This window comes from Cytobacillus sp. FSL M8-0252, assembly GCF_038007345.1.
In the GTDB taxonomy this organism is placed as follows: Bacteria; Bacillota; Bacilli; order Bacillales; family Cytobacillaceae; genus Cytobacillus; species Cytobacillus kochii.
On sequence record NZ_JBBOWZ010000001.1, the window covers coordinates 3,862,154 to 4,323,526 of the forward strand.

Genomic DNA, 461,373 nt, shown 5'->3' on the forward strand with positions numbered 1-461,373 from the left:
GTCAATAAAATTTTTTTCTTAATAAGCTTTAGCCCAATAGACAAGATGCTGTGCTTCTTCTTTACAGCAAACACACGCTTTAGCAATCGCCGTTTCATCAAATGGCATACATCGGGAAGTCACACTTGTGTCTTCTTTTATTTTCTCTTCGCATGCTTGATTGCCACACCACATCGCTTTGACGAATCCTTGTTTTTCATTAAATATCTGCTTAAACTCTTCATAAGTATATGCTTCATACGTATGTTCGTTGCGATGTTCTTTTGCCTTATTATAAAGTGAAGTTTGAACCTTTTCTAAGAGTTGAACAATTGTTTCTTCTAGATTTTCTAATGGAGTGACCATTTTCTCCCCTGTATCTCTTCTTGCAAGTACGACTTGGCCCTTTTCAATATCTTTAGGACCTACTTCTAAGCGAATGGGCACACCCTTCATTTCATATTCATTAAATTTCCAACCTGGCTTTTTATCACTTGCATCAATATCTACGCGCGCTACTTTACTTAGTTTTTCTTTTAAATCATAGGCAAAATCTAATACGCCACCCTTATGTTGCGCAATAGGAACAATCATTACCTGCTTTGGTGCAACCTTTGGCGGAATTACTAAACCTCTGTCATCACCGTGGACCATAATCATCGCACCGATAATTCTGGTTGTGAATCCCCAAGAAGTTTGCTGCACATACTGCTCTTTTCCATCTTGGTCGGTAAATTGAATCCCAAATGCCTTTGCAAAGCCATCTCCTAAATGATGAGATGTCCCTGATTGTAGCGCTTTACCATCATGCATTAAACTTTCAATTGTATAAGTTAATTTAGCGCCAGCAAACTTTTCTTTTTCCGTTTTCTTGCCTTTAACAACAGGGATAGCTAAAAGATTTTCACAAATATCTGCATAGACTTCTAGCATCTTTACTGTTTCTTCTAACGCTTCTTCATCCGTCGCATGACAAGTATGGCCCTCTTGCCATAAAAACTCCAACGTTCGTAAAAATGGTCTTGTTGTTTTCTCCCATCGAACAACATTTGACCATTGATTATAAAGCTTTGGTAAATCACGATAAGAGTGAATAATATTTTTATAATGTTCTCCGAATAGTACTTCTGATGTCGGGCGCACACAAAGTCTCTCAGCAAGCTCATCTTCCCCACCATGAGTTACCCAAGCGACTTCTGGGGCAAATCCTTCAATATGATCTTTTTCTTTCTGAAGAAGGCTCTCAGGTATAAATAGAGGCATATAAACATTTTCATGCCCAGTTTCTTTTATCTTTTGATCAAGTGCTGATTTAATGTTCTCCCAAAGGGCGTAACCATATGGACGAATAATCATTGAACCTCTCACACTCGAATAATCGACTAAATCAGCTTTCTTTACGACATCTGTATACCATTGTGGAAAATCTTCATTCATTGATGTTATTTCTTTCACAAACTGCTTACCCATATTGACACCTCATTTTTAATTTTTATTCTTTCAAAGACACAAAAAAGCCCTGCTTTCAAATAGGGACCCAATGACTGGTGGTACCACCCTATTTCAAAGCAAAGCTTTGCACTCTTATTGATAACGGTTCAACAAGTAAACCGCATATTCTAAAGAATATGTACTCAGAGGGCAGGTTCAGCTTTTCATTAATAGATATCTTACAGCACAAACGGATACCTTCTCTGAAAATAATGATGAAAACTTACTATTCCTCATCAACGATTAACTATTTTTTGAAGATTATATAGAGTTTAATGAAAAATGTCAAATTTTGATTGAAGGCTCTTGGTCTAATGGCTTTTTACTTCTCTTTTTAGCCCTCTCAAGTGACCTTTTTTCTATTACTAGACTAATTGGTACACAAGAAGAGGCAAAAAAATAAGATGATCAATAACAGAATGTGAAAAGATAAACCTTTCCGTACAAAGAATACAATCCATTTTTCTATTTTAATATTTTGAAGGAATTCGATTATCCCCTATATGTGTAACTAGAAAAATACAGCCCTATTAAATCCTTGAATGGTAAAGGGGCTCCTGAAGATACGTTAACCATCATAGCAAAAGAATACTAAATGAAGGCTATAAGAAAATCGCGTTCAACATGATTTAGTATCAACTGAACTACTCCTACAAATTCATACATCGTCTAATATATCATCCAAAAAGTAAAAAAACCTACCCCTATTAAGAGGTAGGAGAAAGTATCATTAGTTTGTTATTTCTTCATTTGCGAATGCTGCATCGACTTGAACATAATCATAACCTAAGTCCCTTGCGACTGCTTCATACGTTACATGCCCATTTACTACGTTTACCCCTAATTTCAATGCTGGGTTTTGTTCAACAGCTAGATGTGCACCTTTAGTCGCTATTTGTAATGCATAAGGAATTGTTACATTCGTTAATGCGATTGTTGATGTTCTTGGCACGGCACCTGGCATGTTTGCCACAGCATAATGCACAACACCATGTTTAATATATGTTGGATCATCATGTGTAGTTACATGATCAACCGTTTCAAGAATACCACCTTGGTCAACCGCAACGTCGATAACGACTGCACCAGGTTTCATCGTTTGAATCATTTCTTCTGTTACTAATTTTGGCGCTTTTGCTCCTGGAATGAGTACAGCACCAATTACAAGGTCAGCTTCTTTTACAGATTCAGCAATATTTAATGGATTAGACATTAATGTTTGAATGCTATTACCGAAAATATCATCAAGTTGACGAAGTCTTTCAGGGCTTAAATCAATGATTGTTACATCTGCACCAAGACCAATGGCCATTTTCGCAGCATTAATACCCACAACGCCCCCGCCAATAATCGTCACTTTTCCTCGAGATACACCTGGCACACCTGCAAGTAATATTCCTTGGCCACCGTTTGTTTTTTGTAAGAATTGCGCTCCAACTTGTGTAGCCATTCTACCGGCAACTTCACTCATTGGTGTTAATAATGGAAGTGTACGGTTCACTTCAACTGTTTCATATGCAATAGCCGTTACTCCACTTTTCACTAGCGCATCTGCCAATTCTGGTTCTGCTGCTAAATGCAAATAAGTAAACAATACTAGGCCTTTACGGAAATAGTCATATTCAGTTGGTAGCGGTTCTTTTACCTTCATTACCATCTCCGCTGCCCATGCTTCTTTTGCCGTGCCTACGATTTTCGCGCCTGTTAACTCGTAATCTTGATCTTGAAATCCACTTCCGAGTCCTGCAGTCGTTTCAATAAGTACTTCATGTCCAGCTTTTACTAATGCATCTACCCCCGCTGGTGTCATTGCTACACGGTTCTCGTTGTTTTTAATCTCTTTAGGTACGCCGATAATCATATCCTTTTGGCCCCTTCCATTTATTATATTAATTTTTAAGTATGAATAAATTGCATAGAATAAATTGTCAAATAATAAATGACAATTTTATGTTTCCCTATTGTCAGTATAATAATAGAATGTTGAAATGACTTTGTTTATATTTGAAAAATGAAAAAGCATCATTTGTGTAATTTCACAAACGATGCTTTTTTTCTATGTATTTGCGGATTTGCAGTTCTAAATACAAGGAAAATTTCTCATGTGTACTTTTAAAGTTCACATGAGTGAGTTCTGTAATTCTCTTCAAACGATAATTTAATGTATTAACGTGAACATGCAGGACTTTAGCAGCGTCATTTACATTGCTATCATTTAAAATAAAGGCCTCTAGCGTCATTAATAGCTCCGTTCGATGAGCATGGTCATAATCAATTAAACGTTGGATGACGGGATGTTCATATGCATCACGGCTTCTTATATCAAGAATGGCATCCAAATATTTAAAGACACCTAATTGGTGATAAGTATAGATTTCTTGCATTTCTTTCGGATATTGTGATTTTAAACGAAGTACTTCTAAGCATTCTGAATAGCGATCTTCAACATGGTCATAGGTCAATTTCAAACTACTGCTACCACTAATGATATGATCAATTTCAAACCTTACATACATTTGATTGATAACAAACTGTACAAACTCAGATAAATCTGTTTCATTTGCCTGTGTAGATGGCGGAGATGCTAGTAAGATAAAATCATTACCCATCGTTGCATAAAAAGTCATATGGATTTTTTGGCTCGTTGAAATGAGATAAATCATGCTTTGTTCTGTTTGCATGTCTATATCGTCAATAAAACGAAAAATAATGACAGCAGAGTGTAGAGATGGTTTGATATGAAAATCATCTAACTTGTCTATTACTTCTGCATGCTTGGGATATCTGCCAGTTAACAACTGCCAGAAAAAATCCTGATAGCTTTCTTCTCTTTTCTTTTTTTGACGATAAAGCTTCAACAATTCAATTCTTGCCGATTGAGCAGCCAGTTTTAGTAAATACATATCTTCTGCTGTAAGAGACTTATCTCGTTCGACCACCCAAATATAGCCAAGCACCTCTTCTTGATGCCTGATAGAGATTGCTACCCTATTCCCCAGCCCAATTTCTTTAATTTCTGGAATCTTTAATGGTTCAGCACTCCTTAATAATTGAGGTATAGCATCTGCTTTCCATAAACTATTTATTACCTTTTCGGGAACTTTTCTGCTAATAATCGTTGCAATTCTAGCCTGATCGGTTTGGTCATCATGCGTACTATAAGCTAATAACCGATGATTAGCATCTTCAATAGTAACTGGACATTCAAGAACATCTCTAATTTTATCCACAAATGTTTCTAAGTTATCAAATGATCGTTTAAATGGATCTTTCCCGTACTGTTTTTCTCTCCCCATTTCAAACCTCCAACTGCCTCTTTTTTTTATTATATCTAAACCTTTACATGCTGTCGAAAAGCTCTTTTTAAACTTATTGATTATTATAAATAGTTAAACTTTTTTAAAATTGATTGAAGTTATCCTTGTATAATTTTACAATAATAAGTATTCTTATAATTTTCCGTGCACTTCAATCATTTTATTAAGATAAAATGATTTTGGTTTATGCATTTAAGAAAGCGATTACATCTAAAAAAATATAGTATGGTATGATATTCAACTATAGAGAGGAAGATCCATCTGTGGACATTATGAACATACTTGAAAAAGTTAATTCCTTTTTGTGGGGAACCCCCAGTTTAATCTTATTGTTTGGGACGGGCCTACTTCTAACAATCATGCTTAAAGGTCGTACATTTACGAAACTCTATTATGCTTTTAAATTAGCATTTACAAAGGAAGGGAACGCTAAGGATACAAATGATGAAGGCGATGTAAGTAATTTCAAAGCGTTAATGACTGCATTGGCAGCAACAATAGGGAATGGAAACATTGCTGGAGTCGCCACAGCTATCACTTTAGGTGGACCAGGCGCCATTTTTTGGATGTGGATTGTTGGGCTTTTCGGGATGGCTACTAAATACGCGGAAGCCTTACTAGCAATGAAATATCGTGTAAAGAATAGCAATGGTGAATATTCAAGTGGACCCATGTACTATATTGAGAGAGGATTAGGAGCTAAGTTTAAATGGTTAGCCATTGCCTTTGCCATTTTTGGTGCTTTTGCCGCTTTAGGTATAGGGAATAGCGTGCAATCTAATACGATTGCTCAAGTAGCTAGTGAATCCTTTGGTATCAACAGTGTTATTACTGGCATCGTTTTAGCTGTTTTTGCTTCACTCATTATTTTTGGAGGCATTCAAAGGATTAGTACCGTCGCTGGATACTTTGTTCCCATTATGGCTTTTCTTTATATTGGTGGCGCCTTAATCATCATTGCGGTTAATTATGAAATGATTATTCCGTCATTTCAATTAATTTTTCATTATGCTTTTAATCCGATCGCAGCAACCGGTGGTTTTGTAGGAGTTGTCGTATCAGAGGCAATTAAAAATGGTGTCTCAAAAGGAATCTTTTCTAATGAAGCTGGTTTAGGTACTGCTGCTTTAATCGCCGGTAATGCCAAAACAGACCATCCTGTGAAGCAAGCACTTGTTGCTATGACAGGCACTTTCATTGTTACCATCATCGTTTGTACAATGACTGGACTTGTATTAATCATTACTGGTTTTTGGGATTATACAGGAGGATTACTTTCTGGCGTAACCCATGACCCTAATCTAGATGGTGGTGCATTAACGAGTGCAGCGTTCGCATCAGTATTAGGAACAGCAGGAGAATATATCGTCGCTTTTTCTGTTATCTTTTTCGGATTTACAACAATTGTAGGCTGGTATGTATACGGTGAGAAATGCTTTGAATATATAGCTGGGACAAAAGGAATTGCAGGCTACCGCGCGATTTATATTATTGCTTGTGCAGCTGGTGCAATGGTTAACTTAGCTACCGTTTGGGCATTTGCTGATATGGCTAACGCATTAATGATGATTCCGAACTTAGTTGGTCTACTCCTGTTGAGGAAAGTTGTTGTACAAGAAACAGACGAATTCTTCACACAACATTATAAAATAAAATAATTGCCTTCATTACTCAAGAAATAAGAGCCTCACAAATTGAATGATTTGGGGGCTTTTTTATTATTTACTTGTTCATTTAATAAAAGGCATTCTTCTTCTTTATGTTTTTAAAGATCTTATAATGAAATAAGAATTCCTTACAATATAATTCTTCGTTGTGGTCAAAATCATAAATATTTAGAAACTCGGATAATATATTTCGATCTGCCTCTAGCCATTGATAAGCAATCCATAATTTATACTTTAATTGTTCATATAAGTGGTAATGCCCTGACTCATGGAAGATGTCTTCTAATTCGTATTCTGTCATTTTACCTGTCCTCCCATCTGTTTTCTTCATTGTCCCCACTAAGAACGATTATTACTCAAAAGGTTGTAAAATATTCACTATCTTTGACGAAGCAACACTTGTTTTGTCAAACGTAAAGGAAAATATATTTCTTTAAGCGAATGCTTCTTAATAAAGTAATGATAAGGAGGAGATTACTTTTGAATACAGGCGCTGTAGCGAAACTACTCGGTGTATCCCAAAGTACTATTCAGCGATGGATAAAACAGCTAAATTTAAATATGACAAAAAATGAGCATGGCCATTATGCTTACTCAGAAGAAGATATTCAATTATTAAAAAGAGTTCATGATCAATTAAATACAGGTGTCCTTCTTCAAGACGTAAAAGTAACTAGCAAAAAAATTCGGCACGCCACTATATCTAGTCCACAGATATCTAATGATGAACTTAGCGCAAGAATGGATATGTTAGAACAACGCTTAAATGCAAAAGCAGATGATGTGACTTCTTATCAGTTGCTACATCATCGGCAGGAGTTAGAAGAATTACACGCAGAAATTGAACGTTTACATGAACGTATACACATACTTGAAAAGAAGAATTTCATGCAAGTGTCTCCTATTCCCTCTGACAGCCCTACTGCTAGTATCTTACCCAAAAAAAGAATAAAAAAGCGTAATATCCTTACAATGCTTTTCGGCATTAAATTTTAAACAAAATTGGTTCCTCCTCAGATTTGGTTGGAACCATCTTGTTATCCTTTATGCGGTTATGCTTAAAACGAATATCTGGTTCTAAAGATCGCGCTGGAAAACTAAAAGAAGATTGACTGAGGGTACTGATATTATGTCAATATCCTTTAATAGTTACTATTCATATCTTTTTGTTAAATCCTAGCTTCCTTTAGGTGTATATAGTGACATATGCAATGTTCGACTACATTTAGCTTTATGTGGCTTAGACTTTATTACTTTTTTATTTTTTACTTGGTTCTGCTTTGACGGTCAGATTTACAAACATTCTTAGTGTTCATTCATGAATCAGAAAACTTGACCTATATCCATTGCCTCAGGTCGAGTTCACAAAAATAAACCCAATCAAATATGATCGGGTTTAAATAATATTCGTTTATTCTTTTTATAATACCATTGCAGCAACCCAGCCAAATATAATGACAGGGATATTATAATGGATAAATGTTGGTACACATGTATCCCAAATATGATTATGATTACCATCCACATTCAAGCCCGATGTCGGTCCAAGTGTACTATCTGAAGCAGGAGAACCAGCATCACCTAAAGCAGCAGATGCACCAATTAACGCAATCGTAGCCATTGGACTAAATCCTAGCTCTAAACACAATGGCACAAAAATGGTCGTAATAATTGGGATGGTTGAAAAGGATGAACCAATACCAATCGTAACCAACAAGCCGACTAAAAGCATTAGTAATGCACCAAGAGCTTGATTATTACCTATCATCTCAGCTACATTCGACACAAGGACTTCAACATCCCCTGTTTCTTTCAGTACATCACCGAAACCAAATGCCGCGAGCATAACAAATCCGATAAATGCCATCATTTTCATTCCATCTGTTAATAAGCTATCTGCTTCAGCGCCCTTTATGGTCCCACTTAAATAGACAGTTATAATACCGGCCACTGCTCCCATAATCATTGAATCTAGTTGTATTTGTACAACTAACGCAATAATGATTGATAATACAGCAAATAAGACACCGCGCCTACTATAAGATACCGTTTCAGTTTCTATGATTTCTGATGATTGATGATAGTCTCGCGGTTTTCGATAAGATATAAATACGGCTATTATTAATCCAACAACCATACCTAAAGCTGGCAGTAGCATAGCTAGTGGTATTTGTTGCATATCAACATTCAAACCACTACTTGTCATATTGTCTGCTAAGATTTGGTGAAATATTTGGCCAAACCCTGCAGGGATAAGCATATAAGGAGTAACTAAACCAAATGTAAGAACGGAAGCAATCAGTCTTCTGTCTATCTTCAATTCATTCATCACTTTTAATAATGGTGGGACTAAGATAGGGATAAATGCAATATGAATAGGAATTAGATTTTGTGAGAAACACGCCATAATTAACAATGATAAAATGACTAATGTTTTAGATAATCCTTTCTTCCTTGTCTCTCCTTCTTTCCCTACCTTTTGAATAATTTTATCAACAAGGAGATTAGGTAGACCTGTACGAGAAATAGCAATAGCAAAGCCTCCTAATAAAGCATAACTAAGCGCTACTTCTGCACTGCCACCTAAACCATTTGTAAAGACTTCAATTGTGTTTGTTATACCAAGTCCACCTGTTAATCCTCCCACCAATGCACCTATAATAAGGGATAACACGACATTTACACGTAATAGACTTAGTATTAACATGACTAATACAGCAAGTAAAACAGCATTCATGATTAAAACCTTTCTTTCTATTTATTATTCGCTTTATTTTAGTAAAGTGTTAGAGTAATAAATTAACATACTCATTCAAGTTCGTCAAATAATGAATTTTTAAGAAAAGTGTCATAATTCCCATTCTTATTCATCATGTTATCGAAGGTTTCACCTTTGCAAATATGAGTTCTAAGGAGGAACAAAAAAGCATCTTAAGGAGCTTCTCATCCTTTAAGATGCTTTTAATGAATGGTTGATTACTTTACTTCAAATCTTTCTACAAGTAGAGCTAGTGTACGTGTCATTACACCTGTGGCACCAGCAGGACCTAATTCGTAAGGTTTATTTGTTGTAGATGTACCAGCTATATCCAAATGCACCCATGGTGTATCTTCCGCAAATTCTCCAATAAAGCCGCCTGCCATGATCGCATGGCCTTCTCTTCCTGGTGAATTGTTTAAATCTGCCACTGGGCTATTGCGAATTCTTTGTTTATCTTTTTCAAATAATGGGAGTCTCCACATCGCTTCACCTGCTTCGAATGAGGCTTCTAATACTTGTTCAAAGAAGGTTTCATGATTAGTAATCGCACCTGTTGTGTCTTCTCCTAAGGCAACAATAACACCTCCCGTTAAAGTAGCAACATCGACTAAATAATTGGCACCATGCTGTTTTGCGTACGTAATGGCATCAGCTAAAACGAGACGCCCTTCTGCATCTGTATTTAAGATCTCTATTGTTTTTCCACTTAATGAAGTAATAACATCATCTGGTTTAAAGGCAGATCCACTTATCATATTATCTGTTGATGGAATAACGGCTAATACATTCTGTTCTGGTCTTAACTCCCCGATGATTTCCATCGCACCCAGAACGGCTGCTGCTCCGCCCATATCTGTTTTCATTCCAACAATCCCTGTTTTCGGTTTTATCGAGTAACCACCAGTATCGAAGGTAATTCCTTTTCCAACTAAACTAATGACATCTTCCCACTGATCTTTCCCTTGATATTTTAGAACAATCATTTTCGGTGGCTCTGTCGAACCTTGATTGACAGCTAACAGCGCACCCATCCCAAGCTCTAACATTTCTTTCTTATCTAGTATTTCTATTTCAAAATCATATTTATTAGCTAACTCAATCGCATACTCTGCCATTGTTGTTGCTGTTAACATATTCCCAGGCATATTCACTAAAGTTCTTGCAGAGTTTGTTCCCTTACCATAGGCATAACCAACTGTTAAAGCAGATAAAACATCTTCTCTATTTTCAGTCGTATAGGCTGTGATTTTATCAATTGTCTTTTCATGTTCATTTGACTTTTGTTTATATCCCTCAAAACGATAGGTAGCAAGGGTATATGCTTCACTAACTGCATGACCAACATCGAGGGCATCAAGCTGATCGGCAACCGTAAATGTGTCTAAAAAAACAGCTACTTCCGAAAGTTTACTTTTTTGAATTTCTTTAAAGGCTAATCCTATCGCTTCTTTTAATTGATTGAATTGTAATGTCTTTTTCTTACCTAGCCCCACAAATAATAATCTCTTTGCACCAATTTTATTGAAGGTATGTACTTTACTTACTGATTTTAACTTCCCTGATATATCACCTTGCTTAAGAAAATCATTCATTTGTCCTTCAAATTTTTCGTCCAGAGAAGATAATGCATCTTTTATTATATTCGGTTCATCGAACAAACCGATGATTAAAACTTCATGAGCTGAGTCATAAAGATTTTCTTTTTTAACTGTAAACATGTTAACACCTCCATAAGATATATAATCATTATATCTAATCTTTCACATTATTTCGACTAGCTAACTTTATCGTCTAAAAAGATCTGATTTTCAAATCAAAATGTTTTGTGCTAATCTGTTACTAATAGAAAATCCTTCCTTATAGTAATAATTAATTAAAATTAAACACGAACAAAGAATACAAACATCGATAAGGTGGTTAAATAATGGAATTATTTTTGAACTTTCCTCTTTGGTCAGCATTAGCTGCCATTCTCTTTGCACAATTTGTAAAAGTCCCTATTACCTTTTTTGCTACAAGAAAGCTAGATTGGTCACTGTTAACAAGTACAGGAGGGATGCCAAGCTCTCACTCTGCTGCCGTTACAGCTTTATCGACAGGGGTGGCCATCGAGGCAGGATTAGATTCAGTTCCCTTCGCAATATCAGCCATGTTTGCTATCATTACTATGTTTGACGCAACCGGAGTTCGAAGGCAAGCGGGTGAACAAGCCATTGTGCTTAATCAGCTTGTCAATGACTTTAACCGTTTTGTCGATGAAGCGAAATCATGGCCCAAAAAGCCAGACCAAGTAAAACGTAAAGAATTGAAAGAATTATTAGGCCATAAACCAGTAGAAGTGTTTTTTGGAGGATTAACAGGTATTTTATTAACATTACTCTTATATGCATTGATATTTTAAGATATTGGAGGTTTCAATCATGCGAGTCGCCTCTCTTTGCCCTAGTAATACAGAAATTCTCGCCTACTTAGGATTAACCGATCAACTTGTCGCTGTTGATGATTACTCTGATTGGCCAGCAGCAGTAAATACTCTACCAAAGCTGGGGCCAGACCTCTCTATAGATATGAACGCTGTAGAAAAGGCTAAACCAGACCTTGTGCTGGCATCCTTAAGTGTACCGGGAATGGAAAAAAATATTCTAGCATTGGATGAACGAGGCATTCCCTACATAACATTAAATCCACAAAGCTTAACAGATATAGAAAATGACTTAATCACTGTAGCCACAGCCCTAGGTGAAAAAGAAGTCGGCATGCAGGCCGCAGCAAGCTTTCATGAAGAAGTAATGAACTTAAAAAAGTTAGCTAAACAGGTGAAAAACCCTCTCTCTATTTATTGGGAATGGTGGCCAAAGCCAGTTTTTACACCTGGAGGTACAAACTGGCTAACTGAAATTAGTGAACTTGTGGGCGGCAAAAACCTTTTCGCATTTAAAGAACAAGCAAATATCCAGACAGACTGGGACACCATCCGTTCGCAAAATCCTGATGTCATTTGTTTAGCCTGGGTAGGTGTAAGACAGGAAAAAGTGAATCCAGTCATTTTACAGAAACGTCCAGGTTGGTCAAATATGGATGCAATGAAAAACAATAACGTTTATGTCCTAGAGGAAGAATTGTTTTGCCGTCCTTCACCAAGATTATTCGAAGGGGCAATCAAATTGGGGCAGTTATTACATCCGAAAATATATTCTTCTCCACTAAAAAAGTAATGGGTACTCATCCCCCATTACTTTTTTAGTTTAGTTATTCTTTTGTATACTGCTGTCTAAATACTTGTAGTGATTCCGTTTCATTTAACTCTTGTAAATCTTCTTCAGTTAACGTACCATCACCGATTGATATTACATAAACATCCAAAGTTTTCTTCCCCCAAGAATTATATACATCATCTACTGTTTCATAATATAAGTCCAATTTATTTCCTTTAATGGCGCCACCTTTGTCAGCAACTACGCCAAACCCATAATCAGGAATCCACAGTATCGTACCAATGGGGAAAACAGTTAAATCTGCAGCAATCGTAGAATATAAATCCCTTTTCACCTTTACACCAGAATATGTAATACCAAATTCAGGATGACCAGGATTTTTACCTGTCGACTCATAATAGGCCGTATATCCGGTTGCGATAACTTCCTTAGTGTCGTATTGTGACCAATCCCAATCATTCAAAGAAGGTGGTTCCTCAGCAACTGTGCTTGCTGATAATTTCAAGTGATCTGCTTCCAAAGTCTTATTTAAATCTTTAAAGGCCAGTCCAATCGATTTTAAAGCATGTTTGAAAGATAGGGTAGATCCCTCTCCTTCATTAGCTTGTTCACTCATATAATCAATCACTTGCTTTGCTTCTACACCTGAAATCGTTTGGAATGTGGATAATAAAGCGAAAGAAAACGCTACAGCTATCACCATTCTTTTCGCCCATTTTTTTATATCATACATCAGTTAATCACTCCTCCCAACAATAGTCATTTCCCTTAATTCAAGGTAATATTCATTTTTTTTAGAAAGAAGCTAAACATACGGTCCTATAATCAAATAAAACCCTTATGAAAATTCAATATTCTTCATCATTTGATAGCTAACTAATAACCGCTTGGACTTTCATATCAAAAAAACCAAGAGATTCACTCTCTTGGTCCAATAGCTTTCTGCTCGAATCCTTCTACTTTTTCTTTGATCATGGGGGTTTTTGACGTGTTTATGCATGAATCCTACCACTTTTTTCTTCGGTCACGGATTTTTGACGCGTTTTCGCCTGAATCCTACCATTTTTCTCTTCGGTCACGGAATTCTGACAGGTTTTCGCCTGAATCCTACCACTTTTTTCTTCGGTCACGGATTTCTGACGCGTTTTCGCCTGAATCCTATCACATTTTCCTTCGGTCACGGATTTTTGACGCGTTTTCGCCTGAATCCTACCATTTTTCTCTTCGATTACGGATTTTTGGCGCGTTTTCGCCTGAATCCTATCATTTTTTTCTTCGGTCACGGATTTCTGACAGGTTTTCGCCTGAATCCTACCATTTTTTTCTTTGGTCACGGATTTCTGACGCGTTTTCGCCTGAATCCTACCATTTTTTTCTTCGGTCACGGATTTCTGACAGGTTTTCGCCTGAATCCTACCACTTTTTTCTTCGGTCACGGATTTTTGACGCGTTTTCGCCTGAATCCTACCATTTTTCTCTTCGGTCACGGATTTTTGACACGTTTTCGCCTATACACTACCAAATTTCTCTTCGATCACGGAATTCTGACACGTTTTCGCCTGAACACTACCAAATTACTCATCAACCACGCATGTTGAAGCAATCCTTGCATTGTTCTATTTTCTTTCATAATAAATACCTCGGCCACTTCCTTTTAAGGAATAATTGTTTAGGAGGACTCTTCGAATAGTTGATTTGCTTATGATCCCATTACACCAATTAAATATGACTTGGTTCGTTACTTTCAAAGCAGGAAAAAGAATGGAAAAATCATGAATCAGATCTAACAATGCATTTCCTAAGGAACACTGACTTTTACACGTAGGGCAGATGACCCGATTAGCTTTCCTTTCCATCTTATTCCTACATTTGTTACAAAATAGCCCTTTGGCTAATTCCTGATATGTATACTTCGGGATGACGAACAATGAAGACTCGGTTTGATGGGTTAATAAAGTTTGAATAATCTTTGTATGATGGGTTGTGGGGGTGTGACGCATTTGGCTTAAATTTCTTATTAGATTTGGGATTTGTGGGGGAAGAATGAGATTCTTTCTTGGCTTAGAATCATACAGCATAAATTCAGGGTTTACAAAAACCAACAAATAATCAAAGGTTAGTTGTAAATGATGTTGATCTACAAATTGTCGAATCAGTGTTTGATTCCGTTCTATTTGAATCAATGGATTTTTTATTTCTTTATTTGAATGATACCAATGCCCATCTTTTATCGTAAAGTTACCGCTAAAATTTTTAGTCTCAAAAAAAGTAATATGATGCTGGTGAACCATGAGTGCATCTATCTGAAAAATCGTATGATTACTTTTTAGCGTGAGGTCAAATAGAATAGGAATCTCAGAAGGAAAGCCGTTTAAATATTCTCGCCACCTTTTTTCTCCTTCGTAACCTTTAAGCAATAAGTGAAAGTATTGTTTTTCATCGAGTGAAAATTCCTTTCGCACACTCAGTGCACGTAAAAATTGGAGCTGATGTGAGGGATTCAGGGGGTTAATAATGGCCATGATGTACCGCCTTTCTTTTTACATTATAAAAGATTCCATCACAATAAACGACATTATTTTAAAATACAAAAAACTCTACTTTAATATGTAGTAGAGTTTCTTTCCCTATGTATAGATTAAAACATACGATATCCTCTTTTGCGGAGCATGTTAATGACTATGCCAGCAACAATGGCACCAACAAAGCCACTGCTCAAGATGAGAATATCAGCTAATTGGAGGCTCGTGATTTCCGTCCAAAGACTAGAAAAGGCAGCACGAGTGTCATTAAAGTATTCAATGAGTCGAACCTTATCAATAATCCTAATAACGACAATTGGATAAACAATTGCCATGATCCATGACATTCTTAAAAGCATATTTAATATAAAACCAATTCCGAAAAACAAAACAAAAAAGAGTAACATAGAAATCGGCAATACGAAAATGGTCATTTGCATTCAGCTTGTCCTCCCTTGCACATCAATATTAAGTTTACTGAAACTTCTCTCTATGCGTCAACATGTTCTTACAATAGAAATGACAAAAAATAAAGATTTTTCTACTTTAAAGTTAAATTTCTACCTTTAAATAGCATTGAAAATGTAAAAAAGCTAGAAGTGCCCATCGAGTACGCACTCCTAGCTTCATTATGATTACTGTTCACACATTAACAGATTTTTTCTCATTCGGTTTCATATGAATCGCGCGGTTATTCAAGCCCTCAATAGCTTCTAAAATGGTTTCGTTAAAACTCGGGTGAGGGTACAGTGGGAAATTTAAGTCTTCGTCACGACCAACGAGTTCCATGGCTGTGACTGCTGTACTAATTAATTCAATAGCTGAAGAACCAATGGCATGAAAGCCGAGTAGCACATCATTATCTGCATCTTTAATAATTTTCATGATGCCACTTTTTTCACTAGTCACCATCGCATAGCCATTGCCGCTATAATTGAATTGACTAACAGCAATGTTTAACCCTTTTTCTTTTGCTTCTTGTTCTGTCATCCCCACTGTCGCAAGAGGTGGTATTGTATGGGCAACTGATGGCATTAAGCTTAAATCCACTTCACTATTCAAGCCAGCTATCCTCTCAGCGACCACTTTTCCTTCTTTAATTGACTTAACAGCCGATTGCCCGCCACCCGTGACATCACCAATAGCGTATATTGTCGGTATATTTGTTTGTAATTGCTGGTTTACTTTAATAAAACCATCAGTTGTACATTCCACACCTATTCTTTGTAAATCGAGGGTCTTGATATTCCCATGATGCGTTCCTTCCATAAATACATGACTACCTTCACATGTGATCTCCTGGTCTGATTTAGATAACTTCAGCTGCAAGAGAGTATGACTTTCTTTTATATCTATTAATTGATAATCACGGTATACTTTGATTTTTTGCTTCTTTAATAATCGCTGTAACTCCCTATTAATACTTTCATCAAAGGAGAAATTTTCTTTATTTAAAATGAGGGTTACATCTGCACCAAGTTGACGATAAGTAAAGGCCGCTTCTAATGCAATATAACTATGACCATAAATGATAAGATGAGGAGGAATCTCCGTTAACCGATAAAGTTCAGCTTCTGTTAGGATTTTGGCAGAGCGATACTCTGTTGGTATTTCAGCAGTGCTTCCGGTCGCTATAATGACTTTCTCAAAATCATATAAATCAAAATGATGAGACATTTCAATACCTAAACGCTTTTGATTTATAAATTGAGCCTTGCCACGAATTAACTCAATTTGGTTTGCTTTACAAAGTTCTTCTACCCCTTTACGCAACCGTTCAATTGTCATATTCTTATAATCATTTAACGATTCAATAGCAAAAGTAGGTTCATCAATAGCAAAACCAAAAGAAGCATAATGCCCTAGCGCTTCTAACTTCTTTGCAGCTTGCGCGTAAACCTTTGAGGGTATACAACCTGAGTTCAGGCAAACACCGCCCAATTCATTCTGTTCAACTAAAGTTACCTTCAACCCTAATTGAGCTGCTCGAATCGCCGCGTTGTATCCTCCAGGACCGCCTCCAATAATGATTAAATCCCGCTTTTCAGCGAATTCGCCTACAACCATTTAAATCAGCTCCACTAATAGTTTTGTTGGTTGTTCAATTAATTCAATGAAACGGTTAGAAAAAGCAATTGATTGCGCACCATCTATGACGCGATGATCAAAAGAGATAGAAATATTCATGATAGAACGAATAACGATTTCATTTTTAGCATTTACTACCGGTTTTTTCTTCACTGCATGGAAGGTAATAATACTTGTTTCAGGATGATTGATAATTGGCGTTGCCCCTGTCCCGCGGCCAAGGGGGCCAACATTATTAACTGTAAAAGTTCCACCCTTCATATCACCAGGAGTTAGCTTACCTTCTTGTGCTTTTTTCGTTAACGATTTCATCTCCTCATGGATCGCCCGGACTGACTTTTGATTAGCTTGGTGAATGACCGGTACCATTAAACCTTCTTTTCCTTGTGTCGCCACACCTATATGATAATCCTTTAACAACCGAATGACACCTGCTTCTTCATCTAATCTTGCATTAAATAATGGGTGTTCTTTTAAGCAGATAACAACTGCTTTCAAGAAAAATGCGGCTGGAGAGAGGCGATCACCTAAATCCTTTAATTCATTTCTTGCTTCTAATAATTGGGTGACATCAACCTCATCATAATGCGTAACATGAGGAATTGTTTGTAGAGAATGACTCATTCGTTGAGCGATGACTTTTCTAATTCCTGTAAAAGGAATAGTCTCCTCTAATTTTGTTGTTTCTACTTGTGGCTCTGTTCTCTCTTTTTTCGTTTCTTTAGCACTATATCCTTCCACAAATTGATACACATCATCATCCATTACTCTTCCCGATGGTCCTGTACCAACAATTCTTTCTATATCTATATTTAGATCTCTTGCAATTTTTCTTGTATAAGGTGCTGCAAGTATACGTTGATAGCGATTCCCATTCGCTTCAGCAATAACTTCTTTTTCCTTACGCGGTGGAACGGTTTCAATCACTACTTCTTCTCTCTTTGCAAGGCTCTGTCCATTATCGATTGTCATAATCACCGTTCCAACCGTAACGACTTCTCCTGTTTGAAAAGGAATGGAGGTGATGACACCAGCTGAGGGAGCAGGGATTTCAGCCACCATTTTATCTGTTTGTAGTTCAACCAATGGCTGATCTATCTCTACTGTATCTCCTTCTTTGACAAAGTAATGGATAATCTCTCCTTCTGTCATTCCTTCACCTATATCGCTAAATTTCACATCAGTCATATCATCTCACCCTCCCCTCTAAAATGTGTAAGCTTTACGAATTGCTGTCTCTACTCGTTCTGTTGATGGTAAATAATCATTCTCCAAAGAAAATAATGGCACAGGTACATCGAAGCCAGTCACTTTCTCCACTGGTGCTTTCAAATATAGAAAAGAAGTATCATTTATTATAGAAATAATTTCGCTACCTAACCCGCCTGTCTCATGCCCTTCATGAACAATGACAACTCTCCCTGTTTTTTGCACAGAATCAGCAATCAAGTCACGGTCTAGTGGGTAAAGGCTTCTTAGATCAATCACATCACAGGAAATACCGTCTTTTTTCATTTTTTCACTAACTTTCATGACTAATGGAATCATTGCACCCCAAGCAAAAATGGTGACATCATTGCCTTCTTGCACACGAGTGCCTTTGCCTATTTCAATTCGATAATCACCCGTAGGTACTTCTTCTCTACTTCCACGGTATAGACGCATCGGTTCTAAAAAAAGGACGGGATCTGGGTCATCTACTGCTGCTAACAATAAACCTTTTGCATCATAAGCGTTAGATGGGCACACGACTTTTATTCCTGGTAAATGTGTAAATAATGCTTCGACACTTTCCGAATGGATTTCTGGTGAGCGGACTCCTGCACCGTATGGAGCGCGAATCACCATGGGAATATGATATTGACCGAGTGTACGCATACGCATTCTTGTCACATGAGTCGCAATTTGTTCAAATGCTGGATAGATAAAACCGAGAAATTGAATTTCGACGACTGGTTTTAGTCCCGCTAACGCCATCCCTACAGCTGTTCCGACGAACCCTGCTTCACTTAGTGGTGTATCGATGACTCTTTTTTCGCCAAAAGTCTCCTGTAAACCATCAGTTGCTCTAAACACACCCCCATTGCGTCCAACATCTTCACCCATAATAATCGTGTTTTGATCACTGTCTAGCATCGTCTTTAATCCATCCGTGATTGCTTGGATCATCGTCAACGACTGACTTGTTGCTTTCGTTTTTATTATTTCATTTGACATGACCATGATTATCGATTCCCCCCAATCAAGCCTAATTGTTCTTTTTGCCTTGATATCGTCCAAGTAGGTTCTCTAAAGACATGATCAAACATGTCGTCTGTGTTAGCAGCAGGTGCATTTTCCATTTTCTCTACAGCTGCCTCTATCTCCTTACGTATATCAGATTGAATACTCTCTACCCACTCTTCACTCCAAAATCCGCGAAATTGCAAATGCTTTTCCAGCCGAAGAAGAGGATCCTTCGCCTCTTTTTGACGATTGATTTCTTCCTGATCACGATATTTCGAAGGGTCATCTGCTGTTGTATGTGCCCCAAAACGAATAACAACTGCTTCAATAAGCGTTGGTCCCTCCCCTTTTCGCGCCCGTTCTAAAGCTTCTTTCACTGCATAATGTACAGCAAAAACATCCATACCATCTACCCGCACACCCGGTATCCCATAAGCAACAGCTTTCTGTGCAATCGTTTCGGAATTCATCTGTTTTTCAATAGGTAACGAAATAGCGTAACCATTATTTTGATTAAAGAAAACGACTGGTGCCTTAAATACACTTGCTATATTTAAACCCTCGTGAAAATCACCTTCAGAGGTAGCACCATCTCCAAAATAAGCAATGGCAGCGTTGTCAGTTCCTTTATACACCTCCGCTATTGCAGCGCCTGTAGCATGTGGTAAATGGGTAGCTATTGGTATGGAAGCTGGCATAATTCGCTTTTCTTTTGATGGTAAACAACCTTCAATTCTACCATTCCAATGAAGGAGCATCCGATCTAAATCTGCACCAAATGTGAGAGAGGCACCGTGATCACGATAAGTAGGAAACATCCAATCATTTTCTGATAGTGCCAGTGCGCTTCCTACTTGTGCTCCTTCGTGACCTGGAAAAGGCACATACGTACCAATCCTCCCTTGACGCTGCAATGCAACCCCCTTCTGGTCATAGGTGCGTATACGCAACATGTGATAATAAAATTCCTTTACTTTTTCCTCATTGAATTCTTCTTCATGTGACTTGTTAACCCATTCCCCGTTCTCATCGATCATTTGATATAGTGGATAACTTTCCATAGTAATGCCTCCCATCATTTAAAATCCCATTTAGGTCTTACATTCCGAGAGAAAAAGTTGCTTCTATGTTGCTGTTCTTTCATCTGTCTTTGTAGACGATCTTGGGCGGCTTCTACTGTGTTCTTTCCAGTTGTAGCAGATTCTCGATATAATTGTAGTAAGGTATGATAAATCGTTCTTGTTTTTTGCAATACTCGCTCTTTACTTGGTCCATATAATTCATCTGCTACTTGAATGAGCCCCCCAGCATTCACAATATAATCAGGAGCGTATAGGATACCCTTATCATGTAAAAGAGCGGCGTCAGAAGAATGTGCCAGTTGGTTATTAGCAGATCCGACAATGGCATGGACTCTTAATTCGCTGATGGTTCTTTCGTTTAACACTCCACCCATTGCACATGGAATGAAAATATCGGCCGATACGCGGTAAATCTCTAGATGATCAACTACTTGCACATTACCTCTTAACGTTTCTGCCTTTTCTACAAGTTCTGCTATTGCCTCTTGATTAATATCTGTAACAAACACATCACCACCAGCTTCAAGCAGTGATTCTGCAATCTTCATCCCAACTTTGCCTAATCCTTGAATACTGTATGTGCGCCCTTCCAAAAGGTCTGTACCATGTAAATAATGATTAGTTGCCTGTATAGCATAAACAACCCCTTGAGCAGTAGGGATGGACGAATCCCCTCCACCTCCATATGCTTCAGGTATCCCATTAATGAATCGCGTTTCTTTTGAAGCATGGACAAAGTCCTCCATCGTTGTTCCCATATCCGTTCCTGTATAAAATCTACCATTCAATGAATCTACAAATTGACCAAAAGCACGAAATAAGGCAGGTGATTTATCCTTTTTCGGATCACCAATAATGACTGCCTTACCTCCTCCAAAATCAACATCTGCTGCTGCACATTTTGCTGTCATGCCTTCAGCTAAACGTAAAGCGTCTTCTAAGGCGGCATCCATATTTTCATAAGGGTACATCCGCGTTCCACCAAGAGCTGGACCTAATGTGGTATTATGAATGGCTATAATTGCTCGTAAACCTGTACTCGGGTCATTACAAAAGACTACTTGTTCATGATTAGCCATCTTCTTAAAAATATCGTTTCCTACTTCTTGAGACTGATTAAGCTTCTCCATCCTTGCTCCCCCTTAATTGTTGGTAGCTAAAACTTTCTTCGCAATTACTTCTTTCGGAAGAACCGCTTGTTTGACTTCTCCTCTACCAATTAGTCCAAGTTCATTCATCACAATAACCTCCGTTACTAAAGAACGTTCCGTAATTGTCGTAACGGTCGCTGTTAAAGTCACTTTAGAATTTTCCCCAGATGGTGCCACATGTTGCATGTGGACAGCTGCCCCCATTCCCTCTTCATGATCCTCAAGAAACGGAAGAAGGATTTTTCTAGAAACCCACTCCATGTGATACACCATGGATGCAGTTGAATAGACGGGATGAACAACTTCTCCGTCGAACTGCGCAAACATATCCTTTGTGATATTAATTGTCATTACTTCTGATAGACCAATATGTAATCCATCCTTCATTGCTACACACCACCCTTTTTGTATGCGCTTTCATTGTAGTAACAAAAGAAAATTACCCATGTTAAAATATTTACACCACACCACACTTCTGAATTTTCTTTATATTTCGGATATTACAACATTTTCTATTTTTAGTCAACGGAAAACAGTTAACCAACATACCTCTTCATTTAATATTCGCCTTGTTTGACTTGAAAGAGCGATATGAAATGAAGCTGAAATTGCTCTACCTCATACATAGTTTATGTAAAAAAAGGGTGAAAAAGACATACTCACTTTGTGCATTTAAACAAGTAAGGATAACGCAACAACAGGAAGAAGAAGTAGTAGAAAACTTCATCACTTTCAGTTACAGAGGAGGTATATATGCGTTTGTTGCTAGAACAAATATTAGCCAGCTCGAATGTGGGGATGAATTTAGCTATAGGCGGGATCATGTGTACACTATTTTTATGAATGAATAACCTAACTAAGTTAGTAAAAGGAATGGGAAATTACCATTGAATTCTCTATAATGACCTTCTCTCAAAAGAAATATATGGTCGTCACTACAAAGAAGAGCACACCATACGGGAGACTTTACAGATAAAATAAACAAGCTGACTTGTCTCACCAGTGTTACAATCAAACCTTTAAACTTAGAATCTGCCTTAATAATCAAACAAAGCTACTCTATGTAGGGCTCTACTTAGAGTAGCTGATCTTTATTTAGACACGCTTTTATCAATATGCATAAGGACACCATCAAGCCCTTTTCTGATATGCTGTCTGATATATTCTTGTGCTCCTTTTTCATCACCGCTAAATAATAAGTCTATAATTCTTTCATGTTCTTCTACTAACGTAGGATAGAAGTTTTCCTTTACCATATTACTACGCATATAATGAATCTTTGCCCGAATCATTTCTAATAACTCTGTTAACTGTTTATTCTTTGAGGCATAAATGATAATATCATGAAAGGCTTGGTCGAGCTTACCGAGTTCGATTATATCTTTCTTTTCATTTGCCTGATAACTAGCTATTAAATTCTCCTGTAACTTTTCTTTCTCATTCTCTGAAATATTATGAATAGCTAAGCTGATCGCAAGAGCTTCTAAACTTTCTCTACATTGGAAAAGATCTATTACATCTTGAACCGTCGGTGTATAAACCTTTACATAGCCATCATTATATACAAGGAGACCATCTTGAATGAGCATTCGAATCGCTTCTCTAACGGGTCCTCTACTTATGCCTAATTTACTTGCCGCTTTTGCTTCTACAATTCTCTCAGAAGGTTGATATACCCCTTCAAGAATTTCGCTCTTAATTATATGATATGCCTGTTGATGCAGAGATTCAGGTTTAACGATACGCATAAATTGCAACCTCCATTACAAACTTCGCCAATTACTAAACTTTATTATAGCAGAATTTTATTTAAAAATTTTGATATTTGATAGCATGATGAGATAATTCTACTGCATTTTAACAAAATTAAAAGCGCTCTAGAATTTAGAGCGCTATCATTACACCTTATTCAGTTGCTATATTTATTTTTCATGTTTACCAGAACCACCGCAACAAGCACATGTTTCCGATCCTCCAAGGATCAGTTGGAAATACCCTTGACCTGCACAATAGATACAAACTTTAGATTCATTTTTTACTGTCATGTTGTTCATCTCCCTTGGAATAATTGAATTTTCTGATAATAACTAAATAATACAGAAAAATATCAAAAATGGAAAGGTTCAAAAAACAGTAAAAACCCTTTATGTAAACGCATACAAGCATTATTATCTTTCTTATGCTTTAAATTATGCAATATATCACGAGGTTACAAAAATAATTTATAAGAAGTGTAACCAAATTGATCTCCAGGATTAATGCCATCAATTAATGTTTTGTTGTTATGATTGAGGCTCTCCCATATATACTGAATCATGACTGAAGTTGGTTGATGACGAATAAGTTCCAGTGGATCCATAAATTGGACATCATCTAATTCTTTGTCTTCTATTACAATTGCCTGATTTGTATCAGCTTCCAAAAGAAAAATGATCATATTATCGCTAATTTCACTTTTGATTACACCCGTACGAAGACCTATCATCTCTTTCACACGACAAGCTAGCCCAGTTTCTTCCTTCACTTCTCTAATTATTGCCTCATCTGCTGTTTCATCTTGCTCTACAAAACCGGCAGGTAATGACCATTTCCCTTTTAAACCACCGTATTTCTTGTTTACAACTAACCATTCATTCTTTTCATTGATTAAAAGACCACTAACCCCAAGCCATACTTTACCTCTATCGACTTTTCCCATTTTATCCCTCCTTAGATGAATTAATCTATAAAAAAAAGAGCAAACATATCGTTTGCCCTCTTATATTTAACGCATTAAAGAACGTTGAATTTACCTTTTTTTGCAACTAATGAAGCGCCACCGATCATTAATAATGCACGGTTATCAACCATTTTCTTCATAAATGAAGCTTTTTTACCAACCACTTTTTTACCAAATACAACACCAATCGCATCATCTTCACCTAAAGAACATACTGTACCTTTGTTATCAAAAGTAAATGACCCTAGTTCTTTATTTTGAATAAGTGCAGCAATATTTTTTGCAACTAATTCACCTTGTTGCATAGCAATTTGTGCAGTTGGCGGATAAGGACGATTAATTTCTTCATTAATTACTAATGAACTATCACCAATAACAAAGATATTGTCATGTCCAGGTGCTCTTAAATTCTCATCCACTTTTATGCGTCCACGCATAGCTTCGAATCCTGATTTTTCAATAATGGCATTCCCACGAATACCAGCAGCCCAGATTACAGTACCAGCTTTAATTTCTTCTACATCATCTTCGCCTTTTGCTACGATAATACCATCTGGCGTACCTTCTTTAATCGCTGTGCCAATACGGAATTGAACACCTTTCTTCTCAAGATGAGCAACAGCATATTCAACTAATTCAGGATCAAATCCTGGTAATACCATTGGAGCTGCCTCAACACATACAATCTTCACCTTTTCAAAAGGTACATCATATTCTTTGCATAATTCAGGAATACGGTTACCTAATTCACCAAGGAACTCGATACCTGTGAAACCAGCACCACCAACAACGATTGATAGGCGCGTATCATCTTTTACTTCTTCTGTATTATAAGTAGCAAATTGATACTCGATATGCTCACGAATTTGGCGCGCAGAATTGATATTAGAGATAGAGAAAGCGTATTCTTTCAATCCTTTAATACCGAATGTTTCAGATTCTCCACCTAGTGCAACTACTAGATAGTCATATTCAAGCTCACCTTTTTCAAGTAGAACTTTCTTCTCATCTGTTTTAATTTCAACAGCAGTACCTTTTACAAATTCAACTTTACCGTTGTCAATTACTTTACTTATATCATAACGTACTCGGTCGTGATGTAATGTACCAGCAGATGCTTCATGTAACCAAGTTGTTTCATAATGGTAATCATTTTTATTCACAAGAATAATTTCAGCATCATTTGCTCCGATTTGTTTCTGCAAACGAGTTGCAGTCATTAATCCACCGTAACCTGCACCTAAAATAACGATTTTTGGCTTTTCCAAGTGTATCACTTCCACCTTTAATATATTTTATAGTACTTCTTATCTCCTATTTTTCATAAAATAAAAGATTGTGATATTCTTCACTAATACGGACAAAAAAATGTTCGAAAAATGTCACAAAAAATTAATAAATATATCTTCTATTACATAGTATTCCTTTTCTATCTTATTTTCAAGCTAAATTGACACTTTAAGAATTTTAAGATTTTTTAATTTGATAATGATTATCAATACTATAAAATCAACATTGGTACCGCTTTCACATTTTACCTTTCTAAAGGAAATTTAACCTTATTTTTCTAGTCAACGCTTATTCTTAAAAGATCATTTGATGGTACATCTTTTCCTCATGCAACACCTAATGATACAGAATAGTCTAATATTATGGTAAACTAATTAAAACACCATAAATATACTTAGGGGGAATCACTTTGACTGAACAGAAGATTTACGACATCACGATTATCGGCGGGGGTCCAACTGGGCTATTCACCGCTTTTTACGGTGGGATGAGACAAGCATCTGTTAACATTATTGAAAGCTTACCTCAACTAGGTGGACAGCTTTCTGCCCTTTATCCAGAGAAATATATCTACGATGTTGCTGGATTTCCGAAAATCCGCGCACAAGAGTTAATAGATAATCTTGTTGAACAGATGGACAAATTTGATCCGACTATATCTTTAGAACAATCTGTACAAACATTGGAAAAACTAGCAGATGGAACATTGAAAATTACGACAGATAAAGATGTCCACTTTTCAAAATCTGTCATTATTACTGCTGGTAACGGCGCATTCCAACCCCGTCGTTTAGAATTGGAAAGTGCGAAAGAATACGAAGGAAAAAACCTTCATTATTTTATTAACGACCTCAATCATTTTGCTGGAAAAAGAGTCGTTATATTTGGTGGAGGCGATTCAGCAGTGGACTGGGCTTTAATGCTTGAACCTATCGCAGAAAAAGTTACAATCGTTCACCGCAGAGATAAATTCCGTGCACATGAACATAGTGTAGAAAACCTTGAAAATTCTAAAGTTGATATCAAAACACCATATATTCCAGCTGAATTAGTTGGTGATGAAAGCGGTGTAAGCCAAGTAATCCTTGAAAAAGTAGGCGAAGAAGAAAAAGAAGTTATCGACGTCGATGCCGTTATTGTTAACTATGGTTTTGTCTCTTCATTAGGTCCAATTAAAGAATGGGGCTTTGACATTCAGAAGAACTCTATCGTTGTAAATCAAAAGATGGAAACTAACATTGAAGGTGTTTATGCTGCTGGAGATATTTGTACTTACGATGGAAAAGTAAAATTAATTGCATGTGGATTTGGTGAAGCACCAGTCGCAGTTAGTCACGCTAAAACATATATTGACCCTAAAGCAAGAGTACAGCCTAAACATAGTACTTCAATGTTTTAAAAGAAAGGCCCGGATGTGATTCCGGGTTTTTTTACACCCTTAAACTGGAGGAAGTTTTGACCATTTTCACATAATACCTACCAACCACACTTCTGGTGGATTAAACATTGACTTTCTGACTTCAAATTATTATTCAAAGTAAAAAAAGACCTTCCCTTTATAAAGGAAAGATCTCTTCACTAAGATTAGCACTCTTCTGGCGTACCAACCTTTGTTGCGGTTCTAAAAGAAGATCCACAGCCGCAATTGGCAATCGCATTTGGGTTGTCGATAGTGAATCGCTCGGTCAGTTAGTCGGTAGATTAAACGCGATAATATCAACGTTTATTGCCTTTTTCGACGATTGTTATTGTTCGTTCGGATTAATAACACCGCTCAATCATAGCGATGGATTACGTTACCTCAATATTACCCAAAGTTTTCCGATAACACAAGCGATATTTGCATCGAATGAGTAATTATCCGCGAATCAAAAGTTAATTGCGTCAGAATTGCGTTCACAAGCGCTATGTATCGACCGCCCGAAGGCAGTCCTTATTAATTAAGCATCTTATCTAAGTTCGCAAGGTCTTTGCTGATATCTTCGCGCGTCACACGTAACCTTGAGGTATTCTCTTCGGACTTTACGATTTCCTTCTTATCAACTAACCGCCCAGCCAGCTTAAAGTATAGTTCTAGTGCCTTCATCGACGGAATGCCGTTACTTGACCGCCCTTCTATAGATTCTTTTAGCTTTGCGACAGCCGTCGGCATGAAATCGTCTAACGAATGGTCCGCTAGGTAAGACTGATAGAGCGTAAAGTATCTATCTTGGCGCCAGTTATAGAGTGTTCGCGTTGAGATTCCGAGCGATTCAGCTAAATCCTCGTAGCTCAGCTTCTTTTTCCCTAAAAACTCGTTCTCAACGATGCCCTGCGCAACTTTCATCTGTTCCGGCGTTAAATTTGCTTTAATTTCGTTCAGTGTATTCATTTATTCATCCTCCTTAATTTTCGCATAATGTCCGCGCCACTTGGCTACCTCCGCCTTGTAAAGCGCTTCATCATCGCGATACATCTGACATTCCTTCTCGATTGTTGCGTCGCTAGTAGGCGGTTTTCCTATCCTCGCTAGTCGGATGCACTTATAAAGCGATTGTAGCGCCAGCTCCGGCGATAACTCTTCCTGTCCCTCGTTAAACTTCGCGATTTCACCTAATGCCCCACGTATGCTCCTCGCCCATATAGACGTCTTGCTTGAATCAGTCCAATCCGTGTAGGCTAACAGGTCAAAGTCGCCGTAATGCCGCTCAAACTTCGCACAATCGACCCCCACAGGGATTACGTTGGTTTCGTCGATGATTTGCGCATATTTCACTATAAAAGCAAAGTAGTCCGGCATTCTTTCGGCTGTCACAATCGCTAACGGAAGTGGAAAGAACGGCTTTGGCGGATCGGCTGGCTTGCCTGCAGCTACGCGGTCACGACGCATCTGCTCGATTCTTGCTTTCAGTTCTGCGATTGTTGCTTGATGATTGCTCATGTTATTCCTCCTTAATAATTCCAACAATTGATGCGTTTTTACTTACGCGTATATCATCTTCCGATACTTTCGCGACAATTCTCTTTAGCATTTCCGCCACCTCTTGCGGATTGCATTCTGATAACTTCGCAAACTCTTCCTCGATCATATCGTTAGGACTCACGTAAGCGTAGCTTGATAGCCAACGCACTTCTCCTTCCGGCACGTCCGTAACATGTTCCGCGAAACCATCCGTATGACTCATTTGTACGATTCGCATATTTCCGTCTTTATCTGCACCGCTCAATATTATCGTCAGATAAGCGTCCTTTGGCACTAGCTCCTTCAACCTTTGCGCAACATGTTCGATAGTCGCGTCCTTCTCAATATCCGGGATATGTTTGACGAGGTTCATCGTGGCATCTACGTCGCCGGTAAAGCCCGTAATCACTTTACTATTAACGTTATATACCTTGATTGCCGCATCATAATAAACACTATCATCACGAATGTGCGTACAGCGGTGATCTCCCACCATTAAGGTGAAATCCGTAGTTGCGAAAGCTATTACAAGACTCATTAGTAGTTACCCCCTCCTCGTGACTGAATAAAGAACTGAGTTGTTACTTGCGCGTTAATATATGCGAGATCGTTCGGCTCGATATCTATCGTATGCCAGCCTCTCGTTACTTTTCCGCTATCGTCCTTTTTCAAGTAATCTATTAAATCGATGTTAGTTCCGCTTATAGCAGTATGAGGCACCGTGTTACCATCAACTACAATTTTGCAAGCAGTTGGTAGTCGGTCCAGCGTGTATATGGCGTGCTCAATCTCGTGTGTATGATCGGGTAGTTCAATTTCGTGAGAATGATTTGGGATAGTTACGTCATGATGGTGGTTAGGTACATCGAAATTGTGCGTATGTGACGGAATCGTAACGCTGTGCGTATGGCTCCCTATCGTAATATCATGCGAATGATTAAACCTGTCCCCCGGTATTTGTACCTCATGCACGTGATAACTGCCGCTAACTGTCTCAGGTCCTAGCGTCATCAAGTTTAGCTGAGCGAAGCTTCGTGTGCTTGTTGTCGACTTCGTGCCTCCGCCAGCACTAGACGTTTGAGAACTACCGCCCCCACTTGCGGTTGATGTGCTTACGCCACCGCCTGCTGAACTTGTAGCCGTTGTGCCTCCCCCACTTTTAGTTGTTTTCACGAGTGCGCCTCCGCCTTTTGTTGCGCGACTATACATAAAATAAATCATTTAATCCCTCCTAAAAATTAGAAGAAGCGCCCAAATTAGGCGCCCTATTTATTCCGTATTTTCCCCGCTTGTTTTAATCGTTGGTATAAGCTTCTGCCCTTCTGCTCGTTATCTACTGGACGCGGCTTGCTTCTTGCCGGATTAGATGGGCTCGGATCAACGCCTGGCGATTGCTCATTGCGCTTCATCCGCTCTGCTACTTTCCGTTCGAAATCGCTCATTTTATCGCCCCCCTTACTTTCTCAACAGCAATCATATTTGTGTATGCGGTTGCCGGATTCTGCGTTTCTTTAATCGCTCCAAGAATCTTAAATTGCAATGCGGCTTCGTCTAGTCCAGTAGATTTTTTTAAGTCGGCCTCAATATCTTGAATTGTTATGCTATTAACGCCGTTTTCTTCGAGCTTCTGCGATAACTTAGACCACTGCGTCAACAAGCCAACCTTTTCAGCATCAGTAGCGCTTGCGATAGCCACTTTCAACATTTCCGCAACATCCTGACCGATGCCAAGGTCGAGCTGCAACGATACTGCTTCGGCAAACTTCACGCCCTCCTCGCTTGTCTCAAACGAAAATGCTTTCGTTGCTGCTTCGCGATAAGTAGCTTCTAACTCGACCGCGTAGTCCTCCCGTTGCGTCGCAACTTCCTCGTCTAACTTTCGTCTTAACTCCTTCAATTGAAACTCGCGCTCAGACTCGTTATCTGCATAACGCGGATTCCCCTTCAATGCATCGCATTGCTCTTTATAGCGCTTCATTAGACTATTTATTTCCGTTTCATAGGACTTCAACTTCGAAAAGTCTACTTTAACGGCTTTCCCTTTTTCGAGTAAAATCTTCGCATCTTGATCGCTATATTCGTAGATATTACCGGCTGCGTTGCCGCCATCTGCGCTGAGCAAATAAAGTTGTTGTTTTTCCATTACGCATCCTCCTTTAATCTTTTCGCTAGTTCGCCGATCGCGTCCGCGTCATGATTCGCGACATTAGCGAACAAATCGATAATATCTGCGTCAATCATTGCACTAGTTAGTTCGTTTTTTAGCGTTTCTACATATACCTCTTTCTTCGCGTGTGCTACTGCTTCTAGCGTCTCTTTAAATTCCTCCGCTTTAATCATTAAAATCTCTCCTTTATATTCGTTTTCCTTATTAACGCATCGCACGCCAACTCTTTCGCCGGCATCAAATGCCCTTTTGCAACAAACTTCATTAGATTACGCGGATACTTGAGCCTTCGCCTACTCCTAGCGCTGATATCATTCGTTCTAACCAGCGTATGCTCACCGGAGTCTAGTTCGTTGATAACCGCAATATTCCAAGCGTCAAATATCTCCGAACGACTGAGTTTTTTGTCATAGAATAGACTAGCGATAAATAACTGCTTGCTATCATCGCTCCATTCAATAATGCCTATCGCTGACGCGTTTTCTGTTCGCTGTATATTCACCTCAAATACCCTGCGCTTCATTAGCCCACCGCCTTTCTGCGAGAAGCCTTCGCATCCATTACTAGGCGAGGCAACATTTTGGAAATCTTACGCTCGCTCAAATAATGGCCGAATAAATAGTCAACGCTGCATCCGTCGTCAAATGTTACTCTTGCAAGTTGCGGTTTTCGTGTATCTTTACCGCGAATAATCTCATAAGTAAATGCCATCCAAACCCTCCTCGGAACTACGTGTAATTGACAGATTTTCGAGCCAAACAGCCGATTCTAGCCACGAAAAAAACGTTTGAATAGTACGCCTAGGGTATTCGCCTTAGACGCCTCAAACGGCTTGATTATCTTCATTATATGTCACGTTAAACATTCGCTCTGCTGCACGCCTTTGCTCGATTGGAATGCGAAATTGAACCGCTTCAAGCCTGCCAGCGCGAAAGTAGTCGGCCATGATCGTCCAGTCCTTCTTGTAGCGTTTAATACGGCGGATTAAATCTCGATCTTGCGTGTAGCCTGCGAGCCAACCCGTTTCTAACTTCCAAAGTTCGTTTGATTCCACATCTTGACACCCTCCCTGTTTTGATGTATTGTTATATTAGGAGATACTTTGCATTCTTTCATAAAAATCAATAAAACCATCGTCGATGTTAATATGCGCAAGTTTAGCTTTGACTCGCGGTGTAATATCCAAGCTTCCCGTCTCAACCCTTCCGACAGTGGCCGAAGATACACCTATTAAATTAGCAAACTCCTGTTGCGTCATACCTAAATAAAACCGTAGAGCTCTGAACTTCTCTGCATTCATAACCTTTATCCTCCTTTTCTTTACTTTTTGCCCTAAAAAATATCAGGGCTAACCGCACCTTTTCCCTAACTATGCACTTTTTTACTACACTTAAATTGTTGCGCCCGCCATCTTTCCATCGCCAAGTGTCTCTCGCCGTATAATTCTTCAAAGTAGCCCGGCTCAAGCTTTGATATAACAACTTCTTCGTATGAGTGTCCGTGTCTCAAACCTCTGACCTCGAACTTATCACTTCCATCAGTCGGCGTGTTTTTCGACTTTGTTTTGTAATTGCGCGACATGAGCTGATGAATAACTTCTAAACTAGCAGGAGCCATTTGTACCTCGTGTCTGGCTGCGCGGCTGAGCATGTATTTTTCATTTGCGTAATAAGGATACTCTAAATGATCCGCATAATAGGTATATGTGTTAACTTTTTTAGTCGGATTGAGCAAAGCTTCGTCAGCTTTCTTCTTTGCCTTGGCTGCGTTACTTTTGCTATATTTACATTGACGGCAGCAAACCTTAGCCGTATTAGGCTTTGTCTTATCGCGAAAATAGTAACCGCACCAATCGCATTTCTTTATACGTTTATCATCGCTATCATGCAAGTTCCCTGCGACTAACTTATCGATAATCGGTCGCGCCAAATCCTCAGACAGTCCATCTACATATTGCAAAGCAAATTCAATCGCGCCACTCCCTGGATTAATTGGTTTTCTCCCCATTTTAAAATGCCCCCATTTTATACGTCTAATTTTTAGCTGTAGTCTTGTATCTCTTATCTATTAGTCTCTAATACCTTTCGCGAAAAGTAATTAATTATATAACCCTCGACGTTACATATGAGCGTTAGCGAATATGTGGCGTAATGTATATCTTTATCGGTAAATCTTAATAAGTAAATCTTAATAACGTCTAATAATTAACTGTATATACGTCTAATTTTTGACTGTATATACGTCTAATTTTTGACTGTATATACGTCTAATTTTTAGCTGTATGAGCAATAATAGCGTCATTCTTTCTTTGCTGCCCACCTTCCTTTGCTCAATTTTTCACTCTTTTTTAACGTATCCCGGTGCTTATCGTAGGCTGCTTTCGCTTCCGGAAACTTTCGCCAAAATTCCTGCTCATCACTTATGGGCGCGAGAGGCACGTAAGTATTATTTCGCGCAACTTCCGACTTTCTAACGACAAGCAGACCGACTTTTTTTAATATGCGCAGCTGTCTTTTTACGCCTGACTCACTCTGCGCGGATTCGAGAGCGATTTGCCATATCGTCGGCCACGCATAGCCCATTTGCGAATTGTAGCGTGCCAACAGTATTTCATAAACAACGATCGTGTTACCGGTAAACTCAGGGTAATACGAGTACAACTTACGTAAACAGTTTGGACTTTTCGTAAAATCATTCGCAATTTCAAACGGATAATTGTCGCTCATTTAAATCCCCCCATTTTTGTTTTGTTCGATAAAAATTCGGCATGTTCTTATATACTCTGCGCCGAAATAGTCGTTAACTGATCGCCTTACCTTATCGCTTATATTCTTTTTGTTTTTCTCTATCTGGCATATTAGCGCAGCACTGACACCAGTAATGCGTGCTAGTTCAGCTTGAGATATGCCCTTTGATTGTCGGATGAATTTCAATAGTATCGCGTCCACATAAACCACTCCCGCATGTTAATTTTCTTAACTCCCATTTAAATAAAAACCTAGTACGCCGCAATGGGGGAGCGACGCACCAGAAACTATTCCCTACTTATACATCTTTTTACTACACTTAAAATAACCCTCATTTACTATAGGCGCGAGGTTTTGGTTCTGCTCAAAAAATTCCACCCTTAGTTAGTATGACGCGATAACTTTCTACTCAGCGCGCCCTTACTTACTAAGAAATAACGGATAACCTCCGCAAAGTGGATAAAATATTTTTTTATAAATACGCTTGACATAATAAACGATAGGTAATATACTAATATCAAGAAATAAAAATAGGATAATTTCGCATATTTATAGGTACACTCCTTTCTTTATTATCGGTTATTTCTATTAAACTTTCAATAGTTTTTTGATATTTTTTTTATTTTTTTTGGCGGCAGATCGTGCGGTCTTTTTTTATGCGCAAAACATCTATATATAGTTGAAAATCAAAAGAAAAATACTACATGTTGACAAAACGCACGCTGATTCTCCGCCTCTTCTGCGACAAGTAACGCTTTCTTTTCCCGTGCTTTAAATTCCTCGATTTCCCTACGAGACATTTCCGTTAGTTTTTTAGTTGAACCATTCGGCATTTCACGAGGCTTTTCGAGTTCTTCATCGTCGAAAGGAATTAGCAAATATAGAACAGATAACGAAGGAGGTAATTCATGCACCGGTGCATGTTTAGCAAAACGATCGTACACTCGTATAAATCTTCGAGCATGTCCTTGTGTCATATTCATCTTTTCTAACCACTCCGACCACTCACCGTGCGCTAAGTCCTTCTCCTTAACGTGTTTAAGTCTGTACCCAATCTCGAATACCGCCTCACCCGCCACCCGCTGATATGCGTTGATTTCTGCTGTGATGACATTCAAGTCAGTCGATAACTCTACCGAAGCACCACCGCCTTTAATTTCGTTCATCTCAATTACCTCCTTATTTGCGTAAGTTATATATCGCGTTGTGTAGATTCTCCGGCGAAATGTAGGCGTATTGTTCTGCCGCTGTAGTTCCGAGTTTGCCGGATGAGACGAGCGCTTGGATTTCGGGAATAAGGTCGTTGAGTTTGAGGATTCTGCGCGTTGACTTTTCAGACTCTCCGATTGTCTCTGCGATGTCTGCCGTTGTTTTTGAGGGTTGCCCATTATGTCCAACCCTGCTATGTTGATTAACCCCATTTTTAACGCCCCAATACTCCTTCAAGAACTGCGCTATCCTCGCCTTTTTAATCGGATCGGATTCGGCTTGACCTCGTCGCTCTACATTTTCCGCAATAAGGAGATATTCCGCTTGCCATTCGTCAACGTCGAGTATTTCGACTGGAACTTCCTCAACTACTTCCGGAGCTTCGTCCGCCTTCATCTGCGTGTACGCCTTATTAATGGAATACTTTCCGTCTTTTACGAGTTGGAATAAGTCAAGGCGCGATTTGTAAACGGCTAGTAAATAATAGATATTCGTTTTACTAACGCCTGACTTTTTCTTTAATATATCAGCAACCTCCCCGCTTACTTTAGCTCCCTCCAAATCTGGAGATAGCTTTTCCTGCCCTCTTCCGTATATCTCTCCTGCCTCACGCTGACGTTCCCTCGCTTTCCTCCTCTCTTCTTCGTAATGGAGGAGAATGACCAATGCTGCTTTTTGATTTCGACTTAACTCAGGCAATCCGAGCTTCGAATTTATGATGCGCGATGGAATATCATCCTCGGCAATATCAGATTGCGATTTTTAATTCGGCATTATGCCGATTGCGATTTTAAATGCTCATTATGGGCATTTCTCGTGGTTTTTCGAGTTCTTCGTTTGAGTATACTGTCAACAGACGCAATGCGGATATTGTACCAGGTAACGGGGAACCGTGGTTCTCGAACCTATCAAATGGGATCAGTACCTCTAATACTGTAAGCGATAGCGGTAAAGTGGACTCCGGAGTCCGTTTTGAAAATCTATCATAAACTCGAAAATAGGCCGACAACTTGTGACGACCCAGCACACAATATATTATAGTTGCCGCTATAATAAACCCCATTCCGGGTCGCGTGTCATTCAAGCCGCTTGCCGATGCACCCTTGCCATCGATGCACCGACATCACGGATCACCTTTTCGCAAATTTAAACTGCAGACAATAAGTCGATTAGGACTGCTGGATTCTCGCGCATAAACTCTTCTGTATCATTATCCAAATCCACTGTCACAACGTCTTGATTTTCCGTTTCCATTGCGTTGTATAATCCCAGCTCACCGTTACCTGCCACGAAGACTTTTCCGTTTGGAAACAATATACCTTCTTCGTTATCTATCTCGCTATTTTCTCCGCCAAATAAATACTGCACCGTTACCTTTTTCATTTTCATTTTCCTCCTAAAATTAGATTAATCAGTAAATCGCAATCATAGTTTATCGCTGCATCTTCTTCGACAACCGCCAAATTGTCGCTTTTCATGTACGCCAACTCATAGACTGATACCGCCAATGTCATCAATCGATATCACTTTGCCTGAATCGAACAGTACGCCCTTTTCGCACGGAAAGTGAGCGCGTCATACCCTTTGTATTCTGCGACGATCTCATCCGCAAAAATAACCGTATCTTCTATGATTGGTTCGCCGAAGCCCTCGTCGTGCGTGGCAATAAACTTTATATTTTCTCTTCTAATCATTAGGCGTCCCCTCCTATTGTTAACGCATAGCGTTCCACAACCTCTATAAAGCTCGCAGTCGACAACCATTCTAGCTCATTGTCGGTCAGATCGCGTCCAAAGTAACAGTCAAAGACCTGAGCACGTTCGACGTCTACCTCTTGCGCTATATCTTCTTTTGCTACGGTAAAGCTAACGGACCCTGCTCCTTCATTCTCCGCAATGACTCTTTCGCTGATGACGGCAACATTTTGGATTACTGGTTCACTAAGTGGATCAATGAACGTTACCTCTCGCTTAATCATGATCGCTCACCACCCATCCTATGAATGCCGCAGAGATAACTCCAGCCCATGCAAACCAAACCGTTGCAAATAAAATTCCCATTTTGACGCCTCCTTATTTATATCTTAAACACATAATAACGTGTATGCGTAATTACGTCAATACATATTATGAAAATAATTCCGCTTTTTCGTAATTTCGTGTATAATACGTCTTAGAGGTGATAAGTTGATGAACATAGAAGATGAGCAATATGAAAGATTAGTCGTTGAGCTACGATTAGATGTAGTGTTAAAGGAACGCGGAATGACTCAAAAAGAATTAGCAGAATTAACAGGAATAAGACCGGCAGCTATTTCACAGATTACTCGAGGATTTGTTGATCGCTTAAATCTCGATCATATAGGTAGGATAGCCACCGCATTGAAAATTGATGATATTAGAGAGTTAATGACGTTGCAGCTAGAGAGTGAAGTTTGGAATATGAGCACCGTTAAGGAACAAAGAGAGTATTTAAAAGAGAAGAATGAAAAAGAGCCTCCGAAATAAATCGGAAGCTTTTTTTAGTTGTCGCGCACCTTTTGTATATAATACAGTTCCGCCTAAACGGAAGAGTCAGCGCATTGGTTGCGCCTAGATGAGCCAACATTTCGCCTATTCTTTTCGTAATTCTGCGTAGGAATTTTAATTGGTATAGTAAAAGGTATGGCGAACGGAAGCGCGATAGTAAGTGATAAAACCTTGCATCCTTTCAGTCTGCCGAGATTACTAGTGCATATTATTTTCGCGAAAGGTAATAATTAGAAAGAATATTGGCGCCGAGTGAGGGGTGTCTTTTACCCGAATGAAGGCGCAGGGGTTAAAAACTCCCTTATTTTCTTTTAAGGAATAAACGCTGAAACCCTTGGGAGAGTAAGTCTCGTTAAAAATTTTACGCAATTAAAAGCGTAAAAGCGATGTCGGGTAGCAGGAAGCGCCATTACAAATTAATCGACTCGAACACACCATTAACTTGCTCCTGCGTAACTCCGATATAACGCAACGTCTCGCGCTGGCTACTATGATTCAGCACGTTCATCAGTAACGAAATATCTACGCCTGATTTATAAGCGTGATACGCCATTGTTTTGCGTAGCGTATGTGTACCTATTTCAATATCTAGACCTACTCGTTTGGCCGCGTCATTAAGAATCCGCCAAGCCTGAACGCGACTAATCGCTTTTGTTCCCCTGCGCGAAGGAAATAGGGGCGCATTGTCGTCTGCATCATCCGGCACTAGCTCACGTATAGCCTTCTGTATCGCGGGGTTTAATTTGAATCGCTTAGACTTGCGCGTCTTGGTCTCCTTGATTGCAAGCGTATCCTTGCCGCGCACATCGCCTACCGTTAGCGCAAGAATGTCCGATATGCGCAGCGCTGAATTAATGCCGAAGATAAATAGTAGCTTATCGCGTGGATTGCCTAGCGCTTTTTTCATGCGTGCGATGTCCGCCTTGCTGCGGATTGGTTCGACCGTGTTCATACGTAACACACCTCCGATTATTCTCGTTTTGTTACGTAAATTATATAACGGTCGCATTGCATAAATCAACCCTCGAAATTCAAAAATTTTCTAGCGCATTTTTTACCCCCGAGGTTAAAATTTGAATCGTATAAGGTTAATATGCATGGTGGGAGCGCTGATTCACCGAGTACCCCCGCCCATCAAACGCGTTGCATATAATATTCAACAAAGCGCATATATTATGTAACACAAACGCATTATGTTACTTACATTACATCGCACAAATGCCGTCACATCAACGTTCATCCGTCCTCCGTCACACCTACGTACATGCATGACGTTTATGCATTCCGTGAACCCGCATTCCTACGTTGCTTCCGTTCCCTCGGCGATGTATAGAAAGATGCATAAACGGATAGTCCTGCGTAGCTCAACCCTGATGTTTTCAGACCCCTCGTCCGGCAGGAGGCTGCGGCTGATAAAATACACAATAAACCCTAGCGATATCCTATATTCTCGGAAGTTATCGGAACACTTCGGTCATTAAGCGATCAAGCACACGGTCAAGCACGCCGTGATAATATCCAGCCATGTTGCGAATAGGCTTACGCTTAGTCGCCTTAAACGTAGTCATGACGGCTTCGATGCCGCAGTCTAGTAGTTCGCTAGATTCATAGCAATGCTTTATGTATGACGTTTGCGCAAGGAATATGCCGTACAGCTTATTTGTTAATTGCGAATCATTGACGAAATAGTTAACGGATTGCTTGAACGCCTTATACGTATTATTTATAACAGTATTTTGTTTTAGAAAAGGATAAGGTTCTTTCTCGTTTTCGCTAGGCTCACCGCTTGATACGACTGGCTCGACGGCATCATGACGCCTGGACACTTCCGCCTGGTCATCGCGAAGAGAACTGTCGGCTATAGCCGGCAAAATTTGAATGATATTCGCACCTTGTCCGCCTGTTACTTTTCGATTCGTAACAACTTTGCGAATGATTCGGAGGTCTTGCAGGCGGTTGATAGCACGCCTAATAGTCTTCTCGCTCTTTCCGATAAGTTCCGCCAAGGTTGCGGCTTTAAGATGTGCAGCGCCAGCAAACTTGACGGCATATCGAGCGATTGTGTTCAATACCTCGCGAACTGTTTCGGATAGTTCATAATGATGCGCAGACAAATGGTCCGCAACGGCTTCGTTTAGTTGCTGCTTCGATTGGAACGTTTGATAGTTCGATAGATAGTGCATCTGGTTTCCCTTCTGCGCAAGCCCATGACTGAATAAGCGTTGACGTGAACGCTTTTTTCGATTATACTTATATTAAATATTGTAATTCAGGGCGTTAGGTTGTTGTCGCAACCTGCGCTATTTTTTTTTGTTTAAATTCTTCTTTTTAAGCGATTGATTGGCGAATAATCATCGTGACTACGACGCATTTCCTCTGTATCCATCTGTATATAGCGACGCATTGTACGGATATCTGACCAGCCACCAATTTTTTGTAATGTAAAGGCATCACAACCGTTAAGTATCATATTTTTCGCCCAGGTATGACGGTAGACGTGTGCCGTTACTTTTTTATCTTTAATGCCGGCTTTCTCTGCGTAATATTTCAGCCGTTTATTAAACTGATTCTGACCTAAAGGCTCGCCATAGCACGATAGGAATACACGATCAGTCTTGAAGTGCGCTGTGTTCTCGTTTATTAGCTGTAGCAACATTTTGACGACGTGCGTTGATATTGGTACTAGGCGCGGTTTACGATTCTTATTTCTATCGCCTGTCAGCGTAATGAATCGCGTTTTAAAGTCGATATCGCCAGCTCTTAGGCCGATCAATTCATTTGCGCGTAATCCCGAATCTAATAGCAAATTTATCGCCACGGCGTCTCTATAGCCTACATAGTCGCGCATATTAGGTTGTCGCAGTATTTCCTTCACTTCCTCGTCTGTCAAACAGTTCGTCAAGTCGATATCTTGCCGTATAAGCTTGATTCTTTCCATCGGATTAACTTCGAGTAGTTCTTCGCGTTGTAAATGATTAAATATGGCGCGTAAGGTCCGGAGATTGATGTTAATCGTGGTGTCTGACAATCCGATCCCCTGCCTATCAGAATCGATGTATTTATGGCCGTCATATCGTCGCTTATCGTATTTCATGTAATTTATGTAGTTGCGAAATACATCCGCGTCCAGTTCGTCCACCGTGTTCACTTCGTATGATGCGAATAACCAATCGGTAAAATATCCCCACATTTTCACATAATCGCGAACTGTCCTATCGCGCACACCTTCCGCACGTTTGCCGGAAACAACTATATCGATTGCTTGTTCGAAAGTTAATTGCGGAAAATTCTTCGTAGCGTACGAAAGTTTATTAATGCGATTTCGTTTCTTTAACGTCAAAACAAAAAACGACCTCCCCTAACGATTTTTTTTCATCGCTAAGAAAGGTCGTTATTATTAATCCTAAATCGCCCATTTAAGGGCTGTTTCCACGTCGTCAACTAATGCATATGGCGCCGATTTACTAATGCAATCGGCAACCCTGCGCATCAGTTATCGTTTAGATTATCGAGATAATATCCCGGCATCAAAATCGACTCAAAACGTTGATATACCGCCTAGCACTCTTCTGGCGTACCAACCTTTGTTGCGGTTCTAAAAGAAGATCCACAGCCGCAATTGGCAATCGCATTTGGGTTGTCGATAGTGAAACCGCCACCCATCATGGATTCTTTATAGTCTATTTTTGTCCCTTGTAGAATCGGTGCATCTTCTTTACTTACAACGATTTCAAGGCCATGTAATTCAAAAGGAATGTCGTCTTCTTCTACTTCTTGAGCAAAGCCCATTCCGTAAGATAATCCGCTACAGCCACCGCCCTTTACAGCTACACGTAGCTTGGCGTTCTCTTCTTCATTTTGTTTCATCATTTCTTTAATGTGAAGGGCTGCCGCTTCTGTAATCTCAACAATTTGATTCATCATAATCCCTCCAAGTTTATATTATAGGCTTAGTATATACTTCTTTACAGTGTTTCACAAACTTACTGCCTTCATTAACGTAACTATACCTTATTATATGGCAACAAAAGAGTAAAGGAACATTATTCTTCATCTAAATGTTGATAAATGTTATAAACCAATTCCTCCGCATTTTCCCCATGAATGATGTCATTGTCAACTAAAGCGAATAATAAATGCCGGCACTTCCCACAATATCCTAAACAGCCATATTCAATGACATCTAAATCATAATCTTTTTTTAACTTTGTAAAGGCATGGTGAGAACCATTGGCCATATTTGTTATACAAAATTCTACAACAATCTTCCTCATAATATTAACTCCTTATTCGCTTCCTTTTCTTCTTTACAAGAAACTATAAATATCAGAATATTTTCACTCCGTCCTTTCTACATAAGTTTCCTTTTGTTTTCTGTTGTGATTTAGAGATAATTTCGTTATACTTTTTATGGGATTATGCAATATGGATGGTTATATTTATTTTTTTAAGATAATTTGGACACTTGTGTTTTTTCCATTGTATCAGATTATCTTCTTGTATGAGAACGGACAAAATAAAGGGGATATCAGCAAATGAAAAATCTTGTTATTCTAGGGGGAGGATACGGAGGAATGCGAGTGCTTGCTCGCCTTTTACCGAATCAACTGCCGGATGATGTTTCGATTACTCTCGTCGACCGGGTACCTTATCATTGTTTAAAAACAGAATACTATGCACTTGCCGCTGGAACGATTTCCGATCAACATGTACGTGTTGCTTTTCCAGAACACCCTCGCTTGAACATTCAATATGGAGATATTACAAAAATTGACACAAAAGAAAAGATGGTTCATTTAAACGATCAACAACCAATTTCATATGACGATCTAATTGTTGGACTTGGTTGTGAAGATAAATACCATAATGTTCCTGGGGCAGATGTATATACTCACAGTATTCAATCTATTGCCAAGTCACGAAAAACATATGAAACGTTGAATAATTTGCCAGCAGGTGCCATTGTTTCGATTGTTGGTGCTGGTCTCAGTGGTATCGAGTTAGCATCTGAACTAAATGAAAGCAGACCTGATTTAACGGTCAAGTTGTTTGATCGGGGGAATCGCATCTTATCTGCCTTCCCAGAGAGACTAAGTAAATATGTACAAAACTGGTTTAACTCTCGAAGCGTACAAGTCATTAACAACTCTAATATCACTAAAGTCGAAGAAGGCGCTCTATACAACCATGATGAGCGGATTGAAAGTGATGTCGTTGTATGGACTGCAGGTATTCAGCCGACACATGTTGTACGTGCGATGGATGTTGAAAAAGACAAACAGGGTAGAGTCGTATTAACCAAGTATCACAATATCCCTGATGACGAGCATGTATATGTAGTAGGTGACTGCGCAAGCCTTCCTCACGCACCAAGTGCGCAACTAGCTGAAGGACAAGCAGAACAAATTGTACAAGTCCTTTTAAAACGTTGGAAAAATGAAGAACTACCCGAAACCCTTCCAGTAATAAAACTAAAAGGAATCATGGGTTCTTTAGGTAAAAAACACGGCTTTGGTTTAGTTGCCGAACGTCCAATTACAGGACGAGTAGCACGCCTTATTAAATCAGGCATTCTTTGGATGTATAAATATCATAACGGTTAATAAAACTCTTGGTTATCTACAGTTTTATAATTTATTGATTTAAGAGGGTTTTTCAATCCTTTAAATACAGGAAGTACAATTTCTTTTAGAAATTGTACTTTTTTTGTTGGGTTTTTATATTGCTCTTTCAATTGCCTTCAAAACTTTCAACAACATTGGCATAATCTGATAATCCATATCCAAGTGCTCCATACTGAATTCCAGTCCATGCTCTATCACTTTTCTCTAACATGAAAAAACATGAACCAACAACAACAACGGATGAAAGAGGAAAACTCGCAACTATCAAATCAACTAACGGGTTTAATGCCTAGGCCAATACCTTAGGTGATTCATCTCCAAGATACTCAGTGGCTCCCAACTGGAATTGCTTCTGGTGAAACAGCAAGCATAATCCGTAATGCATTGTTGTACCTATTCTTCTAATTCCTCTTCTGTTGCTCTTTTCCTCCCAAAAAGGATTGTTTTTAATCATTGAATATTAATTCAAAATAATGTATTATTATTCAAAAGTTATCTGGAGGGAAAAATGAATTGTAAAATTATTGAAGAACTATCTTTGAACAATTGGCAGCCATTATCTACGTTACTTTACGATGGGTGGGTACTACGATTTTCAAATGGTTATACGAAACGTGCTAATTCAATTAATCCTATCCATTATTCAACTTATGATTTAAATCAAAAAATTAGAGAATGCGAGAAAAACTACTCTAATAATGAACTAAGTACTACATTTAAAATTACGCCTTTTGTTAAACCAGAAAATTTAGATGAGATTTTGGAGGAAAAAGCCTATTCTTTAATTGATTGTACAAGTGTTCAAACCATGGCGCTAAATGGCATCATAGAACCAACCTACCATTCTGTAAAACTAGATAGAAATATTAATATTGAGTGGCTAGATAATTTTTGTAGACTGAATAATGTTGAAGAAAAAAACAAGGATACGATGGTACAAATGTTGTCCAATATTACAACTCAAAAGTGCTTTATATCACTATATTATAAAGCAGATGTGATTGCCTGTGGTCTTGGGGTTATAGAAAGGGACTACATAGGACTTTATGATATTGTCACTGACATTAAATTTAGGAATCAAGGGTTTGGCGAACAGTTGATATTGAATTTACTAAAATGGGGGAAAGAAAATGGAGCTAAATACAGTTACCTAGCTGTTCTTTTGAATAATAAACCTGCATTAAGGCTTTATTCTAAAATTGGTTATTCGGAAATTTACAAGTATTGGTACAGAGTTAAAAAAAATGTTTGACCCAATCCTAATTCAACTATATCAGATAATTATAGATCCTCAACTACTCCATTATAGAGCGCTTTTGTTGAGCGAAATTTAGTCGTGGCAATTGTATAAACCATTTAATTAGATTGCCTTGATAAGATGAGAAAAGGGAATATGAGAAGAATCAGATTGGACATGATTAGTCAAGTTTCTCTATATGTTTAGTAAGTAATAGGTATAAATACAATCTCTTTCCTCTTAATTTTAATAATAATATGTAAAAGCAAAAAAAGGGGGGAAGATAATGCTGTTAGGATTTAACTATCATTCACATGAAAATTGTAATGAATGCAATATATATAAGTGTAAACCTTATTATATTAGAGGAGATACTGGACCCATTGGTTTAACAGGAGTTACTGGTCCCACCGGTGTAACTGGACCCATTGGTTTGACAGGGGTTACCGGTCCCACCGGTATAACTGGACCTATTGGTTTGACAGGAGTTACTGGTCCCACCGGTGTAACTGGACCTATTGGTTTGACAGGAGTTACTGGTCCCACCGGTGTAACTGGACCCATTGGTTTGACAGGGGTTACCGGTCCCACCGGTATAACTGGACCCATTGGTTTGACAGGGGTTACCGGTCCCACCGGTATAACTGGACCTATTGGTTTGACAGGAGCTACTGGCCCCACCGGTGTAACTGGACCCATTGGTTTGACAGGGGTTACCGGTCCCACCGGTATAACTGGACCCATTGGTTTGACAGGGGTTACCGGTCCCACCGGTATAACTGGACCCATTGGTTTGACAGGGGTTACCGGTCCCACCGGTATAACTGGACCTATTGGTTTGACAGGAGCTACTGGCCCCACCGGTGTAACTGGACCCATTGGTTTGACAGGGGTTACCGGTCCCACCGGTATAACTGGACCCATTGGTTTGACAGGGGTTACCGGTCCCACCGGTATAACTGGACCCATTGGTTTGACAGGGGTTACCGGACCCACCGGTATAACTGGACCCATTGGTTTGACAGGGGTTACCGGACCCACCGGTATAACTGGACCTATTGGTTTGACAGGGGTTACCGGTCCCACCGGTGTGACTGGGCCTATTGGTTTAACGGGGGTTACTGGGTTAACTGGAATAACGGGAGTAACAGGTCCAACTGGTGAAGCCTTTGTACCGCAGTACTTTAATGCTGCAGGAATTGGAGGAAACCAAGTAGTTGCTACAAATGAAGATGTGATTTTCGATCTATCTAGTCCAGCGTCAACTTCTGGTTTCACATTCACACCAGTATCATCAAATATAGTAGTAAATGTATCTGGTGTTTATCGTATTGACTATGCCTTATCATTACGTTCTGAAACAGGGGGAGGCACAATTAATTCTGCGTTTGCAGTAACCATTAACGGTGCTGCCCAACCCCTTTCCTTCTTTGGTGAAGAATATGTCACTTTCCCAGATACTGATAGAAGTCAATTTAACGGTTTTACAATCGTTTCTATCCCTGCTGGAGGAATAGTAACCATTAGAAACTTTAGTGCAACTATCAATTTGCTAGCTGGAACAGGGGTAGACAATCAAGCCATAAATCGTTCAGCAATTATTATACAAAGGGTTGGATAGGGTTTCCACAGGAGTAAGTCAACAACGAACATTCCCACTTACTCGCCTTTTATAGAATCATTGATTTGGATTACAAATGAAAGTTTTCTGCTCCGATAAGGAGGGAAATAGTTAAACAGGGGTTCGGAATACATTTTTTTCACCCCCCTTGCCACTAGCTTTAAAGGTTTAAGCATTAAAGCGATTCGTTTATTTTATAATACACAGTAGTTGTGATACACATCTTAATATTAATAATTGAAATTAAAAATATAGTAGTTAATTTTATTTATGAAAACACAAGAAGGTTAGGTGAAGAGGTTCGGCATAGAAGAAGTTTAATTTTCGTGAACTTTATTATGACTGGAGAAAGGTGAAACAATCAATTTGAAGCAAAATAAATAGGTATGAATAAATGCTTATTTGTTATGCTCGAAATTGATATTTTGCTCTCCGGATGGATTCTTCTTTTTAGACCGTAGAGTAAAATCTCTACGGTTTTTTGTGTTTAAAATTAGAGAAGGAATTAATATATGATCGTAATGAAAATTACTTAAATATAACTGACGAAAATCAATATGACTTTGCGACACTTATATATACTGTGATTATGGCGCTCTTGCACCTATTGACCGAAAAAAATTATTACAACATATTTTTAGAAGTTTTAAAGAAAGGCGGAAGTTTCTTTTTAGGTCTTTACTGAGCATAAATACAATGTTTTTACAGAAAGTAATAATTGGTACTTCAGAAATAATGGAGGTTTTTGGTCTCCAGAAGGATATATAGAATTGAACCAAAATTTAAACTATGATGGTTATACTTCGCTTGAACAAACGACTATCATAACTATAAAACACCCTCGGGTATTACCATTATTTCACTTATGAAACAAAAGTACTTAATTCAATTTTTCTATACAGGTGACCAATGCTTTTGGTGGATAAGATTCAAGCATGCGACTATATCCGATAGCTACTTGATCACCACTAACAATCCCCTCTAGAAGAAGTGGTGACTCTATATGTAATAATACAATTTGGTATTTTGCTTGTAATTCATCCATATCTAAATGGATGTCTTTGGCATGGAGATTGCCATCTTCTATTAAGATTTTTTCTTCTATATAAATATGTCCTACCAGTACACTCTTTTTTTCACAAGATGATGTATACAGTTCCATAGCTTTTACAGCGATTTGAGGAATTTTTGTTTGAGATATCTTACTATAGCTTACTTTCACTTTATCGCCGTTCTTTATACCCTCTGGAAGCTGAGATGCATTATATGATAGATAGTAGATAGTGTCGTACTTTTCTTTTAAACGATTTACATCAAGATGAAGGTCTGCCTGTTGAAAATCTTTATCACCAATTAACATATGCTTATCTAATAGAAGATACCCTATTTGTGATCTTTTTCCATATTCAGAAGAAGCGGAGGACAAATGCATATAAACGAAATAATTCAATCCCATAAGCAACAAAAACATGACAATAAAACCTTTCATTCCGTTTCTCCTTTTTTACTTTTTTTCTATCACTTTTAAAAATTAGACTCATTTAGCTTTCAAAAGTTTCAACTAATAAAGGGCATTTCATAAAATATCCTTTTATCAATACGTATTCTCTTCAGGACAAAATTAAGTATCACCACAGTATTCTCTTGCTATAAAATGGTTGTTTTTTTACATAAAAACCAAATTCCTTTATAATGATATGAATTTTTACAAAAATAACAGTTTTCTTACTTTTTCACTTTCTATTTTCTTATAGAGACTTGCCCTTTATAATGGCAAAGAAGCGCTTACAAAATAGTTAGGTTATATTCAAAATATTTCCTAAATAGAAAGAAGGGAGAAAATATAAATGAAGAAAAAGAGAAAAGGTTACTTGCAGCGTTCATTAGATAGTGTTGAAACAATTGGTAACAAATTGCCTCATCCCGTCACTTTATTCGCAATATTGTCATTAATTGTTTTGCTATTATCTGCTGGTCTATCACAACTAGGAATTAGGGTAGAGCATCCGGGCGAAGAAGGCAAAATGGTTGAAATTACTAACCTTTTAAGTGCAGAAGGTATCCAATATATATTTTCTAGTATGACAGATAACTTTATTGGGTTTGCCCCTCTAGGTGTCGTTTTAGTGACGATGTTAGGGATAGGTATTGCTGAGCGCTCAGGACTTATTAGTGCCTTATTACGTGGGTTTGTCTTATCAGTACCTAAGCGATTTATTACACTAGGATTAGTGTTCGCAGGAATCATGTCAAGTGTCGCTTCCGATGCAGGATATGTTGTATTACCGCCACTTGGTGCACTTCTTTTTGCAGCAGTAGGTAGACATCCATTGGCAGGATTAGCTGCAGCCTTTGCCGGGGTATCAGGAGGATTTAGTGCAAACCTTTTACTTTCAGGTACAGATGCATTATTAGGGGAGCTAACCATTGCAGGTGCTGCAATTATAGATCCTGTTTATGCAGAAGGTATGAGCATTGCCATGAATTATTGGTTCATTATTGTTTCTGTGTTTTTATTGACAGTTATAGGAGCGTGGGTAACAGAAAAAATTGTTGAACCACGACTTGGGGAATATAAAGGCGACTACAGGGAAAAAGTTGAAAAGTTAACAGCTATCGAAAAGAAGGGGTTAATCTGGTCAAGTGTTTCAATTGTAGTAGGAGTTATTTTAGCAGCATTACTCGTTTTACCGGAAGGTGCTCCAATGCGTGGTACTGGTGATCAACCAATTATCTCCTCTCCATTCATGAGTTCTTTAGTACCAATCATTGCGATTCTTTTCTTTATTCCAGGTTTAGTATATGGCATGGTTACTAGAGAGATTAAAAATGATAAAGATGTGGCAAATCAACTCTCTGATACAATGGCGTCAATGGGAATGTTTATTGTACTAGCTTTTACAGCGGGACAATTTGTCGCTTACTTTAATGAATCTAATATAGGATTAGTTCTTGGGGTTTATGGTGCTGAATTCTTACAAAACATTAACCTCACAGGCATTCCATTAATTATCGTCTTTATTCTTATTGCTGCATTTATTAACATATTTATCGGCAGTGCTTCTGCAAAGTGGGCAATGATGGCTCCGGTATTTGTTCCAATTATGATGCAATTAGGTTATTCACCTGAGCTTACTCAGATGGCCTATCGAATTGCAGATTCATCAACAAATATCATTTCTCCGTTGATGACGTATTTTGCCATTATTATTGCTTTTGCACAGAAATATGATAAAAAGATGGGAATTGGTACGCTTGTATCAACAATGATTCCTTATTCAATGTTCTTCTTAGTCGGATGGACACTTATGTTGATTGTGTGGATGTTACTTGGTATAGAGCTTGGACCAGGTGCACCGATTATGTATGAATAAATGCTTTTTTAACAAAAAATGCAACCTCTATCTCATTTATCTGAGGTCAGAGGTTGCATCTTTTTTTCATTTACACCGCTGTAAATCCGTATTTCTCCATCTCCGCATAAATCACTTTCAACCTAGGATTACCTTCTCCAACAATTTGATCTTTGATTTTAACTACGGGATAAAACATATCTTCTTCAATTACACGAGAGGCGAAAGCTTTTTTTTCTTCATCTAATGGTGGGTTGAATATATCGACATATGATACTTTAAATTTTTGGTTTTCAAACTTTCTTGCCAGTGCCGCTTCAAGCCATTCGTATGTCTCTTTAGATGACGGTAAATTCACACAGCTTGCACATAGAACATCTGCTCCATATACGATAATCTCTAATTGGTCAGCCATGAAATGCTTCCCCCTTTTTCAATAAAAAAAATAATTTCACTCTTCATTCTATTTTACAATATAGTATAATAACAGACATAAGTAAATGTTTCCTTATCATAGATTTTTATGGATATCTTGATTATAATATAGATATGAAAGGAGTCGATTTTAAATGGCAGAACAAGCAGAAATGACAGGTCAAGTCCAAGAAGTACTAGATAAATTAAGACCGTTCCTTCTTCGTGATGGAGGAGATTGTGAATTAGTAGATGTTGAAGACGGGATTGTAAAATTACGTCTTTTGGGAGCATGTGGTAGTTGCCCAAGTTCTACAATTACTCTTAAAGCAGGTATTGAACGTGCTCTTTTAGAAGAAGTTCCTGGTGTTGTGGAAGTAGAACAGGTTTTCTAATGCCTTCTTACTTCAAAAAGCGATGTCACATGACATCGCTTTTTATTTTTGAACTATTTTCTTTATAAATACGACTACCGATTAAATCCATTTGCAATGGAACTACTTTCATTCCATGTAAACCTGCACTCAAGAACGTTGCCAGTTTTTGTCCTTCCCCATCACGAGCTAAGCATAATATAGTCGGTCCTGCACCACTTAGTGCTACACCAAGTGCTCCATTCGCCATTGCAACTTTTTCTACTCCTTCAAGCTCTGGTACAATTTCTTTACGATAAGGTTGATGATAAAGATCTTTCATCATCATTTTACCCGCTTGTTCATAATCCCCACTAATAAGTGAAGCAATAAATACATTGCCAATTGCCCCTGCGTGAACAGCCTGTTTATAAGAAAGTTCCGTTGGCAATACTTGGCGCGATTTCTTCGTTAATAATTCAGATGTTGGGATACAAACGACAAAATCAACTTGAAGGTGGTATAGTGATAAAGCGTCTACACCATCATCTGTTTGACTACCGATTAGCAATCCTCCAAGCAGGGAAGCACCGACATTATCGGGATGTCCTTCTATTTCAGTTGCCCATTCGAGCTTTTGTTGTTTTGTTAATCGTAAATCACATAATGTATCAGCAAGTTCGATTCCAGCAACAATCGCTGCCGCACTTGAACCTAACCCTCTAGCAATGGGGATATCACTGCTCACCGTTAATCGACAAGGTGGGCATTCCTGATTGTATTTCTTTGCTGTTTGCATAGCCACTTGAATAATGTAATTCCGCTCATCTGTTGGAAATGTCATCAATCCTTCTGAAAGAGGAATGACTTCCCATTGATCATGGGTTGTTACCTCAAGTCGCAAATACAAATTGAGAGCCAAACCAATGGAATCAAAGCCTGGCCCTAAATTTGCTGTACTAGCAGGTACTTCAATGACTAGCATTTCACCTGCCATCATACGTGGACAACTCCCTTTATATGCGCTGCCACAGCTTGCTCATCATTTGGCAATTTCACAGGTTGAACGGGACTCGCATCAATCGCCGTATTCGGATCTTTCAATCCATTTCCAGTTAAAACTGCTACTACTTTTGTTTGATGCTTAATTTCTCCATTACGTAATTGCTTATATACTCCTGCAAGAGAGGCACATGATGCCGGTTCAGCGAAAATCCCCTCTGATGAAGCTAATTTTCTATACATACAAAGAATCTCTTCGTCACTGACTTCATCAATTTTACCTTGCGATTCTTTCGCTGCATTCACAGCTAAATCCCAGCTTGCTGGATTACCGATACGGATAGCTGTAGCAACTGTTTCAGGGTTTTCAAAAACACGATTATGAACAATAGCTGCTGCACCCTCTGCTTCAAATCCATGCATTTTTGGTAGGCCTGTTTGTTTAGCTTGATGATATTCTTTAAACCCTTTCCAGTAAGCGCTAATATTGCCCGCGTTTCCAACTGGTAAGGCGAGAATATCTGGCGCCATCCCACCTAACTGATCACAAATTTCAAATGCTGCTGTTTTTTGCCCCTCAAGACGATAAGGGTTTACAGAGTTTACCAATGTAACAGCTTCTGTTTCACTAATTTTTCTAACCATTGATAAAGCTTGATCAAAATTCCCTTCAATTGAAACCACTTCTGCCCCGTACATGACTGCCTGTGCTAATTTTCCCATAGCGATTTTTCCTTCAGGAATCACGACAATACATCTTAGACCAGATCTCGCTGCATAGGCTGCTGCCGCTGCTGAAGTATTACCTGTAGATGCACAAATAATTGCTTCACTTCCAGCTTCTTTCGCTTTAGCTACAGCCATAACCATACCGCGGTCTTTAAATGAACCTGTTGGGTTTGCTCCTTCTGTTTTCACATATAAATCAATGCCCCAATCTCTTGAAAGGTTATCTAACCGAATTAAAGGAGTGTTGCCTTCATTTAGTGTTAGCATCGGAGTATTTTCAGTTATTGGTAAAAATTCTTTATATGATTGTAATAAGCCTTCCCATCTCATCGTTTGGCTCCTCCTTCTACACGATACGAACTTTTAATCTCTTTTACTGCCTCTAAGTCTCTTAAATGAAGCATAATATTTTCATAGTCTTCTAACGATGCTTGGTGTGTAACCACTACAATTTCAGCTAGTTCTTTCTCTTTGACAGGTACTTGTAGAATCTTCTCGAAACTCACACCTCTTTGCGAGAAGATATTTGTGATATTAGCGAAAACACCGACTTCATCACTTACATGTAAGCGCAGGAAGTATTTGGCGAAAATTTCCTTATCGTCTTTTAATTTCTTCTCAAACTGTGGAACTGCCGCACTTCTTCCATTAACTCCTAATCTCATATTCTTCATGACTGCAACCAAGTCTGAAACAACAGCTGTTGCTGTAGGTAAGCTTCCCGCTCCTGGACCATAAAACATTGTTTCACCCACTGCCTCACCATACACATATACGGCGTTATATTCATCCTGTACACCCGCAAGTGGATGGGTTTCTGCTAACATCGTCGGTTGTACACTCACTTCTACTTTTTCGCCTTCTCGGTGAGCGATCCCAATTAATTTCATTGAATAGCCGAGTTGCTTCGCATATTGTAAATCTTCTTCCGTGATTTCCGTAATCCCGTTAACCTTCACATCATCTAAATCAATATTCATAGAGAAGCCTAATGTTGATAGAATGGCCATTTTTCTAGCTGCATCTAACCCTTCTACATCAGCAGTAGGGTCACTTTCTGCATAACCAAGTGCTTGTGCCTCTTTTAGAACCTCTTCGTAAGCACTGCCCTCTTTACTCATTTTTGTCAAAATAAAGTTTGTTGTGCCGTTAACAATGCCCATCATTTTCGTAATGCGGTCAGATGCTAAACCATCTACTAGCCCTCTTAAAATAGGAATACCACCAGCTACACTTGCTTCATAAAATAAGTCACATTGATTTTCCGAAGCAGATTGTAATAATTCCGGCCCATAAACCGCCATTAAATCCTTATTAGCTGTCACAATATGCTTATGGTGATTGATTGCTTCTTGGAGATATTCCTTCGTTTTCTCCAGTCCACCCATCACTTCGATGACTACATCTATATTATCGTTCTTTAAGATATCATCAGGGTTCGCTGTAAGTAGCTCTGGGTTTATTTCTACCTCTCGCTCTTTATCTAACTCTCTCACCAGAATTTTACTCACCTTTACTGGGCATCCAATTTGATGCATAAGCTTATCCTGGTTTCTTTCAATGATTTTTACTACACCTGAACCTACTGTGCCCAAACCTAATAAACCGATCGAGATTGCTTCCATTTCCGTTCCCCCTCAGATTGTTCTTATAGAAAGTACATTTGTATTTGTATAGTAGACATTATAGACCTGTTTCTTGTCTTTGACAATAGGAGAACGTAGTTTTTTCTATTTTTCTATTAACGCTTTATCTTATAAAAATTTATAGCATCCGACTCTTGAAAATAAAAAAAGACATTTTCATAAAAACTGAAAATGTCTTCATCGCTTATTCTTTATTTTTTTTCACAAAAATAACTATACATTCAATAAGTGCCACGATAATGAGGGATATACCAAATAAAGGCATCAGTATACCTAAAAGGACCATTAACACTATAAAACCAATGGATAGTCCTTTAAAATTTTTCGGTGGTGCAGAAAACTTGTCTTTTTTCTTCCGCGAAAGCCATGTTTTAAAACCCCAAAAAATAACAAAAAGAAAAGCAAGACAAACTACTAAGTTTAAAACCTTATTTGGCCAACCAAATAAATGACCTTCATGTAATGGAATTCCCCATGTAAACCATTTTTGCAAAAGATTATAATCCTCATAATTAACAGCGGCGATATATTCACCGGAATATTGGTCAAAGTAAGTAGTCATTTCTTCTGACGGACTCACATCCAAACCCGTAACACCGGAATTGCTTCCTTTAGAAACGATATAAACACCGTCATCAGCAGAAGGATAAACAATAGAATAAGGTTTACTAATATTTTCACTTTCCACTTCATCTATTAATTGCCCTACTGAAATCATAAACTCATTATGTTCACTCTGAGAGGATCCTCCGTGATGATGGGCATGAGGATCATCAGATGCTGGGGTTTCCTCTTGCCTTGTCGCCCACGGGATCTCATTAATATCAGATGTTGGTGGATTTAATTCCAGTTCAGGTGCATTATTACTGGCAGTTGTATAGATTATATTCCCCATAACCGCAGACCACGGTAAGCCCGTGAAAATAATAACTACCATTGGAATGGTAATGATTACACCTATAAGTGCATGTAATTTTTTATTACGAAAGTTCTTAGAACCATTTGCTTTTCTCGTTAAGATCTTCCCTTTAAAAGTCATATACAACCCACTGATTAGTAGAAAGATGGCCCAACAGGCCGCTAGTTCAACTAAATAATTGACCGGTGTTCCTCCTACAAATAGGGAGCTATGTATGCTACGCATCACATTTGAGTATGTATTGGCTGCATCCTGACTCCCAACAATTTGGTTTTGTTCATCAAGGAAAACATACTTTTGCTCCCCAGCCTCATCTGTTAAAGTTAAACGAGTATTATATGGCTCCTCCATGATACTAATCTTTGTAACAGCAAACCCATGAAAGTCTTTTTCAACTTTCTCCATTCCTTCGTCTATCGTTAATTGTTCATTGCTTTCACTATCTCCAAAGAATAAATCATCATATAATTGATTTTCGACTTCTGGAAAAAACAAATAACCAATGCCTGAAAGAGTTAATGTAATAAGTAAGGGAGCAATAAAAATCCCCGCAAAAAAATGCCATCTCCAAAAACGATTATAAAATCCCTTTTTCATCTTGTATGCTCCTACTCTATAATCATAAAATTAGTTCGAATGACAACAGCCACCAGACATTTGCTTCACAATTTCTTTTATCGCTTCTTCAAACGGTAAGATTTCTCCGCCAAACCCTTGTTGGAATTGTTTGGCATGTTTATAAGAATTGAAACAAATCACTTGAGGGTGGCAGCAATTTAAATCAAGGTCAGCATTAATTAAATACAATGCTGCTTTTGCGCTCATCGTCGTATCTTTTAAGAAGTCTCTACAAATAATTTGTGTCACATCCTCCTTAATATCTTCATAACGTAATAATCCACAATGAGGACAACATGTTTGCTCAATCACATCATTCTCTCTGATGATTTGCACTGATAATCTTGCTTGCAATGGTTTCAAACAATAAGTACATTGGTTCTCTTTCGTTATATTTCTTGGAATGAGTGCAATCCCGTTAGATGTTTTAATGATTTTATCCTGTTTCAATAATGGTTTTATATCTCGATAAACTGTCATTTCTGATACGCCTAGTCTCTTACTAATTGTCGAAACTTTTAATGATCCTTCTTTCTCTAGCCAATCTATCATTTTTTCTCTTCTTTCAATTGGCAACATGAAATCCCTCCTCAAAAATATTTATGTTAGTAAAAGTGAATTCATAACGAATAATAACATAAAATCACATATTTTCATTAGTTACTCTAAACAATTACTAAAAGGTTTGCTATCTATACACACTCTCTTCATATATATTGGTTTTTTTTCACATTTCAAAAAACACCATGATGAAAAAGAAATGTACTTGTGGATTATTTTTTAGGAGCATAAAGATAAATGAAATGTCAAAAACCCGTGTGCTATAACGCCCACGGGTTTTAACCTACTCGTTTAATTTACAAAGATGGTTTATTATTTTACTGGTGTAAGTGGAGTCCCATCTGAAAATACTCGGTCAATGTTCTGTACGCATAATTCCATCATTTTATATCTTGTTTCAGTTGTTGCACTTCCAATATGAGGTAATGCGACTACTTGTTTTAATTGCAATAGAGGATGCTCTCCTGAGATTGGTTCTTCTGAGAACACATCTAATCCAGCTCCGGCAATTTCACCCTCTACTAAGGCAGAGTAGAGATCATCTTCATTGACTACTGGTCCACGTGAGGCATTCACAAAAATAGCTGAAGGTTTCATTTGCTGAAAGACTTCTTTTGTAAAAAGATTTTTTGTTTCAGTTGTTAAAGGCGTTAAACAGACGATAAAATCAGATTGACTGACAAGTTCTTCAAATGAAACATACTGAGCATGAAGTTCTTCTTCCGCTCTCTTTTTCCTCGAACGATTATAATAAAGGATATGCATATCAAATCCTTTTGCACGTTTAGCAACCACCTCACCAATACTCCCCATTCCAACAATTCCAATGGTTTTTCTATGGACGTCATGTCCAGCTAATAGCAGTGGACTCCAGCTTTTCCACTGATTATTTTTCACATATTCTGCCGCTTCAATCATTCTCCTTGCCGTAGCTAATAATAATGAAAAGGTCAGATCAGCCGTTGATTCTGTCAGGACATCAGGTGTATTAGTGATTATTACATTCGCGCGCTCTGCCGCTTGTATATCTATGTTGTCATAACCAACTGCCATATTGGCCACAACCTTTAATTTCGGGGCATGTTGAAATAATTCCTCATCTACTTTTTCTGATAACATTGTCATTAAGCCTTCTGCATCTTTCACCTTTTCGAGCAACACATGACGAGGGATTACTACATCCTCCTTGTCCCACATCTCAACATCGTATTTTGCTTGTAATGGCTCAATGACCTCATTTGGAAGTTTCCTTGTAATAAACAATTTCTTACCCATTCTCTCACCACTTCCCATTTTCTTTTCATTATAGGCAAATTCTTCATTTGGTGGAAGTAATTTCGCTTGGTAAGAAAGCACGATCCAGCTTGAACTAGGCTCGTGCTTATAGAATGATTGCTCTTTAGCTTCAGGTGAAGACTCATCTTAATTGGGAATGAAGGTGTGCTTATTTCAGATTTCCCCACACTTTCCAACTTTTTTGCCTGATGAAGGGTACATATATAAATTTATTTATTTATTTCGATTCCAACCATTCAGGCATAGGAATATACCATTGTTTAGATACTTCCTGATGGTTTACGATTTCAAAAAAACGCGATATGAATTGTTCATATTCTGGCGATTGGTGCAAATACTTTTCTAATTTTTCCTTCAGAATATTTCGTTCTTGTTCTGTTTGTGCACCGTAATAGCTTTCGACGCATTCAAAATAATGAAGTGGGAACATCATTCTCGCATAATATAAACGCCATGAAAAACTTGACAATGGACTGATCGATTCATATTCTTCAACAAACTTTCTTACATCTGGTTGATAGGTTTTTATATTTTTGAAGTACTTCTCTCTCGTCCATTCGGCTAAATCTCTTGTGGCATGGTCAAATACCCAATCAAAAGGGTTTTTCACATAATATTGTTCTCCCCATGTACGATTAGAAAATCTCTCATGGCAGACAGTGCCAGTATCAGTCATCATCGGTTCATCATCAAATTCCGTATCAACAATATATTGAATCGCATTTTCAGCCATTCCCATGTAATAAGGAAATGATTCTAAAAATAGGCGGTCAAATTCACTTTCTCCATCAAATTGAAATACCATATCATTCCATACCTTTTCCATTTGATCGAGTCTTGTTTCCCATAGTGTTTTCCATTGACCGATTCGACTTGTTTGTTCCACTGCAAAATTAACCGTTCTCCCTCGAAAGTGGAATTTTGCCAACTTCCTGCCGAAATGTCCTTCTTTTCTTGGCTGTAAACGTTGATTACTTAAAACTGCATATCTCGCTTCCTCCCACTCAGTATAAGGCTTTCCTTCTGTTGTTTTTTTAAATCCAGCAATATTCTTATCCCCACTAATTCTTAAATGCTCTGCAATTTGATCCAGTTCAGTTAGCGCCTCTTCTTTTAAATGATTAGCAGGGACTAATATATACACTTCATTTTGTGATTTACAAGCATTATAATGATCAAACCGAAACTCTTCTTCCGCCTGAATATTATATTTTTCCTTGAGTAAACGTCTTAACATTCGTCATACCCCCCTTTTAATCAAGCTAAATAGATGCATTTTATTCAAATATATGAAAAAATAGCTAAAACTTGTTGATTTATTTTTAGGGGATATGATGGTTTGAAAGTTCGCAAGCTATCATTACTATCATATATTAGTAAAGAGCAGCATAAAGCGAATAAAATTATAGAAAAAGGTGAACTCATGAGTGAAGAAAAAGCAATTACTTTAACAGAGAAAACAGCAAGAAAATGGCTCAAAGAACGAGGAGTAGAGATTGTTGATATTGCTGAGTTAGTGTATTTTCTTCAAGAGAAATATCATCAAAACTTGAAAATAGAAACATGTATCGACAATGTAGAAAGAGTATTATCCAAACGTGAAGTGCAAAACGCCATTCTCACCGGTATTCAATTAGATATGCTTGCAGAAGAAAAGAAATTAATGGAACCACTGCAATCCATTATTGAAACAGATGAAGGGTTATATGGTGTTGACGAAGTTTTAGCGCTATCAATTGTAAATGTGTATGGTTCAATCGGAATGACCAATTTTGGTTATGTAGATAAATTAAAACCCGGTATCTTAGGTCCATTAAATGATAAAAACTCTGAAAGATGCCATACTTTTTTAGATGATATTGTTGGTGCCATTGCTGCTGCGGCTTCTAGTCGCCTTGCCCACCGTGCGCATCATGTGGAATAGATAGAAGAAAAATAGTAGGACATCACTTTATAGTGAGCCTGCTATTTTTATTTTACTCGCCTTTATATTACTGCAGAGTTTTAGATAAATTTGTTGTTATAAAAAGCGTTCATGTTCACTCGCATGACTGTCTATAATCGTCTTCTGCATCAACATCTATTCCAACAATATAAAAAACAGCAAGTACATCTTTCGTACTGCTGTTCTTCATTTCTTATAAGTATTCCCACTGATTTAGTGTATCCACAACAAAGGTTGGTTGCTTGTCGTAGCCTTTTAAAAGTTCCTTCGTTGTTACGCCTGTATGAACCAATAATGTGTCTAAACCAGCATTCATTCCTGCCTTGATATCTGTATCATAGTTATCTCCAACCATCAATGTATGAGCTTTATCTGTGCCTAATACTTTTAACGCTTGCTCCATAATAATCGCTTCTGGCTTGCCAATAAAAGTTGGAATAGTTTGCGTCGATACACTAATGACTGAGGTTAATGAGCCATTTCCAGGTAAAAGTCCTCTTTCAGTTGGAATGGCTATATCACCGTTTGTAGAGATAAAGGTAGCTCCATTTCTTACAGCCAAACAAGCCGTTGCAAGTTTCTCGTAGTTGATGTCACGATCGATTCCTGAAACAACATAATCGGCGTGCTCACCTGCAAAGTGAAAGCCCTTTTCTTCTAATGCCTGTCTAATCCCTTCTTCTCCGATCACAAATATAGACGCTTCGGGACTTCTTTGAAAAATATAATTCGCCGTTGCCATACTAGTTGTAAATACTTTATCTTCAGTCGCCTCAATGCCAAAATTTTGAAGTTTTTCAGCAACTTGTTTCGGTGTTCTAGATGAATTGTTTGTGACAAAAAGGTAGGGAATGCCTCTTTCTTTTAACCCTTGAATAAAGGAAACGGCTTCATGAATTAATTGTTTTCCTTTGTACATCGTCCCATCTAAATCAATTAAATAACCTTTATATTTTGTCATTTACTTTCCCCCTAATTTCTAAAAGCTGATACAGGACCAAGTTCTTTCATTAAATAGTCTCTAACAGCTGTAGGGAATTTTTTTAATTGAGCTAATTCTAATTGGAAGCTCTTGTTTAATTCATCATGTTGAATGCCTGTATAACTTTGCACTAATGGCTTACGGTAAGCAATAACCTTTTTATAGCTGATAGCCATTTCATGGTCAATGACTTTTTCATCTTCCAGAATATCAATAATATCTTCATAACTACCTGGGTCTCTCATAATAAAGCCATCAATCATTGCATTACCTACATCTAAGACCGCCTCAATAACCATATGGCTCAGTCTTTCAAGCGCAAGTTTCTCTATATCCGAATGAAGTGCTGTATGTTTCCCTAATAGTGATAGTTGTTTTTCCAAATAAACGAGGATTTCCTCAATTTTTTCTCGATCAACAAAATACATGTCCCTCACCTTTCTCATCCCATACTTCCTATCTATTGTATCTCATTCATAACAATGAAGAAAGTTCTCCCTTATGTGAGTATAAAATCAATTTCCTGTCTGCTAAGATTTTGTTATGATAAATGTAGCATGGATAGTTAGAAAGGGGTCTATACGTTAAATGACCGAAAGATTCTTTTTATATGATGATTTAGAAGATACAAAAACACGCTTTGTTAGTTTTATGGGTGAAAATCAACGCTTTGATTTAGCGCTTGTTCGTTCAGATCGGTATTATGGAAAACAACTTGTTCTTGATATTCAAGGAAGTCGTTTTGCTATTATTGGTACCGATGACCTTGAAGAAGAGGGTTATTTAGAACATGCTTTTCAATTGGAGAGCGAAGATGCAGAAGAGTTAAGAGCCTTTTTATATGAGGTCATTTAACCGATTGGATAATATTGATTGCTCCTGCAAATAGTATAAATGGGAGCGTAGCAAGGCTCTCATTTTTTCTCATATTATTAGGAGTGATATCAATGGATCAAAAAAAGAATTACTCGGATTTTGACAATGTTGAATCACAAAAGGAAAACCTCGCAGTGGAAGATTTACCTGAGGGCCCGTATGGTGCACCAAGAGGGAAGCATACACCTGTTGAGAATAAAAGTTCAGAGTGGGAAGAAGGTCAACACCAATCTAGTGCATTTGTTTATGAAAATCGGGAACTTCATGCTGACATTCCTAGAGAAATGCCTGGAGCACACGATCCCCATTCAGAAGCTTCAGATGAGTAATTTTAACAGAAAAAAAGCTGGACGAATAATTCGTTCAGCTTTTTCTATTGCTTCACTCTTTTTACAACGAAATAAGGACAACCAAAATTACAATATTCGTATAAATACTCTGTCAAAGTGCTAATTTTCGTATCATACGTCGCTTTTTGATTCTGATCGTCAAAAAAACCTCTTAGTCTTAGTTGGCCGTATCCCCAGTCACCTACAATATAATCATAACGATTTAATATTTCACTATATCGACCCCGAAAAGCTTCTTCATTAAATCCGTCTCTAATATCTTCAATTACTTCATAACAAGCGTTTTGTATACAAACCAATTGATCTCACCTCTTTTTCATTGGCTCACTAATTAAATTATAAAGAAAGTTAACGTTTATGTACAATAGTCCTATTTTAAATTATAACTGATTCACCATCAATTACTAAGGAAAAAAACGAAAGAATCGGAAAAGATATTGTTAAGGGGGTGTTTCTGATGAAAAAAATGATAATGTTCATCGGGATATCCAGTATGGTTGCTCTCACTGGATGTCAAGCAGCCGATCATTCCGCTAAAGGAGATATTTATCCCGAAAGTGGCAATACGGTTAATGTGAATGATCAGCGAACAGATATTTACAATACTAGTCAGCAAAATAGTGAAGATTTCGGATACGTTCGTCATCAAAAAAGTCCTATTTATGGAGAAAAGGTATCCAATGAACATTATGCTGCCATTAATCGTGAAAAAGTGGCTGATATTATCGGAAAATATTGTACTGAACTTCCTAATGTGGATGATGTATCTACATTAGTGACTGACAATGAAGTGTTAATTGTTTACAATACGGATTCAGATAATCGTGAATCAACTGCTACACAAGTACAAAAAATGGCAGAATCAGTTGTTCCCGGATGGTTTGATATTTATACCACTGACAATACCAATCTCCGCAAAGAAATAGAAAGTTATTCTACGATGGATGCAGATAGTGAGCACACACATTATGGTATTGATCAATTAACGAGTCAAATGAAAAAAGCCGATATTAACAAGTCTGAAAAGATGTCAAATAAGTAACGCTGTGAAATATCAAAAGAGGATTAGCTCCTTTAGCTAATCCCCTTTCTTGTGTTTACGCTTCTTTCGCGTCTACTTCACCCATTTGTTGTCTTTGCTTAGCTGCTGCATTTACTTGTTCATCTGCATGATAGGAAGAACGAACCATTGGACCTGCTTCACAATGGCTAAACCCTTTGGACATTGCAATTTCCCTTAATTCATTAAACTCATCTGGGTGATAATATTTTACAACTTTTATATGTTTTTTAGATGGTTGTAGATATTGACCAATCGTCATAATATCTACGTCATGTGCTCGCAAATCATCCATCGTTTGAATGATTTCTTCTTTTGTTTCCCCTAACCCAACCATTAAACTTGATTTGGTTGGAATTTCAGGTTGCATTTCTTTAGAACGTTGTAAAAATTCAAGTGATCGTTTATATGTAGCACGCGCTCTTACTCTTGGCGTCAGTCTTTCTACTGTTTCAATATTATGGTTTAAGATATCTGGTTTTGCATCCATTACTGTTTTAAGATTATCATATACCCCGCCCATATCAGAAGGTAAAACCTCTACAGTTGTAAATGGACTTTTTCTTCTAATGGCACGAATCGTTTCCGCTAAAATAGCTGATCCACCATCTTTTAAATCATCTCGCGCAACCACTGTAATAACTGCATGTTTTAAATTCATTAAAGCAACTGAATCAGCTACGCGTTCCGGTTCTTCCCAATCTAGCTCAGTTGGTAGCCCTGTTTTGACCGCACAAAAACGACAGGCTCTTGTACAAACAGAACCTAAGATCATAAATGTTGCTGTCCTTCTTACCGCCCAACATTCATGAATATTTGGGCATTTTGCCTCTTCGCATACAGTATGAAGATTCTTTTCTCTCATCATTTTCTTTAATCCGGTGTAGTTTTTATTAGTGTTTAACTTTATTTTTAACCAATCCGGCTTACGTAAATGTTCATCTTTCTTAGTCGTCATTCTTCTTCACTCCATCCCAGAATTTCAAAAAGACGCTTTTTTTATCATCATTTTTATCTAGAGAGTCTTACAGAAGCAACTTTAACACATGGAAGTAGATAGAACAACCTCGTTCATCAAAAACCTTCCAATATTTTATATTTATCGTTTTTCTATTTTATCACAAACTATAACAGTAATTAGAAGAGAAGGGAGGTTTATTGGTGCGAGTTTTCACATTACTTATCACCTTAACAACGGTCTTATCCTTAATGCAACCAGAAACGGCAGTAGCCTCCGAAATAGATGATATTTACGCAAAAAGAATGGCGCTTTATGAAAGAATTGAAACAGTCACGACCATTCCTTGGTATTATCTTGCTGCCATCGATCAATATGAAAGAAATGTAAGACAATCAAGAAGAGACTTACCTAAAGCTGAAGGGATTACTGGCATTTACTTTAAACCGGAGGAATGGGTTGGTTTCACAAACCCAAACATAAATGACGAAGACCCAAAGACGATAGAGTTTTTTAATGGTATTGGCTTTGATGGTGATGGTAACGGAAAAGCAAGTTTAGATAGTGATGACGATGTATTGTACGCATTTGCTAACTTTCTACTTCGTTATGGTACGGATTATGAGAACATTAAAATTGGTATTTGGAACTATTATAAACGTGATAAATCGGTCAGAATTATTATGGGAAAAGCAAAGCTTTATCAAAACTATGGGAGACTTAATTTAGATGAACATGTTTTTCCTGTCCCAATTGGTACTCATTATAGCTATCGAAGTACATGGGGAAGTGCAAGAGGTTGGGGTGGTAGAAGAATCCATGAAGGAACAGATATTTTTGCTGATTACGGCTTACCAGTTAGAGCTACCAGTTATGGTATTGTCGAAATGAAAGGCTGGAATAAATATGGTGGTTGGCGAATTGGTATTCGCGATATCAACAATAACTATCACTATTACGCTCACCTAAGTGGATTTTCTGATGATTTAAAAGTTGGTCAAATTGTTGAACCTGGAAAAGTCATTGGTGGTGTCGGTAGTTCTGGCTATGGACCAAAAGGGACTTCGGGAAAATTCCCTCCACACCTCCATTATGGTATGTATAAGGATAATGGCTATACTGAATGGTCGTACGACCCATATCCTCATTTAAATCTTTGGGAAAGACAAGAAAGAGCAAAGTAAACGAGGAAGAGATGGCGCCTTCTTGTTAGAAGCGGCATCTAACTCCTCGTTTTTTGAATTTCGCTTGAGCAATGATCCATTACCCAATATTTTGTTGACGGGTTCTTTTTATCCGCCCAAATAAGCCATACGGATTTCATCACTTTCTTGTAAATCTTTTGCTGATCCGGTGAGCACCACTTTTCCAGTTTCAAGGACATACCCTCTTTTCGCAATAGAGAGGGCCATATGCGCATTTTGTTCAACAAGTAAAATCGTTGTTCCATTTGTTTCATTAATTTCTTCTATAATACTGAAGATGGTCTTAACCATAATTGGGGCAAGGCCCATGGATGGTTCATCTAACAAAAGCAACTTAGGTCTAGCCATAATGGCTCTGCCCATCGCTAACATTTGTTGTTCTCCGCCTGATAAAGTTCCGGAAAGCTGTCCTTTCCTTTCGAATAATCGCGGGAAAAGTTCATATACTTTCTGAATATCTTTTTGTACTTCTTTATCTTTTCTTACAAAAGCGCCTAGTTCTAAATTTTCTTCTACAGTCATATTCGAGAACACGCGTCTTCCCTCTGGTACATGCGATATCCCAGCCTTTACAATCGTTTGTGCTTGTTTACCAACAATCGATTGATTCTCATATTGAATCACGCCTTGCTTCGGCTTTAATAATCCTGATAACGTTTTTAATAGCGTGCTTTTCCCTGCTCCGTTTGCACCAATTAAAGTGACAATCTCTCCTTCTAATACCTCTAACGAGACGCCCTTTAATGCATGAATATTCCCATAGTAAACATCTATTCCATCAACCTTGAGCATCCGAAGAAACCTCCTCTCCGAGATAAGCCTCGATTACTTTTGGGTTGCTTCTAATTTCTTCTGGCAACCCTTCGGCAATTAATTGCCCATGGTCAAGCACATAAATTCTTTCACATATCCCCATAACTAAATTCATATCGTGCTCAATTAAGAGTATTGTTAAATCAAACTTCTCTCTAATAAAGCGAATGAGCTCCATAAGGTCATGTGTTTCTTGTGGGTTCATACCGGCAGCCGGCTCATCCAACAGCAAAAGCTTTGGTCCAGCTGCTAATGCTCTTGCGATTTCTAATCGCCTTTGTTGTCCATATGGCAAGTTTTTAGCCAATTCATCCTTAACATGTTCAAGCTGAAAAATACGTAATAGTTCTATTGATTTGTCTTCCATTTCTTTTTCTCCGTTAAAATGGGAAGGCAACCGGAGAATCGAGCTTAACATCGAATGTTTCGCACGCGAATGATTCGCTACTTTTACATTATCTAACACAGAAAGGTCATTGAATAAACGAATATTTTGAAACGTCCGACTGATACCTTTCCTTGTCACTTGATAGGGAGGGAGTCCGTTTAAACGTACACCTTCTAAGAAAATATCTCCTTCAGTCGGCACGTAGACACCAGTTAATAGGTTGAAGCTGGTCGTTTTCCCTGCTCCGTTTGGACCAATTAAACCGATCAGTTCCCCTTGGTGAATTTCCAAATCGAATCCTGAAACAGCTTTTAAACCGCCAAAAGAAATACCAGCTTGATTGACTTTTAATAATGGTTGATTCTCCATTTTAGCTTCCTCCTTTCACGCTTTTACGTTTAAAGAGGTCCGTAATTTCCTTTGTCCCCAATAAACCTTGCGGACGGTAAAGCATAACTAGAATAAGCACGGCACTATAGATAATCATTCGTGTTTCAGGATAACTTTGTAAAAATGTGGAGACAATCGTTAACAAAATAGCCGAGATAACCGCCCCAGATAGACTGCCTAATCCCCCTAATACGACGAAAATGAGGATATCAAATGATTTCAAAAAACCAAATTGAACGGGTTGAATAATATAAAAATTATGAGCATATAACCCCCCTGCGATTCCTGCGAAAAAAGAACCAATGGCAAATGCCGCTACTTTATAGTAGGTCGTATTAATACCCATCGCATCGGCAGCAATTTCATTTTCTCTAATCGATATACATGCGCGACCATGCCTTGAATTTGTAAAATTCACAATCACTAATACGGTAATAAATAAGCAGATGAAGGCCGAAGTCCAAGTTGTCATCTTTGTGACCTGCATACCTGCTGCTCCACCTACTGCATCAATATTTAAGAAAATGATGCGGATAATCTCTGCAAATCCTAATGTTGCAATCGCTAAATAATCACCACGTAACCTTAAAGAAGGTATCCCAACAATTAAGCCAGTTAAAGCGGCAACAATCCCACCAATAATAAGTGCAATAGGAAATGGAAGTGAAAGTTTCATCGTTACAATTGCTGAAATGTAAGCCCCAACAGCTAAAAAACCAGCATGTCCGATTGAAAATTGTCCTGTAATACCAATAACTAAATGTAAACTGACGGCCAAAATAATATTAATACAAATATAAACAAGTGTATTCACATGATAATTATTAATCATTCCAGTATTTGCAGCCATCTGAACTGCAAAATAAACAATAATGGAGAGAATAACAAACAACCAGAAACCTTTGATCTTCTTCGTATTCATCCTTTTTACACCTTCTCTCTTGCATTTTTACCAAAGATACCTGATGGCTTGAATAAAAGGATTAAAATGAGAATGACAAATGCTGCCGCGTCTCTCCATAAAGAGTAACCAAGGCCACTAACAACCGTTTCAACTACGCCTAACACAAGGCCACCAACCATCGCTCCAGGAATAATACCGATGCCACCTAGTACAGCTGCAACAAAAGCCTTTAATCCTGGAATCACGCCCATTAACGGTTCTATTTTTGTATAATACACACCAAAGAAAACACCTGCTGCCCCGGCCAAGGAAGAGCCAATAGCAAATGTGGCGGAAATGGTTGTGTTTACATTAATCCCCATCAACCTTGCAGCATCCATATCATGTGACACAGCCCGCATTGCTTTACCGATTTTGGTTTTATGAACAATAAATTGTAGAACAATCATTAGCACAATCGAAGTGCCTAAAATCATAAGTGATTGACTACTGATTTGTGCACCCAAAATATTAAAGGTTTGATTGCTAATGACTTCAGGATAAGCTTCTGGTTGTGCACCTCTAAAGTAAATAAATAAGTACTGTATAAATAAAGAAATCCCTATCGCTGTAATGAGGGCAGCAATTCGCGTAGAACCTCTCAACCTTCGATATGCTACTCGCTCAATTAACATACCCATCCCTGCACAGACAGCCATTGCAATAATTAAGGCAGGAAAGAATCCTAACCCCCAACCAGCAATCGCGTAAAAACCAACAAACGCCCCAATCATAAATACTTCACCATGGGCAAAGTTGATCAATTTGATAATTCCATAAACCATTGTATAGCCTAAAGCAATCAGTGCATAAATACTTCCTAACGATATCCCATTTACTAACTGTTGAATCCAATCCATGAATCCCCACTCCTCTTCAAATAACCCGAATAGCTTCAGATAGAGAGTGACAGCTAGCGAAAACGCTATGCTGAATATCTCCTCATAAGGTAATTTTTGACACGCTAATTTCAAAAAACTATTGCCCCTGAGCAATCTTGGACTATGAGATTATTAGCTATCACAACAGGAATTACCCTTTCATATCTGATAAAAAAAATGGAAGGCCCAATCGCTCCTCCCATTTTAATACAGCCTCATTTTAAGGATTTACTTTCGTTTTGAAGACTTGCTCCCCATCCTTATATTCCAATACAGTAGCTGATTTAATTGGGTTATGATCTTCATCAACTGAAATGATACCCGTTACAAGAGTTAAATCTTTCGTCTCAGATAAGGCATCTTTGATTTTCTTCGCATCACTTGTACTTTCAGCACGCTCCATGGCATCTTTCAACATATATACAGAGTCATAACCTAATGCATTAAAAGCATCCGGGGATGAGCCATTATATTTTTCACCAAACTTTGTTACAAAGGATTGAATTGTCTCGTCTGGATCACCCGAAGAATAATGGTTTGTTATAAATGTGTTATTTAAGGAATCCCCTCCGGCTAATTCAACTAGCTTTGGTGAATCCCAACCGTCAGCACCCATTAGCGGTACGTCAATACCCATTTCACGTCCTTGTTTGACAATAAGTCCTACTTCTTCATAATAACCAGGGATAAAAATAAATTCGGGATTAGCTGATTTAATTCTTGTAAGTGTGGACCTGAAATCAGTATCCTTCGCCACATAAGATTCTTCGGCAACTATTTTCCCACCTGCTGCTTCGAAAGTTTCTTTAAAGGAAGCTGCTAAACCTTTTGCGTAATCACTTGCATTATCAGCATAGATAGCTACATTTTTAACTCCTAATTCATTGGCAGCAAAATTAGCTGCCACTGTTCCTTGGAAAGGATCAATAAACGATGTACGGAATACAAAATCATTTAAGCTTCCATCATCATTCACTGTTACATTCGGACTCGTACCTGAAGGAGAAAGCAATACCGTCTCTGAATTATTAGCCACTTGTGCTTGAGCAACTGTATTTCCACTTGTAGCAGACCCAATAATAGCTACGACATCATCATTTTCCGTTAATTTAATAGCTGCATTGGTTGCTTCTGCTGCATCCGATTTATTATCTACTTTTACAATTTCTATCTCTTTACCGTCGATTCCACCATCTTTATTAATTTCATCCACAGCCAATTCGATTCCTTCAGCAATTCCTTCACCATATGAGGCAACTGCACCAGAAAGTTCTAGGTTGGCACCTATCTTGACAGTATCACCAGACTCACCACCACCTGCACTATCACTACCACAGCCAGCAAGGAAACCTGCAGCTCCTATGGTAGAAGCTAAAAGAACAGCGGTCATTCTCTTTTTAAATAACATAATGATCCCCCTTTTTTTGATTATTCCAACAACTAAGAGCATGGTTCAAATCCCCCATATAAACCCCACAAGAAAAGATACCACACAAAAAAAAGTAGACTAAAATAACCAAAATGTAATATTTTTCTGATAATTGCTATAAATCTAAAAATAGTATAGTATCATTTTATTCATCTGTCAAAACAATCTTTGTGAATAATATTAATATTTAGAAATATATTAATAGTTTAGAGCGTTAAAGGGTTTCTCTTTACTATGTTTTGTTTGTAAAACTCTATCATTATATTCATAAAATAATTAATAGTAGATAGGTATAATGTAGTTCAGTTAATTGTTAATAATTAGCAATTAAAAATAACTAGCTACTTTTATATAAAGTAAAATAACTTTGCTTATGTAGTGATTTTAGACTTGTAGGATAGAAAAAGAGGAATGAACCGACGAGTTCATCCCTCCTTCCTATATTGTTCAAAAGAATTATTATATCATCTTCTCGGTTTTTGTACCGAACATTTTAACAACAAGGAAAATCCCCGCCATCATAACAATCAAAGCAGCTAATGCAATGATTACACTTCCACTTACACCCAAAATGATATAAGAGATGGCCGCAGCAACAGCTGCTGTAAAGGCATAAGGAAACTGTGTAATGACATGGTCAATCAAATTACTCCCTGCACCTGTGGCGGATAAAATAGAAGTATCAGAAATCGGTGAAGCATGATCTCCGAATACTGCACCTCCAAGTACAGCTGCCATTGCAGGAATCAGCAAGGATATATCTGTAGCTACAGCAATATCACCAGCTATTGGAAGAAGAATGCCAAATGATCCCCAAGATGTACCTGTACTAAATGCCATAAGTGCCGCAATAATAAATAGGATAACAGGGATAAAATCATGACTCAGATTCGATTGATTAATAACGCTAGCCAAGTACTCCCCTGTACCTAGTTGACTAATCAAATCTCCGAGTAACCAGGCAAAAATTAAGATCAATACTGATCCAAACATAGATTTCATCCCAACCCATGTAGCTTTCAAATAAAAATTACTCGTTAGTTTATCATCTTTCTTTAATACTTGAGCAAATTGTACGTAAGCAACAGCTAAACTCAATAATCCTCCGACAATTAATGATAAGGCCACATCTGTGTTTTCTAATAAGGATACTAACGACACATTCCCCTCTGCACCATTAATGCCTGTCCAAGCCATCATACTCACTGTTCCAATAAATAAAACAATGATTGGCCAAACAAGATGACCAACAGTCCCTTTCGTACTAATAGGTAATTCTTCTTGAACTTCGTCTTTCAACTGTTTCTTCTTATCAAATAGAATTCCTTGTTCAATAGCTTGTTTCTCATGTTTCTTCATCGGACCAAAGTCAATTTGCCCAACAACAATGATAAACACCATTATGATTGCCGCCCACACATAAAAATTTAACGGAATGATTTGCATGAAAGCAGAGAAAGCACTATAATCAGTTATTTTATGAGACACTAAAATCGAGCCAATTAAGGCGATAATTGATGCTCCCCAACTTGATATAGGCGAAATAACACATAAAGGTGCGGATGTTGAATCAATTAAATAAGCAAGCTTTACACGTGATACTTTTTGTCGATCGGTAACAGGTCGAGATACCTGTCCAACTGTTAGCGCATTAAAATAATCATCTATAAACAAAATCATACCTAAAACTACGGTTAATAACTGTGCACCCACTCTCGTTTTCACACGCTTCATTGCCCATTCACCAAAGGCACGACTACCACCCGATAGTGAAATAAATGCAGTAATGCTACCAAGAATAAGTAAGAATAATAGAATGAATATATTCCAAGTATTTAACCCTTCATCTGTTATAAAAAGTGCTATAAACGACGAGAAAAATATTTGTAGCGTATCTAGCGGTTGATATCCTCCAATTATGATAGCTGCTGTTAACGCCCCTAAACCAAGGGAGAGAATCACCCTTTTTGTTAGTATAACCAAAAGCATCGCTACCAAAGGTGGCAGCACAGAAATAAATGTACCTGTCATAAAAAGACCTCCTATTAGTATAGGAGCTATAGACATGAACGAATGCGTCTCATATCAATTAACGATCAGAGAAAGGTATCCTCCACTTTTCTTTGATCCTTAATTGATAATAAAAAAAGAGTAACGATAGAGATTCTATCATTACCCTTCAAGAAGTAACGTTATTCTCCATCACGACTGTAGCTCCCCATTATGGTTAATATACCTCCATAATGACAGTGTTACTCCTATTAAGAGCAACCCCAACAAATAAATATTGACGTACCTATTTGCTTCGGCAAATCTCCCTTTTATCAAAGTTCACTGTTGTCATCCTCACATTGATTACTAATGATGATTTGCGCCTCTACCCCATCGGATTGATAAGGCATTATTCAATTGTTATACATTATATCAAAATATAATTATTTATGCAAAACTCTATCAAAACCTAAAATATTCATAAATTTATTATTTTTAAGATATAGTAGGATACTATAACCTATACCATTCTTAATAGCGCTTCTCTACCGATCATCCCTTTTTTAATGCCTAATTCCTCTGCAGCAAAAGTGACTGATTCAAGTGGTGCATCTATTAGCTGTTGAATCGTTTTTACCCCTACTGCTCTACCAGCAATGACATGGCGATCTTTTAATTTTTCATTTAATAACGCAACGTCTAATGCACCACACATGATATATCCTTTATCATTTGATACGACTAACAAATTAGTTTTTGGCAGCTCAACGGATACAGTCATAAACGTATGACCATCCAAAATAACAGGCTTTAATTCAACCATGACCGTCCCCCCTTCCCTTTAACAATTTATGTTATAGGTAGAGATTCGGTGTACTCATTAGTTAAAATAAACCGAGTTGTTTTGGAGCTAATCCCTCATATTCAATTCCTAATATTTCTAGAATTTCCTTCGCATTATCCGCTGCGTCACCACCAGAATTATTATTAAATAGTACATAGACCTCCTTCGCCTCTTTTTGTAATTGCTTTAATCGCTCTGCCCACTCCAATAATTCCTGGTGATTATAACGGTATAGATAGCGAACTTCACGCCAATTTGGTTGTTTTTTATTTTGCCATCCATGAACATTACGACCGTGCAAGCGGACTAGTACAATTGGATTACCGCAAGTATGCATCACAATTGGAACAGACCCCTCCCCTGCTTGTGGTTCATCACAAACGGTATGTATCCATTTCTCTTCCTTGATAAAATTTAAAGTACCTTCTATAAACGCATCTTGATACCAAGACTGATGACGAAATTCAACAGCACATGGTATTTCTCCCATTTGCTGTTTACACCAGCGTAAATATTGCACGTTTTCCTTTTTACAATTAAACCACGGTGGAAATTGAAATAGGACCATCGCTAACTTATTTTCTCTTATATAAGGGGCAAGCGACGCTTTAAAAGCAGCAAACATTTCTTCCTTTGTCTCAAAAGGAATCTCCCCCCTTTGATGCCCCGTCATCCCCTGATAAGCTTTCACAACAAATTTAAATGAAGCAGGCGTTTCCCTCACCCACTTTTCCCCGTTCCTTTCTGGCTGTACGGCATAAAAGGAAGCGTCTACCTCAACTGTTGGAAAATGAGCGCCATATTCTAATAGTTTATCTCGGTTAGATATACGCTCCGTATATAGGCTGTCATGATCTCCCCATCCAGTTAAACCAATCCTAATCATTCCATCACCTCATCTACCAATAATCTTCATACTGATTATTTTACCTAAAGGATATAACCATAAACAAGAAGGGCAATGAAATAAGTGAAAAAGAATCAGTCAAAACAGAAAAGAAGATTCTTAGAACATTTCATTGGCCCATTTTCTTATTTTGTGATTGTTCATCGGTATCGAAAAAGGAACCCTTACACAGTAATAAGGAAAAGCATATAGAAAAAGTAACTTATGGAAATGGTATAAATCAGATATTCGTTTTTTACTATGAGTTAAAAAGAAAAAAAAATAACCCGAACCATTGTTCAGATTATTTTTTATTAAACAGGTTAACTCGCTTTGATTTTGTTCGTTTTTTTCAATAAATAAAGTAAGTATGGTGCACCAATTAAAGAAACAATTATTCCAGCAGGTATTTCTTTCGGAGCTAAAACGACTCTTCCAAGAAAATCAGCTGAAATAAGTAAAATCCCGCCAATTACTATGGTTAATGGCAGTAATTGTAGTAGCTTCGGACCGACCAGTTGTCTAGCAATATGTGGAGCTAGTAAACCGATAAACCCAATTGCCCCAACCACTGATACACTGATGCTTGACAACATAACAGCTAGTATAATCATAAACATACGCATTTTACTTGTTTTCACACCTAAACCAATGGATAGTTCATCACTCAATGATAAGATCTCGAATGTATTGGCCATATAGAGAATAACCGGAAATAGTAGTAACGATGTTATCATCACAATTACTAGATCACTCCAGCTTGTCCCATAGGTGCTACCAGCAAGCCATGTTAAAGCTTGTGATGCATGAAGGTTCGCACGTACTAATAAAATCTGTATAATAGCAGAACCTACCGCGGATACAGCAACACCCATTAATAATAGAATCATCGGTTGATAACCGCTCCGCGCACTAATAAACAATACAATTCCCATTGTGATAAGTGCACCAATTAATGCACCAATTGGAATAAGGACAAAGGGGGCTTGTGGAAAAACAATGAGAACCAACATCGCCACTACACTTGCACCTGAAGTCACACCTAAAACAGAAGCGTCAGCAAGTGGGTTTCGTAAAACAGTCTGCATCATTAAACCGCTAGCCGCCATCATCATACCAATTCCGAAGCTGACAACCACTCGAGGCAAGCGAAAATCCCAAACGAAGGTATTATACATCAATTCTCTTGGCAATTCTAAAAGACTAGTGAAACTTGTTCCCCCAAACGAAAGGCTAAACCCTACTAATCCAAGAACGGCGAGAGATATGAGGAGATAAAATCTTTTAACATGCTTAATTCGCACTTTCCCCTCTAATGCTCCTCCAGCAGTTCTCGTTTTCCTACTTACCTTTAAGGCTAAATAGACTAACCAAGGTGCTCCTATAATGGCCGTCATTGCTCCTACAGGTAACTCAGACATACTAGATATCATACGAACAAAGATGTCAGCACATATGAGTAAGCCTGCACCGACCACTATATTTCCTATTAGCATGGATCGATGCTTTCTAAATCCCATTAAACGAACAATATGTGGAGCCATAATACCAACAAAGCCAATTGGGCCTACTACTGTAACAGAGACAGCAGCTAATATAATTGCAATGCCCCAACCTATTAATTTACTTATCATCACATTTTGTCCTAATCCTACAGCTACATCTTCCCCCAACAGTAAAGCGTCAAAACGATGACCTATTATAAAGGCAAAAAGAAGAGTGAAGAGAACCCATGGCAAAGCAAATTGAACGCCACTCCAATCAAGCTGTAACAATGTTCCCGCTCCCCATAAAAACAACCCGGACACTTCATTTTCATATAAAAGCTGCAGGGCACTAGTAAATGAAGAAAACAACATTGTTACTATCAATCCAGTTAATGCGATTCTAATAGGATCCAATGCTCTACCTACTAAAAAACTAACAATTAAAGCTGCTATGATTCCTCCAAGCATCGTCACCAAAAATGGAAAGGCACCCTTTATAGAAGGAAAGAAAATGGAAAAAAGAACAACAAAGAAAAATGCTCCTGCATGAATGCCTAGTGTACTTGCACTTGCGAGTGGGTTTCTTGTCATTGTTTGTAATAACATCCCTGCTACGGCAAGTGCAGCTCCAACTAAACAACCAATTAAAAACCTCGGCATTCTACTATAAAGGAGAAAATTCAGTTCCTGCTCATTATCCCATACTTCCATCCAAAAGCTGAGTAAGCCTGTTGAAGCTTGTCCTTGGCTCAAGTGGATGAGACCAAGAATAATAAACAAGAGCACACATGCCGCAAATAATAGAAAGGGTTTAACTCTCATAACATTACTTCACTAATGTCTCTTCAACATGATCAACTAAAGTTTCCATTGAAAGAACACTACCAAACGTCCACACACCTGCGCCTACATCGTACATCAAATCATTTTCTACAAAGTATAAAGAGTTCCAAGCTTTGTTTCCTTCTAAATTACTAAATAACGGATCATCTTTTTGTACAGTATGAAGAAATATAGCTTCTTAGTACTTAGATACACCCTCTACATTTGTTGTAATAAAACCACTCGGCTGTGGATCTTGATCCTGTATTTTATTTGTCAATCCTATACCTTCAAGTGTATGGCTCACCGTCGAGTTTTCTGTAAATAATCGAAAGGTCGGGGCTTGATTCGCAGAATAAGCTTGTGTAAAAACAAATTCATTTGTCTTTAATTGAGCTGCAGATATATTCTCTTTCGCTTCTGCCATTTTTTCCTCTAAATGAGCAACTGCCTCGTCAGCCTCTTGTTCTTTACCTACTAGCTTACCTGTCTGCTTTAATGTATGTAACATGTAAGCATATAAGTCTTTTTGAGCTTCCTCTGTAGAACTATCAAAAATCACTACAGGAGCTATTTTTTCAAGGTCCGCTTTAAACTGTTCTTGATATTCCATACCAATAATCACATCGGGCTCTAACTTTGCTATTTCTTCAATATTTGGTTCTGTTCTTAAACCAATATCCACAACACTTTCATCTAATTTAGCATCAATTGTTACCCACTTATTAAACCCCTCTACATCAGCTACTGCAGCTGGTTGTACACCAACAGCTAATAACTCTTCAGCAACGCTCCATTCAAGAGCAACTACTTTCTCCTGAACTCCTTCAAAGCTGCGTTCACCTGACGCATCTTCAATGACAATCGTTTGATTACTATTATTATTCTCTTCTCCACTATTACTCTCTTCTTCCTTTTGCATACAACCAGCTAAAACGAGTACAAATAAAAGCATAATAAAATATAATTTCTTCATTAATCAAAGCTCCATTTCCAAAAAAATTAATTATCACAGCAATCTCATTCAAAGTGAAGAAAATTCCGAAATATTAAAAGCTAATCATTTGAGAATTTAATTTGATTTTAACCTTTCAACAATGATAATCATTCTCATTTTAATGTAAAAAATAGCGTTTGGCAATACACTATTTTATTGCTCACACTACTATTCATTCTTTAATCATTTTAAATGCTCTTATCTTTAATAAAATCGTATATAATCGATATCATATCTTGAATGAACATTTCTTCAATCAAACGACACAATGAAAACGCCCACCTTCATTAAGGTGGGCGTTCGTTCTTATATTATTTACCCTCAGATGTCCCGTTAAGGTCTACGTCTTCCAGTAATTAATTGGAATAATAAAACGACGAGTGCAATAACTAATAATAGGTGGACAAGTCCTCCTGCGACATCAAAGCTAAATCCCAAAATCCATAAAATAATTAAAATACCGATAATCGTCCAGAGCATTTTACATTGTCCTTTCTGTTGTGTATTTGTTCGATACTCTTACATACCCCAGAAAAAAAAACACTTAAACCTACAGAACATTTCTCTATGTTTAGAATATATGAGAGGAAGGGAAAATACAGAATAGATATTTCACCTATTAACGGAAGAAGGGATACTATTGGGCACACCTGTCGTTTATGACTTTATTGGCATTGGCTTAGGGCCTTTTAATTTAAGTCTTGCAGCTTTAACTGATCGAGTTAAAGAGATAGATGGATTATTTTTTGAACAAGAAGAGGAGTTTGTATGGCATCCAGGTATGCTTATAGAGGGCACAGATTTACAGACACCCTTTTTAGCTGATTTAGTAACATTTGCCGATCCAACTAGTCCATATACATTTATCAATTATTTACATACTCATGAGCGCTTATATGCGTTCTACTTTTTCAACCAATTCAACATTCCGCGCAAAGAATATAGTGACTATTGTAGTTGGGTAGCCCATCAATTATCACATTGTTATTTCAGCCATCGTGTAACAAATGTGATAGAAACAAAAGATCATCTTTATCAAGTAACTGTAGAGAATCTACTAAAAAAAGAAGTATCCAACTATTTAACAAAGAATCTCATTATCGGAACTGGCAGTATACCAATGGTTCCAAAGGGATTAGATGGAGATTGGCCAAACAATGATATTAGTCACTCAAGTGAGTATTTGTTTCATGAGAAGCAATTGAAAAGTGGGCATTCAGTCACTGTGATCGGTTCTGGTCAAAGTGCATCTGAGATTTTTTACGACTTATTGATGGATCAGAAAAACCACGATTATGAACTAACATGGTTTACAAGATCTTCAGGCCTTTTTCAAAAAGAAGATGCCAAATTAGGGAAAGAATTTTTCTCACCTGAATATATTCATTATTTCCATCAACTTGATTTTGACCATCGTCTAGAAGCATTAGATTCTTTAAATCAACTACGGAATGGCATTGACCCCGAAACTTTAAAGAAAATTTATAATCTGCTTTACCATCGTTCTATTAGTGGAGAAAAACTCAATGTAACTATCCAACCCTTAACAGAAGCGAAGAAAATAGAGAAAATAGAGAAGACGTACCATCTACATTGTCAACAATGGCAGCAGGAGAAAAAATTTACTCATCAAACGGAAAAGGTCGTCTTAGCAACTGGTTATAAACCCGCCCTACCGAATTGGTTATCACAATTTGCCGATGAAATTATTTGGGAAGACAATAAACGATTCAAAGTAACGGAAAATTATCAAATTGACTTTAAGAAAAAGAAAACAAATCATATCTATACCTTAACCAATATCGAGCATTCTCACGGGGCTAGTGCAACAAATCTAGGCCTATCTGTTCTAAGAAATCTAAAAATCATCAATTCAATTGCTGGAAAAGAAATATACCCTGAACCAACAAAAACGGTTTTTCAGCAATTTTCACCGAAACACTAGTCAATGTTGATACAGTCAATAAAGAAACCCTGCTGATGAAAGTCTATTCAGCAGGGTTTCTTTTTTATTTTAGGTTAGCGACAGTGCCACCATCGACTCTTAAATCAGTTCCAGTAATATAGCTTGCAGCATCACTCACTAGAAACGCAACGGCTGAAGCAATTTCAGTTGATTCTCCTTCACGCTGCAAAGGTGTTTTTTCTAGTAACATCTTCATTTGCTCAGATTGACTAGCTTCCTGTCTACCCATTGGTGTATTTATCGTACCTGGAGAAACAGAAACAATTCGCGCCCCTTTCTGTCCCCACTTCCATGCTTGGTCTTCTACAATTAATAAAACACCTAATTTCGAAAAGCTATAGGCAGCACCAGAATTCGTTTGATAGAAAGGCTCCATCTTCTTGTGTAAATCTTCAGCTAACGGCGCCTTTAGTATTTCGCTATACGGCCCTTCCTTTGGCACCATATGTCCACTCATTGAGGAAATACAGACGGCAACTGTCCCTTTTTGTGCGATTTCATAGAAGGCATTTAAAATGATACTTGTTCCTTTTAAATTAACATCAACAATTCTTTTCGCATCAGCCATCGTCGGTGATAATCCAGCTGTATTGATGATGGACTTTAACTCACCTAATGAATCAGCCTTTTGCACCAATGCTCGAACATTTTCTTGATCTGTTATATCTACTGTTTGATAATGTACTTGAGCGATTCCTTTGTCATTTAACTCTTGCTGGGTCTGTTTTAATCTCTCTTCATTCACATCGGCGAGCAAATAGATATCTTCCTTGTTTAACGCTTCTGCAATCGCTTTTCCCATGCCACCTGTACCACCAGTTATTACATGAACATTTGTCACTTATGTTCCCCTCCGTTATACTTCAATTTACTATCACTTATAATTGTAAAAAAACAAGCCAATACAAACAAACGACATTTTCACACTAAATGTCCAATTTAAGGAGATGAGGAAGCAATGCTACAAAATACATCTGCAAAAGCTTATATCATCACAGCACTACTAGAGCTATTACATCAAAAGACATTCTCTTCTATAACAGTAAAAGAGATTGTAAAAAGAGCAGGCATTAGTCGCTCTACCTTCTATGTCTATTACTATGATAAATATGATTTGCTTGAGCAACTCTCAAAGGACATTATCAACGAATTTTTAGCCTTTTATCCTCAAGCTAAAAAAATGCACCATCCCCATTTAAAGGTTGAAGAAACAACCAAGGATATATGTAATCATGTCTTTTCTTATCAATCTTTTTATAAAGAACAGTTAAAAAACCCACAATTCATTCACCAATTATCACGAGAACTATCTGCAGCATTAATGCATGTCTATAACCATAAAAGTTACGCCTCCTTTTCTAGCTATGGCACAGTTGGCTTTCTGGCTGAATGGGTATATGACTCTTTTCAAATGACACCTGAGGAAGCTGCTATTGAATTAAGAAAGATAGGGACTACAGATTGGTCAAGCTTCACATACAAACATGAAAACGGCGAACTCTAAGGAAAAATGATTATTCTATTAAGGATCTTTATTCTTTGGATATACAAGTCAATTGAATTTCTCTATGCAATAATATAAAAAAAGCAAGGTGAATACTTCCATTAAAGTAACCTTGCTTTTTATTTTATCTTCATTTATTTAACAAAAGTTCCTGCATTTAGTCGTCGTTGCATTTCTTTTACAACGAGGGATGGACGACTTAGTACACCATCAACAACCGTCCCCAAATATATTTGTAACGCTCTTACTGTATGAGGACCCATAAAACCATCAGGATTTGCACCAATCATTCGTTGTAATGCTTTTACCATCGGACTTCCTTGTTTTCCACTAGCAAAGTGAATCGTTCCATCATAGAAGGCATTCGTTACACTATTTTTCGGCTGATTACTGATGATACCATCAACAGGAGTACCAAGTGCTTTTTGTAGTGCTCTCGTTGTTGATTTTCCCCATTTTCCGTCCACATTCAGATTCGCTTTCGGGGCTATTTGTGGCTTCTTCGGCACTCCTTTTTTGATTTTTTCTAATAAAGCAATGTTTTGCGCCGCCGTACCTTGATAATTATTCATCCCATATTGCTTTGCTAATATTGCTCGATTCTTGAAAGATGAGTCGATCCCTTGTGCGTTAAGATAGTCGACAATACTATTTCCATTCTCAACCGGTTTTGGTTTTGGTTTCGGCTGATTAGGACCGGGGGAAGGGGATCCGAAATTTTCCTCTTCCTGCACCCCATCTACTTTATTCAAAAAATCCTCCCATGTAATGCCCTTATAACCCGCGCGCAATTGTGCTGGGCAGTTTTTCCCTGACCAATCGTGATGTTGTTTAATTCTACTCCGATCCAACCCATACTTGTCCATCAACATTTTGACTAATGCTGCTCCATTATTGATTGTCTGTTCATAATCTCCATCGGCATTGATGCACATTTCAATATGAATCGACGCCGTATTCCCCGGACCTCGCCCATCTCCTGCTGCCCAGCACATCACATCATCTTCAAATGACTGAATTACCATGCGATCATCCACTTGGTAGTGCCAACTAGCTTGTCTTGAATTTAAGTTCGACTGTAAATTAGCATGCATCTGTGCATTTGCTCCGATTCCCATATTTCCTGTTTGATGTGGTGTTATATATTGAATTTTGTTCCCTTTACCATAAGAGCGTTGATTAACCACTTCCTGAGATACCAGCTGCTTTATCACATTAACCATATAAAAACACTCTCCTTTCTATAATATATAAGTAAAAAGGACTGCCCGTGTGGACAGCCCTTCATAAAAATACATATAGAAAGCCTATTTTTTCTATAGAATGGAGGAATGAAAAATATAATGAGCAAATTACTGGTCTAGGTATATAAGACGCATTTGCTACTCTATTGTTTCAACCGTGTTGTTAGTTCAAATGCATTTGGCTTCCCAAAATAGCGTAGTAACCTAAAAACATAATCGACATTCAAAAATTATGACAATAAACGAACGACTTGCTGTTTTTGGGTGGGGAAATTCCTTGCATGCATCTCACTCTGTAGACAATTATGAAAAAGTAGCATGACTGATTAAACCATAAATAACCTCCTGACTTAAACTCAAAAAAAGAAGACGAACTAAAAAAGTTCGCCTCATATACTAAAAATAAACGAGAAAATAATCTGAATCGGCACGAACGTATTTTCCCTCTATCACTCCAAACAAAAAACCCTTAAATAATAAGGGTTTTAAGCATTTATCCAATTGAACCTTCCATCTCGAACTTGATAAGACGGTTCATTTCAACAGCATATTCCATTGGAAGTTCTTTTGTAAATGGTTCGATGAAGCCCATAACAATCATTTCTGTTGCCTCTTCTTCAGAAATACCTCTGCTCATTAGATAAAATAGTTGTTCTTCAGATACTTTAGATACCTTTGCTTCGTGCTCTAATGAAATATTGTCATTCATGATTTCATTATAAGGAATCGTATCAGAAGTTGACTGATTATCCATAATTAATGTATCACATTCAATATTTGAACGTGCGCCAGTTGCTTTACGTCCAAATTGAACAATTCCACGGTAAGTTACTTTACCACCTTGTTTAGCAATTGATTTAGAGACAATTGTCGAAGATGTATTAGGTGCTAAGTGTAGCATTTTCGCACCTGCATCTTGGTGTTGTCCTTTACCTGCTAATGCGATGGACAATGTCATACCACGAGCGCCTTCACCTTTAAGAATAACGGCTGGATATTTCATCGTTAGTTTGGATCCGATGTTACCATCAATCCATTCCATTGTTGCATTTTCTTCACAAACTGCACGTTTTGTAACGAGGTTAAACACGTTATTTGCCCAGTTTTGAATTGTTGTATAACGGCAATACGCGCCTTTTTTGATGATAATTTCAACTACGGCACTATGCAGTGAATTTGTTGTATAAACAGGTGCTGTACAACCTTCAACATAGTGTACATGTGCGCCTTCATCTACAATGATTAACGTACGCTCGAACTGACCCATATTCTCAGAGTTAATACGGAAGTAAGCTTGTAATGGTGTGTCTACTTTAATTCCTTTAGGAACGTAGATGAATGAACCACCAGACCATACGGCTGAGTTTAATGCAGCGAATTTATTATCTGTCGGTGGGATTACCTTTGCCCAGTGCTCACGGAAAATATCTTCGTTTTCACGTAGGGCAGAATCTGTATCTTTAAAGACAATTCCTTTTGACTCAAGATCCTCTTGCATATTATGGTAAACAACCTCAGATTCGTATTGAGCTGAAACCCCAGCAAGATATTTTTGCTCCGCTTCTGGAATACCTAACTTATCAAAAGTTTGTTTGATTTCTTCAGGTACCTCATCCCAAGAACGCTCTGTTTTCTCAGATGGTTTTACATAATACGTAATCTCATCAAAGTTTAGTGCTGATAGATCGCCACCCCATTGAGGCATTGGCATATTGTAGAAGTGCTCTAAAGATTTTAATCGGAAGTCAAGCATCCATTGAGGCTCTTCCTTCATTTTAGAAATCTCTTGCACGATTTCTTTAGTTAAACCGCGTTTTGACCGGAAAATGGAAATGTCCTTATCGGCAAATCCATACTTGTAATCGCCGATTTCAGGTGCTTTTTTTGCCATTTCGTATTCCTCCATTCTTATGGTTAGAAAAATCCTTCACCATGATTTATTTTAACGTCACAACTCTATGACTACTTAGCTGTATCTTCCTCGTTCATTCCCTTTTCCATCGCCTTCCACGCTAGTGTCGCACACTTAATACGTGCCGGAAATTGGGAAACACCTTGAAGTGCTTCAATATCACCCAAATCGATATCGTCGTCATAATCTTTCCCAAGCATCATATCAGAAAAAATATGAGATAGCTTTACTGCTTCTTCCTTTGTTTTTCCCTTAATCGCCTGTGTCATCATAGATGCCGATGACATTGAGATAGAACAGCCTTCACCTTCAAATTTGGCATCAGCGACTTTCCCATCTTCGAGCTTTAAGGTTAACTGAATTCTATCTCCACAAGTCGGATTATTCATATTAACTGTTAAGCTATCATCTTCAAGCACGCCTTTGTTTCGAGGGTTCTTGTAGTGATCCATAATCACTTGGCGATAGAGGGTATCTAAGTTATTAAAAGACATCGCTGAAATACTCCTTCGTTTTAATAATCCCTGCTGTAAGCTTATCAATATCTTCTTCTGTGTTATATAAATAGAAGCTTGCTCTAGCTGTTGCTGATTGCTTCAACCATTTCATTAACGGCTGTGCACAATGATGTCCCGCTCTAATAGCGATTCCTTCAGCGTCTAATACCGTTGCCACATCATGCGGGTGAACATCATCTAAATTAAATGTAACAATTCCTGCACGATTTGCTGCTGTTTTTGGACCGAAAATTTTCATGCCTTCTACTTCAGAAAGTCTCTCTAAAGCATAAGCAGCAAGCTTATGTTCATGAGCCTCAATTTGGTCTAAACCAATTTCTTCCAAGAAATCAATCGCTGCACCTAGTCCAATCGCTCCAGCAATGATTGGTGTGCCACCTTCAAACTTCCACGGAAGTTCTTTCCATGTAGACTCATATAAGCCGACAAAATCAATCATTTCGCCACCAAATTCAACTGGCTCCATATTTTCTAAAAGTTGTTTCTTTCCATAAAGAACACCAATACCAGTAGGTCCACACATTTTATGTCCTGAAAAAGCAAGAAAATCACAATCTAGATCTTGCACATCAATTTTTAAATGCGGTGCCCCTTGTGCAGCATCAACAACCATTACAGCTCCATGCTGATGAGCAATTTTGGCAATATCTTTAATAGGATTGATTACACCCAATACGTTAGATACAAGTGTAACAGAAACAATTTTCGTTTGGTCTGTAATTGTAGCGGAAACATCACTCAGAGCAATTGTTCCATCTTCTTGTAATGGTAAATATTTTAATGTTGCACCAGTTTCCTTAGCCACTTGTTGCCAAGGAATAATATTACTATGGTGCTCCATATAGGAGATAACAATCTCATCCCCTTCTGAAAGATTCGCTCTCGCATAGCTTGCAGCCACTTTATTTATACTAGTCGTTGTTCCTCTAGTAAAGATAATTTCTTCAGTGGATTTTGCCCTGATAAACTTGCGGACTTTTTCTCTGGCGCCTTCATAGCCGTCAGTAGCCCTTGTACCTAAAGTGTGTACACCTCTATGAACATTTGAATTATCGTTATGATAATATTTTTGTACCGCTTCAATCACTTGAATTGGTTTTTGTGATGTAGCACCGCTATCTAAATACACTAATGGATGGCCATTGACTTCTTGATTTAGTATTGGAAATAGCTCGCGAATCTCTTTTGCATTCATTATTGAACTTTCCCTTCGATCACAGCTGTTAATTGCTTTTTAACCCCTTCGATAGGAAGAGCATTAACTACTGGAGCAAGGAAGCCATGAATAACAAGGCGTTCTGCTTCTTTTTGTGAAATACCACGACTCATCAAATAATATAATTGTAACGGGTCGACACGACCAACAGAAGCTGCGTGACCAGCTGTTACATCATCTTCATCAATCAATAGAATTGGATTCGCATCTCCACGTGCTTTTTCGCTTAACATTAATACACGAGATTCTTGTTCTGCATTTGCCTTTGTCGCTCCGTGCTCAATTTTACCAATTCCATTAAAGATGGAAGTAGCTGCATCCTTCATTACACCATGTTTTAAGATGTAACCTTCAGATGCTTTACCAAAGTGTACGATGTTTGTTGTAAAGTTTTGCGTTTGTTTCCCGCGACCTACAACGACTGTTTTCATATCTCCATATGAACCATCGCCGATTAAATTCGTTTTATTATCAGATACTGTATCGCCATCATTCATTAAGCCTAATGCCCATTCAATACGTGCATCTCGGCCAGCAACTCCGCGACGATTCACATATACAATAGTTCCAGCAGATAAAGTGTCTACCGCTCCATAAGTTACTTTTGCATTTGTATTAGCAACAACTTCGGAAATGATGTTAAAAATGCCTTTGCTTTCTTCCATTGTTGAAATGTAGTTTTCTACATAAGTAACAGAACTATTATCTTCAGCAACCAATAATACATGATTGAATAGGTTTGCTTCTTGATCGTCGTGAATAAATACAGAGTGTAGTGGCTCTTTGATTTCTACATTTTTAGGAATATAGACAAATACGCCACCATTCATCAGTGCAGCATGTAAAGCTGTTAACTTATGTTCGTCAACCTTTACCCCATCTGTCATATAATATTTTTGTAACAGATCTCCGTGCTCTCTAGCAGCAGTAAAGATGTCGGTGAAAATAACACCTTGATCTAGAACTGTCTTTGATAAAGAGATATATGCCGGACGATTATTACGCTGAATATATAAATTTTGGTCAGCTGATTCTAAATTGATTAAGCTTCTTACTTCTTCTGGCAAGTCAGTTAATGAAGAGTAATCTTCACTTCCCACGATATGCTTATCAAATTGAGTGAAATTCCATTTTGAAATATTTGTTTTATCAGGCTTAGGCATTGGAAGATCTTCAGCTTTCTCCAGTGCGTTTACACGGAGATCTGTCATCCATGCAGGCTCGCCCATATCTTTTGAAAAAGAATGTACGTATTCTTTATCAAATGGTAACTTTATTTCTGTTGACATAGTGATCCTCCTAACTCTTACGCTTCTTGCTCAACTGATTCGTCTTCAATACCTAATTCTTTTTTAATCCAGTCATAACCTTCAGCTTCTAGTCTTTGTGCTAATTCTGGTCCACCAGACTTAACGACACGACCTTGCATCATTACATGCACGTGATCAGGCGTGATGTAGTTTAATAGACGTTGATAGTGAGTAATAATTAAGCAACCAAATTCCTCACCGCGCATTTCATTAATCCCTTTAGAAACGACTTTCAATGCATCGATATCTAATCCAGAATCAATTTCATCAAGAATCGCAATTTTAGGCTCAATCATCATCATCTGTAGGATTTCATTACGTTTTTTCTCCCCACCAGAGAAGCCTTCGTTTAAGTAACGTTGGGCCATATCTGTATCCATTTCAAGATACTCCATGTTTTTATCCATTTTACGAATGAATTTCATTAGAGAAATCTCTTCGCCTTCTTCTCGACGGCTATTAATTGCGGAACGTAAAAAATCTGCATTTGTTACGCCACTGATTTCACTTGGGTACTGCATTGCTAGGAATAGACCTGCGCGCGCGCGCTCATCTACTTCCATTTCAAGTACATCTTCACCATCTAAAATAATACTTCCTTTTGTTACTTCATATTTCGGATGTCCCATAATTGCGGAAGATAATGTTGATTTACCTGTTCCGTTAGGACCCATAATTGCGTGGATTTCTCCACCCTTTATCTCAAGGTTAACACCTTTTAAAATCTCTTTTCCTTCAATTTCAACATGAAGGTCTTTAATTGTTAATGTAGATGCCATGTTTATACCTCCGTAATAAAAAAGATTTGCACTGTTAAGTCAAATCTCATTTCTAGTTTAATTCTCACTTTATTCTCATTACAATCTTATAACAAATTAAATGTGATATCAACTCTTTGCACATATTAGACGATATTTCCACTATGTATATGTTGTAAACCTATCACCATCCATTATTCTACACTAAATTTAGCGAAAATAACTCATTTTTCTTCTATTTATATATGACTTATTGTTAAGTTCTTTTCTACTTGCATTTATGTCCAAATTAAAATCGGCATAATCATCTTGTTCATAAGCAATTATATAAACAAAAGAAACCAGATTTTTACACAATATATGGTTTCACGCCACCTTAACATTGACGTAATTAAATCTCAATTTCATTTATTATATACAAAAAGAGCCGTCTAACTGACAGCTCTCCTCTTTATTTAAGCATGTGCTTTACGTTCGATATCGGCAACAATTCTTTGACTCTTTAAGTAATCTTTTTCACGCTGTTTTTCTACGCGCATCCTTACATCCTGTCTTTGGCAATACGTTTCATAACCTACTCCATATGCTCCGTGCATGGCCTTTTCCATTTCGCTTGTGTAATTCAGCTGTAGCTGACTAATAATGAATCAATCCTTTCAAATTTTCGCCGTTTAAAGCGTTATAATGATTACAATAAAAATACTACACTATAAACTTACCCGACTCAAACACGATAAAACACGAAAATACGCTTTTTTACTGAATTTATCGTGATTGGTTTTATCCACCTCTTTCATTCATAAATTCATGGGTCAATACTTACAAATATTCACCTTTACTCATACAAAAGTTAGGAATGACTATTTTGTCTGTGCAAAACACCTCTAATCAACAGTTAAGGTCACCTTTGTAAGATTAAGCAATATACAGAGAATTATTATTTGTTTTTTATTAAGATTTTTATTTTCAACTTCTGATATACGATCTAATCGGTTTTTGTTCTGCTATCTTTGCAATTTTCTCTCTCGTTCGCAAGCCGCTTTTATTAGCAATTTTTCGTATCCTTAACCTTGATGTACGCTGAAAACCGATCATGGGGAAAAGCTTGTAAATTATATTTATTATTTTCTTTCTTAATAATACAAATTTTCCTCACTTCTTGTTTCTATCAAATCAATTCAGGGATTCTTCAAAAGCCATCTACCTTATCTCCATCAATTGTCCTAGTTAGCCCCAAAAGGTGATTGACTCAGTGGAATGTATCTTTTACATCGCCTTACAAAAAAAAGAAGCCTACAACTAAGTAGACTTCTTTAATAAATTTCTATTATTCAGTAACAGGTACAACTGCACCTTCATATTGTTCTTCAATGAAACTTTGGATTTCTTCAGAGTGTAATACTTCTAGTAGTGCTTTTATTTCTTCTTTGTCTTCATCCCCAGCTCTAACTGCGATTACATTCACATATGGAGAATCACTTTCTTCAAGTGCAATTGCATCTTCCACTGGATTTAAGCCAGCATCAATTGCATAGTTAGAGTTAATTAGAACTGCGTCACCTTCTCCATTATTATATATTTGTGGAAGAAGTGCTGCTTCATACTCCGTATCAAACTTTAGATTTTTCGTATTTTCCTCAATATCATCAATTGTCGCTGTCGTTTTATCGACATCAGCTTTTAGTGTAATCAAACCTTCCTTTTCTAACATTGTCAAAATACGACCATGGTCAGGTACAGAGCTACTCATAATAACTGTTGCTCCTTCTGGAAGATCATCTAAGCTATCATATTCTTGTGAATAAACACCAATTGGCTCGATATGAACACCACCAGCATTAACAAAATCATAATCATTTTCAGCCATTTGAGATTCTAAATAAGGGATATGTTGGAAATAGTTCGCATCAATATCGCCACCCTCTAACGCTTGGTTCGGTACAATATAATCTTGGAACGTTGTGATATCCAGCTCAATTCCTTTTTCTTCTAATAAAGGTTTTGCTTCATTAAGGATTTCAGCATGCGGTACGTTAGATGCCCCAATTTTTAATGTTTTTGTTCCTTCATCAGATCCTTCGCTACCTTCATCTGAAGATCCACAGGCAGCAATAAATAATGCAACAGCTGCAATCATTAAAACAGATAACCATTTTTTCATTTTTTAGCTCTCCTATCGTTTGTCTAGTTTGGAAGTAATCAAATCACCAATCATTTGGATGATAAACACGATAATTAAGATAATAATCGTTGCAATCCATACAACGTCATATCTACTTCTTTGGAAACCTTCTAAGTAGGCAAGGTTACCTAATCCTCCTGCACCTATGACACCTGCCATTGCCGTATATCCGACTAGCGCAATCGCTGTAACGGTAATACCCGAAACAAGCGCTGGCATAGATTCAGGGATGAGTACTTTCCATATGATTGTACTTGTTTTTGCACCCATCGATTTAGAGGCTTCAATGACACCTTTATCAATTTCACGTAAGCCAATTTCCACCATTCTTGCATAGAAAGGTGCTGCACCAATAATGAGTGCTGGTAATGCTGCATTTTCACCAATCATTGTCCCTAAAATCATTTTTGTGAAAGGGATTAATAACACAATCAAGATTAAAAACGGAATGGATCGAAAGACATTGACGAATGCCGCAATAATCTTATTAACTAGCTGATTTTGCCATATATTACCTTTAGAGGTTAAGAACAAAAGTAATCCAAGAATAATTCCTAAAATAAACGTGGCTATAACAGAAATACTTGTCATATATAAAGTTTCTTTTGTTGCTTCCCACATTCTTTCCCAATCCACATTTGGTAGCCATTCATTAAGCATGGGAAATCACCTCCACGCCAACCTTCTGCGAATGAATATATTCAATCGCGCGGGTAACCTCATCCGACTCTCCATCTATATGAATAAATAAGGTACCGTAAGAGCCACTTTGTGTTTGGGATATCTTTCCTTGTAATACATTCACTGTTACATTGTAGTGGCGAATTAAGTTTGTGATTAATGGTTGTTCCGCTGAACCACCTACAAATCCAAGTTGAACAATTTGGCCATTTGGATAAGCACTCAGTAAATGTGTAATCGTTTCCTTCGTTTCTTCCGGTTCGGTCACTTGTTGAACAAATCGCTTCGTAATAGGTTCTTTTGGCTTTTGGAACACATCTAGCACTTCGCCAATTTCAACAATTCTTCCACCTTCCATGACAGCCACACGGTGGCAAATCTTGCGAATGACATGCATTTCATGCGTAATTAACACAATAGTTAACCCTAAACGTTCATTAATATCAACAAGTAAGTCGAGAATACTATCAGTTGTTTGCGGATCTAGAGCACTTGTCGCCTCATCACATAACAGTACTTTAGGATTATTGGCAAGTGCTCTAGCAATACCTACTCGCTGTTTTTGTCCACCGCTTAATTGCGAGGGATAGGCATCCTCTCGACCATCTAGTCCAACCAATTTAATTAATTCATTAACTCTCTCTAGTCGCGCTTTCTTAGGTACACCAGCAATTTCTAATGGAAACGCAATGTTTTCTCGTACTGTTCGAGACCACAATAAATTAAAATGTTGGAAAATCATGCTTATTTCTTGTCTAGCCTTTCTTAAGCTAGCACCTTTTATGCGAGAAACTTCATTCCCAGCTACAGATACAACGCCTTCAGTCGGGATTTCAAGTCCATTTAACATACGAATCAATGTACTTTTACCCGCACCACTGTATCCGATTACACCGAATATTTCACCCTCGTTAATTTCGAGGTTAACATTGTCTACTGCATTTACTTTCCCGTTTTTCGTTGAGAAAATCTTTTTTACATCTTTTATTGAAATCATTTTATACTTCACCTCTTCAATCCAGAAAAACCAACACATTTATAGCATATCCATTGTTTATAAAAAAAGCCTTCCTGCTTATGAGCAGAAAGGCTTGTTATGAAAATTCCTTTCTCTCATCTTTCAAAGCTAATGCTTTGAGTGAATTGGCACCATTTCAATTAAATGACGGTTGCCGGGCTTCAAAGGGCACTTCCCTCCACCTCTCTAAATAAGAGCAAACTATGAATATATTGAATTTTTTTGTGTACCTGTGTAATAGTATCATGTCATTGAAGTAGGTGTCAAATCTGAAATAATAGTTGTTAGACCCTTATATTTAATGAAGCAATACCGGTTGCCGCTTCAATAGCAGATTCAAGATCATCGATCAAATCTTCTACATTTTCAATTCCAATTGATAATCGGATTAAGTCTTCAGGTACACCTGCTTGTTTTAACCCATCCTGATTAAGTTGTTGATGCGTTGTGCTTGCTGGATGTATAATAAGACTTTTTGCATCACCTACATTCGCTACATGTGCGAACAGCTCAACCGAATTAATAACCTTCGCACCTGCTTCACGCCCACCAGATATGCCAAAAACGACAACTGCCCCTGCACCTTTAGATAAATATTTGTCTGCTAATTCTTTATTAGGATGGTTGTCATCGCCCGGATAAAGTACCCAATTAACAGCAGGATGATTATTTAAATATTGCACAATTTTTTTCGTATTAGCAATATGTTCTTTCATTCGAACCGTTAACGTTTCTAAACCTAACGTAAATTGGAAGGCGCTTTGTGCACTTAGTGCTGGACCTAAATCTCTTAGAAGCTGCACTCTCGCTTTAGTAATATATGCTACAGGGCCCAGTGCCTCACTATATACTATATCGTTATAGCTTGTATCCGGCTGACTTAATCCTGGATACTTCTCTGAGTTCCAATCAAATTTACCACCGTCAACAATGATCCCCCCCATTGTCGTCCCATTCCCAAGTAACCATTTCGTTGCAGAGTGAACAACAATGTCTGCGCCATGCTCAATTGGCCGACATAGATAAGGAGTTGCAAATGTGTTATCAACCACTAACGGCACACCATGTTCATGGGCGATATTTGAAACTGTTTCAATATCTAGTACTTGTAAACTCGGGTTACCAATGGTTTCGGCAAATACAGCTCGTGTCTTCTCATTGATTGCTGCTCGTAGTTCCTCTTCATTATTAATATCGATAAGCCTAACGTTGATGCCGTACTTTGGTAAAGTGACTGTAAATAAATTATATGTACCTCCATATAAATTAGAGGCAGCTACAATTTCATCACCCGCTTGAACAATATTAAGAAGAGCTAAGTAAATGGCTGCTTGCCCGCTTGCTAATGCTAATGCGCCTGTTCCCCCTTCTAACAATGCAACTCTTTCCTCAAACACAGTAACCGTTGGATTATGAATACGAGAATAAATATATCCTGTTTCTTTTAAGCCAAATAAGTCTTGCGCATGCTCTGTATTCTGGAATTGATAAGCATTATTTTGATAGATTGGGACCGCTCTTGCCCCTGTTACTGGATCAGGTTTTAGCCCACCATGAACACCAATTGTTTCAAATCGAAGTTGCTTTTCTTTTTCTGCCATTTTACATCTCTCCTCTTTTTTAAATTGGAAAGAAAAGACGACCAAAAACCCTCTTCACAAAGAAGAGGGTTTATCATCTCTTCTTATCTACCAGAGCTTTTATGCTCTGCTGGAATTAGCACCGTGTATCAAACAACCGGTTGCCGGGTTTCATAGGGCCAGTCCCTCCACCACTCTCGATAAGAATATTTAATTTTCTAATTATTCTAAGGATAGAATAACAACCTTTTTTTGGGAAGTCAATCTTTTTTTAGGACATTTGATGTATTTATGATTATTTTTGATTTAATACGAAAATGGCATCTAATTTTAATAATTGTCTAAAAGTCGACTTAAGGATGATATGCTTTTCATCCACTTGTTTCTTTAGACTCGTACGCCCTTGAAGCAAAGAATGAAAGTGGTCAGCAGTAGTTTGAATGTTTATATGATAATTTTTCAATGGGCGAGTATGTTTAATTAGCAGCCTTTTACGGTCTAATGTCAAATACAATAGATTTTGCTCTAATTCTACTCGAATCCTTATAGGTTCCTTTAACATCATTAAAATATGATCATTTACTCTTAAAGATTGATTGAAATGATAAATGAGTTCCTCTATTGAAACCACCCCCAGCCCGCGTCTTATATTCTATAATTCTGTTCCAAGAAATGATTTCCTTCTCCTAACTATCGACTTTAACTGACAGAACATTTATTTCCAACAATGTTCACAACCTATTTCCCGAGAAATATGTCAAAAGCTAGACTTATCGACAGAAAAAAGAAATATCCCATCGATTCATCTGCCTAGAATGAGTGAGGGGTGTATTTAAACATTTACGCAAACCCCCCTTGATTAAAAGCATAAGAAAACCACTTATTCCTAAACAATAAGTGGTTTTAAAATTGAGACTGTAATTCATATGATTGAATTTGTTCAAGTAAATAAGGTACTGAATGGAAAGCATAAAGCTTATCAACTAACTCTCCTTTTTTAAACACAAGTAAACACGGTACACTTTCAATTTCATACTTTTCTGCCACTGCTGGCAAAAAATTCAGGTCGGCTTTACCTATAGGAAGGTTCTGCAACAGTTGCTCAGTAATTGTTAGCATTTTCCCGGCAACTTGACATGTCCCACACATAGGAGTGAATAAATAAAATAAGCCGGATTGCTTCCTTGCGATCAAATCATTTAAGTCATTGTTTGACCAGTCAATCATGTTATCATCCTTTATCTAAATACTCGGTATATATATCTATATTTGCACTTATTAAGGCTGTAGCTAAATGATGCGCAGGTGCCGCCTCGACTTCACGATACATTTTATCAATATAGATATGCTCTGCCTCTGGTAACTCTCTCTTAAATTGTTTACGAAGTTTTTCTCCTGATGCGTCAGCATCGACTAATATATAGACTTCCTTCCCAATTAAATAATCAATTAATTCATCCAACTTCGAAGTGCCAATCGTTCCATTTGTACATAAGATCTCTACAGGTTCTCTGATTAGTCCTTTCACTTTTCGTTTGTCAGATTTACCTTCAACAATAATCACTTTATTGCCATGTTCTATATGCATGCTCATCACCTAATATATATCATTTATATATTTTATAATAGTAAGCCTTTTTACATTTGAAAACTTTTCAGCACTCATCTGGTATGTCTATATAGAAATTTAGAAAAAGGTCAAACCATTTAATGATTTGACCTTCTTTATTTAACTACAATTAATCTTCTTTTGTCATTTCTTCATATTGTTCAGCTGTCATTAGCTTGTCAATTTCACTTGCATCGGATGGCTCAACAACAATCATCCATGCTTTCTCGTAAGGAGATTCATTCACAAATTCTGGACTATCGCTAAGTTCTTCGTTAATCTCAACGATTTTACCACTAATTGGTGCATATAACTCAGAAACTGTTTTAACAGATTCTACGCTACCAAACGGTTCATCAGCAGTTACTTCATCTCCTACTTCTGGAAGCTCAACAAATACGATATCTCCAAGTTCTGATTGAGCAAAGTATGTAATACCAATACGAACTTTATCTCCTTCTGTTTTTACCCACTCGTGTTCTTCTGAATAACGTAATTCTTTAGGTGTGCTCATGTTTCATACCTCCATTAATTTAGGAAATTGTTTATTTTAATGACCGAATAAACGATCGTTTAAAACGTATAAAGCGCATCCACCATTTACAGCCAATTTTGTTCAAATTCTAGCTCTTTAAATCCGACTGTTACTTTCGTACCATCCGTTGTTAATGGACGTTTAATTAACATTCCATCCGATGCTAATAAATCTAACAGTTCCGACTCTGAGGCCGTTTTCACTCGGTCTTTTAATCCTAACTCACGATACTTTTGACCGCTTGTGTTGAAAAATTTTTTTAGCTCTAACCCACTCTTTTTGTAAAGATCTTCTAATTCCTTGCGGGATGGAGGATTTTCCACTATATGTATTGCATCATAGGCTATTTCATGTTCATCTAGCCATTTTTTCGCTTTTCGGCAAGTACCACATTTAGGATACCAATAGAAAGTAAGTGCCATGTTTTCACCACCTATTTTATCATACCTATATTCATGAATACTATCGTTTCATTAGCATAACATATTTCTTTTTATTTTCATAACGAAGAATTGTAATTATTATCATATTAAAAACAAAACAAAGAGGCCCAAATTTGTTCTTGAGCCTCAAGTCATAAACTTCGCAAATGGAGGAAGTAAATAGGTTACTTTCCTTCACTTTATTCAAGATAAATATTATACTACAAACCTTTCAGCTTCAATAATTTTCTCGGCCGCTTGACGTTTTTTCGCAATTACATTTGTTGGAGTATGTCTCGTAAACTTCTTAAGCGCTGAAAGCATCATTCGTAATGTATCGCCTTCTTCCACACCTACTAAAGTTTCTTTCGCAATCAACTCAATTTGATTAAATGCTTCTTGGCAGAAAATTTGTGTGTATAATAGCTTTTGCTCAGCTTTTGCTACTCCGTCTTTTACAATGGCTTTTTCAGTACGAAGAACAGTAGATTCCATAGAATAGGCGTAAGAAACCAGATCAGCAATATTCACAAGAACTTCTTGCTCTTTATCCAAAGCTTTTCCGTATTTTTGTGCACATAAACCTGCTGCAAGTAATGCGATTTTCTTAGCGTTCTTTACAAGATATTTCTCTTGCTCTAATGCTTCAGAACCTGGCTCTTCTGGCATCATCATCATCAATTCCTCTTGAAGTGCCATTGCTTTTTCGAATAAAGGCAGTTCACCTTTCATTGCTTTTCTAACATACGTTCCTGGTACTAAAAGACGGTTGATTTCGTTTGTTCCTTCGAAGATTCGATTGATTCTAGAATCACGGTAAGCTCTTTCTACTTCATATTCTGCCATAAAGCCATAACCACCATGTAATTGAACTGCCTCATCAACTACATAATCTAGAACTTCGGTAGAGAAGAATTTATTAAGTGAGCATTCTATTGCATATTCAGCAATAGACTTCGCTACTTCTTTACCGTCTTTGACTTCTTCATCACTCAATTGACTCATTCTGTCATCAAATAGACCCACTGTACGGTAAACGGAGCTTTCAGCTGCATAAATTTTACTTGCCATTGTTCCGAATTTTTCCTTCGTTAAATTAAAAGAAGAAATAGGCGTACTGAATTGTTGACGTTGGTTAGCGTAAGTTACCCCTAATTTAAAGGCATGCTTAGAACCACCTACTGCACCTACACCAAGTTTGTAACGACCAATATTCAAAATGTTAAAGGCAATGACATGACCACGACCAATTTCACCTAGTACATTTTCAACTGGTACTTGTGCATCTTCTAAAATAAGTGTTCTTGTAGACGAGCTCTTAATACCCATTTTCTTTTCTTCAGCACCTGTTGATACACCCGGATATTCTCTTTCAACAATAAAAGCTGTGAATTGGTCACCGTTTATTTTGGCATAAACAACGAACACATCGGCAAACCCAGCATTCGTAATCCATTGTTTTTCCCCATTTAATAAATAATGTGTGCCTTCTGCGTTTAATTTAGCAGTTGTTTTTGCTCCTAATGCATCAGATCCTGAACTTGGTTCTGTTAGTGCATAGGCAGCTAATTTTTCGCCTGTCGCAAGCACCGGTAAGTATTTTTGCTTTTGCTCTTCATTCCCGAACAATACAATTGGAAGAGAACCAATACCTACATGGGCACCGTGTGAGATAGAGAAACCACCGACACGTGACATTTTTTCAGCGATAAGTGCTGAACTTACCTTATCTAAACCGAGTCCACCGTATTCCTCTGGCACATCTGTACCAAGTAAGCCCAAGTCACCAGCTTTTTTCAATAGTTTTACAGAGCGATCGAATTCATGCTGTTCTAAATAATCCACTTGAGGGACCACTTCATTTGTCACATAATCTTCTGTTGTTTTCGCAATCATGATTTGTTCTTCGCTAAAATCCTCTGGTGTGTACATATTTTCATAAGAAATATCTTCAATTAAAAAGCTTCCACCTTTAATAAATTTTTCAGTTTGATTTGACACGTTCATCATCCTCCATCTTCATTCTTTATGCTTTTTGCAGTTTTTGTTAACATTGTTTTTTCAAAGGTAGTTAAATAGAACTTTCACTTCGGTTCATTGCGGCACACACTCACTTTTTGCGGGGCTCAAATTTCTTTGATCTTTAACCGCAGGAGTCGAGTGTCTTCCGCTCTATAACACTATTGGTTTTAAAAACAAATATAGTCGTTTTTAAAGAAGTTCAAACACACCTGCGGCACCCATTCCGCCACCAATGCACATCGTTACAACACCAAATTGCTCGTTTCTACGCTTCATTTCATGAATTAATGATAGTGTTAGCTTAGCCCCAGTACACCCAAGTGGATGCCCTAAAGCAATAGCTCCCCCGTTAACATTCACTTTTTCTTCATCCAACCCTAATTCTCTAATGACTTGAATGGATTGAGAAGCAAAAGCTTCATTTAGTTCGAATAATCCGACATCTGATAGCTCTAACCCCGCTAGTTTTAAAGCTTTAGGAATTGCTACAATTGGCCCAATCCCCATAACCTCTGGCGGCACGCCTCCGACAGCAAAAGAACGAAACTTCACTAAAGGCTGCAGTCCTTGTGCATCTGCTTTCTCTCTGTCCATAATCATTACAGCTGCTGCACCATCACTTGTTTGTGATGAATTCCCCGCTGTGACTGAGCCTTTCACATTAAAAGCTGGTCTCAGTTTCCCTAAAGTTGCAACTGTTGAATCGCTCCGTACACCTTCATCTTGTAAAAACTGGAAGGTGCGTTCTTTCACTTTATTATCCGATCCAATTTGACGGAGTGTTACATCAACCGGAGTAATTTCATCAGCAAATTTACCTTCACTTATTGCTTTCGCTGCTTTTTGATGACTACGCACAGCGAATGCATCTTGTTCTTCTCTTGAAATGCCGTATTTCCCAGCAACTTGCTCTGCTGTATGCCCCATACTCATATAATATTCAGGAGCTGTCTCGGCTAAAGTTAAATTAGGACGGACAACATGACCCATCATAGGTACAAGACTCATGGATTCAGCTCCACCGGCGATCACTGTATCTGCGTGACCAAGCATGATTTTTTCGGCACCATAAGCGATTGATTGCAACCCTGATGAGCAATAGCGATTGACTGTGATTGCTGGTACCGAGTCTGGAAGCCCAGCTAATGCACCGATATTTCTGGCCATATTCAAACCTTGCTCTGCTTCTGGCATGGCACAACCAATAATTAAATCATCTATACTACCTTCATAATTTCCAGCTCGTTTCAACGTTTCTTTTACAACAAGTGCACCTAAATCATCTGGCCGTACAGTGGCAAGTGAGCCTTTTTTTGCTTTACCGACAGGTGTTCTAGCACCTGCAACAATTACAGCTTCTTTCATTGCTTTTTCCCTCTCCTTCTACTCTCGGTATCTTTTATTCTCTCTAGCAATCTATAATTAGTTACGGAGTGGTTTACCCTTTAAGAGCATGTGTTGCATTCGTTGTTGAGATTTTGGCTCTGCAATAAGTTTTAAAAATGCTTCTCTTTCAAGGTCTAACATATATTGCTCATCCACTTCTGTACCAAAAGGCACTTTGCCCCCAGCAATGACATATGCCAGTGCTTTGGCGATTTTCAAATCATGTTCTGAAATATAACCAGATAAATGCATAGAATTAGCACCTAAAAGTAATGCGGCATACCCTGTTTCACCAACTACTGGGAATTTCACTTTTGCTGGTGGAAGGTAACCTGCATTTGCCAATGCTAATACCGCTTGTTTAGCATCATAAATGAGGTGATCTCCATTCACACTAATTGCATCCGAAGCATTCAAAAAGTTATTTTCTCTCGCCTCTTCTCCTGATGTAGATACCTTTGCCATCGCAATTGTTTCAAAGACTTTATTGGCCACGTTCTGTAGATCAAACTGAACTCCTTTAGGCATGCTTGCTAAATGTTTCAAATATAGTGACTTGTTCCCTGCACCACCTGGAATTAATCCAACTCCTGCTTCCACCAAGCCCATATAAGTTTCACTTGATGCTTGAACATGTGCCGCACTTAAAGCTACTTCCGCTCCTCCGCCAAGTGTCATACCGAATGGGGCCACTACGACTGGTTTTGCACTATACTTGATTTTCGTCATCGCATTTTGGAATTGTTTGATAACCATATCTAATTCGAAGTAATTATCATCTTGAGCTTCCATTAACATCATTCCAATATTTGCACCGACACAGAAGTTCTTTCCTTGATTGGAGATAACAAGACCTTTATAATTTTTCTCTACTTCATCAATAGCGAAATTAATCATTTGAACAATGTCTAAACCAATCGCATTACTCTTTGAATGGAACTCTAAGATAGCGACGCCATCGCCTAAGTCGATTAAGCTTGCTCCAGTATTTTTCTTAATCACACCTTGTTTTTGTTTTAATTGCTTTAAGTTTATTACTTTTGGGTTTAACTTAATCGGCTGATACTCACCATTTTCATACACATAAGTTGTCGCGTTCTCTTCCTTATAGAACTGTGTATGCCCATCAGCGATCATTTTCTCAACCCATTCTGGAATGTCTAATCCTTCCGCTTTCATTTTGTTAACTGATTGTTCCAAACCAATGGCATCCCATGTTTCAAATGGGCCCATATTCCAACCAAATCCCCATTTCATTGCATCATCAATGGATTGAATATCATCGGCAATTTCCCCTAGGAGTTGCGCAGAATAAACTAATGCTGGTGATAACACCTTCCATAATAATTCTCCAGCGCGATCATCTGCGTATACAAGCGCTTTCATTTTGTTTGCTGTCCCTTTTTGTTGTTTAGCTATTTCTACCGCTGCCGTTTTCAACTTTTTACGAGGACCGTATTCCAAGGTTTTAGGATTTAACTCTAAAATTTCTTTCCCCTGTTTTAAGAAAAAACCTTGTCCTGTCTTACTGCCTAACCAGCCTTTGTCTAACATCTTATTAATAAAATCTGGTACATCGAATACTTGTTTTTCTTCACCTTCTACTTGGTCATAAACATTTTTAGCTACATGGGCAAACGTATCTAAACCGACAACGTCCAATGTACGGAAAGTCGCACTTTTCGGTCTACCAATAAGTGGTCCCGTAATTGAATCTACTTCACCAACAGTAAATCCACCCTTTAACATTTCTTGTACTGTTACAAGGAGACCATATGTGCCGATTCTATTGGCAATAAAATTCGGCGTATCTTTTGCGATAACAACACCTTTTCCTAAAACATCCTCACCAAAAGTTTGCATAAAAGAAAGTACTTCAGGAGATGTTTCCTTAGTTGGAATCACTTCCAATAGTTTTAAGTAACGTGGTGGATTGAAGAAATGAGTGCCTAGGAAATGCTTCTTAAAGTCTTCAGAACGTCCTTCAGCCATTGCTTCGATGGAAATACCAGATGTATTAGAACTGACAATTGTTCCAGGACGACGATATTTGTCTACTTGGGCAAACACGTCTTTTTTCACACTGAGATTTTCTACCACCACCTCAATAATCCAATCCACTTCTTTCAAGCGCTCCATATCATCATCGAAGTTACCGGCCTCAATAAGATGAATATTTTTCTTCGCTGTTAACGGTGCAGGTTTTTGCTTTAATAGTTTTTGCTTACCACTTTCGGCAATTTTATTTTTGAACTGTTTATCCTTAAGGGTAATCCCCTTTACCTCTTCTTCTTTACTTAATTCGCGAGGAACAATATCTAATAAAAGTGTTGGTATACCAATATTCGCTAAATGTGCGGCTATTCCAGAGCCCATAACACCTGAGCCTAAAACAGCAGCCTTTCTAATCTGTTTGGTCAACTGTTCTTCCTCCTTCGATTTTGAATGAATGCTCATTCATTTTTTCTATAAAAAATTTTGGAAATTCCTTTGATACTTATAATAATAAAATATTTGCAAAATTTAATCAATCATTTTCCTTATAGATTTTTTATTTCTTTTTCACTTTTTTCTTTCTGCATAAATTTTTCAGCAATTGACAAACTATTTTAGAAGAAAATCATCAAAATGGAGGTATTGGGATGCAACAACAAAATACAAACTTCTCGAATCAACAAGGAATTATGCAACAACCCCCAGTTATGGTATCAACAAAAGATGCACTTTACTTTAATGACATTCTTTCTTGGAATTTATTAGCAATGAAAAAAGCTCATTTCTATGCGGAACATTGTCAAGACCCTGCTTTAAAAACTGTTTTTGAACAATGTGGACAAATGCATCAACGCCATTATGAGCAGGTTTTGAAACATCTTAATACGACACAACCGTTTAATAATATGCAATAAGGAGGAAACTCAGTTGACTAATTCAAAAAAAGTACAAAATCCTGAAAAACAGATAGCCAAAACACCACAAATGAATGATCGTGATTTTACAAACGACCTACTCGCAATGGAAAAGTACATGAGTGATTCTTATAGCATTTATTTAAATGAAGTTAGTAATCAAACACTTTATGAAGATTTTATGCGTATTTTTACTGAAACAAAGAATGAACAACGTCATCTTTATAACCTCATGTTTGAAAGAGGTTGGTACAGTCTTGATGCAGCAGATCAACAAAATCTGCAACAATCTTACCAACAATTCCAAGGTTACTCTACACAATTTCCCTATGGAACAAACGGTAACATCCAATAGCTAAGTTAAAAGGAATAAAACAGGAACAGATGTTGACCAACAATCATCATCTGTTCTTATTTTTTTATTTTTTTTTATTATCATCAGGCTTTTGTTGCCGCTGTTTTTCATTTAAATCTTTAATCTTTGTAATTAGCTCCATCATTTCTTGCTTCCCTTCAGGGTACAATTGATTCCAATGTTTTACTAAAGGTGGCATCTGTTTAGCAATGAATGAATAGATAATCCATGATTTTACTTCTCCTTTTAATGTTTCGTCACTTTCTCCTAATAACAATTCCGTGTATTTTTCTACCATTGCTTCTATCTTCTGATCCAAATCATGAGCCAACTTTTATCGCTCCTTTACCATTTTTTAATCCTCATTCATAACACAACCAAATTTGGTAACAATATTAATTAGATGCATTTAATACTTCTGATTGACGGTGATACCTTTGAGCATATGGGATAAGTTTAAAAAAATCAAAGATGATGGTTGGAAATCTTTATTAAAGCAGTCAACTGATTTTCAGTCTACCTATTATTTTAATGAAAAAACGAATGAACGGTTTGGTTTTCATTTTTATGCGACTTTAGTAGATGAACAAATTATTCAGGAAAGTGCTTTACCAGCGCTTTTAACAAAAAAATTTGAATCACTGGAAGATTTGCATAGAATAGTTCCCATAGCAGATATTCATATTTTAAAAAATCCAAGCGATATAGAACAAAAGTTATTAAATGGATATGTACTTGTCACACTAGATTCTGATAAAAATCGTTTTGGATTTATTGCCGCTCAGAAAGAAATTGTCCGTTCTCTCACTCAACCTGAAATTGAGTTTTCTGTAATTGGACCTAAGGAAGCGTTTGTTGAGGCTATTGGTCAAAACTTAAACTTGATTAGAAAAAGATTACCTATTAAAGAATTAATTTCACAAGAATATACTGTTGGAAAACTTTCGAAAACAAAAGTAGCTGTCTTACATATAGAAGGAATTACTAATAAAGACAATGTTGATACTGTGAAACAACGTATAAAAAATATTGAGATTGACACGATTTCTGATAGTTCAAATATTGTTGAATTATTAAGTGATAATTCCAATTCCCTATTTCCACAATTGCTGGACACTGAGAGGCCTGATCGAGTAGCAGCTATTCTTGCTGAAGGAAAAATCGCCATAATCGTTGATGGTTCACCACATGTGTTAATAGCGCCCACGACGTTAATTGAATTTTTTAGCGCTTTCGAAGACTATTTTCTCAATTGGATTGTCGCTACATTTTTTCGCTTAGTGCGATTTTTTGCTGTTGTCTTTTCAGTATTGGTTACACCGATTTACGTTGCAGCTATGACATATCAATACGAGCTCATACCACCGGACTTATTAGGGTTATTAGTAACATCAAGAAGAACCATTCCGCTCCCCCCGATTCTCGAAGCATTATTCCTTGAGCTAACGATTGAATTATTGCGTGAGGCGGGGGCACGGCTCCCTATTAAAGTCGGTCAAACTATTGGTATCGTAGGGGGTATTGTTATTGGTACAGCATCAGTTGAAGCCGGTCTTACTAGTAACGTACTGTTAATCTTTGTCGCATTAGGTGCATTAGGTTCCTTTACAACACCTGTTTATAAAATGGGTAATACCATTAGGGTTTTACGATTTCCCTTTCTTCTGTTTGCACAATTTTGGGGTGTATTAGGAATTCTTTTTTGTTTCTGTATTCTCATTGCCCACTTATTACGCCTGACCTCACTAGGAAGACCTTTTTTGACGCCAATATACCCGCTTAGATTAGCAGATATGAAGGATACACTTATTCGCGCACCATTACAAAAAATGTACAGGCGTCCACATGTTTTAAGAACGCAAAAACCAAAACGATTCAATAAGAAGAAAGCTGAAAACCCAAAAGACATTGATGAATAACCCTAGCCTTAATAGAGGTGATGAATATGCAAAGCCAAACGATTCCCAATAACTTAAAAATATCTCCCTATCTCGTTTTTTATGTGATGATCGCTATGCAAATTGGCATTGGCATTCTAGGATATCAAAGAATTATTGCCGACTATGCTGGATATGATGCATGGATTTCCATTCTCATTTTAGGTGTTTATATTCATATTGTATTATGGATGATGTACAAATTATGTGAAATGGTTAATGGAGATATTATTTCCGTTCATGAATTTCTTTTTGGGCGATTCATTAGTAAAGTGGCAAGCTTCGCCTTTGTTTTATTTTATATCACTTACCTTCTTTCCTTTATATTGAATTTTATCGAAGTTATTCAAATATGGATGTTTCCAGATATAAATAATTTTGCGTTTTCGGTATTGTTCTTACTTCTATCAATATATATTGTATACGGTGGACTTAGGACAGTTGTGGGTGTTTGTTTTTTTGGAACCATTTTACCAGCCTATTTAGTATTCACATTCACCTTTACGCTAAAGTACGCTGACTTCACCCACTTATTACCGATTTGGCAACATAAAATCACCGAATTATTACAAGCTTCCTATCATATGTCACTAACTTCTGTTGGATTTGAAGCAATTTTATTTATCTATCCTTTTATTAACCAACCGCAGAAGTCGAAAAAATGGGCACATATCGGAGTCGCCACCACGACAATTTTTTATACGATATTAGCGATAATTGCTTTTGCATATTTCTCAAAAAAGCAATTAGAAAATACGATTTGGGCTACACTTTCTATGTGGCAAATGGTGCAATTTCCATTTGTTGAACGCTTTGAGTATATTGGGGTCGCCAATTGGTGTTTAATACTACTACCGAATATATGTCTCTCCCTTTGGATTGCTTCAAGGTTACTTAAAAGAGCCACTAAATTAAAACAAAGGAAAGGAGCCATACTGATTTCAACCATCTCTGTTATTATCGTTACTTTTTTTGAGAAGGGCTTAGATATTGAAAGGTTTAATCAAGTGGTTGAACTGGTGTCTGTTGCTTTTGTATTTGTTTATATTCCCTTTTTGTACTGTTTATCCCTCATTATAAAGAAGGTGAAGAAAACATGAAAAAATGGATATGTATCATTTGCTGCCTGTTTATACTTACTGGATGTGTACAAAAAAGAATAATAGATGAACTCAATATCGCAGTCGCAACTGGCTTTGACCCTGATACGAGTGATGAGCATTTGTTAAAGACAACCTTTCTTATGGAAGTATTCAACAAAGAAATGAGTGTAGAGAACAAAACTGTTACAACAACCGGTGATCTCAGGAGAGAGACACTGTATAAAGCAAACCGGCAATCACCCAATCCAATTGTAGTCGGAGGTTTAAGGCTTACATTATATAATATTGCCATTGCCGAACGTGGATTAACTGTATATGTAGACGCCTATCAACGAGATGCTTCAATTGGAAAACGAATCTACTTTGCAACCACTGATAGTAGTACGGAGGAAATTTTAACAGGTGAATATGGCCCTCAAGGGAATGGAACTTTTATTTCTGACTTAATTGAACACAATGTTGACTATGGAGATTTACCTAAAACGAACTTAACCTTATTTATGAGAGATTTTTATCAAGAAGGGAAGGATATCTTCTTACCACATATCAAAAAAATCAATGAGCAAGAAATAGAACTAGCCGGCATATCATTATTCAAAGATCATGCTGCATATAAAATTCTTCCTAGTGATAAATTATTTTATTTTAAATTACTCGTTGATCGTTATAGTAGAGGTGATTTCTCTATCGACTTGCCGGATGGTCAAAAAGTGGCTATTAAAAGTATACATTCCAACCATAAATATAAATTAGATAAAAAGGATCCAACAAACATCACCATTAAAATTAAGGTCCAAGGTAATATAAAAGAATATTCAGGAAATAATTTGGATGATAAAAAAATAAAAGAGATAACGAATTTCATCAATAAGAAAATAAAAAATGAATGTTCAGCGCTTATTCAGTCATTTCAAGAAGATAATGCCGATCCAATCGGAATAGGTAAGGTTTATAGCACAAAAATACGCAATTTTGATTATAAAGAATGGAAAAAGGGATATCCTGACTTAAACATTAAAGTTGATGCGAAGGTAATTATACTGGATACTGGTGCATCTATCTAACAGCATTAACCCGAGAATTTAAAATTCTCGGGTTTCTTTTTCCTACGAAGATCTGGAAAACATGTACCGTTTACTATGAAATCCAATTGAAAAAATTAGCCCCATAGCGAGCATATTGCCCATTAGTGAGCTTCCTCCATAACTAATGAACGGTAGTGGGATTCCTGTAATCGGTAAAACACCAATTGTCATTCCGATATTTTGAAAGACATGGAAAGTTATTAAACTAATTACCCCTACACAAACATATGTATAGAATGGCGTTCTCGTACTAATACCTATTTTAGTCAAATGATAAATCAATAAGAAAAATAAACTAACAACCACACTTGCCCCAATAAAACCGAACTCTTCTCCTATGATACTAAAAATAAAATCTGTGTGACTTTCTGGTAAGTAAACTTCTCTTGTGCCGTAGCCCTTTCCTGTTGTCTCACCAGAACCGATTGCAAGTAAGGAGCGCGTTAGTTGAAAACCTGTAGAACTTTGATAATTATAAGGATCGATCCAAGAATAAATTCGCCCCAATTGGTATTCCTTTACTCCCAAATATTTCTCCAACAACTCTGGATGCCACAATACAAAATAAAAAATACCAACAACTAAAGTTACACCTACACTTACAATAGGCGCAAGTATTTTCCAAGTGATACCTGAGATAAAAACCATTCCGAGCAAAATCGCTAAAATTACCAAGGAAGTCCCCAAATCTGGTTGTTGCATGATGAGTAACAAAGGGAACCCAGTAACAATTAGCATTTTAAATAATAGGAAAAAATCTGTTTTCACAGTTTTTAATTGTGTCTTTTGATGATGGTCATCGATGACCCTGGCTAAAGCTAATATGAGAAAAACCTTTACTAACTCAGCAGGCTGTATTTGTCCAAGACCAGGCAGCCGTATCCATGATTTCGCTCCATTAATTACAGGAGCAATACTTTCAGGTGCGACAACAAGAAACCCAAGTAGCAATAGTCCAAAACCGTAAGCATACCAAGAAATTTTCTTTAATTGTTCAGCATCTAATGTAATGACTGCTAGTATAATCCCTATTCCCACTACATACCATACAATTTGTTTTAGTAAAAAATTCTCACCGTATTGTTCAGTCGTTTGTGCACTATATATAGAAATACAGCTCACTAAAAACAATAAAAATAAAATAAGAACTAAAGTATAATCAATTCTCGATGTTGTCGTTCGTTTAGAAGTCATTAATCAATCTCCTTATGAAACAAAGGCTCTTCATTAAAAATAATCTGTGTACAATACTTCATTATATTTTTTTTAGATGAAAATCACAACAGCTACGTATATTTCTTTTTTGTAACAAAGAAAAAATGCATATTATAATTGTACATATTTACTTTGAATATCCTTCACCATCCACATGATGTTATTAGGTACTTGTGGCAAGAAATATCCGATAAAAAGAGGGCTTGTTACATATCGAGGGACAATTTTTGCAAATATTTCATTCTCGAAATGGTAAAAGAATAGATTATAGCTGTTACATGTAAAAGGAAAATCCCTCAAAATATATTTGGTTGCCATTTGAATATATTTAGCAAACGCTGCGATATCCTTTTTCTGTCCTAATTTAACATTAAATTCATAAAAACCAATACGTGGTTTATTAGATAAAGAAAATTCAGTATCACCATGTTGATCAATTAACTCTCCTACAAAATCGTCAGCCTGCACCTTATTTTGATATACGACATCATATAAACCTACAATTTGCATATGAGGATGAGCAATGCTTCCACCTGAATGAGGACCATGATTCTTGAAAAAAATCACAGATTTATATTTATCACTTTTCTCCATACTTAACCAATTGTCTAAACCAAATGTAATCAATCTGACTAAATGGTTGTCATCATACTGTGAAAGTTCCGTGTCACACTGATCTGTCTCGATTAAGACCGTTTGATGAGCATTTTCTAATACGGGATATTTATTCTCCAACCAAATGATTGGACCATCCTCCGCTATAATCTTCGTCAATTGTTCTCTCTGACAGAACGGACACACTTGTTCTTTATTCCTTATACTATTAGGTTTCTGTTTACCAATGCTTGTATTAAAAAATAAATGAGTATTTGTCATTTGTTATTCTCTCCTGATTTCAATTACTTACTTCTATTATAAAGGGCTTCTTCTTTATAGTGTGAAAGTTTGATTATGATTAGTATAAAATTCATCAATATTAAAGGCAACTTCACTTGCGTAACATGAAAACAAAAGTACATTATTAAATAAGATAAAAAAGATATTTGCATATGCAAATATCTTTCTTCTACTGTTAATTTACTATGACCTCAAATTCACTATGTTCATGTAATCCTTCATCATTTTCTACATGAACGACAATCTTGTATGTTCCATTATCAGTAAATGCATGTGCTGCTGTATACATCCCACTAGTTTCCTCTACTGCATCTACCCATGCCACCTGATGATCATCAATTGACTGAACGATTTCTAACCTCACATTTGCCTCTTCAAGTCCTTGTTCTTCTTTAGTAATATGAATATCAAATGGAGTTTCCTCATTCGTCTTAATATCAGCAGTAGGACTTATATGTATCGCTACATTTCCATCATGCTCATGTGCGCTGTGGCCTTGATTTTCTTCTTCGTTATCTATTTCAGCACTGCCTACCGCCACTTTAACTTTAGGCATAGTGTGCATACTTCTTGCGGTGACATGTGACTGAATATGATAGATAGCATCTTTTTCAAATGTATAGGATGCAACGTACTTGCCATCATTCTCGTGTTCTGCTTCTATTAATTCACCATTATCCTTTTTCCCATCTTCCCACAATTCAAATTTTACTTCATCTGCATCTTCCACAGACTCGTCTCCCTGAGTAACAGTAACTTCCAAGCGTACTTCTTCGTTCCTTTTAATCTGACTTGGTATCGAGATACTGGCATCGATTGCAGCAGGAACTGATCCTTCCCCACCACTAGAGTTTGCATCATTCTCTGCATTTCCACAAGCAGCAAGAAAAATAATCATAATTACAGAAAAGGTTGATATCCACTTCTTCATAAAAAGCCCCTCTTTCTTAAACATCTAATCTTTCTCATCTATATTACTAATAATATGTGTTAGAAAAGTGAAATAATTTGTTAATGAGAGAAATATGTAAAATAAAGAAAATATAGGTATAAAAAAAGATTTATTTGGAGAAACTTCTATTACAAGTGTAAATCCCCCTTTTTAGCTTCCATTCATGGAAGCTTTTTTTTTGTACTTATCTACAAAGCTTTCAACTAGATGCCTAGAAGCTTAATTTAAAATTAATCATACAAAAAAAGCTCATAAACCTTATAGAAGATTTAAGAGCTTTGACGCGCCTTAGAGGATTCGAACCTCTGACCCACAGCTTAGAAGGCTGTTGCTCTATCCAGCTGAGCTAAAGGCGCAAACTAAAATATGTATGGCTCCGCAGGTAGGATTCGAACCTACGACCGTTCGGTTAACAGCCGAATGCTCTACCACTGAGCTACTGCGGAATAATATAAATGGTGGGCCTAAATGGACTCGAACCATCGACCTCACGCTTATCAGGCGTGCGCTCTAACCAGCTGAGCTATAGGCCCCTATTTAAGCGGGTGAAGGGAATCGAACCCTCATCATCAGCTTGGAAGGCTGAGGTTTTACCACTAAACTACACCCGCATTTAAGAACTTCAACATACCGGTGGTCGGGGTCGAACCGACACTCCCGAAGGAACACGATTTTGAGTCGTGCGCGTCTGCCAATTCCGCCACACCGGCATAAAGGCAACACCCGGATTTGAACCGGGGATAAAGGTTTTGCAGACCTCTGCCTTACCACTTGGCTATGCTGCCATAACTGGGCTAGTAGGGTTCGAACCTACGAATGACGGAATCAAAATCCGTTGCCTTACCACTTGGCTATAGCCCAATAAAATGTTTAAAAATGGGGCGGCTGATGGGAATCGAACCCACGAATGTCGGAACCACAATCCGATGCGTTAACCACTTCGCCACAACCGCCATAATTGGCAGGGGTAGTAGGAATCGAACCCACATCAAAGGTTTTGGAGACCTTCGTTTTACCATTAAACTATACCCCTAGATGGTGGAGGGGGGCAGATTCGAACTGCCGAACCCGAAGGAGCGGATTTACAGTCCGCCGCGTTTAGCCACTTCGCTACCCCTCCAAAAAAGACTAAATGGTGGCTCAGGACGGAATCGAACCGCCGACACAAGGATTTTCAGTCCTTTGCTCTACCGACTGAGCTACTGAGCCAAAATAATAAATATGTAAATGGCGGTCCGGACGGGACTCGAACCCGCGACCTCCTGCGTGACAGGCAGGCATTCTAACCAACTGAACTACCGGACCAGATTGCGGGGGCAGGATTTGAACCTGCGACCTTCGGGTTATGAGCCCGACGAGCTACCGGACTGCTCCACCCCGCGATAATAAATATTAATGGCGGAGGAAGAGGGATTCGAACCCCCGCGGGCTTTAACACCCCTGTCGGTTTTCAAGACCGATCCCTTCAGCCAGACTTGGGTATTCCTCCATTAATAAAAAAGCAATAGCGGCGGAGGGGATCGAACCCCCGACCTCACGGGTATGAACCGTACGCTCTAGCCAGCTGAGCTACACCGCCATAAAATATATTGTTAAAAATTAAATTGGTGGAGCCTAGCGGGATCGAACCGCTGACCTCCTGCGTGCAAAGCAGGCGCTCTCCCAGCTGAGCTAAGGCCCCTAAAAAGTATTCGTGGTCGGGAAGACAGGATTCGAACCTGCGACCCCTTGGTCCCAAACCAAGTGCTCTACCAAGCTGAGCTACTTCCCGAAATAAAACGCGCCCGAGAGGAGTCGAACCCCTAACCTTTTGATCCGTAGTCAAACGCTCTATCCAATTGAGCTACGGGCGCATATGGAGCGGAAGACGGGATTCGAACCCGCGACCCTCACCTTGGCAAGGTGATGTTCTACCACTGAACTACTTCCGCAAATATTCATTATAAAATACTAATGCGGGTGAAGGGAGTCGAACCCCCACGCCTTGCGGCGCCAGATCCTAAGTCTGGTGCGTCTGCCAATTCCGCCACACCCGCAAATATAAATGGTGAGCCATGAAGGACTCGAACCTTCGACCCTCTGATTAAAAGTCAGATGCTCTACCAACTGAGCTAATGGCTCGTACAAAGGACGAGTGGTGCCGGCCAGAGGACTTGAACCCCCAACCTACTGATTACAAGTCAGTTGCTCTACCAATTGAGCTAGGCCGGCAAATAAACACAAAAATGGTGGAGGATGACGGGATCGAACCGCCGACCCTCTGCTTGTAAGGCAGATGCTCTCCCAGCTGAGCTAATCCTCCAAAATGGTGACCCCTACGGGATTCGAACCCGTGTTACCGCCGTGAAAGGGCGGTGTCTTAACCGCTTGACCAAGGGGCCAAAAAATAACCCCAAAAATTGGGGTAGTTTGCCCGGCAGCGTCCTACTCTCACAAGGGGACAGCCCCTAACTACCATCGGCGCTGAGAAGCTTAACTTCCGTGTTCGGTATGGGAACGGGTGTGACCTTCTCGCTATCGCCACCGGACTATGAAATTGTAAGGGAATCGTTCCCTCAAAACTAGGTAATGTTGAAGAAGATATTTATGAGTAATCGCCTATGCGTTGCTGATGCGACTACTTACGTAGTGCTGTCTAGCTGCGGCGGCTTGGAGCCGCCCGCATTTCGTATTGTCCAGCTACAGCGCCTAGGTGCTCGAGGTCATAAGTCAAATTTGTCATGAGGTTAAAGAACAAGCTCCTGTCAAATCTGTCTTATGCTTGTCGCACCTGTGCAAGGCGCTTTCGCTTTTCGTTTTTGGTTAAGTCCTCGATCGATTAGTATTAGTCAGCTACATGTGTCGCCACACTTCCACCTCTAACCTATCAACCTGATCATCTTTCAGGGATCTTACTAGCTTGCGCTATGGGAAATCTCATCTCGAGGGGGGCTTCATGCTTAGATGCTTTCAGCACTTATCCCTTCCGCACATAGCTACCCAGCGATGCCTTTGGCAAGACAACTGGTACACCAGCGGTGCGTCCATCCCGGTCCTCTCGTACTAAGGACAGCTCCTCTCAAATTTCCTGCGCCCACGACGGATAGGGACCGAACTGTCTCACGACGTTCTGAACCCAGCTCGCGTACCGCTTTAATGGGCGAACAGCCCAACCCTTGGGACCGACTACAGCCCCAGGATGCGATGAGCCGACATCGAGGTGCCAAACCTCCCCGTCGATGTGGACTCTTGGGGGAGATAAGCCTGTTATCCCCGGGGTAGCTTTTATCCGTTGAGCGATGGCCCTTCCATGCGGAACCACCGGATCACTAAGCCCGACTTTCGTCCCTGCTCGACTTGTAGGTCTCGCAGTCAAGCTCCCTTGTGCCTTTACACTCTACGAATGATTTCCAACCATTCTGAGGGAACCTTTGGGCGCCTCCGTTACTCTTTAGGAGGCGACCGCCCCAGTCAAACTGCCCACCTGACACTGTCTCCCATCCCGATAAGGGATGTGGGTTAGAATTTCAATACAGCCAGGGTAGTATCCCACCGACGCCTCCACCGAAGCTAGCGCTCCGGCTTCTAAGGCTCCTACCTATCCTGTACAAGCTGTACCAAAATTCAATATCAGGCTACAGTAAAGCTCCACGGGGTCTTTCCGTCCTGTCGCGGGTAACCTGCATCTTCACAGGTACTATAATTTCACCGAGTCTCTCGTTGAGACAGTGCCCAGATCGTTACGCCTTTCGTGCGGGTCGGAACTTACCCGACAAGGAATTTCGCTACCTTAGGACCGTTATAGTTACGGCCGCCGTTTACTGGGGCTTCGATTCAAAGCTTCGCGTGAGCTAACCTCTCCTCTTAACCTTCCAGCACCGGGCAGGCGTCAGCCCCTATACTTCGCCTTGCGGCTTCGCAGAGACCTGTGTTTTTGCTAAACAGTCGCCTGGGCCTATTCACTGCGGCTCATCAAGGCTTTAACACCCTAATGAGCACCCCTTCTCCCGAAGTTACGGGGTCATTTTGCCGAGTTCCTTAACGAGAGTTCTCTCGCTCACCTTAGGATTCTCTCCTCGCCTACCTGTGTCGGTTTGCGGTACGGGCACCTTATTCCTCGCTAGAGGCTTTTCTTGGCAGTGTGGAATCAAGAACTTCGGTACTAAATTTCCCTCGCTATCACAGCTCAAGGTATGTGACCATGGGATTTGCCTCATGGTCCCTCTAACTGCTTAGACGCACATCCAATAGTGCGCTTACCCTATCCTCCTGCGTCCCCCCATCACTCAAACAGAATACGGTGGTACAGGAATATCAACCTGTTGTCCATCGCCTACGCTTTTCAGCCTCGGCTTAGGTCCCGACTAACCCTGAGCGGACGAGCCTTCCTCAGGAAACCTTAGGCATTCGGTGGATGGGATTCTCACCCATCTTTCGCTACTCATACCGGCATTCTCACTTCTAAGCGCTCCACCAGTCCTTACGGTCTAGCTTCAACGCCCTTAGAACGCTCTCCTACCACTGAACATCAACGATGTTCAATCCACAGCTTCGGTGATACGTTTAGCCCCGGTACATTTTCGGCGCGGAGTCACTCGACCAGTGAGCTATTACGCACTCTTTAAATGGTGGCTGCTTCTAAGCCAACATCCTGGTTGTCTAAGCAACTCCACATCCTTTTCCACTTAACGTATACTTTGGGACCTTAGCTGGTGGTCTGGGCTGTTTCCCTCTTGACTACGGATCTTATCACTCGCAGTCTGACTCCCATGGATAAATCTTTGGCATTCGGAGTTTGTCTGAATTCGGTAACCCGATGAGGGCCCCTAGTCCAAACAGTGCTCTACCTCCAAGATTCTTACGCATGAGGCTAGCCCTAAAGCTATTTCGGAGAGAACCAGCTATCTCCAAGTTCGATTGGAATTTCTCCGCTACCCACACCTCATCCCCGCACTTTTCAACGTACGTGGGTTCGGGCCTCCATCCAGTGTTACCTGGACTTCACCCTGGACATGGGTAGATCACCTGGTTTCGGGTCTACGACCACATACTCATTCGCCCTATTCAGACTCGCTTTCGCTACGGCTCCGTCTGTCCAACTTAACCTCGCATGTAATCGTAACTCGCCGGTTCATTCTACAAAAGGCACGCTATCACCCATTAACGGGCTCTAACTACTTGTAGGCACACGGTTTCAGGATCTCTTTCACTCCCCTTCCGGGGTGCTTTTCACCTTTCCCTCACGGTACTGGTTCACTATCGGTCACTAGGGAGTATTTAGCCTTGGGAGATGGTCCTCCCTGCTTCCGACGGGATTTCTCGTGTCCCGCCGTACTCAGGATCCACTCTGGAGGGAACGAAGTTTCAACTACAGGGCTTTTACCTCCTATGGCGGGCCTTTCCAGACCTCTTCGTCTATCTCGTTCCTTTGTAACTCCGTATAGAATGTCCTACAACCCCAAGAGGCAAGCCTCTTGGTTTGGGCTAATCCCGTTTCGCTCGCCGCTACTCAGGGAATCGCGTTTGCTTTCTCTTCCTCCGGGTACTTAGATGTTTCAGTTCCCCGGGTCTGCCTTCCATACCCTATGTATTCAGGTATGGATCCTATCCCATAACGGATAGGGGGTTTCCCCATTCGGAAATCTCCGGATCAAAGCTTACTTACAGCTCCCCGAAGCATATCGGTGTTAGTCCCGTCCTTCATCGGCTCCTAGTGCCAAGGCATTCACCGTGCGCCCTTATTAACTTAACCATATGTTTGGGTTGCTTTCGCTTCCCTCACGGTTGTGTGTTTTAAAAAAGTTTAGTATCTCTACTCTATTATATAGAGAGAAAATAACTAAGATGGCGATTACTCGGTAATCTTCTTCATTACATTATCTAGTTTTCAAAGAACGATTGAATTGAGAGATTATACTCTCAAAACTGAACGAACAGTCTAACATCAAGTTAATTCCGTATATTCCTTAGAAAGGAGGTGATCCAGCCGCACCTTCCGATACGGCTACCTTGTTACGACTTCACCCCAATCATCTGTCCCACCTTAGGCGGCTGGCTCCAAAAGGTTACCCCACCGACTTCGGGTGTTACAAACTCTCGTGGTGTGACGGGCGGTGTGTACAAGGCCCGGGAACGTATTCACCGCGGCATGCTGATCCGCGATTACTAGCGATTCCGGCTTCATGTAGGCGAGTTGCAGCCTACAATCCGAACTGAGAATGGTTTTATGGGATTGGCTAAACCTCGCGGTCTTGCAGCCCTTTGTACCATCCATTGTAGCACGTGTGTAGCCCAGGTCATAAGGGGCATGATGATTTGACGTCATCCCCACCTTCCTCCGGTTTGTCACCGGCAGTCACCTTAGAGTGCCCAACTAAATGCTGGCAACTAAGATCAAGGGTTGCGCTCGTTGCGGGACTTAACCCAACATCTCACGACACGAGCTGACGACAACCATGCACCACCTGTCACTCTGTCCCCCGAAGGGGAAAGTCCTATCTCTAGGATTGTCAGAGGATGTCAAGACCTGGTAAGGTTCTTCGCGTTGCTTCGAATTAAACCACATGCTCCACCGCTTGTGCGGGCCCCCGTCAATTCCTTTGAGTTTCAACCTTGCGGTCGTACTCCCCAGGCGGAGTGCTTAATGCGTTTGCTGCAGCACTAAAGGGCGGAAACCCTCTAACACTTAGCACTCATCGTTTACGGCGTGGACTACCAGGGTATCTAATCCTGTTTGCTCCCCACGCTTTCGCGCCTCAGCGTCAGTTACAGACCAGAAAGTCGCCTTCGCCACTGGTGTTCCTCCAAATCTCTACGCATTTCACCGCTACACTTGGAATTCCACTTTCCTCTTCTGCACTCAAGTTCCCCAGTTTCCAATGACCCTCCACGGTTGAGCCGTGGGCTTTCACATCAGACTTAAGGAACCGCCTGCGCGCGCTTTACGCCCAATAATTCCGGACAACGCTTGCCACCTACGTATTACCGCGGCTGCTGGCACGTAGTTAGCCGTGGCTTTCTGGTTAGGTACCGTCAAGGTACCGGCAGTTACTCCGGTACTTGTTCTTCCCTAACAACAGAGTTTTACGATCCGAAAACCTTCATCACTCACGCGGCGTTGCTCCGTCAGACTTTCGTCCATTGCGGAAGATTCCCTACTGCTGCCTCCCGTAGGAGTCTGGGCCGTGTCTCAGTCCCAGTGTGGCCGATCACCCTCTCAGGTCGGCTACGCATCGTCGCCTTGGTGAGCCGTTACCTCACCAACTAGCTAATGCGCCGCGGGCCCATCTGTAAGTGATAGCAGAACCATCTTTCAATCTAATTATATGTATAAATAGATATTATCCGGTATTAGCCCCGGTTTCCCGGAGTTATCCCAGTCTTACAGGCAGGTTGCCCACGTGTTACTCACCCGTCCGCCGCTAATCTTTGGGAGCAAGCTCCCTCAGATTCGCTCGACTTGCATGTATTAGGCACGCCGCCAGCGTTCGTCCTGAGCCAGGATCAAACTCTCCAATAAAGTGTTTGATTAGCTCATTTGCACCTATGGTGCTTTGTTGCTGATAAATCAGCTTTTTAAAATTACGCTTGACGTTTTATGTTCGTTCAGTTTTCAAAGAACAATCTCGTTCGCTTCAGAAGCGACCTTCTTAATATATCACCCAGTGTGTTTGATGTCAATAACTTTTTTATAAAATCTTATGTAAGTTTACTGCGTCAGTAACGACTGCTTTAATATAATATCACCTGTTATTATTATTCGTCAATAACTTTTTTAAAAAAATTAATCTATTACATAAATAAAAAGGAGTCAGCACTTTCATGTTATGCTGACTCCTTTTTATTATAGTATTTGCGATAAGAACGCTTTCGTCCTTTCATGTTGTGGGTTATCAAATAATTCTACTGGTGTTCCCTCTTCCACAATTTCACCGTAATCAAATAGAACAATACGGTCAGCTACTTGGCGAGCGAATCCCATTTCATGTGTAACTACTACCATTGTCATTCCTGATTCAGCCAACGTCTTCATTACATCCAATACCTCTTTTACCATCTCAGGATCTAACGCTGAAGTCGGTTCATCAAATAACATGATTTTCGGTTGCATCGCCAGCGCTCTTGCAATAGCCACCCTTTGTTGTTGTCCACCTGAAAGTTGACCTGGATATTTATCAGCTTGTTCAGGGATACCCACCCTTTCAAGCAACTCTTTCGCGATTTGTTCAGCTTTTTGCTTCTTCCACCGCCTCACCCATATCGGTGCTAAAGAGATGTTTTTTAGAATCGTCATATGCGGAAAGAGATTAAAAGATTGAAAAACCATCCCTGTTTCTTTTCTTATTTCTTCTATATTCTTTAAATCATCAGTCAACTCAATACCATCTATCTTTATTTGTCCTTGTTGGAACTCTTCTAAAGCATTAAGGGTGCGAATAAAAGTAGATTTCCCTGAACCAGATGGCCCCAGAACAACAACAACCTCACCTTGTTTCACACTAATATTTACATCTTTTAAAACATGCAGTTGTCCAAACCATTTATTTAATCCCTTCACTTCTATTATATTTTCTCTTTTTTCAATAGGTATATCTATTTTCTCAACTCCAAATATACTTTCCATCTATATATATCCCCCTAACGCTCTCCAGCACCTAAAGTATTTTCTAATCTTCTACTTACATACGACATAAGCGAACAGAATATAAAGTAAATAAACGCGATAAACAGAAATACTTCCATGTTCTTACCTAAAAAGGCAGGATTTGCAATCACCTTTTGCCCCATCCCTAATAATTCAGTTAATCCTACAATCGCTACAAGAGAAGTATCTTTGAAAATTGAGATAAATTGACCAACACAAGCTGGAATTACAGCTTTGATAGCTTGAGGAAGAACAACAAAACCCATGGTATATGTGGAATTTAAACCTAAAGCTTGCGCTGCCTCGAATTGTCCCCTCGGGATCGATTGCAATCCACCTCTTATATTTTCAGCTAAATACGCCGCACTAAATAATGTGAAACCAACCATTGCCCTGAGGACATTACTCACGTCAATACTATTACCTAAAAAAAGCGGCAACATCAACTGAAATACAAATAGTATTGTAATTAGAGGGATCCCTCTTATCAGTTCAATATAAATGATACAAAACCATTTCACTACAGGGAGTTTACTTCGTCTTCCTAGAGCTAATAAAACTCCCAAAGGAAAAGAACAAACAATTGCCACACTTGCAATAAGTAGCGTTAACAAGAAACCTCCCCAAATATTAGAATTCACTTTTGGTAAAATACCGAAACCATTGAATAGAGAAATAACAAGCGGAATGAACAATATCCATAATAATAAAACTGGGATTTTTAGCTTCTTCACTTTTCTTCCTATTATATAAAAGAGGAAAATGAAAATAATATTCCCTACAAGAATAAGCCTCGTATTTGTTTGGATAAATGGCAGGACAAGCGAAACGAGCATTAGCCCAGCAATAACCAATGCCACATGCCTCATCACTCCTCGCCATAGCCCCCATGAGCTTCCTAAAAGAGCAGAAATGAGAAAAATAGCTACCCAAACTCTCCAAGTCTCCTCTAATGGAAATTGCCCAACCATGAGTAAACGAAAGTTCGTTTCGATAACAGTCCAATCAGCTGTGAAAATAAATTCCCCTGTATGGAAGACAACATATGAAATAATGGCAACTGACACGATAGTTAATATAATATTTGGCCAAGTACCGAATAAGTTTGTCTTTAACCAACCACCTACACCGACTGTTTTTTTAGGCGGTCCCACAACCGAAGTATCAGTAGTAACGTTTATTTGAGGTTCATTGTTCATGCTTACACCTACCTTTCAACGAGTTGTGCTTTCTTATTAAAGTAGTTCATAAATAAAGAAGTAATTAAACTAAACGTTAAATAAACAGCAATCATTATCGCAATGGCCTCTATTGGGCGCCCCGCTTGATTCATTACTGTGTTTCCGATACTTACAATCTCTTGATAACCAACTGCAACAGCCAAACTTGAATTCTTAGTTAAGTTCAAATACTGACTGGTTAAAGGTGGGATAATAATTCTAATAGCCTGTGGGAAAATCACCAATCTTAGAGCTGTTGAATTTTTTAACCCTAATGCTTTCGCAGCTTCAGACTGCCCCTTATTGACTCCATTGACCCCAGCTCGTATGATCTCTGCAATAAATGTAGATGTATAAATGACCAACCCGAGTAATATAGCGGAAAATCCAGGTGATAGGACAAAACCACCATCAAACCCATTTCCTGCAACAGACGGAGCATGGAAGGTTACTGGTGTATTTCCAGTGACTACGTAAGATATAATAGCAACCACCACGATAACGCCCAACGCCCACAATGATGGAAAAATCTTTTTCCCAGACTCGATTTGTTTCTTTAACATCAAACGATATACAAAAAAAGCAATTACCAGTGACACAAAGAATAAAATGCCCCAGAGTAAAATCCCTTGATTTTCTTCGTACCAAGGAATAGCTGTACCGCGATTTGAGAAAAGCATTGGTCCAATCTGAAGGGCTTCTTGAATTTTTGGCATTGGTAAAAACACGGCATAAAACCAAATAAAAATTTGTACAAGCAATGGTGTATTTCGAAAAATCTCGATGTACGCTCCGGCAAGTTTACTTAATAACCAGTTATTCGACATTCTCGACAACCCTACAATCAATCCAAGAATAGTCGTCAAAATGATACCAAAGAATGCAACCCTCAATGTATTAAGCATGCCTATGAGTAAAGCTTTTCCATATGTATCAGTCGGTTGATAATCAATCATCGCCTCCGAAATAGAAAACCCCGCTGTATTGGCAAGGAAATCGAACCCTAACTGTAAACCTATTTGTCTTAGTCCACTTAACGCATTGTTAATTAAAAGATATCCGAATGCTAAAACGATAATAGCAAATACTACTTGTAAGATAATTGGGATAATCTTTTTATTTCGCCAAAATGGTGGAGAAATCGACTTCTTCTGATTCGACAGTTCACTCACATCTTACACTCCCTTCTAGAGGTACCTATTTAACTAATAGTTTAAAATAGACCTGCTATAGAGAATTCTCATCAAGCAGGTCTATCTTTACTTAACGGAATGGAGGAGAGTAAAGAATTCCGCCATCAGTGTATAATGCGTTTAACCCTCTATCTAACTTGAAAATAGTATCTGCTCCAAGATTCTTCTCGAAAATTTCGCCATAATTCCCTACTTGTTTAATAATCTGGTAGGCAAAGTCATTAGGGAGCCCTAACTGTTCTCCAAGATTTCCTTCAGTTCCTAGCAATCTTCTAATTTCAGGATTTTCCGATTCTAAAAATTCATCAACATTTTTAGAATTGATGCCAAATTCTTCAGCTTGAATAGTAGCATTAACCATCCAGTTCACTGCATCAAACCACTTATCATCTCCACCTTTTACTGACGGTCCAAGTGGCTCTTTCGATAAGTTCTCTTCCAAAATCTTATGGTCATCAGGATTTTCCATAACTGCCTGCCTTGCAACTAATCCTGATTTATCTGTTGTCCATGCATCGATGCTTCCTGATTCATATGCCGCTACCACTGCATCTTGACCATCAAACACAACCGCCTCATGCTCAATACCAAGCGCCCTCATCTGATCTGCTAAGTTCAGCTCTGTTGTTGTTCCTGTATCTACACCAATACGCATACCTTTTAAATCCTCAAGAGACTCTACCCCACTGTCAGCTCTCACCATAATACCTTGCCCATCATAGAAAGTTGTTGGAGCAAAATTCAAACCAACTTCCGAATCCCGGTTTGTTGTCCATGTTGTGTTTCTAATTAACACATCAACTTCGCCTGTTTGCACAGCTGTAAATCTCTCTTGAGCAGATAAAGGTCTAAACTCAACGGCTTCGGCATCCCCTATCGCACCCGCTGCTAGTACTCGAGCGAAATCAACATCAAACCCAACGTTCTTACCACTCTCATCGATGTAGCCAAACCCTGGCAATTCATCATTCACCCCAGCAACTAGCTTCTTATTATCAATCACTTTACTAAGAATAGAACTTCCAGATGATCCATTATTTGAATCCCCGCTTTCCTTCCCCCCCGCCTCTTCATTTGAACAACCAGTTAAAGCAAGCAATACTACTAAAAATAAACTCATAAAACCAAAAGAAATTTTCTTCATAATTAACCCCCTTTATTCTGTTATTTAACAGAATTTTTAGATATTTAACAATAGTAATAGACTTACCATGTAAGATTGTCTATCACTATATGTTATATATTAACTTTATTGTTTTTTATAGTCAACATTTATATTTTAAATATTCTTAAAAATATAAATATTTAGAATTAATAAATCAACTTAAAATTTTACTAACATACTAATCTCTTCCTATACGATTGACGTCTAATCATGTTTACTTACAAATAAGAGTATTTCTTAATAATGTTTCTCGTTTAACTAACACTCATCCTAAATACCCATTCTACACATCGGATTAATAATCTTTTTTTACCAAAACGGACCACATTTCACCTTCCCCTTCTCTTCTTCCATTTTTCCGTAATTAATCCATAAAAGTAGTTTCTCAATATAACACTTTATCTTCTTTCTTTTTGCAGAAATAATGAATGAAAAAGATATAACTTTCGATTATAAATGACAAACGATTATAATATTGATGAGGTGAATAAATATGGGTAGAGATAGAAAGTTCTCCATTACAGAATTATACGAACATACACAAGCATTATTACTAGAAGTTGGATATGAAGGATTTACGTTTAGTTTACTAGCAGAAAGGCTACATGTAGCTAGAGGGACAATTTATAAGTATTTTGAAAATAAAGATGAACTTATTACAGCTTTTATGATTTATGAAATGAATCAGTTTATGAAAAAACTCGAGCAAATTGAGGAAAAAGGGGATTTTGAACGGCAATTTACTTACTTAATGGAGATTATCTTTGAAAGAACTGAGATTCAGGAATTAATCAATATTACAAAGCAAGTGAATACAACAAACGAAAAAACAGTTGCAAATCAAACTTATTTTAAGAGCATGAGTATAAATATGTATACATGCTTACAAAACTTTGTCCAATTAGGTAAGCAAGAAGGAAAGTTAAACCCCTCCTTGCCAGACACAATGATATTAGGCTTTATTTTTCAATCAGTAGCCATTCCAAATCATTTTCAGTTACCACGTGAGCAATGGGTTCAATCCATTATTGAAATGGTAAGTAACGGGATACGCACATAATAATTGACACATGTGTCACTTTGGAGCAAAATATGATAGAAGCATGGATTTTTATGATATTTACCCCAACCTAACTTGAAAGGATGTCCTATCAAATGAAAAACTTGCTCCATACTATTACTGATCGAGTAGCAACGAAAAAAGGGGCCTGGATTACCATCGTCTGTTGGCTAGTTATCGCGCTAGGGTTAGCATTTTTTGCTCCTAATGCGAAAGATTATCAAGTGGGAAGAATTGCTACTCTCCCTGAAGATAGCCAATCGATTATCGCCCAAAACAAATTAGAAAAATACTTTCCAAGCGCTGACGGTATTCCTGCCATCCTTGTCTTTCAGGATAAAAATGATGAGCAACTTGAAACCTCTGTTTTAGCAGAACAACTAAATAGCTTTAAGGATAATGACATTAAAGGAATAACTGAGGTCATTCCACTAGAACAATTACCACCTGAAGCACTCAAAGGCTTCTTTTCTGATGATCAATCCATAGCAGTTATTCCACTACAATTTGCATCTAGTATGGAAAGCGGAGATATTCAAACTTCCATTCATCAAATGCAAGATATTGTCGAAGATCAAACAGACCTAAACTTTTGGGTAACTGGACCTGCTGGCATTAGTGCAGACTCTCTTGACCTATTTTCAAGAGCTGATGTTGTCCTTATTTTATCTACTGTCGCTTTAATATTAGTCTTACTTATTGTTATTTATCGCTCACCACTGCTTGCTATCATTCCTTTATTGGCTGCTGGCTTTGTTTATGAAGTTGTTATGAAGTCATTAGGTATTTTCGGAAGCCTAGGATTAAATCTCAGTCAACAAACTATTTCGATTATGTTGATCTTGTTATTTGCAGCAGTAGTTGATTATTCACTTTTCGTATTTTCACGTTTTAGAGAAGCATTAAAAAACCATGAAAACTCTTTTGAAGCGATGAAAGTGGCCATGAGAAGCGTTGGCATGCCTGTTTTCTTCTCTGGAGGCACGGTTCTTGCCGCTATGCTTGTTCTGTTCTTTGCCGAGTTTGGTGATTATCGAAACTTCGCTCCAACTTTCGCAACAGCAATGGCGATTATCATGATCTCATCCATAACGCTCATCCCTGCGTTATTTGCGTTATTTGGCAGAAAAGCATTTTGGCCAAAAGTACCGCAAGTGGGAGACCATTCAGTGAAAGGAAGTTCTTTCTGGAGTAAGGTAGGTCAATTCGTTGTCAAAAAACCGATTGTATCAGTTGTATCTGTCGGGGTTATCTTGGTCGTTTCTGCATTAAATATTTCAAACTTAGACTATGAATTTGATACGATAAAATCTTTCCCTGAAGATATGCCATCTCGTGTCGGTTATGAAGTATTAGAAGAAAACTTCTCTAGCGGCGATCTTGCACCAACAACTGTTTTAGTTGAATCATCACAAGCATTATCTGAAGAACAAATTTCTTCTATTGTCGAACAACTTTCATCAAGGTCAGAAGTAAATGAAGTTAGACCTTCTGGGACAGCTGAAAACAATCAAGTTCTTCAACTGAGCTTGACTTTCAATGACAGTCCTTATGCGATTGAAAGTATTAATGAACTAGAAAAAATAGTAAATGAGAAAGAAGAGTTATTAGATAACAGTAATATAGATGGTGACATTTATTTTTCAGGGGAAACAGCGTCATCATTAGATGATCGTAAAGTGAACAATAATGATATCCTTTTGATTGTTACCCTTGAAACGGTCCTCATCTTCTTGCTCCTTATTGCTTTGACAAAATCGATCAAAATGCCAATCTATATGATGGGAACTATTCTCATATCATTCTTAGCAGCATTAGGATTAGGAACATTTTTAACAGAGATATTTTTCGGAATCGATGCTGTAAGTAACCGCGTTCCTTTATATGCCTTTGTATTTCTTGTCGCACTTGGAATCGATTATAATATTATGCTCGTTTCTCGCTTTCAAGAAGAAAGAAAGCACCATAGTGTCAAAGAAGCTGTTCAATTAGCTGTTTCTCATACAGGTGGAGTCATTTCTTCAGCCGGCTTGATTCTAGCCGCAACATTCGCTGTTCTAATGACACAACCTATCGAGTTACTATTTGTATTCGGATTTATTGTAGCCGTTGGAATTCTATTAGATACATTCCTTATAAGAGGTGTACTTTTACCAGGATTAATTGTTTTATTAGAGAAAGATAAACAAGGAGATAAGCAAAAATCTAAATCTGCTAATAACGGATAGAATACAAAAATTAATTTATGTTTGTACTGCCACAGATGATGTTCTGTGGCAGTTTTTATACACTGAGAATATAACAGCCAAGGAGTTCTTACTGCAAACTTTCCTTTTGAACGGTCTTCAATTAGATAAACAGCGTTTAATACTCCTCTCCCAATATAAGATATATCTTTCACTTGCCAGGCCTCTTCAGACTCTAACGCTATTCGGATTTGTTGCTTTAAATGCTAATTCAACCTAAAATCACATTAGATTCCCCTAACTACTCTAACGTTTCTATACATATTTCGATCGCCCTTGTTAAATCCTCTTGACTCCAACTAGGCAGTTTACTATTGGTCAATGCTAATCGATGAGACGCAGGAATATGAATAAACCCTGCTGGGATATTAATGTTATGTTTTTTTATATAATACAGTACTTGATACATCACATGGTTACATAAATAAGCTCCTGCTGTATTAGAAATTTTTGCAGGGAAACCATGATGATGAAGCCTTTCGATCATTTGCCTATTAGGTAGCGTAGAGAAGTAACCATCTTCGCCATCCATGTGAATAGGCTCATCCACTGGTTGAACTCCGTTATTATCAACAGGTCCATCATTTACATTAATCGCTATCCGCTCGGGCGTTATTTTATCTCTACCAGCTGCTAGCCCCATAAGTATCACGGCATCTGGATTCATTTCTTCCATTTTTGTTATAAGTGTTTGTTTTACATGTTTAAACGAGACGGGGAGCAAGGCCGTTTGCACATGATAATTCCCAATTTTTTTGCCATCTAATGCTTCCACAACTTCTGCGGTTGGATTAATTGGAAAATCTAAAAAAGGTTCAAAACCGGTTAATAATAATTTTTGCATCTATCTCACCCTTCATTATGTAGAATATTCAATTATTTTACCAAAAGGGAAATCGCTTCTTTTCTAAACAAGAAGCGATTTCGTTTTTAAGAATCTTTCCCTAACATTAATTGATCTTTATTTTCCTTCTGATCTGCAAGGAGCTTGTCGGAATCAACATATACGCGAGTGCTTTCTAGCGCAATGATGACACCTTCTTGCTCTAGAATATCAATGATTTGAAAGTTAATATTCTCTTTAATTTTAAGGAATTCTCCCCAATTGGTTGTGTTCGTAAAGAAATACAAAAATAAGTCATATGAATTATCTTTAATTTCATCAAAAGTAACAAAGATGGTTTCTGGATGGATATCATCATTATTTACTAAAGTTGAATGAATTCTATCAACAATACGTTGTAGCTTATGTCTTGGTGTCTCATGTGAGATCGATAAATTAAAGGTAATTTGTCTTTTTCCCATTCGGCTCCAATTCGTAATGGGTTCATTCGCAATTGTCCCATTTGGTAATGTAACAATCGCCTGTGCGAATGTCCGGACTTTTGTACTTCTGAAGGAAATATCTTCTACGGTCCCTTCAACACTCGGCGTCATAATCCAATCACCGATTGTAAAAGGTTTCTCGGTTATGATGACGAAACCTCCGAATAAGTTACCGATTGCATCCTTCGCTGCAAAAGCAATTGCAGCACCACCGATACCAAGCCCTGCTACAAGACCACTGATATGGTATCCAAACTCTTGCAAGATAATACTTGCAGCAATAACCATAATCACTATTCTTAACATACGTGATAAAAATGGAATGAGAATATCATCCACCTCTAACTTATACTTATCACGCATTTTTATAAAGACTGCTGATGAAGCTGATGCTACATTATATAATCCCCAAGCAATCATAGTGATAAATGCGGATTTTATAAGTGCAACAAATATCCTATTATGTTGTTCTAAATATGGGAAAAAGTCCATTGCGATATATAGACCGACAATGATGAAAATCCATTTCACCGGTTTTTCAAAAGAAAGAAAGATATGAGATAAAAGCTGAGAGTTTGCCTTATTACTCACCTTCATTAATAGTTGAAACAAATATTTTGCAAAAATACCGCGAAAAATTAAAAAAAGTATTACGATTCCTATTGATATCCCTAGCTGTATCCAGGTGTTCTCAGAATCAAGGAATGAAAAAGCGCCTTCCATTTATCTGTCCCTCCTTATAATCTAGTGTTTATCATACCATAACACCGCTTGTTACCATTAGTAAAAAGATATTACTTTATGTAAATAACCGTTCCACACGTTAACAAACCTGATGGTTGAAAATAATGTCGAATGTATCTTGTCCTCTGCATTCTTATTCTTTCTCATTTTCAGCTATTCTACCTTGGAGATTTATGTTAAGAAATGCTGTCGAAAAATATTATGCACATTATTATTGATTTCATAATACTGTATGATATACACTATTGTTATTAACGAGGTGATTACAATTGAAAGACTTATTACATTCCCTTACAACAGAGCTAAAACGTGGAACACTTACATTAGCGGTTTTAAGTCAGTTAGACGAACCACAATATGGCTACTCTTTAGTACAAAACTTAGAACAATCAGGCATCGAAATAGAACAAAGTACTTTATACCCTCTACTTAGACGACTGGAAAAACAAGAACTTGTCACTAGTAGTTGGGACACAACCGAAAGCAGACCAAGAAAATATTATCAGCTTAGTGAATATGGGAAGAAAATATTCGCAGTATTAAAGGAGGAGTGGGCAAAAATGTCTACTGAAATGAATTTATTATTAGAGGGGGGAAATAACAATGGAATGGATTGATGTTTATATCCATGAGGTTACAAAGCGTCTACCAGAAAAACAACGGAATGACATTGCTTTAGAGCTAAAATCATCCATCTTAGATGCGCTACCAGAGAATTATTCGCTCGAAGATGTTAAAGCTGTATTGGAGGACTTAGGAGATCCTGCAGAAATCGCGAAGAATTATCGCGATGCGCCCTCCTATTTAATCGGTCCTGATTATTATGACTTATTCATGACCACTATGAAGATGATTTTACAACTTGCCATTGGGTTTGCTGTTGCTTTTATCTTTTTTGAAGGAGTAATTACTTACCTAAACAGCGATCAAGATTGGACTTATATATTTACTGCCTTTGGCAAAGGGATTTGGACGGTTATATCTACAGCTATCCAAGTCGTATTCTGGGTCGCTATTGTCTTCATCATTATGGAACGAACTGGCGTCGCGCCTTATGAAATCGCCGGTACAGGAGAAAAATGGACACCAGATGATTTGAAAAATATCACTGTTATTCCCAAGAAAAAAGGAATCACGAAGATCGATATTTTTGCTGCGTTCCTTTGGACAGCAATATGGGGTACCATTTACTTCATCGCACTTGATAGAGTCGGTATCTATACACAAAATAATCAAGAAACAGGGTTAACCCTACTGACGCCGATTTTCAACCAAGAGCTTCTTCTCTCATTCTGGCCACTTGTTTTGATTGTTCTTTTATGCGAGCTCACATTAACGGTATATAAATGGGTAAAGAGGCAGTGGACCAAATCTTTAGCAACCATTAACACTATCTATCAACTCTTGTATACAATTTTGTTCCTATTAATTATTCTGCAACCAAATCTCTTTCACAGTAATTTAATCAATGAACTTAGTCAGCTCTTTAACACAACAACAACAAGTATAAGCTCAATTCTTGACACAATTATTGGGGTATCTATTGCGATTACAATCATTTCAGCTGTTTATGCTTCGTATGATGGTTTTAAGAAAAGTAAAATAAAGAATGATACTTTACTGTAACTAAAAAGAAGCGCGAATAAAAGCCCCGCGCTTCTTTTATTTATTGCTCTTTTTTTCTTTTCTTCGGTTTAATATATAAACCCAATTCTTTCTTTTCTTGCATTAATGACCGATAAATTGAAATCATCATTAATATCATTATAAATGAGAAAGGGAAAGCGGAAATAATCAATGCATTTTGTAAACCTTGTAAGCCCCCACTATATAACAAAATTAAGGCTACTAATGATTGTGCCACTCCCCAAGTCAGCTTAACAGAATTATGAGGATTTAAAGAGCCATAAGTTGTTTGCATACCTAGCACAAATGTGGCCGAATCTGCTGAAGTAATGAAAAAAATGGCTACCAATAGAATAGCAATAATCGAAATCACCATAGACCCTGGAAACTCACTGAAAACACCAAATAGTACTTGTTCCGTTGGAAATTGACTTAAATCAACCGCTCCACTTCTTTGAACGTCCACGGCTGATGTACCAAATACCGCAAACCAGAAAAGACTAACTAACGCTGGAGCTAATAGTACACCTGAGATAAACTCTCTTATTGTTCTACCTTTTGAAACACGAGCGATAAAAATTCCGACAAATGGAGACCATGAAATCCACCATGCCCAGTAAAATATAGTCCAATCATTTATCCATGATCGATGGTCCTCATTCAGTGGTGAAATACTAAAACTCATTCGCATTATATTTTGTATGTAACCACCTATCGTATCTGTGAACATATTTAAAATAAGTACTGTTGGACCTAAAACAAAGACAAGCAGTACCAATATTACTGCTAAAACCATATTTACATTACTTAAATATTGAATGCCTTTACTCAAGCCTGACCACGCTGAAAGCATAAGTAATACTGTGACAATCGCAACGATGATTACTTGTACTATAAAACTGTCAGGGATCCCGAATAAATACGTTAATCCTCCATTAATTTGTGCTGCACCAACCCTAAGGTCGTTGCTACCCCTACAACTGTTGCAAATACAGCCAATACATCAATTAGTGTACCCCAAAAACCGTCCATCGCTTTTCCAAAAAGAGGCTTTAATGTGGCTGAGATTAAACCCGGTTCATCTTTTCTAAATTGAAAATAGGCTAATACTAAAGCGACAAGTCCATATATAGCCCATGCATGTATGCCCCAATGAAAGAAAGTATATCGTAAAGATTCTCTAAACGCTTCATCTGTCTCTCCGTTCGCCAGTGGAGGTGTGACATAATGAGATACCGGTTCTGCCGCTCCCCAGAATACAAGCCCGATGCCCATACCAGCACTAAACAACATCGCAAACCAAGAGATAGTAGAGAATTCCGGTTTAGAATCCTGTTTCCCTAATTTAATCGAGCCAATAGGACTAAAAATGAGAAATAGACAAAATACGACAATGATAGTTACCAAAATAAGGTAATACCATCCAAAACCATTTGTTAATAAATCTTGTAAATTAGCTGTTATCCTTTCGAACACACTAGGAATCGCTACACCTAAAGCGACAAAAATAAATACAATTACTACAGTTATCCAAAAAACATTCGATACTCTCTTCATAGATTGTTCCTTTCCCAAAAATCTTTTCTACTTCACTTTAATCTGCCTCTAAAAACCTTTGTTATAGTTTAAGACAAATTTTATTTATTATTCTTTGTCTGACAGAATACACAACCGTTCGACAAATCCCTTACACCTTTTACCCAATTAAAAATATATTAAACTCGATTTTCAAGACCTTTAGCCTTGTATCTTTGTATTAGCCACTTAATTAAAAAATGCCTTTATACATTATTCAGCATAAAAGGCAGTATTCGTTTTAATATTGATCCATACAACTCGTGTCAATAACCCACGGTTCCCCTGTATTCATATCAATCATTTTAATATGGCCAGTAGTAAGTGGATAGGTCGGTAAATAAGTTAATGTGTATTGATGCTTCTCTATATTCTTTCCCCAGCTTAATTCCATAAAAAGCTTTTCCTTAATCATTTCTGTTGCCGCTTTAAATGTAAGGCTTGCGACAAATGATACCTTTGAGAAGTCTTGGAGTACCTCACTATCTACATCTACATATTTCACCAAGCCTGTATCGTCTATTTGAATATGAACCAAAGCATCAGCTACTTGAACGCCCCTTTCTTGTCGAATAAACGTAAAATCGTATATGCCGTTTGCGGGTTTTTGACTTATTACATTATCGTCTAATTGTTGCAGTTTAAAATAATCATGAGGGTTATCACAAACTGCTTGTAACACTGATGTAGCAGTTAAAAGCGCCACTTTCGAATTAACATGTCCAGAAACAAACGTTTCAGAATCATCTAAGCCCATTAATTTAAGCAGTCTTCCATCCGCATTGAATACAAATTTTATCGCACCAGGGATATCTAATTCATCATCTAATAAATCTTCCTCACTCACCCGTAAAGATTTTTTAGGTAACTTACTCCATACCTCTAGTCTACCACTTTTCGTTTTTGCTTCAGCTACAAGCATATGGTCTTCCGTCATTCCCGCCAATGTATAAATATCTATAAATTCAGCCAAATCGGGTAAGGATGTCATCAGCGTTTTGCCAACACCAAACGAATCCGAGGTAAGTATTCCCCCATTTGTGTGTACACCAAGAATAAAATCCTCCAACTGATAAACATAGTGATACTCATCATCACCATTGACAAATATGTCATTATCATACTTTGCAATAACAGGTAGAATCCTTAAATGATTTAAATAAATCCGCTTCGCTTCTTCATTCGTAATCAGTGTTTTGGGATAGACAAGTTCAAAATCCATGCTTTCTCTTTCGACTGCACTTAATACCCCATTACTAAGCATTGTAAAACTAATTCCAGAATGAGGGAGTTCCTTATTCAACCGCTCATCTTTGCGATTATATAAAATCATATGATATTCACCTAAGTCAATGTATGCTGACAAATATAACCCATGCCTGAAAGTCGAATCATAGAACCTTTCTATAAACTGCTCTGCTTGCATGATCATATCAAACTTACTCATTTCCCCTGGAATTTCATCTAGTTCATCCGTATAAATGAAAAACTCTGCCACACCTAATTCATCCATACGAACCGAGCCAATTGACTCTCCCCAATCTTCCAACAGGATATCATACACATTTTCTTCAAATTCCATCTGCTCCATAACTAAATCATCTGGGTTGATTCCTTTAAAATAGGTTTTTAGTTGTTCCATTATTAAGTGATTCAAAGCAGCTGTTCTCCTTTAGTTATGATTTAATTAACGTGCAGGAAGTGAAATTTTAACATTAAATCGTTTCTATTTAAAGGTTCTCTTTAATTCTTCCCATAATAATGACATCTATAAATTAGAAAAGCGCAGGGCGCCCGCTTATCGGTGACAAGCATAAGACGAGCCGGCAGAAAGGTTGTTTTTTAACCTTTTTGACGGATTGGCTTATGACCTCGAGCCGATGGCGTCCGGAGCTAGACAAAGCCTCGTTAAACATTTCATATAATGCAATCGCCCTTATATTATCTGCACATACATCTAACTCTAATCTGATGAGTCCTAACTCTTCATCGGCAAGCTTTACTATTCGCTCAAGAAGCGTCTTGCCAATCCCTCTTCCTTGTACTTCTTCATTAATAGAGATGGACACATTCCGCTATATCTTAACTTTCCACTTCTCTCTTCTAAGGAAGCTATCCCTCGAACATGACCGTTACATTCTGCAACAAATACATCGTCTTCTTTTGTAAGTCCTTCAATATAATCTTCAATATCTTTTAATCTCCCCGATGATAAGGCCATTGTTTGTTGAATAATAGAATCTTGCCTATGCATATCATGAATATCTCTTGCATCATTTATATGTATCGGTCTAATCTTTATTTCTTCCCCCATATAAAAACTCCTTTTTTTATAAAACTGTTCTGAATGAAAACTTATAAACCAAGACTACCACTTTTCTTAGTTTGAAAATATTGCTTTATTCATTTACGAATGAACAGTATAAAAAGTTTCTTATCATTGCACTGACATAATCACTACGATACAAAATATATATGAAAGGAGGCATCGAGATATTTTATGAGCATCCAAAGGAGGGTAATTTGAATATGCTTGCTTTGTTCAGTCTTTTTCTAGTTGTCGGCTACAGTTTCTTTTTCTTTATTAGTGCCGTTAGAAAAAAGAAAGAAATAGCTACAAAATATTCTAAATGTATTCCCATGGTGGTTGGTATGACGAGTAGCTTAACAATCGGTTTGATTATATCTGTGTGGTTACCAGAAATGGCTAAAGCAACTGTATTATCAATTCTCATTAGCGCTGTCATTGCCATTTTTATAGGACTACCGTTTAAAACAAACGGACTCGTTGAAGCTCAAGCGTCAAGTCTCATGGGAAGTATGATGGGGGCAATGCTAGGCATTATGTTGGTACCCAGTGAAGTTACATTTATGATCATTAGCATGGATCTGATTTATTTAATTAGTATTTTTGCCATGATGCTTCTCATGCACAAAAAACATTCATTAAAGGAAGCATTGAAAAATCGACCTGTGCCCTTCTATCTAACATTCTTATTAAGCATCGCCATTATCTGTGCATCGGGAATTCATCAAGAAGCGAAGAACTCAATTCATCCGATTGAAGAAAACACCCCACAAGTAGAACACCATCACTAGTTTAATGATTAATTTCAATTATGTTATTGACTTTTCATGTAATAGATAATATTATGAATATAATTTAATAAAGCATTTTCTCTTATAAAGAGCGGCTGAGGGACTGGCCCTGCGACGCCCGGCAACCATTCATATACCCATATGAACAGGTGCTAAATCCTGCAAAATACTTTTTGGTATTTTGATATATGAGAGAGGTTTACTACTATTCTAGTATATTTATGCCTCTCATGATGAGAGGCATTTTTGTTTTTATCATCACATCAAAAGAGAAACGAGGAGAGGAAATGACTGTAACAATCGTAAAAGGGGCTCCAGGACATTATTTATTAGGTTCAGGCATTCTAACAGAACTCCCCGACCTACTTAAAGATATTTCTGTTTCCAAATACCATATAATAACCGGTAAAAAAGCTTGGCAAGCCGTGCAACCCTACTTGCCCAAGGAAGTAATAGATAACAACGTTCACCTTCATTATATAGATGGTCACACTACCTTAAAAAAGGTCCATGACATCCAAGAAATAATAACAAATGATGGTGCTAATGGCGTAATAGGTATTGGTGGTGGGACAGCATTAGATATAACAAAAGCAGTTGCGATTGAAGCATCTGTTCAATCCATTCTTATACCAACAATCGCAGCTACCTGTGCCGCATGGACACCATTAAGTGTTTTTTATAATGAAGAAGGCAGCTTTACTCATTATACAGAGTTCCCTATTGCGACAACCCTCGTATTGGTTGAACCTGAAATTATTGCTAAAGCGCCTATTACTTATTTAAAAGCAGGAATTGGGGATACATTAGCCAAGTTTTATGAAGCTGAAGCTCTAATTGAAAGTTTTTACCCTGAAGAAACACTTCCTGTACCTAAACAAATTTCGCAATTTTCAGCTAAAATTTGCCGAGATACATTGCTTAATGATGGTGAAGCCGCACTACAATCAGTAGCCAAAAACGAAACCTCAAAAGCACTTATCCGTGTGATTGAAACGATTATCATGACTGGGGGTATGGTCGGTGGATTCGGCGAAAAAGCAGGACGAATCGCTGGTGCCCATTCGTTTCATAATGGACTAACCGTAGCGGATGCAGCCCAAGATTTTCTTCATGGGGAATTAGTCGCTTACGGGATTCTTGGTCAATTGGCCATTGAAGAAAAATGGACGGAAGTTGATTACCTTCTCCCGTTTTATGAGAGCTGGCAATTGCCAAGTAGTCTCTCTAGTCTAACTATTGATGTGAATGATGAGCAATTAATGAAGACAATTGTAAAAAAGGCGATACGCCCAACTGAATCTATTCACTTTATGAAAAACGAGATAAGTGAACATTCTGTTTTACAAGCACTTCGATTATTAGAAAAACAAAATGAACAAAAAGGAGTTCAAACATCATGAAAAAATGGTTACTAACTGGAACAGTCTTATTATCTTTAACAGGCTTAGCTGCATGTGGTAGTGATGAAGCCAACAACTCTACAGAAGGATTATATGACGATGAAGAATTAGTCATTGGTGTCACTGCAGGTCCACATGAGCAAATCTTAGAAAAAGTAATTGAATTAGCTAAAGAAGAAAATATCAACATTAAATCACAAGTATTTACTGATTATGTGATGCCAAATGTCGCATTAGCTGAAAAAGAGATTGACTTAAACATTTTTCAAACAGAGCCTTATTTTAATGCATTTAAAGAAGATAGAAATTTAGATTTAGTTAAATCTTTTGATACCGTTTCATTCCCGATGGGCATCTATGCACTCAATGTAAAAGATGTAGCTGAATTAAAAGATGGCGCAAAAATCGGTCTTCCGAGTGACCCAACAAATAGTGGCCGAGCTCTATTACTATTTGAAAAAGCGGGATTAATCGAATTAGATCCTGAAACAGGTATTAATTCAACAGTTCGTGATATTGAAAAAAACAATGGTAACTATGAATTTATTGAACTTGACTCTGCTCAAATCGCTCGTCAGCTAGAAGAGCTTGACGCTGCAGCTATTAACACGAACTTTGCAATTGAAGCCGGTTTTGTCCCTTCTAAAGACGCTATCTTTATCGAGCCTAAGGATTCACCTTACGTAAACCACGCTGCTGTCCGTACGGAGAATAAAGATGATGAAATTCTTGAAAAATTAGCTGATATCTACCGCAGTGAAGAAATTGAAAAGTTTGTTGAAGAGGAATTTGACGGATCAGTTATCGTCTCTTGGTAAAATGATTAAAAATGAGCGTTACGGAGGGAGCATCAAATCATGATAGAGCTTAAGAATATAACCAAAACCTTTACAGGAAAACAAGGAAGCATCCATGCATTAAAGGATGTCTCACTATCAGTGAATCAAGGAGAAATCTACGGGGTTATCGGATACAGCGGCGCTGGTAAAAGTACATTAATTCGCTGTGTGAACTTACTTGAAAAACCTGATAATGGTTCTGTAAAAGTCAATGGGGTGGATTTAACCACGCTGACACCAGGAAAACTCCGTGAAGCAAGAAGTCATATCGGCATGATTTTTCAAGGGTTTAACTTATTAAAAACAGCAACAGTTTATGATAATATTGCTATCCCTCTTAAACTAACAGGATTAGATAAGAAAGAAGTAAAGAGCCGCGTTAATAAATATTTAGAGATTGTCGGTTTAAGTGAAAAACAAAATGCTTATCCAGCTGAGTTATCTGGTGGCCAAAAGCAAAGGGTTGCTATTGCACGTGCATTATCGCATGAACCAGAAGTATTACTCAGCGATGAAGCAACAAGCGCCTTAGATCCAGATACAACAGAGGCAATTCTTGATTTGCTATTAAAAATCAATAAAGAATTAGGGATTACGATTCTCCTTATTACACATGAGATGAATGTTATCCAAAGGATTTGCGATTGTGTGGCCGTTATGGAAAATGGGGAAATTATTGAAGAGGGACGAACGAAGGATATCTTTACCTCTCCTCAACACAGTACAACAAAAAGATTCGTTAATAGCTTATTTTCACATGATATCCCCGATGATCTATTAGAGGAATTAAGTGAAAGTGGCCAAGTGGCAACATTATCTTTCTTTGGTGAATCATCAGGTGATCCTGCACTTGCATTAGTAACGAAAAAATATGATATTTTCCCTAATATCTTATCTGGTAATATTACAAGATTAAAAGATGAAGCATTCGGACAGTTGCTTGTCCATTTTAAAGGCGATACAGCAGAAATTAACAAAGCCATACAATTTTTACAAGAGAAACAAGTCCATGTGGAAGGAGTGACACTCAATGAACGCCATCAACGAATTTCTTGATGCATGGGGTGCTGATTTATGGGAATCAACGATACAAACCTTCCAAATGGTTGGTATCTCTCTCGCTATTTCCATTCTGATCGGGCTACCATTAGGGATTCTCCTTGTTTTGACTAGACCAGGTAAAGCCCTAGATAATAAATTTGTATATAATGTGCTCAACGTAGTGATTAACGTCATTCGTTCCGTACCTTTTATTATCTTATTATTTTTCATTCTACCGTTTACCAAATTTATTGTCGGTACATCGATTGGTGTAAAAGGCGTAATTGTCCCACTTGTTATTTATACTGCTCCATATATTGCGCGCTTAATGGAATCAGCATTACTTGAGGTTGACCGTGGCGTAGTCGAAGCCTATGAAGCAATGGGAATTAAAACAAGACATATTATATGGAATGTACTTGTTAGAGAATCTCGCTCTTCAATCGTTCTTGGACTCACGATTGCAACAATTGGATTAATTGGTGCTACAGCAATGGCAGGACTCGTTGGCGGCGGAGGACTTGGTGACTTAGCCTACCGTTATGGACATTTAAGATATGAAGTTGATGTGATGTATGTCACAGTCATTTTACTGATTATTTTAGTACAAGGATTACAGTCATTAGGGAATTTCTGGGCTGCGAAGTTAAAGAAGGATTAAAGCAAAAGAGCCGAAGCGAATGTTCGGCTCTTTTCTTATTTCTGATAGAAGGGTCTTAAGAAAGCCGGGGAAGAGATTGTTCTTCTTAACTTTAGGTCTCTTCTCTTCTTCTCTTTAATTTCTCCCCAATGGCTAAAAATGATGGGACTAAGATTGGTAGCATAAGTAAGCTCAGCATGATTAGCCCAATTATCACAACTAGCGCCACTTCAATCAGTGTAATAACACCTGAAGGGATTAATGCAGCAAAGGTCCCTCCTAAAATAATAGCAGCCGATATCACTACTCCACCTATATTTTTCGCTGCCGTTAAGATCGCATTTACTGGATTACCATCCACTTCATTAAAACGCATCATAAGAAAGATACTATAATCGACCCCAAGAGCGATAATCATAATAAAGCCAAAAAACGGCACATTCCAAGCGAGTTCACCCACGCCAAGAATAGATTGACTCATCCATTCACTAATACCTAATGAAGTATAGTAGGCTAATAGAAGTGCAGCAATAATATATAATGGCTGCATAACTGAACGGGTAATGACCATTAGAACGACGCCAATGCCAATTAACATTATTGTTGCCGTTCGAGCGAAATCTTCTGTAGCAATATTTTGTAAATCTAGATTTTGCTGTGTTTGCCCACCGATTGCATATTCAGCATCTTGTAAAATGGTTGCCTTCAAGCTTGCCGGCACTTGACGATTGACTTCCTCCATTACCTTCATGGCTTCATTTGTATAAGGATTTTCTTCTAACACAATCGTCAACGTCGTCATTTTTTGATTATCTGATACATACATATCAAGTGCTTGCTGGAATTCCTCTCCATTTAACACTTCCTCTGGAATAAAGAATTTCTCTGAAGCTTTCGAGTCACTTAACCCGCTAAGATACTTATTTGCATCCTGTAAACCTTCTCCTACTTGATTTAATCCATCTGTACTTTCTACTAATCCCTTTTGTAACTCCACCATTTTCTCACTTAAATCATTTAAACCCGTTTGGAGCATGGTTTGTCCCTCATTAATCTGGGCTAAACCAGACGCTAATTCACCCGATTTTGTTGCCATTTCGTCTGATGCATTTGCACCATTTGCTAGCCCTGCTTGCAATTCATTTGCACCTGACTCTAATGCAACTAAACCGTTATGCAGTTTTTCTAAACCAGCATCCACTTGCTCTAGTCCTGCATTCGCTTCTTCAAACTGGGACATCGCTCTTTCATATTGCGGATGAACAGCTTCTAATTGCGTATTTAACCCCTCAACTTGTTGCTTCGCCTCCCCTGCTGTTCCTAATGCGAATTGCATATGTTCATCTGAAGCAGCTTCGGGATTTTCTTCAATATAGTTTGTTAAAGATTGCTCAATTTGCGTAAATGCCAAAGTCATGCTTGTTACTGCAGTATTCATCTGTATAAATACATTGCCTGTATTCGAAAGACCTGTTTGCAGATCTGTATAGCCATTCAATAATGTGCCAGTTGCACCAGAAAGCTGTTCCACACTTGCCTTCACATCTGCAACCCCTTGATTTAACTCACTTGCCCCACTACTTCCTGATTGAATTCCAGTTGTTAATTCATTCAGTGCCTCAACTAAGGTCGACGCTCCGTTTTTAGCATTTGTTGTTCCATCAATGAGTGTTTGCACATCTTCTAATTGATTACTATTTTGATTGGCTGATAATTCTCCTTCAGCAGAAGATAAACCATCATGTATCGATCCTACCCCTTTGTTAGCATCCCCAATCCCTTGGTTTAATTGATCTGTTTGATCATTTAAATAGAGTTCTGCTATTTTTTCTCCAGTTGGTCTTGTTACAGATTGTACCTTGGATACGCCATCGACAGCTAATATTTTCTCTGTCAATTCATCTATCGCTTGCAATGACTCTTGTTGATTGAGTGATTGCTCATTTTTTATAACTAATGTTGCCGGTGCTGAGAACCCAGAAGGAAAATGGTCTTCTATCCGATTGATCCCCTGTTTTGATTCAAAAGAATCATCTACTTCAAGAAGGTCGTTATAGCTTAATTCTCCCGAGTATTTGAATACAAATGGCAAAGAGATAAGGAGGACAATAAGTAATGAGAGAAAAGGACGCATTATTGAATGTCCTGATAGAAATCCCCAAAATTTACTGTCTGCATGACCATCAAATTTCTTAGATGGCCAAAACATTTTCTTCCCTAATACGTACATGAAAAATGGATTAAATGTATACAACACTCCGACAAGGACTGCTACACCAATAGCTACTGCCGAACTAGCTTGATACAAACTAAATTGAGCAAACATTAATACAATAAAACCAATAAACACCGCTAAACCACTATATAAAACAGTAATTCCTGCCGTACGATAGGTAACTTTAAGTGCCTCTAAAATGGATTCCTGCTTACTCAGCTCTTCTTTAAACCTCGTAAAAAGTAAAATATTATAGTCCGTACCTATTCCAAATAAAATCACTACTAAGAACACTTGCGTAAAATTTGAAAATGGGTAATTAAATGATTCTACTAAGTTGGCAATAATAGACATAGAGACGATATAGGATACACCCACAGATAATAATGAGATAAACGGTATAATCGGTGAACGGAAAACAAGAATTAATACGAGTAGGATGAATACGACGGCAATTGCCTCGGTTTTCTTAATCCCATCCTGCGTCGCCTGAACAAAGTCTTCCATGACAAGTTCGTTGCCAGTAATAGAAACCTGGAGTGTTTCTGTTATGAGCTTACTTCTAAGAGAATTAGCGACTTCCTGTAATTCTCCTTGCTCTCGGTCAATAGAAATCTGCGCTAGTATGGTCGAACCATCTTCAGCTGTTAGAACCGAAGCTGCTTCTTCACCATCTAAATGCGTTGTCATCTCTTCGATACCAAGTGTTGATTGTCTGGCTTTTAATTCTGCAAGAAGTTTATCTAATTCCTCTTTCTCCTGATTAGACATTTTCTTGCCATCTTTTGATCCTATTACTGCTATAAAATCATACGTATTTGCATTCTCATCCATTTCCTCTAACATATGTGAAGCTTCTCTACTTAAGGCATTATCTGGTATGGTTATTTGCCCCTTTTCTCTAACAAGGTCATCCATATTCGGCATCCAAAGGAAACTTAATATTGAGATGACAACCCACCCGAAAAATAATAGGGTTCTTACATTTTTAAACTTTGACACGTTCTGGCTCCTTTCTCTTTTTTAAATCACGGAATGAATATTCATTCCTATTTATGTTCAGCTTGAAATCAACTTTCAAGCTAGCTTAACTAGTTGGCTTTAATCGCATTCCAACAACATTCCTCTAAGTTATCCATTAAAGGAGAACTACCATCAATCGTTCCTGCCCGCACCATTTTTAAAATTTGTACAATGGCACCATAAACAACACCTATCAAAGCCTCTGTTTGTAGAACAATAATTTCTCCTCTTTCTTGACCAACCCTAACAACATTGGAGATATACTCTATAAACGAATCAAAAAGTTCCTGACTCTCTTCTGTTAAAAACATTTCATTACAATGAGAATCAATGAAATGTAGCGCATGTGTATCTCCCATCGCAAAGTGGTGAATACTCTCAAAGATATGATGAAATTGTTCACGGATACTTGTATCAGTCGGATAATCCTTTAATAATTGTTCAAATAACGCATTTAGTTTTTCCTGGAAGAGCACATTAACTAAGTTCTCTTTATGATCAAAATAACGATAAATCGTTCCTGCCCCAACCTTTGCAGCATCAGCAATCATTGGTACCGTCGTCCCGTTATACCCCCTTTCTGCAAACAAAACAATCGCGGCATCCAATATATCTTGCCGCTTCGACTTTTTTGCGTCCGTCATATACTCGCTCCTCACTTTAGTCAATATATGATTCGGAATGAACATTCATTCCTTTTGGGAATAGAATAATATATTTTTTTATATTTTACAAGGGAAAAGAGAGAGGTATTTGGACTTTAAGCAAAAATGGCAGACTTGCCATTGACTATAGGAAGATGTACACAAACAACTATTTAACACACCATCTGCGTTTTTGTGAGTTTGGGTTTATATATGGGTTGCGCGCAGTTCTTTGTTTGCTACTCCTCGCTTTTGCACGTATTCATCATTTGCGCGCAATTCTTTGTTTGCCACTCCTCGCTTTTGCGCGTATTTATGATTTGCGCGCAGTTCTTTGTTTGTTACTCCTCGCTTTTGCGCGTATTCATGGGTTGCGCGCAATTCTTTGTTTGCCACTCCTCGCTTTTGCGCGTATTCATCATTTGCGCGCAATTCTTTGTTTGCCACTTCTCGCTTTTGCGCATATTTATGTTTTGCGTGCAGTTCTTTGTTTGCCACTTCTCACTTTTGCGCGTATTTATGTTTTGCGCGCAGTTCTTTGTTTGCCACTTCTCACTTTTGCGCGTATTCATGGGTTGCGCGCAGTTCTTTGTTGGCTACTCCTCGCTTTTGCGCGTATTTATGTTTTGCGCGCAGTTCTTTGTTGGCTACTCCTCGCTTTTGCGCGTATTCATCATTTGCGCGCAATTCTTTGTTTGCCACTTCTCACTTTTGCGCGTATTCATGGGTTGCGCGCAGTTCTTTGTTGGCTACTCCTCGCTTTTGCGCGTATTCATCATTTGCGCGCAGTTCTTTGTTGGCTACTCCTCGCTTTTGCGCGTATTTATGTTTTGCGCGCAGTTCTTTGTTGGCTACTCCTCGCTTTTGCGCGTATTCATCATTTGCGCGCAATTCTTTGTTTGCCACTTCTCACTTTTGCGCGTATTCATGGGTTGCGCGCAGTTCTTTGTTGGCTACTCCTCGCTTTTGCGCGTATTCATCATTTGCGCGCAGTTCTTTGTTGGCTACTCCTCGCTTTTGCGCGTATTTATGTTTTGCGCGCAGTTCTTTGTTGGCTACTCCTCGCTTTTGCGCGTATTCATCATTTGCGCGCAGTTCTTTGTTTGTTACTCCTCACTTTTGCGCGTATTCATGATTTGCGCGCAGTTCTTTGGCTTCTCCCTACCACCTTTGCGCGTATACTTGAACTATACGCATTTCCCTGCCTTTTCCTTCCCACTTTTGTGTGTATTCATTACTTAAAGAACAACTCACCTAACGATGCCTGACTTGTTCACAAACTCCCACTTTATTTTACTTATCTTCCTAACCCCTCTTACATATAGCAAAAAGACTGACTCAAGAATAAAGTCAGTCTTTTTGCTACAAATTTATTTCACCGATTCACGTACAATAAAAGAAGCGGCAGTTGCCTCTTTTAATTCTTCTAAAGTCACGCCCTCTTGTAATTCTACAAGTTCCATGCCCATTTCAGTGAATTCGAAGACTGCCATGTCCGTAATAAGTACATGAACAACTCCTTCACCAGTTAGTGGCAATTCACAACTCTTTTTCACTTTAGATTCACCATATTTATTACGATGGTCCATGATGACAACGATTCTTTTTGCTCCTTGAACAAGGTCCATGGCGCCACCCATACCTTTAACCATTTTTCCTGGTATCATCCAATTGGCTAAATCACCTGTTTCAGATACTTCCATACCACCAAGGATAGCAAGATCGATATGACCGCCACGAATCATAGAGAAGGATTCTGCGCTATCAAAATACGAAGCATTACGTTTAGCTGTCACTGTTTCTTTTCCAGCATTGATAAGATCAGCGTCTACTTCAGACTCTTTCGGGTAGCTACCAATGCCCAATAAACCATTTTCGGATTGAAGCATCACATCAAATTCTTCAGGGATGCGATCTGCAATTAAAGTAGGCATGCCAATACCAAGGTTTACACACATACCATCTTTAATTTCTTTTACTGCTCTATTGAGTATTTTTTCTCTTCCACTCATGATTATGTCCTCCTTTTAAGCTTCTTTTCTCGTTGTTAGTCTCTCTATTCTTTTCTCATAAGCTTTTCCTTCATATACATGTTGAACATATACGCCCGGTGTATGAATCTCATCTGCATCTAATTCTCCCGCACCAACTAACTCTTCTACTTCAACAATCGTTATTTTTCCTGCTGTCGCCACAGTTGGATTAAAATTACGAGCTGTTTTTCTAAAGACTAAGTTGCCAAATGGATCTGCTTTCCATGCTTTTACAAAAGCGAAATCCGCTACAATGCCTCTTTCTAAAATATATGTTTTTCCATCAAATTCTTTATGTTCTTTATCTTTAGCGACCTCTGTGCCTACACCAGTTGCAGTATAAAATCCTGGAATTCCAGCGCCACCAGCTCTTAACCTTTCAGCTAATGTACCTTGAGGAACGAGTTCAACTTCAAGCTCACCGCTTAAAAATTGTTTTTCAAATGTTTTATTTTCTCCTACATAAGAGGCGACCATTTTTTTGATTTGTTTATTTTGTAGAAGTAAGCCTAATCCCCAGTCATCCACACCACAGTTATTACTGTATACCGTTAGTTCCTTCGTTCCTTTTTCTTGCAGGGCTATAATTAGTTTCTCTGGAATACCGCATAAACCAAAACCACCTACTGCTATAGAAGCACCGTCCTGAACTTGTTCTAACACTTCATCTAAAGATGTAATTATTTTACTCATGGTATGACTCTCCTTCCATCTTCCTTATAAACTATTAAATTAAATGAATAGTGAAATAGCAAAAGCTAATGCAAATACAGTAATCGTTTTTAATATTGTCAACACAAAGATATCTCCATATGATTGTCTATGTGTTAAGCCAGTAATCGCTAATAATGTAATAACAGCACCGTTATGAGGAAGGGTATCCATTCCACCTGAAGCCATAGAAGCAATACGATGAAGTAACTCTGGCGAAATACCTAATGTTTGTGCCATCTGTAAATATTGTGCACCCATTACCTCTAATGCGATTGATAACCCACCTGAGGCAGACCCAGTTACCCCTGAGAGTACGTTTACAGCAATAGCTTCAGAGACTAACGGATTATTGCTTGCATTAAATACCCAGTCTTGAATCGCTGTAAAACCCGGTAGCGTTTTCACAACATTACCGAAGCCAACTTCAGAAGCAGTATTAAAGATTGCTAGTAATGAACCCATAGCAGCTGTCGTTAACCCTGCTGCCAAACCTGTTTTTATTTTTCTCACATTCGTGAGCATTGCGACAATTATTCCGATGGTTAATGCTGCAACGAGTGCCCATGTTGAAGTGACTGTGCTTGGATCAGCAATATTGTATTGTTCAGAAAGCTGTGATGCATCATACCAGAATTTCGCAGACCAACTTGTGCGGCTAAAAATAAAGTTTAATGCAATCACGACAACAAGTGGTAAGATTGCTAACCAAAAACTTGGTAACGTATTCGGGTCGACTTTTTCAGGCTCGTTTTTATGCCCTGTACCATAACCTTCGCCATTCGCAAGCGCTTTCCTTCTACGACGTTCTAACCAAATCATCCCGCCAGTGAAGATAATAATTGCTCCAATGATACCTACAAGAGGGGCAGCATAAGCATCTGTTCCAAAATAATTCGTTGGTATAATATTTTGAATTTGTGGCGTACCAGGTAGTGCGTCCATTGTATACGTGAATGCTCCTAATGCAATAGCGCCTGGAATTAAACGTTTAGGAATATCAGCTTCTTTGAAGATAGCTGCAGCAAACGGATAAACAGCAAATGCGACGACAAACAGGGAAACGCCTCCATATGTTAACGCAGAACATGCAAGTACAACAGCTAAAATAGCATGTTTTGATCCTAGCGAGGATACAATTGTCCTTGCAATGGCTGCTGCTGCTCCTGTCATTTCCATCACTTTTCCGAAAATCGCACCTAGTAGGAAGATTGGGAAAAATGATTTGATATAATTAGCTGCATTCGACATATACGTCTCTGTGTAGCTTGGTAATAATAACCCTCCAGATATGACAACAGCTAATAACGTAACAATTGGGGCAATAATAATAACTGGATAACCACGATAAGCTAAGAAAATTAAAAGTCCTAATGCTAGTATAATAGCAAAAATCTCAATAAACAATGAAATCCCCCTTTATTTTCGCTAACAAGTCAAACTGACTTCTCCCCAGAGTCGTCCGATTGTTGCTTTTCTCCCCCTTTGTAACTCCCTCTTACTTTTACTTGTAGAAAACGTTTTCATTTCCATATACATCTCCCCAAAAATTTCTTTTGGAGTCATACTGACAATAAACCGTCTGTTAAAACTATGCAATGAACGTGCCAACTTAAAAATTCCCTCTATTCTTATTCTTTTTTATATTCATGCACATTTTTTTCGCAAAAACCGTTCAGAAAAACTGTCACTTTTAAAACACTGCGGTTATTCTGTATGGATTTACGCACACTCTAAGAATATCCACTCAGTTCTTGTACGGATTACTTAACAGATTTACGGAATATCGAATCATTTATCTTTTTTGTTTTTGTGAGAATAGGGGTTACAGATAATGTGGATAAACATTGATATCCACACTACTCTTGGGATTTCTACTCTTTTGTGTGGACAAATCGTAATTTATTACCCGCATTTCTTCTGGATTTTCCACTCTTTTGTGTGGGCAAACTCCAATTGCCTACACTCCTTCGAGTTTTTCCGTCTTTTTGTGTGGATAATTAACAATCATCATCTACAGTTGTACCGTTTTGGGTATCATACAAAAAAAATCCTACCAAACACTATAACAAGTATTTGGTAGAATCCCGTTCTAAACCTTGCTTACTCTTCTAGCAAATGATATTTGTTCATTTTTTCATACAATGTCGTACGGCTAATGCCGAGACGTTTGGCTGCTTCTGTTTTCTTGCCACCAACTGCTGTTAGACATTGAATAATGGTTTGTTTTTCTGTTTCTTCCATGACTTCTGCTAATGTACGTGTAGGTATTACTGTTTCTTGTAATTTAATATTTGCCGACAAGTGCTTCGGTTCAATAAAACAATTGAGATCAACCATATTCATCGCGCGCTCGATTACATTTTCAAGTTCTCGAATATTGCCTGGCCAATGGTAGTTTTTCAAGATATGGAGCGCCTTTTCGTCAATCCCCTTAACTGGTTTTGCCATCATTGTTGCGTATTTTTCTGTAAAATAATGAGACAGTCGTGAAACATCTTCTTTTCTATCTTTTAAAGAAGGAATGGTTATTTCCATCACCTTTAAGCGATAGTAAAGATCCAATCGGAATTCTCCTTTATCAACCATATCCTCTAGATTACGGTTAGTTGCTGCAATAATACGAACATCAATGGCTTTACTATTAGTTGAACCGACTCGTTCAACTTCTTTTTCTTGTAACACGCGTAATAACTTCACTTGCATATGAATGGGCAGCTCACCTATTTCATCTAAAAAAATTGTGCCTCCATCTGCTGTTTCAAACTTTCCTGCTTTGCCGCCTTTTCTTGCACCTGTAAACGCTCCCTCTTCATAGCCAAATAGTTCGGATTCAATTAATTCAGCTGGGATAGCAGCACAATTCACTTTTACAAACAGCCCCATTCCCCTACTGCTTGCCTGATGAATCGCATGTGCAAATAATTCCTTGCCTGTCCCGCTCTCACCTAAGAGCAACACATTAGAATCATTTTCGGCCACTTTGACTGCTTGGGCTTTTACTTGTTTAAAAGCAGGAGATTCACCAATTAAATGATGAAAAGAGTATGATGCTTTATTACTTTCTCTAAAATCACCCTTATATTTCTTCAACTCTTTTTCTAATGAGTGCAATCGTTTAAATAATGCGGAAAACTGACCAACATTTTTAAATAGGAGCTTTCCAACCGCACCTACTACTTTTCCATTTTTAAAAATAGGCGAACGAGTAGCAATCATATAGCCACCATTTACTTTCTGTAAGGAGGCTGCTTCTTGCTTACCTGTTTTTACAACGATATGCATTCTCGTATTTTCGATCACTTCTGTAACATGCTTACCTATTGAGCTTTTCTGATCGACCTTCAAAAATTCCGCATATGCTTGCGTCAACAGAACGACATAGCCTTTTGCATCAACAAGCACTAAGCCGTCATAAGCATATTCTAGAATGTCTTCTATTAGCATCTCATTCTCTTGCTGTCCTTGGCCGGTAGGTAGCAAATCTGCAATAGCTTCATTTGAAAGTGCACAAAGATACATATAGGCAGCGCCATTTATACCTTCTAACCGTTCACCCTTAATTAATAGCTCTTTTTTATTTATTTTCATCTTAACGATTGTACTGAGAAGGAAGTCTTGTTGGAGAAGATGAGTCATTTCGTTTTCATCGTCATCCATCATCCACAACAATCTTTGATTACAAAACAGTATCTCCTTTTGATGATTAAGTATCATCACCCCTAACGGCAGCTCATCTATGATTTTGTTAAATAACTGTTCATTCTGGATGGCATGACTGTTTTGCATCTTAGATCTCTCCTTACAATCTACTTTTTACAATCTGATAATTTTCATTATTATATCATAGCCAGGCAAAAGAAATTTTTTAATCACATAAAAGGTGTAGAACTTTTTGTCGTTCTACACCTACGCATTATTTTTTCATTCTTGCTAAGCGAATAAAGGAACGGTCTCTTTCTAATAGTTTTTTAGAGACCATCTCTCCTTCATATTGGAAAATCCCTTCACCTGTCTTTACACCAAGCTTCTTCATGGCTACTAAGTCAGAGATAATGGCTGGCGCTTCCTTTGTGTCATTTAATTCTGAAGCAACGTTATTAAATACTCTTTCCCAAGTATCTAATCCCCCGAAGTCAGCAATCTCAATCGGCCCTGTAAATGCCCAGCGGAAACCTGGCCCTGCGGTAATAGCCGTATCTATATCTTCAGCTGTCGCCACGCCTTCAGCCAATAATGAAAAAGCTTCTCTCATTAAGGCTGTTTGTAATCGATTAGCAATAAAGCCAGACTTTTCTTTTTGTAAAATAACAGGTGCTTTGCCGATTTCTTTCATAATGTTTCTCACTTCTTCAACAATTGCATCCGAAGTCTGTTCATGTTTAATAATTTCTACTAAGGGAACTAGATGTGCTGGGTTAAAGAAATGCATGATCACCATTTGATCAGCAAACGTGCACTTCTCCATTAATCTCGAAATAGGAAAAGTTGATGTATTTGAGGCAACGATCGCTGTTGGTTGCTTCATTTCTTCCAACTGTTTATATAAATCCCACTTCCATTCAATCACTTCTGGTATTGCTTCAATAATTAAATCTGCTTCTTGAACTGCTTGAGATAAGTTAGCAACATATCTAATAGCATTCAAGCTTGTATCCGCTTCCTTTTCTAATAACACTTCCTCTTCAACAAGTAATGCTACATCTGCAGCTACTCTTTTTTCTGCTTTATGTAATAATTCATCGTTTAAATCATTCAGTATTACGTCGTATCCTTTAGTTGCAAACGATATCGCAATACCAGTCCCCATTACACCTGAACCAATCACAGTAATATTTCTTATCATCGTTGTAACCTCCTTTAACTTTTCAAAAATTAAAAATGCAATTACTGTGCCAAAAATAAAATAATTGCGAAAACCGTGAATCTATGTTACGATTTTTTCAGTTTTAACTCCCCAACTCCCTATTACTGACTTTACACATCTTCATACTGGAATAAGCCACTAGATTGATATGGAGGAATGTCAAAATGGTATCTAATAAAGTGGCAATTATAACAGGTTCAGCACGAGGCATTGGTTATGAGATTGGCAAAATTTTTGCCGAAAACGGAGCCAAGGTCGTTCTTTCCGATATTAATGAAGAGGAAGTCAAAAATTCTGCGCAATCTCTTCAAGAAAAAGGGCTAGAAGTGTCTGGCCTGAAAGCTGATGTAACAAAAGAAGAAGACATTATCAGCTTGATTGAAGAAACAAAGAAAACACATGGAAGAATCGATATCTTTATTAATAATGCCGGTTTGCAACATGTGGCACCCATTGAAGATTTCCCTACTGAGAAATTTGAGCTGATGATTAAAATCATGCTTACAGCACCATTTATTTCACTCAAACACGTATTACCAATTATGAAAGAACAACAATTTGGTCGTATCTTAAATATTGCATCCATTAACGGATTAATTGGATTTGCCAACAAAGCAGCCTACAATAGTGCGAAACATGGTGTAATCGGCTTAACAAAAGTGGCCGCACTAGAGTCCGCAGCAGATGGCATTACAGTCAATGCCCTTTGCCCTGGTTATGTTGACACACCACTTGTGCAAAACCAATTACAAGACTTAGCAACAACAAGAAATGTGCCATTAGAAAATGTCCTTGAAGAAGTCATCTATCCACTCGTTCCACAAAAACGCTTACTACAAGTAAAAGAAATTGCTGACTATGCCATGTTCCTAGCCAGTGATTTAGCTGGAGGCGTAACAGGCCAGGCGATTGTGATGGATGGTGGGTATACGGCGCAATAAGTGACAAAAAGAGAAAACTAGAATCAAACTAAAAGAAGTGCTGTTCCTTAACAGTACTTCTTTTGATTATATTTACATCATTTTGAGTACTTTTTGTAAGCAACTTACTATCACGGCGATAAATAATACTATCCCACTATTAACAAGCAACATATAGCCTATTTGCAGACCATAAAAAACGGTAAACGGATCGCGGATTATAGAGATAGCTATTAAACTCCCCATACCACCAAATACAGGGGCAAATGCTAGAATAATGAGTGCTCCCTTGTATACACTTCTTTTTTTAAAAACTACAAATGCCCCTGCTATATTGGCAATGGCAATAAAAACAATCATCAAAATTGAAAGAATCACCATTTATCCTCCTTAGTAAAATCGCTTATTTTAAATTCGTATTCACTAAGAAAGTTTCCACTTCCTCTGCAAACTGTTGCGGCATTTGTGTATTCAGTTCATGGCTACCATTATTTATGATTTGTAATTGCGCATGTGGGATCAAATTTGCCAATTCTTTTGCAGTAGGCATATTTATACGGTCTTTAGAACCAACCAATACTAAGGTCGGAATATTTATTTGATGCAATGAATGAGATAAATCATAACTTTCCATAGATTGATAAAGGGGAATAATTGTTGACTTTTCTATCCCTTGCTTCCTCCACACTTTTGTTGGTATGAGCTTAAATATATATTTTTGCAGCTGAAATATGCTTTTAATCTTCCATCCATTTACTAATGAGTATGGCGTTCCCGATAATACCATCCCTTTTAAATGAGGGTTCGTGATAAGGGATTGATGTAATGCAAAGCATCCTCCTAATGATAGTCCAATGATGATAAACGGACCATCTATTGTATGAAGCACATTAGTTAAAGATTTAGATAACTGATTGAAAGTAATAGATTCAGATGTTTTCACTAATTCATCTATAGAGATGAACCTAGCATCGTATCCGTCCCCCATAAACTTCTTAACCTTTATCCAACTATCATTGGTCTGGCCTAATCCATGCAAAAAAACTAGTTTCATCCGTTTCTCACCACCGATATTTAATTGTGCCCTGTAGCTTAGTTACTTTGTTTAGTGAATACAACGAGCTAAATTTCACCAACTCTTTTTCCTACTAAATATCCCGCGCATATCGCAAAGTTTTATATTCATCTTGCCCCTTGTTATACCAACCTTTCTGTTCATGTTGCAAAACAAAACCTTTTGCCTCATAAAAGGGAATGCCCATTCTATTTCCCTTTTGAACAGATACCCATTGTTCTTTTACACCGTAGATTTCTTTTTGTTGTTTCGTAATAGCATGTAATAGTTTTGTGCCGATACCTTCGTTTTTCCTAGCTGGATCAAGGTATAAAACAAATATTTCCCCGATTCCTTCACCAGTCAATCCACCGCCACCTGCACCAATAACACGCTCATTATCTACTGCTACAAAGTAACCTCCCCATTGTCGATTCTCGTTTCAACTTCTGCTGAAACTCTAGCAACATTGTAAAAATCACTGATCACACTCTCAATATATTCCTTCGTATATAAATCCTTATAGGTCGCCCGATATCCATTTGAACACACCTTAATAATCCCATTAATATGGGTTGAATTAGCTTGAATGATTTGTATCATATTTATCCCCTATTCATGGAAAAATCAGAATTTTATTACTCTAATTTTACCATAGAAAGAAGTGATGGATGGCAAGACTTGTTATCCTCAACAAAAAACCTACTGTCTTTTTCAGACAATAGGTTTTTCCTTCTCTTATGATTCATAAATAACTTCCCCACACTTACGTAAATCATAGCCGTATAGCTGTTCGATTTCCTTTTTATAACTTTGGGAATTAACCGTTTCTTTCAACAATTGTACAAGTTCTTCATTTTCTTTAAGAATGATAAGGTCATACTGCTCAGATATTAATGGAATAAAGTCAACATTGACCATTTTTGTTACATTTTCAATACCTATACCAATATCCGCCTGACCACTCGCGACAGCTGAAGCCACAGAGTAATGGCTTGTTAACACATGGTCATACCCATTAAGCTTGCTCGCATTGAATCCATGAACTCTAAGTTGTTCATCCAATAACACTCTTGCGCCAGAGCCAACTTCCCTATTCATGATGGTAACATCCGCACGCCCAAGATCTGCCCATCCTTGAATATGCAGAGGGTTTCCTTTTTGTACGTAGATACCTGCCGTACGGTAAACAAGATTCAGTTGGATAAACGGTTGACTGACAAGAATTTTCTTCACATAAGACGTATTATATTCTCCTGTATCACCATCAAACAAATGACAACTAACGACATTACATTCTCCACGATACATCGAAAATAAACTATTCAAGCTACCACTATACATTCTTAATGGCGGTTGTCCTTTTTCATTTTCTATATGTTTAGCTAGTATATCTAAAACAATATCTTGTCCACTTATAATCACATGACCATCATCAACTGAATGAACTTTCTCTTTTACTTCTTTCACAGCTTTATTCTTGGTGATACCTGTTTTACTCTTGGATTTGTATCGCTCCAAGTCGATGGCATCAATTCTCATTTGCCTCCCTACACGATAAGCAGGGAGTTGATCCTTTTTAATAAGATCATATACTGTTAACTTTGAAACCTTTAATAATTGTGAAACTTCTTCTATTGTATAAGATGCATCGTTCGTCAAAAGTATCACCTCCAGGATATTTCAAAAAGGATTCGTTTTTTGTTTATGTTTTTATTATAATTAATACTAACTAATTATAACTAATCAAAAGGTGGGCAAAATGGCACAATTAATCTTTGAACATATTTCTAAATCTTATCATTCAGGTGAACCGGTCATAAAAGATTTCCACTTTGAAACAAAAGAACAAGAGTTTATAGTCTTTGTTGGACCATCTGGTTGCGGAAAATCAACGATCCTAAAAATGATAGCCGGCTTAGAAAACATCACTTCCGGAAGATTAATAATTGATGGGAGAGAAATGAATAACGTCCCTACTAGAGAACGTAATCTATCAATGGTCTTTCAAAATTATGCGTTATATCCTCATATGACAGTATATCAAAATATCGCTTTCGGTTTAAAGATGAGGAAAGAAAAGAAAACTGATATTAAGAAAAAAGTGTTGAAAACCGCAGAGATTACTGGCTTAACAACTTTGTTAACAAGAAAACCGAAAGATCTATCGGGCGGACAAAGGCAGCGTGTAGCCCTTGCTAGGGCAATCGTTTGCGATAATCCCGTTTTTCTAATGGATGAACCACTCTCTAACCTTGATGCCAAGCTGCGTACACAAATGCGCAGAGAAATTACCCTTTTGCATAAAAGGCTAGCAACTACGACAATTTATGTCACTCATGATCAAACAGAGGCAATGACAATGGCTGATCGTATTATCGTATTAAAAGATGGAAGTATTCAACAAGTGGGTACACCACATGAAATTTATGAAACACCAGCAAATCTCTTTGTCGCCAGCTTTATTGGATCACCAGCTATCAATGTTTTAGAAGGAAAGGTCGAATCCAATGTCATTACAATTGACGGAATTCCGACTCATTTTTCACGTGAAAATTTAAAAAATACTAATGAGGCACTAATCGGTATTCGTCCGGAGCATTTAATCATTGATAAATATAATCCACTCTTGATTGCCACCGTTGAAGACTTAGAAACTCTTGGTGCTGATACAATTATTTATGCTAAATACAACCGCATTCATTTAACGATAAAAGCACCTGGATTGTTATCCTTCACTAAAGGTGACCGATTACCTTTGTCACTCGCTGGTAAGCATCTTCTCCTATTTGATAAAGAGTCAAAAAAAATAATCCTTTAGTATAAAAAAGTATTTTCTTTTATAATTAGTTATAATAAGATATAAAAAGATATAATTAATTAGAAGAAAGATGGAGATGATTCAACTTGTTAAAACATTTAAAGCTGATCTGTTTATTACTCTTAGTTACTTTATTTACCGTAGCATGTTCTTCAAATGAAGGAGAAACTGCCCTAAAAGAAACGAATAATAAAGAAAAAGAACCCGTAGAATTAACGATTTCTGCTGCTGCTAGTTTGCAAGATGCCATGTCAGAAATAGATGAAATGTATGCAGAACAACACCCTGAGACAAAACTCACATTCAATTTCGGTGGATCAGGTTCTCTCCAACAGCAAATATCCCAGGGGGCACCAGTTGACCTCTTCTTCTCAGCTGCAGAAGATAAATTCGATATTTTAGTAGAAGAAGGAAGTATTGCAAAAGAAGATGGTGTTGACCTATTAGGAAATAGCTTAGTGTTAATCACGCCAGCCGATGAAAAAAATCTAACAGGTTTTACAGATTTAACAAAAAAGGAAGTTGAACAAATTTCACTTGGCACACCTGAATCTGTCCCTGCTGGCGCTTACGGTGTCGAATCACTTAAAAATATGGGCTTATGGAACGAGCTAGAAGCTAAAACCGTTTACGCAAAAGATGTAAGACAAGTTCTTTCTTATGTAGAGACTGGCAACGTAAATGCAGGCATTGTTTATAAAACAGATGCACTCGTTTCTGATAAAGTTGAAATTATTGATACAGCAGATGCTGATACACATACACCCATTATTTACCCTGTTGGTATAGTAAAAGACACGAAAAATTACGATGCAGCGAAAGAATTCTATACCTTCTTACAATCTGATGAAGCATTAAAGGTCTTTGAGGAATATGGATTCACTGCTCAATAATATTACTAGTTCAACCTTTCTAAGTCCCATATGGATTTCATTAAAAATTGCCCTTCTCGCTGGAATAATCGTCGTTATAATTGGAACAATTGCTGGCTATTTTCTAGCAAGAAGGTCTTTTAAAGGCAAAGCAGTCGTCGAAACGATTTTAATGTTGCCAATGGTACTACCACCGACAGTCGTTGGCTTCTTATTAATTGTCATCTTTGGTAAAAATAGTTGGGCTGGTCAAGCTATAACTTGGCTATTCGACAGACCCATTATTTTCACTTGGTGGGCTGCAGTCCTTGCCGCCATCGTTGTCTCTTTCCCTTTAATGTATCAATCAGCTAAATCTGGCTTTCTCAGTATTGATCGTGATATCGAGGATGCAGCACGTGTGGATGGTGCAAGTGATTGGAAAGTATTTTGGCTAATATCTGTTCCATTAGCTTCTAAGGCGCTCATTTCTGGGGCTATTTTAAGCTTTGCCAGAGCACTAGGAGAATTTGGCGCAACATTGATGTTTGCAGGTAATATTCCTGGTGAAACACAAACGATTCCTATTGCTATCTATCTAGCCATCGATTCCGGACAAATGACCATGGCTTGGCTTTGGGTAGGGGCTATGATTATTATTTCATTTATCATCCTTTTAACGATTAGAGTAAAGGAATAAAAAATCGTAGAGATATCCACAAACTCTGCGATTTTTTTTGTTAAATCCATTGGCCTATTTATCTTATAATGAAAAAGTAGGAAGTTTCTCTTGCAGAAAAGGGAAAAAAGCGTTATCCTTTAATGAGAATGATAATCAATTGCGGAATTTAGGAGGGATCAAGATGGAACAGCATGAGTTATTTGATGTGACGGTTATTGGTGGAGGTCCAGCAGGCTTGTATTCTACTTTTTATAGTGGGTTACGTTCCATGAAGACCAAGATTATTGAATTTCAACCACAGCTTGGCGGAAAAATCCATGTGTACCCAGAGAAGATGATTTGGGACGTAGGTGGCCTAGCTCCTGTACCTGGTGAGAAACTAATCGAACAACTCGTTACTCAAGGCTTAACATTTGATCCCACTGTTGTATTAAATGAAAAAATTGTAAAAATCGACCAAGATGACAACCGTATTTTTCATCTACATACCGCATCAGGTCAAATACATTATTCCAAAACGGTCATTGTCGCTGTAGGTGGGGGTATTTTAAAACCACAGAAGCTTCAAATTGAAGGCGCGGAAAAATATGAGGTATCAAATCTTCACTATACAGTTAAATCCATTCAAAGCTTCCGTGATAAAACGGTTGTGATATCAGGCGGAGGAAACTCAGCTGTCGATTGGGCAAATGAACTTGTTCCTTATGCAAAAAAAGTTTATTTGACTTACCGTAAAGGTGAACTCAGTGGACATGAGGCACAAGTAGAACAACTTAAAAATAGCTCAGCTGAAGTCATTTTCCACTCTTCTATTACTAAGCTTGTTGCTGGTGATGGACAGGATCGTATTGAGCATGTGGAGTTAACTAATCATGAGTCGGATGAGGTATCAACCCTTGCGATAGATGATGTAATTATCAACCATGGATACGAAAGAGACTCAGCACTCCTCAATAATTGTGATATGCAAATTGACATGATTGATGATTTTTATATTGCTGGTAGTAGCAGAAGTGAATCATCTATCCCTGGGTTATATGCTGCAGGAGATATTCTGAAGCATGATGGTAAAGTTCATCTCATTGCCGGCGCCTTCCAAGACGCTGCCAATGCTGTTAACCATGCGAAGACATACATCGATCCAGAAGCCAATGGATTCGGAATGGTTTCTTCACATAACGAATTGTTTAGTGAGCGGAATAAAGAATTAAAGAAGAAAATCTATAAATAATTTCACGTTATAAATAGATCCTATATGGAGAAAGTGTAAAATATTTGCTTGCAGTAATGGTCAAAAGTATGGATACTTTTGACCATTTTTCTATATAGGCATGGCAGTTAGACAAATTGATTTAAGTACTACATTCTTTTATCTTAGTTCACATCCCCAAGATAGACAGGTGAATGATTATCGAGTATGTATTTTGTTAGCTCTTGCGGATAGATCCGAATTGTCTCAAGGCTTTTTATTGGTATCCACTCTATCCCCACTTGGTGATCATCTGCCAGAATAGCATCATTCTGATCTACCAGATGACAGGTGAAGAAGAATTCAACTTGATGTACATTCTTATGTTGCGATGAAAACTCATGATTTCTTCCTATGTATTCACGAATATAACGAAGGTTTCCTACTTTTATAATTGCTCCAGTTTCTTCTAAACACTCTCTTTTCACTGTTTCTTCAAGGGTTTCCCCGTGATTTTGCCCTCCTCCAGGAAAAACATAAAAAATGCCTAATTCATCAATACATTTAACTAATAACAAGCGGTCACCTTCTATCGTGATCGCTCTACTCGCATTTCTTATTTCCATCTATTCCCCACCTTTTTTCCTATTAGCACAGTGTAAATGCACAATAATACTGAAAACATTTATTTTTTATGGTACTATATAACCAGTTAATTATACCTATAAAATACAAGGAGCCTCTATGTCTAAACAATTAGGATTAAACTTAAAAGTAGAAAGATTAAAGAAGCATATGACGCAAAAGGAATTAAGTGAGCACATCGGCATTAGTGCACGTACGATTTCACGGTATGAATTGAATCAGGCAAATCCAAAGGAAAAAACATTAATGAAGTTTGCAGAATTTTTCGGTAAAACAATAGAACAACTGAAATAATATTCTCCTATTCAAGCAAAAAGGAGGCTTTACGCCTCCCCCTACTCTTTCACTTTCATTAAGCGCATACTATTTAAGGCTACAATTAAAGTAGCACCAATATCTGCTACAATTGCAATCCATAAAGTTAACCAACTTGGGACAACAAGTAGTAGAGCAATGAGTTTAATCGTAAGTGAGAAGGTAATATTTCCTTTTATAATTCTCATGGTTTTTCTACTTAACTTAATCGCAAATGGGAGCTTTGATAAATCGTCACCCATGAGAGCAATATCCGCCGTTTCTAAGGCAGCATCCGTACCTGCTCCTCCCATCGCAATTCCCACTTGTGCAGAAGCAAGAGCAGGGGCATCATTTACGCCATCACCGACCATTGCCACATGTCCTGACTCTTTTTGTAGTCTTTTTACCAGTGCCAATTTTTCTTCCGGTAATAATTCTGCATACACTTTCGATACCCCAGCTAATTCCCCGATTCTACTGGCTGCCTTATGATGGTCGCCGGTTAACATCACCGTTTGTTTCATCCCTAATTGGTGTAGCTTTTCTACTACTGCTTTGCTTATTTGACGGATTTCATCAGCAATGGCCATTGTCACGAGTATCCTTTTTGCTGTTCCAAAAACAATGACTGTTTTTCCTTCGCTTTGTTGTCTTCCAATCATTTCACCTATAGTATCAGGCATTACTTGTAATTGTGTAAAAAGTTGTGGGTTTCCAATATAATATTTTTCTCCATTTATCTTTGCCTGGACCCCTTTACCTGTTAATGAAGCAAAGTCTGTGACTTCGATGTCTTTATCTTTTAACCCTTTTTCATCTGCTAAATGAATAACAGCAGAAGCTAATGGATGTTGGGAAAGTTTTTCAATACTAGCAATCATTCGTAGCCATTCATCACTTTCTTTCTCATCATCATGGACATTAAAATCAGTAACTACCGGTTCTCCTCTTGTTAACGTCCCTGTTTTATCAAAAGCTACTGTTTGTATATGCGACAACTCTTCTAAATAGATACCACCTTTAATGAGAACGCCGTGTCTAGCTGCATTACCGATTGCTGAAACGAGTGCAATTGGTGTCGAAATGACAAGGGCACAAGGACAACCTACAACCAAAACAGCTAATGCTTGGTAAACCCAAGATTCCCAGCTCCCATCTAAAAATAATGGCGGGATAATGGCAATGAGAACAGCTATTAACATAATAACTGGTGTGTAGTATCTCGCAAAACGATCGATGAAAGCTTGTGCAGGTGCTTTTTCACCCTGTGCTTCCTCTACTAAATGAATGATTTTGGCAATTGTCGTATCACCGACCAATTTCGTAATTTTCACTTCTAAATAACCGTCTTGATTCAATGTACCTGCAAATACCTCATCATCTATACCCTTTTCAACTGGAATGGACTCACCAGTAATCGATGCCTGATTGATGGATGATATACCTTTAACAATCATGCCATCCATGGCAATTTTTTGTCCTGGTTTTACTAACATAATATCGCCAACTAGAATTTCTTCAACAGACACAACCTGCTCTATACCGCTCCTTCTGATTATTGCCTTCTTCGGAGCAATTCTCATGAGTGAGCGAATAGACTGTCTGGCTTTTTCCATCGAATAACGCTCAAGTTCTTCACTTATAGCAAACAAAATGACAACAACAGCTACTTCTCCCCACTCGCCAATGATCGCCCCGCCAATGACGGCTACAGTCATTAATGTTTTCATATCAAAATCTAGCTTTATTAGATTCTTTACCCCTATTTTTAATAAATCTAAGCCACCAATAATTATTGAGAAGAGAAACATTGAAACCGTAAGATAATGGCTCTCTCCAAACCCAATCCAAGATAGATAGCCAAACAGAACAAACAAACTAGCAATAAGCACACGACTGTATTTTTTTATAAAAGAGGTGGGCTCCTTTTCATTTAATCCGACATGGGCATTCTCTTCGGCTACCTTTAAATTTTCAAAAGCGCCTGCTTGTTCTAACTCTGCAATCGATACCTCTCCCTGTACAGAGAGTTTACTTGCACCAAAATTCACATGGGCATCTTGTACACCAGACAAATTTTTTACATTTCTTTCAAACTTAGCAGCACAATTCGCACAGGAAAACCCTTCCACACGATAAGTCTTTTCATTTATTTTTTGTTCAGGAATGACTTTAAGTTTTTCAAACGCACCCGCTTTTTCAATGTCGCTAAGAGAGGCATTTCCTACAATTGAAAGTTTAGAAGCACCAAAATTCACATGGGCTTCTTTCACTCCAGGTATGTTCTGTACGTTTTTCTCAAATTTCCCCGCACAATGAGCGCATGAAAATCCTTCAATCCGATAGTTCTGTTTAGCTTCACCTTCACTCATTGATTTGTCCGCCCTTCTTGATGATGGATATAGGCAATCTGAATTAGTTGTTTGACATGGTGATCATCTAAAGAATAATAAACAAGCTTTCCTTCTTTACGAAATTTCGCTAACCCAATATTTTTTAATAATCTTAAATGATGGGAGGCTGTTGCCATTGAACAATCAATGATTGTTGCAACATCACATACACAAAGTTCTTCTTCTATTGTGAGAGCATAAGCAATTTTTATACGTGTAGCATCAGATAAAGCTTTAAAGATTAGCTCAAGGCCTGTTATATCGCTCATTTCTTGTTTGACTCGACTAACCTTCTCTTCATCATTACAAATAACTTCACAAACCTCAGCATCTAGCTTAATCTTGGAAACCAAAATAAAAGCACCTCATTCAAACGAATATTTGATTATAACTTCAGTCTATGTAATGGAAGTGGTTATTGTCAAAGAAAAATGAAGAATATTTGAAAAATAATACTCCATACTAATTACCAAAAATAGGTTTAACCGCTAGAGAAAAGAGGAATACAGATAAAAATATTTAATTATACAATAGACACACATTTGTGAGGAAAACACTTCAGATATAAACGATGGGAGGGAAGAGAAAAATGGCTTATGTAATTACATCTCCTTGTATTGATGAACAGGCCGCTGATTGCCTTGACTCATGCCCAGTCGATTGCATTGAAAAAGGGGAAGATCAATATTTGATTGATCCTTCAATTTGTATTGATTGCGGAGCATGTGAAGCTGTTTGTCCAGTAGATGCTATCTTCTATGAAGAAGATGTACCTGAAGAGGAAGAGTCTTTTATTGCGAAGGCAAAAGCCTATTTTGATGCTTAATGAAATGAGAACGGAGTGTACAAACAATGGCACTCCGTTCTCATTTTTGTATTTAGACTATAGCTGGTGATAATCCGTTTGTTTCGGTAAAACAGGTTTCTTTTTTTGCGAAGCACTTGACTTTTTTTTATTCGTTTCCTAAAAATGGGGATTTCCTTAGTTTCTTAGTGGACCTGGTCTAATTAGTTTCAAATCGGGACAGCCTGCTAACTCTTTACTTATTCTGTCTCGTTTAACATTGGTTCGAAGGAAACTTCTTTTATTCTTGCTCCCCTTCTGAATCGTTTAAGGCAGCACAGTAACACCCTCTACCTATTAGATAGAGGGTGTTACACTTTATTTCAGATTTCTCTTTAGAAACGCTTTTGTTCTCTCATGTTGAGGTGAAGTAAAAAATTGATCTGGCTTACCTTCTTCAACGACTTCACCTTGATCCATAAATATGGTTTTTGTTGAGACTTCTTTGGCGAAGCCCATTTCATGGGTAACGACGATCATCGTCATTTTTTCTTTCGCTAAATCTTTCATTACTTGTAATACTTCAACGGTTAGCTCAGGGTCCAATGCTGAGGTTGGTTCATCGAACAACAGAATTTCTGGTTCCATCATTAAAGCTCTTGCAATGGCCACCCGTTGCTTTTGCCCACCGGATAAATTACCAGGAAAGGCATCCATCCATTCGCTTAATCCTACCTTAGCTAATAAAGTCTCGCTTCGTTGTCTGATTTCCGCTTTTGTCCCCATTTTAGCCATTTTCGGTGCGATTTCTAAGTTCTCTCGGACGGTTAAATGTGGGAATAAATTAAAATGTTGAAAGACCATACCCATTTTCGCAATCATATTTTTCACATTTTGAGGTTTAGCATACTTTCCATTTTCGACTAATGCCTCTCCATCAATCATGATTGAACCGCTATTGATTTCTTCTAATTTAATCATACTGCGAAGTAGCGTACTTTTTCCTGAACCTGAAGGACCGATAATTGACACAACTTCATTTTTCTTAATATTAAGGTTGATTCCTTTTAATACTTCTGTTTTACCGAATGACTTTTTTAAATCAACCACAGAAATAACTGTCATACTAAGCGCTCCTTCCTATGCGTATCTAAATCTTCTTTCAATCCATTTAAAAATAAACGAGAGTACAAGTGTCATCAATAGATAAATGATGCCCGCTAAGAAGAATGGCATGATAGTAAAATCACGATTGACTGCCGTTTGAGCAAAGTGTAAAAGTTCCGGAACAGCGACTGCATATAATAACGCTGTATCCTTTACTAACGTAATTGATTCATTCGCAATCGCTGGTAATGCTACTCGGATCATTTGAGGAATGATGATACGTGTCATTGTTTGCCAACGATTTAACCCTAGTACATGCGCAGCTTCATATTGACCCTTATCTACTGAAATTAGGCCCCCGCGAAATATCTCAGCAAAATAAGCGGCATAATTCAAGATGAACCCTAAAGATGCGGCAACAAACCGATCAAGGACTAAATATTCACCTACGACTGGAAGCATTGGTAACCCGAAACAAATAAATAATAATTGTAGTAGTAATGGTGTTCCCCGCATCACATAAATATACGTATGGGCAAACCAAGATAAAGGCTTTATCTTACTACGAGCTGCTAGTGTTAATAAAAATCCAAGTGGAATTGAGGCAATAATGGCAATGATAAAGAGTAACACTGTAATTTGCGCGCCTTCTAGCATAGGCTTAAGTAACGTCATAATATAATCAAGTGACATCGTTCATCCTCCAAAAACAAAACAGGGTTTCCTCCAATTAGGAAAACCTGCTGTTATTCATTTACTTCAATAATAAATCTTCACCAAACCATTTCTCGGAAATATCTGCCGCTGTACCATCAGCAATCAATTCATCTAATGCTGTTTGTAAATCTGCTAGCAATTCATCGTTTCCTTTTTTCACACCAATACCATACTCTTCTGGCGCCAGTGATTCCTCAAGAACTTTAAAGTTTTCATTTTCTTTTGTCATATAATAATCAATGACGATTTCATCAATGACTACTGCTTCGACGCGACCATTTCTCAAGTCCGCTAATGCTAACACATTATCAGAGAACTCTGTAACCTCTTTTACTTTTTCACTAATTTCATTTCCACTTAAGGCATCAGCAGCCGATGATAATGATTGTAAACCTACTACTTTTCCTTCTAAATCATTAATCGTTTGAATATTAGAATCTGCCTGTGTCACAACCACTTGTGCATTACTTAAATATGGCTTAGTAAATAAGACCTTCTCTTTTCTTTCATCTGTAATCGTATAACCATTCCATATGAGGTCGATACGACCACTACTTAATTCAGACTCCTTTGTTTTCCAATCAATCGGTTGAAAGACAGGGGTTGCACCCATTTTTTCTACTGCCGCTTTTGCTAAATCAATGTCAAAACCGACAATCTCATTATTTTCATCTCTGAACCCCATTGGTGCAAACTTATCATCTATTCCGATAACGATTTCCTTTCCTTCTTCTGAACCGTTTTCCTCACTAGATGTTGTTGAGCCGCAAGCAGCTAAAAACCCGACTACTAAAAGTGATAAAACAAAAAGCGTCAATTTTTTTCCCATGATTAAGCCCCCAATTTATAATAAATACTTTAGCATGCTAATATATTAGAGTGATAAAATAAATCTATCATATGAGTCAAATCTATGTCAATCATTATTTTAATATATGCAAATCAAGTGTATATTCTGATATTTTATAGTTACTTTAATGTAACTATGTGTAACGAAAGTGCGTTCTTCACATTTGTTGTTTAACCATTTACGATAAGAATAGATGACAAAGAAGGAGTGATATGGAATGGGTAAAAAAATTGCCGCACTTGTAACAGATATGGTGGAAGAAATTGAATTCACTGATCCCGCTGAGAAAATGAGAGAAGCTGGCCACACGGTTTCCATTGTAAATGCTGAAGAAGGAAAAGAAATCAGAGGAAAAAATGGTCAAAATTTCACTGTGGATAAAGGGCTTGATGAAGTTAGTCCAGAAGACTTTGACGCTTTGCTTATTCCTGGAGGTTTTTCTCCGGATTTATTAAGAATTAATCCTGACCACGCCAGTTTTGCCAAACATTTTATCGCAGAAGGCAAACCGGTATTCGCTATTTGCCATGGACCTCAATTTTTAATTGATACAGATTTATTAGAAGGAAAAAGGGTGACGAGCTTCATTTCTGTACGTAAAGACTTAATTAATGCTGGGGCTCAATTTGTCGATGAAGAAGTAGTTGTTGATCAGCAACTTGTAACAAGTCGTACACCAGATGACTTACCCGCTTTTAATCGTGAAGCATTAAAATTATTAAATAACTAATAAGGCCAAAGCATAACTAACATTAAAAACCAGCTTAGGATTACTTCTCCTCAAAGCTGGTTTTTAATATGCCTTCTTCTTGTAGCTGTTGGATGCGGTTCGTACCCCATTCATACATCATTTCAATAATAGGTAATAGCGAATAACCTAATTCCGTCATAGAATACTCCACTTTCGGCGGCATCTCTGGATACACTTTTCTACTGATTATCCCATCTTCTACTAACTCTTTTAATTGATTAGATAGCGTTTTATGCGATACACCATCAAAAAGCTTTTGTAGGCCATTAAAACGGTAAGGACCTTCTATACCTAAATGCCAAAGGATAACAACTTTGTACTTGCCACTTATCACTGATAAAGTGAACTCCTTCGCACAGTGGTAATAACCACTTTCTAGCTTTTCTTTTATATCTTCCCGAAGAGACTCACACATGCTTATCCACCTCCCTCGCACCTATCCATCCTTTAAGAGTTTATTTTAACATATCAAACCCCGTGTATATCTAATGGTTTCTATCACATCATCTACAGATTCTAAGTAATGTAATTTCACTTATTATAGCTACTGATATTGCTGAAATTTGCCAACTAATTTTTATTGCTTTTACTTAAACCCTCTGATAAGATAACTTACGAACGTTCGTTAATCAGGGGTGAGTGAAATGAAAAGTGATGATATAAAGGAAGCAGCTTTGAAATATTTTACGATTCATGGATATGAAGGTGCTTCCCTTTCCCAAATAGCAGAAGAAGTGGGCATGAAGAAACAGTCATTATATGCGCATTTTCGCGGTAAAGATGATTTATTTCTTCAAGTGTTACATGATGCCAAAGAAACTGAACTACTAAGCAAATTACAATATTTTAACAACATACGAAGCTCGCAACCAGAAAAAGATTTATATGGATTTTTACAACTAATTGTAGATCTCTTTCAACAAAATGAGCAATTGAAGTTCTGGCTAAGAATGTCATTCTTCCCACCAGCTCATCTACAAAAAGAGGTTGACCTTGAAGTCATTGATATAGAAGAAAAAACGCAAGCCTTATTACAGGAAAAATTTCAGAAGTGGATAAATGAAGGGCTATTGCATGTAGAACATCCACGCATACCTACACTCGCATTCTTTGGTGTTGTCGATAGCATCATGCTTGAGCTTGTCTATATGAGTGATACAAAACGATTACAAGAAAAACTAGAAGCCTCATGGAAAGTATTCTGGAGAGGCATCTCGATACGTTGAGAAAAAAAGAGGTGTTTCAAATGGAACAAAAACCGTTAAAAGAACAAAAAGCTGTCTTACTCATTTTATTAAGTAATATTTTCATTGCCTTTTTAGGCATCGGACTAATTATTCCGGTCATGCCTTCATTTATGAATATTATGCATTTATCTGGAAGTACAATGGGCTATTTAGTCGCTGTCTTCGCTTTCGCTCAATTGATTACTTCCCCATTTGCAGGTAGATTCGTTGACCGATTTGGCCGAAAAAGAATCATTACCATCGGGTTATTTCTATTCGCTATCAGTGAATTGGTTTTTGGATTAGGTACTCATATTTCTGCTTTATATCTATCAAGAATTTTAGGCGGAATCAGTGCAGCTTTCATTATGCCTGGGGTAACAGCCTATGTAGCCGACATCACTACATTAAAAGAGAGACCAAAGGCAATGGGTTACGTGTCAGCAGCTATTAGCACTGGATTCATCATAGGCCCAGGAATCGGTGGCTTTATCGCCGAGTATGGTATTCGTCTGCCTTTCTTCTTTGCAGCGGGTATTGCCTTCTTTGCCTGTATTTTATCTATCTTTATATTAAAAGAACCACTAACAAAAGAGCAGATGAAAGAGCTTTCTGAAAATGCAACGAAAAGCAGTTTTATCGCAGATTTTAAACGCTCGTTTAATCCGTTATACTTTATTGCGTTTATCATCGTCTTTATACTAGCGTTCGGTCTATCTGCCTATGAGACAGTATTTAGCTTATTCTCAGACCATAAATTTGGCTTTACACCGCAAGATATTGCGATCATTATAACCATCAGCTCGATATTCGGCGTCATCGTCCAAATTTTCTTATTCGGAAAGATGGTCGAGAAACTCGGAGAGAAAAAAGTGATCCAGGCCTGTTTAATCATGGGTGTTGTCTTAGCATTTGCCTCAACAGTCATATCTGGATTTTGGATGGTGTTATTAGTTACGGCCTTCATCTTCTTAGCATTTGATTTACTACGTCCGGCACTTACCACTTTCCTTTCCCGATCAGCTGGGAAAGAACAAGGCTTTGTCGCTGGAATGAACTCAACTTACACAAGTCTCGGTAACATTGCCGGACCAGCAGTTGCAGGCATTCTATTCGATGTAAATATCCATTATCCTTACCTATTTGCAGGTGTCGTCATGCTTCTAGGCTTAGGGATAACATATATATGGCGTGAGAAGGAGTTTGTTGAAAGCACGGCAGAATAATTGAAAGAGTCATTATGTGTCACCGTTAAGGAACACATATGACTCTTTTTTCTATATAACAAAAAAGGGCGAATTCCTTATTTCTTTCTTCACCTTGGATGAATATGATGCCTCTAATGAGTCTACTATCAGGGGCGGGTATAATGGGAACATTCTTTTACACGATGAGTACGTTTGATAAACAACTGGGGGAGTTCCTTACTTCTTATGGATTATATATATATGCACTGTTATTTTTGCTTGTTTATTTAAAGACTGCCTTCGTGGTACTTACATTTATTCCAGGGGACTCACTTGTATTTGCTAGTGGCGCTCTTGCAGCAGTGGGTAGTTTGAATATCGAAACACTAGCCATTGTTTTCTTTCTTGCTACCATCTGTGGAGATAACCAAAACTTCTCTATTGGAAGATTAATCAAAGGCTGGAATAGTAAAAGATTAAAGCCATTTTTATTAAAAGAAACACAACTCCAACGGGCTGAGCAATTTATGAACCGTTACGGAAAAATATCCATTATCACCGCAAGATTTATTCCACTTATGCGTACAACCGTTCCGGTAGCAAGTGCGATAATGAATTATTCCTATCGATCTTTCTTTAGACATAATGCCCTTGGCGGATTCCTCTGGGTGTTTTTTTGGTTACTAACAGGGCTTTTATTGGGGCAAATGCCCATTGTAGAACAACATCTTGTTGCCTCACTTTTGGTACTTTCGCTTATTCCTTTTAGTATTCCGGTTGTTTTTTTCCTCATGAAAAGAAAAATAAACAAGAAGTAAATTTAAGCATTGTACATGGTAGTAACCCAACCTTATTAATAATTTCATTTATTACTATTTAAAGGATGACTATTTCTTAACATCGTCCATAATCTTAGACAAAAAAACACTCCCATTAGGAAGTGCAACAATGCTAAATCTATCTATTTTTCTATCGTTTGTTTTTGAGAAACAGATGCGGGGGCTTCTTTTTCTTCCCCTTTAGGCATGAGAAAGATGAAAAAAAGACTCAAAGTCGTAAAGATTGTCAGTAAAACTGCGGTTGATGATAATCCTTTCGCGCCATTTCCTCCAGCAGCAAAGATTGCGAAAGTAACTAAAGCAAACGATGCCCCTACACGAGAAGCGACATTTTCTATCGTTAAATAAGTAAAGGAGACCACGCCAACCCTTGTAACAGGTGCCCGAGAGACAACGAGTGCTTTTACGATTGGTCCTACTGTCCCAATTGCAGAACCTATAAGACTCATAGAGATAAATAAATAGACAAAAGAGGTATCCTCATTAGCAAAGATCAACATGCTAACCCCACCATTCAGCAAGAAAATACTGCAGAGAATTAAATGCACTGGTTGGATTTTACTCATTAAACGCCCACTAATAAGGTTGCATATAGCCATAGTTAGGAATAATGGAAATTGCAATAACCCTACCACCGTAGACGAATGGCCTTGAACACTTTGCACGAAGAACGTTAATAAATACATCACACTACTAAAAGACATGTACATGATAATAGCAATGATAGATGGCACCCAAAAATGACGTGTCTTTGCATAGTCAATATCCAGTAACGGTTGCTTAGTCCTCTTTTCAACGATAATTAAAAAGATGAATGAAACAACAGCAACTACTAATGCTGGTGACCACATCCATGATGTCACACCATACTGATTGATAAATGTTGGAATCGTAAGTAGACCTGCTAAAAGAAGAAAGACAAATATTACGCCTAACCAATCAATTGTGCTCTTCTTGCTTCTTTGTACAGAAGGTACGCCAAAAGTAAACAGCAGGAAAGCAATAATACCAAAGACTGAGCAGAGCCAAAAGATAGACGACCAACCGATGCGATCCACGAGAACCCCACTTAATATAGGACCAATGAGACCACCTACAACCGTATAAAATCCATACACACCCATCATTTTACCACGCATACTATCGGTATATACGGTACCGACAAAGTTCACTCCGGCAGGAATCACAGCCGCTCCGGCGAAGCCTTTTAAAAATAAACCGAACACCAACAACCAAAAAGATGGAGCAATGGCCACCATAATCGAACCGATTGTTAGTAATCCTGAACCGATCAATATGACTATTTTTTGGCCAAACGAATCAGACAACCAACCCATCATCGGTTGAAAGCCTGTTAATCCTAAAGCAAACCCTAGCTGCATATAGACAGAATAGCCTGCAGTTAAATCGAAATGTTCGAGCATTTTTGGATAAGCTGGGATGTGTGTTGCCTCTGCAAACACGACAAGTAAAATGCCGATGCAAAGAATATGAAACGAACGATTAACAGACTTTTCCTCCACTCCATTCCCTCCTTAATTACCCGATATGGATCACGCACGCCTTTTCACGGGTGTTCTCTAATAAGGAATCTTTACCAAATCCACTCTCCTTAAATCCACCAAACGGTAATTCTGGTCCTACTCTTCGATACGTGTTGACCCAAACATTTCCACTATCAATTTTCTTCATCATACGATGGGCTCTCCCTAAATTGTTTGTCCATATGCCCGCTCCGAGGCCAAAGCTTGTATCATTGGCAAGACGCAGGGCATCTTCTTCATTATCGAATGGCAAGACGACCGACACCGGACCAAAAACCTCTTCCTGACAGATTCGTAGAGAAGAATCCTTCACTAGTAGCAGCGTTGGTTCCACCCAGTATCCTTTTTGAAGATCTGCTTGATCGTCAAAGAAGCTCTCCCCACCGTAATTTCCTCCAAAGATGACTTCTCCCCCCTCCTGCTTTCCTAATTCAATAAAGTCGCAAACCTTTTTATATTGGACATTGTTCGCAATTGGTCCCATCGATGTCGCTAGATTCATAGGATCACCAAAATGAATTGACTCTTCAATGGACTTTTTCATTAAAGGAAGAAAATCGGGTAAGATGTCTTTTTGTACAAGAATGCGAGAGCCGCCGACACAAATTTGTCCAGCATTCCCCGTGAAAATACCATTTAATGTGACGCCTTCTGCCGCTTTCTTTACATCCGCATCAGCGAACACAATATTGGGGGATTTCCCTCCAAGTTCAAAAGTGACAGGCTTTGGCGATTGTGCCAGCTTCTTTGTAATCGCACGAGCAGTTTGACCTGATCCCGTTAACGTCACCCGATCAACATCTCTATGACCGACCAAGTACGAACCTGTAGAACCATCTCCTGAGATGACGTTTAATATTCCCGGAGGAAGAATTTGATTAAGCAGTTCTGTATATTTTAAGCTCGATACACTCGCATGCTCGGAAGGTTTGATAATCACGGCATTGCCTGCTGCAAGGGCATACGCCGCTTTAATCGTAAAGGTAAATAATGGGGCATTCCATGGAAGAATACCAACAACAATGCCTAACGGTTCCCTAAGCGTGTACCCGATTGTTTCCTCATCAAGTTGGACCGTTTCACCTTTATTGACATGTGACGCCGCTCCTGCTGCGTCTAACCAAATACTCACTAATGATGGAATGAGACCGTGCAATGTTTCCCGATAAACCCACCCATTATCCTTCGTTTCTAACATCGCTAACTCTTCGCCATACTTTTCAACCTGTAACGCAATTTCTCTTAAATATTTTGCACGTTCCATTGCTGATAATTGCGACCAAGCTGGGACGGCCTGTTTGGCATGCTTGATTGCTAAGTCAATATCTTCTTCTGTACTACAGGGGATTGTCGCCCATACCTTGCCATTTGCAGGGTTTATACTTGTTAATTGTTTTCCTTGAGTAGCTGGCAATTGCTTTCCATTGATTACATTTAAATAATGTTCGATTTCATTTATGGTCTGCATTACAATCACTCCCCTTTTTTCTTTTACCATCCTAAAGCTGCTGCTGCCTTTTCATAATAGCTCTCTCTACTACCTAGATAGTGTTCATAATAGCGCGCTCTTTTCACATATAAATGACAATCTAATTCTTCAGTAAATCCAATCCCGCCATGTATTTGTACATTGGCTGCTGCTGCTTTTTGCAGGGCGTTATGAATAAAAATACGCGCCGCAAATATGGATTCCTGACGATCTTCAGCTGCTGTATCGTAAGCCCAATTGGCATAATAGGATAGTGACCTTGACAGTTCTAAATCCACTTTCATATTGGCAATCGCATGTTTAATGGCTTGGAAACGGCCAATCGGTTGCCCGAATTGTTCCCGTATCTTTGCGTATTCTGCTGCCATATCCACAATCGCAGCCATACAACCCACCATAATGGCGCAAATTGATGCATTAAAAGATAGCAGTCCTTCTTCGAGAATGTTATCACCTTGGTTTAGCTCTCCTAGTAATTGCTCTTTATTAACGATTACATCTTCAAAGTGAATTTGCGATAGCTTCCGTGTTTCATCAATACTTTGCTGCTGTGTAACGTTTTTTATCATTGCCTTATCCACTAGAAAAAGTGAAATTCCCTCTTCATGGCTAGATGAAGTGGTTCGAATCGGAACGAGAAAAGTATCAGCTAGTTCGACATCTGCTACTAACGATTTTACGCCGTTAAGAACAAAATCATCACCTTTTTCTACCCCACTTACTTGGATCGACGACGCCTTGTAACTTCCTTTTGGCTCTATCCAAGCAACCGAAATCTGCAGGGAACCATCGGCAATTGCAGGTAGATACTTTTGCTTTTGTTTCTCTGTACCATATTTTTCGATAAGTGGTACAGAGAAACTATTCGTTTCCAAAAACAGCCCCGGCAGGACACTTCTCCCCATCTCCTCAAGTGGTAATACCATGTCTAATAAACCTAAGCCCATTCCCGCATAGTCTTCTGACACATTGATACTTGGATAGCCTAATTCAACTAATCCTTGAAATGCTTGATTAAATCTTTGTCCATCACCATCAATAAAAGCACGGGCAATATTGGTTGTACCTTGCTCAGTTAAATACTTCCTTACATAACTACCGAATAATTCCTGTTCTTTATTTAATGCGAAATCCATTCTTTTTCACCTCCAACAATGTTAACGTCCTAGATCCTTAGGTAGTCCTAGTATTCTTTCTGCAATAGTATTTCTTTGTACCTCACTTGTTCCCCCGCCAATTGTCATACCAAAGGAATAAAGATACTGTTTCTGCCAATACGAATCACCAATTGCCGCATCCTGCTTCCAAAGAATCCCGTGTGGACCTTGAATAGATACGGATAAGGCAAAGAGTTCTTGTGTCGCCTCACTTACTATCAGTTTATCTAAAGAGCCCTCAGAGCCCGGTTGACCATTCTTCAATGTTTTCGTTAAATTACGATAATAGTTCAACAAAGATCCCCTAGATTTTGCATATAAATCAACTAATGCATTTCTTACACTTTCCTTTTTTATGACAGGCTGCCCGTCCTCCGTCCATTCCTTAGCCATCGTTACTAAATCTTGAAATTGCTGCTCTAATGTAAATACTTGACCACCAATACCCGTACGTTCATGCATAAGTAAAGCAATCATTACTTGCCAGCCACAATCGATCTCACCAACAATATCACTATCATAAGCAATCGCATCATTTAAATAGACTTCATTAAAGTCATGTTCCCCATCCATCTGGATAATAGGCCTAGTCTCTACACCTTCTTGATGCATATCCAAAAGGAAAACGGTAATACCATGATGTTTCTTCTCCCCTTTTGAAGTACGCGCTAATAGGAAACAGCGATCTGCTAAATGACCAAAACTCGTCCAAACCTTCTGCCCATTAATCACCCAACGATCACCTTTTTTTACTGCAGTTGTCTGAATAGCTGTTAAGTCTGAGCCCGCATTTGGTTCAGAATATCCTTGGCACCAAACCTCTTCTCCAGAAATGATTTTAGTAATATAAGCTGATTTCTGTTCGTCACTTCCCATTTGCATAAGCAAAGGGGCAACCATATGGATGCCGACATAATTTACTAGAGGCGGTGCACTAACGCGAACCATTTCTTGTTGATAGATGATTTCTTCAATTAAACTAGCTTCTCTTCCTCCGTACGCTTTTGGCCAAGTAATTGCCCCCCAGCTACCTTCATAAAGCTTGCGCTGCCAATCTCTTAAGAAGCGAGAATACTCATTCATATCTTCTGGTAATTTTCTGTCTCCATGCAACCACCCTTCTGGCAAGTTTTCCTCGAGCCATGTACGTAATTCATGTCTAAACTTTTCTTCTTTTTTTGAAAATGAAAAGTCCATCTTTTCTCTCCTCCCATCCTATTCCCATTGTGGTAGGGCACGCTCATCATTGATCTTCTGCCACGTCATTTCTACTTCCATCCCGATATGGATGTCTTCTATCGCATGATCCAAAATGTTACCGATCATTTTCACTTCTGGATAGGCAGCCAATTCAATAACGGCAATGACAAGTGGCGTATCATTGTGAAATCCTGGCAAGAAAGGGCGGTGGGAAATGACGTAAGAATACACACGCCCTTTAATATTTGTGCCTAAGTTCTCCCATGTCAGATCACTGCTGCTACACTTTGCACATGCCGGTCCAGGTGGATGGGCGAACTGTTGGCATGTATGACATTTTTGCAAAAAAAGTTCATGGCGGTCAGCCGCATCCCAAAAGGGGGCATTATCTTCATTTTTTAACGGTATCGGTTTCTCATAGCTCATTCGTATTCCTCCTAATTCCTTAATATCATCGCACCAGCAATATCTGGACCTGCCCAGCCCGTACATAAACCAACTTCACAATCCTTCACTTGTCGGTCTGATCCCTCATAGTCGTGACGAATCTGTCGCACAATTTCAATCACATTATTCATTCCATGTGTGTATCCTTCTGAAAGCATGCCACCAGCTGTATTACTCGGCAGCTTCCCACCCATCTTGAGATGTCCATCGGCAACAAAGTCTCCCACTTCGCCTCTTTTCGCTATCTCATATGCCTCTAACTGCCGCAACACAACCCAACTATAGCAGTCATAAATAGATGCGACATCGAGGTCCTTTGCGGTAACCCCTGCCTTCTTGTATACATCCTTAGCAACATAGTCTGAAGCGACTTCATCTACATTGTTCCAATAATGTGCGTGTGAAACACATTGTCTAGCGGCGATTCCCATAATATAAGCGGGCTGCTTCGGTAATTGTTCAGCTCGTTTGGCGGATGTAACAATGATTGCATTTGCTTCGTCTGACTCTAAGCAGAAATCATGCTTATTAAATGGGAAGCTTAAATCAGGCGTATCATGATAAGCTTCCATTGTTAATGGCTTTCCATAAAAGAAGGCTTTCGGATTTCTTTGTGCATGCCCATAAAAACTCACACAAACATGACCTAGATGCTCCTTCGTTAACCCTGTTTCATGCATATGACGTGTGGCAAATAAGCCAAACCATTGCCCAGGACTACCTGCTCCATATGGGATGAGAAAGCTACCGCCATCCATCGCATTTTGCAGCATGTTCACATCCCAGCCACCACCGCCCATTCTTACGCCTGATCTGCCATTCATAGATCGATAAATAAGGACGGTATTTACTTGACCTGTTTCAATCAGACCAATCGCGTCAGCAATTAACATTTCTGTACTGCTTCCGCCACCCATAATATCTTTTACATATTTCGGTCTCACGCCTAAATAGGTAGATAATTGATGTGCCGTACATGAATCGTTTTCACTGTAACTCATAAATCCATCAATCTCTTTTGTCTCAAGTCCAGCATCAGCAATAGCTGCTCGCGCTGCATCTAACGCCAAATGTAACGGGGTTGTACCCGACTTTTTTGAACGTTCGCTTTCTCCAACTCCGACGATTGCATATTTGTTTTTAATGTTTTCCATCGTCAACTCCTCCTTATTCAAAGAATTCCAACAATACAGAACCTGATCCAACGATTTCTTTTATTGATTTAGCCGCTTGCAACTCAAATTCCACATATTTCTTTCCTTCGTCCTCGTATACGCGTTTTACAGTAGCTGCGCAAGTAATCTCATCCCCCGGTTTAGTCATCGCTCCAAAACGCATGTTAAACTTCGCTACTCTCGCAGTCACACCAGCTAATTGTTGGATATATTCTCCTAAGAATCCCATGACTAACATGCCATGTGCGATGGCTCCTGGTAATCCCATACTTCTAGCAAAAGCATCGTCGGTATGCAATAAGTTGTAATCTCCTGATGCTCCCGCGTATTTGACGAGTTGAACCTTCGATACCGCAGGCTTCACTAATGGTTTTAACTCTTGACCGTCTACCAAATCGGCAAATCTTAGCATTGTCATTCCTCCTCGTATCGTTATACTGCCTGGACTGGAGGCTGGGTATAGATGATATTCATGCGACTTGTAACCACTAAATCCCCCTCTGTGTCTCTCATTTCGGTATCCAGAATAATAAATTGCATCTTTCCTTTTTTTCCTTCTTTTTCATAAAGGTCTGCTACTTTTATTTGGCAAGTAAGAGACTCGCCTACTTTTAGTGGGCGATGATAAATAAAGGACTGCTCACCATGAAGCATTCTCTTTTTATCTAAATCTAGCTCTATTCCTTCACCCTCTACCCCTGCTACCACCGGAAAAGTAGGTGGCGCAATCAGCCCATTATAGGGACTCTGATTAGCATAAGTTGGTTCCGTATATAATGGATTGTCATCACCTATAGCTTGAGCAAATTGTTTAACATGTCTTTTATCCACTTCAAACATGAACGTTGACCCAGTCTTACCGATAATTGTCTGATCGAGCATCGATACCACTACCTCCTAGCGAGCATATTTTCTGTTTGTGCAGCGCTTGTTACAATTAGTGCATCTACCGCTTTTGCGCACTTTTCAGTCACAATGATTGGATTTAAATCTAGCTCTTCAATGTCATAATCTTGTACAAGTGAGGATACACGCAGTAAGATGTCGACAATGCCCTCTACATCAAGCGCTTCTTCACCTCGTACACCGTCGAAAATGGCTTTTCCTTTAATCTCATTTATCATTTCAAGCGCATCTTGTCTTGTGATCGGTGCAACCCGGAAAGCAATATCTTTGAACACTTCAACAAAAATGCCGCCTAAACCAAACATAATCACCGGTCCAAAGCTGGCATCTCTCGTCACACCAACGATAACTTCCGTCCCCTTTGCCACCATTTCCTGCACCATCACCCCATTAATGTGGGCATCAGGATGATATTTGTGAGCGGACAGAAGAATGTCATCGAATGCTTGCTTTACTTGCTCTGCATTTTGCAAGGAAAGACGTATACCACCTGCTTCTGTTTTATGCAAAATGTCTTTTGAATCAATTTTTAATACAACAGGATAACCAATACTGTTCGCTTGCTGAACCGCTTCATCCACGGTAGTTGCTAAGCTCTTTTTTGTAGTGGGAATTTCGTAAGCCTGTAGCACTTTGCTTGCATCCCATTCGCTTAAAATTTGATTCTCTTGCAGTAAATACGCTACGTTCTCTTTCTTCTGAATAGATGCCCGTTCTCGAACACTCTCTTTTTGATACGCACGATATTTTTCGCTATATTCGACTAACTTTGCGAGCGCAGATATCGCTTGTAAGTTACCCGGTATCACTGGAACACCATGGTCGACCATATATTGTTGCCCTTTAGGTATACTCATTCCTTCTAACGGAAATGTACTTACAAACACAAATTTATTCGTGTTTTTACACATCTCAACAAATTCTTGTAATTCCTTCGTCTCTTCATCCCAAAATAAGGGGAACTCTGTAAGAATGATATTGTCTACATCCGGATCCTCCATTAAGGCTTTTAATGGCGCAGTAAATAGCTCTGGTGCCGATACAGAAGCCGCTGCAGTTAGATCAATTGGGTTGGCTGCACTAGCAAAGGAAGGAATCACTTGTTTGATTTTCCGTTGAGTTTCCTCATTTAATTTTGGAATCAACAAGCCATTAGCTTCACAACGATCGGCTTCGTTAATCCCTCTGCCACCCGAGCTTGTAATAATTACGGTATTTCTCCCTGTTGGCAGTTTGCCAGATAAGAATAATTTCGAGAATGAAATAATTTCATCATAATCATTGGCTCTAATCATGCCAGTTTGTTTAAAAAATGCGTCATAAATATCGTTCGAGCCGGCTAATGAACCCGTATGAGAAGCGGCTGCTCTTTTTCCTGCAGTTCCTCGCCCTGCCTTCATAACGATAATCGGTTTCCCTTTTTCAAGCGCCTCGTATGCCAATCCCCTTAATTTTTTAGGTTTTTTCGCACCTTCCAAATAACCGCTGATCACTTTCGTTTGCTTTTCATGAACCATATACTCAACTACATCTTCAAAACTGGTATCCATTTCATTTCCAACACTCACAAAATAATTGAACGTTAATCCATGTTGGGCAGCAGCCATATACGTAAGCACACCAAAGGCGCCGCTTTGCGATACATACCCAACTGCGCGTTGTTCACTAAGAGGATAGCTCATAACAGCAGGAGAAAATGTACCGACCAGACCATTCAGCGTATTAACAAGGCCGACACAATTTGGACCAAGTAAACGGAGACCATGCTTTTTTGCATAATCCGCTATTTGTTTTTGTTGTTTTTCTCCCGACTCTCCAGTTTCAGAAAATCCTGAAGCAAAAATAATCGCTGCCTTCACTTTCTTTTCTACACATTGCTCTAGCCCTTGCTGAATCTGGTGAGCACTTAAACAAAAGATGACTAAATCAACTGCATGTGAAACCGCTTGTAAGGATGAGTAGCACTTCACTCCATGAATTGCATTTGAAGTAGGATGAATAGGAAAAATATCTCCTTGAAAGCCCCCATCTAATAATGCCTTCACCTGGATATTGCCAAGCTTCTTCGGGTTTTCAGATGCACCTAACACGGCTACTGATTGCGGATAAAAAAAAGAATGTAGCTCATCCTTTGCGGAAACGTTTTCATTTATCATTACATTCACCTCACTAAATAAAAATCAATTTCTTTCTATCGATAGCTTACAAAATGAACGCTAATGGATCAGGCGTAAAGAAAACATTAAACATTTAATTATTAGGTAGTAAAAAAAAGTAAATATCAACTAAACCTTTACTTACCGTAGGCAGAAACTTTCACAATTATTTTTTTACGTACTATATCATCTCGACTATGACACAAGATCACCTCGACAATGGCAAGGGATTACCACGAAAAAAAGACAATGATCACACAACTTGTGCTCATTGCCTCTTTTCCATTATCTCTATCCAGCGTAATAACTTACCTTCCACCCGTTTAGATGGGACTTTAATTCCTCGTTCTATCGTACTGATATAAGCTTGTGACACCTCAACTTCTTGCGCTAATTGTGATAACGACAAGCCATTTGTCACTCTTACTTCTCTTACACGTTTACCTAAAAGGACGTGATCTGTTAACGATTGATGGTCTTTCACTTTCACTTCAAAAGTCGTTTTCTTCAATTGAGCATACCTTTCAACAACTTCCTCAGGTGGCTGAATAATAATCTTTGCTTGCTTCCAAGTATTCCCCCAGCCTTTACTATCCACAATGGATTCTTCCCATGCTTCGTAATACCATGCAGAGAGTAAACCATCCTCTTGTAGCGTATCAAGCGCGCTCTCAAATCGTTCTCTTGTCCTTGAAGGCAATCTTATATTTAATGATTCACCTATCGCTGCGAGTAATGTTGAAATATAATGTGGTTTTAAATAATCGCCCTTCTTTGCCTGGACTCTCCAACGCCAATGCATATATCTCCCTAACCTCTTCTCCCAAGACCTTCTGTAAGGATCATACTGCAATATTTTAAGTGGTAGATGTATAACCTGCCTACCGGATCCATATAGAAATGGGGAAAATATAGGACCCATTTTATATTTCAACACTTGCTGTGATTCATTTTGGTCATACACGTCAAAAGCATTACCCATTAACCTTTTCTCGACTGGTTTTCCTTTTTGATATACCACAGTCTCTATATCGATCCAAAGATTTTTTATGATTGTAAGCGATTTCATAATTCTTAGACGTTGACTCCGCTCATACCCTCCGCGTCTCCCTTCTCCACCGCGTTTAGGTAACAAGCCCCTCATCCGAAGCAGTTCATCCACCTCTATCGTAATAACATCTTCATGATGCTTGGCGATAGCAAGAAAGTTGGCACATAACATATCGAGTACATCAACATCCAAATCTGTTAACGTAAAGCGATCTACATTTTGATCTTCTACTATCTCGTTAATCATCAATAAGCCTTGCACATGACCTTTCTGGATTCTTCTACAATACCTTTCTTTCTCTTGATCCCAATGAAAAACTTGATATAGCGCCTCTCGTACCGCTTGATAAGGGGCATTATTCATTACACAAATATTCTCTCTCTGAGAAGGGACTAGAGATGAATTTCTCCAATCTACTCCATGAGCGATAGCCTTTTCTAATTCCTGTACAGTGCATTTACTATATTTAAAAAGTTGATTGATCCATTTATCAGCATAATCATTTACGATTATCGTGAACATAGAAAGAAATTCTTTACTGTTCAGCAAAAAATTAGACAGGTATTGATAGAAGAGCTGATTTAATTCAGCTTTCTTTAGTTGACTGAGGTGCTCCATCCCAAGTTCGTCAGCCATTACATCTAATACCCACTCTGCGATTCCCCGCTGAAACCACTGACAAAACTCTTCCCAAGCAGCTTCCTCATTTAAAAAGGTATCCGCCCTTAGCCTATTTTCAATTGCTGAAATGGCAAGTCCCCTTAGTTGATGATCTAAAAAAACCATTGTAAATAGGGAGGAATAATTTTTGTTTTTCTCGATAAGAAAATGCACGATATGATCTGCCAATTGATGAATAAAGCGATCTCTTGCGATTTGTCTTAACGAATTAAAAACAGCCGGATTTTCTTGATATGCCTTTTCCCAAATCATAAAAGATTTGACACCTGAGATATAATAAATAGGTGCCTTCTCTTTTTCAATCGACTCTTGTTTGGCAATTGCTTCTTTTTGCTGTTCATAAATACATAGAATTAAAAAATTATCAATTTCATTTGTCAATTGTCTAGCTTTGCCTTCATTACGCTTCCCATTCCTACGAACAACTTTTTTAGTCATAAACCGTCTATTCCCTCCTACCCTTATTTCATTGAGTGACTTAGACAATGTTGGTCGTTATTTATTACAAGTGTAGCATAACAAAAGTTTAATTAACTATATATTTTAACTATTCAGAATAAAAATACCCGCCATGGAGGTACTTCCATGACGGTGTATGACTACTTTTCACCAGCATCAGCAAACCGCTTCAACCGCTCGCCTATCTCATCTCTTACACGAGTAAACGTTTGCCACTTTTCCTCTTCCGTGCCAATTGCTTTGGCAGGATCATCAAATCCCCAATGTTCTCGTTTCACTTCTTTCGGTGTTATAGGACATTTATCAGCAGCATCGCCACATAAGGTGACAACCAAATCCGCTTGATTTAAGATGTCGGTATTTATCACATCCGAAGTTTGCTGTGAGATATCTATCCCTGCTTCTTTCATCGCTTCTACAGCTTTTGGATTGAGTCCATGTGCTTCAATGCCTGCACTATAGACTTGCCAATCTTCGTTTAAATAATGCTTTGCCCAACCTTCAGCCATTTGACTTCTGCAAGAATTCCCTGTGCAAAGAAAATAAATGATTTTTTTCGTCATATGAACACTCCTTTAATGAATAATTAATAACCATATATAAAGACCTAATAAGGTGATAAATAAGGTGGGAATCGTTAGAATGATACCTGTTTTAAAGTAGGTACCCCAAGAAATCTTCACCCCTTTACGCGATAACACATGTAACCATAATAAAGTAGCAAGTGAACCAATTGGCGTGATTTTTGGTCCAAGGTCAGATCCGATGACATTGGCATAAATCAAGGCATCTTTCATCATACCTGTTGCATTCGTATCTGCAATGGCTAACGCATCAATCATCACTGTCGGCATGTTATTCATGACCGAAGACAAAATGGCAGCAATAAAGCCCATGCCCATTGTTGCGGCAAACAATCCTTGATCAACGGTTAATTGAAGAACATCTGTTAATAAGCTCGTTAGCCCAACATTCCGCAAACCATACACAACAACATACATTCCGACTGAGAAGAAAACAATATTCCACGGAGCCCCCTTCATGACGGATTTCACATCAACTGCATCACTTCTTCTAGAGATCATAAGAAAAATAAAAGCAATGATACTAGCAATAATCGATACAGGCACACCAACAAACTCACTTGCAAAATAGCCAACTAGTAATATCGCCAAAATCCACCATGAGTACTTGAATAATCGTGGATCCTTTATCGCTACACGTGGCTCCCGTAATTGCGTACCATCATAACGACCGGGTATGCTTTTTCTAAAAAACAAATAGAGAACCAAAATACTTGCCGCAACAGAAAATAAATTCGGTACAATCATGACAGTGAAAAATTCCACAAATCCGATGCCAAAGAAATCGGCCGATACAATATTAACAAGATTACTTACCACAAGGGGTAATGACGCTGTATCAGCGATAAAACCACTTGCAATAATGAATGGAAAGACCATTTTCTCATTAAAATTCAAGTTCCTTACCATCGAAAGAACAATCGGTGTCAAAATCAAGGCAGCCCCGTCATTCGCAAACAGAGCAGATACAATCGCTCCAAGCAAAATCACGTAGACAAACATTTTTACACCATGCCCTTTTGCCGCTCTCGCCATATGCAAGGCAGACCATTCAAAGAAACCGATCTCATCTAAAATTAAAGAAATAATAATAATAGCGATAAATGTTAACGTTGCATTCCATACAATCGACGTTACATCCAAAACATCTTGGAAATCTACCACACCAACTAGTAAAGCCAATATCGCTCCACCACAGGCAGACCAACCAATAGACAACCCTTTAGGTTGCCAGATGACTAAAATAAGTGTGATTAAAAAAATCACTGATGCCAAAACCACTGACGTTGTCATACCCATTCCTCCTTAATCACACAATACGCGCAAACCTTGTTTTTCAAGACTTTCAAGTAGCCCCTCTTGACTTGGAAGCTGATTTAATAAAATACAAACGAAGGGAAAGTTCTCATATTGTTTATTTAAACCGTAATAAACCCATTGACCCCTTCTTGATTCAAAGATCAAACCAACATCACGTAACTTACGTAAATGCTGACTAATAGCTGGCTGGCTCATATCAAATAAATGAACAAGCTCACAAACACAGCATTCCCTTGATTCAAGAATCTTCACCATCTTTAGCCTTGTTTTATCGCCTAACAGCTTTAACACAAGCGCAACTTCCTCAATTGTACTTTTCATTAAGGTACTCCTTTATCGTATAAGTAAATGCTTATATCCTTATGCTATTTTATAGATAAATCTATAGTTAAGCAATCCCTGTTAGAAAAAAACGCATCAAATTTTTTTGATTTATTTCTTGATTTTCCAATTATAGTTAAAGTATACTGATAACACATCAAAAAAATTTGATAGGAAGTGCAAACCATGAAACCATTCATTGAATATGAAAAACAATTTAAAGCATTAGCCGACCAAAAAAGACTAGAAATTATGTATGAGCTATGCCAACGGGGACAGACATGCGTTTGTGATTTATCCGAGATTTTCTCTCTTCCGCAATCGAAATTATCCTATCATTTAAAGATTTTGCTCGATGCTGGTTTAATTACAAAAGAGACAAAAGGAAAATGGAATTACTATGAATTAAATGAGCAATCCGTTAACCATCTCTTATCAGAAGAACTTTGTTGTATCTTTAGAAAATCAAGTAATTCTTGTTGCAATTAAAAGGAGGCATTTCAAATGAAATATGTGCATATCGGCATTAACGTAACCAATTTAGAAGCATCTATCGCCTTTTATTCAAAAGTATTTGGTGTTTCTCCAATCAAGGTCGAACCCACTTACAGTAAGTTTTTACTAGAACAACCTGGACTCAACTTTACCCTTAATGTTAAAGACGAAGTAAACGGTAATCAAGTGAATCACTTTGGTTTCCAAGTAGAAACACAAGAAGAAATCGATCACCATAAACAACGATTAGAACAAGAAGGATTCTTCGCACGTGAAGAACGGGATACCACTTGCTGCTACGCTCTGCAAGACAAGTTTTGGATCACCGATCCAGATGGGAATGAGTGGGAGTTTTTTTATACGAAGGCGGATAGTGAAGTTCAGAGTGAGGGATGCTGTGTAGATATTTAAGGGATATTTCTTTCATTTCCTAAAATAACAAGTAATTTAAAAAACATATATACTAATCAGTGCCTTGTTTTTAACTTACTATAATCCTCCACATGGAGCATAAAGTGAAATATAACTACCTTTAGTATTAATATGTTTGCTTAACAACAATACTGTACTTCTTAGTGCCTCTCAAATCCTGCTTATTATGTACATAATATTCCTAATTTTCAATTATAATAGGATGTGTAGTAGCAGAAAAAGGAGGGGTAAACCCTAATGAAAAAAAGATACTATAAAATATTTGCCTTATTAATTCTGCTAGGTGTCATTACTTTTTTGATTTATAACTATATAAACAATTATAGATTTGCTAGTGAAGTTTATTCTTTTAGGGGTGAAGGACAAAACTGGGTTGTTACCTCTAAATATACATCTATTCATCAGGATAACTATAGGCATGAGATAAAAATAGAATATACTGGTGATGACAAAAATGTATTAGTTGACCATTGGTATTTTCATTCTTCACTATTTGGCACCGGCGACGGTGGGGAAACGCTTGATGATAATAACCAGCTTAGTAAAAGAGAGGATGGGACATTCATGTTTACGCCAAATAAAATGCATACATTCGAAATAGAATGGAATGGCAATAAAGAGACGTTTGATGTTAACCTATTGGAGGATTATTAATTTTTGTGAATAGCTTGGTTTTATATGTTATTGGTTTTAACCAAATAAAAAACCACCAAATATGTATTTGGTGGAGACGGAGGGAGTCGAACCCTCGTCCAAAGATATTGGCACTTAAGCTTCTACGAGTGTAGTCGATATATTCGTGTTTCGCTGCTCCTTATGCCTATCGACGGGCGTCCGGGCAGCTAGTCTGGTTGTTCTCTTCCTTCATCCTCAGACGGTGGAATCCGGCGTAGCCCACTAAATTTGAGTCCCTTACCCTACCACATGGGCGATGGAGGGAGGAACCGCTAAAGGCCTATTAGGCAGCTAAAGCGAAGTTGTTTTGTTGTTTGCCAGTTATAGGCTTTGACGTTTTAACGAGGACGATCCCCTCGACTCGCAACCTAAGCTCAAACTATCCCTGTCGAATCCGTAGCGTCCCCATTGGATAGTAGCAGTTTTTTAAAGCTGCTAACTGTATTAGGTGCGCAACTGAGTCGTTGCAGCATACGGAATGCTCGATAAACTTTGAGCAAAGATTGTGCACTTCTATTTGAAGTGACAATTACTATTATAGCACAAACAAACGAAATATCAATTGTAAGCTTTTGGTATATTACATTTTTTGTCTTTCGCGGAAGGCACGCTCAACTTCTCGTTTCGCTTCTTTTCGTTTTAAGTCTTCGCGCTTATCATATTTCTTTTTACCCTTCGCTAATCCAACTAAAACCTTTGCGAAACCATTTTTTAAATATAGTTTTAATGGAACAAGGGCATAGCCGCTTTCTTTTGACTCACCTATTAGTTTGTTAATTTCTTTCCGGTGTAGTAAAAGCTTTCTCGTTCTTAATGGGTCGTGGTTATGAATATTCCCTTGCTCGTAAGGACTAATATGCATACCAATAATGAATAATTCATTATTAACAATTCGTGCATAGGCATCTTTTAGGTTCACACGTCCGTTACGAATAGATTTAATCTCTGTTCCTTGTAAAACAATACCCGCTTCATATGTTTCTTCGACAGTATAATCATGATAGGCTTTTTTATTTTGGGCGATTGTTTTCCCTGCACCTTTTGGCATCTCTTTCTCATCTCCCTTAAATCACAGCAGTTTTATTTATTTTAGCAAAAACAAAGGAAAGAAGGAAGAAAGCCTTACAAAAAAGGCTTCCTCCATTAGTCTATTAACGTTTCTTTTTTCGTTTTGCTTTCGGCGCATTTTCATAGAATTTGCGTTTTTTCTTTTTCTTACCCTCTGGCTTACCAGATTTTTCACCTCGTTCTGGCGCAGCAGATTTCCTTGGCTTTCTTTCTGAACTACCTGTTTTAAACACTTTTGTTTCTTGTCGGCGTTCTCTTCTAGGCGTGCCTTTCATTCCAACAATCTCAAAGTCGATCGCACGTTCATCTTTATTGACATTGATGACACGAACGGTAATTTCATCACCAATGCGGAATACATTCCCTGTACGTTCGCCGATCATTGCCATTTGTCGTTCTTCATAGCGATAATAATCATCGGTCATATAGCTGACATGGATTAAACCTTCTATCGTGTTTGGTAGTTCGACAAACATCCCAAAGTTCGTAACAGAGCTAATCATACCATCATATTCTTCACCAATTTTATCAAGCATGTATTCTGCTTTTTTCAATTCATCGGTTTCACGTTCGGCATCGACTGCTCTTCGCTCCATTTCAGAAGCATGATCCGCGATTTCAGGTAACATCGCATTCCATTTTTCTTGGGTGCGATCGTCTATCTTACCTTCGATCAAATACGTACGAATGAGACGGTGAACAATTGTATCTGGATATCGACGAATTGGCGAGGTGAAGTGTGTATAAAACTCTGTTGATAGTCCGAAGTGACCCAAGCTTTCTGGATCGTACTTCGCTTGTTGCATGGATCGAAGCATCATTGTTGAAATCACCATTTCCTCTGGTGTCCCCTGTACTTCTTCTATAATATCCTGCAATGCCCGCGGATGAACAGCGTTGGCTGTTCCTTTCACAATATAACCAAAGTTTGTAATAAACTCAAAGAATCTTCTGAGCTTATCTTCTTTCGGGTCTTCATGAATACGGTAAATAAACGGTACTTCCATCCAATGAAAATGCTCTGCAACCGTTTCATTCGCTGCTAGCATAAATTCCTCAATGAGTCTTTCTGCTACTGAACGTTCGCGAATGACGACATCTTTTGGGTCACCCTCTTCATTCACTAACACTTTCGCTTCTTTAAAGTCAAAATCAATGGCGCCACGATGCATACGCTTTTTACGAAGAATCGCAGCTAATTCTTCCATTCGCTTAAACATTGGTACGAGTGGCTCATAGCGTTCAATTAATTGTTCATCGTTATCTTCCAAAATTTTATTCACATCCGAATAAGTCATTCTTTCGGTTGTTTTAATGACGCTTTGGAAAATCTCATGATTGACCACTTCACCATCAGGCGTAATTTCCATCTCACATGAAAGTGTGAGACGATCTACTTTTGGATTTAAAGAACAAATTCCATTCGATAGGCGATGGGGAATCATAGGTATTACACGATCGACTAAGTACACACTAGTTGCTCGTTCCTCTGCTTCTACATCAATTGGTGATCCTTCAGTTACGTAATAAGATACATCAGCAATATGCACACCTAATTTATAATGACCATTATCAAGTTGCGTCACAGTAACAGCATCATCTAAATCTTTCGCATCTGCACCATCAATCGTCACAATCGTTTCGCCTCTTAAATCTCGACGATTTTCAATTTCTTTTTCATCAATCTCATCAGGCGTTTCTTCTGCCTGCTTTAACACATCATCAGGGAATTCCATCGGTAACCCATGTTTATGAATAATGGAAAGAATATCAACGCCTGGATCGTTTTTATGACCCAGAATTTCCATTACTTCACCTTCCGCACTCTTTCTTCCTTCAGGATAAGTTGTGAGCTTAACAACAACTTTATGTCCTTCTACTGCCCCTTTAGAAGCAGCTTTTGGGATAAAGATATCACTGGCAAACTTTTTATCATCTGGAATAACAAAGCCAAAATGCTTACTCTCAGTGTATGTACCAACGATTTGTTGCACACCACGTTCCAAAATGCGGACGATGGTTCCTTCTTTTCTTTGACCAGCGCTTTCTGCTGCTACACGGGCTAAGACAATATCACCGTGCATGGCATTATTTGTTTCATTTGGTGGGATAAATAAATCATCGAGTCCTGGTTCATCTGGAATAACAAAGGCAAATCCTTTGGCATGACCAGATAATTTCCCGCGCACAAGATTCATTTTTTCAGGTAATCCATAGCGATTACTCCTTGTACGCACAACTAAGCCTTGTTCCTCCATAATGACTAAAGTCTTTACAAAATCCTTAAATTGGGTGGAGTCTTCTATCCCAAAGGCCTCCTCCATTTCTTGTACTGTTAGAGGCTTGTACGCCTCGTCCTTCATATAATTTAATAGTTTATCGACCAGCTCTTTTTTGTGGTTATCCACGATTGACAACACTCCTCAAACTTCGATCCAACTTACACTTGCCAATCAAGCTGCTCTAAGAATTGATACACATCTTCATGCAGCTGATCTCTTTCCTTATCAAGTGTAATGACATGACCGGATTCTTCATACCATTTAATCTGTTTTTGATCATTTTCTACTTCATTGTATATAATATTCGCGCTTTCAGTATTAATCATATGATCTTCTCTTGATTGCACAACAAAAGTCGGAGAATAAATCATATCCACATTATGACGAACATCTGCAATTAATGCTTGTAATGCCTTTAATGTGTTCATTGGTGTTTCTTTAAACTTAGCTACTTCTTCTTCGATTTGTTCGGGTGATTTTCCTTCTAGCTTCTTATATTGTCGGGCATAATCAACGACATTATCGTACATCACTTCTTCAGATTTAATATGCATAGGTGCACACATGGTTATAATACCCTTTACAGGTACAGTGTAACCTAATTTCAAGGAAAATACCCCACCAAGAGATAAGCCGGCAATCGCGATTTCTTCATGCCCCATTTCCTTTAGGTGTTGATAACCATTCATGACGTCTTGCCACCAATCTTCTGGTCCCGTATGGACAAGTTCTTCCGGCGGGACGCCATGGCCTTTATATAATGGCGCATGACAAGTATAACCTTTCCCTTCTAGGAATCTTGCCATCATGCGAACATCTGCTGTATTACCAGTAAACCCATGTAATAATAATACTGCTCGTTTACCATCTCCAAATGTGAATGGTTTTGGTTGAACTACTTTCATTATGTAAACTTCCTTTCAATCAAACGTTTGTTTAACATGATTAGTTTTCCCTGTAATAGGCAAAATAAAAACCCGACCTTTCGTTGAGGCCAGGCATTGCATTGTTCGTCTCTATTTATAGAGCAAAATAAGAAACTGCGATTGTTAAAATAAAGAATAAAACAGCTAAAACAATCGTCAAACGATGTAAAATCAAATCTAAGCCGCGTGCTTTTTGTTTACCAAAAAGCTGCTCCGCTCCACCAGAAATCGCACCTGAAAGACCTGCACTTTTTCCTGATTGAAGTAAAACAACGGCAATTAAACCGATAGACACAATGACTAGCAATGTAATTAAAAGTGTATGCATGTGGGCACCTCCATATCAACCATTTACGTACAATAATAATACTCAAATTTTAGCATATTTACTATGTACAGACAAGTTAATCTATCATGAAATGTCAAGTTCATGCCCGCATGCCTATTTGCGCATCTACAAATTATTAACAAAAATGGTAATCTCATTATTGTACGATGTGATTAGCCACTTTTCAGGAAAGACTCTATTATATATATTTCTGTATTTTTGATTTTTCTTTTCAAAGTAGTATACAAAGAAGTGGTTTTAGAAATTTGACGCCATTCCTTGATAAATGAGTCAACATTCGTAGTGAATCCGAAAATTTGACGTGATTTCCATGATAAACGAGTCAGAATCCTTAGTGATTCCGAAAATTTGACGCGGTTCCTTGATTAATGAGTCAAAATCCGTAGTGAATCCAAAAATTTGACGCAGTTCCATGATTAACGAGTCAGATTCCGTAGTGGATTCAAAAATTTGACGCGGTTCCTTGATTAATGAGTCAAAATCCGTAGTGAATCCAAAAATTTGACGCGTTTCTATGATAAACGAGTCAGGGCTTTTGGTTTTGACATTTCTTTATTTATCTCGCCATGTATTTACGCGTATTTTCCACTACGGAGATCGGCATCCCTTAAAACCTAAAATAGCCAAAAAAAACAAACACCATTTACAAAATGATGTTTGTTTTTTTAAGACATTATTTACTCAAGTTATAAAAAGATTTCAATCCGTCATACACAGCTAAATCACCAAGCTCGTCTTCGATGCGAAGTAGTTGGTTGTATTTTGCAATACGATCTGTACGGCTCATTGAACCTGTTTTGATTTGACCAGCATTCGTAGCTACAGCGATATCAGCGATTGTTGCGTCTTCTGATTCGCCAGAACGGTGAGAAACGACTGCTGTGTAACCAGCACGTTTCGCCATTTCGATCGCTTCAAATGTTTCAGTTAATGTACCGATTTGGTTTACTTTAATAAGGATTGAGTTTCCTACACCTTGTTCAATTCCTTGTGCTAGCTTTTTCGTGTTTGTAACGAATAGGTCGTCCCCTACTAATTGAACTTTACCACCGATGCGTTCAGTTAATAATTTGTGGCCTTCCCAGTCGTTTTCATCTAATCCATCTTCAATCGAGATGATTGGGAATTCAGAAACAAGCTCCTCGTAGAAAGAAACCATTTCTTCTGAAGATAATCCAAGACGACCTTCTCCAGTTAAATCATATTTGCCGGTTTCTTTGTTAAAGAATTCAGATGAAGCAACGTCCATTGCAAGGTAAATATCTTTACCTGCTTCGTAACCTGCATTGCTAATCGCTTCAATGATGACTTCTAGCGCTTCACGGTTTGACCCAAGGTTTGGTGCGAAGCCACCCTCGTCACCTACTGCCGTGTTTAAGCTTTTAGATGAAAGAACTTTTTTCAATGAATGGAAAACTTCAGCACCCATACGGATCGCTTCTTTGAATGTAGGAGCGCCAACAGGCATAATCATGAATTCTTGGAAATCAACATTGTTATCCGCATGAGAACCACCATTAATGATATTCATCATTGGTGTTGGTAATTGTTTCGCATTGAAACCACCAAGATAGCGGTATAATGGTAAACCAACAGACTCTGCTGCTGCATGCGCACAAGCCATAGAAACACCAAGAATCGCATTTGCACCTAATTTACCTTTATTTTCTGTGCCATCTAGTGCGATCATTGTACGGTCAATACCTACTTGATCAGTTACGTCAAAACCAATAATTGCTTCAGAAATTAAGTTATTCACATTATCTACTGCTTTTTGAACACCTTTACCTAAGTAACGATCCTTGTCTTCGTCACGAAGTTCAACGGCTTCATATTCACCAGTTGATGCACCAGATGGTACAATCGCACGGCCGAAGAAGCCAGACTCGGTTAATACTTCTACTTCTACTGTTGGATTTCCACGTGAATCTAATACTTCACGAGCATATACATGTTGGATAAATGGCATGATAATCTCTCCTTTTTCATTGGCTGTCATCTTGTCAAACTTCATTTATATGTAAGGCACGGATGTTCACAAAAAAGTGAACACCGGCACTTATTTAATTAATGTAGAACCAGTCATTTCTTCAGGTTGAGACACTTTTAATAAATCAAGTATAGTTGGAGCTAAATCTCCTAATATACCATCTTCACGTAATATTAGACCTTTTTCCGTTACAATAACAGGTACTGGATTAGTTGTATGAGCTGTCATTGGATGATCATCAAGAGTAATGACCTCATCCGCATTGCCGTGGTCAGCGGTGATAATCGCTTTTCCACCTTTAGCAATAATGGCGTCAATCACTTTTCCAAGACATTCATCAACCGTTTCAACAGCTTTAATTGTTGGTTCTAGCATTCCTGAGTGCCCCACCATATCAGGGTTAGCAAAATTTAATATAATGGCATCATGCTTATCTTGACTAATTTCATCAAGCAAAGCATCTGTTACTTCGTAGGCGCTCATTTCAGGCTTTAAATCATAAGTAGCAACTTTAGGTGAGTTAATCAAAATCCGTTCTTCACCAGGAAATTTTGCTTCTCTTCCTCCACTCATAAAGAATGTAACATGAGGATACTTCTCTGTTTCTGCAATTCTCAGTTGCGTTAAGTGATTTTGTGAAAGTACTTCTCCAAGAGTATTATCTAGGTTTGTCGGTTTAAATGCAACATACCCGTCAACTGTTTCACTAAAATGGGTTAAACAAACAAAGAATAAAGTCTTTGGATGGCCTATACCACGATCAAATGAACGGAAGTCTTTGTTTGTAAACGTATTTGAAATCTGAATCGCGCGGTCAGGTCTAAAGTTGTAAAAAATCATAGCATCATTATTACTAACTTTTCCAACAGGTAATCCATCTTCCTTCACAATAACAGAAGGAATAACAAATTCGTCATAAATACCGTTCGCATAACTATCTTCGACTAATTCATGGGCACTATGATAAGCAGGACCTTCGCCATACACCATCGAACGATAAGATTTCTCCACACGTTCCCAACGATTGTCACGATCCATTGAGTAATAACGACCTGAAATAGAGGCGAATTCACCTACACCAATTTCTTTCATTTTCGCTTCTGCCGCTTGAATATATCCTCTAGCTGTCTGCGGACCAACATCACGTCCATCAAGAAAACCATGGACATAGACCTTTTTTAATCCTTCATCACTAGCTAGCTGAAGGAGGGCATACAAGTGGTTAATGTGACTATGCACACCACCGTCTGACAATAATCCCATCAGATGAAGGCTTGTATTGTTTTTCTTCGCATGATTAATCGCTGCAAGGAATGTTTCATTCTGCTCAAAGTGACCCTCACGAATAGCCACATTTACTCTTGTTAAGCTTTGATAAACAATGCGTCCGGCCCCGATATTCATATGACCGACTTCGGAGTTCCCCATTTGTCCTTGTGGTAAACCAACCGCTTCTCCACTTGCTGTTAAATAAGCGTGTGGATACTCATTCCATAACCGATCAAAATTCGGTTTTTTCGCTTGAGCAACAGCATTGCCTTTGACTTCTTCTCTATGGGCAAAGCCATCAAGAATAATCAAAGCAACAGGTGATTTACTCATACTTACCCGCCTCCAATAATTGCAGGAAGGAAGAGGGCTCAAGACTTGCGCCACCGACAAGTGCACCGTCAATATCCGCTTGACTCATATATTCTTTAATGTTTGCCGGTTTCACACTACCACCATATTGAATGCGAAGAGCTTCGGCGATTTCCTCAGAAAACTGTTTACTAACGACAGAACGAATATGGGCACATACTTCGTTTGCATCTTCTGCTGAAGATGACTTTCCTGTACCAATAGCCCATATCGGTTCATAAGCGATGACAGCCTGTTTTAATTGCCCATCAGATAATCCCGACAACGCTGCTTCAACTTGATGTCCAACAAAACTCATTGTTTCATTGTTTTCTCTTTGTTCAAGTGTTTCACCTACGCAAATGATGGGAGTGAGGTTATGTGCAAATGCTGACTTCGCTTTTTTATTCACAGTCTCATCAGTTTCATTGAACATTTCGCGACGTTCTGAATGACCAATGATGACATATGATACACCTAAGTCTTGAAGTGCAACAGGGCTGATTTCGCCAGTAAATGCGCCATTATCTTCAAAATGCATGTTTTGTGCACCAATGGCAACAGGTGAACCTTCCACACCATCTACAAGACGCTCTAAAAATAGGGCTGGAGCACACACGATTGTATCCATATCCATTTCATCTGGAACAAGACCATTAATCTCTTCAATAAAGGACTTCGCCTCATTCATTGTTTTATGCATTTTCCAGTTACCTGCAATAATCGGCTTACGCATACTATCTCGTCCTTTCCTTTTTATTACTTATTTATCATTTAAAGCGACAACACCTGGAAGGGCTTTTCCTTCCATAAATTCTAATGATGCACCGCCACCTGTTGAAATATGACTCATACGATCAGCAAAATGGAATTTCTCGACTGCTGCTGCAGAATCACCACCACCGATAACAGAGTATGTGTCATTTGCTTCCGCTAATGCTTCTGCTACTGCTTTTGTTCCACCAGCAAACTGATCCATTTCAAATACACCCATCGGTCCATTCCAAATGACTAGCTTACTATCTGCAATTACTTCACTATATAAATTAGCCGTTTCAGGACCAATATCTAATGCCATCCAATCTCCTGGAATCTCGTTAATAGCCACTATTTTACTATCTGCGTCTTCAGCAAAACGATCGGCAACGACAGCATCAATTGGCATTAGAAATTTCACGCCTTTTTCTTCCGCTTTTTTCATAAACGTTTTCGCTAATTCTAATTTATCTTCTTCTAATAGAGAATTGCCAATATCATGGCCTTGTGCTTTTACAAACGTAAAGGCTAGACCGCCACCGATAATTAAATTATCTACTTTATCTAATAGATTATCAATGACATCGATTTTATCTTTTACCTTTGCACCACCAATGATAGCTGTAAAAGGTCTGTCAGGGTTTGACAATGCCTTGCCTAACACTTCTAATTCTTTTTCCATTAGTAAACCAGAAACCGCTGGGATATGGTGGGCAATTCCTTCTGTCGATGCATGTGCACGATGTGCTGCACCAAAAGCATCATTTACATAAACATCTGCTAATTGGGCAAAAGCTTTAGCAAGTTCAGGATCATTCTTCTCTTCACCTGGGTAAAAGCGAACATTCTCTAGTAATAGAACATCGCCCTCTTCTAAACCATCTACTGCCTGTTCTACTTTTTCTCCGTACGCCTCATCTGCATAGGCAACATTTTTTCCTAGCAAGGCAGATAATCTTTCTGCAACAGGAGTTAACCTTAACTCTTCTACTACTTGTCCTTTTGGACGCCCTAAATGAGAAGCTAAAATCACTTTCGCTCCTTGGTCAATTAGATAGTTAATTGTCGGAATTGCTGCGCGGATACGTGTTTCATCCGTGATTTGTCCCTCTTTCATTGGCACATTAAAGTCTACACGACAAAATACGCGTTTTCCTTTTAGTTCTACATCTTTTACGCTCTTTTTGTTCATAGTAAAAGGCCCTCCTAAACATAATAATAGACTATTTTCTAGTTAGCTGCTTGTACTACAAGAAAGGCGAATGTTCATTCATTTATATGTATAAAAATCACCGTTTTCTTTCTTACTCGCGCAAGAAAAGCGCGAAAACGTATAGAAAAAGTCAAAATAAAAGGGAGAGGTATGGTCCCTTTCTCCCTTCACCATTTATCATTATAGACGTTCATTCATCTAATATCCATAAAGATGTGAGTTTGTAAGCAAAATTTTATTTTTAATGTTTACCAAACCTACATTTATAATCCTTTTTCAGCCATATATTCCATTAAATCAATCACTCTGTGAGAATAACCACTTTCATTGTCATACCATGATATGACTTTGACCATATTGCCTTCCATAACCATTGTAGATAATCCATCAACGGTTGATGATGCAGGATTTCCATTGTAATCACCTGAAACTAATGGTTCCTCACTAAAGCTAAGAATATCCTTTAACTCTCCATTTGCGGCAGATTTCAATGCTTCATTCACTTCATCGACTGTGACATCTTTATCAAGCTCGGCAACTAAATCAACTAGAGAAACATTCGGTGTTGGAACACGAATGGCACCACCATTTAATTTCCCTTTTAATTCTGGTAGAACAAGAGAAACGGCTTTTGCTGCTCCAGTTGTTGTTGGAATAATATTTTCTGCAGCTGCTCTTGCTCGACGATAATCTTTATGAGGCAAATCAAGAATTTGCTGGTCATTTGTATAGGAGTGGACAGTTGTCATCATTCCTCGTTTAATTGTAAATGAATCATGTAAAACTTTCGCCAACGGTGCTAAGCAATTCGTCGTACAAGAAGCATTTGATACGATATGATGGTTGTCAGGATCATATGACTCATGATTCACACCCATTACAATCGTTAAATCTTCATCGGTTGCCGGAGCAGATATAACCACTTTCTTCGCACCTGCTTCTAAGTGCTTCGCTGCATCTGCTCGTTTTGTAAAGCGGCCTGTAGATTCAACAACTAACTCAACACCTAAATCACCCCAACCAATATCAGCTGGATTTCTTTCTGCTAACACTTTAACCTTTTTGCCACCTACGATTAAGTTATCGCCGTCTACCTTTACCTCGTGCGGAAATGCTCCATGAATGGAGTCGTATTTTAATAAATGAGCTAGCATATTCGCATCTGTTAAGTCATTTATCGCAACGATTTCTACATTTTCCTTTTCAAAGCTCGCACGAAATACGTTTCTGCCAATTCTTCCAAATCCGTTTATTCCCACTTTAATTGTCATATTATGAAACCTCCGTTAATTAATTGTTTTTAGTAATTCCTCTGCCACAATCTCATCTGTGACAAGTATTGTTTGTCTTGGTGCTTGTTTCATGTAGGCAGCAATCGCTTTAGCCTTTGTTGATCCACCTGCAACGGCAATCACATATTCTGCATGTTGCAAATCTTCTAGTTGTAGTCCTACTGTTTGCAAACGATGGACCACTTTACCCTCTTCATTAAAGTAATACCCGAATGCTTCAGCAATCGCACCTGATTCTGATAATTCCTTTATATTTCCCTTATGGGTACCACGTCTTTCTGCCATCTCAAGTGCATTGCCAATACCGTGAATAACGATATTCGCCTTTTTTATCACTTTCAACACTTGCTTTATTTCTGGTTCCTTGATGATGGATTGATACATTTCTTCACCGACGACATCTGGGACATACAATGTTTGGTATGTGCCGCCCGATTCTTCTGCCATTCGCGCCGCTAATGTATTGGCTTGGAATCTCATATCTGTGCCGACGCCTCCACGGGCTGGAACAAATAAGACATCCACCATATGTTGCTGTTTCCTTAGCGCTGCAGCTACAGTTGAAATTGTGGATCCACCCGTCACTGCAATGGTCATCCCTCCATTAGCTATCGCCTGAACAAGGCGGGCTACTTCTTTTCCTAACTCTGACTTTACTGTTTCATCCTTATCAGTATCCCCATAAGTAAGTAGCACCTTTTCTATTTGAAGCATTTTTGTCAAGTTTATTTCTTTATCATTTAATCCCGACCATTCTTTAATTACCTCGTGGAGATCTACAAGGAGATGCTTTCCAGCCTCCGATAGTTTCGTTCCTTGTGCATCTACAATAATTAAGCCTTGTTCTCTTAAAAAATCGAGTTCTCCGCGTAATACTCTTTCGGTCATCCCTACTTTTGTCGCTAAACTCCTTCTTCCTACAGGCTCCATTAAAGAGGTTTGTTGCAAAATTTCATATCGTCTTTTCATTATTTCCATCAAGTCTGGAATTACTTTTTGAGTAACATTCATCCACTTATTCAATTTTTTACTCCTTTATATGGACATTATATGTCCACGCAAGACATTTTGTGTCCCACGAGAATAAAAATATATAATGAAGTCAAAACTTCATTTTTTTCTTCTTTATTCTTATACCCTTTTTACAATAATTTAATCATCAATCTTTAAAAATAACCCTACAACTTTATATTAGCAGGGTTATTTTTATTTTTCAATCATTTATCACTTTCCCAACTTAACTTCTCAGAAAGAGTGACATAATCTACTTGTCCATATTGAAGGATCTCACCGTCTACCTCAATAACTGGAATCATTAAACCAAAGCGTTCTGTTAGATCATCACTTGTTTCAATATCAATGGCTTCATATTGAAATAGACTTTCTTCTTGGACCATCTCAATGACAAGCTCAGCTTGCTCACATAAAGGGCATCTTTTTCTTGTATACAGTTTAACAATCTGCAATAATCATCCACCCCACTCTTTTATTCGTATCTTTTTCTTTTTGAAGAAGATGGAATTTTTAATTGATCACGATATTTTGCAACTGTTCTTCTTGATATCACAATACCTTTTTCCTCTTCTAATCGCTTGACTATCACTTGATCTGAAAGAGGTTTTTTCTTATCTTCACTTTTGACCATGTCACTTATTGCGTTTTTCGCCTGCTCAGATGATGCATTCTCAAACGACGTCGTCTTAATCGTACTAGAAAAAAAGGATCGCAATTCAATCGTTCCAAATGGCGTTTGCGCATATTTTTCACGGACCGCACGACTGACAGTTGATTCATGTATCTCTAATTCATCGGCTATCTCTTTCATTGTCATCGGTTGCAAATAATTTGGGCCCTTCCAGAAGTATTCAGGCTGTTTTTCAACAATTTTTAATGCTACTTTTAATAATGTTTCTTTTCTTTGTTCTATACTTCTAGCAATCCAATGAAAGTCCGTTTTTTTCTCTTGCAAAAAACGATTCACTTCTTGATCTCCATCTGCTTGAAACTTACGAAAATAGCTCTCATTAAAGCGAATCTTTGGTAGCACATCATCATATATACTTACAGAAAAAGTCCCATCTTCCCACTGAATAACGACTTCTGGTGTAATATATGGTGCTAACTCATTTTGGAAGGATGCAGCTGGTCTTGGATTTAGTGTTTGCACAAGATCAAAAACTTCTTGGATTTCTTTTAGTTCTACTTTCAGGTTTTTCGCTATTTCTTTCCATTTCTTATCAGCAAAAAGAAGAAAATAATCACTAATGACTTTCTCAGCGATTTCATTATAAGGGTGAAGTCTCTCTAATTGTAACCATAGACACTCCTGTAAGTCTCTCGCCGCTACTCCTGCAGGTTCTAAACTTTGAATCTCTATCAACGCTTCATTCATATCCTCTTCACTTACGTTGAATTTTTCCGCAACAGTTTGTATGTCTGTCTGTAAGTAACCGTTTTCATCTAAACATCCAATGAGATAGGAAATGAGTTTATATTCCATATGATTTAATTCTGCGATCGCTAACTGCGAATGTAAGTATTCTTGTAATGTTGTATGGTTTTTTGAACCGATTTGTTCAATCCAGTCCTGTTTATTGTCATCTACTTTTTGTTTTGATGGTTTCATTCGGTCAAATCTCGAATCGGCTGCTTGTGCAGGACTCGCTTCAATTTGCATAAGGGGATTCTCTAACGCCTTACTTTCCAAAAAGGCAGACAATTCTTGTGTATTATATTGTAACAGCGCAATCGCTTGTGTAAGCTCTTGTGTCATGGTCAATTTTAATGTTTGCTGTTGCCACAACCCTGCTTTCAAGTTCATTCTAAAAACCCCCCTTATTCTCATTCTACAATAATCACCTGAAATAGTGTATAGAAATAAATTGGTAGCTCACTACATAACTATTCAGATTGTAGAGTAAATATCATCAAAAAAGAAAAAGGAAGATTTGTGGAAACTAAACAATTATTAGATTTTTCAGTTATTTTTCCCTTTAGTTACAAAAAGGACGTTTGTCGACCATACTCTATGAATATGTGATAGAATCTATCATATTGGGCAAATTTTACGAAAGTAAAAGACGCAAAGCCACGGGCCTAAAGCATATATTGTCATGGCAGCCGGGTTGCAGATGTGTGAGGTGATTATTTCCGCTTGAATCACCCTTACCTCTTATGGACTTTCTAAAGGTCTCCTATATAAAAACCTTTCTAATTTTGCCTAAATTTCCCACAAAAAAGAAAGGTGTGTCTTATGATCTATCCAACCGTTCAAAGCGATGAAACCCATTTAACCCACATTGTAAAAGACAAACACTCTTGTATATGCGGTTTCCGCTATAATGTTTTTGCTACATTTACGAGGAAAGATTTGAAGAAAATCCAATTTAGATCGAATGAAAAAATTACTTGTCCCGTATGCAAAGCAACAGTAAATGAGGATTAATTGTATACATACCAAATTTAAAAGCCAACCATATAATCATGCGAAGGGTTGGCTTTTATGATGAAGTTGAAAATTTAATGATGACAAATCGAATGAGCCAACCAATTATGACACCAGGAATGACAGCTATCATTGGTAACCATACAGGCCCAAAAAACACGCCAAATATTGATACCTCTGTTGAATACATAAGACCAACCGTTACAAAATAAGCACAAAATACAAATGGTAAGAATGAATATTTACTCCCTTCACCCCCAGCATCCTTATAAGCATCCCAAATAGCGAAGAAGTATAAACACGGATAGAACATTAACCATCCATAATTAGCTGCTTCAGCAGCTTGATGAACTTTCCCTTGAAAGCTTAACATAATAATTTCGTTAAAATTACCCATGACATTAAATAAAATTTCTAAAACTAAAAATACAGTACCTTTAAACAATTTACCATTTAAATATTGACCAAAACCGGGAAAAGCAATCGACCAAAACAATTTCTCAATCGGGTTATTTTTTCTCACAGAACATCCCTATTTCCTTTTCTTTTTAGAAATATTTCTATGGTCTACTGATTGAGGGGCTTGTTCAAGCCAACCGTATTTAATTAATAAACTTGCCGATTGATTGCCTAAGTCTAATGTTTCGGTCATTATCTTTGCATACATTACCGTTAAATCCCGTCTTGTAGTCGTACCTAATGCTGTCCCATAATAGCCGGATAACGTAGCAATAAATATTACTACTTGGTATAGCATTAGCTTTTCTGAAAAAGGTGGTGTGGTAGAATTAAGCACATCTGAGTCCCAAGTCGGTGAAACAGAAATGCTATCCTTAATTAAAGTATTAGCAAATTCTTGGACATTTTCATCGAACAAATCAAGACCTTTCCGCAAAAATTTCTTGATATCATTGGAAGTAACAGTTTGACAAAGACCTAAAAACAGGGCCTTTCCTAAAGCATTTCTTTGCATATCGTTGTACACATTCATAATCTCAACGACTGATAATGCTCGCTGTTCACTTATAAAGCCGTTTAAATAACTATTTTTTTCAGCGATTTCAATTTTTTCTGGGATTGGAATAGACGGTGAGGGGTGAAAAACACCCTTTTCTTGCTGCAATTTAATTGCCCTTCTATATAATTGTGAACCTTTTTCCAATGCTTTTGTGAAAACTTGATCCACATCTTCATGAATTGCAATAGCTAATGCAGTTCCATAACCAATAATGCCATAACGAGTCATATCATGCATATACGCAAGAATAAACACATCTGAGTAAAGCTTTGGAGCAGTTACATTGACATCTTCTTCTTCACTAAAGGCTTTCGGCAATGGATGGTTGTTCTTATTATAGATCGTCGTAATATCAAAAATAATTTCATCACACATCTCGATAGCCGTCTCAATAAATTCCTTAATCTCTCCTTTATCAGCTTTTTCATAAAAATATTGCAGGACGCATTTATACATTTTATTATTCATATAGGCATTCCATAGCTGTGCTAACTCAGATGCCGTTAACCTTTGATCTTTCTCCGCCATATTAACCCTCCCATTGAAAGATTATCTATAGCGTGTCCTTAACCTTAAGGAAACATTCCCAGTTTTTTTACATCCATATACAATTAAACTAATGTCGGTGAAGCAATTAAACTTTTTGCCAATTTAAACGCGCTTTCAACGTCACCAATCTTCCTATAATAAGCAAATAAACGTTGTTCGTATTTTTCTATCATAAGCGTATCACCCGACTGACGATAATAAGGTAATAATTTATTTTCTATTATGGCGTATGCTTCCTCTTCTCTGCCCTCAATTAAGAAGGAGTAAAACTCAAATGTAAAAAGCCCACTCCATTGGTAAGTCTTTGCTAATTCAATCCCTTTTCTTACTTCTTGTAACAATTCCTTTTTATGTACTAACCCACTAATAAAACCATTATGAATATAATTTTCTAAAAACATGGCGTATAATGGAGAGTTTTCGCAAGCAATTTCTAATGCTTTCAAATAGTAATAGTGTGCTTCAGTATATTTTTTCCTTTTATGAAGGTCATAAGCGAAGTTGTTATATACCTTTGCTTTTCTCTCTACTTCGCCACACTCTTCACATAAACGAAAAAGAGCCTCATACCTATCTTTCGTCTCTTTAAAATCATGAGCACCTTTCGCATTTAACTGCACAAGTAATAATGTTTCCGAATCTATCATGCGATTAACATTCATCGTTGAATGAAAATAATCAGCAGCTTTTTTACCATAATAATAGGCTTGTACGTTCTGATTAGCAGCATAATAAGCGAGTGCTAGATGGTAATAATATTCATTTTGATGATAGCTATCATGGTCAATAGAACTTAATTCTCGAATACAGTCTTTATTTCTCCCCGTTAAAAAATAATATATCCCTAATTGATGCTTTAATGAATTCTCTTCAAAAGAGGTTAGCTCTATCACTTCCTTTTGAAGTTGGTTGATAAAGTAATAAGCTTCTGTCACTTTCATCTTATATAAGAAGTACCTCGCCATTGTTAGAAAGTAACTCGCTTGAAAATCTGGTACTTTTCTTAACGAGTTTGCTGTTAACTCTTTCTTTAATTGCTCAATTCTCTCATCATCTTGAATAATAATTTGCTTTTGGAGGTCAGTCATCTTTCGCTTAAATTGCTGAAATCGTTCAATTTCATCTTCCATGTTAATTTCCAACCGTTCACAAAGCATATAAATAATTTCACTGGAGTATTGAGTAGACTCTCTTTCAATTTTACTTAAATGGGTGATAGAGCAAATGCCTTGTACAATCTCCTTCTGTGTAAGCTTCTTTGCTTCTCGATAGTATTTGATGATTTTTCCTTCCATCCTTGAACCTCCCAATAAGTGAAAAGTTAATCATGTCTCTTTTTGGCTATTATAGCAGAGAAAAATGATGGAGAAAGGCAAGGAAATCCTATTTAACCGTCTTACACATGACGGAAAAGTAATAGACAAACTAGGAGGACCATGTTTTATACGGTAGAGTAAACCATGAAACTTTTTTCGAAAAAAATAACCTAATAAGGGGCAAAACAGAAACGATTAAGCGGCCTTAGCCCTAAAGAATATAGAGCTAAAGCCGCTTAGACTGTTTTTATTATTTCCACTGACTATTTAACAGGGGGCAGTTCAATTAGTTCGTATCGATAGGATTCGTATCTATCTGTCGTAAGCTATAACTATTCAATTGGTGTTAAACCAATTAATCGAAGGAAATATTCAAGGTCTTTGTTACCGATTTTTTCTTTTGGTTGTTTCGATTCAGCATCAGGACCTTTCGTTAAGAAATTCTTTTCTGTTATTCTTATGTCTAATTCATCGACAATTCCGTCTTGATTAATATCTTCTTTCTTCTTCGAGGTATCTTCATCTCCATATGCATCAACAATTTTTCGAATGTCTTTTATATCAATGACCTTATCGCCATTCACATCACCGGCTAATCCTAGTTTTGGACGGATGGTTTGATGTTGACCAAAGAGTTCGCCATCGATTTTCTTACCAGGCACAAAAGTTGTGGCGCTCTTTAGGTGGCCTGGTGCTTCAATAACTAACGTATAATCCTGACTGCTCGCTGGAATTCCTTTTACAGTGAATTGTCCATGATCATCCATCGTACCTTTATAATTCTTACCTGAACGTGTTTGAGCATACACTTTAATACCTAAATCGTTTGCTTCTCCAACGCGGTTAAAATATCCTTCCTCACTATTAAAAGCTTCTAAGTTCACTGAGCCTGCAACAGTCGTATGTTTAGAAATCACATCAAATGAATCGACACTATAATAAGGAATATCAACTTGTTGCTCGTCTTTTGGTGTATACTTTCCATTTACTACTTCAAAGCTACTTGTTTTACCATAATAAGCATCATCTTTCAACTTAAATGTCACATCAATTAATGGCATATCCCCATCTAGCCCATCAAAAGCTTTTCCAGATAGAGCACTACTTAATGTAACCGTACTATTCCAAATATCACTTTTTTCTACTACCGGTTTAGCTAAATCCACTTTAATGCCCTTTTGTTTTGTGTATTGCTCTATCTCTTTCGTCAAATTTGCCTTTTTGAAATCATATAAGTCATGTTGGAAACTCACTTGCCATTCCCCTGACATCATATCTTGAACATTGTTTAGCGAAAGAGTCATTGTAATATTGTCTTTTTTCTTTATCGCTTCCTTATCATAACTAGCGGAAACATATGGAGTTCCTTCCTTCACAAAAATATAGTTCTCCATCTTAACAGCTGTCGCTAAATCGGAAGTGGCTAACCGTAAATATAACTCTTGATTTTCAATATCACTTTTTTCAATGCCAAATTTCACATTTCCTTCTGCATCAATCGGGAATGTCCTTGCAAAATAAGCGTATTTAGAAGTGTCAAAATACATCGTATTAGATGATTGATCGTACGGTAAACCTTTTTCATTTAATAGTCCGATTGTTTCATCTTCTACTTTACCATGAACATAAAATGCCTCTTCCCCATCCTCGACTGTAAACATCGAGTCATTCAGTTCATACACACCGGGCTCGTGATCCCACTCAATCTCAGGTGCGGTATTGTCAATGATTGCTGGTGCGTCAACTGTATACGTTTTTCCACTTTCATCCTTCGCTAGAATGACTATTTCATAGTCTCCCTCTGGTAATTTTACGTATTCTTCAGCAATTGGCTGATTAGGGTCTTTCGTAAATGGCAACATTGCTCCTGTAAACATATACAGCAAGAAATATTCTCGATCTGGCATCATATTCTCAGCATTTAACGAACCAATATATCCGAGTGCCTCACCTGACTGACTATCTTTCACGATCACGTCGATGCTTTCCATTGGACTTTTCAAAGTAAATAATCCGTTAATAATTGGATAGTAGTTTTGCCAAAACCCAACATCATTCGCTAGTGTTGGTCGATCCGTTTCAAAAGAATCAATTCCTTTATCTGTAACAAAGATGGAAAAAGGAATTTGATATTTCTCTTGGGCATCCGCTTGATTATTTATACGAATATAGCCTTCATATGCACCCGGCTTCGCATTCGCTGGTACATTGATGGTGGCGTTTAGCGTTTTTTCTTTCCCTTTACCGACTGTAACAGACTTCTTCGTTTTTAAAGTGACCTTATTTTCTTTTGCATTTTCAACCCCATCAATCGATTGATTAAACTCTACTGTAAGGTCATAAGATTTTTTCTTACCGCTATTTTTGATCACAATATCTTTAGAGTGGTTAATCGCTTCACCATCATCACGTAAATAATCCCTACCAAATGCTATAGAAGCTGTCTCTTCATCTATAACAACGGTACCTTCTCCCTCCATCATTTCCGTTTCATCAAGTACTTTAATTGTCGTTTCAGCATGTACAGATGCATAGGCATTGATTCTTCCTGCTCCAACTTCATTCACTGAATAATCGCCATTCAGGTCGACTGAGTTATTCATCAATACTTCCTTCACTTCGAAAGGGTCATAAGCTTCATTTTCTTGAAGAATCAATGCTGCTACACCTGCTACATGAGGTGTTGCCATCGACGTTCCTTGCATTCTAGCATAGGCATTGTCATATGCGACTCCTTCTTCAGGACTATTGATATACTCTGGAATCGTCGAAAATATCGCTACCCCTGGCGCCACAACGTCTGGTTTAATATCATAGTTTCCATTCACCGGACCTCTTGAACTAAAGTCAGCTAAATGATCTCCCTCTGTTGTCGTTTCATCAAGATTTGTTAAAGTGATTTTATTGACTCCACTCGCTTTCAATTTCTCTCCATCTTCTTTTGACAGGCGGAAAGATGGGAGATATTCACTTCCTTCTCCCAAGTAGGATGGGATTTGCCCTTCTTCATTGTTATAGATAATAACAGCTATTGCTCCTGCATCTTTCGCATGTTTAATTTTCTCATCAAAGGTCAAAGTGCCTCTTTCAATTAATGCGATTTTCCCTTTCACATCTAACCCTTGGAAATCCGTCTCTTGGCCAATCCCAGCTTCAACAATCGGTAACTCTTTACCTTCTAATAATGCCAACTTATCAGAAAAATTCTTCGCTAGTAACATTAAGGATAGTTTTTGGCCTTTTACGGTTACATCTAAAGTCGGGATACTCATATCGGAGTCACTTGCCCCTACAGTAATACCTAAAGCAGCTGTACCAGGTGAACCGAGTGTTTTTTCATCTGGACCTGCATTTCCTGCAGCCACTACCGAAACAACCCCAGAAAGCATAGCTTGGTTTATCGCAATAGAGGTCGGGTCTAGTGGGTCATTGACAGAAGTTCCGAGTGATAAATTCATTACATCCATTTCATCTGCAACTGCTTTATCAATACCAGCCATAACATCTTCGTTACTTCCAGATCCGTATGGACCTAGCACTCTATAATTATATAAGTCAACTTCTGGTGCTACCCCAGTTACAGCATAATCTACAGTGTTATCAGGGTTTGCTGCTATCGTTCCTGATACGTGAGTGCCATGAGATGTATAATAAGTCGCTCCACCGTATTCTTCAGGATACCCTTCATCATTTCCAACCCAATCTTCATAGGTTGTTTCCATTGGGTCAGCATCATTATCAACAAAATCCCAGCCTTTAACTGAAGATGGCTCTACCTCAGCAGGATTCTCGCCATCGGTATAGCGATATCCTTTATAAGCATCCATTAAATCAGGATGGTTATAATCAATTCCTGTATCGATTACACCGACTTTAATGCCTTCTCCCTTAATCTTTTCATCATGCAATTGATCAACCCCAATTTGAGGTACACTATCAGCCATTTTCGGACTAACCTTCTCATCTTCACTAGGTAAATCTAATTTGATTTCTTTGTTACTCCATATTCTTTTTACTTCATCAGAGGCAAGTAATGATTGAACAGCCGTACCAGGTAAAGTCATTGATACCCCATTAAAAGCGTGTTTGTATTCATGAATGATCTCAAGCTTATTGGCATCAAACTTATCAATAGATTTTTTCTTTTTCATTGAGGATATAAATGTTGAAAAGGATTTATGAGAAGCCTCAACTTGCTGTTCTGCATTATTAACCGCTTTTTGCTTACCTAATAAAAGTTGCTGTTTAACAGCCACTTTTGCTGGAAGTGTTTTAAATTCAACAATAACAGAAACTAATTCTGCACTATCCTGCTTAATATCTGGAGAAATTGTAAATGTTGGTGACGCATTTAATTCATTCAAAGTCGCTCTTTCTTCTTTGGATAAACCACTGAGCATAGATTCAATCTGTTTCATATTGAACTTATCATTCTCAGCTGCCATTGAATGACTAGGTACACTGAACGAAAATATCATACCAGCAGCCATCGTCAACGTAAGTAACGGCTTTAGCTTTTTAAACTTCATAACTCCACCCCTATTTTTTTGAAAATTTATTATTTTTATAATTTAATGATAGGTTGTGAAGTTATTACTTGTAAATTGGGGTAATATTTTTAGGTACTTCGGTACAAAAAAGCGAAGAATTTGTCGAAAAAAGAAAACAAACGGACCATTTTCGGTTATTTTTTTGCGGCTCCTTGCGTTTTTTAGTGAGATGTTTGACGGAATTACCCCAACACAAAAAAACACATCTAACTTGAGATATGCTAGTTGTAGTTTTTATGAAGATGTATACATGAGAATTGCTAAAGACAGCTGAAAAGGAACAGTTTCAGCTTTACTATAACTTTCCGGCGCTAAATGGCTGTATGATTGTTTTTTGTTTTCTAGTACTTATCTTATTAAGATTATTTTGTGCTTTATATTGAGTTATATCTTTCAATCGCTTCTAGAATCAATTTATTTCCTTTTTCCACTTCCTCCTTTGAAAGAGCATTGTCTTTTTTTGCTTCAATTAAATTGAATTTCATACTTTCAATTGCGACTAATGATGTCATTTTTTTGTATTGGTTTTTGGAGTATCCGAGGTTTAAGTAATCAATTAACTCTGGAACACCATCTAGTGTAGGAATATATTCAAACAAATTTTCTTCATATCTATCAGGAAGTTGAATACTTAATAATTTTTCTCTCATACAATCACCTCTTTTTAAATTTTTTATTATAAAATTTAGAAACCTATTTTTATTGTTTGCAGAACAAATTATTCGAGAATTTTTCTCATCTCAACTCATTTAAGGGTTCCGGCGATTCCCGACTTTTTATGCATAGACTAAGGTGTTATCGGTAAGAGTATAATTATCTACTTATTGGAGGTATAGTTGAATGTTTACCCATATTTTCTTGTGGACTATGTTGATTCTACCTTGGTTCTTTCTCCTTTTTTTAGATACTAAAAGGGTAAAGTCCTTCATTCCCGGTGGATTAGTAAGTGCCCTGCTTTTAACAATAGTATTTCAACTATATCAAAGATATCATCTAGTTGAAGTTGTGCAAACCATTTTCCCATTAACTAATACAACTCCTTTTGTCTACGGCTTATACATAGTCTTACCTACTATATTTCTATACTTTACATTTGGTAACTTTTGGATTTATATAACAATTAATACAATTAGCGATGCAGTCTTTTCTTTTGGTATCATGAACCTTTATGAATATTTCGGGATTTATAAAATGGATGATTCTATCCATATCATCATTTTTATCACTTGTATTATTTGTGCTTCACTCATTTACTTATTTCAAAAGTGGCAGTATATTGATCCATACAAATGAGAAGTTAATCAAGGTTTATAGAGCCCATCGGCTCTTCTTTTAATTATTCATTTGAAGAAGTTAACGATTTCCATTATTGTAGACTTTTTCCCTAGAGCCTTTAGTCTCCTTTTCAGTGTTTCTAATAGATATTGCTTTCTTTGTCTCCATTTCATTTATATAATACTTTTAATAAATGGAGAAGTTGAGGTGTAGAATAGATGAAATATCTTCAAGAAAAAATGCATTTATTAGGAGAAAGACACTCAAATGTATACATTATTAAAACTCCAGAAGAAAAATATATTGTCTCTATTCCTGATCTCCATTGGTCAGCACAAATAGGCTGTTTAGAGGAATTCCAACAAAAAGTGGAATACCTCAATGATTCACTCTCATTTCACCTTTATGAAGGCAATTCATACGAGCTAGCCTATAGACTGTCCAAGCTTACTGAATTAAACATATTTCGTTAACCTTCGTATAAAAATTTATCAATTAAATACACTAAGTAGAAAATTGTCTGTAGGTGATTATTTTCTTCTATTCAAATGAAATATTCGGCATGCTCATTTTCGGGGGATTACTAGCCCCAACTTCATTATTCCTTTTTAAAAAAATTCATTATGGCATAGTTATAGCAGCCATGTACATAAATATCTTTGTTGTAATGTTTCTCTTCAGCGTTCTTATAGATTTATAAATGAATTTTTTAACCTTTTTGATGAAACATCATTATTTAATCCAGCATTAAAATGATTGAACATAAAATATAATGGTTACATTGGTTTGCCAACCAATGATCTCTTCAAAGAGTGCATCCCTCACGCTCGCTGTTCTTTTCTTTACTCATCCTTTCTGCATGATAAAATCGCATAATAAGAGTAGTTTCATCGGAATTTCATTTAAAGAAGAGTCAATGCATGACTCTTCTTTTTTGTTCACATTTTGTGTTTTTTTTGGTTAGTTTTTTAAAAAATGTGGGCTAAAGCCTTAATTTCACAAAGAAAGATTTCTCCCCAGATGCGCTTTTTAAATGGATAAATGGATAAAACGATTTTTTTAACACAAAATAGATTTATTATTAGAATTTACAACTCAAAAACGGAGGAATACATTCATGTATTTTTACAAAGAAGATTTAATTAATATGATTGTTCCTGATAAACCAGATCCACATGCAGCCAAGGTGCTTCAAGAAGCGCTAGGTGGACAATTTGGAGAAATACGTACAATGATGCAATATTCATTTCAAAGTGCCAACTTCAGAGGAAAAGCAAAAAAATATCGAGACCTATTAAGAGGGGTATTTATAGAAGAGCTTAGTCATATAGAATTAGTACAATCGACAATAAATCAACTTTTAAATGGTGCTGATGGTTCTAGCCCAGGTAACCAAGCATTTGATAATGCTCCGTTAGATGATGTTATTCAAGATGGCGCAAATCCCCATCATTTCATTATAGGTGCTAAAGCATCCTTACCAGTTGATGCAGGAGGTAACCCTTGGAATGGTTCCTGGGTTTATGACCACGGTAACTTAGTAGCAAATTTAATCAATAATGTTTCTTTAGAATCAACTGGTGTACTTCAAAAATCAAGAATTTATGAGATGAGCAGTAATAAAACTCTAAGAGAAACAGTAGCTTTTCTTATGGTTAGATATAATGCGCATCAAAATGCTTTTGCAAAGGCATTAGAAACATTAGGAGTTGATTGGGGAAAAGTCTTCCCTGTTCCTAACTACGACTTGAATAAATATCCTGAATGTAAGAAATATGTTGATATGGGCTTTCACAACGCTCAATTTAATTTCCGTTTAGATGATACACTTATTGGGGAAGTATTCACTGGAACAACACCTAGTAGAAATGGTGGGGACCTTTCAGTGACTGAACCACCTAAAGGGTTTCCCGTGCCAACAATGCCGGATATGCCAAATGAACATGCACCAGGTTTATATGATTTAGATAATTAGGGCCTTTTAGGCTCTATTTATTTGTTTTCGATAATTTCGTTCAAAACTTCTATTAACTAACCTGTATAAATTAGTTAACACCCACATAATCTAAAGGAAAATAGAGGTGAAGTGAATGCTTGCTAATTTCCTTAGAATATTTAATGCAATTGTATTATGGGCAATCGTTATTATTTTTCTACCTAAAAATTCGTTTAAAAGATTTTTACCAGTGACATTATTTTGCTCACTTCTTTTACTCATTGTCGAAATGTTAAGTCCAATATTTAATTGGTGGAAAGTAAAAGGTGGTTATAAATTTATGTTATTTGATGCATTAGCATTTATTTTAGGACCATTCTTCACGATAAATTTATGGGTGTTTCACTTTACTTATGGCAAATTCCCCTTATATGCTACTACTAATTTAATTATGGATGTTATTTTTGCCTATCTCTTAACTCCTCTTTTCGAAAAGATTGGGCACTTTAAACTCAAAAAATTCACACGAACTGGAATACTTATCCTTTACTATTTCCTTGCTCTTTTGAATTATGGCTTCCAAAAATACATTGAGGTAGAACCAATGGAAAATTAAGGATTTAGTATAAGGCTATTGCACACTTTTTCATCGTAGCTTAAATAATTAGTTATTACATGATTGTATTTTATTTAGATAAACATGCCATGGGGCTCTTTCCCTTTTGACCATCTTTTTTCTGGTAGTTAGCTTATGTATAACTTCATTCTTTAACTTTGTGAATTGCTCCTGAGATTGGTGACTTCTAGAAAACATATTGTAATAACTCTTAAACTTCCCTTTCCTTCAATTATCTTTTTTTCACCTCAAATATTAAAACAACCTTCTTTTAAGCATTAGCGATAATCTATAGTATGAATATTAAGAATAATTAAAGGATAATCGATTTATGAACTTCCGATTAGGGTAAATAAAATAGGAAATTTTTAACTTCGTCGGACAAAAGTCGAACTAAAATTAAAAATCTCCCATCATTTCTTATATTTTAAGCATGTAGCGCCCTCGGAGGGAATCGAACCCCCATTTTAAGAACCGGAATCTTACGTGCTATCCGTTGCACCACGAGGGCAAGGTATGGAATTAAACCTTAATATATCAATATTCATGCCGGTATTGCTTATTTCCACTTCGTGATATTTACCACAAATACGAACCTTCGACTTTAATAATAGTACATGAAGGTAAAATACTTGTCAACGAAGTTAATGCCTTATACAAGCGAAAGATTAAGCTATATCACACCCCTCCAAGTTTTATAATTTACAATCTTTGATATAGCATTTTGACTTACTCCGTATTGTTTACTCAATGCCCTCGTGCCAAATTCTCTATCCTTTGGGATATAATTTTCCCTGATGTAACGAATTTGCATTTCTGATAGCTTGGCATTAATGTTCTCTTCGCCCTTTAACAATGACGAATTTATTAATCCAGTTTCGTGCGCATGCTTAATATTTTCGCTAATGGTATTCCACTCAAGGTTAGATACTTTGTTATTCTTTTTGTTTCCGTCTTTATGATTTACTTGCGGTTTGTTATTCGAATTAGGTATAAATGCTTGAGCAACTACCCTATGTACAAGTACTGTTTTTCTCTTTCCACCTTTAGTCAAGTCGACTTTTTCATATCCCTTTGAATCAGTTCTTACCATCAATACCTTTTCTTTAACTTTAATAAGCAAACCGTCTTTTCGCTCTCTATACCGCCCTAAGCTCTTGACTCGCCCTATGTTTGATACCTGATACAAACCTTCAAATCCTGTAACGTTCTTCCAGATTTCCAATCCGATAAGCCTCCAATAATTGTAATAAGCAAATGTTATAAATTATCGGAGAGGACTTCTAGGAAACCTTTCGCTATATTTTGAAAATCCCCCACCCATATATAAAAAAAATCCCCCAAAAGAATGACCCAGAATTAACCCAATATATGACCACTGAACATGATACAATAAAATGTAGATTACAAGTAATATTCTCCAAAAAGGATGTGTGAAATTATGGCCAGTGTCGATTCAAAGCGAACGTTTAGACGTTCTAAAGAAGACATTTTTGTTGTGCATGAATATAAGACGGAAATTCTAATAGAAGATTATTTTGAGCCATTGAAAAAAGCAAGACTGTCTCATTATCGATTGTCAGAAATTCAAGATTACATAAACGAAACAGGAAATATAGAAAACGGAAATTGGAATTATTTATTACAAAAGAAAAAATGGTGTGAGGACAAATACAAAGCATTAGAGAAAAAAATAGGTATTATAAAAGAGGAAACAAAAAAATACGAAGAATTTGTTCCCATTCAGAAATCAATGACCATTGATGAAACCATTGATATAACTAAGGATTATTTACTAGTTAATGCTGATATGGAAGAACTCATTGAAAAAATGCTCACAAAAATTTCAATTGACCAAAAACGAAATATAAACGATAATCTTGGAAAATTGGACGATGAACTATCACAAATGCAATTCCACAGATACCTTAATACCCAAAAAATATACCAATTGAACAACGTTCACACCGATTGGGATAAACAAGTTACTTATATTATTACTACAAAAAATAATAAATTTCAGGCAGCAATAAAAGCTATCCCAAAAGAAAGCAGAATGTTGAAAGTTAAGGACTATGAATTTAGAATACAAAAACTTTATGAAGAAATAGCCGTGCTAGATTCAACAACTTGGAAAATTAATGAAGCGTTTATTTCAAACGAAAAAATAAAGCAAATAGATGAAAATAACAAAGTTCAGCACAAAATAGAAAGAAAGTTATTTTGGTTGACAACTATCACACTCGGCTTTGTAATTATACAAACAGTTATCGGATATTTAAGTCTACAATAGAAAGCGCCAGTCGTTTATTAGCGACTGTCGTTTTCTTTTATTTGAATGATTCCTCGATTTATTTAAAACAGAAGAAAATGTTTAATTGGGAGTGCTACACTGATATTAAGTTTTCAGCGAAAAGAAACGTAAACGTGCCCCGCGTTTTCCCTTCTCCCTAATCTTATTCAGGTGCCATTCCTGCTGCCTCCTCTCTCGATTACACAACACTCTAATACATTAAGAACGTATACATATTAACTTGTTCGTTCTATACAATAATGCCTCGGCCAAGGAATAAGCAAAAGGTTGTTGTGCTATCATTTAATTACAGATGATTGATTGAGCATTTATTAAATGAATTCAAAAAAGACTTTCTCTAATAATTGAGAAGGTCTTTAAAAAGATAATTCAGTTATTTCTTAGACTTCATCAAAACCTTCCTCAATGGCATTTTCCAAATCCTTTCCGTATATTTCAACATAACGTTTTAATATTTCTAATGATTGATGTCCTGTTAAGCGCTGTAATATAAACAAGTTTGTTCCAGCTTCAACTTTTAATCTGCAAAACGTCCGCCTGAAAGCATGAGGAGAGACAGCAACTTCATTATCCACTCCGGATTTTCTTCCGTGAATTTTTAATCTATCCTGAATCTGACGAGCGCATATCGGTTCATCCTCAACTGTTATAAATAAAGAATCAGTATTTAATGATCCACGTTCAATAATATAAGCTTTCAGAACAGCTCGCAAACGCCTTGTAAGTGGGATTCTACGAGCATAACGATTCTTTGCTCGCTGGACTATTACTTCACCTTTTCCATCAAAGGAAACGTCCTGAATACGTAGTGCTTGAAGTTCTGTTAATCGCATACCAGTGTGTGCAAATGTCAACATTAACGTCATATCGCGTAAACCAATGAATGTTGTGGTATCAGGGGTTTCCAACAACCTATTTAATTGTCTTTTAGTGAAAGTCGGACCTACCTCATGTCTTTTTCTTAGCTGTGAGACACCGTTGAAAGGGTTGGAGTTCACGTATTCTTTTCGTAAACAAAACTCAAAAAATGTTCGTCCTGCTCTTAATCGAGAATTAATTGGACTTACTGCTCTATTTAATGATTGCTGATACTCGATGAAATCTTCTATATCACTGGTCTTAATCTTACGAATATCTGATAGCGGCACATCAATTTCTGTAAAAGCTCGCTTGATTTGCTTTAATTCTTTGTCGTAAAACTTTTCTGTATGACTGGATAAACCTTTAATTCTGCAATGCTTCAAAAACTCTGTGATAGCATTCTGCATATTTGAATTTAGCTGAATTCCTTCACGTTTAAATGAATTGAGAGTTTGTTTAGCAATTGGACTAGTGATGAAACTTCTACGTTTAGAAATCGGAATCCCTCCTCTTCATATGAGTCAGAGGTTCGTGTTATTATTGCGTGGTATTCATGTTTGGAGTGTACCCTGAAAATTGGACATAAAAAATACCACAATCATTTATATACGAAGTGGTTTTCATGAATTAATTAATATTAGAATAAGTTTATTTCCAAAGTGCTATCCGTTGCACCACGAGGGCATTTTTTATTATGTAGGAACACGTTTTTCTTGGTGTTACGAATATTAATTATATGGGAAAAACCCTTTATATGCAAGCATTCGTTGTTTAAAAGCAAAAATATGTGGGTATCATGGATACGAGGAAATCAACTTAGAAAAAAATGTCGAATAATTCTCTTGAAATAATCAAGCGATTCGTTTGACCTTAATTGACCAACCATGTATGATGAAACTACATACATTTACCAATGGCGAGGTATAAAATACCTTTCCAAAACTTTTTTGACCTTTAAAGGAGGAATTGGAAATGAACTTAATCCCTACAGTAATCGAACAAACAAACCGAGGGGAACGCGCTTATGACATTTACTCTCGCCTATTAAAAGATCGCATTATCATGTTAGGCAGTGCGATTGACGATAATGTGGCAAACTCAATCGTGGCTCAGCTATTATTCTTAGAAGCAGATAATCCTGAAAAGGACATCACGCTTTATATTAATAGCCCAGGTGGAAGTATCACTGCTGGTATGGCTATCTATGATACGATGCAATACATCAAACCAAATGTTTCAACAATCTGTACTGGTATGGCTGCATCAATGGGTGCATTCTTACTAGCAGCTGGTGAAAAAGGGAAACGTTTTGCGCTTCCAAACAGTGAAGTCATGATTCACCAACCACTAGGTGGCGCTCAAGGGCAAGCAACTGAAATCGAGATTGCTGCTAAACGCATCCTATTCTTACGTGAAAAATTGAACCAAATTCTAGCTGAACGCACTGGTCAACCTTTAGATGTTATTTCTAAAGACACAGATCGTGATAACTTCATGACTGCAGAAAGAGCACTAGAATATGGTCTTATCGACAAAATCATTACAAACAATACACCAGAAGAGAAAAAATAAGCATCACAAATAACAAAAGCCATCAGCATTTCATTTGCTGATGGCTTTTTGTTTGCTATGAATTAATAGTTGTTAGATTGACTGGGAGGTGAACGAAAAACGGTGAGATAAAAAAAGTAGAAATAGGGTGATTTGTAGAGTGGCAATTTCGCATTAGTTTTGAGTGGCAATCGTAACCGATATATGAGGAAAAATTGATCTGTTCGGTCTTCTTTTGTGATTTTCTATCTAGTTAGCTGCACAATTCCTCTTTGCTCCGGCTTCTTTGTGTTTTTCCATCTCAACCAAACCACTTGCCCCTATCATATCGATGCAAGTTGGTTGAGGACAATGAAACGCACCCCCATTGGTAGAAGCATCTAGCAATGGGGGTGCGCAGGTTATTCGTGTATTATACAGATTATGAAACAATGTCCTCTTGTAGGAGTGCAGTCAGTTTATTTAAGGCTTCGGTTTCATCGCTGCCTTCAGCGAGGAGGGTTACGGTGGAACCAGCACTTAGAGATAGGCTCATTAATCCCATGATACTTTTGGCATTTACTTTTTTTCCGCCTTTTTCGATAAAGAGATCTGCTGTGAAGCGATTGGCTTCCTGCACTAACTTTGCAGCAGGGCGCGCCTGTAAGCCTGATTTAATTTTGACTTCCACTTGTCTTTCTACCATGTCCTAACCTCCAAAAAACTTTAAGATTCCTTCCATTGCCCTGTTTTAATTTTTTCTGCAATTTCATCAATTTTTCTTAGGCGATGATTGATACCCGATTTGCTTATCGTGCCACCAGAGACCATTTCTCCAAGTTCCTTTAAAGTCACATCTTGATACGTAACACGCAATTCAGCAATTTCGCGTAATTTCTCTGGTAACACCTTTAGTCCAACGGTACTCTCAATATATCTTATGTTTTCAACTTGTCTTAAGGCAGCACCAATTGTTTTATTTAAATTGGCTGTTTCACAATTGACCAAGCGATTAACTGAATTTCGCATATCTCTAACAATGCGGATATCTTCAAATCGTAAAAGCGCGCTATGAGCCCCAATAATATTAAGGAATTCTGTAATTTTTTCCGCCTCTTTTAAGTAGGTAATAAAACCTTTCTTTCTTTCCAATGTTTTACTATTCAACCCAAAAGTATTCATTAATTTCGACAAGGCGTCATTATGCTCCTTATACATTGAAGCAATTTCTAAATGATAGGAAGAGGTTTCAGGGTTATTGACAGATCCCCCTGCTAAAAAAGCCCCTCTTAGATAAGCACGTTTGCAGCATTTCTTTTTAATTAAATCCATTGAGATATCATGGATAAATTGAAAGCCAGCACTAATAATATGCAGATCATCAAGAATCTTTTGTGCTTGCTCCATTAGTCTAACAATATACACGTTATTTTTCTTAAGTCTCATTTTCTTTCGAACAAGCAGCTCAACTTGCACATCATAATTCCTTTTGATCAGCGTATAGATTCTTCTGGCAATCGCTGCATTCTCCGTTTGAATATCTACAATTAACATTTTATTTGAAAAAGAGAGAGATCCGTTCATACGAATCAAAGCGGATAATTCTGCCTTTCCGCAACAATCCTTTGTCTCCAAGTTCGTTAATTCTTTTTTTGTTTCCGAAGCAAAAGACATACCTTCTCCCCCCTAACCAGACAAATACTAGTTTTTCATTATATCATTTACAATTAATTGATAAATCTTTTTAGCGACTTCATTCGTGTTATGACGAATTGCCCCTTTTTCAAGGCTAACAATCTCACCCTGTAGCACTTCCAAGCCTTGTTCGACTAATCGATCACGGTCATAATAGACAGGCTTCGCTCGTTCCTCTTCATAACGCTCTTGAATATCTTCTGGAATTTCTTCATGATTGACAAGAATCAAATCTAAACATGGCTCAGCCATATGATCAAATATTGCCTGTACGTGGTCACTCGCCCGATAGTCCAAAGTTTCCCCTGCCTGCGTCATTAAATTACAGATATACAGTTTTTTTGCATGAGAACGGCACACTTCCTTACCTACAGACGGTACAAGTAGATTAGGAAGTATGCTTGTGTACAGGCTACCAGGACCAATGATAATGAGATCAGCCTCTCGAATAGCTTCAATCGTTTCCGAAAGCGGACTTACCTTCTCAGGAGTCAAAAATACTTTCTTAATCTTCTTGCCAGAGTAAGGGATTTTGGATTCTCCTGATACAATACTGCCATCTTCCATTTCTGCATGTAATACAACACTCTTTTCAGCTGCAGGTAAGACTCTCCCATTAACATTTAATACTTTACTCATCTCTTGAATCGCATGAACAAAGTCACCAGTAATAGAAGTCATCGCTGCTAGAATCAGATTACCTAAAGAATGACCCGATAATTCATTGGACGTTTTAAAACGATGCTGGAACATTTCTTCTACAAGGGGTTCCACATCTGATAACGCTGCCAAAACATTTCGAATATCTCCTGGAGGTGGGATATTTAATTCTTCTCTCAACCTACCAGAGCTACCACCATCATCAGCAACTGTGACAATGGCTGTTAAATCAAGGGGATATTTTTTTAATCCTCTTAATAAAACTGGCAACCCTGTTCCACCGCCAATGATGACGACCCTCGGCTTTCTATTCATGTTGTTTGCCTTCTCCTCTCAATGTCACGGTGAGTGATGCGAGTGTTGTAGTCTTCCTTAAAATGGTTAGCGATATACTCGGTTAGTGCTACTGATCGATGCTGTCCACCCGTACATCCAATCGCGATAACAAGTTGTGATTTTCCTTCACGCTTATAATGCGGGAGCATAAATGCTAGTAAATCCGTGACCTTTTCTAAAAATTTATTTGTTTCGTTCCATTTCAAAACATAGTTAGACACTTCTTCATCCAAGCCTGTCTTCGGACGCATATGCTCAATATAATGCGGATTTGGCAAGAAGCGAACATCAAATACAAGATCGGCATCAATCGGTAATCCATGTTTAAAACCAAATGACATCACATTTACAGTGAAAATGGATTGTTTATTAACAGAAAACTCGTGGAGTATCTTTTCTCTTAATTCACGCGGCTTCATATTAGATGTCTTATAGATAATCTGCGCTCTACCCTTTAGATCATCTAATAATTCTCTTTCCAACTTGATGCCTTCCATTGGCAAACCTGATGGCGCTAATGGATGAGAGCGACGCGTTTCTTTATATCTACTTACAAGGGTTGCATCATCCGCATCAAGAAAAAGAATTTCTGGTGTGACCCATGACGTATCTGCTAAATCATCTAACGCCTTGAAAAGATGCTCAAAAAACTCACGGCCACGTAAATCCATCACAAGCGCAACCTTATTCATCTTATTCCCTGAATCCTTCATCAGTTCAAGAAATTTCGGTAATAAGGTCGGTGGTAAATTATCTACACAAAAAAAGCCTAAATCTTCGAAGCTTTGAATCGCCACTGTTTTACCTGCGCCAGACATCCCCGTAATAATGACCATTTGTGTTTCTTTTGCTGCTACCGAACTCATTTCTCGCTTCCCCCTGTATTCATTTTTAGCTTGGATCTAAGCGGTAACTAATTAATTCAAAGTCAGGTGTATAAGTAAATGTACCGTAGATCATGCGATTGCCATTAATCATATATTCAAGAATATGATGATCTCCTGCAGCCATTGGTAAATCCTTCACTTTGTCCACTTCGACCCATCGCAATTTTCCTTCTTCTGACTCATCTACATTTAATCCGTCCGCATCTGTAGCAAAAAAGGTAAACATCATCCATTCAGAAAGTACTTGATCTCCATCCTTCATAATGAAAGTAAAAATCCCTTTTATGTTTGGATTCCTTAAGTAAATCCCCGTTTCTTCTCTATATTCTCTGATACAAGAGTCACGCACCGATTCACCTGGCTCCATCTTTCCGCCCGGTGCAACCCACCATCCACGGCGTGGCTTTTGTAGCAACAATACTTGATCATCTTTTAATAATACGCAGTTTGTGACCCGCTGCATCCTATTCACCTCTTACTTCGTGCCACTCATTATTAGAGAACAGATTAACCTAAATACTCTAATGAATGAAAGCATAGTATTTATCATTATATTATACTATTTTTGTCATAGCGCTACAACGATACAGGTTGAACATGATACTTCTCCCTAAGCAAATTGCCTAGACTTCTTTATAGTAAGTGTATATCCATTATTATAATATCCAACCGGTGTGCTACATTCGATCTGTGGAAAAAAGAATTTTGCTTCGCTCTCATCTCTTTTTCTCATTCTGAGTGACGTGCAAACCTCTTTTGCTTCGCTCTCACTTCTTTTTCTCGTACTGAGTGACGCGCAAACCTCTTTTGCTTTGCTCTCACTTCTATTTCTTATTCTGAGTGACGTGCAAATCTCTTTTGCTTCGCTCTCACTTCTATTTCTTATTCTGAGTGCCGTGCAAATCTCTTTTGCTTCGCTCTCATTCGTGATTTTCATTCTGAGTGATGAGCAATTCACTTTTGCTTCGCTCTCATTCGTAATTTTCATTCTGAGTGATGCACAAATCTCTTTTGCTTCGCTCTCATTCGTGATTTTCATTCTGAGTGATGAGCAATTCACTTTTGCTTCGCTCTCATTCGTGATTTTCATTCTGAGTGATGCGCAATTCTCTTTTGCTTCGCTCTCATTCGTGATTTTCATTCTGAGTGATGCACAAATCTCTTTTGCTTCGCCCTCATTCGTGATTTTCATTCTGAGTGACTCGCTAACCCACTTTGCTTCGCTCTTACTTCTTTTTCTCATTCTGAGTGATGCGCAATTCTCTTTTACTCCGCTCTCATTCGTGATTTCCATTCTGAATGAAGCGCTAACCCACTTTGCTCCCCTCTCACTTCTTTTTCTCATTCTGAGTGACGCGCAATTCTCTTTTGCTTCGCTCTCATTCGTGATTTTCATTCTGAGTGACTCGCTAACCCACTTTGCTTCGCTCTCACTTCTTTTTTTCATTCTGAGTGGCGTGCAAATCTCTTTTGCTTCGCTCTCACTCGTGATTTTCATTCTGAGTGACTCGCAATTCACTTTTGCTTCGCCCTCATTCGTGATTTTCATTCTGAGTGACTCGCTAACCCACTTTGCTTCGCTCTCATTCGTGATTTCCATTCTGAGTGACTCGCTAACCCACTTTGCTTCGCTCTCACTTCTTTTTCTTATGTTGAGGGATGCGCAATTCTCTTTTGCTTCGCTCTCACTCGTGATTTTCATTCTGAGTGACTCGCTAACCCACTTTGCTTCGCTCTCACTTCTTTTTCTCATTCTGAGTGATGTGCAAATCTCTATTGCTTCGCTCTCATTCGTGATTTTCATTATGAATGACTCGCTAACCCACTTTGCTTCGCTCTCATTCGTGATTTTCATTATGAATGACTCGCTAACCCACTTTGCTTCGCTCTTACTTCTTTTTCTCATTCTGAATGAACCTTTTCCTCATTTGCTCAAAAACCAAAAAAAAGAGCACAGGAGCTACCTGTGCTGTAAAAGGAATATATCTTTAAAAGGGGGTCAATTTCTATTATTATCATAACCGAAATTTGTTTCACCCAGGTTACAGTAGAGTTAAAACGAAATGACTTTTTGTAAATGATGAATAAAGTTGGATTATGATGCCCTTGTTCATTAATTTGTAGCTGTTTTTAGACTTTCTTCAAGCTCTTCAATATAATGCTGAGCAGCTTGGGCGGCAATGCTACCATCGCCTGTTGCGGTAACGATTTGACGCAATGTTTTTTCACGAATATCTCCAGCAGCGAAGATACCAGGGACATTCGTTTCCATTTGGTCATTGGTTACGATATAGCCTTCTTCATTCGTAATACCAAGGCTTGCAAATGGTTTCGATAGTGGATTCATTCCAATGTAAACGAACACGCCATCCGCTTTGAATTCTTTTTCTTCACCTGTTTCTGTAGATACAATCGTGACACTGCCTACTTTTCCGTCCTTATCGTTGACTTCTTTCACTGTATGGTTCCAAATGAAATCAATTTTATCATTATCAAAGGCACGTTGTTGTAAGATTTGTTGTGCACGTAATTTATCACGACGGTGAATGATGGTTACTTTACTTGCAAATCGTGTTAAGTAAACACCTTCTTCAACAGCAGAGTCGCCTCCACCAATAACTACTAGTTCTCTTTCTTTAAAGAACGCACCATCACAAACCGCACAATAAGAAACACCGCGGCCGCCTAGCTCTTTTTCACCAGGAATACCTAGTTTTTTATATTCTGCACCTGTTGTAATAATAACCGCACGTGCTTTGTATTCTTTAGATCCAGCAATGATTGTTTTATATTCCTTGCCATCGATGATTTCTTTAATATCTCCATATGCATATTCTGCACCAAATTTTTTCGCATGATCGAACATTTTTGTAGAAAGTTCAGGTCCAAGAATATGATCAAACCCTGGATAGTTTTCCACTTCTTCTGTATTCGCCATTTGTCCGCCTGGTACCCCGCGTTCAAGCATTAATGTTGATAAATTTGCACGAGATGTATATACTGCCGCGGTCATTCCTGCTGGACCTGCTCCTGCAATAATGACATCGTAAATTTTTTCTTCAGCCATCATTCCCACTCCTTTGTCTTGAAGCCTTCTGTTCTATTATGACCTTCTTGGTTTTATCCTATAAAATTTATAGGAAAACGTCCAAGTTTTTGCTCAACGAAGGTATTCATTCAATAATCGCAAATATTTTCTTAAAGTTGATGTAGAGATTCCGAAATTTTTTGCGATTGTTGCTTGTGATACAGTCTCATTTCTTAGCTTATGCCAAGAGTAAGTGATTGCACCGGCATATGCATGAGGATTTTTAATCGTCACGCCAGCTTGGGTTAACTGTAAATACGCAGAAAACCACATTAAATACAAACTTGCTTCTTTTGCCCCAACAGGTGAGTAATTTTCATAAAGCAATCCAGCTATATCATGCGCTGTAGAGGTATCTTGAGATGCCTCACCAAATTTTAGATAAGCTAAATAATCCCTCTCTAACGCAGAGAACTTCCTATTTCCTTTTAAACGGTCAGATTCTAGTAATTGTTCTTTTTTACCTGAAACTGCTGTTAAAAACAAGGCAAACAATCGTTCTTCTGGATAGTCACTTTCTAGCCTTTGTTGAATAGAAGAAACATGATCTTCGAACCCTTGAGCACTTTTTGAGGTATCGCTCCAAGGCTCCAATCCTTCTTTTTCCGGATTTAATTCAACAGCCCTTCTCCACGCCACTTGAGCCACTGACTCTTTACCAGTATGATAGGCAGAGTATGCGAGCCAGTAGTAAAAAGAAGCGTCCCCGTTAAACCCTAGTTTATAGAGACGACCGAGCCATGCATATGCTTTATCATATTCCCCTATAAGTGCTAAAGTTGCCCCTAATTTAAATTGATGCTCAACAGAGATTGGATGTACTTTTAATAAAGCATCCTTTAGCGCTCGCACCTCTTTAAAGTCGTTTTCGTAAAAAGCAAAAACAAGCTTATTACAAAGGGCATGCAAATTCCCCGGATTGTCTTTAAATACTTGTTTCAACACATCCGAGGCTTTATCTGTTTCGCCTAGATAAAAATAAGCTAGGGCTAGATTATTATAAGCCGACCAATATTCTGGGTACTCTTCAATGACACCATTGAGCAGTTCCACAGCTTTTGGAAAATAACCGGTCTCAAGTAACTCCCTTGCTTGTTCTTGTTTGACCATTAAGTCGTCCTGCTCATATAGATGTTCGTTTAGATCGTCATCCTCTAACGTAAGGAGCTCCAACAACTCTTCTGTATCTTCAACAAACTCGCCTTCTGGATCTAGTTCTATATATAATGTAGCATGATGGTATGCGTCTTTGAAAAAGCCTAAATGTGCATAGTTATTAGCTAAAAAATAGTGGCATTCAATCATCTCTTCATCTAATTCCTCTAATATTAATCGGAGTAGCTGATTAGAATCTTGATATTCTCCCATTTCGGCATGCACCACTGCCAACTGACAAACAATCATCGGTTCGCCTGGCTCTAAATGCATCGCACGTTGGAGGTACTTCTTCGCTCTATGAAAATCCCTGCGGTGGTAAGCTTTAATGCCTTTTGAAAAATAATACTCACCCGTAGGGATAAATGATAAAATTTTTCCTTTATTGTCTCTTGCTTTAGAGTCTTTACGCATGGAATCCTCCATAAAATATATTAACTAATTGAGTATAACATACGACTAATCGCACGAGAAGGGGGTGACAAGATAAGGAAAAAACTAATGATAGCATGATTATCTAACTCAGCTTAAAAAATCAACACTTTCAAAAATGTGACTATTTTATGATTTTTTTATTAAGAAAGTGTAACATGCTAGTAAAGCGCACGGATTTCTCGAACATCACTCTTTAATTAGCATTCATATAAATTGAACGAGAAGATAATACGAGACAGAATAAGTTTTGTATGTGCATATAATTGAGGTATATTTTGCTAATTTAAAAGTGGAGAAATAGTATTTGACCGTCCTTCTTGCCCGATTAAACTCATCTTAAAAACCCCCAACACCAGGCGCACTCAAAAAAGACGATTTCTATTCACAGAAATCGTCCCATTCTATCATTTATGAAACTGGCTTCTTCTCTTCATGCCTTTTATTCAAGACGTTTAATACTTCGGCAAAAGGCAGTTCTTGTTCACGTAAAAGCACCATTAAATGGTAAAGTAAATCCGCAGATTCCCATTTAAGTTCTTCACGATCACGATTTTTAGCTGCAATGATTACTTCTGCAGATTCTTCACCGACTTTCTTCAATATTTTGTCGACACCACTCTCGAATAAATAGGTCGTATAAGCTCCTTCAGGACGTGCCTGCTCGCGCTCAGCAATAACTTCTTCCAACCGTTTTAGAATTTGATAATCTGCAATTTCAGCTTGCTCTTCCCCCGTATAAATCGTTTCATGAAAGCAGCTAACTTCTCCTTTATGGCAGGCAACACCATTTGGTAAGACCTGTACTAAAATGGCATCCTGATCACAATCCCACTTCATTTCTACGACCTTTTGCGTGTGACCACTGGTTTCACCTTTATGCCAAAGTTCTTTGCGTGAACGGCTGAAAAACCAAGTTTCCCCTGTTTCAATCGTCTTTGCTAAAGATTCTTTATTCATGTACGCAAGCGTTAAGACTTCTTTCGTTTCACTATCTTGGATAATTGCTGGCACAAGGCCTTGATCATTGAATTGCACTTGATCAATCATCTTACATACACTCCCTTATCTTTTATATATGCCTTCACTTCTGCGACGGAAGTTTCTTTATAATGAAAAATAGAAGCAGCGAGGGCTGCATCTGCCTTACCTTCAAGGAATATATCAGAAAAATGACTAGCTCCCCCTGCACCTCCTGAAGCAATGACAGGAACAGTTACTGCCGTACTTACAGCTTTTGTTAAGGCAATATCAAAGCCTTTCTTTTCACCATCACAGTCCATGCTTGTGAGAAGAATTTCACCAGCACCTCTTCGCACAGCTTCTTTAACCCAATCAAGCACTTTCCACTCTGTTTTTACTCTTCCACCATGTGTATAAACAACCCATGTACCGCAATCTTGATCGTACTTAGCATCGACAGCGACAACCATACATTGTGCCCCAAAAAAATCAGCACCTTCTGTAATTAACTCTGGCCGATTGACAGCTGCCGTATTTAATGAGACTTTATCTGCACCCGCTCGAAGAATCTTCTTCATATCATCAAGTGTATGAATACCACCACCAACTGTAAAAGGGATGGCTAGTTCTGCCGCTACTGCTTGAACAACATCAACCATTGTTTTTCTTCCCTCATGTGAAGCAGAGATATCAAGAAATACAAGTTCATCTGCTCCTTGCTCGTCATAAAAACGTGCTAATTCCACCGGGTCACCTGCATCTCTTAATTGAACAAATTGGATACCCTTTACGACCCTTCCTTCTTTTACATCGAGACAAGGAATAATTCGTTTAGTAAGCACGAAAAGTCCCCCCTTCCAATGCTTCCTTCACAGTAAAACGCCCCTCATAGATGGCTTTACCTACAATAGCTCCAGGAATACCTGCTTGGTTAATTAATTTTAAATCAGCAAGAGAACTGACTCCACCAGAAGCGATGACCTCTTTTCCTGTCGCTTGTGCTAATTGGACAGTTGCTATAATATTCGGCCCAGATAACGTACCATCTGTAGCAATATCTGTAAAAATAAACGTTTCGCAACCGACGTCAGCGAATTGTTTGCCTACCTCAACTGCGGTTGCTTGTGATGTATTCAACCAGCCATTTGTTGCAACAAAACCGTCTTTAGCATCTAAACCAATAACAATACGCTCTTTATACTTCTTAATCATTTCAATAGCAAATTTAGGGTTTGAAATGCCTACACTGCCGATAATTACTCTTGAGACCCCAGCATCTAGATAAAAATGTATATCTTCCTCGGTCCGAATACCGCCACCAATTTGGATATTTGCATTTAACTGCTTTGCTGCTTGAATGACATAACGATCGTTCTCCGGTTTACCGGCTTTTGCTCCGTCGAGGTCCACCATATGCACCCAGCTAGCCCCATCTTCTACAAAGGTTTTTGCCATATCAAAAGGAGAGTCCCCGTATACCGTTTCCTTATCGTAGTCGCCTTGTAATAAACGAACACATTTCCCGCCCCGCATATCAATCGCAGGATAGATGGTCAGACTCATTTTAAACTCACCCCTTCTGATACAAGCACTGTAAAGTTTTCTAAGATTTTCATGCCAGTCATACTGCTTTTTTCCGGATGAAATTGAGTACCAAAGACATTATTTTTTCCTACAACTGCTGGGACACAAACATCATATAAGCTATCGGCCAAAATAATTTCATCTGTCTTTGTTGTTACATAATAAGAATGAACAAAATATGCAAACCCCTCTTCGACATCCTTTAAAATCGGTGATTGTCGTCGTAACTGTAATAAGTTCCAGCCCATATGCGGGACTTTATACATTTCACCTTGATTTGTTACACCAGGTATTTTCACAACCGTTCCAGGAAGCAATCCCAATCCACGGCATCCACCGTTTTCTTCACTTGCTTCAAACAGTAATTGCATCCCTAGGCAAATGCCTAATATTGGTTTACCACTAGCTGCATAGTCTCTGAGAACATCTGCTATACCCGTCTCATTTAAAAGTCGCATGGCATCACTAATTGCTCCAACTCCAGGGACAATCACACCATCGGCTAAAAGAATCTCATCCTTTTTATTTGTAATAAGATAAGGTTCGCCTAACCTTTCCAGTGCTTTACTGACACTGAATAAATTTCCCATTCCATAATCAATGATCGCAATCATTTATAACATCCCTTTCGTGGAAGGAATGCCTTTTATTCTTGGATCAATCGTTGTTGCTTCATCTAAGGCTCGACCTAGTGCCTTAAAGACTGCTTCAATCATATGATGGGTATTCTGACCATAGTGAACGATCACATGAAGATTCATTCTCGCCTCAAGTGCGAATTTCCATAAGAATTCATGCACTAGTTCGGTATCAAATGTACCTACCTTTTGATTAGGAAAGATAGCACGCATTTCCAAATGTGGTCGATTACTTAAGTCGACAACCACTTGTGCTAGCGCTTCATCCATCGGAACAAAGGCATTGCCGTACCTTTTAATTCCTCTTTTTTCACCAAGACTCTCTCGCAATGCCTGCCCGAGACAAATCCCTATATCCTCTGTCGTGTGGTGATCATCAATTTCGACATCGCCTTTTGCATCAATCGTTAAATCGAATTGCCCATGCTTAGCAAATAAATCAAGCATATGTGTCATAAAAGGAACGCCTGTCTCCAAATCACTTGTTCCTTCTCCATCAATATTGAGTGATAGTTGAATTTCTGTTTCATTAGTCTTTCTTTGCAACTCAGCCGTTCTTGTCATTTCCCTTCTTTCCTTTCACTTTGGAGTCTTTTTTCAATCGATCTTGCATGAGCTTCTAAACCTTCTAGTCTTGCAAATGAAGCGATTTTTTCCGCATTTGCTGTAAATCTACTTTCACTGTAGTAAATAATGCTCGATTTTTTTCGAAAATCATCCACATTCAACGGGCTTGAAAATCTTGCTGTGCCGTTAGTTGGTAAGACATGATTAGGACCAGCAAAATAATCACCAACAGGCTCAGGGCTATATCTACCTAAGAATATTGCACCTGCATGGCGGATAGCTCCTAAAAGTGATAATGGATTGACTGTTAAAACCTCCAAATGTTCAGGAGCAATTGTATTAATCACTGCTATCGATTCTTCTATCGTCTCTGTCACATAAATACGACCAAATTGTTGAATCGAGTGGCTGGCAATATCGTATTTTGGTAGAGTAGCTAACTGTTCTTCCACCTCGATGGCAACTTCGTTAGCGAGTTGTTCGCTATTCGTAACAAGGATGCTACAAGCCATTTCATCATGTTCTGCTTGTGATAATAAGTCTGCTGCTACTTCAGTTGGAATTGCTGAGTCATCAGCAAGAATAGCAATTTCACTTGGTCCAGCAATCATATCGATATCGACCTCACCATACACTTCTCTCTTCGCCAATGCGACGTAAATATTACCTGGGCCTGTTATTTTATCCACTGGTGCAATTGTCTCTGTACCATAGGCAAGTGCAGCTACCGCTTGAGCTCCACCTACTTTATATATATCTGTTACCCCGGCAATATTCGCTGCAACAAGGACAGCAGCTGGTATTTTTCCTGTTTTACGCTCTACAGGAGAAACCATCACAATTCTTTCTACTCCTGCTACTTTTGCCGGCAAAACATTCATTAACACAGAAGATGGATAAGCAGCTTTCCCACCAGGCACGTATACACCAACAGAATCAAGCGGCGTTATTTTTTGTCCGAGCAAGGTGCCATCGACTTCAGTCGTCATCCATGAATTTTGCAATTGCTTCATATGATAGTTTCTTATATTTTCTGCTGCTTCTTTTATAATTGAAATGGTTTCTTTAGATAATTCTTTATAAGCTTGGTCTATTTCTGCTGCTTTCACTTGATAATCATCTAATAGAATCCCATCAAATTTTTCTGTATAACGAATGACCGCTTGATCACCTTCTTGACGTACAGCTGCTATGATTTCCTTTACTGTTTGCCTTTGTTCTTCTGTACCACCGTCAATGGAACGCTTGATAGAAAGGTCGTTTGTTACTTTTAATATGTCCACCTTTACTTAACCACCTTTTCCTGCTCGATCACTTCTGTCAGTCTCTCAACCACATCACTTATACGTGCGTCTTTCATGCGGTAACTAACCGGATTGACGATGAGCCTTGATGTAATATTGACGATGTCTTCATATTCTATTAATCCATTTTCTTTTAAGGTTCTTCCTGTAGAAACAATGTCAACAATCCGATCAGCTAAACCAATAAGCGGTGCCAATTCAATCGAACCGTTCAATTTAATAATCTCGACTTGCTCGCCTTGTTCACGGAAATACGCTGCTGCTACATTCGGGTATTTCGTAGCGATTTTCGGTGCGACATCATTCATTTGCGTATGAGGCAAGCCAGCAACTGCTAAATAGCAAGCACTAATCTGTAGATCAAGCAATTCATATACATCACGTTCTTCTTCAAGCATGACATCTTTCCCGGCTATTCCAAGATCGGCAACACCATATTCCACATATGTGGGCACATCCATCGGTTTAGCTAAAATAAAGCGGAAACACTCTTCAGGTACATCGATAATTAATTTCCGCGAATCATCGAATTCAGGAGGCAACTCGAAGCCAGCCATTCTCAACATCTCCACTGCCTCAGTAAAAATTCTTCCTTTTGGCATCGCAACTGTTAACCAATCCTTCATCGCGATCCCTCCTTCTGTTTACCAACTAAATAAGTGATATCTTCATAAAGTGCTGAACAAGCATCAATATCTTCTACGCCATTAATATCTTGCAAAACGACTTTCTTCCCTTCAAGTCGTTGCTGTTCAGCTAACATAAAAGCTTCTTTCCTTCTTTCTAAACTAAACACAATACAGGAAAGAGGTGGTTGTTCAAATGGTTTGTCTAACGATTCAAGTAAATGATCTAATCGAATGGCAAAGCCAGTTGCACTTTTGGCTTTCCCAAACTTTTCTAGTAATAAATCATACCGCCCACCGCTGCCAATTGGAAAACCAACATTACCTGCATACACTTCATAAACAATACCTGTGTAATAACTCATATGACTGACTAATGTTAGGTCTAATTTTATGAGGGCATCCTGTTGATAGTCAGCTATAATTCCCCATAAGGTTTTCAATTCATTTAACGCTTCAACGCCTGCGTTACACTCTAATAAGTCTTCTGCTTCCTTAATGACTTCTGGTCCGCCTCTTAATTTTAGAAACTGTTTTAACCTTTGTTTATCAATAGATGACAATGATAGCTGATCTACATGTACACGATAACCAACATAATTTTTCTCATAGAGGAATCGCATCAATTGCTCCACTCTTTCATCTGTACCGAGTATCTCTTGGAAAAAACTCCTTACAAAGGCAATATGACCAACGGAAATCTGGAACTGCTCCAATCCTGTTTTCATTAGAGCGGAGGATATTAATCCTAAGCACTCTCCATCCGCACTAACTGTTGGATCACCAATACATTCGACACCGATTTGCTCAAATTCTGCCGGCCGTCCACCTTCTCGCTGTTGTGCCCGAAACACATTAGCTGAATAAGCTAAACGCTGTGGCAACTTTTCCTTTAATAACTTAGACGCAGCCACACGAGCAATAGGGGCTGTCATATCTGGTCTTAGTACAAGTGTATGTCCCTCATGATCCAGCAGTTTAAACAATTGTGTATCGAGAATAGCTGAAGCTGTACCAACTGTCTCGTAATATTCCAACGTAGGAGTTTCAATAAATTGATAGCCCCAGCGTTTCATTTCATTGGCCATTGTCACCCGTACTTCTTCTTTCATCATATATAGATTAGGCAATGTATCCCTCATGCCTAAAGGCTTTTCAAACATAAATAACCGACTCAACCCGTTCACCTCATTTTTACTTTAGTTCGCTACCATGCTAATAAATTGAAGTTACTTAGTAGTGTACGCTTCTCACCTTTAAACGTCAACCCTAAACACTTAATTTTGAGAAAAATGAAAGAAATCCACAACAAAGGGATGTAATCTAAAATATTCTAATGGGGGATGTAATGATTCCGCCTGTTGGCATATCACAACTTCAGGGCGTTTACGATAATGGAGGGTTCTGGTTCTACTTTTGTTCGACGTCCTTATCTTTAGAGGAGCAGGTGTGAGAAAATAAAACAGGAGGAGTGCAAAAGCTCGTTTCATTGCTAAAAAGGGGGACGAGAGAATCAGGTCCTTATTTACGATAATCTAAACGGTCAGTAGGAATTTCTCTTTTGCGTTGCTCTCAGCTTCGAGCGACCTCACGAAACTGGTGAATCTTCATGTCATGTGATAGCATGGCACCTTGGTGCTGAATCTCTCCGTAAAAATCTTTTTACGTACTGTAGTCTTTTTTTCTTGTTACCATCATCCGTAACAAAAAAACATCCGCTATCCCACTTTCTTTTCGAAAGCGAAGTTAGCAGATGCTTATGACCGTTGTTCCATTTCTTCTTTTGTAAATATGATTTGCATTGGGTTACCACCGACGAAAGCACCAGCGGGTACGTCTTTATGTACAAGTGTACCAGCGGAAACAATCGCACCATCTCCGATTACTATTCCTGGAAGTATCGTGCAGTTGGCACCAATCATGACTTCGTTACCGATTTCTACAGTTCCCAGGCGATATTCTTTAATTAAATATTCATGGGCTAAAATAGTAGTATTGTATCCAATCACACTATTGCGCCCCACACTGATTTTCTCTGGGAACATGACATCGAGCATTACCATAAGCGCAAATGACGTCTGTTCACCGATTTTCATCCGTAAAAAGGTACGATAAAGCCAGCTTTTCATCCCTAAGAACGGGGTATAGCGTGCCAGCTGAATCACAACAAAGTTCTTTACTACTTTCAAAAAAGGGACCGTTTTATACACATGCCAAAGGGAGTTCGCTCCTTCAACAGGATAGCGTTCGGTTCTCCTCATCTGTTCAATTCCTCTAAGATTGTTAATAAATCCGGCATTGTCTCTAACATATAGTCAGGATCGAATTGAAGAAGATGATCCCTTCCTTTACTTGACCAAGCAACACCTGCTGTCACCGTCCCTGCATTTCTGCCACCTATAATATCATGATGATTATCACCAATCATGATGGCTTCATGTGGTTCTGAGTCCAATAGTGATAATGCTTTTAAAACAGGCTCAGCATCCGGTTTCGGCTTTTCTACATGATCAAGGGCAACAATCACTTCAAAAAATTCATCCAGCTTTGTTAAGCGTAAACCCTTTTCAACAACGTCTAGCATCTTTGTTGTTACGATGCCCAATTTATAACCCGATTCCTTTAGTGTGCGGACCGTCTCATACACACCTGAAAACTCTTTCACTAATACATCATGGTTTTCTTTATTAAATGTACGATACATATGAACCATCTCATCCGCACGGTCACTATCAATTGATGTAAATGTCTCGACTAATGTTGGACCCATAAAAGGTAGTACATCCTGACGCTGATAGCTATCTGGATAATAATGATTTAATGTATGCAAAAATGAAGAGATAATTAGTTCATTCGTATCTATTAACGTTCCATCTAAATCGAATAATATTGTATCAATTTTAGCCATAATACGCTTCCTTTCTCGGTGTTGCTTCAAGCTTCCTCCAAATCATCCCGACAATCATTGTTAAAATCACAGCGACTACGACGCGAATAAGAAGAAGGGGTAACACAGGTATTCCTAAAGGTATAAAGATAAGAGTATCCTCAACAACCGCATGACAAGCTACTAAGAAAATAAACGCTAAAGTGACATCTTTTTGACTAACGCCATCCTCTTCTACTGCTTGAATCATCACACCGGCTCCAAATGCTAAGCCAAACAATAATCCTGATGCTAAAGTTGTCGATGTATTTTCTCTCATCCCTAGCTTTCTTGTTAATGGAGCCATCCATTTAGAAAATACTGCAAGCCATTTACGGTCTTTCATAATCTGTACGATTACCATTAATGGAATTACAATGATCGCTAATTGAAAAATACCAAGACCTGCTTTTTCTACTGCATTCCATACAATTGGCCATATGCCTTCAATCGTTTCTTCGCTTGCTCCAACAAAACCATACTCTGCCATCTCTGAACCGCCATTCCAAACGAGATTAATAATAATCCCCGATAGAAAGGCTAAACCGAGCCGAACAGCGAGCACAATCCATAGTTTAACGCCTACTTTCATGGCTACACTTGTTTCAATCAGTAAGTTATGAGAAAACGACAGCATGACTGCTAATATAAATACTTCTTTAACGGTTAAATCCAACGTGAGAATCGCACCAATACCAGCATAAACATTCAAGAAGTTTCCTAAAACTAAAGGAATGGCCGCATCCCCCGATAGACCAAATATTCCCATAATCGGTGCGATTAATTCAATCACCCATGGTAAAACTGGCGTATGTTGCAATAACGCCACAATTAACGTAACAGGAAAGATAATTTTCCCCAATGTCCAAGTCGTCTTAAAACCAACCTTTAATCCTGCTTTAACAGAATGTATCACCTGGTACTCCCCCTCTGCTGGCCCTTACTTTGCTTTTGCTTGTTTCTGTGGAGGATCTAAATACCTCTCTTTTGCATTCCCACTTACTCTTCTATATATAATAATTACGATAGCCCCAACTATTAATATGATCGATAGCATTTGCGCTGCTCTTAACATTTCAGTCACCATTAAGCTATCGGTTCTCATTCCCTCGATAAAGTATCTACCGATAGAGTACCAAATCACGTAGCTAAGGAATAATTCCCCTCTTTTTAAATTAGCACGTCTTAGTAGTAGTAGCAGTGCAAATCCAGCGAAATTCCAAACTGACTCATATAAAAATGTCGGATGATAATAAGCCCCATTAATATACATCCCGTTAATAATGAATTCTGGTAGATGCATGTTTTCTAAGAATTGTCGACTTACTTCACTACCATGCGCCTCTTGGTTGACGAAATTCCCCCAACGTCCAATGGCTTGACCGAGAATAATACTAGGTGCAGCAATATCCGCTAATTGCCAAAAGGATACACCACGCTTCTTTGCAAAAATAATCGCAGTGACAACTGCTCCGATTAATGCACCGTGAATGGCGATGCCTCCGTTCCAAATTTTAATGATTTCACCTGGATACTGAGAATAGTAGTCCCATTCAAAGATTACATAATAAATCCTTGCACAAATAATCGAAATCGGAATAGCCCATAACAATAAATCAGCAAATAAATCCTTACCTAGTCCCCTTTTCTCTGACTCTCTCATCGCCAAAATAAGACCGAGTGCAATGCCGATACCGATGATTAAGCCATACCATCTAACAGACAATGGCCCTAAACTAAAGGCAACCGGATCAATTGGCGCCACTGTTAACAACATAGTCATATCTCCTTTAATTATGTATTAATAAATCTCAACGATCTTCATGATCGCCATCTTCAATTACATCCGTTAAACGATTTGTAAATTGCTCTGCTGCATTTACACCCATACGCTTTAATCTAAAATTCATTGCCGCTACCTCGATAATGACCGCTAAGTTTCGACCTGGGCGGACAGGAATGGTCATTTTAATTAACTCCGTATCAATAATTTTCATCTTTTCTTCTTCTAAACCTAAACGATCATACTGTTTTTGAGCATCCCATATTTCTAAGTCCATCACAAGAGAAATCTTTTTAAATCGGCGAATGGCACCTGCACCAAATAAAGTCATGACATTAATAATACCGAGTCCCCGAATTTCTAATAAATGCTCAATGAGTTCTGGTGCACTACCGACTAATGTGTCCTCATCTTCTTGTCTAATTTCTACACAATCGTCCGCTACTAAGCGATGTCCTCTTTTGACAAGTTCTAATGCCGTCTCACTCTTACCGACACCACTCTTTCCTGTAATGAGGACTCCCACGCCATATATATCGACTAACACTCCATGAATGGCAGTAGTAGGGGCTAACTTACTTTCTAGGAAATTCGTCAAAAGGCTAGAAAAACGCGTCGTTTTTTGCTTTGTTCTTAAAATCGGTACGGCTTCTCTTTCAGCCGCTTCAAGTAATTCTTCTGGTACTTCTAGCTCTCTCGTAATAATGATTGCTGGAGTAATGTCAGAGCATAGCATCTCCAGTCTTGCTTCTCTCTCTTCGTCATTTAGTTTTTCAGCAAATGACAGTTCTGTTTTCCCTAATAATTGTATGCGTTCTGCCGGAAAATAATCAAAATAGCCAGCCAATTCAAGGCCTGGTCGAGAAATATCACTCGTAACAATCGGACGGTTGATACCTTCTTCACCGCTTAGTAATTCTAACCCGAATTTTTCGATAACATCCTTTGTGCGAACCTTTGCCACTCTTACCCCTCCTTATCCTGTAGTTATCTATTCTTCTTTCATCCATTCTCATCTGATACGTTTTTTATTTTAGCACTTTTTACGCGAGAACCAAACGCTTTAAATTGAAACTGTCATTGTATACGAAAAAACCCGTTCCATATCATTGTCGACTCTCGTTGTTTATTATACACTGAAACGAAATAAATGGAGAGAATGACTAATCAATACATTGAACAAAAGGGAGGGATTTTAGTTAATGGATAAGAAGACCCTTTTTATTAATGCCGATATTATTTTTCAACATTATGTTTCACCAAACAGTTATCTGACATTAAATGGCCATCTGATTGAAGATTTCGGTGAAATGGCTTCATGTCCACAGACTACTCGCTACGATTACATTTATGATTTAAAAAACAGTAGCTATATAAGTCCTGGCTTTATTGATCTCCATATACATGGTGTGGCTGGTGCGGATGCAATGGATGGGACAGTCACTGCCTTAAAGACCATTTCACAAATATTACCTAAAGAAGGAACAACAAGTTTCTTAGCAACAACCATTACTTCTCCAACAAAAAAAATAAGTCAAGCCATTGAAAGCATCGCCCATTTTCATTCTTATAAAGGGGCAAAAATTCTTGGCATACATCTAGAGGGCCCTTTTATCAATCTACATCAGGCAGGTGCACAGCCAAAAGCAGATATACAAGAGTCCAATCCCCATTTATTTTCCTACTGGCAATCACTCGCTCAAGGTCAAATAAAACTGGTTACATATGCACCCGAAATGGATCCACGCCAAAGGTTATTACAACAAATAATTGCAGACGGAGCCATCCCATCAATTGGTCATTCAGAAGCTACTTACGAACAAGTCGAAACCGTTCATTCTTACGGCGTATCCCATATGACTCACCTATTCAATGGTATGCTCGGCATACATCATCGCGAAATTGGGACAGCAGGTGCCGCACTTTTGCTTGATTCCTTTACTGCCGAAATCATCGCTGATGGTCTACATATTAGCCCAAAAATGATTCAACTGCTGTTGAAGGTTAAAGGATATCAAAGCCTGATATTAATTACTGACAGTATAAGGGCAAAGCATATGGAAGATGGAGAATATGAGTTAGGTGGACAAACAGTTCATCTGCAATCAGGTGTAGCGACATTAGTCGATGGAACGCTTGCTGGAAGTATACTAAAGATGAATGATGCGATTAAAAATATGATACATTTTACTGATATCGCTTTGCATGAAGCCGTCCATATGGCTACCGTCAACCCAGCAAAGAAAATCGGACAGTTTCATTGCATCGGTAGTATCGATCGTGGCAAGGAAGCTGATTTAGTGATTTTAAATAGGGAATTAAATGTAATAGATACCTTTTGTAAAGGTGAAAGGATGTAATTAAGGCATTCTGCCCTGGGATTCAAAGACTATTCTATATTGTACGGTGATTTATAGGCTCTTTGGTAGTCGACGTGGTTTTTGCTTGAAACGAAGGTGTTATTAGATTTTAAGCTCAAAAAAGCAGGAAGATGTCTCATCTCCCTGCTTCATTCATCATTATTAATATTTATAAGATTGTCCACCATCGATCGGTACAACCGTTGCATTAATGAAGTCTGCTTGGTTTGATAGTAAGAATGCTACTAGGTAGCCGACTTCTTCTGGTTTACCAAAGCGTTTCATTGGATTGACGCTAACAAATTCTTTTCCTGCTTCTTCCCAATTGTCTCCGCCCATTTGTTTCAATGATCCTTCAACCATCGGCGTCATAATCGCACCAGGAGCGATTGCTTTAATACTTACACCAAATTGGCCATATTCGATTCCAGAGTTTCTTGTTAAGCCTACTACACCATGTTTACTTGCAGCATACCCTGATTGATTACCAACTCCACGGATTCCACCAACGGAAGCGGTATTAACAATTGAACCATGACCTTGTTCTTTCATCACTTTTAACACATGCTTCATACCGTAAAATACACCGTTTAAGTTAATATCAACTACACGTTGGAATTCTTCGATACCGAAGTCTTCTGTTAAGTTTTGTTTCCCTTCGATGCCTGCATTATTAAAGAAGCCATCGATTTTACCAAATTTCTCAACAGCAAACGCCACGTATTTTTTTACATCTTCTTCATTCGCTACGTTCGCTTCGATTGTTTCTATCTCTGCTTGAGGTGCTGCTGTAAGTATTTCTTGTTTACTTTCCTCTAAGCCTTTTGCATTTAAATCTACTAAAACAAGTTTACCGCCTTCTACTGCTACTTGTTTTGCTGCCGCTCTACCAAGTCCAGATCCCCCACCTGTAATGATAACGACTTTATCTTCAAAACGATTCATATAAAACTATCCCTTTCATATGCGTTGTGGTACTATTTTCACAACTTCTCTTTTAGTGTAAACGGATTCATAATTAGCAACAATCAGTAATTCTTTTGAATTTGTCGATAGAATCTACACATTACTATAATGTGTTTATTTTAGGAGGAAAAATACATTGGTTGAGTATAAAAGTAGTATCTCTAAGCAAAGTGAGCGGACGAAATCCTCTTTCAAAAAAGCTTTCATTGACCTTATTCATGAAAAAGGCTATAGCCATGTAACAGTGACGGATATTATTAAACGAGCCGATTATAATCGCACGACTTTTTATCTTCATTTTCAAGATAAGCAAGGTCTAACGGATGAATTGCAAAGAGAAATGTTCGAACAAGTAAAAGAAAAAAGCATGAATAAATATGAAAAAGGCAAAGCCATTAGTATTACCGAGATGGATCCAAAATCATTCGAACTAACACACTTCATATACTCTGAGCAAGCTTATTTCAATCTTTTATTAAAAAACGATACCATCCCAGGATTGCATCGAGATCTACCTAAAGCGATTTATGAAGTATTGGAAGAGAGCTTTATCTTATCAGCGATTAATCAACTAGATATTAACTACTCGGTCCATAAACTCTATATGGCCCATGGGACAGCAGGACTACTCGTCAACTGGATTGAAAATGGTTATGATGTCAGCCCTGATAACATGAGTCTCCGCTTAATTCAAATATTACATTCATTTGCTAAGGAGTTTTCAATTGCAACTAAAAGCAAAAACACACCACCCATTTAAAAAAGGCGGTGTGTTTTTACTTAATCCCAGAGAACCTTTTGTATAATTAAATTTGCTACAGACATAATAATTGCCACCAGAATAGCTGTGCCAAAACCGGCAATCTCAAAAGTATCTCCCATTAATCCACTCGTAATCATTAAGGTTACTGCATTGATAACGAATAAAAATAACCCTAACGAAATGACCGTAATTGGTAATGTCAATAAAATCAATATCGGTCTAACAATTATATTAAGAATGGATAGGATAAAACTAGCTAACAAGGCAGACCCGAAGCCTGATAAATAAAAAGAATCTCCTATAAAGCCAGATAAAGCAATAAATAATATGGCATTAATAACAATACCAATTAACCATTTCATACATATGACACCTTTCCATTAGAAAACTGAGCTAGATTTTTTTACTGTGACAGACCCTGTTTTTGTATCTGCATTTAACCTTAAACCACCTTGAGGATCTTTAATAGAGCGGAAACGAAGCACCTTCTGAATAACATCACTCTTTTCCTCTAATATCTCAATTCCCTCAATATGAATATCAAAACTTCCTAAATTCGTTTTTAGTTCACCACTTACTTCTGCAAATGGGGGAAGCGTTACTTCTACATTGCCAGTTGTTGCTTTTGCTTCAATCGATTCACAACGGGAACCCCCAACAGCACAAGCTACATTCCCATTAAAAGAATGTGCATTCACTCTCTCATAATCTCCATCTACATGTACAGCACCGTTTATCGTCTCTGCTTCAAGTATATCAACCGTACCGTTTTCAACATGAATTTTTCCATGAACGGTTTCTAACTCTGCATGTTTACTTTGTAATTGCTTTGCTGTAATTTTACCGTTTGCCGTTTTTGCCTTAAAGGTTTTCGCTTTTAGCTTTTCACTTTCAATCGGTCCATTAAAGGTACGAAGTTTTAATTTATTATATTCCTTCTCAGGTACATATAGTACCGCATCTAACTTTATCCATTTTTGTTGAGTAGAGAACTTCAGTTTATCATCTACAACGGTAAATACAGCATCCTCCAAGAATTTTTTCCGAGCCTCATCTTGAGACTCCGCACGATACACTTTTACTTCACACTCTGCTCTTACATCAGTCTGTGACCACGGTACAACTTTGATAGCTCCGTTTGCGACATCTACTTCAATTTCATTAAAGGTACCGTCAGATTGATGGAAAATATGGGATATACTATGTGACTGTCCGAAGTTAAAGTCTAAATCGACATCTTTAATCTTTTTAAATGCAGAGTCGACAAAATCAATGATCTTATCTTTTGCTGAATTAAATTTATAATTAAAAGGCTCTTCTTTTTTCTCTTCTTCAAATTTTACTGCTGTAGATAATTCTTTAATAATTTCTTCTTGCTTTTGCTCAGCCGTATCTTCGGCTTTTTCTAATTTCTCTAATAAAGTTAAAGCTTCTTCAACAGATAGTTTTCCATCCTCCACCATTTTTAAAATGCGTTTTCTTTCTTCCTTCATTCTATTCCCTCCATAAGGTTCATTTTGTCTATGCCCTATTATCCTTTTTATCTTAGGCTAAATAAGTATCAATATCTAATAAGTATGCTTAGGACAATCTCCAGCATGATTAGTATTGAAAAATGAAAGTTGGTTATATTTCATTTTTACCCTTAATCAGCGAAAATTAGGCTTATACTTCAATTTTTCTTTACTCAATTGTACGATAGTCAGGGGCAAAAGTTTCACTTAAATAAAAAAAACAGTCTCAAGTCTGACTGGGATTTATGTCATGAGGTCTAGATTTGAAGGTTCGTTTTCTGTGGTATAGGGGAAAATGAAGAGTAAAGAAGGTAAATCGTTGCTAATTAAATTTTAGTAAAACCCAAACAGGTCCTGGATATTTATGACCTAGGACCTGCTTAAGCTATGTACCTTGAAAAATTTATTGATAGGCCGCCAAGTCAGTTGTGCGAGGAGATTCCTTACGCTTAACCTCATCAATCTTGTTAACGAACATTTGAAATACTTTTCTTTTTTCTTCCAAATCTTTTGCATGCTCTTTCAAATCATTATACTTCTCTTCAAACGGTCTGTGATAACGTTCTCTTATACTTTCAATAATCTCATCGTTGACAGTAGATTGAATGACTTGTTTAGTTATTCCATATTTATAGGAGTAAAGTTTTAGCTCAAGCTTAATTTGATCATATTCCTCATTAATTTGACTAAGCACTTCAGAGATATCTTCTTTCCATTCCTCTAATGATTTAGCTAAATAATCTTCCATAATCGTATAGTCACCCTCTCCCCTTATAATACTATGATTATAACGAAGGATAGTTACATCCCTTTTGCTATAGAGTTACAAATCTTTATCTTTTTTAATAGGAAATACCACGAGCCGATAGACCCGTGGTATTTTCTATTAAAACCATTAAGCATTCGTTACACTTGCTTCTTTATGCTCAATTTTCTCTTTCATTCTTTTGCGATCACGTTCAAGAATCGGTTTTAAATATTTTCCTGTATAAGACTCGGCTGTTTCTGCAATCACTTCAGGGGTACCTGTAGCTAGGATTGTCCCCCCCTTAAGTCCACCTTCAGGACCTAAATCAATTAAATGGTCAGCAGCTTTAATTACATCTAGATTATGTTCTATCACGAGCACAGTATCCCCATTTTCAACAAGACGCTGCAAGACATTAAGTAAACGAGCGATATCATCCACATGCAAGCCCGTTGTTGGTTCATCTAATATATAAAATGATTTACCATTAGAACGACGATGTAGTTCAGAAGCCAGTTTTACCCTTTGTGCTTCTCCACCTGATAAGGTTGTCGCTGGTTGGCCCAATTTGACATAACTCAATCCAACATCATAGATGGTTTGCAACTTACGACGAATTTTAGGAATATTTTCAAAGAAGGTAAGTGCATCTTCCACTGTCATTTCTAAGATTTCTGCAATACTCTTCCCTTTATATTTTACTTCTAACGTCTCGCGATTATAACGTTTTCCATGGCAGACTTCACATGGCACATATACATCAGGAAGAAAATGCATTTCGATTTTAATAATCCCATCTCCACGACAGGCCTCACAACGGCCACCTTTGACGTTAAAACTAAAGCGCCCCTTCTTATAGCCCCTAACTTTTGCTTCATTTGTAGAAGCATACACATCACGAATGTCATCGAATACTCCTGTATAGGTAGCCGGATTAGAACGTGGCGTTCTTCCGATAGGCGATTGATCAATATCTATGACTTTGTCTAATTGATCAATTCCTTTCACTTCCTTATGTGCACCCGGCTTACTTTTCGCTCGATGTAGTTTTTGCGCTAAGCTTTTATGGAGAATCTCATTGATTAACGTACTCTTCCCTGAGCCTGAGACACCAGTCACAGCCGTGAAAGTACCAAGAGGGAACTTGACGTTCACATTCTTCAAGTTATTCTCTTTAGCCCCTTTAATCTCAATAAAACGACCGTCACCTTTTCTTCTTTCTATCGGCAGTGGGATAAATCTTTTCCCTGATAAATATTGACCGGTTAAAGAGTAATCATCTTTCATTACTTCTTCTGGTGTACCTTTGGAAACAATTTCACCACCATGCACCCCTGCACCTGGACCCACATCAATTAAATAATCCGCTGCAAGCATCGTATCTTCATCATGCTCTACCACAATTAACGTATTACCGATATCACGCATGTTCTTTAACGTTTCGATTAATCGGTCATTATCCCTTTGATGCAATCCAATAGAAGGTTCATCAAGAATATACAACACTCCAGTCAACCGTGAACCAATTTGGGTGGCTAAACGAATTCGTTGGGCTTCCCCACCTGAGAGAGTTCCAGCAGCCCGGCTCAGCGTTAAATAATCCAAGCCAACATTAATAAGAAATCCAAGACGTTCTTTAATTTCTCTCATGATCAAATTAGCAATTTTCATTTCTTTTTCTGTTAAGTGTAATTGCCCAAAAAAGTCATAAGCTTCTTCAACAGATAAATCTGTAAGCTTCCCAACATGATGACCATCAATCAAGACTGCTAAGCTTTCTTTCTTAAGACGGTAGCCTTTACACGTAGGACATTTATGTTCCCCCATGTACTTCTCCATCTGTTCACGAATATAATCAGAGCTTGTCTCCTTATATCTTCTCTTGATATTATTCATCACACCTTCAAAGACAATATGTGATTCACGCACTTGGCCATAATCATTTTCATATTTAAAATATATTTTTTCCTTACCAGAACCATAAAGGATTTTATCTATTTGTTCATCTGGAATAGCTGATACGGGGATATCCATATCAATGCCATAGTGCGTACATACTGCTTCCAAAAGCTGCGGGTAGTATTGTGAGCTATTCGGTTCCCAAGGTGCAATCGCATGCTGCTTCAATGTGAGATCTTTATTAGGGATGACTAAATCCGGATCTACTTCTAACTTTACACCTAAGCCATCACAATCGGGACAGGCACCGAAAGGACTATTAAAAGAGAACATTCTCGGTTCAAGTTCTCCAATTGAAAAACCACAAATAGGACATGCATGATTTTCACTGAATAATAATTCCTCTTCTCCAATCACATCAACTATGACTTTTCCTTCTCCCATTTTCAGTGCTGTTTCGAGCGAGTCAGCTAATCTGGCCTCCACGCCTTCCTTCACAACAATTCTGTCAATAACCACTTCAATAGAATGTTTTTTATTTTTCTCAAGCTCGATTTCTTCTCCTAAATCGAGCATATCACCATCAACCCGAACACGAACAAACCCTTGTTTCTTTACCTCTTCTAATACCTTTACATGTGTTCCTTTTCTACCAGAAACAACAGGTCCCAGTACTTGCAATCTTGTTCTTTCCGGATATTCCATAATACGATCTACCATTTGTTCAACAGTTTGAGAAGAAATTTCTATATTATGATTAGGGCAGGTTGGGTGTCCTACTCTCGCAAATAATAGACGCAAATAATCATAGATTTCTGTTACAGTTCCTACCGTTGAACGAGGGTTTTTACTAGTTGTTTTCTGGTCTATAGAAATCGCAGGAGATAAACCTTCAATCGTATCCACATCCGGCTTATCCATTTGTCCTAAGAACTGTCTTGCATAGGCAGAGAGGGATTCAACATAACGGCGCTGTCCTTCTGCATAAATCGTATCAAACGCTAAGGACGATTTTCCCGATCCTGATAATCCCGTTAAGACAACAAGCTTATCCCTTGGGATTGTTACATCGACATTTTTTAAATTATGTGCCCTTGCACCTTTAACAATCAATTTCTCCATTGCCATTTCCGTTCATCATCCTTCCGCCTTCAGTTCAAGAATAAGATCACGAAGCTCTGCCGCTCGTTCGAAATTTAAATCCTTTGCTGCAGTCTTCATCTCTTTCTCCATATCTGCTATTAATTTTTGACGTTCTTTTTTATTTAATTGACTTAATTTATCAGCACTATTATACTCCTCTGGCGTTTCCGCTGCTTGTGTCGCTCTAATCACATCACGAATTTCTTTTTGTATCGTCTGTGGCGTGATACCGTGTTCTGTGTTGTAATCTTCTTGAATGCTACGGCGGCGTTTTGTTTCACTTATAGCTTTTGTCATGGAGTCTGTCATTCGGTCAGCATACATTATAACTTGACCATTTGCATTACGAGCAGCACGCCCAATCGTTTGGATAAGTGAACGTTCTGAACGTAAAAATCCTTCTTTGTCGGCATCAAGAATCGCTACGAGTGAAACTTCTGGAATATCAAGCCCTTCTCGCAACAAATTAATACCTATTAACACATCATAGGTACCCATACGAAGCTCCCTAATAATCTCGATTCTCTCAAGGGTTTTCACTTCGGAATGTAGGTATTGAACCTTCATACCAATTTCCTTTAAATAATCCGTTAAATCCTCAGACATTTTTTTCGTTAAAGTGGTAATGAGTACACGTTCATTTTTCTCAATTCTATCATTAATTTCACCAATTAAATCATCAATCTGTCCCTCTATCGGTCGGACATCAATAATAGGATCTAACAATCCAGTAGGTCTAATGATTTGTTCAATCATTTCAGGTGTTTGTTCTAATTCATACGGACCTGGAGTCGCAGAAACATAAACAATCTGGCTAATATGATCTTCAAACTCAGAAAAAGTAAGAGGACGGTTATCCATTGCAGAAGGAAGACGAAAACCATGTTCTACTAATACATTCTTACGGGCTTGGTCACCATTATACATCCCTCTTATTTGCGGCAATGTCACATGAGATTCATCAATAACAAGTAAGAAGTCCTTTGGGAAGTAATCAAGTAAAGTATAAGGAGTCGAACCAGCTGGACGAAGAGTTAAATGACGGGAGTAGTTTTCAATCCCTGAACAAAAACCCATCTCTCTCATCATTTCTAGATCATATCGCGTTCTTTGTTCTAGGCGTTGTGCCTGTAATAAATGGCCTTCTTCATGTAAGGTAGCCAGCCTTTCTTCTAATTCTTTTTCAATATTTTCGATGGCTACACGCATTTTCTCTTCTCTGGTAACGAAGTGAGATGCCGGGAAAATGGCTACATGATCACGATCACCTAAAATTTCACCGGTCAAAGCATCGACTTCACGAATCCGATCTATTTCATCTCCAAAAAACTCCACACGTAAACAGTGCTCGTCTCTCGAAGCAGGGAATATCTCTACGACATCACCGCGTACACGAAATGTCCCACGTATAAAGTTCATATCATTGCGCTCATATTGTATGTCGACTAGCTTCCTTAATAATTGATTTCGCTCTATTTCCATTCCCGTCCTTAAACTTAAGACAAGCTCTCTATATTCTTCAGGAGATCCCAAACCATAGATGCAAGAAACACTGGCGATGATGATAACATCATTTCTTTCAAATAATGAGGAGGTAGCTGAATGGCGGAGCTTATCTATTTCATCATTAATACTCGCATCTTTCTCAATAAATGTGTCAGTGGATGGTACATATGCTTCTGGTTGATAGTAGTCATAGTAACTAACAAAATACTCTACCGCATTATTGGGAAAGAACTCTTTAAATTCACTATATAATTGACCTGCTAACGTCTTATTATGAGCAATTACTAACGTTGGTTTGTTCACTTCTTTAATGACGTTAGAAACAGTGAACGTTTTCCCGGTTCCAGTTGCACCTAGTAATGTCTGATGCTTTTTCCCCTCTTGAATCCCATTTACAAGCTCTTTAATAGCTGCAGGTTGATCACCTTGTGGGGAATATTTTGAAACTAACTCAAATGTTTGATCCAAATCAGAAACCTCCTCTATGTAAAAAGTAAAGCGTGTCTAATCATTATTGCATTCCGATTTTCTATATCCTCATTCTACCACAAATCCTCTTATCTAAACCACAAAAAAGCGAACAAATATTCGATATCCATTCGACAAAGAGATGAAAAGAAGGTTAGGATTAAAATAAACGGGTATGAAGGTACAAATTAACTTTTCATTTATTTTGAAACTTTATTCTATATAAAATCGTCTTTTGTTATATGGCGAAATAGACGAGGTGATTTTTTGTTTGGTTTTATTTTTGCATTTGCGTGGCTAGCCGTTTTTATTTATGCCCTAAAAACCATTAAAGATTATATAAACAGTAATGACGAGGAAAAAGCATATGAAAAAGACTTCGTCATTAAAATTGTTGGTGCTGTATGCCTTTCGGGGCTTTTTGTTATAGCAGAAATACTTCGTGTCACAAACTTGGGCTTCGTTGATATGAAATGGCTCTTTCTCATTACATTTCTACTGCTTTTCGTTGTCAGTTACGTCTTTTTCACCTACAGGATACTCTTCTCTAAAAACACCTTTGACCGTAAAAAAGGAGATTATACTTTTAGTTATAAATATCGAAAATGGCTTATCCCTGTCTTTTTTCTATTCCCAATAGGTGTATTTAGTATTTGGATTTGGGTTAGCTAAATGAAATTTCCTTCTACATAAATGAGTTATAGAATTAGTCCATAGTTGGGGGCATCTAGTAAATTTGAATAGATAAACAGGTTTAATTGAACACATACAATGATTGAATCAAGGAGTTATACAAGTCAATTACACCTACCCACTAAAACCCTTCTTATTAATCAACAACACACACGTCAGCTCATATTTCTCATTCTAATTAGTTAACCTTTCTTTTTATTAAAAACTTAAAAACTAAACGCTTTTCCCTAAGAAAAGTAGAACCCCATCTCACTTTGATGGGGTTCTACTTATTTATATATCTGCTGGATGCGGACCTTTTTCTGCTTCCATCTCTTTTGCCATTTTCCTTGCTTTTATAAATTGAACACCGCTTAATACAATGGTTTTCCCAACGGCGTATGTTGGTACAGCAAGTAACATGCCTAATATACCAGCTAAGTTTCCTGCTACCAATAAGATAATAATGATTGTTGCTGGATGAGTATTTAATGTTTTCCCTAAAATTAATGGTGAAATTAAATTACCTTCTAATTGTTGTGCGGCGACGATGACTATTATTGCTAAAATCGCCATCGTAGGTGATTCAAATAGCCCAACTATAACCGCCGGTGCACCACCAATAAATGGTCCAACATAAGGAATAATATTCGTTACTGAAATAATTAATGCCAAAACAATTGCGTATGGTAGGTCAATAATTAAGAAACCGATAAAAGACGCTGTCCCGACGAATAATGCGACCGTAATCTGACCTTGAATATAGGAAGAAAGAGTTTTACCTGTTTCTTTTAATGTATCAATTGCTTCAGCACGATAACTTTTGGGAACAAATTTCCCTAGTGCAGGTGGGAACTTCTCCCCGTCTTTTAACATAAAGAATAAAAGGAATGGTACAGTAATAATCGTAATGGCTATATTTGCAACTAATCCAACTAAATCGCTGAGACCATTCGTAATCCTTTGTGGAAGTTGATTAGCATAATCAACTAAATAACCCATTATTTCTTCTTGTGTTACATAATCTTGATTCATTAACCAGCGATAACCCTCAGATTGCGAGAAGTTGTTAAAGAACTGTTCTGTTTGTTTAACATAGGTAGGTAGTTCATTTAATAACCCTGCCAATTGGGCTGAAATTTTTGGTACAAAAATACTAACGACAAGCACCAGCAATCCAGCAACAATTGCAAATAGTAATATGATCGATAATATCTTAGGAATTTTTGCTTTTTCAATTAAATGCACAAATGGATTTAAAATGAAGAATAAGAACCCCGAGATAATAATAGGGAAGAACAACGTGGAAAAAAAGATTCCAATCGGTTCAAATAAAAAAGAAATTTTTGAAGCTACAAAAATGACGGATACAATAATTAGAATTTGAAGAGACCAGTACTGGAATTTCTTCTTGTTCACATTCTCACCTTTTCCCAAAAAATAAATTTTTCTCTATAGACTACATTTTCATTCGTAGTTCCCTTTTTCCAAAAAAGTAAAACCACTAGGATTTATTTGTATGTATTATTGTAATGCATTCCACCACAAAATGTCGCCTCATAAGGATATTTTCCGTGAATTTTTTTCGACAAATATTTCCTTTTGGTTATTTTAACCAACAGATATTTATATAATCAGCCATGTGTTAAGGAAATCCTTTTATCCATTCACACAACGACATGGCAACTAGATAGAAAATTTCACTTATATCCCCAAGTTAAAAAAAGGTATCTTAGGAGTCTCCCTAAAATACCTTTTTAAAGCATGATTATTCTTGGCCTTTTTGAATCCATTCAGCAACAGTTGCCGTACGTTTGGCTTGATGTTTAACTGCTGCTTCATTATCTTCAACGATTTTACCATCTTGTCCTTGAGTTGAACTTGCGCCGTAAGGATTTCCGCCACCAGCAAATATGCTTGGGTCAGTGAAGCCGGGTGCGGCAACAATCGCGCCCCAATGGAACATAGTTGTATAAAATGAAAGAAGGGTTGCTTCTTGACCTCCGTGAGGATTAGAAGCAGAGCTCATTGCACTCACTACTTTGTTCGCAAGTTTGCCTTGTGCCCAAAGGCCCCCAGCAGTATCAATAAAAGCCTGCACTTGTGAAGCAATGTTACCAAAACGAGTTGGGAAACTAAAAACAATCGCGTCTGCCCATTCAAGGTCAGCAAGTGTAACTTCTGGTACATCTTTCGTAGCATCAGCATTGGCACGCCATGCAGGATTGGAATCGATGGCTGCTTCAGGTGCTGTTTCAGGAATCTTTAACAACTTCACTTCAGCGCCGGCTTCTTTTGCCCCTTGTTCTGCCCACTGTGCCATTTGGTAGTTGGTACCTGTTGAACTATAATAAATGACTGCTAATTTAATACTCATTTGAATAGAATCCTCCTTGATATCTCACATACATCTATATTGTTTCTATTCCTTTCAGCTCTATACATTAAACTTATCTTAATGTTTTTAATGCACCGCTCCATGCTAGCACTTGATCAAGCATCATTTTCATATTTGCTTGGTGCAAGTCCTGAGGCTTAAATTCATTACCATTTACGAAATCAGTAAAAAGGGAAAGTGTTGGATGTGTGCGTACATCTGCGACTTGTAGCTCGCCTAAAATGCCACGTAGATGTTCTGCCGCACGGGCACCACCAGTAGATCCATAACTGACAATACCTGCTGCTTTATTCGCCCATTGATCGCGAGCAAAGTCGATCGCATTTTTCAAAGCACCACTAATACTATGGTTGTATTCCTGTACGATAAACACAAACCCATCCATACTATCTAATTTATCTCCCCATGCTGCAATACCAGGCTCTGTGCCATCTGTTGTACCAAGGAACGGAAGATGAAAGTCAGCAATATCAATAATTTCATAATTTGCATCCCCACGTGCATCAGCTATTTCTTTCACCCATTGACCTACTTGTGGACTTACACGACCTTCTCTTGTACTTCCTAAAATAATACCGATATTTAATTTTTCCATTTTCATTTCCTCCTTAGGATGTGGATTATTTTTATTGAATAATTTATTTAAAAAGCCCATATTGTTTCTCCCCATTTCTTAGATGCTGGCTTTAAACCATTTTGCTGCTTCTTCAACTTCTTTGAATGAAAGCTGATGTCCCATATGTTCCCAATGAAGATGAACATCGGCTCCCGCTTTTTCTAATAATCTCTTTAACTCTTCAGATTCTTCGGGTGAACAAATCGGATCATTTGTCCCTGCTCCAATGAACACCTTTTGTCCTGTTAAATCAGGCAATTCTATACCTCTTCTTGGTACCATTGGATGGTGTAAGATTGCTGCTTTCACAGCATCTTTATAATGGAACATCATACTGGCCGCAATATTAGCACCATTTGAATATCCTAAAGCGACGATATTATGGCGGTCAAAACCATATTTGTCAGCTGCTTCATCTAAAAATTGATAAAGCTCTTTCGTACGAAAGATTAAATCCTCCTCATCAAAGACCCCTTCTGCTAACCTTCTAAAAAAGCGCGGCATTCCATTTTCAAGCACATTACCTCGAACGCTTAGGACTGATGCACTTTCATCTATTTTGCCAGCTAACGGTAGAAGGTCTAGCTCATTTCCCCCTGTACCATGAAGTAATAATAGGGTTGGTTTTGATGTGTCACTACCCTTTTCAAAAATATGTTTCATGTAAATCCCCTCCATTATTTCGGTCGAACCATTGTAAATACTTCTCCTACTTTCGCATAATCATTTCCAGCCAAGCGACTGATTGCCCCTAAATTCTCAGCGTTGATTTTGCCCGCTTCATAAATTTCATTATCGAAATGGAAGTAGACAACTTTACCGATAAGAAGATCAGCATTCCCTTCAAGTTCAATATGATGAGCAAGCTGACATTCCATCCTCACTTTCGCTTTCACGATTCCTGGTACATTGACAACTGTACTTGAAATTGTCTCTAATCCACTGAGCTTTAATTCATCCACATTTGGTGAGACAGTAGCCGCTGTTTCATTAATTTGCGTAACATTTGACTCATCAACAATATGAACGACAAACTCCTTCGTATCACACACATTTTTAGCAGTATCTTTCATCTCACCCGCTCTTCTTGCTACTGAAACAGCAATCATTGGCGGATTAGAAGACACGATATTAAAGAAACTAAATGGTGCACCATTCATCACACCAGTGTTTGATTGTGAAGTGACGAAGGCAATCGGCCTCGGGATAATACTTCCGATCAATAATTTGTAATTCTCCCTCTCGGTTTGCGCGTTCGGATCAATACTTACCATTGCGTAACTCCTCCTTTTGCAATTACACTTCCCTCACATCAATCGGAATTAACCTTCTCTGTAATTGTCCACGGTATTTTTCATATTGCTCAGGAAGCATTAATTCTGTTCCCATCGTTTCCTGACTTTCATCATGAGCAAAACCTGGCGGATCAGTAGCAATTTCAAAAAGAATGTCGCCGTATTCTCTGAAGTAAATCGCATTAAAATAATTTCTGTCTTGCACGGGTGTGACACCATAACCAAAGCTTTCAATATATTTCTTCCAATCTAATTGGTCAGCATCATCTGCTGCGCGCCATGCAATGTGGTGGACAGTTCCTACACCCATTCTTCCTTTTCCAGAGCTTGTTATCTTTACATCGACAATATTACCTATGTCGCTTTTTGATTGATATCTGACGAATACTCCTTCTTCAGCCACTTTGGTTAAACCCATTGTTTCAATTAGCTCACCTGTTTTTCCACCATTGCTAGAATAAAGAACAGCCCCGGCGAAACCTTTAATCGCCACATCCGGAGTTATCCCATTAAATGTCCAAGTATTCTCGTCCCCAGCTTCTCTTTCAACTAGCTCTAAATGTAAGCCATGTGGATCATCGAAGCTTAGTACTTGTTCGCCAAAACGTACTTGTTTTTCAAAAGAAATGCCTTTACTCGTTAAGCGTTCCTCCCAAAATGGTAGGGCGCCAGATGGAACAGCATATGCAGTAATTCCCACTTGCCCATCACCAATGATGCCAGGGTACGCATCTGCCCATGGGAAGAAAGTAATAATTGTACCTGGTTTACCTCCCTCATCACCGAAATAAAGATGATACGTTCCTGGGTCATCAAAGTTAACTGTTTTTTTAACAAGACGTAAACCTAAAATACCAGCATAAAAATCAACATTTTCCTGTGGATGGCCGACAATAGCTGTAATGTGATGAATTCCCATCGTTTGTTTTTCCATTTTGAACATCCTTCCATGTCCCTAACCTTCAAGTATCTCGAAATTGAGATATTAGGTGTGAGTTAGTTTATTTTGTGTTATTTTATGAAGAATATGAATTAATAATTGTTGTTCTTCTTCTGTTGTTTGTTGAAATAAGGTTGAAATCTGTTCTAATAAGTATGGACTGATTAGATCCATTAATTCCTTCCCCGCATTTGTTATAGTTACAAAAACAACCCGGCGATCCTCTTTGCAATCACTTCTAGATAAATAGCCCTTTTCTTGCAACCGGTCAATCACATAAGTCATACTGCCGCTCGTTAACCAAACGCTTTTACTAATTTGCTGGACAGATTGTCTCCCCTTTTGATGCAGCACTTGGAGTACGGAATACTCTGTAAAGGTGAGCTTATATTTGTGTAACCAGTCTTTCATCTGATCTTGCATGTATCTGTTGGTTTGCATTAAGCAAGCGAATGAATCTAATGTCTTCTTATGAACCATTTTCATCGCCTCACTTTTTATCTTTAATTTAATTATCTTGAATATGAGATAATAATATCTCGAATTCAAACTAATGTCAATCCCATTTTCAACTTTTTTTTAATTTCTAACCATAGTTTTCATTCTAGTGCACTTGCTCTTCTAATATAGGTAGAAAAAACTAAATAACTAAGTCGTTTTACTGCTTTTAGAATAGGTAGCATCCTTATCTTCTAGCAAAGTTTTCAATAGGTAAAGGACGCCTACTCATATTGCTGGTGCATCATTTTCAAATGACTTTCTCTACATTTTAAGATCCGGTTTTTACCTTGTGAAAACAGAGACATTTTTCTTCACCCCGACTGGCCTAGACAACAAACATATTCCGTTTGAATAAAAAGAAATATTGCTAACTTCTATTAATACATACGATATAAACGATTCGCTGTCGATAGATAAATAGCAATAACTGCATTGTTTTTTTCCTATCCGCTTCTTCTCTTGATAATATATTCCCTATAACATGATGCAAGAACCTCTATTCGTAGGGAATTAATGATATCGTCTTTGTTGCAATTGCATTTATGTAAGATTCATTATGATCAACTGCAATCATCGTCGGCTGATACACCTTAATCGTCTCAACTAATTGCTGAATGACAAATATGTCTAAGTAATTGGTGACTTCATCCCATATAAATAAATTATTTTCCCCTAATAAAGCATGAGCTAAAAATACTTTCTTCTGCTCGCCAGCACTCCAATGCTGACTAGATGTATCAGTGAAACTGTGTCTATCTATGCCTAACTGATACAGCAAATGCCAAAAAGCTTGTTTTTCTTCTTTTATAGTCAATTGTTGTAAATAAGAAGCATAATCTACATCTTGCTCACTTTTTTGATTTAAAATGGATATCTTTCGCGGTAAATGAATGCGATACTCCCCTACTGTCTCTAAATACTTTACCCCTAATATAAATTGGAGTAGTGTTGACTTCCCGACACCATTACTCCCTTCAATAAATAAGCGATCATTAGGATACATATCGATGGAAATTGGTTGGAATAAGGGGGTTCCGTCTCTTAATATCGAAAAATCACGGAAGTATAAAACTTGCTTTTCAGGTTGTTTCACAAGCATTTTCAATTGTGAGACCCTCTCCCGATTATCGATAAGTCCTTCTTTTTCAGAAACCATCGCTTCTGTGCGTTTTTTTATTGCCTTCGCCCTTTTCATTTGTTTCGCGGCTAAACGTCTTTCCGACGCATCCTTTGTGCTGTTTTCTCGCTTCATTCCCCATTGGTTTACCTTACCAGATACTTCATTTAACCGTTTGATTTCTGACTTTAACTTACTATTTCTAGATTCCGCAAGCTGATCCGCATTCTCTTCCTCTCTTCGCCACACATCCACATTTCCCTTAATTAAGGTGAGCGACTGCTTTTCAATTGCTAACACATGATCGACGAATTGGTTTAAAAAGGATTCATCATGACTAATTACAATAAACCCTTCTTTCATTCTCAAATAATTCCCAATCATGTTACGTCCCTCTTTATCAAGATTATTTGTCGGTTCATCAATTAAAGGAAAAGCATCCTCATTTAAGAATAGCTCTACAAGTAACACTCTCACTTGTTCCCCACCACTTAATTGATGGAACTTTCTTTGACTAATATGAGGTGGTAATCCGATGAGTGATAATTCATAATCAATTCTCCACCGGTCAACATTAGGGTTTTCTTTAAGCAATAACTCTAATACTGTTAAATTCTCCTCTTGTAGTGGAAAGGCAGGGAAATATTTAAATGTCAGTGGCGTTTGAATGTCCCTCTATATTGAAGTTTATTTGTTAAAATGTTCATAAATGTCGTTTTTCCGCGACCATTACGCCCTAGCAGCGCAAGCTTCCAGTGCTCATCAATACTTACATTCACATCACTAAAAATCCTTTTATCCATTGAATGATACTGAAAAGACATATTTTTAATTAAAATCGAATGGGTCAATGAAATACCTCCTTTTGATTAACTTAACACAAGTTATCTGAATTTTGTTATATTTTATATTAATTTCCTCAAATTAGGAATATAAATAGAATGAATCAAGGACATGTTCTTTTCACAATCTATTGAATAAAAAAACCGATTGCCCCATAGAGACAACCGGTAAAAATATTAAACTGCTTGGTGACTTTTCTTAAATTCCTCTTTAATAAAGAGAATACCTAATTCATGATGATCTGTTTTATAAAGTGCCCTTTGCACAAATCGGTTTTCATTATTGGTGTCAATGACTTCAAGTTTGCAATGAGCTGCATTTTTTTGCAATGCTTGATAAAATCCCTTTTCGTCATTCACTTGCAAACCATTCACTTTAAGAACAGTTTCTCCTACTTTTAATCCCATTTTGTCTGCTGGTGAATGAGGAACAACACCAATAATCATTAAACCATCATTCTTTTTAGCAAAGTAAAACGCCGCCTTTGCATCTACAGATCGTTGGCGATAATTTAACCACTCTCTCCCTACTATTGCTAGTACTGGTATCGCTAAGCTTACAATTGGATAAACAAATGCGCCACTGGCAATAATGAGCAGCAATGCACCAAAGAAGATTACTTTTTTTCCATAAGCTGCGACGGCTACAGCCGGAAATTTGCTTTGGATTTGTTGTTGAAAACCAATAGCGAAAGGAACAGCTACTAAAGCATAAGATTGATCTCCAATTGAAAATAATGGCCACCATGTTGAGTCCAAACTAATGGCGTCACCAGGTATTAGTAAAAACAGTGGTAAAAGCCACATTCTTTTTGCTTCATGCATACCCACAACCTGACCACGGCGACTCTTCATTAGTCTTGGAGACGTCCCTTTTGGACCATTGATGGTGATCATTATTCCTTCAGCAATCACAAGCAAGGCAATGATCATTGCGGCAGCTGGCAGTAGGTACTCTACGCCTTCCACTTGTGATGAGATGAAGGCAGGCAGTGGCCAGTTCTGTTCTAATGCAAAGAAGGTAAGAATAAAACCAATACTTACCGTATAAGCCGGTGTCGCCCATCTTGCTTTTGGAGTCAGCATCAAGATAATTGTTGCAACAGTTGCAAAAACAAGTAACTCAATAGGAACAGTTAAACCAGCTAGTACGGTAATAAGGGAAAGAGAAACACCAAGAATGAACCCTAAAGGCAATAATTGCTTCAGCTCAAAATAGGCATTTTCAGCACGGACTAAGAAATGCTGTCTTTCCCTGTTGACTCTTTGTATACCGTAATAAGCAGCTGCTAGAAATACTAAATAAAAGACCGGGTTTAGAAATAACCTTCCTAACCCCTTGAATAACTCTATTGCCCAAGCCTCAGCCAAGCTTCCCACCAACCTCTACCATTAATCTAATCTACTAATCTGACTATATTCTACCAAATATCCCTTTAAAAACATAGCCAACCCATTGTCTTCTTCCTACTTGTAAATACATTTTCTTATAATAGAAGTGATGACAAGGAATAGGTGTCCGATATTCAAAATATAGACAAATAGTGAGAGAAAATCTCTTTCCGCTAGAATTTACTTTCGTATGGGAGAAGGGTTTCTTCTATCGCGCAGTTTCCGAGCTGTTTCTCGTTTCTGTTTTTTAACTTGAAGACACGCTAACGCTATTACCTTTTTATATTTGAGTAATTCGCAATTCCCAAAAAGCGATGATTTTCGCTTTCGTTCATCCACCATATACAGGCACTTCTATATTTGCTACATTTCCCCTATTTTACCATTTATTCCGGAGCCTTTTCATCAACCTCACATTAAAAAGCCGAACAAACATTGAGTTTGTCCGGCTTTGATATATAGAGTAAACACTATTGGTTTGCCATAATACGCAAGCCTGTTTGTAATTGCATATCATTGTCCTGGTTATTTCTTTGCTTAATGACTTCTTTCTCAAGAGATTCGGCTGTTTTTTCATCAATTTGTCCGTTTGCTGTTAGTCCGGCCGCATGTTGAAACGCTCTAACTGCTGTTGCAGTTGCAGCACTATAATAGCCATCCTCTCGACCAGGTGCATAACCTAAGCTTTTTAATATGAATTGCGCATTCTTCACTTGATCATTATTCATGTCCGTTTTTAACGTTTTCTCCACTTGGATCGGGTGAGTCTCATACAGTTCAGATTGTTTTACTTCATAAGTAGGTGCGACACCTTTTTTATGAATCCAATTTCCGTCAGGTGTAAGCCATTTATATAAGGTCAATTTAATATTACTGCCATCCCCCATTGGAACAGGTTGTTGAACTGTTCCTTTACCAAATGTTTGTGTACCAATTAACGGATAATCACCTGCTTCCTTGAGGGCTGCTGCTAATATTTCTGAGGCAGATGCACTACCCTTATCAATAAGAACGCCGATAGGATACGATTTCTTCTCTTCTAAAGGAGAGAAATTCATCATTCTTTCACCGTTTCTTTGTTCTATCTGCACATATGGTTTATCCTTCGTAACCAACTCTTCCAATATTTCGTCAACTACTTTTAATAGTCCACCAGGGTTATTTCGTACATCAATTAACAAACTGTCCATTCCCTGTTCTTCTAGGTCCTTGAGAGCAATCTTAAATTCCTTAGCTGTATCTGTTGCAAAAGAAGTAATCTCAACATAGCCAACTTTATCATTGTCGTGCATTATAACTTCAGAATTGACTGTAATATGAGGTATTTCTGCCCGAACAATTTCTATTTCTAACGGGTTTTGCAAACCTTCTCTCATAATGGTCAATTTGACTTTTGTCCCTTTTTTTCCTTTTATCTTTAAGGTCGCTTGCAATAAATTAAAGCCTTCAACACTCTCATCATCAATCTTGATGATTTGGTCATTTGGTTTCAAACCAGCTTGCTCTGCTGGTGAATTTTTTACTGGAGATACAATAATGATCTTACCATCTACTAAACTAACCTCGGCTCCAATTCCTTCAAATGAAGAATCGAGTGTTTCACTAAATTGTTTTGCTGTACTTTCATCCATATAAACGGAATAATCATCATTTAACGTGGTAAGCATCCCTTGAATCGCGCCTTCTGTTAACTTATGTGCATCAACTTCTTCAACATAATTTTTGTAAATGAGCTGATAAGCCGCGTTCATTTTCTCCAAATCAGATGCAAGCTGTTGACTACCTCCCATTTCTTCTAGCTGTTTTGTTTGCGATATATTTAACTTTAATTGAAAGCCTGCATAGGAACCTATCGCGCCCACAAGTAATGATATGACCATTAATATGACTACTTTCTTTTTGCCCACTTAACCGCCGTCCCTTCTTTAAGCAACTGTGGCTCTTTCATCAATATATGAATGAATAGGACGAGTTATGATTGTGAAATTGTTTAACCCCAAAGTAAGCGAAGAGAGCTCTGTTATATCCCACCTGTTCTTAAAAAAGGCAACACAAGTCTTTTAATATCCAAAAAAGTGAAAAATGACTCTTTTTCACCTCAGTTGAGGTATCAAAAGGGCCGTTTTTATGCTAAAATTGTTTTATATATCGTACGATGGGTAAAAGAAAAAAGAGAAGCTTTAAAAGCTCCTCTCTTACAATGGTACAATTCCAACTGGGTTAATTGCGTTGGATTTCGATTGGTTCCAACCACCTTTATGCAATTCAAAGTGTAAATGTTGTCCTGTCGATTGTCCTGTGTTACCCATTAAACCAATTTGTTGACCTTGTGAAACCGTTTGGCCATTACTTACAGATCTTGAGCCACTTCTCATATGTGCATAAACCGTTGTATACGTTTGTCCATTAATAGAATGTGCAATAAATACGACTTCACCATAGCTAGATGAATGGTAAGATTGAATGACCACACCATCAGCTGCCGCATAAATAGGCACTGTTCCTGCAGCTGCTAAATCAATTCCAGCATGATAAGAGCCCCATCTTTGTCCTAAACCTGAAGTTAATACACCTGCTGAAGGACGAATCCAATCTCCACTTGACGGAGGTGGTGTTTGTACTTGTTCTTGTCCACCACTAGATTCTGAAGAACTATCGGAACCACTGTTGCCGGAACTGCTAGTTGTACCTGCATTTTGTTTTGCTGTTTTGGCTGCTTCAGCTGCTTTTTTTGCTTCCGCCTGTCTTGCGAGTTCGGCTTGTCTCGCTTCTTCAGCTTTTCGTGCTGCTTCAGCTTGACGATCTTTTTCTGCCTGTATTGCTTTTGCAACAGCTTTCTCTTGTGCAGCTAATAATTCTTTTTCTTCTTCACCACTTATTTTTTCAGCGTGATGATGGTCCTCTTCTTCTTTTAAGATTGTAATAAGATTAGCCTTCTCTTTTTTCTGGTTATCAAGATTTGCTTTCATTTTTTCTAATTCTTTACGCATACCTTCAAGCGAAGCTAAATCTTCTTTTACTTTTGCTTGTTTTTGTTCTAGTGATTTCTTATCTTCTTCTTGCTGTCTTACAATCTCTTGGTCAGCTTCAACAATTGTTGCTACTGCACCAACTCGTCCAATAAAATCACTGAAACTTTGTGCGCCAAGTAATACGTCTATGTAATTAACTGTTCCACCTGATTCTTGCATCGAACGTGCTCGGTCTTTTAAAAGTTCATTTCTTTGTTTAATACGTTCTTTTAAATCTTCTATTTCTTGTTCAAGCTTTTTAATTTCTGCTTTCTTTGCTTCAATTTCTTTGTTTTTCTCATCTATTTGCGCTTCTGCATCTGAGATTTCTTTCGTTAGTCTTTCTACAGCAGTCTTAGCATCCTCTTGTTCGCCTACTAATCTTTCAATCTCTTTTTGAGACTTATCAATCTGCGAATCAATATTAGATTGCTCTTTCTTAAGTTCTTCACTTTGACTTTCTAAATCACCAAGCTTATCGGCAAAAGCATTCGTTGGCAATGTTGCCGTAACCGTTCCAACACTCATCATTGCGGCTAAAGATAATGTAACCATCTTTTTCTTCAATTTCATTTTCCCCTCTCGTATGTTTCTCCCCGTGGCAAATATGTATAAAGAGCTGAAGTCAGCATCTCATGCCAACTCAGCTCAAGCATCCTTATATTTTCAAAAACTTACGAACAGACATTAAACTTCCCCAAACGCCAATAATTGCGCCTAATAGTATGAGAATCGCACCTACTTGATAAACAAATGGTGTTACCTCTAACAGTTGAATAAAATGTCCTTGAAGTTTTGGCGATACGTAATCATAAAAGTAATAATAAGCTGTACCTACAGCGGCGACAGGAATAATCGAACCGAGTAACCCTAGCCATAACCCTTCTAAAAAGAATGGCCAGCGTATAAAGGAATTTGTTGCCCCAACTAATCTCATAATCTCAATTTCGTGACGTCTTGAAACGATAGTGATTTTAATCGTGTTTGAGATTAAGAACATAGCAGTAAATAATAAACCAACAATTAAAATAATGCCTATATTACGGCCAAAGTTAATGGTAGAAAATAAATTCTCAACCGTTCCTTGTCCATAATTCACGTTAGCAGTGAATTCCATTTCATCGATTTCCTCAGCTAATGGAATCGTATCACTTGGTGTTTTTGCTTGCACAACGTAAACATCATTTAATGGGTTGTCCTGTTGGAAAAGCTTAAACGCTTCTCCCTCTTCACCTAAGCTACTAATTAAACTATCTAGTTCTTCATCTTTCCCAGAGAATGTCACAGAATCAACTTTCGGCAGTGCAGCTATCTTCTCTTCTAATGCTGTGGCATCTTCTTCTGTTGCGGTTCGGTCAATATAAACTCGAATCTCAACATCACTTTCAATACTGCTAGCCATATGGTTAAGGTTCATCATAATGGCAAAGAATACACCAACAAGAATCAATGTAACCGTGACGGCACTTGCAGAAGCAAATGTCATCCAACCGTTACGACCTAAGCTTTTGAAACTTTCTCTTATATGCCTTAAAAAAGTATTAGATTTCATATCCGTAATCACCTCTTTGCTCATCACGGACAATTCTGCCACTCTCAATCGCTATGACACGATGCTTAATCGTATTAACGATCGTTTTGTTGTGGGTAGCCATGATAACCGTTGTACCTCTCGTGTTGATTTCCTCAAAGATATTCATGATTTCCCAAGATGTATCAGGGTCTAAGTTTCCTGTTGGTTCATCGGCAATAACCAACTTAGGCTGATTGACAATCGATCGTGCGATGGAAACACGCTGTTGCTCTCCACCTGAAAGCTCATCTGGAAACATGCGCACCTTATGCTTCAAACCAACTAAATCTAATGTATCCATTACTTTTTTCTTTATATTTTTCGGATTCTCTTCAATAACTTCAAGTGTATACGCTACATTTTCATATACATTCAACTTCGGTAGCAACTTAAAGTCCTGGAAGACAACTCCGATATTACGCCTAATGAGTGGAACTTTACTGTTCTTTAATGAACCCATATCTATTCCATTTAAAGTGATTGTACCGCTTGTTGGCTTTTCTTCTCGATACATCATTTTTATAAATGTAGATTTACCTGCACCACTTGGACCAACGATATAGACAAACTCACCTTGGTCGATCTTCACGTCAATGCCATTTGTTGCAGTAACACCATTTTTATATTTTTTATATACATTTTTCATTTCTAACATGTAGATCACCTTATATCCGGAGTTTATTTTTAGTAAAAATTGCGCAAGCCTAACCCAATTATTTTTTATAAAATAATCATCAGTTAAAGTGGGTTTCTTTTCCTTAGGCGGGGCAATTGCGGTGTGTGAATGATAAAGATGCATTTAATCGACATAAACTGACATCTTCTTCTAAAAACCATTGACTCGAGGGATCAAACAACATTTCTTACGTTTACTTCACCCATTATAACATCATATATTGTCAAAATAACGCATAAAATTATTACATTTTCTTTTCAACACAGTAATATTATAGGTAAATATGTCTACTTTTGAGGAATTATAATAGAATTATTTTCCAATATTAGATAATTAGACCTTTCTTTTGTCGCAATTTTCCGTTTAATATTATGTAAGCAGCTCTATTGTTGACTGGATATGCTAGTGACGTTTTTCACCCTAAGGTAATGACACATTTGTCGATTTTTCTTTATTTTTCCCAAAGAAAAAACGCGCTGTGAGTGAGCGCGATTTTTCTCTTTTATTACTTTTTAGCTGCAAGCCATTCAGCAACTGTATTTGCTTCTTCTTCATTCAAGAGTCCGCCAGGCATTGCACCTTTACCGTTGATAATAATATCGTGAATTTCATCAGCAGAGTAGTTAGCACCGATTTTATCTAGCGCAGGTCCAGCGCCCCCTGAAAGATCGCCACCATGACAACTCATACAGTTATTGTCATACAGTTTTTGTGCATCTCCCGCATCTGCTGTTGACTCTTCACCACTCGTATTATCATCTGTTGCAGTGTCTTCACCTGCCTCATCATTGCCACCACATGCAGCGAGTGAAAAAACAAGAGCTGAGCCGAAAAGAATTGATAAAAGCTTTTTCTTCATTACATTTACCTCCCTTTATAGGAAAATTTACAGATTACAGTGAAATTATACCAATATTACGCCCGTTTAAAACCCTCTCCAAGTACCTCTGAAGCATCGCTAACAATGATAAAAGCAGATGGGTCAATTGATTGAACCAGTTGTTTCAATTTCGTGAACTCTGTCTGATCAACCACACACATTAAAACAGGACGTTCATGATCTGTATATCCACCGTATGCTGATAGTTTTGTCACACCTCTATCAATTTTATTCAAAATTCCATCACGAACTTCATCTTGACGGTTAGTAATAATAAGCGCCATTTTTTTCCTACCAAGGCCAACCTGAACTATATCAATGGTTTTACTCGTTACATATAGGCCAATTAATGCATATAAACCTTTTTCAATATCAAACACTACAGCAGCTGCTATCACAATCAATCCATCAATAAGTGCCACACATACACCGAGAGATAATCCGGTATATTTATGAATAATCTGAGCTGCTAAGTCAGTCCCACCTGTAGATGCCTTCCCGCGGAAAGTAATACCTAGACCCAAACCGACACCAATACAACCGAACAAAGAGGCAAGTAACGGATCCATAGTCCAAGGCTCCAAGTCTTTTGTTAAGAAAACGACGAAAGGAAGGAATATGGTTCCTACTAATGTTTTAATACCGAATGATCCACCTAATAATATGACGCCAGCAATAAATAGGGGAATGTTTAGTGCCCACTGCACATAAGCTGGCTCCCATCCTGTAATTGCCTTCAATATTGTACTAATCCCGCTTACTCCCCCTGAGGCCACTTCATTTGGTAGTAAGAATAAGTTAAAACTGATAGCGACAAGTGCCGATCCAATCAATACGAATACGTATTCAACTAGCTTTGAGTTCCCTGATCCTGTCTTTCGTTTCTTTTTATTTACTTTTTGAGTATTCATTTACGTAAAATGCCTCCTTAGTGCCAAGTCTTATATGATGTTCATTTGCTAAAGGACACGAGGCAATAAGAAATCGTCTCAATTACGAGTAAATGCACACAATTCAATCTTTTCATCACCTTTGTCTTTTCAGAGAGTGAGTATAGCATGGCTTTTATCCTATGTAAATGACATTCAACTACTGTGTTAAAGGGGTAAATAAACAAAGATATAAATTTTATTATGAGTTGTGGTGGATGGGATTATGCGGGAAGACTATACGTTCTCTATTTAGATTTATTTTAGGGATACATGTGGTGGGTGTAAGGAGAGGCTTACTTTAAAGGGAGCTGCTTGGTTTCAGCTAGTTGTATTTTTTGATTTTTTGTAGCCATGAATAGCCGGATAATTCTAATTCGTATAGAAACTCAATCCTTTTTCCATTGTGGAATCTTCTTGACTGGATGCGCTAATTGTTCTTCCTCAACATAGATGTGAAAACCTTTCAAGGGATACGGTAGCTGTGCTTCCACTTCTGATTTTCATTTTGAGTGACTTGCTATTTCTGTTTGTGAAGCTCTCAGCTTCGGTTCTCTTTCTGAGTGACTTACTATTCCTGTTTGTGAAGCCCTCAGCTTCAGTTCTCTTTCTGAGTGACTTGCTATTCCTGTTTGTGAAGCTCTCAGCTTCGGTTCTCTTTCTGAGTGACTTGCTATTTCTGTTTGTGAAGCTCTCAGCTTCGGTTCTCTTTCTGAGTGACTCACAATTCCAGTTTGTGAAGCTCTCATTTCCAATTTTCCTGCTGAGTGACTTACTAATCCAGTTTGCGAAGCTCTCATTTTCAGTTCTCTTTCTGAGTGACTTGCTATTCCTGTTTGCGAAGCTCTCATTTTCGGTTCTCTTTCTGAGTGACTTACTAATCCAGTTTGTGAAGTCCTCATTTTCGGTTCTCTTTCTGAGTGACTCACAATTCCAGTTTGTGAAGCTCTCATTTCCAATTTTCCTGCTGAGTGACTAACTAATCCAGTTTGTGAAGCTCTCATTTTCGGTTCTCTTGCTGAGTGACTTGCTATTTCTGTTTGCGAACCTCTCATTTTCGGTTCTCTTTCTGAGTGACTTGCTATTCCAGTTTGCGAAGCTCTCATCTTCCTTTTTCTTTCTGAGTGACTCACAGTTCCAGTTTGTGAAGCTCTCATCTTCCTTTTTCTTTCTGAGTGACTCACAGTTCCAGTTTGTGAAGCTCTCATTTTCGGTTCTCTTGCTGAGTGACTTGCTATTCCTGTTTGTGAAGCTCTCAGCTTCGGTTTTATTTCTGAGTGACTCACAGTTCCAGGTTATGAAGCTCTCATTTTCGGTTTTCTTTCTGAGTGACTTACTAATCCAGTTTGTGAAGTCCTCATTTTCGGTTCTCTTTCTGAGTGACTCACAATTCCAGTTTGTGAAGCTCTCATTTCCAATTTTCCTGCTGAGTGACTTACTAATTCAGTTTGCAAAGCTCTCATTTTCAGTTCTCTTTCTGAGTGACTTGCTATTCCTGTTTGCGAAGCTCTCAGCTTCAGTTCTCTCTTCTGAGTGACTTGCTATTCCTGTTTGCGAAGCTCTCAGCTTCGGTTTTCTTTCTGAGTGACTCACAGTTCCAGGTTGTGAAGCTCTCATTTTCGGTTTTCTTTCTGAGCGACTCACAGTTCCAATTTGCGAAGCCCTCATTTCCATTTTTCCTGCTAAGTGACTCACAATTCCAATTTGCGAAGCTCTCTTTCCCAATTTTCCTGCTGAGCGGCTCACTAATCCACTTTACAAAGCTCTCATTCTCATTCCCCTTCTTCTTTCCAAGTGACTCACAAACCCCGCTTCACATAGCGTTCATCCCCCCTCACTTCTGCCCCACTTACCAAACCTCGTTTCCAACATAAAACTATCACCAATATAAGAAAAGCAACGTCCTCCATTGCGGACGCTGCTTTCCTTCTTATTCACCTAAGCTCAATTTAGAGCGTAGGTAAGCGTTGATGAAGATGTCTAGGTCTCCGTCCATGACGCCTTGTACATTGCCTGATTCGGTGTTTGTACGGTGGTCTTTGACCATAGAGTATGGGTGGAAGACGTAGGAACGAATTTGGCTTCCCCAACCAATTTCTTTTTGTTCTCCACGGATCTCTAGTAATTCTTGCTCTTGTTCTTCGATTTTCTTTTGGTAAAGTTTCGCTTTCAGCATTTTCATTGCTTGTTCGCGGTTTTTAATTTGGGAACGTTCTGACTGGCATGTAACAACGACATTTGTCGGTAAGTGCGTAATCCTTACCGCTGAATCCGTTGTATTGATATGCTGTCCACCTGCTCCACTGGCACGGTACGTATCAATTTTCAAATCCTCTGTCCGGATATCAATTTCAATTTCATCGTTGAATTCTGGCATTACTTCACAAGATACGAAGGAAGTATGGCGACGGCCAGAAGAATCAAATGGCGAAATACGTACGAGTCGATGAACGCCTTTCTCCGCTTTTAAATAGCCGTATGCATTATGTCCTTTAATAGACAATGTTACGCTCTTAATTCCCGCTTCGTCACCTGGCAGGTAATCTAATGTTTCTACTTTAAATCCTTTTTTCTCTGCCCAACGAGTGTACATACGTAATAACATCGAACCCCAGTCCTGAGACTCTGTACCACCAGCACCTGGATGAAGTTCTAAAATCGCGTTATTTTTATCGTATTCTTCACTTAAAAGCAATTGCAGCTCAAAATCAGCTAAACGCTTAGATAAAGCGACGATCTCCGTTTCAAGCTCTTCTTGTAGCTCTGCATCTGCTTCTTCTTTTACTAATTCATATGTTAATTCGAGATTCTCGAACGTCTCATTTAAATCATTGAACTCATTGACTTGTTCTTTTAATGCATTGGACTCATTGATCACTACTTGTGCGGCTTGTTGATCATCCCAAAAACTAGGATGAAGCATCTCGTTATCAAGTTCTGCAATACGTGCCTCTTTGTTTTCTAAGTCAAAGAGACCCCCTAAAGTCCGCTAAAATTTTAGCTGTTTTCTCTAACTCATGACGAATCTCTGCTAATTCCATCTTGGTCACCTCTACACATATTTTTAACCTTTATATTATATAACTTCTCCCGGCAAAGTGAAACACTTGGTGTAAAAAGCCGGCAGCGACCCTTATAAACAGGTTTTTGCCGGCTCTTATTCAGATATTGTTAACCTTTTGCACCACAGCAGTTTTTATATTTTTTTCCACTGCCGCAAATACATGGATCATTACGACCAACATCCATTTGTTTGACAACAGGCTTTTTCTTCTTCTGTTTACCGTCTTCACTTTCTTTCGGGTTGACAGCTTGGCCTTTTGCTACTTCTTGACGTTGAAGATTGTCACGAATTTCTGCTTTCATCACATATTTCGCTACATCTTCTTCAATAGCAGCAATCATCATTTCAAACATGTGGAATCCTTCTTTTTGATATTCGCGCAGTGGATCAATTTGTCCATACGCACGCAGGTGAATCCCTTGACGAAGTTGATCCATGGCATCAATATGATCAATCCATTTTGTATCAACAGCACGAAGCATAATTACTTTTTCGAATTCGCGCATTTGTTCACTTTGCATTTTTTCTTCTTTTTCATTATAGAAGGCAATGATTTTATCCCAAATATGATCGATTACTTCATCCGCTTCTTTTCTGCGAATATCTTCCACCGTAACCGTTCCTTCTGGAAGAAGATTTCCTTTAACGTAATCAATTAATCCTTCATAGTTCCATTCATCGTCACCATCTTCTTCTGTTTGTGAAGCAAAAGCGTGGACGTTCCGTGTTAAGACGCTATGAACCATACGCTCGACAATTTCTCTTAAGTTCTCTGAATCAAGCACTTCATTTCTTTGTGTATAAATAATCTCACGTTGCTGACGCAAAACATCATCATATGAAAGCAATTGTTTACGTGCGTCGAAGTTATTTCCTTCTACACGTTTTTGGGCGGATTCAACTGCACGTGAAACCATTTTACTTTGAATCGGTTGCGAATCATCCATGCCGAGCTTCGACATCATGTTTTTCATATTATCCGAGCCAAAACGACGCATTAATTCATCTTCCATTGATAAATAGAACTGGGTGACACCAGGATCACCTTGACGACCAGAACGACCACGGAGCTGGTTATCAATTCGACGACTTTCATGTCGCTCTGTACCGATAACAGCTAAGCCGCCAACTTCTTTGACACCTTCACCAAGTTTGATATCAGTACCACGACCAGCCATATTTGTAGCAATCGTAACGGCGCCAGACTTACCAGCATCTAAAATAATATCTGCTTCACGACCATGGTTTTTCGCATTCAAGACATTATGCGGAATCCCTTTTTTCGTTAAGTATTTTGAGATAATTTCAGACGTTTCAATGGCAACTGTACCAACAAGGACTGGTTGCCCATTTTTATGGCGTTCTGCTATGTCTTCCACTAAAGCACGATATTTTCCATCCACCGTTGCATAAATTAAATCAGAACGATCATCACGTGCAACAGGACGGTTTGTCGGAATTGCAATAACATTCATATTGTAAATGTTACGGAATTCCTCTTCTTCTGTTTTCGCTGTACCTGTCATACCTGATAATTTCTCATACATACGGAAGTAGTTCTGGAATGTAATGGAAGCAAGGGTCATACTTTCATTCTGAATTTCTAAGCCTTCCTTCGCTTCAATTGATTGGTGAAGACCATCACTATAACGACGACCTTTCATGAGACGGCCAGTGAATTGGTCGACAATCACAATTTCGCCTTCTTGTACAACGTAGTCCACATCTTTATGCATACTTGTGTGTGCCTTTAGCGCTTGCGTAATATGGTGATTCAAAGAAACATGAGAAACATCAAACAAATTTTCAATGCCAAAAGCTTTCTCGGCCTTTGTCATCCCTTCTTCCGTTAATTGCACACCTTTTGTTTTTTCATCATAAGTAAAGTCTTCCTCTACCTTTAAGCGGCTAACAAAGGCATTCGCTTGTAAATAGAGTTTCGTTGATTTTTGTGCGGATCCAGAAATAATTAATGGTGTACGCGCTTCATCAATTAAAATCGAGTCAACCTCATCAATAACTGCAAAATTTAACGGCCGTTGCACTTTTTGCTCTTTATAAAGCACCATATTGTCTCGTAAATAATCAAAACCTAATTCATTGTTTGTACTATAAGTAATATCAGCTGCATAGGCTGCTTGTTTTTCCTCTTTAGACATACCATTTAAGTTCAAACCAACAGTTAGTCCAAGGAAATCATATAGTTGTCCCATTTCAGTAGCATCACGAGTCACTAAGTATTCATTGACTGTTACAACATGTACACCTTTTCCTGAAATCGCATTTAAATAAACCGGCATCGTCGAAGTTAAAGTTTTACCTTCACCGGTTTTCATTTCAGATATATTGCCATCATGAAGTGCTGCCCCACCCATTAACTGTACGGGATAAGGGTATAAGCCAAACACACGTCTTGACGCTTCTCTTACCACAGCAAATGCTTCTACTAGTAAATCATCAAGCGATTCACCTTTTTGATGACGCTCTTTGAACTCACCCGTTTTCGCTTTTAAGTGTTCATCACTCAGCGCTTCCATCTTCGAAGCTAATGCTTCTATTTGTTCCGCCGTTTTCGTTAGGCGTTTTAATTCACGTTTATTCACATCAAAAACCTTATTTAAAATCCCAAGCATACAAACGCTCCTTTATCTATTGGAGATGTCTATTTAATGTGTCATCCTGAAACAATGATATATGGTATTAATGATACCACTTCGCATGGGTAGAGACAACTTTTGTCAGGTGTGAGGGTGTAATTTTTGTCATATAGGGCGGCGAAATAATAAAGAAAGAAGCTAGATTCATTACTAGCTTCTCTCCCATTTAAATATCTTGCTTCGTTTTATTAAAAATATCGTCAATAAATGCAGCTACTTGGCTCTGAATATCCCTATAGTAAGTGGATACGCGGCCAGCTGTTAGCCCGTATTTTTCCCCAAGCTCTTTTTGTGTCATACTTGATTCGACACCTGACTGTTCATAAACAAAATAACGTAGTGCAGCAATATAATTTTCTGCTTTTTGAATACGTTTATTCGTTTGTTTAATGTATTCTACCCACACACCTACACCGAAGTTAATGACCCATTGCGATTCTCCCGCTGTAGTCATATCTTTTTCAAATTGCTCTGCCACTTGTTTAGCCCCTTCGGTTGGCCATTCATAAGCATCCATATCTACACTTGCTGCTGCCTCTGGAAGGCGATGCATGAGCTCCAAGAAATGATCTTCGAGATATTGGATAGCATGATTATTTCCGATCGCTGCAAAATCATCTTTTAGATAACCTTCATAATCTGCTGCTTTTCCTTCTGATACTTCGAATAAGCAAGGGAAAGCGGTATATTTGTCCTCATATGGGAATAATACACCGAAAGCAAACCAACCTTCAGAAAAATCATTCATTGCTTCATCTAATACGACTGTATACGATTCATTTGTCAGTGTATCAACAAAATGTAGGTCTCTATCATCAAGTCCAATCACTTTCCCAGCTACCGGGATCGCCACTTTCCAAGATTGTAGAATTTCTTGTAATCTTGGTCTTAAGACAGCTGATTCTTTATGTTCAATAAACTTATGAAGAATCGTTTCACCGTCTTCAACCGTTTTAAATGGAATATACCAGAAAGGCATCATAAATTCGAAAAATTCCGCGTCATCTTTATCGGTATCTTCCAATTTTTCCATTAGTTGTTGATACTCACTTCTAATGGCGTTACCATATCTTTGATACGCAAAAATACGTAATTCTTTTTGTAACTCGCTCACTTCATTATCAATGAGTTCTGTAATAGTAATTGTTTCCTTTTTCGCACAGCATTTTTTGTATTTTTTTCCACTGCCACAAGGACAAGGGTCATTTCGATTAATTTTCACAGCTGTTTGCATATTTCATTCTCCTCTCATCACCTAGGAACAGCTTGTTCTATTATATATGATTAGTTATCTACTTTCGTTGATCGCGGATATACCAACTCAACTAAAAGCCGACTCACAATAAGTGCCCCCGGCTAACCTACAAAATTATCGCTATTCTATACTAACATTAATCTAGGGCTAAGGTCATTTAATAGAAAATTAGAAAAGATGGAATGATTCAGTATAATTCAACTGATAGAGTAAAGGATATCTTCTAAAGAGTAGGGGTAATGAACATAAACAGCATTTAGATTGTCAATAATCATCTCAACAGGTATGATGAGGGAAATAACAGACAACACTCGGAAAGGAAGAGGAAGATGAAGAAATTCTTTAAACGTGTTGGGTTTGTCCTAACCTTCTGGAGATTCATTCCTTTTTTCTTTGAATACTTAGCAGCTAAAGATATTCCTTTATGGAAGAAACTACTTCCTGTAGGCGTATCGATTGCCTATATTCTCATTCCAATAGATCTCATTCCAGACTTTCTTTATATCATCGGTATCACAGATGATGTACTCTTCACAACCTTTATCCTCCAAAGCATGGTTAAATATGCACCGGACCGGTTGAAACTGAAGTACTCGAAGCTCTTGGATGACAACCAGAAACCCGTGAAGAAATAAATGCTTATATGTGGATTGCCCTCTGTTCTTGTTGAGGGCTTTTTTTGCGTTTAATTAAGACAATGAATCAATGTAAGCTATTGAAGCAAAAATCTTGTTTACTCAAGGCTGTCGGTAAGAAGTGAAGTCGAAGTGACTTTTGAAAGAATATTCCTTTCGTAATCTCCTATGAAGGGGAATCTAAAGAAACTTATGCCTGTTGATTTTCCCAGGCAGATAAAGGCTATGGTAGAGGGTACTTATTAACACTATTTTCGGATTATCTAAAGTATGAAGTTAAGAGAGAGCTTAAATGCTTCTCTTTTTTTTACGAAATAGAAGGTGTAAATCTGTTTTAGTAGAAATATAGAAATAAAGTTTGATACAAGGTATACAAATAAATATTCTGTGGTAAAAAAATGAGACGATGAGGTGCTAAAAATGATTGTAGCAGTAAACCCTTATGTAGTAACAAACGGAAATGGAAAAGAAGCAGTGCAATTTTATGTTGATGTCTTTAACGCAGAGCTTATTTCGTTGCAAACATTTGGAGAGATGCCAGAGGATCCGGATCACCCACTTCCAAGTGAAGCACAGGACCGTGTATTGAATGCTCAATTTAAAGTAGGCAATACCACTATGATGCTTTCCGATAATTTTCCTGGAGCTCCTTATACGATTGGAAATCAAGTAACCATTGCCATTCAAATCGATTCAGTGGATTCATCAAAACAAATATTTGAGAAATTGTCTAAAGAGGGGAAAGTTACAATGCCTCTACAAGAAACGTTTTGGAGCCCATCATATGGACAAGTAACTGATAAATATGGAGTAGAGTGGCAAGTTTCAGCTCTTCCGCAAGACTAATGTAAATCAGCCCTTTCTTCTACTTTAGAAGGGGCTTTTGTTTATTCAGCTTTTTGATCATGTATCCTAAAATAAGCGATATTTAGCAAAGGTTGTGAGCGATACAACAAACGTCGAAATTTTACTGTGGGGGCACAAATAAAAGAAGCACCAGAAAAAATTCGATTCGGCAAATGAATAATTCCCGGTGGCCCCTACAAAACTTAAAAAAGCGCAATCTCCTACCTGGAATTGCGCATACCTGTTATAAAACTACTGGTTCTCTTCTATTATTACTTACCTTCATATCTGCTAAAAGATTTTCTACCAAATTAACATCTCTCACTCTTTCCCCACTCTTATCAAATACCAAGACATCTTCTTTTGAAAATGCGATTAGGGATTCTTTAGTAGGTGTTTGCCAAGTGGACTCACCTTTTACAAAAACTTTCCCCCAATCCGTTGTAAGACAATAGATAGATTCTCCACCTAAATGTTCAGTAGAAACAACGGCACCTGTTAATACATAATCAGCATTCACATTAAGGTCATCTTCCTTCATACTCATATTTTCTGGTCGGATACCGATGGAATAATCACCATAAGACAATATATTTGTGGGGGGTGAGCCGATAAATTGTGCTACGAATAGATTGGCTGGATTTGTATAGATCTCCTTCGGTGTCCCTTTTTGCATGATATGACCATTGTTCATAATAATGATATATGACCCCATTGACATCGCTTCAATTTGGTCATGTGTGACATAAAGAAAGGTAGTTTGTAATTCTTTTTGTAATTCAATAAGTTCTTGTCTCATTTGATTCCTCAGTTTTGCATCCAAGTTGGACAAAGGCTCGTCCATTAGAAACGCGTGCGGCCTTTTAACAATAGCCCTCGCTAACGCCACCCTTTGCCTTTGCCCCCCTGATAACTCACCTGGACGCTTATTAGCGTGTTCTGTTAACTCCACCATCTCAATCACTTTATTTACCATGATCAGACGTTTGTTTTTCTCTATTTTTTTTATTTTTAATCCGTATTCAATGTTCTTAAATACTGTCATATGCGGATACAATGCATAATTTTGAAAAACCATGCCGATATCACGGTCTTTAGGCTCGCTATAGGTAATATCTTGGTCATTAATAAAAATAGACCCACTTGTCGGTTCTTCTAAACCAGCAATCATACGCAATAGCGTTGACTTACCGCATCCTGAAGGACCTAGTAAAATGGCAAAGGATCCATCTGGTATATCAACATCGATTCCTTTTAGTATTTCTTTTTGACCGAAAGATTTCTTCATTTGTTCAACTTTAATACTCCCCATAATTTACGCCTCCAGCTTATTTATTTGATGCCAAATCGAACAAAAGAGTCAACGATATGTTTTTGTAAAAATAAGTAGATAAGTAATATCGGTATACATGAGATAGTTGTAGCTGCCATCAGTGATCCCCACATATTCACATCCGAATTGACAAAAGACTTCAATCCAATTTGAATGGGTGCATTCTCCATTTCTTTCGTCACTAACATTGGCCATAAATACTCATTCCAAGCATTAATAAAAAGAATAATGCCCAATGAAATGACGGTCGAACGAATATTTGGAAGGATAATTCTTAATAAAATACCGAGGTCAGACTCTCCATCTAACCTTGCCGCATCAATTAGTGCTGTAGGAAATGACTTAAAACTTTGATAGATTGATAAAATAGCAAAGGTTGATGCAGCGAATGGTAAGACAATACCTAATGGATTTTCATTTAAACCTATTTGATTAATCAACACATAGTTTGGAATCATTACCGCTTGAAAAGGAATCAGCCAAGTTAAGCTAAGTAATGTAAAAATTAAAAGTTTCCCTTTAAAACTCCATCGGACTAATGCATACCCCGCTAATAAACTGGTTGACAACTGCAAAATCGTCATTAAAGTAGCAACTACAAATGAGTTAAATAACATTTGTATAATAGGCATTTCTGCGAATGCATATAGATAATTTTGCCATGTTGGTGCCTGTGGTATAAAAGAACTTGTGAAAATTTCAGATTCATTTTTAAATGAAGAGATAATCATCCAATATAGTGGGAAAATAGCGATGATACTCATCATTATTAATAGAAAATGCTGAAGTACCGTTACTGATTTTATCCGTTTCATCACTTTTACTCCCTTAATTATCATAGAATGCAAATTTTTTCGTTAACACATTTAAACCGATAGCAATGATCGCAAATACAATAAAAAATAACGTCGCGGCTGCTGAACTTAATCCTGCATTTAAGTTACTGAATCCATATTTATACATCTCATAATAAATATTCGTTGACGTACCGAACGGACCGCCTGCTGTTAAAATATCAATATAAGCGAAGGTAAATTGACTAGAAAATAGAATACTCATTGTGAGCATAAACAATATTGTTGGTGACAATAAAGGAATAGTGATCGTCATTAATTGCTTCCATTTCGTCGCACCATCTAAAGCTGCTGCTTCGAAATAATCTCTGTTAATATTGGTCAATGCTGCAGAGAAAATAATCGTACTAAATCCAATCAAGCCCTATCCTGTCATCAAAAGAATGAGCCATTTCGCATAGACTGGATCAGTAAAGAAAGAGATGTTTGCATCGGTGATTCCAAGTTTTTGTAATGTAATATTGACTAATCCATTGGCAGGATGAAAGAGCCATCTCCAGATTGCCCCTACAGTTACTGGTGCCAATATCATTGGGATGAAAAACATTGCCCGATACACATTTTTCACTCTGCCATTTAACCCATTTGTTGCTACAGCTAAAAGCATTGGAATGATGATAGAGAAAGGTAGTATACCCACTGTATAAAAAACTGTATTTTCAATAGATTGAACGAAGTCCTTAGTTTGGAACAAGCGAATAAAATTATCTAACCCTACTGCAATAGGTTCTGTGCCTGGGACCATACTCCACTTTTGAAAGGCTAAAACAAAAGTAGATAGTAACGGTTTATACATCCAAACCCCTAATAAAAGAATTGCAGGTAGTAAAAATAAATAAGGTTTCCATTTTATAAGTGAACGAGCAACACGTCTGTTTTTCTGCCCGTTCACTTTTTTTCCTTGCTCTGATACGATTATGCTTTTTACCTCACTCATAAGATTCCCTTCTCTCATGAACACCTATTGTATTAATTGGTTAATTTCTTCTTCTGCTGCTTTTAAAGTTTTTTCTACATCTGCATCCGTTGAAACCGATTGAACAATCGCATCTCTAAATATATTGGACATTTCAGTTGCATATTCCGCTGGCCAAATTACTGCTGGTTGGATGTTTTTCAATTGCTCCAAGTTGATTTTATATAATGGATTTTCGTCAATAAATCCTTTTAAATAATTGGGATCATCAGCTAACTCTGTTCTGAGCGGTAAATAGCCTACCTCAGAAGTTATGATTGTATAGCCTTCATTACCAGTAACATATTTAATAAACTCCCACACCGCTGCCTTTTTCACATCATTATCTGGTCTAACAGCTAAAACACTTCCAGAGTTCACTGGTACAGACGGATTGTTTCCGAATGATGGTAAACCAGCGCCGTAAAGTTCCCAGCCACCTGCTTCGGAAGCATTTTTAAATCCGCTATGCAATGCAGTAGAAGTAATGTACATTCCTAGATTACCAGCCATAAATTGCTCGGGTAACTCCGTATCACTCCCAACTGCATGGGCACCGTTTTGATAGAGATCCTTCCACATTTCAATCGCTTCAATACTTTCTTGATTTGCGAATTGCGCTTCCTTACGATCATCAGAAAGTACTTTGCCTCCATTACTTAATATCACACCTTCAGTTGTCCAACCATTATCCGGTGCTAACGCAAAGCCATCTTTGCCTGTCGCTTCATTTATTTTAAGTGAATATTCCTTAATCTCATCCCACGTTTGTGGTGGCTTTGTTGGATCTAAGCCTGCTTCTTCGAATAATTTTCCATTCATAAAAACAATCGGTGTGCTAAATGTAAATGCCAACCCATATGTCTTTCCATCAATTTTCCCTAAACTCAATGCATTATCTGAAATGCCATTGAAATGATTGTTTAATTCTTCTGCTGGAAACACATCTTCATAAGCTTGGAATCCGAGAGTTTCTCTTGAATTATCTAATGTTGAAAAAGTATGTTGAACAATATCAACCGCTTTTCCAGCCGCAATATCTGCCTTAAACTGTTGATAAGAGGCATCAGCAACCCCTTCAACAATGACACCCTTTTTCTTTTCCAATTGTTTCATTGAACTCATTAATTAGATGTTCCATACCCTCTTTCATTGTTGGAGCAGCTAAACTATAAGAATAAAAAGTTATCTTTGTAGGATTCTCTGGGTCTAATTCTCCCATTTCCTGTGAGACGGTTGAAGCGTCAGAAGAGCTACAAGCACTTAACACTGAAGCGATACCTAACAATAGAATGAGCATAATAAAGAGCCTCTTACTTTTTAATTTAACCATTTACCTCTCCCCCTTCACTTAAGAATACTGAAGCATCTGCTTCAATTCTACTGATAAAAATGTATCAAACTTATCTGGGTACCTAACTTGTTCTACACTTGCACCATTTTCGCCCAATGTACATATGCTATAGCCCGTACGATTATTAAACGAAGCTAATTCTTGACCAATTTCCATACTAAAAGAAGTTCCTCCCGCAGCAGATAATAGAATATTTTCATAGGTAGTTACTTTATTCTGATGAGTATGACCACTAAGAACTAGTTTGACATCGGTATTTTTTATAATAGCCAATACCTCTGCTGAATTCGATAAGCTATGGCCATCGACCACATGTCCAGCTTCCAATGGATGATGGACAACAACAATCGAACCATTAGGGGCAGGCTGAGCTAATGTCTCCTTTAACCATTGGAGTTGTTCCTCACTCACTACACCTTTTCCACTATGATCATAGCTAGAATCTAGTACGATTAGGCGATAGCCTTGAATAATTGCTTCGTAAAATAAGTCCCGCTTCTCTCCTTTTACGTTGCCTATACCTTCCCAGTAAGCTTCTGTCACATCATGATTCCCTAAAGCTAAATAATAAGGAATATCTATGATATGATCTTCTAGTAATTTAGCTAAGAAAGCATAATCTTCAACTGTCCCTTCGTGAACAAGGTCCCCACTAATTAAAATGAAATCTGGCGCTTTTTCATCTTGTGTGATTGCTTGTAGTATTCCTTTCAACGTTTCAGTTGGATTATTGTCAACACCTGTTAATGTTTCAATTAAACTGCCTTTATATTCTCTTAGAATATGTGTATCTGATAAATGAGCAAACCTTAATTTATCCATGTTCATTTCCCCCTTTAGAAAATTACTCTTGCAAGCAGAAATCTTTTATTTTTTTCCTTATTTCATTTGTTATTCCAAACTCTAGGTACAAATAAGTGTCAAAATCGCCGTATATTTCTTCTATAGCAGATTTAGTTGCAAGTAAATATTCTTCTTGCAATAAAAAGGCTGCTTTTAATTGCAAGAACTCCTCTTCCACAAGTGCTGCTTCTGCCTGCAGAAACATTTGCTCATGAAAGGTGGCTAAAGCAACATTAGAATAAAGGTAATCTTCCATCACAGTTGAAAATGGCACACCGAGTGTAAGTAAAATAATCATAGCGCCTATACCTGTTCGATCTCTTCCTCCAGCACAATGATGGATTAGCGGCAAGTTTTTCTCTGGTTCTTTTAATAAATTCATCAAAGCTTGGTAAGAAGCATTTCGAACCGGAAAAGTAGAATAGAGTGTTAAAAATGTTTCTTTAGTATAGTGTTTGAATACATCTTCTTTTTTCTTTACTTTCGATACTTGCTCGGCGATATTATCCTCAGCGATTACCGGTACTCGTAAAAGCTTGGCACTACCAATTTCCGGATCAGGTTTTTCATTTGCTTCATCTTCTCTACGATAGTCAAATATATATTTAATCTTTTGTTTAGACAATTGAGCAATATCATCTGTTGTTAATCCACTTAAATCTCCCGCTCTATATAAGATGCCTCTTCGTACTTTTCGACCATCTACGGTAACGAGCCCTCCCATATCACGAAAATTCAGAGCCCCTTTTAGGGGAACAGTTTGTGAATAAAGTCCAGTTGTTGTCATTGATTCACCTCATACTTTTCCAAATCACTGACACCATCTAGTTCGATAACTTGAAAACCAACTTCGCCATTTTTTACTGTTACAAAAAGAATATGATCGATCGATCCAACACTATCACCGTGCCAACATGCACCCGTACGACCCATTTGAATATAATTTCTGTTATTTTTTTTCGTTACTTCCAATTGATGAAGGTGTCCTGCAAACATCGTATACATTCTTGATTCAAGCATATTCTCAAATTGGCTGAACTTAGGATCCTTCGTTTTCCAAGCTGGCTTATGCATAAATACAAAAGTATGTTTCACATCATTATTTTCATGTAACACTTCAGCAAAAAACTGTAATTGCTCATCTGAAATATGAGGTAAGTTACCCTTCTCAATATCTTCCTCCGAAGCCCCTTCAGTCATTTGTCCGAAGAATTCTTCAATGTACCCTCTAGCTTTTGCTGGATTTTCAACTACTTGATTGGTAATATCCCTAAAACTCTTTACAAAAGATTCAGGCATACCTAAAGGATTTTCCTCTGTATTCAGCACTAAAAATAAATAATCATTTAATCGAAAAGCGTAATACTCAAAACCTTTTCGCTCACGCCAAACTTTAACCATAGTGTCATTTCCATAGTCATGGTTACCAACTGTTAAATAAAATGGGATGTCTACCTCTTTAATTAACTGATCAATATAGTCCCACTCTCCATGGGCCGCTTCCTCTTGATCCCAATAACCTTCAATGAAATCACCTACTGAAAGGACAAAATCAGGATTAAGGCCTTTTACCACCTGCAAACCTTTCTCAAAAATGCCTGGTGTTGTAATCCCACAGCGATCACCAACAACTGCAAACGAAAAATCATTTTCAAGGTGAGTGGACATGTCTCCAAACCAAGGTCTCTTACCATTCTTAGAAAAATCTTCTTTAAAATAATGTTGCGTCCCAAGCTTTTTTTGATCTATAACATGCATCCAGTTGTCCTCCTTTATTTAAATACAACTGAAGTATACAACTAGCATGTTAATAAGATGTTAATCTAACATGAATCATTTTATGAGTTTGGTGAAATTTTTAAATTTAGTGTAAATTCAAAGGTTACAAGATGTATTCTTAGGAAATCATCGCTATAATTGTATAATCATAGGATGTTCAATTAATGAATTTAGACAGAGAGGAATTAGGACAATGACAAAATCTTTAATAGATACCGCTTATCACACCATTCGAACGAAAATTCTTACTTGCGAATACCTACCGGGAAGCCTACTATCCATATATAAATTATCAGAGGAATTAGCTATGAGTCGAACACCCATCTCTAATGCGATTGCTAAACTTGAACTAGAAGGGTTAGTGATCTCCTTAAAAAATAGAGGTGTGATGGTGAAGGAAGTATCATCTAAAGAGATACTAGATATGTTCGAAGTCATTTTCACCCATCAAATGTATGCGCTTGAAAAGGTAGAAACAAATCCGCTTTATTCATTTAATTTATCACTTTTAAATGAACATTTAGAGCAACAACTACTAGATAAAGAGAACGATCGTTATTTCTCTTATGCGACTCACTCATTACAATTCATAAGACAAATCATAGCTGCTGGACAAAACCAAATCATGCTTCAAATTATGGATCAGCATATGGACAAAATCATCATTGGTTCTATGGCCAGTTACTTGCTTTACCCAGAAAAACGGATTTTTTCTGGTGCTCATTATAATGAAGCACTTTACCTATCCATTGAAGCAAAGGAATACGAACAAACAAAAGAACTACTAAAAGAATGGCGAGCTCAAATTAGAGAACGTATCTTAATAATGGGAGCTATATGAATACTTGCACGACTTACGTAGGGAAGATATATTAATGTTCTGCTAGTATTTATCTTCTGTGGTATAAACTTCTTTCGCACATGAAAAAAGCAGGCAGTGCCATAGCACCTACCTGCTTCCTTTTATATTATTGCGCTTCGATGAGTCCGTAGCGCCCATCTTTTCGTTTGTATACAACGTTTGTTAAGCTTGTGGCTGCGTTGGTGAAGACGAAGAAGCTATGGCCGAGCATGTTCATTTGTAAAATGGCCTCTTCACTGTCCATTGGCTTAAGGTCAAAATGCTTTTGGCGAACGACCTCTAAGTCATTGTCTTCTTCTGGGTGTTCTTCAGGCTCCTCAAAAGTAGCGAATAATTCGTTAATGCCGCCTTTTTCGCGGAATTTTCGATTGACTTTCGTTTTATGTTTACGAATCTGTCTCTCCAACTTGTCGTTGATTAAGTCGATGGCTGCATACATATCAGCATGAGCCTCTTCTGCTCGAAGTACAAGATTCGTCATCGGAATCGTTACTTCAACTTTTGACGTTTTATCATTATTGGTTTTCAGGTTTACGTTTACATTTACATTAGGAGTTTCAGTAAAATATCTTTCCAACTTCATAATTTTCTTCTCGACGTAGTCTCTGATTGCTGGAGTTACCTCAATGTTTTCACCCCGAATGTTAAAATTCATAAGTGAACTCCTCCTTCTCTTTATAAGAGTCATAAGGATGATTTAGCCTGTCCTTCTTCAGCTAATCCTTATCAGCTAGTCTTTAAATAAGACTATACTCTATATTTCTATGTTACCCGTAAAAAGTCCTGCTAAAACCTTTTTAACGTAATTAAGAAAATAAATAAGGTTGCAATTCATAGTCTATCATTCGGTGCCAAGCTGCAAACAAAGGGAAAAATTGCTCACGTAATATTTCTTGTTTTTCTGGCGCGTTACCGATGGTTTGCTCCAGTCGATCAGCTTGTTCCTGCACCTTTTCAAACACATGCATAATATGAACCATTTCACTGTTTTCCTTAAACAAATGCAGTAATTGCTCGTTCACTGCTTTGATTTGTGGAAAAGAATCAATAACCTCAAAAAGAAGCGCATCACCATCGTCTTTATCTAAATCTGTGAAGCTATCTACAATATAGGTAAAGCTTTCTTCTAGTGTATTTAACACAGAACAATACTCTCTTAGGAGAATATACTGCTCCTCCTTCAACTTCATCACCTAATTTCGTTTATCATAAAAAACACCGTCGCTCATCCCAACAGCTTCATACGGATTCGCATATTGCTTACTCTTTACTTTCTGCACCTTCAATCTTTTGATATCATCCTTAATGATTTGCTGGTGCTGATCTAATAATTGTTTAATGGCGCGATCCTGCTTCAATAGCACGTCTTTCATCTTCTGAGCTTCTGTTGACTGAAAATCAACTTGTCTCATTAAAATAAATCGTTGATCAAGCAAATCATCCGTCTTCTTTATGTAAGCTTCTCGTTCATGTTCAGGTAAGCCTTGGTTTAAATGAAGCAATAACTCACGCGTACAAACGATCAAATCAGTTGTCGCTGTCATGATTGTTCACTGCTAACCATTTGAGGTTTTTTCTGCGCTAACATCATTTCTTTCCATGTATTACGAAGATCCATAATCATTGATTCCGCTTCTTTTAAGGCTGTTAGATCATTGCGTGTATTGGCGTCAACTAAGGTTCTCAACACATAATCATAGATTCGTAGCAGATCACTAGATATTTCAACCTCTTGATTGAGTGTCACCATAAATTCTTGTATGATGTTTTGCGCCTTCTGCATATTTTCATTGCGCTTTGCAACTTCACCTTGCTCCATTGCTTGCTTGGCAATGCTAATAAACTTCAAACAACCGTTGTAAAGCATCATCGTTAGTTCTGCCGGTGTGGCTGTATTAATAGAAGTTTGTTGATATTTTTGGTACGGGTTGGTTGTCATCTTTTCACTCCTTATTGCGAGCTATAACCGAATTGTGTGAGCATATAATTCATTTGCTCATTCATTTTTTGCATTTGGGTCTCCATCGCTGCAAATTGTGACCAATACCTTTGCTCTTTATCTGCTAATTTCGATTCTAGTTCAGTTATACGATTATTGATATCATCTAAATTTTTTCCAATAGTAAATTGACTATTTGTCTTCATGCCATTACCCGCTTTTAAGGTAAGCGCATCGATTGATTGTGTAACGGTATCTCGCAATCGTCTAGAAATACCTTGTTCACCAAGTGTATCCCCATCTGCTGCAAACAAATTAAATACACCTTCTGCATCATTTTCCAATGCTTCCTTCAGCTTATCTTCATTGATTTCAAGCTTACCACCTTCTAAATAATTTTTCGTTGTGGTAATACCAATAGCTGACAGCTGGTTATATTCACTCGTAGCACCTTCTAGCGGTGTATAAAAGTTCATCCGCATATTACTTAGTAAACTACTTAATTGTTGATCTGAACGAAGTAAACCGCTTTTCGCTTTTTCTTCCCAAAGCTCAATATCCTTCTCAGACATCGCCTCACGTTGCTCACTTGTTAACGGTGCATAATCACGATATTTTTCTTCAGATAACTGTCCTTGTATATTATCTATTAATTCATTGTATTTTTCTACGAATTCTTTGATTTTTTCTACGGCTTGATCGGTGTCGTTATTGATTGAGATTGTAACAGGCGAATCGCCATTAACAGCATCAAATGTATCCTTCAAAGTAAAAGAAACACCGTTTACTGTAAACGTATTAGAGGTTCTCTCCGTTTCTAAACCATTTAAAGTAAACTTCGCATTTTCTCCACCTTTTTCATTATTGCTATCAAGTTTTAGAACATTATTTAAAAACGGACTACCATTAAAAGAAATCTCTTTCCCATCGCCACTTTGATTAAAATCACCTGTTGACGTTCGGGCAATCGTTACTTTATCAGAATGTTGGTCATAAAACATATTGACACCTAAGGACGATTTATTCACTTTATCGATCACTGTCGTTAAAGAATCACGGGCATCGAAAGTAAATGTTTGGCTCACTTCACCTGTTTCATTGTATGTAGACATACTGAATTCAAAGTATTGGTGGTCATAACTCACTTCCGCTTTTGCACCTGCTTGTAGGTCAGAGCCGAAAGTGATTTTGCCTGTTTCTTTATCTAAATAAAATTGATCTTCTGCTAGATTATTCATATCCGTACCAGCAGTAAATGTTTTCGTTTCTTTTATTGGGTCACCATTCGTGTCTTTAATGATGTTACCAGCTGCATCTTTTTTGTCCCATGTAAAAGTAATGCTATCCTCAAATTCTGTGATCCCTATTTGTGAAAGTTGCACTTCTTTTGTTGCAGAGCCAACAGAAATTGTATCTTTTTGAACCATACTGTATTCCACTTCAATTTTACTGTCGGCGGGAATTTGTTGGCTGAAAGTCATTTTGCCTGTTTTCTCACCTACAAACACTTGCTTTTGACTAGCATCTAAGTCATCTAGGCTCGTCACCACTTGGTAGTTGTCTGTACCAACTGTAACACTATCCATTTGTTCTATATTATGCTTACCAAGCTTTTGTAATGAAAATTCGGTTCCTGCTTTCTTTACTGTGATTTCTTCGTTTATACTTTGTTCGGTACTCTTCCAATCAAATGAACTATTTTCAAAAATGTCCTTTTGGCTATATAGACTTTTCGTTGTATCTAGTTTTTCATCTGTACTAGTTATTCTTCCCGCACTCGCATTCGTAGCAGAAGTCGCCAATCTACTCACGGCAGACAATGTATAAGATCCGTTCCCTGCTGTCGAATCTGCCGTTGCTGTGACTTTGTTGCTATTAGAAGAAGTCGTAATTTTTGATAAAAATGAAGATTGCAAGCGCATATTTAAAGTCATATCACGGAATGAGGCTAGTTTTAAGTTAATATCTCTATATGAATCGCGCTGCCATTCGAGCGTTTGTTTCTTTTGTGACAATTTATCAATCGGCACTCTCTGTACTCTCATTAAATCATTAATTAAGGATTCTGTATCTAAACCAGATGCTAAACCACCTATTCGAAAATTCGCCATGACCATCCGTCCCCTTTTCTCTCTATCTATTTATTATATCGACTATAGTCCTATCGTTTACAGTAAAAATTTGACTAATTGCCACTGTTCACGAATAAAAAGCCACTAGCATCAGCCAGTAGCTTCTAGACTTTTTGATCCACCATCAGTCCTTGAAATTCTGTCATTTCTGCAATCATATCGAGGAAATCCTTCGGAGGTATTTCACGAACGACTTCTTTTGTATCTGCATCAACGACTTCTACATAATAGCGATCGAGCTTTTCATGTAATTGGAACTGTACCGAAGTATAATGCGTCTGCAAATGACTATTTGCCTGCTCCACCTTTGATTGCAAGAAGTCTTTTTGTACTTCAGGAGCAGACATCTTTGCTTTATCTTTTATTGTAAAATTTCTTTCATGTTGGCTTTTTTCTTTCTGCTGAATAACAAAAGGCGAGTCCACCATCATTCTCATATTCGACTCTACTCTCATCCCTATTCGCCCCTTACCGAAATCACCTATTTTCTCTTTATATCGGAAACAACCATAAGGCTCTCTATCAATCTAAAGTTCGGTTTTTATTAGAGAAAAAACAGCGACCTTTTTCTTATACATAAGGTCTTTTTGCCTAAAAAGACAAAAAGAAGCCCCAGACAAAGCTGAGACTTCTTAGATGAAAATACCAATAAGCGACGAATTAACCTAATAATTGAAGAACCGCTTGTGGTTTTTGATTTGCTTGCGCAAGCATCGCTTGAGAAGCTTGAGAAAGAATGTTTGTACGTGTCATTTCCATAACTTCTTTAGCCATATCTACGTCACGAATACGTGATTCAGCTGCTTGAAGGTTTTCGGAAGAGTTGTTTAAGTTAGAGATTGTGTGCTCTAGGCGGTTTTGGCTAGCACCTAGTTTAGAACGCTCTGCAGATACTTTATCAATTGCTTCTTGGAATTTAGTAACCGCTGCAGCTGCATCTTCGTGAGTTAATACACTTAGAGCAGATTCTTGGATTGTTGAGCTTGTTCCGTCAGTTACACCTAATTTAGCATCAGTAGTATCATTAGTAGTGATTCCTAAAGCAGATGCTCTCATATCAGAGATATTGATGCTCATGCTTTGGTTTTCGTTTGCACCAATTTGGAATGTAATGCTAGAACCTGCTCCAGCAGCTTTTCCTTCTACTCCAGCTGTATTAACAACATCAGTTCCACCAACTACAGTTGCTGCAGTTGCAGACTCTTGGCCAGCCTTTTGAGTTAATAATATTTTTGTATTATCATCAGGATCAATTTCAGCAGTATATTTTGCAGTTAATTCTGCTTCTCCATTAATTTTACCTACAATGGCAGCTAAATCATCAGCAGCATCAATAGTAATGTCAGTACCATCAATGGTTAGACTGCCGTCAGCACCAGTAGCTGCAACAAATGATGTTGTTCCAGCAACAGCCGCTACTGCTTCTGATCCATCTTTTCCACCATCGATTAATTTTTGTGTATTGAATTCTGTTGTATTACCGATACGGTTGATTTCTGAAGTTAATTGGTTGATTTCTTTTTGGATTTCTTCACGGTCAGATCCAACGTTTGAGTCATTGGCTGCTTGTGTAGCAAGTTCACGCATACGTTGAAGAATGTTTTGTGATTCTTGTAGCGCTCCTTCAGCAGTTTGGATCATTGAGATACCATCTTGAGAGTTACGGCTAGCTTGGTCTAAACCGCGGATTTGCGCGCGCATTTTTTCAGAGATTGCAAGACCTGCTGCGTCATCTCCTGCACGGTTAATACGAAGACCTGAAGATAATTTCTCCATCGCTTTAGCGTTTGCATTGTTGTTTACGCCTAATTGACGATACGTGTTTAATGCTGAAATATTATTGTTGATAATCATTTGAATTCCTCCATGAGTTGTATTTTTCCACGTCCTTGTGGATTGAAGTAAAGCTTGTCGCTTTATTCTTATTTATTATCGGAGTGCTATAAAGTTTGTTTAATACTTTTTTATAATTAAATTAATAATTAAGAAATTACTTGTCTCTATTGCCTTCCGATTACTTCCCTTATCATTACTTCAACATGTATTCTTGTTTCGTTTGTTTATCATTAAACAAATAAAAAAAAAATAAATCGATATCTCCAACCGGTTTATTTCTCAGTATTATGTTTCAATAGTGCCATTAAATCAACAGGGTTTTGCGCGGCTTCGTTGTTTTCTGTCTGAATTTGTAGGTAAACTTCTTTTCTGTAGATGTCGATGTCTTTTGGTGCTTGGATGCCAAGTTTGATTTGGTCTCCTTCGACAGCGACGATCGTGATTTCGATGTTTTCATTAATGATAATCGATTCGTTTTTGCGACGGGTTAGTACGAGCATGAGGCATCCTCCTCCTTCAGCTGGAATAACGGATGCTTTGTCTTGTAGCGCGCATCATTTAAGACAAGCTGTTTCCCCATTCGTTTTTTCATATTAATCACCAATGGACCTTGCAAATTCGCCGTTGATGACTTAAACGGTTCCTTCAATGTGAGAATAACAAAAGTAGCTACGTCTTCCGGTTGTTCAATTTGCAGCGCATGTTGCGATGCTTCATTGAGCTGAAATTCGTAATCAGCAAAAAAGGCATACGGGTCGACAACGACAAACGCTAACTCTGCCGTATTGATTGATTGTAAAATAAAATAAGGGAGTTCTTCTAAAAAGGGAAGAAGCACATATTGCTGTTCTTCTGGAAACCCTGGCAAGCCTACCGGAAAATGAAGGTGTTGCTCTGCTGACACTTCCACTGTCCCTTGATATTTTGTCTCAATTTTCATCGTAACACTTCCTTAAATAAGCTGATCCACTTGAAAATCTCTTAGTTCAAAGTTAATCGCTTCTTTTTGCTGTAAATAAATTTGTGCTTGCCAGTTTTCATGAGCGATTTGTGGTCGATTGATACTTACATCAATGGCTGGCGTTTGCGGGGTTACGTTCACATCGACGTTCCCTGGATCATAATCGATTTGTACCCGGAAATGGTTTTTTGGTAAATAGCCGATCCCTGGTGTCTTTTGGTTGGGCTCACTATTTTGTTTCGCAATTTGTGGGATGGCGCCTGCTCCGTTCTCAATTTTCATCATCGCATCACCTTCACGGACTCGCCTAGAGATCCCTGTTATTGCCGTCATCTTTGCCTGTTCAGCCGCCTCTGCGACTCGCCTGCCTGCCCCTTTATTATCCAGGTCAGCTCGCGCCTCTGATTGATCAATAAAAAGCCGGGATGCTTCATGACTAATGGTAAGCTTAGCTGGTGGCTGATGCATCGAAACGTCTGCTTGCGACTGTTTGATTTTCATCACAGGTTGATAATAATTGATACCAAGTTGCGCTTGTTTTGTCGTTATTTCTAAATAAGGTGTATGCATAGATTCACCGCTCTTTACATGACGAGCGGCCCATCTATAGAGATGAACCGTCGTCAGCGTTTTTTATCGTAAAAAGTCCATTAATGTTGGTTGAATAATGCTTGCTCCTACTGCTAAAGAAGCACGGTGGAGAGCTTCTTGGGATGTTAATTCAATAATGACCTTCTCTGCATCGATATCTTCGTTATTAGACATCATGGTTTTGGCAAGTATCTCTTGATTCCCTAAACGACTTTCCACCATCTCTACTCGATTAGATTTAGCACCGATATCTGCCATTTCAGAGATTACATTATTATGGTGATGATCAATCATATCCAGCTCCCCAGATAAATCATCCGCTGTTGTATCAGGTGATTTCAACTTATCAATTAAGTTGCCAATATCTTTAAATAAATCTAATGAAAAGACATTTTGCGGCTTACTATTCACATCGAGATGAATGCCTGAAGAAACTTCAATTTTTACGCCTTCAGCATTGCTAGCAACCGCTCCTTTTTCTTTCGCTACAAAAGAATCTGGTATCGGGAATCCGATTTCAGTGCCATCTTGAGCTTTAAATGCATTCGAAGATTCATTCCAAACAAGCTGACTACCCTTCTCATCGAAAAGTACATAATCCTTGGCATTATTCGCATCAATTGTGCTGATATCAACATTTTGATCAATTTTCTTTAAATCTACTGGCTTATTCGTTGTATCTGAGCCGTTAAAAATATACTTATTATTCACTTTTGTATTGGCGATCGTCTCTAATTGATTTCGCAGCTGTTCAATTTCACTAGCCACGTTCTTACGTTGACCCGCATCATATGAATCACTGGAAGCCTGTACCGTAAGATCACGGATACGTTGGATAATTTTATTCGTTTCATCCAGTGCCGATTCCGTATTATCCATCCAGTTATATACTTCACCTAAATTGCGTTGATATTGGGATACAGCCGTTACTTGGGAACGGTAATTGACCCCTTTCATCGCTGCTACAGGATCATCAGACGGGCGATTCACTTTTTTGCCGGTATATAACTGCTCTTCTAACTTACCAAGCTTTTGATAGTTGTTTTGAATATGTTTTAGTGAATTTTGTGAAAGCATGGATTGTGTTACGCGCATCAGTCATTACCTCCTTATCTTCCAACTCTGCCCATACCATTAATGATGGTATCAAGCATTTCGTCTATTGCAGTGATTTGTCTAGCCGCTGCACTATAAGCATGTTGAAACATGATCATATTGGACATTTCTTCATCAAGAGAGACCGAACTTACAGAAGAACGGTTAAATTGGACCGTGTCGGCTAGCGTAGCAGCATTTTCCGTCATTCGATTTGCCTCTTGTGTAGTTACTCCTAACTCCCCAATCATCCCTTGGTAGAAGCTCATCATATTTGTATCTGATCCATTAAAATCGAGCATCATGTCTTTTACATTTGCCAGAGCAACTGCATTAGAACCGTCGCCAACAAAACTTTCACTCGAAGGATTTTGTCCAATACCTGTTAACTCAAATGACCAAGTAGAACCAGATTGTAAATTAGAGATTGTACTAGTATCGATTTTAAGGCCAAAGAGATTCATATTTTCTTTCACTGCTTGATTTTGATGGTCAGCTATTGGGTTGCCGTCTAAATCATAAGCGGAGTACTTCCATGAGCCATTATCATAAGTCAACTCAATTTTTGCCTCACTAATCGTGATCGGCGGGGTATCATATGTTTGAATACCACTGAACGCACCCAGAATCGTTGGGTTACCAGTCGATGGGTTGTCCGCATGTTTCGTAATAGAACCCGTAAATAACTCACTACTTGAGGAAGCGGCAATATGATTTAAATTATTCATGATTGAATCAGACACTTTTATACTGGCTGCTGCCCCTGCTGCATTATCGCCAATTTCAAAGAAGTCCACACCGTTCTTAACGCCGCTCTCAATTTCAGATAAACTCCAGCCACTTTGATGGACAGCATTAAAGGCCGTGGCAAAGCGGAAAGCCATTAAGTCCAGATTCGCAAGCATATCAGAATAAACACCTGTTTCCTTCCCAGTGGCATCTATTTTGCCGTACATATCTATATTCGCAAGTAAGCTCCCTTTCGAAGTAAAATCTGATGCAGCCATCGATTTATTACCGATTTGCAAACTAGCAACAGCTTGTGTTTCAGGGTCTTTTTTGACACTCAATGATTGGACGATATCATTTTTCCCATCGAGTAAAGTACCGACACTTTTACCATTCCCATCGACTAATTCAATCGAATATTTCCCAGCAGCTTGACTACTTGCATTCCCACCACTTGGTGTAGCACTCACTTTAATGTTGACTAAGCCTGAGAGTTGATCAACAAGTACATCCCTTTTATCATATAAATCATTCGGCAAATAGCCATGTGGTTCTACGCTGGCAATTTGCTCATTGATCTGGTTAATTTGTGTGAGGATTGAATTAATTGTTTTCACATTCATATCAATTTGCTCACCGACATCTGCTTTCTGAGCGCTCAGTTGTCCTGCCAAATAATTAAAAGTGTCACTCACGGCAATCCCACGCTGACGAACAACCGAACGAGCACCTGAATCTTCAGGGTTAGTTGATAAGTCTTGCAAAGCATTCCAAAATTGATCTAATGTATTCGCAAGGCCAGTATCTGACGGCTCATTCATGACACTTTCAATTCGGGAAAGCTCACTGCTTCTCGTATTCCAATAACCGAATTTATTGTGCTCATTACGGTACTGTACATCCAAATAGTCTTCGCGTATGCGTTGAACCGATCCTGCCTGAACACCCGTTCCAATTTGTCCTGGCATGTATGGCGCATTCATTCCAACAGACGGAAAAGCATTTGTTTGTGTAAAGTTCACCCGTTGTCTCGTATATCCTACAGTATTCGCATTGGCAATATTATGCCCGGTTGTATAGAGTGCACTTTGTTGTGTATGTATGGCTCTCTTCGCCGTTTCTAACCCCATAAAAGTAGATTTCATAACGTTTCCTCTCTTTTCTCTATCCTACACTTTAGACTGGAACATTCCTGTTGCAGCTTGAGATTTCGCTTTTTGCGGATGAATATAATTCATATTTTGCGCAGCTGCTTTCGGATTGACGAGATTCATAGATAAATTCACATATTGTAAGGAGTGATAAATCAGTTGTTGATTCAATTGATTTTTCTCTTTTAATTTGTCAATAACGGATGATAACTGCTCTCTTTTTTCAAGTAAAGCTTGTTGTTCATGTTGTTCCAGTACTAATATACAGTCTGCTATTGTTGGCTTATCGATACTAGGAACAAGACTTGCTGCAATCTGGATACGCGCTTGTTCAAGCTTCTTTATTGTTGCGACATGGGTTTGTTCATCTTTTAGCATCTGATCTAATGCAGCCATATCGCCCTTTTTAATCATATCTGTCTTCTGGCCTGCAAGCTCATAAAGGCTTTGATGATAAGATATTAAGCGTTCCATCGCAGTGAGAAGTGCTTCTGCAGACATACCACACCCTCCTTAAGAGCGTTTTTGTTGAAAATGTTGAACTAGGCTTTTCGCCAATTCATTCGCATCAACATGATACGTACCATTTTCCACTTGCATTTTTAATTGCTCCACCTTCGCTTGGCGAGCAGGATCTGATTGTGATGTTTTTTGCATTTCTAATGCTTTTGAAGAAATTTCGAGTTTATCTGCTTGATTCGTTTTCGCTTGTTCTACTTGCTTTGTCATATTCGCTTGGCGTTGGTAGGGATTGACCTGGTTTGCCGCGTTAAAATGATTAACCTTCATTATAAATCCCCCGCTTTCTTCGTCCCTTTTATTACTCCTATTATCGGTATAAATAGAATGAGTTTAAAGTGATATTACACTTTTAGTAAATTTTACATACATACTATCGTTCCGAAAGTAAACATTAGTTCTTTAGACTTCCTTCTTTAAGACTGTTTACCTCTATAAGAATAGTAGGTTCTCTCTCTTTCTTTTATCCGATCCTGCTCTCGTTCAAATTGCTCTAATTCTTTTTGTAATGCTTTGCGACAAGACTCACAAATTCTTCCTTCTTGAATTAATGTACCACACTGATCGCAAGGATAGCCTAGCTGGGGAAATTGCGCCACCTTTAATCGACCTGATCGAACAAACTTCTGCAGGAGCCACTCCTCTACTCCTGTTGCTTCTGTTATTCTTTGCATAGTAGCAGCACGATTTTCTCTTTTCCTTAGAAAGGCATATACGACTTCGTATGCTTCTTCTTCTTTTTTAAAACACGCTTGGCAAATGGTGCTGACTTGATTTTTCATAAATAAGGCATTACATCTAGGGCAGTTTGCGATCTCCGCCATTCTTTTCACCTCTACTGATAGCTTCTATTCTATATATCGTCAGCATCGGCTAACTTTTTTAACTTCTTGCCATCGTCAATGATCGAACCTCACTTGCTCCTGCCTCTTTTAGCAATTTAGCTGCATGATAAAGAGTCGTACCTGTTGTATAAATATCGTCGACGATTAACACTTTCTTCCCGCTTATTTCTTGTTGTCCCGTGAATCGAAAAACTTGTGGTGTCTCTAATCTTTCCTTTCTTGTTTTCTTCGATTGTTTTTCTGTATGCATACGGGTGAGGAGAATGGTGGGCTTTTTGCCTAATGCGGTGATCAGTGCTTCTGATTGATTGAACCCTCTTTCATAGCGTCTTTCTTCACTCAGCGGAATCGGTGTAATAAGATCAAAGCTTATTTGTTTTAATTTGGATTTTAGCAAATCAGCAATTGCAACTGCGAGGATATAATCGCCACGATACTTATATTGAGCGAGCACTTGCTGACAAAAAGAGTTGTATGCTAATACAGAAATATTCTCGTCCAGACAACCGCTATATATTGGATCCGCCTGCCACTTCTTACAGTCGAGACAGATTTCAGCCGTTTCCATCCACCGGTGGCAAGTTGGGCAAGTGGGACCTTTGATAAATGTCCATTTTGCTATACAGTCTTCACACCAAAATGACTGCGCAGCTTTTTGAAACAATGCTTGAAATCCACCAGGAAGTTGCATTTCTTTTTGACAATAGAGACAGCTATTCATGAAGTAAGCCCCTTTGTTTTGCTTCTTTATTCATTTGCAGTATTTGCTTTTTAGCCCGTACCATTGCAGTTGTTTTACCATAATGAAAAAAAACAACATCCCCTGTTGGTGCCTCAACACTTCTCCCAACCCTTCCAGCTATTTGAACAAGCGCACTTTCTGTGAAAATACGCTCTTCTGCTCCTAATACAGCAACATCTATATGAGGAAAAGTCACTCCTCTTTCTAAAATCGTCGTTGTGAGTAAAATAAGCGTCTCTTGCTTTCTCATTTTCTGGACTTTTTCTTTTCGTAAAGGATCTTCCGCATGCACTGCCTCCACTTTAGGATGAAGTTTTTGTATGAGAGGTAGCATATCATCTATTAGCTTAATTTTAGGAATAAACAGCAAAACCTGTTTCTCTTTTTCAATGCGTTGCTGTAACCATTTTTTTAACACAAAAGGGAGACGGGCGTTTTTTAGGGGGATTGTCCATTGTCCAATCCATTTAAATTGAGGAATCGGTAAAGGAAAGCGATGGAAACGAGCAGGGATGGTCATATATGCTCTTTTATTTTGCCGACATTCTTTTTGCCACTTCCTTGAAGGAGTAGCTGTTAAATAAATCGTGGCAGCTGCAGACTTTTTCGCTTGCTGAACAGCATACTGGAGTGTGGCATCCATTGTGTAAGGAAAGGCATCCACTTCATCAACAATGACTGTATCAAAAGCACGATAAAAGCGGAATAACTGATGTGTTGTACTGATGACTAGATTGGCAAAAAGGTGCCGGTCTTCACTTCCACCATACAGTGCGGCAACCGTGGTGTGGGGAAACACTTTTTTCAGACGGGGTGCGAGTTCTAAGACGACATCTGTTCTTGGAGTAGCAAGGCACACGCGCTGACCTTGCTTTAGTGCATGAGCGATTCCTCCAAAAAGCACTTCGGTTTTACCTGCGCCACATACCGCCCAAACCAGGTACTCTTTTTTGTTATCAATGGCTGCGACAACTGCTGTAGATGCTTGTTGCTGTCCTGTAGAAAGCGTCCCATCCCATTTTAACGGTTGGTCGACTATTAGGGTGCTCGGGCTTGGTCCATTCCAACTAAAAAGTGGAGTACAAGCCGACACTCTCCCCATCATCAAGCAATTGCGACAATAATGGCATTGCTCATTTCCACAACGAGCACAAGGATATGTCGCTAAATGATGACTACTGCCACAGCGAGCACATTTGATTTTTCTACCTTCTTTTATGAAGGGTCGACGAAGCGTGATATAACCTTCGTTCACATGGGTGAATAATTCTTCTACAGGGTGAGAAATTTCATCTAGCAGTAATTGTTTACCAAATAGGAATGTCTGAATTTGGGGATTGAAGCGGTATGTAGGGTTGTGATTATGGTGAGGGATGTTCGGAAGTTCTGTAATAGTGTAAGAAGCTGAGTCGTGGTGAAATACGGGGATGAGTAGGTGATCTTTCATGAGTATTCGCATATAGACTCCTTTCGTGGCTAAAAAAAGGAGTTATTTCAGCAGTGGTTCGTATTGTCTGCGATAATAACTCCTTAGTAGATGTATTACTTTTTTACCCAGCCAAGACCCATTGAGCCTTCGCCAAGATGTGTACCAATAACGGCACCAAAATAGCTTATACCAAAAGTGACATTCGGTAATTGTGCTTCTAGCTCTTCCTTCCATTTCTGCGCTTCCTCTAAACGGTTTGCATGAATAATAGAGGCTTCATAAGCTTCTCCACTCGCTGCATCTTCCGCTAACAAATCAACGATTCGTTTCATTGCTTTTTTACGCGTACGGATTTTTTCGAATGGCACGATGAGCTTATTTTCAAAATGAAGCAATGGTTTCACTTGGAGAAGACTTCCTAAGATTGCTTGCGCACTTGATAAGCGGCCACCTCTTTGTAGATGTGACAGATCATCAACCATGAAATAAGCACGAATGGATTGTTTCATTTCATTCAGTTTGTCCATAATTTCTGCTGGCGACTTCCCGTCAGCTGCCATTTCGGCTGCTTTGACGACATAGAAACCTTGTACACGTGCGCTAATTTCTGAGTCAAAAGGATAGACGGTAATGCCTTCAACCATATTACCGGCAGAGACTGCCCCTTGATAGGTGCCACTAATCCCGCTTGATAAGTGGATGGAGATGATGGCATCATAGTCTTGCTTCAACGTTTCAAACAATGTGACAAAATCACCTACGGATGGCTGTGATGTTTTCGGCAAATCCTTATGTTTGACTTCCTCATAAAAACTTTCTGCAGTGATTTCTATTTCTTCTTTATATGATTCATTGCCAAATATCACACTCAGCGGGATCATGTGAATATTTAGCTTTTCTCTCAATTCTTGTGTGATATAAGATGTACTATCCGTTACTACGGCCGTTTTCATAAATAGAGTGACTCCTTCACTTTTTTCTCTACTATATGTTCTGTTACCATTCTATATGAAAGTTAATAAAAATGCATTAAGTTTAGAGAGGTTTAAGGGGAAATCTTTTACTTTTTGGTGGGCTTTTGGGGTGGTTGGTTTGATTCATACTCGAAGGCTGGGGTTTAACTTTTGCGATAGTGTAAGAGCGCAGGCTTTGATTGTATATTGTATGGTAGCTCCTTCTCCGGTCATGAGTCAACTCTTCCTCCATGATCCAGTTATGAAACACCTAGAGTAAATTAGGATTTAGACATTTTATTTGATAATCCCCCTTTTATGTGTGTCGCAACTCTCAGCTCAGGTTCCTTTTCTTGGGGACTTGGCGATATTTATATCGAATATCTTAGACTCGAGAGGGATCGGAGAAATTAATGCGGTTCCTTCTTTTAAGCTACTTATCTTCTCCTTTCTTCTTTTATTAGTCGGGATTCTCGCTTTTACGCTACTTATCTTTCACTCTCTTTTTTTATTAGTCGCGATTCTCACTTTTTCCCTACTTATCTTTCACTCCTTTCTTTTTTCAGTCGCGATTCTTGCCTTTGCCCTACTTATCTTTCACTCTCTTCTTTTTTCAGTCGCGATTCTTGCCTTTGCCCTACTTATCTTTCACTTTCTTTTTTTATTAGTCGCAATTCTCATCTTTGCCCTACTTATCTTCTCCTCTCTTCTTTTTTTAGTCGCGATTCTCACTTTTTCCCTACTTATCTTTCACTTTCTTCTTTTATTAGTCGCGATTCTTGCCTTTGCCCTACTTATCTTTCACTTTCTTCTTTTATTAGTCGCGATTCTCGCCTTTGCCCTACTTATCTTCTCCTCTCTTCTTTTTTTAGTCGCGATTCTCACTTTTTCCCTACTTATCTTTCACTTTCTTCTTTTATTAGTCGCGATTCTTGCCTTTGCCCTACTTATCTTTCACTTTCTTCTTTTATTAGTCGCGATTCTCGCCTTTGCCCTACTTATCTTCTCCTCTCTTCTTTTTTTAGTCGCGATTCTCACTTTTTCCCTACTTATCTTTCACTTTCTTCTTTTATTAGTCGCGATTCTTGCCTTTGCCCTACTTATCTTTCACTTTCTTCTTTTATTAGTCGCGATTCTCACTTTTTCCCTACTTATCTTTCACTTTCTTCTTTTATTAGTCGCGATTCTCATCTTTGCCCTACTTATCTTTCACTCTCTTCTTTTACTAGTCGCGAACCTTTTGCGCTCTCGTCCTCTTTTTTAATCGCAATTTCTTCTTTCACGCGACTCATATGTTCTACTCCTCCCCTATTATCTACGAAACTTCTACATTGCTCATTTTTCTTATAATTATGTCTCTCCCTTCATGAAATGGACTTCTTCCCTTCCCTTGACCCACCTTTTTATCTTCGAACCGATCCGCATTTACAACAAAAAAACACCCCAATGCGGAGTGTTTCTTCATATGTATGAAAGGCTGGGATTAGCGAACTTCTACCCAACCGTTTTTGATGGCTACGACAACCGCTTGTGTACGGTCATTGACGTTCATTTTTTGCAGGATGTTACTTACATGGTTTTTGACTGTTTTTTCACTAATATATAATGCTTCACCGATGCCGCGGTTACTTTTTCCGTCTGCAAGAAGTTGGAGCACTTCACACTCGCGTCGAGTAAGTAAATGTAGCGGACGACGGATTTCGATTTGTCCATAAGCGCCTGTTGTGCCAGTTCCTTCTGAAGCAAGGCGACGGTATTCATTGACAAGATTGTGCGTTACTTTCGGATGAAGGTAAGAACCACCCTCTGCAACTACTTTTACTGCCTCAACTAATGCATCTGCATCCATTTCTTTAAGTAGGTAACCACTTGCTCCGGTTTTTAAAGCGTGCGTTACATAGTTTTCATCATCATGGATTGAAAGAATGATTACTTTAGAATCTGGATATTTCTCTACTAATTGACGCGTTGCTTCCACGCCATTAATATTCGGCATGTTAATATCCATGATAACTACGTCTGGTTGATTTTCTTCAACGAGTCTGATCGCTTCGTCGCCATCGTCACCTTCTGCTACCACGTTAAATGTTTTTTCAAAATCAAGAATACGTTTTACGCCCTCTCGGAAAAGTTGATGGTCGTCAATAATTACTATTTTAGTATTCAAGTTCTTCCCCTCCCAATCTTCAACTGTTTTATATCTATCATGATGTTTGACCAGTTTCAACATCAATTAAATATTATTTCATATAAGGTACTTGAATAATAATAATTGTGCCTTTACCAATATTGGAATCTATCGAAAGCTGGCCCTCCAGAAGTTCAACTCTTTCTCTCATGCCGATAATACCAAAGGATTGTGCTTTTTTCTTATTAATATCAAACCCTTTACCATTATCTCTAATTACGACTGCTATTCTTTCATTATTAATTTCAGTTTTAACAATAATCTCTTCTGCATCAGCATGCTTCATCGCATTCTGCACAGCTTCTTGAATGAGTCGGAATAGCGCCACTTCATATTGACTTGGTAAACGAACCTCTTTACCAACATTCATGAAAGTGATTTTGGTCGAATTATGATATTCTTCGATTGTTTGTAGATACTTCTTTAATGTAGGAACAAGACCTAAGTCATCTAAAGCCATTGGTCTCAGGTCATAAATAATTCTTCGGACCTCATATAAAGCACTTCTGACCATTTTCTTTAAATTCCTTATTTCCTCCATGGCTTCATCTGTGCCACGCTCTTTATAAACACGTTCAATCAAATCAGAGCGCATCATCACATTCGCCATCATTTGCGCCGGGCCGTCATGTATTTCACGTGAGAGCCTTTTACGCTCTTCTTCTTGCGCCTCAATAATTTGTAGGCCAAACTCTTGTTTCATCTTCGCATCTTCAAGCATCTCACCCATTTGTTTGATGTCACTCATCAAGTAGTTCATGACAACAGTAATTTGGGAAATTAAATGCTCGGCACGCTCAATCGTATCACTAACGCCCACTAATCTTCTTTCAATGTCGTCTCTCCGGTCACGAAGCTGCTTTTCCATTTGCCGATTCATCGATAGATCCATTTGTAATTGATGGGCTTTTTCATATGCATCACGTACTTGCGCTTCCGTATAATCTTTGAAATGCATACTGACTTCAGATAATCGTTTACGCGCAAAACGTGTTTGACTTTCTAAACGGTCGCCTTCATCAATGACTTTAATAACCATTACCTTTACATCTTTCAGTTCTTCGGTTAAGGTCTCATAATCTTTTCGACATTGCTCACCAATCCGGAAAATTTCATTCTTACTCGTACCGACCGTTTCTATCATTTTTTCTAAAATTAAATCGAGCGACTTCGTATCAAATTTTTTTATACTCATTCGCGATTCCTCCAAGGGTATACCCTGTTGTTGCTATTCCTTATTTTACCTTGAAAAGCGGTATTCGACCATGTGTAGCGGCAGAAAATAATACCATTTGACACAAAATTCGATAAATAGTCGCACGCTTGAAAATTATTTATATGTCATATATCCTAATTTTATGTTAAAAAAAGAGGATTATTGGCAATATCTATAGTTATCCTCAGATACATACTTATTATATCACTTCAACGATTCGACAATATTAAAGTTTGTTTACAATCTATTAATATTTATGTTTTCCGAAGATTGTCGAATTATAATAGGAAGAGACTTGCAGGAAGGAGCGATATTTTTGCTTCCACAATATCATACCGTTAAAGGGTACGGGGAACATGAAATTATTATACAAAAATCTAGATTTATTGCATATATTGACCGAGCAGAAACAGAAGAAGAAGCGCAAGAATTTATTCAGAAAATAAAGAAGCAAAACTGGAATGCCACTCATAATTGTTCTGCCTATTTAATTGGTGAGCATGATTTAATTCAGAAAGCTAACGATGATGGTGAACCGAGTGGTACAGCTGGTGTACCGATGCTTGAAGTGTTAAAGAAGAGACAATTAAAGGATACTGTTGTGGTAGTCACCCGCTATTTTGGTGGCATTAAACTTGGTGCCGGCGGTTTAATTCGCGCTTACGGTAAAGCTACATCCGAAGGTTTACTTGCTACAGGTATAGTTGAAAGAAAGCTAATGCGCATCATGCATACAAAAGTTGATTATACATTTCTTGGAAAACTAGAAAATGAATTACGTGCTTCCATTTATCCAATAAAAGAAATCCATTATGCCGATCTTGTTGAAATTGAAACTTATGTAAAAGATGAAGAAACAGCTAACTTCAATGCCTGGATGATCGAATTAACAAATGGACAAGCAGAAATAACTGAAGGTGACGTGTTATATTTAGAATCGACAATTTCTGAGTAAATATTTTACGTATATGCAAATCCATTGTAAAATAAACATTAACTATGTAAAGAATCGATTAAATTTTTACTAATAAAGGAGCAATCATATGTCTTATGATGGTCGTAATGCCCAAAAGGTGAGGAGACGTAAAGTGAAGCGCAGAAGACGTGTTTTCGCATTTATCCTTCTTCCTCTACTAGTCCTTGCCCTAAGTGCCACTGCCTACGGTGCCTATCTCTATAATAAAGCAGAGACAGCGATGAACAGCACATATAATCCACTAGAAAGAGAAACCAAGCGAGATGTAGCTGTACAACCTGATGTTGATAACTTTTCACTACTCATTATCGGAGTTGATGATAGTAGTAAACGGGGTTTTAGTAATTCAGCGCGTTCAGATGCATTAATGGTCGCAACATTTAATAAGGAATCAAAATCTATTAAACTATTAAGCATCCCTCGTGATTCTTATGTTCAGATTCCTAAGCTTGGTTATCAAGACAAAATCACCCATGCTCACGCTCACGGCGGACCACTCACTTCTATTGAAACGGTTGAGCAGCTACTCGATATTCCCATTGATTTTTACTTAAAGTTAAATTTTGATGCATTCATTGAGATTATTGATGCCCTAGGTGGAGTAGAAGTAGAAGTACCTTATGCCTTATCTGAGCAAGACTCAAATGACAACGCAGGGGCTATTCAATTAGAAGAAGGCTTGCAAACATTAAATGGGGAAGAAGCATTAGCGCTAGCACGTACGAGAAAGCAAGATAATGATATTATGCGCGGGCAAAGACAACAAGAAATCGTTAAAGCAATGATGAAAAAAGCCGTATCAGTAGATGCTATTTCGAAATACGGGGATGTCATCGAAGCAGTCGGAAACAATATGGAAACAGACCTTTCCTTCGACCAAATGAAATCACTTATTAGTTATGCGACTTCTAGTGGCATGACTCCAGATATTGAAATGCTCAATCTCAAAGGTCAAGATATGTACTTACCAAACTCTAATGGTAATCGTGTGTATTATTATCAAATAGATGATACTGGATTACAGGAAGTTATTTCAGAACTACAAAGCCATCTTGATTTAGGGACTACGAACCTCGGACAAAATGAATCTACTAATCCGACAAATGGCGAGAGTTCAACAGACGGCGAAATCTCTACTGAATCAAGTGAAGCTGGTTACAATAGCGGATATTAATAGAATTATGCTTTATAGGAACCCCCAAACAAAAAACTGTTTGGGGGTTTTTATTCAGGCACACCTTACTCATACTGTTCTGTTGTACGTGTATGTTCTCTCTTGGGTGGGCTCATTCTCTCTTATTTTCTAGCTAGTGGTATGGGCATATCTCGTTTGTCCAGACTTCTTTCTATTTTTTTCTCTTCAATTAAAGGGGCACCTTATAAAGCAATTGATAGCCTTTTTATAAGAATGTACGGGAATTTTTACATGCATCTCCGTTTCTTGTTACTTTACACTTATACATGGCTTTCCCGCACTTCTCAGCCTTCTCCTTTTGGCTTTTGCACTTATACACGGCTTGTGCGCAGTTCCCTGGCTTTTCTCTCTTGCTTTTGCGCGTATACACGGCTTCCGCGCAATTTCGTGATCTTTCTCTCTTACTTTTGCGCGTATATGCCATTTGCGCGCAGTTCTCCGGCTTTTCCCTCTTGCTTTTGCGCGTATACTCGGCTTGCGCGCATTTCCGTGATTTTTCTCCCTTACTTCTGCGCGTATATGCCATTTGTGCGCAGTTCCCTGGCTTTTTCCTCTCATTTTTGCGCGTATACACCGCTTGCGCGCAATTCCGTGATCTTTCTCTCTTACTTTTGCGCGTATATTCCACTTGTGCGCAGTTCTCCGGCTTTTCCCACTTGCTTTTGCGCATATACTCGGCTTCCGCGCAATTTCGTGATCTTTCTCTCTTACTTTTGCGCGTATATTCCATTTGCGCGCAATTCGCTGGCTTTTTCCTCTCATTTTTGCGCGTATACACCGCTTGCACGCAATTCCGTGATCTTTCTCTCTTACTTTTGCGCGTATACTCCATTTACGCGCAGTACTCAGGTCTCTTCCTTCTTCTTTTTGCGCGCATATACCATTTACGCGTTTTGCGCGCATATACCATTTACGCGCAGTTCTTTCCTATTCTCTTTCACTTTTACACAAATAGGATCCACGGCTTGTGCGCAGTTCCCATTCTACCTTCTATTCGGCATCATCCTTCTAACAGCTCTCGCCACTTTTGTAGTTAACCAATGGCTCTAGATAAAGCATTACTCTACCAATTTTTCCTTATCAACCTTATCAACCTCTTAATCTACAAAAAAAAAGCTAACCAATTTGGTCTTGCCCCTGTCAAGTAGACAACATAAAAAGCTAAGCAGTGAGCGCGTGTCGATATTCAATCGGCGCGCGTTTCTTTAGTTTCTTTTGTCTTCGTTTGTAATTGTAATGGTAAATGTAATCCTCAAGAGCTTGCTCTAGCTCTTCTTCTCCCTTACACTTACTTATATACAGCTTCTCGGTTTTGAGGTGTGAAAAGAATGATTCTATACAGGCATTGTCTAGGCAGTTTCCTTTGCGAGAGTGGCTGCCTTCGATGCCATAATCCTTTAATCGGTTGCTGTATATTTTTGACGTGTACTGGAAGCCTTGATCCGAATGGAGAACGGCTCCAGCCACGTCTTTTTTCTTTGTCCATTTCTCTACCGTTTTTAACACAAGTTCCAAATCATTTCTTTGGGCTAGCTCCCAACTTACTATTTCGTTATTAAAGAGATCCTGTATGACCGATAAATAATAATATTCTTCGCCAACAGACACAAATGTGATATCCGTTACCATTTTTTGATTAGGTCCTACCGCCTTGAACTTCCTTTTCAGACGGTTAGGAAAGAGGTTAGAAGGAATATGACCATGTCGTTTTCTCTTTTTTCGGATGACTGATTGGATGTTCATTGCCGCCATCAATCGGTAGACCTTTTTGTGATTAATTAAATACCCGTTTTCATTTAATTCGTCTGTAATACGGGGTCGTCCATATTCGGGATGCATGAAATGTATGCCCAAAATGTGCTCTCGAATCTCTTGTTCATCCCTAACTTTTTCTTCTCGTTTATGATTGTTTTTTCTCCATTTGTAGTAGCTTGCCGGTTTGATATAGGCAATCTCCAACAGCCAGGAGACCGGATAGGTAACCCTTAACTCATCCACCAATTCATATTTCATTCGTCTGGGGTTTTCTCCTCCTTTACCAGATTTGGATACTGCTTTTTTAGAAATTCAACTTGTGCTTTCAAATAATCCCTTTCCTCTTCAACCGACTTAAATTTAGTCCTAGGCCTGCCTTTTAAAGGATTAGAAACTCCTTTACGCTCATCAAACGGGGCTCCTTCTTTCCATTTCTTAACCCACACTTTAAGCTGGCTACAGTGACGGATTCCCAGTTCCTCTGCCAATGCTTTATAACTTTTAGACCCATTCACATATTTCATGACGGCATTATGTTTAAACTCTTCCGAATAACTATTAAAAGTTTGTCCTTTCTTTGCCATAGAAAAATCCCCTCCAAGTAGTATTCTTTCCTTCATGGTAACATGAAGGTTTTTTTGTATGTCTACTTAAAGGGGACATTAACAATTTGGTTAGCTTTTGTATCAGTTGCCTTTTCCTTTGAGTCTTTTCAATAGGGGCTGGTAGTCTTTGCCGAGTAGACCGATCAGTTCGGCAAATAATTCGAGCATGACAAGGACAACGGCTATTAGTAAGATGGCTCCCCATACTTTTGCTTGAGAGAAGATAATGGCAATCATGCCAAAAGTAGCTGCCATCGCATAAATTAATAAGACTGTTTGGCGATGGGTAAAGCCTGCATTCAATAAGCAATGATGGAGATGTGATTTATCTGGTGCTGATATCGGTTGTTTGTTTAAAATCCTTCTAAATATCGCAAAAATCGTATCTGATAATGGGACACCTAAAATTAAAATAGGGATAATAAACGAAATCACTGTTACATTTTTAAAGCCGAGCAATGACAAGACAGCAATCATATATCCTAAAAAGAGAGCACCTGTATCACCCATAAATATTTTCGCTGGATGAAAGTTAAAGACAAGAAACCCGAGTGTAGCTACCATTAACAAAGAAGCCATGGCAATTACATACGTATTCCCCATGAATACAGCCATCCCAGCAATCGTAAATAGCGCAATCGATGATACTCCAGCTGCTAATCCGTCAAGACCATCAATTAGGTTAATTGCATTCGTCACACCAACAATCCATAAGATTGTAATAGGGATGGCAAAATAACCAAAGTCGATTCGATTATCGCCGAAGAATGGATTGTTAATAAATTCAACTTCCACATTTCCCCAAAAAACTACGATTAATGCAGCAGCAATTTGCCCTAGCAATTTATATTTAGCAGGTAATTGATATTTATCATCTAACATACCGATTACAACGATGATAAATGCACCGACCATGATTGGGATATGCACTTCTTTATTTGGTGAGAAGATTAGCACACCGAGCATGAAGCTTAAATAAATTGCTAAACCACCTAAACGAGGCATCACTTTTTCATGGACTTTTCGATTATTTGGTTTGTCTGTTGCTCCTATCTTAAAGGCCAGTCGTTTTACCAGCGGTGTTAAAAGAACGGAGCATATAAAACATAATATTAAGGTCAAATAAATCATAAAGACCCTCCTTATGGATAGCATGCCCCTCTTTCACACTTGGAACCAGGCATAATTTACAAATTCGTACAAATGTATATCGAAGCTATTATATCATAGTTGTACCATTTAAAAAGGTACTTTTTTTGACAAAATCCGCAAGATTTATGTCCAATTTTTGTAGGCGTCCATCACATTTTCCCGAAAATGCTCCACGCTAAACCACCTTGATGCATGTTTATAGAGATTTTCACCGATTTTTTTCAAGGACCCTACATAATGGGCATTGATCGCCTCTTCAATTGCCAGAGCTAATGCGTCCACATCTTTCACTGGAACAAGCCAGCCATAATCTTTCGATGGAATCAATTCACAGACTCCACCAACATCGGTTGAAATCACCGGCTTTTTCGCTCTTGCTGCCTCTAATAAGACAATTGGAAAATTCTCACTTAATGATGATAATAGATGAAGATCTGAAATTTGTAATAAGGCATCAATATCCTGTCTATATCCTAGAAATTTTATTTGTTTAGCTAATCCTTTGTTGTTCACAAAAGCTTTTAATTCTTGTTCTAAAAAGCCATCTCCTATTAAAAGGAGTTTGACCTGAGGTGCTTTAGCCATGACACGGCTGATGGCTTCTAAGGCAATCCGATGGCCCTTTACAGGTGTGAGTCTCGCCACCATAGCAATCACAAAATCATTCGCCTCAAGCCCTAACCCTTTGCGTTCAAGCGTACAAGACTGCATCTGTCTGTTAAAATCTATGCCATTGAAAATAGTCTTCACTTTACTTCCATCCACACCATGGGAGAGCAAGAGCTCTTTGGAACGATTAGAAATGGCGAAATAATAATCAGGGTGCTTCAAAAGCCATAAATGCAACTTAGTAAAGGCTTTTCCTTTCAAGCCCCGATTAAGAAAATCATCATAGGGATTGCTATGTAATGTTGTCACCCATTTACATTCTCTGTAGGTTTTTTTTAGCAAATAACCGTAAAGATTTGCTCGCGCACCATGTGTATGAATCATCGTCATTTGTTCTGATTCAATATATTTCTTTAAACGCTGAATGACTGATAGATCATATCTTTTTTTCGTAGCGAAAAGCTTTACGCGAATCCCTCGCTCTAGTGCCTTCTGATAAATCGGTCCAGGTTCAAAAATCCCTAGCGTAAAAACAGAAGGGTCACTATTCTCTAATAAATCAAGAATATGTGTCATGCCCCCACCTGTATCATTCCCTGCATTTAAATGGAGTACTTTCATCGTTGATATTCCATCCTTCTTCATAGTATCAGACGGAACAGCTTAGAAAATAGTTGCAGATTCTAGGGATTTTACATCAATCTCGCTTTCTGGATTGCCGTACTTGCTTCACAAATTGAGGTAAAACGAGCACCCTTCTCCAACGAGAGGGCTGCTTCAATAGGCGGTAAAACCACTCTAACTTAAGGTTTTGCCAAAATTCAGGCGCTCGTTTCATTTCACCAGATATAATGTCAATCGTGCCACCGACCCCCATGAATAACCCTTTAGAGAAGCGATGATAATTAGTGGTAATCCATTCTTCCTGACGTGGAAAGCCTAAAGCAACCAAGACGATATCTGGCGCTTTAGCTGCTACTTCTTCAGCCACTTGCCCATCTTCCCAATCAAAATAACCATTATGTCTACCGACAAGGTTAATTCCCGGATAATCTTTTTCTATATTTTCAGCTGCTCTTTTATTTACTTGTTCCCTTCCTCCGAGAAGATATACATGCCAGCCTTTTTTATTTCCTTCTTCTAATAAGGACATTGTTAAATCAAAGCCTGTTACACGCTCTTTTATCGGCTTTTGAAGCATATTAGCAGCAAGTAGAATCCCATTACCATCAGGCACCACGTAATGAGCAGACTGAATGATCTTTTGATAATCTTTATTCTCTTTTGCATACATAACGATTTCCGGGTTCGCTGTCACAACAAATGTTTTTTCTTGTTTATCTATATGGTTGGTTAAAATGGATTCCATTTCTGAAAAGCTTGTATTAATAAAGGGAACCCCAAGTATATTTACGTAATCATGACTCATTTTATAACCTCAATCTTTATCTTAATAGTCGGTGTTTTAGTTTATACCGTTCTGATTATACTAATAATAAAAAAGCACTTTTCCTTAAAGGAGATTCATGATGAAAAAACAGCTTATCCAAGCTGCGGGACTCATAACAGGTATTGCAATCATTAGTAAGGTTCTGGGTTTTGTAAGAGAATTGCTTATGGCCTCTTATTTCGGTACTTCAACAGTGGCTGATGCTTACTTTGTAGCATCCATTATCCCTGTTTTATTATTCTCAGCAGTTGGCATGTCCATTACAACAGGTATCATCCCTCTATATGCTGAATTAAAAAAACAGCATTCACTAGAAGCACGAAACGTAGTAGGGGTACTTACGACTTTATTCCTCATTCTTGCATTAGCGATTACTGTCATCGCAATTCTATTCACCCCTATCATTACCCAATGGATGGCACCAGGGTTTACCGAAGAACAGTGGTATGTAACAAATGTATTAACGATTATCATGCTACCAAGCTTCTGCTTCTACGTTTTATCTGCCGTTTCAACTGGCATTTTAGAATACGAAAAGGAATTCGCACCACCAGCAATGGGAGCCATCCCGCAAAATATCCTGATTATCATTAGTATTGTCGTACTCTCACAGTTCTATGGGATATACGGTGTAGCCATTGCCACTTTGTTAGGAGCCATTAGTCAATTTCTTGTACAATACCCATTTATAAAGAAGTATAAAGTAATTCGACTTAATTTTCATTTTAAAACCTATTCTCTATTCATTAAAAGAACCTTTTTTTCTTTTATGCCATTAATTATTACGTCCATTGCTTTTCAGTTTAATACAGTCATTGATCGCTTTTTTGCATCTGGATTGATAGATGGTAGCGTTTCAGCGTTAAACTATGCAAACAAGCTGATGTTTCTGCCATTAAGTATCATTCTCCTATCCTTTATCACCGTGTTGTTTCCATCCATTATTGATACGGCGGCAGAGAATAAGAAAGAGCTTATACCACTGATCATTAGCGGTATGACGATTATTAGCTTAGTAGGCATACCTATTAGTGCGGTCATGTTAATAGAAAGCCGGACATTAATTGAAGTAGCTTATGAGAGAGGCGCATTCAATACGAACGCTACTACTATAACGAGCATTGCCTTTTTCTTTTATTCCATCGGTATGATCGCAATCGCATTAAAGGAATTTTTAAATCGTTCATTTATTGCCTTACAAAATGAGAAAATGACCATGATAGCTGCAATCGTCTCTATTATCGTCAATATCATTTTTAGTTTGATTTTAACACCCTTAATGGGCATTGGTGGTGTAGCCTTGGCTACTTCTATCAGCATGGTCTCACAGACGGCTGTTTTGCTATATTTTTTGCGGAAGGAATTAGACATACCGAGAAAAGAGATGAAGGATTTATTATTTTCTCAAGGGAAAGTACTCACGATGTTCTTACTCGTAACTGGCGGTCTTTTCGGCTTACATAAGCTCTATCATTCCTACTTACCAGCACTGCTGTCGATATCAGTGACAACCTTCATCGCCGTCATTTTCACTATACTAGTCGCTACATTACTGAGAATATCCGAAATGGAAAAGTTGACTGAATGGGCAAGGACACTCAAGAGAAAGTTCTAACAGAATCAATCAAACGTTTGTTTAAAAAATGCGTTCATTCGAAATGTGCAGCTTGAAAATTCTTAGTTCATAGAATTCTCAAGCGGCACGTATTGGATTCCACCCGCCATCCAAGCCATAAGTACAGCTAAATAAATACTCACACCAGGCGCTGTTAATACATGACCAGCGATAAAAGCGATACCAAGACCTAGAGCTATTCCAGTGAGTACTAAAATGACCTCTAAGTCCAGCAATCGTTTCATATTTTGAAATGCTTGTTTAATCAATTGCCAAAGCATATAGACAAAGGGCAGCAAATATAAGCTAAACCCTATCATTCCTAATGAATAGAATAAATCTAAAAAATCCATCTCAATCGTTTTAGCTTCATCCGTAAAGTTGCCACCATAACCCATGCCAAAAAGCTTTTGCATCCAAGGCGCCTCTTGAAAATAAGCTTGATACTCTTCCCAGTAAGTTTCCCTGCCGCTATAGACAATGTTATCCTTTTGTTCACTTGTTATCACTTGTGTTTTCCCTTCTTCTTTTGAAACACCAAGCCAATCAAGCTGTAGCTCCATGTTATGGGCAACTGGAGTATATGGTGTCATAAGAATAAAAACAACAAACAAAATGCCGAGTGTAACTAATTTAGTTCTTTGTATGTATTCTCTTTTTACCAAACGAAGAACAATAGAGGTACCAATGCTGATAAGCAATGTAATCAAAATCGCCCCATAACCCACTTTTGTCCCTAAAGCCAGCAACCCATACATAACCGTGAGTAATCCTACCATTAACCACCACGAACCTTTTAAGGCAAAATATAGTACAACCGGTAACCCCATAGCCAAAATGGCACCAATCTCATTGCCAGCATAAAACCAGCCAACATGACCACTCTTCCAATAATCATAACTAGGAAACGCAGTATCAGAAAGCCCCGCCACCGTCATCATCGCCCCAGTCAAAATCACAGCTATCATCAAATAATAGAGCGGAGAAATCCTAAACCCTCTGCGAAAAACCACTAGAAAGAATAGAAAACAGACAACAAAATAAACATTTTTCAATAACCATTTCAGCTCAGTTCCCCACATAAAAACAGGTTTCACCATAAACTGAACCCCAATCGAAATCACAATAAACAAGCCAAATAACAACAGATAGCCTAAAATCACGGGTTTTCTTACATATGATGTAAATAATAAGTAAACACATATAAATAATAAGAAACAAAAACGCATCGCTAAACCAAGCGTAAATGCCTGATCATTCAAACGAATAGACAAAGATGTAAGCACATCAATAATTGGCTGTAATAACAAAAAAACCATACTCAGCCACAACACCTTATTTCTCTTTTCAGTCTTCAGCATAAATAAACAACCTCACTGGTGGAATTTGTATTTATTATATGGGGAATTTGGAATTTTACTATAGGAGGTGTTAAAAATAGAAGTATAATTTTTATAATCTTACCGCTTATCTTTTTTCTATCAATTATTTGTTTAATTATCAATGTTTAACTAATTGATTACAATTTTTGATTTTTTATGGCATTTACATTTTATAAACAAATTAATGTTAAAATAAATAGGATTAAATTAAAAGGAGAACTTTAAAATGAAGAAAATATCGGTAATCATACCAGTGTTTAATACTGCTGAGTTTTTATCTGATTCGATTACCTCAGTTCTAAATCAAACTTATTCTAATATCGAACTTATAATAATAGATGATGGATCTACTAATGAAAAGGTAAAGGAGGCATTATACCCTTATAAAACATACTCAAATGTAAAAATAATTTATTTAAACGAAAACAAAGGAGTAGGTTATGCCCGTAATAAGGGATTAGACCATGCTACTGGAGAATATATATATTTTCTTGATAGTGATGATTTGATTTCTTCAAACACACTTAAAGAACTCATATCTAACATTAACAATTCACATTATATTTTTGGTAACACAATTAGAATTAAAAACGTGGATGAAATAGATGAATATCCTGTACAAGATTTAATAACAAAGGTAAAAGTAAATAAAGCATTCAATGATTTATCTATTTTGAACTGCCTTTTAGACTCTAGTTGGATTAAGGCAAATAACATTATTTTTAATGAAGATTTTCACTTTTATACAGATATGTCATTTATAGTAAATGTTCTCAAAGAAGATATAACATCTTCTATTCTTGTTTGCCAAGGGGCACATTATTATTCTAGATTAAGAAATGATCCAATAAGTAACCCTTCCTTACTGCAAATGGATACAAAAATACAAGCGCATGATTTTTTAAATTTATATATTAATTTAAAATTGAAAAACCATAGTAACAAAATAATAAATGAATTTTTAGATAATCAATTATTAAAATACTATAGAAAAAACCATTTTAACATTTTCAATGACTTCGAAATATATCAAAATTTGATTAGAGCGTTTGATAAGATGGAGGATATAAAAAAACAAAATAATCCATTTATAAACATACAAATCACTCAACTAAAAAGGCAAAATCAAAAAATGTTTCAAGTATACAATAGACTAGAAAGGATTCTAAAAGATATAAAAATTGCATTATCTGGCCGTACAAAATTTAAAATATTCCTGTATAAAAAACTATTAACTAAACTTCCTTTAAAGAAAAAGACGGTAGTATTTGAAAGCTTTTTAGGTAAAAATTACTCCGATAGTCCAAAAAATTTGTATGAATACATGTTACTGAATAATAAAGACTTTAATTTTGTTTGGATATTTAATGAAAGAAAAAGAATACCAGGTAACGCAAAACAAATTAAGAGGTTTAGCCTTAAATATTACTATTACTTAGCTACCTCCAAATATTGGGTTAGTAATTCCAGAATGCCTTTACACCTTAATAAAAGAGAAGGAAATATTTACTTACAGACATGGCATGGAACACCTCTGAAGAAACTAGTGTTTGATATGAATGAAGTATATTCTGCAAATCCAAAGTATAAAGAACATTTTTATAAACAATCTAGAAGATGGGATTACTTGATAGCAGCAAATAAATATTCAAGTGACATTTTTAAGAGAGCATTTAAATTTGAAAAGAGAATGCTTGAATTTGGTTATCCTAGAAATGATGTCTTACATCATCCTGATAAAGATCTATTTTCAATTAAAGTTAAAAGAAAATTAAACATTCCCTTAGATAAAAAGATAATCACCTATGCTCCTACCTGGCGGGATGATGATTTCTATGCTCCAGGAAAATATAAATTTCAATTAAAATTAGATCTTGAAAAAATGAAGCAGACACTAGGAGATGAATATGTTATTTTACTAAGAATGCATTATTTTATTGCTGATAACATTGATACAAGTAACTTTAAAGATTTTGTATTTAACTTATCGAAGTACGATGATATAGCTGACTTGTATTTAATATCAGATATCTTGATAACTGATTATTCATCTGTATTTTTTGATTATGCTAACTTGAAGCGACCTATATTGTTTTATACCTATGACTTAGAAAAGTATCGTGACACTTTAAGGGGATTTTATATAGACATGGAAAAAGAAGTACCTGGTCCATTGTTGAAAACAACTAATGAAATAATTAATGCCATTCAAAATATCGATAAAGTGCAGGCAGAATTCTTGCCAAAATACGAAGCATTTTACGAAAAGTACTGTTCATGGGAAAATGGGAATGCTTCAGAAAAGATTGTTGATGAAGTGTTCAAATAAATCACATTACAAATTCCCATAAATAGTATTCGGATTCACCATAATCTAAAAATAAAAAGTTCATTTGTTCCTCAAGAGAGGAACAAATGAACTTTTTTAAACTAAATTTAATTCTCCTTGTTTCTTTAATGAATTATCCCTGTATTCTTTCTTCTCTTCACTAGTCATTTTTTTATATTCATTCAAAAACTTTTCATATTCAGGAATGACATTATTTACTTCTCCATACATTCGAATTTGTCCATACTCAAGCCAGATAGCTTTTTCACAAAACTGTTTCATTTGACCTATTGAATGACTGATGAAAAACATCGTTTTCCCTTGAGATTTAAATTCATTCATCTTGTCTAAACATTTCTCCGCAAATGCCTTATCTCCCACTGACAATGCCTCATCTATTATTAATACATCTGGATCAGTATGCACAGAAATAGAAAACCCGAGGCGGGATTTCATCCCGCTGGAATATGACTTAACTGGCTGATCAATAAATTTGTCTAACTCTGCAAATTCAATAATACTTGGTTCTAAGTTTTTTATATCCTTCTTACTAAACCCTAACATTAAACATTTTAGTTCAATATTTTCTCTACCAGTAAGCTGATTGTTTAGACCAGCAGAGACAGCTATTAAAGACGGCTGACCATTAATTTTAATTGTTCCTTCTGTTTGAGGTACAACGCCAGCAATTACATTTGAGAGTGTTGATTTCCCAGAACCATTAACTCCTACAAAACCTATTATGTCACCCTTATTAGCTTCAAAACTGACATTTCTTAAAGCATAAAAATCCTCGCCATAACTTTTAGGTAAGATGATATCTAATAATTTTTCTGAAGGATTTTGATACAGCTTATATTTTTTTGTTACATTCTCTACTATAACTGATTTATCCATATCAACACTTCCTCATTATAAGAAATCAATAAAATGTCTTCTAAATTTCAAATGTAATATTGAACCGATAAAGAATAATACCAAAACGATTAACCAGAAATACAATGTGTAAGATATACTTTCTGTAATATACCATCCTTGTCCTAATAAAGCATGTCTATACCCTTCAACTAGATAGTAAACAGGATTCAATTTCATAACTGCTTGAAGGCTTTCTGGCAACTTAAATGTAACCCATAAGATTGGTAACATATAAATCATTATTCTTAATAAAGCTTGGATAATCTGCTGCACATCTCTAACAATTGTTGATAATGTAGAGGTTATTAATGAAATTGCTAATAATAAAATAACCGAAGCAAACATGAAATATGGGACCTGTAAATAATAAACACTTATAGGAAAACCAGAAAATTGAAAAATTATTGTAATAATAATAGTTAGAGCAATATGAGGATATAATTTAGAAAATATTACATAAGTTGGTATAACGCTCATTGGAAAGCTCATTTTTGATATCATTTTTATTCTTGAATATATTGATTTAGATCCTTGTGAGATAGAGGGATTGATAAAGAACCATACAATCAAACCTGCTACCATCCAATGAAAAAAGGGAACACCGTCTACATCACTTCCCCCACGTATCCCATAGCCAAATACAAACCAAAAAATAGTAATCTGTATACCTGGATTGAGTAATTCCCAAAGCATACCTAGATAATTATTGTTATTACTGCTCTTTAACTCATACAAAGAAAGGCGTCGGATTAAATAAAAATTGGCTATTTGCTCTTTAATGACTGTCATCATAGCGCTCATAAATTAGTATTCCTTCCTAAAACAACTTAAATTCAAAACAATTACAACTTCTAAGCCACCAAAGATATTATACGAAATCAAATCATTTGATACAACCAAAAGCATTATTTTGCTTTATTGAAAACTTCATCGACTACTCTCTTAGTTGCTTCTCCATCTTCCAAGTAGCAAAACTTTTCATAAAACGAATGGAAAGTTGAAGGCAATGATTGATCCACTTCATATTTCCTAATATATTCAATTACTTCGTCGGTTGTTTTTACCAACGGGCCGGGCGCTTGCTCTAAAAAATTGAAATAAAAACCACGTAATTTATCGCGATATGTCTCAATATCATAGACAAAGAATATAATAGGACGACCAAGGTTGAGAAAATCAAAAAAAACAGATGAATAGTCTGTAATAAGAACATCTGCGATTATATACAGGTCTCTTATATCTTCATAAGAAGAACAATCATATACAAACTCTTCAAGGTTAGATAAATCAATATGCTCAGAAACTAAATAATGCGTTCGTAAAATTACAATATACTCTTCTCCTAATTCATCTCTTAGTTTCTTAAGATCTAACTCCAATTCCAGTTTATATCGACCTGCTGAATGATACTGATCATCTCTCCATGTGGGTGCATATAAAAGAATCTTTTTATCTTTTGGCAAACTTAATTTTCTTATTATATTTGATTTCTCAATTTTGTTATTCACTAGAAAATCATTACGAGGATAACCTGTAACCAGCATACTTTCACTAAATTTAAATGCGCTTCTAAAAATATCACTAGAGTATTGATTTGCAGCAATTAAATAATCCCAGTTTCGTGATTCTGTATAAAAGGATTTCTTATAATTCTCTGTATTAGTACCGGCCATATAAATTGTTTCTAAATCAAAAGCTAACTTTTTCAAAGGAGTACCATGCCATGTCTGCACATAAGTTGTATGTTTGGGTTTTGGTAGCCATACTGGCATTCTGCTATTAGTAACCCAGTACTCTGCTCTCGCTAACCGAAATAACCAAGGAATAGAAAACCTTTTCACGAAAGGAATTTCACGTTTTTTAAATTGTGAAACACTTCTTGGATCGACACTCCATATCAGCTTATATTTCGGTAAGTTCGTGAACATATATTCATAAATTGCTCTTGGGTTGCAACTATATTGTTTACCTAAAAAGCTTTCAAAAACGACCAAGTTCCTCTTAACAGGTAATTTACCTATAACAATAAAGAGGATTTTATATATTGAAATTAATAACGGTGATAAAAACTTTTTTAGTTTAGTCACTACTCTACTCCTAGTAAAAATCATTCTTATTATAGATTTTCCTTATTAAATTTAGACTAGATTCCCCTAGAGAATACTCATTCCACACATTTTTAAATGCTTTGATTTGCATAATATCGAAGTCATTTCTTTTTATTGCATTAATAATACCATCTGTATCTTTTACAATTGGGCCAGGTACAAAAGATTCATATACCTGCCAAAATCCCCGCTCCTTTTCATATGCATCTAAATCATGTGCATAAAAAATCATTGGCTTTTCAAATAAAGAAAACTCAAAAGGGATGGAAGAATAATCTGTAATTAAATAATCTGTAATAAACAATAAATCATTAACTTTATATTCACCTGATAAATCTAATACTTTTTTTCCTAGTTGTTCAGGAATTTTATTATTATTTTCAATTTCAGGATGTAACTTTAGAATTAATATATAATCGTCCGCCAGATTACTTAACATATTTTCTAAATCAATTTTAAGATTGAAATGAGATAAATCTTTCTCACGATAAGTTGGCGCATATAATATTACCTTTTTATTCATTAACTGAGGATAATCATTATATAGCTTTCTCTTAACTTCTGTCTCTGCAATTTCATTATAAAAATAGTCAGTTCGTGGTATACCCGTTTTAAGTATTTTTTTTTCATCTACGCCAAATGCAGAGTAATAAATCTCAGCCATTTTATCAGTGCCTACTACTACATGATCAAACTTTTCATAAACGTTCCTGAATCTTCTCTTCGCATTTTCTGAACGCCCCTTAATAGATGGGTCCTTTAGTCCGAATTTTTTAATTGCACCAGCTGCGTGCCATACTTGAATACAAGTAGCTTCTTCTTTAAATTCAACCTCTGATAAAAAACCATAATAATTATCAATGATGATATGAGTTGAAGTAGCTATATGATAAATTGAGAAAAACGTATCAAAGATATGATACGTTTCAAATCGATACACCTTTTCATTGTTTGTCACAATGTTATTTAGGTTTAACTTTCTGCTTTCTAAAAATACTATTTCTCCTGAATAGCCTTCCTTTAGCAGTTGGTTATATACATGCCATCCATTATCTACAAATGATAAAATAAAAGTAGTTTTTTTCCTTAAAGGAAATAATTTAAATACATTAAATAGTATTTTAAAGAATAATAGATAAATAGAAATAATTATTTCTCTAGCCATTATTAACTTTCAGTAAATCTTTCTTAATTTTACTAGTAGAAATACCTACCGTTCGTGGTAAATAAACTACTTCACATTGGTCGTTTAGGAAATCAAATTCACCTTCCCAATCATCACCCATAACAAATACATCGATATCATGCTTCTTAACATCGTTAACCTTCTGTTCCCAATTATCCTCAGCAATTACTTCATCGACATAACGAATTGATTCCAATATCATTTTTCTATTTTCAAAACTATGATAAGCTTTTTTTCCTTTAATTTCATTAAATTCATCAGATGAAATCGCAACGATTAGATAATCTCCCAGTTCTTTCGCTCTCTTCAAAATATTTATATGACCCCAGTGGAGTAAATCAAAAGTTCCATAAGTGATAACTTTACGCATTATTGCCTTACCTCCCTTGTAGAATATCAATAATTATATACCCTACATTAATCATATCTAATTACTTTTACATATTAGTTACTTCTATATTTCTATAAAATATCATTTTCGAATAATATCATTTTCGAATAATATCATTTTCTATAGTTATATCATACAAATTCCAGTATACAATAAGAAACATAGTTAATTCCAGTAATATAACAATGTAAATAAAACCAATTTACATTGTTATATTACTTAGACTTTAACGATATCAACAACTTCTTATTTCAATACAAGACTTAGTTTCTACAACTTGTTTTGACTATGCCACTTCCATGCGGAAGTAATAATACTTTCTAAATCGTATCGAGCTTTCCAACCTAATTCGTCAAATATCTTTGTCGATGAAGCAACTAACCTCGCCGGGTCTCCTAAACGCCTTTCCGTTTCAATGACATTAGCTTTTCTCTTTGTTACATTTTCGCAAGTCTTAATGACCTCTTTTACAGAATAACCCAAACCGTTACCTAAATTATAAGTCGACCTTTCAACCTTTTTATCTAACAAAGCATTCAATGCCAATATATGAGCTGATGATAAATCCGTAACATGTATATAATCTCGAATACAACTGCCATCTTCAGTATTATAATCAGTACCAAAAACTGATATACTTTCTGTTTCACCTAACAAATGTCTTAATATAATTGGTATCAAGTGCGTTTCTGGATTATGATTTTCTCCTATATCACCCGAGTTATGTGCTCCTGCAGCATTAAAGTACCTCAATATTACATAATTGAGAGAATATGCATTAGAAAAATCTTCTAATATTTCCTCCACCATCAACTTTGATTTACCATACGGGTTAATTGGGTTTGTAGATGTAGATTCATCTATAATATCAACATCTGGAATACCATAGGTAGCAGCTGTTGACGAAAAAATAAAATTAGTTACGTTGTATCTAATCATTGTATTTAATAAGTTCAAAGTAGATGAAACATTATTTTGATAATATTTATAAGGGTTTTTTACCGATTCACCTACAAGACTATTAGCTGCAAAATGCATCACTGCTTCAATTTTATATTCAGTAAAAATTCGATTTAAAACCTCAACATTTCCAATATCACCTTCTACAAACAATGCCTTATTATCAACTAATGACCTAAAGCCTGTAGATAAATTATCTAAGACAACTACTTCCTTAGTTTTGATTAATTCTTTAACTAGGTGACTACCTATATATCCTGCTCCACCTACGACTAATATCATTTTAAATTCAGTCCTTTATTTATGTTTTAAGCTTTTATTGTCACTTTTATATATTCTTTTCTTTCTCCAAAATTTCATCAAATAAATCTAGCCATTTCAGTTGTGTTATTTCTTTTGTATAGTTTTTTATAACTTTCTCATAAGCATTTTCACCCATCTTAATAGCTCTATTAGGTGATGCTAGGAGTTCACTCATTTGATCGGCAAGCTCTTTTTCTGAATTAGAATGGATAATAACACCATTTAAGCCATCATCTATTATATCTTTTGGCCCAAATGGAGCATCATAACTGATTACAGGTGTAGATTGGAACATAGATTCTAATATAACTAGTCCAAAACCTTCATATTTAGAGGTCAAGACTGTAAATAACGATTTTCCATAAACTTCTTCTAAATCAGTTGTGTATGGATTTATTATTACTTTTTCATTTAGTCCTAGATTATCCACTAATATCCTTAATGCTTCTTCTTCTGGCCCTGTCCCATAAAGGTTAAATATAACATTTGGGTGATTTTGGTGGATCCGATTAAAGGCATTAATAGCCTCATGCATGATCTTATCCTTATGATAACGACCAACCATAGAAATAATATTATGATCCTTTTGTCCCTTATATCTTATTTTTGGGTCTGTATTGGTGGAGTTCGGTATAACATATGTTTTTTCTGGATAACCAAACTGTTTAACAACCATCTGCCTTTGGTTCTCTGTTAAAAGCACTAAAGCATCTAAATTATTGTAATTTTCCAGTAGGTGGATGTGACTTTTTCTTAAAGGTGACCCATACGTAAATGGTGTATCAAAATGATTAGTATGAATAGTGCCGATTCTATATGCCTTATCTTTATCTAACTTCATTAACGTATGAGTGAGAAAAATTCCATCGTTAATGATAAATGGTTTCTTGTCATGATTATCACAAATCTCATTTAGCCAATGTGAATGGAATAATAAATTGGGATTACTAGTACCAAATGATAGAACATTATTCGATGTTCTATCAAATAAAAATATCAAATATGGCTTTTTAGATTCTATATTCAATTGAATATTTAAGTAACAAAAACCATCTTCTGTATAATATATCTCTTGTTTTGGTACTGCTTTAAACTTATCAAAATATACTACTTTTTGAATAAAGCCTTTTGGATCATACAATTCTCTTTTGACCTTCGCTCTTGTTTCATCGAAATAATCCATAAAAACTAAGTAACCGTCCTTAGACCATTTTTTATATTTTACATAGTGTCCTTTTTTATCAAAGTATCTGGCTTCTCGATTTTCATAAAATTTATTTTCAATAAAATAGTCATCTTCATTTAATTTATTTAAACTCGTATAATCTTCGATTTGTTGAAGAGTCATATTACCACGCGTATTCTTCTTCTTATAAAAGTCAAAGATATTTATTATTTTTACTTTGTTGGATAACCTACCTGAATTGTGAAGTTCCTTTTCAATTTGTTCGTATCGTGTCGAATAGTCTATAGTCAATAATTTTGTATCATAACCTTTTTCTGCTAAATATGATGACCTCTCAAACATAACTCTGGTTAACCCTCCACGGTTAACATCAATACTGTTAAGTAGGTTATAAATTGTCCTCATATATTCTTTCCCCTCATCTTGGAATATTATTTTATCCACATGAAATTTAAAACATTATGCAAGATGATTATGTCATAAAAAAAGTAACTACGTCAAAATTTTAGAGCATTTAAACTAAATTTAAAAGCAGGAATAAATTCCTGCTTTTATTTTAAAAACTTCGCTGTTATTCTTTCAGATGCATGACCATCGTCATATTGACAAAACTTTTCTTTAAAACGGCTTATTTGTATTGCGTATTCTTCTTCGTACTTTTCAATATTTTTAATAGCTCTTATTAACTCATCAGTATCTTTAGTAATTGGTCCAGGTGCATACTCTGTGATATCTAGATACATCCCTCTTAAATTATTTCGATAATTGTCTAAGTCATAAGCAAATATAATTTGTGGTTTATCTAAAATAGCATAGTCAAACATTACAGAAGAGTAATCAGTTATAAGCATGTCCGATATAAGGTACAAGTCTCTTATGTCATCATACTTAGAAACATTATAGACAAATTCATCATTTGGCAATTGTACAGAATCAGCTACAAAATGATGTAACTTAAATAAAATTATATATTCATCTCCAAGTTCTCTTTTTAGTTTTTCTAAATCCATTTCCACATTAAATTTATTTTTTATTCTCCAAGTTGGTGCATATAGGACTATTTTTTTGTTTAGTGGAATATTTAATTCAGATTTTACTGTGTCAATAAATTTTACATTATTGTTTGTGAAAAGCCTATCATTTCTAGGGTACCCAACCTTTAACACTTCTTGATCATATTCAAAAGCTCGCTTAGCAATGTCCTCTACATAATCACTCGGAACAGTCAAATAATCCCATCTAGAACATCTATTAAGATATTTCGAGCGTTTAGGTTCTGTATCTACATCTCCTGGTACATCCAGTCCAAGGGTTTTTAAAGGTGTTCCATGCATAGTTTGAAGTTCCTTAGATCCTGACCTTTTTTTATAAAAATCAGGGAAGTTTACATTATTAACAAAATATTTTGCTGTAGCTAAATAATAATAATATTTGAGAGAATTTATACGAATTTTCTTACCAGAACCATTAATTCTTGTTTCAGTATTTTTTAAGAACCATATTGATTCAAAATCTTTGTAATTCTCATCAATATACTCATATAGTGCTCTCGGATTACAATTAAATGATTTTCCCCAATAACTTTCAAAAACAATAGAATTATTTCTTTTTGGTAAATACCTCATTAATGGGTATAACACTTTCTTTATTATTTCTTGTCTCCTTGGACCTCTTTCAATCCAACTCCATTCTCTTTTAATAACCAAACTTGCTTTATTATTCTTTTTAGTTCTCTTAAGAACATACTTTATATTTCGGTAGGTTCTTGATTTTCTATCTATGTTTTCTAGATCAAATATTACTCTATCAAGTCTAGTTTTATCATGATTTTCCAAATAGATACCCCAAGTCCCTTCACTAAGGTCACCTTGAAGACTTAGAGGTTCAATAATAGCTTTTAGTATTACTTTTTCATCAGATTGTTCAATTTTACGAGTATTGATTTTTACTTCCTCGTTTAATTTATTGTTTTTTAACACTAATTGGCAATCCGAATTTTCACTTATATACCCTTTTGCTACCAATAAATGAAGTAATATATTCTTCTCATCATATTTTACTTCATTTATATCTACAGTAAAATCACCAATTGGCAAATATAAATTACCCGCAGGACTGTGAGATATTTTCAATTCATTTTCACCGAGTGTCCATTTTTCACCATAAAGTTCAATGTCTGTAGTTAAAGGAGTGTATTCATTATCGTAAAAAATGTGACCAAACCATTCACCCCTTATATTGGCTTCACCTAGGTCTGATATCAAAATGTTTGCTTCAAAATTTGAGTCTTTGTCTATAACTGTTTCCTCTAAATTTATAAGCAACTCTTTATCCACTCTGTAATTTTTTAAACATAACTGACTTTCTAACAATGGTAACTTTGTGAACCCTATTATTTTTAAATATGATGGTGTAAGTTCAATCCGGTTCACTTTAGTTAGTAGTTCATCTTTTTGTATTACTAAATCCCATGCCGCATTGTACTTCAAGAAAATCACAGAATCGTTAATAATACGATATTTAGGTTTTGAAACACGCCCTTTAACCGGTGATCCAAGTGAAATTTCTCTCTCCACTCCGCCAGCATTTAACGTAAGAATAATAGCCATCTTTCCATTAGACATGTTAAAAATATTCGGATTTGAAAAGTCTATATCTAGCTCCCAACCGGACCAATCGTAATTATAAAGTCTTTTCAATGGCAATTTATCTGATATGTCCACCCCAAATTTATTTGTGATGTCTTTCCTTACCTTTTGTCGAAGATTTTCTAGTTTAACTGTTTCTCCAGTTTCCTCATTCATTAAAGTTGCTTTAATGCTCATTTGCTTCCGCTGTTTGATATCAATATCTTTGATATAGCAAAAACCCTTAATAGTTAAGTTGTTTTCTGTCCATTTCATTGATTCAATTTTTCTTTTTACTATTAATTCATTTGTAACTTTTAAAAATTCTTTTGGAACTTCATCTTTATATGGGTAGTTTCCATAATAATCTTCACCGAATTTTTCTATCTTTGAATACTTTAATTTTGTTTTTTGAAATGACAAGACATCAAGTAATTTCTCTTTGTCTTTTTTCTTTACAAAATAATATTTCAAACGGTCTATAGCCTTCAGTTTATTAAAAGCACCAGAGTTTACTGTCTCTAGATAATTTGAGACCTCATCTAAATAGGTTACAATATAGTCATCGTCTGCTACATCTAGTTGGTTGAGATATACCAACAAATCTGTACTTAACATCTTATAATCTTTAATATTGTTTAACTCTTGTGATGTTACATTTTCAGAAAAGTAATCATCTACCATTTTTACGGCTTTTAAACGATCAGTTAGATTTTTTAGATCAGTTCTTTGTTGGGTTATTGATTGATCACCATTATCTCGTGCTCTCCAGTAATAAATCACATCTGAAATAACATCAACCGAACTTGCTAAAAAGTGAGCTGGTATTGTGACAGGTAAATCCTCATATAACATTCCTTCAGGAAAAGTTAATTGGTGATTATCCCAAAATGCTTTTTTAAATATCTTGTTCCATGCAGTGGTATCATTAATTAATTCAGGATCTCTAGATATATGCGCCTTTACTTTATCTTCAGTAAAAACTTTCTGGTGTAAAACTGAAGGATAAACCTTTGTAGAATTAAATCTTACTACGTTACCAATTGCAATATCGGATCCAGTTTTACTTATAGAATTATAAAGCTTTTGATAGGCGTCTTCAGTGAGATAATCATCAGAGTCTACAAAAGCAATATAATCTCCATTTGCAAACTGCATACCATAATTCCTAGCTTGCCCAAGACCTCCATTAACTTTATGATACACAGTCACATTTTCAAAATTCTCAGCATAATAATCTGCAATCTTTCCACTTTCATCTTTAGATCCATCATTTACCAATATGATCTCGATGTCTTTCAATGTTTGATTTAACAAGGATTGAATACATTCAGCTAAATATTTTTCAACATTATAGATTGGAACTATCACACTTAGTTTTGGCTTATTCAAAGCTATTTCACCTCAGTACTAACATCGTTTAGTAATTCTTCCATTATTTTCAAAACATCATGTTTTAATTCTTCATGCTGTAAAGCGAATTCTAACGTTGTTTTTACAAAGCCAAGCTTTTCTCCAACATCAAACCTTTTTCCTTCAAAATCATAAGCAAACACATTTTGTGATTCACTTAAAGTTTGTATTGCATCTGTCAACTGTATCTCTCCACCTGCGCCTGTACCTATATTATCAAGAATATCAAAGATATCTGATGTTAAAACATATCTTCCCATGATAGCTAGATTTGATGGAGCTGTACCTTGTGTGGGTTTTTCAACAAACTTATTCACATTGTATAAACGGCCATTTTTTTGCTTTGGATCGATAATTCCATATCTATGAGTTTCACTTTCCGGGACCTGTTGAACACCTATAATAGATGATTGTGTTTCTTCATATTGATTTATTAACTGTTGTACGCAAGGAATGTCGCTTTGGACTATATCATCTCCTAATAACACAGCAAAAGGCTCTTCACCAATAAAATTTCTTGCACACCAGACTGCATGACCTAAACCCATTGGTTCTTTTTGACGAATATAGTGTATATTAGCTAAGTTTGATGAGTGACGAACCTTCTCTAATATTTCTATTTTACCCTTTTCTTCCAAATTCCTCTCTAGCTCAGGTGCATTATCAAAGTGATCCTCGATTGCACGTTTATTTTTACCGGTTACAATTATTATGTCTTCAATACCAGAAGCAACAGCTTCTTCGATAATATATTGAATAGTTGGTTTATCCACGATAGGTAGCATTTCTTTAGGCATTGCCTTTGTTGCAGGTAAAAATCTAGTCCCTAATCCAGCAGCGGGAATTATTGCTTTTCTTATCTTCTTCATGATTTTATCCTCCTTAAATAAAGTACATGGCTATATTATTAATAAAAATAGAATTTGCTAATTAGACAATTTTGATGCCAATATACATAAAAAAGTTTAGATTAATAATAAATAAAAAAATCTATCCATACCCAAAACTCATCAACGATTAATATCTTATCACAAAAATAGGTATTTTAGAATTTTAATCTAACCATCTTCATTGTCAAATAACTCCTTTTCTAGACACACAAAAGCCACCTTAACATCCGATTTGTTCGAATAGTTAAGATAGCTTAAATATAGTGTTATTTATACTTTGGAATATCTAGTATTATTATATAAGAATCTAGCATACTATAAATCTCATACATTTTACTAGTTTGTTTAAATGCCCAACCAATATCTGTTGCATATTGGTGAGAAGCATAATTATTTCTTTCTGCAAAGGATGGATTCCATCTCATTTTATACAGTGTATCTTGACCTCTGTCAACATAGCCATTTCCAATAAATGCTGCACCACCAATTATTGCTGACTCAGGTGAGAACCACCCAGATTCATATGCATAAACCGATCCACATTCTAATGCACATGAATCTTTTGCTCCTATTCCAAACATATTATAAGTTTTTTTAATATTTGATAAGCTACTTTTATTTGAAGTTGTTACCATTTTAGCATTTCCGTTTCTATCAATTCCTACTTCAATCCCATTAGCTAAACTTGACTTACCATTTCCAGTTTCAAGTAAAGCATGAGAGATTAGATAAATTTCGTTAACATTATACATTTCCCCTGCTTCAATAAATAATTTTGCAGTGTTTGTAAGAATACCTTTGTTTGAAAGAACTTTAGTATTTACTTCATTTACATCAACATTTGCAGCAGTTGATAGTTTCAAAAATTGGAGCGAATTTTTTAAATCACCGATAAAATTATTAGAATTAAGATAATAGTTTAAATCAGCTTGATCTGGTGTAACCCATCCTGAAGTGTTATCTACGTGGTACCATGTATATCCATCTGTTCCCTTAACACTTGCGTGTAGAGTGACTACTTTACCATTACTAACCTTTCCGCCTGATAAGAATGATGTACCTGGTCCTCTTCTTAGATTCCAATTATCTCCTTCAATGACAGCTTTCCCATTCGCTATACTATTGACCTTGAAGGCATCTTCTCTTACCCATAACTTATAACGTTTATCTGTCATGGGAGCAGCAGACATTTGAATTTTGGACATTCTGTCAAAACTTAAATTATAGTTGGTATATTGTTGAATAACTGTTTTGAGAGGTTTATCACTAAGAAAATTTTCATGTATCCACACGGTCTTTCCATTCAATGAACCTCTATACCATATGTTACTACCGACCCTTTCTGTTTTGTTAACAGTAATTTTATCACCTTTGTACGATGCTAAACTGGAATATACTATATTTTTAGTACCACCCCATGTTTTATTATACGCAGTACCTGTACCTTTAATATAGAATGTTTTCGATAAGCTATCTAACCCTATATGAGGGTGACTCACTAGTTCTGTTGATTTCACCCAACCTATTACTCCTTGTTCACTACTTGGTTGTGTACTTATTAAATAATAAGTTTGACCATTATATATAGCTTGCTTTTTCATATAGAATACTTCATTCGTATACTTGTCACCGGCTAAAACATATTTATTATTTACTAGATCAGTATATATTTTAACACTTTTGACAGATATTTGGCCTAATCTACTAATTACACTTTCATTCATTAAACTTAATGAACTGGAATGCACCCATACTTCTTTACCTTCTAAAGTACCTTGATACCAAATATTACTTCCTACTTTTTCCGCTTTCTTTACTGTAAACCCTAATCCCTTATAAGAAGATAGATTTCCTATAACAAGATCTTTCGTACTTCCCCACGCTTTACTATACGCTTTTCCATTACCAGTGATAAAAAAATGTTTATCTTTACTATCTAACTCTTCATGCGGATGACTCATAAAGTCTGTTGATTTTACCCAACCAATAATTTCATCTGTACCATTTGGCTCTATACTAATAGAATAATAGGTATTTCCATTATAATTCGCCTTTTTCTTCAGAAAATAAACTTGACCAGTATATTGTTGGCCAGCTGTGATATATTTGTCTGATAATAAATCAGTATATATTTTGACTTTCTCATTATTAATTTGACCAACTCGACTTATTCTCTCTTCGTTTACTTTGACTAACGAACTCTCATGAACCCACACTAATTTTCCATTTATCGTTCCTCTATACCATATGTTACTACCGACTCTTTCTGTTTTGTTAACAGTAATTTCATCACCTTTGTACGATGCTAAACTGGAATATACTATATTTTTAGTACCACCCCATGTTTTATTATACGCAGTACCTGTACCTTTAATATAGAATGTTTTCGATAAGCTATCTAACCCTATATGAGGGTGACTCACTAGTTCTGTTGATTTCACCCAACCTATTACTCCTTGTTCACTACTTGGTTGTGTACTTATTAAATAATAAGTTTGACCATTATATATAGCTTGCTTTTTCATATAGAATACTTCATTCGTATACTTGTCACCGGCTAAAACATATTTATTATTTACTAGATCAGTATATATTTTAACACTTTTGACAGATATTTGGCCTAATCTACTAATTACACTTTCATTCATTAAACTTAATGAACTGGAATGCACCCATACTTCTTTACCTTCTAAAGTACCTTGATACCAAATATTACTTCCTACTTTTTCCGCTTTCTTTACTGTAAACCCTAATCCCTTATAAGAAGATAGATTTCCTATAACAAGATCTTTCGTACTTCCCCACGCTTTACTATACGCTTTTCCATTACCATTTATAGAAAATTGCTGTTCTTTAGTTTCTAAGTCTTCGTGTGGGTGGCTTATCAAATCAGTCGATTTTATCCACCCTATTATATTCTCAGTAGTATTTGGCTGTGTACTAATAGCATAATAAGTAAGACCTTTATAGCTTACCTTTCTCTTCATATAATAAACTTGATTAGAATATTTTTCTCCTGCCTCTATGTATGAACCCTCTACTATATTTGTGTATATTTTGGTTTTTTGATTCGTAATTTGACCAAGTCTATTTATAATACTTTCATTCAGTTCTATCACACTACTCGAATGTACCCATACTTCTTTACCTTCTAAGGTACCTTGATACCAGATATTACTTCCTACTTTTTCCGCTTTCTTTACTTTAAACCCTAATCCCTTATAAGAAGATAAATTTCCTATAACAAGATCCTTCGTACCACCCCAGGCTTTACTATATGCTTTTCCATTACCATTTATGAAAAGCTGTTCCTCTTTACTTTCTATCTTTTCATACGGGTGACTCATAAAATCAGATGATTTTACCCATCCTATTATATTAGTTGTATTATTTTGCTGTGTGCTAATAGAATAATAGTTGATTCCCTTATAGCTTGCTTGTTTCTTAAGGAAAAAAACTTGATTAACATATCTCTCTCCAGCCTCTATGTATGAACCCTCTACTATATTTGTGTATATTTTGGTTTTTTGATTAGTTATTTGACCAAGTCTATTTATAACACTTTCTTTTACCACTTCTGAAACAATATTTTTGTTTAAATTATCTCTTATTAAGGGTGTAGACCGCTTTTCTTCGCTTACCTTAGAATGATCTACCTCAATGCTTTGATCAAGATTATCCTTTTCTTCTTTTTGACCAGCATCTATGTGTTCCTCTTCCTCTAATTCTTCAGGTTCTTCAGAAATATTATCTAAATATTCTTCACCTACATCAACCTTTTCATCACTTAACTTATCGGTTGAATCGTCTTGACCTGAACTTTCTTTTACCTCACTTGCTTCGTCTTCATTTATAAAAGATGACTCTTCATCAGTTGTCTTCTCTTCATTTATCTGAGAATCACCTACTGTTGTTGTTTCTGTATTCGCAAAAATAACAGTAGGAGTAACTTGATTAGCAATAAGGATAAATATCGCTATAATTATTACCTTTTTCATTTCAACCTCCAAATTAAATTAATTTTTGAATTACCTTAAGGCATTATCCCAAAATAAGATTAACAGGTATTACTTATCATTAATATCGTCTAATCCACACAGGCTTTTAGTACTAAAATCTTTTTTACAAATAATTGTTATTTGTAAAAAGCCATAAAAACTATTATTTATTTATTATGATTAAACTAAATTGGAGGAGACAAATATGAAGGCTAGTAATCCGAAGAAAACTAAAAAAAAGAGGGTACTACAGGTAGTTTTTACTATGTTTATAATAATTTTTATATCTATAGGTGTTTAATATAAAGATTTTAATCATTCCTTAGATGTTATCCACCAACCTTTAGAACGAAATGAAGCACCTAACAGAACAAAAGAAGCACTTATAAAAAAATATGAATCATTCTACGTCTTATTACTGGGTGTGGATGAACGAGAAGGCGACAAAGAAAGGTCAGAAACAGATTACACTTACCTTTAAAGAACTCAACTAAAATGCTAAACATACCAAGAGTTACTAGGACTGAAAATAAAGAAATGGCTTTTGCCACAGTAGAAGTTTATTAGATATTCCTTTATATTAAAGTTAATATGCGGGCGATTTAAAGATATTGTGAATGCTGTTGGCGGTGTGTCTCTATATAATAAATTTGAGTTTCAATTAAATGATGACGAAGCACTGTCAAATGAAAGAATGAGGAAAGTTGATCCTGATGGTGACTTTGGAATGTAAAATAGACAAAGGCAAGTTAATCAAGCAGTTGTAGAAAAAAGGTGCCAGTTTACGATTATTAAGTAATTACGATAATATTTTGATGCAATTGTTAAAAACATACGTACCAATATAACCATAAAAGATAATTAACATTCAAAAAAAATTATCTAGGTGCTATTAACAACATAGATTAATTAACTATATCTGGTAAGGGTCAAACCATAGATGGCATTTGGTGCTTTATTGCTGAGAAAAGGTTATCAAATGGAAAAGATACATTAAAATACCACTCACATCTCTTAAAACATAAAATTATTTGTTTTGTTTAATGTTATTCAATATAATAATTACTTAAATAAACCAACCGCATTTTACACCTAGGTTATTTTCGGAGGTCTTACAATATGAACTGGAAAGAAAAAACAACAATTTGGGCTGAATGTAGGCATTTAGATTTTGTACTGAAACAACAATTAATTGAGTTAACAAATAACGAGAAACAGTTAGAAGACGCCTTTTACAAAGATCTAGAATTCGGAACTGGCGGTATGAGGGGTATCATGGGACCAGGTACGAATCGTATGAATATATATACTGTCAGAAAAGCATCTACGGGATTGGGGAATTATATTCTTAAAAAAGGTGATGAAGCTAAAAGTCGTGGGGTTGTTATTGCTTATGATTCTAGATATATGTCTAGGGAATTTGCATTTGAATCTGCTAAATCTTTAGCTTCTTTAGGAATTCAAACTTATGTTTTTGATAAACTTGCACCTACCCCACAACTTTCTTTTGCAGTGCGGTATTTACATGCATTTGCAGGGATTGTCATCACAGCTAGTCATAACCCCCCAGAGTATAATGGATATAAAGTATATGGGGAAGATGGTGCACAATTAACACCACAAATCGCAAACGAGGTTATTGAAGAAGTAACATTAATTAATAATGAACTAGCAATAACAGTGAAAAATGAAGAACGCTTGATAGCCGATGGACTCATCACTATTATAGGTGATCAAATAGATAGAGCATACATCGATAAGGTTACTACTATATCCGAGAACCCTTACATTGGGAATGCGAGCGACATATCTATTGTATATACGCCATTACATGGTACCGGAAATATACCTGTTCAAGCTGCACTACATGAATTAAATTATAAGCATGTTAAAATAGTTAAAAAACAAGAGCTTCCAGACCCTAATTTTTCAACTGTACAAAGCCCTAATCCAGAAGAGAAATCTGCGTTTGAGCATGCAATTGTTTTAGGTAAAAAAGAGCATGCAGATATTCTCATTGCAACTGATCCAGATGCTGATAGATTAGGCATTGCTGTTAAAGATAAAGATGGCAATTATAAATTATTAAACGGAAATCAAACTGGAGCTATCTTACTAGAATATATCCTTTCTCAAAAAAGAGACAAAGGTCAATTACCTGAAAATGGTATCATCCTAAAAACAATTGTTACTTCTGAACTTGGTCGAGCAATTGCACAAAAATACGGTGTAGCAACATCAGATGTATTAACAGGTTTTAAATATATCGCTGAAAAAATAAATGAGTATAATAGGGATAGTACCCATAGTTTTTTATTCGGTTATGAAGAAAGCTACGGATATTTAGTTGGTGATTTTGTACGTGATAAAGATGCTATACAAGCTGCCGTACTTTCAGTTGAAGCTGCTGCATTTTATAAACAGAAAGGGATGACTCTTTATGATGCATTGTTAAATATCTATGAGGAACAAGGATATTATCAAGAAGCATTAAAGTCATTAACTTTAAAAGGGAAAGAGGGGTCTGAAAAAATAGAATTAATCATGAACCAATTTAGACATTCGCCCCCTCAACTTACAAATTTCACAGTAGTTTCTATAGAAGATTATCACACCAGTACAAAGAGAAATCCTTTAAACGGGGAAGAAGAAAAAATACAATTACCACAATCGAATGTACTTAAATACTTTTTACAAGATGGTTCTTGGATATGCCTTCGCCCATCTGGTACAGAACCGAAGATAAAATTTTATTTTGGTGTAAATAGTAATTCTATAGAAAATACAAAATTAAAAATAGCTGAAATCCAGTCACAATTCATGCAAATTGTTGATTCATATCTATAAGAAGGGGATTTGCAGTTAGTAAATGACCTCGGTATTGTAATGAGGTCATTTACTCTGACCCCATTACAGTATTTTTTCTCCAATTAAGCAGAAGACTAGTTGCTCCCTACCCAAAAAACGCATTAATACTAACTCAACAGCTCCCTAAATAAACTGACATATCTTAAACTTCTTCACCTTTTCTGACTAAGGAGCAGTTACCTTGGAGTACTTAATCAGAATTGAGTATAACTCATAGTGATAAATTACATATGTACAAAACTTCTAAGTTGTTATAAAGAGAGTCTATATTCCTTATGAAAAGGCTGATTGAATACGAACTCTTTTTTATATATCTAAGTGTGATTTCAATTCTTCTTGTACTTTTAATTGCTCTTCATTTGAAACGATTAAATACCAAACATCATTGATACGCTGACCATTGCCGGATATGGTTAGCTGGTCAATTTTTCCGACTGCATTTTTATAATTTTTTTGGATATCACGCATTTCATTGAAAGACAAGTTCGTTCTAACATTCTTGCCTAACGCATCTAAGATGTCATCATAGTTTGTGAGTGTGTTAAGGCTCATCCCTTTTTTAATGACTCCTTGAATCACTTGACGCTGACGGTCTTGACGACCAAAGTCACCGTTTGGATCTTCTTTTCTCATCCTGACATAGGATAATGCTTCGTCGCCATTTAAGGTGTTTGCCCCTTCTGTAAAGGAAGAATTCCCTTGTTCAAATGAGAGGGAACTGTTAACTGTAATGCCTCCAACCGCATCAACAATATCTTTAAATCCTTCCATATTTACCTTGATATAATAATCAATTGGGATATCAAGGAAGTTTTCCACCGTGGCCATCGCCATTTCCTCATTGCCGAACGCATAAGCATGATTAATCTTATCATCAAAGCCCTTACCGACAATTTCTGTACGTGTATCTCTTGGGATGCTTAACATTTTCATTGATTGGTCATTTGGATTAACAGTGATAACAATGATTGTATCTGAACGCCCTTTGTCTCCGCTTCTTTCATCTACTCCGAGCATTAAAACAGAAAATGGCTCTTGTTTAGTCAGTGTAAGCTCCTGCTCTCTTTTCTCTGTTTTATACTTGATTGGTTGATGCATCGTTTCTACAGCCCCTGAAACAGAACGATAGACCATAAACCCATAGATGCCAACTGCAATGACCATTAATAGGACAATAGAACCAGTTATTTTTAACCATAACGGCTTCTTTTTCTTAGGTTGGCTACGCATTTCTTTTCCCCCATACAAGTGTTAATTTGATTGATATATGTTATAGAATACCAAATTATTAGTTCCATGGATATAAAATTATACAAATATGACAGTATTGTGCATTTATATATTGAATAATCAGTAATTAAATATTAGTTGTTTTTATAAAAAAATGAAGAAATTGATAATTCGTGGAGTTTTATCAATTCTTTTACATCTTTTTTTTCCTAAATTTAGTTTATTTTTAATAATTTCAGTTTATGTAAATTCCCCTTCCATATCTTAAACTACCCCTACCTAGGAAAAAACCGGTAAGCGCGCTTCCTTTAAGGATGATAGAGAGTGCAGGAGTTTGAGGTTGTGCTTAAGTCGTATGAGCCAATGATTTTTAAGATTATGAGGAGTTTGGGGATTTATCGGGAGAAAGAGGAATATTATCAGGTGGGTGTGATTGCTTTGTGGGAGGCTTGGGAGCGATATGATGAAGGGTTGGGAAAGCCTTTTATTAGTTATGCTTATGCTTGTGTGAGGGGGAAATTGTTGAATGAGTTGAAGCGGTCGATTAACTACGCAGAGCGGTGGGTAGTGGCTGAGGAAGAGTTTTGGTTATTGGTGGTTGGTGATGAAACGAGTGATGATTCTTCTGTAGAGCTTGAGTTTTTGCGGGTTTGTCGAGGATGTTTGACGGAGAAGCAGTTTAAGTGGGTATGGTATACACTCATGTATGATCACTCGATTCGAGAGATTGCCATTAAAGAGGGGGTGTCTATTTCTGCTGTGAAGCAGTGGCGGGAAGGGGCACGGAAATCCTTAAGGAAGAAGATGGGGCGAGAAGGAACGCGCCATTAAGTGTGAACGGGAGCATTCCTTTCTTCATTAATTAATTGGATTGTCTCTTCTAGAGTGATAGGTTCTTTGGTATTCGGGTTCATATATTTGGGATAAAGTAAATAGGCGGCAGCGAATACTTCTACAAGTGTGCGTTGCCTTCTTCTTCTGGCTACCATTTGACGATCATCTGTTAAGCCCCAGTTGGAGTAAAAAGGGGCTCCGACTGTTGTAACGGGAATGCCTCGCATGAGTGCTTCGAAACCGGATAAAGAAGTAATGGTATAAACATGGTCAACGGTTTTAAGTGAATCATGCAAGCTAATTGGTTCGCTGACAATCTGTGCTAGATGCGTGACGTCTTTTGGATTGGATTGCAGCGGTCTTTTACCAGATAATACGTCAGGATGCGGCTTATATATAATTTGCGCATGAGGATTTTCCTCCCTAGCTAAGCGGACCAAGTCATTGTTCGTCCAACGTGTAGCTGCTCCCATCATAATCGAAGCGTCATCTTCTACTTGTCCAATGACTAATATCCGCTTGTTCGCTTTCCTGCCGTAGACTACATTCACATCTTTAGTTGAAAGATGGTTATATTTACTTAAGCCGTTTTCTTTTATTTCTTCTATGATGCGCGCTGCACGATCTAAGATATCTTGGTCAAAATGATGATGATTCAGTAAATGCTCTAAGTCACTTGGTTGTGTACTATCATAATAAATACCTGTCTTGTCTATGCATAAGGAGTATGGCAATGTATGCAGCGCCCCTAAACCAACAGAGCGGACAAAGCCGTCCTCCACACGATATATGGGAACTTGATAGGCTTCGGCTATATCTTCTAGCTGTACATGTTGTTTAGATCCCCATATTAAGAACACTTTTTCCCTTTTTACACGGAGCAACCTGTGTAAAAAAACAGTAGTAAAAGTATGGGGGATAAAAATAATCTCATATTCACGAAAAAATTCCTTCACACACTCTTGTTTCCAATGGGAAAAGTAAAATGCTAACGCAATCGGTTTTGTTCCACTATTCCTTTTCACTTGGCGAACGCTTTGTGTATATTTTCGTAGCTCCTTTACTTTCCTAACACCTTTCTTTGCTAATACTCGCCATTTGTTCACTGTAGGACACCTTCTACGATGTAGGATTTAAGCATATCCTTGTCTTTACTGTTGCCTGAGTATAGGATTTGTTCCTCGGCTATTTTTTCTCCTGTTTGTTGAACGATCCAGAAGAGTAATAATTCACGATCGCTTGGTTTTCTGCCGAGTTGATTGACTAACTCACGATACAAACCTTGTGGGTAAGATTCTAGCTTCACACCTCGTTCTATCAATGTACGCATATAATCTGAGCCATGGGGATAGCGATGAATAAGGCCCGGCTCATTACATAATAATAATTCCACCTGTGATAAGTTCACCTGCTCATGCAATTCGGGATGAATGGCACTAAACATAACGAATGAACGGTTCCGATCAACCAATGAAAAGGTTGGTTTTGTGACAAAGATCAGGGTATCAAATTTTTGGCAGAAATGATGCACCGCCTCTTGTGATGTCGCTTCTAGTATAATACCTATCTTTTTTGGAGTGGTCAGCAGTTGTTGAAACTGGCCTTCTGATTGAATCAATTGATTGACGACCACTTTTTCACTATAAGTAGAGGCGTTTAGTTGATCGAAATCAAAATTGACTGCCAAAGAAAGATAAGGCACCTCTATTGGTTCTATTTGTTTCTCCCGTAAAAGCCGTTTCGCCTTATAGGGGTGACCGCAATGATTAAGGATAGCTGCAAACTGCATGATATCTTCTTTAGAAAAATCTACATCCAACATTTTTAATGTCTCTTCTGTTGCTTGTAATAACCTATCTGATGGGCCTTCAATCTTCCATAGTAATCTGATTAAAGCAAGCATTTGTCGCTTAGATTTTTTTTCTACTTTTAATAAGGAGATAAGTGCTGCTTCATAATGACCAAGACCGGCATGAGCAATGCCCTTTTCGCAATATAGAGAGTCAGGTAAGCTGTTCTGTCGCTGCTTTTCTTCTATTAGCCGCAGGGATTTTTCGTATTGTCTCGCATCATTTAGGAGTTCAATATACACTTGCTCTCTTCTAGGTTGATAAACTAAACTTAATGCTTGTTTATATAATTGTTCAGCTTCAGAAAAGGCAAGTGCTTGTCTTTTCTTATCACCCTCTAGCTCCATACTCTCTGCACGTTGTCTAATTAAGATTTTCATTGCTTCTTCAAGTTGAATATGTTCACCGGTATCTGGGTTCATATACCGCGGATACACAAGATAGCTAATCGCAAATAACTCGTCAATCGTACGTTTCCGTTGCCTTCTAGCGTTTGGCTGCCTATCTGTTGTTAAGCCCCAGCCTGCATAAAATGGCGATCCGTAACAAGTAACTGGTATACCGCGAATAAGGGCCTCGAAGCCAACGAGAGAAGTCATCGTGTATACATGATCAATCGTCTGGAGCGCATCAACGATACCAAGCGGTTCAGTTACAACTTTCGCCACATCGGTCACATCCATTGGATTAGAAAAAGCTTTGCGATATCCGCCAAGAACATCGGGATGTGGCTTATAAATGATTTCACATTCTGGATGCTCTTTTGCAGCTGCACGAACGAGATCATTATTGGTCATTTTCGCTTCTAGTCCATATTGGATGGATGCGTCATCTTCTACTTGCCCTATAACTAAAATTCTCTTTGACTTTTTCTCACCATAAATCTTTTGGATATCAGTTTGCGCCGTATGGTTATATTTTGATACGCCCTGTTGAATAAGCTGTAGCCGACATTCTCTTGCACGCTGCAACATTTCTGCCGATACCTCGTAAGTATTTAATAATTCTTCTAAATCTGATGGTTGCCGAGCATTGAAATAAAGGGTCTTTGAATCAACAGCAATGGATAGAGGAAACGTATGGGCTGCACCTAAGCCTACTGAGCGGACAAAACCATCTTCCACACGAAGGACTTTAATACCTTTTTTAGCTGCATAAGCAGTTAGCCCTTCAGGTTCTTTGAATCCCCAGACGATAAATACTACCTGAGAAGCCTTTTTGATGAAAGGTTGCAATCTTTTTAAATCCCCTTGGCCAAAAACAAACGCGGTGCGATATTCTGAGAAAAATTTGCTGCTATGTTCCCTTTTCCAAGGATTAAAGCCGAACATAAAGGCGACAGGCACTGCCTCAGTTTTGCTCCAATTCTCTCCCATTTCAATAAATGGCTTTTGTTCGTTCCCTTTTTTCAGTGAAAGTTGTTTTAAACCTTTTTTTATTGTCTTTTTCCAACCCATACGTACAATACCTCCTTCCTTTATACATGTACGAAATGTGTTTTCAATCCTTTGACCCAATCCATTTCCTTTAGAGATACGGATGGGACTCCTCCAATGACCTCAGAAATAAATGGCAGCCCCCGCTTAGCACTACCTTCTAGTCGTGGGATAAGATGAAAATGAAGATGCCGTACAAGCTCATTCATTGAAGTCATATATAAACGTTCACTGCCAATTATTTCTTTCAATGCGCTTTCAACCACTTTGACGATATGAAAAAAATCATGCTGTTCTGCCTCGTTTAAATCGTGCCACTGTTCAATATGTCTCTTCGTTTCCAAGTGTAAATAGCCTAATGCAGTCCTTGATTCAACCGCAACAAGCATCCACCGATCATTACTGTAAATTACTTCACGCTTATGAGTGAACTGTTTTTCACAAATTGCACAGCTATTCAAGAGAAACACTCCTTACTGTCTGACCGCCTGTTGGTTAAGAAAATCCTTTACAAGTGCCGTGTAATCAAAACTTTGACGAAGAATGGATTCTATAATCTCCCGCACTGCGCCATTACCGCCCATCCGTTCCGCAACGATTTCCGCTTCTTGCTTCACTTCCTCAATCGCGTTTGCTGGACATGCAGCTAACCCGACCATATTCATTGCTTCTATATCATTGAGATCATCACCGATATAACACATTTGATTCACATCAATATCTATTTCTCCCGCTAATTGTAAAAGGGCGGATACTTTATCTTTCACACCTTGCTGCACATAGTTGATGTTCAGTTCCGCTGCTCGTTTCTCAACTGCCGCAGATCGTCTGCCTGTAATAATCGCAACCTCTATCCCAACAAACTTCGCTAGGCTAATTCCCATGCCATCATGTACATGAAATGCCTTTACTTCTTCACCACTGCTTGATAACAAGAGTTTGCCATCGGTTAACACACCATCAACATCTAACACGATTAAGCGAATATTTTTCATCAGTGTGCCTCCTACAACCCAAGATGCATAAGGTCATGAATATGAATCATACCAGTGGGCTCATGTTTTTCATTGACTATCGGCAGCACATTTACTTTATGCTGCTCCATTAATGTCTTCGCTTCAGAAGCAAGGTGATTTTCTGATAGGAAATATGGTTGTGGATTACAATATTGAAGGACTTGTTCTTCAAGTATTGTATTTGTCATCGCAAATGCTCTTCGAATATCACCATCTGTTAAAATCCCGAATAATTCATTTTTCTCTGTGACTACACTGATCGCGCCCATTCCTTGTAAAGTCATAGAGAATAGTGCCTCTTGAACGGTTGCATGTGTTGCAATAATCGGGTTTTTGCGGGTATTAGAGACCACATCAGCTGTTTTAAGTAATAATCTTTTACCTAATGAGCCTGCCGGATGAAAGACTGCAAAATCTTCTGGCTGAAAGTTTCTTGCTTCTAGTAAGGCAATGGCTAAGGCGTCTCCTAAAGCTAAAGTAACCGTCGTGCTTGTTGTAGGAGCTAAACCATGTGGGCAGGCTTCTACTACATTACCTATACAAAGGACGATCTCTGACTTTCTAGCCAATGTTGATAATGGGTTTTTCACAATACTAATCATTTTTGCACCGATTCTTTTTATGGACGGGATGAGCTGTAATACTTCTTCCGATTCCCCACTATTTGATATCGCTATCACTACATCCTTTGCCGTAACCATCCCTAAATCTCCATGCAACCCTTCCGATGGATGAAGGAAAATAGAAGGTGTACCTGTACTCGCCATAGTAGCATTGATTTTTCTGGCAATTATGCCTGATTTGCCTATGCCTGTAATAACCACTCTTCCTTCACATTGGAGAATCATGGCAATCGCTTCATTGATATGTGGACCGACTTGATCTTTTAACTGCATAATAGCTGTTGCTTCTTTTTCCAAGACAGAAATTACGTGATTAGTATAATCCAGCTGGTTCGTTTTCATATTCAGCATGCTCATTCCCTCCTGCATAGGATGATGCTTTTAATAAACAATCCATGGCTACAATCGGTTTTAATATTTGTTCTACATCACTTAATTTCACCATATTCGGCCCATCAGATAACGCTTTTTCAGGGTTAGGGTGAACCTCCATAAAAATAGCGTCGACGCCAACTGCTGCTGCGGCACGAGATAAGTAAGGAACAAATTCACGCTTCCCTCCTGTACTTGTACCATTGCCTCCTGGGATTTGCACACTATGTGTGGCATCAAATACAACTGGTGCCATTTCTCTCATCATTGGTAATGAACGCATATCCACAACTAAATTGTTATAACCAAATGTTGAACCTCTTTCTGTAAGTAATATTCGGTCATTGCCTGCTTCCTTTAACTTTGTTACAACATTGTTCATGTCAGTAGGAGAGAGGAATTGACCTTTTTTTACATTGATAACTTTTCCTGTTTTCGCTGCAGCAGTAAGCAAGTCTGTTTGTCTACAAAGAAAGGCTGGGATTTGGATAATATCCAGTACTTGACTAGCTAAAGCCGCTTGGCTAGGCTCATGAATATCTGATAACACAGGAATGCGAAAGGCATCCTTCACATTTGCTAACATGTTTAATCCCGCTTGAAGTCCAGGCCCTCTTTCGGAAAAAATAGAAGATCGATTCGCTTTATCAAATGACCCTTTGAAGATAAATGGAATGCCTAAATGAGAGGTAATTTCTTTTAATCTTGCCGCTGTCTCCATCACTACTTCTTTGCTTTCTAACATACATGGTCCAGCAATTAATACAAAAGGACGCTCACCGCCAAATACGATTTCATCATTTAATCTGACTGTTTTAGACATACTGTTTTCCCCCTAGAATCTCTTCTATTTTTTGAATATCTTCCTTTGTGTCTACACCGTGGAACGGGTCATCTGTTGCAATCATTTTAATCAGGATATTATTTTCTATCAGTCTTAGTTGCTCAAGCATTTCTGCTTGTTCAAGCGGTGTTTGTGGGAGCATAACGAATCTCATTAATATTTCACGTGGATAACCATAGACACCAATATGTTTAAAATAATCGGTTTTCTCGCCTCTTTGAAAAGGAATCGGTGCTCTCGAAAAGTAGAGTGCCTCATTTTGCTCATTTGTAACGACTTTTACCACATTTGGGTCCGTGATATCTTCAGGGCGATTAATTTTTTTCATAGCGGTGATTACAGCCCTATTTTGCTGTTTTCGAGAGGTACGAACCATCTCATTAATTAGTGTAGGCTGGATGAGGGGCTCATCTCCTTGAATATTAATGAAAAAGTCACCTTCTATATTGGATGCTACTTCAGCCATACGGTCAGAGCCCGTTTCATGGGCGGCGCTTGTTAATATCGCCTCACCCCCGATTGATTCTACTACTCTCTTAATTTCTTCATGATCAGTAGCGACAATGACGCGTTCTAATTCTTCCGATTGGCACACTTGGCGATATACCCGTTCAATCATTGGTACACCAGCAATAAGTGCAAGTGGTTTACCTGGGAATCTAGTCGATGCGTACCTTGCGGGAATGATTCCAATCGCTTTCATCCAATACACCTCTCTCATAATCTTCTAATCTATTCGCTAAATTCTTTGCTGTTTGTTTATTAGGTCGATTGAGCACACCTTCCGTTTGGTAATGAAATCGTAAATAATAGAGAAATTTTTCAATTTTATCTATAGATAAAGGCGTCGATAATGACTTTTGCAAACTTTGATATAAAAGATCTGGATGCGGACATCTTTCCACTAGTGGGTCAATATTGTATAAGGCATCTCCTAATGTAATCACCTTTTTGTAATGAGCAAGCGCTTCTATTCCGACTGTTGAATTGACCGTCACCACAGCTAAGCTAGCCTTCAAAAGCTTGTCCATCCGATATTTTTGCACAAATTGTACATTTGTATATTTGTTTTTTAATGATTGATAGTTTTGTCTTGATAAGTCTTCAGGATGTTCCTTTACAATGACTTTGATTTGCCTATGATACGTCTGGTTATATTGTTCCACCGCTTTTAAAGTAATTTCTAGTAATTGCTCCATTGATTGAATATGTGGTGAATGATAAAAAATTTGCGTATCACGAGACACTTGAAACGGGAGAAAGATATATTCACCCCGCAAGTCAACCTCATCTTCCTTTCTTCGGCTATACCATTTCTTATGAACGAAATATTTGAGTCCTTGCCAGAAATTAATATGAGCAAAATAGTTTGGGTGGATACACAAAAGTGACCCTGCCATTGATAATAGTTTTGCTGAAGCAACCTTCACTAGATTTTCCCTTTTTAGTTGCTTCAGTGATTCTTCCTCCGGGCGAAACATAAATTTCATCAGACGCGGACGGTCGACCTCCATATCCTGATAGAAGGAGAAGTCTCTCGGGACGCTTGAACAGGCATTAATCCCATTCGGGTCACACGTAATCGTATACGGCCTAAACAACCCATCTTCAAAGAAATACGTCCGCAAACCCTTCTTCTTTGCTAAATAACGGCATATTTGGTCAATCCAGTGATAGCCATTAAACAAGCAAATTACTTCGATGTTGTACTTATCAAGCAGGTAATCTAGTGCTGCCATGTACCGCTTATACATCCTAAGCTCACTTAGCGGGATTTCCTTTTGCAGTACCCTTTTTGTAAAAGTAATATTATATATCTGTAGATTCATTAACTCCTTGTCACTAATCGGGTATTCCTCTTTCGCCACATGATTAGGTAAAAAAACGGTCGGAATGGTCGTTTTCATTAGTAACTCATTTAATTCAAGCTGTATTAAATGCACTTGATGACCTTTTCGCTCCAACTCAGCCCCAATATCATGAAAAAGCCTCTTATTGCGGTTGCCTCGAATAAACATGAAATGAGCCATTAGCATCCTCCAAATTCATCGGCTGTATTTAACGCTTTATTTGCCTAGAGTGTATCATGACAATCGCCGAAAAATGATGGATTTACCGATTATTTACAAACCATTTAATAGATATTTACATTTGTTAGAAAATTTTCATAATAGTTAATGGAGGGTTTACAATTAAACTAAAAACGAAAGAGGTACGTTTGTTATTGGAAATATAATGTGCTTTCCCCACACGACTCGCTATTGGCGATATCATTTAAAAAATATTCAATATAATAAGTTTCACATAATAAAAAAAGCCTAGAATGTATTTAAATACACTTCTGGCTTTTATCGCATTAAAGATATTTTACTATTCTTCTATTTTTTTCCTAAAGCACCTTTTGCGGGCAAGAATAAACAAACTCACCATTTATCATCGTTTTTTCAACAAACATATCTTTGATTTGATTAATAGGTTTGTTTAGTATACTTTCATTCAGAATCGTTAGGTCAGCCAATTTTCCAGTCTCTATACTTCCTTTTATATTTTCTTCAAAACTAGCATAAGCACCGTTCCATGTATAAGCTCTAATTGCATCCAATACTCCTATAGACTGCTCATCACCGATAGGATTACCACTGCTAGATTTTCGATTAACTGCTGAATGAATTCCCAGTAATGGATCCAAATCAATGACTGGAGTGTCAGAACCAAAAGCTATAATAATACCTTTATCCAAATAGTCTTTGGCAGGATACATGACATTTACACGATCTCCATAATATTCCTTGTAATGATCACCGTTCACGTAAATAAATCCTGGGTTAGGGATAGGAATAACTCCTAGATTCTTTATTCGTTCCTGTAAATCAGGTGCAGCAATACCCGCATGTTCAATTCGATGGCGATGATTCTCTCGCGGATTCTTTTTTAGTGCCTCTTCAATACAATTTAATACCATCTCAATTGCTTTATCACCTTGAGCATGAGCAGTTATTTGAAAACCGTTATCATGTGCTTCACCTAATATACGGTTTAACTCCTCTTGCTCATAATATATCACACCGAAATCTTTAGGGTTATGCGTGTAACCTTCTCTTGTGGCAATAGTTGGACCAGTACTGCTACCGTCAGTAAACAGCTTTGCAGGTCCGATTCTAAATCGATGATCCCCTTGACCACTAAACTTACCTTCATTAATCATATTCCTCACGAAATCATGTGAATTTGTTAATGACCCTACTATGGCATAAACCCTAACCTTTACCTTATTTTCATTGACGGCTTCCTGCATCATTCGCATCGTTTCGCCGCCATCTCCATAAGCTCCAGCATCATGTACACTTGTTATGCCATATTTAACAAAATCATCAGATGCCAAAGCCATTCCTTCTTTTAGTTCTTCACTAGAGTACGCTGCATGTTCAAATAATTGCATATGGGCATTTTCAATTAACTTACCTGTCAACAATCCTAAACAATCTCTTTCTAGGATTCCTCCATCAGGGTTCTTTGTATGTTCATTAATCCCTGCAATCTCTAAAGCTTTACTATTTGCAATTGAAGTATGATTACAGGTTCTAATAATAACAATAGGATGTTCAGTCGATATTTGATCTAATTCTTGCTTTGTTGGAAAACGCTTCTCTAATAAAGCGTCTTCCTTAAACCCCCATGCACGTACCCACTCACCTTTTGGAGTCTCTTGACATTTCTTTTTCAAATCTTTAAATATATCATTTAGGGATTTTATATGAGAAGCTTTACAACTAACACTAAGCAAATTCGTCCCGTAGATTGTTAGATGAAGATGAGCATCAATAAACCCTGGCAAAAGTGTTCTTCCTTCAAGGTTTATTAATTTCGTTTGATCAGATATGAAAGAACTCATTTCAGAATTCTTGCCAACTGCAATTATTTTATTACTTTTAATCGCTACCGCTTCATCAATTCTATTGTTCTCATCCATTGTCAGTACTTCACCATTTGTCATTACGATATCTGCTATCATATTTACCTTCCTTTCTTTAAGCTACATCTACATATTTACTTACTTGTTCAGCTTCTTGAGGTTTAGTTAGCAAACTAACTGTAATCATCACAAATACATTAGCTAGTAAGCCAATAATACCAGCATGGATATCAAACGGAACTGAATCAGCAACAAGCTGATAATAGAAATTTAAAATAGTGCCAATAATTAACCCACTTAATACCCCTTTTGATGTCGCTCTTCTCCAATATAAAGCACTATAAACACCTGGAGCGAATTGTACAATAGCACCATATGCTCCTAAAAGGAGAGCTACTAAACCTTGTCCACCAAAAACAGTAATATAGTAAGCTAGTCCACCAATAACAAATACACCAAGCCGCATAATTAATAGTGTTTGCTTATCTGTTAAGTTCTTTTTTACATTCTTAACAACACCATCAGTCACTTCCAAAGAAGCACTATGAGTGATGGCATCTGCTGAAGACATCGCTGCTGCTAAAGCACCCGCTCCTACTAACCCATAAACCCATCCTGGAAGGTTCATTACTGTCGTAATTAAATACGGCAGCACCTGATCAGGGCTACTCAACTCCCCTGAATCGACTACCCCTACAGCTGCATAACCAACTAAAAGGAGAGGGACGAGGAATAGGGCAAAAATTGGATATGCAAGTACTGTTTTCTTTATTATTTTGGCATTTGATGCATATGATTTAGAAAAAAGATGTGGCCACATGAGAAAACCTATAACAGAGACAAGAATTATCGTAGTAAAAGCCATAGGACTCATAGTGGAACCGTCTTTTCCAATTTGAAGAAATTCAGGTGTTTCGCGGGCGATTGTTGTGAACATATCAGATGTACCACCATGTAATTGATAAACAATAGAGAGGCCTACAACCCAAGAAACAATAATCATCAATAATCCTTGAAAAACATCGGACCATGCTGCTGCTCGAAGCCCACCAGTAGCCACATATACAACCACTATTCCGTAAGAAATTAGCGCACCTAACCAGATAGGCATACGCCCTTCTGTCATAATATTGAAAATAATCGCCATACCTGACATCTGAGTAGCCAAATATTGAATGGAAGCAAGTAATGCAATCATACCTACTACAATAGCCAGCCATGGACTATTAAATCTCCCTTTCAAAAAGGCTGATACAGTATATAAATTATTCTTTTTACCTATCTTCCCAATTTTAGGCCCAATAATATACCACGGTAGTATAGCAAATGCGGTATATGTAATAATATATAAAGCAGGGGCACCACGCGAATATGCCCAGCCTGGAGCGCCTAAAAATGAAAAAGCACTAAAAACCGCACCTCCCATAAGGAACCACATGACAAGTAAACCCAGCCCTCTTCCTGCAACCGCAAATTCATCTAACGAACTACTATCCCTCCCTCTACCCGCAAAAATACCAACTAGTAAGCATACAACTAAATATACAATCATTATGACCAATGCAATTTGCCAGTGAGGCATTAAAAATCCCCCTCTTCATTTTTATCCGGATCAATAAAATAAAGTACAATTAATGCAACAAATGTAATGAATATCCACAAAATCACCCAAAAAAATGAAAAGGGTAGCCCCAAAATAATAGGTGTTGGACGATTCACTAATTCAAATAGCGGAAAAATAAGTAATAAAAACGGAATCATGGTAACAACCACATACAAAGAAATAAATTTGCGCTTTTTCATTTTTTTCTCCTTTCCATAAATGATAATTCAGATATTTCATAATTATCTATTATTAATAGAATGATATCATTAGACAAAATGTAAAAATATTTAACCACCCATTATGACAACAAGTTTTTCCATCTATATTCAAATGATTAATATGGCGGTATTCTAAAGAAAGTATATGAGGTACCTTTTGCTTAACCACAGATTAAATTCCAAAAAAAAAAGCATTCAATCAAACGTTTGATTGAATGCCTTTTTCATTTATTCAGCTTTTTTCCATTCTCCTATTCTACGGGGATCTGCAGCTCCGTCTAATGTACGGTCATTTAGTTGTAGGGATAAGGCATTGACACTGCCGAAGTAAGTGGCGTTGTCATTGATTTTCACTTTATAGCCTTTACTTTGTAGTTCGTTATAGGTTTCCCGTTTGAAGCCTGGTTCAATCTCAATTTTATCGTCTTCAAAATAAAAGCGTGGTCGCTCCACAGCTTGTTGTAAACTATAACCATACACAAGATGATAGAGAATGGATTCGGTGACCACTGCAGGAATTCTTCTTCCTCCAGGTGAGCCTATGCCGATAACTTCTTTATCATTTGCTAGAATCGTTGGCGAGATAAAGCTTCTTGGCCGTTTACCTGGTTCAAACACATTCGGACTTTTTTCATTTTCACTGTAATTGGTGAGTGCGTTATTCAGGAAGAATCCTTCCTTCATATACTCTCCTGTTCCAAAGAAGTTCCCTAATGAATTCGTTATGGATACCATCATCCCGCTATCATCTACGACAACAAAATGAGTGGTATGCCCATAATCTTTACGTTCTGCCTCTGAATCATTTAATCGGGCACTTTTGAAAATGTCCTTACGCTCCTCCACCAACTCATCAGTAAACTCTTTACTCATTGATTTTTCCAAATCAAGATCGGTATAATCCATATCTCCTATTTGCGATAATCTCTGCTCGTAGGCAATTTTACTAATTTCTCCGAAAGAGGCGACAAATGAAGGTTCATCTTCCCATTTTTGTTCTTCTAATACTTTCTCTGCCATCTGTAATGATTGAATGACGGTCAGCCCTGAGTATGGTGGGGCAGATGAAAAAACATCGTATCCCATAAACTCTCCATGCACTGCTTTCATTTTTTGTGAAGTATACTTACTAAAATCACTGCGGTCAAAGGATTCATGTTGCTCAGCGAAAGACTCTGCCATCTCACCTCGGTAAAATGCTGCCGCACCGCCATCACGGATTTTTTTAAGCGTCTGAGCAAGAGCTGGCTGTACGAGACGATCACCTGCTTCTATCGGCTCCCCATCAATAATAAAAGGTGATTCTTCATCCTCGTCTATCCGATTATTTAGCGCTACCTTAAAGCGATAAGATAAATCCTCATCTACCTGGAAGCCGTCTGCAGCTAGTGGGATCACTTTATCCATAATCTTCTTAAACGACATACTTCCTTCAGCTTCATGAATATCTTCCATTCCCTTTACAAATCCAGGAATGCCTGAATCTGATTCTACTTCCTCCGAAGAGAGCGGAGCCATTTCTCTATATTGCTGAACGAATGGCTTTACCCCTTCTTGATATACAAGTGTCTCCCCGCCACCGCCAAGGCCTGAGCCATATGGTTCGACAACGGCTAATGCATAAGACACACCAACAGCCGCATCAACTGCATTACCCCCTTCGTTTAATACTTCCATTCCTACCTTTACAGCTAACGGGTGGCTTGCACTTACCCCGTATTCACCGCTCTCTGTTCCTATCATCGGGAGGCTCACCTCTTCTTCACCCTTTCCATCAAAAACCCGCAGAAGAACAATCACAATGAGAATAACGACCAGCAATCCTAGCAGTATAAGTTTTTTCTTCATTGTTCCTCCTTCTTTAATCTTGGTTTTCTTGCACCTTCACCTTCAATAACTCGATTTGTATTTCTTGTTCCTCTTTTTCTGTTAGCGTATCTGTTTGACTGAAGCCAACGATAAAAAGGAATAAACTGGCTACAAATAAATAAGGCAATAAACGTGTGACGAACTTCTTCATTCTTCTCCCTCCCTTTGTTTAACCGTAAACGTTAATTTATCATCAACTGTCGCGTGATCCACATCCAAGTCTCTCGTTAATTGTCGGATAATTGACTGCTGTGAGAGCTTGTCCCAGTTTGATAGAGGGGCGGGTGTAGCTTCTCGTATTTTCATAGGGGTAATTTCGAAATTCGTTTCCCCTGTAGGCATGAGATGAAATTGTACGAGTGCTGTTTCTCTCGTTCTTGACCAGCCTTGGTCGAAAATAAAGTTACCCAAGCTATAAAAAATAACTGTGTCATCATAGACCTCAATCGACTCTAATACATGGGGGTGGTGTCCAATAACTAAATCGGCTCCAGCATCTGCTAACGCTCTTCCCAGCTCTTTTTGTCGATCACTCGCTCGACTATTATATTCACGTCCCCAATGGGCATGGACAATCACGTAATCTGCTTTTTTCTTTGCCTCTGCGGTTAATGGGATAAAAGTGGCTGGATCAAAATCTAATATCCCGGCTTGTTTTTCTCCTGCCTTCGTTTCTTCAGAGCTTATGTCGGAAAAACTAAGTGTGGCAATCGTTAATCCATTGATTTCCTGATAAGAAATACGATTACTAGCATCGGTACTATTTGTCCCAGCGCCAACGGCATCGATTCCTTGTTCATGAAAGGTATCAAGGGTATCAATCATTCCCTGTTCTCCGTAATCCATCATATGGTTATTCGCCATGGCCATCGTTTGAAATCCAACATCCTTCATCGCCGCAACCGATTCACGATTGGCTTGCAATGTAATCTCTTTGTTTTCCATCGGTTCGAGCTCTCTGTCGCTTGCTACATTTTCAAAATTCCCTGTCGCATAGTCCGCTTGATTAAACAAAGGCTGAACATAACGGAATAAATAGTCATAGCCGTAACGGTTTGTTACTTCTTCCACATGTCTCCCTACCATCACATCTCCAACAGCCACGCCCGTTACTTGCGCATTCTCTTCTGGCTCAGCATCTGCATCCGTACGAATATCAAAACTATAGATAATAGCAAATGCGACTATTAACACCGGAAAAAGAATCATGATATGCACAGGAATACGCCTTTTCTGCTTCTTTAAGAAACGAAGAAGTTGTTCATGAAAATTAAGCTTCCTAGGTTTCTTTTTATGTTCCATTGTGGTCTTCTCTCTCCTTTAAAATAGGTAATACACGTACATAATGCCAAATGTGGCAGCGGATAAAAGCAGTGTGCTACCTAATGTAATGGTAACTCCTTGTTTTTGAATCGTATTTGCAATCAATCCTGGTACAATAACCCCCAGCCCTCTAAATTCATTAATCTCAAACGGTAATATCGGGTAAAAATAATCTAATATCAATTTGAGACATATCCCGGTAATCAGCATTGCAGCAAACTTGCGACGTCCGTATAAAATAACGACCTTTGATACACCGTATTTTACGATCACATAAGTTAGCAAACTGACGAGCAAAATTATTAAAACAAAGATTGGCTGGTCTAATACAAGAGCCAGGTAACCTGGCACGACTAACCCAGCAGGCATAATCCCAAATTTCTCAGCAAATAAGAGACTGAGTAGGACGCCTAAAATAAGAGATATGTATAAATCATCACCAAACATGGAAAACGCTCCTTAACTGACTAATTGTTTTATTTTCAAATGTTGAATTTCTTCTATTAACGGTTCTGCAGCACCATGTATATTGCCGACTCCATAAATGGTAGAACCTTTCATTTCTCCTTTTAAATGTTCGAGAATTTCTCCCGTATCCGACCCTTCTAAGTTTTCTAATGAATGGGCAGGTATAAGTCCTAGTTCGTATGCTTTCACAATTGGTTCCGCCGATTCCCCAATCACCACAAGTGTTTTCATTGGGATAAATGGTAGTACATCTCTAGCAAATTGTTCCGTACGATCGACACGGTCTGCACGACAATTCATGATAACAATGGGTTCCTTTGTCGGGTATCCAACTTCTTCTACTCGCTTCCAAATATTCAAAGTTGAAGACGCATCATTTGCCGCAAAACCATTAACAAAATAGGATGGTTCTTTCGAATGTCCAATTGGAGAAATTCTCATCGCTCCTGGATCTGGTGGCGCATTGAGCATCCCTTGTCTTGCCGTTTTTTCATCAATACCAATCGCTTCTGCTACAGCCAGTGCTAAAGAGGCATTATCAGGGAAAACCATGTAATCAAACTGTTTTAGAAATGCTTCTGAAATCTTACTATTATCTGCAACAATCACGGTCGTGTTACGCTCCGCAGCTACTTTTTCATAATAATCACGATATGCATCATTGGTAATAATAAGATAACCATTATGTGGGATAGTCGCTGTAAAAGCCTCAGCAACTTCATCTAATGTTGGTCCCATGACATCCATATGATCCTCTAATACATTAACGATAACGCCGATGTTCGCTTGTAGTAATTCTTCTTGGAAAGTAATTTGGTAATCGGGGTTAACCGCCATACATTCACTGACCAATGCTTCCGCCCCACGCTCAACCGTCTCTTTAATCACTTCCTTCTGTTCACCAATATTAGGCCCTTGAGGCTTTCTTACGATTGGTTTCTCTTCTGGATCATTCCAATAAATCATCCTCGCATCCGTTCCGGTTGTTTTTCCTACTGTCTTATAACCAGCTTCGAATAATATCCCGGTAATAAGCCTTGTGACTGTTGATTTCCCGCGGATTCCATTAATATTTACTCGTATCTTTAACGCATCTAGCCTCTTACGATGTTTTCTCTTCTCCATAATTCCTGCCGTTAATAAAATGAGACAGCAAACAACAATAATCCACATATGCCCGCCTCCTCTTTTCCTTTTTTTTTCATTGTCAAATTGGCACGATTAATATATTAATATATAAATATTTCATAGCCATCACATGGAAATAAACTTTTTTTACCGATAGATGACAACCAGATTTTACTTAAAACAACAATTTCGGAGGGATAAATCACTATTAATAAACAATTTTTTCTAGTTGTTCAAACCGTTTTTCTTATAAAACATTTTTTATGTCCGTAGGTAGGTATTTCTTTTATAAAAATTAGATGACAAGTGAAATCGATGCTGACATAAGATAGAAAAAAACTTCTCAAAGAGGAAATATCCAAAAGGGTGTCGAAAAAAGTTGAACAAGGATGTGAAATGTATGAATGAAAAATTATGGGAACAAATCGAAATGGATACACTAACTTCGCGCCTTCTTGCTATTGGAAACCTACAAAATAATCCAATGGGCGTATCCATTCAATCATTCGGACAAACGATGGCTTACACCGTTAAAAGTATTCCGGGGCCAGCTTTTAATGTGATCAAAGGGCTTTGTGGAGAAGACGAGTTATTGCTTGATGAAATAGTTAATTTTTATGATGAAAAACATATTCCTGCTCGCTTCGAAATTGCACCAAGTCATCATTCCCAATCATTATTAAAGGCTTTGCACAAACGTGGTTTTTATCAGATAGACTTTCATACCACTTTATATAAGCAGTTACCAGATACCATAAAACCTGTTAATAGCGCTATTGAAATTCGCGCCTTACATCCAGATGAATTCCAGACTTTTGCTGACATATACACACAAGGCTTTCAAATGCCTTCTTTCCTACTTGAAGGCGTAGCACAAAACAATGCTGTCCTTTATTCGTTACCAGAATGGACATTTTACATAGCGTTAGTGGATCATGAACCGGCTGGTGTCGGCTTACTTTTTTGTAATGAAAAAGGGGGGAACCTCGCAGCTGCTTCTACCTTACCTACTTTTCGACAAAAAGGTGTGCAGTCTGCACTTATTCAACAAAGAATTCAACATGCGCAGGAAATCGGCTGCAAATGGATAGTTGGGCAAGCCTCCTATGGTTCAGTTAGTCAGAGGAATATGGAGCGAGCAGGAATGAGGGTTGCCTATACGAAGGCGATATGGGTGAGGGATGAATCGTTATGAGGAGTAAAAAAATAGAGCTCCTTTTAAAAAGAGCTCTCATAATTGCGTCTTATCTAGATGTATATCCAGCGTCCGCATGAATAGTGGTACCTGTAATATAAGAAGATGCATCTGATGCTAACCATAGACTTGCTTGAGCAATCTCTCTTGGTTGACCAAAGCGATTCAACAAGCTTAATTGTGGAGCATATTCTTCTTCCGTAAATCCAAACTGATCAAGCGCACCTCTAAGCATTGGTGTATCAATGGCACCAGGAGCTACTGAATTCACACGTATATTTTTTGGACCATATTCCATTGCAGCTACTTTTGTCATTCCAACTACTCCGTGCTTGGCTGCTACATAAGCAATATTTTGTGGTTGTGGACGGAATCCGCTTACAGATGAGATATTAACAATCGAACCACCGTCTCCTTGTTTTTCTAGTTGTTGTAGCTCATATTTCAAACAAAGAGCCGTACCTGTTAAGTCTACAGACATTAAACGGTGCCAATAATCTTCATCGAACTCAGCGGCTAATTTATCATCTGGTGTTAGCGCAGCATTATTCACAGCTACATCTAATTTACCATATGTGTCTACAGCAAATTGCACCATGTTTTGTACTTCTTTTGATTTCGAGATATCTACTTTTACAAAAGCAGCTTCTCCGCCACTAGCTTTGATTTCTTCTACTACTGCTTGGCCTTTTTCCTCATTAAAATCAGCTACGACTACTTTCGCTTTTGCCTCTGCAAAAAGTTTAGCCGTCGCTTCCCCCATACCCATTGCTGCGCCTGTAATAATAGCGACTTTACCTTCTAATACTGGAAATGTCATTGTCCTTTCCTCCCTTTCCTTTGTTCAGTTACTATTAAATCTCATCATTTTTAGTGTCTCAATATACAAACTGGGACATTTTGTTCAGTAATGTGCAACCTATTTTATTTTGTTCAGTAAAATTGCAAAATATATAGGAATTCAACATAATAAGGAAAGAGGTGATTCTCTTGGAGCATGATTTTTTAGATAAACGCGTACAACGGTCACGCGCAGCTATTAAAACAAAATTTATTGAATTATTATACAAAAAGCCTTTCGCCCAAATTACTATATCTGAGATTGCAAGAGAGACAAATTATAATCGTGGAACATTTTACGCCAATTTTCATTCGATGGACGAGTTACTAAAAGAGGTCATTGATGAGACATTACATGAGATGATTGAACAAATTGGTATTCCTTATCAAGCATATGAACAAGTTTATTTACGAGAACTTCCGATTGAGGAGATTACTCTATTCAATTATTTCAAAGAACATGCATCACTATATCAATTATTATTAAGTGACCATATTCGTGTCGATTTCCGCTATCAAATGGCACAAGCAATTGAACAACTTTTTTTAGATGAATACGACTATGTTCTGCCTAAGGACAGTTCAGTTGACGCTAAATGGTTATATATTTATCGAGCCAATGGCATTGCTGGTCTCATTATTCGCTGGATTGAAGAGGACTTTCCACATACACCCACTTATATGGCTGAACAAATTGTTGAACTTATGGTCGTTTCGACTGAATCATTTTTTGTAAAAGGAAAGGGGCAGCCTCATGATTAAAGTGTTATTCGTTTGTTTAGGTAATATTTGTCGTTCACCAATGGCAGAGGCGATATTTAGACATAAGGTAGAACAAGTTGGACTAGAGAAGGAAATATTCGTAGATTCAGCAGCGACGAGCTCTTGGCACATTGACGCGCCTCCACATAAAGGAACACTCGCGATTTTAAACGACTATCGTATTTCCTCTAAAGGATTAAAAGGACGTCAATTACAGAAAGAAGACTTCGAAGTATTTGATTATATTGTGGCAATGGATGAATCGAATATAAAAGATATATACCGTATACTGGGTCAACCTCAGCATCCAAAAATATTCCGTTTATTAGATTTAACTGAAGGTGCAAAGGATGTGCCGGACCCTTACTATACCGGGAATTTCCAGGAAACATATGATTTAGTGAGCGCTGGTTGTGAAGCCTTGATGAAGAAAATAAAGGAAGAACGAAGATGATGCGTTATAGACCAAACTGTTTGAGATGATGGTCTAGATGCTTGTATATACCCTTTCCCCATTGCTCAGCGGTCAGTTTACCAAAAAAAGAATGGGGATGGGTTGTACACTTTTCTGGTCCATCAGCATGGAATTGCAATAATTTTTGTTTCAACTTTTCCTTCTCTTTGCTAAAGTCCCTATCATTGACAATTAAAATGGTCGGAATCGTAGACATATTTTTAGGTAAAGTCTTTTCGTTATAAAAAATCGGTTTGGCGAAGTTTCCTACAAAGATTCCCAACCAACTCCTTTTTGGAGAAGATTCCCCCATCGCAATATCTTGAAAGGCTGAGCAATGAGCCATCATTTGGGCGACATTCATCTTCCCCCATTGCCGTTTTGAATTGGAACTCAAACGATCTATACGTGTTAAAATTTCCTCTAAATATACCGGATCATAGATACTTTTCATTTCCCTTCTCACCCTCTTCATTCACAATTTATTATTCACTCTATAGCTTTCAACAAAAGAATTATACACTCCTTCTAATATAAAAAAGAGCCCAAAAAAAGAACAAATCCTCTATAGATCTGTTCGTTCTTCAGCTACAATATTTGTCTCGGTTATTACTTTTCGTTTTCAGCAATCCAAGCAAGAATGGCTTCAATAACTTTCTTCAAGCTCATTCCTCTTTCTGTTAAGGCATATTCAACTTTTTTCGAAGAATCTTCTAAAAATGTTTTACTCACAAGTTCTTCCTTAATGAGTTCATTCAACCGTTCTGTAAGTAATCGGTCAGAAATACCATTAATTTCATCTGCTAATTCAGAAAATCTCTTCGGTCCGTCCATTAAGGAATAGATGACCATGCCCATCCATCTGCGACCTATAAATTCAATCGCTTCATGGTAGTTGCTACAGATATGCTTAGAATCCGTTTTCAATTTATGGTTACAATCCATTCTTTATAGCTCCTTTACCTGTCCTCATTAAATAGTACCATATATTCATTAGTTGACAACATAACTTACGAATGGTAAGTTTATAAACGAAATAAACTTACTAAACATAAGTAAAGGTGGAGAGTTAAATGTCAGAATTAGTTACTCTTATGAATGAACGCAAGTCTGTGAGGGTATTCGATCCTTCTTTTAAAATAAATCAAGAAAGTTTAGAGGAACTATTAGCACATGCTATTTCAGCTCCTTCTTCTAGTAATTTACAATCATGGAGATTTATCGCTATCCAAGATGAAGCAATGAAAAAGGCTTTACCTGTATTTGGCAACAACCAAAAGATTGTAGAAAATGCTTCTGCTGTTATTGCCGTACTTGGTGATACGGAGGCTTATAAAAATGTTGAGGAAATCTATACTCAAAATGTCGAAGCTGGTTACATGGATCAATCCATTGCTGACCGTACCATCAGCAATACACACCAATTTTATCCTGCCCAACCGAAAGAAGGACTAATGAACATCGCAAGCTATGATGCTGGTCTGATTTCAATGCAATTGCTTCTGCTCGCAAAAGAACGTGAGCTAGATACAATCGTAATGGGAGGCTTCGATAAAGCTGCCTTCGCCAATCAATTTGAGCTAGAAGAAAACATATTCCCCATTACATTAATCGCTATTGGCAAAAGCGCTGCACCTGCCTTTAATACAACTAGACTACCTCTTGAGCGCGTAGTGAAGTTTTATTAATCGTTTGGAAATAGCACCCACTATCAATGAGAACCATTGAAAATAAGTTACGCGTGAACAAAGACTTTTTGGTCTTTGTTCTTTTTGTATGGTGCGGTAAATGACCTTAGAAATTGGAATCCATAGTTTAGATTGAAGTTTGATTGGGTTTAGATGAGGACAGGTGATTTTTAAATTTTAATAATCTTAGAGTGGATTAATATGAAAACGCAGCAATATAGGGAGGTGTTGGATTATTTTTGTTAGATTAGGTGGGAAACACGTCAATTAACTGGAGACATCGGTAAATTTGATTCGTTTAACCCGGTAGCGCGTCAAGCTTTCGAATGCGGATCTCTGTTTGATTGGTTTCAACCCACATCGAATCAAATTTTATCAATAAAGGCACGGGCCGTGTTAGTGATGAAGTCGTGGAATCAGTTAAGAATGGATCCACTCAACTACTCCTCAGCTACTGCCGTCATATCAGCCTTTGCTGCTTCCATTATGGCTTCTAACTCAGCGATTTTTTTCTGATTCTCCTCAATGGTTGGATCGTAATTTTGGATCAATTCATTTGTGTACGCTTCTAATTCAGCTACACGTTTGGCTACTTCTGACTCCGTTTTCTGTTTTATTTGTTGATCTGCTGCTGCTAGTTTTTGTGGGATTTCTTCTTTTAATTTAACAATTTGCTTATTTTTTTCTTCGTTTACAGCCGTTTCTATCTCGGCGATGGACGCTGCTTTTTTTGCAGAGAACCAATTCGTTAGCATCGATTCCATATCTTCACCTGCAGACACAAATCGAAAACTAACAGAAAGAAGGAAACCTGCGAAAAGGCAACTAAACAATATTTTGATATATTTACTTTTTTTATGATTCATTTTGTTTTCCTCCCTTTACAAGATTTCCAGGGCCAAGCAAGCTGGCCCTGAAACGAATTAATCATTGACAATATTGTTGACAACGTCATCTAAACTCATCTTTGCATCTGCCTCTAGTTCAGCGGCTTTCGCTGTTATAGCAGCCTCTTGTTCTGCGACTAAATTAGCAAGGATGGCATCTAATGCCTCTCGAATTTCTTCAGCCTTCCAATTCGCCTGATTACGAAGATTTCGACTACTAATTTCAACTTGAGATTCTACTTTTGTAACAATTTCCTGTTTCGCTGCTACAATCTCTTGCTCAAGTTCTGTTACTGCATCTGCTTTCGCTTGATTTAATTCCGCTGTGACTTGCTCTAAAGCCGACTGGCCCTTCTCACTAGCAAAAGCTTGGAAACCAGCCGTTGCTTCCTCCTGCATTAAATCGCCTTTTGCCTTAATATGAAAATAGCCTTCTAAAAATAGTTGATAGAATTGATAATCCATATTTTCCAAGATCAACAATTTCTCACTATCTAGGGATGCAATATGTTCATATTTGGCCTGGTCAATAGCTAAAGTAGAACCTTCAATTTCACGCAATGTTTTCTCGTCAATTTGACTGGCTGCTAACTCCTTTAATGTTTCATTTTCTGCTCTGAGCTCTGTTAATAACTGTTCAAAATTGGCATCCGATTCACTTAGAACCTCAGCACTTGTTTGGTTAAATAAGTTATCATACCAAGTTTTCAAAGCCTGTCCCGCATCTGTATTCGCTAACGAGAAGCCTGCTCCGGTTAGCAATCCGACTGTAACTGCACCAGCTATGATTTTCTTTTTCATCTTCCCGACCCCTTTGTCGAAATTTATTTTTCTAACGTTTCTTCTAAAAATAATCGTATTTCTTGATCCATCTCAGATTTAAGTTCTTCCTTCTTTTCACCTTCATACGTATGAAATGAATGGCTTAGTTCTTTTTTTATGTTTTGAATATCTACTTTGTATAAAGTTAAGTATTGGTTGATCTCTTTTTTCGCTTCTTCACTTGAAACTACTACGTTTTTTTCCATTGCTTTTTCATAGGTTAGTTGTGCATCTAGCTTTTGCTGTTTCATTTGTTCAGACCAAGATTCATAGGCGGTTGCCAGCTCATTATTGGTCTGTTCCTCACTTATCTCGAATAATTCATTACTCCACTTTCCTAGAGATTCGCTCGAAAATGCTTGAACGAAGACACCTGTTAGACCAATCATGAGACAAATAATGATTGTGATGGTCGTTACCTTTTTCACTCTCATACTGTCCTTTCTTGCTCTCATTTATTTTTCATAGGGGAATCAACCATAGATGTGTGTTCATTATTAGGACAAAGTAAAGCTAGTATTCAACTACCGTGACTTATATCCTAGAATCATCACTTTCCCCCTTTCATTTGTCATTTGTTCTTTCATATGTTCTATATTGTTCTTGATAAAAAACACTACACGTAGTATAAATGAGACGCATCATAATGAAAAACGTAATAGTTTACCAAAAATTCAGAATATATTATTGATATCTATGTTTTTCTCTTTTTTCCTATTATTTACACTCATTCACACTTGAATAATAGAGAAGAAGTGCTTCCACTCCTTTGCTAGCAAGACTTTTAAATCCAATTACCTATATGTACAACAAGAAAAATAAGGAAAAATATTCAACCTTCCACATCCATTTAATAGGTCACTTGTTCTACCAAATACTTATCTCTCATTCCAATTTACTAGGTAGTTTTAGTATTAAAAAAAGACCTGCAAAAGTGACGATGCAGGCCTGTAGTTCAGCAGTCATAGGTAGAATGGATCTAGTTCCAACTGTTTATTAATTGCTCTAGCTCCTTTTGGCTCCCTACACCTGCTATATCTTTTTCATACCAACTGTTTACTTCACCTCTCGTTACTTTCGTTTCACTTCCATTCACATGAAAACTTATCCATTCCACGTTTCGCACTAAGGAAAAAAGAACAGTCGCTTGTTTTTTCATTAATGCCTCTCCATCATTGACTTCATGATAAAATACTTCTAAACCATACGGTTCTTGATCTGTCTTTAATTCAAAATAATCGATCGAGTCCGTTGTCTCATTCAGTATATTTCCAACGGCACTATTGTCACCAATATAGGCACCCTTATATCGGAATAATTCTTCTTCTTCTGCACCTTGGCAACCAAAGAGAAGAAAGAATGGCAAGAGTAAAATAAAAAAGTTCTTTCTCGATAACATTTAACCACCTCCTGGCCGATTTGAATCAACCCATCTCACAAACACAATAACATATTTTGTTAAATTTTCTAACAATAATCATGCAAATTCTCCTCAATTGTAATAGTATAGATTAAATACACAAATGTTGAAGGGAGATGATGTGATGAAAACGCACTCGTTACGATCAGAAAATCAGCATTTATTTTTATTTGAGGAAATAACAATTGAACAGCTTCACAAATTGTATGATACAGGTGAGTATACAGTTGAAGAAGTCATTCGATCTTTTCTTGAGCGCATTGAACAATATGAATCGACATATAATGCTTTTACATTTATGAACGAACAGGCGCTTACTGATGCGAAAACCATCGATGCGAAACGGATGCGTGGGGAAAAGGTGGGTCCATTAGCAGGTATCCCCGTAGTTGTGAAAGAAGCTGTCGATATGGTTGGTTTTCCATCTACATTTGGCTGGGCTCCACTCTCTAAACATACAGGTGGAATAGAATTATTACCGCAGAAAGATGCCACCATTATCTCTAGATTAAAAGCAGCTGATGCCATCATACTCGGCAAAACAAATATCCCTGCCTTTAGTTGTGCATACCACGCAAATACTAGTTGGAAAGGTCCTACATACAACGCGGTAAATAGAAAATTAACACCTGGTGGTAGTAGTAGTGGCACGGCTACTGCCGTATCTGGTAATTTTACCGTTCTTGGAGTAGCAGAAGAAACAGCGGGTTCCATACAAGTACCAGCAGCAGCGCAAGGAATTGTTGGCATTAAACCTTCATTCGGACTCATTCCTACTACAGGTGTGACTCCGCTTGCTGGCAGTACAAGAGATGTATTAGGGCCGCATGCCAGAACGGTGCGGGATGCAGCGATTATGCTTGATGTTATCGCTGGCTATTCACCTGATGATGCTAAAACCATTTCTAGTACGATTCCAGAGAAGGGCTATACCTCTTTCCTTTCATCACATGCTTTGAAAGGGAAAAGAATTGGTTTATACGGCCCTAGTTGGCGAGAAACGAAAATGACGGCAGAAACGGAAGCACTTTATAAAAAAAGTATTTCAATATTGCAATCACTGGGTGCAGAGGTGATTGAAGATCCTTTTCATGTAAAGCCACTGGCTCCATATATGAAAACTATTGATACAATGATTGGAAGAGAATCCTTTTTTTACGACCTTAATCAATACTTCAAAAACCTTGATCCTTCGTTAAATATGGAAAAAGTTTTCTTAAAGGCGGGAGCAATACCTTGGGAAGGAGACCAGCCCTTAGCTTCCTTTGTCCGACCACTTGAAACCGACAAAGCTTTCGAAAATGCTGAACGCTTACCTGATTTAACACGCTTTAAAGAAACGAAGAACGAACTGTTACGCACCATTACCTACATTATGGCTGAGCAACAATTAGATGCTTTTGTTTACCCAACAATGCTAGAAGATGTACCAACTTTAGATCGTGAGGATGTTGCGACTTCTACCATATCCGAAATTAATATTAGTGGATTGCCACTCATAACAATACCAGCAGGGTTTTATAGTAACGGCTCCCCCTTTAACCTCGCTTTTTTCAGTACAATGTGGAGCGAAGGTGACATACTTGGTATGGCCTATGCCTATGAAAAAGCTGCCGGTGGCCGTAAAGCTTCGCAATTAGTGAAAAAGGAGTAGCCCTTCAATCGAAGGGGCTTTTTTTTGTTTTCTACCTAGCTGCTAGACTCATGATCGTATAAATGATTAAGCTAAACGATACTGTCAGCCAAAAAGTATTCTTCTCTGTTTCTTTTTCATCACGGATTTTCTTCAAAAGGGAAACCAAATTTAAGCAAAAAACAATACATAGGACTGGCATCAAATAGAAGCCGATGAAACTGAAGGTTAGCATTGAATCACTCCTTATATTCATGCTCCATAAAAAAAGATGCTCTTAAAGAACATCATTTTGATTGTACTAACTCATTAACACTTGATAAATGATATACCCTATGATGGCAAGAACAATAGCCATTCCCCCAACAGTTGGCGTACCGTAAAAAGTTCTATTCCAGTCATCATCTGTCTTCATTTTGCTCTCTTCGTCTTTATTCTTTTTCAAACCATCACCTCAAGTTTACTTCGCATGATATAATCGTTGAGATAGAAAATAAGCGATACAGCCGGCGAGTAATGCAAATGAATAAGGGAACGGGTTAGCAATGGCCCCAAATTCTACTGTTTGACTTTGCGTTGTAGCAAATGTAATCTCTGGTGTATACATAAGTGTCAAGATTAGACCGGATCCGATTTCTAATACATAACTAAGAACGATGAAACTTAGTAAGAATATTATAAATTTTTTCATCAGCTGACCTCTTCCTAGTTATCGTTACCTATATTTTACCATAAACAGAAAATAGGAGTTGAGTAAATCTTGAGTGCGATTATACTATTTTTATTTGCCGGAATTGCAGAAATTGGCGGCGGTTATTTCATTTGGCTATGGCTAAGGGAGGGGAAACCTTTTTATTGGGGAATTGGCGGTGGTGTTGCCTTAGCCTTATATGGTGTGATTGCTACCTTTCAAACCTTCCCATCTTTCGGACGTGTGTATGCTGCCTATGGTGGTGTATTCATTATTTTGTCTGTCCTTTGGGGCTGGGGCATTGATAAAAAAGCGCCTGATATGTATGACTGGATTGGAGCTGCCATCTGCTTGGTTGGTGTTGGCGTGATGTTACTAGCGCCTCGTCATTAAGCATGTGATTAATGCTGTATTGGTGCTTAGTTTAATTGTAATGTAAAAGTCTTTCTAGATAAAAGCGACTGATGTCTGCATAATGGGTGATTGGAGCAAGTGCGGACTTTATAAATTTGCCCACACTTCTTGTGATTTTCGATCTCATGTTGATTTTGAACCGTCTTTGTGTGGGCGTTTCTCCTTTTGAACCTTCTTGTAACTATAAGGACCCACGATTTTTACTTTTCCGCCAATAATAAACGATAGAAAATAAAATAAGCCCTGTTGCTGCGCCGACACTATCAATTAATACATCCCTTACTTCACCCGAACGCCCTGGAATAAAAAGTTGATGAAATTCATCAGACGCCGCATAAACTGTTGTGAGAATCCAGGATATAAGCAGCTTTTGACGAGTAAGTATATTCCCTTGTCTTATAGCAAAAAGAATAAATATCCCTAAAATAAAATAAGCAAAAAAATGCGCGTTTTTGCGAATAAAAGTCTCTAAAGTATGTAAGTTTTCAATTGAAAATGGAACCCAAGCAGCGATAACTTCTGTAATCCCACCACTTAATTGACTTGATTGCGTCCCTGGTTGATGAGATAAAATAAAGATCATTGCCATCCACAAAATACTAGGGAGCCAATATAATTGTTTTTTCATAAGCATGTCGTCCTTTATATGTCATAACTCTATTATACCTTAGTAGATGACATCCTTCACGGTTATTACGCACAGATATGGCAAGTGACGGTTTTCTAAAAAGAGCATTTGTTCACATTTGTGATTTGTCAGTACAACTGGTATTTTTCTAATCTTTTGTGTACATTTCTCATTCTGCTAACACTTCTAACAGCTCCCCTCCCTCTTGTGCTCGTGAACCCCATACGCTAACAGCTACGCCAATCCCCTTAGTTGTAACCCTAATCTCTCCCACTTTATTCAGGAGAGGCTAAACTATTAGACTCCCCATTTAACCTATCAAAAAAACCCCACGGGCATGATGTCCGTGGAGTGATCTAATTTCACCTATTCATCATAGGCATTTAATGCATTGATACCGTGTGCTAGCGCGGAACCTGCTTTTAAAGCAGTTGCGACAAAGATGCTTTCGACAAGTTCTTCTTTTGTAATCCCGAGTCTTTTCGCATTCTTTGTGTGTATGTCAATACAGTAGGCGCAACCTGTAATATGAGCAACGGCGACAGCAATAAGCTCTTTATCTTTTTTATTGATGGCCCCGTCTTTCATAGCTGCTTCATCAAAGCCAAAGAAACCTTTTACCGCATCTGGAGCATAGTCTTTCAACTCAGTCATTCTCTTTATATTAGCCGCTTGGTAGAGGTTATCTGCTTCTACTTCCTCATAAGCATTTAACGCATGAGTGCCATGTGCGAAGGCAGAGCCTGCTTTAAGAGCGGTCGCTACTAAGACTGCTTCTGTAATTTCCTCTTTTGAAACCCCCAATTTCTTTGCATTACCTACATGGATTTCAATGCAATACGGACACCCCGTAACATGAGCACAGGCGACAGCAATAATTTCTTTCGTTCTTTCCGTAATGGCGCCATCCGCTAATGCTGCCTTATCAAAGGCAAAAAAGGTTTTATTGGCTTCCGCTGCTGACTTTCCTAATTCTCCAATTCTTCTAATCTTTGATTTTTGATACAAACTGTCATTTGCCAACATATTCCCCTCCGATTCATTTTATTTCCCCAGAAATATTCTTGAAAAAAGGAAGAGAATCCTTTATTTTCGACAAATTCCTTTTAAATCGATCAAAACTCCCAGCGTTGAGTGAGCATTTTTCTACGTGTGTAAAATTCCACACCATCACTACCATTTGCGTGAAGATCACCATAGAATGAATTTTTCCAACCTGAGAATGGGAAGAAGGCCATTGGTGCTGGTACCCCGATATTTACCCCTAGCATACCCACTTGGATACGTTCTCTGAACTGACGGACATCGCTGCCGCTTTTTGTAAACAAGCAAGCACCGTTTCCGAATTCTGATTGGTTCGTTAGATCAATTGCTTCTTGGAGAGATGATACACGGATAATTGATAAAACGGGTGCGAAGATTTCATCCTTCCAAATCTTCATTTCCGGTGTTACTTTATCAAAAATGGTTGGCCCGATAAAATAACCATCTTCATGGTAAGCTTCATCCTTACGTCCATCACGTACCAAAACGGCACCTTCTTCTTCCCCTGATTCAATATAACTAGCTGTACGTGCTTTGTGCTCTGGGCGAATCACTGGTCCTAAGAATACATTTTCGTCCATACCATTACCAATTGTAATTTGATCAGCAGCGGTATTTAATTTTTGTAATAAGGGCTCAATCACATCATCTACTGCCACGACAACTGAACATGCCATGCAACGCTCTCCTGCAGAGCCATATGCTGCACCAATAATTTCTTTAACTGCAGCGTCTAAATCAGCTGTTGGCATAACGATAGAATGGTTTTTCGCTCCCGCCAACGCCTGTACTCGCTTGCCGTGAGAGGAAGCTGTTTTGTATACATATTCAGCAACAGGTTGGGATCCAACGAATGAAATAGCTGGAACGTCCTTATGTTCCAATAAACCATTCACGACATCATGTGCACCGTGAACGATATTCAATACGCCATCTGGCAATCCTGCTTCTTTAAATAATTCTGCTAAGCGATTAGCAAGTAAAGGTGTTCTTTCTGATGGCTTCAATACAAATGAGTTACCACAAGCGATGGCTAATGGGAACATCCAGCATGGGACCATCATCGGGAAATTAAAAGGTGTAATACCACCCACTACCCCCACAGGATAGCGATACATACCCGATTCGATATTTGTGGCGATATCAGGTAGTTGTTTACCCATCATTAACGACGGTGCACCCGCAGCAAATTCTACACACTCAATCCCACGTTGTACTTCACCATATGCTTCTTTAAAGCTTTTTCCATTTTCTTCGGTCACAAGCTGTGCCAACTCATCCCAGTGGTCGACCAGTAGTTGTTGATATTTAAAAAGTACGCGTGCCCTTTTTGGTACTGGCGTTTGACTCCACGTTTTGAATGCCTCGCTTGCTGCTTTTACTGCTTCGTTGACATCATCAATAGTTGAGATCGGTACTTGCGCTAACTCTTCACCAGTTGCTGGATTAGGAACCGGTTGATAGTTTTCTGTTTTTGCCTCTACCCATTGTCCGTTAATAAAATTCTTTAATGTAGATGTTGTAGTTGTTGTCATTTGTTATACTCCTCTCAAATTTTAAAATATAGAATACAAGACTACTGCTAGTAACATAGCAATGGTTGGAATAACTACACTGAGCCAGAATATTGGCCAGTACGCACGTTTATGTGTTTCTCCACAAATCGCTCGCACTGTTGTAACAACATAACCGTTATGCGGCATAGAATCTAGACCACCTGAAGCCAATGTCGCTACACGGTGCATAGCTCCTGGATCGACCCCTTGAGCTAAATAGATCGGCGCTAAAATAGGTAGGGCAATACCTAGACCACCTGAGGCTGATCCTGTAATTCCACAAATTAATGTGACGGCCACCGCCAAACCTAATATAGGTGGACCTGGCAAACTTACAAGTCCATCGACTACAGAATCGAATGCAGACACTTGAGCAGCTACACTACCAAAGCCAACGACCGCACAAGTATTCGCAACGGCGACAAGTGCATCTTGTGCTCCTTTTGCTAACGCATTCCAAAATTGTGCTAAAAACTTGTACATCGTCAGACATGCAAGGACAATACCAGCCGTTAATGAAATAAGGGCTGCTGCAGTAGAAGAAGCAAACTGTGCAATAATATTTAGCATAACAATAACACAGATTAATGGCAAAATTGAGAAAACAATATGAGGTAATGTTTTTTCCTCTACCAAGATTTCTCCTTCTGTTTTCTCCGCCAAACCTGCAGATACTTCTTCTTTTGCCCTATTTCCTGGTAATGAGAAAGTTTCCCCTCTTTTAACAGCATTTTGAACGAATTTGCTTAATAACAGTCCTCCCGTAATCATTACAAGAAGTGCCATGAGTACCCCGACCCAACCGCCAGCCGTGGGAGTTGTACCGAAAAACTCAGTTGGAATTAAGTTTTGAATTTCTGGACTACCTGGTGCGGTCATCGTAAAAGAAATCGATCCAAACACAAGGGCAGCAGGGATAAATCGATGTGGAAGATTCGCCGCTCTAAATAATGAAACAGCAATAGGATAAACAGCAAAACCGACCACAAATAAACTTACTCCACCATAAGTCATGATTGCGGCTGCAGCCACTACGGCAAATACAGCTCTTTTCGCGCCTAATGTTCTCTTAATCCATTGGGCAATGCTCTCAGCGGCACCTGTCTCATGCATTATCTTCCCAAAAATCGCTCCTAGTAAGAAAATTAAGAACCAAGAGGCAAAATAATTTGTGAAGCCGTCCATATAATAACCTGCCAGTGCCTTCTCTAAATTTAAGCCACCTGTTATGGCAACAACAATCGAGCTTAGAATGGCAGCAATAATGATATTAATGCCTCTTAATGTTAAAAACATCAGTAGGACTAAACCTAATATTAACCCTAGCATTCCTAACATTTAAACGCCCTCCCCCGGACTATTACTTCACTTGTTCCTTTTGAGCAAATTGATAATGATAGCAAGCAAGATATAAATCTTCTAACTCAGAAACTGTTGGCACTCTCGGGTTATTCCCAGGACTACCGCTTGCAATGGCATCATGCGTCATTTTACTAATCGATTGTTTAAATAGACTCTCATCTATTCCCCATCCAGACAGATTAGGAATATTTAAGTTCACACATAACGTTTTAACGGATTCTACTGCCAAATCAGCTGCTTGTTCATTTGTGAGAGGCTCACTTCCTTTAGTAAAGATTCTTCCTAAATCGGCTAGCCGATCGACACAAGCTTCTCTACTAAACTCTAGAACAGCCGGCAATAGCATAGCATTGGAGTAGCCATGGGGCACATGGAAAAGTGCACCTATCGGTCTTGACATTCCGTGCACAAGACACACACTTGCGTTAGAAAATGCCATCCCTGCTTGCATTGAACCTAATGCCATTGCCTCTCTTGCCTCTAAATCCTCACCATCTGTAAAAGCTGTCTCGATATTCTCGACAATTAATTTCATAGCTGATAAAGCCATCATATCTGTCATTGGGTGTGCTTTTCTCGATATGTACGCTTCTATCGCGTGACTGAGCGCATCGACCCCGGTAGCTGCAGTGACATGTTGGGGAGATGACATCGAAAGCACGGGATCCACAATAGCTACAGTTGGCATAAAGACTGGTTGTTTAATCATCATTTTGACATCATTAGTCGTATTCGTAATGATGGTTGCATCTGTTGCTTCAGATCCAGTTCCAGCAGTTGTTGGAATAGAAATATGATCGATAGCCGCACTACTTGCTAATTTATCCGCGCCCATGTAGTCACCAATATATCCACTGTTAGTAGCTAATACAGCTACCGCTTTGGCTGTGTCAATGCAACTTCCACCTCCAAGTGAAATAATTAAATCACAGGCTTCCTTTTGAAAAAGAGATAATGCCTCTGCCACAAACTTATCAGTTGGTTCAGTAGATACACCTAAATAAAGAATAGTTTCAACATTAGATTTTGTTAAGATGGCTTCCGCTTTTTTCGTCCACCCTAGGCCATCAATAATTTGGTCACTAATAATAAGGGCTTTCTTTCCTCTTAAACTGGCTTCCTCGCCAAGCTTTTCAAAAGAACCTTTCCCATATAAGACCGTTTGTGGTGTTCTAAAAATCTGCGTACTCATTTTTCTCCCTCCTCTTTACATTTATTTATATGCAATTGATGTGCCAAAAAGAAAACCCTTACATTCAAAAGATTGTAAGGGTTGTAGTGTAGTAGAATCACTACATGTGTAGATTTTATGTAGTGAAATATCTACACTCATTCATAATTGAAACTTTTTCAACTTTTGATATAATGTGGTTCGATGAATACCTAAACGTTCCGCTGCCTTTTTCTTATTGCCACCAACTTGACGCAAAGTATCTATAATGAGGTCTCTTTCCCGTTTTCTCCCCATATCTTTCGCTTCTTCTATTAAAGAAGGTTCCTTTGTGATGGATTTTGGTTGTTCTTCTAAATAAGTATGTATATGGGTAATGTCAATCACTGGTTGTTCGACGAGGGTAACTAACCTTTCTATGACATTAACAAGTTCACGAATATTACCCGGCCAATCCCGTTGTACAAGCATTCCAATTGCTTCAGGTGTGTAGATTTTCTCTTCGATTTGATATTGCTTGCAGATTTTTTTCGTATATTCATTTAATAATAACGGAATGTCTGTTTTCCTTTCTTTTAAGGAAGGAAGGGGAATTTCGATGATATTTAGACGATAATATAAATCCTCACGGAAGCTCCCCTCTTGAATACATTTTTTCAAGTTACGATTAGTTGCGGCAATGATCCGCGCACGAATCGGGTATTTCTTGTTACCACCAATTCTCTCCGCTTCTTTTTCTTGCAAGACTCGTAATAGTTTCGTTTGCATGACTAAAGGTAATTCGCCAATCTCATCTAAAAAGAGCGTTCCATACTGCGCCAATTCAAATTTACCTAATTTCCCACCTTTCTTTGCTCCAGTAAAAGCACCTTCTTCATAGCCAAATAGCTCTGATTCAAACAGACTTTCTGGGATTGCCCCGCAATTCACACTAATAAAAGGACCCTCGGCAAACGGACTCAATACATGCATGCTTTTCGCAACCATTTCTTTCCCTGTTCCGCTTTCTCCCGTAATCAGTGTGGTAGCCATTGTACGCGCAGCACGCCTTGTTAATCGCTTAATCTCTTTAATTTCCCTACTTTCACCAACAATATCGTCTAATGTAACATGGCGATCGTTTTTAAGTTGTTCGACGAAGGGCCGACGATTAATACTGTTTTCTTGTTGATTTTTTTGTAATGATTGATAGATTTTATATACTTCTGTCACACCCTCAAAAATAAGCATGCCAATGGCACCAATCACTTTCCCATCTTGCCATAGTGGAATACGGTGAACGATCATATCTTGACCATTTATTCTTTGGACTACCCCACGTTCTGGTGTAGCTGTTTTAACCGTTTGATGAAGATTCGTATTTTCAATCACTTCAGTCACATGACGGCCAATCGCATCCTCCCTCTTCACACCAATAAATTGACTATAAGCTTCATTAAATTCCTGCACGACCCCATACTGATCAACAACAGCGATCCCTTCGTAAGCTCGTTCTAAAATAACCTTCAATACTTCTGTGGCATTCTCTTGCTGTTCAATGCGATGAATCCATTTTTTATATCCATCCATCATCTCTCTTGTATGAATCATTCCGACAACATAATCATTTTCATCTACTACTGGCAGTTCCTCATAAGGAAAGGAAGCTGCATAGAGGATGGAATCATCCAACCGGACATAGGCAAAATTCCTCGTTGGCACCGGATGAATGGTGACATCTCTATCTTGACCTTTAAGAAGATAAGAAAATAATTTTTTCATAGATACGATGCCAACTAGCTTCTTATGATCATCAATGACTGGTAAGCTACTTACTTGATATCGATTCATCTTTTCACCAGCTTGTCCTAATGTTTCTCCTAAAGAAATACAAGGTGGATTAGGCGACATCCAATACCTTACTTTCAAGAATTCCTCTCTTTCTAGCTTTTCCCTTGTCTTTGAACGGTCTTCAATAAACATGAAAGGCACCTCCCGCAAGAAATAAAACGAAATATTCTAAAAATATATTGGAATTTATTCTCCTCTTCAACTATTATAAACTTATTCACTCAAACGTGATGAAGGATTCACCATATTTTTTTACATAGAAGGAGGATTTATATGTTAGAAAAGCTTTATTCATTACTACAAGAACATTATAACGAAATGGTTGAAATCAGAAGACATTTGCACCAGCACCCTGAACTTTCTTTTCAAGAAGTGGAAACACCCAAATTCATTGCTAACTATCACCAAAAGCTTGGACATGAAGTCCGAACTGGTGTAGGAGAGCGTGGTGTTGTCGCTAAATTACATGGAGCAAAGCCCGGAAAAACCATCGCTTTAAGAGCGGATTTCGATGCATTACCCATTCATGAGGAAAATGATTTTCCTTATAAGTCTAAAAAACCCGGTGTCATGCATGCTTGCGGTCACGATACACACACAGCGACATTACTTGTTTTAGCAAAAGTACTCAATAAACTTCAAAATGAAATTGAGGGCACAATTGTCTTCATTCATCAACATGCGGAAGAATATATGCCGGGTGGTGCGATTGCGATGATTGAAGATGGTTGCTTGGAAGGGGTCGATGTTATTTTCGGTCAACATATTTCATCCGGTGAACCATTAGGTGAAATCGGCTATCGTTCTGGGCCACTCATGGCAGCAGCTGACCGCTTCCATATTAAACTCCAGGGAAGAGGTGGACATGGCGCCCATCCTCACGAAGCAAATGACAGTATCGTTCTCGGCGCTCAACTCATTGTTAATCTCCAACAAATCGTTAGCCGCCGTATTGATCCACTCGAATCTGCTGTTCTTTCTATTGGTGAATTCGATGCCAAAAATGCATTCAATGTCATAGCTGATTCTGTCACACTTACAGGAACGGTTCGAACCTTTAACGAAAACATAAGGAATAGGATGGAAAGAGAAATCGAGCGTGTAATCGAAGGAACCTGCTTAACTGCGGCTGCAAGTTATGATTATAAATATGTTCATGGCTATCCAGCTCTTGTCAACCATGCAGCTGAAACAAAGTTTGTTGCTCAATTAGCTGGTGAGGTTCCTGGTGTAACTGCGGCTGTAGAGATTGCCCCTCGTATGGGTGGTGAAGACTTCGCTTACTATTTACAAAAAGTTCCTGGCACCTTCTTCAATACCGGTGCAGCTATTGTTGGAAGAACACCATACCCTCATCATCATCCTAAATTTGATATTGATGAAAGAGGCATGCTCATTGCAGCAAACATGCTCGCCACAGCTACAGTAAAGTATATGGAACAACAAGGTGTAGTGGATACCACAGTCATTGAGACGCTTTAATCTGTTCTGAGTACTTTGTTTTAGAATCATGATTGATGTAATCCACTCTTAGAGTCTAAGAGGGTGTAGGTTTTACTGAGGGCGGTGAATGCTTCTTTTTATATACTTGTGGCAGCAATTTCTTACCACTTTATTTGCATGGTCAGAAGTCGCCTTCTACAAGAAGAGGAATTACCATATGCATAAGACTGTATTACGCGCAGTTAGCCCTAAGTTTTCCTTTCCTTTTGCGCGTATCTCCCTTTTACGCGCAACTGGCTCTAAGTTTTCCTTTGCCTTTGCGCGTATTTCCCTTTTACGCGCAGTTGACTCTACGTTTTTCTTTGCTTTTGCGTGTATTTCCCTTTTGCACGCAGTTGGCTCTAAGTTTTCCTTTGCTTTTGCGCGTATTTCCCTTTTACGCGCAGTTGACTCTAAGTTTTTCTTTCCTCTTGCGCGTATCTCCCTTTTACGCGCAGTTGACTCTAAGTTTTTCTTTCCTCTTGCGCGTATCTCCCTTTTACGCGCAGTTGACTCTGGGTTTTCCTTTGCTTTTGCGTGTATTCCCCTTTTACGCGCAGTTAGCTCTGCGTTTTCCTTTGTTTTTGCGCGTATCTCCCTTTTGCGCGCAGTTGACTCTGCGTTTTTCTTTGCTTTTGCGCGTATCTCTCTTTTACGCGCAGTTGACTCTAAATTTTTCTTTGCTTTTGCGCGTATCTCCCTTTTGCGCGCAGTTGACTCTGCGTTTTTCTTTGCTTTTGCGCGTATCTCTCTTTTACGCGCTGTTGGCTCTAAGTTTTCCTTTGTTCTTTGCGCGTATTTCCCTTTTACGCGCTGTTGACTCTAAGTTTTCCTTTGTTTTTTGCGCGTATCTCCCTTTTGCACGCTGTTGGCACTGAGTTTTCCTTTGCTTTTGCGCACACCGCATTCGTTTTTCCCTCCTGTCTGAGTGTCGTGATTACTTATTTTTCTATACTACCCCTCAATTCCTAGCCGAGTACAACATTCCTTCCTTTTAGCAACTCTTAATCACCGGGACACCCTCTCCTAACATACTATATTACAATATTTTCCACACACAGGTTTCACCGAGAAAAAAGAGACAGCCTCAAGGGACTGCCTCCTACGTTCCTTATTTTTCCGTTAATTCAATTCTCCCATTACTTGTCTTCAACTTCACTTCTACCGACCCGTCACCAATGGTTCGATTTCCTTCATTCGATCCAAGGATTTGCACCGAACCATTGCTCGTGTTAGCTGTGATGGTTGTATTGTTAACTGCTTCTTCTACCTCAACAATAATCGCACCATTGGAAGTGGCTAAGTCTAACGGAGAGTGAATAGTTGGTAGTGACATTTGGATAGCTCCATTACTCGTTTGAGCTTTTATTTCACCTTGTATATCATTTGCAATGATTGCACCATTACTCGTTTTTGCATGAATATAATCACTATCAAGTTGCTTTAATCGTAGCTTTCCATTCTTCGTATCTAATATGACTTGATTGGCATTCAACTCCGATACATCTATGACACCATTGCTGCTTTTGACACTTATTTCTTCATATGCTTCTCTTGGTAAATAAACTTCTATTTGTTTATTAAACTCTTCTAAATCAAAACTAAATAAGCGAAACGTCCTTTTATCCGTTTGATGCTCTACTTTCAAAGTATCTCCTGCAACGGATACTTTGAAATCCTCATGTTCTTTTCCTTTCATTTCACCACTTAATCTCACCTCTGCCTCGCCATCGGTTGGAGCGAGGATAACTTGGGCATTATCTGTTTTAACCTCTACATTGTTAAAGGCTTCTTCAATTGTTTTCGTCTCCGAAACATTTTCTGCTTGCAATTGCCCATAGGTAAACGCAAACCCGACTCCACCAACGCAAACGAGCAATCCACCAATTAATAATAACTTCTTAATCACCCTTCATACCTCCTTTAACAATCGAGACGTTATAAGAAAGATAACGAATAAAAATTTTCTTCATGAATTTAGTAACATACATCATAGCGACCAATAATAATAACCCCAACCCACAAAAAAGAATAGCAGCAAATAAGTTCACTAATTCAAATGATGAGGTTATAAAAATGTCGATGAGCACTAATAAGGGTGAAATAATACCTGCAAAACTTACAATCCAACCGGAAAAGATTATACTAACGATGGCAAGGAAGGGACCGAGGACAATGATTAGATTAAATAGACCTAATCCAATGACAGCCAATGTCGCCTGCAAAATATTTTGGATGCCACCATCACCTTTTGCTTGCTCGATATGGTAACTCGCCTTAACCTCCTTAGCAATGCCTCTCGGTGAACCGAGATCTTTAGCAATTTCCTCCTCTGTTTTCCCTTCTTCTAATCCAAATTCGAAATGGGCTTCATAATCTTGAAGTAATTCCATTCTTTCTTGTTTATCAATATCTTTTAATTCCGCTTCTAAGGTGATGAGAAATTCCCGTTTATTCATCTTTAACACCTTCTTTTATTAAATGATTAACCCCGTTTGTAAATTCGTACCACTCTGCTAACAACGCCTGTAAATAGATGCGTCCTTTATCTGTTAACTGATAATATTTTCTTGGTGGACCTTCTTTAGATTCCTGTAAATAAGTTGTAAAATACTCTTCCTTCGTTAACCTGCGCAATAATGGATAAACCGTACCTTCAGATATTTGAATTTGATCAGATATCTTCTGTACGAGCTCATATCCATAATGATCCTGCTTATCAAGCAAAACTAAGACGCATAACTCGAGCACACCCTTCTTAAACTGGACGTTCATTTTCTTCCTCCTTCCACTACTATATATTATATAGTACTAAACAATATGTGTTATTAAATTCTGTAATCATACTATAGCAGGTAGTATTATACATTGCAAGGTACTGAATGAAATTTTCCAAAAAAAAGAAGCCCGTAGACTTCATTTTAGCTTTAGACTCTTAAAGGAACATCTTTACTAAACGTTGTGTTCATTTTCTTTTGCTTTATCTCTTTATTCCTCATTTTTCCTTCTATATAGGTAAATAGCACTTCCAATAACCAACAAATCAACCAATAGATCAGAGCAGCGACTAAGTACATTTCCAAAAAGTGATAACCATCATTAGCAATGATTTTTGCCAGTGCCATCACTTCTACAACTTTTACCGCAAATGCTAGTGAGGTCGCCTTTATTAAACCAATAAATGTATTTCCCAAGTTTGGTAAGGCCACTAAGAAAGCTTGCGGGAGGACAATTCTTTTTAACGCTTGAAAAGTAGTCATTCCCACAGAATGGGCCGCTTCCATTTGTCCGATTTGTACAGCATTTAAGGATGCCCGCATAATTTCTGCTTGATAAGCTGATACATTAATTGTGAATGCAATAAAAGCGTAAAGCAGTGGTGAAATATGATCAGCATTATAGGCTGTACCGAAAGATTGATTCATTTTTTCTAATAGAACAGGCACACCGTAGAAGAATACATATAATTGTACCAATAATGGCGTACCTCTAATAAATGATATATAAATAATGAAGAGGCGATTAAGGATAGGGACGCGATAAATTCGGCAAAGAGCAATTAGCAGACCGAATATCAATCCAAACACCATTGCAACAACAGCAATCGCTAAGGTGATAGGCACCCCTTTTAAAACCTCAGGAATCTGCTCAATAGCAAATTCAAAATTGATCATAGGCATTAAGTGTTCATTCCTTCATTATAATTTGGATAAACTGATCTTTCCTTTCTTTAAAACCTTTTCTAATGTACTAATGACCATTTCTATTAAAATACAAGTGCCCCAGTATATAAGAGAAATGACGACATAAATCTCAAACATACCTATACCATGGTTATTACCTAATATAATCCTTACTTGACCCATAATATCGATAATACCAATCGTGAATGCTAAGGAAGTATCTTTTAATAGCTCGATAATGTTATTACCTAAATTCGGTAAAGATAAAACGAAGGCTTGAGGCAACACCACTCTCCATAATGCTTGTGTATAAGTCATTCCTACACTATATGCTGCTTCAAATTGATCCTCACCAACTGCCAAATAGGCAGAACGTACAACTTCTGAAAGATAAGCAGCATTATGCAGGGAGAGACTAATTAAAACAAAAATCATCCGATCCATACTATTAATATCAATTTGAAAAGCTAATAACAGCTGTGGTAACCCAAAATAAACAAGAAATAATTGCACTAATAAAGGTGTCGATCGACAGAATGAGAGATAAAATGTTGCGATTTGATAAAGTACTTTGAATCTCTTAATACGGATAATCGCTATAGCTACGCCTAAGACTAATGAACAAACTAATGAAATGAGTAACATAAATAAGGTGATTGGTAGCTTATCTAATACTTGTATAAACAAACTAAACCAATCATTCACCACAGACATTCAACCTTCTCCCCTTTCTAATAACAAAGAATAATCCGTAATTCGATGTGATTACGGATTAAATTTATAGTTTTCCTCATTGATATAATCTAAGTTCTCGAAGAAATTGACTTCAAACCATTTTTCAGCCAAATCTGGTAAGGTACCATCCTCAATAAGCTCTTTCGTCACCTCATCGAACTCTTTAGCTAATTCTGTGTGTTCTTTATTAAAGACGGCATAAACAGGCTCTTTTGACACAATCCCGGCCACTTTCAAATTTAAATCCAACTCTTTTTGGACAGCATTGAATGTTGTTACATTAATAAACATGGCATCATCCTTACCATCATTAACCCGCTCTAGGTTATCTGCATTAGAAGGAAATTCAATACTCTCAATATCAATTTGCTCATCAGGATTGTTTTTGTTATAACTATTTAATATTGTTCTTAAACCACCACTAGGAGACATCGGTGCTAATTTTTTGCCTACCATATCTTCTAATGTTTTGATATCTTCACGATCTGGTTGTGTTACGAGAGAAGTGAGTGAATAACCAAATTCCTGTTCTGGATAAAGGAACTTTTCTTCTCTTTCAGGGTTTTTAAAAAACCAATTAATCGCAAAATCATATTTGCCTGTATCCACGCCAACTAAATTTGCTTCCTCTTCTCCCCAAACATATTCAAAATGGTAGTCTTCTAATTTCTTTTCTACTTCTTTCAAATAATCCATATCGTAACCAATTGGCTCATTATTATCGTCCGCATATAGGAATGGTGGATTCACCTCGTCACTTATGGCGACAGTAATAACTTTCTTACCATCTTCAGTTGTCCCATTACTTGAAGACGAGCACCCAGCAATGAATAAAACGCTTATTATAATTAAAAATGCAATATTTAACCCTTTCATTTTAGTCCTCCATTCTCTTAGATAGTAAAGTCTGGTTCTTTCATTATTCTTTTTAAAAACTTCCTTGTTCTCTCTTGTTTCGGGTGAATAAGAATGTCGTCAGGCGGCCCTTGTTCGATAATCTGGCCATCATCCATAAATACCACTCTATTCGAAACCTCACGAGCAAAATCTATCTCATGGGTGACTATCATCATCGTAACCCCACCACTAGCTATTTCTCGAATAATTTCTAGCACTTCTCCTACCATTTCCGGGTCAAGTGCTGAAGTTGGCTCGTCAAACAATATAACGTCCGGATTGAGCGCTAACGCCCGGGCAATCCCCACTCTTTGTTTTTGACCTCCAGAAAGTTGTTGCGGATACGCATTGATCTTATCTGCTAAACCTACCTTAGTTAGAATGTCTATCCCGATTTCTCTCGCTATTTTTTTCGATTTCTTTTGTGCGACGATTAAACCTTCTGTGACGTTTTCTAGAACCGTTTTATTCTCAAAAAGATTATAGTGTTGAAAAACCATCGCCGTCCTTCTTCTTAATTGGAGAATGTCTTTCTTTACTGGTTTTTTTGTTTGTATCGTTAAATCATGGATTGATATTGTTCCTTCGTCTGGTTTTTCCAAATAGTTCACACATCTAAGGAGCGTTGTTTTTCCTGAACCGCTCGGACCAATAATTGTAACAACATCCCCTTTGGATACTTCTAAATCAATACCTTTTAATACATGGTTATTTTTAAACTTTTTATGAATATGCTTCAGTAAGATCATTTAAACCTCACTTTCCTGCATTACTGCATCGGTGTTAGAATTTTATAAAAAAAGATTAACAAAACAATTTCTATATGTAAAGTCGGAATTTTATTATTTTTTAAATATTTCAACAAACCAGTATCCCCTCCTTGACGAACCTGAACCACTTGTTTAACATTTAAACCAACAAAGGAAGTAGGGATTAGATCGTTCATTAGAGGAGGAAGAGACATTGGTTTCACAATTATTCGTGAAGACGGAAGAGCAGAGAAAGTGGTTACATGCATTACAGACAAAAAAAGCGACGTTTCTTAGTCGTTCACAAGAGATAGATGAAGAGGCGAAATTCCCTCATGAGAATATTCGTGAATTAGTGGAATTAGGTTATACAAAAGTGACATTACCTAAAAAATATGGCGGTGAGGGGCTTGGTGTGTATGACATGGTTCTTTTCCAAGAAACCCTTGCTTCCTACGATAGTGCCACTGCCTTAAGTATCGGCTGGCATGTTGGTGGATTAGGTGAAATCTATGAAAAGCAATTATGGACAGAGAAACAACTTGCCTCTTTTGCAAATGATGTACAAAAAGGCGCACTTGTGAACCGGTCTGTGAGCGAAGCACAAACAGGTAGCCCGACAAGAGGTGGCAGACCCGGAACAACTGCTGTGCGCCAAAAAGGTTCGTGGGTTATTAATGGCCGTAAAAATTTTACAACCATGTCGCCTGCTTTAACCTATTTTCTCACTTCTGCCTGGATAGAGGAGAAACAAACGATTGGCTTTTTCTTAATTCATAAAGATACGCCAGGATTATCTATTGACGAAACATGGGACGTCGTGGCTATGAGAGGAACAGGAAGTCATGATCTCGTATTAGAACAAGTAGTCATTCCTGAAGAGGCACTCGTTGAAACAATTGCTGACAGGGGAAAATCTTTAAATGGATGGGTATTACATATCCCCGCCTGCTATCTCGGAATTGCTCAAGCAGCTAGAGATTATGCCGTACAATTTGCCTTAGAGCATAAACCAAATAGTATAAAGGGGTCTATTAGTGAATTACCGAATGTACAAACACTTCTCGGTGAAATCGATGCCGCTTTGCTTGCTGCAAGACACCTACTCTATCACGTGGCCGAAGTATACGATGATATAGATAGAAGAAAATATATTGAAAACGAACTATCTGTTGCTAAATACCAAGTCACACATGCAGCACTTACCGTTGTCGATAAAGCGATGCGTGTCGCAGGAGCAAAAAGCTTACAACGTAATAATCCACTTCAAAGATATTACCGAGACGTCCGTGCTGGTCTTCATAATCCGCCAATGGACAATATCACCATTCAAAAACTTGCCGAATCAGCGATTGCTGTCTATAAATAAGGGCAAGCTAGAATCAGACACGAGGGAATTCCAAAATTAAATTTCTCCGTGTCTTTTTTTGTGGCGATAAGTAGCGTTTGGAGGTGATTGGGGAGGTTCAAACTGAGGGGATAACATTTGTACTAGGGGAATGGGGGATTTCGACTCAGCGCATTTTTGTCACTTTTTATGTTTGTCATCACGAATTTGGCAATCTATCTTACCACTTTCTTTTTCTCATGACTATTTTAGGTCCGTCACCACATCTTTTTGCTTTTTCATTTGGGATGTGTTCGGATTTCGTTTTGACAACACACCTACTTGCTTTTCATCCGAGTTATGTTCGTATTCCCATTTTGGCAACTCACCTACCTCCTTTTCATACGAGTTGTGTTCGCATTCCTAAATTGATAACTCATCTATCTGCTTTTCATCCGTGTTATGTTCGTATTCCCATTTTGACAACTCATCTCACCGCTTACCATCCGAGTTATGTTCGTATTCCCATTTTGACAACTCACCTACCTCCTTTTCGTCCGAGTTATGTTCGTATTCCCATTTTGGCAACTCACCTACCTCCTTTTCATACGAGTTGTGTTCGTATTCCCATTTTGACAACTCATCTACCTGCTTTTCATCCGAGTTATGTTCGTATTCCCATTTTGGCAACTCACCTACCTCCTTTTCATACGAGTTGTGTTCGTATCTCCAATTTGACAACCCATCGTTCTGCTTTTCATCCTAGCTGTGTTCGTATTGAAACTTTCACATTTCCCAACACTTCTTTTTATCTTTCTTTTCCCTAATTACCTCCACTATCCCTATTTTCCTTCAATCCAGTGGTCTCATCTCACTTAGCCTCACACCATTGTTTCTATATTTGAATAGAAACAGAGATAATAAGCTTAATATTGTGGTCCCGATTAAGAAGGGCAAATAAGTGTTCCATTCAGTTATCACCCCTGCTAAGAAAGTAGCGAGCATTCCGGTAAGACTTGTCAGAACATGTACTGCGCTTCTGACGCGAGCGATTAAATGATCGGGTGTAATTCCTTGTTGGACAGAGATTTGGACAACAAATCCCATTGATAGCGCACCATCAAATAGAACCATCCCCAAACACATCAAATAAAAATGACTAGTGGTCAAAAATATAATCCCAACCCCTGAGACAGCCATGAGGATACCTAGGAAAGGTAGCCAATTCATTTGCTTAAACCGCGGCATGAGAAAAACACCTAGCAGATTACCAATACCGGCGCATGACAGTAACAGTCCAATTTGTGTTTCTGAAAAAGATAGCGTTAAATCTGCATGCATGATGACACTGAGGATGATAAAGGTGGTACTAAAAGAGAGAGATATCGCTGTTAAAGTAATTAACATTTGTGGCGTATTAATAAAAAGATGGCCCATTCCTGCTTTCGATTCTTCGATAAAAGTCCTTACACTTTTTACTAAAGTTTGTTGTTTTTTCACCGTTGGTTGATGATTGTATTTTATGAAAATAAGCAAAAGCATGGCTGCGAGATAGAGCGTGCCACAAATGATGAGGGTAGTCGAGCCACCATATGTTGCAAGGAGATAGCCACCTAAGGCTGGGCCAATGAATGTAACAATGGCATCCGCTGCCTCAAGTAAATTATTCGCACTTAAAAGCCTTTCTCTCGAAACAATGCGGGGAATCATTGCTTGTTGGGCAATTTGAATAACAAGACCAGCAAAACCGAGTAAAAATATAATGATAGTAATCAACCATAGGTCCCCTATACCTCTAGCGAAAATATAAGAAAGAAAAAATAACAAACAGCCGTATACGAAATTGGCAACCCAAGCTACAGTCACCACATTGATTCTTTCAATAAACGTTCCCACTGGAATGGCAAAGAGAATCGATGCCGCCTTTTGCACCATTAATACAGCCGTCGTTACAATAGGAGAACCAGTAATACCGAGAACAATGAGGGGAAGGATAAGTTCATAAAAACGATCACTTAAAAGACGCGATAAGTAATGACTCCACACTTTGATAAATTCTCCGTTTATCATCGACCCACCTTCATTCCCCTTCTATATCGTTTTCGTATATTTTACCCACGCCAATACATTCAATAGAATTGTCACGATTAAAAGCACACTTGAAGCAAGGACAGCTGAACTGGTTATATCCATCAAGGCACTAAAATCTTCTATTTCTACAAGAAATTTCTGTACCATTAATTGGAATAAAATAGCCGTACTACAACAGATGAAACTTAAAAATGAATACGTCATCCACCGTTTGGCATTTTCTTGTTCTCGACTAAGATTAAGCAACGGTAGGATCCAAGCAACTATGCCTAAAACCAGACTCCCTATATTTAACCAACCCATAATAGCCACCTTTTTCTTACCATTTATTCTCCACCCTCTCAGCAAAACCAAGAAAGTCTTTCAGTACAATGGTTGTTCCATCATCCAATACCGCTTTACCAGTGAAATGACCAAATACTTGATGCTGATCACTAGAAATAACTATGACCGAGGTGTGGTCTTTACGATCTAAAATGGGGATGAAGTCCATTTCGAATCTTCCATCGCTTGAAGTGAATCGCCAAGGTGAGAGATAGTCAAAGATTCCATTATTTTGTGGGATATGGAAAGTAACCTCTTCCAGTTTATGGGCCACTCCATCATAGAAGAGCATATTTTCACTGGCAAGTGAAGTATCGCCAAAACCATAGCCGATATTAAAGCCGAATGTTTTCCCCTCGACAACACCAGATGCTGATCCCCAATACCACGTATTTTTATATGTCCATACTCCCCTGCCCCAGTCTAATGTAGCAAAGCTGTTCTTTTCCTGAAATTGATATTCTGTTTGCCCATAGTTGACACTGCCCTTTGCACGCATCCCGTTGATCTTTTGATTATAGTAAAACGCTTGTCGATCTTCCTTAAATGGAATAGCCATTACAATAGAATCTTTAGCCTCATTAACTAAATCAATGTCACAGGCAAAGTCAGTTTTACCATCGAAATTTTTCATATGACAACATAATTTCCTACCATTCTTTATATGCGAAAAAGACAGCTTAATTCGCTTATCTTGGTAAACAATATCGCCTTCCTTTGAAGTCGACGGTAAGTTCAACTTCCCAAATGTAAGAGGCTTCATCATACTTGTCGTTCGATAAGAAGCACGCTTAAAATCAAGAAAAGACACACTCAATAAAGCCATGTAGGAATTGTCGGCAATGGTCAGAGCAACACCAAAATCATCATTACAAACTAAATAATAATCCCATTCCTTTATTCTCCACGCTTGAGCCTTGATGGCCTTTCGATCATATGTAAGCAGGAGCTGTTTTGCATACCCTGCTTGAACAAGTTCCCCTTTATCATTTAAAAGATGACCCGCTTCCGTCATTTCTCTCTGCACAACGTAACCTCCCTAAGTGAATTCATATTGGTCCGGTTGAAGATGAGACATATCTGCTTCCAATAGGATATTTTTCTGACCATTTACAATGTCAATTACTGAAAGACAAGTATCATGAATGTACGGGGCATCCCAAAGATTTTCCATAGGTATTTGTTTTAAGTAGGCAAGAAGCGTTTTAATTACGACCGTATGTGTTACAAGCAAAACATTTCCATTCTTATGGTTTGCCATCACTCTTTTTAGCACTTTTACTGCTCGATCCTGTACTTGCTGAAAACTTTCTCGTTCTGTTGGATGATAGAGATGAGGCGCACGCCAAAAGGCATGGAACTCATCTGCGTATTTTTTTTCTACATCTGATTGTTGCTGCCCCTCCCAACTTCCCATATAAATCTCTTGTAAATCCTCATCAGTAAAAATCTTAATTGGGCGATTGCCTTTAATCAGGCTCGCCGTCATCATCGTTCTTCCACTTGGACTGGCATAAATCGCATCAAACGGGACTTTGCTTAAATGTTCTCCTAATAATTTGGCGTTCTCCCTCCCAATTGTTGTTAGGTCAGAATCTAATCTTCCCTGTAGCCTTCTTTCTCTATTCCATTCTGTCTGACCATGTCTTGTCATGTATATTTTCACCATTCACCCTTCTTTCTGTCTAAAATCGGAAACTTATCTGTTGAAAGGAATGTATGCCTGTCCCAAATTGATCCAATTGATGACTCTTTAAATACTGAACTGCATCATATGCTTCCTGCAAAACAGTCGGTGCTAATCCTAATGTATGATGTGATCCGAACACTTTTGCAACATTGGGAATCAGCGCTATTTTTTCAATTGATCGTACGAGATCAGAGGGACTCGTCGAAGGATAAAAAGCGAATATAGGCTCGGTATCATACAATAAATCACCTGTAAATAGGTAGTTATATGTTTCATCAAAAATAGTAATATGCCCCGGTGAGTGTCCTGGCGTATGATAGATCTTAAGTTTTCGATTCCCTAATTGCAGCACATCACCATCCGCTAGTAAAGCGGTCGGCTCTCCTGTAAAAGGCTGATACGTTTCAGGATTAAATGTTTTTGGGGTGGGGATTGTAATATCTCTTTGTATATCAGTGCGGATTTGTTGGAGCGTAAGACCACTAATACCATTAATTAACCAGTCTTTATCTAGCTCATGAACGTAAATCGTATCGTACAATCCATGTCCACCAATATGATCGACATGAACATGCGTTGTTATGACCTCAATAGGTAAGGAAGTTAATTGATCGGTTATACGTTTAATGTTATCTATTCCAAGTACTGTATCAATGAGTACCGCTTTTTCTTCACCAATGAGTAAAAACGAATGTACTTTTTCCCAGTGGCCATATTCACTAATCGCATACGTTTTACTATCAATTAATTGCACAGTAAACCAAGAATCTTTAATTAACACAAGCTTCACCTGCATTTCAAATTTTGGAATGGAAGAGTTTTTGAGGTACTTAATGTATAATGGTTGGTCTATTCTTAAGTATAGCAATTTTTGGTAGATGTGAATAGATAACGATATCTAAATAAGAGTTATCAACATTTGTATTAAATATTTTCTATTAAATGGATCATTTTGGAAGAAATAGAGCCATTTTTCAGTTCTTTTATCTTCTGAACTTATTCTTTCTATGTTCATAAGATATTGCGTGTCAATCTCGTCCTTCAGTTTATGTACACTATTTCAAAAATAAAAATCCTATTTAACTATACAACCTATCTATCAAAAAATAGGGTAACAGCTCAACATGGAGATGTTACCCTATTCTTTATTTTAATCATTTCTTAGACTTCATCTTTTTTTATCTCTACTCTGTTCTTTGATGGACTTTCTGAAATTCCTAAAGTCTTTCATGCCGCCCATACTACTAAGCATTTCATTTGTCTTTTCTTTTTCAATCATTTTAGAATTCAAACCTTGATACTTAGTCTCTTTTTTTAGTTTCCAATAGCTTTCTAACCTCTCAACAGACAAAAAACCATCTTTAATTGCCTTTTGTACTGCACAGTTCGGCTCATGTTGATGTGTACAATCATTAAATTTACAATCAAAAGCAAGTTGATTAATATCAGAAAAGGATGTCGTTAAATCTGCACTTATAATCCCAAGTTCCCTCATACCGGGGGTATCTATAACAACACCTAAATTTGGCAACATAATCAGTTCTCGTCTTGTAGTAGTGTGTCTGCCCTTATCATCATTTCTTAAACCATTCGTATCTAATATTTTTTGCCCTATCAGACAATTGATTAAGGTTGATTTTCCAACTCCAGATGAACCTATAAACGCTACTGTCTTACCGCTAGAGAGATAACTTTTTAAGGAATGGTACCCTTCATCAGAAACACTTGTTGTAACATGTACTGCTACACCTATTGCAATAGAAGATATTTCATTAAGCCTTGCTTCTATTTCATTACATAAATCTGATTTTGTAAGTACAATAACCGGTGTTGCACCACTATCCCATGCGATAGAAAGGTAACGCTCTAGTCTACGTAGATTATAATCATCGTTCAATGACATACAAATAAAAACCGTATCAATATTTGTAGCTACCATCTGTATATCTTCTTTAGTTCCTGCCATTTTACGTGCAAATGCGCTTTTTCGTGAAAGTATGTGATGAATAATTCCGTTCCCCTGTGAATTATTTGTTCTATCAATCATTACAAAATCTCCCACAGCAGGATATTCAGAAATTCCTTTTACATTATAGTGATATTTACCAGAGATCTCAGCAACTATCTCACTTTTTTCTGTGATTACCTTATATAAGTTTTTAGATTGTGATGAAACTCTACCAATAAAAAGGTCTTTATATTTTTTAGACTCCTGTATAAATTCTTCAGTAAGTCCTAAATTTTTCATATCAATATTATTCAACTTCATTTCCTCCTAACTTGTTTTTTTACTAACACAAATTTATTTTGATTGCACACCGGACATCCTTGATTTTTCAACGCTTCGATTGTAGGAAAGTCTCCCTGGATGCCAACAAGGGTTGCTCTATTACACGACTTACATTGGTAAGTACGGATTGTTTGCCTTACCTCACCTGTATAGATTGCATCTTCGAATCGACCTATAATATTAGGCTTCGTTGATTCTGTTGTTTGAAGAACGATCATTTGTCCTTTATTTCCAATCATTTGTGCCCCTTCGTATTCATTAAAATTTACTATAATCTCTTTAATTGAGAGACTCATGTGTATTAGCTCATGCTGCAATGCCAGCATAAAGTCTGGTGATTTATGGGCAAATGACAAAAAGATTGGGAAGCCTTTTTCTTTCTTTAAAGCGCTTATTCCGCGAGAAAGGAACAAAGACATTCCTTGTAACGTATAAGGCGGATCTGTAAAAAAGCAATCGTATTGTTCGTGAAAATACTCTGGTAGTAATTGTCGCAAATCCATATGAAGGTCATTAATAGATAGGCCTTCTCGTTCATTTATATGAAGAATATATTGTAAGAATCGGTAATCATTATCTATGACGGTAATCATGGTTTTTTTATTCCTCTTATCCGGAAATAACCGGTTAAGAAGAAGGCCGAGCGACACACTGACTAGGTCGTCATCACCAACACACAAGATTTTTTTTCCTATCAACGCATGCTCTCTTAGGCAAAGTATTGCCCGACGCAAACTTGTTTCGGGTGTGCATTTTGATTGATCAATTTGCACATTAACTTGTGGGCGTAATTGAAATAACCTTGTTAGTAACGATAATATACCTTCAAGCTCTACCTTCCAATCTGTCTCATTAGTCATAAGCCTTTGATATAAGGCTTTGTCTAATCCATCATATCCTAATTCATTTTCGATATATGAAAGCCCTTTATAGGTACAACGCACCCCACGATCCTGGATTAATGCACCTGCCTTTATAAGTTCCTTCTTAACCGCAGTAGCCACTGGAACTGGAAGAAGGACTTTTCGTGCTAGTTCTTTTGTTGATATCCCAGGTTGTATAAAACATTCAACCAAAAGTTGTTCAATTACCAAAGGACCCTCTTGAAGACATACCTTTGCATTAACTTGTTCAATATAATTATTCATGGAATCACTCTCTTATTGTCGATATTTTAATGTGCTTTATTCATTGTGGATAAACACACACGTCATCCAAACAGATACTTAATCCCAAATAAAAAAGGACAGAAAATGAACATATAGTCCATCTTCTGTCCTTTTTAGGATATTGACTACCAAATGACTTTTTGTCAGAATGATACCGGTCGTTAAAAAAACCTATTTCTAACGTGAGAGTAAAAAATATAACCGTGCAAACGAGCACGGCTTTTGTAGTCAATTATAAATTAAGGATGGCCGTTGTGTTCTTAACCTATATTGATTCATCTATTTTTGTCCAAGGCAAACAAACCACTTCAAAAAGTGGATTTTTCCATGTAAATAGAAAGAACCATATAAAATTGGTTGATTAGTTAAGAACAAATACCAACATCGAGGCAAAACTCCTATATTGAAAAATATATCCAATTGTAACTTGGATATATTAAATAATCAAGAGTAAAAGTTATTCTATTTTTCTTACGACCTTCCACGCATTTCTAACTCCTTTAATTGTACTCCTGCAAAACTTGGTAAAGTATGAATAATACAAACTCAACTGATAACTCAAGAGATTATAAGATTATCATACTACTCACTTAAGCTTGACCAATAAGCACTATTCCATTTAATTTATAAATTTTAAGCCTTATTACATTTGAAATATAATAAGGCTCTTCATTATTGAAATGAAATTCATCATAATTATCACTCCACTCCTATAATCGCTCTCGACTCCAAGTTGTCCCTGTTTTGATTATCTTAGCTGGAGAGCCTGCAATGGTTGTATGTGCTTCGGAGAAAGGTTTAGTAACAACTGATCTTGCTCCGATGATCGTATCGTCGGGAATCACCGCGCCTTTGGAGATCAAGCAACTAGCAGCAACCCAAACATGATTACCAATGACCACATCCTTTGCACCGTTCAATCTTTCATTTGTTTCAAGGTCAAGAACGGAATGAGCATCTGTTGTTCTCACGGCTATATCATAAGAAAACATACAGTCCGCTCCAATGGAAATATTCTTTCCTTCTTGTGATAATAGATAGACATTCTTAAAGGTCGTTCGGTCACCCACTTTAATTGATTGTTTTTTGCCTTTTAATAATATATGACCAATTAAGTCGGTATTTTCCCCTATCATAATTTCATTATTTGAACCTCGTATGTGAATTAATATATTGGATAGTTTTGTCCCTTTTCCAATATGGATTTTATTATTTGAACCAGTGATTTTTAATTCAGCATTTTTAAAAATAAACGATTCTTCATCGTATATTAGTTGATTGTTTTTTCCAAATACTTTCGTCGTTAGTCCTTTAATTTCTTCTTGAAGTATCATGAAAATGGACCTCCTTACAATTATTGCTCGTATTATAACATCACTGAGTTATTGTAAAGGAGGAATTTACAGAAACTGAAAACAACTGTTACATATGATTTAATTGTCATCTTATTTTTGCATTTACATCGTACCCGATATATAATGTATCGTGTAAGATGTAAATAAGGAGGTGGCCAAAGTAAAAGCACAGACCTTAGAGAATCAATTATGTTTCGCTATTTATAAAGCAACAAATCAATATACTAAGTTATACCGGAAAGCACTGGAACCGTTTGACCTCACTTACCCTCAATATATTGTCTTACTCGCTCTGTGGGAAAATGATCATATGATTATTAAACAATTAAGTGAAAAGTTATCGTTAGGGATTGGTACCTTAAACCCCATTATTTCTAAACTAGTAACAAAAGATTATATAACGAAAACACCCTCACCAATGGACAAAAGATCTGTAGTCATTTCATTGACCACAAAAGGAAGAAACTCCGAAAGTACGATATCAGAAATGATTGCAACTAAGGCTACAAAATGGGATTCATTTGCTATATTTGATGACCAATTCAAATTAAAATTACAAGAATTGAATACACTGTTATCTCAATTAAATGACGGGGAGGAGAAAAAATGAATTTATATGATATAAACGTAAAACTCGAAAACGGTACCAATTATCAATTGGAGCAATATGAAGGCAAGGTATTACTAATTGTCAATACCGCAACAAAATGTGGTTTGGCCCCACAATTTGCAGAACTTGAGAACCTATATCAAAAATATAAAGATGCGGGACTGGTTATATTAGGATTTCCTTCGGATCAATTTAAACAAGAACTCGACTCTGCTGAGGAAGCGAGTGAAGCTTGTCGGATGACCTATGGTGTTTCATTTCCTATGCATGAAATCATTAAAGTGAATGGAAAAGAAGCACACCCTTTATTCAATTATTTAACGACAGAAGCAAAAGGTTTTCTGAGCAAAAGCATTAAATGGAACTTTACTAAGTTTCTCATTGATCAAAATGGTAATGTGGTAGAGCGCTTCGGTCCTACAGACAAACCAAGTGATTTTGAGGAAAAAATAAAACAACTACTATCAAATTAAGACATATGTCACTTCGCCTTCCCTATGGTAGATAACTATGATTATTACCGTTCACTTTAGGGTATTACAATTAATACCATCATTTTATTTATCAAGGGGAGGCTCATTCATGAATCAGTCAAAGAAACTAGGTATTGTCTACCTTATTACTTTCGCTATAATGATTTTCTTAAATTATTGGTCCGCTACAAATGTTGGCAATGTTGCTGATGCAAACCAACCTTTATTACAACCTGCTGGTTTTGCATTTTCCATTTGGGGGTTCATTTATTTCCTTTTATTTATTTGGATTATCAGAGCTTTTTTCGTGAAAGGTGATGCTGTTTATGTAAAAACTAGCTACCTACCAGCTCTTAACTTTTTATTAAATGGCTGTTGGATTCTAGCTTTTACTGCTCAAGCACTACTTACATCAGTAATCATCATTTTTGCTTTACTTGTCACCTTAATTCTGATCTATGGCAGAATAAACGATACCACTCATACTTTCTTTGAAAAACTACCATTTTCCATTTATATTGGTTGGGTTTCTGTAGCAAGTATTTTAAATGTATTTGTTTGGTTTGTAGGGATGGAACAGACTGTTTTTCTCGGATTGAATGAAGTGACTTGGACCTTTATTATGTTAGCAGTTGCTACAATATTAGCGATTGTTTTCTCTATTCGATTTAAAGACTTTATTTATACACTTGTTTTCATCTGGGCATACATTGGTATATATGCAGAAACACCTAATGATGCTGTGAAAACCTTTGTGATGATCCTCATCCTTTTATTAATCGTTATTTTTATCTATACGCTGTACAAATTTTTCAAAAAGTAAATACAACTTAAGAGGCAAATTATGAAGAAAATAATCAAATCAAAAGTATTCCTTATCCTATCAGCTCTAGTAGTTACAGCAATCGGTGGATTTTTCATCTGGACTCAGCTCACTTATCATTCAGTGAATGAGCCAACGATCCCCGTAGACAACCAAATAAGCGTTGAAGATGATTGGCTCTTATTCGGTGACCCTAATAGTCAAATAGGTCTGATTCTTTATCCGGGTGCAAAAGTAGAACCCGAAGCTTATGCTTATATCGGTCAAGAATTAGCTAAAGAAAATCTATTTATCGCTATACCACATGTAACACTAAACATCGCCATACTTGATGTTTCTAAAGCTAACGAAATCATTAGTACGTATAAAGATGTAGATTGGTTTGTTGGAGGCCATTCAATGGGTGGTGCAGCAGCAGCCATGTACGCCGATAAAAACATAGATCAAGTACATGGTTTAATACTACTGGGTGCCTATGCCTCTGATAATGATACACTGACAAATTCGCAATTACCTGTCTTATCCATAAGTGGCTCAAATGATGGACTAAGTACGCCCGCTAAAGTTGACGAGAAGAAGGTTTTTCTTCCAGATGAAGCAGACTTCGTAGAAATCGAAGGAGGAAACCATGCCTATTTTGGTGTATACGGAGAACAATCTGGTGACAACCCAGCCGACATTTCTATTAAGAAACAACAAGAAACGATCATCGATACCATTACTCACTGGATAAAAGAACAAAAACAATAATTAAGAAGGGCTATCTCCTATAGATAGCCCTCCTGTTATTCTCCTCTAATTCCTTCTACTTCAATCTCTGTAATATGATAAGATGAATGAAATGCCAGAGGTAACCAGTCTTCAACTAAATGAATTTTCTTCATGCCCGGAGTTGGCATAAGCAGTTGAATTTTTGATAATAGTTTTGTTTCATCCATTTCATAGGAGACAATATAAAATTGATCAAACGTTTGTTTAAGAGAATCGAATTCACCGAAGCTTAATTGTTCAAAATTCTGAGAAGTGACGTCTTCTAACATTAACTGTTCTCCTACTTCATTCATTTGTTCTAATTGCTGCCAATCAATATGACGATTAATCTTGGAGAGTTCAACTAAATAGTGCTCCTCTTTTCGACTCGGTGATGATTGTGGTGAAGGTCCTCCACTTTTAATGATAAATAAAGAGTTTGTTGCCTTATTTTCGAATTTAAGATAACCCCATGCATAACCGGCTTTAGAAAATTCAAATTGAATCCCAAGTTTGCGACATTCTTGTGCTACGGCATCTTCAATATGATTGCCTTTTACCCATGCATAACCTGTACTAATAAGCATTTCACGTTTCTTCTGTTCACGCTCATGAATGTAATGCCTATATCCTTTTAATATCCCATCAACAATCGCCTGGCTTAATTCAGGTGAAAATTTATAATTCATCAAGTGATATTTCCTCCTAAGTTTTCTCTTTCACATATTCAACCTTTTTTGGAAAGGAAGATCATTGCTTGTTTTGGAAAAAAACCATTCTGATTACCATGCCCTTTTGTCTATTAATTCTTTTTCGTTCTCCCATACCATACGCAATAGGAGCTTCTTTATTCTTTTCTATATTCTATTATTTATGGTCTTCTAGTAAAGAGAAATGATAAAAGCATTCGCCTAATGAAGAAACGAATGCTATCTTTCTTTAGCCATTTTGGATAGAAACCGAAGTTTTTTCCCTCTTTATTTTCCAGTTGAGCGATAAAACTTTTTCTATCTCGTTTAATTGCTCCTCACTTACCTTTACATTAGTTACTCCGTTTTCTACAAGCGTGTAATCTTGGTCTTTCTCTAATCCGAACTTCATACTTAACATGCGTTGCAAGCCAGGGAAGGTAAGGAATTTGATGCGGTAACCATTGTTAATCATTGAAACAAAGTTTGCCTCATCTTTTTGGGCCAGATGAGCTAATTGTTCAAAATCGAACTGCTCGTTATACTTCCTCCACTCTGTCACTTCCTTTGACAAAGATTTTCTTATAATTTCTTCATCCGTTACACCTTGATTACGTAACAGCTCAATCATATATGCTTCCATTAAAGTTAATTGTTGTTTCAACATTCATCAGCTCCGAGGTTTTCTTTCATTTTACCACGGGATTGGCTGATTGAAGTACTCATTCATTACTTGAAACCAAATATAGTAACCAATATTATTCGGATGCACCCCATCTGCCAATGTGTCTTGTAAATCAATGGAACTGTCCGCCATTCTTTTTGCCATCGGTCGATAAATATCTATATATGGCCACTCGTTTTCTTTAATATACTGTTCTGTTGCTTTTAAATAGTCTTGATAAGAATGATTGCGCTTATTATCAATTTTTCCGTTATAAAGAACAGTTGTCGGATTGGGAGAAAGAAAAAGAATTTTCGTATCAGGAGTGGCCTTTTTAATTTTATCAACGGTTTTTTCAATCGCTTGCTCCGTTTCTTTTATGCTTTGATGATATTGATAACTATTAACGACACCTGTTTCAATCATTACCAAATCAGGCTCTGATTTTACCAACTTTTCAACCGTTCCATCCTTAAGTAGCATATTTAAGGTGTAACCGCTTTTAGCAAAATTATGAAATGACAGCTTTTTTTTATGTGGCAAATGGCGTTCTCGCACTTCCTTTTCTAATAAACGAAACCAAGAAAACATCGGATGAGATGCCCCTTTCCCACGAGCAACACTACTGCCAATAACGGCTACCTTTGCACCGTTCTTACTGTAGCTTTCAGAGACAATATAATCATAAATTGTTGTCTGGTCGCTAAATGAATGGATTGTTTTAGCCGACACAGCAGAGCCAGAAAACAATAAAATACTCGTAAACACTAAAATCATCGTTTTTTTCATTTTATTCGCTTCCTTTCATACTCTCTGCTTACCCTTTTCACTGGTACTTAATCTAGGTCATTTTGACTTCTCTCTCCCATGGGAATCTGATAAAATAAGGAAGCACAGTTTTTCTTGAAAGGAGGAAACTAGATGGTCTCTTCTAAGGATGTTGCCAAACATGCTGGCGTTTCTCAAACGACCGTATCACGTGTACTTAATACTCCAAACCTAGTCAAAAAACCAACAGTAGATAAAGTGATGGCTGCGATTGAAGAACTTCATTACATTCCTAATGCCCATGCCCGTTCTCTTGTACAAAATAAAACAAACACGATTGCGTTACTTTCTGGACCCCTTCATAATCCTTTTTTTGTCGATACAACAGCTGCAATTGTTAATTACGCTAATAGCAAAGGTTATCGTGTGCATGTTCAATTTGTGAATGATGAGAAATTAAATGAGGCATATACTTCAGTAGTTGAAAATAAGGTAGATGGAGTCGTGATGTCCTGTATCTTACTTGATGATCCTATTTTCGAGAAGTTTGAGAAAATGGATATACCATTTATTACATATAATCGAAAACATATTAATAATAAACATTTTGTTGAAATCGATAATTTTCAGGCTGGCATACTTTCAGCTCGTCATATGCTAGAGTTAGGTCATAAACAAATTGCTTGGATTGGAGGTCCCTCTACCGTTAGTACATTTAAAAATAGATACGATGGCTTCGTTGAAGGGATGAACACTCAATACCTTGCATCGCAATATGTGATTCAAACGAATACATCAAAACAAGCGGTAAAAGAAGCATTTGAAAAACTGATGCAATTACCGACTCCACCGACAGCTATTTGTGCTGCAACAGATGCAATCGCTCTACAAACAATTGATGAAGCAACAAAGGCCGGTTTTCGTGTCCCAGGCGATATTAGCGTAGTCGGTATCGATAATGTTGACTTAAGTAAACACGGTAGTATCGAGTTAACAACCGTCGGAAGTATCTCTGAGCAAAATTTAGGTTTTCTAGCCATCAATGAACTGATTGAAATGATTGAAAATAAAAAAAACAGTTGCGTGAAAATCACTGAATCTGTTAAAGTATTTAATAGGAAAACAACAAAGGCATATCAATAGTTTTTATTTTTGCAAAAATGAATACGTAACCATTTTGAAAGCATAATCCCTTACCCTCTTCCATATGAGCTTGAACGACTCATGTGGAATCGCTTTACAAAAAAATGGTTACGTATTCATAATTTAATATTCTAACTTGTAAGGGTTTACAATTAAGGAGGAGAGAAACCGTCATGAAATGGAAAAACAGAAAATACGGCGAAGAATCACCGTATATCCCAGCAGGACCTTTTAAGGTTCGCTTACCTTTTATCCATTACCGTTTTGAATGGCCCGATTATGTGCAAGGACTATTAATGTGTGCTGTTGATTTATCAGCCATCCCGCTTTTAATGGAATTACTCGGTATGCCTTTTGAAGTAGCACTCGCTATTGTTGTTTTAAATGGACTTTTTTACTTATTACATCATTTACTAGGTGATCCGGCTGTACCTGGTTGGATAACACCAGCCATTCCTTTAATCATGCTGTACTGTCAGCAATTCCCTGAAGGACCTGAACGTGTTCACTCACTGATCGCCTTCCAATTAACACTCGGTATTCTATCATTATTACTCGGGGCTACTGGATTGGCATCAAAGGTTGTTCGCTTTATTCCGCCCGCATTAAAAGCTGGTGTTATCCTAGGAGCTGGTTTAGCAGCTGTCATCTCTGTTTTCCAAGTTGGTGGCCGTTTTGAATTGTTCCCTTGGACCATCTCGATTGCTATTGGAATTGGGTTTTATCTTTTATTTTCAAAACATTTTATTCACTTCCAAAATAAGAATGTCTTTTGGAAAACGGTCGCTAAATTAGGGATATTCCCAGTAATATTATTAGCTGTTTTTATCGCTCCAATCTTTAGTGAAGCTAAATTACCTGCAATAGAATGGGGCTTTTCTTCCCCAGACTTTATTACTCTATGGAATGAATACACAGTATTTGGTATTGGTTTACCGCCTTTAATGATGTTTATTACCGCGATTCCTACAGTTTTGGCTGCATATATTGTGTTGTTTGGTGATGTATTACAAGTAAAAGCATTAGTAGAGGATGGACAATCTAAACGTCCAGATGAAAAGGTTGAATATAATCCAAACCGTTCTCACTGGATATTTGGTATTCGAAACGGGGCAATGAGTATCATTGGACCTGATGTCACAATGGCCGGACCAGCTTGGAGTGCGATGCAAGTTGTTATGGTTGAACGCTTTAAAAAAGGCAGAAAAGCAATGGACTCATTATACGGTGGCGTAGGCTCTTTCCGTTGGGGAACAAATACTGGATTATGGCTACTGCCAATCGTAAGTTTCGTTGAGCCTATACTAGGTGTTGCGATGGCATTAACTCTTCTTATTCAAGGATATGTAAGTGTGAAAGTTGGTATTTTAGAAGCACGAAGTCAAAAAGATCTTGGTGTAGCTGGGATTGTCGCAGCTGTTCTATGTATTAAAGGCGCTGCTTGGGCGTTTGCGGTAGGTATTATTCTTTGTCTATTATTATACGGAAAAGATTTCTTTAAAGGAGAAATAGACAAAACGTTTAATAAAGATAGTGAAGATCTCAAAAATCAAGAAAAGCAGGTGAGTTAATATGAAGAAACAATTATATATCAATGGTGAATGGAGAGACTCAGCAAACTATGCTGACCTCCTCTCTCCCTATACAAATAAAGTGATTGCGCAAATTCCACAAGCTTCAAAGGAGGAAGTGGAAGAAACCATTGAGATGGCGCATCAAAAAAGAAAAGAGATGGCTCGTTTGACTGCCTACGAGCGTGCAGAAATATTAGAAGAGCTTGTTCTATTATTTAAGGAAAATCGACAAAAAGCTGCTGAAATCATTTCTTTAGAATCAGCGAAACCATTGAAATTCTCACTAGGTGAAATTGACCGTACGATTGAGACATATAAATTCGCAGCTGAGGAAGCAAAACGCTTAACAGGAGAAATGATTCCGATGGACGCAGCCAAAAACGGAGCTAACCGATTCGGCTATACAATCGAGGAACCGATTGGCGTAATTGGTGCCATTACACCATTTAATTTCCCACAAAATTTAGTAGCACATAAAGTGGGACCAGCGATTGCCTCTGGAAACCCGATTGTATTAAAACCAGCATCGCAAACACCATTATCTGCTCTATTTCTTGCTGAACTCCTTGACCAAACTTCTTTACCCAAGGGTGCATTTAACGTAGTTACTGGCAGTGGTCGTATTGTCGGAGATGCCCTTGTCGAGAATCCGCTTGTGAAAATGATTACTTTCACTGGTAGCCCAGCCGTTGGTATTGGTATTCGCAATAAAGCAGGACTAAAGAAAGTTGCACTAGAACTCGGCTCTAATGCAGGACTGATTATTGATAGAAACGTAGACTTAGAAGAAATCGTAGCTAAATGTGTAACAGGTGCCTTTTCTAACCAAGGGCAAGTCTGTATTTCTCTACAACGTACGTACGTACTGGAAGAGATTTTCCCTGCGTTCGTTGAAAAGTTTGCCGAAGCTACTCAGGCATTAACAATCGGTGATCCCATGCATGCAACAACTGACCTATCAGCGATGATTCATCCAGCTGAACAGGAGCGCGCATTGAGTTGGGTTGATGAAGCAGTCTCCTTAGGAGCAGAGATTATTACAGGCGGAAAAATTGAAAATGGCGTATTTTTACCAACCATCTTAACGAATGTCGATGCGACTGCAAAGGTTTCTTGCCAAGAAGTGTTTGCCCCTATTGTTATTGTTAACCGTATCTCTTCAATTGAAGATGGTATTATTGCAATCAATGATTCTGACTATGGTTTGCAGGCTGGGATTTTCACTAATGATATTCAAACTGCCTTCCATGCTTCTAAAGCACTTGAAGTGGGCGGCGTGATGATTAATGATATTCCAACCTATCGTGTAGACCAAATGCCATATGGCGGAGTGAAAGAAAGCGGTACGGGCAAAGAAGGTTTGAAATACGCGATTCACGAAATGACAGAAACAAAATTAATTGTTTGGAACCAAAATTAATTAGAGGAGTGACCATCATGTCTGAAAAAATCACCTTTACCCCTATAAGCTACACGGGCTGGGATGCCCTTTCTCACCTCGTTGAAGAAGTAGAAAAGTTTAACGTCAAAAAAATCCTTGTGATTACTGACCCTTTTTTAAAAGAAATTGGCTTAACGGATAAAGTGACACACCCACTTAATGAGGCAGGATATATCACTGATGTTTACACTGATGTTGTTCCTGAACCACCACTTGCCGTTGGGGAAAAACTGGTCTCCTATACACGCGAACACGCTTTTGATATGGTCATCGGCATCGGTGGCGGAAGTGCACTTGACTTAACAAAATTAGCTGGCGTTATCGCTGTTCATGAAGGTGATGTAGCTGATTATTTAAATCTAACCGGCACAAAATCGATTACAAAAAAAGGATTACCGAGTATCTTAATTCCAACTACATCTGGAACAGGATCAGAAGTAACAAATATCTCCGTCCTTTCATTGGAAACAACAAAAGATGTCGTCACGCATGATTATTTACTTGCAGATGTAGCTATTGTTGACCCAGCACTCACAATGTCTCTTCCTGCAAAGGTAACAGCTGCTACTGGTATCGATGCCCTTACACATGCGATTGAAGCATATGTGTCTAAAAATGCGAGCCCAGTCACGGACGCTTTAGCACTCCAGGCCATTCGCCTAATCAGTCAATCCATCCGCACAGCTGTTCATCATGGCGACAATAAACAAGCACGCATTGACTTGAGCTATGGTAGTTATTTAGCTGGTATTGCCTTCTTTAACGCAGGGGTAGCTGGGGTTCATGCACTTGCTTATCCACTAGGCGGTCAATTCCATATTGCCCATGGTGATTCAAACGCTGTTCTTCTGCCATATGTGATGGGCTATATTCGTTCAGCATGTGAAAAAAGGATGAAGGATATTCTCGATACAATGGGCTTTAGCTCTACCCATCTTTCACAAGAAGAAGCTTCCCACCGCTGTGTAGAAGAATTAAAACGCTTAGTCGAAGATGTTGGCATCCCGTCTTCTTTAAAAGGCTTTAACATTGGAGATGATGCACTTGATTCGTTAACAGAAGATGCGACAAAACAAACTCGTTTACTCGCTCGAAGTCCAATGGAATTGTGTAAAGAAGATATATATACAATTTATGAAGCCGCCTTTGAGGGTAAAGTAGTTGATCAAACGCTAGTAAAAGCATGATGATAAAAAAGGGGTGCAATTCATTACTTGCATCCCTTTTTTATTAGATAAGAAAGTATAAAATTTTTCAATGAGTTTTCATGTCTAGCTCCAGGCGCCATCGGCTCGAGGTCATAAGCCAATCCGTCAAAAAGGTTAAAGAACAACCTTTCCGCCGGCTCGTCTTATGCTTGTCGACGATTACGGGCGCCTTGCGCTTTTCTTATTAATCTGTTTTCAATTCATAATTAGCTACTCGATTCTCTTTAAATGTAATGATTAGCCATTCACTATCAATACTAATAATACTCCTTTCATTACCCAAATAATAAACGATGTTGTTGTCACTCTTAAAATACGTGTTTTCTGTTGGTGTTCCTAGTTTTTCAATTACTTCGTTATAATGTCTATTTTTTAAATCATACGTATTTAACAAATCGTCTATCATTCGCACTCGTTCGTGTGGATTATTTCTCCAATCCATTTCATTAAATTTGGCATGAACGCCATTAAAAACTAGTAGGCTAATCAAAGCGATTGGCCATACCCATGCTAAAGAAAACAACCAAAGTTGCTTGGGCTTCTCCCTCCTATTTGGACGTAAGCGTTTTATCGCAAACCACACGCATAAAAAATACAATACACTTGGTAAAATGACATATAGCATCGTATGAAGATTCATATGAGCATAAGCAACCGAAAACAAAATGAACAGTAGAAGATTAACCATCAAGTACAATATCGTTACGATAACTAGAAGAGGAAAAACTGCTTGAGTGAACTTCATAAATTTGAATAACCTCCTTATATTTATTTGGTATTATTATACATTCACTCATAATGATATTGGTAGTCATCTAGAGTGATGTTTTCACACGGTCATGGGAGGCGACCACCGCATTATGGTAGCTATTAGTTATTCTCCTAGATTAAAGGTAGTGACCGCTCCTTTGCGGCGCTCTCTAATTACATTACAACTGTCAGTGTCTTGCTAGCGATGTACGTATTTGGTTATTTCAGTAAGTACAAAATGAAATATATGATGTGGGGTTTTATGGGGGTTGCCAACACATATTGACTGTTTTTGATCTCATGTGTGTGCATTTTCTTTTTGCCAACACACCTTGGCGGGTTTTTCATCTCTTGTGTGCGCATTTTCTTTTTGCCAACACATCTTAGCCGGTTTTTCATCTCTTGTGTGCGCATTTTCTTTTTGCCAACACATCTTAGACGGTTTTTCATCTCTTGTGTGCGCATTTTCTTTTTGCCAACACATCTTAGACGGTTTTTCATCTCTTGTGTGCGCATTTTCCTTTTGCCAACACATCTTAGACGGTTTTTCATTTCTTGTGTGCGCATTTTCCTTTTGCCAACACATCTTGACTGTTTTCTCATCACTTGTGTGCGCATTTTCTTTTTGCCAACACATCTTAGCCGGGTTTTTCATCTCTTGTGTGCGCATTTTCCTTTTGCCAACACATCTTAGACGGTTTTTCATTTCTTGTGTGCGCATTTTCCTTTTGCCAACACATCTTGACTGTTTTCTCATCACTTGTGTGCGCATTTTCTTTTTGCCAACACATCTTAGCCGGGTTTTTCATCTCTTGTGTGCGCATTTTCCTTTTGCCAACACACCTTGGCGGGTTTTTCATCTCTTGTGTGCGTATTTTCCTTTTGCCAACACATCTTAGCCGGTTTTTCATCTGTTGTGTGTGCATTTTCTTTTTGCCAACATATTTCTCATCACTTGTATGTGCATTTTCTTTTTGCCTATACATCTTGGCAGTTATCTCATGAAAGTGTACCATTCCTTGATTATGTCAGGTGATTCTCATTTCTATGCTCCCCCAATCCCCCATTCATGGATTTTCCTTTAAACAATGATTTCTTCTTTTGTAAATTTTCCACATGACAGGATCCTATCAAAAATAGCTTGAGGGCCTTAATCCTTCACCTATAAAGTTATTATAAATTTCCGAAAACCATTGACTTCTACTCTAGGTAATTATACACTGAATGAGAATGATTATCGTTATTAAATTACTACATACGATTGTCACAGTTTAATAGAAGAGAAGGGGAAAAAAATGAAAGCAAAGAAGTCGTTCTTATTACTACTATTACTGGTATCTACCGCCATGTTTGCCTTAATTGGTTGCTCAAATAATGAATCAACTGCTTCTGAAGATGAAAAAGATAAAGAGGCGGAAACAACTACAGATCAACCATCCGAAACAGAATATCCAATTACGATTGAACATGCTTTTGGGGAAACAGTGATTGAAAAAAAACCTGAAAGAGTGGCAACAATTCAATGGGCGAACCATGATGTTGTACTAGCCCTAGGCGTTGAGCCTGTCGGTTTTTCTGCAGCAAACTATGGTGTAGAAGATGGTAGTGGCTTACTTCCATGGACTACGAAGAAACTTGAAGAACTTGATATTAAAGATCCTAATATTTATCAAGATACAGATGGTCTTGATTTTGAAGCGATTGCAGACTCCAATCCAGATGTTATACTTGCTGGTTACTCTGGAATTACACAAGAAGATTACGATTTATTAACACAAATTGCACCAGTTGTCGCATATCCAACTACACCTTGGACAACAACATGGCGTGAACAAGTGCTTCTTAATGCCAAAGGGATGGGTATGGAGAAAGAAGGAGAACAACTCATTAAAGATACAGAGGATTTAGTTGCGGAAAAAGTTGCAGAGTATCCTGAATTAAAGGGAAAAAAAGTAGTTTGGGCTAACTTCTCAGCAAACGATTTGTCTCAGTTCCACCTCTATACACCTGCTGATCCACGTGTGTCTTTCCTTATGGAAATGGGATTAGAAACACCTGAGAGTATTACCAATCTAATCGAAGATGAAAATGCATTCTCTTTATCTTTGAGTGCTGAAAATGCTGATGTACTTAATGATGCTGATATTATCATCGGTTATAATGATGAAAGCACATATGATGCAGTAAAAGCAGACGCTCGTCTTGGCAAAATTAAAGCTATAGAAAGAGGATCGGTTGTCTTTATTGGTAACAACACACCACTTGCAGCTTCCGGGAACCCTAACCCGCTTTCTATCGAATATACAATCGATGAATACTTAGAATTAATCGCAGATGCGGTTGAGAAAGTTGATGAATAATTTAATTGAAAAGCAAGTCCCAAAAAGGCATCTACCAAAGCATTTGATAATTGTGCTCGTCGCATCTATCATTCTACTATGCTTATGTGTTGTTGCCTCTTTGGCATTTGGCGCAAGGTTTGTATCATGGAATGAGTTACTTACCGGTCTATTTCACCCAGAAATAGAATCATTTAGTTCAAGTGTTGTGCAAGAACGCATCCCTCGTACGATTTTTAGTTTATTATGCGGTGCTGCTCTTGGTGTTTCCGGTGCACTCATGCAATCTGTAACAAGAAATCCAATTGCTGACCCTAGTATTCTTGGCGTAAATACAGGGGCAGCGCTTTTTGTCGTCTGTGGGATAGCTTTTTTTCAAATTAGCAGTGCAGCTGAATATATTTGGTTTGCGATTGTTGGAGCTATGCTAACAGCGATTTTTGTATATGGAATTGGTTCAATGGGGAGTTCGGGTGCGACCCCACTTAAGCTCGTCTTAGCTGGGGCAGCAACAAGTGCCGCTCTCTCTTCCCTCGTTAGTGCCATTATGCTATCTCGTACATATGTCATGGATCAATTTAGATTTTGGCAAGTAGGTAGTGTAGGATCTGCTAACTGGAACTTAATCCTCACTTTTTTACCTTTTTTAGTTGTAGGTATTTTGCTTGCGATCATGACTGCTTCTGCTTTGAATGCATTAGCACTCGGTGACGAAGTGGCTACCGGACAAGGTGTCAGAACCGGTATGATTCGTTTAATCGCTGCATTTGCAGGGGTTATTTTATGTGGTGCCGCAACTGCGCTAGCCGGTCCAATTGGCTTTGTCGGTTTATTAGCGATGCACCTGATGAGACTCATTCTAGGTGCTGATCTTAGATTCACCATTCCCATGTCGGCAATATCAGGTGCAGTCATTTTAACAATCGCAGATATCGCTGGTCGTATCATCGGTAGCCCAGGGGAGTTAGAAGCCGGAGTTGTTACAGCCTTTATTGGAGCGCCTTTATTAATATTTTTAGCGATTAGAATGAAGGTGCGTTCACTATGAGACATCCATTATTAGCCGTTATTAAACAAGGACGAATAAAAAGAAGACAGCGCTGGTTACTGATTAATAGCATACTCTTTGCTACAGCCTTAGCATTATGCTGTGCCATGCTTATGTTTGGTAACTCCTATTATCCGCCACAAGAGATTTGGAGTGCACTAACAGGGAATGCTGCTGGCGGTGCTTCCTTTGCCGTCAATACAATCCGCTTCCCGAGAATGTTAGCTGGTTTTTTTGCTGGTATTGCTTTCGGCATAGCTGGGAATACATTTCAAACGATGCTAAGGAACCCGCTTGCTAACCCCGATATTCTGGGTATTACTGCTGGTTCAAGTGTGGCAGCTTTAATTTGTATTCTTATTTTCCATACAAGTAACACGGTCGTATCTATTGCATCTGTCATTGCCGGATTATTAACGGTTTTCCTTATTTTTATTTTATCTAAAGGAAAATCTTTTTCCATCGGACGATTAATACTAGTCGGTATTGGTATTCAAGCTATGTTGAGTGCGGCCATTTCTTTTCTATTAATGCGAGGTGCGCAAGAAGATATACCTACTGCCTTACGATGGTTAAACGGCAGCTTGAATGGTGCTCAGCTAGATTCAACGATTCCATTAATGATTACTGTCATCCTATGCGCGCCTATTGTTGCCATTTTGGGTAGACAGCTCGGCATTCTTGAATTAGGTGAAGAATCCGCGACATCGCTCGGACTCAATACGAATCAAACAAGAATACTCCTTGTACTAACTTCGGTCGCCATGCTAGCCATTGCCACCGCAACGACCGGACCAATTGCTTTCGTTGCCTTTTTAGCTGGACCGATTGCCAAAAGACTAGTTGGTGTCGGGTATTCTAATGTCATTCCTGCAGGTCTCGTTGGTGTGAATCTTGTTTTAGCAGCTGACTTGATTGGTCAGTTTGCTTTTACAACTAGATATCCTGTTGGTATTATTACTGGTTTACTCGGGGCACCATATCTAATTTACTTACTTATCCGTATGAATCGAAAGGGTAGTTTATAATGAAAACAATACACCAATTTGAAACGAAGGAAGTCGTAGCCGGTTATGATCAGAAAACGATTCTTCATGGGTTGGATGTGGAGATTCCAAGCAATAAAATAAATGTCATTATCGGGGCAAATGCTTGTGGAAAATCAACTTTGTTAAAAACGATGGCGAGACTCATCAAACCACAGTCCGGTCAGGTTATTCTTGATGGGAAATCAATTGATCAAATTCCACCGAAGCAACTCGCTCGGGTACTCGGTATTTTACCACAGTCCCCTATTGTTCCAGAGGGAATTACAGTAACTGACCTCGTTGGTAGAGGGCGTTATCCTCACCAGAAAATGTTCAGTGGTTGGTCTAAAAAGGATTATGAAGCGGTAGCTGAAGCAATGGAAATTATGAATATCGCAGAACTGGCGGATCGTAATATTGACGAACTATCTGGTGGTCAGAGACAACGAGTATGGATCGCCATGGCACTGACACAACAAACAGATATTTTATTTTTAGACGAGCCGACTACGTTCTTGGACATAGCCTATCAAGTAGAAATTTTAGATTTATTAACCGATCTCAATCGTAAATACGGGACAACTATCGTCATGGTTTTGCATGACATTAACTTATCTGCACGTTACGCAGATTACATTTTTGCATTAGAAAAAGGGCAGCTCATCGCAGAAGGTGAACCTTCTCAAGTCATCACAACTGAGCTTGTGAAAAAAGTTTTTGGTCTAGATTGCACTGTCATCAATGACCCTGTGTCCCTCTCACCTATGGTTGTACCTAAGGGCAGATACCATGTACAAGTAAATGAATCGTTATAAGAACAAGAAACTCGCTGCTGTAAAATGAGCGAGTTGAGGGGATAGGGAGTTCGATTAAATGGGGTCTGGGGAAGGTTTCCCCGGTGGGTTTGGGCAAGGCCCAAGGTTTAGCCTTAAAGCTGTTCTTTTGTATCATTTATGTAAAATATAGTAAATCCCCTTGTATAATTTCTGCATAGTTTCTTCTGGAAGCTGCCTTTGATAAGGCAGTTTTCTATTTATCTAGAAAAACGAATAGAAGTGAACCATTTGAAAAGCACTGGAATTGTTAGAAATGTAGACGAGCTAGGTAGAAACGTCATACCCATCGAATTAAGAAGGGTAATGGATATTAACATTAAAGACCCGCTAGAAATTTTCTTATCAAGACTTAAATCGTAAAAAGTCATAAAAAAATAAAGGGAGATACATATTATATATGACTAAGAAGTATCCCCCGATTGTGAAATATGAATTAGGTCGTATCCTTCATTTTGATTTTGATATTAAAGGAATCTACGTAAAGAGATGCCCAAAATATAGTGTTAGTAATATAACCTTTCTTTCTAATTACCACCTCTACGAGACCATATGATAATCGGAATTAATAATAAGGAGAGAATCCCTCCAATAAATGATAAAGTTAGATAACTTGAACCTGCCATAATCACTCCAGACAAGGCTCCACCAGCAGCTCCTGATAACGCAACGAAAACATCCAACGTACCTTGTGTTTTAGCCCTTGTAGAAGTTGTAGTTGAATCAACAATAAGTGCAGTCCCACTTATCAAACCAAAATTCCATCCTAATCCAAGTAAAGAAAGTGCAATTACGAGGAAAACCATGGAATCTGCTGGAGCAAATGCTGCTGTTAAACCCGCCAGAAGTAACGTAGTTCCAGAAGCAATCGCCATAACAGTACGGCCCAATTTGTCAACAAGGATACCAGTAACCAGTGAGGGGAGATACATGGCACCTATATGAAAACCAATAACCATACCTACTTCACCCACGCTATGTCCATGATGCCGCATATGAACTGGTGTCATAGTCATAATAGCTACCATTACAATTTGAGTCAGAACCATAATTGTCGCACCTACAATTATGCCTCTTTTGTTCTCTAATTGCTCAGTATTAACTGAAGGTTTTTTCTCATTCTTTTCTTTGTTTGATGCTTCTATTGTTCTTGCTATTAGTAACGGATCTGGGCGAAGCATAATGAAAAGAACAATACCTGCTAAGATATATGCTGCTGCCGCCAAAATGAATGGACCAGCAAGTGCTGGAACGCCAATAGAAAGAGCAATATCGCCCATTACATTTACTAAGTTCGGACCAGCAACTGCACCAAATGTTGTAAATACCATGGTAAGACTAATAGCAGTCGCTCTCTGTTTACTATTTGCTAAATCTGTACCTGCATAACGAGCTTGTAAATTTGTTGCAGTTCCTGAGCCATAAACAAGTAATGAAAGAAATAACAGCAAAACGCTATTTATAATTGCTGCAATGATGACCCCTATTGCTCCCAGTCCACCTATCATAAAACCTGTTCCCAGACCTATACGACGTCCAGAAGCTTGCGAAAGTCTCCCAACGAGTAAGGCTGCTCCTGCTGACCCTAAAGTAAATAAAGCTGATGGAAGTCCGGCAAAGGCTTCTGTACCAAGCATTTGCTGTGCAAGAAGTGCCCCCACCGTAACTCCTGCTGCTAACCCTGCACCACCAAAAATTTGTGAAACACTTACCACGAATAATGTACGCTTATATAACGCTTTTTGTTTTTCTGGAGAAAGAATGTAGCTTTTCAGCGTAGTTGTTTGTACTTCTAACAATTCTACACGATCTTTTTGTACCATGTTCCTACCTACCTTTCCAAAAACTCATTCTATTAATCTTCCAACAAGATTTGAAATATCATAACACGCACAAAAAAACCATACAATATCATAATTGTATGGCAAACAATATTAGGTATGACCCTTTAATAAACGTTTAAGGATAATCAATCCTTGTTCAAGCTCTTGTGTGGTATTAGGTGCGCAAACAGAGATTCTTACTGCCCTTTCGGGACAACTATTTCCAACTACAAAACGTTCAGCTGCATATACTTGTACTCCCTCTTGCTCAGCTAACGTTTCAAATTCTGCACCAGTAATCTTGCCTGGTAATAGCAACCAACGAAAGATACCCGTTTCAACACCTAGGCACTTATAGTCACTCAAATATCGATCTACTATTTGGTTTCTTTGAATGGTCTGTTTTCGATGCCCCTCAATTAAGAGTTCAAATTGGTTGGATACAATCGTACGTGCTGTCAATTCCGCTAATAACGGGGAAACAGTTATGTTTAAATTATAAAGTGCCTTTGAAATGGGCTCCTTATATTGACTCGGCACTGCTACATAGGCTAGTCGTAATCCTGGTGCTAATGCTTTAGATAAACCTGCAATATAGACAACCTGTTCCGGGGCGAATGATGCAACTGCTGGTAGTGGGTTTTTATTAAGAAGATGGTAAGATCCATCCTCAATAATGAACTGATTATACTTTTTGGCAATGCTAGCAATCTTTTTCCGATTCTCAACCGACATTAAGGAAGCTGTGGGATTATGATAATCTGGCATCAAGTATATGCCTTTAATATTTTCATTTTTACATGCATAATCAAAAGAAGTTGGACTCATTTCATAGTTCTCTGACTTTATCGGCACTATTTGTACATTAAGCATCGCTGCAACTGTTTTTAGGCCGGGGTACGTATGCTGGTCAACCCCAATGCGATCACCAGGCTTACAAAGACTTGCTAGTGTAGCAGCAATTGCATTTTGAGCTCCATTTGCAAATAAAATGTGTTCAACAGTTGTTTCGAATCCACCTCTTCGGAGTAACTTTATAGCTGCATCCTTTTGCCATAGACTTTCGCCTGTCCGACCATATCCAAACCATTTTTCGTAATCAGTCTCTTGCAGCATACTTTTCAGTTGGATTAACAATGGCTCGTAGGAAGCATTATCTGGAAGTGTTGCTCCCATTTCAATTAAATGCTGCGGCTTTGTATCTTCAAGTAAATAGGCATTCGATAACGCGTCATATGATACAAACGTCCCACTTCCAACTGAAGCGCTTAACAAGCCCTTCAACTCACAAACTTTAAAAGCTTTTGAAATGGTACTCAGATTTAAATCTAGATAATCAGCCAATTCTCTTTGTGGTGGAAGTTTTGTTCCTGGTAACAAAACTCCGTTAAGTATGTCCTTCTCCAATTGCCTTGCAAGTGCTTGATATATAGGTTTTTCAGTTTTATCAACCGAAGGCTTCCAGCTCATCGGATAGTTTTCAAAAGAATTAATTGGCATAATATGCATCCCTTTTTACAATTTTATATGATTGTACCATTTCTATAAAAAATAAAATTCTCTTTTTCTTTATCCCTATCAATGAATACCTGAGTAATTATCTATAAGTAAGGCCACCATTCTTTTTTTAATATTCATGATTATTTTGTGATTCGCATAGTTGTTTAAACCCTTTTTAAATTTATATCACTTTGGACTATTCTATTTTCCTTGCTTTGGTGAGTGTGTAAACAGTAGTGCCAGTAAAGCACCCAGAAATGCTATTATACCGCCCCAGAAAAATGCCTGTTGAAACCCATCATTCAAGGCAACTACCTGTGACCCGGCTGTACTAGAAGCAGTTGTTGCGCCTGCAATAGCTACTATTAAAGCTAGACCAACCGCTGATCCAATTTGGTAAAAGGTATTGTATAAACCAGATGCAATACCTGACCTTTCTGATTCGACCTCTGATACAGATGCCGTAGTCGCAGGTAAATAAGCAAGTGCATTACCTAGAGATGCTATTAACGAAGCGAGCAACACATTGGTCCAATAGTTCCCGTCTACTGTAGCTGTTTGTGAAAATAAAACAGATCCGGCCCCAAGTAAGATAAATCCAGTAATCATGGTCTTTTTCATTCCGAATTTGTCCATCACTTTTTCGGCTATAAATATCATGAAAAGCGCCATAAATACAGGCATAGGCAACATTGCCATTGCTCCAACAAATGGAGAAAGCTGTAAAACCTGTTGCAAGTATAAAACAAGTATATATATCATCGGGAACCATGATGCTGCTATTAAGAAAACAGAAATATTTCCTATAGCTAAATAAGGCGTCTTAAATATATTGAGTGGTAAAAGTGGTTCTCTTTTCTTGGACTGTACCAAAAGGAAAATAAGAAACAAGATAGCACCGACAGCCAAGGAGAATATTGTATTGGATGACTGCCAGCCACTTTGCTCTGCTGTTACAATTCCATAAACAATTAACATAGAAGAAACAGTAACTAAAATGGCACCGATATAATCGACACGACCAGTTGCTTTACGCCCTGCCTCTTGTAAAAGCTTCGGAGACAAGGTAAGCACGATAATACCAAGTGGAACATAGATCAATAATGTCCAGCGCCAACCAAGAACTTCTGTAATAACGCCACCTAAAACGATACCCAAAGCTCCACCTGCTGCCCCAGACAGTCCCCAGAAAGCAAGTGCTTTACCCATTTCTTTACCATTAGAAGAAAACAGGAGCATAATCAGGGACAGTGCAGCTGGTGCAATGAAAGCAGAGCCCAATCCTTGAACTCCACGCCATACGTTTAGACTCATTTCACTCCAAGCTATACCTGCAAACAAGGATGATACAACAAGAATAATAACGCCTAAATTAAATATGCGTTGATTTCCGAATAAATCCGCTAACCTTCCACCCAATAGTAGAAATCCTCCAAATATAATAAGAAAAGCACTCATTACCCATTGTAAGCTTTCTTGACTATAACCAAGCGTTTCTTTGATAGATGGCAGGGCAATCTGAATAATCGCAGAATCCATCATCACAAGGAAATTTGCAAAGCACAACAAAGCTAGTGCTTTCCAACGCTTTGAATCAGGTTGCGAAATTGCCTGTGCATGTGTAGGCATAATGATATTACCTCCAGAATTACAGTTTAATTAGTTTCGATATTAAATGATAGTCCATCATTGAAAAAGTAAATTAATTCCCTTTACCTTTTTATTAATCCACAACGAAAAAAGCATTTATATTAACTTATCAATTGGTCCTTACCTACCCTCTTCCAGAATTTACAGAATGTCTCCCGTTTTTTACCCATTTGCGAATAGGTAGCAATAATCTTTTCTACAGTATCGTACAATTCTTCTGGAGTTAGATTCTCTTTCAGTAGATAACCAACTTCCGCATCTCTTCCTTTTGCTTTTCCACCAACATATAAATTGTAATGATCCTTAAACTTCATAACGCCTATGTCGCTTAACATTGGTTCACCGCACCCTATAGGGCAACCTGTATAAGCAAACTTCAGGGTAAACGGTACAGGTTTTCCCGCAAAGCGTTTATTTAATTCCTTTGCTACCGGCATTCCTTCCTCTTCTTCTCCTTTGCAAAAATTGCAGGTTCTCAAACTTTTCACATAGTTTCCAACTGGGTAACATGCTAACCCGACATTTTCAAAATTTTTTATGATTTCTTCTTTTTTATCTTCTGGGATATCTACATAGAGTTGTTGGAAGGTTGTCAACTCCAGTTCCTCATCTTCATTCATATATTTTGAGATCATCGTAAGTTGTTTTGAGTTTAGCTTTGCCCCAAACCCTATTCCTCCATTTACGGCTATTTTAAGTTTTTTAACATCGCTCTCCATATCATTTCTCCCTTTTAAATCCAACTATTTTTTCATTAATTACGAATACTTTACCATAGTAGGGTATAAAATTAGTGAAAATATATCTATGCACAAAAAGCAGGTACATAATGTTATCTATGCTATATTAATAACTTCTTTATCTCTTCTTTATTCCTTTCGAACCCTATCATGCTTTTTGGTTTTCTCATCCATCCTAAGAGGGACGGATGAGAAAACACAAGTGCTGGAACAATTCTGCTTCCGGTTATCTTAATTAGATCTTTTTCTTTTGATGGTTGTTTTGCTAAATCGTATTCCTTGTGAGGAATATGATGACTTTGCAAGAATTTTTTCAAATCTTGGCAATCAGAGCAAGTAGGTCTAGTGTAAACTTCAAGTTGATAGCTTTTCATCTCAAAACCCCACTCCTTTATTTTAACTTTGTTTTATTCCTTTACTTCTAAAATAAACGGATAGACGTTTACATTATCACCAAACTTAAATTCCGCCCAAATTTTGTACTTACCAGGTTTAGAAAAATGCGCATTGAACGTGGTTGTATCTTCTGAAGCTGGATGAACATGAATATATTGTTCAACCTCCTCGTCAACAATCACCACATGCCCTAAGGCACCTAGATGTGGATCTGGCTTTTCCCCATGCGTATCAAATACCAAAGGAACTTTTTCTTCAACCGCAGCATTAACATCCTCTAAGGTGACGGTCTTCCCATCAATTTCTTTTGTCCATTTATCCTCACTCTCTAGGCTTGCTTTATCTGTTTCGTTTGTTCCAATCTGCACTGGTTTTGGGACGACCTGGTACGCCTTATTTTCTGGAGTAATATCAACGAATGCTTGGTAAGTGCCGTCACTCAACTCTTGATTTACTACATATGAACCTTGTTGTTCCTTATCTGGATGTAAATGATAATACGCCTCTAAGTCATTAGAAACAATGATAAAATGCATCTCTTTTTCATGCTCTTTAGCAAGTTTAGGTGGGTTTCCATTATCAGCTTCCAATTTAATAAAAACTCTTCCATCATTGTACGTAACATTTGTATTAAGCTCTGATTCAACCTGATGGTCATGATGATGATTATGCTGCCTATGTTCCATTGTTTCTTCCTCCTTTTGAACTTCTGAAGTTTCATGATTATGGTCTAATTCTCCGCTTTGAAAAGGGTTATTTCCAGTAATTAAGCTATATGCTAGGATAACCAATATTAAATATACACTACCTAGAGAAACCCACTTTTTGATTGACATAGCTTTACTGCCCTCCCTTTAGCTTTAAACGTTGTAACCGCAAGGCATTTAGTACAACAGATATGGAGCTAAACGCCATTGCAGCTCCGGCAACCCATGGAGCCAGTAAGCCAATAGCAGCAATTGGGATAGAGGCAGAATTATAGAAAAACGCAAAGAACAGGTTTTGCTTAATATTTCGCATCGTTTTGTCGCTCAGTTCTACACTATCTGCCACACTGTGCAAATCTCCTCGCATAAGTGTAATATCAGCTGCCTCAATGGCTACATCTGTTCCTGTACCAATCGCCATTCCAATATCCGCAACAGCTAGAGCAGGCGCATCATTCACGCCATCACCTACCATGCCTACTTTTTTATTCATTTTTTGTAATTTCTTAATTTCATCTGCCTTTTGTTCAGGAATCACTTCTGCAATAACACGGTCAATACCGACCTGTTTACCAATTGCTTGTGCTGTCCGTTCATTATCACCTGTAAGCATAATGACTTCTAAGCCAAGCGCGTGCATTCTTTCAATAGCTGCTTTTGATGTTTCTTTCACAGTATCAGCTACAGCAATCACTCCTGCTAATTGTTGATCAACACCAATTAACATTGCTGTTTTACCATCTAATTCTAGTTTTGACATCACTTCTTCTATAGAAGTGATATCGATAGCTTGTTGTTGCATCAATTTTCTTGTACCAACAAAAACTGTTTTACCTTCTATTACAGCACGAATACCAAAGCCAGGTATCGCCTCAAATGAATCTGGTTCTTTTACCATAGTACCCATTGCTTTTGCACCTTTAACAATCGCTTCAGCAAGAGGGTGTTCAGAACTATTTTCAGCAGATGCCACTAAGGATAGTACTTCTTCCTCCGTGAATCCTTGTTGAGGAAGAACGTCTGTTAAATCTGGCTCCCCTTTGGTTACTGTTCCAGTTTTATCTAAAACAATTGTATTTAATAAGCGTGTGTTCTCTAAATATTCTCCACCTTTAAATAAAACACCTAGTTCTGCAGCCCGTCCAGAACCAGCCATAACAGATGTTGGTGTCGCTAAACCAAGCGCACATGGACAAGCAATGACAAGAACTGTAATGGCAGGAACAAGTGCTGATCGTAATTCACCAGGTTCGACGATGAAGTACCAAACAAGAAACGTCACGATTGCAATCCCTACAACAATAGGAACAAAGATACCTGATACATGGTCTGCCACTCGCTGAATATCTGCTTTACTTCCTTGTGCTTCCTCTACCACTTTTACAATTTGGGATAGCGCAGTATCTTTTCCAACTTTGGTAGCCTCAATGGTTAACATTCCATTTTTATTAATCGTTGAGCCAATGGCAATGTCGCCTATTTTTTTATCGACAGGAATACTTTCTCCTGTAATCATAGATTCATCTACAGCAGATTCACCTTTTATAATTTGCCCATCAACTGGAATTTTTTCACCTGGACGAACAATAATGGTATCTCCAACAATTACTTCTTCAATTGCTATTTCTTGTTCGACAGCATCACGTATCACTCGTGCTGTTTTAGCTTGCATGCCAAGCAATTTCTGAATAGCCTGACCTGTGCGTCCTTTGGCACGCACTTCAAAAAGCTTCCCAAGGATAACTAATGTAATAATAACTGACGCTGCTTCGAAATAGAGTACTGGCATCCCCTCTTGACCATTCATTTGCCATTCAATACCGAGAAAAATGCTATAGAAGTATGCGACAGATGTACCGAGTGCAACGAGAACGTCCATATTTGCACTTTTATTTCGTAATGCTTTATACGCACTTCGATAGAATTGTGCGCCAACAATAAATTGAACTGGAGTAGCTAATGCCAATTGTACCCATGGATTCATTAACATATCTGGTGAATAGATAAAAGAAGTAAACTTAAAATGCGTGACCATAGTCCATAACAAAGGAAATGTCAGAATAGCGGAGAAAATGAATTTCCCAGTCTGATTTCGTACTTCTTCATCCTTACTGTTGGCCGTTTCTTCTTTGGATGTTTGAGCCTTAAGCGTATACCCCAGCTTTTTTACTGCTTCAATCATATCTCCAGTTGTCACTTGGTCTTGATTATATTCAACCATGACATTCTCCAGGGCAAAGTTAACCGTAGCATTAGAAACTCCATCCATTTTAGCTATTCGTTTTTCAATTTTATTCGCACATGCTGCACAAGTCATCCCAGATATATCAAATGTTTGCTTATTATGTGCCACGCGATAACCTAATTTCTCGATTTTATCTTCAAAATCTTGCACATTTGTTTTCTCAGGATTGTAAACAACCTTTGTTTTTTCTATCGCAAAATTGACATTGGCATCTATTACACCGTCTATCTTGTTTAGACCTTTTTCAATTTTGTTGGCACATGCTGCACAAGTCATGCCTTGAATTTGCAAACTTACTTCTTTGTTTGCTCTCATCATTGTTTTCCCTCCTAAACAAGTACCCCATAAGGGTATATATTTTTTAAAAAGAAAATCGTGCTACAGAAGCACGACCGCTCTTCTTAGGCAACATCATAGCCTTGCTCTTCAATCACTTCGGTAATATCTTTCAAGTCTACCTTTTCCGGGTCAAAGGCTACGTCTACTTTTCCATCTTGCAGATGCACTTTTACAGTTTCCACACCCTTCAGTTCTCCTACATTTCCCTCAATTGAATTAACGCAATGTCCACAAGACATTCCTTGTACATTAAGTGTAACTTGTTGCATAATAATTCCTCCTTAAATGACTTTACTAGTTTTAATATATTCACATTACCATACCTATGTTAGGTATAATAAATAGTAAATTTTTGATTAAATTTTGTGATTTTTGAAAAGGTCGTTAAAATTCTTCCACCGGATCATCTTGTCTTAACCGTTCACAATCACACAAAGTGTTAATATAACTCTCTAACAAAACGCGGGAAACAAGATCTAATGCTGTTTGGGCTGCTGTATTTGATGTAAAATATCATCACAAAAATTTTTTCTCGTCATCATATTTTTTATTCCTTTAATATGACCCTCAATTCTGTTCATCCTCTTAATGAAGTTTATCTTGTAAATCACTTGGATAGTTTCCACTTTCTTTTTCTTGACTGCTGCAACATGTTTCATTAGAAATCATGATCAATTCGTCCATTCTTATCCCCCCTCTAGATATAGAATTAACTGCCGATATACCGGATTGACAAAACCAATATTACTATACCCTCGTAGGGTATGTCAACTTTTAAATAAAATGCCAGCAAATGATTACTGGCTTACAAACCGCATTTCATTTATTTGGTGAGAAATTATATCTTTTCCCCCATACTAGATTTATTTAATGGTGTAAAAATCGTAGCCTATAATATTCAAAGCCCTCCTCATATGGACTTGTTTCAGATATGTTAGTCAGAGCTTTTAATGCTTATCCGAAGTAGATGCGCCTATCTTACATTCAGATTAATATTGCCATTATCAAATGAAAGAATACTCTTATGCATTAAAACAAAATTGTATTACTCAAAGTATGTCTCGTAAAGGCAATTGTTTAGATAACACAGTAATTGAGAACGTCTTTAGTCTATTAAAATCGGAATTATTTTTATGTAAGAATTTGAGAGTATGGCTCAATTCAAGCGTGAGCTTGAACTCTATAACGAATACTACAATCACAAACGTATGAATGGGAAAAATTAAAAGGATTGAGCTCGGGGCAATACCGAATACAATCCTCCATAGCTGCTTAACTTAATATAATGTCTAACTTTTTGGGCTCACTTCATTTGGTATAAGCGCCCTTTAATGAAATAAACACTCGAATTGATTTATCTATTAGTGTGAATAATTAGCAAATGTTTCTTAAACACATTTATTGATTTTATAATTATCTAAAGCCAGTCAGTTAGTCAAGAGGGATTATAAGTTCCCTTTCTTTAACACTTACCATATTGTAATTCCCGAAGCATTTGAAAAATTTGACCTCTATGATGTGATTCATGTTCAATCAAATGGTAAACAACCCACTCAGGTGTGACGTCATAATGTTCAAGTGCTCTCGGTTTACGCCAATCGGTTAGGTCCATTGAACGAAAGTGAGAAAGAAATACTTCACGTACCTTATTGAGCCGGTAAAAATGGTCCTCTATACTTTCTCCCTCAAAGTGAGTTAAATTGCCTTCAGTTCGATGTTCTAAAGGAAATAATGAGCTAATTTCAGGATCCCAATCGGTTCCAAGTACTTCTACATATAACCAATCTGCCTCGATCAATGCAATGTGATACAAAAGAGTCCCAATTGATTGCCTTCCGACTATTTTTCTGTCAATTAAGCTTTGGCTGATTCCAGTTAATTCAGTAATAAGAGTACGTCGAACATCCGCTAAACACCATATCCATCGGCCAATCTCTTCTTCATATTCTGGTAATGAGGATACCAGTAAGGCTCTTCTCTCCAACAAGATCAACCTCCTCTAATTAAAATACTTACATTCTATTAAAAATGGATGTTTCCTTCTTTTAAATAAAAAAATTCTTTCCGTACTTCACAAACTCCCCCTTTAGCTGAAAGAAGGCACAATTCTTTTCAAGAATTATGCCCGATTGTTTAAAACAATATCTCAGTTCTTACACACAATTTAATCGTTTTACTGTAACTTGTTATTTACAATACCTCTGAGCTTAGGGAATTCAGAAATCATAATAAGTGTAAGTAATGTAACCACACTTAAAGAACCCAAAACACTATATTCAAAGTTAATAAACTCAAACCAAACTTTGCTTACCAAAAACATCACAACAAGCATTACTAAATATGGAAAAATCATTATAAAATAAAATCCTATACCTTTTCCAAATTGGAAAAATGAGTTCCATTTATTCTCATCTTTATTAAAAACCCTTCCAAGGGTCGCGAAAAAAAACAAAAGTACAGCAACATAAAGAGCAGACCCTATGATATCTAACAGAATATAAGAAATAAGAAACAAAAGTATATCCATACTTACCACCTTTAATCTTATGTCACACTCGTGCCAGTTGCCCTTTTTTATTCCGGTGTGCTCCAAAATAAAAATCCTACCTACGAAAAAAATCACCAAAACAATTAATATAATGTTGCAGAAACGTATAATAAAATCTTTCCGAATAGATTCCTTTTGCTAAACAAATATAAAATCAAAGTAATAACTAAAAATATTAAGCCAGTTATCATTGTGACATTATCGTTAACCAATGTACCTCCGACCAAAAAAAACAGCCATGGAAATAATGCTCACAATCAAACTTATGAAAGAAATAATCCCATATTTCTTCGTTCATTTGTCAAAATATATCGCCCCCAATTACCATTAATTTTAATATATACTATGCAACAATCTGGCCCTTAACATCAAAAAGCACTTACCTTTATTTTCAAGATAAGCGCCCTTTAATGGAAGATCGTTCAACAGTATTAAGAGCCTTCTAGTCACTTAACTATTACAGATAAGCCCCCTTTTGTTTAAGCAGAATACTTCACAAAACTTCTTTGAAACAAATGTTTATTGTAATATAGCAGTCAACGGATTACGTTGTTTAATCTCTTGTATTGATAGGTTTAAACTATAGTTCCCATGATCGAGAAGTTGATTAAGAAGAAGATTCAATTGATTTTGGGATTTAACTTTTATTTTTAAATGGTAACAGCCTTCTCCAGATACTCGGTGAGCTTCAACTACCTCTTTTCGATCTTTAATAAAACGAATAAAAGCAGCATGATTAGCTGTTTTCATATGAACAATGACAAACGCTGTATAAGAAAGCCCGAGTTTCATTTCATCGATTATTAGGGAGTAGGCTTTAATTACACCACTTTCCTCAAGTTTTTTAATACGATTCCCTACTGCTTGTCCAGTCATATGAATTTGTCCTCCCAAGTCCTTCCATTGAATACGTGAGTTTTCGGTTAGTAACCGTAGAATCTGAAAATCAATTTGATCAATTTCCATAATAAATTCCTTTCACCGTGAAATTATTTGATATAAAAGTTTTTCATCAAAGTATCGATAAAAACCAAGATATTATTTATCATTTTATTATAATAAATTTTTTAATGAGGTGAAAAAAATGAGCACAGCTTTAATCATTGTCGATATTCAAAATGACTATTTTCCAAATGGAAAGATGGAATTAAGCAACCCCGTAAAAGCAGCCTCTAATGCTGCTAAAGTTCTTGAATGGTTTAGACAGAATAACAAAGATAATATTTTTCATGTCCAACATATTGCAAGTAATCCAGGTTTAGGCTTCTTTCTTCCAAATACGGAGGGAGTTCAACTAAATGAAACTGTTTTACCATTAGAACACGAAAGTATTATCATAAAACATGCACCTAACAGCTTTTTTAAAACCGAACTAGAGCGCAAATTAAGAGAAAAAAGAGTGACCAAGCTAGTGATTGTAGGTATGATGACGCATATGTGTATTGATGCCACAGTCAGAGGTGCTGTAGAGCTAGGCTTTGAAACTACTCTTATTGAAGATGCATGTGCGACAAGGGGATTATCTTATCAAGATAAGGTCGTGCCAGCTGAACAGGTTCATTTTGCGTTTGTCAGTGCACTTAATGGTATGTATGCCAACGTAATATCAACTGAGGATTTCCTGCAACAAGAAGCTAACACAACCTTGAAGAACAAATAATTCAATACAAATGGGGGGTTGTTTAAAAAGAATCTCCCTTTTTGCTGTTGTTTAAACTAATTAATAAGGTATCCTTCTTCAACTGCAACCGTTAGCTTAAGTGTAACTTCCCACAAATAATCTTTAATCAGGATATCTACTGTCCTTAATTCCTCAACAATATGGCCCTATTGATCAATACCAATTATTTCAAAATCATTCGCTCAACTCAATCTTTTTTCTGTGAAAAAGGACGTTTACCTTATTTCAGATAAGCGTCGATTGTTTAATAAAAATTAGGATAACAGTAAAAGTGTACTGAAACTCATGAATTAAGAAAACTTTTTACAGCAGCTAAGAAGGCTGGTAAATTAGCATCATGCACAAAGTGCCCAGCATCTTCTATCGTCACCAATTCGCAATTCGGGATGCGTTCAGAAACTTCCTGTAATTTGTTTTGAGGAATGTGACTGGACTCACCGCCTATAATTAGAGTCGGCATGATAATGTCGGTAAGACGCGATTGGGTTCATTAAGTTGCTGTAGAATCGAAGACACAACAAGCCAATCAAACGGTAGGGGATCAGAAGGTTTGGAAGGAACTTCGATCGGCTTATCCGGAAAAGGAGGAGGAGTGTCTTCAATAATCAACCGTTCTATCCTTGACGGAAATGTTTCCGAGAAAAGATAGGATACTGTTCCCCCATGGAATGACCAATTAGCGCAAATCGTTCTAAATTCATAGCATTCGCAAAATGAAACAAGTCATCGGACATCAGTTCAAAAGAATATGTACTAGTTCTCGCACTCCCACCGTGACCCCGTTGATCTAAAGCTAAAACGCGATATTTTTCTCCTAATACAGCAGCCACTTGATCCCATGATTCTGCACTTTTTCCCAGCGCGTGAAGTGCAACAAGCGGTGGTGCGGAAGGTTCTCCACTCTCGCGATATTGAAAAGTGAGCCCATTCAATTCAATTTGATTTACTAGGGTTTCCATCTCCGATCATCTCCTATGGTGGGTTTCGTCATATGAAACCCGATTTATTTAATGTCCATATCTATATATTTCAGCGAGTGTGTGAATATTCCCTGCTCATCTTCAACAGTATGGTCCTTTAATTGAACAAGATAGGAAACGGAGTTCCCTCAGATTTTTTTATAAACTTCTTCATAGGAAATTTTAACTGCTCACGTAATTCCTTTTTTCTTCCTCTAACTTCTTAACCTTACGTTTTATTGAAGCAATCATAGCTTCTTTGGTGTTTTTTTATCCATTTCACGTTTGATTTGCTTTGCAGTTGGGACTTGTGCTTGTTGCATACGTAATGATTTCGATTCGCTCTCTAATTTCTATGTTATTGTATAGTGCCGCTTTACTAACTCCTGCCTCTTGAGCAACACTGTTAAAATTCAAGCTTTCTTTGGCCTATATAAGGCGTTTTATTGAAGTATGTTTGATTTAATCTCAAAACATGCTAGTGTAAATAAGCTTTTAAATTGGTTACTCCTTACTAAAAAACAGAACTACTTTCAAGGATATAGATTAGGAACTATATCTATCTATATACAACAAAACCCTCCAAAAGTGAGAAAGTGGAAGGTTATTTGGCATGATCTATTTTAATATGTCATTGTTGTTTGAAATATTTTAATGAAAAATTTTGACAAACTATAAGCTGGTTTAGTTCAATAAGAATGCACAAAATAATAATAGTCGGTTTTTTATTAATGGATTAATGAAGCTCTCAAATCACTAACACCATTTTCCAAATAGCACTTTAAACAAGTTAGCATATAAACCCAACCTTCTTTTTGTCCTAGCATTTTGTTTACTATTTCAGGGTCATCTTCATTAAGACCTGATTCGTTCACCTCAATAATTGTTCTCGCATTATCCAACTCTTTCAGTGTAATTATAACAACTGTTTCTTCATCAGATTCTCCGCCCCATGAAAACACGATTTTCTTATTTTTTTCGATTTCTAATACATGTATAATACCTTCTGCTTCGTATTCATCATATCTTAATGTAATGGTCTTGCCCTGTTCCCATCTTTCAGAACTCGATGAGAACCAAAAGTTTCCGATTTTGAAAGGGTCTACTATGGCTTCAAAAACCTCATTTGTTTGCTTATATATTTTAAATTTCGTAGTTACTTGGGTATCCATAACAAAATCAACTCTCTTTCAGAATATTTAATACTTGTTCTATTATATCCTACGGTACTCTTTCTTTACATTAATGCTTCTTATTTAACTAAACTGCATCTTTACTTTAAGTATATCATCAAGCAAAGTCCTATTCTTTAAATCCTGCATACCTAAAACATTAAACTGACTTTTGAAATCCAGCCCCTTGCTAGTCTTATCTTTTTTTTACATTAAATAACACCTTCCTGTATTTGCTAATATCATTGATAAATGGTATGATGAATATAATTATTTTTGTTCGGTGTAAAATTGAGAGAGAGGAAATCTCTTCTAAGGAATTTTTTGTCTTAAAATCGTATGTTTGAACAAGGGTAGTAATACATTTGTGGTAACCCCACAACAGGAGACGATAACATGGAAACAGGTACAGTAAAATGGTTTAACGCAGAAAAAGGTTTTGGATTTATCGAGCAAGAAGGCGGAGAAGATGTATTCGTACATTTCAGCGCAATTCAAAGCGAAGGCTTCAAATCTTTAGACGAAGGTCAAAAAGTAACATTTGACATCGAACAAGGTCAACGTGGTCTTCAAGCAGCTAACGTTAACAAAGCATAATTACTATAGAAAAAAAGACTCCATCTAGGAGTCTTTTTTTCATTAACGGTAAGGACACATTATCTTCACTAATGAAAGGGATTGAGATTATGAGCGTAGAAATGTTTCGTATCGGGGAAATGGTAAATATAAAAAGGACGAAAGAGCAAGTGATTATATCAAAAAGCCAGTATGTAAAAAATATGAAAAGATACTCTTATGTCGTTAATAAATATCCTGGTACATTTTTCTTTGAAGAAGAATTGATGAAGCGCGAAAAGAATTAAGTTCTTGCATCTGTAATCAGTGATTCTATTTTTATGCTAAAATTATAGTATCAATCAATTTTGGAGAGATGTTCGATGATCAGTAAAGTAAAGGATAAAACAGTTTACCAATCACTAGTGGATACGTCTACTAAATTATTTGCGTTGTTAACTAAAAACTTAGATGTCAATTCTGCATATATAGCCAAAAAAGTAGGCAATAAAATGACTGTTATTAATTCCTATAATAAAGTGGAATTTATCATACCAGACGATATTGCTGTTGATTATCAAGAATCGAATTGCAAACTTGTATTAGAAAATAATGAACCTGCGAAAACCGTGATGGATTTAATGGCTGATGAAGAAACAAAAAAGCGAAAAATCACCGATGAGCTTGGGGTGAAAGCCTTTATTGGTGTTCCATTAAATCGCACAGATGGATCAAACTTCGGCACGCTCTGTTTAATGGATAAAGATGAAAAAACATTTACCAATGAACAAGTGGAAATGGTCCAGTCCATTGCCGATGTCCTCTCCTATATTATTGAACTCGATGACCTTTATGAAGATATCGATTTACTCAGCGTACCCATCATTCCGATATCAAAAGGGATTGCTATCTTGGCACTACAAGGCAACGTCAACGATAAAAGGGAAAGAAAAATTCTTGAGGATACATTAAATTATACATTAAGCCATAAAATTTCTTCTTTTCTCATCGACTTATCTGAAATGCAAATCTCTAATTATGAATTTTCCGACGCACTTAATCGATTAGTCTCTGCTCTTAAACTTATGGGCGTAAAGGTAATGCTTTCGGGTATTCCAACCGCACTTGCTAGCTCAACAAGAATGAGAGACCAATTCCAAGATTTAGAAGTGACATTTGTCAGAAGTATTGAAGGCGGACTAAAAAAATTAGGTTATCAAATTGTGGAACGTGAAGAAGAGCAGTAACTCCTACTGCTCTTCAGCAATTTCCCCGTGTCTTAACCTTCCTATTAGAAGAAAGCCTCCGCTCCCCTCTTTATCGACAGCAAGACCATCATAGTCATTCCCGCTTTTATAAGCTAAATATCTCCATACCTCTTTAATGACCTTGTTTAGAATCTACCTCTTCCTACTAACCTTCCTTGTGCGAATCAATCAAATGGTTAAAAAGTAGTTTAAGTGTACAAGCACTAAATACATCCTTTGCATAAAACTATTAGAAAAGGAGGTATTTTCATATGGTAAAAATATATATCGATCCTGGTCATGGTGGTACTGACCCTGGAGCAGTAGGTAATGGTTTACAGGAAAAGAACCTTACACTACAAATAGCTACAAAGGTAAGAGATTTATTATTAGGATATAGTAATGCTGAGGTACGAATGAGTCGAACAGGTGACCAAACCGTTTCTCTTGCCCAAAGAACAAACGATGCCAACGCTTGGGGGGCCAATTACTTCTTATCCATTCATATTAATGCCGGTGGCGGTACTGGCTATGAGGATTATATCTATCCTGGATCCGGCACACCTACAACAACCTATCAAAATATCATCCATGAAGAAATAATGAAAGTCGTTAACTTCGCCGATCGTGGGAGAAAGCAAGCCAATTTTCACGTATTAAGAGAAAGCAATATGCCTGCTATTTTAACAGAGAACGGTTTTATTGACACAGTTGCTGATGCCAACAAATTAAAACAAGCGTCATTTATTCAAGCTATTGCCCAAGGACATGTAAATGGACTCGTACGTGCCTTCAACCTGGTTCCATCAGGAGGAGCTATCTATCATACAGTTGTCAGCGGAGATACTGTCTACGCCTTATCACAAAGGTATGGAAGCACAATTGCACAAATTCGAAGCTGGAATGGATTAGACGCTAATTATACGATTTATCCTGGGCAAGTTTTGCGGGTGAAATAAAAGACAGAATGGAAGTTGGGCCCCATTGATAGGGGTCCATTCTTTTATACTTTCAAATTAGATACCCTTTTTAATTGAACACTAAAAAACCTACACTTTACATATAAAATGATTTATATTAATATTGTTATCGAAAACCGATATCGGTATCAGAAAACAAAAGGGAGTCCTTATGGTTGGAAAACAATAAGATATTAAGGAAGTTATTTTTAGGCTTTATCCATATTCATATTTTACATCATGCCAAAGAGCATCCCATATATGGAAGCTGGATGTTAGACGAATTAAGAGAACATGGTTATACCATTAGCGCAGGTACACTATACCCTATATTCCACGGAATGGAAGCTGATGGTTTATTGTTAAAAGAAGACCAATTGGTAGATGGAAAAATAAGAAAGTATTATCGCATTACTGAAAAAGGTGAAGCTATTTTAATTGAAGCAAGAGCAAAGGCCTATGAATTATTCAAAGAAATTAAAGAGTAAAGGAGTCCTGCATGCAATACTTTAAAAAACTACTTGAGATTTTCATTGTATCAACAAGACTTGGTTTCACTTCTTTTGGAGGACCAGTCGCACATTTAGGTTATTTTCATCAGGAATATGTTCGAAAAAGAAAATGGATGGACGAAAAAAGTTATGCTGACCTCGTAGCATTAAGTCAATTTCTACCTGGTCCAGCAAGCAGTCAAGTCGGAATTGGCATTGGTGTCATGAGAGGTGGCGTTTTAGGTGGGATTGTATCTTTTATTGGCTTTACAATGCCCTCAGTCATTGCACTTATTTTATTCGCTTACTTTGCTCAACAGCTTGGTCTAATGGAATTTGGCATCATCCAAGGGTTGAAAATAGTTGCTGTAGTCATTGTCGCTCATGCCATTTTAGGGATGGCTAAGAGTTTAACCCCTGACTTGACTAGAAAATCAATCGCTTTATTCGCGCTTTTGATCACCTTACTTATTCCCCATAACCTATCGCAGATTGGGGTCATTCTGGTAGCTGGATTGCTTGGTTATTCTATGTTTAGTAAAAAAGAGGAGCATGACGGTTTATCATTACAAGTACCGTTATCAAAGAAGATAGGATTGGTTTGTTTAAGCTTATTTTTCGGGCTTTTAACCATCCTTCCGATTTTAAGCAGTTTAATTTCAAATACTTGGCTAAGTATGGTTGACAGTTTCTACCGGGCTGGTGCATTGGTATTTGGAGGAGGACATGTAGTTCTTCCCTTATTAGAAAGAGAATTTGTTCCTACTGGATTTATTAGTGAAGAAGCCTTTTTATCTGGTTATGCCGCTGCGCAGGCTGTGCCTGGTCCACTATTTACCTTTGCAGCATTTATTGGCGCTGATATGAATGGTTGGTTAGGAGGCATGATTGCAACATTTTCTATCTTTTTACCTGCCATACTGCTTATCTTTGGTGTCTTACCCTTTTGGCATGCATTAAGGAAGAATCATCACATAAGAGGAGCATTTATTGCCATTAACGCTGCTGTTGTTGGAATACTAATATCAGCCTTTTATATGCCCATATGGACGAGTGCTATTATTACGCCATTAGATTTTTCCTTAGCAGCCATATTATTCTTTATGTTGGTTTATTGGAAACTCCCCCCGTGGCTCATTGTTTTAGCTGGCGCTCTAGGGGGCGTATTGATAGAAATGACTTGAACACCTTTAAGCCGTTATTATAAAATAACGGTTTACTTTATTTTTGCTTCATCTTCAATTGATTTTCTAGCTCCGTTACACGATGCTCTAGTTTCTGCCTTTCATCAAGCTCCATTCTTAATTTTTCCTCTATCAATTTTCCGTTTTTTAAATACCTTTTTATGACCTTACTCGTTGCTACAAATACAATGATAAGTAAGGTAGGAATGATAAGAACAAATGTCAATATTATGATTCCATTAACCAATGAAAACATATCCCCAAACCCCATGGCTTCTACTCCCAACTAAATGAAAATTTTATTGCTTAATTAGTATATAAGACACCTTTTCATATAGCCACTCTTTATTTTCCACAAATATTTTATTAATATATAAGAAACAACTAATAGCATAAACTGAAACTTCAGCTAATAAAAATTTGTTACCATATTCATTAACTTCTATTCCACCAAATACGTTAACAGTAACACACGTACCTCATCATACAGCATATATTCATCTAAAAAATGAGGATAATCTCTCATTACCCCTTTTAAAAACTCATATGTAGGGAACTGCTCAAAAAAGTTGGATGTCAATAATGATACTTGCCTTTGTGAAAGCTGATCTTGGCGGTTATTGGCAACGTAACTTAGACTACCTGCTATATTCATCCAGTATGTATGTAAATCTACAGATAAATCCTCTAATGGATACGAATCACCAAAATCATTATCGATCTTTGTTAAGTCTTCAAATGGCATGGGATGATATAGATTTTCCCTTTTTTCCATTAACTGTTCGAATATTGTTTGTTTATTGATATGCCCACCACCGATTAGACGCTATTTGTTAACACAGGGATAATAAAGGTTTCTATCGAGAGCTACTTTTCCCAGTATCAAAAGAACCACTGATAAAAGAAAAAACCCCCAATAACAATAATTACGAGTAAGAGTAAATCGTTCCAGCCCAGCCCACTTACATCAGGTGACGGACTCTGACTTTTATTAATGCTATCATTTAGCGTAACTGTGGGAGGATTCTCCTCCTGCTTCTTTCTATCTTCTGATGGCATTCCTACACCCCTTTTGTTTCACACTTTAGGGAAAAGCAATAGATAGCTATATTTACTGCATTTTCCCTTTCTCCTCTATTATTCTCGTTCCCTCGCAGCTTGCGTATCACGAATATTCTTTTGCACTGCGACACTTGCAAATAAGCTAAGGACAAAAGCCATCGCATAAAATCCCTTTTCACTTAGAATAATACTACCAGCGTTATATAACCCAATGGCCATTAATGAAACGGCGACAATTAAAGCGAACCAACTGATCCCGTAATAAATACCCGTCACAGAAATACCATCTTCCTTGTCTCTTACCGCCTTTTGTAAAGAAACAGCGGCATACAATCCAAATATTAGAACAGCAAAATAATAGCCCTTCTCATTGAGTTCCATCGCAGCATTAAATAGACCGATGATATAAGCAGTCACACCTACTAATAGGGCTGCCCATGAAGCACCTTTAAAAGCTGCTGATGGTTCCCCTTCTTTTCTTTCTTCTTTCACTTTATTACTAGTCTTTTTCGCCTTCTCTACCATCAACTCTTCATCACTCGACAATATAACCTCCACCTTTCTCAACCCCACCACATGGCTAATACAAAAGTTGACCAGCTTGACATGATGAAGCTTATCATAACTACCACTACAAGGGTTTCCAAGTATTTTACCTTCATTCTATGTTTAATTACTCTGTAAAATGTTATCGCAATCGCTAGCATATAAAATAAATAACTGCTTATCGTTACAATGGTTAAAAAAGTGATTGGATAAACATTAGGCAAGATAGCATGAAGGTAATAAGCAAAATCTTGACCAAAAATGGCAAATACCGAGCCAAGGAGTAAACAAATGATCACAATCATCTTATACCTCATTTTGTTTAATTTAGTGTAATTATACACTTTGTAAATTCGTTTAGAAACGTTTATTTATGAAAAATGTAATTTTTGAGAATAAATACCTAAAAAGAGTTAGTTCGAAAACTCGAACCAACTCTTCTTTTATCCTTTATTCAATTTTAAATGAGCTTCCTTTATGAACAAATTCACCTTAAAGATCGTTTTATACATCAAGTAACCTACCATTGCACCCATCGTATTGAGGATAATATCATCAATATCAAACTGCCCAATCTGCAAGAAAAACTGTAGAAGCTCAATAGAAAAACTCGCAGTAATGGCAGTGATGGTTACGACTGAAAAAAGTCGACAATGTTTAAAAAGCACCGGAAGTAATATTCCTAATGGCAGAAAAATAAGGATATTTCCAATTGTGTTAGTGATAATAATATCCAAATTAAAGCGATCAGCACCTAAAAGATAGGTGATTGTCGTTTTAAAAGGGATAATATTTACATTCATGCCCCATTCAGATAAATTAAAGTTAAAAAAGCTCATTTGTTCTTCTCTTGATAAAAAATAAAAATTACCTGTATAACCATTAGCATAATTCATTATTCTCTCCAAGAGCCGACCAATAATTAACTGCCATAAGACGACTAGTGCAAACAATGAAAACAGCAACCAGCTACTCACCTTATAGAGCTGATAGAATGGGGAGATAGATTGATTATAACCATGTGCAATGCTTTTCTGATTGCCAAAATCAGCTAGAGCCAGCTGTACGGCCTCTTTTTCACTCTTGCCATTTTGCCTATGTTCTTGTTTCAGTAGTAAAATATGGTCTGTCATTTCATCAATGATCTCTTGTTTTTCAACATGGTCACAATCAATTGTATTTACAATTTGTTTGATATAGGATTCAACCTCTTTGTCCACTTGAGCCCCTCCGTTGTTACGTTAATCAAATCATTCACTTTTTGCCACTCGCCTAGTTTCCTACTTAATTCTGTTTTTCCACCGTTTGTTAATTGATAATACTTCCTTCGACCACCAAACTGTGAATCTTCCCAATACGCTTCAATCCAGCCATTCTTCTCCAACCTCTTTAAAGCCGGATACAATGTCCCTTCACTCATGTTATACAACTCATGACTGTTTTCCTTTAAGCTCTTCACCATCTCATATCCGTACATATCTTTTTTAGATAATAATGAAAGCAATAAAATATCAATACTACCCTTCATGATTTCTTTATCCATTCTGTTTCTCCTTTATTTGGAAAGTCGCTAACTATATTGTAATGCGATGTACATCGTATTACAAGGTATTTGTTGTCTTTATACGAATGAACATACACGGTTTTTTTCCAAATTTAAGAATATCCCCATGTAAAACAAGGAAATATTTGTTATTATTTTTGTAGTAGAAGAATATTTTATTCTGCCTCAATAAGAATTTAAGAATGGAGAGAAAGTGTGCTTAAAATCCTACAAATGATCTTATCTATTCTCGCTTTAATTACCATCACATATATTTTCATAACGGAAGATTTCACATTTCAGCCATTGTCGTTACTGCTATTAGGGTTGATGTTACTTATTATGACTATTACTCTATTTCAACAAGGTCATAAAGGGATCGCTTTATTTTGCGCCATTGTGATGTTCATACATATGATTGTTTTCATACAAAATATCGCTTATAGGGGTATACTATGGAATTAATATACGTTTTTATCATTTTTCTTATTCTATTTCTCATTAGTGCTGTGCTTAATATTCTGTTGAAAATGACAAGAAAAAGAGACTGGCTGATTACTTTATTTATTAGTGTTTTTTTAAGCATTATTATTTACGGAGTGCAACAATAGATTTGAAAATGGAGGGATATGGCCGAAATGGATGATACAAAGGAACGCCTCTTACTGGAGAGTGAACAACATTTCCACTCATTAATGAAACTAATTGAATCTGTTCCTGTAAGAAAAAGAAGCCTTTCCATCGAGACAGATGATCGGGATAAAAATTTTCGTGATATTCTTATGCACCTATATGAATGGCATGCGATGTTGGAACGCTGGTATAGAGAAGGCATGGCCGGAGATACACCATCCATGCCGGCACCCGGGTATAAGTGGCGAGATATTCAACCGCTTAATCAACAAATTTGGGAAAACTACCAAGATATGAAACTCAACCAAGCAATCATGAAATGTAAATTAAGCCATGAGCGAATCATGAACATTATCAGGACCCATACCACTGAAGAAATCATAACCAAAAAGCATTACAAATGGACAAAAACAAGCAATCTATATAGCTATTTTGCTGCGAATACATCCAAGCACTACTTGTGGGCAATGGGGAAATGCGAAAAGATTGTTTATGAAATCAATGCAATGAATTTGGTTAGTGATAGTAACAAATAGTTTTGGATGTGGATAACTCTGAGTATCCCGCTTGCGGTTCTTGTTTCTTTCTCGGATTCGGAGATTACTTGTGAACTGCTCTCATCTCCACTTTTTGATAGACAATGTTGGTTTTCCAAGTTAGAAGTACTGTTCTTCTTCTCCAACGACGAGACCATAACTTCAAAAAAAGTACCCTATAGGTAGACTTTTACCTATAGGGTACATTCTTAGCCGTAAACCATTTTTATTTAATTAGCTATTGTTTCTGTTATGACCCACTATTACTGTTGAATAAGGTCCTCTAAGGATGTGAAAAAATATTATTTTATACAATTAGTTTATTTCAAAATTCCTTTACACTCATAAAAGGGACGCCTTCTCTATGTCAGGGGAATGAGTATGGCGGCAAACTAAATAAAAGTGAGTTTACTTAATAAATTATTTTGTGAATAGATGTTCTTAAACAAACGAGGCATTTCTTTAAAAAGAGATGCTCTTTTCGTAGCCAATTAAAAGGAATTGAATGTTTGTATTATATTAGAGATGGTTTTTCTTCTATTATATGTAGAGAAAGCTTTAATTCGATATATGCTACACTATAAATACGAGGAACTTTGGGGGCACACCCACGGATTAAAATTATATAGACCATCACGGACATATTGTGAAACAGTGCTTTTAAAAAGGAGTTGGATAAAATGGATAAAAACAAAGATACAGAAATAAAGCGATCTTCAAAAGCAGAACATATTCTACTTCAGATCAATAGTAAAACGAAGCTAGGCGACTTACGAAAAATCGCGAAGGATATTAAAAAAGATCACGAACTAGCTATGGAACTTTGGTCAACTGAAGAGTTTTTGCCTAGACTATTAGCAATCTTAATTATGGACAAAAAACTTCTTTCTCAAGATGTGCTAAATAAGCTTGATAAGGATATGCAGACTCACACTTTGGATGAGCGAAATAACTTAATGGATTGGTTAATGGCTAATCAACTCACCAAAGACAAGAAGAAAATTGCATTGATGGAGTCATGGGAAAATAGTCCTTCTGCTCTTCAAAGGCGAGCTTTCTGGTATTATCAAGGGCGATTGAGATGGACTGGACAAACACCGCCTGATAACACCGCAGACTTGCTATCTAGATTAGAAGCTAATATTATGCAGGAGGAACCGGAAGTTCAATGGGCTATGAATTTCACCGCAGGCTGGATAGGCGTTTATGATGAAAAGAATCGTACACGTTGTATGAATCTTGGTGAGAAAACGGGTCTTTACAAAGATGAAAAAGTAGCAAAAGGTTGTACTCCCAGCTATTTGCCGGAGTTCATTGCGATTGAAGTGGACAAACGGCAAAATAATTAGTTGCCTCAGGGGTTCATGCATTTGTGAACGTTGGAATATGAATTTGTTGCTTCAATATTAAATCACTTTATTATCACGTAACCAATCAGCATTTTATATCGAAAGCAATGATGACTCTTGATAGTGCGAAATGCCACACTGAAAATTGTTCTCCTCCTTTTACTGACCCCATCACTCAACTAGAACGATAGCTCCATACAAAAACCCCCCACAAATTCCTGTGAGGGGTATCTTTCATTTCTATCCTTTATTCAGCTTGATACTTACCTAAGAATTCCTTCACTTTATCAGCATCAGCTTTTAGTTCATTGCCAGTATCTACTAGTGGACTTACTGTAGATGAGGCTTTGATTTTATTACCTTGGTAGTAGTCGATGATTTCCTCTTGGTTGATAGAGTAAAGTACGGCTCTTCTTAGATCGGCACTTTCAGAAACGGCACGACCTTCTGTATTAAATAGAAGGTATGATACAGCATTACTTGGAATGCTTTGTAATTGTAGTTTGCTATCGCCTTCTACCGTCTCATATTTATTTTCTGGTACGCTGTATTGAATATGTGTTTCTCCGTTACGTAAGGCAGAAAGTGAGCTATCAATATCGGCAATTAAACGAACATTTACTTGATTAATATTTGGTTCATTTTCAGTATCCGTCATATAACCTGGGTTTTTGTAGAATACAGCTTCATAATCATTTTTATGAGATAAGATGTATGGGCCACTAGCATATAACGTATTGTCATAGCTATCGCCTTCAGTTACTGTGTTTTGGTCACCATAAGCGATGTCCTTGTTTACATCAAAGTCTTCCACTTTATACGTGTTGATTGATTCGACTTGTTCTTTTGATACAATACCTGCAGATTGGTGCGCAAGGTAGTTTAATACTTGTGGGAATGGTTCTGTAGTTGTTACTTTCACCACTTGGTATTTACCTGCTGCGTTATCTGCTGCATCATCTTCAGCAACTAACTCGGCAATCTCTGTATCTAATCCTTCTTCAAGTGCTGCTTTAACCGTACCCTCGCCACCTGAAGTTTGTACTTTCTCTAATTCTGAAACATCTGTCACAACTTCAGCTGTCTCAATATGCTCATGTAAGCTATATGTGCGGTGATCTGGTACAGAATTTTTATCCTTCGCACGTTCTAGTGAGAAGACAACATCCTCTGCACCAACAAGGTCATCTGTTTCTTCTGCTTTTTTATCAGTAACTTTGGCAAAATTAACGTCATCTCTTAATAAGAAATAATACTCAGAATTGCCATCTGCAATACTAAAATTACGAGATAGGGAACCATCAGCCGTCACAACATCATCATCTGTTAAGTTTACAAGGCGAATATACATATTCGAATTCAACATATTAATAGAACCATCGTTCCCTTTAATTGGGTCAAGGGAAGTCAGTGTTGAAAGTGTTTGCGATAATACGAGTGGATCTGATTCTCTCTTCGCTTCATCTTGGAAATCAATCGTTTCCCATGCTAAAGAGCGCGATTTAGAAAGGCGAACAGAATCTGGTACTAACACATCTTTATTCAATGCTTGTGTTTTGTAAGAGCTATATAATGGTGCAATATAAGCTTTATCAAATACAAGTTTTTCCTCGAATTCCTTATATGTTTTTGCGTATTCTTCTGGTGTTTCAGTACTTGCTTTATCTATCAACTCATCAATCTCTTTATCAGCCATAATGCTGTAATCTCCACCGCTAATAAACAATGAACGCACAGCGTAATCTGGATTTCCTGTTACAGTCGTCCAACTTGATAAAGCAACATCATAGTTTCCTGCATCTTGTTGTGCTTTAAAGCTACCATAGTCAGGTTGGATGTTTAATTTTACATCAAAACCATTCTTCGTTAATTGGTCACGAACAATGTTCATGTCCTCTTCACTACTGCTCATGCCAAGAATCTCTATTGATGGCTTAGAGCCATCACCACTACCTGAACCTTCATTCTCAACATCAGATTTTGTATTCACACATCCTGTTAGAATCAATGTAAATATTAACAAGAATGATAGTACCGCCTTTTTCATCTGCTTTCCCCCCTGAAAGTCTTTTATTTATTAATCAAGCTTAGGGTCAAGTGCATCACGCAACCCGTCCCCAAGAAAGTTAAACGATAAAACAAGTGCAATAATAGCAATACCAGGATAAATAGCTAAGTAGGAATGTGATTCTAGATAAGCACTACCTACTTTTAAGATATTACCCCATTCCGGTATATGCGGCTCAATTCCTAATCCTAAGTAACTTAAACTACTTGTGGCAATTACTGCTCCTCCGATTGTTAACGTAGCCTTTACAATCATTGGCGCCATACTATTTGGGACAATTTGTTTAAAAATAATCGATAGATTACTTGCTCCGAGCGCACGAGCCGACATAACATATTCCATATTGGAAATCATCAGCACATTTGCTCGCATCGTTCTTGCATACGTTGGAATTGAACCAACACTTAAGGCAATCACTAGTGTCGTTGTGCTTGCCCCGAAAGCTGCGATGATGACGATCGCAAGTAACATACCTGGAATAGCATATAATACATCTAATAATCGCATTAAAATATTATCCGTGCGTTTCCCATAATAACCAGAAATAGCACCTAGAATCCCACCAACCACAAACGGAATGAAGGTCGATAAAACCCCTACAATCAGAGAGATCCTGGCCCCAAAGACAATGCGCGAGAACACATCGCGACCAAAATTATCTGTACCTAAAGGATAGGCAAGACTTGGCATTTGTAATGTAGCACCATAATTATTATCAACCGCCATACCATAATCGAAGGTCCAATAACTGCAAATCGATAAAGAGAAAATAAACAGAATGAAAAATAATCCTAGCATCGCTGTCATATTACTCGCAATTTTCTCCCACATCGCATACCATTTAGCAACAGTAGATGGCGTTTTGCTGAACACTTCTAATAGCATAAATAAACCTAAGGCAAGGGCAAATAAATTACCGGTTAAAGAAGTAAGTATTAATAGGATTCCTACAGACAACTTCCATTTCGATAATTGTCCGTTATCTTTTTTTACTAAAAGGAGTACAACCAACTGAAAAACGAAAATGGCCAGTAACAAAAACATACCCATGAGGAATGTATTCGCTACGTAAGGTTTAAACAAGTTTAATGAAGATACCGCAATCACGTAGAATTGCGTCATCAACATAAACATAGTAAATAAGTATTGTGGGGTTTTTTTCTTTTTAATAAGACCAAATGCAAAAGCGGTTGTGAAAATATTACCCACCAATACACTTAATAGTTGGAAATAACCCCACATTCTTGTCGACGAGCGTATAACGCCATCTCTTTTCAAATCCCGCTTCACTTGATAAGCAATAAAAGATTGAATGATAGAGAAAACGGCATAAGCAATAAATAATGAAAAGAAAACTGGCTTGATTGCCCCTGTTGAAAAATCAATACCTGCAAGCAAAAAGATCAGCGTTAAGGCAATAGAGACAACAAGGGCAAAGTTGGCCTGCGCATATTCAGATGTCGCCTTTAAGGCGAATTTTTTTAACAAGCTATCTTTATGAGTAGACATGCTGCACCTACTTTTAATATTGTTTCATTTTTGAACGAATTCTTGGATCGATAAATGCATATAAAATATCAATCAATAAGTTCACTAATGAGATTGTAATGGCAATATATACAACACCGCCCATAATAGCGGGAATATCAGGGATAAATTGTTTATCAACAATATAACTTCCAATTCCACTAATATTAAAAACTTTTTCTGTAACAGCAGCTCCACCGAGCATACCGCCAAACATTAAACCAATGACAGTAATAATTGGTATCAAAGCATTTCCAAAAGCATGGCGCCAAAGTATGCGGCGTTCATTAAGACCTTTTGCTCTTGCAGTAATAATATAATCTTCATGGATGACTTCTAGCGTAGATGAGCGAGTCATCCGAGCAATGGAAGCCATTAAACCGGTTCCCAGGACAACCGCTGGCATGATAATCGAAAGCAAATTACCTGGTGTAAAAGTAGCCGGCAGCCACTGTAACTCAATCGAAAATGTTAAAATAAAGATTAAACCTTGCCAAAAATTCGGAATCGATAACCCAATTAAAGCTACGAACATAAGGGTATAATCTAAAAAGGTATTAGACCTTGTAGCAGAAATGATTCCAATAGGAATGGCAATAACAATCGCTAAAATTAAGGCAATAAACGTTAGTAATAATGTAATTGGAATTTTTCTAGCGATGGCATCCACAACATTTTCATTTCCGGCAAAAGAAGCACCTAAATCAAATGTGAAAATACCTTGAATTGCTTGCCATAATTGAACCCAATACGGTTGATCTAACCCATAAATTTGGTTAAATGTCGCGATCTGTTCCTTAGTAGCCGTTACTCCCAAAATATTGGCAGCTGGATCAAACGGTGAAATATACAAAATCGTAAACACAAAAAAAGCGACCCCAACAATAACAAATAGGGTGGAAACAAGCCTTTCAAAAATATACTTTATATACGGATTCATATACAAGAAAAGGAGGGTATAGAACAATAATCCAGGTATGAACGTTAGAACAACAAATACTGGATGTTCTAATAATGATCGCATGATACTTGCAAAAGTTAATTGATCTTCTCCTCGCTGTGCTAATTCCTCCTGAACTTTATCCTCTACTACCTGAAGAAACTCATCCTCTGCTCTCTTTTCAGCCACTTGTTTCATTTTCAACTCATCTATCTTTTGCTGAAAGAACGTTTGCTTTCGCCTTTGCTGTTCTATATGTTTCGTAATTAATTTTTCCTTTAAACCGGCTTCTGTGCATGCTTGATGGAGCTCACGCCATAACCGCTGATAAGCGTCATCTTTTCTCTTTATGAGGTAAATAATGAAGCTAATCACATAAACTGGTAAACCTATAATCAACATCTATAATATGACTGTCAATATTGTTCGAGAGTAAACATCAAAGTTTGGTAGGTGGAGAATGTGGAACCGTTATTAAAAATAGAAAATTTACAAGTATCCTTTATGTCTCGAGAGAAGGAATTTGAAGCTGTCAAAGGTGTCAGCTTTACTGTCAATAAAGGAGAAACATTAGGCATTGTCGGTGAATCAGGCAGTGGCAAGAGTGTCACTGCCCGCTCGATTATGAGACTGCTCCCGTCTCCTCCTTCCCTTTTAAAAGACGGCGAGATTATGTTTCTCGGTAAAGATCTGGTCAATGCAAGTGATCAAGAAATGGAAGCGATCAGAGGGAAAGATATGAGCATGATCTTCCAAGATCCAATGACCTCGTTGAATCCAACGATGCGTATTGGTCAACAATTAACTGAAACAATGCTAAAACATACAAAAGGATTAGGTAAAACTCAAGCAAAGGCTGAAGCCATTGAGCTTTTAAGATTAGTAGGGATTCCAAAGCCAGAAGTTCGTTTTGCCCAATACCCACATGAGTTTTCTGGCGGGATGCGGCAACGGGCAATGATTGCTATCGCTCTTGCTTGTCGTCCTAAGCTACTCATCGCTGACGAACCAACAACAGCACTTGATGTAACCATACAAGCGCAAATACTGAACCTAATGAAGCATATGCAGGAAAAATTCGGTACTGCGATCATTTTAATCACCCATGACCTTGGCGTTGTTGCTGGCATGTGTGACCGTGTTGTCGTAATGAAGGACGGGGAAATCGTTGAAAAAGGCACAACCGAAGAAATCTTTGAGCATGCCACTCACCCTTATACATTACGATTACTCAACGCTTTACCAAAGCTTCATGAAAAAAAGAAAGCAAAACCAGCACCGCGTATTAGTGAAGATATCAATGCAAAAGAACCCCTTCTCGAAGTAAAAGCATTGAAACAACACTTCGATTTAGGCAAAGGCCAAGTGTTGAAGGCTGTTGATGATATTAGCTTCTTTATTAAACCTGGTGAAACACTTGGTCTTGTCGGGGAGTCTGGTTCAGGAAAGTCCACCACCGGGCGTGCGATTTTAAGATTAAATGAACCAACTGCTGGTGAAGTGTTGTACCAGGGTATTCCTGTGAATCAACTAACAGCAAAGGAAATGAAGATGATGCGCAGACATATGCAAATGATTTTTCAAGATCCTTATGCTTCATTACACCCGCGCTTTAAAGTAATTGATATTATCGGTCAAGCACTAGATATTCATAAGCTCGTAAAAAATAAGCAAGAACGCCGGAAACGCGTAGAAGAATTACTAGAAATGGTGGGTTTGGAGAAGGAACATGCAATGCGTTATCCCCATGAATTTTTTGGGGGACAAAGACAGCGAATTGGGATTGCCCGCGCACTTGCCGTCGAGCCAAAATTCATCGTCTGTGATGAGCCACTCTCTGCACTAGACGTATCCATCCAAGCGCAAATCGTTAAATTACTTGAAGACTTACAGCAAAAGCTTGGATTGACCTACCTATTTATTGCCCACGACCTCTCCATGGTTAAACATATTAGTGACCGTGTAGCCGTTATGTTCGGGGGAAAAATCGTCGAACTCGCAGAAAGTGAAGAACTCTATGCTAACCCGCAGCACCCATATACAAAATCACTACTCGCCGCCATCCCAATCCCTGACCCAGCGATTGAACGGCAGAAAAAACGCGAAACTTTGTCCGCACAAGAAGAGCGACGTGAGGAATATCAACTCGATAATGCTGAACTTGTGGAAGTAACGCCTGGGCATTGGGTTGCTCAGCCGAAGGTAACAGTGGGTATATAAATGAAAAGCCGGCCATTTTCGGTCGGCTTTTCTTATAGGGGATTCTCTAGTAGACAAAATAGATAAGAATAGTAGTGATCACGCCGACCCACACACTCAACAAAATACAATAACCCATTATATGGCGAATATGCAGACCAACAACACTTAATATAGGTAGAGCCCAAAAGGGTTGAATGAGATTCGTCCAACCATCTCCCCAACCGACAGCCATTGCAGTGATGGCATGATTTACTCCTAGTTGTGCTCCTGCCGCTACTTGTAATGGACCTTGTAATGCCCATTGTCCCCCACCAGACGGGGCGAGTAGGTTCACCGCGCCTGCAGTCCAATAAGTAAAAACACCAAAAGTATCTGATGTGGCCACATTGGTTATCCAATTGATAATAGACTCGGCTATCCCTGAACTACCGAGTACCGCAATAATGCCAGCATAGAACGGAAATTGCAAAATAATCGGTGATATCGATGAGGCCGCATCCTTAAACGCTTCTGCATATTGAGTAAGCGACTGATGAAATAATAAACCTAAAGATAGAAACGCAAGATTAATAATATTTAAATCTAAATCTCTACCATTCCAAAATGAAACTAGTAAATAAATGAGTCCAATCAAACCTGTTACCGTTCCCCAAACCTTCGATCGCTCTAACTTCATAGCCGGACTATCTATTTTCTGTTCCTTTTGTCGAGAAGTTACCTTTTTTTCTTTTTCTACAAAAGGAATAATGTCTTTTTTTGGTGCCATTAATATGATGAATAGTGGCATCGTTATCACTAAGGCAATAAGAATCGTCATTGTACCTGGATGAAATATTGTCTCGGAAGTTGGAATGACACCAATAACACTTTGAAGAAAATGACCTTCTGTTGCCACTGATAATCCAATTGAACTCGATAAACCAGCTGTGTACAATACCGTGGGTGCATATGCAGCTGCTACAAGTAATGGAAAATGCGCCTGCTGATTTCTTTTACCAACCTCTCGGGCGATGATTGCACCGACAATGACCGCCAATCCCCAGTTAATATAATAGGCAAATGAGGATACGAGAAAGGTGAGAATATAAGCTTGATTTGCACTTTTGGCTAATGATGCTACACGGCTGAGAAAACGTTGGATAAAAGGGACTTTAGCTAATGCCATTCCCGTCATTAATAATAAAACCATTTGCATAGTAAAGGTTAAATAAGTCCAAAAACCATCACCGAAAGACTCCACAATCACCAATGGCTCACTTGGATTCATGATTAAAGCAAGACCCATCATGAGTAACATCAGAATAACAGCAATGACAAAGGCATCCGGTAAAAATCTCTCAACCATTTTTGAAAAACGGTGTGCTAATCGATTCATTCCCTACTCCCCCTAACTTGCTCGTCAGCACTAGGCTGTAGTACATGGTATGAACGAGAGAAAAGGGATATACGCTTTATTTTCTCAAAAGTTTGTCCAAACTCTATTTGGTTACAAAACTTTAATTATGTAACACACTTAAGAATCTTTCACATGCTCTAATGTAATAGTTAACATGGCGAACTTTCTCCTTTATAATATAAGAAAAAGTAGGAAAGGATGATTTTGATTGCCCATTATGAAACCTCTATACCCTCCTCAACAACTCCGTTTTCTTCTTGCACTCCATGCTCGAAAGGAATTATCGTCAGACCACCTTCATCACCTACAAGCAATGAAAAAAGGAGCAGATGGTGAAATACGTTGGACAACCCTCTTAAGCGAACTGCCAGATGACATTCCCATTCTTTATGATCTCAATTTAGAGATTAACCAATCCATTATTCAATTGGATGCTCTTTGTATTCTGCAGAATAAAATAGTTATTTTCGAAATTAAAAATTTCAGTGGAAATTATACACTGGTTGGTGACCAATGGCTTAGTCCTTCAAAAAAAGAAATGAAAAGTCCACTCATCCAAATCAAACGAAATGAACCACTCATTCACCAGTTTCTTAAGAGGTACCAGCTCCCCATTCCCTTTGAATACCACCTCATATTCGTTAATCCCAAATTTATTTTATATGGTGCAAAACCAAATGAAAGTATCATTTTTCCTGGACAAATTCCTCCATACCTTGACTCATTAAAAAAACAAACTATCTCTCCAACATTACTTCACACTAAAATCATCGAGACATTATTAAACAACCACAAAAACAAACTAAACATGCTTGTTAAACCAGAATATCATTATGAAGAATTAGCGAAGGGTGTGTTTTGTAATAAGTGTTGTGGGAGGATGGAGCGAGTGAGTAAAAAAACTTTTTTATGCAAGAAATGCTCCCATTCGGGATTCGTAAATGACATCATCTTAAACAATATTAAAGACTATTCAATCCTATTTCCTGAAAGGAAAATTAAAACATTAGATATATACGATTGGATTGGGAAGCAAGTAAGCACTGCCATTATTCATAGAATTTTACAGAAAAACTCTAAAAGATTCGGAAGTGGCCGAGCAACCTATTACGAACTCATAAATAGCTATTTTTAACCGTACCTCAGGTCATGAAATTCCTTGATTAAACAAGAGACTAAACACTTTTTTGACGATTTGGGGCAAAGCCAAAACTAATGACCGAAGAAAGAAAAGTCGTGGCTTTACCTTTTTTTCCCGGCTTATCTTTTCTTTCTCAACGAGATTAGGCGCGATTTCTCCCTTTGCCCTACTTATCTTTTCTTTCTCAACCAGATTAGGCGCGATTTCTCCTTTTTCCCTACTTATCTTTTCTTTTCCTAACAGATTAGGCGCGATTTCACCCTTTCCACTAATTATCTTTTCTTTCTCAACCAGATTAGTCGCGATTCTACTCTTTTCCCTACTTATCTTTTCTTTCTCAACGAGATTAATCGCGATTCTTCCCTTTGCCCTACTTATCTTTTCTTTCTCAACCAGATTAGGCGCGATTCTTCCTTTTTCCCTACTTATCTTTTCTTTCACTGCCAGATTAGTCGCGATTCTTCCTTTTACTCTACTTATCTTTTCTTTCACAACGAGATTAGTCGCGATTCTTCCTTTTTCCCTACTTATCTTTTCCTTCACTGTCAGATTAGTCGCGATTCTTCCTTTTTCCCTACTTATCTTTTCTTTCATAACTAGATTAGTCGCGATTCTTCCTTTTACCTTACTTATCTTTTCTTTCACAACGAGATTAGTCGCGATTCTTCCTTTTTCCCTACTTATCTTTTCTTTCACAACGAGATTAGTCGTGATTCTTTCTTTTACCCTACTTATCTTTTCTTTCACAACGAGATTAGTCGCGATTCTTTCTTTTACCCTACTTATCTTTTCTTTCTCATCCAGATTAGTCGCGATTCTTTCTTTTACCCTACTTATCTTTTCCTTCACAACTAGATTAGTCGCGATTCTTCCCTTTACCCTACTTATCTTTTCCTTCCCAACGAGATTAGTCGCGACTCTCTCTTTTCCTCTACTTTTCTTTCCCATCCAGATCAGTCGCGACTATTCCTTTTTTAGATGAAACGACTCGCAGTCATTCTATTTTCAAAAAAATTAGCTTTCTTACTAGAAATAGAGGGAGTGCTTCCAATGAAGACTCCCTCTCTCCCATTACACAATAAATATCGGTTTAGCCTGCTTCAATTTCCCTGCCACAGTTTCAAGTGGTTTGCCAGTGTGTACATCTAGAACGGTTGATGCTTCATTAAACCAACAGTCCGGTGCTGCTGCACCCCAGAATGTTTGGCGGCGTTTGTCGTTGAGCTCCCAACGTATTGGTTTGAAGTCGGGATCGCTCGTTAAATAATCGCCATTATATAGCTCGATACGGTGGCCATCTGGGTCTCTTAAATAGAGGAAAAAGGCATTGGATAAGCCGTGTCTTGCTGGGCCACGTTCAATATTTTCTGCATAACCTAGTGCTGCTAGCACATCACAACCATGAATTAGGCTCATCGGATCACTGAGCCAATAGGCGACGTGATGTACACGAGGGCCTTCCCCATTCATAAAGGCGACATCATGGACGGATGGTTTTCGATGAATCCAGGCTGCCCAGATTTTATCCTCTTCAGTTGCCGTGTATTCTGAACAAGAGAAACCGAGTTCTTTTGTATAAAAATCATAAGCGGCTTCCACATCAGAGACCATATTATTGAAATGGTCAATCCGTTGGGCCTTTGCGCCTTGATATAAATCGTAGCGTTGTAATAGGCGCTCAACTGTATCCATTTTCGCAAAAAATTCTAACGGGATTCCTGAGACATCTTGTACCCGTAAAGCCCTGCCAATGGCATGCTGGCTCCCCTCTTCTAACCACTTTGTCTTCATACCGTGCTTTTCAAACATAGCTGCCAATGCATCTAAATCAGCATCTGACCTTACTTTATAGCTTGTGACTTCAACATGTGGTGCGTCTGCTTTCTTCAACACTAGACTATGATGAACATGTTCCTCTAAGCCTCTTAAATAAATCGTATTTTCATCCGATTCGGTTTCTACTAAACCAAGCCCTTTGATATAAAAATCACGTGATCGTTCTAAATCGGTCACATGTAAAATCGCTCTAGCCGTGCGAATAATATCAAAATCTACACTCATCACGCGCTCCCCCTTAAACGTTTAAAAACTTTGAATTGGACGCTTTGCCTAAAAAGTCTTGTACTCTGGCCTTTAGCTCATCCTTCGCTTGATAATGATCAAAGTAGGTCATCCCCATACGGATAGGATCGCCGAAGAAGTAGTATTCATAATGCATTTGCCTGCTGCCAAATGCACTCATCGTGATATCCCAAGCCAACCTAAATAGTTGAACTCTCTCGTAACCTTCTAGATTCTTCCCTTGTAATCCACGGTGAATAATATCACCAATTTCTTCATTTTGAAAATCAGCTTGTGTCGGAATTCCCATTAATCCAGATGCACCTAGTACACGTAGAATTTCTATGAGACGAGGATAAACTCTTGGGTACCAGTTGCGTGCAGCATCGAGTGCCTCGTAATCAGGTGTCATGGTGCCCCACTTATCGAGCTTTGCATTATGTTCAGCACGGTACATATGAGATTTCATCGTTTCAAGTGCCAACATGATTTCTGTTCCTTTGTCTTTCACATGTTGGAAACTATCAATACCAATGGCATCCATCATCGACAAAGCTACTCCAAGTAAAAATTCTGTCTTAATGATATTTTTTGAAACGACTTGGTGCGACATATGCACGACCGCATTTGTTTCGCGGAAGGTGCGGTTACAAATTGATGAATTCCCGCACACAAATACACGCTCCCACGGAACAAATACATTTTCAAATGAAACAATCGCATCTCCTTCTTCAAAACGGGAGCTAAGTGGATGGTCATAACCATTTCTCCCATAATCGAATGATTCCCTACTAATAAACTTCAATCCTGGGGTATTATTCGGAATGGCGAACGCTAAAGAATACGGATCATCCAATTCACCTGCTTTTTTCACAGTCGATGGAAATACAAGAATTTCATCAGTGATACCGCCTTGCGTTGCTAATAAACGGATACCATCCACATATATCCCTTCATCTGTTTTCTTCACTAAATGGAGGGCGACATTGGCATCCTTCTGTTCATGTTGTGCCTTAGCCCTGTTCACTTGTGGATGAATCAATGTATGTGTCAAACTAATATCATTTTCCCTAGCAAATTCGTAATACTTACGTGCGTTTTCTGCGAACATCGGATCTGCTTCAGCAAATAATTCATTTGATACACCCATGGCCATCACTTCTGCATTCAAGTAATCGGGGGAGCGCCCCATCATACCGCCTGATGTAAGGGCCCACTCTTGAATGGCTTCTCGTCTTTTTATTACATCTTCAATCGTTTTTGGTTGCAACCAAGTCATTCCTACTTGTTCACCTGTTGTTGGTGACGTGTAAAGCATTTTTGCCGGTTTTTCAAACTGCAAATCGTATAGGTTCGCCATTGATTTCACGACACCTTTTAAACCGGGATGTGTTGTTACATCTTGCACTCTTTCGCCGTGCAAATAAATATTATTGCTCGCCTTTTTTAGTCGCTCGATATATTGCTTTCCATTCTTTGCCCCCATCTATTCCCCTCCTTATTTTTTCTTACCGAATTGTGGAATATGGTGATCACTGATGGCGACATGAATGACCTTAGGTTCTGTGTAAAATTCGAAAATGGCATAATGTCCACCTTCTCGTCCGATACCACTCGCCTTCGTTCCACCAAACGGAATTCGTAAATCCCGTGTGTTTTGCGAATTTATCCAAATCATGCCTGCCTCTACAGCTTGGGCCACACGATGACCACGCTTAATATCATTCGTCCAAACGAAGCCAGCTAAGCCATATTTCACGTCGTTTGCCACTTTGATGACCTCTTCTTCTGTTTCAAATTCAATCACAGCCATCACTGGTCCGAAGATTTCTTCCTGGCAAACTTTCATATCATTCGTCGCGTTTAATAATAAAGTTGGTGGAACATAATTACCGGCAGAGAATGCTGCTGGCACATCCCCTTGGAAAACGTCACAGCCTTCTTCTCCCGCGATTTCAATATATTTTTTCACTTTATTATAATGGGCTGTTTCAATCAGCGGGCCAAGTTCAGTGGCCTTATCCATGGGATCACCAACGACGATATTCTTCACCCGCTCTTTAAGTGCTGCAACGAACTTTTCTTTAATATTTTTGTGCAAAAACACGCGGGAGTTCGATGTACAGCGTTCACCGTTAAAGGAGAATATCCCCCAAACAGCTGCATCAAGGGCGCGATCTAAATCGGCATCCTCAAAAACAATCAACGGTGATTTCCCGCCTAATTCCATTGAGGTTTTCTTCAACGTATCGGCAGCATTTTTAATAATGGTCGAGCCAGTCGTTGTTTCACCCGTAAATGAAATCGCTTCCACATCAGGATGACGAACAAGTGCATCTCCGGCCGTTTCCCCGAAACCATGGACAATATTGAATACCCCTTTCGGCAAACCTGCTTTTTGTATCACTTCAGCCAGTTTATTTGCCGTTAAAGGAGATAGCTCCGCAGGTTTAAGGACGACCGTATTCCCTGTCGCTAAAGCAGGGGCCACCTTCCATGTTTCTAACATAAACGGCGCATTCCACGGAGTAATTAACCCCACCACCCCAAGCGGTTTATAGATTGTGTAATTGATAAATTCATCGTCCACCTGATAAGCTTCACCATGCAAGGTCGATTCAACCATTTTCGCGTAAAATCGGAAGTTCATCGCTGCACGTGCCGCTTGTTTTTTCGTTTGACTGATTGGTAACCCTGTATCAATCGCTTCTAATCTCGCAATCTCTTCCGCTTCTTCATCAATAAGGTCAGCGATGCGGTTAATATAAACCATCCGCTCTGAGATTTTCATCGTTTTCCAAATTGTCTCGAAAGCTGTCTTCGCACTCTCAACTGCAACATTAATATCTTCCTTATCGCCTTCAGCTACAAGATTAATTGTTTCATTTGTAAAAGGACTTAGATTGGCAAATGTTTTCTTTGAAACACTATCAACAAATTCACCATTGATAAATAAGGATACATCCTCAACTGCAAAATTTTGCTTTGATTGATTCGTCTCAGTCACATGATTAGTCATATTGTTTCACTCCTTGTTTAAATCACTTTACTTCTGCACGACACTACCAGGAAGGTCCACATAATGTTTTAAGACTTCTGCAATTTCATCTTGCAAGCTCTGCGTAGGTAAATCCATCGGAAGTCTAAGTACCGGCTTAATTTTGCCCATTTGACCAAGTGCTGCTTTTAATGGTGCAGGATTCGTATCTTTGAACAAAACATCATTCAACTGCATGAGTTCGTAATGCAAGTTTTGCGATCGTTCTACATCGCCAGCTTTCCATGCATCATAAATCGCTGCCACCTTATCTGGGACAATATTTGCTGTTGCGCTAATATGTCCTGCGCCACCAATGGCCAGCATCGGATAACATAACAGTTCAATTCCTGAATAAAGTAAGAAGTCACGACCGCAATTCAGAAGTACACGATTCACATGTTCGAAGTCCTTATTCGATTCTTTTACACCAATAATATTTGGACAATCTTTACTTAACTTCGCAAGTGTTTCCACATGCATATTTGTGCCTGTTCGACCTGGGATGTTATAAACGATGAGGGGGAGATCTGGTACAGATTCAGCGACAAGTTTAAAGTGCTTATATAGCGCATGTTGCGAAGGTTTATTATAATAAGGAACAATGATTAGGGCAGCATCTGCACCCATCTCTGCTGCTTTTTTTGTTAAGTACAATGTTTCCTGATGGTTTGTTGAGCCTGTACCTGGTACAAATGGTACTCTTCCGTTAATTGTTTCTTTCGCCACTTCCATCACTTTCAATCGTTCATCGATTGTTAATGAACTTGGTTCTCCAGTTGTTCCTGTAACAGAAATACCATGACTTCCGCTTTCAATATGCCAATGGATGAGCTTTTTAAATGATTCAAAGTCTATCGATTCATCTTCATGAAATGGTGTAATAATCGGTGCGATCGAACCTCTTAATCTTTGTTTTACTTCAGCAAACTTCGTCATTTACAAACACTCCTTCTTTAAAGTTATTTCTGAAATTTTTGAATATTTTATTGTAAGCTCTTTCATTTGCAGTTTAACATGTGTTAGATTATATAAAAAATATTGTTTTTGTTTGTTTTGGATATAAAAAAAGTATCGTTTCAAGGAGGGACAATATGGACATAAAGCAGCTGCAATACTTTTGTACAATTGTTCAGGAAGGACAAATCACACGCGCAGCAAAGAAGTTACATATGGCACAACCCCCACTTAGCCACCAACTAAAACAACTAGAAGAAGAACTCGACGTTAAATTATTCGATCGCATTGGTAGGAAGATGGAACTGACCAAATCAGGTAGCGTCCTTTATGATCGTGCCTTGCAAATATTATCTGAGTTAGATGAAGCTAAAAACGAAGTCAAAGAAACAAATGAAGGAGTGAAAGGAAAGCTTTCAATTGGTGCGAGCAAATCATGTTTCGCCTTTTTACCAGACCGCCTACGGGCGTTTCGTGAAAAATACCCTCTCGTTACTTTTCAGTTAAGAGAAGGCGATACTTACTACATTGGCGAGCTGTTGAAAAATCGCGAAATCGAACTAGCTGTCACTCGCCTTCCACTAGAGATGGATGATATTGAGATGATTCGCTTTCCGACAGAACCTTACGTACTTGTCATTCCAGAATCATGGCAACAACATATCCACAACAAGACCTCCATCAAAATGATAGATATCAAAAACTTCCCATTACTCTTACTCCATCGCATCAATGGCAAAGGTCAATTCGAAATCGTCACAAATGAATGCCGACGTCACGGCTTCGAACCGAAAGTGATTTTGGAGTGCCCTGATGCCTCTATGCTTTTATCTCTTGTTACTGCTGGGGTTGGTGCAACAATAGTACCTAAATCTACATTGCAATCCTATTATGCAGATAAAGCGATTGTCATAGAGCTAGAAGATGCAACCATCCAATCGGAATCGGCCATTATTTGGTTGAAAAATCGTTACCTCTCCAAAAGTGCCCGTCGAATGATAGAGACCTTTCAAACAAACGTTTGATTGAATATTTTCTAACAGCAATTAGAAGAGAACACCTTCTAAAGTGAAGTTTGGTATATTATGTTTTTTTGTATGTCTGACTCGATTCCCTCTCTTACCACTAGATTTGAAGTAATCAAAAGACAAATTTCAGAGATTTCAAATATAAAAAAGGATAGATTTTACCGTAATGGGTGATTCCACTTGGCCCATTAGGATATTTTGTAGAAAAGGATGCAATTCATTTTACATTATTTGAAATATTTAAAATAATAAATTATGATTTAATCATTATTTTGTTAAAGGAGTGTTGATCACATTGATGAAAGCAATGATGAGATATAATGGACAATTCTTTTTACAAGAGGTTTATGTCGATTCTACTAAACAACTAATAACCCGAGGAGAAGAGACAACTCCAATTGAACAGCTTGTCGTCCATCCTCCAGTATCTGGAACGATTTACGGAACATTACTTAATTACAAAGGTGAGTTAGAAGCAATTGGTTCAGCTGTTTATGAAAGCCCTTACCAACAACTACCGAAAGCACCCATTCTTTATATCAAACCAGTCAATACAATCAATTACCATCAAGCGAGCATTCCTATGCCAAAAGAAGAAGATACCTTACAAATAGGCGCTGCCCTTGCAGTAGTCATCGGTAAAAAAGCAAGCAAAGTATCAAAAGATGAAGTACAAAATTACATTTTGGGCTACACAATTGCTAATGATGTCAGTATTCCACATAGCAGTGTTTACCGTCCTGCCATCAAAGAAAAAGCGCAAGATGGATTCTGCCCAATCGGTCCATGGATTGTTGATCAAAAAGAGGTGGCGAACCCTGACGACTTAGACATTACCGTCCATATCAACGGAGAGTTAAAGCAACAGCAAACAACTAGAAACTTAATCCGCCCCGTCGCTGAGCTAATCGCAGAGGTTACTTCCTTTATGACCTTATTTGAAGGCGATACATTACTAGTCGGTGTACCAGAAAGCCCTCCACTTGCTCGTAATGGGGATATTGTCAGAATAACGATTGCTGGCATCGGCTCACTTGAAAACCAAGTTGTTATCACAAAACAACAAGTAAAGGAGAATACGATATGAAAACCGCACGTGTCGCCTATAAAGGGAATATCCATGAGGCAATAGAATGGTACGGTAAGCTACAATTAGATACGGGCGCCATCGTTTCAGAGGATGATGTTGTTTGGCTCCCTCCAATTGTGCCACAAACGATTTTTGCATTAGGACTCAACTACGCCGATCATGCGGCAGAGCTTTCTTTTAACGCACCGAAAGAGCCCCTCGTTTTTTTAAAAGGACCTAATACACTTATCGGTCATAACGGGGAAACTTTCCGCCCTGCCGATGTTACCTATATGCATTATGAATGTGAATTAGCAGTTGTCATTGGTCAATCTGGTAAAAATATTCAAGAAAAGGATGCTTATAACTATGTCGCTGGATATACTGTGGCCAATGATTACGCCATCCGCGATTATTTGGAAAACTACTATCGCCCGAACCTACGTGTGAAAAATCGTGATACATTGACACCCATCGGCCCCTGGTTTGTCAGTGCAGATGAGATAAAAAATCCAATGAATCTCACTTTACGCACCTATGTAAATGACAGTGTCGTCCAAGAAGGAACAACGAAAGATATGATTTTTAGTATTCCAAAGCTCATCGCCTATTTAAGCAGTTTCATGACACTCAATAAAAACGATATCATTCTCACTGGGACACCAAAAGGTTCAGTCGATACGAAAGTGGGCGACACGGTCATCACTGAAATCGAAGGCATCGGCCGACTCAAGAACACCATTATAAGCGAACCTGTCTATCAGTAAAAGGAGGATTTTCATGCCACATTTCATTATTGAATATACGAGCAACATCAAAAGCGCTGCACATATTCCCGCCTTATTAGAGAAAGCGAACAAAATCCTCATCAGTAAATCGCCTACTTTTCCAATAGGTGGGATCCGTTCAAGGGCCATTGAACTAGAAGACTATTATATTGCAGATGGTCAGGCAGACGATGCCTTCGTTCATGCAACACTCAAAATCGGCTCCGGACGAAGTGAGCAGGTAAAGGCATCTGTATGTGACGAACTCTTTACTATGATGAAGGATCACTTCAAGGAACTATATAATCAACGCTATTTTGCTTTATCAATGGAACTGTATGAATTTAGCGAAGCTGGTACGTATAAGTGGAATAATATTCATGGTCGGTTTAAACAGCAACCGAGATAGGCATTATTATGAGGACAAAGAAAAAATATCAATTAAAACAACAAAATATTTAGTACACCAAAAAGCTTGGATTTCATAGCTTTTTGGTGTCTTTAATAAGTTGTTCTACATTTAAAGCAAAGGGTTTAGATTTTATTTACTCTCATTTAATTGTGTACTTAAATAAGAGTTCCCCATTATTAGGGTCCCTTTCATTCATACATTCGAACCCAATACTTTCGTATAAGCGATAGGCCGTTTTATTTTCATCAATGATACTTAAATATATCACGTTTACCCCATATTCTTTTGACACGATATCAATAAGTTTCTTCATCGCAGTTTTCCCATAGCCTTTGCCTTGATAGTTTTCATCGATCATTATTCTATCAATCCAAGTCTCTTTATTAGGACCAAAAGAACCGTACATAGCAAATCCGATCATTTCTTCATCCAAATATATAGCTACTGGATGCCACTCTCGATGGGCATTCGCTTCATTTAAACATTCATCTACGGTTTCAATGAACTTTTCTTGTCCAGACTTTAATTTTATATTTCTAACGTTGTATTCATTTGTAACATCTATATCTTTAAAATGCAGTTTACTCATGTATAAATTAATCCTCCAACACTTAAATCTAATTTTTAAAATTTACTTCCGTATGTTGAAATCTTACCATAAGTATCACAAACCTTTGTATTTTCTCACCTGACATCCCCATCACTATTCAAATAGTACCCTCATTTACAGGTTGCTATTTTAAGTCTGCAAATATCACTTCATCTCATTCTCAGGGAATTTACTATGGTGTTTTAAACAACTGGATTCGTAGGTAGTACAAACTCTTCAATTGCCATATAATTTAAATATTCCGTATTTTTTAAGGAGTTGAGAATTATGCAATTACAAAATAATAAGATTGGCTGGCTTGAAGGGATTATTGAGGCCATTCATGATGGGATTCTGGTAATCGATCACGTTGGTGTGGTGCAATTAATAAATGAGGAGTATACACATATTACAGGTGTCAGTGCAGAACAGATAGTAGGAAAGCTATTACAAGAGGTACGACCAGGAGCACTTCTGCCCACTGTTTTAAAAGACGGCTTGGCACGAGAAGGTGTATTCCGAAAAGAAATGACAATGGAATATGTTGTTGATATGGCTCCCATTTGGGATCAAGGGAAAATCATTGGTGCCGTTTCTGTTTGTAAAAGTATTCCTGAAGTTTATCGGTTAAATAAAGAGCTGAAAAAAAGTCGTAAACGAGTCACTATGCTTGAGAGAGCCGTTGGTAGAATTCATCAGGCAAAATACACCTTTGCAAATATTATCGGTAGTGATGTGCAATTAAAGCAGACGATAGAACAAGCCAAAAGAACCGCACAAACAGATATGAATATTTTATTATCCGGTGAATCTGGTACTGGCAAAGAGCTTTTCGCACAGGCCATCCATAATGAAAGTAAAAGACGTGTAGCACCCTTTGTTCCAGTTAATTGCGCTGCTATCCCAAGCTCCTTATTAGAAAGCGAGCTTTTTGGCTATGAGGAGGGAGCTTTTACTGACTCTAACCGCGACGGAAAGATTGGGTTATTTGAGCTTGCCAATCACGGCACGCTATTTCTCGATGAAATCGGTGATATGTCATTTGAGCTTCAGGCCAAGCTTTTGCGGGTCTTACAAGAGGGCTCTTTTAGAAAAATTGGTGGTCTCGAGGAACAAACGGTTGATGTTCGAGTAATTGCAGCAACGAATAAAGAATTACAAAGCATGGTAGAAAAAGAACGATTCCGTGAAGATCTTTTTTATCGAATTAATACGGTTCATTTAACCATACCTCCTCTTAGGGAAAGAAGAAATGATATTACAGAAATCATCGCCTTTTTATTAAAAAATGAAGCAGACATTACTTTTGATCCAGAAACCATATTTATCCTCCAACACTACCATTGGCCAGGGAATATCAGAGAACTGAAGAACGCGATTCAATACGCCATTAGTATGTGTGATCATCAAGTCATTCGCCAGGAACATCTACCTGACACAATAAAGAAAGCGTTTAATGCAACTCAACAACAATCAATAACGCTCCAGCCACTAGAAAAAATACTAAATGACACAGAGAGAACAGCCATACAAAGTGTACTTAATCAAACAGGAACGACAGTGAAAGGAAAAAAGAAAGCGGCAAAAATCTTAGGTATATCACTTGCTTCCTTATATAACAAATTAACTAAATATCATATTTAAGCCTGCTTTCTAAGGAATTAGAAATCATCATCTCATTTCTAATTTTCTAGAAACTAAGCCATCACCTGTATAGAAGGACTTCTTAGACCTTCATGTTTCTAATTCTTTAGAAATGACAATTTATCATTTTAAAAAATCCCTTTCCTATCAAAGCTTATTTTTTGGCATAAATCATGCATAACGAAATGTAAGCGCTTAATACAGTTAAGGAGGTTTTTATTTGTTATCCATCATGGGGTTCTTAACCATCGCAATTTTTCTTTATTTAATTTTATCGAAAAAAGTGTCTGTAATTGTCGCTTTAATATTAGTCCCCGTTTTCTTTGGGCTTTTCACAACTGACTTGAACAGTCTCGGCGCGATGATTCTTGAAGGGGTCACTTCAGTTGCACCAACAGGGATTATGCTTGCTTTTGCCATTCTTTTCTTTGGTCTCATGAGTAAAGCAGGCCTTTTCGATCCCATTATTTCTAGAATATTAAAGCTTGTAAAAGGGGATCCGTTAAAAATTGTCATCGGTACAGCCATTATTGGAATGGTCACACATTTAGATGGCTCGGGTGCTTCTACATTCCTTATCACGATTCCTGCTTTACTTCCTTTATACGAACGTTTAGGAATGAGCCGACTTGTGCTCGCAGGTGTGGTGGCCCTTAGTGCTGGGACAATGAATATCGTTCCATGGGGTGGTCCAACTGCACGCGCATCAAGCGCACTTGGTATAGATACGGCAACATTATTCAATCCCCTGATTCCCGCTATGATCGCTGGGCTTATTTGGGTGCTATTTGTTAGTTATTACTTTGGTAAGAAGGAAAGGAATCGCATCGGTATTCAGAACTTTCAATATGATTTTAATCAGGAATTAAGTGAAGAGGAAAAAAAGGCAAGAAGACCTAAACTTCTTTGGCTCAACTTACTTCTTACTATTTTAACCATTGTTGCATTAGTAAAGGTATGGCTCCCTCTCCCAGTTGTTTTCATGGTCGCCTTCGCCCTTGCATTAGTTATGAATTATCCGAACCCAAAAGAACAGCAAGAACGAATTACCGAACAGGCTACAGGGATGGTTACAGTAGTTTCAATTATTTTTGCAGCAGGTATCTTCACTGGTGTTCTTTCAGGCACAGGCATGATTGGAGCAATGGCCAATACACTTGTATCTATTATTCCTGAGAGCACGGGTTCCTTTATGGGCCTAATAGTTGCGGTTACAAGCATGCCTCTCAGCCTCGTCTTTACACCAGATGCTTATTATTTCGGTGTTTTGCCAGTTCTGAGTGAAACAGCCGCCAACTACGGGGTAGCCGCTGAAAATATTGGTCGTGCAGCTATATTAGGGCAGATGACAACTGGATTCCCTCTCAGTCCATTAACTGCCGCTACCTTTTTGCTACTAGGATTAGCCAGAGTAGAGTTAGCTGATCATCAACGATTTATTTTCATCTGGGCTTTTGGCACAACCATTGTAATGACAATTGTTGCTCTTATTACCGGTGCAATTGCCATCTAATTATATATAAAAAGGAGTGTTCAACTTGCTTCGAATTGGATCAGGAGCAGGATTTGCGGGTGACCGTATTGATCCTGCCATCTCTTTAATAGAAAATGCACAACTTGACTACCTAGTATTAGAAGGATTAGCAGAGCGAACCATTGCGCTATCTCAAAAACAGAAACAGAAGGATGCCAACAAAGGGTATAACGAATATCTCGAAGACAGAGTTCGCCCACTACTCCCTTCTCTTTTAAAAAATAGAGTCAAACTTATCACAAATATGGGGGCGGCTAATCCAATTGCCGCAGCAAAAACTATTTTACAAATGGCTCGAGATTTAAACCTTACATGTAAAGTTGCAGCGGTTTCAGGCGACGATGTCTTAAACGATTTAAACTTTCATCAATTCGAAACAGAAAATGGAGAAAATTTAATGACATTTGAACCCATTGTTTCGGCTAATGCCTACCTTGGCATTGAAGCGATCTTACCTGCTTTAGAAGCAGATGTAGATGTGATTATTACAGGTAGAGTGGCTGACCCTTCGCTTTTTTTAGCGCCACTCGTCCATCACTTTCAATGGAATCAAAATGACTTTGACTTGATGGGGCAAGGGACTTTAATTGGACATTTACTTGAATGTGCAGGGCAAGTGACAGGTGGATATTTTGCTGACCCTGGCCTGAAAGAAGTAAATAACCTAGCAGATCTTGGATTCCCCTTCGCCATCGTAGCTGAAGATGGCAAGGCGATAATTACAAAACTCCCTAATAGTGGTGGTGTCGTCAATACTCAAACAGTAAAAGAGCAATTACTTTATGAGGTGCATGACCCAAGTCAGTACTATACCCCTGATTGTATTGCGAATTTTAGTACAACACAAATGGAAGAAATAAAACCAAACGAAGTGCTTGTTTGGGGAGCTACAGGTAAAAGAAAACCAGATACACTGAAAGTATCTATCGGTTACCATGCAGGTTACCTTGGAGAAGGTATGATTTCTTATGCCGGATCAACTGCCGTCAATCGCGCCAAACTGGCAGAATGGGTGATAAACGAGAGATTACGTGCCAATGTACCTCAATTACGAACAGACCTAATCGGCTTAACGGCTCTTCATCATACAACTTATACTCACACAACACCTTACGAAGTCACTGTGAGAGCTGCCGCTTTATGTAAAGAAGAGCAGACAGCCAAAATGATTGGACATGAAGTTGAAGCACTCTATACAAACGGACCTGCTGGAGGGGGCGGGGCACGAAAAAAAACAGAAGAAGTGATAGGAATCGTTTCTACCTTTATTGATCGCTCAGCAATTACAATTCATACTGAAATAATGGAGTGATAAGATGGCAACAGTTAAATTATTGCACATTGCACATAGTCGAACAGGGGATAAAGGGGATACACTGAACTTCTCCCTCATCCCCTATAACGAAAAAGATTACGCTTCTATCGCCGAACAGGTGACAAGTGAGAAAGTGAAAGACCATTTACAAGCAATCATCAAGGGCGAAGTAATCAGATATGACCTCCCCAACTTACATGCTTTTAATTTCGTTTGCACAAATGCTCTTCTCGGTGGTGTGACGACTTCCATCGCATGGGATGCTCACGGAAAAAGCATCAGTAGTGCCCTATTAGAAATGGAAATAAATATTTAAATGAAAGAGTTAGAAACGACTGTTTCTAACTCTTTTTCGCATAAGAGATTACTCTAGTTTCTTTACAACAACCTTCCCGTTTTCATCTAACAACGGTGTAAGTCCACTTCCGCCTGTACTTGCCCATGTATGAACATAATGGACCCCGGTTTCACGATCAACGAGGATAGAAAGCAGCCCTGATGAGTAACTTTCTTTCAATATTTCTACAAAACGGGTCTCTCTTTTTTTAAACACATCAACACTCCTTACAAAAATTCATTATCATCGTATTTAGTAAGATGATTGACCATAATACAAAGCATACTGATAAAAGTATTTGTAATAGTAAGTGGAAGTATTTCATTTTAGGAGAACAAATTTATACCAGACATGATTAAAATTCCAATAACAAGTGCCTGTGCTATGATAGCAATGGTTGCCCATAAACTGACATAGCTTTTCTTTGCTCCTCCTGCTAAGCCGATTGCTGCCGAAATATGAAATCCCCATAGAAGACCTGCTAAAGAAACGCCAGGTACACCATATTTTTCAAAATATTTCTTTGCTTTCATCATGCGTTTACTTGGTTCTTTCTCCTTTTTCTTTCCTTTCATCAATTTTGACCTTAGCGCATTGATCACCCAGATAAAAGCCATGACTGAAACCCAGTTCCCTAGTATCGCTACTAAAATAACAGGGATTCCAGGAAATCCTAAAAGAAACCCAAATGGAATGGCACCGTATGATTCAAAAAATGGGATGAGCGATAAAACAAAAATACTTAGTAACTGTAGAAATAAATTATCTTCTAGTGCCGGCATTAAATTCAAATAGAATTCTTGTATGTCTTGCATCATTTCTCCCCTCTCATGTTTGCCTACTTTTAGTATGAAGGATAATCCCTTCTATATCAGCAACTTCTGCACGAAAGGAGGGAAATTCATTCCGAGTGGAGACGATTTATGCCTCAATGGAGGCCTTTTTTTCCCTTTTCTTTATGAGGAATAGCAAAGCAATGCCACCCCAAATGAATGGCACAATCATAAACTTCAATACAGAGGTAAAGTCATCATTTTCAATCAGAGTAAGACCACGTTCGATATGATAATTGGGAAAAAGAATCGTTAACTTATTCAGGAGCGAAGAATAAACAAATCCTTCTATTAAGAAATAAACAATCATAATTGGCCATCCATATAAACTTACATCGATTGTATTTTTTGCATATTCAGCGATAGCAGTCCCTATTAAAAGCCACATACTGAAAATTGGGATGGTAAATATACTGGCCATCAGTATTTGCGCTAAACTATAGCCATAAATAATCATACCAATAGTGAACAAAAGATAAGACATACTATAGGTAACGATGGATTTAGCTAAGAAAATATTTATTCGCCTTATCTTCATCAAACGATATAATATGCCTGTCCCCTGCTCTTTTTCTTCAACCATTAAGTTCCCTTGTGTATACATTGTCACCAATATACTAATAAAACTAAGTAGTGAAGTCATGCCTTTGAAAAAGGTAATCTGTTCATTTGAAAAGGTGATGGTCAAATTATTTAATACATAAATGAAAAAAATCATCGCGAAGGCAGTGAAAAAGAGTAATAATACTTGCCCATTAAAGCGCAAATCTTTTAGTTCCCTTATCATTAAAACCTTAATTTGCTGTACATTCATGCGAATCACCCCTTTTACCAGTTCAACAGTTCTTTTAACTCCCCATATCGTGATTTGGATAAAGGAACCGTCTTTTCATTTTCCAATGTGAGGCTATAACTATTCTTACTCCATACCACAACTTCCCTAACACGCTGCAAATTAACTAAGTAGGAGCGATGACAGCGAAAAAAACCGTAAATATGTAATCTCGTTTCAATGTCCTTCATTGAAACAGTTGATATAAACTCTTCATTATTCACATGGAGAATAGTTTGTCTATCTCGCGTTTCCACAAAATCAATCTCTAATGGATCAAATAGAATAAATTTATCGTCTGATTTAGCTGATATTTTCTCGAATCTTTGTTGGTAAATCGTTTCGTCCTCTGTGCCACTAGCTTCCTTTTCCTCAACTTCTTCTTCAGCTTCCTCTTTATATTCAAGCCGCTGTAGTCCTCTATCTGTCAATCGGAATACTTTTGTCCCTAAACGAATGCTCTCTTCTAAAGAGGATGTAAGAATAATAATGAAACTATCCTTTTTCAACAATTCATTAAGAATACGATTCAATACCTGCTTCGATTGGAGATCAATGTGATAAGTAGGTTCTTGAAAAATATAAATGGTCGTAGGTTGAATCAAACTGCGTGCAAATTGTAATCGTTTTTTCTCTGAGAATGTTAGTCCTTTGTTTTTCTTATTACGGACTTCATTTAATTCAGCAAGCGCTAAAATCCTCTCTATATCTACTCTTACACCATACAAGTTACACCAAAAACGAATCGTTTGCTCGGGGGTTAAACGTTTATATTCGCCCATATTCGTCCGGTAAAAGAATAAATCCTCCGCCCCACGGAGAACACTGTCTGAGAGACGGATTTCATTTGTCATATAACTTCTATCTTCCTCCATTAAGGATAAAAATGCATGCATATACTCCATGTCTGCTTGAATCGCAACCACATCTTTTTTTTCAATGGTCAATTGTATAGAAGGCAAGACAACTGTATTGCCAGCGACCTTCCCAAAACCTTCAAAAATTAATGACATATACACTCTTCTCCTTCTGAACCTATTTATTATGACGGATTTCTAGAAGTGGTACCTTCATAATGAACGAAAAAGAGGAAAAAGCAAACGAAAAGGGAGCAAATCTTGGTTAAACTCATCCTTTTATTATTTACGCCTCAACGAGTGGCCATTCATTTTATCCCGGTGTATAAAACTGATACTTTATTGTATTGAAGGAAATTATAAGGAATGAACTGTTTTTTCATCTTGATGAAAGCTGTGAGACATACTAGTCGTCTAAAGGGGAGTACGCGATCATTCAGCCGAAAATTCACCATAATATGATTGGAGAAGTAGGGAAATTTTGACTCCTTCCGGGAAAGAATAAAAATGGGGTACAGAAGATGGCTAATATTATAACGATCAAGAGAGAAAAGGGACATTTTGAAATACCATGTGGCAAGATTGATTTACTATCTCACCACATTTGATTAAGGAAATAAACAATATTTAAAAATAACCGTTAATTGTTCCCAGGTCTCAGCTTCGCGAACGCTGACTCCCTACAATTAGAACCTGATAGTGGCTATGGATTAGCTAGAGAAACGTGGTTACTTTTCTCACAGCCTTCCCCGGGGAAATATTACGTAAGAAAATCCAATGATTAAGAATTGTTTCATTATATTTTAAGAGGAATATTGCGATATGCGCGACTACCTCAATCACACCCCCCCTATTTAGTCGCGTACTCATAAACTCCTTCAAAGCTACTTTGAGAGTCTCCCTCCTCTCTTCAACAAAATTCTACATTTCCAATCATTTTCCGGGAAATAAGATAAGCATTCGACTAGAAACAATTATTTTCCGTAAGATAAGAAGCAAGAAATTAAATATATTTCACACATCATGTGCAAAAAGGAAAAACGCCTTAGGGAATCAGGAAAAAATATGGTAATCACAACTTTAATTGCGACAAAAATAACCGTTGTTGTTCCGTTTCTTCTCTTCAGGCAAACCGACTAATCCCATACCTCTCAATCGGAATTGAGGTTTCCTTATCAATTATTAACTCCGTAATTAATGTGCCTATAAGCGGTGATAGGGTTACACCACTGTGGGTAGCTGCTACATATAAGTTCTCAATATTAGGCACGGCACCAATGATAGGAAATCCATCTTCCGGCATGGCACGTATGCCAGAGAAAGCACGAACAATTTTTGCTTTTTTAATGGCTGGCACATAACGGATGGCCATATTGGCTGTTTCTTGCATTACATTAAGTGTGGTGGAGCGATTAAACCCTTTATTTTCCATGGAATACCCCATCAAAACCTCACCATTATTTGCTTGTCTAAGACCGCTCACTGTATGATTCAGAAAAGGTTTAAGCGGTTCGGAAACTAAAATTTGTCCTCTTACTTGATTCATTGGAATATGAACATCAATCATTTTCCCCAACTCTCTGGACCATGTTCCCCCAGCTAGAATAAGCCTTTTACATCGATAAGTGTCCTTCGTTGTAGCTACGATAAACCCACCATTGATTTTCTGAAGGTCATGAACAGGGTTATACGTTGAGTATTGCACTCCTTTTCTTTTAGCTGCTCTCATATACATATCTATGAGTCGAAAAGGATTTACATTTCCATCTATGGAGCTATAGGTGGCTCCTTCGACATCCGGATTCATGAATGGCTCTTTTTCCAATACCTCTTCTTTTGATAATACTTTAATATCTATGCCAATTTCTTTATATGCTTCTGCTAGTTTCATTGCCTTCACTCTATCCTTTTCATGAAAAAATGGTGATAGTCCGCCTGTTCGTTTATATTCGACATCACCAATTTTTTTCGATAGATAAGGATATAACTCAGCACTATAATAATTCAATTCTGCATACCATGAAGGTGTTTTATTATGCACCCATACCCATGCCTGAGTAGAGCCAGAAGTACCTGCTAAAGGGTATTTTCGATCAATGACTAATATACTTTCTTGGCTTCTTTCTGAAAGATGATAGGCAATCCCGCTACCCACGACTCCTCCACCTATCACAATTGTATCGAATTGAGTGTTCATCACTTCACCTTCCCATCTGTCAGCTCTATTTCATCAAGTACAGACTTGACTGTAGAAAACTGTTGGCTATCTGTCGCTAATGCCTCCAAACTGACAGGCGAAATTGGCATCCGAAAACGAGGTGGATAAATTTGTTCCATCGACAACCCTGTTTGCTTGTGTATCACTTCAGCTACTAATTTACTGCATATTTTTGACTGACATGCACCCATTCCACAACGGGTTATTCTTTTAATATCATCGAATGTTCTTCCGCCCTGAGTGATTACTTCTTCTATTTCTTCATAGCTTATTTCTTCACATCTGCAGACAATTACTGACTTATCCATTCAATCCCCTTCTTATCTTCAATTTTAATAATCTAAGAAATAAATTGATCTTTTAATTGTGGTGTGGAAAATTGTTTAATATGCTCTTTTCTTGCTGAAAATGTATCGCTTTCTTCTTCATTCTCTAACTTACTATATAGCGAATTCCTTACTCCTTCAGTTTCTTCTGGCGGTAATGATTGAAGCGCTTCACACACGCTAGCAGCCGCTAACATTCCCGTTAGAATAAGAGCGGAATGATTACTGACTCCAGCTGCATTTCCTGTGACATATACATAATCCTTACTTGTTTGAAGTTGATGATTGTAAACAGGAAGCCAGCCCCCGAGTTCTGCTTGATATCTAAGAGCACAGTCCAATTGATACACGATATCTAATATAGGAGATTGTCCCCCATCTATTAGAACGATGTCAGGCTTTAAGGTGATCATCCCATGAGGAGTTTGTATGTCAATTTCTTCTAGCTTCCCATTACCTCTAGCCTCAATAATTGAGCTATTTTCATACAACGGTATATTCATATCCCCGAAAGTGGAGTTTCCTAACTGTTTGTTTTGTTTTACTATAGCGACGATATTTACTTCTACACTAAGCAGAAGTTCACAAACATCGCTGGCAAAGGAGTTATCACCATAAATCACTGCTGAAGAACCTGGTTTTACTCGATCCCGATTCACTACACTTTGTGCTGCTCCTATCGTCATCACACCTGGTAAGGTCCATTTAGGAAAAGGTATCGCATTTTCAGCTGCCCCTGTTGCGATGATGATTTTTTCAGCAAATACTGGGAAAACATCTTTATCATTTGTCACACCAATCTGTCCATCTTCATATACACCAATGACACGATGACCTAACAACCACTCCACTGCTAGTCCTTCTAACCGTTCCACTAAAAATTGAGCAAGCTCAAAACCTCTCATGTTTGGGAATGTATCGGGTAAAGCTAACATTTGGCTTTGTTGCCATAATTGCCCGCCTGCTTGTTGATGTTCATCGATGATTAGAACACATAGACCTGTCTTGGCTACTTCATAGGCTGCAGTTAAACCGGCGGGACCAGCTCCAATAATTAATACGTCAGCCTTCATCAATATCTCTCCTTAATTCGGGGTCTTCTAGCCCTTCACTTATTTTCATCCCATCTCTTACTTTCCTCATACAGGTTTTCACGTGATCTTCTCCGTCCACAGTCATATAACAACTACAACATCTACCCTTTGAACAAAACATTCCCCTTGCTTGAACGAGCTTCCTACTTTGCCCTAGCTTCTTCACATTATTGGCCATTAATGCACCAGCAATCGATTGATTATCATAGGCTTCAAGAGGTTGCTCATTTAAATAAATAGTAATGGGTTTGTTCAATTGCTCACCTAATATTGGATGCTCTTTTATATGCACGACTTTCACCTCTCTAATTTTTAGAAGAGAATATTTTCCCTACTCCCATCACCCGCTCAATTATAATCATTAGAACGACCGTCATAATGATCATGATGCTAGACACCGAGGCGATAATGGGATCATATTGATATTGCATATACGTATAGATTCGTACCGGTAATGTCACTACATCCGTACTTACGATAAAGAGGGCTACGGTTAAGTCGTCAAACGATGTAATGAATGCAAAGATGGCTCCCGCAATAACCCCGGACTTAATCACCGGTAAAGTGATTTCAAAAAACACTCGAATAGAACTGGCGCCTAGATTCATTGCAGCCTGTTCAATCACTCGGTCAAACCCTACTAAACTAGCAACAACTAATCTCATTACAAATGGAACAGTTAATATAATATGTCCAAGGATTAATGACAGTGGGCTTGTTGCTAGTCCAATCCATGAGTAAAATTGTAATAGCGCCACACCAAAGACAACTGAAGGTATAAGTAAGGGTGAACCAATTAACTGTACAATCGCATTTTTCCCCTTAAACTCCCTTCGAACAACTGCTAAAGCAGACATGGTACCAATGATTGTTGCAATGATTGCTGTGCCAAAAGCTACACTGATACTTAAGATGAAGGAATCGATAAATTCCGGATGTTCGATTAGCTCTATATACCATCTCAAAGTAACGCCTTCAGGTGGAAAAACGATATATTCTGTCGTGGTTAAAGATGATAATAAAACGACGACAATGGGTGCCAATAAGAATAAATACACTATTAAACAAGAAAGACTTAGTAATATGCTCGGTAACTTTTTCTTCATTGGATCGCCACCCCTTTTTCCGATTTGCTAAGGACTTTACTGTATATAAGGATGGTGATGGTAGCAACTAAGATCAATAAGAAGCCAATCGCCCCACCATAAGGCCAGTTCATCATGACAGCTACCTGTTCATAAGTAATATAGGACATCACTTTCACTTGTGGTCCCCCTAGAATAGATGGAGTAACGAAGGAACTAACGCTTAAACTAAAGACCATTACCGAGCCTGCGAAAATGCCGGGTAAAGTTAATGGCAATACAATCGACACAAACGTTCTCAAGTTACTTGCCCCTAAGTTTTTTGAAGCGCGAATAATAGAAGGATCAATTCTCTCTAAAGCCCCCATAATACTTAACACCATATAAGGAAACAGCACATGTACCATTCCGACAATTACACTAAATTCACTATAAAGTAAGGGAGCCGGTTCATTAATCAATCCCGTTGTCATTAGGGTTTGATTAATCACCCCATTATTCGATAGTAAGATGACCCAACCATAACAACGAATAACCATACTAATTAACAAAGGAGACAGAACCAGCAATGTTAAATAATTTTTCATCCGAGGCTTGGCCTTCGTTATTTGGTAGGCAACAGGATAAGAAATAATAATTGTAATGATTGTCGTAATCAAACCAATTTTTATTGTTCGCCAAAGCACACTTATATAAAAAGGATCAGACAAAAATTGAATATAATTCGCTAGCGTCCACTGATTGCCAATCCCGGTACCAGCATCAAACGTTTTAAAGCTAGTAACAAATAAAAAGAACAAAGGAAGCAAGAAAAAGAAAAGAAAGATAGCTAGTGTAGGAATGAGCAGCAACCATGTATCTCTCCGTTTTTTAAAGTTCTTTTTCTTTTGCATAAGGACGATTTCATTATCTACGCGTGTATTTAACTCCATTTCCTCACCTCACATTCCTAGAAGGCAGGATATCCTCTGCTTGCCAGAAGGTTTGCACTTTACTGCCTTCTATAATTGAGTGTGGATTTAAAGCTGTATTCGGAATGTCTGCAATTAAATCTTTATCTTCTACTTTAAGGAAATACCTTGTTTTAGCACCTAAGAACATTTTCTTCATTACGATCGATTGAAATCCCTCTCCCTCATGTTTTTGAGTGATGACAATCTTTTCTGGTCGAACAAAAAAATCAAGTTTCTCATTCGTTCGGAGTTGGAAAGGAAGTAACTGTTCATCTCCGTAGAAATTAACTCTACTTTCATTCCCATTCTCCCCGCCTACTACTACGCCTTGTATTTTATTGACTTCTCCAATAAATTGAGAGACAAAGTCCGTTTTAGGTTGATTATAGATGGTTATTGGATCATCGACTTGTTCAATTCGCCCTTCATACATCACGGCAATCCGATCAGATATGGCTAAGGCCTCTTCTTGGTCATGTGTAACAAAAATAGTCGTGATACCTACTTGCTTTTGAATATCCACTATCTCTTCACGCATTTCTTGTCTTAGCTTCGCATCCAGATTACTTAAAGGTTCATCAAGCAACAAAACTTTTGGCTTGATTACTAATGCGCGCGCTAATGATACCCGTTGCTGTTGCCCACCTGATAATTCCTTTGGATACCTTTTCTCATAGCCAGCTAACCGAACCATGTCTAATGCTTCTAACACTCTTTTTTTTGCTTCTACCTTTGATACTTTTCTCAATTTGAGCCCATATGCAATATTGTCAAACACAGTCATATGTGGGAATAACGCATAATTTTGAAATACCATCCCCATTTCTCTTTTGTTAGCAGGAAGCAGATGAACGGCTTGTCCATCTACCTCTATTCGTCCTCCATCGACATCCAGAAAGCCAGCAATCATATTTAATGTCGTTGTTTTCCCACATCCAGATGGACCAAGAAAAGAAATTAACTCCCCCTTACTAATTTCTAAGGTTAGATCCTTCACTACTTCTGTACGATTGAATGTTTTCACTAAATTGTTTATCCGCAAGTAACCCATAATTGATTCACCTCCTTAATGTGATACTTCAATTTCTTTATTCGCACGCTCTGTCCATTCAGCACGCTTACTATTCACTACTTCCCAATCAACTTTAATGAGCTTAGCAATCTCTTCTTCGCCGTACACGACTTTACTTGCTACCTCTTCATCTAACTCAACTTCTTTATTAGCTGGGCCATCGAATAACTCAGCTGCAAATAATTGCTGCGCATCCTCATCTAAAACGAAATTAACAAACTTCTGTGCTAACTCTTGATTTGGGGCATCTTTCACAACACTAACAGTTGCCATTAAGGCTGGCGCCCCTTCTTCCGGGGTAACATATTCAATTGGAAAACCCGAATCTTGTAATGTTAGGACACGACTACTCCCCCAGGCACTTGCTACCGCTTGCCCTTGTAAGAAGTAATTAGAAACATCGGCTGTTTTGTCAAAAGTAATAGTGTTTTGCGCGATTTCTTTCATCTTCTCAAAACCTGGCTCCATGTCTTCTATACTTCCGCCATTGGCAAGTGAAGCCATTAATAATGTGTGAACGCCATAAGTATTCGCAATTGAAGGCAATACTAGCTTGCCTTTATACTTAGGATCAGCTAAATCATTCCATGAAGTTGGGGGTTCCCAGCCATTTTCATCAAAATACTTTTTGTTATATGCAAGACCTGTAGTAATAAATCCAAATCCAACCCCAATATTATCTTTGTCCTTAGCAATATCATATAAATGAGCTAAATTCGTAACGATCTCTTCATCTAAAGGAGCTAATAACCCGAATGATTTTGCTTGTGCCTGTGGTCCATCATCAAGAAAAACAACATCAATTTGTGGATTATCCTTTTGTGCCTGAATTTTGGATAGCGTATCAACAGAGCTACCTGTAATGTAAGTCACTTTCACATTATTTTCCTTTTCAAATTTAGGAATCAACACTTCCTTCATCTTTTGTTCATAGCTACCACCATATGCAGCTAATACAAGTGTCTGTTGTTTCTCCTCACCACTTGACTCAGTCGAACCACCACATCCTGCAACCAAAAGTAACAGTCCAACGATTACGATAACCATCCATTTCTTCATCACTTCCATACCCCCATCATTAGATTGACTTCATTTATAATTAGATTGCCTAATTACCTATAATAGATTTTTAATTTTAAATATTCAGTAATTTAATAATAAAAATATAATAATATGATATTATAACTTTAATAGGGTAAAGGAGAAGAAACAAGCAAACGTCTCTCTCCATTAATTAAAATCAACTTCTGTAAAATAAGTTTCTTTGTCCGGTCTCACATAAAACATTGAGTATTCCACGATTTCCTTTTCCTTAGAGTATGTAAATCGTTCCCACTCAAATACGGCTGTATTCTCAGAAATACCTAATACCTCTGCTTGTTTACCTGTAGCTATATAAGGCTTTATAAAAAGCTTAGCTTTTCCTAAATTGATATGAAACTTATGGCGTAACATGTTGTAAATTAAATCATTATTAATATCTTCACTTGTTATTCCATGACAATGAACATATGGTAAATATGTATATTCCAGTGATATCGGTTCACCATCAACAAGCTTTAAACGTTCAATTCTTACCACCTGATCGCCATGATTCAACTTCATCTTCTCAACCATTTCACTAGAAGCAATCTCTATAGCAAAGTGTAACAACTCATGGGGGTGCGACTCCGATTGGTCAGTTGTTAACGAGATTAATTGATTAATATCTTGTTCTTTTCTTTTTCCTAAAACAAATGTCCCTTTCCCTCGTTGTCTCATCAAAAAGCCTTTATTGACCAGCTCAATAATTGCCCTCTTTACTGTTATCGTACTAATATTAAATAATGTAGCCAACTCCTGTTCAGTGGGCAATTGAAAACCTTCATCCCACTGACCTGAACTTATTTTATACTCCAACACCTGCTCCACTTGGCGATATAATGGGAGATGTGAATCTTTATTAATTTCCATATATGTATACTCCTCAGATTATAATATTATAACTTTATAAATCATAAGTTTAAGCTGACTTGTTTTATTTGTCAATGTTTTCTGATAATTTAACCTTGCAAAATCTCCCTTCACCATGCTAGCTATCTAGGCATACACTATGTTGAAGAAAAATGGAATGGAGAGATTAGGTATGTATCCATATAATTATTATCATGTGTATAGAACACAACCCACTCTTTGGTCACCAGAGGAAGCCATTCAGAATCTTAATCAATTTAAAAATCAATATATTCGAGTGCACATCACCGGGCTTGGATGGGTTGTTGCTCAATTATTAGGTATTAGTACAGGAGTGGTGACGCTAAATGTCTATCGCCCTGGTAGTCATGTGCCAGAATTTATGAGGATTAATCAGGCAGAACTAACTGGGTTAACACCACTAGGATTTACCCCACCACCTGAAGTTACCGGTGGTGCAGGCGGCGGTGGCGGAACACCTGGAGGACCAACCGGACAACCGGGAGGCGGTGCACCTGGCGGCGGTGGCGGGATGCCTAATCCAGGCGGCGGAACACCTGGTGGAAAACCACCTTGGTGTGCATATATGCCGTGGCACCCTTATTGTCAATGAGATGCAAAAAGCGACTATCCCTTTAACATTAAGGGCTGGTCGTGTTTTTTACTTGCCTCCCATTTTTCTCTCCTATTGGGACCTTATTTTCTTTTTGAAGAATCCGTTACTCAGAATATAAAGTGGTTTTCGCTATTACCACCCCGTTTTTAAACTTCTATCCACGAATAACGCATCCTTTGTATAAAATAAATGCTCAAAAGAATACCATCCAAGGAAAATATATGATTTGTATGACTATAATAGAAAAAAATTTTTTATTTGGCGAAGCACAATTGGGTGATTTCATCATAAATTATGAAGACACTATACGGAGATTTGCATGAGGAGGCACAGTATGTATTATTATTACGGTCCATTCGGGCCACAACCTTATTATCAACCTCAGAGCTATAACCATAACGTTCGCGGCTTACCGGGAGGATTTCCTGGCGCTGGCGGCTTTACAGGAGGAGATGGGCCCCCATCAGGAGGTGCACCAAACTTAGATGATTTCATGCCTGGCCAAGGCTCACCAAATAACGGCGGCGGTATGCCAAACTTAGGGGACTTTATGCCCGGACAAAATAATGGTGGTAGTATACCCAATCCAGCTGATTTCCTACCAGGACAAAATGGAAATGGAAGCGGCATGCCAAACTTACAAGAATTATTACCAGGACAAAACGGATCCAACAGTAATGGTGGAGGTTTACCAAACTTACAAGACATCCTCCCTGGACAGGGAGGGTCTGGATCAAATGGCGGTATGCCGAGCTTAGAGGACCTAACCGAACTTATCCCGCAACCGAACGAGTCAAACGGACAAAACGGGCAATCAGAAGGCAATAGTGGGACAAATGGCAACGGACAATCGGGTGAAAACGCTGGTGAGGAAGGATCAACAGCACCTGCCTTACCCGCACCACCATCACACTATACCGTCAACAAATATCACTCTCTACTAAAAAATCCACAAACCGCCAAAAACATTCTACAAAGCAAAGGTTCCGCCTGTGTAAACAAATGGAGCATCATCCAATTAACAGACGGGCAAATACTATTAATGCATATTACAGGGCACGACGCAAACGGGCAAACACAAGGCGTATTTTGGCCATCTGGCCGGTATGGTGCATTTGGTAGTAGTGATATTTCAGGGTATAGTTGCAGAGAATGAGTGAATAAAGGTCGCCTCAGGATGGCGACCTCTTTGTTTATCTATTATCCACTTTTTGTTTTATTTTGTACGAAAGGAGTCTCGCCTACAACTTCTTTTTTGAAGCTATTATTTACCAGATAGATGCCTAATAAAATAAATGAACCCCCAACTAAAAGTGAAAAAGAAATAGGTTCATCAAGCAAGACGTATCCAGTCAAAACACCAAAGAATGGAGCTAAAAATAAATAGGAACTCGTCCTCCCTGGATTGCCTTTTTGTAAAAGGAAATACCAAACCGCAAATTGCACAATAGAGGACATGATACTTAGCCATAACAAAATAAGCACTGAATGCTTCGTCACATGAAAGAATGGTTCTTCAAATACGCTACTAAAAAATAAGAGAATGCCGCCACCAAACAACATCTGATAAGCAGAAAGCACCCATGTATCGAAACGCTCACTCCAGCGATTAACTAATAAAGTAGAAATAGCCCAAAAAACAGCAGAAAAAGCGCCAAACACTAGACCAATCCTAAAATCATTAATGCCCCCTAATGTAATTCCTACGCCTACGAAACCTAAGACAACACCACTCCACTGATACCATTTATAACGGTGACCCAATAAAATAGTGCCAAAAATGATGACTAATAGCGGGTTCATAAAAGTTAAAATAGAAGATTCACTTGCTGTTATCGTTCTTAAACTGATAAATATGCATCCCATCACCCCAGCTGTTTGAAAAGAACCTATTAATAGCACTCTCCCCCAATTTTTCATGCTACTAGGGTGCTCCCTCTTCTGTATCAACACAATCACCATCATGATTAAACCAGCTAGAAAAAAACGTAAACCTGCCAATAACAAAGGGGATGAGTAACCTAGCCCTATTTTCCCTATCGCAAAAGACGAACCCATTAGTGCTGTAGTCAACATAATTAAAGTAAAAAAGTTGAATTTCTTCATGTATACTATCCTCCCAATAAATACTCCCACCTACCTTGTAAATAGGTTTTCTTCGTATTATTATAAAACCTATATCATACGATAATTATCGAAGTATGGATTACAGAGGTGTAAAAAAATGAGTATACATCCGAATCTTACGGCACTAACAGCGCTACTTGCTGAAAAATCTAGAGCCACTATACTGGCAGCTTTAATGGATGGAAAATTCCATACAGCAAGCGAACTAGCTTATATGGCCACCATTAAACCCCAGACAGCCAGCTTTCATCTTGCCAAACTAGTAGAAAACAATCTCGTAATCAG

459 protein-coding genes, 25 tRNA genes, 3 rRNA genes, 1 other RNA gene, 6 pseudogenes, 5 riboswitches and 1 other annotated feature (1 of these 500 running past the window's edge) are annotated in these 461,373 nt (G+C 37.7%); of the genes and pseudogenes, 112 read left to right on the plus strand and 382 right to left on the minus strand.

Annotation, left to right across the window (positions count from 1 at the left end):
* Positions 1-18: 18 nt before the first annotated feature.
* The 3 genes from proS to MKX83_RS19490 all read right to left on the minus strand — a co-directional run bounded on the left by proS (position 19) and on the right by MKX83_RS19490 (position 4,766).
* The gene (proS, locus tag MKX83_RS19480; protein WP_095372056.1) at positions 19-1,449 is read right to left on the minus strand and encodes a proline--tRNA ligase; all 1,431 of its coding nucleotides are present in this window, start codon (positions 1,447-1,449) and stop codon (positions 19-21) included.
* A 58-nt stretch (positions 1,450-1,507) separates the two neighbouring features.
* Positions 1,508-1,719: a binding site (T-box leader), on the minus strand.
* A 481-nt stretch (positions 1,720-2,200) separates the two neighbouring features.
* Positions 2,201-3,331, minus strand: a complete 1,131-nt coding sequence (ald, locus tag MKX83_RS19485) for an alanine dehydrogenase (RefSeq protein WP_307318163.1) — start codon at positions 3,329-3,331, stop codon at positions 2,201-2,203.
* A gap of 175 nt (positions 3,332-3,506) precedes the next feature.
* Entirely contained in the window at positions 3,507-4,766 is a 1,260-nt protein-coding gene (locus MKX83_RS19490; RefSeq protein ID WP_307318164.1) for a PucR family transcriptional regulator, read from the minus strand.
* A 293-nt stretch (positions 4,767-5,059) separates the two neighbouring features.
* Here MKX83_RS19490 and MKX83_RS19495 point away from each other — a divergent pair, with 293 nt between their 5' ends.
* Positions 5,060-6,445, plus strand: a complete 1,386-nt coding sequence (locus tag MKX83_RS19495; RefSeq protein ID WP_328197467.1) for an alanine/glycine:cation symporter family protein — start codon at positions 5,060-5,062, stop codon at positions 6,443-6,445.
* 76 nt (positions 6,446-6,521) lie between these two features.
* Here MKX83_RS19495 and MKX83_RS19500 read toward each other — a convergent pair whose 3' ends face one another.
* Positions 6,522-6,755, minus strand: coding sequence for a hypothetical protein (locus MKX83_RS19500; protein ID WP_095372053.1), 234 nt, complete (start codon positions 6,753-6,755; stop codon positions 6,522-6,524).
* A 179-nt stretch (positions 6,756-6,934) separates the two neighbouring features.
* Between MKX83_RS19500 and MKX83_RS19505 the strand changes: the two genes are divergently transcribed.
* Positions 6,935-7,450, plus strand: coding sequence for a MerR family transcriptional regulator (locus MKX83_RS19505; protein WP_322910414.1), 516 nt, complete (start codon positions 6,935-6,937; stop codon positions 7,448-7,450).
* A gap of 424 nt (positions 7,451-7,874) precedes the next feature.
* Here the strand turns inward: MKX83_RS19505 and MKX83_RS19510 are convergent, their stop codons facing one another.
* Positions 7,875-9,191: a Na+/H+ antiporter family protein gene (locus MKX83_RS19510; protein WP_095372051.1), complete on the minus strand. Its 1,317-nt coding sequence runs from the start codon at positions 9,189-9,191 to the stop codon at positions 7,875-7,877.
* 239 nt (positions 9,192-9,430) lie between these two features.
* Positions 9,431-10,933: a leucyl aminopeptidase gene (locus MKX83_RS19515; protein WP_341057258.1), complete on the minus strand. Its 1,503-nt coding sequence runs from the start codon at positions 10,931-10,933 to the stop codon at positions 9,431-9,433.
* Positions 10,934-11,139: 206 nt separating this feature from the next.
* Between MKX83_RS19515 and MKX83_RS19520 the strand changes: the two genes are divergently transcribed.
* Positions 11,140-11,616 (plus strand): divergent PAP2 family protein, encoded by a 477-nt coding sequence (locus MKX83_RS19520; protein WP_095372049.1) that lies wholly within the window; start codon positions 11,140-11,142, stop codon positions 11,614-11,616.
* Between the two features lie 19 nt (positions 11,617-11,635).
* Positions 11,636-12,430 (plus strand): cobalamin-binding protein, encoded by a 795-nt coding sequence (locus MKX83_RS19525; RefSeq protein WP_341057263.1) that lies wholly within the window; start codon positions 11,636-11,638, stop codon positions 12,428-12,430.
* A gap of 34 nt (positions 12,431-12,464) precedes the next feature.
* Here MKX83_RS19525 and MKX83_RS19530 read toward each other — a convergent pair whose 3' ends face one another.
* The 14 genes from MKX83_RS19530 to MKX83_RS19595 all read right to left on the minus strand — a co-directional run bounded on the left by MKX83_RS19530 (position 12,465) and on the right by MKX83_RS19595 (position 25,486).
* A complete protein-coding gene (locus tag MKX83_RS19530) occupies positions 12,465-13,163 on the minus strand; it encodes a 3D domain-containing protein (protein ID WP_224938001.1) in 699 nt (232 codons plus the stop codon).
* Between the two features lie 259 nt (positions 13,164-13,422).
* Positions 13,423-13,917 carry a hypothetical protein gene (locus MKX83_RS19535; protein WP_341057267.1) on the minus strand — a complete coding sequence of 165 codons (495 nt, stop codon included), beginning with the start codon at positions 13,915-13,917 and terminating at the stop codon, positions 13,423-13,425.
* Between the two features lie 129 nt (positions 13,918-14,046).
* Complete coding sequence (locus tag MKX83_RS19540; RefSeq protein WP_341057271.1) at positions 14,047-14,952, minus strand: nuclease-related domain-containing protein; 906 nt, start codon at positions 14,950-14,952, stop codon at positions 14,047-14,049.
* A gap of 116 nt (positions 14,953-15,068) precedes the next feature.
* The gene (locus MKX83_RS19545) at positions 15,069-15,392 is read right to left on the minus strand and encodes a YuiB family protein (RefSeq protein ID WP_224938003.1); all 324 of its coding nucleotides are present in this window, start codon (positions 15,390-15,392) and stop codon (positions 15,069-15,071) included.
* A gap of 202 nt (positions 15,393-15,594) precedes the next feature.
* On the minus strand, positions 15,595-17,019 hold the full coding sequence (locus MKX83_RS19550) for a dihydrolipoyl dehydrogenase family protein (protein ID WP_341057275.1): 1,425 nt from the start codon (positions 17,017-17,019) through the stop codon (positions 15,595-15,597).
* Entirely contained in the window at positions 17,020-18,228 is a 1,209-nt protein-coding gene (locus MKX83_RS19555) for a dihydrolipoamide acetyltransferase family protein (RefSeq protein WP_341057278.1), read from the minus strand.
* An 18-nt stretch (positions 18,229-18,246) separates the two neighbouring features.
* Positions 18,247-19,263 carry an alpha-ketoacid dehydrogenase subunit beta gene (locus MKX83_RS19560; protein WP_233435203.1) on the minus strand — a complete coding sequence of 339 codons (1,017 nt, stop codon included), beginning with the start codon at positions 19,261-19,263 and terminating at the stop codon, positions 18,247-18,249.
* A 2-nt stretch (positions 19,264-19,265) separates the two neighbouring features.
* Positions 19,266-20,327, minus strand: coding sequence for a pyruvate dehydrogenase (acetyl-transferring) E1 component subunit alpha (gene pdhA / locus MKX83_RS19565; RefSeq protein WP_095372041.1), 1,062 nt, complete (start codon positions 20,325-20,327; stop codon positions 19,266-19,268).
* 14 nt (positions 20,328-20,341) lie between these two features.
* Positions 20,342-21,478, minus strand: coding sequence for a Leu/Phe/Val dehydrogenase (locus MKX83_RS19570; RefSeq protein ID WP_322910420.1), 1,137 nt, complete (start codon positions 21,476-21,478; stop codon positions 20,342-20,344).
* 12 nt (positions 21,479-21,490) lie between these two features.
* Positions 21,491-21,886 (minus strand): thioesterase family protein, encoded by a 396-nt coding sequence (locus MKX83_RS19575; RefSeq protein WP_095372039.1) that lies wholly within the window; start codon positions 21,884-21,886, stop codon positions 21,491-21,493.
* 704 nt (positions 21,887-22,590) lie between these two features.
* Positions 22,591-23,247 (minus strand): GntR family transcriptional regulator, encoded by a 657-nt coding sequence (locus MKX83_RS19580; protein ID WP_095372037.1) that lies wholly within the window; start codon positions 23,245-23,247, stop codon positions 22,591-22,593.
* 174 nt (positions 23,248-23,421) lie between these two features.
* Positions 23,422-23,544 carry a YuiA family protein gene (locus MKX83_RS19585; protein ID WP_233435202.1) on the minus strand — a complete coding sequence of 41 codons (123 nt, stop codon included), beginning with the start codon at positions 23,542-23,544 and terminating at the stop codon, positions 23,422-23,424.
* 164 nt (positions 23,545-23,708) lie between these two features.
* Positions 23,709-24,197 carry an NUDIX hydrolase gene (locus MKX83_RS19590; protein ID WP_341057285.1) on the minus strand — a complete coding sequence of 163 codons (489 nt, stop codon included), beginning with the start codon at positions 24,195-24,197 and terminating at the stop codon, positions 23,709-23,711.
* A gap of 74 nt (positions 24,198-24,271) precedes the next feature.
* On the minus strand, positions 24,272-25,486 hold the full coding sequence (locus MKX83_RS19595; protein ID WP_341057288.1) for an NAD(P)/FAD-dependent oxidoreductase: 1,215 nt from the start codon (positions 25,484-25,486) through the stop codon (positions 24,272-24,274).
* 431 nt (positions 25,487-25,917) lie between these two features.
* Here MKX83_RS19595 and MKX83_RS19600 point away from each other — a divergent pair, with 431 nt between their 5' ends.
* Positions 25,918-26,907, plus strand: coding sequence for an NAD(P)/FAD-dependent oxidoreductase (locus MKX83_RS19600; protein WP_218971962.1), 990 nt, complete (start codon positions 25,918-25,920; stop codon positions 26,905-26,907).
* A 185-nt stretch (positions 26,908-27,092) separates the two neighbouring features.
* On the opposite strand, the pseudogene MKX83_RS19605 reads toward MKX83_RS19600, so the two are convergent.
* From MKX83_RS19605 to MKX83_RS19695, 19 genes and pseudogenes are all read right to left on the minus strand, one after another.
* Positions 27,093-27,185, minus strand: a pseudogene (locus MKX83_RS19605) (iron-sulfur cluster assembly accessory protein); the annotation flags it as partial.
* Between the two features lie 259 nt (positions 27,186-27,444).
* On the minus strand, positions 27,445-27,879 hold the full coding sequence (locus tag MKX83_RS19610) for a phBC6A51 family helix-turn-helix protein (protein WP_341057292.1): 435 nt from the start codon (positions 27,877-27,879) through the stop codon (positions 27,445-27,447).
* The gene (locus MKX83_RS19615; RefSeq protein ID WP_341057293.1) at positions 27,880-28,428 is read right to left on the minus strand and encodes a hypothetical protein; all 549 of its coding nucleotides are present in this window, start codon (positions 28,426-28,428) and stop codon (positions 27,880-27,882) included. It lies immediately after the preceding gene.
* 1 nt (position 28,429) lies between these two features.
* Positions 28,430-28,987, minus strand: a complete 558-nt coding sequence (locus tag MKX83_RS19620; protein ID WP_341057296.1) for a hypothetical protein — start codon at positions 28,985-28,987, stop codon at positions 28,430-28,432.
* A gap of 727 nt (positions 28,988-29,714) precedes the next feature.
* Complete coding sequence (locus MKX83_RS19625; protein WP_341057299.1) at positions 29,715-29,891, minus strand: hypothetical protein; 177 nt, start codon at positions 29,889-29,891, stop codon at positions 29,715-29,717.
* Positions 29,888-30,592 carry a hypothetical protein gene (locus MKX83_RS19630; RefSeq protein ID WP_341057302.1) on the minus strand — a complete coding sequence of 235 codons (705 nt, stop codon included), beginning with the start codon at positions 30,590-30,592 and terminating at the stop codon, positions 29,888-29,890. Before MKX83_RS19630 ends, MKX83_RS19625 begins: the two co-directional genes overlap by 4 nt.
* Positions 30,592-30,789 (minus strand): hypothetical protein, encoded by a 198-nt coding sequence (locus MKX83_RS19635; protein ID WP_341057303.1) that lies wholly within the window; start codon positions 30,787-30,789, stop codon positions 30,592-30,594. The genes MKX83_RS19630 and MKX83_RS19635 overlap by 1 nt, the downstream gene beginning before the upstream one ends.
* Complete coding sequence (locus tag MKX83_RS19640) at positions 30,789-31,139, minus strand: hypothetical protein (RefSeq protein WP_341057305.1); 351 nt, start codon at positions 31,137-31,139, stop codon at positions 30,789-30,791. Before MKX83_RS19640 ends, MKX83_RS19635 begins: the two co-directional genes overlap by 1 nt.
* Positions 31,139-31,327 carry a hypothetical protein gene (locus tag MKX83_RS19645; RefSeq protein ID WP_341057308.1) on the minus strand — a complete coding sequence of 63 codons (189 nt, stop codon included), beginning with the start codon at positions 31,325-31,327 and terminating at the stop codon, positions 31,139-31,141. The genes MKX83_RS19640 and MKX83_RS19645 overlap by 1 nt, the downstream gene beginning before the upstream one ends.
* Before the next feature lie 112 nt (positions 31,328-31,439).
* Entirely contained in the window at positions 31,440-31,670 is a 231-nt protein-coding gene (locus tag MKX83_RS19650; RefSeq protein WP_341057309.1) for a hypothetical protein, read from the minus strand.
* A gap of 36 nt (positions 31,671-31,706) precedes the next feature.
* Positions 31,707-31,916, minus strand: coding sequence for a helix-turn-helix transcriptional regulator (locus MKX83_RS19655; RefSeq protein ID WP_341057311.1), 210 nt, complete (start codon positions 31,914-31,916; stop codon positions 31,707-31,709).
* Positions 31,917-31,981: 65 nt separating this feature from the next.
* On the minus strand, positions 31,982-32,623 hold the full coding sequence (locus MKX83_RS19660) for a hypothetical protein (RefSeq protein ID WP_341056663.1): 642 nt from the start codon (positions 32,621-32,623) through the stop codon (positions 31,982-31,984).
* Positions 32,624-32,913: 290 nt separating this feature from the next.
* Positions 32,914-33,342: a hypothetical protein gene (locus MKX83_RS19665; protein WP_341056664.1), complete on the minus strand. Its 429-nt coding sequence runs from the start codon at positions 33,340-33,342 to the stop codon at positions 32,914-32,916.
* Positions 33,343-33,564 (minus strand): helix-turn-helix domain-containing protein, encoded by a 222-nt coding sequence (locus tag MKX83_RS19670; protein ID WP_341056666.1) that lies wholly within the window; start codon positions 33,562-33,564, stop codon positions 33,343-33,345.
* A gap of 485 nt (positions 33,565-34,049) precedes the next feature.
* Complete coding sequence (locus tag MKX83_RS19675) at positions 34,050-34,529, minus strand: DUF3102 domain-containing protein (RefSeq protein ID WP_341057313.1); 480 nt, start codon at positions 34,527-34,529, stop codon at positions 34,050-34,052.
* Between the two features lie 13 nt (positions 34,530-34,542).
* Complete coding sequence (locus MKX83_RS19680) at positions 34,543-35,271, minus strand: hypothetical protein (RefSeq protein ID WP_341057315.1); 729 nt, start codon at positions 35,269-35,271, stop codon at positions 34,543-34,545.
* 447 nt (positions 35,272-35,718) lie between these two features.
* A complete protein-coding gene (locus MKX83_RS19685; RefSeq protein ID WP_341057317.1) occupies positions 35,719-35,955 on the minus strand; it encodes a hypothetical protein in 237 nt (78 codons plus the stop codon).
* 140 nt (positions 35,956-36,095) lie between these two features.
* Entirely contained in the window at positions 36,096-36,266 is a 171-nt protein-coding gene (locus MKX83_RS19690) for a hypothetical protein (RefSeq protein WP_341057318.1), read from the minus strand.
* On the minus strand, positions 36,266-36,550 hold the full coding sequence (locus MKX83_RS19695; protein ID WP_341057322.1) for a hypothetical protein: 285 nt from the start codon (positions 36,548-36,550) through the stop codon (positions 36,266-36,268). Before MKX83_RS19695 ends, MKX83_RS19690 begins: the two co-directional genes overlap by 1 nt.
* A gap of 211 nt (positions 36,551-36,761) precedes the next feature.
* Here MKX83_RS19695 and MKX83_RS19700 point away from each other — a divergent pair, with 211 nt between their 5' ends.
* Positions 36,762-37,079, plus strand: a complete 318-nt coding sequence (locus tag MKX83_RS19700) for a helix-turn-helix domain-containing protein (RefSeq protein ID WP_341057323.1) — start codon at positions 36,762-36,764, stop codon at positions 37,077-37,079.
* 430 nt (positions 37,080-37,509) lie between these two features.
* Here MKX83_RS19700 and MKX83_RS19705 read toward each other — a convergent pair whose 3' ends face one another.
* The 5 genes from MKX83_RS19705 to MKX83_RS19725 all read right to left on the minus strand — a co-directional run bounded on the left by MKX83_RS19705 (position 37,510) and on the right by MKX83_RS19725 (position 41,374).
* Positions 37,510-38,052: a site-specific integrase gene (locus MKX83_RS19705; protein WP_341056675.1), complete on the minus strand. Its 543-nt coding sequence runs from the start codon at positions 38,050-38,052 to the stop codon at positions 37,510-37,512.
* Between the two features lie 505 nt (positions 38,053-38,557).
* The gene (locus MKX83_RS19710; RefSeq protein ID WP_341057328.1) at positions 38,558-39,283 is read right to left on the minus strand and encodes a helix-turn-helix domain-containing protein; all 726 of its coding nucleotides are present in this window, start codon (positions 39,281-39,283) and stop codon (positions 38,558-38,560) included.
* Between the two features lie 131 nt (positions 39,284-39,414).
* The gene (locus tag MKX83_RS19715) at positions 39,415-40,440 is read right to left on the minus strand and encodes a tyrosine-type recombinase/integrase (RefSeq protein ID WP_341057332.1); all 1,026 of its coding nucleotides are present in this window, start codon (positions 40,438-40,440) and stop codon (positions 39,415-39,417) included.
* Between the two features lie 218 nt (positions 40,441-40,658).
* The gene (locus MKX83_RS19720) at positions 40,659-41,021 is read right to left on the minus strand and encodes a HesB/IscA family protein (protein WP_341057337.1); all 363 of its coding nucleotides are present in this window, start codon (positions 41,019-41,021) and stop codon (positions 40,659-40,661) included.
* Between the two features lie 122 nt (positions 41,022-41,143).
* Complete coding sequence (locus MKX83_RS19725; RefSeq protein WP_341057339.1) at positions 41,144-41,374, minus strand: DUF1450 domain-containing protein; 231 nt, start codon at positions 41,372-41,374, stop codon at positions 41,144-41,146.
* 261 nt (positions 41,375-41,635) lie between these two features.
* Between MKX83_RS19725 and MKX83_RS19730 the strand changes: the two genes are divergently transcribed.
* The 3 genes from MKX83_RS19730 (at position 41,636) to MKX83_RS19740 (ending at position 45,582) form a co-directional block, all read left to right on the plus strand.
* Positions 41,636-42,703 (plus strand): NAD(P)/FAD-dependent oxidoreductase, encoded by a 1,068-nt coding sequence (locus tag MKX83_RS19730; RefSeq protein ID WP_095372031.1) that lies wholly within the window; start codon positions 41,636-41,638, stop codon positions 42,701-42,703.
* A 529-nt stretch (positions 42,704-43,232) separates the two neighbouring features.
* On the plus strand, positions 43,233-43,976 hold the full coding sequence (locus tag MKX83_RS19735; protein WP_341057342.1) for a GNAT family N-acetyltransferase: 744 nt from the start codon (positions 43,233-43,235) through the stop codon (positions 43,974-43,976).
* A 271-nt stretch (positions 43,977-44,247) separates the two neighbouring features.
* Positions 44,248-45,582, plus strand: a complete 1,335-nt coding sequence (locus MKX83_RS19740) for a collagen-like protein (protein ID WP_341057344.1) — start codon at positions 44,248-44,250, stop codon at positions 45,580-45,582.
* A gap of 880 nt (positions 45,583-46,462) precedes the next feature.
* Here MKX83_RS19740 and MKX83_RS19745 read toward each other — a convergent pair.
* The gene (locus MKX83_RS19745; protein WP_341057346.1) at positions 46,463-47,071 is read right to left on the minus strand and encodes a hypothetical protein; all 609 of its coding nucleotides are present in this window, start codon (positions 47,069-47,071) and stop codon (positions 46,463-46,465) included.
* Between the two features lie 358 nt (positions 47,072-47,429).
* On the opposite strand from MKX83_RS19745, the gene MKX83_RS19750 reads away from it, so the two are divergent.
* A complete protein-coding gene (locus tag MKX83_RS19750) occupies positions 47,430-48,956 on the plus strand; it encodes an AbgT family transporter (protein ID WP_340976340.1) in 1,527 nt (508 codons plus the stop codon).
* Positions 48,957-49,026: 70 nt separating this feature from the next.
* Here the strand turns inward: MKX83_RS19750 and MKX83_RS19755 are convergent, their stop codons facing one another.
* The gene (locus MKX83_RS19755) at positions 49,027-49,350 is read right to left on the minus strand and encodes a YuzD family protein (protein WP_095372025.1); all 324 of its coding nucleotides are present in this window, start codon (positions 49,348-49,350) and stop codon (positions 49,027-49,029) included.
* Positions 49,351-49,504: 154 nt separating this feature from the next.
* On the opposite strand from MKX83_RS19755, the gene MKX83_RS19760 reads away from it, so the two are divergent.
* Entirely contained in the window at positions 49,505-49,744 is a 240-nt protein-coding gene (locus MKX83_RS19760; protein WP_095372024.1) for a NifU family protein, read from the plus strand.
* 25 nt (positions 49,745-49,769) lie between these two features.
* On the opposite strand, the gene thrB is transcribed toward MKX83_RS19760, so the two are convergent.
* From thrB to yutH, 7 genes are all read right to left on the minus strand, one after another.
* On the minus strand, positions 49,770-50,702 hold the full coding sequence (thrB, locus tag MKX83_RS19765; protein ID WP_341057353.1) for a homoserine kinase: 933 nt from the start codon (positions 50,700-50,702) through the stop codon (positions 49,770-49,772).
* Positions 50,699-51,763, minus strand: a complete 1,065-nt coding sequence (thrC, locus tag MKX83_RS19770) for a threonine synthase (protein WP_224938118.1) — start codon at positions 51,761-51,763, stop codon at positions 50,699-50,701. Before thrC ends, thrB begins: the two co-directional genes overlap by 4 nt.
* Positions 51,760-53,058 carry a homoserine dehydrogenase gene (locus MKX83_RS19775; RefSeq protein WP_341057357.1) on the minus strand — a complete coding sequence of 433 codons (1,299 nt, stop codon included), beginning with the start codon at positions 53,056-53,058 and terminating at the stop codon, positions 51,760-51,762. The genes thrC and MKX83_RS19775 overlap by 4 nt, the downstream gene beginning before the upstream one ends.
* A 205-nt stretch (positions 53,059-53,263) precedes the next feature.
* Positions 53,264-54,595, minus strand: coding sequence for a PepSY-associated TM helix domain-containing protein (locus MKX83_RS19780; RefSeq protein WP_341057362.1), 1,332 nt, complete (start codon positions 54,593-54,595; stop codon positions 53,264-53,266).
* 30 nt (positions 54,596-54,625) lie between these two features.
* Positions 54,626-55,195 (minus strand): DeoR family transcriptional regulator, encoded by a 570-nt coding sequence (locus tag MKX83_RS19785; protein ID WP_095372019.1) that lies wholly within the window; start codon positions 55,193-55,195, stop codon positions 54,626-54,628.
* A gap of 294 nt (positions 55,196-55,489) precedes the next feature.
* The gene (locus tag MKX83_RS19790) at positions 55,490-56,452 is read right to left on the minus strand and encodes a 2-hydroxyacid dehydrogenase (RefSeq protein WP_095373611.1); all 963 of its coding nucleotides are present in this window, start codon (positions 56,450-56,452) and stop codon (positions 55,490-55,492) included.
* Positions 56,453-56,690: 238 nt separating this feature from the next.
* A complete protein-coding gene (gene yutH, locus MKX83_RS19795) occupies positions 56,691-57,710 on the minus strand; it encodes a spore coat putative kinase YutH (protein ID WP_341057375.1) in 1,020 nt (339 codons plus the stop codon).
* A 186-nt stretch (positions 57,711-57,896) separates the two neighbouring features.
* On the opposite strand from yutH, the gene MKX83_RS19800 reads away from it, so the two are divergent.
* A complete protein-coding gene (locus MKX83_RS19800) occupies positions 57,897-58,397 on the plus strand; it encodes a phosphatidylglycerophosphatase A family protein (RefSeq protein WP_095373610.1) in 501 nt (166 codons plus the stop codon).
* 214 nt (positions 58,398-58,611) lie between these two features.
* Here the strand turns inward: MKX83_RS19800 and MKX83_RS19805 are convergent, their stop codons facing one another.
* Both MKX83_RS19805 and MKX83_RS19810 read right to left on the minus strand, forming a co-directional pair.
* Positions 58,612-59,379, minus strand: a complete 768-nt coding sequence (locus tag MKX83_RS19805; RefSeq protein ID WP_095372017.1) for a TIGR01457 family HAD-type hydrolase — start codon at positions 59,377-59,379, stop codon at positions 58,612-58,614.
* Between the two features lie 11 nt (positions 59,380-59,390).
* Entirely contained in the window at positions 59,391-59,828 is a 438-nt protein-coding gene (locus MKX83_RS19810) for a DUF86 domain-containing protein (protein WP_095373609.1), read from the minus strand.
* 160 nt (positions 59,829-59,988) lie between these two features.
* Here MKX83_RS19810 and MKX83_RS19815 point away from each other — a divergent pair, with 160 nt between their 5' ends.
* Together MKX83_RS19815 and MKX83_RS19820 are read left to right on the plus strand one after the other, a co-directional pair.
* On the plus strand, positions 59,989-60,255 hold the full coding sequence (locus MKX83_RS19815) for a DUF3055 domain-containing protein (RefSeq protein ID WP_095372016.1): 267 nt from the start codon (positions 59,989-59,991) through the stop codon (positions 60,253-60,255).
* Positions 60,256-60,347: 92 nt separating this feature from the next.
* A complete protein-coding gene (locus MKX83_RS19820) occupies positions 60,348-60,605 on the plus strand; it encodes a hypothetical protein (RefSeq protein ID WP_251163570.1) in 258 nt (85 codons plus the stop codon).
* Between the two features lie 44 nt (positions 60,606-60,649).
* On the opposite strand, the gene MKX83_RS19825 is transcribed toward MKX83_RS19820, so the two are convergent.
* Positions 60,650-60,925, minus strand: a complete 276-nt coding sequence (locus MKX83_RS19825) for a YutD family protein (RefSeq protein ID WP_095372014.1) — start codon at positions 60,923-60,925, stop codon at positions 60,650-60,652.
* A 158-nt stretch (positions 60,926-61,083) separates the two neighbouring features.
* On the opposite strand from MKX83_RS19825, the gene MKX83_RS19830 reads away from it, so the two are divergent.
* Positions 61,084-61,668 (plus strand): YhcN/YlaJ family sporulation lipoprotein, encoded by a 585-nt coding sequence (locus MKX83_RS19830; protein WP_095372013.1) that lies wholly within the window; start codon positions 61,084-61,086, stop codon positions 61,666-61,668.
* Between the two features lie 55 nt (positions 61,669-61,723).
* Here the strand turns inward: MKX83_RS19830 and lipA are convergent, their stop codons facing one another.
* Entirely contained in the window at positions 61,724-62,644 is a 921-nt protein-coding gene (gene lipA, locus MKX83_RS19835) for a lipoyl synthase (RefSeq protein WP_095372012.1), read from the minus strand.
* Between the two features lie 251 nt (positions 62,645-62,895).
* Here lipA and MKX83_RS19840 point away from each other — a divergent pair, with 251 nt between their 5' ends.
* Entirely contained in the window at positions 62,896-63,828 is a 933-nt protein-coding gene (locus tag MKX83_RS19840; protein ID WP_341058651.1) for a M23 family metallopeptidase, read from the plus strand.
* A gap of 108 nt (positions 63,829-63,936) precedes the next feature.
* Here the strand turns inward: MKX83_RS19840 and MKX83_RS19845 are convergent, their stop codons facing one another.
* The 11 genes from MKX83_RS19845 to MKX83_RS19895 all read right to left on the minus strand — a co-directional run bounded on the left by MKX83_RS19845 (position 63,937) and on the right by MKX83_RS19895 (position 76,201).
* The gene (locus MKX83_RS19845) at positions 63,937-64,641 is read right to left on the minus strand and encodes an ABC transporter ATP-binding protein (RefSeq protein WP_095372011.1); all 705 of its coding nucleotides are present in this window, start codon (positions 64,639-64,641) and stop codon (positions 63,937-63,939) included.
* Positions 64,628-65,419, minus strand: a complete 792-nt coding sequence (locus MKX83_RS19850; RefSeq protein WP_095372010.1) for an ABC transporter ATP-binding protein — start codon at positions 65,417-65,419, stop codon at positions 64,628-64,630. Before MKX83_RS19850 ends, MKX83_RS19845 begins: the two co-directional genes overlap by 14 nt.
* A gap of 1 nt (position 65,420) precedes the next feature.
* Positions 65,421-66,362: a branched-chain amino acid ABC transporter permease gene (locus MKX83_RS19855; RefSeq protein ID WP_095372009.1), complete on the minus strand. Its 942-nt coding sequence runs from the start codon at positions 66,360-66,362 to the stop codon at positions 65,421-65,423.
* Positions 66,363-66,367: 5 nt separating this feature from the next.
* Positions 66,368-67,243 carry a branched-chain amino acid ABC transporter permease gene (locus MKX83_RS19860; RefSeq protein ID WP_095372008.1) on the minus strand — a complete coding sequence of 292 codons (876 nt, stop codon included), beginning with the start codon at positions 67,241-67,243 and terminating at the stop codon, positions 66,368-66,370.
* A gap of 241 nt (positions 67,244-67,484) precedes the next feature.
* A complete protein-coding gene (locus MKX83_RS19865; RefSeq protein WP_095373607.1) occupies positions 67,485-68,672 on the minus strand; it encodes an ABC transporter substrate-binding protein in 1,188 nt (395 codons plus the stop codon).
* 480 nt (positions 68,673-69,152) lie between these two features.
* Complete coding sequence (locus MKX83_RS19870; RefSeq protein ID WP_095372007.1) at positions 69,153-70,724, minus strand: Na+/H+ antiporter NhaC family protein; 1,572 nt, start codon at positions 70,722-70,724, stop codon at positions 69,153-69,155.
* A gap of 172 nt (positions 70,725-70,896) precedes the next feature.
* A riboswitch (Lysine riboswitch) is annotated at positions 70,897-71,081 on the minus strand.
* 124 nt (positions 71,082-71,205) lie between these two features.
* Positions 71,206-71,508 (minus strand): YunC family protein, encoded by a 303-nt coding sequence (locus MKX83_RS19875; protein ID WP_095372006.1) that lies wholly within the window; start codon positions 71,506-71,508, stop codon positions 71,206-71,208.
* A gap of 61 nt (positions 71,509-71,569) precedes the next feature.
* On the minus strand, positions 71,570-72,415 hold the full coding sequence (locus tag MKX83_RS19880; protein ID WP_095372005.1) for a DUF72 domain-containing protein: 846 nt from the start codon (positions 72,413-72,415) through the stop codon (positions 71,570-71,572).
* A gap of 323 nt (positions 72,416-72,738) precedes the next feature.
* Entirely contained in the window at positions 72,739-74,724 is a 1,986-nt protein-coding gene (locus tag MKX83_RS19885; RefSeq protein ID WP_341057383.1) for an iron ABC transporter permease, read from the minus strand.
* A gap of 199 nt (positions 74,725-74,923) precedes the next feature.
* Complete coding sequence (locus MKX83_RS19890; RefSeq protein WP_341057390.1) at positions 74,924-75,700, minus strand: iron-siderophore ABC transporter substrate-binding protein; 777 nt, start codon at positions 75,698-75,700, stop codon at positions 74,924-74,926.
* A 354-nt stretch (positions 75,701-76,054) separates the two neighbouring features.
* On the minus strand, positions 76,055-76,201 hold the full coding sequence (locus MKX83_RS19895) for a lmo0937 family membrane protein (RefSeq protein WP_157733904.1): 147 nt from the start codon (positions 76,199-76,201) through the stop codon (positions 76,055-76,057).
* 160 nt (positions 76,202-76,361) lie between these two features.
* Between MKX83_RS19895 and MKX83_RS19900 the strand changes: the two genes are divergently transcribed.
* On the plus strand, positions 76,362-77,666 hold the full coding sequence (locus MKX83_RS19900; protein WP_341057393.1) for a lysine N(6)-hydroxylase/L-ornithine N(5)-oxygenase family protein: 1,305 nt from the start codon (positions 76,362-76,364) through the stop codon (positions 77,664-77,666).
* A gap of 64 nt (positions 77,667-77,730) precedes the next feature.
* Here MKX83_RS19900 and MKX83_RS19905 read toward each other — a convergent pair whose 3' ends face one another.
* Positions 77,731-78,528, minus strand: a complete 798-nt coding sequence (locus MKX83_RS19905) for an SDR family oxidoreductase (RefSeq protein ID WP_095372001.1) — start codon at positions 78,526-78,528, stop codon at positions 77,731-77,733.
* Between the two features lie 117 nt (positions 78,529-78,645).
* Here MKX83_RS19905 and MKX83_RS19910 point away from each other — a divergent pair, with 117 nt between their 5' ends.
* Positions 78,646-79,191, plus strand: coding sequence for a TetR/AcrR family transcriptional regulator (locus MKX83_RS19910; RefSeq protein WP_095372000.1), 546 nt, complete (start codon positions 78,646-78,648; stop codon positions 79,189-79,191).
* A gap of 134 nt (positions 79,192-79,325) precedes the next feature.
* Here MKX83_RS19910 and MKX83_RS19915 read toward each other — a convergent pair whose 3' ends face one another.
* The 19 genes from MKX83_RS19915 to MKX83_RS20005 all read right to left on the minus strand — a co-directional run bounded on the left by MKX83_RS19915 (position 79,326) and on the right by MKX83_RS20005 (position 100,005).
* On the minus strand, positions 79,326-80,414 hold the full coding sequence (locus MKX83_RS19915) for an N-acetylmuramoyl-L-alanine amidase (RefSeq protein WP_095371999.1): 1,089 nt from the start codon (positions 80,412-80,414) through the stop codon (positions 79,326-79,328).
* Positions 80,415-80,928: 514 nt separating this feature from the next.
* A complete protein-coding gene (gene sufB, locus MKX83_RS19920) occupies positions 80,929-82,326 on the minus strand; it encodes a Fe-S cluster assembly protein SufB (RefSeq protein ID WP_095371998.1) in 1,398 nt (465 codons plus the stop codon).
* 71 nt (positions 82,327-82,397) lie between these two features.
* Positions 82,398-82,841: a Fe-S cluster assembly sulfur transfer protein SufU gene (gene sufU, locus MKX83_RS19925; RefSeq protein WP_095371997.1), complete on the minus strand. Its 444-nt coding sequence runs from the start codon at positions 82,839-82,841 to the stop codon at positions 82,398-82,400.
* Positions 82,831-84,060 carry a cysteine desulfurase gene (locus tag MKX83_RS19930; protein ID WP_341057397.1) on the minus strand — a complete coding sequence of 410 codons (1,230 nt, stop codon included), beginning with the start codon at positions 84,058-84,060 and terminating at the stop codon, positions 82,831-82,833. The genes sufU and MKX83_RS19930 overlap by 11 nt, the downstream gene beginning before the upstream one ends.
* Positions 84,060-85,370 (minus strand): Fe-S cluster assembly protein SufD, encoded by a 1,311-nt coding sequence (sufD, locus tag MKX83_RS19935; RefSeq protein WP_341057398.1) that lies wholly within the window; start codon positions 85,368-85,370, stop codon positions 84,060-84,062. Before sufD ends, MKX83_RS19930 begins: the two co-directional genes overlap by 1 nt.
* 17 nt (positions 85,371-85,387) lie before the next feature.
* Positions 85,388-86,170 (minus strand): Fe-S cluster assembly ATPase SufC, encoded by a 783-nt coding sequence (gene sufC, locus MKX83_RS19940; protein ID WP_095371994.1) that lies wholly within the window; start codon positions 86,168-86,170, stop codon positions 85,388-85,390.
* A gap of 434 nt (positions 86,171-86,604) precedes the next feature.
* Positions 86,605-86,745 carry a hypothetical protein gene (locus MKX83_RS19945; protein WP_180316907.1) on the minus strand — a complete coding sequence of 47 codons (141 nt, stop codon included), beginning with the start codon at positions 86,743-86,745 and terminating at the stop codon, positions 86,605-86,607.
* 731 nt (positions 86,746-87,476) lie between these two features.
* Positions 87,477-88,310, minus strand: coding sequence for a MetQ/NlpA family ABC transporter substrate-binding protein (locus MKX83_RS19950; protein WP_095371993.1), 834 nt, complete (start codon positions 88,308-88,310; stop codon positions 87,477-87,479).
* Between the two features lie 12 nt (positions 88,311-88,322).
* Positions 88,323-88,991 (minus strand): methionine ABC transporter permease, encoded by a 669-nt coding sequence (locus MKX83_RS19955; protein ID WP_095371992.1) that lies wholly within the window; start codon positions 88,989-88,991, stop codon positions 88,323-88,325.
* Positions 88,984-90,009, minus strand: a complete 1,026-nt coding sequence (locus tag MKX83_RS19960; RefSeq protein ID WP_095371991.1) for a methionine ABC transporter ATP-binding protein — start codon at positions 90,007-90,009, stop codon at positions 88,984-88,986. The genes MKX83_RS19955 and MKX83_RS19960 overlap by 8 nt, the downstream gene beginning before the upstream one ends.
* A gap of 113 nt (positions 90,010-90,122) precedes the next feature.
* A riboswitch (SAM riboswitch) is annotated at positions 90,123-90,227 on the minus strand.
* A gap of 87 nt (positions 90,228-90,314) precedes the next feature.
* A complete protein-coding gene (locus tag MKX83_RS19965) occupies positions 90,315-91,631 on the minus strand; it encodes an O-acetylhomoserine aminocarboxypropyltransferase/cysteine synthase family protein (RefSeq protein ID WP_095371990.1) in 1,317 nt (438 codons plus the stop codon).
* An 80-nt stretch (positions 91,632-91,711) separates the two neighbouring features.
* Positions 91,712-91,817: riboswitch (SAM riboswitch) on the minus strand.
* Between the two features lie 88 nt (positions 91,818-91,905).
* Complete coding sequence (locus MKX83_RS19970; protein ID WP_341057401.1) at positions 91,906-92,241, minus strand: hypothetical protein; 336 nt, start codon at positions 92,239-92,241, stop codon at positions 91,906-91,908.
* A gap of 272 nt (positions 92,242-92,513) precedes the next feature.
* Positions 92,514-92,837, minus strand: coding sequence for a thioredoxin family protein (locus MKX83_RS19975; protein WP_095371988.1), 324 nt, complete (start codon positions 92,835-92,837; stop codon positions 92,514-92,516).
* Positions 92,838-92,841: 4 nt separating this feature from the next.
* Positions 92,842-93,204 carry a toprim domain-containing protein gene (locus MKX83_RS19980; protein ID WP_411675025.1) on the minus strand — a complete coding sequence of 121 codons (363 nt, stop codon included), beginning with the start codon at positions 93,202-93,204 and terminating at the stop codon, positions 92,842-92,844.
* 145 nt (positions 93,205-93,349) lie between these two features.
* Complete coding sequence (gene gcvH, locus MKX83_RS19985) at positions 93,350-93,733, minus strand: glycine cleavage system protein GcvH (protein WP_095371986.1); 384 nt, start codon at positions 93,731-93,733, stop codon at positions 93,350-93,352.
* Positions 93,734-93,819: 86 nt separating this feature from the next.
* Entirely contained in the window at positions 93,820-94,176 is a 357-nt protein-coding gene (locus MKX83_RS19990) for an arsenate reductase family protein (RefSeq protein WP_095371985.1), read from the minus strand.
* A gap of 216 nt (positions 94,177-94,392) precedes the next feature.
* On the minus strand, positions 94,393-96,177 hold the full coding sequence (locus MKX83_RS19995) for an acyl-CoA dehydrogenase family protein (protein ID WP_095371984.1): 1,785 nt from the start codon (positions 96,175-96,177) through the stop codon (positions 94,393-94,395).
* A 210-nt stretch (positions 96,178-96,387) separates the two neighbouring features.
* A complete protein-coding gene (locus MKX83_RS20000; protein ID WP_095371983.1) occupies positions 96,388-97,563 on the minus strand; it encodes an acetyl-CoA C-acetyltransferase in 1,176 nt (391 codons plus the stop codon).
* 57 nt (positions 97,564-97,620) lie between these two features.
* The gene (locus MKX83_RS20005) at positions 97,621-100,005 is read right to left on the minus strand and encodes a 3-hydroxyacyl-CoA dehydrogenase/enoyl-CoA hydratase family protein (protein ID WP_341057402.1); all 2,385 of its coding nucleotides are present in this window, start codon (positions 100,003-100,005) and stop codon (positions 97,621-97,623) included.
* Positions 100,006-100,226: 221 nt separating this feature from the next.
* Here MKX83_RS20005 and MKX83_RS20010 point away from each other — a divergent pair, with 221 nt between their 5' ends.
* Positions 100,227-100,493, plus strand: coding sequence for a hypothetical protein (locus MKX83_RS20010; protein WP_095371981.1), 267 nt, complete (start codon positions 100,227-100,229; stop codon positions 100,491-100,493).
* A gap of 70 nt (positions 100,494-100,563) precedes the next feature.
* Positions 100,564-100,848, plus strand: a complete 285-nt coding sequence (locus MKX83_RS20015) for a spore coat protein (protein ID WP_095373606.1) — start codon at positions 100,564-100,566, stop codon at positions 100,846-100,848.
* A gap of 64 nt (positions 100,849-100,912) precedes the next feature.
* Here MKX83_RS20015 and MKX83_RS20020 read toward each other — a convergent pair whose 3' ends face one another.
* Positions 100,913-101,179: a DUF2573 family protein gene (locus tag MKX83_RS20020; protein ID WP_095371980.1), complete on the minus strand. Its 267-nt coding sequence runs from the start codon at positions 101,177-101,179 to the stop codon at positions 100,913-100,915.
* A gap of 106 nt (positions 101,180-101,285) precedes the next feature.
* Here MKX83_RS20020 and MKX83_RS20025 point away from each other — a divergent pair, with 106 nt between their 5' ends.
* From MKX83_RS20025 to MKX83_RS20035, 3 genes are read left to right on the plus strand one after another with little or no spacing between them, the layout of a single operon-like run.
* The gene (locus tag MKX83_RS20025) at positions 101,286-102,767 is read left to right on the plus strand and encodes a spore germination protein (protein WP_341057403.1); all 1,482 of its coding nucleotides are present in this window, start codon (positions 101,286-101,288) and stop codon (positions 102,765-102,767) included.
* Between the two features lie 26 nt (positions 102,768-102,793).
* Positions 102,794-103,885 (plus strand): GerAB/ArcD/ProY family transporter, encoded by a 1,092-nt coding sequence (locus MKX83_RS20030; RefSeq protein WP_341057404.1) that lies wholly within the window; start codon positions 102,794-102,796, stop codon positions 103,883-103,885.
* Positions 103,882-104,952, plus strand: coding sequence for a Ger(x)C family spore germination protein (locus tag MKX83_RS20035; RefSeq protein WP_095371978.1), 1,071 nt, complete (start codon positions 103,882-103,884; stop codon positions 104,950-104,952). The genes MKX83_RS20030 and MKX83_RS20035 overlap by 4 nt, the downstream gene beginning before the upstream one ends.
* Positions 104,953-104,994: 42 nt before the next feature.
* On the opposite strand, the gene rodA is transcribed toward MKX83_RS20035, so the two are convergent.
* The 34 genes from rodA to MKX83_RS20205 all read right to left on the minus strand — a co-directional run bounded on the left by rodA (position 104,995) and on the right by MKX83_RS20205 (position 120,217).
* Positions 104,995-106,167, minus strand: coding sequence for a rod shape-determining protein RodA (gene rodA, locus MKX83_RS20040; protein ID WP_095371977.1), 1,173 nt, complete (start codon positions 106,165-106,167; stop codon positions 104,995-104,997).
* Positions 106,168-106,299: 132 nt separating this feature from the next.
* Entirely contained in the window at positions 106,300-107,064 is a 765-nt protein-coding gene (locus MKX83_RS20045) for a DUF4931 domain-containing protein (RefSeq protein ID WP_095371976.1), read from the minus strand.
* Positions 107,065-107,260: 196 nt separating this feature from the next.
* Entirely contained in the window at positions 107,261-108,016 is a 756-nt protein-coding gene (locus MKX83_RS20050) for a FixH family protein (protein ID WP_180316934.1), read from the minus strand.
* A 303-nt stretch (positions 108,017-108,319) separates the two neighbouring features.
* Positions 108,320-108,393: transfer RNA gene (locus MKX83_RS20055), tRNA-Arg, on the minus strand.
* Positions 108,394-108,408: 15 nt separating this feature from the next.
* Positions 108,409-108,483 (minus strand) — tRNA-Asn (locus tag MKX83_RS20060).
* A 10-nt stretch (positions 108,484-108,493) separates the two neighbouring features.
* Positions 108,494-108,570, minus strand: a tRNA-Ile gene (locus MKX83_RS20065).
* Positions 108,571-108,577: 7 nt separating this feature from the next.
* Positions 108,578-108,648 (minus strand) — tRNA-Gly (locus tag MKX83_RS20070).
* Positions 108,649-108,665: 17 nt separating this feature from the next.
* Positions 108,666-108,747, minus strand: a tRNA-Leu gene (locus MKX83_RS20075).
* 4 nt (positions 108,748-108,751) lie between these two features.
* Positions 108,752-108,822 (minus strand) — tRNA-Cys (locus MKX83_RS20080).
* A 4-nt stretch (positions 108,823-108,826) separates the two neighbouring features.
* A tRNA-Gln gene (locus tag MKX83_RS20085) sits at positions 108,827-108,898 on the minus strand.
* 16 nt (positions 108,899-108,914) lie between these two features.
* Positions 108,915-108,990 (minus strand) — tRNA-His (locus tag MKX83_RS20090).
* Positions 108,991-108,996: 6 nt separating this feature from the next.
* A tRNA-Trp gene (locus MKX83_RS20095) sits at positions 108,997-109,070 on the minus strand.
* Between the two features lie 3 nt (positions 109,071-109,073).
* A tRNA-Tyr gene (locus MKX83_RS20100) sits at positions 109,074-109,157 on the minus strand.
* Positions 109,158-109,170: 13 nt separating this feature from the next.
* Positions 109,171-109,246: transfer RNA gene (locus MKX83_RS20105), tRNA-Phe, on the minus strand.
* Positions 109,247-109,265: 19 nt separating this feature from the next.
* Positions 109,266-109,342: transfer RNA gene (locus MKX83_RS20110), tRNA-Asp, on the minus strand.
* Positions 109,343-109,345: 3 nt separating this feature from the next.
* Positions 109,346-109,419 (minus strand) — tRNA-Met (locus MKX83_RS20115).
* A 14-nt stretch (positions 109,420-109,433) separates the two neighbouring features.
* Positions 109,434-109,526: transfer RNA gene (locus MKX83_RS20120), tRNA-Ser, on the minus strand.
* 16 nt (positions 109,527-109,542) lie between these two features.
* Positions 109,543-109,616: transfer RNA gene (locus MKX83_RS20125), tRNA-Met, on the minus strand.
* A gap of 26 nt (positions 109,617-109,642) precedes the next feature.
* Positions 109,643-109,718, minus strand: a tRNA-Ala gene (locus MKX83_RS20130).
* A gap of 13 nt (positions 109,719-109,731) precedes the next feature.
* Positions 109,732-109,808: transfer RNA gene (locus MKX83_RS20135), tRNA-Pro, on the minus strand.
* An 8-nt stretch (positions 109,809-109,816) separates the two neighbouring features.
* A tRNA-Arg gene (locus MKX83_RS20140) sits at positions 109,817-109,890 on the minus strand.
* Between the two features lie 3 nt (positions 109,891-109,893).
* Positions 109,894-109,968: transfer RNA gene (locus tag MKX83_RS20145), tRNA-Gly, on the minus strand.
* Positions 109,969-109,991: 23 nt separating this feature from the next.
* Positions 109,992-110,073: transfer RNA gene (locus MKX83_RS20150), tRNA-Leu, on the minus strand.
* 9 nt (positions 110,074-110,082) lie between these two features.
* A tRNA-Lys gene (locus tag MKX83_RS20155) sits at positions 110,083-110,158 on the minus strand.
* Positions 110,159-110,172: 14 nt separating this feature from the next.
* Positions 110,173-110,248: transfer RNA gene (locus MKX83_RS20160), tRNA-Thr, on the minus strand.
* Between the two features lie 15 nt (positions 110,249-110,263).
* A tRNA-Val gene (locus MKX83_RS20165) sits at positions 110,264-110,339 on the minus strand.
* Between the two features lie 4 nt (positions 110,340-110,343).
* Positions 110,344-110,418: transfer RNA gene (locus MKX83_RS20170), tRNA-Glu, on the minus strand.
* Positions 110,419-110,448: 30 nt separating this feature from the next.
* A 5S ribosomal RNA gene (gene rrf, locus MKX83_RS20175) occupies positions 110,449-110,565 on the minus strand.
* Between the two features lie 270 nt (positions 110,566-110,835).
* Positions 110,836-113,768 (minus strand): 23S ribosomal RNA (locus MKX83_RS20180).
* Between the two features lie 218 nt (positions 113,769-113,986).
* Positions 113,987-115,535 (minus strand): 16S ribosomal RNA (locus MKX83_RS20185).
* Together the 16S, 23S and 5S rRNA genes with 24 tRNA genes alongside form the textbook arrangement of a ribosomal RNA operon.
* A 324-nt stretch (positions 115,536-115,859) precedes the next feature.
* Positions 115,860-116,639, minus strand: coding sequence for an amino acid ABC transporter ATP-binding protein (locus tag MKX83_RS20190; protein ID WP_095371974.1), 780 nt, complete (start codon positions 116,637-116,639; stop codon positions 115,860-115,862).
* Positions 116,640-116,653: 14 nt separating this feature from the next.
* Positions 116,654-117,859, minus strand: coding sequence for an amino acid ABC transporter permease (locus tag MKX83_RS20195; protein WP_095371973.1), 1,206 nt, complete (start codon positions 117,857-117,859; stop codon positions 116,654-116,656).
* A gap of 8 nt (positions 117,860-117,867) precedes the next feature.
* A complete protein-coding gene (locus tag MKX83_RS20200) occupies positions 117,868-119,043 on the minus strand; it encodes an amino acid ABC transporter permease (RefSeq protein ID WP_411675024.1) in 1,176 nt (391 codons plus the stop codon).
* Between the two features lie 100 nt (positions 119,044-119,143).
* Entirely contained in the window at positions 119,144-120,217 is a 1,074-nt protein-coding gene (locus MKX83_RS20205) for an amino acid ABC transporter substrate-binding protein (protein ID WP_095371971.1), read from the minus strand.
* A gap of 514 nt (positions 120,218-120,731) precedes the next feature.
* Here MKX83_RS20205 and MKX83_RS20210 point away from each other — a divergent pair.
* Both MKX83_RS20210 and MKX83_RS20215 read left to right on the plus strand, forming a co-directional pair.
* Positions 120,732-121,298: a TetR/AcrR family transcriptional regulator gene (locus tag MKX83_RS20210; RefSeq protein WP_095371970.1), complete on the plus strand. Its 567-nt coding sequence runs from the start codon at positions 120,732-120,734 to the stop codon at positions 121,296-121,298.
* Positions 121,299-121,393: 95 nt separating this feature from the next.
* Positions 121,394-123,526: an MMPL family transporter gene (locus tag MKX83_RS20215; RefSeq protein WP_095371969.1), complete on the plus strand. Its 2,133-nt coding sequence runs from the start codon at positions 121,394-121,396 to the stop codon at positions 123,524-123,526.
* Positions 123,527-123,785: 259 nt separating this feature from the next.
* On the opposite strand, the gene MKX83_RS20220 is transcribed toward MKX83_RS20215, so the two are convergent.
* Together MKX83_RS20220 and MKX83_RS20225 are read right to left on the minus strand one after the other, a co-directional pair.
* Entirely contained in the window at positions 123,786-124,388 is a 603-nt protein-coding gene (locus MKX83_RS20220; RefSeq protein WP_095371968.1) for a pyroglutamyl-peptidase I, read from the minus strand.
* Between the two features lie 86 nt (positions 124,389-124,474).
* Positions 124,475-125,593: a mechanosensitive ion channel family protein gene (locus MKX83_RS20225; protein WP_095371967.1), complete on the minus strand. Its 1,119-nt coding sequence runs from the start codon at positions 125,591-125,593 to the stop codon at positions 124,475-124,477.
* A gap of 290 nt (positions 125,594-125,883) precedes the next feature.
* Between MKX83_RS20225 and MKX83_RS20230 the strand changes: the two genes are divergently transcribed.
* Both MKX83_RS20230 and MKX83_RS20235 read left to right on the plus strand, forming a co-directional pair.
* The gene (locus MKX83_RS20230; RefSeq protein ID WP_095371966.1) at positions 125,884-126,231 is read left to right on the plus strand and encodes a PadR family transcriptional regulator; all 348 of its coding nucleotides are present in this window, start codon (positions 125,884-125,886) and stop codon (positions 126,229-126,231) included.
* The gene (locus MKX83_RS20235) at positions 126,218-127,240 is read left to right on the plus strand and encodes an HAAS signaling domain-containing protein (protein ID WP_095371965.1); all 1,023 of its coding nucleotides are present in this window, start codon (positions 126,218-126,220) and stop codon (positions 127,238-127,240) included. Before MKX83_RS20230 ends, MKX83_RS20235 begins: the two co-directional genes overlap by 14 nt.
* A gap of 40 nt (positions 127,241-127,280) precedes the next feature.
* Here MKX83_RS20235 and MKX83_RS20240 read toward each other — a convergent pair.
* From MKX83_RS20240 to MKX83_RS20250, 4 genes and pseudogenes are all read right to left on the minus strand, one after another.
* Positions 127,281-128,797, minus strand: a pseudogene (locus MKX83_RS20240) (glycine betaine uptake BCCT transporter).
* Between the two features lie 259 nt (positions 128,798-129,056).
* The gene (locus tag MKX83_RS20245) at positions 129,057-130,472 is read right to left on the minus strand and encodes a hypothetical protein (protein ID WP_157733902.1); all 1,416 of its coding nucleotides are present in this window, start codon (positions 130,470-130,472) and stop codon (positions 129,057-129,059) included.
* Between the two features lie 118 nt (positions 130,473-130,590).
* Positions 130,591-130,884 carry a GNAT family N-acetyltransferase gene (locus MKX83_RS24685; RefSeq protein WP_095371963.1) on the minus strand — a complete coding sequence of 98 codons (294 nt, stop codon included), beginning with the start codon at positions 130,882-130,884 and terminating at the stop codon, positions 130,591-130,593.
* Positions 130,818-131,129 carry a hypothetical protein gene (locus tag MKX83_RS20250; protein WP_095371962.1) on the minus strand — a complete coding sequence of 104 codons (312 nt, stop codon included), beginning with the start codon at positions 131,127-131,129 and terminating at the stop codon, positions 130,818-130,820. Before MKX83_RS20250 ends, MKX83_RS24685 begins: the two co-directional genes overlap by 67 nt.
* 209 nt (positions 131,130-131,338) lie before the next feature.
* Here MKX83_RS20250 and MKX83_RS20255 point away from each other — a divergent pair, with 209 nt between their 5' ends.
* The 5 genes from MKX83_RS20255 (at position 131,339) to MKX83_RS20275 (ending at position 135,858) form a co-directional block, all read left to right on the plus strand.
* Positions 131,339-131,914, plus strand: a complete 576-nt coding sequence (locus MKX83_RS20255; RefSeq protein ID WP_180316933.1) for a hypothetical protein — start codon at positions 131,339-131,341, stop codon at positions 131,912-131,914.
* 79 nt (positions 131,915-131,993) lie between these two features.
* Positions 131,994-132,109, plus strand: a riboswitch (SAM riboswitch).
* A gap of 92 nt (positions 132,110-132,201) precedes the next feature.
* Entirely contained in the window at positions 132,202-133,317 is a 1,116-nt protein-coding gene (locus tag MKX83_RS20260; protein WP_095373604.1) for an iron-containing alcohol dehydrogenase family protein, read from the plus strand.
* Positions 133,314-134,135: a MetQ/NlpA family ABC transporter substrate-binding protein gene (locus MKX83_RS20265; RefSeq protein WP_095371960.1), complete on the plus strand. Its 822-nt coding sequence runs from the start codon at positions 133,314-133,316 to the stop codon at positions 134,133-134,135. Before MKX83_RS20260 ends, MKX83_RS20265 begins: the two co-directional genes overlap by 4 nt.
* Positions 134,136-134,174: 39 nt before the next feature.
* On the plus strand, positions 134,175-135,212 hold the full coding sequence (locus MKX83_RS20270) for a methionine ABC transporter ATP-binding protein (RefSeq protein WP_095371959.1): 1,038 nt from the start codon (positions 134,175-134,177) through the stop codon (positions 135,210-135,212).
* Entirely contained in the window at positions 135,187-135,858 is a 672-nt protein-coding gene (locus tag MKX83_RS20275) for a methionine ABC transporter permease (protein ID WP_095371958.1), read from the plus strand. Before MKX83_RS20270 ends, MKX83_RS20275 begins: the two co-directional genes overlap by 26 nt.
* Positions 135,859-135,949: 91 nt before the next feature.
* On the opposite strand, the gene MKX83_RS20280 is transcribed toward MKX83_RS20275, so the two are convergent.
* The 11 genes from MKX83_RS20280 to MKX83_RS20330 form a co-directional block, all read right to left on the minus strand.
* Positions 135,950-139,054, minus strand: a complete 3,105-nt coding sequence (locus tag MKX83_RS20280) for an MMPL family transporter (RefSeq protein WP_341057433.1) — start codon at positions 139,052-139,054, stop codon at positions 135,950-135,952.
* 89 nt (positions 139,055-139,143) lie between these two features.
* Positions 139,144-139,719 (minus strand): TetR/AcrR family transcriptional regulator, encoded by a 576-nt coding sequence (locus MKX83_RS20285; protein WP_341057436.1) that lies wholly within the window; start codon positions 139,717-139,719, stop codon positions 139,144-139,146.
* 207 nt (positions 139,720-139,926) lie between these two features.
* Complete coding sequence (locus MKX83_RS20290) at positions 139,927-140,217, minus strand: hypothetical protein (protein ID WP_341057438.1); 291 nt, start codon at positions 140,215-140,217, stop codon at positions 139,927-139,929.
* A gap of 54 nt (positions 140,218-140,271) precedes the next feature.
* Complete coding sequence (locus tag MKX83_RS20295; protein WP_157733899.1) at positions 140,272-140,421, minus strand: hypothetical protein; 150 nt, start codon at positions 140,419-140,421, stop codon at positions 140,272-140,274.
* Between the two features lie 3 nt (positions 140,422-140,424).
* Complete coding sequence (locus tag MKX83_RS20300; RefSeq protein WP_341057440.1) at positions 140,425-140,625, minus strand: hypothetical protein; 201 nt, start codon at positions 140,623-140,625, stop codon at positions 140,425-140,427.
* A gap of 464 nt (positions 140,626-141,089) precedes the next feature.
* Positions 141,090-141,731 carry a 3-oxoacid CoA-transferase subunit B gene (locus tag MKX83_RS20305; protein ID WP_416337113.1) on the minus strand — a complete coding sequence of 214 codons (642 nt, stop codon included), beginning with the start codon at positions 141,729-141,731 and terminating at the stop codon, positions 141,090-141,092.
* A 15-nt stretch (positions 141,732-141,746) separates the two neighbouring features.
* Positions 141,747-142,445, minus strand: coding sequence for a CoA transferase subunit A (locus tag MKX83_RS20310; protein ID WP_095371954.1), 699 nt, complete (start codon positions 142,443-142,445; stop codon positions 141,747-141,749).
* A gap of 39 nt (positions 142,446-142,484) precedes the next feature.
* Complete coding sequence (locus MKX83_RS20315; protein ID WP_095371953.1) at positions 142,485-143,870, minus strand: GntP family permease; 1,386 nt, start codon at positions 143,868-143,870, stop codon at positions 142,485-142,487.
* A 21-nt stretch (positions 143,871-143,891) separates the two neighbouring features.
* The gene (locus MKX83_RS20320; RefSeq protein ID WP_341057442.1) at positions 143,892-144,074 is read right to left on the minus strand and encodes a hypothetical protein; all 183 of its coding nucleotides are present in this window, start codon (positions 144,072-144,074) and stop codon (positions 143,892-143,894) included.
* Positions 144,075-144,566: 492 nt separating this feature from the next.
* The gene (locus MKX83_RS20325; protein WP_233435199.1) at positions 144,567-146,252 is read right to left on the minus strand and encodes a sigma-54 interaction domain-containing protein; all 1,686 of its coding nucleotides are present in this window, start codon (positions 146,250-146,252) and stop codon (positions 144,567-144,569) included.
* Between the two features lie 127 nt (positions 146,253-146,379).
* Complete coding sequence (locus MKX83_RS20330) at positions 146,380-147,309, minus strand: 3-hydroxyacyl-CoA dehydrogenase family protein (RefSeq protein ID WP_341057446.1); 930 nt, start codon at positions 147,307-147,309, stop codon at positions 146,380-146,382.
* A gap of 185 nt (positions 147,310-147,494) precedes the next feature.
* Between MKX83_RS20330 and MKX83_RS20335 the strand changes: the two genes are divergently transcribed.
* Complete coding sequence (locus tag MKX83_RS20335; RefSeq protein ID WP_095371951.1) at positions 147,495-148,271, plus strand: 3-hydroxybutyrate dehydrogenase; 777 nt, start codon at positions 147,495-147,497, stop codon at positions 148,269-148,271.
* A gap of 72 nt (positions 148,272-148,343) precedes the next feature.
* Here MKX83_RS20335 and MKX83_RS20340 read toward each other — a convergent pair whose 3' ends face one another.
* The 5 genes from MKX83_RS20340 to MKX83_RS20360 form a co-directional block, all read right to left on the minus strand.
* On the minus strand, positions 148,344-148,628 hold the full coding sequence (locus MKX83_RS20340) for a 3-isopropylmalate dehydrogenase (RefSeq protein ID WP_224937044.1): 285 nt from the start codon (positions 148,626-148,628) through the stop codon (positions 148,344-148,346).
* Between the two features lie 25 nt (positions 148,629-148,653).
* On the minus strand, positions 148,654-149,304 hold the full coding sequence (locus tag MKX83_RS20345; RefSeq protein WP_307317734.1) for an alpha/beta fold hydrolase: 651 nt from the start codon (positions 149,302-149,304) through the stop codon (positions 148,654-148,656).
* 94 nt (positions 149,305-149,398) lie between these two features.
* A complete protein-coding gene (locus MKX83_RS20350; protein ID WP_322910486.1) occupies positions 149,399-149,692 on the minus strand; it encodes a GNAT family N-acetyltransferase in 294 nt (97 codons plus the stop codon).
* A gap of 20 nt (positions 149,693-149,712) precedes the next feature.
* A complete protein-coding gene (locus MKX83_RS20355; RefSeq protein ID WP_322910471.1) occupies positions 149,713-149,907 on the minus strand; it encodes a hypothetical protein in 195 nt (64 codons plus the stop codon).
* Between the two features lie 135 nt (positions 149,908-150,042).
* Entirely contained in the window at positions 150,043-150,966 is a 924-nt protein-coding gene (locus MKX83_RS20360; RefSeq protein WP_095371948.1) for a helix-turn-helix transcriptional regulator, read from the minus strand.
* Positions 150,967-151,066: 100 nt separating this feature from the next.
* On the opposite strand from MKX83_RS20360, the gene MKX83_RS20365 reads away from it, so the two are divergent.
* The 4 genes from MKX83_RS20365 to MKX83_RS20380 all read left to right on the plus strand — a co-directional run bounded on the left by MKX83_RS20365 (position 151,067) and on the right by MKX83_RS20380 (position 154,889).
* Positions 151,067-152,125, plus strand: a complete 1,059-nt coding sequence (locus MKX83_RS20365; protein WP_095371947.1) for an ABC transporter ATP-binding protein — start codon at positions 151,067-151,069, stop codon at positions 152,123-152,125.
* An 86-nt stretch (positions 152,126-152,211) separates the two neighbouring features.
* On the plus strand, positions 152,212-153,018 hold the full coding sequence (modA, locus tag MKX83_RS20370) for a molybdate ABC transporter substrate-binding protein (RefSeq protein ID WP_095371946.1): 807 nt from the start codon (positions 152,212-152,214) through the stop codon (positions 153,016-153,018).
* Positions 152,999-153,676, plus strand: a complete 678-nt coding sequence (gene modB, locus MKX83_RS20375; protein ID WP_095371945.1) for a molybdate ABC transporter permease subunit — start codon at positions 152,999-153,001, stop codon at positions 153,674-153,676. The genes modA and modB overlap by 20 nt, the downstream gene beginning before the upstream one ends.
* 163 nt (positions 153,677-153,839) lie before the next feature.
* Entirely contained in the window at positions 153,840-154,889 is a 1,050-nt protein-coding gene (locus MKX83_RS20380) for an NAD(P)/FAD-dependent oxidoreductase (RefSeq protein WP_095371944.1), read from the plus strand.
* Positions 154,890-155,032: 143 nt separating this feature from the next.
* Here the strand turns inward: MKX83_RS20380 and MKX83_RS20385 are convergent, their stop codons facing one another.
* Positions 155,033-155,473 (minus strand): NUDIX domain-containing protein, encoded by a 441-nt coding sequence (locus MKX83_RS20385; protein ID WP_095371943.1) that lies wholly within the window; start codon positions 155,471-155,473, stop codon positions 155,033-155,035.
* 118 nt (positions 155,474-155,591) lie between these two features.
* Here MKX83_RS20385 and MKX83_RS20390 point away from each other — a divergent pair, with 118 nt between their 5' ends.
* The gene (locus tag MKX83_RS20390; RefSeq protein ID WP_095371942.1) at positions 155,592-155,786 is read left to right on the plus strand and encodes a helix-turn-helix transcriptional regulator; all 195 of its coding nucleotides are present in this window, start codon (positions 155,592-155,594) and stop codon (positions 155,784-155,786) included.
* Positions 155,787-155,827: 41 nt separating this feature from the next.
* Here MKX83_RS20390 and MKX83_RS20395 read toward each other — a convergent pair whose 3' ends face one another.
* Together MKX83_RS20395 and MKX83_RS20400 are read right to left on the minus strand one after the other, a co-directional pair.
* Complete coding sequence (locus MKX83_RS20395) at positions 155,828-158,161, minus strand: heavy metal translocating P-type ATPase (RefSeq protein ID WP_095371941.1); 2,334 nt, start codon at positions 158,159-158,161, stop codon at positions 155,828-155,830.
* Positions 158,158-158,535, minus strand: a complete 378-nt coding sequence (locus tag MKX83_RS20400) for an ArsR/SmtB family transcription factor (RefSeq protein ID WP_445293168.1) — start codon at positions 158,533-158,535, stop codon at positions 158,158-158,160. Before MKX83_RS20400 ends, MKX83_RS20395 begins: the two co-directional genes overlap by 4 nt.
* A gap of 236 nt (positions 158,536-158,771) precedes the next feature.
* Here MKX83_RS20400 and MKX83_RS20405 point away from each other — a divergent pair, with 236 nt between their 5' ends.
* Positions 158,772-159,008 (plus strand): indolepyruvate ferredoxin oxidoreductase subunit alpha, encoded by a 237-nt coding sequence (locus MKX83_RS20405; protein ID WP_095371940.1) that lies wholly within the window; start codon positions 158,772-158,774, stop codon positions 159,006-159,008.
* Positions 159,009-159,344: 336 nt separating this feature from the next.
* On the opposite strand, the gene MKX83_RS20410 is transcribed toward MKX83_RS20405, so the two are convergent.
* The 3 genes from MKX83_RS20410 to MKX83_RS20420 form a co-directional block, all read right to left on the minus strand.
* Complete coding sequence (locus tag MKX83_RS20410) at positions 159,345-160,091, minus strand: amino acid ABC transporter ATP-binding protein (RefSeq protein WP_307317750.1); 747 nt, start codon at positions 160,089-160,091, stop codon at positions 159,345-159,347.
* 15 nt (positions 160,092-160,106) lie between these two features.
* On the minus strand, positions 160,107-160,766 hold the full coding sequence (locus tag MKX83_RS20415) for an amino acid ABC transporter permease (protein ID WP_095371938.1): 660 nt from the start codon (positions 160,764-160,766) through the stop codon (positions 160,107-160,109).
* A gap of 61 nt (positions 160,767-160,827) precedes the next feature.
* Positions 160,828-161,619 carry an amino acid ABC transporter substrate-binding protein gene (locus MKX83_RS20420; RefSeq protein WP_095371937.1) on the minus strand — a complete coding sequence of 264 codons (792 nt, stop codon included), beginning with the start codon at positions 161,617-161,619 and terminating at the stop codon, positions 160,828-160,830.
* A gap of 238 nt (positions 161,620-161,857) precedes the next feature.
* Here MKX83_RS20420 and MKX83_RS20425 point away from each other — a divergent pair, with 238 nt between their 5' ends.
* Positions 161,858-162,370: a type 1 glutamine amidotransferase domain-containing protein gene (locus tag MKX83_RS20425; protein ID WP_341057468.1), complete on the plus strand. Its 513-nt coding sequence runs from the start codon at positions 161,858-161,860 to the stop codon at positions 162,368-162,370.
* 40 nt (positions 162,371-162,410) lie between these two features.
* Here the strand turns inward: MKX83_RS20425 and MKX83_RS20430 are convergent, their stop codons facing one another.
* Positions 162,411-162,806 carry a winged helix-turn-helix transcriptional regulator gene (locus tag MKX83_RS20430; protein WP_095371935.1) on the minus strand — a complete coding sequence of 132 codons (396 nt, stop codon included), beginning with the start codon at positions 162,804-162,806 and terminating at the stop codon, positions 162,411-162,413.
* Positions 162,807-163,035: 229 nt separating this feature from the next.
* On the opposite strand from MKX83_RS20430, the gene MKX83_RS20435 reads away from it, so the two are divergent.
* From MKX83_RS20435 to MKX83_RS20445, 3 genes are all read left to right on the plus strand, one after another.
* A complete protein-coding gene (locus tag MKX83_RS20435; protein ID WP_095371934.1) occupies positions 163,036-163,617 on the plus strand; it encodes a TetR/AcrR family transcriptional regulator in 582 nt (193 codons plus the stop codon).
* Between the two features lie 20 nt (positions 163,618-163,637).
* Positions 163,638-164,843: an MFS transporter gene (locus tag MKX83_RS20440; protein ID WP_095371933.1), complete on the plus strand. Its 1,206-nt coding sequence runs from the start codon at positions 163,638-163,640 to the stop codon at positions 164,841-164,843.
* 143 nt (positions 164,844-164,986) lie between these two features.
* Positions 164,987-165,622: a DedA family protein gene (locus MKX83_RS20445; RefSeq protein ID WP_157733896.1), complete on the plus strand. Its 636-nt coding sequence runs from the start codon at positions 164,987-164,989 to the stop codon at positions 165,620-165,622.
* A gap of 143 nt (positions 165,623-165,765) precedes the next feature.
* On the opposite strand, the gene MKX83_RS20450 is transcribed toward MKX83_RS20445, so the two are convergent.
* From MKX83_RS20450 to MKX83_RS20510, 13 genes are all read right to left on the minus strand, one after another.
* Positions 165,766-167,166, minus strand: a complete 1,401-nt coding sequence (locus tag MKX83_RS20450) for an MFS transporter (RefSeq protein ID WP_095371931.1) — start codon at positions 167,164-167,166, stop codon at positions 165,766-165,768.
* A gap of 16 nt (positions 167,167-167,182) precedes the next feature.
* Positions 167,183-168,655 carry an aldehyde dehydrogenase family protein gene (locus MKX83_RS20455; protein ID WP_095371930.1) on the minus strand — a complete coding sequence of 491 codons (1,473 nt, stop codon included), beginning with the start codon at positions 168,653-168,655 and terminating at the stop codon, positions 167,183-167,185.
* 23 nt (positions 168,656-168,678) lie between these two features.
* The gene (locus MKX83_RS20460; RefSeq protein ID WP_095371929.1) at positions 168,679-169,812 is read right to left on the minus strand and encodes an acyl-CoA dehydrogenase family protein; all 1,134 of its coding nucleotides are present in this window, start codon (positions 169,810-169,812) and stop codon (positions 168,679-168,681) included.
* 21 nt (positions 169,813-169,833) lie between these two features.
* A complete protein-coding gene (locus MKX83_RS20465; RefSeq protein WP_341057478.1) occupies positions 169,834-171,030 on the minus strand; it encodes an acyl-CoA dehydrogenase family protein in 1,197 nt (398 codons plus the stop codon).
* A gap of 18 nt (positions 171,031-171,048) precedes the next feature.
* Positions 171,049-171,459, minus strand: coding sequence for a Zn-ribbon domain-containing OB-fold protein (locus MKX83_RS20470; RefSeq protein WP_095371927.1), 411 nt, complete (start codon positions 171,457-171,459; stop codon positions 171,049-171,051).
* Between the two features lie 11 nt (positions 171,460-171,470).
* Entirely contained in the window at positions 171,471-172,634 is a 1,164-nt protein-coding gene (locus tag MKX83_RS20475) for a thiolase C-terminal domain-containing protein (protein WP_095371926.1), read from the minus strand.
* A 13-nt stretch (positions 172,635-172,647) separates the two neighbouring features.
* Complete coding sequence (locus MKX83_RS20480) at positions 172,648-173,067, minus strand: MaoC/PaaZ C-terminal domain-containing protein (protein WP_095371925.1); 420 nt, start codon at positions 173,065-173,067, stop codon at positions 172,648-172,650.
* Between the two features lie 20 nt (positions 173,068-173,087).
* Positions 173,088-173,537 carry a MaoC family dehydratase N-terminal domain-containing protein gene (locus tag MKX83_RS20485; RefSeq protein WP_095371924.1) on the minus strand — a complete coding sequence of 150 codons (450 nt, stop codon included), beginning with the start codon at positions 173,535-173,537 and terminating at the stop codon, positions 173,088-173,090.
* An 8-nt stretch (positions 173,538-173,545) separates the two neighbouring features.
* Positions 173,546-175,717 (minus strand): acetate--CoA ligase family protein, encoded by a 2,172-nt coding sequence (locus MKX83_RS20490; RefSeq protein ID WP_095371923.1) that lies wholly within the window; start codon positions 175,715-175,717, stop codon positions 173,546-173,548.
* Between the two features lie 268 nt (positions 175,718-175,985).
* Positions 175,986-177,887, minus strand: a complete 1,902-nt coding sequence (locus MKX83_RS20495; protein ID WP_322910459.1) for a helix-turn-helix domain-containing protein — start codon at positions 177,885-177,887, stop codon at positions 175,986-175,988.
* A 161-nt stretch (positions 177,888-178,048) separates the two neighbouring features.
* Positions 178,049-178,471: an arsenate reductase (thioredoxin) gene (gene arsC, locus MKX83_RS20500; RefSeq protein WP_307317771.1), complete on the minus strand. Its 423-nt coding sequence runs from the start codon at positions 178,469-178,471 to the stop codon at positions 178,049-178,051.
* A gap of 12 nt (positions 178,472-178,483) precedes the next feature.
* Positions 178,484-179,785, minus strand: coding sequence for an arsenic transporter (locus tag MKX83_RS20505; protein WP_322910458.1), 1,302 nt, complete (start codon positions 179,783-179,785; stop codon positions 178,484-178,486).
* Between the two features lie 12 nt (positions 179,786-179,797).
* On the minus strand, positions 179,798-180,133 hold the full coding sequence (locus MKX83_RS20510) for an ArsR/SmtB family transcription factor (RefSeq protein ID WP_322910457.1): 336 nt from the start codon (positions 180,131-180,133) through the stop codon (positions 179,798-179,800).
* A gap of 186 nt (positions 180,134-180,319) precedes the next feature.
* Between MKX83_RS20510 and MKX83_RS20515 the strand changes: the two genes are divergently transcribed.
* The 3 genes from MKX83_RS20515 to MKX83_RS20525 all read left to right on the plus strand — a co-directional run bounded on the left by MKX83_RS20515 (position 180,320) and on the right by MKX83_RS20525 (position 181,714).
* Positions 180,320-180,622, plus strand: coding sequence for an ArsR/SmtB family transcription factor (locus tag MKX83_RS20515; RefSeq protein WP_095371917.1), 303 nt, complete (start codon positions 180,320-180,322; stop codon positions 180,620-180,622).
* Positions 180,623-180,637: 15 nt separating this feature from the next.
* Entirely contained in the window at positions 180,638-181,039 is a 402-nt protein-coding gene (locus MKX83_RS20520) for an ArsI/CadI family heavy metal resistance metalloenzyme (protein WP_095371916.1), read from the plus strand.
* A 258-nt stretch (positions 181,040-181,297) separates the two neighbouring features.
* Positions 181,298-181,714, plus strand: coding sequence for a hypothetical protein (locus tag MKX83_RS20525; RefSeq protein ID WP_322910456.1), 417 nt, complete (start codon positions 181,298-181,300; stop codon positions 181,712-181,714).
* A 68-nt stretch (positions 181,715-181,782) separates the two neighbouring features.
* On the opposite strand, the gene ssrA is transcribed toward MKX83_RS20525, so the two are convergent.
* The 18 genes from ssrA to MKX83_RS20615 all read right to left on the minus strand — a co-directional run bounded on the left by ssrA (position 181,783) and on the right by MKX83_RS20615 (position 204,759).
* Positions 181,783-182,142, minus strand: a transfer-messenger RNA (tmRNA) gene (gene ssrA / locus MKX83_RS20530).
* Between the two features lie 173 nt (positions 182,143-182,315).
* Positions 182,316-182,783, minus strand: a complete 468-nt coding sequence (gene smpB, locus MKX83_RS20535; RefSeq protein WP_095371914.1) for an SsrA-binding protein SmpB — start codon at positions 182,781-182,783, stop codon at positions 182,316-182,318.
* Between the two features lie 103 nt (positions 182,784-182,886).
* The gene (rnr, locus tag MKX83_RS20540) at positions 182,887-185,166 is read right to left on the minus strand and encodes a ribonuclease R (protein ID WP_412728606.1); all 2,280 of its coding nucleotides are present in this window, start codon (positions 185,164-185,166) and stop codon (positions 182,887-182,889) included.
* Positions 185,167-185,243: 77 nt separating this feature from the next.
* Complete coding sequence (locus MKX83_RS20545) at positions 185,244-185,990, minus strand: alpha/beta hydrolase (RefSeq protein WP_095371912.1); 747 nt, start codon at positions 185,988-185,990, stop codon at positions 185,244-185,246.
* A gap of 115 nt (positions 185,991-186,105) precedes the next feature.
* Positions 186,106-186,339 carry a preprotein translocase subunit SecG gene (secG, locus tag MKX83_RS20550; protein WP_095371911.1) on the minus strand — a complete coding sequence of 78 codons (234 nt, stop codon included), beginning with the start codon at positions 186,337-186,339 and terminating at the stop codon, positions 186,106-186,108.
* 694 nt (positions 186,340-187,033) lie between these two features.
* The gene (gene eno / locus MKX83_RS20555; protein ID WP_307317794.1) at positions 187,034-188,329 is read right to left on the minus strand and encodes a phosphopyruvate hydratase; all 1,296 of its coding nucleotides are present in this window, start codon (positions 188,327-188,329) and stop codon (positions 187,034-187,036) included.
* Between the two features lie 90 nt (positions 188,330-188,419).
* Positions 188,420-189,952: a 2,3-bisphosphoglycerate-independent phosphoglycerate mutase gene (gene gpmI / locus MKX83_RS20560; protein WP_341052150.1), complete on the minus strand. Its 1,533-nt coding sequence runs from the start codon at positions 189,950-189,952 to the stop codon at positions 188,420-188,422.
* Positions 189,945-190,706: a triose-phosphate isomerase gene (gene tpiA, locus MKX83_RS20565; protein ID WP_341052152.1), complete on the minus strand. Its 762-nt coding sequence runs from the start codon at positions 190,704-190,706 to the stop codon at positions 189,945-189,947. The genes gpmI and tpiA overlap by 8 nt, the downstream gene beginning before the upstream one ends.
* Before the next feature lie 27 nt (positions 190,707-190,733).
* Positions 190,734-191,918, minus strand: coding sequence for a phosphoglycerate kinase (locus tag MKX83_RS20570; protein ID WP_307317798.1), 1,185 nt, complete (start codon positions 191,916-191,918; stop codon positions 190,734-190,736).
* 284 nt (positions 191,919-192,202) lie between these two features.
* The gene (gene gap, locus MKX83_RS20575; protein WP_224937085.1) at positions 192,203-193,210 is read right to left on the minus strand and encodes a type I glyceraldehyde-3-phosphate dehydrogenase; all 1,008 of its coding nucleotides are present in this window, start codon (positions 193,208-193,210) and stop codon (positions 192,203-192,205) included.
* A 15-nt stretch (positions 193,211-193,225) separates the two neighbouring features.
* Positions 193,226-194,254 carry a sugar-binding transcriptional regulator gene (locus MKX83_RS20580; RefSeq protein WP_341057520.1) on the minus strand — a complete coding sequence of 343 codons (1,029 nt, stop codon included), beginning with the start codon at positions 194,252-194,254 and terminating at the stop codon, positions 193,226-193,228.
* 194 nt (positions 194,255-194,448) lie between these two features.
* Complete coding sequence (locus tag MKX83_RS20585; protein WP_322910452.1) at positions 194,449-194,697, minus strand: glutaredoxin family protein; 249 nt, start codon at positions 194,695-194,697, stop codon at positions 194,449-194,451.
* 20 nt (positions 194,698-194,717) lie between these two features.
* Complete coding sequence (gene rpoN, locus MKX83_RS20590; RefSeq protein ID WP_307317805.1) at positions 194,718-196,052, minus strand: RNA polymerase factor sigma-54; 1,335 nt, start codon at positions 196,050-196,052, stop codon at positions 194,718-194,720.
* A 226-nt stretch (positions 196,053-196,278) separates the two neighbouring features.
* A riboswitch (cyclic di-GMP riboswitch) is annotated at positions 196,279-196,364 on the plus strand.
* Positions 196,365-196,731: 367 nt separating this feature from the next.
* Positions 196,732-197,199: a hypothetical protein gene (locus MKX83_RS20595; RefSeq protein WP_095371903.1), complete on the minus strand. Its 468-nt coding sequence runs from the start codon at positions 197,197-197,199 to the stop codon at positions 196,732-196,734.
* A gap of 9 nt (positions 197,200-197,208) precedes the next feature.
* Positions 197,209-198,222 (minus strand): DUF3231 family protein, encoded by a 1,014-nt coding sequence (locus tag MKX83_RS20600; protein WP_341057522.1) that lies wholly within the window; start codon positions 198,220-198,222, stop codon positions 197,209-197,211.
* Positions 198,223-198,305: 83 nt separating this feature from the next.
* Complete coding sequence (locus MKX83_RS20605; RefSeq protein ID WP_322910450.1) at positions 198,306-199,538, minus strand: helix-turn-helix domain-containing protein; 1,233 nt, start codon at positions 199,536-199,538, stop codon at positions 198,306-198,308.
* Between the two features lie 353 nt (positions 199,539-199,891).
* Positions 199,892-204,088, minus strand: coding sequence for a S8 family serine peptidase (locus MKX83_RS20610; RefSeq protein WP_341057526.1), 4,197 nt, complete (start codon positions 204,086-204,088; stop codon positions 199,892-199,894).
* Positions 204,089-204,483: 395 nt separating this feature from the next.
* Complete coding sequence (locus MKX83_RS20615; RefSeq protein ID WP_307317813.1) at positions 204,484-204,759, minus strand: hypothetical protein; 276 nt, start codon at positions 204,757-204,759, stop codon at positions 204,484-204,486.
* Between the two features lie 190 nt (positions 204,760-204,949).
* Between MKX83_RS20615 and MKX83_RS20620 the strand changes: the two genes are divergently transcribed.
* The 4 genes from MKX83_RS20620 (at position 204,950) to MKX83_RS20635 (ending at position 207,936) form a co-directional block, all read left to right on the plus strand.
* Complete coding sequence (locus MKX83_RS20620; protein ID WP_095371898.1) at positions 204,950-205,402, plus strand: hypothetical protein; 453 nt, start codon at positions 204,950-204,952, stop codon at positions 205,400-205,402.
* A gap of 200 nt (positions 205,403-205,602) precedes the next feature.
* Entirely contained in the window at positions 205,603-205,857 is a 255-nt protein-coding gene (locus MKX83_RS20625) for a YueH family protein (protein WP_095371897.1), read from the plus strand.
* Positions 205,858-206,501: 644 nt separating this feature from the next.
* A complete protein-coding gene (locus MKX83_RS20630; RefSeq protein WP_341057533.1) occupies positions 206,502-207,359 on the plus strand; it encodes a manganese catalase family protein in 858 nt (285 codons plus the stop codon).
* 115 nt (positions 207,360-207,474) lie between these two features.
* Entirely contained in the window at positions 207,475-207,936 is a 462-nt protein-coding gene (locus MKX83_RS20635; RefSeq protein WP_341057538.1) for a hypothetical protein, read from the plus strand.
* Positions 207,937-208,375: 439 nt separating this feature from the next.
* Here MKX83_RS20635 and MKX83_RS20640 read toward each other — a convergent pair.
* Positions 208,376-208,447, minus strand: a tRNA-Arg gene (locus MKX83_RS20640).
* Positions 208,448-208,609: 162 nt separating this feature from the next.
* Positions 208,610-209,161, minus strand: a complete 552-nt coding sequence (locus MKX83_RS20645; RefSeq protein WP_341057541.1) for an NUMOD4 domain-containing protein — start codon at positions 209,159-209,161, stop codon at positions 208,610-208,612.
* A gap of 216 nt (positions 209,162-209,377) precedes the next feature.
* Between MKX83_RS20645 and MKX83_RS20650 the strand changes: the two genes are divergently transcribed.
* A complete protein-coding gene (locus MKX83_RS20650) occupies positions 209,378-210,229 on the plus strand; it encodes a hypothetical protein (protein ID WP_341057545.1) in 852 nt (283 codons plus the stop codon).
* A gap of 401 nt (positions 210,230-210,630) precedes the next feature.
* Here MKX83_RS20650 and MKX83_RS20655 read toward each other — a convergent pair whose 3' ends face one another.
* A complete protein-coding gene (locus tag MKX83_RS20655) occupies positions 210,631-211,518 on the minus strand; it encodes a tyrosine-type recombinase/integrase (protein ID WP_341057547.1) in 888 nt (295 codons plus the stop codon).
* Positions 211,519-212,083: 565 nt separating this feature from the next.
* On the opposite strand from MKX83_RS20655, the gene clpP reads away from it, so the two are divergent.
* On the plus strand, positions 212,084-212,683 hold the full coding sequence (gene clpP / locus MKX83_RS20660) for an ATP-dependent Clp endopeptidase proteolytic subunit ClpP (RefSeq protein ID WP_095371895.1): 600 nt from the start codon (positions 212,084-212,086) through the stop codon (positions 212,681-212,683).
* Positions 212,684-213,083: 400 nt separating this feature from the next.
* Here the strand turns inward: clpP and MKX83_RS20665 are convergent, their stop codons facing one another.
* From MKX83_RS20665 to hprK, 21 genes are all read right to left on the minus strand, one after another.
* Positions 213,084-213,347: an HPr family phosphocarrier protein gene (locus MKX83_RS20665; protein ID WP_095371893.1), complete on the minus strand. Its 264-nt coding sequence runs from the start codon at positions 213,345-213,347 to the stop codon at positions 213,084-213,086.
* A gap of 20 nt (positions 213,348-213,367) precedes the next feature.
* Complete coding sequence (gene whiA, locus MKX83_RS20670) at positions 213,368-214,315, minus strand: DNA-binding protein WhiA (RefSeq protein ID WP_095371892.1); 948 nt, start codon at positions 214,313-214,315, stop codon at positions 213,368-213,370.
* A gap of 27 nt (positions 214,316-214,342) precedes the next feature.
* The gene (locus MKX83_RS20675) at positions 214,343-215,311 is read right to left on the minus strand and encodes a gluconeogenesis factor YvcK family protein (protein WP_095371891.1); all 969 of its coding nucleotides are present in this window, start codon (positions 215,309-215,311) and stop codon (positions 214,343-214,345) included.
* A complete protein-coding gene (rapZ, locus tag MKX83_RS20680; protein WP_095371890.1) occupies positions 215,308-216,198 on the minus strand; it encodes an RNase adapter RapZ in 891 nt (296 codons plus the stop codon). Before rapZ ends, MKX83_RS20675 begins: the two co-directional genes overlap by 4 nt.
* 25 nt (positions 216,199-216,223) lie before the next feature.
* Complete coding sequence (locus MKX83_RS20685) at positions 216,224-216,682, minus strand: NUDIX hydrolase (RefSeq protein WP_095371889.1); 459 nt, start codon at positions 216,680-216,682, stop codon at positions 216,224-216,226.
* Between the two features lie 147 nt (positions 216,683-216,829).
* Entirely contained in the window at positions 216,830-218,074 is a 1,245-nt protein-coding gene (locus tag MKX83_RS20690) for a hypothetical protein (RefSeq protein ID WP_341057555.1), read from the minus strand.
* 258 nt (positions 218,075-218,332) lie between these two features.
* On the minus strand, positions 218,333-219,286 hold the full coding sequence (gene trxB, locus MKX83_RS20695; RefSeq protein WP_095371887.1) for a thioredoxin-disulfide reductase: 954 nt from the start codon (positions 219,284-219,286) through the stop codon (positions 218,333-218,335).
* Positions 219,287-219,379: 93 nt separating this feature from the next.
* Positions 219,380-220,876 (minus strand): tetratricopeptide repeat protein, encoded by a 1,497-nt coding sequence (locus tag MKX83_RS20700; protein WP_341057559.1) that lies wholly within the window; start codon positions 220,874-220,876, stop codon positions 219,380-219,382.
* A gap of 429 nt (positions 220,877-221,305) precedes the next feature.
* Positions 221,306-221,944, minus strand: a complete 639-nt coding sequence (gene hisIE / locus MKX83_RS20705; protein ID WP_095371885.1) for a bifunctional phosphoribosyl-AMP cyclohydrolase/phosphoribosyl-ATP diphosphatase HisIE — start codon at positions 221,942-221,944, stop codon at positions 221,306-221,308.
* The gene (gene hisF / locus MKX83_RS20710) at positions 221,941-222,699 is read right to left on the minus strand and encodes an imidazole glycerol phosphate synthase subunit HisF (RefSeq protein WP_095371884.1); all 759 of its coding nucleotides are present in this window, start codon (positions 222,697-222,699) and stop codon (positions 221,941-221,943) included. The genes hisIE and hisF overlap by 4 nt, the downstream gene beginning before the upstream one ends.
* Complete coding sequence (gene hisA / locus MKX83_RS20715) at positions 222,689-223,420, minus strand: 1-(5-phosphoribosyl)-5-[(5-phosphoribosylamino)methylideneamino]imidazole-4-carboxamide isomerase (protein ID WP_341057564.1); 732 nt, start codon at positions 223,418-223,420, stop codon at positions 222,689-222,691. Before hisA ends, hisF begins: the two co-directional genes overlap by 11 nt.
* The gene (hisH, locus tag MKX83_RS20720) at positions 223,417-224,055 is read right to left on the minus strand and encodes an imidazole glycerol phosphate synthase subunit HisH (protein ID WP_095371882.1); all 639 of its coding nucleotides are present in this window, start codon (positions 224,053-224,055) and stop codon (positions 223,417-223,419) included. The genes hisA and hisH overlap by 4 nt, the downstream gene beginning before the upstream one ends.
* Complete coding sequence (hisB, locus tag MKX83_RS20725; RefSeq protein WP_095371881.1) at positions 224,056-224,643, minus strand: imidazoleglycerol-phosphate dehydratase HisB; 588 nt, start codon at positions 224,641-224,643, stop codon at positions 224,056-224,058.
* On the minus strand, positions 224,640-225,929 hold the full coding sequence (hisD, locus tag MKX83_RS20730; protein ID WP_340976468.1) for a histidinol dehydrogenase: 1,290 nt from the start codon (positions 225,927-225,929) through the stop codon (positions 224,640-224,642). The genes hisB and hisD overlap by 4 nt, the downstream gene beginning before the upstream one ends.
* A gap of 2 nt (positions 225,930-225,931) precedes the next feature.
* Positions 225,932-226,576, minus strand: a complete 645-nt coding sequence (hisG, locus tag MKX83_RS20735; protein WP_095371879.1) for an ATP phosphoribosyltransferase — start codon at positions 226,574-226,576, stop codon at positions 225,932-225,934.
* Positions 226,573-227,754, minus strand: a complete 1,182-nt coding sequence (locus MKX83_RS20740; protein WP_095371878.1) for an ATP phosphoribosyltransferase regulatory subunit — start codon at positions 227,752-227,754, stop codon at positions 226,573-226,575. The genes hisG and MKX83_RS20740 overlap by 4 nt, the downstream gene beginning before the upstream one ends.
* 579 nt (positions 227,755-228,333) lie before the next feature.
* Positions 228,334-228,837 carry an acyltransferase gene (locus MKX83_RS20745; protein ID WP_095371877.1) on the minus strand — a complete coding sequence of 168 codons (504 nt, stop codon included), beginning with the start codon at positions 228,835-228,837 and terminating at the stop codon, positions 228,334-228,336.
* The gene (gene ppaX, locus MKX83_RS20750; protein ID WP_307318858.1) at positions 228,834-229,484 is read right to left on the minus strand and encodes a pyrophosphatase PpaX; all 651 of its coding nucleotides are present in this window, start codon (positions 229,482-229,484) and stop codon (positions 228,834-228,836) included. Before ppaX ends, MKX83_RS20745 begins: the two co-directional genes overlap by 4 nt.
* On the minus strand, positions 229,477-230,415 hold the full coding sequence (locus MKX83_RS20755; RefSeq protein WP_095373601.1) for a nucleoside recognition domain-containing protein: 939 nt from the start codon (positions 230,413-230,415) through the stop codon (positions 229,477-229,479). Before MKX83_RS20755 ends, ppaX begins: the two co-directional genes overlap by 8 nt.
* Before the next feature lie 27 nt (positions 230,416-230,442).
* Positions 230,443-231,279 carry a prolipoprotein diacylglyceryl transferase gene (gene lgt, locus MKX83_RS20760; protein WP_095371875.1) on the minus strand — a complete coding sequence of 279 codons (837 nt, stop codon included), beginning with the start codon at positions 231,277-231,279 and terminating at the stop codon, positions 230,443-230,445.
* 34 nt (positions 231,280-231,313) lie between these two features.
* Complete coding sequence (gene hprK / locus MKX83_RS20765) at positions 231,314-232,249, minus strand: HPr(Ser) kinase/phosphatase (RefSeq protein ID WP_095371874.1); 936 nt, start codon at positions 232,247-232,249, stop codon at positions 231,314-231,316.
* A gap of 238 nt (positions 232,250-232,487) precedes the next feature.
* On the opposite strand from hprK, the gene nagA reads away from it, so the two are divergent.
* Complete coding sequence (gene nagA / locus MKX83_RS20770; RefSeq protein WP_341057572.1) at positions 232,488-233,645, plus strand: N-acetylglucosamine-6-phosphate deacetylase; 1,158 nt, start codon at positions 232,488-232,490, stop codon at positions 233,643-233,645.
* Between the two features lie 162 nt (positions 233,646-233,807).
* Here nagA and MKX83_RS20775 read toward each other — a convergent pair whose 3' ends face one another.
* Positions 233,808-234,590 carry an SDR family oxidoreductase gene (locus MKX83_RS20775; protein WP_307318865.1) on the minus strand — a complete coding sequence of 261 codons (783 nt, stop codon included), beginning with the start codon at positions 234,588-234,590 and terminating at the stop codon, positions 233,808-233,810.
* A gap of 157 nt (positions 234,591-234,747) precedes the next feature.
* On the opposite strand from MKX83_RS20775, the gene MKX83_RS20780 reads away from it, so the two are divergent.
* The gene (locus tag MKX83_RS20780; RefSeq protein WP_095371871.1) at positions 234,748-235,371 is read left to right on the plus strand and encodes a TetR/AcrR family transcriptional regulator; all 624 of its coding nucleotides are present in this window, start codon (positions 234,748-234,750) and stop codon (positions 235,369-235,371) included.
* 20 nt (positions 235,372-235,391) lie between these two features.
* Here MKX83_RS20780 and MKX83_RS20785 read toward each other — a convergent pair whose 3' ends face one another.
* The 5 genes from MKX83_RS20785 to uvrB all read right to left on the minus strand — a co-directional run bounded on the left by MKX83_RS20785 (position 235,392) and on the right by uvrB (position 242,652).
* Positions 235,392-235,736 (minus strand): phage holin family protein, encoded by a 345-nt coding sequence (locus MKX83_RS20785; protein WP_095371870.1) that lies wholly within the window; start codon positions 235,734-235,736, stop codon positions 235,392-235,394.
* Positions 235,737-235,754: 18 nt separating this feature from the next.
* Positions 235,755-236,867, minus strand: a complete 1,113-nt coding sequence (locus MKX83_RS20790) for a DUF4097 family beta strand repeat-containing protein (protein ID WP_307318869.1) — start codon at positions 236,865-236,867, stop codon at positions 235,755-235,757.
* A 424-nt stretch (positions 236,868-237,291) separates the two neighbouring features.
* A complete protein-coding gene (locus MKX83_RS20795; protein WP_095371868.1) occupies positions 237,292-237,636 on the minus strand; it encodes a hypothetical protein in 345 nt (114 codons plus the stop codon).
* A gap of 147 nt (positions 237,637-237,783) precedes the next feature.
* Positions 237,784-240,663 carry an excinuclease ABC subunit UvrA gene (gene uvrA / locus MKX83_RS20800; protein WP_341057577.1) on the minus strand — a complete coding sequence of 960 codons (2,880 nt, stop codon included), beginning with the start codon at positions 240,661-240,663 and terminating at the stop codon, positions 237,784-237,786.
* A gap of 9 nt (positions 240,664-240,672) precedes the next feature.
* The gene (gene uvrB / locus MKX83_RS20805; protein WP_095371866.1) at positions 240,673-242,652 is read right to left on the minus strand and encodes an excinuclease ABC subunit UvrB; all 1,980 of its coding nucleotides are present in this window, start codon (positions 242,650-242,652) and stop codon (positions 240,673-240,675) included.
* Between the two features lie 267 nt (positions 242,653-242,919).
* Between uvrB and MKX83_RS20810 the strand changes: the two genes are divergently transcribed.
* Positions 242,920-243,324: a hypothetical protein gene (locus MKX83_RS20810; protein ID WP_307318878.1), complete on the plus strand. Its 405-nt coding sequence runs from the start codon at positions 242,920-242,922 to the stop codon at positions 243,322-243,324.
* A gap of 294 nt (positions 243,325-243,618) precedes the next feature.
* Here MKX83_RS20810 and MKX83_RS20815 read toward each other — a convergent pair whose 3' ends face one another.
* The 22 genes from MKX83_RS20815 to MKX83_RS20920 all read right to left on the minus strand — a co-directional run bounded on the left by MKX83_RS20815 (position 243,619) and on the right by MKX83_RS20920 (position 266,449).
* Complete coding sequence (locus MKX83_RS20815; protein ID WP_095373600.1) at positions 243,619-244,743, minus strand: AI-2E family transporter; 1,125 nt, start codon at positions 244,741-244,743, stop codon at positions 243,619-243,621.
* A gap of 349 nt (positions 244,744-245,092) precedes the next feature.
* Complete coding sequence (gene wrbA / locus MKX83_RS20820; protein ID WP_095371864.1) at positions 245,093-245,701, minus strand: NAD(P)H:quinone oxidoreductase; 609 nt, start codon at positions 245,699-245,701, stop codon at positions 245,093-245,095.
* A gap of 73 nt (positions 245,702-245,774) precedes the next feature.
* Complete coding sequence (locus MKX83_RS20825) at positions 245,775-246,377, minus strand: NADPH-dependent FMN reductase (RefSeq protein WP_095371863.1); 603 nt, start codon at positions 246,375-246,377, stop codon at positions 245,775-245,777.
* A gap of 18 nt (positions 246,378-246,395) precedes the next feature.
* Positions 246,396-247,001 carry an alpha/beta hydrolase gene (locus MKX83_RS20830; protein ID WP_322909689.1) on the minus strand — a complete coding sequence of 202 codons (606 nt, stop codon included), beginning with the start codon at positions 246,999-247,001 and terminating at the stop codon, positions 246,396-246,398.
* Positions 247,002-247,015: 14 nt separating this feature from the next.
* The gene (locus MKX83_RS20835) at positions 247,016-247,612 is read right to left on the minus strand and encodes a flavin reductase family protein (RefSeq protein WP_322909690.1); all 597 of its coding nucleotides are present in this window, start codon (positions 247,610-247,612) and stop codon (positions 247,016-247,018) included.
* A gap of 22 nt (positions 247,613-247,634) precedes the next feature.
* Positions 247,635-248,576, minus strand: coding sequence for a ring-cleaving dioxygenase (locus MKX83_RS20840; protein WP_157733894.1), 942 nt, complete (start codon positions 248,574-248,576; stop codon positions 247,635-247,637).
* A gap of 42 nt (positions 248,577-248,618) precedes the next feature.
* Positions 248,619-249,053: a MarR family winged helix-turn-helix transcriptional regulator gene (locus tag MKX83_RS20845; protein ID WP_322909691.1), complete on the minus strand. Its 435-nt coding sequence runs from the start codon at positions 249,051-249,053 to the stop codon at positions 248,619-248,621.
* Positions 249,054-249,570: 517 nt separating this feature from the next.
* Positions 249,571-250,785, minus strand: a complete 1,215-nt coding sequence (locus MKX83_RS20850; protein WP_341057588.1) for an ATP-binding cassette domain-containing protein — start codon at positions 250,783-250,785, stop codon at positions 249,571-249,573.
* A gap of 59 nt (positions 250,786-250,844) precedes the next feature.
* A complete protein-coding gene (locus MKX83_RS20855; RefSeq protein WP_341057590.1) occupies positions 250,845-251,042 on the minus strand; it encodes an ATP-binding cassette domain-containing protein in 198 nt (65 codons plus the stop codon).
* Between the two features lie 168 nt (positions 251,043-251,210).
* On the minus strand, positions 251,211-252,413 hold the full coding sequence (locus MKX83_RS20860; protein ID WP_445293125.1) for a PDZ domain-containing protein: 1,203 nt from the start codon (positions 252,411-252,413) through the stop codon (positions 251,211-251,213).
* A 482-nt stretch (positions 252,414-252,895) separates the two neighbouring features.
* Positions 252,896-254,332: a S41 family peptidase gene (locus MKX83_RS20865; protein WP_341057592.1), complete on the minus strand. Its 1,437-nt coding sequence runs from the start codon at positions 254,330-254,332 to the stop codon at positions 252,896-252,898.
* A gap of 288 nt (positions 254,333-254,620) precedes the next feature.
* Positions 254,621-256,003: a murein hydrolase activator EnvC family protein gene (locus tag MKX83_RS20870; RefSeq protein WP_341057594.1), complete on the minus strand. Its 1,383-nt coding sequence runs from the start codon at positions 256,001-256,003 to the stop codon at positions 254,621-254,623.
* Between the two features lie 91 nt (positions 256,004-256,094).
* Positions 256,095-256,988, minus strand: a complete 894-nt coding sequence (gene ftsX, locus MKX83_RS20875) for a permease-like cell division protein FtsX (RefSeq protein WP_095371855.1) — start codon at positions 256,986-256,988, stop codon at positions 256,095-256,097.
* Positions 256,978-257,664, minus strand: coding sequence for a cell division ATP-binding protein FtsE (ftsE, locus tag MKX83_RS20880; RefSeq protein WP_095371854.1), 687 nt, complete (start codon positions 257,662-257,664; stop codon positions 256,978-256,980). The genes ftsX and ftsE overlap by 11 nt, the downstream gene beginning before the upstream one ends.
* A 526-nt stretch (positions 257,665-258,190) precedes the next feature.
* Positions 258,191-258,544 (minus strand): cytochrome c551, encoded by a 354-nt coding sequence (gene cccB / locus MKX83_RS20885; RefSeq protein ID WP_095371853.1) that lies wholly within the window; start codon positions 258,542-258,544, stop codon positions 258,191-258,193.
* Positions 258,545-258,600: 56 nt separating this feature from the next.
* Positions 258,601-259,476, minus strand: coding sequence for a YitT family protein (locus MKX83_RS20890; protein WP_095371852.1), 876 nt, complete (start codon positions 259,474-259,476; stop codon positions 258,601-258,603).
* A 521-nt stretch (positions 259,477-259,997) separates the two neighbouring features.
* Positions 259,998-260,702: a hypothetical protein gene (locus MKX83_RS20895; RefSeq protein ID WP_340976492.1), complete on the minus strand. Its 705-nt coding sequence runs from the start codon at positions 260,700-260,702 to the stop codon at positions 259,998-260,000.
* Positions 260,703-260,789: 87 nt separating this feature from the next.
* Entirely contained in the window at positions 260,790-260,957 is a 168-nt protein-coding gene (locus tag MKX83_RS20900) for a hypothetical protein (RefSeq protein WP_340976493.1), read from the minus strand.
* The gene (locus MKX83_RS20905; protein WP_341057600.1) at positions 260,938-261,219 is read right to left on the minus strand and encodes a hypothetical protein; all 282 of its coding nucleotides are present in this window, start codon (positions 261,217-261,219) and stop codon (positions 260,938-260,940) included. Before MKX83_RS20905 ends, MKX83_RS20900 begins: the two co-directional genes overlap by 20 nt.
* Before the next feature lie 205 nt (positions 261,220-261,424).
* A protein-coding gene (gene prfB, locus MKX83_RS20910) for a peptide chain release factor 2 (RefSeq protein ID WP_157733891.1) occupies positions 261,425-262,535 on the minus strand; the annotation gives its coding sequence in 2 pieces (ribosomal slippage) (positions 261,425-262,462 and positions 262,464-262,535; 1,110 coding nt in all).
* A gap of 130 nt (positions 262,536-262,665) precedes the next feature.
* On the minus strand, positions 262,666-265,191 hold the full coding sequence (gene secA / locus MKX83_RS20915) for a preprotein translocase subunit SecA (protein ID WP_307319552.1): 2,526 nt from the start codon (positions 265,189-265,191) through the stop codon (positions 262,666-262,668).
* Between the two features lie 190 nt (positions 265,192-265,381).
* The gene (locus MKX83_RS20920) at positions 265,382-266,449 is read right to left on the minus strand and encodes a YecA family protein (RefSeq protein WP_340976497.1); all 1,068 of its coding nucleotides are present in this window, start codon (positions 266,447-266,449) and stop codon (positions 265,382-265,384) included.
* A gap of 350 nt (positions 266,450-266,799) precedes the next feature.
* Here MKX83_RS20920 and MKX83_RS20925 point away from each other — a divergent pair, with 350 nt between their 5' ends.
* Complete coding sequence (locus tag MKX83_RS20925; RefSeq protein WP_095371847.1) at positions 266,800-267,105, plus strand: YkvA family protein; 306 nt, start codon at positions 266,800-266,802, stop codon at positions 267,103-267,105.
* 420 nt (positions 267,106-267,525) lie between these two features.
* Positions 267,526-267,951 (plus strand): VOC family protein, encoded by a 426-nt coding sequence (locus MKX83_RS20930; RefSeq protein WP_095371846.1) that lies wholly within the window; start codon positions 267,526-267,528, stop codon positions 267,949-267,951.
* Positions 267,952-268,195: 244 nt separating this feature from the next.
* Here MKX83_RS20930 and MKX83_RS20935 read toward each other — a convergent pair whose 3' ends face one another.
* The 9 genes from MKX83_RS20935 to MKX83_RS20975 are packed head-to-tail and all read right to left on the minus strand — an operon-like array spanning position 268,196 to position 275,048.
* On the minus strand, positions 268,196-269,263 hold the full coding sequence (locus MKX83_RS20935; RefSeq protein ID WP_095371845.1) for an ABC transporter ATP-binding protein: 1,068 nt from the start codon (positions 269,261-269,263) through the stop codon (positions 268,196-268,198).
* 20 nt (positions 269,264-269,283) lie between these two features.
* The gene (locus tag MKX83_RS20940; RefSeq protein WP_328198144.1) at positions 269,284-270,099 is read right to left on the minus strand and encodes a carbohydrate ABC transporter permease; all 816 of its coding nucleotides are present in this window, start codon (positions 270,097-270,099) and stop codon (positions 269,284-269,286) included.
* A 13-nt stretch (positions 270,100-270,112) separates the two neighbouring features.
* On the minus strand, positions 270,113-270,499 hold the full coding sequence (locus tag MKX83_RS20945; protein WP_341057611.1) for a carbohydrate ABC transporter permease: 387 nt from the start codon (positions 270,497-270,499) through the stop codon (positions 270,113-270,115).
* A 3-nt stretch (positions 270,500-270,502) separates the two neighbouring features.
* Entirely contained in the window at positions 270,503-271,075 is a 573-nt protein-coding gene (locus MKX83_RS20950) for a carbohydrate ABC transporter permease (RefSeq protein ID WP_341057616.1), read from the minus strand.
* A 24-nt stretch (positions 271,076-271,099) separates the two neighbouring features.
* The gene (locus MKX83_RS20955) at positions 271,100-272,218 is read right to left on the minus strand and encodes an ABC transporter substrate-binding protein (RefSeq protein ID WP_341057617.1); all 1,119 of its coding nucleotides are present in this window, start codon (positions 272,216-272,218) and stop codon (positions 271,100-271,102) included.
* Complete coding sequence (locus tag MKX83_RS20960; protein ID WP_341057618.1) at positions 272,172-272,426, minus strand: hypothetical protein; 255 nt, start codon at positions 272,424-272,426, stop codon at positions 272,172-272,174. Before MKX83_RS20960 ends, MKX83_RS20955 begins: the two co-directional genes overlap by 47 nt.
* 18 nt (positions 272,427-272,444) lie before the next feature.
* Positions 272,445-273,269, minus strand: a complete 825-nt coding sequence (locus MKX83_RS20965; RefSeq protein WP_341057620.1) for a metallophosphoesterase family protein — start codon at positions 273,267-273,269, stop codon at positions 272,445-272,447.
* Between the two features lie 22 nt (positions 273,270-273,291).
* Entirely contained in the window at positions 273,292-274,077 is a 786-nt protein-coding gene (locus MKX83_RS20970; RefSeq protein WP_341052199.1) for a tyrosine-protein phosphatase, read from the minus strand.
* On the minus strand, positions 274,074-275,048 hold the full coding sequence (locus MKX83_RS20975) for a metallophosphoesterase family protein (RefSeq protein ID WP_328198148.1): 975 nt from the start codon (positions 275,046-275,048) through the stop codon (positions 274,074-274,076). Before MKX83_RS20975 ends, MKX83_RS20970 begins: the two co-directional genes overlap by 4 nt.
* Positions 275,049-275,262: 214 nt before the next feature.
* Between MKX83_RS20975 and MKX83_RS20980 the strand changes: the two genes are divergently transcribed.
* Entirely contained in the window at positions 275,263-275,910 is a 648-nt protein-coding gene (locus tag MKX83_RS20980; protein ID WP_095371839.1) for a GntR family transcriptional regulator, read from the plus strand.
* Positions 275,911-276,037: 127 nt separating this feature from the next.
* On the opposite strand, the gene hpf is transcribed toward MKX83_RS20980, so the two are convergent.
* From hpf to MKX83_RS21070, 18 genes are all read right to left on the minus strand, one after another.
* Entirely contained in the window at positions 276,038-276,586 is a 549-nt protein-coding gene (gene hpf / locus MKX83_RS20985) for a ribosome hibernation-promoting factor, HPF/YfiA family (protein ID WP_095371838.1), read from the minus strand.
* A 151-nt stretch (positions 276,587-276,737) separates the two neighbouring features.
* Positions 276,738-277,115, minus strand: coding sequence for a hypothetical protein (locus MKX83_RS20990; protein ID WP_180316929.1), 378 nt, complete (start codon positions 277,113-277,115; stop codon positions 276,738-276,740).
* Between the two features lie 9 nt (positions 277,116-277,124).
* Positions 277,125-277,475, minus strand: a complete 351-nt coding sequence (locus MKX83_RS20995) for a hypothetical protein (RefSeq protein ID WP_251162128.1) — start codon at positions 277,473-277,475, stop codon at positions 277,125-277,127.
* On the minus strand, positions 277,472-277,870 hold the full coding sequence (gene fliS / locus MKX83_RS21000) for a flagellar export chaperone FliS (RefSeq protein WP_095371835.1): 399 nt from the start codon (positions 277,868-277,870) through the stop codon (positions 277,472-277,474). The genes MKX83_RS20995 and fliS overlap by 4 nt, the downstream gene beginning before the upstream one ends.
* Before the next feature lie 11 nt (positions 277,871-277,881).
* The gene (fliD, locus tag MKX83_RS21005; protein ID WP_341057630.1) at positions 277,882-279,981 is read right to left on the minus strand and encodes a flagellar filament capping protein FliD; all 2,100 of its coding nucleotides are present in this window, start codon (positions 279,979-279,981) and stop codon (positions 277,882-277,884) included.
* A gap of 125 nt (positions 279,982-280,106) precedes the next feature.
* On the minus strand, positions 280,107-280,457 hold the full coding sequence (locus MKX83_RS21010) for a flagellar protein FlaG (RefSeq protein WP_224937149.1): 351 nt from the start codon (positions 280,455-280,457) through the stop codon (positions 280,107-280,109).
* A 205-nt stretch (positions 280,458-280,662) separates the two neighbouring features.
* Entirely contained in the window at positions 280,663-281,856 is a 1,194-nt protein-coding gene (locus MKX83_RS21015; RefSeq protein WP_289434655.1) for a flagellin N-terminal helical domain-containing protein, read from the minus strand.
* Positions 281,857-282,110: 254 nt separating this feature from the next.
* Positions 282,111-282,338: a carbon storage regulator CsrA gene (csrA, locus tag MKX83_RS21020; protein WP_251162132.1), complete on the minus strand. Its 228-nt coding sequence runs from the start codon at positions 282,336-282,338 to the stop codon at positions 282,111-282,113.
* Positions 282,326-282,778, minus strand: coding sequence for a flagellar assembly protein FliW (fliW, locus tag MKX83_RS21025; RefSeq protein ID WP_251162133.1), 453 nt, complete (start codon positions 282,776-282,778; stop codon positions 282,326-282,328). The genes csrA and fliW overlap by 13 nt, the downstream gene beginning before the upstream one ends.
* 12 nt (positions 282,779-282,790) lie before the next feature.
* Positions 282,791-283,369, minus strand: coding sequence for a DUF6470 family protein (locus tag MKX83_RS21030; RefSeq protein WP_289434657.1), 579 nt, complete (start codon positions 283,367-283,369; stop codon positions 282,791-282,793).
* Positions 283,370-283,432: 63 nt separating this feature from the next.
* Complete coding sequence (gene flgL, locus MKX83_RS21035; RefSeq protein ID WP_341057644.1) at positions 283,433-284,485, minus strand: flagellar hook-associated protein FlgL; 1,053 nt, start codon at positions 284,483-284,485, stop codon at positions 283,433-283,435.
* 14 nt (positions 284,486-284,499) lie between these two features.
* Positions 284,500-286,359, minus strand: a complete 1,860-nt coding sequence (gene flgK / locus MKX83_RS21040) for a flagellar hook-associated protein FlgK (RefSeq protein WP_341057646.1) — start codon at positions 286,357-286,359, stop codon at positions 284,500-284,502.
* 24 nt (positions 286,360-286,383) lie between these two features.
* Positions 286,384-286,866, minus strand: coding sequence for a flagellar protein FlgN (locus tag MKX83_RS21045; protein WP_095371826.1), 483 nt, complete (start codon positions 286,864-286,866; stop codon positions 286,384-286,386).
* 12 nt (positions 286,867-286,878) lie between these two features.
* On the minus strand, positions 286,879-287,154 hold the full coding sequence (flgM, locus tag MKX83_RS21050) for a flagellar biosynthesis anti-sigma factor FlgM (RefSeq protein ID WP_095371825.1): 276 nt from the start codon (positions 287,152-287,154) through the stop codon (positions 286,879-286,881).
* 146 nt (positions 287,155-287,300) lie between these two features.
* Entirely contained in the window at positions 287,301-287,708 is a 408-nt protein-coding gene (locus MKX83_RS21055; RefSeq protein WP_095371824.1) for a TIGR03826 family flagellar region protein, read from the minus strand.
* Positions 287,709-287,766: 58 nt separating this feature from the next.
* A complete protein-coding gene (locus MKX83_RS21060) occupies positions 287,767-288,450 on the minus strand; it encodes a ComF family protein (protein ID WP_340976514.1) in 684 nt (227 codons plus the stop codon).
* Positions 288,443-289,930, minus strand: coding sequence for a DEAD/DEAH box helicase (locus tag MKX83_RS21065; protein ID WP_341057651.1), 1,488 nt, complete (start codon positions 289,928-289,930; stop codon positions 288,443-288,445). Before MKX83_RS21065 ends, MKX83_RS21060 begins: the two co-directional genes overlap by 8 nt.
* An 83-nt stretch (positions 289,931-290,013) precedes the next feature.
* Positions 290,014-290,853: a DegV family protein gene (locus MKX83_RS21070; protein ID WP_095371821.1), complete on the minus strand. Its 840-nt coding sequence runs from the start codon at positions 290,851-290,853 to the stop codon at positions 290,014-290,016.
* A 361-nt stretch (positions 290,854-291,214) separates the two neighbouring features.
* Here MKX83_RS21070 and MKX83_RS21075 point away from each other — a divergent pair, with 361 nt between their 5' ends.
* Positions 291,215-292,117, plus strand: a complete 903-nt coding sequence (locus MKX83_RS21075) for a hypothetical protein (protein ID WP_341057653.1) — start codon at positions 291,215-291,217, stop codon at positions 292,115-292,117.
* 219 nt (positions 292,118-292,336) lie between these two features.
* On the opposite strand, the gene MKX83_RS21080 is transcribed toward MKX83_RS21075, so the two are convergent.
* The gene (locus MKX83_RS21080) at positions 292,337-293,020 is read right to left on the minus strand and encodes a response regulator (protein ID WP_224937162.1); all 684 of its coding nucleotides are present in this window, start codon (positions 293,018-293,020) and stop codon (positions 292,337-292,339) included.
* Positions 293,021-293,093: 73 nt separating this feature from the next.
* A complete protein-coding gene (locus MKX83_RS21085; protein WP_095371820.1) occupies positions 293,094-294,236 on the minus strand; it encodes a sensor histidine kinase in 1,143 nt (380 codons plus the stop codon).
* A 337-nt stretch (positions 294,237-294,573) separates the two neighbouring features.
* Between MKX83_RS21085 and MKX83_RS21090 the strand changes: the two genes are divergently transcribed.
* Both MKX83_RS21090 and MKX83_RS21095 read left to right on the plus strand, forming a co-directional pair.
* Positions 294,574-295,212: a YigZ family protein gene (locus MKX83_RS21090; RefSeq protein WP_328198159.1), complete on the plus strand. Its 639-nt coding sequence runs from the start codon at positions 294,574-294,576 to the stop codon at positions 295,210-295,212.
* A gap of 88 nt (positions 295,213-295,300) precedes the next feature.
* Positions 295,301-296,407: an LCP family protein gene (locus MKX83_RS21095; protein WP_322909711.1), complete on the plus strand. Its 1,107-nt coding sequence runs from the start codon at positions 295,301-295,303 to the stop codon at positions 296,405-296,407.
* 270 nt (positions 296,408-296,677) lie between these two features.
* Here the strand turns inward: MKX83_RS21095 and MKX83_RS21100 are convergent, their stop codons facing one another.
* From MKX83_RS21100 to MKX83_RS21120, 6 genes are all read right to left on the minus strand, one after another.
* Positions 296,678-297,331: a hypothetical protein gene (locus MKX83_RS21100; RefSeq protein ID WP_341057664.1), complete on the minus strand. Its 654-nt coding sequence runs from the start codon at positions 297,329-297,331 to the stop codon at positions 296,678-296,680.
* A 258-nt stretch (positions 297,332-297,589) separates the two neighbouring features.
* Positions 297,590-298,441: an IS3 family transposase gene (locus MKX83_RS21105; protein WP_373370910.1), complete on the minus strand. Its 852-nt coding sequence runs from the start codon at positions 298,439-298,441 to the stop codon at positions 297,590-297,592.
* Entirely contained in the window at positions 298,438-298,767 is a 330-nt protein-coding gene (locus MKX83_RS24690; RefSeq protein ID WP_251161713.1) for a transposase, read from the minus strand. Before MKX83_RS24690 ends, MKX83_RS21105 begins: the two co-directional genes overlap by 4 nt.
* A gap of 102 nt (positions 298,768-298,869) precedes the next feature.
* Positions 298,870-299,919: an MraY family glycosyltransferase gene (locus MKX83_RS21110; RefSeq protein ID WP_307319514.1), complete on the minus strand. Its 1,050-nt coding sequence runs from the start codon at positions 299,917-299,919 to the stop codon at positions 298,870-298,872.
* A gap of 144 nt (positions 299,920-300,063) precedes the next feature.
* Positions 300,064-301,170: a glycosyltransferase gene (locus MKX83_RS21115; protein ID WP_341057667.1), complete on the minus strand. Its 1,107-nt coding sequence runs from the start codon at positions 301,168-301,170 to the stop codon at positions 300,064-300,066.
* 76 nt (positions 301,171-301,246) lie between these two features.
* Entirely contained in the window at positions 301,247-301,978 is a 732-nt protein-coding gene (locus MKX83_RS21120) for a WecB/TagA/CpsF family glycosyltransferase (RefSeq protein WP_341057668.1), read from the minus strand.
* Between the two features lie 100 nt (positions 301,979-302,078).
* Between MKX83_RS21120 and murJ the strand changes: the two genes are divergently transcribed.
* Positions 302,079-303,614 carry a murein biosynthesis integral membrane protein MurJ gene (murJ, locus tag MKX83_RS21125; protein ID WP_341057671.1) on the plus strand — a complete coding sequence of 512 codons (1,536 nt, stop codon included), beginning with the start codon at positions 302,079-302,081 and terminating at the stop codon, positions 303,612-303,614.
* Positions 303,615-303,676: 62 nt separating this feature from the next.
* Here the strand turns inward: murJ and MKX83_RS21130 are convergent, their stop codons facing one another.
* On the minus strand, positions 303,677-304,975 hold the full coding sequence (locus MKX83_RS21130; RefSeq protein ID WP_341057674.1) for an O-antigen ligase family protein: 1,299 nt from the start codon (positions 304,973-304,975) through the stop codon (positions 303,677-303,679).
* A gap of 247 nt (positions 304,976-305,222) precedes the next feature.
* On the opposite strand from MKX83_RS21130, the gene MKX83_RS21135 reads away from it, so the two are divergent.
* Positions 305,223-307,325: a bifunctional glycosyltransferase/CDP-glycerol:glycerophosphate glycerophosphotransferase gene (locus MKX83_RS21135; RefSeq protein WP_341057676.1), complete on the plus strand. Its 2,103-nt coding sequence runs from the start codon at positions 305,223-305,225 to the stop codon at positions 307,323-307,325.
* A gap of 96 nt (positions 307,326-307,421) precedes the next feature.
* Here MKX83_RS21135 and tagH read toward each other — a convergent pair whose 3' ends face one another.
* The 10 genes and pseudogenes from tagH to MKX83_RS21185 all read right to left on the minus strand — a co-directional run bounded on the left by tagH (position 307,422) and on the right by MKX83_RS21185 (position 323,305).
* Positions 307,422-308,222, minus strand: coding sequence for a teichoic acids export ABC transporter ATP-binding subunit TagH (tagH, locus tag MKX83_RS21140; protein ID WP_341057679.1), 801 nt, complete (start codon positions 308,220-308,222; stop codon positions 307,422-307,424).
* Between the two features lie 15 nt (positions 308,223-308,237).
* A complete protein-coding gene (locus MKX83_RS21145) occupies positions 308,238-309,044 on the minus strand; it encodes an ABC transporter permease (RefSeq protein WP_341057683.1) in 807 nt (268 codons plus the stop codon).
* Positions 309,045-309,148: 104 nt separating this feature from the next.
* Positions 309,149-310,342: pseudogene (locus MKX83_RS21150) on the minus strand (CDP-glycerol glycerophosphotransferase family protein); the annotation flags it as partial.
* Positions 310,341-311,516: a CDP-glycerol glycerophosphotransferase family protein gene (locus MKX83_RS21155; protein WP_341057688.1), complete on the minus strand. Its 1,176-nt coding sequence runs from the start codon at positions 311,514-311,516 to the stop codon at positions 310,341-310,343. The gene MKX83_RS21155 and the pseudogene MKX83_RS21150, both read right to left, overlap by 2 nt.
* Positions 311,509-311,907 (minus strand): glycerol-3-phosphate cytidylyltransferase, encoded by a 399-nt coding sequence (tagD, locus tag MKX83_RS21160; RefSeq protein ID WP_341057690.1) that lies wholly within the window; start codon positions 311,905-311,907, stop codon positions 311,509-311,511. Before tagD ends, MKX83_RS21155 begins: the two co-directional genes overlap by 8 nt.
* Positions 311,908-312,198: 291 nt before the next feature.
* Positions 312,199-313,170 carry a UDP-glucose 4-epimerase GalE gene (gene galE / locus MKX83_RS21165; protein WP_341057693.1) on the minus strand — a complete coding sequence of 324 codons (972 nt, stop codon included), beginning with the start codon at positions 313,168-313,170 and terminating at the stop codon, positions 312,199-312,201.
* A 46-nt stretch (positions 313,171-313,216) separates the two neighbouring features.
* Positions 313,217-314,782 (minus strand): glycosyltransferase, encoded by a 1,566-nt coding sequence (locus MKX83_RS21170; protein ID WP_341057696.1) that lies wholly within the window; start codon positions 314,780-314,782, stop codon positions 313,217-313,219.
* Between the two features lie 146 nt (positions 314,783-314,928).
* Positions 314,929-318,396, minus strand: coding sequence for a CDP-glycerol glycerophosphotransferase family protein (locus MKX83_RS21175; protein ID WP_341057699.1), 3,468 nt, complete (start codon positions 318,394-318,396; stop codon positions 314,929-314,931).
* A 2-nt stretch (positions 318,397-318,398) separates the two neighbouring features.
* Positions 318,399-319,286: a UTP--glucose-1-phosphate uridylyltransferase GalU gene (galU, locus tag MKX83_RS21180; protein ID WP_341057706.1), complete on the minus strand. Its 888-nt coding sequence runs from the start codon at positions 319,284-319,286 to the stop codon at positions 318,399-318,401.
* Between the two features lie 287 nt (positions 319,287-319,573).
* Entirely contained in the window at positions 319,574-323,305 is a 3,732-nt protein-coding gene (locus tag MKX83_RS21185) for a GW dipeptide domain-containing protein (RefSeq protein ID WP_341057710.1), read from the minus strand.
* 1,119 nt (positions 323,306-324,424) lie between these two features.
* On the opposite strand from MKX83_RS21185, the gene MKX83_RS21190 reads away from it, so the two are divergent.
* Complete coding sequence (locus MKX83_RS21190) at positions 324,425-326,152, plus strand: phospho-sugar mutase (RefSeq protein ID WP_341057714.1); 1,728 nt, start codon at positions 324,425-324,427, stop codon at positions 326,150-326,152.
* A 327-nt stretch (positions 326,153-326,479) separates the two neighbouring features.
* Here the strand turns inward: MKX83_RS21190 and tagU are convergent, their stop codons facing one another.
* Positions 326,480-327,403 (minus strand): polyisoprenyl-teichoic acid--peptidoglycan teichoic acid transferase TagU, encoded by a 924-nt coding sequence (gene tagU / locus MKX83_RS21195; RefSeq protein WP_251162155.1) that lies wholly within the window; start codon positions 327,401-327,403, stop codon positions 326,480-326,482.
* A gap of 324 nt (positions 327,404-327,727) precedes the next feature.
* On the opposite strand from tagU, the gene MKX83_RS21200 reads away from it, so the two are divergent.
* The gene (locus MKX83_RS21200; RefSeq protein ID WP_341057717.1) at positions 327,728-328,234 is read left to right on the plus strand and encodes a sigma-70 family RNA polymerase sigma factor; all 507 of its coding nucleotides are present in this window, start codon (positions 327,728-327,730) and stop codon (positions 328,232-328,234) included.
* Here MKX83_RS21200 and MKX83_RS21205 read toward each other — a convergent pair.
* From MKX83_RS21205 to pgsB, 16 genes are all read right to left on the minus strand, one after another.
* Entirely contained in the window at positions 328,231-329,343 is a 1,113-nt protein-coding gene (locus MKX83_RS21205) for a capsular polysaccharide export protein, LipB/KpsS family (protein ID WP_224937186.1), read from the minus strand. The genes MKX83_RS21200 and MKX83_RS21205 overlap by 4 nt on opposite strands.
* Positions 329,340-331,544: a capsular polysaccharide export protein, LipB/KpsS family gene (locus tag MKX83_RS21210; RefSeq protein ID WP_289434684.1), complete on the minus strand. Its 2,205-nt coding sequence runs from the start codon at positions 331,542-331,544 to the stop codon at positions 329,340-329,342. The genes MKX83_RS21205 and MKX83_RS21210 overlap by 4 nt, the downstream gene beginning before the upstream one ends.
* 20 nt (positions 331,545-331,564) lie before the next feature.
* On the minus strand, positions 331,565-331,984 hold the full coding sequence (locus MKX83_RS21215) for an HIT family protein (protein WP_341057730.1): 420 nt from the start codon (positions 331,982-331,984) through the stop codon (positions 331,565-331,567).
* A gap of 12 nt (positions 331,985-331,996) precedes the next feature.
* Positions 331,997-332,518 carry a KdsC family phosphatase gene (locus MKX83_RS21220; protein ID WP_307315913.1) on the minus strand — a complete coding sequence of 174 codons (522 nt, stop codon included), beginning with the start codon at positions 332,516-332,518 and terminating at the stop codon, positions 331,997-331,999.
* Between the two features lie 11 nt (positions 332,519-332,529).
* Positions 332,530-333,513 (minus strand): KpsF/GutQ family sugar-phosphate isomerase, encoded by a 984-nt coding sequence (locus MKX83_RS21225; RefSeq protein WP_341057738.1) that lies wholly within the window; start codon positions 333,511-333,513, stop codon positions 332,530-332,532.
* Positions 333,476-334,357 (minus strand): 3-deoxy-8-phosphooctulonate synthase, encoded by an 882-nt coding sequence (gene kdsA / locus MKX83_RS21230; RefSeq protein WP_095371788.1) that lies wholly within the window; start codon positions 334,355-334,357, stop codon positions 333,476-333,478. Before kdsA ends, MKX83_RS21225 begins: the two co-directional genes overlap by 38 nt.
* Positions 334,350-335,081 carry a 3-deoxy-manno-octulosonate cytidylyltransferase gene (kdsB, locus tag MKX83_RS21235; protein WP_095371787.1) on the minus strand — a complete coding sequence of 244 codons (732 nt, stop codon included), beginning with the start codon at positions 335,079-335,081 and terminating at the stop codon, positions 334,350-334,352. The genes kdsA and kdsB overlap by 8 nt, the downstream gene beginning before the upstream one ends.
* A complete protein-coding gene (locus MKX83_RS21240; protein WP_341057743.1) occupies positions 335,038-336,408 on the minus strand; it encodes a capsular polysaccharide export protein, LipB/KpsS family in 1,371 nt (456 codons plus the stop codon). The genes kdsB and MKX83_RS21240 overlap by 44 nt, the downstream gene beginning before the upstream one ends.
* Positions 336,409-336,767: 359 nt before the next feature.
* The gene (locus tag MKX83_RS21245) at positions 336,768-338,390 is read right to left on the minus strand and encodes an amidohydrolase (RefSeq protein ID WP_251162167.1); all 1,623 of its coding nucleotides are present in this window, start codon (positions 338,388-338,390) and stop codon (positions 336,768-336,770) included.
* A gap of 16 nt (positions 338,391-338,406) precedes the next feature.
* A complete protein-coding gene (locus MKX83_RS21250; RefSeq protein WP_224937194.1) occupies positions 338,407-339,873 on the minus strand; it encodes a sodium:solute symporter family protein in 1,467 nt (488 codons plus the stop codon).
* Entirely contained in the window at positions 339,873-340,094 is a 222-nt protein-coding gene (locus MKX83_RS21255; RefSeq protein ID WP_224937195.1) for a DUF3311 domain-containing protein, read from the minus strand. The genes MKX83_RS21250 and MKX83_RS21255 overlap by 1 nt, the downstream gene beginning before the upstream one ends.
* Before the next feature lie 249 nt (positions 340,095-340,343).
* Positions 340,344-341,963 carry a gamma-glutamyltransferase family protein gene (locus MKX83_RS21260; RefSeq protein WP_341057751.1) on the minus strand — a complete coding sequence of 540 codons (1,620 nt, stop codon included), beginning with the start codon at positions 341,961-341,963 and terminating at the stop codon, positions 340,344-340,346.
* Positions 341,964-341,976: 13 nt separating this feature from the next.
* Positions 341,977-342,135: a hypothetical protein gene (locus tag MKX83_RS21265; protein WP_341057753.1), complete on the minus strand. Its 159-nt coding sequence runs from the start codon at positions 342,133-342,135 to the stop codon at positions 341,977-341,979.
* A complete protein-coding gene (locus MKX83_RS21270; protein ID WP_341057757.1) occupies positions 342,132-343,286 on the minus strand; it encodes a CapA family protein in 1,155 nt (384 codons plus the stop codon). Before MKX83_RS21270 ends, MKX83_RS21265 begins: the two co-directional genes overlap by 4 nt.
* An 18-nt stretch (positions 343,287-343,304) precedes the next feature.
* Complete coding sequence (gene pgsC / locus MKX83_RS21275) at positions 343,305-343,754, minus strand: poly-gamma-glutamate biosynthesis protein PgsC (protein WP_095371783.1); 450 nt, start codon at positions 343,752-343,754, stop codon at positions 343,305-343,307.
* 12 nt (positions 343,755-343,766) lie between these two features.
* Positions 343,767-344,948 (minus strand): poly-gamma-glutamate synthase PgsB, encoded by a 1,182-nt coding sequence (pgsB, locus tag MKX83_RS21280; protein WP_251162171.1) that lies wholly within the window; start codon positions 344,946-344,948, stop codon positions 343,767-343,769.
* Positions 344,949-345,303: 355 nt separating this feature from the next.
* Between pgsB and MKX83_RS21285 the strand changes: the two genes are divergently transcribed.
* On the plus strand, positions 345,304-346,098 hold the full coding sequence (locus tag MKX83_RS21285; RefSeq protein ID WP_341057771.1) for a GNAT family N-acetyltransferase: 795 nt from the start codon (positions 345,304-345,306) through the stop codon (positions 346,096-346,098).
* 49 nt (positions 346,099-346,147) lie between these two features.
* On the opposite strand, the gene MKX83_RS21290 is transcribed toward MKX83_RS21285, so the two are convergent.
* Positions 346,148-346,918 carry an SDR family NAD(P)-dependent oxidoreductase gene (locus tag MKX83_RS21290; protein ID WP_224937201.1) on the minus strand — a complete coding sequence of 257 codons (771 nt, stop codon included), beginning with the start codon at positions 346,916-346,918 and terminating at the stop codon, positions 346,148-346,150.
* A gap of 170 nt (positions 346,919-347,088) precedes the next feature.
* Here MKX83_RS21290 and MKX83_RS21295 point away from each other — a divergent pair, with 170 nt between their 5' ends.
* Positions 347,089-347,700 carry a TetR/AcrR family transcriptional regulator gene (locus MKX83_RS21295; protein WP_224937202.1) on the plus strand — a complete coding sequence of 204 codons (612 nt, stop codon included), beginning with the start codon at positions 347,089-347,091 and terminating at the stop codon, positions 347,698-347,700.
* Entirely contained in the window at positions 347,693-348,154 is a 462-nt protein-coding gene (locus tag MKX83_RS21300) for a low molecular weight protein-tyrosine-phosphatase (protein WP_224937203.1), read from the plus strand. The genes MKX83_RS21295 and MKX83_RS21300 overlap by 8 nt, the downstream gene beginning before the upstream one ends.
* 4 nt (positions 348,155-348,158) lie before the next feature.
* Here MKX83_RS21300 and MKX83_RS21305 read toward each other — a convergent pair whose 3' ends face one another.
* Both MKX83_RS21305 and MKX83_RS21310 read right to left on the minus strand, forming a co-directional pair.
* Complete coding sequence (locus tag MKX83_RS21305; protein ID WP_224937204.1) at positions 348,159-348,608, minus strand: DUF1569 domain-containing protein; 450 nt, start codon at positions 348,606-348,608, stop codon at positions 348,159-348,161.
* Positions 348,609-348,763: 155 nt separating this feature from the next.
* Positions 348,764-349,099 (minus strand): winged helix-turn-helix transcriptional regulator, encoded by a 336-nt coding sequence (locus tag MKX83_RS21310; protein ID WP_095371776.1) that lies wholly within the window; start codon positions 349,097-349,099, stop codon positions 348,764-348,766.
* Positions 349,100-349,227: 128 nt separating this feature from the next.
* Here MKX83_RS21310 and MKX83_RS21315 point away from each other — a divergent pair, with 128 nt between their 5' ends.
* Positions 349,228-349,842, plus strand: coding sequence for a nitroreductase family protein (locus MKX83_RS21315; RefSeq protein ID WP_341057794.1), 615 nt, complete (start codon positions 349,228-349,230; stop codon positions 349,840-349,842).
* A 440-nt stretch (positions 349,843-350,282) separates the two neighbouring features.
* Here the strand turns inward: MKX83_RS21315 and MKX83_RS21320 are convergent, their stop codons facing one another.
* The 4 genes from MKX83_RS21320 to MKX83_RS21335 all read right to left on the minus strand — a co-directional run bounded on the left by MKX83_RS21320 (position 350,283) and on the right by MKX83_RS21335 (position 352,950).
* Positions 350,283-350,708 carry a hypothetical protein gene (locus MKX83_RS21320; protein WP_341057797.1) on the minus strand — a complete coding sequence of 142 codons (426 nt, stop codon included), beginning with the start codon at positions 350,706-350,708 and terminating at the stop codon, positions 350,283-350,285.
* 57 nt (positions 350,709-350,765) lie between these two features.
* Complete coding sequence (locus MKX83_RS21325; RefSeq protein WP_224937207.1) at positions 350,766-351,530, minus strand: hypothetical protein; 765 nt, start codon at positions 351,528-351,530, stop codon at positions 350,766-350,768.
* 23 nt (positions 351,531-351,553) lie between these two features.
* Positions 351,554-351,979, minus strand: coding sequence for a hypothetical protein (locus MKX83_RS21330; RefSeq protein WP_224937208.1), 426 nt, complete (start codon positions 351,977-351,979; stop codon positions 351,554-351,556).
* Between the two features lie 551 nt (positions 351,980-352,530).
* Entirely contained in the window at positions 352,531-352,950 is a 420-nt protein-coding gene (locus MKX83_RS21335) for a DUF4825 domain-containing protein (protein ID WP_224937209.1), read from the minus strand.
* A 145-nt stretch (positions 352,951-353,095) separates the two neighbouring features.
* Here MKX83_RS21335 and MKX83_RS21340 point away from each other — a divergent pair, with 145 nt between their 5' ends.
* A complete protein-coding gene (locus MKX83_RS21340) occupies positions 353,096-354,625 on the plus strand; it encodes an amidase (RefSeq protein ID WP_341057804.1) in 1,530 nt (509 codons plus the stop codon).
* Between the two features lie 31 nt (positions 354,626-354,656).
* Here MKX83_RS21340 and MKX83_RS21345 read toward each other — a convergent pair whose 3' ends face one another.
* From MKX83_RS21345 to MKX83_RS21355, 3 genes are all read right to left on the minus strand, one after another.
* Positions 354,657-354,839, minus strand: coding sequence for a hypothetical protein (locus tag MKX83_RS21345; RefSeq protein ID WP_224937211.1), 183 nt, complete (start codon positions 354,837-354,839; stop codon positions 354,657-354,659).
* Positions 354,840-354,905: 66 nt separating this feature from the next.
* Positions 354,906-355,049 (minus strand): hypothetical protein, encoded by a 144-nt coding sequence (locus tag MKX83_RS21350; protein WP_341057808.1) that lies wholly within the window; start codon positions 355,047-355,049, stop codon positions 354,906-354,908.
* 15 nt (positions 355,050-355,064) lie between these two features.
* The gene (locus tag MKX83_RS21355; RefSeq protein WP_341057812.1) at positions 355,065-355,295 is read right to left on the minus strand and encodes a hypothetical protein; all 231 of its coding nucleotides are present in this window, start codon (positions 355,293-355,295) and stop codon (positions 355,065-355,067) included.
* Positions 355,296-355,361: 66 nt separating this feature from the next.
* On the opposite strand from MKX83_RS21355, the gene MKX83_RS21360 reads away from it, so the two are divergent.
* Positions 355,362-355,688, plus strand: a complete 327-nt coding sequence (locus MKX83_RS21360) for a YnfA family protein (protein ID WP_341058653.1) — start codon at positions 355,362-355,364, stop codon at positions 355,686-355,688.
* 202 nt (positions 355,689-355,890) lie between these two features.
* Here the strand turns inward: MKX83_RS21360 and MKX83_RS21365 are convergent, their stop codons facing one another.
* The 6 genes from MKX83_RS21365 to MKX83_RS21390 form a co-directional block, all read right to left on the minus strand.
* Positions 355,891-356,337, minus strand: a complete 447-nt coding sequence (locus MKX83_RS21365) for a VanZ family protein (protein ID WP_341057815.1) — start codon at positions 356,335-356,337, stop codon at positions 355,891-355,893.
* A gap of 366 nt (positions 356,338-356,703) precedes the next feature.
* On the minus strand, positions 356,704-357,363 hold the full coding sequence (locus tag MKX83_RS21370; protein ID WP_445293169.1) for a carboxymuconolactone decarboxylase family protein: 660 nt from the start codon (positions 357,361-357,363) through the stop codon (positions 356,704-356,706).
* 89 nt (positions 357,364-357,452) lie between these two features.
* Positions 357,453-358,916: a CoA-acylating methylmalonate-semialdehyde dehydrogenase gene (locus MKX83_RS21375; RefSeq protein ID WP_095371764.1), complete on the minus strand. Its 1,464-nt coding sequence runs from the start codon at positions 358,914-358,916 to the stop codon at positions 357,453-357,455.
* 21 nt (positions 358,917-358,937) lie between these two features.
* Positions 358,938-360,275, minus strand: a complete 1,338-nt coding sequence (locus MKX83_RS21380) for a GntP family permease (RefSeq protein WP_341057823.1) — start codon at positions 360,273-360,275, stop codon at positions 358,938-358,940.
* 22 nt (positions 360,276-360,297) lie between these two features.
* Positions 360,298-361,491, minus strand: coding sequence for an iron-containing alcohol dehydrogenase (locus MKX83_RS21385; protein WP_341057827.1), 1,194 nt, complete (start codon positions 361,489-361,491; stop codon positions 360,298-360,300).
* Between the two features lie 141 nt (positions 361,492-361,632).
* Complete coding sequence (locus MKX83_RS21390; RefSeq protein WP_341057829.1) at positions 361,633-363,432, minus strand: sigma 54-interacting transcriptional regulator; 1,800 nt, start codon at positions 363,430-363,432, stop codon at positions 361,633-361,635.
* A gap of 141 nt (positions 363,433-363,573) precedes the next feature.
* Between MKX83_RS21390 and MKX83_RS21395 the strand changes: the two genes are divergently transcribed.
* Together MKX83_RS21395 and MKX83_RS21400 are read left to right on the plus strand one after the other, a co-directional pair.
* Entirely contained in the window at positions 363,574-364,782 is a 1,209-nt protein-coding gene (locus tag MKX83_RS21395) for a M20 family metallopeptidase (protein ID WP_224937218.1), read from the plus strand.
* Positions 364,783-364,960: 178 nt separating this feature from the next.
* Positions 364,961-365,602 carry a hypothetical protein gene (locus MKX83_RS21400; protein ID WP_341057833.1) on the plus strand — a complete coding sequence of 214 codons (642 nt, stop codon included), beginning with the start codon at positions 364,961-364,963 and terminating at the stop codon, positions 365,600-365,602.
* A 291-nt stretch (positions 365,603-365,893) separates the two neighbouring features.
* On the opposite strand, the gene MKX83_RS21405 is transcribed toward MKX83_RS21400, so the two are convergent.
* From MKX83_RS21405 to MKX83_RS21435, 7 genes are all read right to left on the minus strand, one after another.
* A complete protein-coding gene (locus MKX83_RS21405; protein WP_341057835.1) occupies positions 365,894-366,691 on the minus strand; it encodes a DUF4097 family beta strand repeat-containing protein in 798 nt (265 codons plus the stop codon).
* Positions 366,684-367,241, minus strand: a complete 558-nt coding sequence (locus MKX83_RS21410) for an HAAS signaling domain-containing protein (RefSeq protein WP_224937221.1) — start codon at positions 367,239-367,241, stop codon at positions 366,684-366,686. Before MKX83_RS21410 ends, MKX83_RS21405 begins: the two co-directional genes overlap by 8 nt.
* Complete coding sequence (locus MKX83_RS21415) at positions 367,234-367,557, minus strand: PadR family transcriptional regulator (protein WP_095371757.1); 324 nt, start codon at positions 367,555-367,557, stop codon at positions 367,234-367,236. The genes MKX83_RS21410 and MKX83_RS21415 overlap by 8 nt, the downstream gene beginning before the upstream one ends.
* A gap of 152 nt (positions 367,558-367,709) precedes the next feature.
* Positions 367,710-368,462, minus strand: a complete 753-nt coding sequence (locus MKX83_RS21420) for an amino acid ABC transporter permease (protein WP_341057840.1) — start codon at positions 368,460-368,462, stop codon at positions 367,710-367,712.
* An 18-nt stretch (positions 368,463-368,480) separates the two neighbouring features.
* A complete protein-coding gene (locus MKX83_RS21425) occupies positions 368,481-369,179 on the minus strand; it encodes an amino acid ABC transporter permease (protein ID WP_224937224.1) in 699 nt (232 codons plus the stop codon).
* Positions 369,180-369,230: 51 nt separating this feature from the next.
* Positions 369,231-370,076 carry a transporter substrate-binding domain-containing protein gene (locus MKX83_RS21430; RefSeq protein WP_224937225.1) on the minus strand — a complete coding sequence of 282 codons (846 nt, stop codon included), beginning with the start codon at positions 370,074-370,076 and terminating at the stop codon, positions 369,231-369,233.
* Positions 370,077-370,093: 17 nt separating this feature from the next.
* Positions 370,094-370,846, minus strand: a complete 753-nt coding sequence (locus MKX83_RS21435; RefSeq protein ID WP_251162191.1) for an amino acid ABC transporter ATP-binding protein — start codon at positions 370,844-370,846, stop codon at positions 370,094-370,096.
* A gap of 214 nt (positions 370,847-371,060) precedes the next feature.
* Between MKX83_RS21435 and MKX83_RS21440 the strand changes: the two genes are divergently transcribed.
* Positions 371,061-372,215: an acyl-CoA dehydrogenase family protein gene (locus MKX83_RS21440; RefSeq protein WP_251162192.1), complete on the plus strand. Its 1,155-nt coding sequence runs from the start codon at positions 371,061-371,063 to the stop codon at positions 372,213-372,215.
* 450 nt (positions 372,216-372,665) lie between these two features.
* Here MKX83_RS21440 and MKX83_RS21445 read toward each other — a convergent pair whose 3' ends face one another.
* The 9 genes from MKX83_RS21445 to MKX83_RS21485 all read right to left on the minus strand — a co-directional run bounded on the left by MKX83_RS21445 (position 372,666) and on the right by MKX83_RS21485 (position 381,071).
* On the minus strand, positions 372,666-372,863 hold the full coding sequence (locus MKX83_RS21445; protein ID WP_341057844.1) for a hypothetical protein: 198 nt from the start codon (positions 372,861-372,863) through the stop codon (positions 372,666-372,668).
* A gap of 162 nt (positions 372,864-373,025) precedes the next feature.
* Positions 373,026-374,243 carry an MFS transporter gene (locus MKX83_RS21450; protein WP_341057848.1) on the minus strand — a complete coding sequence of 406 codons (1,218 nt, stop codon included), beginning with the start codon at positions 374,241-374,243 and terminating at the stop codon, positions 373,026-373,028.
* Between the two features lie 21 nt (positions 374,244-374,264).
* Entirely contained in the window at positions 374,265-374,567 is a 303-nt protein-coding gene (locus tag MKX83_RS21455) for a hypothetical protein (RefSeq protein WP_341057850.1), read from the minus strand.
* Positions 374,568-374,583: 16 nt separating this feature from the next.
* The gene (locus MKX83_RS21460) at positions 374,584-375,615 is read right to left on the minus strand and encodes a DUF2804 domain-containing protein (RefSeq protein ID WP_341057853.1); all 1,032 of its coding nucleotides are present in this window, start codon (positions 375,613-375,615) and stop codon (positions 374,584-374,586) included.
* A gap of 12 nt (positions 375,616-375,627) precedes the next feature.
* The gene (locus tag MKX83_RS21465; protein WP_341057854.1) at positions 375,628-376,242 is read right to left on the minus strand and encodes a histidine phosphatase family protein; all 615 of its coding nucleotides are present in this window, start codon (positions 376,240-376,242) and stop codon (positions 375,628-375,630) included.
* 31 nt (positions 376,243-376,273) lie between these two features.
* Positions 376,274-377,074, minus strand: a complete 801-nt coding sequence (locus MKX83_RS21470; protein ID WP_341057857.1) for an MBL fold metallo-hydrolase — start codon at positions 377,072-377,074, stop codon at positions 376,274-376,276.
* Positions 377,075-377,446: 372 nt separating this feature from the next.
* Positions 377,447-378,541: a ribosome small subunit-dependent GTPase A gene (rsgA, locus tag MKX83_RS21475; RefSeq protein WP_341057859.1), complete on the minus strand. Its 1,095-nt coding sequence runs from the start codon at positions 378,539-378,541 to the stop codon at positions 377,447-377,449.
* A 2-nt stretch (positions 378,542-378,543) separates the two neighbouring features.
* Positions 378,544-379,716 carry a bis-aminopropyl spermidine synthase family protein gene (locus MKX83_RS21480; protein WP_281202722.1) on the minus strand — a complete coding sequence of 391 codons (1,173 nt, stop codon included), beginning with the start codon at positions 379,714-379,716 and terminating at the stop codon, positions 378,544-378,546.
* Positions 379,717-380,447: 731 nt separating this feature from the next.
* Positions 380,448-381,071 (minus strand): acyltransferase, encoded by a 624-nt coding sequence (locus MKX83_RS21485; protein WP_281202723.1) that lies wholly within the window; start codon positions 381,069-381,071, stop codon positions 380,448-380,450.
* 172 nt (positions 381,072-381,243) lie between these two features.
* On the opposite strand from MKX83_RS21485, the gene MKX83_RS21490 reads away from it, so the two are divergent.
* The 4 genes from MKX83_RS21490 to MKX83_RS21505 all read left to right on the plus strand — a co-directional run bounded on the left by MKX83_RS21490 (position 381,244) and on the right by MKX83_RS21505 (position 383,748).
* Positions 381,244-381,702: a MarR family winged helix-turn-helix transcriptional regulator gene (locus tag MKX83_RS21490; protein ID WP_341057865.1), complete on the plus strand. Its 459-nt coding sequence runs from the start codon at positions 381,244-381,246 to the stop codon at positions 381,700-381,702.
* Positions 381,699-382,175, plus strand: a complete 477-nt coding sequence (locus MKX83_RS21495) for a glutathione peroxidase (RefSeq protein ID WP_224937238.1) — start codon at positions 381,699-381,701, stop codon at positions 382,173-382,175. Before MKX83_RS21490 ends, MKX83_RS21495 begins: the two co-directional genes overlap by 4 nt.
* A gap of 109 nt (positions 382,176-382,284) precedes the next feature.
* The gene (locus MKX83_RS21500) at positions 382,285-382,998 is read left to right on the plus strand and encodes a tryptophan-rich sensory protein (RefSeq protein WP_224937239.1); all 714 of its coding nucleotides are present in this window, start codon (positions 382,285-382,287) and stop codon (positions 382,996-382,998) included.
* Positions 382,999-383,019: 21 nt separating this feature from the next.
* Complete coding sequence (locus MKX83_RS21505; protein WP_341057866.1) at positions 383,020-383,748, plus strand: alpha/beta family hydrolase; 729 nt, start codon at positions 383,020-383,022, stop codon at positions 383,746-383,748.
* A 35-nt stretch (positions 383,749-383,783) separates the two neighbouring features.
* Here MKX83_RS21505 and MKX83_RS21510 read toward each other — a convergent pair whose 3' ends face one another.
* The 3 genes from MKX83_RS21510 to MKX83_RS21520 form a co-directional block, all read right to left on the minus strand.
* Entirely contained in the window at positions 383,784-384,437 is a 654-nt protein-coding gene (locus MKX83_RS21510) for a spr1630 family ClpXP-sensitive toxin (protein ID WP_307316013.1), read from the minus strand.
* Positions 384,438-384,687: 250 nt separating this feature from the next.
* Positions 384,688-385,104, minus strand: a complete 417-nt coding sequence (locus MKX83_RS21515; protein ID WP_341057869.1) for a hypothetical protein — start codon at positions 385,102-385,104, stop codon at positions 384,688-384,690.
* Positions 385,105-385,131: 27 nt separating this feature from the next.
* Positions 385,132-385,890, minus strand: coding sequence for an SGNH/GDSL hydrolase family protein (locus tag MKX83_RS21520; RefSeq protein WP_341057870.1), 759 nt, complete (start codon positions 385,888-385,890; stop codon positions 385,132-385,134).
* Between the two features lie 132 nt (positions 385,891-386,022).
* Here MKX83_RS21520 and MKX83_RS21525 point away from each other — a divergent pair, with 132 nt between their 5' ends.
* From MKX83_RS21525 to MKX83_RS21540, 4 genes are all read left to right on the plus strand, one after another.
* The gene (locus tag MKX83_RS21525) at positions 386,023-387,012 is read left to right on the plus strand and encodes a LacI family DNA-binding transcriptional regulator (RefSeq protein WP_307316020.1); all 990 of its coding nucleotides are present in this window, start codon (positions 386,023-386,025) and stop codon (positions 387,010-387,012) included.
* A gap of 173 nt (positions 387,013-387,185) precedes the next feature.
* Entirely contained in the window at positions 387,186-388,583 is a 1,398-nt protein-coding gene (locus MKX83_RS21530) for a hypothetical protein (RefSeq protein WP_224937245.1), read from the plus strand.
* Between the two features lies 1 nt (position 388,584).
* Entirely contained in the window at positions 388,585-390,006 is a 1,422-nt protein-coding gene (locus MKX83_RS21535; RefSeq protein ID WP_281202729.1) for an aldehyde dehydrogenase family protein, read from the plus strand.
* Positions 390,007-390,023: 17 nt separating this feature from the next.
* Positions 390,024-391,214 carry an iron-containing alcohol dehydrogenase gene (locus tag MKX83_RS21540; protein ID WP_281202730.1) on the plus strand — a complete coding sequence of 397 codons (1,191 nt, stop codon included), beginning with the start codon at positions 390,024-390,026 and terminating at the stop codon, positions 391,212-391,214.
* A gap of 205 nt (positions 391,215-391,419) precedes the next feature.
* On the opposite strand, the gene MKX83_RS21545 is transcribed toward MKX83_RS21540, so the two are convergent.
* From MKX83_RS21545 to MKX83_RS21555, 3 genes are all read right to left on the minus strand, one after another.
* A complete protein-coding gene (locus MKX83_RS21545; protein ID WP_341057877.1) occupies positions 391,420-391,980 on the minus strand; it encodes a hypothetical protein in 561 nt (186 codons plus the stop codon).
* A 303-nt stretch (positions 391,981-392,283) separates the two neighbouring features.
* The gene (locus tag MKX83_RS21550) at positions 392,284-392,655 is read right to left on the minus strand and encodes a hypothetical protein (RefSeq protein WP_341057878.1); all 372 of its coding nucleotides are present in this window, start codon (positions 392,653-392,655) and stop codon (positions 392,284-392,286) included.
* A complete protein-coding gene (locus MKX83_RS21555; RefSeq protein ID WP_341057879.1) occupies positions 392,624-392,971 on the minus strand; it encodes a hypothetical protein in 348 nt (115 codons plus the stop codon). The genes MKX83_RS21550 and MKX83_RS21555 overlap by 32 nt, the downstream gene beginning before the upstream one ends.
* Before the next feature lie 309 nt (positions 392,972-393,280).
* On the opposite strand from MKX83_RS21555, the gene MKX83_RS21560 reads away from it, so the two are divergent.
* The 5 genes and pseudogenes from MKX83_RS21560 to MKX83_RS21580 all read left to right on the plus strand — a co-directional run.
* Complete coding sequence (locus tag MKX83_RS21560) at positions 393,281-394,345, plus strand: ABC transporter substrate-binding protein (RefSeq protein ID WP_341057880.1); 1,065 nt, start codon at positions 393,281-393,283, stop codon at positions 394,343-394,345.
* Positions 394,338-395,372 (plus strand): FecCD family ABC transporter permease, encoded by a 1,035-nt coding sequence (locus tag MKX83_RS21565; protein ID WP_224937252.1) that lies wholly within the window; start codon positions 394,338-394,340, stop codon positions 395,370-395,372. The genes MKX83_RS21560 and MKX83_RS21565 overlap by 8 nt, the downstream gene beginning before the upstream one ends.
* Positions 395,369-396,400 carry a FecCD family ABC transporter permease gene (locus tag MKX83_RS21570; protein WP_341057884.1) on the plus strand — a complete coding sequence of 344 codons (1,032 nt, stop codon included), beginning with the start codon at positions 395,369-395,371 and terminating at the stop codon, positions 396,398-396,400. The genes MKX83_RS21565 and MKX83_RS21570 overlap by 4 nt, the downstream gene beginning before the upstream one ends.
* On the plus strand, positions 396,400-397,215 hold the full coding sequence (locus MKX83_RS21575; protein ID WP_341057887.1) for an ABC transporter ATP-binding protein: 816 nt from the start codon (positions 396,400-396,402) through the stop codon (positions 397,213-397,215). The genes MKX83_RS21570 and MKX83_RS21575 overlap by 1 nt, the downstream gene beginning before the upstream one ends.
* 249 nt (positions 397,216-397,464) lie before the next feature.
* Positions 397,465-397,575: pseudogene (locus MKX83_RS21580) on the plus strand (transition state regulator Abh); the annotation flags it as partial.
* Between the two features lie 185 nt (positions 397,576-397,760).
* Here the strand turns inward: MKX83_RS21580 and MKX83_RS21585 are convergent.
* The 9 genes from MKX83_RS21585 to MKX83_RS21625 all read right to left on the minus strand — a co-directional run bounded on the left by MKX83_RS21585 (position 397,761) and on the right by MKX83_RS21625 (position 407,214).
* A complete protein-coding gene (locus tag MKX83_RS21585) occupies positions 397,761-399,056 on the minus strand; it encodes an MFS transporter (protein ID WP_224937255.1) in 1,296 nt (431 codons plus the stop codon).
* A gap of 111 nt (positions 399,057-399,167) precedes the next feature.
* Positions 399,168-400,556 (minus strand): aminotransferase-like domain-containing protein, encoded by a 1,389-nt coding sequence (locus MKX83_RS21590; protein WP_224937256.1) that lies wholly within the window; start codon positions 400,554-400,556, stop codon positions 399,168-399,170.
* Between the two features lie 201 nt (positions 400,557-400,757).
* On the minus strand, positions 400,758-402,185 hold the full coding sequence (locus tag MKX83_RS21595; protein ID WP_341057889.1) for a DHA2 family efflux MFS transporter permease subunit: 1,428 nt from the start codon (positions 402,183-402,185) through the stop codon (positions 400,758-400,760).
* 122 nt (positions 402,186-402,307) lie between these two features.
* Positions 402,308-402,925 carry a nitrite reductase gene (locus tag MKX83_RS21600; RefSeq protein ID WP_289435222.1) on the minus strand — a complete coding sequence of 206 codons (618 nt, stop codon included), beginning with the start codon at positions 402,923-402,925 and terminating at the stop codon, positions 402,308-402,310.
* Positions 402,926-403,047: 122 nt separating this feature from the next.
* Positions 403,048-403,320: a glutaredoxin family protein gene (locus MKX83_RS21605; protein WP_224937258.1), complete on the minus strand. Its 273-nt coding sequence runs from the start codon at positions 403,318-403,320 to the stop codon at positions 403,048-403,050.
* 33 nt (positions 403,321-403,353) lie between these two features.
* The gene (locus MKX83_RS21610; protein ID WP_341057894.1) at positions 403,354-404,178 is read right to left on the minus strand and encodes a hypothetical protein; all 825 of its coding nucleotides are present in this window, start codon (positions 404,176-404,178) and stop codon (positions 403,354-403,356) included.
* 4 nt (positions 404,179-404,182) lie between these two features.
* Positions 404,183-406,609: a heavy metal translocating P-type ATPase gene (locus MKX83_RS21615; RefSeq protein ID WP_341058655.1), complete on the minus strand. Its 2,427-nt coding sequence runs from the start codon at positions 406,607-406,609 to the stop codon at positions 404,183-404,185.
* Positions 406,610-406,695: 86 nt separating this feature from the next.
* Positions 406,696-406,902, minus strand: coding sequence for a copper chaperone CopZ (gene copZ / locus MKX83_RS21620; protein WP_224937260.1), 207 nt, complete (start codon positions 406,900-406,902; stop codon positions 406,696-406,698).
* A 207-nt stretch (positions 406,903-407,109) separates the two neighbouring features.
* The gene (locus MKX83_RS21625; protein ID WP_263624216.1) at positions 407,110-407,214 is read right to left on the minus strand and encodes a metal-sensitive transcriptional regulator; all 105 of its coding nucleotides are present in this window, start codon (positions 407,212-407,214) and stop codon (positions 407,110-407,112) included.
* A gap of 230 nt (positions 407,215-407,444) precedes the next feature.
* Between MKX83_RS21625 and MKX83_RS21630 the strand changes: the two are divergent.
* Positions 407,445-407,909: pseudogene (locus tag MKX83_RS21630) on the plus strand (transposase); the annotation flags it as partial.
* A 186-nt stretch (positions 407,910-408,095) separates the two neighbouring features.
* Here MKX83_RS21630 and MKX83_RS21635 read toward each other — a convergent pair.
* From MKX83_RS21635 to MKX83_RS21645, 3 genes are all read right to left on the minus strand, one after another.
* Positions 408,096-408,620 (minus strand): DinB family protein, encoded by a 525-nt coding sequence (locus MKX83_RS21635; RefSeq protein ID WP_224937262.1) that lies wholly within the window; start codon positions 408,618-408,620, stop codon positions 408,096-408,098.
* Positions 408,621-408,806: 186 nt separating this feature from the next.
* The gene (locus MKX83_RS21640) at positions 408,807-409,160 is read right to left on the minus strand and encodes a hypothetical protein (protein WP_341057903.1); all 354 of its coding nucleotides are present in this window, start codon (positions 409,158-409,160) and stop codon (positions 408,807-408,809) included.
* Positions 409,161-409,700: 540 nt separating this feature from the next.
* Positions 409,701-410,147, minus strand: coding sequence for an Lrp/AsnC family transcriptional regulator (locus MKX83_RS21645; RefSeq protein ID WP_095370616.1), 447 nt, complete (start codon positions 410,145-410,147; stop codon positions 409,701-409,703).
* Positions 410,148-410,265: 118 nt separating this feature from the next.
* On the opposite strand from MKX83_RS21645, the gene MKX83_RS21650 reads away from it, so the two are divergent.
* Positions 410,266-410,841, plus strand: a complete 576-nt coding sequence (locus tag MKX83_RS21650; protein WP_341057904.1) for a cysteine hydrolase family protein — start codon at positions 410,266-410,268, stop codon at positions 410,839-410,841.
* Between the two features lie 635 nt (positions 410,842-411,476).
* Here MKX83_RS21650 and MKX83_RS24695 read toward each other — a convergent pair.
* From MKX83_RS24695 to MKX83_RS21660, 3 genes and pseudogenes are all read right to left on the minus strand, one after another.
* Positions 411,477-411,821, minus strand: coding sequence for an alpha/beta fold hydrolase (locus tag MKX83_RS24695; protein ID WP_445293170.1), 345 nt, complete (start codon positions 411,819-411,821; stop codon positions 411,477-411,479).
* Between the two features lie 149 nt (positions 411,822-411,970).
* Positions 411,971-412,250 (minus strand): annotated as a pseudogene (locus MKX83_RS24700) (DUF6262 family protein); the annotation flags it as partial.
* Positions 412,251-412,549: 299 nt separating this feature from the next.
* Positions 412,550-412,993, minus strand: a complete 444-nt coding sequence (locus MKX83_RS21660; protein WP_341057905.1) for an SRPBCC family protein — start codon at positions 412,991-412,993, stop codon at positions 412,550-412,552.
* A 396-nt stretch (positions 412,994-413,389) separates the two neighbouring features.
* On the opposite strand from MKX83_RS21660, the gene MKX83_RS21665 reads away from it, so the two are divergent.
* The 6 genes from MKX83_RS21665 to chrA all read left to right on the plus strand — a co-directional run bounded on the left by MKX83_RS21665 (position 413,390) and on the right by chrA (position 417,429).
* On the plus strand, positions 413,390-413,590 hold the full coding sequence (locus MKX83_RS21665; protein ID WP_095371726.1) for a cold-shock protein: 201 nt from the start codon (positions 413,390-413,392) through the stop codon (positions 413,588-413,590).
* An 89-nt stretch (positions 413,591-413,679) separates the two neighbouring features.
* Positions 413,680-413,856, plus strand: a complete 177-nt coding sequence (locus MKX83_RS21670) for a hypothetical protein (protein ID WP_224937267.1) — start codon at positions 413,680-413,682, stop codon at positions 413,854-413,856.
* 75 nt (positions 413,857-413,931) lie between these two features.
* Positions 413,932-414,795 (plus strand): GAF domain-containing protein, encoded by an 864-nt coding sequence (locus MKX83_RS21675; protein ID WP_341057908.1) that lies wholly within the window; start codon positions 413,932-413,934, stop codon positions 414,793-414,795.
* Positions 414,796-415,067: 272 nt separating this feature from the next.
* Positions 415,068-415,754 (plus strand): N-acetylmuramoyl-L-alanine amidase, encoded by a 687-nt coding sequence (locus MKX83_RS21680; protein ID WP_095371724.1) that lies wholly within the window; start codon positions 415,068-415,070, stop codon positions 415,752-415,754.
* A gap of 176 nt (positions 415,755-415,930) precedes the next feature.
* On the plus strand, positions 415,931-416,242 hold the full coding sequence (locus MKX83_RS21685) for a PadR family transcriptional regulator (RefSeq protein WP_180316920.1): 312 nt from the start codon (positions 415,931-415,933) through the stop codon (positions 416,240-416,242).
* Positions 416,243-416,253: 11 nt separating this feature from the next.
* The gene (gene chrA / locus MKX83_RS21690) at positions 416,254-417,429 is read left to right on the plus strand and encodes a chromate efflux transporter (protein ID WP_341057910.1); all 1,176 of its coding nucleotides are present in this window, start codon (positions 416,254-416,256) and stop codon (positions 417,427-417,429) included.
* A 37-nt stretch (positions 417,430-417,466) separates the two neighbouring features.
* On the opposite strand, the gene MKX83_RS21695 is transcribed toward chrA, so the two are convergent.
* The 7 genes from MKX83_RS21695 to MKX83_RS21725 form a co-directional block, all read right to left on the minus strand.
* Positions 417,467-417,700 carry a hypothetical protein gene (locus tag MKX83_RS21695; RefSeq protein ID WP_289434753.1) on the minus strand — a complete coding sequence of 78 codons (234 nt, stop codon included), beginning with the start codon at positions 417,698-417,700 and terminating at the stop codon, positions 417,467-417,469.
* Positions 417,701-417,871: 171 nt separating this feature from the next.
* Positions 417,872-418,204 (minus strand): YxiJ family protein, encoded by a 333-nt coding sequence (locus MKX83_RS21700; RefSeq protein ID WP_341057911.1) that lies wholly within the window; start codon positions 418,202-418,204, stop codon positions 417,872-417,874.
* 107 nt (positions 418,205-418,311) lie between these two features.
* Entirely contained in the window at positions 418,312-418,488 is a 177-nt protein-coding gene (locus MKX83_RS21705; protein WP_289434754.1) for a DUF6366 family protein, read from the minus strand.
* 78 nt (positions 418,489-418,566) lie between these two features.
* Positions 418,567-419,016: an inner membrane protein YiaA gene (gene yiaA / locus MKX83_RS21710; protein WP_373370931.1), complete on the minus strand. Its 450-nt coding sequence runs from the start codon at positions 419,014-419,016 to the stop codon at positions 418,567-418,569.
* Between the two features lie 38 nt (positions 419,017-419,054).
* On the minus strand, positions 419,055-419,342 hold the full coding sequence (locus tag MKX83_RS21715) for a hypothetical protein (RefSeq protein WP_251162229.1): 288 nt from the start codon (positions 419,340-419,342) through the stop codon (positions 419,055-419,057).
* A gap of 138 nt (positions 419,343-419,480) precedes the next feature.
* Positions 419,481-420,257, minus strand: a complete 777-nt coding sequence (locus tag MKX83_RS21720) for a VanZ family protein (protein WP_224937276.1) — start codon at positions 420,255-420,257, stop codon at positions 419,481-419,483.
* The gene (locus MKX83_RS21725) at positions 420,218-420,580 is read right to left on the minus strand and encodes a PadR family transcriptional regulator (protein WP_224937277.1); all 363 of its coding nucleotides are present in this window, start codon (positions 420,578-420,580) and stop codon (positions 420,218-420,220) included. The genes MKX83_RS21720 and MKX83_RS21725 overlap by 40 nt, the downstream gene beginning before the upstream one ends.
* Positions 420,581-420,796: 216 nt before the next feature.
* Here MKX83_RS21725 and MKX83_RS21730 point away from each other — a divergent pair, with 216 nt between their 5' ends.
* The 4 genes from MKX83_RS21730 to MKX83_RS21745 all read left to right on the plus strand — a co-directional run bounded on the left by MKX83_RS21730 (position 420,797) and on the right by MKX83_RS21745 (position 423,098).
* On the plus strand, positions 420,797-421,045 hold the full coding sequence (locus MKX83_RS21730; RefSeq protein ID WP_341057919.1) for a hypothetical protein: 249 nt from the start codon (positions 420,797-420,799) through the stop codon (positions 421,043-421,045).
* On the plus strand, positions 421,036-421,191 hold the full coding sequence (locus MKX83_RS21735; protein WP_180316918.1) for a hypothetical protein: 156 nt from the start codon (positions 421,036-421,038) through the stop codon (positions 421,189-421,191). The genes MKX83_RS21730 and MKX83_RS21735 overlap by 10 nt, the downstream gene beginning before the upstream one ends.
* A gap of 27 nt (positions 421,192-421,218) precedes the next feature.
* Positions 421,219-421,749: a ClbS/DfsB family four-helix bundle protein gene (locus MKX83_RS21740; protein WP_341057921.1), complete on the plus strand. Its 531-nt coding sequence runs from the start codon at positions 421,219-421,221 to the stop codon at positions 421,747-421,749.
* Positions 421,750-422,429: 680 nt separating this feature from the next.
* Positions 422,430-423,098: a DNA alkylation repair protein gene (locus tag MKX83_RS21745; RefSeq protein ID WP_224937279.1), complete on the plus strand. Its 669-nt coding sequence runs from the start codon at positions 422,430-422,432 to the stop codon at positions 423,096-423,098.
* A 247-nt stretch (positions 423,099-423,345) separates the two neighbouring features.
* Here the strand turns inward: MKX83_RS21745 and MKX83_RS21750 are convergent, their stop codons facing one another.
* The 3 genes from MKX83_RS21750 to MKX83_RS21760 are packed head-to-tail and all read right to left on the minus strand — an operon-like array spanning position 423,346 to position 428,035.
* Complete coding sequence (locus MKX83_RS21750; RefSeq protein WP_341057925.1) at positions 423,346-425,145, minus strand: ABC transporter substrate-binding protein; 1,800 nt, start codon at positions 425,143-425,145, stop codon at positions 423,346-423,348.
* Between the two features lie 30 nt (positions 425,146-425,175).
* Positions 425,176-426,675, minus strand: a complete 1,500-nt coding sequence (locus MKX83_RS21755) for an ABC transporter permease (RefSeq protein WP_341057929.1) — start codon at positions 426,673-426,675, stop codon at positions 425,176-425,178.
* Between the two features lie 13 nt (positions 426,676-426,688).
* Entirely contained in the window at positions 426,689-428,035 is a 1,347-nt protein-coding gene (locus MKX83_RS21760) for an ABC transporter permease subunit (protein WP_445293171.1), read from the minus strand.
* Positions 428,036-428,095: 60 nt separating this feature from the next.
* Between MKX83_RS21760 and MKX83_RS21765 the strand changes: the two genes are divergently transcribed.
* Positions 428,096-429,853 (plus strand): ABC transporter ATP-binding protein, encoded by a 1,758-nt coding sequence (locus MKX83_RS21765; RefSeq protein WP_341057934.1) that lies wholly within the window; start codon positions 428,096-428,098, stop codon positions 429,851-429,853.
* Positions 429,854-429,899: 46 nt separating this feature from the next.
* On the opposite strand, the gene MKX83_RS21770 is transcribed toward MKX83_RS21765, so the two are convergent.
* Positions 429,900-431,210 (minus strand): short-chain fatty acid transporter, encoded by a 1,311-nt coding sequence (locus MKX83_RS21770; RefSeq protein WP_328198231.1) that lies wholly within the window; start codon positions 431,208-431,210, stop codon positions 429,900-429,902.
* A gap of 238 nt (positions 431,211-431,448) precedes the next feature.
* Between MKX83_RS21770 and MKX83_RS21775 the strand changes: the two genes are divergently transcribed.
* Positions 431,449-432,366, plus strand: coding sequence for a nuclease-related domain-containing protein (locus MKX83_RS21775; protein WP_341058656.1), 918 nt, complete (start codon positions 431,449-431,451; stop codon positions 432,364-432,366).
* Positions 432,367-432,378: 12 nt separating this feature from the next.
* Here MKX83_RS21775 and MKX83_RS21780 read toward each other — a convergent pair whose 3' ends face one another.
* The 5 genes from MKX83_RS21780 to hpaI all read right to left on the minus strand — a co-directional run bounded on the left by MKX83_RS21780 (position 432,379) and on the right by hpaI (position 438,409).
* Positions 432,379-433,320, minus strand: a complete 942-nt coding sequence (locus tag MKX83_RS21780; protein WP_341057939.1) for a hypothetical protein — start codon at positions 433,318-433,320, stop codon at positions 432,379-432,381.
* 123 nt (positions 433,321-433,443) lie between these two features.
* Positions 433,444-434,433: a 3,4-dihydroxyphenylacetate 2,3-dioxygenase gene (hpaD, locus tag MKX83_RS21785; RefSeq protein ID WP_095371702.1), complete on the minus strand. Its 990-nt coding sequence runs from the start codon at positions 434,431-434,433 to the stop codon at positions 433,444-433,446.
* A 13-nt stretch (positions 434,434-434,446) separates the two neighbouring features.
* A complete protein-coding gene (gene hpaB, locus MKX83_RS21790; protein WP_095371701.1) occupies positions 434,447-435,919 on the minus strand; it encodes a 4-hydroxyphenylacetate 3-monooxygenase, oxygenase component in 1,473 nt (490 codons plus the stop codon).
* 12 nt (positions 435,920-435,931) lie between these two features.
* Entirely contained in the window at positions 435,932-437,452 is a 1,521-nt protein-coding gene (gene hpaE / locus MKX83_RS21795) for a 5-carboxymethyl-2-hydroxymuconate semialdehyde dehydrogenase (protein WP_340976668.1), read from the minus strand.
* A 27-nt stretch (positions 437,453-437,479) separates the two neighbouring features.
* Positions 437,480-438,409 carry a 2,4-dihydroxyhept-2-ene-1,7-dioic acid aldolase gene (gene hpaI / locus MKX83_RS21800; protein ID WP_307316121.1) on the minus strand — a complete coding sequence of 310 codons (930 nt, stop codon included), beginning with the start codon at positions 438,407-438,409 and terminating at the stop codon, positions 437,480-437,482.
* Positions 438,410-438,564: 155 nt separating this feature from the next.
* Here hpaI and MKX83_RS21805 point away from each other — a divergent pair, with 155 nt between their 5' ends.
* The 4 genes from MKX83_RS21805 (at position 438,565) to MKX83_RS21820 (ending at position 441,700) form a co-directional block, all read left to right on the plus strand.
* On the plus strand, positions 438,565-439,452 hold the full coding sequence (locus MKX83_RS21805; RefSeq protein WP_341057945.1) for a LysR family transcriptional regulator: 888 nt from the start codon (positions 438,565-438,567) through the stop codon (positions 439,450-439,452).
* Positions 439,453-439,753: 301 nt separating this feature from the next.
* The gene (locus tag MKX83_RS21810; RefSeq protein WP_341058657.1) at positions 439,754-440,542 is read left to right on the plus strand and encodes a fumarylacetoacetate hydrolase family protein; all 789 of its coding nucleotides are present in this window, start codon (positions 439,754-439,756) and stop codon (positions 440,540-440,542) included.
* Positions 440,539-441,291 carry a fumarylacetoacetate hydrolase family protein gene (locus tag MKX83_RS21815; protein WP_251162244.1) on the plus strand — a complete coding sequence of 251 codons (753 nt, stop codon included), beginning with the start codon at positions 440,539-440,541 and terminating at the stop codon, positions 441,289-441,291. The genes MKX83_RS21810 and MKX83_RS21815 overlap by 4 nt, the downstream gene beginning before the upstream one ends.
* Positions 441,292-441,304: 13 nt before the next feature.
* Positions 441,305-441,700 carry a 5-carboxymethyl-2-hydroxymuconate Delta-isomerase gene (locus tag MKX83_RS21820; RefSeq protein WP_322909769.1) on the plus strand — a complete coding sequence of 132 codons (396 nt, stop codon included), beginning with the start codon at positions 441,305-441,307 and terminating at the stop codon, positions 441,698-441,700.
* Positions 441,701-441,842: 142 nt separating this feature from the next.
* Here the strand turns inward: MKX83_RS21820 and MKX83_RS21825 are convergent, their stop codons facing one another.
* Entirely contained in the window at positions 441,843-442,292 is a 450-nt protein-coding gene (locus MKX83_RS21825) for a GNAT family N-acetyltransferase (protein WP_095371695.1), read from the minus strand.
* A gap of 288 nt (positions 442,293-442,580) precedes the next feature.
* Between MKX83_RS21825 and MKX83_RS21830 the strand changes: the two genes are divergently transcribed.
* The 4 genes from MKX83_RS21830 to MKX83_RS21845 all read left to right on the plus strand — a co-directional run bounded on the left by MKX83_RS21830 (position 442,581) and on the right by MKX83_RS21845 (position 447,101).
* Positions 442,581-443,936, plus strand: coding sequence for a sigma-54 interaction domain-containing protein (locus MKX83_RS21830; protein WP_322909770.1), 1,356 nt, complete (start codon positions 442,581-442,583; stop codon positions 443,934-443,936).
* A gap of 220 nt (positions 443,937-444,156) precedes the next feature.
* On the plus strand, positions 444,157-445,449 hold the full coding sequence (locus tag MKX83_RS21835; RefSeq protein WP_341057955.1) for a CitMHS family transporter: 1,293 nt from the start codon (positions 444,157-444,159) through the stop codon (positions 445,447-445,449).
* A gap of 16 nt (positions 445,450-445,465) precedes the next feature.
* Positions 445,466-446,782, plus strand: coding sequence for an acyclic terpene utilization AtuA family protein (locus MKX83_RS21840; RefSeq protein ID WP_445293128.1), 1,317 nt, complete (start codon positions 445,466-445,468; stop codon positions 446,780-446,782).
* A 4-nt stretch (positions 446,783-446,786) separates the two neighbouring features.
* Entirely contained in the window at positions 446,787-447,101 is a 315-nt protein-coding gene (locus tag MKX83_RS21845; protein WP_095371691.1) for an AtuA-related protein, read from the plus strand.
* Positions 447,102-447,149: 48 nt separating this feature from the next.
* Here the strand turns inward: MKX83_RS21845 and MKX83_RS21850 are convergent, their stop codons facing one another.
* From MKX83_RS21850 to MKX83_RS21910, 13 genes are all read right to left on the minus strand, one after another.
* Positions 447,150-447,338 (minus strand): DUF6440 family protein, encoded by a 189-nt coding sequence (locus tag MKX83_RS21850; protein ID WP_341057962.1) that lies wholly within the window; start codon positions 447,336-447,338, stop codon positions 447,150-447,152.
* 110 nt (positions 447,339-447,448) lie between these two features.
* Positions 447,449-447,937 (minus strand): small multi-drug export protein, encoded by a 489-nt coding sequence (locus MKX83_RS21855; RefSeq protein ID WP_233435191.1) that lies wholly within the window; start codon positions 447,935-447,937, stop codon positions 447,449-447,451.
* A gap of 106 nt (positions 447,938-448,043) precedes the next feature.
* Complete coding sequence (locus MKX83_RS21860) at positions 448,044-448,769, minus strand: hypothetical protein (RefSeq protein ID WP_322909771.1); 726 nt, start codon at positions 448,767-448,769, stop codon at positions 448,044-448,046.
* 14 nt (positions 448,770-448,783) lie between these two features.
* Positions 448,784-449,800 carry a LytTR family transcriptional regulator DNA-binding domain-containing protein gene (locus tag MKX83_RS21865; protein WP_341057964.1) on the minus strand — a complete coding sequence of 339 codons (1,017 nt, stop codon included), beginning with the start codon at positions 449,798-449,800 and terminating at the stop codon, positions 448,784-448,786.
* 967 nt (positions 449,801-450,767) lie between these two features.
* The gene (locus MKX83_RS21870; protein WP_224936665.1) at positions 450,768-451,841 is read right to left on the minus strand and encodes an NAD(P)/FAD-dependent oxidoreductase; all 1,074 of its coding nucleotides are present in this window, start codon (positions 451,839-451,841) and stop codon (positions 450,768-450,770) included.
* Positions 451,841-452,170: a (2Fe-2S)-binding protein gene (locus MKX83_RS21875; protein WP_251162254.1), complete on the minus strand. Its 330-nt coding sequence runs from the start codon at positions 452,168-452,170 to the stop codon at positions 451,841-451,843. Before MKX83_RS21875 ends, MKX83_RS21870 begins: the two co-directional genes overlap by 1 nt.
* Before the next feature lie 32 nt (positions 452,171-452,202).
* Positions 452,203-453,261, minus strand: coding sequence for an NAD(P)/FAD-dependent oxidoreductase (locus MKX83_RS21880; protein WP_341057970.1), 1,059 nt, complete (start codon positions 453,259-453,261; stop codon positions 452,203-452,205).
* The gene (locus MKX83_RS21885) at positions 453,251-453,574 is read right to left on the minus strand and encodes a (2Fe-2S)-binding protein (RefSeq protein WP_224936668.1); all 324 of its coding nucleotides are present in this window, start codon (positions 453,572-453,574) and stop codon (positions 453,251-453,253) included. Before MKX83_RS21885 ends, MKX83_RS21880 begins: the two co-directional genes overlap by 11 nt.
* A gap of 13 nt (positions 453,575-453,587) precedes the next feature.
* Entirely contained in the window at positions 453,588-454,388 is an 801-nt protein-coding gene (locus MKX83_RS21890; protein WP_224936669.1) for an ABC transporter permease, read from the minus strand.
* Positions 454,385-455,299 carry an ABC transporter permease gene (locus MKX83_RS21895; protein ID WP_224936670.1) on the minus strand — a complete coding sequence of 305 codons (915 nt, stop codon included), beginning with the start codon at positions 455,297-455,299 and terminating at the stop codon, positions 454,385-454,387. The genes MKX83_RS21890 and MKX83_RS21895 overlap by 4 nt, the downstream gene beginning before the upstream one ends.
* A gap of 4 nt (positions 455,300-455,303) precedes the next feature.
* Positions 455,304-456,371, minus strand: coding sequence for an ABC transporter ATP-binding protein (locus MKX83_RS21900; protein WP_224936671.1), 1,068 nt, complete (start codon positions 456,369-456,371; stop codon positions 455,304-455,306).
* Between the two features lie 15 nt (positions 456,372-456,386).
* Positions 456,387-457,451: an ABC transporter substrate-binding protein gene (locus tag MKX83_RS21905; RefSeq protein ID WP_251162487.1), complete on the minus strand. Its 1,065-nt coding sequence runs from the start codon at positions 457,449-457,451 to the stop codon at positions 456,387-456,389.
* A 171-nt stretch (positions 457,452-457,622) separates the two neighbouring features.
* A complete protein-coding gene (locus MKX83_RS21910) occupies positions 457,623-458,345 on the minus strand; it encodes a GntR family transcriptional regulator (RefSeq protein WP_224936672.1) in 723 nt (240 codons plus the stop codon).
* Positions 458,346-458,517: 172 nt separating this feature from the next.
* On the opposite strand from MKX83_RS21910, the gene MKX83_RS21915 reads away from it, so the two are divergent.
* A complete protein-coding gene (locus tag MKX83_RS21915; RefSeq protein WP_224936673.1) occupies positions 458,518-458,958 on the plus strand; it encodes a hypothetical protein in 441 nt (146 codons plus the stop codon).
* A 337-nt stretch (positions 458,959-459,295) separates the two neighbouring features.
* Entirely contained in the window at positions 459,296-460,117 is an 822-nt protein-coding gene (locus MKX83_RS21920; protein WP_341057981.1) for a hypothetical protein, read from the plus strand.
* 44 nt (positions 460,118-460,161) lie between these two features.
* Here the strand turns inward: MKX83_RS21920 and MKX83_RS21925 are convergent, their stop codons facing one another.
* Positions 460,162-461,067, minus strand: coding sequence for a DMT family transporter (locus MKX83_RS21925; protein WP_322909786.1), 906 nt, complete (start codon positions 461,065-461,067; stop codon positions 460,162-460,164).
* A gap of 118 nt (positions 461,068-461,185) precedes the next feature.
* On the opposite strand from MKX83_RS21925, the gene MKX83_RS21930 reads away from it, so the two are divergent.
* Positions 461,186-461,373: the start of an ArsR/SmtB family transcription factor gene (locus MKX83_RS21930; protein WP_341057984.1), read on the plus strand. 499 nt of this gene lie beyond the right edge of the window; only the first 188 of its 687 coding nucleotides appear in the window; the start codon lies at positions 461,186-461,188; the stop codon falls past the right edge of the window.

Bases quoted from the DNA above. Each gene is read 5' to 3' on its own strand.
- MKX83_RS21515 (WP_341057869.1), bottom strand. From the start codon at position 385,104: ATGTTGAAACAACAATTAACTTTAATGGAAGCATATATGATTGAGCTG.
- MKX83_RS19865 (WP_095373607.1), bottom strand. From the start codon at position 68,672: ATGTTATTTAAAAAGAGAATGACCGCTGTTCTTTTAGCTTCTACCATA.
- MKX83_RS19725 (WP_341057339.1), bottom strand. From the start codon at position 41,374: ATGAGGAAGATTGTTGTAGAATTTTGTATAACAAATATGGCCAATGGT.
- MKX83_RS21055 (WP_095371824.1), bottom strand. From the start codon at position 287,708: ATGGCGGAGATCGCAAACTGCCCTAGATGTAATGCCTTATTTATGAAA.
- MKX83_RS21505 (WP_341057866.1), top strand. From the start codon at position 383,020: ATGAAGAAAATAATCAAATCAAAAGTATTCCTTATCCTATCAGCTCTA.
- eno (WP_307317794.1), bottom strand. From the start codon at position 188,329: ATGCCATTTATCCAACATGTATATGCTCGTGAAGTATTAGATTCACGT.
- lgt (WP_095371875.1), bottom strand. From the start codon at position 231,279: ATGTTGTTAACAGTGGCGCCAATTGATCCGGTTGCCTTTAGTTTAGGG.
- MKX83_RS20195 (WP_095371973.1), bottom strand. From the start codon at position 117,859: ATGAACAATGAACCTCAAATAAACGTTACTACTGATACTTCGGTTGTG.
- gpmI (WP_341052150.1), bottom strand. From the start codon at position 189,952: ATGAGTAAATCACCTGTTGCTTTGATTATTCTTGATGGCTTTGCCCAT.
- MKX83_RS19735 (WP_341057342.1), top strand. From the start codon at position 43,233: ATGAATTGTAAAATTATTGAAGAACTATCTTTGAACAATTGGCAGCCA.
- MKX83_RS20895 (WP_340976492.1), bottom strand. From the start codon at position 260,702: ATGAGAGCTTCACAAACTGGAACTGTGAGTCACTCAGAAAGAAAAAGG.
- MKX83_RS21725 (WP_224937277.1), bottom strand. From the start codon at position 420,580: ATGGATAAAGAAATCATGAAGGGTAGTATTGATATTTTATTGCTTTCA.
- MKX83_RS20930 (WP_095371846.1), top strand. From the start codon at position 267,526: ATGATTGTAGCAGTAAACCCTTATGTAGTAACAAACGGAAATGGAAAA.
- MKX83_RS21705 (WP_289434754.1), bottom strand. From the start codon at position 418,488: ATGCCATCAGAAGATAGAAAGAAGCAGGAGGAGAATCCTCCCACAGTT.
- MKX83_RS21875 (WP_251162254.1), bottom strand. From the start codon at position 452,170: ATGGATAAGTCAGTAATTGTCTGCAGATGTGAAGAAATAAGCTATGAA.
- fliW (WP_251162133.1), bottom strand. From the start codon at position 282,778: ATGAAAATTGAGACAAAATATCAAGGGACAGTGGAAGTGTCAGCAGAG.
- MKX83_RS21045 (WP_095371826.1), bottom strand. From the start codon at position 286,866: ATGTCTGCAGAAGCACTTCTCACTGCGATGGAACGCTTAATATCTTAT.
- ald (WP_307318163.1), bottom strand. From the start codon at position 3,331: ATGATTATCGGCGTACCTAAAGAGATTAAAAACAACGAGAACCGTGTA.
- MKX83_RS20700 (WP_341057559.1), bottom strand. From the start codon at position 220,876: ATGCGTAAAGACTCTAAAGCAAGAGACAATAAAGGAAAAATTTTATCA.
- MKX83_RS20965 (WP_341057620.1), bottom strand. From the start codon at position 273,269: ATGGATAAATTAAGGTTTGCTCATTTATCAGATACACATATTCTAAGA.
- MKX83_RS20405 (WP_095371940.1), top strand. From the start codon at position 158,772: ATGGCTTATGTAATTACATCTCCTTGTATTGATGAACAGGCCGCTGAT.
- MKX83_RS21325 (WP_224937207.1), bottom strand. From the start codon at position 351,530: ATGAAAAAGAAAATCATAGCTGGTGCAGTTACAGTCGGATTGCTAACC.
- thrC (WP_224938118.1), bottom strand. From the start codon at position 51,763: ATGAGATGGGAAGGCTTATTACAATCATATAAAGAATTTTTACCAATA.
- MKX83_RS20225 (WP_095371967.1), bottom strand. From the start codon at position 125,593: ATGGAAGGCGCTTTTTCATTCCTTGATTCTGAGAACACCTGGATACAG.
- MKX83_RS21155 (WP_341057688.1), bottom strand. From the start codon at position 311,516: ATGGCTAGAGAAATAATTATTTCTATTTATCTATTATTCTTTAAAATA.
- MKX83_RS21070 (WP_095371821.1), bottom strand. From the start codon at position 290,853: ATGAAAACGGCCGTAGTAACGGATAGTACATCTTATATCACACAAGAA.
- MKX83_RS19550 (WP_341057275.1), bottom strand. From the start codon at position 17,019: ATGGTTGTAGGCGAATTCGCTGAAAAGCGGGATTTAATCATTATTGGA.
- MKX83_RS20430 (WP_095371935.1), bottom strand. From the start codon at position 162,806: ATGTGTGAGTCTCTTCGGGAAGATATAAAAGAAAAGCTAGAAAGTGGT.
- MKX83_RS20010 (WP_095371981.1), top strand. From the start codon at position 100,227: ATGCAACAACAAAATACAAACTTCTCGAATCAACAAGGAATTATGCAA.
- MKX83_RS21715 (WP_251162229.1), bottom strand. From the start codon at position 419,342: ATGATTGTGATCATTTGTTTACTCCTTGGCTCGGTATTTGCCATTTTT.
- MKX83_RS21375 (WP_095371764.1), bottom strand. From the start codon at position 358,916: ATGACAACAACTACAACATCTACATTAAAGAATTTTATTAACGGACAA.
- MKX83_RS19510 (WP_095372051.1), bottom strand. From the start codon at position 9,191: ATGAATGCTGTTTTACTTGCTGTATTAGTCATGTTAATACTAAGTCTA.
- MKX83_RS21255 (WP_224937195.1), bottom strand. From the start codon at position 340,094: ATGAAAAAGCGCAAATTTATTTCTTTGTATGTGGTTGTTACCATGATT.
- MKX83_RS20475 (WP_095371926.1), bottom strand. From the start codon at position 172,634: ATGGAAAACATTAAAAACAAATATGCAATCGTCGGAGTTGGAGAAAGC.
- MKX83_RS21610 (WP_341057894.1), bottom strand. From the start codon at position 404,178: ATGTCAATCAAAAAGTGGGTTTCTCTAGGTAGTGTATATTTAATATTG.
- MKX83_RS21530 (WP_224937245.1), top strand. From the start codon at position 387,186: ATGAAATGGAAAAACAGAAAATACGGCGAAGAATCACCGTATATCCCA.
- MKX83_RS19775 (WP_341057357.1), bottom strand. From the start codon at position 53,058: ATGGAAGCAATCTCGATCGGTTTATTAGGTTTGGGCACAGTAGGTTCA.
- MKX83_RS20840 (WP_157733894.1), bottom strand. From the start codon at position 248,576: ATGTTCAAAATGGAAAAACAAACGATGGGAATTCATCACATTACAGCT.
- MKX83_RS21260 (WP_341057751.1), bottom strand. From the start codon at position 341,963: ATGAAGAAAAAACTTATACTGCTAGGATTGCTGGTCGTTATTCTCATT.
- MKX83_RS21895 (WP_224936670.1), bottom strand. From the start codon at position 455,299: ATGGAGTTAAATACACGCGTAGATAATGAAATCGTCCTTATGCAAAAG.
- MKX83_RS20635 (WP_341057538.1), top strand. From the start codon at position 207,475: ATGCTTGCTAATTTCCTTAGAATATTTAATGCAATTGTATTATGGGCA.
- MKX83_RS20365 (WP_095371947.1), top strand. From the start codon at position 151,067: ATGGCACAATTAATCTTTGAACATATTTCTAAATCTTATCATTCAGGT.
- galE (WP_341057693.1), bottom strand. From the start codon at position 313,170: ATGATATTAGTCGTAGGTGGAGCAGGATATATAGGTAGTCACCTAGTT.
- hisG (WP_095371879.1), bottom strand. From the start codon at position 226,576: ATGAAGGATTGGTTAACAGTTGCGATGCCAAAAGGAAGAATTTTTACT.
- MKX83_RS21030 (WP_289434657.1), bottom strand. From the start codon at position 283,369: ATGCATACACCTTATTTAGAAATAACGACAAAACAAGCGCAACTTGGT.
- MKX83_RS20980 (WP_095371839.1), top strand. From the start codon at position 275,263: ATGACAAAATCTTTAATAGATACCGCTTATCACACCATTCGAACGAAA.
- MKX83_RS20690 (WP_341057555.1), bottom strand. From the start codon at position 218,074: ATGAAAATCACGAATGAGAGCGAAGCAAAGTGGGTTAGCGAGTCATTC.
- MKX83_RS20650 (WP_341057545.1), top strand. From the start codon at position 209,378: ATGGCCAGTGTCGATTCAAAGCGAACGTTTAGACGTTCTAAAGAAGAC.
- MKX83_RS20515 (WP_095371917.1), top strand. From the start codon at position 180,320: ATGAAACCATTCATTGAATATGAAAAACAATTTAAAGCATTAGCCGAC.
- MKX83_RS20485 (WP_095371924.1), bottom strand. From the start codon at position 173,537: ATGCTCGATCAGACAATTATCGGTAAGACTGGGTCAACGTTCATGTTT.
- MKX83_RS20790 (WP_307318869.1), bottom strand. From the start codon at position 236,867: ATGAAGGAAGAAAGAAAACGCATTTTAAAAATGGTGGAGGATGGAAAA.
- MKX83_RS19895 (WP_157733904.1), bottom strand. From the start codon at position 76,201: ATGCTCTGGACGATTATCGGTATTTTAATTATTTTATGGATTTTGGGA.
- MKX83_RS19625 (WP_341057299.1), bottom strand. From the start codon at position 29,891: ATGAGCGATTTCGAACGGAAAGTAGCAGAGCGGATGAAGCGCAATGAG.
- MKX83_RS21910 (WP_224936672.1), bottom strand. From the start codon at position 458,345: ATGGAAATTAATAAAGATTCACATCTCCCATTATATCGCCAAGTGGAG.
- MKX83_RS21110 (WP_307319514.1), bottom strand. From the start codon at position 299,919: ATGATTTATTTGACCTTAATATTATGTTTTATATGCTCCGTTCTTTTA.
- MKX83_RS20260 (WP_095373604.1), top strand. From the start codon at position 132,202: ATGACTGTAACAATCGTAAAAGGGGCTCCAGGACATTATTTATTAGGT.
- MKX83_RS21400 (WP_341057833.1), top strand. From the start codon at position 364,961: ATGCATAAGACTGTATTACGCGCAGTTAGCCCTAAGTTTTCCTTTCCT.
- MKX83_RS19730 (WP_095372031.1), top strand. From the start codon at position 41,636: ATGAAAAATCTTGTTATTCTAGGGGGAGGATACGGAGGAATGCGAGTG.
- MKX83_RS20190 (WP_095371974.1), bottom strand. From the start codon at position 116,639: ATGGAAAGTATATTTGGAGTTGAGAAAATAGATATACCTATTGAAAAA.
- MKX83_RS21565 (WP_224937252.1), top strand. From the start codon at position 394,338: ATGAATAATTTAATTGAAAAGCAAGTCCCAAAAAGGCATCTACCAAAG.
- MKX83_RS20015 (WP_095373606.1), top strand. From the start codon at position 100,564: ATGAATGATCGTGATTTTACAAACGACCTACTCGCAATGGAAAAGTAC.
- trxB (WP_095371887.1), bottom strand. From the start codon at position 219,286: ATGGCTGAAGAAAAAATTTACGATGTCATTATTGCAGGAGCAGGTCCA.
- MKX83_RS20495 (WP_322910459.1), bottom strand. From the start codon at position 177,887: ATGACTAAAAAAGTTGTTCGTAGGAATGGGAAGCGTAATGAAGGCAAA.
- hpaE (WP_340976668.1), bottom strand. From the start codon at position 437,452: ATGACTAATCATGTGACTGAGACGAATCAATCAAAGCAAAATTTTGCA.
- tpiA (WP_341052152.1), bottom strand. From the start codon at position 190,706: ATGCGTAAGCCGATTATTGCAGGTAACTGGAAAATGCATAAAACAATG.
- MKX83_RS21425 (WP_224937224.1), bottom strand. From the start codon at position 369,179: ATGTCTGTGGTGAATGATTGGTTTAGTTTGTTTATACAAGTATTAGAT.
- MKX83_RS21815 (WP_251162244.1), top strand. From the start codon at position 440,539: ATGAAAACCGCACGTGTCGCCTATAAAGGGAATATCCATGAGGCAATA.
- tagU (WP_251162155.1), bottom strand. From the start codon at position 327,403: ATGCGTAGCCAACCTAAGAAAAAGAAGCCGTTATGGTTAAAAATAACT.
- pdhA (WP_095372041.1), bottom strand. From the start codon at position 20,327: ATGGAAAGTTATCCACTATATCAAATGATCGATGAGAACGGGGAATGG.
- hpaB (WP_095371701.1), bottom strand. From the start codon at position 435,919: ATGGGGGCAAAGAATGGAAAGCAATATATCGAGCGACTAAAAAAGGCG.
- MKX83_RS21390 (WP_341057829.1), bottom strand. From the start codon at position 363,432: ATGTTTATTGAAGACCGTTCAAAGACAAGGGAAAAGCTAGAAAGAGAG.
- kdsB (WP_095371787.1), bottom strand. From the start codon at position 335,081: ATGAAAGCGATTGGAATCATTCCCGCAAGGTACGCATCGACTAGATTC.
- MKX83_RS19695 (WP_341057322.1), bottom strand. From the start codon at position 36,550: ATGATTAAGCGAGAGGTAACGTTCATTGATCCACTTAGTGAACCAGTA.
- MKX83_RS19675 (WP_341057313.1), bottom strand. From the start codon at position 34,529: ATGAACGAAATTAAAGGCGGTGGTGCTTCGGTAGAGTTATCGACTGAC.
- rodA (WP_095371977.1), bottom strand. From the start codon at position 106,167: ATGACTTCTAAACGAACGACAACATCGAGAATTGATTATACTTTAGTT.
- MKX83_RS19500 (WP_095372053.1), bottom strand. From the start codon at position 6,755: ATGACAGAATACGAATTAGAAGACATCTTCCATGAGTCAGGGCATTAC.
- MKX83_RS20600 (WP_341057522.1), bottom strand. From the start codon at position 198,222: ATGGCGGAGAAAGATCAAAGGTTAACGGCATCTGAGTTAGCACAGCTA.
- flgK (WP_341057646.1), bottom strand. From the start codon at position 286,359: ATGAAATCTACTTTTATGGGGTTAGAAACGGCGAAGAGAGCCATACAT.
- MKX83_RS21095 (WP_322909711.1), top strand. From the start codon at position 295,301: ATGTCTTATGATGGTCGTAATGCCCAAAAGGTGAGGAGACGTAAAGTG.
- MKX83_RS20215 (WP_095371969.1), top strand. From the start codon at position 121,394: ATGAAAAACTTGCTCCATACTATTACTGATCGAGTAGCAACGAAAAAA.
- MKX83_RS21650 (WP_341057904.1), top strand. From the start codon at position 410,266: ATGAGCACAGCTTTAATCATTGTCGATATTCAAAATGACTATTTTCCA.
- MKX83_RS19885 (WP_341057383.1), bottom strand. From the start codon at position 74,724: ATGAGAGTTAAACCCTTTCTATTATTTGCGGCATGTGTGCTCTTGTTT.
- MKX83_RS19910 (WP_095372000.1), top strand. From the start codon at position 78,646: ATGCTACAAAATACATCTGCAAAAGCTTATATCATCACAGCACTACTA.
- MKX83_RS21225 (WP_341057738.1), bottom strand. From the start codon at position 333,513: ATGCTGAATATGAAAACGAACCAGCTGGATTATACTAATCACGTAATT.
- MKX83_RS21410 (WP_224937221.1), bottom strand. From the start codon at position 367,241: ATGAATAAACGGGAATTTCTCATCACCTTAGAAGCGGAATTAAAAGAT.
- MKX83_RS21830 (WP_322909770.1), top strand. From the start codon at position 442,581: ATGCAATTACAAAATAATAAGATTGGCTGGCTTGAAGGGATTATTGAG.
- MKX83_RS20630 (WP_341057533.1), top strand. From the start codon at position 206,502: ATGTATTTTTACAAAGAAGATTTAATTAATATGATTGTTCCTGATAAA.
- MKX83_RS19570 (WP_322910420.1), bottom strand. From the start codon at position 21,478: ATGGAGAAGCTTAATCAGTCTCAAGAAGTAGGAAACGATATTTTTAAG.
- fliS (WP_095371835.1), bottom strand. From the start codon at position 277,870: ATGACAACCAACCCGTACCAAAAATATCAACAAACTTCTATTAATACA.
- MKX83_RS21535 (WP_281202729.1), top strand. From the start codon at position 388,585: ATGAAGAAACAATTATATATCAATGGTGAATGGAGAGACTCAGCAAAC.
- MKX83_RS21675 (WP_341057908.1), top strand. From the start codon at position 413,932: ATGATCAGTAAAGTAAAGGATAAAACAGTTTACCAATCACTAGTGGAT.
- MKX83_RS20000 (WP_095371983.1), bottom strand. From the start codon at position 97,563: ATGAAAGAAGCTGTAATTGTTGCAGGTGCTAGAACACCTGTCGGTAAA.
- MKX83_RS20950 (WP_341057616.1), bottom strand. From the start codon at position 271,075: ATGAGTGAGGTAAAAAGCATAATCGTATCAGAGCAAGGAAAAAAAGTG.
- MKX83_RS21545 (WP_341057877.1), bottom strand. From the start codon at position 391,980: ATGAAGTTCACTCAAGCAGTTTTTCCTCTTCTAGTTATCGTAACGATA.
- MKX83_RS20845 (WP_322909691.1), bottom strand. From the start codon at position 249,053: ATGGTTCATAAGAAGACATTAGATTCATTCGCTTGCTTAATGCAAACC.
- MKX83_RS20415 (WP_095371938.1), bottom strand. From the start codon at position 160,766: ATGTCACTTGATTATATTATGACGTTACTTAAGCCTATGCTAGAAGGC.
- MKX83_RS20455 (WP_095371930.1), bottom strand. From the start codon at position 168,655: ATGCAGACCATAAATGAAATCGAACATTATTTAAATGTAATCAATGGA.
- cccB (WP_095371853.1), bottom strand. From the start codon at position 258,544: ATGAAGAAAAAGCTTTTATCAATTCTTTTCGGCTCAGCTCTTGTTTTT.
- clpP (WP_095371895.1), top strand. From the start codon at position 212,084: ATGAACTTAATCCCTACAGTAATCGAACAAACAAACCGAGGGGAACGC.
- MKX83_RS20285 (WP_341057436.1), bottom strand. From the start codon at position 139,719: ATGACGGACGCAAAAAAGTCGAAGCGGCAAGATATATTGGATGCCGCG.
- ppaX (WP_307318858.1), bottom strand. From the start codon at position 229,484: ATGGCTAAAATTGATACAATATTATTCGATTTAGATGGAACGTTAATA.
- hisB (WP_095371881.1), bottom strand. From the start codon at position 224,643: ATGACAAGAACGGCTGAGTTGCAAAGAAAGACTAATGAAACAGAAATT.
- MKX83_RS20395 (WP_095371941.1), bottom strand. From the start codon at position 158,161: ATGAGTGAAGGTGAAGCTAAACAGAACTATCGGATTGAAGGATTTTCA.
- MKX83_RS19790 (WP_095373611.1), bottom strand. From the start codon at position 56,452: ATGGGTAAGAAATTGTTTATTACAAGGAAACTTCCAAATGAGGTCATT.
- wrbA (WP_095371864.1), bottom strand. From the start codon at position 245,701: ATGAGTATTAAATTAGCAGTCATTTATTATAGTTCAACAGGTACCAAC.
- MKX83_RS21105 (WP_373370910.1), bottom strand. From the start codon at position 298,441: ATGAAATATGAATTGGTGGATGAGTTAAGGGTTACCTATCCGGTCTCC.
- MKX83_RS21825 (WP_095371695.1), bottom strand. From the start codon at position 442,292: ATGAGTAAACTGCATTTTAAAGATATAGATGTTACAAATGAATACAAC.
- MKX83_RS20510 (WP_322910457.1), bottom strand. From the start codon at position 180,133: ATGAAAAGTACAATTGAGGAAGTTGCGCTTGTGTTAAAGCTGTTAGGC.
- MKX83_RS20505 (WP_322910458.1), bottom strand. From the start codon at position 179,785: ATGACAACGTCAGTGGTTTTGGCATCAGTGATTTTTTTAATCACACTT.
- MKX83_RS20525 (WP_322910456.1), top strand. From the start codon at position 181,298: ATGAAAAAAAGATACTATAAAATATTTGCCTTATTAATTCTGCTAGGT.
- MKX83_RS21695 (WP_289434753.1), bottom strand. From the start codon at position 417,700: ATGGGGTTTGGGGATATGTTTTCATTGGTTAATGGAATCATAATATTG.
- MKX83_RS21575 (WP_341057887.1), top strand. From the start codon at position 396,400: ATGAAAACAATACACCAATTTGAAACGAAGGAAGTCGTAGCCGGTTAT.
- MKX83_RS19610 (WP_341057292.1), bottom strand. From the start codon at position 27,879: ATGAATACACTGAACGAAATTAAAGCAAATTTAACGCCGGAACAGATG.
- sufD (WP_341057398.1), bottom strand. From the start codon at position 85,370: ATGTCAACAGAAATAAAGTTACCATTTGATAAAGAATACGTACATTCT.
- MKX83_RS20795 (WP_095371868.1), bottom strand. From the start codon at position 237,636: ATGGAAGATTATTTAGCTAAATCATTAGAGGAATGGAAAGAAGATATC.
- MKX83_RS20955 (WP_341057617.1), bottom strand. From the start codon at position 272,218: ATGAGTTCAATGAAACAATTGGAAAAGAAAAAGGGTGTCATTGTTGAA.
- MKX83_RS19980 (WP_411675025.1), bottom strand. From the start codon at position 93,204: ATGAGCATGCATATAGAACATGGCAATAAAGTGATTATTGTTGAAGGT.
- fliD (WP_341057630.1), bottom strand. From the start codon at position 279,981: ATGGCGAATTTTCGAATAGGTGGTTTAGCATCTGGTTTAGATACAGAA.
- MKX83_RS21890 (WP_224936669.1), bottom strand. From the start codon at position 454,388: ATGAAGAAAAAGTTACCGAGCATATTACTAAGTCTTTCTTGTTTAATA.
- MKX83_RS21640 (WP_341057903.1), bottom strand. From the start codon at position 409,160: ATGGATATACTTTTGTTTCTTATTTCTTATATTCTGTTAGATATCATA.
- MKX83_RS21625 (WP_263624216.1), bottom strand. From the start codon at position 407,214: ATGAACAGAATTGAGGGTCATATTAAAGGAATAAAAAATATGATGACG.
- MKX83_RS21750 (WP_341057925.1), bottom strand. From the start codon at position 425,145: ATGAAAAAGGCGGTACTATCATTCTTGTTAATATTTACATTGATTCTA.
- MKX83_RS19890 (WP_341057390.1), bottom strand. From the start codon at position 75,700: ATGAAGAAATTATATTTTATTATGCTTTTATTTGTACTCGTTTTAGCT.
- MKX83_RS19520 (WP_095372049.1), top strand. From the start codon at position 11,140: ATGGAATTATTTTTGAACTTTCCTCTTTGGTCAGCATTAGCTGCCATT.
- MKX83_RS21145 (WP_341057683.1), bottom strand. From the start codon at position 309,044: ATGAGCGCTATGATGACAGTCATTAAAGAGCAAATAGCCAATTTTTAT.
- MKX83_RS21285 (WP_341057771.1), top strand. From the start codon at position 345,304: ATGAATGAAAAATTATGGGAACAAATCGAAATGGATACACTAACTTCG.
- MKX83_RS21665 (WP_095371726.1), top strand. From the start codon at position 413,390: ATGGAAACAGGTACAGTAAAATGGTTTAACGCAGAAAAAGGTTTTGGA.
- MKX83_RS20335 (WP_095371951.1), top strand. From the start codon at position 147,495: ATGGTATCTAATAAAGTGGCAATTATAACAGGTTCAGCACGAGGCATT.
- MKX83_RS21495 (WP_224937238.1), top strand. From the start codon at position 381,699: ATGAATTTATATGATATAAACGTAAAACTCGAAAACGGTACCAATTAT.
- MKX83_RS19850 (WP_095372010.1), bottom strand. From the start codon at position 65,419: ATGGAGAATCAACCATTATTAAAAGTCAATCAAGCTGGTATTTCTTTT.
- MKX83_RS20975 (WP_328198148.1), bottom strand. From the start codon at position 275,048: ATGCATGTTATAGATCAAAAAAAGCTTGGGACGCAACATTATTTTAAA.
- MKX83_RS20325 (WP_233435199.1), bottom strand. From the start codon at position 146,252: ATGCAAAACAGTCATGCCATCCAGAATGAACAGTTATTTAACAAAATC.
- MKX83_RS21745 (WP_224937279.1), top strand. From the start codon at position 422,430: ATGGATAAAAACAAAGATACAGAAATAAAGCGATCTTCAAAAGCAGAA.
- MKX83_RS21060 (WP_340976514.1), bottom strand. From the start codon at position 288,450: ATGAATAGCTGTCTCTATTGTCAAAAAGAAATGCAACTTCCTGGTGGA.
- MKX83_RS21615 (WP_341058655.1), bottom strand. From the start codon at position 406,609: ATGAGAGCAAACAAAGAAGTAAGTTTGCAAATTCAAGGCATGACTTGT.
- MKX83_RS21455 (WP_341057850.1), bottom strand. From the start codon at position 374,567: ATGGGTTGGTTAAATATAGGGAGTCTGGTTTTAGGCATAGTTGCTTGG.
- MKX83_RS21305 (WP_224937204.1), bottom strand. From the start codon at position 348,608: ATGAAAAGTATCTATGATCCGGTATATTTAGAGGAAATTTTAACACGT.
- MKX83_RS19560 (WP_233435203.1), bottom strand. From the start codon at position 19,263: ATGGTCATGTCAAATGAAATAATAAAAACGAAAGCAACAAGTCAGTCG.
- MKX83_RS21315 (WP_341057794.1), top strand. From the start codon at position 349,228: ATGTCAGAATTAGTTACTCTTATGAATGAACGCAAGTCTGTGAGGGTA.
- MKX83_RS20900 (WP_340976493.1), bottom strand. From the start codon at position 260,957: ATGAGAGCTTTGCAAACTGAATTAGTAAGTCACTCAGCAGGAAAATTG.
- MKX83_RS20685 (WP_095371889.1), bottom strand. From the start codon at position 216,682: ATGCAGCGGGTCACAAACTGCGTATTATTAAAAGATGATCAAGTATTG.
- MKX83_RS19700 (WP_341057323.1), top strand. From the start codon at position 36,762: ATGAACATAGAAGATGAGCAATATGAAAGATTAGTCGTTGAGCTACGA.
- MKX83_RS21250 (WP_224937194.1), bottom strand. From the start codon at position 339,873: ATGCCTCACTGGCAAATTGCATTGGTCATAATGATTGTATATTTAGTT.
- MKX83_RS20775 (WP_307318865.1), bottom strand. From the start codon at position 234,590: ATGAATCGTTTTGAAGATAAAGTCGTTATCATTACAGGTGGGGGATCT.
- MKX83_RS19785 (WP_095372019.1), bottom strand. From the start codon at position 55,195: ATGTTGCCAATTGAAAGAAGAGAAAAAATGATAGATTGGCTAGAGAAA.
- MKX83_RS20050 (WP_180316934.1), bottom strand. From the start codon at position 108,016: ATGAAGAAGTGGATATCAACCTTTTCTGTAATTATGATTATTTTTCTT.
- MKX83_RS21520 (WP_341057870.1), bottom strand. From the start codon at position 385,890: ATGAAAAAAACGATGATTTTAGTGTTTACGAGTATTTTATTGTTTTCT.
- MKX83_RS21845 (WP_095371691.1), top strand. From the start codon at position 446,787: ATGGCAACAGTTAAATTATTGCACATTGCACATAGTCGAACAGGGGAT.
- MKX83_RS19965 (WP_095371990.1), bottom strand. From the start codon at position 91,631: ATGGCAGAAAAAGAAAAGCAACTTCGATTTGAAACAATTGGTGTTCAT.
- MKX83_RS21645 (WP_095370616.1), bottom strand. From the start codon at position 410,147: ATGGAAATTGATCAAATTGATTTTCAGATTCTACGGTTACTAACCGAA.
- MKX83_RS19635 (WP_341057303.1), bottom strand. From the start codon at position 30,789: ATGATTAAAGCGGAGGAATTTAAAGAGACGCTAGAAGCAGTAGCACAC.
- proS (WP_095372056.1), bottom strand. From the start codon at position 1,449: ATGGGTAAGCAGTTTGTGAAAGAAATAACATCAATGAATGAAGATTTT.
- MKX83_RS21365 (WP_341057815.1), bottom strand. From the start codon at position 356,337: ATGAAAAAACAATTATATTGGCTCCCTAGTATTTTGTGGATGGCAATG.
- hpaI (WP_307316121.1), bottom strand. From the start codon at position 438,409: ATGACGAAGTTTGCTGAAGTAAAACAAAGATTAAGAGGTTCGATCGCA.
- MKX83_RS20960 (WP_341057618.1), bottom strand. From the start codon at position 272,426: ATGGTTAAATTAAAAAGTAAGAGGCTCTTTATTATGCTCATTCTATTG.
- MKX83_RS21735 (WP_180316918.1), top strand. From the start codon at position 421,036: ATGGAATTAATATACGTTTTTATCATTTTTCTTATTCTATTTCTCATT.
- MKX83_RS21700 (WP_341057911.1), bottom strand. From the start codon at position 418,204: ATGGAAAAAAGGGAAAATCTATATCATCCCATGCCATTTGAAGACTTA.
- MKX83_RS19705 (WP_341056675.1), bottom strand. From the start codon at position 38,052: ATGAACACGGTCGAACCAATCCGCAGCAAGGCGGACATCGCACGCATG.
- sufC (WP_095371994.1), bottom strand. From the start codon at position 86,170: ATGGCATCTACATTAACAATTAAAGACCTTCATGTTGAAATTGAAGGA.
- MKX83_RS20445 (WP_157733896.1), top strand. From the start codon at position 164,987: ATGGGAACATTCTTTTACACGATGAGTACGTTTGATAAACAACTGGGG.
- kdsA (WP_095371788.1), bottom strand. From the start codon at position 334,357: ATGTCTAAAACAGTCAGATTAAATGATGAAATCGTATTTGGCGGTGAG.
- MKX83_RS19615 (WP_341057293.1), bottom strand. From the start codon at position 28,428: ATGAGCAATCATCAAGCAACAATCGCAGAACTGAAAGCAAGAATCGAG.
- MKX83_RS19545 (WP_224938003.1), bottom strand. From the start codon at position 15,392: ATGCAAATGACCATTTTCGTATTGCCGATTTCTATGTTACTCTTTTTT.
- MKX83_RS19530 (WP_224938001.1), bottom strand. From the start codon at position 13,163: ATGTATGATATAAAAAAATGGGCGAAAAGAATGGTGATAGCTGTAGCG.
- MKX83_RS20410 (WP_307317750.1), bottom strand. From the start codon at position 160,091: ATGACAGTTATTTCTGTGGTTGATTTAAAAAAGTCATTCGGTAAAACA.
- MKX83_RS21510 (WP_307316013.1), bottom strand. From the start codon at position 384,437: ATGAATTATAAATTTTCACCTGAATTAAGCCAGGCGATTGTTGATGGG.
- MKX83_RS19745 (WP_341057346.1), bottom strand. From the start codon at position 47,071: ATGAAAGGTTTTATTGTCATGTTTTTGTTGCTTATGGGATTGAATTAT.
- MKX83_RS21300 (WP_224937203.1), top strand. From the start codon at position 347,693: ATGATTAAAGTGTTATTCGTTTGTTTAGGTAATATTTGTCGTTCACCA.
- MKX83_RS20605 (WP_322910450.1), bottom strand. From the start codon at position 199,538: ATGGAAGGAAAAATCATCAAATACTATCGAGAAGCAAAGAAGCTTACA.
- MKX83_RS20380 (WP_095371944.1), top strand. From the start codon at position 153,840: ATGGAACAGCATGAGTTATTTGATGTGACGGTTATTGGTGGAGGTCCA.
- MKX83_RS19685 (WP_341057317.1), bottom strand. From the start codon at position 35,955: ATGAAAAAGGTAACGGTGCAGTATTTATTTGGCGGAGAAAATAGCGAG.
- MKX83_RS19820 (WP_251163570.1), top strand. From the start codon at position 60,348: ATGGATCAAAAAAAGAATTACTCGGATTTTGACAATGTTGAATCACAA.
- MKX83_RS21335 (WP_224937209.1), bottom strand. From the start codon at position 352,950: ATGTTATCGAGAAAGAACTTTTTTATTTTACTCTTGCCATTCTTTCTT.
- MKX83_RS19490 (WP_307318164.1), bottom strand. From the start codon at position 4,766: ATGGGGAGAGAAAAACAGTACGGGAAAGATCCATTTAAACGATCATTT.
- copZ (WP_224937260.1), bottom strand. From the start codon at position 406,902: ATGCAACAAGTTACACTTAATGTACAAGGAATGTCTTGTGGACATTGC.
- rnr (WP_412728606.1), bottom strand. From the start codon at position 185,166: ATGAAGGACGAGGCGTACAAGCCTCTAACAGTACAAGAAATGGAGGAG.
- MKX83_RS20940 (WP_328198144.1), bottom strand. From the start codon at position 270,099: ATGAAACGGATAAAATCAGTAACGGTACTTCAGCATTTTCTATTAATA.
- MKX83_RS21415 (WP_095371757.1), bottom strand. From the start codon at position 367,557: ATGAACGTCCAGTTTAAGAAGGGTGTGCTCGAGTTATGCGTCTTAGTT.
- MKX83_RS20305 (WP_416337113.1), bottom strand. From the start codon at position 141,731: ATGAGTGGAAGAGAAAAAATACTCAATAGAGCAGTAAAAGAAATTAAA.
- MKX83_RS19880 (WP_095372005.1), bottom strand. From the start codon at position 72,415: ATGATTAGGATTGGTTTAACTGGATGGGGAGATCATGACAGCCTATAT.
- MKX83_RS21680 (WP_095371724.1), top strand. From the start codon at position 415,068: ATGGTAAAAATATATATCGATCCTGGTCATGGTGGTACTGACCCTGGA.
- MKX83_RS21430 (WP_224937225.1), bottom strand. From the start codon at position 370,076: ATGAAAGGGTTAAATATTGCATTTTTAATTATAATAAGCGTTTTATTC.
- MKX83_RS20610 (WP_341057526.1), bottom strand. From the start codon at position 204,088: ATGAAGTTTAAAAAGCTAAAGCCGTTACTTACGTTGACGATGGCTGCT.
- MKX83_RS21660 (WP_341057905.1), bottom strand. From the start codon at position 412,993: ATGGATACCCAAGTAACTACGAAATTTAAAATATATAAGCAAACAAAT.
- MKX83_RS20035 (WP_095371978.1), top strand. From the start codon at position 103,882: ATGAAAAAATGGATATGTATCATTTGCTGCCTGTTTATACTTACTGGA.
- MKX83_RS21525 (WP_307316020.1), top strand. From the start codon at position 386,023: ATGGTCTCTTCTAAGGATGTTGCCAAACATGCTGGCGTTTCTCAAACG.
- MKX83_RS19665 (WP_341056664.1), bottom strand. From the start codon at position 33,342: ATGAGCGACAATTATCCGTTTGAAATTGCGAATGATTTTACGAAAAGT.
- MKX83_RS21395 (WP_224937218.1), top strand. From the start codon at position 363,574: ATGTTAGAAAAGCTTTATTCATTACTACAAGAACATTATAACGAAATG.
- MKX83_RS20830 (WP_322909689.1), bottom strand. From the start codon at position 247,001: ATGAAACATATTTTTGAAAAGGGTAGTGACACATCAAAACCAACCCTA.
- MKX83_RS20210 (WP_095371970.1), top strand. From the start codon at position 120,732: ATGGGTAGAGATAGAAAGTTCTCCATTACAGAATTATACGAACATACA.
- MKX83_RS21805 (WP_341057945.1), top strand. From the start codon at position 438,565: ATGGACATAAAGCAGCTGCAATACTTTTGTACAATTGTTCAGGAAGGA.
- MKX83_RS21855 (WP_233435191.1), bottom strand. From the start codon at position 447,937: ATGCAAGACATACAAGAATTCTATTTGAATTTAATGCCGGCACTAGAA.
- MKX83_RS21010 (WP_224937149.1), bottom strand. From the start codon at position 280,457: ATGAGAGTAGAGTCGAATATGAGAATGATGGTGGACTCGCCTTTTGTT.
- pgsC (WP_095371783.1), bottom strand. From the start codon at position 343,754: ATGTTTGGTGATGATTTATACATATCTCTTATTTTAGGCGTCCTACTC.
- MKX83_RS21120 (WP_341057668.1), bottom strand. From the start codon at position 301,978: ATGAGTCATGATTACGTAAATATACTTGGGGTTCCCTTTATTAATACA.
- MKX83_RS20270 (WP_095371959.1), top strand. From the start codon at position 134,175: ATGATAGAGCTTAAGAATATAACCAAAACCTTTACAGGAAAACAAGGA.
- MKX83_RS19495 (WP_328197467.1), top strand. From the start codon at position 5,060: ATGAACATACTTGAAAAAGTTAATTCCTTTTTGTGGGGAACCCCCAGT.
- MKX83_RS21670 (WP_224937267.1), top strand. From the start codon at position 413,680: ATGAGCGTAGAAATGTTTCGTATCGGGGAAATGGTAAATATAAAAAGG.
- MKX83_RS19930 (WP_341057397.1), bottom strand. From the start codon at position 84,060: ATGAATGCAAAAGAGATTCGCGAGCTATTTCCAATACTAAATCAAGAA.
- MKX83_RS19710 (WP_341057328.1), bottom strand. From the start codon at position 39,283: ATGCACTATCTATCGAACTATCAAACGTTCCAATCGAAGCAGCAACTA.
- MKX83_RS20490 (WP_095371923.1), bottom strand. From the start codon at position 175,717: ATGATAAATGAAAACGTTTCCGCAAAGGATGAGCTACATTCTTTTTTT.
- MKX83_RS21880 (WP_341057970.1), bottom strand. From the start codon at position 453,261: ATGAAGGCTGACGTATTAATTATTGGAGCTGGTCCCGCCGGTTTAACT.
- MKX83_RS21760 (WP_445293171.1), bottom strand. From the start codon at position 428,035: ATGTTGATTATAGGTTTACCAGTTTATGTGATTAGCTTCATTATTTAC.
- MKX83_RS19525 (WP_341057263.1), top strand. From the start codon at position 11,636: ATGCGAGTCGCCTCTCTTTGCCCTAGTAATACAGAAATTCTCGCCTAC.
- MKX83_RS20275 (WP_095371958.1), top strand. From the start codon at position 135,187: ATGAACGCCATCAACGAATTTCTTGATGCATGGGGTGCTGATTTATGG.
- MKX83_RS19655 (WP_341057311.1), bottom strand. From the start codon at position 31,916: ATGAATGCAGAGAAGTTCAGAGCTCTACGGTTTTATTTAGGTATGACG.
- MKX83_RS21555 (WP_341057879.1), bottom strand. From the start codon at position 392,971: ATGTATAGGCAAAAAGAAAATGCACATACAAGTGATGAGAAATATGTT.
- secA (WP_307319552.1), bottom strand. From the start codon at position 265,191: ATGCTTGGGATTTTAAATAAGGTTTTTGATGTGAATAAACGTGAATTA.
- MKX83_RS19720 (WP_341057337.1), bottom strand. From the start codon at position 41,021: ATGAATCAAATTGTTGAGATTACAGAAGCGGCAGCCCTTCACATTAAA.
- MKX83_RS20925 (WP_095371847.1), top strand. From the start codon at position 266,800: ATGAAGAAATTCTTTAAACGTGTTGGGTTTGTCCTAACCTTCTGGAGA.
- MKX83_RS21435 (WP_251162191.1), bottom strand. From the start codon at position 370,846: ATGATCTTACTGAAGCATATTCATAAAAAGTTTAAAAATAACCATGTA.
- MKX83_RS21590 (WP_224937256.1), bottom strand. From the start codon at position 400,556: ATGCCAATTAATTCTTTTGAAAACTATCCGATGAGCTGGAAGCCTTCG.
- MKX83_RS21500 (WP_224937239.1), top strand. From the start codon at position 382,285: ATGAATCAGTCAAAGAAACTAGGTATTGTCTACCTTATTACTTTCGCT.
- flgM (WP_095371825.1), bottom strand. From the start codon at position 287,154: ATGAAGGTTAATCATTTTAACGCGGCAAACCAGGTCAATCCCTACCAA.
- MKX83_RS21585 (WP_224937255.1), bottom strand. From the start codon at position 399,056: ATGGTACAAAAAGATCGTGTAGAATTGTTAGAAGTACAAACAACTACG.
- MKX83_RS21370 (WP_445293169.1), bottom strand. From the start codon at position 357,363: ATGTTGGCAAATGACAGTTTGTATCAAAAATCAAAGATTAGAAGAATT.
- MKX83_RS20205 (WP_095371971.1), bottom strand. From the start codon at position 120,217: ATGAAGAAAATTTCTTTTGGTTTTATGAGTTTATTTTTAGTAGTATTG.
- MKX83_RS21135 (WP_341057676.1), top strand. From the start codon at position 305,223: ATGAAGAAAATATCGGTAATCATACCAGTGTTTAATACTGCTGAGTTT.
- MKX83_RS19870 (WP_095372007.1), bottom strand. From the start codon at position 70,724: ATGACAGGTACATTTATTTCTGTGCTGCCACCTTTGGTAGCGATGCTT.
- MKX83_RS21355 (WP_341057812.1), bottom strand. From the start codon at position 355,295: ATGAAAAAATTTATAATATTCTTACTAAGTTTCATCGTTCTTAGTTAT.
- flgL (WP_341057644.1), bottom strand. From the start codon at position 284,485: ATGCGCGTAACACAATCCATGCTTTCACAAAATTCACTAAAACATATT.
- MKX83_RS21550 (WP_341057878.1), bottom strand. From the start codon at position 392,655: ATGCGCACACAAGAGATGAAAAACCCGGCTAAGATGTGTTGGCAAAAA.
- murJ (WP_341057671.1), top strand. From the start codon at position 302,079: ATGAAAAAACAGCTTATCCAAGCTGCGGGACTCATAACAGGTATTGCA.
- MKX83_RS21420 (WP_341057840.1), bottom strand. From the start codon at position 368,462: ATGCCTATGATCAATTTTGAATTTGCTATTGAGCAGATTCCTGAGGTT.
- MKX83_RS20045 (WP_095371976.1), bottom strand. From the start codon at position 107,064: ATGACAAATACTCATTTATTTTTTAATACAAGCATTGGTAAACAGAAA.
- MKX83_RS20970 (WP_341052199.1), bottom strand. From the start codon at position 274,077: ATGACAACAACTGGACTTTATTCACAAACTGTTCCCCTAAAAGGGGCT.
- MKX83_RS19575 (WP_095372039.1), bottom strand. From the start codon at position 21,886: ATGAAGGATGGATTACATATTGGTCTATCAGAAGTAATGACAATTAAT.
- MKX83_RS20545 (WP_095371912.1), bottom strand. From the start codon at position 185,990: ATGAAAGTAGTTCAACCAAAACCATTCACATTTGGAGATGGTAAACGA.
- MKX83_RS20920 (WP_340976497.1), bottom strand. From the start codon at position 266,449: ATGCAAACAGCTGTGAAAATTAATCGAAATGACCCTTGTCCTTGTGGC.
- MKX83_RS21780 (WP_341057939.1), bottom strand. From the start codon at position 433,320: ATGGGAAAGAAAAGTAGAGGAAAAGAGAGAGTCGCGACTAATCTCGTT.
- MKX83_RS19690 (WP_341057318.1), bottom strand. From the start codon at position 36,266: ATGATTAGAAGAGAAAATATAAAGTTTATTGCCACGCACGACGAGGGC.
- MKX83_RS19645 (WP_341057308.1), bottom strand. From the start codon at position 31,327: ATGGCATTTACTTATGAGATTATTCGCGGTAAAGATACACGAAAACCG.
- MKX83_RS21740 (WP_341057921.1), top strand. From the start codon at position 421,219: ATGGATGATACAAAGGAACGCCTCTTACTGGAGAGTGAACAACATTTC.
- smpB (WP_095371914.1), bottom strand. From the start codon at position 182,783: ATGCCAAAAGGTGCAGGGAAAACAATCGCCCAAAATAAAAAAGCCTAT.
- arsC (WP_307317771.1), bottom strand. From the start codon at position 178,471: ATGACGAAAAAAATCATTTATTTTCTTTGCACAGGGAATTCTTGCAGA.
- yutH (WP_341057375.1), bottom strand. From the start codon at position 57,710: ATGTTAAGACGTTTACTCAAGGAAAAATATAATATTCAGGCGGAAGAA.
- MKX83_RS21900 (WP_224936671.1), bottom strand. From the start codon at position 456,371: ATGGGTTACTTGCGGATAAACAATTTAGTGAAAACATTCAATCGTACA.
- MKX83_RS19845 (WP_095372011.1), bottom strand. From the start codon at position 64,641: ATGCTCAAGGTTGATGGAATAGATGTTTACTATGGGAATATTCATGCA.
- MKX83_RS21925 (WP_322909786.1), bottom strand. From the start codon at position 461,067: ATGAAGAAATTCAACTTTTTTACTTTAATTATGTTGACTACAGCACTA.
- sufU (WP_095371997.1), bottom strand. From the start codon at position 82,841: ATGTCTTTTAATAACTTAGATACCCTCTATCGCCAAGTGATTATGGAT.
- MKX83_RS21775 (WP_341058656.1), top strand. From the start codon at position 431,449: ATGAAACCTCTATACCCTCCTCAACAACTCCGTTTTCTTCTTGCACTC.
- MKX83_RS20385 (WP_095371943.1), bottom strand. From the start codon at position 155,473: ATGGAAATAAGAAATGCGAGTAGAGCGATCACGATAGAAGGTGACCGC.
- rpoN (WP_307317805.1), bottom strand. From the start codon at position 196,052: ATGAACTTGAAAGCAGGGTTGTGGCAACAGCAAACATTAAAATTGACC.
- MKX83_RS21170 (WP_341057696.1), bottom strand. From the start codon at position 314,782: ATGAGGACAATTTATAACCTACTTAACAGTATTGATGTTAACCGTGGA.
- MKX83_RS21480 (WP_281202722.1), bottom strand. From the start codon at position 379,716: ATGAATAATTATATTGAACAAGTTAATGCAAAGGTATGTCTTCAAGAG.
- MKX83_RS19960 (WP_095371991.1), bottom strand. From the start codon at position 90,009: ATGATTTCAATAAAAGATGTAAAAAAGATTTTCTCAACGAAAAACGGG.
- MKX83_RS20265 (WP_095371960.1), top strand. From the start codon at position 133,314: ATGAAAAAATGGTTACTAACTGGAACAGTCTTATTATCTTTAACAGGC.
- MKX83_RS20330 (WP_341057446.1), bottom strand. From the start codon at position 147,309: ATGATAAGAAATATTACTGTGATTGGTTCAGGTGTAATGGGGACTGGT.
- MKX83_RS19630 (WP_341057302.1), bottom strand. From the start codon at position 30,592: ATGGAAAAACAACAACTTTATTTGCTCAGCGCAGATGGCGGCAACGCA.
- MKX83_RS20425 (WP_341057468.1), top strand. From the start codon at position 161,858: ATGGGTAAAAAAATTGCCGCACTTGTAACAGATATGGTGGAAGAAATT.
- MKX83_RS20935 (WP_095371845.1), bottom strand. From the start codon at position 269,263: ATGGGGAGTATTAAAGTTGAACAAATGAAGAAATCTTTCGGTCAAAAA.
- MKX83_RS21540 (WP_281202730.1), top strand. From the start codon at position 390,024: ATGTCTGAAAAAATCACCTTTACCCCTATAAGCTACACGGGCTGGGAT.
- MKX83_RS19945 (WP_180316907.1), bottom strand. From the start codon at position 86,745: ATGCACGGAGCATATGGAGTAGGTTATGAAACGTATTGCCAAAGACAG.
- sufB (WP_095371998.1), bottom strand. From the start codon at position 82,326: ATGGCAAAAAAAGCACCTGAAATCGGCGATTACAAGTATGGATTTGCC.
- MKX83_RS19540 (WP_341057271.1), bottom strand. From the start codon at position 14,952: ATGGCCATTATTAACCCCCTGAATCCCTCACATCAGCTCCAATTTTTA.
- MKX83_RS21115 (WP_341057667.1), bottom strand. From the start codon at position 301,170: ATGAAAGTACTCCATTTAAATGCAGGGAATGATACAGGTGGGGGCATG.
- MKX83_RS19800 (WP_095373610.1), top strand. From the start codon at position 57,897: ATGAGTGAAGAAAAAGCAATTACTTTAACAGAGAAAACAGCAAGAAAA.
- MKX83_RS21240 (WP_341057743.1), bottom strand. From the start codon at position 336,408: ATGGCTCATTTCATGTTTATTCGAGGCAACCGCAATAAGAGGCTTTTT.
- MKX83_RS21100 (WP_341057664.1), bottom strand. From the start codon at position 297,331: ATGCGCGCAAAACGCGTAAATGGTATATGCGCGCAAAAAGAAGAAGGA.
- MKX83_RS19950 (WP_095371993.1), bottom strand. From the start codon at position 88,310: ATGAAAAAATGGTTATCTGTTTTAATGATTGCAGCTGTTGCATTATTT.
- MKX83_RS20835 (WP_322909690.1), bottom strand. From the start codon at position 247,612: ATGGTAAGTATTGATCCGAACGCGCAAACCGAGAGGGAGAATTACAAA.
- MKX83_RS21860 (WP_322909771.1), bottom strand. From the start codon at position 448,769: ATGAATGTACAGCAAATTAAGGTTTTAATGATAAGGGAACTAAAAGAT.
- MKX83_RS21755 (WP_341057929.1), bottom strand. From the start codon at position 426,675: ATGTCTACTCATAAAGATAGCTTGTTAAAAAAATTCGCCTTAAAGGCG.
- MKX83_RS19975 (WP_095371988.1), bottom strand. From the start codon at position 92,837: ATGATTGACTGGTCAAACAATGACTTAAATGATTTGATCGCAAGGAAG.
- MKX83_RS19750 (WP_340976340.1), top strand. From the start codon at position 47,430: ATGAAGAAAAAGAGAAAAGGTTACTTGCAGCGTTCATTAGATAGTGTT.
- MKX83_RS20785 (WP_095371870.1), bottom strand. From the start codon at position 235,736: ATGAAATGGTTAATTGGTATTGTTATTAATGCCATATTATTTATTGCT.
- MKX83_RS20345 (WP_307317734.1), bottom strand. From the start codon at position 149,304: ATGAAACTAGTTTTTTTGCATGGATTAGGCCAGACCAATGATAGTTGG.
- MKX83_RS21915 (WP_224936673.1), top strand. From the start codon at position 458,518: ATGTATCCATATAATTATTATCATGTGTATAGAACACAACCCACTCTT.
- MKX83_RS19760 (WP_095372024.1), top strand. From the start codon at position 49,505: ATGGCAGAACAAGCAGAAATGACAGGTCAAGTCCAAGAAGTACTAGAT.
- hpaD (WP_095371702.1), bottom strand. From the start codon at position 434,433: ATGAGTGTAGATTTTGATATTATTCGCACGGCTAGAGCGATTTTACAT.
- MKX83_RS21085 (WP_095371820.1), bottom strand. From the start codon at position 294,236: ATGAGTATAAAAAAATTTGATACGAAGTCGCTCGATTTAATTTTAGAA.
- MKX83_RS21905 (WP_251162487.1), bottom strand. From the start codon at position 457,451: ATGAAGAAATGGATGGTTATCGTAATCGTTGGACTGTTACTTTTGGTT.
- MKX83_RS20625 (WP_095371897.1), top strand. From the start codon at position 205,603: ATGAAATATCTTCAAGAAAAAATGCATTTATTAGGAGAAAGACACTCA.
- MKX83_RS21380 (WP_341057823.1), bottom strand. From the start codon at position 360,275: ATGTTAGGAATGCTAGGGTTAATATTAGGTTTAGTCCTACTGATGTTT.
- MKX83_RS20420 (WP_095371937.1), bottom strand. From the start codon at position 161,619: ATGGGAAAAAAATTGACGCTTTTTGTTTTATCACTTTTAGTAGTCGGG.
- gap (WP_224937085.1), bottom strand. From the start codon at position 193,210: ATGACAATTAAAGTGGGAATAAACGGATTTGGAAGAATTGGCAGAAAC.
- MKX83_RS20480 (WP_095371925.1), bottom strand. From the start codon at position 173,067: ATGCTAAGATTTGCCGATTTGGTAGACGGTCAAGAGTTAAAACCATTA.
- MKX83_RS20355 (WP_322910471.1), bottom strand. From the start codon at position 149,907: ATGATACAAATCATTCAAGCTAATTCAACCCATATTAATGGGATTATT.
- lipA (WP_095372012.1), bottom strand. From the start codon at position 62,644: ATGACGACTAAGAAAGATGAACATTTACGTAAGCCGGATTGGTTAAAA.
- MKX83_RS21345 (WP_224937211.1), bottom strand. From the start codon at position 354,839: ATGCTAACCTTCAGTTTCATCGGCTTCTATTTGATGCCAGTCCTATGT.
- chrA (WP_341057910.1), top strand. From the start codon at position 416,254: ATGCAATACTTTAAAAAACTACTTGAGATTTTCATTGTATCAACAAGA.
- gcvH (WP_095371986.1), bottom strand. From the start codon at position 93,733: ATGAGCACACCTAAAGAATTACGTTATTCAGAAGAACACGAGTGGGTA.
- hpf (WP_095371838.1), bottom strand. From the start codon at position 276,586: ATGAATTTTAACATTCGGGGTGAAAACATTGAGGTAACTCCAGCAATC.
- uvrA (WP_341057577.1), bottom strand. From the start codon at position 240,663: ATGGCAATGGAGAAATTGATTGTTAAAGGTGCAAGGGCACATAATTTA.
- csrA (WP_251162132.1), bottom strand. From the start codon at position 282,338: ATGCTCGTACTAACCCGTCGCAAAAACGAATCGATTATCATTAATGAA.
- MKX83_RS20220 (WP_095371968.1), bottom strand. From the start codon at position 124,388: ATGCAAAAATTATTATTAACCGGTTTTGAACCTTTTTTAGATTTTCCA.
- MKX83_RS21130 (WP_341057674.1), bottom strand. From the start codon at position 304,975: ATGCTGAAGACTGAAAAGAGAAATAAGGTGTTGTGGCTGAGTATGGTT.
- MKX83_RS20995 (WP_251162128.1), bottom strand. From the start codon at position 277,475: ATGACAGCGACAACTGATTTGATCGTTTGTACGCGTGAGTTATTGCTT.
- MKX83_RS21340 (WP_341057804.1), top strand. From the start codon at position 353,096: ATGAAAACGCACTCGTTACGATCAGAAAATCAGCATTTATTTTTATTT.
- MKX83_RS19590 (WP_341057285.1), bottom strand. From the start codon at position 24,197: ATGGGAAAAGTCGATAGAGGTAAAGTATGGCTTGGGGTTAGTGGTCTT.
- MKX83_RS19875 (WP_095372006.1), bottom strand. From the start codon at position 71,508: ATGGTTGAATTAAAGCCTGTTATTTTGGATGGTCATACGTTTATGACT.
- MKX83_RS21810 (WP_341058657.1), top strand. From the start codon at position 439,754: ATGAAAGCAATGATGAGATATAATGGACAATTCTTTTTACAAGAGGTT.
- ftsE (WP_095371854.1), bottom strand. From the start codon at position 257,664: ATGTTAGAAATGAAAAATGTATATAAAAAATATAAAAATGGTGTTACT.
- MKX83_RS19860 (WP_095372008.1), bottom strand. From the start codon at position 67,243: ATGGATTGGATTCAACAGTTAGTAAATGGGATATCGTTAGGAAGTATT.
- MKX83_RS19915 (WP_095371999.1), bottom strand. From the start codon at position 80,414: ATGGTTAATGTGATAAAGCAGCTGGTATCTCAGGAAGTGGTTAATCAA.
- MKX83_RS19830 (WP_095372013.1), top strand. From the start codon at position 61,084: ATGAAAAAAATGATAATGTTCATCGGGATATCCAGTATGGTTGCTCTC.
- MKX83_RS19585 (WP_233435202.1), bottom strand. From the start codon at position 23,544: ATGACAGTAAAAAATGAATCTAAAGTTTGTATCTATTGTGCAGGTCAA.
- MKX83_RS19755 (WP_095372025.1), bottom strand. From the start codon at position 49,350: ATGGCTGACCAATTAGAGATTATCGTATATGGAGCAGATGTTCTATGT.
- MKX83_RS21605 (WP_224937258.1), bottom strand. From the start codon at position 403,320: ATGAAAAGCTATCAACTTGAAGTTTACACTAGACCTACTTGCTCTGAT.
- MKX83_RS20030 (WP_341057404.1), top strand. From the start codon at position 102,794: ATGCAAAGCCAAACGATTCCCAATAACTTAAAAATATCTCCCTATCTC.
- MKX83_RS20665 (WP_095371893.1), bottom strand. From the start codon at position 213,347: ATGGTAGAAAGACAAGTGGAAGTCAAAATTAAATCAGGCTTACAGGCG.
- MKX83_RS19855 (WP_095372009.1), bottom strand. From the start codon at position 66,362: ATGAATACGAAGAAGATCAAAGGTTTCTGGTTGTTTGTTATTCTCTCC.
- MKX83_RS20460 (WP_095371929.1), bottom strand. From the start codon at position 169,812: ATGGATTTCGCATTAAATAAAGAACAGGAATTATTCGGTAGTTATGTA.
- whiA (WP_095371892.1), bottom strand. From the start codon at position 214,315: ATGTCTTTTGCTTCGGAAACAAAAAAAGAATTAACGAACTTGGAGACA.
- MKX83_RS20890 (WP_095371852.1), bottom strand. From the start codon at position 259,476: ATGAATACTCAAAAAGTAAATAAAAAGAAACGAAAGACAGGATCAGGG.
- MKX83_RS19780 (WP_341057362.1), bottom strand. From the start codon at position 54,595: ATGAAAAAGGGATTTTATAATCGTTTTTGGAGATGGCATTTTTTTGCG.
- MKX83_RS21185 (WP_341057710.1), bottom strand. From the start codon at position 323,305: ATGAAAAAGGTAATAATTATAGCGATATTTATCCTTATTGCTAATCAA.
- MKX83_RS21560 (WP_341057880.1), top strand. From the start codon at position 393,281: ATGAAAGCAAAGAAGTCGTTCTTATTACTACTATTACTGGTATCTACC.
- tagD (WP_341057690.1), bottom strand. From the start codon at position 311,907: ATGCGTAAAGTTATCACTTATGGAACTTTTGATTTACTCCACTGGGGT.
- MKX83_RS21865 (WP_341057964.1), bottom strand. From the start codon at position 449,800: ATGTCATTAATTTTTGAAGGTTTTGGGAAGGTCGCTGGCAATACAGTT.
- MKX83_RS21470 (WP_341057857.1), bottom strand. From the start codon at position 377,074: ATGCAGGTGAAGCTTGTGTTAATTAAAGATTCTTGGTTTACTGTGCAA.
- MKX83_RS20745 (WP_095371877.1), bottom strand. From the start codon at position 228,837: ATGAGGAGAACCGAACGCTATCCTGTTGAAGGAGCGAACTCCCTTTGG.
- galU (WP_341057706.1), bottom strand. From the start codon at position 319,286: ATGAAGAAGATAAGAAAAGCAATAATTCCCGCTGCTGGATTAGGGACT.
- MKX83_RS24695 (WP_445293170.1), bottom strand. From the start codon at position 411,821: ATGGAAACCCTAGTAAATCAAATTGAATTGAATGGGCTCACTTTTCAA.
- MKX83_RS19810 (WP_095373609.1), bottom strand. From the start codon at position 59,828: ATGTATTTTGTTGATCGAGAAAAAATTGAGGAAATCCTCGTTTATTTG.
- secG (WP_095371911.1), bottom strand. From the start codon at position 186,339: ATGCATACACTTTTAATTACATTGCTAGTCATTGTGTCTATCGGTTTA.
- tagH (WP_341057679.1), bottom strand. From the start codon at position 308,222: ATGGATAAATCAGTTATAGTAGAGAATGTAACAAAAAAATATAAGCTG.
- MKX83_RS19740 (WP_341057344.1), top strand. From the start codon at position 44,248: ATGCTGTTAGGATTTAACTATCATTCACATGAAAATTGTAATGAATGC.
- MKX83_RS19515 (WP_341057258.1), bottom strand. From the start codon at position 10,933: ATGTTTACAGTTAAAAAAGAAAATCTTTATGACTCAGCTCATGAAGTT.
- MKX83_RS20470 (WP_095371927.1), bottom strand. From the start codon at position 171,459: ATGAGCTATGAGAAACCGATACCGTTAAAAAATGAAGATAATGCCCCC.
- hisIE (WP_095371885.1), bottom strand. From the start codon at position 221,944: ATGATTGATCAAGTGCAATTCAATGATCAAGGCCTTGTGCCAGCAATT.
- MKX83_RS21770 (WP_328198231.1), bottom strand. From the start codon at position 431,210: ATGAATCGATTAGCACACCGTTTTTCAAAAATGGTTGAGAGATTTTTA.
- MKX83_RS21220 (WP_307315913.1), bottom strand. From the start codon at position 332,518: ATGAAAAATATTCGCTTAATCGTGTTAGATGTTGATGGTGTGTTAACC.
- pgsB (WP_251162171.1), bottom strand. From the start codon at position 344,948: ATGTGGATTATTGTTGTTTGCTGTCTCATTTTATTAACGGCAGGAATT.
- hisA (WP_341057564.1), bottom strand. From the start codon at position 223,420: ATGAGTCTGACCATCTATCCTGCGATTGATATGCGGGGCGGGAAATGT.
- MKX83_RS21570 (WP_341057884.1), top strand. From the start codon at position 395,369: ATGAGACATCCATTATTAGCCGTTATTAAACAAGGACGAATAAAAAGA.
- MKX83_RS21320 (WP_341057797.1), bottom strand. From the start codon at position 350,708: ATGAATCATAAAAAAAGTAAATATATCAAAATATTGTTTAGTTGCCTT.
- MKX83_RS19840 (WP_341058651.1), top strand. From the start codon at position 62,896: ATGCAACCAGAAACGGCAGTAGCCTCCGAAATAGATGATATTTACGCA.
- MKX83_RS19990 (WP_095371985.1), bottom strand. From the start codon at position 94,176: ATGGCACTTACTTTCTATTGGTATCCTAAATGTGGTACTTGCCGAAAA.
- MKX83_RS20465 (WP_341057478.1), bottom strand. From the start codon at position 171,030: ATGGACTTTTCATTTTCAAAAAAAGAAGAAAAGTTTAGACATGAATTA.
- MKX83_RS21870 (WP_224936665.1), bottom strand. From the start codon at position 451,841: ATGAACACTCAATTCGATACAATTGTGATAGGTGGAGGAGTCGTGGGT.
- MKX83_RS20675 (WP_095371891.1), bottom strand. From the start codon at position 215,311: ATGAATAGAAAGCCGAGGGTCGTCATCATTGGCGGTGGAACAGGGTTG.
- hisH (WP_095371882.1), bottom strand. From the start codon at position 224,055: ATGATTGCGATCATTGATTATGGAATGGGAAATTTATTCAGTGTCAGT.
- MKX83_RS21290 (WP_224937201.1), bottom strand. From the start codon at position 346,918: ATGACATTTCCAGTATTAGAAGGTAAAGTCGCTATTATTACAGGCGCA.
- MKX83_RS21245 (WP_251162167.1), bottom strand. From the start codon at position 338,390: ATGATAGCAGATATCGTAATGACAAATGGTGAAGTACTGACAATGGAT.
- MKX83_RS21190 (WP_341057714.1), top strand. From the start codon at position 324,425: ATGAACTGGAAAGAAAAAACAACAATTTGGGCTGAATGTAGGCATTTA.
- MKX83_RS21485 (WP_281202723.1), bottom strand. From the start codon at position 381,071: ATGATACTTCAAGAAGAAATTAAAGGACTAACGACGAAAGTATTTGGA.
- MKX83_RS21265 (WP_341057753.1), bottom strand. From the start codon at position 342,135: ATGAAGAAGTTCGTCACACGTTTATTGCCTTATTTATTTGTAGCCAGT.
- MKX83_RS21600 (WP_289435222.1), bottom strand. From the start codon at position 402,925: ATGGAGAGCGATGTTAAAAAACTTAAAATAGCCGTAAATGGAGGAATA.
- MKX83_RS20390 (WP_095371942.1), top strand. From the start codon at position 155,592: ATGTCTAAACAATTAGGATTAAACTTAAAAGTAGAAAGATTAAAGAAG.
- MKX83_RS21450 (WP_341057848.1), bottom strand. From the start codon at position 374,243: ATGATAAACGGAGAATTTATCAAAGTGTGGAGTCATTACTTATCGCGT.
- MKX83_RS20520 (WP_095371916.1), top strand. From the start codon at position 180,638: ATGAAATATGTGCATATCGGCATTAACGTAACCAATTTAGAAGCATCT.
- ftsX (WP_095371855.1), bottom strand. From the start codon at position 256,988: ATGAAATCTAATACTTTTTTAAGGCATATAAGAGAAAGTTTCAAAAGC.
- MKX83_RS20655 (WP_341057547.1), bottom strand. From the start codon at position 211,518: ATGCAGAATGCTATCACAGAGTTTTTGAAGCATTGCAGAATTAAAGGT.
- rapZ (WP_095371890.1), bottom strand. From the start codon at position 216,198: ATGAGTTCGGTAGCAGCAAAAGAAACACAAATGGTCATTATTACGGGG.
- MKX83_RS21310 (WP_095371776.1), bottom strand. From the start codon at position 349,099: ATGGATTGTAACCATAAATTGAAAACGGATTCTAAGCATATCTGTAGC.
- thrB (WP_341057353.1), bottom strand. From the start codon at position 50,702: ATGATGGCAGGTGAAATGCTAGTCATTGAAGTACCTGCTAGTACAGCA.
- MKX83_RS20615 (WP_307317813.1), bottom strand. From the start codon at position 204,759: ATGAGAGAAAAATTATTAAGTATTCAACTTCCTGATAGATATGAAGAA.
- MKX83_RS20570 (WP_307317798.1), bottom strand. From the start codon at position 191,918: ATGAACAAAAAGAGCGTAAAAGATGTAGAACTAAAAGGAAAACGCGTA.
- MKX83_RS21465 (WP_341057854.1), bottom strand. From the start codon at position 376,242: ATGACAAGACATGGTCAGACAGAATGGAATAGAGAAAGAAGGCTACAG.
- MKX83_RS20825 (WP_095371863.1), bottom strand. From the start codon at position 246,377: ATGGGCTTTTTAAATAAATTATTCAATAAAAATAATCCACATCCTAAG.
- MKX83_RS20435 (WP_095371934.1), top strand. From the start codon at position 163,036: ATGAAAAGTGATGATATAAAGGAAGCAGCTTTGAAATATTTTACGATT.
- MKX83_RS19660 (WP_341056663.1), bottom strand. From the start codon at position 32,623: ATGGGGAGAAAACCAATTAATCCAGGGAGTGGCGCGATTGAATTTGCT.
- MKX83_RS20250 (WP_095371962.1), bottom strand. From the start codon at position 131,129: ATGGGGGAAGAAATAAAGATTAGACCGATACATATAAATGATGCAAGA.
- MKX83_RS19815 (WP_095372016.1), top strand. From the start codon at position 59,989: ATGACCGAAAGATTCTTTTTATATGATGATTTAGAAGATACAAAAACA.
- MKX83_RS19640 (WP_341057305.1), bottom strand. From the start codon at position 31,139: ATGAAGCGCAGGGTATTTGAGGTGAATATACAGCGAACAGAAAACGCG.
- MKX83_RS19620 (WP_341057296.1), bottom strand. From the start codon at position 28,987: ATGAGTCTTGTAATAGCTTTCGCAACTACGGATTTCACCTTAATGGTG.
- MKX83_RS19555 (WP_341057278.1), bottom strand. From the start codon at position 18,228: ATGACTGATGTGAAATTTAGCGATATAGGTGAAGGAATGACAGAAGGA.
- MKX83_RS19955 (WP_095371992.1), bottom strand. From the start codon at position 88,991: ATGCTTAATGAATGGCTACCAAATGTGGATTGGGAAAGAATGTGGGAA.
- MKX83_RS19580 (WP_095372037.1), bottom strand. From the start codon at position 23,247: ATGCGTATCGTTAAACCTGAATCTCTGCATCAACAGGCATATCATATA.
- nagA (WP_341057572.1), top strand. From the start codon at position 232,488: ATGGATAAGAAGACCCTTTTTATTAATGCCGATATTATTTTTCAACAT.
- MKX83_RS21385 (WP_341057827.1), bottom strand. From the start codon at position 361,491: ATGAGTACGCAGATTTTTAGAACACCACAAACGGTCTTATATGGGAAA.
- MKX83_RS21920 (WP_341057981.1), top strand. From the start codon at position 459,296: ATGTATTATTATTACGGTCCATTCGGGCCACAACCTTATTATCAACCT.
- modB (WP_095371945.1), top strand. From the start codon at position 152,999: ATGGATTCACTGCTCAATAATATTACTAGTTCAACCTTTCTAAGTCCC.
- MKX83_RS20440 (WP_095371933.1), top strand. From the start codon at position 163,638: ATGGAACAAAAACCGTTAAAAGAACAAAAAGCTGTCTTACTCATTTTA.
- MKX83_RS24690 (WP_251161713.1), bottom strand. From the start codon at position 298,767: ATGGCAAAGAAAGGACAAACTTTTAATAGTTATTCGGAAGAGTTTAAA.
- MKX83_RS20620 (WP_095371898.1), top strand. From the start codon at position 204,950: ATGTTTACCCATATTTTCTTGTGGACTATGTTGATTCTACCTTGGTTC.
- MKX83_RS20235 (WP_095371965.1), top strand. From the start codon at position 126,218: ATGGAATGGATTGATGTTTATATCCATGAGGTTACAAAGCGTCTACCA.
- MKX83_RS19805 (WP_095372017.1), bottom strand. From the start codon at position 59,379: ATGACAAAATATAAAGGTTATTTAATTGATTTAGATGGGACGATGTAC.
- MKX83_RS21210 (WP_289434684.1), bottom strand. From the start codon at position 331,544: ATGGGTTGGAAAAAGACAATAAAAAAAGGTTTAAAACAACTTTCACTG.
- yiaA (WP_373370931.1), bottom strand. From the start codon at position 419,016: ATGGTAGAGAAGGCGAAAAAGACTAGTAATAAAGTGAAAGAAGAAAGA.
- MKX83_RS21820 (WP_322909769.1), top strand. From the start codon at position 441,305: ATGCCACATTTCATTATTGAATATACGAGCAACATCAAAAGCGCTGCA.
- MKX83_RS21270 (WP_341057757.1), bottom strand. From the start codon at position 343,286: ATGGAACATAAAAAGAAACCTAGGAAGCTTAATTTTCATGAACAACTT.
- MKX83_RS21595 (WP_341057889.1), bottom strand. From the start codon at position 402,185: ATGCCTACACATGCACAGGCAATTTCGCAACCTGATTCAAAGCGTTGG.
- MKX83_RS21065 (WP_341057651.1), bottom strand. From the start codon at position 289,930: ATGCGAATACTCATGAAAGATCACCTACTCATCCCCGTATTTCACCAC.
- MKX83_RS20310 (WP_095371954.1), bottom strand. From the start codon at position 142,445: ATGAGTAAAATAATTACATCTTTAGATGAAGTGTTAGAACAAGTTCAG.
- MKX83_RS21015 (WP_289434655.1), bottom strand. From the start codon at position 281,856: ATGATTATCAACAATAATATTTCAGCATTAAACACGTATCGTCAATTA.